Genomic DNA, 461373 nt, shown 5'->3' on the forward strand with positions numbered 1-461373 from the left:
ACTCGAGGTGGTTCCGTTGTCGCTGACGAATGAGATAGCCAGTCGATTTCCGTGACGCATCGCGCGATTGCCGATCCACTCGGGCAGCGTTGCGTTGGGGGAAAGGTCAGAAACTGGCATGCTTCACAATGGCCTGTGCGAAAGAGGCATACTGGCAAACAACCGACTCGGATCGTCGTCGCGTGTTTGCGGAAATGCTAAACACGCGAAAAACCAAACGGTCGCAGGATTGCACATTTTAAGCATGGACCACGCCACTCTGCCGTACTGAAAAATACTTCCTCGGCAATAAAAGCGCAAACGGCTTGCAGAATCAGTCCATCCGGACTGATTTAACATCTGCCAGCCTGTTTTTCTCTTACCAACCTATCGCTGGCGATGCCGGCGATACCGGAACGTAGTTCGGAGTCGACGACATTGGATAGACAGGTGTCGTCAACGGCTGGGCGCTTGGGTAGATGACTCGTGGAGCGGGCGAGTAACCTGAGCTTTGCGGAAAGCTCGGGTAGGTGACACTGGCGCGGTTGGCCGAGTACGAAGGTGTGGCAGGCACGGAGCGAACGCTTGAACCATACGACTGAACCGGGGCCGACTCTAGCACAACGCCACCTTGCAACGATTGGTTGACGATCGTCATTCCTTGCTGACGCTGAACGCGCTGTGATGCGTCTGTGCCTCGATAATAGTTTCGACGGACGGTGTTGCCATAAAAGTGCAACGGTCGATAAGGCCGCTGTTCGATTGGCATCGACTTTATTTGGTCGCGGTATTCTCCGGTTGCAACAATCACCGGCGACCAACCTGGTTGCTGGGCGGTCACTGAGGTGGGTAATAACGCCGAAGTTACTAGGCTGGCAGCAATCAAGGTTATCGGCGAAACAAAGCGAGGCATGGCAAAAACGCTCCAGTGCGTAATAAGTCGTGAGGCCAAACAGGGAGTACCCAAACAGGGAGTACATTGAGCGCTGTAGGACATTGCCTAGGACAGCGGCGACGTTTGGTAGTTTGATTGACTCGCCTGCATTTTCTATGCCCCAACCGAGGCGAAAACGCGGAATCACGCGAATGGCAGGCTTTTGACTGTCCCAGGTCCGGCAAAGCCATATCGGTAAGTCTCAACTCTGACACCAAATCTTGTTTTTGGGAACCAGATCAAGACTGCGTTCAGGACTGAGTCGCTTGGCTTGCGGCTCCGAACCGGTAGCAGGGTCACCCAATGATCGACTAGTCTAATGTTCAGGCAATCTGATTGGCCAGATTTGCCAGCTAGGATTACTGAGGGAAATTTTATGACCGAGTCGTCATCTCACGACACCGATTCAGCGGGAAAGACAAAGTCGCCTTCCCAGTGGTCTCATCGGAATAAGTCAAAGCTAGGCGGAATCGCTGTCGTTTTATTGGTGGGGCTTTACTCGTTTGCCGCGCCAAAGGTGAACGAGCGAATGGGCTGGAACCTGCCCGCACTGAAAACGGACGCGGCAGGCAATGTTCGATTAGCTGACAAGACGAAACAGCCAGAGCCCACCAGGGCGACCAATGCAAAAACGTCGACCGACGTTGCTTCCCGTCAGAAAACGGCGTCGTCATCTACCGACTCGTCGAATTCGGGCACAGCAACTTCGGGTGCGGCAACTTCGGGCACGGCAACTTCGGGTACGGCGACTTCGGGTACGGCGACTTCGGGTACGGCGACTTCGGGTACGGCGACGAGTGGCACACCGCTTTCTGACGCCGCACCCACCGAAAGTCCTGCCGCGAAAGCATCCGCTGGCGATTCGTCTGCCGCCAATGGTGACCTGCGGTACGGTCTCCTTCGCGAGGTTTCCCGCGACCGGTTTCTTTCGCCCGAAGGGCTACTCTATACACCGGGCAGCGCAGAAGGGCATCGCCTAGATCACCTCGCCCGCCACACCCGAGACCAGCCCAACCGTCCAGGCAGTCACGGTGTATTTGACGGGGAAATGGAAGGCGCTTTGAAGACAATCGACCGCGCCTACGCACGCGCCAAAACTGGCCAGCGGACAACCAAGAGCGTTGATCAGGGACGCACGATCTACACCGTGGATATGGGAGGACGTGTTGGATTTGTGGGCGGGCAAGTGGGCAAGCGAAAACGAAATCCCATGGCCAGACGGGTTCGATTGGTGCTCGACGGTGACCGAGTGATCACGGCCTACCCGATGTAACCAGCCCCGGTACGGCCGAGGAACATTCGCCTCGTTGTTGTTGTTGTTGTTGTTGTTGTTCGATACTGATCTCGTTCGTTTCTGATTTTCTGGGAGTAATCCACCTTGAGCCCTCGACACTCGATTGACTTCTGTCCCATTTGCGGCGGAGGCTTGTGTGGCCTTCGGATCTACGGCATCGGTGAGAACTCGCCTGCAAATACGCCACCTCACGGGCTCGTCATTTGCGACGAGTGCGAAGCGATATGGCTGGAACCGGATACGTCCACCGTCCACGTTTATCCCGACCTTGAGAATCCAGTCAGTCCCGTAAGCGGCGAACCCTTGTGGGGCGAAACGAGCCGTTGGGCGACGATCGAAGACATCAAACAACTCGGTTGGCTAGACGCGGTCAATCGAGATCTCGATGTGGGTGGCGAAGAAAAGATCGTTTGATTGTCGCACATGTCTGATATTCAAGAACAAACCGATCGTCCCTCCATCATCCGACACGTCGCTGCGGGGCAACTGTGTTGCGATCCAGAATGGGAGGACGCTTACAAGCGATTTGAAACGCCGGATGAAGAACTCGCAAAGTTCATCAAGCGGCTCACGCGATTTGGTTTTCACCAATTAGACCGCGACGCGCGGATTGTCGAAATCTTCTGCGGACGTGGGGTTGGCTTGACCGCTTTGGCCAAGATGGGGTTCCGTAACCTCGAGGGCGTCGATCTGTCCGATACGTTGCTCGAAGAGTACCGCGGCCAAGCCACCTTGCACTTGGCCGATTGCATGGACCTGCCACTGGAAAACAACACGTACGACGCCGTCATTGTTCAAGGCGGGCTGCATCACTTACCGAGCCTGCCCGATGACCTCGATCGAACGCTTGCTGGCATCCGACGGATTCTCAAACCGAGCGGCAGGTTTTATGCGATCGAACCTTGGCAAACCCCTTTTTTGACAATGGTTCATGCGATCGTCCAGAATCCACTTGTGCGGAAGTTCTATGCCAAGGGTGATGCGTTGGCAGCGATGATTGACCGCGAGCGTCAGACCTACGAGCAATGGCTCAGTCAACCAAGACTAGTGTTGCAGAGTTTGGACGACCACTTCCGTTGCGAAAAGCGCGAGACGAGTTGGGGCAAACTCGCTTACGTAGGGCTGCCACGATAGTCATCACCATTACAAACGGCATGACCGTCAAGCTTTCGTGGATGGTGCACAAAATTACGCCTAAAGCTGGGTCTCACCAAGATCAATAACTCCCACGGCCAGATTGAAAGCCATGTTTATCATGCCAAGCCACAAGGGGCTGGATTGGTGCTTTCTTTTTCTAGTAGTGGTTTCCGATGAATTTGCATCCACTGGATACAAACGTTTTCGATGTTAAGCAGTTGGTGGCCGACGCTGTAAATAGGGTCGCACCCGTCGCTGAGATTCTGGAACCAAGCAAACCTCGCGCGGTTTCATCCATCCGATTGCTGTTGATCGAAGATGACGAGCTCGACGCGGCCATTCTATTGCGGACGCTCCGGAAACAAACCTTGATTAGCTTTACGGTTGATCGGGTGGCGTCCATGCACGAAGCCATCACCAAGCTGCAAGTCAACGATTACGACGTTGCATTGGCCGATATAAATTTGCCCGATGCCATGGGCGCCGATTCATTTGAACAACTCACCGCATTCGATTCCTGCTTGCCGATCATCGTATTGACGGGGCACGAGGACGACGACTTGGCGCTTCGCGCTGTCCAAAGCGGAGCCCAAGATTTCATATCCAAAAGCAATTTATCGACTCAGGGTATTGTCCGCACGATTCGTTTTGCCATCGTTCGACAACAAATGTCACTCGGCTACCAAGCCGCCGCCCAAACCGACTCATTGACGGGAATGCCCAATCGTCGAACGCTAGACTGCGAATTCTCTGGCGCCGCTAAAGTCGCGAAGCATTTGGGGACACCGCTATGCGTCGCCATGATTGACATCGACCACTTTAAGAACGTGAACGAGCAATTCGGGCACTGCATCGGCGATGCGGTTCTTTGCCAAGTTGCTACGCTGTTGATGCGGCATATCCACGGTGATACTTGGGCTTGCCGATTTGGTGGCGAAGAATTCGCGCTCTTGATGCCGCAGTATGACATCGTTGAAGCGCAAAACTTTGTCGAAGAATTTCTTAACCGTTTGCAGTCGCAGCAAATCATGGTCGGAAATCAGCGGCTGGAGATCACCGCCAGCGCAGGACTAAGCTGTGTTTCGTGTGACGAAAGTCGAGCTGTTGCCTTCGCACGTTGTAGCCAGGCGCTGCGAGTGGCGAAAAGCAATGGTCGCAACCGCATCGAGTTGTTCACAGAGTCCGACTCACCGAAGGTGTCTTAATCTAGAAGCGGCCGTTCAACGTGGTGGATCGTTGAACACTCCACTGATGGGTAGTTGCGCGCTTAACGATGATCGCCGCTTATCGTTCGCCACGTGCTGACGATTGCCTGCGGATCATCACTTGCTAATCACCGTGCAGGTCGAAGTCGCCGTTGCGATTCGTTTGCCGCGATCATTGGTGATCTCACAGTCGACGAAGCCGATCCGTAGACCTCGTTCGACCACTTTGGCTTTCGCTAGGATACGACCTTCACGAACCGGACGGATGAAGTTGATCTTCATTTCAATCGTCGAGAAATCCTGGTCATCCACGAGCGTACGCCCAAACGCGATGCCCATTGCTGCATCTGCCAACGCGGCGATCAGCCCGCCGTGGACCCGTGCCATCGGATTGTGATGACGCCGGTCACACTGGATACCAACGGTGGCTTCACCTGGCGGTCCCGGTTCGACGTCAAAGCCAACGAGACGCGAAATTGGCGCTTCGGAAAATTCAAACGACGATTCGCTCAACGGTAACTCGATTCAAATCTTGGGCAGGGAAGACTCAGCCCGCGGAATCGTAAGCGAACGCGGGAAGGAAACTAGTACACGTACTGTATTCCAAAGTGAATGCCCTGCACATAAAACGTATCGAATCGCAAATCAGGCGAAGGGCTTTGAGTGCCGGTCGGATTGTCCGCCAAGTTTGTTGCTAAATTCGGGTCGATGGTTCCCGAGGTCTGCAAGGCGTCCGTCATCGCGATGATGTGGTAGCCCACCGTGAGTTCATAGGAGGGGAATCGTTGGTACCCGATGGTAAAGTCGAGTTCCGGAACCCAACCGAACGTGTGGTCAGTGGTCTTTCCTGAATTGGTGTTGCGAACGAGCAGTCCCTGATCACTTGTCGCTGATATTCCACCGTTGCTAGTCACCGTCGCACCCGTTCGAGTCGCCGTGCGTCGCAACGAGCCGAATCCAGCTTTTGCCAAACCGCTGAATGACCAGCATCCTTCGCGGTACTTGGTGGCGATGCCGAGTTGGCCACCGTGGAAATCATTTTCAGCTTCAAAAGCATCTCTCGATGCAATGATCGTTCCCACTGGAGCGAAATCGTCGTCAAGGGATACAGTCGATGATCCGATTCGCAAGTCTTCGTTCAGCCGCATGTACTGGTAGCCATACAGAACGTCCACCGTGCCGCCATAGGCACCGTACAGATATTGACGTACTGAGACGTCGCCGCCGAAGACGTTGCTGGTAGCATCGACGTTGATTGATCCGTTCGCTCGGCCTGGGGAGGCGATGATTTGAACATTGTCGCCGGGTGTTTCACCATCAGTCACGTCAAAGAAGGGGCGACCGAGAATCGACGTTTGAGTTTGATCGCGGCTGAAGTGGTAGGACTCTTCTGCTGCACCCCACCCACGAAAGACGAGGCTTCGACATTGGGAATCGTCAAGCCATGTGCCCAACGTCAAGCGGCCGCCGACAGTGATGTCTTTGAGCAGCGTTTCGCCGCCAGCAAGCACTTGAGCGTCAGCGGTGGCTTCGGCTGGACCAGTGGTCACTAACTCAGGCAAGCGATCGCCGTTTCGGAACATCGTTAGCAGTTCAAGACTGCCAAACCAATCGCAACGTGACAATCGAATCTTCGAGTTAGCCCAACCGCAGGCTCCTCCCATCGAATCACAACCTGCGTCGTCGCAGTACTCACCGCCGTAGTGAGCGTAGCCTTCGTCATAGATAATTTGGCCGTCGTCCTGAATCACTTCATACGATTCGTACGACACGGGAACGCCGTGACGGTCTTGATCACTATCGGCAATGGCATCGTCATTAGCATCGTCAACCAATGGCGTCATGCTCGACAGCGAACGCAGTTGGACGTTCTCATGCGCAACACGCCGCAAGTTCGTGGAAGCGTTTTCAGTGTCTTGCATCGGAGTCGGAGGTTCCAACTCGACCGTGTCGAGCGGCAACGTTTCCATTTCCGGGGACCGGTACGTGCCGCGGTCTGGACGTTTCGTGCGCACTTGCGCGTGAACGGTTGACGCCGTGGCCACGCCTGCAATTGCAATCGCAAGCAACATGTTCATCCGTGACGCGTTTTTGCCCCAACCATTGCGGCACATTTTCGTATTCCGTTTCATCGGAGATGCTTTCATCTTCCCGAGTAACCACCGCGATGCGACAACTCGCGCATCGTCCCCCGAAACAGGTATCGACCTTGCGGGATGTTCGGGTTGAATAAATTTGGCAACCTTTGCGGGTTGCGAAAGAAGTGACGCGAAGGATCGCCGTCGTGAAACACAGCACGTGTTCAAAGGTTGCGTTGCAAACTAGCTTCGCGTCGTCGCGATTCGATATTTTGCCAAGCGATGGTAAGCCAAATCGACCGAAACGCTACGCGACGATTTCCTACGAACGCAGGACTCCGTCGTCGGATGCCTGCCAATACTTTCGCGTCTTTAGATCGACAGCGGTCAGCCATCCGCCGCCGTAACAATAGGTATCGATGCAAAGCAGGTGTCCGACATCGAGTATCTCGCCGTGGCGGTTGGCCGTGTGACCCACGACGGCTGTCTTACCGCTGATGTGTTGGGGAGGCACGCCTTCGGTCAGCGAATACCACCGCAGCATTTCGGTGCTCTGTTCTTCTAAAGGCAAGCCCGGATCGTAAGCTGCGTGAGTGAAGAAATAATCGTCGGTCACAAAATAGTCACCCAGCGAATCGAAAAACCGATCGTGCTCGGGAGATAGGAAATCGAGGCCACCGTCAAAGTTGTAGCTTTCCAGCGTTTCGACCCCGCCGTAACGCAACCAATTGTGGTGCGGCTCGCCATGCCGGACCACTTCCAACATCATTTCCTCGTGGTTTCCCATCAGGCTGACTAACCGCGTGCGTTTGCCCAACGCGATCAGTTCGTCGATCACGCCGGCTGAATCAGGCCCACGATCGACGTAATCTCCCAACGTCACCACGATGTCCTGAGGACCGGGATCCACCGCCTCTAGGAGCGTCTTCAAGGCATTTCGGCATCCGTGGATGTCTCCGATTGCGATCAAACGCTCCGTCAATGTTTCGTCTCCACCGTGGAATAGGGGGGGCCTGAGGATGGCAGTCCAACGACGAGACATCGTCCATTGCGACCAAAACCAAAGATAAATTACCCGACGGCTCACAGTAATCGAGTACAGCTATTGCCAGAACATCGTTCATCCGATGACGGGTTAATGTTGAAAGTTTGGCCTGAGTCGACGAAACTGTCTATATGGCACCTGGCACACTGATCTAGGCTTACTGCATTGCGGAACGGCAGCGAGATTGGTTTGCCACCCGATTTGCCCACGGTGATTCACTTTTGGTGACCCACCGTCGGTGATCCGCTCACTTCATTCCTTTTGGTTCGCTCATGACCGATTCTGATCCAAAGCCAGATACGACGTCGCGCCCATCACCTGAGTCTCTCGACTCGGCTGAACCGGTCGATTCGTGGATGCCCGACGAATTGGAACCGATGGGTTTTTTTGAGAACGCTGAGAATGTCGCTCTGATCGGCAGCATGCTGGTTCACTTGATCATCATCCTGTCGCTTGCAATGGTCCCGCTAGCCATCCGGCTTGAAGATGAAGCAGTCGTGATCGTGTCGAAGACTCCTGAATACGAACAGGAAGAAATCGAGACGATTGACGATATCACCTATAGCGACATCCCGCAGGTGCAGGTGGGGGCTGCGAGTCTGGAAGACGCTGGCATGGCTGAAGCATCCGCTGAGATGTTTGCCGAGGTTTCAGAGATCCCCATGCCGCTTGATCTCGAACCCGACGACTTGGGTGACATCATGGTCAACAAGATGTTCGATCAAGCTGTTGCGCCGCTCGACAAACTCGAAGATCAAAAAGGAAAAGTTGGCCAAGGTGCGGCCGGTGCCGTCGGCGCGGTTGATCGAATCACGTTTGAGGTTCTTAAAGAAATGGAAGAGAGTCCCACGCTTGTCGTGTGGATGTTCGATTTGAGTGGATCGCTCGAACGTCAACGTCGTGACATCCGCAATCGCTTTGATCGAATCTACAGCGAACTAGGAATCGCCGAGGCGAGTGGATCAAAGAGCTTTGCCAATAACGAAGATAAAGAGTCGCCGTTGTTGACCTCGATCATGGGATTCGGACAAGAAGTCAAGCTATTCACCCCAGAGCCGATTAGCGACCTTGATGAAATCAAGTCGATCATCGATGAAGAGTTTACCGTCGATACATCGGGGGAAGAAAAAGTATTCACGGCGATCGCTAGCGCCGCCAATCAATACAAGAGTCTCGCCAAGCCACGCGGCAATCGTGGTCCGCTTCGCAAAGTCATGTTCATCGTGGTCACAGATGAAAAGGGTGACGATGAATACTTGCTCGAAACTTCGATTAAGTCATGTCGCAATCTTGGAATACCGGTCTATGTCATTGGGGTTCCTGCTCCCTTTGGTCGCCAACACACCCTGGTCAAGTATGTCGATCCCGATCCAACTTACGATCAAACTCCTCAATTCGCCCAAGTCGATCAAGGGCCGGAAACGTTTTACCCTGAACATGTCCAAGTTGGCTTCACGGGTGACTTCCAGCAGGAACCCGTCATCGACAGTGGTTTTGGACCGTACGCGCTGACACGCTTGTGTTATGAAACCGGTGGAATCTATTTTACGGTCCACCCCAACCGAAACGTCAGCCGCAAAGTTCGGCGGGGCGAACTGGACGCGTTTGCCTCGGAACTCGAATACTTCTTTGATCCTACGGTGATGCAAAAGTATCGACCCGATTATTTGACCCAGCGGGATTACGAGAATCAAATCAAAGCCAGTCCGCTTCGCATGGCGTTGAAGACCGCAGCGGAGATGAAACCTGTTACGGGCCTCAGTCGCCCGCGAATGCGTTTTGTTCGTCGTGAAGATGCGCAGCTTGTCGGCGATTTATCCGAAGCACAAAAGGAACCTGCCAAACTCGAGTACGACCTGAGGGTGATTAGCGAAACGTTGATGCGTGGGTTCAAGCACCGAGAGGACGAAACCAGCCTTCGTTGGCGTGCCGGTTACGACTTAGCGATGGGCCGCGTCTTGGCTCAAAAGGTTCGTACGGAAACCTATAACGCTATTCTTGCCGAAGCGAAAAGCAAAGCATTCAAGGATCCCAAGAACAATACGTGGGTTCTGGAACCAAGCGAGGACATCACCGTTGGCAGTCGTTGGCAAAACGAAGCGGCAATGGCGAAGAAGTTGCTGCAGGGAGTGGTCGACGATCATGCCGGAACGCCATGGGCATTGCTGGCTAGCGAAGAGCTAAAGGTGCCGATCGGTTGGAAGTGGACCGAAACTTACACCGATTTGAATCCGCCGAAGCCAAACCCCGGCAATGGCAACAACAATCCTCCTCGACCCCCTAAGGACGACAAAGCCAAGATGCTGAAGAAACGTCCTAAGGATGCTGTCCTGCGACTGTAGTCGAGTCGTACCAACGCATTGAGTTTCTTTGCGTTCTCATCAACCGATCGGCTAGCGCGAGTCTTGATGGAACGAGCTTGCCGAAACACTCGGAGCCTACGATTGAATATTCGCTTTGTTTTTGGCTGCTTGCTCGCCATCGCGGTGGTTGGTCCGGCATTGGCAGATGCTTTCAAGCGTCCCAATATCGTTGTTTTACTTTGTGATGATCTTGGTTACGGGGATTTGGGTTGCTATGGGCACCCTCATATCCAAACGCCTCATCTCGATCGACTTGCATCCAACGGAATTCGTTTCACCGACATGTATTCCGCGGCACCGGTTTGTTCGCCATCGCGAGTTGGATTGCTGACCGGTCGCAGCCCGAATCGCGCTGGCGTTTACGATTGGATCCCCGAAGTTGGTCAGCGAGGAAGTGTTGGGCGATCGATGGTCCACATGCGTGCGAGTGAGACCACGATTCCATCTCTGCTTAACAATGCGGGCTATCAAACCTGCATGGCTGGAAAGTGGCACTGCAATTCGCACTTCAACAGCGATGTTCAACCGCAACCGGGCGACTTTGGTTTCGACCATTGGCTAGCCACTCAGAACAATGCAGCCCCGAGCCACGAGAATCCTCGCAATTTCGTTCGCAACGGCCAAGCGATCGGCCGAGTCGAGCGGTTTTCTTGTCAATTTTTGATCGATGAGGCGCTCACGTGGCTGCAATCGGCTGACCGTGATGCTCCGTTCTTCTTGTATGTTCCCTTTCACGAACCTCATGAACCGGTGGCGTCTCCCGAAACGCTTGTATCGAAGTACCGCGATGTTGCCCGAGACGAAGATGAAGCACAGTACTTCGCCAACGTTGCGAATGTTGATGATGCCGTTGGTCGCTTGATTGACGGGCTCGAAAGGATGAACGTGCGGGACAACACGCTCGTCATCTTTACTTCTGACAATGGACCCGAAACGCATAATCGCTACGCGTCGGCCAATCGATCGTATGGCCGTCCTGGTAAGTTGCGAGGCATGAAGCTGCACACGACCGAAGCCGGTTTCCGAGTGGTCGGTATTGCTAATTGGCCTGCGAAGATCTCCGCGAATCAAACGGTCGCAACGCCCATCAGTAGCCTTGATTTCTTGCCCACGTTTTGCCAGCTCGCCGATTGCCCTTCGCCATCGCAAGGACGTCTCGACGGAATCAATATCGAGCCCGTGTTGACGGGTTCGCCATCAAACCAAGTTACCGTCGAACGAGATCGGCCGTTGGTGTGGGCTTATTACAACGCTACCAACGAGGCACGCGTTGCGATGCGAAGCGGCAAGTGGAAGGTGCTGGCCAAGCTTGACAATGGAAAGTTAGCCAAGCTTCAAAACGTGACCTCTAAAAACGTCGACTTGGTACAAGCAGCCACCCTGACGGACATCGAAATCTATGATCTTGATTCTGATGTCAGTGAAACCATCGACGTCGCCGGACGTTCTGACGTTCCTACTGAATCGTTGACAAGTGAACTTGAAAACGCCTACCAGCAACTTTTAAGCGATTCTCATGTCTGGTCGGGTGACAAGTAGCGAATGGTTGTGTTCTCGCTTCGTTTTCACTCAAAGCGATACGAGTGATTGCTACGAGTGATTGCTATGAGTGATTGCTATGAGTGATTGCTATGAGTGATTGCTATGAGTGATTGCTATGAGTGATTGCTATGAGTGATTGCTATGAGTGATTGCTACGACTGCTTGCTATGAGTGATTACAGAACAGGACTGAACAGCCGGGCAACCGCGGTGCCCGCCCGCCCGACCCAAGGGCGAGCCGGTTTACCGGTTCCGTTGCTTTCTTCCGATGCAGCCAAGTCTTTTTGGAACATTGTCTCCACTTGGTTCACAAATTCACGATCGTCAACGGCCAACATCATTTCGAAGTTCAGGTAAAGCGAACGGTTGTCTAAATTGGTCGAACCAATCAATGCGAGTGAATCGTCAACTAACACGCACTTTTGATGAAGCACGCCGTCCTTGTAGCGAAACACCGGAACCCCGAGTTCAGCCAGTTCGTGTTCATAGTGGAAGCTAGCCAAGTAGGCGCCCCAGTGATCAGCGACCGCTGGTATTAGCACTCGAACATCAACGCCACGAGTTCTTGCCATGGATAAGGCAACAAGCAAGGCATCGTCGGGAACTAAGTACGGTGTACTAATCCAGACACGCGTTTTGGCGGCAACAATCGCCGCCGTAAACATCATGGTCGCTCGTGGTCGCGAATCCGCTGGGCCTGTTGAACAAACAGCGGTCAATCCATCGGTCTGGTCTCGATGCTCCGCGTGATTGACCACCTCTGCCCATTGGGCCTCAGGTAGACTGCGTCTGGCCGCCCAGAAATAATCGCCCGCGAAAACAGCTTGAATCTTTCTTGCCGCAGGACCTACAACTTCCATGCTGGTGTCACGCCAACTGGATGCCAGGGTTGTTTTGCCCAAGTATTCATCGCCAATGTTCAAGCCGCCCACGATCGCCCGTTCGCCGTCCGCAAGGACAAACTTTCGATGATTGCGGAAATTAATTTGAAAGCGATTCGCCCATCCTTGCCGGGTGTTGAACGCGTGGACGTCGACACCAGCTTCGGTTAAGTGTTCGATAAAGCGATTGGACAAACGTAAGCAACCAACTTCGTCGTAGAGCAATCGAACCGTAACGCCGGCACGAGCACGCTCCACCAGCGCGTCTGCAAAACGGCGACCCGTTTCGTCGTCACGAATGATGTAGAACTCGGCATAAACGTATCTCGATGCCGATTTGATTTGGTCAATGACTGCATCAAGAAAGGCTTGCCCGTCAATCAACAATCGAAACTGGTTGTTGCTGCTAATGGGAGTGTCCAAGACATCGGCCACCTGTTGCAGCGGTGTTTCGAGCGAAGTGGTGCGTTGGCAGGAACCCGTAAACAATTCGCGGCGAATCGAGGTGACCGACTGTTCGTGCTGGTTGCCGACTTCACGAATCGCTTCCCGATAACCCGAAAAACGATGGCGAGCAAAAACCCAGTACAGCGGAAGGGTTAGATAGGGTACCGTTACCAACCCGACGACCCAGGCCACGGCAGCTTGTGAGGTGCGAACGTTCTGCAAAGCATGAAATGCAGATACGAAAGCGGTAAGGTGAACCAACAACAGGCTCGCCGTGATAATAAGCGCTGTCCATCGAAGGTCGAGTATTTGCCAGTAGAAATCCATAGTTCAAGGATAAGCAAAACTCGGGCCGCTCGTTGATCCCATCTTCTCGGGAATTAAGAATGCACTAAGTTTGAAGTCGGTTCGACCGACATGATACGATTGGAATTGATCGGTGGCGTACCATCGTATGTGGCGGACGATATTAGGTGGGGCCCTGGTATTTCGCCCCGCAATACTTAAGCACCCAGCATTAAAGCACCCAGCATTAAAGCACCCAGTATTTAAGTATCCAGTATGCAAGCCCGCGAGTATGTCGTGTTCGTCGAGGCAAAGGGACTATCATCCGAGCTGACTCAGTGAACCTCTCCATGGACGTACAGACGGAACCGCAGCGTGACTCGTCGGTGACATACATCCCGCGGTCGGTGATCTTAATTCCCGGATTGTTCGAACCTAGCATTGCCCTGCTGCCGCTGCAGATTTCGATGCAGACGCATGCGGAAACGATCGAGCGCTGGCACGATCGAATTGCTTTTCGTTCCTTCGAAAAAAGCGTTAGTCGGCTCGCTGATGCGATCGCCGGCGATCCCGACGAACTTGGTTCCATTGGTCTTGTCACGCATAGCTTTGGCGATTGGGTCGCTCGCGCGGCGATTGCGAAGTCCAGTCATCATCGCGTCCGTTCAATGGTTTCGCTCGCCCCCGTAATGCGATCGGGGTTCTTGTCTTGGCTTGCTTATGCACTGACATGGAAACTCATTCCCGAAATCAAAGTCATCATGGATCGCGAACTGGCCTGTGCGAATCTCAATTGCGATCAACGAGTGAGGCGTCTCGTGATCTGGTCTCATTTCGACGAGAGCCTACGGCAGATGCCGCTTGATCAAGTTCCCAATGTTCGTGTCGAAAAAGTTTGGGCAACCCACCTTTCCATTGCCTGGCAACCAAGAGTGCTTCGTCTTGCCAAAAACTTTTTGTTTTTCCCGACGGAAAATTAGTGCCATTGCGGTCTTATAATAATGACATGTTGCACCAACACGCTCCCATGATCATGCGCTGGCCGAATGAAGCTAATTCTTCAACGCGGTTTTGCTTTGTTTCGGATTTGCATTGTTTTAGCAGTCGATCGACGGCCACACAGCATGAGTCTTTGATCGAACAAGTCATTGATCGAAGCGATGTCTGCGTTTGGGGCGGCGACCTTTTCGACTTTCGATGGAGCCAGGTTGGACATGAAGACGATTCGATCGAAGCGGCACTGGAATGGTTGAGCCGATTTTACGAAGCGTACCCTACCAAGCAGTTTGTTTTCCTAACAGGAAATCACGACGCTCATGGGGGCTTTGCGGAGCGATTGCGTGAGTGGGGACATGATCGAAATCGGTTTCTTTGTGGGCTCGATGCGCTAGTGGTCCGCGACACAGTTTTCTTACACGGTGATGTGATCGAGGGGGGCGGTACCGATATCGCGTTTGCGAACTACCGCCGAACGTGGCAGGGCAAACCCGTCGCTCATCCTCACGCTAGCAAGTTTTATGACGCAGCAGTCTCGGCGAGGTTGCATCAAGCCGTCGCAATGAGTGCGCACCGCCGGCGAAGGACCTGCCTGAGACTCGCAAGATGGATCAACCGGCAAGACTCAGCCTTACTCGAACCGATTGAACGTGTCGTCTTTGGTCACACTCACCGCCAGATTGAACGATACCACAATGCCGGCTTTGAATTTCACAACGGAGGCGCGGCCATCAAGCACGTCAAATTCAAGCCTGTCGAACTCGTGATTTGACGATTCTCTCGCGCGACGTGCATGTGTGGGACGAGCATGCAGTCGAGTCCATGTCTGTGTTCGTGTCTGTGTTCGAGCAGGCACCTATGTGATCGCTAACACTCGCAATCGCTGACACACGCATCGCTGACACGCTCACCGTGACACGCGATATCGCTGATGCACGCAATCGTGACCCATGCGAATGCGAACGTTGACCACGGCAATTGGTTTGACTGTGATTGTGATTATCGCGATTGGCGTTACAACACCTGCTTTTACGCCCATCCTGCAAGCGAAACTTAATGCTCCATCGAGCTTCGGACACACTGGCTGCAAAGTTGCCGTTCTTCTACGGCTACTTGATGATTCCGCTTGCGATGATGTTGCAGATCACGACCAGTCCCGGCCAAACGTTTGCTTTTAGTGCTTTCACGCCATCCTTTCGCCAAGCGTTTGCGATGAGCGACAGCCACCTTACGTTCGCCTACATGTTGGGGACGTTCTTAGCGGCCATTCCTTTGACCATCGTTGGGCCTTTGTCAGATCGTTTCGGATTGAAGGGGTTGTCGACCTTGGCCGTCTTGGGAGTGTCGTTGACATGTTGGCTGGCATCATTCGCAACAGGTTGGTGGAACTTGTTGCTTGTTTTTTTCTTGCTACGTCTGCTAGGTCAGGGATCGCTCAGCCTGCTTGGCGGAAACGCAATTTCGATGTGGTTTCGAAATCGAATAGGGCGGGTATCCGCACTGATGAGCATCGGAACTGCCTTCGCGTTCGCCTGGGTTCCTGGCATGATTCGCAATTCCATTGACGCCATTGGCTGGCGTGACACGTATCAAGTGATCGCCGTGCTAGTTGCCGCAACCACCCTGCCGCTAGTGCTCATCTTTTTCCGCAATCGACCGGAAGAAATCGGGCAGAGTGTCGACGGAGGGCATACCCATCGCACTCCAACTCAAAACGACAAAACACCTTTGGCGGGTTCTCAACAGCCGACTCGAACCGAACCCGACGCAATCGCAATTGCAATCGAAACCGAGCCGTCGATGACATTCGCTCAAGCGATTCGGACGCCCGCCTTTTGGATTCTGGCAGTTACGAATCTTGCCTGGGCATTGATAGGAACCGGAGTCGTGTTCTATCTCTATATCATTTGTCAGCAGCGGGGCTTCGAGGTCGACGTTCCCAGCAACCTATTCAAAACGTTTGGCCTGTGCATGCTGGCTGGACAGCTTGGCGGTGGAGTGCTGGCGGACTTCGTGCGACTGAACCGCATGCTCGGCTTAGGCACTGCGATGCTATGTCTTGGAATTAGTTCGTTGTTGGTGGGGCGAAGCGAAACGACCTTGCAAGCCTTCGCCGTTTTTTTTGGTGGTGGCCAAGGATTGCTCTTGGCTGTCGGATCCGTGGTCTGGGTTCGCTACTACGGTCGCCAATCCTTAGGGTCAATCCGTGGCAGCGCTTGGTGCGCCACGGTGGCTGGCAGCGGTTGCGGTCCTCTTTTGATGGGCATGTCGCTTGATCGATACGGTAGTTTCGATCCGGCGATCAAGTTGTTTCTCGTCACCATGGGGATCCTCGCGGTCGCATCCTGGTTCGCTATTAACCCGAGTAAAGTTTTGAACCCAGAGCCAAGCTTGATAGTCCCCGACAAAGACTTGATAGTCCCTGGCAAAGAAATAGATGGCTGACTGACAGAGTCATCACTCTGGGGTCTGCCTTTGATAAGTCTGCTGTCAACGGTTGGCATGAACGACTGAAATTAGGGCCAGCATCAAGGCCGGCATGAGAAAGTCCGACCGTCGTTGTCAACAACGGTGAATGATCTCAAAATGGACGGATCGCACCCTCAGCAGATTTGGGAAAACAAGGTCGATCACAACTACCGCTCGTTACCCCGTTTTGCTCTCACCGCCTTGCCCCGTTTTGCTCCCACCGCCTTTTGTCTCACAAAGACCCTTGGTCCACAGCAAATCAATGAATATCTGCGGGTAGCCAATGGGGTGCCTCTCAGAAGCAGGCATTAAGGTCGTGCTTCTTCGCCCTATATCGGATATTCCCCGTCAGCATCGCCGTTTCGCTGGACGGAGCATAGGATAGGTGGACGGTCGACAACGCATGAGGACGCGCAAAAGAAGCATGTTGACCCTCAATTTTCGATCACATCTTCACGACTAAAGAATCGAGTTCTTCAATGCTCAAGACGCTGACCTGCACTTCCCTGCTCATTTCTCTCATGGCGATTTCCACGATGGCGCAAGACAACTCGGCCCCCGCAACACTTTCGCAGCAGTTGGCTGAAAAGGCCGCTGGGTTTGCCAAGAAAGCACCGGCCGACCGACTCGCGGCCTTCACCAAAGGCATCGACGACGTGCGAGCGAGCGGAATTGAAGACTCAGCAAAGCAAGTCGGGGACGATGCGGTGGATGGAACATTGGCTGGATGGAAAGGTGATTCCGTTACGCTGAGTGAGTTATGGAAAGAAGGCCCCGTGGTGTTGATGTGGTATCGCGGCGGTTGGTGTCCGTACTGCAACATTCAGCTTCGAGCGATGCAGCAATCGCTCGACAAGATCGAAAATGCGGGAGCGAGATTGGTTGTGTTGACTCCAGAGTTGCCAGAGAAAGCCAAGGAGACGGCCGAGGCAAGCGGCATTTCAATCGTGGCCTTGCACGATCAGGATTTAGCCCTAGCGAAGAAGTACGGAATCGTTTTTGAACTGCCCGAAGTGATTGCTCCGATGTATCAAGCTCGTTTGCCAGAGTACAACGGCAACAGCGCACTCGAGCTTCCACTCTCTGCGACCTACGTCATCAATTCGTCGGGGAAGATCACTTACGCATTCTTGGACGCTGATTACAAGAAGCGAGCAGAGCCCAGCGAAGTCATCGAAGCTGTCAAAGCCGCAGCCAAATAGTTCGCCGCTTAGCGAGATCAAGTGACAAGCCAAAGGCTCGCCGCAACGGTTCACACAGATGGAATTGAGGAGTTTGCGAGTCGATAGCTCGAGTCCGCCTTTGCCGTCCTTTGGGATCTCGATTTGATGAAAACTAAGGTAGTTCATGGTCGCCGATACCAAGAACGCTTGCCAACGGTAGCGAATGGTTGATTGCCTTCGTGTCGACCGCCTTTGTGCTAGCTGCTTTTCGGGAAAGCGAAACACCGGCAATCTTGTCGATCGCCATCCGAACGCATGGGGAGGCGAACTCCACCATGACGCCTTCGGCGAGGGAAGAGTCACATGAGAGGTTACGCGTGGCGTTTCCTTGCCTGCGAACGGTGTCTCTTCGTCTTGTCACTGTGCTTTGTGGGTTCGTTTTCACGCATGCCCAAGATCATGCGACCCATGAAACCTTGGGACCAATGAAATCGTAGCTATCACTGCATATAAAAGACGAAGTGTCTTTGTCCTTACGATATTGGCTGCGTCTGGCCCGGTTCACCAGCGATGACGCGTAGGTTGCCGTTCACTCTTATATCAATGTGATAACGACCCGGATGCCGCCGCGTTCCACGAAAAAACCCCGCAAAACGCTGGGTTTTACGGGGTTTTCGATGATGGACGATACAGAACTCGAATCTGTGACCTCCACGATGTCAACGTCTCTGCACCTTGCGAGAACAGCGTAAATTGCGAAGTCAAAAGCAACGACGCCGAATGGTTGCACCACTGGTTGCACCTGATTGCCGAATCGGGTCAAAGGTCGGGCGCTTCGGTACTGGTCGATACGATCGCCGAAACGCTAGGGGCCGACGCTGTTGGACGGTTGCTAGATGCTTTGCAAAAACAAGCCAAGGCGGTTGATTGAGAATGAACGGCGGCTGTCTGAGTGCATCGCACGACTAACCGAGGGACAATCGCGCCCGTTGATAAACTGGAACGATGCAGAGATGCGGGGGGCAATACGGCTTTCGGGTCCCGTACAGGTATCGCTCCGGTCGCGGTATTGCTGAGTCGCAACTACTGGTAGACACAGTCCGACGCAGTGATGCAAGCGGGGAGGGGGCCGGTGCGTGATCGTGCTTGGCACCCCCGGCACAAAGGTACTTCGACGCGACTGCTTGGCGGGCACCGCTATTCCTACTTCGTAACTTTCGCACGAACGACGCATGAACCAGGACCACCCCCACCACCAATTGATTGCGAGTACGGGGGGCGGGTATTTTCTGCGGGATGAATTGCTTACGACCGATTGCTCCTGATGTTTGTTGTGCGTGCAGCAAAGTGATTTTGCGGGTCCTTTCCAGGTAAAGGCTGGGAGCGGGTAGGGGCACCGCGAACTGTGTCTGGTTGCAAAAAATGAAAACTGGCTTCCCTTTCCTATATTGGGAGATACCAACGATTCGCTGTGTTTTCAGCAATGGCAAGGGAAGTCGGCATCGCCGAACGAACTCTCTCTATGAGAGCGGGGCTCGGGCATCGCAGAGGATCGGAACCAAGACCCCGGAAGGACCCCGCAAGGTTGCTTCGTCGCGTTTCTTGCCCAACAATGACACCAATGCGGGTCTGATCGCCCGCTGTTTTCGTCGTCGCCTGATCCGCGATGACTTCCAAAGGTACGCCGTTCGCTACGGCCGCACGATTCCACCGGTCGCTGACGCCCTTTCCGTCACGGCCGGTCGAATCGGCCTATTGATTGAAAGGATTGAGAATGCGCCAAGACTTCATAGATCAAGTCGCTCACCATTGCCATGATGTCCCGCCGGAAGATCGAACTTTCGCCGATTTGCTTTTGGGAATGCGTTGTATTGAATCATCGAAAAAAGCAGCAATTGAGAGCCAAGAAAAATCAGAGTCATTCCCAGCGAACGATAGAAGCGGCCATCGCGATTACTACATGCTTGCAGCGATGCGAGAAGATCGTATAGCGAGCAAATTGCTTGGGGACCTTTTGACTTGGCCGGGAGTCGATCGAATCAAAATAGAGTTTGAATCAAACGGGGACCGATTTTCTTCTGAGTCGTTAATCCGCTATCGGGCCGTTTTTTGCAAGACAGCGAAAATCACAACGATGGATTTCGACAAAAAGAAAATCTTGGACTTGGCAAGTTTGCTCGATGAAGAAGCTGATAACCCCACCGAGTCGGAAACGGAAAGGCAGTTAGACGTAGTGAAATCTGAACGGATGCGACGGCAACTTGCAAAGGAAACATCCGCGTTGGCGCTGCAAAAAATTGTTGATTTGATTTCAGTTTCGCAGTCTGGTTTGGTTGGTGTTATGCGGCACGGAGAGGAAGCGATAACACATTCAAATATGGAGACGAGAACCCACGTTGGAACGTCGCCGCTCAGTTCGACAACTGCACTACAACCCCAAGCATCGGAGGCCAAGAACGCGACATTTGAAAAGATGACCGCCGATGCGGAGGGCTGTGGTCTATCTGTCGTGCAAAAGCTCGAAAAGATTGTCCCTGAACTGAAAGCCGACGCGCCGTTTTGGAATCAAGCCAAGTCTGTGAAAGGAACGTCCGAAGGCACCCTGGCAAATAAGCGTTCCGAGGCACGCAAGCCTGATGGGTTCGGTGATGAAATCGCAGATGGGACATTCGGCTACCACGTCCCGGTGAACTCGAAAGAAAGGGGTTTTGTTGTTTGGCGATTGAATAAAGGTAAGGCTTACTACCAGTGCGATGCGACCGGGAAGCATCTGATCTATCCATTAGACTCGCTGCCTGACTCACTATCTCCCTCACTCCCTCACTAGTCTGCCTCACTTGCCTCATTCTCGCCAAAACGGCGATTGAGTGACATTGCAAGACAGCATCTAACGACGACTGAACGCCAGCAACTTCGCTGGTCTTCATTACCCGTTGTTGGATGGAGTTAAACCAATGACAAACTCAATGATGCCCAAAGCATCAGAGGCGATCGTGGACACTGTTCGCGATGGCCACAAACGAGCAATGATGTCAGTTGATGATGTCGCTGCCGAACTCGGTTGTTCGTCTCGCCATGTTCGCAGAATGATCGACGGTCAAAGACTACCGAGGCCGATTCGACTTGGGTCGCTGGTCAGAATCCTTCGCTCGGATTTCGACCGCTGGTTAGCCGATGGCTGTCCAAATGTTCGCAACGCAAGTAAGCGGGGGCGGACATGAATGCCAACGAAAACCAATCCGAAGCAAAGCAGGGTTTTCTATTCGACGGTATCGGATCCGAGTTTGATTTCTTTGTTGGCGTAGCTGTCTTGGTTCACAGCGACGACGACCGGATTCGTGTCGCGAAACTAGCGTTCCTGGAATGCTTGCTGAGCGACGGAACCGTATCAATGGATTCGATTGTTAGGGACTCGCACGCAACGTACGAGTCCGCGTCGCTGTCCAAAAAGATCGGTCCTGCGATTCGAAATTTACAACACGACGGTTTGATACGTTTCGTGACCACGAAGCACAGTAGTCGCAAGTCACGTAAGGGTGGCTGGACTGGTGTGTGGGAACTCTTGGACCGAAAAGCCGCCGAAGCCAGAGCAAGCCGACTACGCCTTGCTCTTTCAATAAAAAACGACCCAGCGAGGGCAATCGCTGAGTCGCCAATTTCAACAAACTCAAAACCTGATGGGAATCAAAATCATGAGACTGCTAAGTAACATTCTACACCCTGAGAAGCTCGACGACGACACCAGCTTAGACTTGCAGAATGCGGGTTGCGTCCGTACGACCAGCCAGGGAATCGAAGTGCATCCAGAGCGACGAGCGACTCGTTTCGACGTTCGTGGTTTTCTTGACCGACTAGCAAAGCATCAGTGCAGAATCCCTGCCTGATCTGCTGATCGTCTTTGGTGCAGCCCGAATCACTCGATTCGGGCTGCCGTTTTCTTGCATCTTTGGTTCCAAGGCAAATGCACACAACACGACAACACGCCGAAAACTACCTTGCACTCGGATGGTCAGTCTTTCCATGCAAAGTCGCAACGAAGCGACCAGCGGTTCGATCCTGGAAGCCGTATCAATCGACACGTACCAACAGAGATAAACTTGCGAGATGGTTCGACGGTGCTGACCGAAATATCGCAATTGTCTGCGGTGATGTTTCCGACGACTTAATCGTGCGGGATTTCGATTCTAAGGGCCAATACGAGCAATGGTCGGCGAATCATCGCGACTTAGCAAAAACGCTTCCTACGGCTCGCACAGCGAATGGACACCACTGCTACGCTCGGATGTCTCCATGCCCAAGAGTGAGAGTCAACGGCGTTGGTGATGGGGAACTGAGAGGGAACGGTGCGTATGTCATCGCACCACCAAGTGTGCATCCAAGTGGTGCAGTCTACGAATGGATTGTCCAACCATTCGCAAAGCTACCATTGGTCGAATTGAGCGACCTTGACCTGGTACACCTTGAAGGAAAGCTCTCCTATGGTGAGGTGTTACAGAGCCAACAGAGTCAACGTAGCCAACAGAGCAAACTAAGCCAACAGAAGCCAACCGATGTCGTAGGCGAAGTGAGCGTTTTTCGCTCGCAAGTTTCCGACGCTATTGGTGCATCGGTGCCAACAACATCCGGTCAACGAAATCGGTGCTTGTTTGACCTTGCACGAAGGATCAAGGGGATTTCCAGCGAACCAATGCTAACGGACGATCTGATTGCCATCTTCGATCACTGGTACGATTTGTCGGAATCAAGACTAGGCACGAAGGACTACGCCACGTCGCTCGACGACTTCCTAAGAGCGATTGAGAACGCACAGACACCGTACGGTGCGACTATGGAAGAACACTTCAATCAAGCAATTCGGGATGGCTGCCCGCCTTGGATATCGTCGACGAAATTCGATCCTAAATGCAAGGTTCTTGCTTCACTATGCCGAACTCTGCAACGCGCCAACGGCGAGGATCCTTTCTATCTATCGGCACACGTCGCTGGTGAACTGATTGGCGTTAAGCCGATGCAGTGCTGGCGTTGGCTTGATTTGTTCGTGCGACTGGAGCGGATTCACAAAGTTGAAACAGGAAACTTTACGCAACGAAAAGCAACGCGATTTCGATATGTCGCGAATGACCTTTGATCTCGGTCGATGAATCACGGTATGATGTCGAAGCGACGGCTAGGAACGGCTTAATTACCCGCTCTGAAAAGTCGGCATCACCACTGATCTGCCGTCGCAATTCTATTTCAATGGTGAACGTGAAAAGGTGAAACACTGATGGGAACGCTAATTAAAAAAGTCGTCACCCGGCCTATGCCGACCGATGCAAAGATTGTCACCCGCAACGGCAAGCAGATTGCCCAATGGAAAGACCGACGCGGCAAAAAACGAACCGCCGAAGTGACCACCGGCAAAAGCGGAACGCCACGAATCAGAACCGAAGCGGCAACGTGGACGGCGAAGTACCGCGACGGGGAAGGGGTCGTCCAAGAAGTCGCGACGGGATGCAAAGACAAGCAATCGGCGTTGGCGGTGTTGAATGATTTGACGACACGGGCCGAACACGTCAAGTCAAAGATTAAGTCACCAGATCAAGACCGTATTGCCGATCACGCTGGCACACCGATCGCTGAACACATCGAAGCGTTCTTAGAATACCAACGTCAAAAAGGGACGCACGTTGACCGGGTCAAGCACTACAAAACGAAGCTCTACGAAACCTCCGACGCTTGCCGGTTTCGCACGTTGTCAGACTTGTCGGTCGATCGGCTAGAAAAGTGGTTGTCCGAGCAACGTAAAGGCGACCGTAACCTTTCGGCATCGCTCTACAACGGCTACCGCGAAACTTGGATGGTGTTCGGCAATTGGTGCATAGGCAAACGGCAAAGCCGAAAGCAAACTCACTTTAACGGCGAAAAGCGTTTGATCGCTAACCCTTTCGATGGCATGACGCGGCTGAACGAACAAGCCGAACGCCGCCGGGAGGCCCGGGCATTGACGGAAGCCGAATTGGTGAAGCTATTGGAAGCTGCAAGAACGCGACCGATGATTCACGCTCGGACGATCTACCGGGGACCGAACAAAGGTCAGTTGCTTGCCAAGGTTCCCGACGATCGCCGCCGCGAACTCGAGCGACTCGGACGCGAAAGGGCATTGATCTACAAAACGCTGGTGCTGACCGGGTTACGGGCCAACGAACTGCGAACGCTGAACGTGGGCGACTTGTTGTTCAAGGAAGTGCCCAGCATCAAGTTGAAGCACGACAACGAAAAGAACCGAGCCGGGTCCGAAATCGCATTGCGTTTGGATTTGGCCGCTGACTTGCGCAAGTGGGTTGCGGGGCGCGACCGATCCGACCGAGTGTTCACGGTGCCCGATGGCATCCTGCGGATTCTCAACCGCGACCTGGAAGCCGCTGGCATCGAAAAGACGGTGGACGATCGAGTCGTCCACGTTCATGCCTTGCGACACAGTTTCGGGACTCACCTATCTATCGCGGGCGTTGCACCCCGCGTTGCCCAAGCCGCGATGCGACACAGCAACATCAGCCTGACGATGGGCACCTACACCGATGCTCGGCTATTGGACACTGCCCAAGCGGTCGAGGCGTTGCCATCGCTGCCGATTGCCGACGACACCGAACAGCCAAAACCGGACGGCTTAGGGGATGATCGGCCCGGCGAAACACAGCAAACGGACGCCGAAGCTGGCCCGCGAATGGTTGCACCACTGGTTGCACCTGATGCAGTCCAGGAGGGTCAAAATAGTCCGTTTTTGTCCATTCCTGACCAAACCAATGAAGCCCAGAACGAAGGGCCAGAACACGAAAAAACCCCGCAAAACGCTGGGTTTTACGGGGTTTTCGGCAATGGACGATACAGAACTCGAATCTGTGACCTCCACGATGTCAACGTGGCGCTCTAACCAACTGAGCTAATCGTCCGATTTGGGGTCGCTGGGACTGGTGGTCAGTCCGGATTGTTGATTTCGGCTCGCGGCCGGTTCGGGCTGCTGCGAAATCAACTTTCGTTGGGCTGAGTAGTTTGTGCAGGTCTTGCCGAGTCGTCAAGTCGGTCTGATCAGCCGGTTTGGATTCTCCAGACGGCACAAAGGTCGCAATTCTTACTATTTCCGGCAATTCGCTGTTGACGCTTACCACCCCCGCGTCGGATACTTTCGGAAGTTTGGGGTTGACAGGGACTCCGCACGCTTTGGTGCAGTCGGGTCCCGAATCGGTGCAATTAAGCCCGGTGGTCATCCTCGCTCACGCATTCCAACGGTGAAGCTTTGCTTGCGGCAAGGCTGCCTGATGGGGTGCTCATTTCCTTTTTAAATTGTGCTGGTAGCCCACCGGCCGGAGAAGAACGCTTTTAGTGGCATTAGCTCGCAGAAACCAACTACCTGAAACGCGTGATAGTACGCGAATCAACGCTAACATCCGAATTACCCCCGTGCGGGTCGTCAGTGAAGACGGAGAACAGCTTGGCATCCTTCCTACCGAAGATGCGCTTCAGCGCGCTCGCGATGCCGGTCTTGATCTCGTAGAAGTCGCTCCTGGTGAGCGGCCTCCGGTTTGTCGAATCATGGACTACGGCAAATTCAAGTACGAGAAGAACAAGAAGAAAAACACGGGGCAGTCCCACACCAAGACGAAGGAAATTCGTCTACGTCCGAAGACGGGTGATGAGGACATTCGCACCAAGATCCGCCAAGCCCAGAAGTTCCTTGAGCATAAAGACAAGGTTCAAGTGAGCGTGCTGTTCCGCGGTCGCGAAATGGCTCACATCGAAGAAGGCCGTAAGGTCATGCAGAGTGCGATCGAACAGCTCAGCGAATTTGGCAAGGTGGAAACACCGCCTCAGCAGCACGGTCGTCGCATGATTGCGATGATCGCGCCGAAGTAGTTCGGACCCGTCGTTCGTGTGTGCTGGTGCCATTCCTGGTCTTCCACTGGAAACCATCTGCTCGACCCTCACTCAAATCGCTCCGCTACGCCTAGCGGAGGATTGGGACAATGTCGGTTTGCTGGCGGGCGACCGCAAGGTGATTGTTTCGCGGGTGATGACTTGTTTGACGATCACCCCCGACGTGGTCGATGAAGCGATCGAATCGCGAGTCGGTTTGATCGTGGCGCATCATCCGCTGCCGTTCAAGCCGCTCGGAAAGATCACCACTGACACGGTTGCTGGCGAAATGTTGTGGCGTTTGCTTGGCGCTCGCATTGCCATCTATAGCGCTCACACGGCCTTTGATTCTGCGGCGGTGGGAATCAATCAGCGATGGGCTGATTTGCTTGAACTGCAAAGTGTTGAACCCTTGGTGCCCTCCGATGCATTGGTTGGAACGAAACGCGAGGGAGCCGGTCGCTTAGGTCACTTGCCGGCACCCGTTTCGATGAAGGAGTTGACCGTGCGGGCTGCCGACATGGTTGGTGCCAGTGCGCCGCGGATGGTTGGCGGCGAAGAACGGCTGGTCAAACGGATCGGAATCGCCTGCGGCAGTGGCGGTAGTTTTCTTGCCGCGGCCAAGCGACGCGGGTGCGAAGCCTTGATCACTGGCGAGGCAACCTTTCACACATGCTTGGAAGCACGCTCGATGGGTATTGGCTTGGCGATGATGGGGCACTATGCGTCCGAGCGGTTTGCCATGGAGTGGTTAGCGACTCGGATGGCCGACGAGCTTGACGGAATTGAGGTTTGGGCAAGCCGCAACGAGAGTGACCCCGTCGTGCGGGTCTAACGATTCGTTTGCGCCTATCGACACGTATTGGAACGCGTCGGTTCAAGCGAGGGGGGAAACGCTCACTCGTGCGTGCCAGTCGTCGGCTCCCATGTTCGGTAGCGATCTTGGTTAGCGGCGTTTGTTGGCGATGTCTTATGGCGGACCGCGGAGCGTTCCGGCGACTATAGGGTAGCACTCGCCTCGCTGGGAATGCATTTTTCCGCATTCTTGGAACGCCGGTTGCTCTGCGTGTACAATTCGATGGCCACCGAAGAGCCATTTTGACAGGCGCTAAACTGGCGTCTTTATTTCTTTTGAAGGTTAATTGATGGCTCGATCAGAACACAGGAATCCTAGCGATCGTCGTTGGCTCGTCGCCTTACCGGTTTACAACGAAGTTGGTTACGTCAATTCGGTGCTGGACGAAGTGGTGCAGTACGCGGATCACGTACTGGTGGTTGATGATGGTTCGAGCGATGGAACGGCGGAGGTCCTAGCGACACGTTCTGATGTTGAGGTCGTCCGTCACGATCAGAATCGCGGTTACGGTGCAGCCCTCATTACCGCGTTTGAACATGCTATCCAAGGGAACTACGAAGGCTTGGTGACCTTGGACTGTGATGGTCAACATCAACCTAAACGAATTCCTCGTTTCATTGATGCCGCGGCCTGCGCAGACATCGTCTCAGGTAGTCGGTACTTGAAACAATATGAGGGCGACGATGCGCCCCCGCCCGAGCGAATGTTTATCAATCGTCGCATCACAGGCGAATTAAACCAGCGTTTGGGATTCGATTTGACTGACGCCTTCTGCGGATTCAAAGCTTATCGCACCGATGCGTTAAAAAAACTTCGGATCACAGATCCCGGTTATGCGATGCCGCTTCAGTTGTGGGTGCAAGCGGCGGCGGCCGGACTCGATGTGATCGAGGTTCCGGTACCGCTGATCTATTTGGATTTGGAAAGATCGTTCGGTGGTTCGCTTGATCATTCCGAGACTCGATTGCGTTACTACCACCAAGTGCTCGATGATGCGATTGCGGAAGCAGCAACGCTGGGATGCGAGTTTCCATCACGCGATGCATCACTGGCTGTGAACAGCCGGATTGGGTAGACGAGTTCGATGAATCTTGGAAAGTTGGCCAATCCGAAAACGCAATTAGTCGAGGATGAAAGCGAGTCTCGCTTTCGAGATTACCGCGCGCCATCGAAGCATGGCGAAGCGTTAATCGATCCACGATTAGATGAAGCCGACACGATGGTGAAAGCCAACCGAGAGTTGTTGGATCAGTATGGTGATTTTTTTACGTCGCTACGGTCGCGAGCGCGGAGCCAGATGCTGGAAGATTCGCTTCGTTACACCTCGGCCTACCGCGATGTCACGTGGGCTCGAGAACGTTTGGCCAACAGCGACGCTGCGGAAATCTCGATCATCATGGCGGGCCATCAACCAGCCCTTTTTCATCCAGGGGTGTGGTTCAAGAACTTCGCACTTGATCACATTGGTCGCCAGCTCAATCAAGTGGATCAGGGGCAGCATGCGATTCCGGTAAATTTGGTAATTGATAACGACGTGGCTCCTGGCTCTTCGATTCGAGTTCCCGTCGATGGTGGACGGTCGCGAGTAACGGTTCCCTACGATACGGCGGGTGGCGGCGTACCCTACGAGCAAACCGTGATTCGTGACCGCCAGGTGTTTGATCATTTCGATGATGCCGTGATTAGTGCCATGGGGCAAACGTCGGCTGAGTTCGGTGAGCCCTGTGTGCGTCAGTTGTGGCGACATGCGCTCGAAGCGATTGGTCGATGCGGCGTGGCTGGTTGCGCGTTAGCTCAGGCCCGTCATGGGCTTGAGGGCGAGATTGGATTGCAAACGCTTGAGTTGCCTCTAAGTGTTCTGTGTCGAGGTGCCGCGTTCGCTGAGTTTGCGTTGGCGATATTGACTCAGTTGCCGAAGTTTCATGACGACTACAACCAGTGCACCGACGCTTATCGCCGTGCACATGGGATTCGCAGCTCAGCTCACCCCGTCCCTAATTTGTCACGTGAAGGTGATTGGTGGGAGGCGCCGATGTGGATCTTTGGCAACGATGATCCGCAGCGAAAGGCGGCTTGGGTCAAGATGGAAGGCGAGACATTGGTGTTGTCCGATACGATCGAGCCTGATGATCGAGCTCGAGTGATCCGGATCGACACTCGCATGCGCAAACTTGCGGCGGAACAATTGGCGAATCTAGTGAATCCCGATTTCAAGATTCGCCCGCGAGCACTAGTGACGACGATGTACGCCCGCTTGGTACTGAGCGACTTGTTCATGCACGGAATCGGAGGCGGCAAGTACGATCAATTGGGCGACCAAATCATCGAGCGGTTTTTTGAAGTGAAGCCACCGCAGTTCATGGTCATTTCCGCAACGGTGAATTTACCAGGGGCGCACCGTGGTAACGCAGTTGAGCGTATTGAAAAGCTGACTCGACAATTGCGAGACGCTGTTTATCAGCCAGAGCGATTTGCCGATCAGGTCGACATGGACTCGGGTCTAATCGGTCGCAAGCAAGCATTGATTTCGCAGCTCAGTGATACCCGACCAAGTAAGGCTTGGCACGACGAGGTCGCTTCGATTAACGCTGCATTGAGCAAGTCGTTGCAGAATCTGACGTCCCAGTGGCGCGAGTTGTTAGTGGAAGCCAAGCAGGAAGCCGCCGGCGATTTGGTGCAGTCAAGCCGAGAGCATCCGTTCTGCGTTTTCCCGCTGCAGTATCTGCTTGAGACTTATCGCAAGCTTTTGTGAATCGGCAAGCCGTTCGAGCTCATGGGAAAGTCGCAGTTTGATGGCGCTGAAACGTTATGCGGTCACATGACGTCGCTAGACGGAGTGGTGCGTCTAACGATTGCCGACAAGGATCTGGCCGACGAACAACCAGACAAAAGTAAACGTGAGACCGAGTGCAGCGTGGAAAGCATCAACATTCATTGTTCGGGCCTCAATAGAGAGTGAACGGGGGGGTGCGTTTGGCCCGTTCCATGGCCCGAAGCGTCGCGGTATTTAGCGGCGTTCGTTGAGAAAGACACGCCAGTCCCGGCGGTCTACTTAAGAGATCGGCACGTCAGCACAGAAAGTCCTCTGAAAAACACGAACACGGATTCTTTGGCTTAAGCGTTAGCGTTTACCAGCTCTTTCGGTCCGATGCGTCACCTTTCTGGCCCTGATCGATTATCCTGGGTGAACTGCAAAGCCCTGCGGGCATCTGCCATAGGGTTATCTCATCTACTTTTCTTCGTTGTGTTCCGGACATCAATTCCATGGGCATTCGATTTGCTTGCCACGGATGTGGTAAGTCGTTGAACATCAAGCAAGACCTTGCGGGCAAACGCGGCGTTTGCCCGTCATGCTCGATCAAGTTCCGGATTCCCTTAGAAGATGCGCCTCAATCTTCGCCGTTGGTCGATTCGTCAGCCAAGCAGCTTCCCGCTTCAAGGGAACGCGCCTCGGCGATCAACGCATCGCTAGCACCCAACGGTTCGTCGGAATCGTTGAAGGGGTCCTCCAGCGGAAGTAATTCCTCAGTCGCAACTGCTCAGGCAGCTCAGGCAGCTCAGCCCGCCCAGGTTTCTCAGGCGACTCCGGCGGATCTATTGATGGACGATCCTGAGGCGACCTGGTACGTCCGTCCGCCAAGTGGTGGTCAGTATGGGCCAGCGACCTCGGACGTGTTGCGACAGTGGATTGACGAAGGTCGCGTCGCAGCGTCAGCACTGCTGTGGCGAGATGGATGGCCGCAGTGGCGTGCGGCGAGTGAAACGTTACCCGGTTTGGCGACACGTTTCCCCGGTGCGGGAACCGGCGGAGATTCCGGAACGGCGTCACCCTCTAAGTCGGTTGTCGCTGCCAACGGTCATGCGACCACCCCCTCAAATGCTCCCGAGGTTGTGCGATCAGTCACCCCCGACGCCGCATCGCAAGTGCCTTCCCCGATTCCTGCAACGGCCGAACCGCCTTCGTTGAGTGGGCGTGCGGAAGTGGGGACAGTGCGGCGTGAGCGAAATGGCCGTCGAATCATGATGATCGTGCTACTGGCATTTATCGCTTTAGCACTCTTGGGCACGCTGGTTTACTTGATGGTTCGCCCGTAGCGGGATTCGTTTGAACCTGGTTGAGGTCCCTCCCGTACCCGGCTTAGACCCGATTCACTACAGTAGTTGAGCCTGAATCTTCCCCCCAGTTCACTCCACTAGGAGATACCTAATGCTTCGTTCGATCCCGCTATTGATGCTGCTAACCAGTTGTTTCGTCGTCGCGGCCATGTCGCCGGCCTTTGCTGACCCAGCAACCGCTGAAAAGTCAGAAACGGTAAGTGTGTTTGGCGAAGTGACGATGCAGATTCCTGCGGACTTCAAACGCGTCAAACCCCAATCAATGATTCTGGAGCACGAATTCCAAGCTAGCGAAGGTGAAGGCGACGATGCCAAGGTTGCTCGCGTAACCATGATGGCCAGTGGCGGTGGCGTGCAGCCGAACATCGCTCGTTGGAAAGGGCAATTCACCGGCGGTGATGATGCCGCGAAGAAGGTCGAAGTTATGGATGCCGGGCAGTGGAAGATTCACGTGGTCGATACGAACGGAAACTTCTCGGAAAGAATGGGCGGCGGACCGTTTGCTGGCGGAAAAGTAGTCAATCGAAAGGATTACGGCATGACAGGTGCTATCCTTGAAAGCCCCACCGGCAAACTATTCTTCGTCAAGATGATCGGGCCTCAGTCGACCGTCAAAGCGAATCGCGATGCCTTCCTGAAAATGGTTAAGAGCATCGAAAAGTCCGAGTAGTGCCAAGTCGAACTGTCCCATTGGCTCCTTGAATCGTTGCACCCTTTCACCCTGTCTTAGCACTCATGAATATCCAGAGTTTCTTGGAGCACCACGGGATTGTACGAAATCCCTTCGCCGAAGAAGACGCGCAAACCGACCAAGTGTTCAAAGAGCACTGCATCAGTAGCGCGTACCATCCGATTTGGGACAAAGTTTATGGCGATCCCAAGGAGCCATCGACATCGATTGTTTTCGGGCCTAAGGGCAGCGGCAAAACCGCGATGCGATTGCAGATTGATCGTCACCTGCATCGGTACAACGAAGAAAATCCAGGCCAACGCGTGTTCGTCATTCGTTATGACGACTTCAATCCTTTCTTAGATCATTTCTGCGAACGGATGAGTCGTCGGACGAATCGCAAGCCCGAGAAAGTGCTCGACGCTTGGCGGTTGTGGGACCACATGGACGCGATCATGTGCTTGGGAGTAACCCAGCTTGTCGATCGTATCTTGCAGTCCGAAGACGACAATGCACGTGTGGGGAATCCGGTTAGTGCCAAGAGCTTGAAGTCGCTCGACCGCACCTCGGCCCGCGACATGTTGTTGTTGGCGACTGCGTACGATCAATCCACCGCATCCTCTTTTGCGACACGTTGGAACAATCTTCGCCGTAAATTGCGGTACGGTAATTTTGTCACCAAGTTACCGCTGGCGCTGTTGATGGTGAGCTTCTTTGCTTCGATCGGCTTGGTGGCTTGGTTGTTTCTGCGGGACCGTGGTGTGGACGCGGAACCGGTATCGAATCATGTGTTGTGGTTGGTGCCTGGGATTACGTTGTTGGGCGGATTGCCGTACTTCATCAAGACCATCAAGAACCAAATTGCGGCAATTGGGATTCGTCGTCACATGCGAGTGGGCAAACGAGAAATCGGGCCACTTCGGACGGCGCTTCAAGGTATTCCGATGAAAGAACTCGCATCGCAACCGCTGCCTCGCTACGAACGTACTGACGATCGCTACGAATTGCTAAACAAGTTTCGCGCAATCCTCGAACGTCTTGGGTACTCGGGAATCGTAGTGTTGATGGATCGCGTCGATGAACCTCATATGACTGGCGGTAAGGCGGAATTGATGCAGCGATTTGTGTGGCCGATGTTAGACAACAAGTTGCTCAAGCACCCTGGCATTGGATTCAAGTTGTTCTTGCCTCAAGAATTGCACCGCGATATTGAACGCGAGACGCGAGACTTCCATGAGCGCGCTCGCATGGATAAGCAGAACGTGATCCCGGCGTTTCAATGGACCGGCGAAGCTCTCTATGACTTGGCCAGGGCCCGAATGCTGGCGTGTGCGGGCGAGAACAGCACGCCGGAGCCGCGAGATTTGTTCGCTTCCGATGTGAGCTATGAACGGATGCTGTCGGCGTTTCAATCGTTGCGAGTTCCTCGGCATTTGTTTCGGTTCTTGTACCGCGTGTTGGTTGACCATTGCAATCGTCACACGGACGCGCATCCAGATTTCAAGATCAGCGCCGAGACCTTCGAAACAGCGTTGGCGGTGTACACCCGCGATGTGGAAATGTAGATACGGCTTCAGTGAGTCGTTGGGGGCTCAGTGATTGCCAGTGAATCTCGCTGATTGCCAGCGATTCTGAATGGTTGAAGGTGAGCCGCGGTGAGTCTCGTTGAGCCTGGGGGTAAGATGACGAGGGCCGCGTTTTGCTCTCTGGGCTAGGTTTGAGCATGAGAACCAGATAATCGAGGCTCAGCCGATCCGTCATGTTTTGACTGATCGAAGCGGTTTGATTTCTTATCTCGCCGACCTGAGTGTCGAAGCATGCATTCCCAGCTTGCTCGAAACCGGCATTCTGGTAGGCTACCGATTGAAAATCATGGCGTGCGGCGTCTTTTTGCCGTGCGATTTGCTTCCTTATGCCTCGCGGATGCCCGCGAATGGCGAAAAATCATGGAGAATTCACTAGGTGGGTACTAAACGAACGGGAAAAGGTCGGCGAAAAGTTGGGCGGAAAAAACGACGTATGCGAGCCAAAATCCGTCACCGCAAGAAATAATTTTGGCGGGTTTTCCTGGTCAATTTGGCTAGGCTAGAACTCGGTCACCCCAGAATCTGGGATCCAATTTCTGGGACCTTCCCTTTTCCTGCATCAAGCGTTGTATGTCCACCGTCGATTCTGATTCGTCCGACCGTGCTTCGTTGACGCCGCCCGCTGGCGCTTCTGCTCCCAGCGGTGAGGCTGTCTCGGGCAGTGTGGCTGCGCGAAACGCCGCGTCGGCTGCGGCTAACTCAGGTTCCGCCAGCCAAGGCGACGACACTCAAGTCGTGGCTCCGAAGAAGCGCGGAGTGCCCGAGGGAAAATGGGTTCGTTGTCCCGGTTGCGGGTCGACGGTTTACAAAAAAGCTGTTGAGCAGAATCTAAATGTTTGCCCGAAGTGCGAGCATCATTTTTATGTCTCGGCCAAAGAACGGATCATCCAGGTCCTCGACGATGGCACGTTTGAGCCGATGAATGAGCACTTGCGGCCGACGGACCCGCTGGAGTTCTCGGACCGTCGCAAATACGCTGACCGGCTGATCGGCGAACAAAAGCGTACCGGTTTAACCGACGCTGCACTGACCGGCACCGGCATGATCCGAGCTCGACGCGTTGCCATCGCGATTACCGACTCAGCGTTCATCATGGGATCGATGGGCAGTGTGGTGGGCGAACGCTTGGCGAGGTTAATTGAACACGCCACCACTCAGAACTTGCCGCTGATCATCATCAGCGCCTCGGGTGGCGGAGCTCGAATGCACGAGGGCATTCTGTCGCTCATGCAGATGGCAAAAGTCTCCGCTGCTCTGGCTCGTTATGACGAGGCGGGAGGATTGTTCATTAGCGTTCTGACCAATCCAACGATGGGCGGCGTGGCAGCTAGCTTTGCTTCGCTGGGCGACTTGGTTTTCGCTGAACCGAAGGCTTTGATTGGGTTTGCTGGCCCCCGAACGATCAAGGCCACGATCGGGATCGAATTGCCCGAAGGATTCCAAACGAGCGAGTTCCTGCTCGAGCACGGCTACATCGACCGGATCGTGCCGCGCAAAAACCTCAAAACCGAAATTGCCCGCACAATCGACTATTGCGGGAAGTAGCAAGTCGCAACAGCGACTAGGAACAAGGATCTAGGGGTCCGCCAGAGCGTTTTTGTCAGCTTTGTAGTAGACTAGAAGCGTGTGAGTTCGGGCGTTGATGGTCGATCGCTAGCGATACGCGGTTAGTGACCTGCCAGCGAAGATCTGGCTATTCGTGTCCTTTCAGCAGTGACCACAAATACCAGTGACGTTGCTGCTAGTGACACTGTTACCAATGGCCGCATTGTTTGCAGCTCACTGTCGATCGGTTGGGCAACGCTTCTGAAGCGTTGTTTCCTGTTTCCTGTTATCTATCCTCTGATATCTGACGCCAGCCTTCCATGTCCCTATTTGATTCGCTCAAGTCGGCTTTCAAATCTTCCGGTGGTGCGAAGACCACCGGGCGAATCGATGTTGAGGGACGTTTCCATCGCACGCGAACGGCGTTCACGGGAACGATGGCGAACTTCTTCGTCGCCAAAGACCGAATGCACAACGACCGCATGGTTGGCGTAAAAATTCTTGACATCGAAAAATACGAGCTCTTTGAAGCTCGCTTCAAGGGTCTCAACAAACCGACCGAAGGCCAAATTGCGATGTTGATGAAGCATCCCAAGGTGGTCGAGACTTACGAGATTGGTGTTTCGCCTAAAGGCGAACCCGTGATCGTGATGGAATATATCGGCGGCCCGAGTTTGCAAAATATCGTTGTGCAAAAACAAGAGCACCACGTGACCGGCAAGCGTTTGCGGATGATCCGCGACATGGCCGAGGCTCTCAAGTACGTTCATGATCAAGGGTTCATTCACCGCGACATTTGTCCTCGCAATTTCATTTGTACCCCAGACAATACCCTCACCAAGCTAATTGATTTTGGCCTTACCGTGCCTGCGACGGCGCCGTTTATGGTTTCTGGAAACCGCACCGGAACACCCTTGTACATGTCGCCCGAGATTGTCCGTCGTCGTCCCACGGATAAGCGAGTCGATGTGTTCTCGTTCGGGGTAACGTGTTTTTGCTTGGTCGCCTTTGAGCATCCTTGGCAAAGCGAAATGCTCAACGGTCGCGCGGCGTTGCAACATGACACCGCCGATTCGAAGCAACTGGTGGATCTTTGTCCGACGGTTGATCCTCGTTTGGCAAAAGCGATCATGCACGCACTCAATCCGAACGTAGATGATCGGACCGCTAGCATGGACATGTTCTTGCACTCGATCCGAGACGTCAAGCAAACATTCACCGACAAACCCGAAGTCTCGTAGTCGCAAACGCGAAGGGCTGTTATGCAGCGGTACCGCTGTAGGAACTTGGCGGCTAAGTTTGGGAAACAAAGCGTTCGTAGAGTGCTGCGTATATGCCGGATTTTGTCATCAAGTCTTGGTGTTTTCCATGCTCGACGATCCGGCCGTGATCGAATACTAAGATTTGATCTGCTGATTTGATGGTGCTTAGGCGGTGAGCGACGACGATGCTGGTTCGACTTTCAAGCAAACGTCCCAGTGAGTGCTGAATTCGCATTTCGGTCATCGTGTCGACGGCGCTGGTGGCTTCGTCAAGAATTAGGATTCGCGGATCCGCGACCACTGCACGAGCGAAACAAATCAATTGCCGTTGTCCCAGCGACACTCGCCCGCCGCGCGATCCGGCTTGCGTGTCGAGGCCCTCGGGCAGGTCGTCGAGCAGCCATTCACAATCGAGCGATCGCAGCGCCGCGATGGCGTCTTCGATCGTAGCGCCCTCTCGACCGGCAAGAATGTTTTCGCCCACGGTTCCGGTAAACAAGAAGTTTTGCTGAGGCACGACTGATACGACCTTGGCGAGTGATCGCGAAGTGAGTTGTCGAATGTCGTAGCCATCAATCCTTACCACGCCCGAATCGGGTAGGTAATACCGAGCGATCATGTTGGTCAGCGTTGATTTTCCGCTGCCGGTTTCACCAACCAACGCGATCATCGAACCAGCGGGAGCATCGAACGAAATGTCTCGTAGCACATTACGTCCGGGTTCGTATGCAAATGTAACGTTCTCGACCGACAAATCGCCTTGAACGGTTGAGGGTAATTCCGTTGCGTTTTCAACGTCACTCCATTCCGGTTGGGTGTCGAGCAATCGAAATACTCGTTCGGCACCCGCCATCGCAGAGAGCGCTTGATTGTATTGATTGCCAAGCACTTGAATGGGACTGAAGAATAGCCCGACCAGGAACCAGAACTGAATCAAGTCACCGACCGGCATGGGGTCGGCGGCGATGATCGCTCGATAGGCTCCGACGACTAACACTAACCCCATTGAGATTTGACCCGTTAGTTCCAAGAGCGGCATCAAGCGGCCTCCTTCACGCACGGTATTCATGTTGTATTCGGCGTGGTCGCTGGTCAATTCGCGAAACAAATCGGCGTTGACGTCCTCGCGAGCCAAGGCTTGGGTGACTCGGATGACAGCGACCGATTCCGCGATCGTCGATGTGACTCGGCTAAAGCTTTCTTGCATATCACGATAGGCTTGGCTCAGTCGCGACCGCATCACACGTCCGATCAACCACATCACGGGGCTCATGGCGACCACGATGCCCAGTAATGGCTGGTCGTACCAAGCCATCACGATCATCGCGCCGATCATTTGGCCACCTTGAACCAAAGAAACAAACAGCACGTCCTGCACGCCAACTCGAACAGAATCGCAATCACTAGTAATGCGACTAATGATTCGGCCCGTCTTCGTTTTGGCGTAGTACTGCATCGGCATCTTTTGCAGATGCTCGTACACTTGGCCACGTAAATCGTGAACGATAGCTTCGCCTAATTCCAATGCAAATCTTTGTCGATAGACAAAAGTGATCTGCGTGAAGGCAGCTAAGACAAGCACGCCAATCGCGCCGAGAAGAATGGCTGGGAACTGATTGTTTTCACCCATCGTTCCCCGGGTAATCGGACCGTTGATGACTGCGCCGATTGCCCATGCCAGGGCAGGCAATTGCATCGACCGCATGATCACAAGCGCGGTGAGGGTGTTGCGTTTCTTCGCATACGGTCGCATCAATGCCCACAATCGCCGCACCAACGCTAGCGACAGTGGACGCTGTCTTGCTTCGGCATCGGCTTCGGGGTCTCGCACCACGCGGACCATGGGAGGGAATGCTGCGTTGCTCAATTGGTCACCTCAATCCCTTGGCTTTGCGCTACCAATCGATACGGTCCCGTTTGTCGGACAAGTTCAGAGTGCGTCCCTTCTTGGACGATCGATCCGCCTTCCATCACCAACACTCGATCGGCACCTCGCAACGTGCTAAGTCGGTGCGCGACAATTAGCGTGGTTCGGCCTGCTGACGCAGTTTCCATAGCGCACATGATCTCGTGTTCCGTCTCGGGGTCGATCGCGGAGACAGGATCGTCGAGTAGCAGAATGGCCGGGTCCGTCAGGATCGCCCGGGCCAGTGCCAGTCGTTGACGCTGTCCGCCCGAAAGCGACATTCCAAATTCGCCTAGCATTGTGTCGTAACCGTCCGGTGACTCTTCGATAAAATCGTGGGCGGCCGCCAGACGTGCCGCCATCCTGACTTGCTCGCGAGTCGCGCCGGGAACACCAAAGGCAATGTTCGCTCCGATCGTGTTGCTTAGAAGCAGCGGTTCTTGCAGCACCAAACCGACGCTGCGTCGCAGCGTTTTGAGGTCCCATTGTCGTACATCAACGCCGTCCACTTCGACGATACCGCACTGCGGATCAAAAAATCGCGGGATCAAACTCAACAGCGTCGACTTGCCCTGACCCACGGCACCCAAGATCGCAATCCGTTCGCCCGGGCGGATGTGAATGGAAATGTCTTTAAGCACAGGTTGCCCCGTCTGGTATTCGAACCAAACGCTGTGCAAGTCAATCTCGCCCTGAACGCGATCCGGCGTCCAAGGGGAAGCGGGCGGCGAGACTTCCTCGCTTGCGTCGAGCACTTCGAAGACTCGCCGAGCACCCGTCAACGACTCCTGAATCGAACCGGCGAGACCTGAAAGATTTCCCACTTGATTGCTGAATTGTTGCAGTAGGCCAGCGTACACAATCAAACCTGTTCCCAGTGGCAAGACGCCGATGGACGTCAGGTAGCCGCCATAGATCAATAAAATCACCAGATTGACTTGAGTCAGGAATCCAACCAGCGGTCCAAACCGACTCACTTTGGTAAACACTTCTTGTTGCTGATTTTCGACAGCATCGTTGGCCTGATGAAAACGTTTGATTTCCGCTTCCTGGCGACCAAGCGATTTGATCACTGCCACGCCGTCGCTGCTTTCGGCAACTCGAAGGACGAGATCGTCAAGAAGTTGCCGCGTTCGATCGTACATTGGCCGGACAGTTCGCGAAAAACGAATGCTAATCCACCAAATCATCGGAGTCGTAATCAAGCAGGCTATCGTAAGTCCGACGTGAATCCGCAGCATAAAGGTCAGGTACACGACCAATGACATGGCAAGGATCGAGAGTTGTACCAATACGCCGTCAATGAACATTCGAGTAGCTTGGACGTCGCCGGTCACGCGATTGATAATCGTGCCAGCGGGTTGGTCATTGTAGAATCGCAAACTGAGTCGCTGCAGTTTTGCGTACACCTTCGCCCGCAGGTCGACGACAATTTTGCGTTGAACGAGCGTCCCAGATGTAATTGCGTATGCGTAGTTCAAGGCGGCTCGCAGAATCGCAATCACGATCATCGCGACTACCAGTGATACGACTTGTTTCATCGGCGACCAACTCACCGGGAACGTGAATTCCAACGGCAAAGTTGGCAATGTCGTGGTGCTGCCAGCGTGAAAGCGGATCACGTCGATGGCAAGGCCACCCACTTGAACCAGCGTGACAGCCAGCCCCATCAAAATTGCCTGCAACGCCAGCATCGCTGCGCACCAGCCGCGATAGACCCAGGCTAGTTGCAGCAGTCTCAGGACGACCTTGCCGTTGGTCAGCGCGGTGGGGGGCGAATGCTCGTTCAAGTTGGCGATAGCAGCAAAATCGCTGTGTCAGCGTTCAGGTTCGGATCGTCGATGGCGCTCACCCGACGATTGGATTCCGAGTCGAAATAGATTTCCGACTTGATTGCAATTCCTTTCTGATCGCAGAGGTCGCAAACGTCAGCGATCGACGGAAATCGCCGATTGGGCGTATTGAACCAATCGAAGTTGAAGGCTCCGTTGGCCTTGGGTGACCGTCCTCGCATGACATAGTCTTCCCGCAATGCGCGGTACGCGAAATTGGGAAAGCTAACAATCGTATGCTTCCCCACTCGCATCATTTCGTCGAACAGCGATTCGATATTCGCAACCGCTTGGAGCGTTCCGCTTAAGACGACATAGTCAAATTGCCCATCAATGAACGCAGGAAGACCTTGATTTAAGTCATAGTCGATCACATTGAGCCCGCGCTTTGCTGCGCGAACGAGATCGTCTTGGGCGACCTCAACACCGACAAGCCTGTTGTGGCCGCGAGCAGCCAAGGCCGACAAGAGTCGTCCGTCTCCGCAGCCCAGGTCGAGTACCGACGAGTCGGGACTGACCATTTCCAAGATAGCCTCTTCCGCCAACGTTAGTGGCGAGTCAGGATCGCTGAGCGTGCCAAGCTTGGCTTCGATCAAGCCGGCGTATTGGTCGATGTCTTTATCAATTAAGAACGCGTCGTGTCCGGCGTCGGTCGTGATTTCCGCGTAGGTGACCGGTTTACCCAGCGCGGAAAGCGCTTCCACGATGTCTTGCGATTGTCGTGGTGGGAAAAGCCAATCACTGCTGAAAGATATAATCAAGCAATCGCACCGCAAATCGTCAAACGATTCCATTAACTGCAATCGACTTGATCCCAGGTCCAGCAAGTCCATTGCCATCGAGATCGCGACGTAGCTGTTGGCGTCGAACCGAGTGGTGAACTTTTCACCTTGGTGGGCTAGATACGATCCAACGCTGAATCGTTGCTCAAAGATGGAGGCAAATTGGCGAGGGTCATGGCGATCAGGATCAAACTTTGCCTCCATCGCTTGGCTTGATAGGTACGTGATGTGTCCCAGCATCCGGGCGATGGCTAATCCGGTGTCCGGGCGAAGGTCGCTGTCGTAGTATTGTCCGTCGCAAAAATTGGGGTCGGTTTGAATCGCGTTTCTGGCCACTACGTCGAAACCGAGTGCTTGGTTTGTCAACCGTGGCGAGGTAGCGATGGCGATGCAAGTCTGCACTGATTGGGGATAACGAATGCTCCAAATCATCGCTTGATGACCACCGAGTGACCCTCCGATCACGGCGCGAAACGCTTCGATCCCAAGCGAGTCCGCAAGAAGTCGCTGAATCATCACGATGTCACCGATCGTGATGCGAGGGAACTGTGCTCCGTAACGTTGGGGCGGATTACTTCCTGGAATGACATCCGAGGGACCCGTTGTTCCCCGGCACCCACCCAACACGTTCGGGCAAATCACGAAGAAGCGATTCGTATCAATGGGTTTCCCCGGACCAATCAGCCGATCCCACCAACCAGGGTCGTCATCCGCATCGTGTTTGGCCGCGTGCGAGTCCCCCGAGATCGCGTGGCAGACCAAGATGGCGTTGCTGCGATCTTTGTTCAGCGAGCCCCACGTTTCATACGCGCACGTGACGGATTCGAGCTGCCCACCGAGTTCCAGCTCGATGGGGCCGGCGAACTGAATCTCCTTCGCATGGCGCAAAGGAGCAGCAGAGCGAAAGTCGTCGGTGCTGGCGTTGCGGGACGAGGACATGTTGATCAAGAAAAGCGGATTGGTGAAGTCGTCATTGCACATCGCGACGCAGGCACTCAGCGGCAACCAACGAGCTACTCGCGACCAATTCTTGGCACCTAGGCCGACGCGGCCGCCAAGGCTTGTTCCAGGTCAGCGATAATGTCCGAAACGTCTTCCAGTCCGACGGATATGCGAATGTATTCGGGGACGACACCGGCCTTCTTTTGTTCGTCGGTGGTCAATTGCTGGTGCGTTGTGCTTGCTGGGTGAATCACCAAAGTCTTCGCATCGCCAATGTTGGCCAAATGCGAACATAGCTTGCACGAGTTGATGAATTTCTTGCCCGCCTCCATGCCGCCCTTGATTCCGAATCCCATGATCGCACCTTGTCCGTCGGGCAAGTACTTTTGACCGCGAGCGTAGTCTTTGTGGGACGGCAGGCCGGGGTAGTTCACCCATTCGACTTGGTCGTGTGATTCCAAGAACTCAGCGACGGCTTTTCCGTTTTCGCAGTGGCGAGGCATGCGAAGGTGAAGTGTCTCAAGGCCTTGCAAGAACAAGAACGCCGCGAACGGGCTCATCGCTCCGCCCGTATCGCGTAACCAATGCGTACGGATGTGAAGCAGGTAAGCGATGTTGCCCATCGGGCGCAGGTGTTCTTCAAAAACGGCACCATGATAGGAAGGCGACGGACCGCAGAACTCTGGCCACTTTTCAGGTTGATCGGCCCACTTGAAGTTGCCGCTGTCGACGATGGCACCGCCAATGTGAACGCCGTGACCTCCGATGAACTTCGTGGTGCTGTAGATATTGATATCGACGCCGTGTTCGAACGGGCGAAGCAAGAGCGGCGTCATTACCGTGTTGTCGCACAACACGGGGAGCGATCCATGCGGCGCTGAGTGAGCGGCGTCCGAGATAGCTTTGAAATCAGGCACATCGTTCTTCGGGTTGCCAATGCTTTCCATGTACACCAGACGCGTGTTTTCGTCGACGAGCCCATGGATGTCTTGAGGCCGATCCGGATCGAAGAACCGAACTTCGATACCAAGTTGTTTCAACGTTTGGCTGAACAACGTCCAAGTTCCGCCATACAGCGACGTGCTGCTTATGATGTTTTGCCCACTGTGTGCGAGCGTCAACACGGCGGCGGTGATCGCAGCCTGGCCTGAAGCGAAACATAACCCGGTGACTCCACCGTCGAGTGCTGCCAAACGCTTTTCAAGAACGTCAACGGTAGGGTTCATCAGCCGGCTGTAGATGTTGCCGAACTCGGTGAGTCCAAACAACGCAGCCGCATGATCGGTATCGTTGAAAGTGAAGCTGGTCGTGGCATAGATTGGCACAGCACGACTGTTCGTGGTGGGATCGGGGACTTGTCCGGCGTGCAAAGCTTTGGTGCCAAGTTTCATGTTCTCAGGCAATGAAGAATCGCTCATCAGGGTCCAATCTGTGTTTGGCAGGGAGGTAAATCAAGAACGCAAAGCGTAACGTTTCAATGCAAGAGTTACCATCACGCGACACCGCGATCTGGCTATGGTTGATTGCCCAGTTGAACCGTTGGGGATCAGCTTTCTTTGGCGAAATCGACACGGCGCCGCTTGCGTCCCCGTCCAATCACGGCGTACGCCCATTCGCTTTGCATCGGTTCATCGCTGCCGGCGAACTCACGAATGAGCCATCCACGACGGGCGGCGGGGGATCCGGCCGGTGGCGATCGCCGACGGCGGTCAATTTGCTCGGCAGTGACGAGGCGTAAGTCGGGCCGCGATTCCATCAGCATCGAGTAGTAGCCCTCTTCAGAGAGCTCGTGATACCTCAGGTCAACTTTCTTTCGATCGGTCCAATGAGCCTCTTCACCGAGCGAGTCGATCAGATTTCGTTTGGTTAACCAATCTACTCGGCCGATCGCCATGTCGATGTCGTTGGCGTTTTGTCGAAACGCGTTTGCTGCATCAAACAATTCTTGCCAGCGATATAGCACTAGCTTGGCGTCACCGAGCATGTTTGCCGGCGCATCGTCAACAAACCGCTTGGCCAAATTGAGATACACCTTTTGGATGTCCAATGCCGTCATCTCGCCACGGCTGGTAGGGACCCGAGAAACCAAGTTCCAGTCCGACGAGATCCGGTGCAGCGATTCGACCGGTTGGCGAATGATCGGCAGGCCTTCCACGTAGCCACATTCGATCATATCGAGCACGAGTGACACCGAAGCCACTTTCACGTACTCGGCCAAATCGGACATGTTGGAATCCGATAATCCGATTTGCAGTCGTTGCCGTTTGGCAAACATGCTGCGCGTCGATGTCAGCGAGAGAAAGGATTTCGCGCAAAACTGAGCCAACCAATGTCCGAACACAAAGATCGGTCGCTCGCCGCGAAAGCCGCCCATATGAGAAACCGAATCAATCGCCATCGCTTTCGGGCTGAGATGATAACAACCGTCGGGATCAAGGTTGCCTGCCCCGCATAGTGCGACGCGTGAAATCAACATCGGAGCTAAATAATGCCGTTGTTTGCGAAATGCAATGTGTTTGGCGACAAACCCCAGCACCAGCACCGTCGGTAAATGAACGAGGCGAAGCGAATGGATCAACAGCCCCGAAACCCAAGTCGGCAAACTCGCCAGGACATCTCGATTGTCTAGTGGTAACGGGTCGTCGTCAAAATCGTGGAATTCTGTTTCCTGGGCGAGTTTGTCTTTGCGCGATTTAAGTAACCGAGAGATGCCGACCAGCGAGATAAGAACCAACATGATTGGCATTGCCACCATCAAGCTGATCACTTGCATGCACCAGAGCAGAGCAATGAAGCCTCGGTACACGACTAGCAACCAACCTGTGGCCACTTCGGCTTCGTAGTTTTCCTGGCAGCCGTAAACGTGCCCCAAAGCATCACTGCTGTTTTTCAGAATCCGCAAATCAAAACTGGTCTCTGAATCAAACGTAGCTTCCGAAGCAAGTTCGTCGATTGATCGCTGGCAGGAAAGCAGTTCAGTTGGATTGCGAACCTCGGGTGTGGCGATTTCAACCAAACCACCTGGCGCTGAGTGCATGGAAGGATGCGATTCGAACGAGATCGCGCCTCCACTGGCCAAAAACAATTGTTCGCTATCGAACAGTCCGCCAACGGTGGGTTGATCGCGCTGGACCGCTTCACAGATTTGTTCAAAGACCAAGCGGGCTGGCGGAAGATCTTCGCGATCGAGGTTCTGTGGGTCGTTAACCAGAGTCGCGTACTCGGTTTCGAGCCCAATCAGGCGAGACACCAGCGGACGATCGAGCCGGAACGCTTTGGCTTTACGGCTACCCGATCGAACGGTGTCGCGATCATTGCCGGTTGGGTCACTCCCCGGGGCGCTGGTGTCGCTAACCCCATCCTTCTGACTACCAGCGTTCTGATCGCCAGCGTTCTGGTCACCAGCATTGGGCTCACCAGCGGCTTTACCTTCGCCGGGATGATCCGTGGCGGTCTGATCGTCGGGAGGCAAGCGCGAATCGTCAGACATCGAATCAGGTCGACCAGGAGCGGCCAAGTGAGTTTGGGGGGCTATTGGGGATCGGGCAATCGTGCGTTCATTGTAGCGAGCGATTTCCCCGAGCCGATTGACAAATTCAGGGACATTCCAAGAACAGCACTTGTTTCGATATTATCTAGCTCTGCGACAAATGCGAGAACCTTCGTTTCCCTCCGCTGGAGTGCCCTGAAACTGGATTCTCGCCAGTCACGGAATTCTTGTCGCACCGTCCTCCACGCTACTAAACAGCACTTTGCTCCTATGAAAACTGACGAACTTCGCGAAAAGTACCTTGCCTTCTTTGAATCAAAGGGCTGCACCCGGTGCCCCAGCGACGTCCTGGTACCCGCCTGGGACCACTCTGTTCTCTTCACGCCGGCTGGCATGAATCAGTTCAAGGATCACTTTCTGGGCAAAGTGAAGCTCGACTTTACCTCGGCGACGACCTGCCAAAAATGTCTCCGCACCGGCGACATCGACAATGTTGGACGGACAGCGTTCCACCACACGTTCTTCGAAATGTTGGGCAACTTCAGCTTTGGCGACTACTTCAAGGAAGAAGCGATCCACTGGGCTTGGGAGTTCCTGACTGACAAAAAATGGCTAGGCATCCCTGGGGACCGCCTGAGTGTGACCGTCTACAAGGATGACGATGAGGCGCATTCGATTTGGCACGAAAAGATCAAGCTGCCCGAATCTCGCATCAACCGCATGGACGAGGACGAGAACTTTTGGCCCGCGTCGGCACCTAGCGAAGGCCCCGACGGTGTCTGTGGTCCGTGCAGTGAAATTTATTACCACCTGGAAGATGGCAGTGATGTCGAGATTTGGAATCTCGTGTTCACTCAGTTCAATCGAACCGGGAACCCGCCGGACAATTTGTTGCCGTTGCCAAGCAAGAATATCGACACCGGCATGGGGCTTGAACGCACCGCGAGCGTCTTGCAAGGTGTTCCCACGAACTTTCACATCGATAGCTTGTTCCCGATCGTCGAAGCGGCCGCGGATGTTTGTGGGGTGAAGTACGTTTACGACAGTGACAATGGTCGGCGACTACGCCGGATCACCGATCATGCTCGCGCGAGTGCCTTTACGATTCACGAGAATGTGTACCCGGGTGCCAAGGATGCTCGTTATGTGATTCGACGATTGATTCGTCGTGCGGTCTTGGACGGATATCAAATGAAGCTTCGCGAGCCATTCCTTTACAAGCTTGTGGAAGCGGTCGCTAATGCTTCAAAGGCTGCCTACCCAGAGCTTTCGCAAACTACGACTCGAGTTGCCGAGGCGATTGAGGCCGAAGAAAAGGCGTTCTTCGATACGATCGATGGCGGCATGAAGCGAATCGAAAAACTGTTCACTCATATGAAGAGCGAATCGCAGGCGATGGTGCCCGGTGACGACGCAGCGGACCTGCAAAAAACCTATGGCGTGCCACCTGAATTAGTCCAAACGCTTGCGGCCGAGCAAAACTTTACGTTTGACTGGGAAGGCTATCGCAAATCGATGGACCAGCACAGCATCGACAGCGGTGCCGGTCAAGTTGCGTTATTCCAAACCGGTCCCCTCGAAACGTTGAAGGAATCTCTTCGCGAAACGCCTTTCATCGGCTATGAACACACGTCCGCCAAAGCCATCGTCAAGGGCATCATCACGGGCGATGATGACAAGGATGACGACGGGCAATTGCTTTCCCATCTTGATCGCCCCAGTGATAACCCGATGCGAATCGTGCTCGATCACTCTCCCTTTTACGGTGAATCGGGTGGCCAAGTTGGCGATTGTGGCGTGATTGAAAACGATGACTTTACCTTCGAAGTTCGCGACACCCAACGACATGCCTCGTTGATCGTTCATCACGGCAGGCTCGTCCGCGGTGCGATCCACGAGGGTGATCAATGCGAAGCCAAGGTTGACGTCGAAAATCGAACGGCGTTAGCCCGTGCTCACTCGGCCACGCACATTCTGCATCATGCACTGCACCATCACGTTGGTCGTCATGCTGAACAACAGGGGTCCAAGGTCGAAGCTGACCGGCTGCGTTTCGACTTTACGAATCCAAAGGCCATTCCAGACGATATTTTGGCCAAAATTGAAACCGACGTTCTTGCCAAGGTGTCAGACGCCGAGCCGATTCGATGGGACACCGTGTCACTTGCCGAGGCTCGCGAAGCCGGCGCGATGATGTTGTTCGGCGAAAAATACCCGGACCCATGTCGAATGGTATCGATGGGTACTTTTAGTCGCGAGCTTTGTGGTGGCACGCACTTGACCAACACCTCGCAAGTCCAGGCGTTCGAAGTCGTCGTTGAAGAATCGGTTTCCACTGGAACACGCCGGATCGAAGCCCTCACGGGTGCCCGAGCCGAAGAACACCGTGCTCAGACTCGCGAACTATTGTCGCTGGTTGCTTCCAAACTTGGTTGTCAGCCCGGCCAAGCACTTGATGCACTCGTTGCATTGACGGACGACGTGAAAACGTTGAAGAAGGAACTGTCATCCGGAAAGGCTGGCAAGCATTCCGATACGTTCCAATTCAAGGGCGGCAAATCAACGACTGACACCAACGACTATCAAGCCGTTCGCACTGCCGTGCGAGCGATCACCCGCCGATTGAATGTTTCCATTGGCGACGTGGGCGATCGCATTGATGCCTTGTTGGCTGATCGCGAAAAGCTAGTCGGTGAATTGAAAACCGCCAGCGAAGGTGACAAGGTTTCGATTGATGATTTGATCGCAAGTGGTGAAACGGTCGACGGTACTTTGGTGGTCGTGACTGAAGTCTCTGGTGGCAATCCCAACCTGATGCGTGGATGGATTGATCAAATTCGCAAGAAGTCCAACGGTGATTCAGCGGTGCTTCTGGCATCTGTCGCCGATGGCAAGGTAGTGCTTGTTGGTGGTTTAAGCCACTCGCTGGTCGAACGAGGCTTGAAGGCGGGGGAATGGGTTGGTGCTGCAGCGAAAGCGGTTGGCGGCGGTGGCGGAGGTCGTCCCGACATGGCTCAAGCCGGCGGCAAAGATCCGGCGAAACTTCCAGCGGCCCTCGAAGAAGCGATGGCGTCGATGAAGGCGAAGTTGACCGCGTAAGTGAACCGGCAAGTCGCCGCGGCGAGGCGTGGAATCGCTGCGGCGAATGTCGAAGGATTAGCGCGAAGCCTAAATCAACACTCGGCGCTTTATAGACGCGAACCTGTAAGATCGACGCGGCCCCAAGAACCGGGCGTGTCGATAGCTACGTTGTGTACTCGGAGTTGAAGTTTACGTAGTCGTTCGTTAGATCGCTCGCCCAGTATTTCGCCGATGCACCCGTTTTGCCGACGGCTAATTCGATCAGGACTTCCGATGAAGCCTTCATTGCCTGACTAAGAGCTTTGGCATCGAACGGCAACGGGGTTCCGTTCTCGTAGATCAACGTGCCACAGATCTTTAGCGATGTTTGTTTGGGATTGATCGTTGGGCCCGCGTACCCCGCAGCGGAAACGATGCGTCCCCAGTTCGGGTCGCCGCCGGTGATCGCACACTTGACCAAGGGGCTCGCTGCAATCGTTTTTGCGATCAGAGTCGCGTCGGTGTCGCTGGCGGCGCCAGAAACTTCGATCGCTAGCACGTGAGTACAGCCTTCGCCATCGGCAACCAGCAGTTTGGCTAAGCGGATGCAGACATCATTTAACGTTTGCTGGAAGGTTGAAAGGTCGTCGCCGGAAAGTGATTCGCCCTCTCCGCTAGAGATCAGCAATAGCGTGTCATTGGTGCTCGTGTGTCCGTCAACGCTGACGCGATTAAAGCTCTCGTCGGCTGCCATCTTCAACGCAAACTGACAAGTGTTTTCGTCCAACGGTGCGTCGGTGATCACGACGCTAAGCATTGTCGCCATGTTAGGCGAAATCATTCCTGCGCCTTTGGCCATCGCGGCGATCTTGTAGGTGTTCTTGCCGATCGTAACGTTACCCCATTGGACTTTTCGGAAAGCGTCGGTGGTCATGATCGCGGTCGCGGCGGCACTGAATGCTTCGGCTCCCGCGGCAAGTTTTCCGTACGCATCGACCGTCCCGGCGGCGACTTTTTCCATCGGAAGTTGGTGGCCAATTACCCCGGTACTCATCACAAGCACGTCGTCGGCGCGACATCCGACATGATCGGCGACGATTTGTGTCATTCGCGCGGCATCCTGATCCCCTTGATCGCCGGTGCACGCGTTGGCATTGCCGCTATTGATAACCACGCCGCGAAAACTGCTGGTGGGTGTTCGGCTGCGGCATAGGACGACCGGCGCGGCGACAATTTGATTGGTGGTGTAGACGCCCGCAGCAACGGCAGGTCGGTCCGTAACGATCAGTGAAACGTCGGGTTTGCCGCTTGCTTTGATTCCTGCTTTGACGCCTGCAAAGCGAAAGCCCTGCGGCAGAACGTCGTCAGCGAGGTCGGAAGTTTCAGGAGCATTGGTATTTGCGGTCATAATGGGGAGACCTGTTCAAGCGAAAAAGTGTCTACTGGGCATCGAATTGACGTTGCCGAATAATGGAACAACCCGGCGAGCGTACGAAAAGCCCGCCAAGACCACTTCAGCAAGAGAATCGCGTTTGAATCGTCTGCCAGAATCCGAAACTCTGCCCCCACGTCCTACGGAATCGGTATCGACAGATGCGTCTGCATCGATCGTGGTCACGACCGGTTTGACGAAGCGATACGGTGATTTCGAAGCATTATCGAAATGCAGCGTTCAGGTCACTCGTGGCGAAATATTCGGGTTGCTGGGGCCTAATGGTGCCGGCAAGACCACGCTGATTCGGTTGTTGTTGGGGTATCTACAGCCAACCGAAGGCGAGATTTCAGTCGATGGATTTGATCCTCGAGTGGACGGGGTATCGCTGCGAGAGCGTGTGGCTTACTTGCCTGGTGACGCTCGCTTGCCCCGGCATATGCGAGGACGCAGCGTTTTGAAGTTCTTTTCCGAAATGCATCCTCACGGCAGCCTCGAGCGGAGCTTGGCGGTCGCCGAAACGTTGGAACTCAACATTGCTACTCGTGTCGCTTTCATGTCGACCGGGATGCGCCAGAAGCTTGCGCTTGCAGTTGTCTTTGGCGTTCATACTCCCTTGTTGATATTGGACGAGCCAACGGCAAACTTGGATCCCACCGTTCGTGCTGCCGTGCTAGATTTGGCGATGGAGGCGCGGGACCAAGGGCGGACGGTGATGTTTTCGTCGCACGTGCTAAGCGAAATCGAAGAAACTTGCGACCGAGTAGTGTTTCTTCGCAAAGGGCACCTCGCTCACCAATTAACGATGGATGACTTGTTTCAACGCCATCGAATTACAGCGGATTGGCCGGCAAACCCGCTGCAAGTTCCTGAGGCATTGGCCGGGCTTGTCAAACTTTCGGTTCGCGAACGTCGGGGCGGCAAGACGCTTTGCATCGACACCCAAGGCGATTTAGCTCCGCTGCTTTCATGGGTCGATTCGCTATCGCTAAACCACGTTCGTATTGAACCGTTGGGATTGCGAGCGGTCTATGACAGCGTGCACCTGGGAACGAAGTTCGATGCGACGACAACATCCGGCACCAGTGAGGTGGCGATTTGATCAATCGAATCTTGATTCGTAAGTACATCGGCCAATCTCTGCTGCTGTTTCTGTCCTGCGGTGTGGCGCTGTTTGCGTTCGCGTGGGTCCGAGTTTGGGTGGTGAGCTTCCTGGATATGGGGCAATTCCAAACGATCCTCGAACAGTTTCGCGAATTCGAAAAGTTCGCGCCGATCAAATTTGATGCTTTGTTTACCTACGGCGGCCGAGTGGGCATGACGTACGACGAACCCATCGTGATTTTATGCACCGTGATCTGGTGCATTTCCCGAGGCAGCGATGTCGTTAGTGGTGAATTAGGACGCGGCACGATGGAAATGATTCTGTCACAACCCATCACCCGGCGGACGTTGTTGCTTTCTCACGCCACGGTTTCCATTGCTGGACTGGCAATGCTATGCCTGTTGGTCTGGGCGGGCATTTGGGTGGGGGTCAACGCGACAAGCGTCGAAGAGTCTTTGCCGGCACCTACCTTCCGGGTGCCGATCGTCAACATTGATATTCCGCTGACCGTGAATGAGCCGCAGACTCAAACTGTCTTGCTGGCCGAACGAGTGGACGTTCGCACCTACGCTGCGTCGACGTTCCATCTGTTTTCGTTTGGGTTCTTCTTGCTGGGTTTGGCGACAATGTTATCGTCGCTTGATCGCTATCGTTGGCGAACGGTCGGCCTTGTCGTTGGGTTTTATGTACTGCAGGCCGTGATGTTTGGGTTGGGCAAAGCCGCACCCGCACTAGAATGGCTTTTGTCGCTCACCTTTTTCAGTTGTTACAAACCACAAAAGGTGACATTGCTTGCGTCGGATGAGGGCTTGGCGGCACCTTGGAGCTTGACCGAGCCGTTGTCGGAATGTGTGTCACCACCCTTGGTTTATCCGTTGATCCTGATCGGACTGGGGTTGGCGTTTTACATTGCTGCGGCTCAGATTTTCACCAAACGGGACCTGCCAGCACCACTGTAAAGCGGGATTTCGCTGTCTAAACCGAAGTTCCGTCGGGACGGTAAAATAGATAGGATACAGGCTCCCTGCTGGTCCTTACTTACCTTGTTTGCTAGCAACCATTACCGCTGTGAGCCTGATCTGTGGCGAAAACGAATAATACGGCTGATCCCTTGGATTCTGAATCAAAGACGCTCACTCCCGCCCAAACTCGCGCTGAGTCGTTCCGAATTGCCGCAGGTCGCGAAACGATCGAGGCGTTTGTGGTCGCGTTCATCTTAGCGCTTTTGTTTCGAGCATTCTTGGCAGAGGCGTTTGTCATCCCCACTGGGTCGATGGCGCCTACTTTGATGGGGGCTCACAAAGACATTTTCTGTGACCGTTGTGGATACAACTTTCGCGTCGGGGCGAGTCGTGAACGAGCCGACGGAAATTCGGTCGTTGTTGTCGGTGGGATATGTGCGAATTGCCGACACGTCAACTCCATGGACTTGGCGAGCAATTCCGATCACGCGACTTTCAACGGTGACCGCATCTTGGTCAATAAGTTCAGCTATGTGTTGGGCGATCCTGAACGCTGGGACGTGATTGTTTTCAAGTTTCCGGGAAATCCGAAACAAAACTACATCAAGCGATTGGTAGGCTTGCCCAACGAGACGTTAACGATTCTGCATGGTGATGTTTATGCTCGCGAAACAGGCACCGACGACCGTCCTGAAATTTTGCGGAAGCCGCCGAGCACGCTATTGGCAATGAGTCATCTCGTTTACGACACCGACTATCAGTCCGAGATGTTGATTAACGCGGACTACCCCAGTCGCTGGCAATCTTGGACTGAAAACGCTACGGAACCTCCGACGGATTCGTGGAAGGTCAATCAAAGCGTCGATGGTGTTCTCGCTACGGTGACCGCAAGTGACGAACCAAAGTGGCTGCGTTATTTCCATCACTTCCCCGACGATGAACAATGGGCTGATGCCGCGGCGGGCGTTTCGCTGGCCGATGCTAATCCCTACCAAACGCGGGCGATTACTGACTTCTACACTTACGATTCCTACATTCAAGCTCCGTTCTCGTATGTCTTTGCGAACGCGGGATCCGGTGGGGCTCAAGGTAGTGGCTATTTTTCGGGTCTGTCCTTCAATCCTCGTTATCAAAGCGGCGAGGGCCCCGAACAATTCGGCGGTGCGACGACATGGGGAGGCATGGATTCGGGAGACCAGCAACTCGGACGCGATGGCATGCATTGGGTTGGTGACCTGATCGCGGGATTGGACATTGAAACCACCTCGGATGCCAAAGAACTTGTGCTCGAATTGGTGGAAGCAGGGGTTCGCCATCAGTGTCGGTTTGATTTGACATCGGGATCGGCATCGCTTTCGATCATTGATTTCGAAGGCAATCCGCAGCGATTTGACACTGCAGAGGAAAGCGATAAGGCGAACGCTTCACCCACCGCAATGACGTCAGTCCAAGCGGGCTCGCGGCATCATATTCGCTTTAGCAATTGCGATGACCAGATTTTGCTTTGGGTGGATGAAAAGGTTGTAACCTTCGACGCACCGACAACTTTTCAAGCTGGATCCTTTCGTAAAATTTCCGACGATCGTCCTCGCATAACGTTAGCTCACCCACTTGATGCTTCGCCCGTTGGGATTGCCGTTCGCGGTGGTTCGTCAACCATTCGGCACCTTCAGGTGCTGCGGGACAAGTATTACATCTCGACCGAAAGTAGTCGTTTCGGCGGCATTTTTGACTACGACCGCAATCAACTCTCGCAATTGACCGGACGTGGAATGAGCCAGCGTCAGATTCAAGATGTGCTTGCTGACCCGACTCAGTGGGACAGCTTTGCGGGATGGCAAACCCGCCGCGAAGTTTCGTTTGAGCTGCAAGCAGATCAGTTTTTTCCAATGGGTGACAACAGCCCCGAAAGTCTCGATGCAAGATGTTGGGCAGGCACAAAGGCTCAAACACCGATGCCTCGCGACGTCAATCGAGACGCCTGGAAGTGGGGCGATGTTTCTTATGTACCAAGAGACTTGTTAGTCGGGCGTGCCGTGGTGGTGTTTTGGCCGCACTCTTGGAATTCGCCTGTACCATTTACTCCTAATTTCAAACGCATGAAATTGATCCGATAACGGGATCAATCCATTTGAGTCGGACTCTGGAAAGGAATCCAATATGTTCCCGTTCGTTAAGACTAGCGATGCCGACGACGTGCTCGATGACACGCCGCCTTATGTGCTTGAAGCCATTGATTTGCAAAAGACTTACGGTCGTCGTCGCGTCGTCGACGGTGTTTCATTGAACGTCGGGCAGGCCGAGATTGTAGGATTGCTTGGTCCCAACGGTGCGGGCAAGTCAACCAGCTTTCGCATGATTTGCGGCATGGTCGAACCAGACCGTGGACGCGTTTATTTGGACGGGCGCGACGTCACGACTTGGCCGATGTTCTTGCGCGCTCGCGACGGACAAATGGGTTATCTGCCGCAAGAGCCAAGTGTGTTCAAGAAGCTAACGGTGGAACAAAACATCTCGGCGTTATTGGAATTGTTGGGCATGGACCGCGCCGCTCGCAAAGAACGCACTGATGAATTGCTCGAAGAGTTCAACATCACGCACATCCGCAAGAGCAAGGCAGGCGGGTTGTCGGGCGGCGAGCGGCGTCGTTTGGAAATCGCGCGTTGCTTGGTATCGAATCCCAAAATTGTGATGCTCGACGAACCGTTCGCGGGCATCGACCCCGTAACGGTGCAGTCGATTCAGGAAGTGATTTTGCAACTGCGTGAATCAGGCATCAGCGTGTTGATCACCGATCATGCGGCCCGCGAAATTCTGGGCACCGTGGATCGCTGTTACGTGATCTATCAAGGGCAAGTCTTGATTGATGGCACGCCAGAGGAAGTCAAGCAGCATCCTAAGGTGCAGCAGGAATACCTGGGCAACCTCGATGGCGTGGACGTCAATAGTTCAACCAAAGCTCACGGAGTTCCCTCGCCCCATTTTCGTGGAGCTAGAAAGCCGACCCGCAGCGTCACTGACGTTTGATACCCCTCGGACGTTCACGTGCCAGAGATGTGTGCGAATGATCTGATGCGAATCGTGGTACGCAAATCAGGGTACGCAAATCGTGGTACGCAAACTGTCGTATGCGTAGGTGAAGTCATTCGAAGCCACTGGGGTTTGGACCGGGACTGTTGATCGAGAGTCCCAAATCCGTTGCCAGCAATTGCGTGCCTTCTATTGCATGTCTGCTATTGCATGTCTGCTTTACGTTCAAGCAGCAACCGCATCATCTCTTCGGCCGAATTGATAGCGATATCACGTATCAGGTCACGTTGAGTCTCATCGCCGAACTCATATGTGACCGCGTGAATGCCGAGTTCACGAGCCACCCAAGCCTTGCTGGTCGATCGGTGAGCGTTGTGGCCATCATCGCGTAGCATCTCAAACGCAGGCATGCGTTTATCGATGGCGGCAACCCACTGAGTCGTAAAGCCTGGAGGAAACAGTTCGGTTTCTCGGGGCGGTGTGTAGAAGACTTCGTTAAACGTGCTGTGGAAATCAAGAAACAACCACAATCGACCGTTCTCTCGGTCTCGTAGCGTTAGCATTTCGTCGCGGATCGCTTTGGTTTCGGGCTGGGTGAATCGAAGCCAATCGCGATTTAAATCGACTCCGTTAGCGTTACTGCGCCAGTATCCTCGTTCGACTCCGTCGGGGTTGGCCACCGGCACGATGACCGTCAGGAAGTTCTCGCGAAACTTTTTCGCCAAGTTGCTATCGGTGTTTATCGCGTCGACAAAGTGCATCATGCCAATCGTTCCCGTGACCTCGGGTGGATGCTGTCGCGAAAGAATGAAGATGGAATCTTTCGCATCAGGATTGCCAATGGCGACTCGATGCAGTGGGTTGCCGAGAACGGACTGACCAATCACAGATTGATCGACGTCAGGCTTCGTTGACAAGCCCTTCATCCAACTGCCAACTTCCTTTTCACTGACGATTTCTTGACCAGCGACCCATAGCGATTTTTCGCCTACGGGAATGTTCAACGTTACTTCGCGACCGGTGGGATGCCGCGAAACGACAAGGTTTTCAGCCGATTCCCAATTCACTCGATCGCGACTGATCTTAGGAGCGTATCGGTGAGACCCGCCTTCGTAACGCAAGCGAACTTGAATTTCGCGTTCGGAGTCTGCTTTGACCCGAAAAGCGTACCAGGCGCTGTCGTTGATCGGTTCGAGTTCGGGTTTGATGGTGATTTCGAAGTGATCTTTTTTCTCAACGAGACTGTCAATTTTGCCGCCGGGAAAGTCCGTGTCGAATCTTATCCCATGTTCTTTAGATTCGTAGGAAACCTCGGTGCTTATCAGCGTAGAAGGATCTGCAATCGCGTTGGTGCTACCAACGACTAGGCCTGCTGCTGATATCGCTGCTGCAAGAAACACGCGGCGAAAGCGGTGGGTATGAGCGCACATCATGAACTCGTCCTGAGGGAAGTTTGTGAAACTCAAACTTAAACAGAGGGTCTGCTTAAGCGCCGTTCATCCATGAATGGCTTGCCGATGGCGTTTAATAAGTTTGAATTCGGTGAGTTTCACGTCGGTAGGGTGGGGTCAAAGCAACGCTTTGAGCTGAGGTGGGATACTAAAAGTATAGCATATGCCGATCTTAAAACCAAATATCGATCACTCCAGGGCAAACGGAAGGGGCTGCCATGCCCTAATCACGTTGTTTATGCGCTCAATCCACGCACCGTTGAAATTCTGGTATCAGATCCCAGCATCGACCGGGTTGGAGCAGTCGTAGAGGAAAGAGCGGTCCCCCAATTCCCAGCCACAATGGCCGTGTTACGATCGTTGCCTCATTGCCATTCACCTGTCTTTCGCGAAAAGTTATGACTGAACCAGCCGTCGAATCGGATACCCGGCCCTGGGAAGAACTTCTGAAACTCGCCCGCCAGGGCGACGAATCTGAGTTGTCTGATTACTTGGCGAGTCTCCCGCCAACGGATCAGGCGTTTGCGTTTGCTCACCTGGACGATGAAGACGCAGAATTGATCGTCAACACGCTTTCGGTCTCGCACGCTGCGGAATTGTTGTCGCGACTTTCCGAAGCACAAGCCGCGGGTTTGGTGGGAACACTTTCGCCGCAATTGGCGGCAGCCATCGTTCACGAATTACCATCGGATGAACAAGCGGACGTGCTCGGCGAATTGGCCGACGATCAAGTGGGTGCCATCCTCGATCAGTTGCCCGAGGATGAAGCGACTGATCTGCGTGAGTTCATCGCTTACAACGACGAGGTGGCCGGTGGGTTGATGAATCGCGAGCTGATTCGCATTCCTTTGAATGAAACCATCGGTGGTGTGATTCGCATCATCGAGTCAGCGCTTGAACGGCTGACCGAGGGCGATGTTCGATACGGCTATGTGGTCGACGATAGTGATCGCTTGGTCGGTGTGCTACCAATGCAAAACTTATTGTTTAGCAAGCGATCCACCGCAGTCGGCGATGTGATGATTCGCGAGCCGATGACTGTTCACGATCAAACCCCTTTGGACGATTTGATCGATGTGTTTGATTCGTACAATTTTCTTGGCATTCCTGTTGTTGACGCTGATCAGAAACTCGTAGGTGTTGTGCTCAGGCAATCGGTTGACTATGCCGCTGGGCAAGCAGCCGAAAGCGACTATTTGAAGAGCCAGGGTATTGTCGGCGGTGAAGAACTACGAACCATGCCGCTGTGGTTGCGCTCGCGACGACGTTTGAGTTGGCTGAGTGTCAATATTTTGTTGAACGTGGGAGCAGCCAGTGTGGTGGCGTTCTTTCAGGACACGTTGCAGTCGGTGATTGCCTTGGCCGTGTTCTTGCCGATCATCAGCGACATGAGCGGGTGCAGCGGTAACCAAGCGGTCGCGGTCAGTATGCGAGAATTGTCACTGGGGTTATTGCGGCCGACGGAAGTCTTGCGAGTTTGGATCCAAGAACTCGGCGTCGGGTTGATCAATGGCGCCGTGCTGGGACTCTTGGTGGCGATCGCTGCTCTGCTTTACAACGGGAATGGCTACCTGGGATTGGTTGTTGGTACGGCGCTATTTGCCAATACGATCGTGGCGGTGTCGATCGGCGGCACGGTACCCCTTATCGTGAAACGATTCGGATTTGACCCGGCCATTGCCAGCGGCCCGCTGCTGACAACCATTACTGACATGTGTGGATTCTTTTTGGTGTTGGGAATCGCAAGCCAAATGATCGACAAGCTGACTCAATAACTACGCTCCTGGCGTGCAACGGAGTCGTGATTCAGACGTTCTGGTTTTGCTTGAGGCTTTCAAAGTGACCTTGTCGAAGTGAGTGTGTCGAAGTGAGCGGTGAATAATCTGTAGCTGACGCTTGAGTCAAAAGCTTCCTGAGTGCTTCGCTGTCTAGTATCGAGCGTGTAAGAGCTTGGTTGTCGGTTGCATGTCGCGACGTTTTGAGTTCTGTTGGACGGATCGTTTTGACCGCTTGATGTCCCTCGAGAATACACGATGAAGTTTTCTAATTGCGTTTTGATACTTGCGCTGATCCTGGTCTCGGCTAGCCTCCGAAGTGAAGTCACGGCTGATGACGTGGCCAAACGTCCCAACATTGTCTTTGTGCTTTGCGATGACCATCGTTTTGATTGTTTGGGGATTGCAGGGCATCCATTCTTGGAAACACCTCACTTGGATCAACTTGCACGTGACGGGGCGATCTGCAATCGCGCGTACGTGACAACTTCGTTATGCTCACCCAGTCGCGCGTCCATTTTGACGGGCCAGTATGCTCACAACCATCGTGTGATCGACAACTATCATCCCGTCGATCCTGATTTGGTTTTCTTTCCTCAGCATCTGCAAGCAGCGGGCTACGAAACGGCCTTCATCGGCAAGTGGCACAAAGGCGGCGAAATTGATGACCCTCAGCGAGGGTTTGACCATTGGATCGCATTCAAAGGACAAGGCACTTACTTTCCCGATGGCCGTGGCACGACTCGGGAAGTTCCGCAAACGACTTATGACGGTCTCAACATCAACGGGAAGCGGGTGCCACAAAAAGGCTACATCACCGATGAACTAACGGACTATGCCATTGAATGGTTGGCAGACCGAAGCGACGAGAAACCGTTCTTCTTGTATGTCAGTCACAAAGCCGTGCACTCGGATTTTGTACCTGCTGACCGACATCGCGGTCGCTACGACGATCAACCGCTTCCGATCGAAGTGCCCAGCGTGTCAGAGATGAACGCGGGTAAGTTGCCAATGTGGGTTCGCAACCAACGCAACAGTCGTCACGGGGTGGACTTTGGATACAACTTGAAAGGCTTCACGCCGGAAGTTTACTACCGACGTTACTGCGAAACCTTGCTCGCTGTTGACGAAAGCGTCGGACGTCTGCGTCAAGAGCTTGCGGATCGCAATTGGATGGACAACACGGTGTTCATTTACATGGGGGATAACGGTTTTCAGTTCGGCGACCATGGGTTGATTGACAAACGAGTGGCATACGAAGCGAGCGCTCGCGTGCCTTTGATCATGACAGCGCCCGGACGAATTCCATCGGGGCAATCGTTTGATGGTTTGATCGCGAACATCGACATCGGACCGACGTTGCTGGAAGCGGCGTCCGCTAAGCCGCTGGACGAAGTGGATGGAATGAGTGTGTGGAAACCACTCTGTGAAGCCGACGCCGGCAGTTTGGAAGGTCGTAGCGTTCTGTATGAGTATCTTTGGGAGCGAAACTATCCTCAGACTCCGACAATGCATGCGTTGTTAGGGACTCGCTACAAGTACGTTCGATATCATGGCTTGTGGGATCGAGATGAGTTGTTTGATCTGCAAAATGATCCAGGTGAAATGCGCAACTTGATCGACGACGAAGACCAAGCGGTTCGCGTAGAGGAGATGAACGCTCGGTTGTGGGAGATGATTCAATCAAGCGATGGAAACGAAATCCCGATTTTGGAAGATCGCGGTTCAACGTATCCGTTGCGAAATCCTCAGAAGGCACCGCAAGCGAGTTTTCCTGATGAGTTTTTTAAGTAGGGCTCGGTATGGATCGACCAGTGGACTGGAAATCGCTAACGAAGCGTCTATCGCAAACGGACTGGCAAATAGCACTGGTGGTAAGTGGTGGCGGAATCGGTGCTATCGAGCGATGCATGAAGCGAGCGGGTGCGTCGGTGAACTTTGTGGAAGCGGTCGTTCCCTATTCGCGAGCTTCGATGCGGGACTACCTTGGCGCGCCGATGGTAGGGAAGAGTGCATCGAAAGAGACGTCAATTCAACTCGCGCAAGTGGCATTTGAACGAGCGGTTTCGTTTTCTGACATCGATCAGGGACGAGCCGTCGGGATCGCGTTGGTCGCCGCCATGCCCACGTTTCCCGCACGCAATCAGACCAACCAAATTCACGTTGCGATGATAACAATGAATGGATGTCAATCACGTTCTCGCGAATTAGATGGTCAACTCATTGACCGTGACGACGCCGAAGAAATCGCTGAGGCGATGGTAGCAGAGATGGTTGAGAATCTTACCGGGTAAATTGAGAATCCACTTTGCAAACGCAACGTCAGATCCGAGTTCCGTCTACAATGTCCAGCTTCTCTCGCCTCGACTGGACCGATTCGCATGAAGCCCAACGAAACGAACGACGACGAAATTGTGCCACCAGCATTGCGGGAGGTTAAGTATGAATACACACCTGCTCTCGTCGATATCTTGACCCATCTCAATACGACCATTTTGGTATCGACCTATCAAGCTGGCAAATTGTTAGTGCTTGGTGCGAAAGATGGGAAACTAACAATCTCTTTCTTGGACTACGAGCAACCGATGGGGCTGGCGGTAAGTCCGCATCGGATCGCCGTGGGTTCGCGCCGGCAAATGCACTTCTTAGTTCCAGCTCATGAAACTCAGGAGCGTGATTCGAAGTATGACAGTTGTTATGTGCCTCGCACAAGTTTCTATACGGGCAATGTTCACGGGCATGACTTGGCATGGGGAAGGGAAGGCTTGTGGGTCGTCAATACTCTGTTTTCGTGTTTGTCGACGCTGCACGAAGACTACAGCTTCGTGCCGCGATGGAAGCCACCTTTCATTTCGCAGTTGATCGATCAAGATCGCTGTCACCTAAACGGCATGGCGATGGTTGAAGGCGAGCCCAAGTTCGTGACGGCGATGAGCCAAACCGACACGGCCGCAGGCTGGCGACCGAATAAGGCCAATGGCGGTGTGGTAATGGAAGTGCCTAGTGGTGATGTGATGTGCAGCAATCTTTCGATGCCACATTCGCCTCGTTTTTATTCTGACCGATTGTGGGTTCTCGATTCTGGGCGGGGTGCGTTTGGTTATATCGATCAATCCAGCGGTAAGTATCAAACTGTTGAGCAACTTCCTGGTTACACTCGCGGATTATCTTTTGCCGGTCAATTTGCCTTCGTTGGGCTATCAAAGATTCGCGAGACGTCGGTATTTGGTGGGGTGCCAATAGCTGAAAAGCGTGATGAGCTTCGCTGCGGTGTCGGTGTGATTGATCTGACGACCGGCAAGACCGTAGCGGTTTTTCAATTTCATAGCGGCGTGACAGAAATTTTTGCGGTTGAGGCGCTGCGAGGATTTAGCAATCCGCTGATTGCCGGTGCATCGGTTGATCAACAGGAACGTGAAGTTTGGATCGTGCCAAATCCAAACGGACCGATTCCAGTGGTCAAACCCAGCGTGCCGCTGTTTGCGACGCCTTCTATTGACGGGGGATCATCATCAGGGGACTTGTCTCCTGCTCAATTGATCGATCTGGGGAATAAGCGACAAGAACAGGGTAACCAACCATCAGCGATGTTGTGTTACCAACGTGCATTGGAGATTGATCCCAAGTGCATTCCGGCTTTGCAAAATCTCGGCTATCTGGCGTTCAATATGGGCGAAGCTGAAAAAGCAAGCGACGTCTATGATCGGCTGCTCGCGATTGAGCCTTCGGCGATCAATTACCTGCTCGCTGCTTCGGTCTTGCCAGTGATTTATGACTCAGAAGCGGAAGTGCAGCATTGGCGAGAACGTCAGTTGAAGGTCCTTGAAGACTTGGCTGCTACCGGCGAGCAAGTGGACGCGACCAAGAGTTTAGTACCCACATGCTTCTTCGCGGCATATAAGGGGCTCAACGATCGTGACGTGATGCAGCGACGCGCAGCAGCGGTGAAGGGAACCGATTTTACATCTCGTCAGAGAGCTGAGCGAAGCGATAACAGACTGCGAGTTGGTTTCGTTTCGGCATACTTCCGCAACCACACGATTGGGCGTTTAAATATCGGGCGGCTTGAAAATCTTAGTCGTGAAAAAATTCACTTGAGCGTGATTTATGCCGGACGAGAACAGGACGAGATGAGTGAGCGATTTAGAGCGACGGCTGACGATTACATCCGTTTGCCGCGTGACTTACCTTCCGCAATCGCGACAATGTCAGAATTGGATTTGGATGTGCTTGCGCACGCCGATGTCGGCATGGACTCGCTAACGCAAACACTCGCTTTTTCTCGTTTCGCACCTGTTCAGGCAGCAACCTGGGGCCATCCCGATACAACGGGAAGCACGATGATGGATTACTTCATTTCCAGTGTGGGCTTAGAGTCCGAGAACAGTTCGGAGGCCTATTCCGAGGATTTGGTTCTTCTTCCGTCATTGGGGATTCAGTACGAGCGTCCTTCGCTTCCCGAAAAACATAAGATCCGCAACGATTTGGGTTTGTCTGATGATGCGAATCTGTACGGGTGTCCCCAGACGCTGTTCAAGTTTCATCCTGATTTTGACGAGATTCTTGCGGGCATTTTGGAGGCAGACCCGATCGCTGAGTTAGTGTTGTTGGAAGGCCGACTGCCCGAGTGGACCCACCGACTGCGAAGGCGATTTCGACGCACTTTGCCTGAGGCGGGAAAACGAGTGCGTTTCTTGCCTGCACTGCCGCATGAGGACTTTCTCTCGCTCGTTGCCAATGTCAATGTGTTGCTTGATCCAATTCATTTTGGTGGCGGGAACAGTTCGCTGGAGGCGCTCGCAATCGAAACGCCTCTGGTGACGATGCGAGGCGACTACTTGCGCAGTCGAATTACGAGCACAATTTATGAGAGCGTGGACTTTACCGATTTGATTGCGGGTGACGCAGAACAATATATCGGGTTAGCAACACGAGTCGTTAATGACGATGATTTCCGAGTTAACGTGCTGCGAAAAATTCGCGATGCGTCCAAAGCATTGTTCGATCAAGCCGGACAGGCCGATGAGCTAGAGCATTGTCTGTTGACGATGACCAAAGCAGGCTAGAGAGAACTGTACATAATTTGCGACTAAGTTCACCGTTCGCTTAGTTGGGCGGCTGTTTGTACTAGGTTGACAAATTCACTTCGAAGGCCTGTGGAGTCATTCCCGAGGGCGGACTGTGCGACCTGCTGGATGTCGGCAAGCTTCCATGGTTTGCCCTGATCTACCTGACGCAATGACATTCCGAAACCGGCCACCGCGGCTGCGAATCGGAAGTCTGCATCGGCGAGATCAAATCGAGTCGAGTCGTTGACGACGACATGTTCGCTCCAGCGACTGTTAGATTCCCCCGGCAGTTTGTAGCGTAGCTTCACAGTCATCAATTCACCTGCATTGGGATCGGCAACAGGAGTTTTCGCGGCGGAGTACTTCAGCGGATCGATATCCCTCAGGATATCGGTAGTTAAGCCAGCGGGGATGATCTCGTAGAACGCGGTAACCGTGTGGCCGGCGCCGATTTCTCCTGCGTCAACGGAATCGTCATTGAAGTCCTCATTGGAAAGCAACCGATTTTCGTAACCCAGCAACCGATATCCAGCGACGGCCTTGGGATTCAATTCGACTTGAATCTTCACATCTTTGGCGATCGTGACCAGTGTCGAGGTCACCTGTTGGACCAGTACTTTCCGAGCTTCGCTAGCCGAATCGATGAATGCATAGTTGCCGTTTCCGCGATTGCTGATCTGTTCGAGCATCGAATCGTTCAGGTTTCCCATCCCGAATCCAAGCACTGTCAAGTCAATCCCGCTAGCAGATTCCCGTTCGATCATGCGAACGAGCTCATCGTTGCTACGTTGGCCGACATTGAAGTCGCCATCGGTGCAAAGGAGGACTCGATTGACGCCATTGGATTGAAAGTGATCGCGAGCAATTTGGTAGGCAAGCCGCAAGCCATCGCCTCCGTTGGTGGATCCGTACGGGCGAAGTGAACGGATCGCTCGACTTATCTCGTCTCGTTCGTTTGCGGCGGTCGAATTCAGAACCAAGCCAGCCGATCCCGCATAAGCAACGATGGCAATTCGATCTTGGGGCGACAATTGCGAGAGCAGCAACAGCAAGCTGCGTTGTAACAGTGGCAACTTATTAGACGCTTCCATGGAACCGGACGTGTCAATCAGTAGCACCAAGTTGGCAGGGTCTCTTTGTCGCCAGTCAATATCGCGTCCCTTGAGTGCGATTCGAACAAGTTGATGGTCATCATTCCAGGGACAATTTGTAACTGCGAACCTAGTCGCGATCGGTTCGCTGCTCTCGGGATCGGGCAATGCGTATTGGTAATCGAAGTAGTTCACCAGTTCTTCGATCCTAACAGCGTCAGGCCGCGGCAGGCGTCGGTAGTCTCGCAAGTGTTGGCGCACCTTGCTGTAAGACGCGGTGTCGACGTCAATCGAGAATGTACTTAGCGGCTGATGAGCGGCACTGATGAAGGGATGAGTATCGATCACATCGTGTCGATCCGAATCCGAGTCTCGTAGGTCAGGGGCATGGTCATCTTCAGCAGACTCATGAAGGTACATTGCATCGTCAATCGTCGAATGAACGTAACCTCGTTGTTGCTGGCCACATCCGGCAACCAAGATTGAAAATGTGAAGGCGACCAGTTTGCTTAAGGAAGGATGTGAGATGGGTAGGCAGGGAATGGCCAAACGATTCGTGGTTAAATGATTCGTGGTTAAGCGCTGCACGGCTAACCACTTCATGGCGGGACGCTTCATGACTGGACATTTTATGACTGGGCATATCACGGCTAGGCACTCCAATGACGGTATGTTGAAGAAGATCGCTGTGAGAGTGAGCGACACAGCCAAGACGATTCGTCAAAGGCGATGGATTTCGGTGTTTAGGAAAAAGTCCAATTTTTAATTCCGTTCGTCATCCTGGGTTCGTCTTCATGGCTTAGCGTGCGAGTACGCAACGCTCCTGTTTTTGTCACTGTTTTCCCGCTACGGTCGTGCCGCGGCGAAATGGTGTCAGCGATGACCAGGAGCACTAGCGATGACCAGTGACCAAAGTTCGTCATGTCAAACGCATGTACGGCTTGGCGGCTCAATAGACGACGACGAGAGTGTGTTGAATGAAGGTCCTCAGCAGGGGGTAAAGCTTCGGCAGGTCCAGAGCTCATACCGAGGCAGATCCCGAGCTCATGCTGAGTCTGAGTCTGAGTCTGAGTCTGAGTCTGAGTCTGAGTCTGAGTCTGAGTCTGAGTCTGAGTCTGAGTCTGAGTCTGAAGCAGGGGCAGAGGCAGGGGCAGAGGCAGGGGCAGAGGCAGGGGCAGAGGCAGGGGCAGAGTTAGGGCGGGGCATCCAACGCACCGATTCGCTTAAGCCTTTCAGCTAGGGAACAATTGACGCACTTCGCCGAGCACTCTGGAATTGGCAGGTGACAATTCGTGCATGGAGTATCTAAGATATTGCCTGCATTCTGCGATTCCCGCCTTCGACTTCTGGATTCACGTCGACTATGAGCGTCACCCTTCCCGGCACGACTTCCTCCTCTCAAACATCAACCATGCTCGACTTTGCGGACGGATTCATTCGCCGGCATATTGGCCCCTCAGCTAGTGAAATGGTGGTGATGCTCGACGAGCTAGGGTTTGATTCACTTGATTCATTCACCGACGCCACGGTGCCGGCCGAAATTCGTCTCGACCACGACTTGGACATCCCTGCACCGCGGGGCGAACGTGAATTCTTGATCGCGCTGAAGACGATTGCTTCGAAGAACAAGGTTTACCGTTCTTGCATCGGAATGGGGTATACCGGGACTGTGACGCCACCGGTGATCCTCCGCAATGTTCTTGAAAATCCCGGCTGGTACACCCAATACACTCCTTACCAAGCTGAAATCGCTCAGGGGCGTTTGGAAGCGTTGTTAAACTTTCAGACCATGATTGCCGATTTGACGGGCCTACCGCTCGCCGGTGCAAGCTTGCTCGATGAAGCCACCGCCGCTGCTGAAGCGATGGGGATGTGTGCTTCGATTGCCAATCACAAGAAGACTGGTTTTTATGCCGCGGACGATTGCCATCCGCAAACGCTTGCGTTGCTAAAGACCCGAGCAACCGGTTTGGGGATCGATTTGAAGGTCGGTCCGATCGAGGACATCGATTTTGCGCATGGTGAGGGCGGTTTGTGCGGTGTCTTGGTTCAGTACCCAACGACCGACGGACAGATTGTCGATTACCGCGATCTCGCCAAGCAAGCTGCTGACAGCAAGTGTTTGCTCGTAGCCGCTGCTGACCTGCTTGCATTGACTGTTCTGACACCGCCGGGCGAATGGGGCGCAGACATCTGCATCGGAAGTGCACAACGGTTCGGAGTTCCAATGGGACTCGGTGGGCCTCACGCAGCCTTCATATCCACCCACGACAAGTTCGCTCGCAAGCTACCGGGACGTCTGATCGGGGTATCTAAGGATTCGCATGGCGATCGCGCGTTGCGGATGGCAATTCAAACTCGCGAGCAGCACATTCGTCGCGACAAGGCGACCAGCAATATATGCACGGCTCAAGCATTGTTAGCAATCATCAGTTCGTTCTACGCTGTCTACCATGGACCCGATGGGCTGAAGCAAATCGCCACACGAACCCAAGCGTTTACTGGCGCGTTGGCATTGGGATTGGAAAAGCTCGGCCATAAGATTTTGGGCAATGGAACCATTTTTGACACCATTCGCATTGAGCTTGGTAAAGGCCGGCGTCATGCCGCTCGTCAAGTTGCCGATGCCGCTCGAGAACGCCAAATCAATCTGCGCGAGTACGCTGACGGGACACTCGGCGTCACGCTTGATGAGACCACCGATCGCGCTTTGGTGGCTGACTTATTGGCTGCCTTCAACTTCGGTCACTACACCGGTTTCGATGTCGATGCGTTGCTCGCTGAGTTTGACCAAGCGGGTCGATTGGCGCTAGGAGTTCACCAACGAACGAGCGAATACCTGACGCATCCTGTTTTTCATCAGCACCGAAGTGAAACGCAGTTGTTGCGTTACATCTTCAAGTTGATGGGACGCGATTTATCGCTGGCGCATTCAATGATCGCGTTGGGATCGTGCACGATGAAGCTCAATGCAACGAGCGAGATGATTCCGGTCACGTGGACCGAGTTCGCCGACATTCATCCGTTCGCACCTGATACGCAGTGGCGCGGTTACACGCATTTGTTCCGTGAACTCGAGCAATGGCTTTGCGAAGTCACCGGCTTCGCGGCGGTGTCGTTGCAACCTAACGCGGGCGCCCAAGGTGAATACGCGGGCTTGTTGGTGATTCGTGCCTACCACGAACACATGGCCAAGAAAGCGGGCGTTGAAAATCGTCGCCATGTTTGTTTGATTCCCACATCGGCCCACGGAACCAACCCTGCTTCGGCTGTGATGGCGGGCATGAAGGTCATTCCGGTCGCTTGCAATGATCGTGGCGATGTCGATATGGATGACTTGAAAGCGAAAGCGGAAACGCATGCGGATGACTTGTCGGCACTGATGATCACTTATCCATCAACGCACGGCGTATTTGAATCAACCATTCGTGAAGTGTGCGACATCATCCACCGTCACGGTGGGCAGGTATACATGGATGGTGCAAACATGAACGCTCAAGTTGGATTGACCAGCCCCGGCAACTGTGGTGCTGATGTTTGTCACTTGAACCTGCATAAGACGTTCTGCATTCCTCACGGTGGCGGCGGTCCCGGCATGGGGCCGATTGCGGTGGCTTCGCAACTGGCGCCGTTCTTACCAGAACACCCGGTCGAGCGGCCTGATACGGCGGGCGAGTTTGCCATTGGGCCAGTCTCGGCGGCACCCTACGGAAGCCCCAGTATCCTGACGATCAGCTATGTCTACATCGCGATGATGGGTGCGGCGGGATTAAAGCAGGCTACTCAGGTAGCGATCCTGAACGCGAACTACATGGCTAAGCGATTGAGCGACCACTACGACATCCTTTACACCGATGCCAATGGACGTGTGGCGCACGAGTTCATCGTTGATTGTCGAGCTTTTGAAAAATCAGCGGACGTCAAAATCGAAGACATTGCTAAACGATTGATGGACTATGGTTTTCACGGTCCCACAATGTCATGGCCCGTGCCGGGGACATTGATGATCGAGCCGACTGAGAGCGAATCGAAAGACGAGTTGGATCGGTTTTGCGACGCCATGATCGCAATTCGAAAAGAGATCGCCGCGATTGAAGCTGGCGAGATGGACCGCCAGGACAATCCGCTGAAGAATTCACCGCACACGATGGGTGAAGTTGGTAGCGACAATTGGAGTCACCCTTACACTCGCGAGCAGGCCGCTTGGCCAATGAAGTGGTTGCGTGATGCGAAGTTCTGGCCCACGGTCGGGCGGATCGACAACACTTATGGCGATCGTAATTTGGTGTGCTCTTGCCCACCGATGGAAAACTACGGCGAGTAGATCTTGTTGATGGTGGCGGATCTCATCCAGCGTGACGCTGGGTGAGCGACAAGCCTAAGGAGCTCATTCCATTCGATACGACTCCTTGAGGCCAAGATTAGCATGACATCTCTATCGCTTCGCCTGCCTTCGGGGCCTCGTGGAAAGCTTCGCAATACTTGGCGCGTGCTGAAAAGCCCTCGGCATTTTTTCCAGGATTGTGTCGCGAAGTATGGTGACCCGTTCACGATGAACGCGATCAACGGAAAGGTTGTCGTGACGGGGCGGCCAGAATTGATTGAACAAATTTTCCGAGCCGATCCTGATACGTTTTCTGTCTTCGCCAGCGAGGGTCTCAAGCCGATCTTGGGGGCTGGGTCGCTGCTGATGATGGAAGGCCCGGATCATCGCGCCGAGCGCAAGCGTGTCGCGCCGCCTTTGCATGGTGATCGCATGAGGGTCTACGGCGAGACGATGAAGAGGATCGCCGAACAAGCGATTAGGAAACGCGAAGACGGCCAGCCTTTCACGGGGCTACAGTTGGGAACCGAGATTTCTCTCGATGTGATTTTGCAGACTGTTTTTGGTGCCGATTCAGAAGACCTTCTGCAAGAGTTTCGTGTCTGCACGCGAGCGGCATTGGATCGTTCTTGGCCGGTTCTGTTCTTTTCGCCCAAGATGCAGTTCGGCTTTGCCGGACTTAGTCCCATGGATCGGTTGCGAAATGCGCAGCAACAGCTTCGCGGTGCATTGAAACGAGAACTCGACCGTCGAGGATCAACGATTGCTGATCGAGAAGACATCTTGTCGATCCTTGCTCGACCGACGGAAGACGAGCCCCACCTGGATTTCGAACACTTGGCTGACTCGGTGGGAACTCTTTTGTTTGCCGGCCACGAAACGACTGCGGTATCGGTTGCTTGGGCTTTGTACCATTTGCACCGCAATCCCGGTTGGCTTGATCAATTGCGAGTCGAGATTGACGCCAGTGATGGATCGCCTCTGACTTATTCGAAGATGCCCCTGCTGATGGGAGTCGTCCAAGAAACGTTGCGACTCAACCCGATTGTTACCGAGGTCTTGCGAACGTTGCGTCGACCATTCTCATTGGGCGACTATCATCTTCCCGTGGGTCACTCGGTGGCAGCCGCCGCTTGTTTGGCACACTACGACGAAACCGTGTTCGTGAATCCGAATGAATTTGACCCTTCGCGATTCGTCGACCAGACGTATTCGCCGTCTCAGTACTTTCCGTTTGGCGGTGGCAATCGCCGATGTGTGGGCGCCGCGTTTGCTACTTTCGAGTTGGCAATTGTGTTGGGAACGATCTTGCGTTCGCATGAGCTTGAATTGCTCGACCAAGGCGACGTAGTATCGACGCGTCGGAACATCACAATGGGGCCCTCCACCGGCGTGAACCTGAGGGTGATCCAACGGCGGGGCGTCGATCGGGTATGATGCGTGGCCGACTGTTATTGAAGAAATACTTTTCCCTGAGCTTCGCATGAAAACCCATTCGTCATTGCCTATTGGTGATCAACCGCCACCCGCATTCGGATGCATTGTGTATGTCCGCGCTCTCGACGGAGGCAAGGTTGCTGCTCGTGTGATGAATCTAGACGGATTCGAAGTCGAAGCTTCCAATGAACGCGAGGCGATGTCGAAGTTAGTGCCGCTGTTCCGCACGCGAGTCAAAGAAATGCACGAATCGGGCGAAGAGATTCCTTGGATCGAATCGTACCGCGCACCTGACGAAGGTGAAGTCAAACGCTTCTTGCCCGTTCACCTTTAGGGCCTCGTCGGAATATACAATTCATGCAAAGCAACACCCCTGCTCCCGCGGATGCATTCGCCTTTGGAAAGAACTGGTCTCGTTTTTTGCAAACGCTCAACGACGATCGTATACAGTCCGCTGAATCGTCGCTGAAAGAACTGGTGGGACGGGACGACTGGTCCGGCTTGCGATTTTTGGACGCGGGAAGTGGAAGCGGCCTGTTTAGTCTGGCGGCTCATCGAATGGGTGCGATTGTTACTTCGTTTGATGTCGATGACGATTCGGTGGGCTGCACTAACGAGATCAAACGAAGGTACGCGCCGGAATCGGGCCAGTGGCGAGTCCATCAGGGTTCGCTGCGAGACAAGCCGTTCATGGAATCATTGGGGACCTTCGATGTCGTTTACTGCTGGGGCGTTGCCCACCACACCGGCGACATGTGGACGGCGATCGACCATTTAACTGAGCGTGTTGCCGACCAAGGAACCTTGGTGATCGCTATCTACAACGATCAACTCTATGTGTCTCGGATATGGTCGGGCGTCAAGCAGATCTATCAAAGGCTGCCCGTAGTCCTGAGGCCTGTTTTTGCGGCGTTGGTGGGAGGCCTAGAATTTGTAAAGCGATTGATGGTGACCTTGGCCGCCTGCCTGCTGCGATTATTGATGCTGCGAAATCCGTTAGTGCCGATCTTCAATTGGATCGGTGACACGAAGACTCGCGGCATGCATGGATGGTACGACTTGGTTGATTGGGTCGGCGGATGGCCGTTCGAGGTTGCTAAACCCGAAGAGATCTTTCGGTTCATGCGAGACCGAGGTTTTGTGCTAACCGAAATGACGACCGCATGCGGAGGCCATGGTTGCAACGAGTTTGTATTTACTCGTCGTTGAACCGTCGTGATTCAAGAATCGTTCCGGCTAGAAGTTTTCGGGATAAATAACCAGTTCGATCCGTCGATTGGCGGACCGGCCTGCAGCAGTTTGGTTGCTTTGCCGAGGATTATTGGAACCTTGCGCCACCGTGAACAATTGATCGGCGGGCATTCCCGACCGGCGCGTTAGCAAGTCAAGGACTGCGGCCGTTTGCGCCGCGGTGAGCTGATGACTTGAGGAAACCGCGCCGCCATAAAGAGGTCCGTTATCGGTGTAGCCTTCGATGCCAATACGGTTTCGTGGAAACAGGCTTCGTAGTTGAGCCGCGATCGGATCAAGCGTGGAAGAGGCTTGAGGATGAAGTTGTCCCGATCCGGGCTGGAAGAGTTGGTCCGAGGGAACGACGATGCGGATCACTTCGCCGTCTTGCTGGACAGGGATGCCGCCTAGATTCAAGCGGCTCGCCATTTGAGACAAGTTCGTGTTGGGGGTGATCGCAGCATTGCCCCGTATTTGCGTGCTCGCTTGAATGCCACGTACTTTGGACTCAGCTTCACGGGCCGCGATTGCATTGGATTGAACCTGGCTGGACATGTCAGCGAGTTGACGTCGTAGCAATTCCGACTCGTCCCGATAGACCTGGGTTTGTTGCTCACTTTGGGCAAGTTGAGTTTGCAATTGGCGATTATCATCGTCGAGTAACTGCACACGTCGGCTCAGTTCAGAGATCCTCGCTTCGCCCATCGATACCTGGGCCTGGTTGGGAGCGCCCCAAGGGGCACCTGCTTGACTGGCAAAGTACGGGTTCTGGCTACATCCAGCAACGATCAGCGTCGCGAAGGCGGCGAGCGTGGTGATGCAGCGGTGGTTGAGTAAGCAGTTCATGCTAATTCTCATGCGATTTTCCTAGCGGCGCGAGATCTCAACTCCAACGGATTCGAGAATTCTCGGCAAATTTCTTCATGAAGTGAGTCGGTCGTACCGAAACCCAGTGCCCCAGAGCAAGAGAGAAGTAGCGATCTGGTTTGATGAGGACCGGCAGGAACGCAGTGAAGCATAGAGTCGGTCGCAAGGTTCATGAGCTGAGGCACGATGCGCGGCGTGCGTCCGGGACCCCTAAAACCCGGGACCCCTAAAACCCGGGACCCCTAAAACCCAGGGCACCTGAATACTGTGTCCGTTTGAAAGATCGCCAGCAACCGCTCTGAATACGAAGCCGAGTCTCGGACTACGGGCCCTGGAATCTGTCCCGCACTTTGCTCTTGGTCTGGCGGGCCGAGCTTTGTTACATCGAACAGAACTTCGCGAAGTTATTTGATTCGATCTCGAGGAAACCGAGCCGTATGCGCGACCTTGCACCTTACTTTTCATGTCGATTGGCCCCTCGTGTTTTGGCACGAATGGTTGTCGTTGCGCTCACGTGTACGTTGCTGACCACCGCGATGGTCGGGTGCCAGGATGGACCCATGTACGCCATCAAGGCTGCCAATCCCTACTATTCGTATCGCGAATGGGGGAAGGACAAAGAGATCGGAACGACTGATTTCGAGCGGCGAGTGCAGCTTGCCGAGCTTGCCGAAACGATGCCCGACTTACCTCCCGAACGCCAACAGTTTTGGTCGGGTCAGTTATCGGAATTGATGGCGAACGACAAAAGCGCCGAGATGCGAAGGTTGGCTGTACGTGCCGCCGCAGGCATCGACGATGCATCTTCGTTGACGCTCATCGAAAAGGGCCTTGATGACGAGAGCGTCAAGGTTCGAATGGAAGCTTGCCGAGTACTCGCGTCGAAGCAATCCAATGAATCAGCACGCCTGCTTGCAGCCACCGTGGGTACCGAAACCGATCAAGATGTGAAGCACGCCGCCATGAAATCGCTCGCGGCGCATTCTTCGCCTGTCGCCATTAAGTCCTTGAGCGTAGCTTTGAAAGATCGCAATCCCGCAACGCGGTCGCTTGCGGTCGCTTCGCTCAAAGGCTCCACCGGCAAGGATCTCGGCGACGATCCTCAGACATGGATCGCAGCCCTCGAAAAGATTCCTGATGACTCTCTCACACCGGGCGCCATTGGCGGACCTGGGGATAGTGAGACAAAGGTCGCCAATCGTCTTCAAGACATCTTTCGTTAGTCCAAGGCCATCGGCTTGTTGTTCCTGAATAGTTCTGATTTCTTACGGCTCAAGACACTGTGATGTTGAAACTACGTTTTCCATCGAAACTTCGTTGTGCTGTCGCTAGTGCGATGGTGTTCGTTTTCTTTGACGTATCTGCTCGGGGGCAAGAACTTGGTCGCGTTTGGGTCGATGCCTCGGGCCTGCATTCGATCACTGCGACTTTGGTGCGGGTCGAGAATGATTCGGTGGTTTTGTTGCGAGCCGATGGTGGAGAGGTAAAGCTACCGCTTGGTCAACTCAGTCACGACGATCAGAAATACGTCTCCAATTACAGCGAGAAGATCACTGCCGAGAACGGTTTGCGATCATCACCGCCGCCCAAGCCAGAGGTCGAACCGCTCGAGGCTTTGGAACTTCCCCAAGCATTATTTGAATCGGCCGAAAACAGCGTCCTGGAACTCGGTCCGGCATTGGTCATGGCGGGCGATGTTGGCCTGCCGAGGTCATTGCCAGCAGATCGTTCCCGATTTGCGTTTGGATGCCAAGACATCAACATCGAGATGGACAAGCTCGACTTCACCGACGATCGAGTTTCTCGACCGATTCCGATCATTACCACGGATAAATGGGATACACGAACCACCTCGGTGATCATTTCGGCAAGCACCCAGGTCCGGTTCATGAAAGACACCGCGCGTCACCAAGTGGTGCGATTTGACTTTCAAGACGGGCGGCGTGTGGTAGCGATGCAGCATGATCGAAACGTCGCTCTTCTTGACCATGACCACGACAACCAGCGATCGTTAGTGTTGGTTGATCATGGTCCAGTGGGTGATGGCGGAAAGCTAGCGCTGGCCGAAGGATGGCAGGCTGACAATCTAAGGATCACCAATGCGCGAGCGGTTCCAGGGGCGTCCCCCATACAAACGCAGCCCAAGGTGCGGTGGGCGCGCTTCGTGGATGCCCAGCATGTGATCGTGGCGATTGATTCTTCAGTCGTGCTTTGGAATCTTGTTTCAGGTGAACCGATCTATCGAATTGCTAACGTGGATCTGAAGGCGACACCGGCGCTATCAGGCGGGCACCGTTACTTGGCCATTCCCAGCTACGGAAAAGTCGATCTGCACGAAACGGCAACCGGCAAGCGACTCGGGCAAATCAAGATTGAACCTAAGCTTCCCGCCGTTAGCTTTTCTCCCTATGGCGACTCTCTTGCGATCTCTACTTCTCGAAGAATTCGCGTTTGGAATCTGCCCGGTGCAGCCCTCGACTACGACGTCCAGGCTCGAGAAAGCCTCGGGCGTGAACCAACGGTATGGGTCAACCACGAGCTTTTGCTCACCAGCAGCGGCGTGTTGATGAGTCTGCCCATGGGACTTCCGATTTGGAAGTACGACGTCACAGCGTGTGAAGTCGCGTCGTTAGGTGAGCACGTTGCGATCTTGCGACGTGAGCCGATCGAGCAATTGGTGACTGTCAAGCTTCCGCATCCGGCAGCGCAGGTTACGCTTGAACATCTGCGTTCATCATCTGTCGATATCGACGAATCGAGCTGGCGAATCGCGGGACGAAGTATGTGGAACGGGACACAGTGGGTGGACCGAGACGTGCGAATCGGTGCTAAGCCGATCAGTCGTCGGTAATCACTTCACGGCTAGCATTCGTTCTAACGCGATCAAGCTCCACTTCGTCGTTTCGTCGTCGACGTGGATTTGGTTGACAATGGCACCGTCGCGAAGGTTTTCCAGAGTCCAACACAAGTGCGGTAAGTCGATGCGGTACATCGTGGCGCACATGCAGACGACTGGACTAAGGAAATGAATTTCCTGTTCTGGATGTTCAGCCTTCAATCGGTTTACCAAGTGCAATTCAGTGCCGATTGCCCACTTCGTTCCCGGTGGGCTTTGCTCGACGGTTCGCAAAATTTTACCGGTGCTTCCCGAGACGTCAGCCAAGTCATTGACTTCGCGAGGACATTCCGGGTGCACGAGGATTTTGATGCCCGGATATTGTTTTCGGAACTGATGCACGTGTTCAGCGCGGAACATTTGGTGGACGCTGCAGTGACCTTTCCACAGAATCACTTTGCTGTCTTGCAACGCTTGTTCGCTGTTGCCACCTAGGTCCATTTCGTAAGGGTCCCACACCGGCATTTGTTCTTCGGTGATTCCCATCGTTAATGCTGTGTTGCGACCGAGGTGTTGGTCAGGGAAAAAGAAAACGCGATCGCCACGTTCGTAAGCCCACTCCATCACCGCCGCCGCGTTACTGCTTGTGCAAACGATGCCTCCATGCCGACCGCAGAACGCTTTTAAGCTTGCCGCACTGTTGATGTACGTGACCGGAATCACTCGCTCGGTATCGATCACTTCTGCCATATCGGCCCAAGCCGCTTCGACTTGCTTGATGCCAGCCATATCCGCCATCGAGCAACCCGCAGCCATATCAGGCAAGATCACCGTGACGCGGCGACCATTGCGTTCGGCAAGCTTGTCAGGCCGATTGGCCAAGATATCCGCCGTTTCGGCCATGAAGTGCACGCCGCAGAAAACGATGGTTTCGCACGTCTTACTTGCCGCCGCTGATTCGCTTAGCAGATAGCTATCGCCGCGAAGGTCGGCATGTTCGATCACCTGGTCCTGTTGGTAGTGGTGGCCGAGGATCATTAGACGATCACCGAGCTCTTGCCGAACGGCTGTGATGCGAGCGTTCAGTTCGTCTGCTTCTAAAGACTTGTAAGGCTTCAGCGGATGAACTTCGTTGGGGTTGGCCGTCAAAGCGACGAGGTTATCAGTAGCCAATGCACGGGGTCCTTGGGTCACGTGGTGAAGAAGGCTCATTGTACCATCCCACTTAGCAAGCGGCCCATGCCCTCAAATTCCAATCCCTTTGCCCCCAATCGAAGGTCATCAAGGACTGTATTTCAGAGCCAGTATTTCAAAGCCACAGTCAGGGAATCTTTGCACCCGAGCCCAAGCCACCCAAGCCCTGATCGCCAAATCGTTAAAACCCGAACCAATCCGAGCGGAATCTGTCCTTGCTGTTCGTGAGGCCAGGCTTCTGCCCGTTGACCAGGGTCCTGGCCATGGATAAATTGACGTCTCACGCGGTGGCTGTAGCTCAGTTGGTTAGAGCGTCGGATTGTGATTCCGAATGTCGGGGGTTCAAATCCCCTCAGTCACCCTTTCAAAAGCACCGTCTTTTGCCGGCCAAAACGCGTTTTGATGTTACGGCCTGCGTTTTGATGCCTGGGCAAGCGATTTTTCGTTGCAGCTCGAATTCTTTCGCTACAGCCAGCGTTTCGTCACTGCAGCCCGCGTTTCTTCGCAACCGCTCAATGGCATTCGGCCCCGTCCATTTGATGCGGGCTCCATCACCCCGGCTGACCTTGCTCGCCGACGTGCTTTCTCCAGTATTCTTCCATGTTTCCATTCGCGAAGTAACGGACATGAGGTACCGGCCACTCGGCCTCGAAGTGATGGCGTGGAATCAACATCATCGGCGTGCGGCCACCAACTACCGTGCCGCGATGGATGCCAAAACCGGCCCGATAGCCAGCCACCTTCGTCTGCTGAAATGTTGTCGAGTCATAGTCACCAGGCTTGCCGTACGGATAGGCGATCGTAGTGCATGGTCGCCCGAGCTGCGTTTCGATTTCAGCTTTGGATCCCCGCAGTTCGTCATCAAGCGATTCAGGTTCGTTTGAAAGCGAGGCCAGACGCACGTGAGTTTTGGTATGCGATCCTACATCGAAACCGTTTGTGATCATCTGCCGCAGATCATCCCATGTGGCCATTTCTAATACGTCTCGGTATTCAGCGATCTCGAGGGAAAAGTGAGCGGCGTTGTCCCAGTCCGATCCGATCCAATGGGTAGGAGCGAACATGATCATAGAAACCTGTTCGTCGCACAAAATGGGAAGCGCGTTGCGTATGACGTTCCTGTACCCATCGTCAAACGATAGGTGAAAGTACCGACCATCAATTTTGTTGTTTCCTTCGGCCATCGCTAGGCAAGTTTCCGTGTCGATAAACTGCCCTCGGTGTTTGAGCATCTGAATCAATCGCAAGAACTCAGTGCGTTGATCATCAAAAACATGGTGACATGCGAGGCAACGAAGAAACGTGGACTCGTCTTTGGTGTCGAGCCAACTTTTGACACGCAATGTCATGTCACGCATGGTTCGGCGAAGCATGGCTCTTGCACCAAAACGGCGCACCACGGTGTCTCGCCAAGTGGTCGCATAGGCTTTGTGAGGATTGTTACTCATGAGTCGACATGCCCTGGTTCAGGGACATCTTTTCCCGCGATGGAAAATGCTAACGACTGCATGGCAGCTTTGGTTGCCGATTCCAATTGTTTGCCACGACGAATCGCTGCCTCCGAAGCGATTTGATGCGACACCGGATCCGACATCCATTGCCTGATCTGTTCCGAGGCGCGATCCGCGAATCGAACGTCGGGTGGAACGATCAACCCGGCCCCAGCGATAAGGCAGGGGATACAGGCACGGTCAACGGAAATCACTGGCACTCCATAGGCAAGAGATTCGTTCAGCACGATTCCCCAGGAATCAATTTTCGATGGGAATAGAAAGCCATCGATGTCTTGGAAGAACTTCACTTTGTCATCATCGTAAACGGCACCACGATACTCTATTCGACCCCCATGATTCGCGATCGCTTGATCGAGTAGCCGACGATCTGACGCGCCGTGACAGGGACCGGCAAGGACAAGTCGAACCGAGTCGTCGTTCTTAGCAACCATTTCAAACGTTTCGATGATCTCGAGAAGTCCTTTGTCAATTGAAAGATTGCTGAGATGGCCGACTATGAAACCCCGACGTTGCCCAGCCGCGTCGGGCAATTCGTTGCGTGATTGAACATCGGATGGAACATCGGATGGGGCAACGCAATCGACGACCATGGGAGGCACAATCAACGCATTCACGGTCGAACGGTAGGCAAGGTTGAAGTCGTCAACCATCCGCTGACATGCCATGACGTGCTGAGTGTTTCGAGGGGCGATATGCAACAGTAATCGCATTCTGCGATCGGGGACCTCGATATAGTTGACGACGTGATGGTGCAGGATGCAGCGAAATCCACGCGCTCGAGCCGCGGCCACGTGCAGCAGATTGTAGATCAGGCCCGCGCGAGAATTTACCACCATGTAGATAGATTCGTTTCCTCGACACTTCCAGCTCAAAATCACCAACGTCGCTTGAAAGCTGACCAGCATTTTTTTCAATCGCCATAATGGCCGGCTATCGCAGAACGAAGTTCCCAGATCATGTTCCCGAAGTGAACAACACGAACGCAATCGGGAAACGATTTGCTCGGTCGAATAGGTCATTCCCGTTCGTGGACCAGGCAACGCACCCACGAAGGAAGCAAAACGGCTCATCGCTTGCGGATCACTCGTCTCTATTTGACGCCCAGCGGTGCTCATGCCGTTCGCCTGCGATTTCGCGTCTCGAGTAAGCCATCGATATTCTTCCAAGCTGATGGCAACAATGAATCGACGCTGGGGGACCCGTGCGCAATCGCTTCGTCGATTAGCCGCTTCAAGTCGGTAGTTGTCATCAGCTCGGGATCGTACAGCGGAAAGCCCACTCGCTTTGCAAGCGACTTTACTTTGTTGCTCTTTGCGATTCCAACCACCGGTACCGAGTTGATCAACGCCAAGATCAATGGATGCATCCTAACACTGATCACACAGGCAGCGTTGGCGTACGTCGCGAGAACCTCGCGAGGAGCATCGCAGTTTTGCCAACGGATGGACGTGTCAGTGATGTCAGCTTGAAGTTGACAAAGCAATCCCGCATCAAAGTTCTCGCGAACGTCACTGGATACCACGATCAGAGATCGATCCGGAAACGAATCACGCAGGAAAGCGATCAACGTTCGATAGAATGATGCATCAGCGAACGAACGCAGTGGGCTTCGGTGCAATCCAATGACGATCGATGACTTGGACGAACAAGACAGTGCTTGATTCGGCTCAGCTAAGACCGCCGAAAAGACGACGTCGGCTGTTGATTTCAATCGCTTGGGCTGGCATCCGGCAGCGATCAGCATCGCGTGCGAAAAATCATCGCGACAGCCGATCCAGTCCGAACTGGCAACGATTCGTCGTGCCAGCCAACGAGAGCGAAAACGGGTTACCCCTTCCGTACCGATTCCAATCAACCTCGCACGCTGGCCTCGCAGTCTTCCCATCCAACACAATAGCAGCACAAAAAGCATGCCCTTGCTTGACCGATCGCCCGTCAGCATTTGGCCACCGCCGATAACAAGACGGTGTGTTTTCAGTAAGCGAAAGAGTAATCCGATACGATCGGCCTTGACCATCCGAACCCCACGACGCTGGTAATCTCGTGAGATTGTTTCGCTTATTCTCGTGCAAATTCCGGTCACGGACGCGGGGGCATATTCTTGTTCAAGCATGCTCCAAACACTATCGAGAATCGCTTCATCGCCTGAATTCCAGCCCCCAAAATAGCCGAAGACAAGAAACTGATTTGACTTTGCAGGTACTTCATCCATATCAGTCACGCTTTCCACACGCCATTCGCCCGCTCTCGAAGGCCGTCGAAGAGTTGAATAAGGAGGGTGATAGATTTTATTGCTTGGACTAGGCTCAGCTTAATCCAACGGACCCAAGAGTTTGCGTGGGATAGGACCGACTTCACGATAACTTTGCGAAAAACGGCGTCGACTTGAGAGTGCATCTGAGACTTCCTACGATTGAAAGTTATGTCAACGAACATCATCGACATCGAAACACTCATCATCGGCGCCGGCCCGGGCGGTTTAGCGACGGCGTATCAGCTCGCAAAGTCCGGTTGCAAGTCCCTCACGGTGGAACAGTCTGATCAACCCGGCGGGTTGATGCGGTCGTTTGTCCACGGTGAATTCACTCTCGACATTGGACGCAAGGAACTTCCGGGACGTTTGTCGGACGTCGATCAGCTTTGGAGCGAAGTGCTAGGCGCCGACCTTTGCAACTACGATCGGCGGCTTGGTGTCTTGTACCAGGGGAAGATTTACGAAACCGAACGTTCGCACGGTGGACTGACTTATGGCATGTCGCCACTGGAATTCTTAGGCGGTTTGACGCAGATGATCGGCGGGCGATTAAGCAGTCGCAATACGCCGGTCACTTACCAGGATCAGGTCTATCGGCGCATTGGCGAACGGTTTGCCAAAATTTTCTACCAAGGATACGACCAGAAGATCGGGGGTGTCCGTTGGGATCAACGACAGGCCGAAGTGGAAAGCACAACTAAGACGGCGACGACTAGTTGGCGACACATTTTGCGTCGAGCGTTTGCGGCAAAGTCCACTCCGATTCCTTGGCGCCATCCTGCGTACGGGTCGGGGCAGGTCTGCACTTCGCTGCATCAGCAAGCTGCTGATCGTGGCGCCGAATTTTGGTTTGATACGGCAGTCAGTAAGATCGGAACCGAGGGTGATCGTGTCACGGAAGTTCGCGTGATGCGAGGTGGTGATGAGTGCCAGCTTCGCCCCAAGACTGTGGTGTCGAGTTTGCCCATCGAGATTTTGGCTCGCCTGCTTGACCTGCCAGCACCCACTGCGAAGCCGTCAGTTGCCGAACGTCGCAGCACTATTTGTGTTTATCTGTTTTTCGACGAACCACCACGGTTTCCACATAGCTGGCTAAAGGTCACCTGTCCGAGGCTTAAAGCCGGACGCGTCACCAACTATTCCATCTTCAGCCGCAAGATGGTTCCCTCGGGAAAGACCTGCCTGTGTGTGGAGTTTTGTTGCTTGGGACAGGATCCGCTGTTGGATGAAAGCGATGAACGTTTGAAAGAACTAGCGCTCGCTGAGGTCGCCGGTGCCAATCTGGTTGATAAAGCTAGGTTCTCTGACCACCTTGTTCGGCGATTGCCGGGTGTCGATGGTGCAACGGACCTAAACGATTGGTGGAACCCAACCCGTCGTGAGATGCTTGATAGGTCACGGAAGTTCGCGAACCTGTACTGCATTTGCCAACCCGGTACGGACTACGCCTCGTGGTGCGGTTTAGAGGCAGCCAATGCAATCGTCCAGGGAAGTCGTTCATCGTTTGATCGCGACATGGACCCCGCGGCGTTATTTGGTTTGCCGGGCTGACGCAGAAGCAGCATTACGGCTTGTTGCTCTTTAGCGATCGATTGAACGATAAGCGGGCTAACAGCAGCTTGGCGAGTGCGACAGGCCGCGCGACTAAGATCGCCAGTTCGATAAGTCTCGGTCAAGTAACTCTTCGAGCAACGCGACTTCGGTTTCAAAAGCATTAATCAATTCGGTTCGAAAAGATCGCTCCAGTTCACTCTTGGGCTGCTTCTTCATCGACATTTGCTTTTTTGCACGGTCGGCGAATTGATAGAATGGTCCTTTAAGGGTCCGCTTGAGCGTCTGGGTCAGCGTTCTGGCTTGGTCACTTTGCAATAGACGTGTCAACCACTTTGCACGAGCCGCCATTGCCTCGTTGACCAACGGAAATTCCTTGCGACCGTCGTCCGGCAGGTCCAGGAACGAAAGGATGCGTCGATAAACATTGCCGGGTGACGTACGAAAGTCGTCGTGCAAGACAACAAGTAGTTGATTGCTGGGAACGATGTTCATGGCACGCTTGACTTGTTGTCCTAGATTGCCCACGGTCTTGTACTGAAGCATGACCGGGTTGAGGCACGCCTTTGGCACGTTGCTCGCTTGAGCACGCTCAGTTTGTCGAGCCCACGCTCGTTCGAAGTCGGGCTCGTCGTCCCAACCGCTGAAGCAATTGTGAGTGTGAAGCGAATGCACAAGGTCGACCGGATTGCGGAGCAGCACAATGATTCGAGCTGCGGCGTTGAACTGAAGAATGTTCTTCAACGCAATTTCTGACACGAGATAGTTGGTCGATCCTTCGCCCACCGCTAAGTAGGGTTCACCCGCGCCGGCGAACAGTTCGAGGTATTGATCGACGCTATTGATTCCGTAACTTTCACGGATCCCGGGCATATCGTCGCTCCAGAAGCAGGGCTCCTTGGGGTTGCAAAAGAAAACGTTTGGATGGTCGCGAAGATAGACGCTGATCGCAGTCGTACCACACTTAGGCGCCCCGACGAGGAAGAAATTGGGAGCAGGCATGGTCAAGCGGTGGAGGTAGACGCTGGGATACAGCTAGTAGTCTAGTCGATCATAGCGTTGGGTGATGCAGAGCCCGAGGCCAGGATCTATCGCCCCAGTTGGCAACCACCCCAAATTGCACGCAACCGCACGCTCCCACATTCGCTTTATCGCTATTCGAGTTTTACACACGCCTTATTAAAGCGTTGTCGACCATCGGCGACCTAGGCCATCGCGACATCGACGATATCGGCACTGTAACTCAGATGGCCAACTCAGTTAGTCAACTTCAGCAGCGTGTTCTCTAGGCTACCGCTACGCCGACTTCGCGAGTTCGAAGTCGCGTCCATGCCTTTCGAAGAGCGTTGGTCATCGGTTGTTCGACTCGGTTGGTGATGATGATCGCTAACGAGAACGAGAACACGACCGCGATGACGAAGCAGGCCAGTGGCGGAATCCCGGCTTGGTCAAATCGGTAGATCAATGCACTACCCAGGTTGTTGTGGCAAAGGTAAAGCGCGTAGGAAATCGTACTGACGTAAACCAGTGGCTTGAACCGCAGCACGGGAACCCTGCCGTACGCACAGGCTGTCACAAGCCCGATGATCGCAACGGTGGCCGCCGGATTGTGCTTTCCATGATCGATGCTGTGGAACACCGCGGCGGCGACTGTCATTGCCAATAGGTTTTGCCACTTCTTACCCACGCCTGTCTTGATCATGTACAGCATGAATCCGATCGCGAACAACGGAACAAAGTCCAACAACATCAAACGACGGATGGTGCTGGCCGCAATGAACCAACCCGCTTCCCCGTGACTGACCGCCAGCGCGTCAAGTGACGGGCATACGATTAGCGATGCGATCAGCAAACTGCCCCATCCAACGAAGTAGCGTCGTAACGCACCGAGGCGGAACATGATCACGAGCGTAGCGTAAAACATCATTTCAATTTGCAACGTCCACATCACCGGATCCACGCATTCGTAGCCGAATACTTTTGGAAGCAGTGTCATGTTGGCGGCGAACTGAGCCAGCGAGACTTGTTCGTTCATCGGAGCGAGCTTCAAGATGAACAGGTTTGCGATGATGACGAGCAAGAAAATTGGGATAATCCGAATCAAACGAGCGGCCACAAAGTCAACCGGTTTTCCGCGACGCAGAAGCGACATGCTATTGACGAAGCCGGACAGGATGAAAAACATCTCGACGCCGTACGCACCAAACGGCCACTTGAAACCCAGGTCCGACGAGTAGCCAAATTTCTCGGCGTAGACCCAGGTGAAATGGAAGAGCACCAAGTTGATCGCAGCGATTGCTCGCAAGGCGTCAAGTTCGACAATTCGCGTGTGCGGCTTGAGGACGGCGCTGTTGCTCATAAAGTTTGGTCGACCGGATAGAGAAAAGAGTGGTGGGAACGCAGCGTTGGCGTCTTTTCGAGCGGTCTATAGCACTTTAATTCTCAATCGTGGGGTCGGTCGTTCTACCACCTGGTTGGAACCGAAATCGCTCGATTGGGGCGTACGCTTTGACGATCACAACGAATTTTCGTTTGCCCAATCGTCGTCGCTCGGTTTCCAGGGGGTCGCCCCCCTTTCGTGAGAGCGACTTGGTATTCAGAATCACCCGTATTATCCACCCAAACTGCCTTCAACGATTCAGCCCAGGCACCACGATAGGCCACCACCTCGTCTGGGCGAACACCGGAAAATGCCCGTGAAATACGTCATCGTCATCCCCGACGGCTGTGCCGACGAGCCCATCGAAGCACTCGCGGGCAAGACTCCATTGCAGGCTGCAAAGCTGCCCGCCATGGACGCGCTGGCCGCCCAGGGCATGCTGGCGCTCGCCAACAACACGCCCGCTCATCTGCCCGCGGGTTCCGAAGTCGCCAATCTATGCCTGCTGGGCTACGATCCGGACATTTATTTCACCGGTCGGGCGCCCCTGGAAGCCGCCGCTCAAGGGATCACCCTCGGGCCGCATGACTGGGCTGTGCGTTGCAACTTGGTTACCGTTGAAAACCAAGTCATGACCGATTTTACGGCTGACCATATCAGCACCGAAGAGTCCACCGAATTACTGGACGCACTGAACGGTCTGCTCAAGCAAGATTGCCCGATCGAATCAAAGTTGGAATTTGTTCCCGGGGTCAGCTACCGGAACTTGCTGATCTATCGTGGTGACGAGAACACGCCCGCACCGTTTTCCAACGAAACGCGTTCCTCGGCCCCGCACGATCTGACTGACTTGCCGATCACCGACGACTTCCCTCGCGGTTTAGGTTCGAACGTGCTTGTCGATTTGATGAATCGGTCCGTCGAATTATTCGCCGGACACCGCGTCAATCAAAAGCGGATTGCCGACGGAAAGCGTCCCGCGACGAATGTTTGGCTGTGGGGACTTGGCGGTGCACCCGCATTGCCCACTTTCGAGCAGAACCACGGTGTCAAAGGTGTAATGATCACCGCGGTCGATTTGCTTCGTGGTATCGCTGCGTTGGTTGGTTGGCCGCGGATTGAAGTCGAAGGTGCGACTGGCTATCTCGACACCGACTATGCCGCGAAGGGACGCGCCGCCATCAGTGCGTTGGAAAACTACGATGTGGTGTGCGTTCACATCGAAGCACCCGACGAAGCATCGCACGAAGGTCGACACGAGGCGAAAATCGAAGCGCTCGAGCAAATCGACACCCACATCGTTGGCCCGTTGGTCGAAGCGTTAGCGAAGCACGGCGACTACCGCATCCTTGTGACGCCCGATCATCCGACATTCTGCAGTACCAAAAAACACACTCACGGAATGGTGCCATTGGTGATTGCGGGAACCGGCGTCGAAGCCGACTCACAAACCACCTACGACGAACTCGCTTGCGATTCCGCGGGTAAGAAGTTCGAAAAGGGCTGGGATCTAATGAACGCGTTCATCGTCAAAACCTAGCCAGCCGCTCCGCTGCATTCACCCTTCCATTTCCATCCTTCTCACTTCATCCTTTTTCTCATGTCGCTCATCGTCCAAAAGTTTGGTGGCACCAGTGTCGCTGACGTTGAAAAGATCAAAGCAGCCGCTCGCAAAGCCATCCGCGCCCAACATCAAGGCCATCGAGTCGTCATGGTCGTCAGTGCCATGGGCAAGAACACGGACGTTTTGCTTGAACTTGCGGGCGATATTGGCGACGACATGCCGGCACGCGAAATGGACATGCTGCTTTCGACGGGCGAGCAGGTTAGTGTCGCCTTGGTTGCGATGGCGATTCACTCGCTTGGCGCAAAGGCGATCAGTTTGACCGGTGGCCAGATCGGCATGAAAACCGACAACAGTTTCAGCAAAGCACGCATTCAATCTATTAGCACCGAGCGAATTGAACGATTGCTCGACGAGGGAAACATCGTCGTTGCCGCTGGATTCCAAGGGATCGACGATGATTTGAATATCACGACTCTTGGTCGTGGCGGTAGTGACACAACCGCCGTGGCATTGGCTGCGGTGCTTGGTGCTGACGCCTGCGAAATCTACACCGACGTCGACGGTGTCTATACCACCGACCCTCGGAAACTGCCTGAAGCGCGTCGCGTTGAAGTGGTCAGCTACGACGAGATGCTTGAACTTGCATCGCTCGGTGCGGGAGTCATGCATTCACGTAGTATCGAGTTCGCTAAAAAGTTTGGAGTGCCGATTCATGTCCGCAGCAGTTTCTCGGATACCGAAGGCACCATGATCGTTGCCGAGTCCGAATCAATAACTCAACCGGTCAGCGGCGCGGCCATGACAGCCGACGAAGCGCGAGTCACGGTGCTTGGTGTGCCGGACGTACCGGGCAAGAGCCAGCAAATTTTCTCGGCGATTGCCAAACGCAAGGTTGCGATTGACATGGTGGTGCAAAACATCGGTCAAAGCGGGCGCGCCGACATATCATTCACCGTTCCCAAGGGTGAACTTAAAGCTACGATCGCGGCCATTGATTCGGTGATCGACAAGGTGGGTGCGACCGGGCATACCCACGACGACCAAGTTTCAAAGGTTTCCGTTGTCGGTTCTAACATGGCTTTGCAAACCGGCGTGGCATCACGAATGTTCCGAGCCCTCTCGGATGCGGGCGTGAACATTCAAATGATTACCACCAGTGAAATTAAAATCTCGGCTTTGGTTGCCAAAGAACAATCGGCCGCGGCACTGCGAGCGGTTCACGAAGCGTTCCAACTCCACAAACGACCCTCCGATGCGAAGTCTTGGCACCAAATCAAAGCCGAGCGAGGAAAGGCGGACGTGGATACCCTGGTCAATCGTTTGCAAGCCGATGCACTCGAGGCGTTGACACTGACAGGCATTTCGCTGACCCAGGATCAAGCTCGGGTTACCTTGCACGGTGTTCCCGACAAGCCCGGTATTGCCGCAGACATGTTCGAAATGATCGGTTGCGCGGGGATCTTTGTCGACATGATCGTGCAGGGCTACGATGGCGAAGACGGGTTAACCAGTGTTAGCTTCACGGTGAAAGAGAAGGACTTGGACGCGAGTTTGAAAGTTGCGAACGAGATTCAATCGCGGCACGGGATGCGAGATGTGATCGGAGCCGACGGAATCGCAAAGATCACCGTCAGCGGCATCGGTCTTCGCAGTCACACTCACGTCGCAACGCTATTGTTTGACCGTTTGGCCCAAGATTCGATCAACGTCGAGATGATCAACACGAGCGAATTGCAAGTCAACGCGGTGATCGACGCGAAGAAAGCCGATCTTGCACTCAAGGGCCTTGAGAAGACGTTTGCAGATTCTCTTTTGTAGCTTGCCACCAATACCCGCATTTTGGTGCGGGTTTACCGCCCGATGTCGCGTCTTTAAGTGGGCACTTGTCACTTCGACATTTGCTTCTGTTTGATACCGGGGGGTAGCAAAATGACTGAAACTGAACATACGTCTCAGGCGGGCAGCAAAGATTCGGGGTACTCCATAGTGCCTTCGCCCGTGATTTCTGATGAGGATACGCCAGCCACCAAGCCGGCGAGTTCCGAGCCCACGCAAACGGATCCTCTTCCGTGGCTGATCAAGTGCCTGCAGCGAGCCAATCGCAATTCGGCGTCGTGATGATTCAATACAGGCCGATTTCAGCAGGCCGATTTTAAAATTGGCCTATCTCTTGGTGGCGGAATCTCGATCCAGCCGCTGAATTGGTGAAGTGATTTTCGGCCGGGCTAGTGCAAATCGCTTTTGCACTCAAATGGTCTCGATTCGAGCCTATTACTTCTATTGCAACGCAGCAAGGTTGACGCATGGACTGCGGATTCCGACCCAGACCGGATGTCTGGAGCGATGGCGATGTCAAATTCGCCGAAGATGGTTGCCGGGGGGATTGAGGGATCATCCGCCTCGGTTTCTGATACCTGAGTCAACGTATCGCCTCAGGAATCCTCATGGACGACAACTTTTCTCTTTTCGCTGCTGCTGAAGCCGACCACCTCGATCGTGCCGCGCCGCTTGCTGCCCGCATGCGACCGCGCAACCTCGGTGAGTACGTTGGCCAACAACATATTCTCGGTCCCGGAAAGCTGTTGCGCCGAATGATCGACGCGGGGAAGAACAACGGCGGCATCACCGGTAGCGTCCTGTTGTCCGGTCCGCCAGGCACGGGGAAGACAACGCTAGCGCATTTGATTGCGATTGAAACTGGTGGCAAACTGCGCACGCTGTCGGCGGTATCCTCGGGCGTGAAAGATGTCCGCGAAGTTCTTGCTTGGGCTCGTGATCTTGTTTCGGCGGGCGATCCACGTCCGCTATTGTTCATTGACGAAATTCATCGCTTCAGCAAATCACAACAAGACGCATTGTTGCCCGATGTCGAGGCGGGAATCGTTTCGCTCATTGGCGCAACCACCAGCAATCCATTCTTTGCCGTCAACGCTGCATTGCTCAGTCGTAGCCAACTGTTTCAGCTTGAATCACTCACGCCCGAGGACGTGAAATCATTGTTGCTTCGTTCGCTTAACGACAAAGAACGAGGGCTGGGCGATACCAAGGTCAAGGTCACCGACGAAGCCATCGACTTCTTGGCTGATGTATGCGAAGGCGATGCGCGTCGAGCGCTAACCGCACTCGAAATTGCGGTGCGAAGTTCTACATCACACGACGAAGGTGTCACCCGAGACGTGGCAGCCGAATCACTGGGCAGTCGATTGACGGGGTTCGATGGCAGCGGCGATGATCATTATGACTTGGCAAGTGCGTTGATCAAAAGCATTCGTGGCAGCGACGTTGATGCAGCGATCTACTGGCTCGCACGGGTGCTCGAAGGAGGCGAAGACCTACGGTTCATTTGCCGACGATTGGTGATTCTAGCCAGTGAGGATATTGGCAATGCTGATCCGCAAGCCCTAACGATTGCTGTATCAGCGATGCAAGCATGTGAATTCGTAGGCCTCCCGGAAGCTCAACTCACGCTTTCGCAAGCCGTCGCATATTTGTCGTTGGCACCTAAGAGCAACGCGGCAACGGTGGCCATTTCAATGGCCCGTAAAGATGTCCGCGAGCAGAAAACCATTCCGGTTCCCAAACACCTGAGAGATGGCCATTATCAGGGGGCCGCGGCACTGGGGCATGGCGAAGGTTATCACTATTCTCACGATGCCGAAGACGGTATCGGCCAGCAGCACTACGGCGTCGACGAGCGATACTACCGGCCGGTTGATCGCGGTTTCGAAGCCGAGCTGAAGAAACGACTCGACCAACGCCATCCTAAGACTTAAGAGCGTTTTTCACCAATCAGCCATCGGGCCCACGCCGCTTTGGATGGCGTAACGGTGCTGCGCGTCACAGAACGAATCGGTCATGCCAGCGATGTATTCGCCAATGACAAGTTCCAGCGGGTACTTATCAAGACGTGTGCGGAACCGTAGTGGCAAGCGGTTCGGTTCGTGCTTTAAGATTCGAAACAAAGTTTGCACTCGATCCGCTGCTGCTTCGCGAACGGGAATTAATCGTTCGTGTCGATAGACCGCATCGAACAAGAATGCTTCGAGCTGTTGTCGTTCGCGAGCGATGGTTTCGGAATGGTCCAGACGAATGCCGGCGTCACGGATTTCGTTTGCGGCAAAGCGATCGCAGGGACGAAGCCGTTCGATTGATTCTTGCAGCACATCGCTCACCTGAAGGTCGAGCAAGTCATGCACCAACAATTGACGCAATTGCGTGGTCGGCAAATGGCCCTCGGTCTCGCGAATCCGGTCGAGTGATCGTCGGATGATGGTCAATTCCGAAAGCTCGTCGATCGACAGCAGTCCCATTTGGATGGCATCATCAACGTCGTGCGCATCGTAGGCGATCGAATCCGCGAGGTCGACGATTTGAACTTCCAACAGCGGTGATCGTCCCACTGCGGCTTCCGCTTTGTGCGCCCGGGTGTCTTGGCCGCCGAGTGTTTCCTTTGAAAGATTCAGTCCGTTGAACTTTCGGTAGCGGTGTTCCAGTTCTTCGACGATGACAAGGGCGAAAGCATTGTGCGAAAAGCCTCCCACCCGTTGCATGCACTCACTGAGTGCATCTTCGCCGCAGTGTCCGTAAGGCGGATGCCCGATGTCGTGCATCAACGCCAAAGCTTCGGTCAAGTCTTCATTGAGCCGCAACGTCCGCGCGATGGTTCGGGCAATGGAGGTGACCTCGAGCGTGTGAGTCAATCGAGTGCGGTGATAGATCCCCATCTCACCCGTGAACACCTGCATCTTTCCCGACAAACGCCGAAACGCACTGGAATGCAGAATGCGATCTCGATCGCGAGCGAACGGACCGCGATAGGCGTGCTGGGGTTCTTGGAAATGACGGCCGACGCTATCCCTTGAATGCATGGCGTATGGTGCCAGAATCAAGTGCTCACGATCGGCGTAGCGACGCAGGTCGATGGCGGGATTTTCAAAAGTGGTAAAACGGTTCGCGCTCATGCTCGAAGTCTAGCGTCAATGCTACCAAAGACGCCAGATCATATTAGCGCAGCCGAAGCCCCAGGGAGCTTTCTTCGTCTGCGGACGACTCTCGACCTGGATCTGCTTGCATTGCGACTACAGGGCTTCACTTTCTGGGATTTCCGTCTTCGCATCGACGTCGCCATAACGTCGAAATAGATCGGATTGACCAACCACCGGATCCTGATTGACTTCCTCGGCGGTTTCGAGCCTCTGCAAACGTGCCGTCTTTCCACTCGGTTGCCACTCGTCGTCAGCCAGCACGGCATCCGTGATCACTTTGTCGACGATCTTTGGCTGCGGTTCGCGTTTCCACGAGCGGTAATTTGGGTTAGCAAGCCAAACGGAAATGTCAGCCATGCCAGCATCAATCACCAAGCTAGGACGATGGTCAGTTTCGGCTCTTGGGGAAGTCGGTTGAGATGGTTCCTCGGCCAACCGTAATTGGAAAACTCGGAAATGTAGTTCTAGCAACGATACTGCCGCTTCGTCATCGAGCATGTCGAGGTCATACTCGCGCCAAAACCGAACTCGTTCGTTACCACTCTCGGCTTCGCCTTCTCCTTCGTCATCGCCCTTATTCGCCAACGGTTGTTGATCAGCCTGAAGGTCCAACGGAAGCGAGTCTGGATTGTCTTCTTTCGCTGGCAAAGCGTCCGCCAAGTCCTTCGCATCATCGTCGTTGATACGGTCGTCGATATCGTCCTGGTTGCTACTTTGCCATTCCAATCGCGAAAGCATCCATTCGGTGGACTGGTCAGGATACCGCTGCAGTGATTCGTAGGACGGGTACTGCACGAAATCAATCGGCGTAACAACGGGTGGGCTATCGCTGTCGTCGGCAGGCGAATCGACCACCGGCTGATCTTCGGGCCCCGAATCAATGGTCAGATTCAATGATGGCAGCGTGACGTTCGAGTCTGGGATGGGAGTGTCACTGCCGAAAATCAAGAACGATTCACCGGTCTGGATTGGCGTGGGAGTGATTTCGGCATTTCCAGTCCCGATGACACGAAACGGCACCTTGGCCAGGATGAACTCGCCATCCTCGTTCAACTCCAATTCGGCGAGGGCTGATCCGGACAACGCACCAATGATCCCGCCAACGTTCTGTAGCAGACCAGCGGTGTCACTGCTTAGCGATGCCTTGCCCACGTACCGCTCGTCAAGAACGATCTGATCGACCAGTGGTTCAACCACGTCGGGATTGAAGCTGAGGTCAAACTTTGCTTGAAAGAGGCCGGTCGCTTCTTTGGAAATAAGTTGGATTGCGGTCTCGGACGAGAAATCCTTGATCCAGATATCAACCGTGAACTGTTCGCCCACCTTCGGAACCGAATCTCGGGTATCCAATCGCAAACGAACGACCTCCGTTTCGGCATCGACGGCAACGGGTTCGGTTGGTTTGGGTGCGGCGTTCTGGTTCTCTAGATTCGCCAAGATATCGCCGAAAGCCGCTTGGTCCTGAGGGTCCAACTGCGAAAGGAATTCCATGAACTTCGACAGATCAACGGAGCTATCACCCGCCAACGGCAATCGCACCTCTAAGCGTTCAAGCATAAGGGGACGCTTACGCGAACTCGCGTCGTTCTTCGTTGGTCGCAATGGTTTCATGGTTGTAAATGGCATTGTTTCTATTGCAATCGTTTGACGTCGGAAAGCGTTTGTTGCAAGAGTTCTTGGCACGTAAGCCGAAGCGGCATTGGGAAACGGTGCGAATCAAGCTTGAGTTGCTTTTGCAATTCAAGCGAACGGTTGTAGTAATCCATCGCCAGGGTTCTGTTCTGGCTAATCGCATGCGAGCGTCCGAGGTTGTGCTGCACGCCAGCGAGCGAGGCTCAGTAGTGATCAGCAGTCGGGTCGTGTTCGCAAAGCTGAACCAGTAATGTTTCCGCTTCGTTGAACTCGTCAACCGCTTCACGAAGGTTGTTTTGATGCAGCAGCAGACGCCCTAGATCATTGCGGCGGGTCGCCACTTCGGACAAGAAGGTGCGTTCATGATCAAAGCTTTCGCTGAGCGTCTGCATCATCGCAAGCGACTCGCGATAGTCGTTCGCGTCACGCTGCAAAGCCGCTCGGTTAGCAAACGCAGTGGCTAACATCCGAGTGGTTTCATCATCAGCCAATCCTTGCTGGGATGATCGTAATCGTTGCAGGAGTTTGATCGAGCGATCGCAGGTTTCGAGCGAACTTGCACTTTCTCGCTGGACGTAAGCTAACTGGCTCAGCAACATTGATTTCACGGCAATCGCATCCGGTGAATCAACGGAATCCTCGATGCTGATTAGCCCCGCCTCAATCAGTTCCACCGCCTTGGACTCTTCCCCGGCTTCGATCATCGCAACCGCAAAGTTGCCGTACGTTCGCCCCAGGTCCGTCCGTAGTCGATTGCCCGCATTCGCGTCCAGGTCGCCGGGGGCGTTGTCGCGTGGTTCGCCAAATGAAGCCGGTTGGGTAGATAGGCCATGCTGAAGGGCATCAATTGACTTCTCGTACAAGGTGACGGCTTCATTCATCATCCCAGATTCCGCTTTCAAGACAGCCAAGTTGTTCCAGGTTAACGCTTGAGTCCGTTTGCCGATAAAAGAGAGGCTCGATGGTTGAGCAAATAATTGGGCGGCAGTTTGGTAGGCGTGCATCGCATCGGAATCCGCACCGATCTCATCGATGATTTGGCCCGCTTTGAAATGGGTGATCGCGTTTTGCTCGGTGAACCTGTCATCGCCCTCAATTCGCTTGGCGTGATCCTGGTAGTACAGCAGCGTTTGTTTCAGCAATTCGCGGCGTACGGATTCCGCACCTTCGACATCGCGGAGTTTTTCCGCTGCAAGCAATCCAAAACGATCAAGGATATCTTCCGTGTGTCGCAAATGAGTCTGCGAGCCTGCGAGTGCTTCACGCGTCCGTTGGTTGGCAATGGCAAGACTCGCCATCACAGCCCATGAGATGGCTGTCACTAAAAGTAAGGCGACTGCGATGGCGACACTGGCGCGCCGATGGCGGACGATCCACTTCGTTCCTCTGATCGCAAGGGATGGAGGGACGGCCTGGATCGGTTCGCCTTGTTCAAACCGGCGTAGATCATCGGCGAAATCACTCGCTGTTTGATATCGCTCGTCGGCATCGCGAGCCGTTGCCTTGGCGACAATCGTATCAAGGTCACGAGGGATCGACGCTTCAAGTGCTCGGACGTGAAAGCGATCGGTGCGGTCGCGAATCGCTTGCACTTCACCAACCGTTTGTCCCGAAATCGCTCGACTGCCGGTCAGCAATTCGAATAGCGTTAGTCCGAGCGAGTAGACGTCGGTTCTTGCGTCGACGGGGTCTCCCGCCGCTTGTTGCGGACTCATGTAAGCCATGGTGCCAACGCGGTCGCCGGTTTGCGTGAGCGACACGGCATCGTCAGACATCATTCTTGCAAGCCCGAAGTCTGTGACCCACAAGTGATTCTGAGAATCCACTAGCAAGTTCGATGGTTTCAAGTCACGGTGGACCACGCCGTACGAATGAGCATCCGCGATCGCCTCGGCGGCTGAGATAATCCAACGAACCGATGGTTGCCAGTTCATGCCATCGTGAACGCTACACGCCCTTTGGTCGAGCGATGATCCGTCGATTAGTTTCATGCTTAAAAAGCAAGGCGAACCGTTCACCGGGTCACCACCCACGGCATAGATCGGGACGATGTGAGGATGGTCCAACCTCGCTGCCGCCTGAGCTTCGATCATGAATCTTGCATGAGCTTTCGTGCTTGGATCGAAGGCCGCTGGAAAGACTTTCAATGCAACTCGCCGGCCAAGCGATGTTTCCGTTGCCTCGTACACCACACCGGAACCACCTTGGCCGAGTCGTCGGTGGATTTGGTAACCGGCAATCGAAGGGGTGACCGAGGTCTCGCCATTCGCCAAGAAGGACAGGGCATCAATCTGGCTGGTGCCATCTCGAATTTCATCGGCAAGTTCCGGGTGGTCCTCGCAAACGCGATCAATCCATCGCTGGCGATCAAACGTCGTGTCAGATTCCAACGCCTCGAGGTATTGTTCCAGCAATCCGAGCAGACTCATGTTGTCGTCGGGATCCGCTTCCAGTTCCGGATTGCCCAGGGTGGAAACAAACGCATCACGATCGGTCTCGCTTCGGTCAGTCTTGACGTAGCCGTTGTCGCGAAAGACGCGGTCGTCAAAGGCGTGATCGCTAAGCTTGTGGCCACTAAGGTCGTTGTCGTTAAGGTCGTTGTCATTCACGACTGCGTCTCCTTAAGGACTTGCTTCATCTTTTGAATTGCGCGTAACCACACCATCCTGATCGCTCCGCTTGATCGGTCCATTCGCTCGGCAATGTCCTCGAACGATAGGCCATCAAAATGACGCATCACGATCACTTGCTGGTAGTCGACCGGCAGTTCGCCGATTGCGTCGGCGACCAAGATCGCGTGTTCTTGCTGCGAAACGATTGACCCGGGCGATTTTTGCAAATGATCACGAGCGATCGTTTCAAGGCCCATGCTCGATCGACTCAGGTTGGCCTGGATCGTATCGATGGAAACCTCGCGTCGAACATCACGTCGGGCTGCGTGCAAATGTTTCTCGTGCGCGTCCGCAATTCGGCTCACCAAAATCGAGCGGATCCAAGCGACAAATTCACCGGTCGAAGCTCCCCGGAATTGTTCGAACGCTTCGAACGCGTGAAGGAACGTTTCTTGAATCACGTCTGAAACCGTGACGCGAGTCTTTACCTTCGAGGACAACCCACTGTGGGCGAGCAACCGCAGGTAGTGTTGGTAACAGGCAAACAGATCCTCAATCGCAGAGGCATTGCCCTCACGAGCGAGTTGTAATAGCCCGGAACGATGATCGTAGCTAGAAGGAGACATGGCTGGCAAAACGAGAACGAGGACAGTTCACGAGTATTGTAGCCAAGCTTGATGTGAAGCGAGCGATCTCGTTGACGAAACTAGCGAGGACCGAATGAAAAGAAATGTGTCACGTCGAAAATGGTCAAAAGTTTTCAAATCAAAGGATTCGCGAATATTGACGACGGACGCAGGATTTCTTTCGCTTCATTCTGATTCCTTGCGAACGAGTTCCATGCCAACTCGATGAGCCGGAGATTGCGGTATCCGTTGCGCGATGGTCTTAGCCTTCGCGGCGCGGGCGTGTGGTTCTTCGAGTCTTTGGCCCGCATTGCTGCGACGTTTTTTCTCAGCGTCGAAATGTTTTCACGCTTTCTGTGCTATCGCCGTGACAACTACCTCAGGCTTCTGTCTATCAACATAGGCACCTCTATCCCTGAATCATTCCTTGACACGAGTTCTGCTTTTCTTATGCGACCTTCCCTACCTCAACGCAAATCACGCACCTCCCGCCGTCCTCGAGTTGAACGTCTCAATGACCGTGCTTTACTCGCTGTTTTGGGTGTTGCCCCTGGCCCCGAAGACAACGCTGCTGCGTTGTTTGCAGAAGCCGTCGCGACCGCAAACACGACTGCGGAACCTGACACGATCGAGTTGGCTGCGGGGACCTATGATCTAGCGTCGTTGGAAAAGAGTGTTCTCGAAATCAGTTCGGACATCTCCATCGTTGGCATCTCGCCTTCGCAGACACAGATCATCGGCGCTCCCGACGGTACTACCTTTCTTGTGAATGAAACAGGATCGCTTGAACTATCGCGTCTGACAATCTACGCGTTACCAAGCGTTGCGGGCGGCGCGATTTGGGCCAAGGGCGATGCCAGTTTGGACCAGGTGGCCGTCATCGGTTTGGTCGACGATGGGGAGGCAGGGAACTATGAGTTCCAAGCCACTTCACTGATTCGCGGTGGAAATCTCCAGATCTCCAATTCGGCGATCGTCGACAGCGCCGGTTCGGCCATCATATTGGGCTTGGGTGACGATGGGGCTGGGGCCACCTCAATCGTCGGAACAACGATATCCGGTGCGGCCGCACACGCGGTTCAAGGACTCTCGACGTCCGTTGTGATATCGGACTCGGTCGTCTTTGATAACGGCCAAGGCGTATCCACCTTTGGTAGAGGACTGGAAGTTCAGATTTCTGGGTCCACGATCACGCGAAATCAGAACCCGCTCAACCTTTCTTCAATCAATTCGTTTGGGGCTTTGCGGGGGACGCCGGGAGTCACGGTATTGAGTTTCGATTCCGACCCAGCGATTGATATTTCCGCGGATAACGTCATCGTCGGTAATCAGGCAGATGCATCGAATCGCGAAATCGCTAACGGTTACGACCAAGACAATTGGTTGGTGGCGATCGGTGAGCAGTCACAAGCCGATGCCAATGTCGCGGGAGTATCCGCGGTCACTAAAATCGTCGATGACCGGCGCATTTTGACCAGCGCTCGAAGCCTCGAAGGCATCAACGTTCGTCTGTCGAGTGTCAACGGAGAATCCCTGGTTGCGGCAACCGGCCGAGGTTCGTCGGGAGTGTTTTGGGATCCAACTGAGGGAAAGCTATTCGTTGATTCCATTCCTCGAACTATCGACGACCTTGTCAACTTCAGTGACACGCTAGCGACCATTGATGGCGGCCAAGTCATTGGTGGCGGATCTAAATCTCGGTTCTTTGCTAACAGCTTTGGCTACCGAGTCGCAGATACCAATTTGACCGCTGCGGAACGAAATACGTGGAACTTCTTCACGCCAAATGAGTTCACTTCGCAAGCTGGCGCAACAATCACACCTAGAATTCATGCTGATGGGGTGTTGGACTTCGATTACACACCGCCCGCTGACTTTGAGGGTACCGATACGATCACTGTTCGTGGTGTGACTGCGCTAGGCCAGGAAGCCGAGGGTACCATCACCGTCGACGTGGCACTAAAGACTGGCATCACGATGAATGTCGCAGCATCGGAACTTGATGAGGTGATCGAAGTCGCGATCTCAACCAGCGGACTCGGTAACGTCACTGCGTTTGATTTCAGCGTCGGGTTCGATCCGCAGGTCGTCAAGCTGAACAGCGCTGACTTCGGTCGCGAGTTCCCGTTCTTAGCCGAAGCGAACGAATTGAACAGTTCCGTCCGAGTGAAAGCGCTCGGTGGGTTCAACCGAGGCAGCGATCTGGTGACGCTGACATTCGAACGGATTGGTGAAGGATCGGCAGGGATCGAACTGCTAGCGACACGCGATGTTGCCTTCATGGGACAACAACTCACCGAGTCAAGTTTCTCGGCTTCGGTCAAAGGCCAGTCCGTGGGGCTCTTGGGTTTCGATCAAGCCTACTATTACCTCAGCCAGGATGACGTCAATCGCGACGGAGCCGTTTCGGCTCGCGATTCACTTAACGTGGTGAACCGACTTGCGACAACGAACTCCGAGGGCGAGGCTGATTCGAACGAGGCGGTCTACCAACGCGATTACGACACCAACGGTGATGGCAAGGTGTCGGCAAGTGATGCACTTCGGATCATCAATCGACTTGCCCGTGCGGGTATGGTCGAAGGCGAGTCCCTGGGGACGCACCCCATTTTTGGTGACTCGGCTACCGAGTTCATTGATACGTCCAAGCCGATCCCGGGATTCGTGGGACGTCCGGGATTGCCGGTCGATGACGGAACGCCACTAGGTTCCGTCGACGTCACCGCCCCGACTGCCGATGACCAGCAAATGGCCGAACTGGTCGTGATGAATGCCAACGGCGTTAGTCTTCAGCGATCGCTGGACAGCATCGACGACCAAGACTTGTTCGTCATTGAAGGATCGGGGGCGTCCATCGGTTTTGGTTTAATGTCAAGCAACGCCGACACCAGTGGCGACACCGAAACCGATTTGACGTTGGTGTTCTTCCGTGAAGACGGCAGCGTGATGGAAGCCTACCCGAACACAAATTCACAACGCGTGATCGGTGGAGCGATCGATACGACTTTGGGCGAACGAATCTATGTTCGCGTCGGAACTACCAGCGCGGACACGGTTGATTACCAACTCGACTTTCTGGAACTTGCGACGGGTAGCAGTTGAACTTCGCGGGCTTAAAGATTCGCCAGTTCGCCGGTGCTGTCACCAAAACTGTCCATCTCGATGCCGTTCCGATGCAGCATCGACAAGTACAAATTGCACAACGGGACTTCGTCACCGGGCAGGATATGCTGCCCCGGATTCAGTGTCCCGCCGCCGCGACCAGCCAACAGGATTGGTAAATCATCGGGGTCGTGCTTGTTGCCGTCCGAGAAGCTCGAGCCAAACAGGATCATGCTGTTGTCCAGCAACGATCCATCGCCCTCGCGAATCGACTTCATCTTGCCCAGCATGCGAGCGAACTGTTCCACATGCCATTGGTTGATCTTTTGGTATTGAGCGATCTTGCTCTCTTTGTTCTCGTGATGCGACAGTTCATGGTGCCCACCTCGCACTCCATCAAGGAATGAAAAGTTTCGACCGGAAACATCATTGGCGAACATGAACGTGCATACTCGCGTTGAGTCAGTTTGAAACGCCAGCACGATCAAGTCCAACATGATGTCGATATGCTCGGTGAACTCATCGGGCATTCCCGGTTTGAGTCCCGCGATCTCACGCTCACTAATGCTGGGTTGCCAGGATCGACGGTCCGGACGCGATGCGAACTCAATCCGTCGTTCAACCGCGCGAACCGCATCGAGGTATTCATCCATTTTGAATTGGTCATCCCGACCCAACTTACCTCGCACCCGTTTCGCATCGTCGAGGACGTAGTCCAGCAAGTTGCGATAGGATTCGGCCTTTTCGGTGTTGTCGCTAACCTGATTGCCGAACAATCGCTCGTAGACGACGCGAGGATTGATCTCTTTGGCGATCGGGCGCGTCGCCGTTTGCCAAGATATGTGGGAACCGTACAAGCGTGTGTAACCGACGTTGCTATCGATGCCGCTGATCACGGGCTCGGTTCCCAATTCCAACGATGGGAGCGGAGTATGTTTTCCCACTTGAGCCGCGATCAATTGGTCCACCGAAACACCACCGCTGCTGATGTCTTTGCCGGTGGTTTTGTTGACCGGCATGCCCGTCAAGAAATTGGCCGTCTTAGCGTAATGCCCATCGCCTTGGTGGCTATTCTTCTTGTCCAACGACGAGATCACGGTGACTTCATCGCGATGATCGGCCAGCGGAGTAAGAGACTTCGGTAAGTCGAAATCGCGTCCAGTCTTTTCGGGTGTCCAGTCTTTTTGCCACACACCGTTGGGGAAATACAGGAACGCGGTGCGAACCGGCGGTGTTGCGTCACCGGAACTTGGTGAATCTTGCCCGTGACCGAGTGAGCTCATCCAAGGCAAGCCTAACAATGCACCGCTGCCGTGAAGGAACCGTCGACGATTGAACATGGGATTGCCTGTGGGGTGGAAATGGTTCATCAAGGAGCCTCTTCATCTGCGTCATCAGCATCGTCGTTGTCGGACGACTGATCCTGATTCGATTCGGCGGCTTTGAAATAGCGATGTTGGAACGGATAGCTGGTCGCGATCGTTTCCATCAAAATAGAACTGCGATGCTCGTTGGCAGCCAAGCCCTTCAAGCAATCATTAATCACGCATTGGTCAAACTCGTTGAGTTCGCGACCGAGCGCAAACCCTAGCAACTTCTTGACAAAATGTTCTTCGAACTCGCTCGACCGACGCAAAATGACTTGTTTAAGTTCCTCTGGACCCTGGAAGGTTTCGCCGGAAGGAAGTTTTCCCGACGAATCAATTTCGAGCGACCCATCGCGCTCTCGCCAACGGCCTAGTCCATCAAAGTTTTCGAGTCCAAAGCCCAACGGGTCCATGCGATTGTGACAGGAAGCACATTCCGGGTTCTTGCGGTGCAATTCCAGTCGCTCACGCAACGTCATTTCTTTTTCGCCATGGGTTTCTTCCAGAGCCGGGACATTCGCCGGCGGTGGTGGAACTCTGCCGCCAAGTAACTCTTCCAGCACCCAGCGACCTCGCAGAACCGGACTGGTGCGACGTGGGTACGACGCGGACATCAACACCGCGCCCAACGAGATCACTCCGCCACGACGGCGATCACGCGTTTGAATCTCTGTCCATTCGTCATCGTCGGTTCGAGCGACTGGATCCATGTCGATATCGTAGTGTGAAGCCAACGTTTCGTTGATTTCCATCGAACCGCCATCAATCAATTCCAAGATCGAGCGGTCTTTGCGAAACACATTCCAAACCACTCGCACGGCCTCTTCGCGTAAGTCGGCAGCCAGTGCTTCGTTGTACTCGGGGTAGACTTCTGGATCAGGCCGAACACTCGTTAGAAATGTGCTGAGTCCTAACCATTGCAGGCCGAAGCTTTCGCCTAGTGCACGCGAACGTGGGTCGGCCAACATCCGGCGTGTTTGTTCGATGATTTGTTCCTTCGTATCCAACCTTCCTTCGTCGGCTGCTCGCAACAGTTCTTCATCCGGAACGGACGACCATAGGAATAAGGCCAATCGAGTAGCCAGTTGATGCTGGGTTAATCGTTGCACTCCCCCCTCGGGAGTTTCCGTTTCGACCACGAACAAGAAGTGCGGCGAAACCAGGATCGCCTTCAACGCTTCCCCCGTAGCCACCTCAAAACTGGTTCCCCGCGATTGAGCGGCGTCAAAGAGCGTCAGTAGTCGATCGACTTCGCCAAATTCCACCGTTCGTCGCCAAGCACGATGAGCGAACGCTTCAATGATTCGCGATGCGTCTTCACGATCGGCTTGAGTGACGTCTTCGACATCAGCAAACAATTGTTGGTGAGCTTGTCGAGCCAAGTGTTTACGCGATTGGTCGTTGTGGTTTTGGTTTTGCATGTTCTGGCTTGTTGCCAAAACTTCGTCGATCAAACCCGCGGCGACACTTAGGTATCGTTCGATGTGAATTGCAGACGTGAACAAGGCGTCTCCGGCGGTATCAAACCCTTCGCCCCCGGCACCATCGGACGGAATTTGAGAAGGATCCTTTACCGGCAATCCGACCAGTTCCGCCACCGCATTGGTGTACTCGGTGCGAGTCAATCGTCGGCTCATCACATAACCTTGGTACCACGACTTGGTTTCATCGGTTGCCAAGCTCGAGCACAAATCGCGTCGAGGTCTTGCGTCGAGCCATTGATGCAGCAGCGCCTTTTCGTTGTCGGTCATCTCTGGACTGCCCTCGGGCGGCATCTCGTTGAGCCGAACTCGCTTGCCGACTTCTTTCCAAGCACGCGATCGTTTTGAAACACGCTTGCCGCTGGAATAACGATCGAGATTGAAGTGGCTTTCTGCGTCTTCGCCCACGTGACAGTCGGCACAACGATCTTGAAGGATCGGCAAGACTTGTTCGTCGTAGGTTGCTTCCCACGCCTTCGTCGCAGCTTCAAACTTCGCCGCCTCGTCGTTCGGATCAGCCGCCATCGAGACGTTCAACGATGCGAAGAGCGTCGCAAAAATTCCAGCCAACATCGCATGAAACGAAGCAGCTCGAATCGTTGGAAATAAACCACATCCATCCGGAACTGGTGAACCAGTTTGCGGCGACGTATGGCTACGAACGTTGGGCCCAAGCAGCATCGGTGGCCTAATCCAGAAAGTGGAAGGAGGGGGGGAGGGATGTCTATTTTAGACCGCAATTTCATGGCCGTCCATCGCAACAATACGCATTCCTCCACTTCCCGGAACTTGACGGATGGGAAACAATGGACATCCATACCCGCATTTAAACCGAGAAGAATCGGCGTCCCTTGTCAGCAATCCAAATCCGCGGCGCTCGTGTTCACAATCTACAAAGTGTCGATGTCGACATTCCCCGTGACGCGATCACGGTTATCACCGGCGTTTCGGGCAGTGGGAAAAGCTCGCTTGCGTTTGACACACTCTATGCCGAGGGGCAACGGCAATACATCGATTCGCTTTCCGCCTACGCTCGGCAGTTTCTTGACCAGATTCCCCGCCCCGACGTCGATTCCATCGATGGCCTAGCTCCCACGCTAGCCATTGATCAAAAGAACACTGCTTCGGGGTCGCGCAGTACCGTCGCCACGATCACGGAAATCTACGACTACCTGCGATTGCTCTTTGCCCGCGCGGGAACTCCGCACTGCATCGAGTGTGGTAGTTCGATCGCCCCGCAATCAGCCGAAAACATCGGCGATGGTTTGTTGGGACTGCCCGAAAAAACAAAGCTAGTGATCATGGCACCGATGGTGCGTGGTCGCAAAGGCGCTCACCGTGAAGTGATCGAGTCCATTCAAAAGGCTGGTCTGGTTCGCGCTCGCGTGAACGGGGAAAGTTACCTGCTTGAGGAAATCCCGACGCTGGCGCCGCGAAAGAATCACACCATCGAAGCCATTATCGATCGACTCGCCATCAAGCCCGGCATCGAGTCGAGGCTGCGAGCGTCCGTGGACTTGGCCTTGCGGTTGGGCGATGGATTGATGTCGACGCTGGTGCATTCAAGTGATGACGCGTGGGACGAAGCGATCTATTCCACAGCCATGGCCTGTATCGAATGCGGATCCAGTTTTGCCGAGGTTGAACCTCGAACGTTTAGCTTCAACAGTCCCTACGGTGCCTGCCCCACCTGCGAAGGACTTGGATTCGTCGGTGAAAACGAGTCGCGTGAGGTTTGTCCCGATTGCGGTGGTGCCCGGCTCGGCCCGGTCGCGCGTCGGGTCACGATCAACGACACAGCGATTCACCAGCTAACGGCCCAGTCGCTCGACGACGCGATCGTTTGGATGCAGAACTGTGATTCGGCTCTATCTGCTTTGCAAACCAAGGTCGCTGAACCGATTCAGCGCGAGGTCACTCGGCGTTTGAAGTATTTGTCCCGCGTCGGCGTGCAATACTTAACCCTCGACCGAGCCGCCGACACGCTTTCCGGCGGCGAACTACAACGAGTGCGGTTGGCCACCAGCATTGGTAGTGGCTTGGTCGGCGTTTGCTACGTGCTTGATGAACCATCGATCGGTTTGCATCCCGCCGATCATGGGAAGCTGATCGAGTGCATCAAAGAGCTGAAGGACCAGGGCAACACGATCGTGATCGTCGAACACGACGAGGACACGATGCTTGCCGCCGACAAGCTAGTCGACATTGGACCCGGTGCCGGGATGGGTGGCGGCAACCTGATTAGCCAAGGCACGCCCAAGCAAGTCGCCAAGGACAAAAAAAGCCTGACCGGACAATACCTATCCGGCAAGCAACAAGTTCCGATTCCCGCAACGCGTCGGCAGCCCAAGCAATGGATCACTTTGAAGGGAGCGTCCACGCATAACTTGCAGAACGTGACCGCGAAAATTCCGCTGTCATGCTTTGTCGGGATCAGCGGGGTTTCGGGCAGCGGTAAGAGTTCGCTTATCACCGACACGCTATACCGGGCTTTGGCCCAAAAACTCGGCTTGCAAACTCCGCCGCCGGGTGAGCATCAATCGCTGCTCGGCGCGACCAAAATTGACAAGCTTGTTCCCATCGATCAAACGCCGATCGGAAGAAGCCCGCGGTCATGCCCCGCTACCTATGCCGGCGTCTTGGATGAAGTTCGCAAGGTCTACGCCGCCACGCGCGAAGCCAAGACGCGCGGGTTCTCGTCGAGTCGGTTCAGTTTTAATTCGAAGTCCGGTCAATGCGAGTTGTGCAAAGGGCATGGTGTTGAACGCATCGCAATGAATTTCTTAAGCGATCTGTTTGTCACCTGCAGCCGTTGCGGCGGAAAGCGTTTCAACCGACAAACGTTGCAAGTGCGTTTCAAAGGTGCCAACGTCGCCGATGTGTTGGAAATGTCGATTGACGAAGCAACCGAGTTCTTCGAAAACGTGCCGAAGATTTCTCGCCTGCTGCGTTCGTTGCAGGACGTCGGCCTTGGCTACGTGCATTTGGGTCAAGCCAGCACCACGCTCTCGGGCGGTGAAGCTCAACGGATCAAACTCGGGACGGAACTCGCTCGCGTTTCCACCGGCAGCACGCTCTACTTGCTTGATGAACCCACCACGGGACTCCACTTCGCCGATGTCGAACGTTTAGTTGGCGTTCTGCAACGCCTTGTCGATGCAGGCAACACCGTATTGGTCATCGAACACAACTTCGATCTGCTATCCGCTTGTGACTGGATCATTGATATGGGACCTGAGGGCGGTGTCGGGGGCGGTCAGATCATTGCCGAAGGAACGCCGGAACAAGTGGCCGCCAATCCGGCGAGTATCAGCGGCAAGTTCATTAAACCTCAACTGGCATAGGCGACTTGCCTGTGAGCCAAAGCAATCCCGTGTCCAGACCCACCAGCGCCGATCAAGCTTATCACGTCGAGCACGAATGGGAGCCCGATGGCAAAGGTGGGTATGCCCACGCGACCACGATCTTCTTAACCGCATCGGAATGTCCGATCGGGTGCAGCATGTGTGACCTTTGGCAAAACACATTGACCGTGCCAACGCCGCCCGGTGCGATCGTTCGCCAAATCAAAACCGTTTTGGACGAACCGCTCGATCACGATCGGCAATGGATCAAGCTCTACAACTCTGGCAATTTCTTTGATCCGCGTTCGATTCCACCCGCGGACTATGCTGCCATCGCCAAGCTTTGCGAACCCTTTCAACGCGTTGTCGTTGAAAACCATCCCCACATCGGTGGTGATCGCATGCTGCGTTTCAACGACATGTTGGATGCGCAATTGGAAATCGCCGTAGGTTTAGAAACCGTCCAGCCCCGTTGGCTCGACCGACTTGGCAAACGCATGACGCGAGACTCGTTTGATCAGTTCGCCCAAGGTTTGATCGACCATCACATCGACTTGCGAGTGTTCTTGATCGTCGGAGTTCCAGGAATCTCGACTAACGAATCCGCTAGGTGGACGCGATCTTCGGTGCGGCACGCTGTGCTGGCTGGTGCTCGGCACATCAGCCTGATTCCTGCTCGCCAAGGTCATGGTTGGAACGGACAAGCCGATCAGTTGCCCCAGTGCAGTGATCAAGAACTACGCGATTTGCTAAACGCTGCCATCCATGACGCCAACGGCTACGCGACGGTCACACTGGACACATGGGGCCGCGACCCAACCTAGGTTTGAACCCAATCTAGGTTTGCGCGGTGCAATCGCAGCGATCGTGAAATGGGTGTCGGTCGCGCTATTGCGAAAACGAACCGTGTCCCAGGGAAAGGCGTAGCCCCTTGCAACATCACCTTCGCCAAGTCCACACGCAGCGTTTGGACATCGTCACCGGCCGAGCGAAATGGTGATCGGGTATCATGATCAGCCGGCTTACCGCTGGTGACGCAGAAGAACCACGAATGGATTCGTCCACGTTGACTCGTAGCTAGCCGTGCGGCCTAATGCCGATTGAAAGCCGCACGATCCCCAACCGTTTGATCAAAGAACAAGTCTCTTGAATCCTTCTCACGTCGCCATTATCGGATCCGGATTCTCTGGTTCGCTCCTCGGTTGGATCCTCGCTTCCCAAGGAGTGCAAGTTTCGCTCATTGACGCGCAAACCCATCCACGGTTTGCGATCGGCGAATCCTCCACACCGATTGCCGACACACTGTTGCGAAGACTCGGTGAAACGTACCAACTAAAACCGCTGGTCGATCTTTCCACTTACGGCAGTTGGAAGAAAACGCATCCAAAAATCACTTGCGGAAAGAAACGTGGCTTCAGCTATTACCATCACGAGGCCGGTCAACCGTTCGCCGAAGATCATCTCGGCAAACGCAGTCTGCTGGTGGCTGCGTCGCAGTCCGATTCAAAGGCCGACACGCATTGGTACCGCAGCGAAGTCGATGAGTATTTCTTCAAGCAGGCGATTCTGTCAGGCGTTCAACCCTATTCAGCCACATCGATCGTCGACATCGCGTCGGTTGGCGATCAATGCCGTTTGCTTTGCGGTGGGAATTACACCGGCGAACTGATCGCGGACTACGTCATCGATGCGACTGGCCGTGCCGCGATCACTGCCAAGCTGCTCGGTCAACCCAACCTGCGAGATCAGCTCAAGACACAAACCGCCACCTCCTTCGCTCATTATCGCGGTGTGCGTCCTTGGCGAGACTACTTGCAAGCTCATGGCTTTGACACTTCCAACGATCCATTCAATCCCGATGACGCAGCTCAGCATCATTTGCTTGGCAACACGTGGACGTGGATGCTTCGGTTTGACAACGACATCACCAGCATCGGTTTTTGCTCGCCGCGGGGTCAAGTCAACGACTTCGCTAGCACTTCCGCGTACCACTGGATGATGCAAGACGCGGTTCAGGTATACCCGGATGATCAATCGTTGATACCCTCTGGTCAGTCGCTGATTACGGAACCTTGGATCCAGTCCTACCATGAACCGATTGTTGCGGATCGAGTTTGGATGATGCCGACAGCCGCGATCACGATGGATCCGTTGCACAGCACGGGGATCGCCCACGGGCTTGCCGGTGTGGAACGCCTAGCGACGATGTTGCTCAATCCCGACGGCAATGCGCCTGCGCGTTACGCCGAGATCCTTCACCAGGAAGTTTCGCTGCTCGACCGTTTGATCAGCACCGCTTACACCGTGGCCAACGATCCCGCTCGTTTCAACGCCGCGTGCATGGTTTACTTTGCTGCTGCGATCACCTGTGAAGAGCAACTCAAAGCGGGCCAGAACCCGTCGCACCTTTACAATGCGGGCGAGGACGCGTTTCGAACCGCGGTCCGAAACGCGTGCGGCATCATCAGCGACCTCGGCGAGCCCCGGTTTGAATCCCTCGTTCGGACCGAGATTGCCCCTTGGAACACGGCGGGGTTGATGAGTTCGGGCCATCAAAACCGGTACGCCTACACGGCAACCAAGGGATGAGTCCGTTGGGGGGCGATAAAAAATAAGTAGCCCAGAGTGAAAAATTGAGCAAAAGCCGCGGCAGAGAACGATTCGTGGCAAAAACCACCCTTGTCACTAGCGAACCGCTCAACTAAATTCCGCGTCTTGACGTTGAGTGACTCACCGAGCCACTCCAAACTCACTCCCCTGTAGCTCAGTCGGTAGAGCAGCGGACTGTTAATCCGCCTGTCGCAGGTTCAAGTCCTGCCGGGGGAGCCTTTTCGGACATTCGCGAACAGCGAGTGCCCGTGACTTAACGCCAAAGGCCGATGCAAATGCATCGGCCTTTTTGCGTTTGCTCACGCAATTTGCGGGACTTTCGCCCGCGGGTGGTTTTTTCGCTTGCGTCTTGGACGGTGCGGGCACCGTGCCAAACCATTCCTTTCCCGCTGTCTAGCCCCGACAGGACGACCGAATCTCTCGAAGTCTCTGAGTTAACATGGGCACCCCAGTTAACGAAATTCGGCCGTCAGAGAGAGAGTTCGAGAGTCCCCGATATCGCCATGAACCAACCCCAGCCCAACAATCCGCTGCACGGCGTCACGCTCAAGGCGATCTTGGAATACTTGGTCGCCGAGTACGGCTGGGAGCGGTTGGGGGAACGGATCAACATCCATTGCTTCAACTACGAACCGACCATCAACAGCAGCCTGAAATTCCTTCGTACGACAGACTGGGCGCGGGCGAAGGTTGAGCGGTTGTACCTGGACTCGATCAGCTTCGATGAGCGGAAGGGCAAGAACGCCCCAACCGAAGAAGCGCGCGACATCTTCAATTGTGTCCGTGTCCCCGTTCGTGCTCATTGTGTCCGTGTCCCCGTTCGTGCTCGTTCGTGTCCCCGTTCGTGCTCAATGGTGAACTTAATCGCATCAAGAGGATCTCGTGCATCGTGCTGCACACCCGTTCCCGACTCTGTGAAATAGGTCCCCGACACACTCTTTAATTTGACGACGTCATCAAAAAACAATCCGCCCGCCGACAGGTCGACGATTTGATAGGTCGCGTCGCCAGTACGGCTTGTTTTCCTGATGCCGTCACCGTCGTTCGGGTCAAACGTTGTATTGAGGTCACCGCTGACGGGATCCGCTTGGACAAATTTCCCATTGCTGGGCGTGCGAAGAAACGCGTAGAGGATTTCGCCTATCGCCGCCGGCTTTTCATGAGCAGCACGCGTGCTTTCGTCAACGCTGGGCGACTCTGGATCGTCAGGAACCTGAACACGAACGATGCCGTCCGTGGGATTGCCGACCCCGTCAGCGAAAGGAGTGAGCGAAGAAATGGCTCGAGAGTTGCTTTGGACATACCCGTTGACGCTGACCTGATCGGTTCCAAAGACGATCTTTTCGTAGTATGCCTCTGTTTGTTCAGGTGCAAACGGAACGTCGCTGTACTCCACCATGATCGCCAAGGCCTGATTGGCACTATCATGGTCCCAGTCTTCGTATCCAAACGTGTCGAGGGACGCAGCGAGCAGCATCCGAGATTCGAGGTTTTCGACACGTGATTTTCTACGGCGCCGCGTATTTCGTCGAGTTTGGCGTGTTTTTTGCGTTTTCAAATTCATCCCAGCTCTCCCGTCGGCAATTTAGAAACCGTTGACAAGGAGATTTCCGCAGACATTGGCCGGCTACCCACGCATAAAATGGGAACCGGCAAAATTTGGCCGCTGAGAATCGACGAATCTGAAAGATACGGTTCACGCCAGATACGCAAAGAAGTCGTCGAGCACGTCGAATCGTTCTTGCATGCGAGTTTGAACCGAGTCGGGACTTTCCCCAAAGTAGTCCATGCCGTTGTCGGACAGAATCTTTGCTGTGACCGAGGTTGCGAAATCCTCCAACGGATTCATCGTGCCGTATTCGCGAGCAAAAGCGTCCTCTTCGCCGCTGTTGAAGTACCAGTTTGACCAGCGATCATCGTCGGCCTGAGTCAATCCAGCGGTGGATTGCCAACGAAATCTTGTGGTCCAAGATCCAGCGGCACGAAAAACATTGACAAAGATATTCTCGTCTTGCTCGTCAAAGTTGTGGGCCAGCTCGTGAATGACCGTTTCGTTGATCCTTCCGCGGTCAATCGCGTTGTCGATGATCACAATGTTCCCATCGCCGTTCCAACCCAGCACGTTCGTGTTGATGTCCCCGTCTGCTTCGGTTAGCTCACCGTAACGAGCGAAATTGACGCGATCGCCATTGGCTTTTTGCAGAAGAGCGTTGTTGTTGGTCGCATCAAACATCATTTGCAACGCATCGTCGATCTTTTCCACTGTGTCATCGTCCCACGTGGACGCTTCTGCAGTGACCGAGCCGATGTTGCTGCCCAGCCTGAACTGCTCATCGGCTGTTGGGTTGATGAAATCGATTTGCACGTCATCGCTGGAGAGATCCATCACGGTGGAACTGCTGCCGACGGTTCGCAGCACGCGATCACGTCCGCTATTGGTGTACATCAAGTCGTTACCATTCCCACTGATCAACGAGTCGTGCCCCGAACCACCTTGCAAAATATCGAAATGGGAACCGCCGACCAAGCGATCGTTTCCGCCATTGCCGTAGAGATAGTCGGTGCCGCTGCCGCCGCGCAGAATATCCGCGTGGTTGCCACCGTAGATAAAATCGCTTCCGCTGCCTCCCTCAATGATGTCGTCTCCATTTCGTCCGTACAGATAGTCGCGAGATCCGTCCCCAAAAATCATGTCTGCGGATGATCCACCATAGATATAGTCGGTGCCAGAGCCGCCCCGAAGCGTTGATCGCAGGTTGGTTTGGTTGTTGATCACATCGCTTCCGCCTCCAGCGTCAACGAAAATCGACCGGACCATGAACCGCGAAAACTGAGTCACCTCGCTCGCTTGAGTGCTACGGTTGGTGACACTGACCTCAATCGATCCCCACAGCTGAAATTGTCTACTCGACAAGCTAACATTGGTTGCAGCTGGAGCGATCTCGCGAATGATGATTTGGTCGCTCGCCGCGTCTCCGCGGACGCTCAGCGTGCCAAGAAACAAGTCAATGTCAGCAGCCATCAGTTCACGTTTGTCGAGCTTCTGGCATCGCAGTGTACGTGGCCGTCGTTTTTTCGACGGTTTTACGGCCGTTCCAGAATCCTGGAGGGAGTTGGAAGCAAGGCGGCGAATCGGAGCAAGGATTTTCGGCAGAGACATTGTGGTTTTCCAGTTGGGAACGTGAGTGAAGTTCAGTCCTCTCCCAAGCGGACAGCAAAGCGAAATGTGACTGACAAAATTCAAGCCCGTGGGGTCAAAATATTGAAACGAGCATTTCGGGCGGAAAAATCCAACGTTGCTTGAGTGGATGGAGCCCAACTTCCGGTCGAGATTGAGTCGAGACAGTGCGGCGGTTGCTGGAAATCGAGACAAAACGGCAGCACCGCGCAGCAGACATCGCATTGTTGTCATTGAGGCCGGCGAGCTGATCGCAATAGAAAACCGGTCGAGCTAAGCCGCGCGTCGATAAGATCGAAGCAAGCCACCAAGTCGCTCCGTCGTTTCGATCTTAGCATCCAAGTCTGTTGGACGATCCATGGGCACGATCAGCTCGTTGCCCAAACCCTGGTGGTTTCTTTCAGTGTGATAATGTTCGAGGAAAGATCGAACAGCTTTGCGCGTCGCGGTCTCGCCAAAGAGAATCAGTTTGTGAAGGCATTCGGATTTCAACGTTCCGAAAAATCGCTCCAGGTGCGCGTTCAAATTCGGGCTTCGCGGTGGCAAGCGAACTGGCATCCCACCCTCGCATTGCAGGCACGCACGAAACGACTTACTGAACGTTGCATCGCGGTCCATGATCAAGTACTTCTTCTCGTTGAGAAAGCCGTCTTCATGGTTGGTCAACTCGCGGGCGATCGTTTGCATCCAAGCTTCGTTCGGGTTGGCGGTGCAGCCCGCGAAGTTGACGCGGCGTGTTTTCAATTCCATGACAAAGAGCAGATAGAACGTTGTCAGGCCGCCCTTTGTCCAGACTTCCACGGTCGTGAAGTCAGTCGCAGCGATCACGTCCCAGTGCGACTTGAGAAATATTTCCCAGGATCCTGTGCGCCGGCGTGTCGGTACTGGCTCAATGCCGTGAGCTTTGAGGATATTGCCAATAGTGGAGTCGCAGATGTGGTTGCCGACGTTCGCTAGCGCACCACTGATGCGGTCGTAGCCCCACATCGGATTCTCTTTCGCGAACTTGACGGTCAAATCAACGATCACTTGGCGAATCCTTGGCCGACCAGATTTCTTCTCCTTGCGATCCGAGTAGTCCCATTTTTTTGCCACGAGTTGACGATGCCATCGCAGGATTGTGTCCGGTGTGAACAACGTCCGGATCTCGGAAAGTCGCTTTCGTCCGAGCACTTTTCCTTTGACGGCCAGTCTTCTTCGCTGATCATCATTGAGCACGATACGTCCGCCGCCCAGCTTTTCTCGCAGCACCGCGTTTTCGGTGAAGAGATAGTCGATGAGTTCTTGTTGCTGCTTGCCCATCCAGCCGGCCAGGCACCACAAAACAAAAAGCCAGGGCTGAAGAATGAATGCAGATTGTTTGGCTATGGAAGAATGGATGGTGGGCGGGGTGGCGAGCAGCAACAGCGACGATGATAATTCGTGTTCACCCGAGCAATCTTTTCACTGCAACCAAGCTCCATCGCACATGGCCATCGGCATTGATCCCCTCGTTGATTTTGCGGCCAAGCGAGTCCTCGGCAGTCCCGAACATTCACGGATCACGCTGCACTTTCTCAATTCGGTTCTCGGCTTCGCCAGCCCGATTGTGGATGTCGAGATTCTGAACCCGATCAATTTGAAGGACTTTGACGCGGACAAGCTGTCGATCCTCGACATCAAGGCGGCCGACAGCGTTGGGCGACGGTACAATATTGAAGTCCAAACGACGCGGCCGTTGGGCTTGCCCAAACGATTGACCTACTACGCCGCGAAACAGTTGATCGAACAACTTGGCGAAGGCGACCAGTACGCCGACCTGAACCCATCGATCAGCATTTGTTTGCTTGATGCGATCAAGTTCCGGGACGAACCAAGGCTGCAACACGCGTTCGGACTTCGCACCGCTGGCGGACTTTCGCTGACCGATTGCCTGCAAGTCCACGTTTTCGAGGTACCCAAGTATGTCATCCCGAGCGATAATGAGCCCATCGCCGATCCGGTCTAGCAATGGCTCTATTTCTTTCGGGATGCATCCAACTGCACCGCGGAAGAATTGGCCCGCCGACTGCCCGATCCGATATTTGAAGAAGCCACAGGAGTGCTCGAAATGATCGCCAAGAATCCGGAAGAACGACAGCACTACGAAGACCGGCTCAAGGCTGAACGCGACGAATGGGCGCGGACCGCGCAGGCAAAGTTGGAGGGTATCGAGGAAGGGCAACGCAATGAACGAGCCCGAACAGTTAAGATGCTCCGAGACATCGTCGGCGAATTGACACCATCGGACGAGAAACTGGCTGACCTTTCTCTCGACGAATTGGCGGCAATCGAGACCGAACTTCAACGCCGCCTCCGAGATCGAACTGGGTGAAACGCTCGGCCGTTGTTAACCGAGAGTGCGATTGTCTTTTCAATCGGACAGAATGACCCCTGGTTAACATCAGCTTGTCAACCCAGCGAACAAAATTTCGTCTACGTCCGGATCGCAAACAGGCGTGACCGAACCGAACGGATTTGCTGTAATCCCTTGCTGTAATTGATTTACAACATTCGGCAAACCGAGACTTGTTCCGTAAAGCGTTGGGTTCGGGGAGCCTTCATGGACAGTAGCGAAATGCTGCTGACCACCATTTAACGCCAAAGGCCGATGCACCCGCATCGGCCTTTTTGCGTTTGTCCCCGTGTTTTGCGGGACTTCGGCTCGCAGCGTGTTTTTTGCCTGCGTCTTGGACGGTCCGGGAACCGTACCAAACCATTCCTTTCCTGCCGTCTAGCCCCGATAGGACGACCGAAACTCTCGAAGTCTCTGGGTTAACATGGGCAGCCCAGTTAACGAAAATCGGCAGGCAGAGAGAGAGTTCGAGAGTCCCCGATATCGCCATGAATCAACCCCAGCCGAATAACCCGCTGCACGGCGTGACGCTCGAGAGCTTTTGAAACTGGCTTTATGGACCACACGATCGAGTTGTGTTTATGAGATGGCTTTTAGATCGAGGCCTCTCATGGTGCCGGTAGAACTTGCAAACTTATCGGCCTCAATCCCCATGGATTGAAGCATGGAGACAAACAAGTTTGGGAGCGGGTAGTTTTTGTCGCGGTCGAAGGCGAGGTGCTGGCCGTGTTTGAGTCGTCCACCTGCCACCAACATTGGCATGTTGTCGGTGGTGTGCTTGTTTGCATCGCCGAGATTGCTGCCGTAAAGGATCAGCGAGTTCTCGAGCAGGCTGGCGTCTCCATCTTTCGAACTTTTAAATGCGCTGATCAGTTGGCTGATGAGCCTCATGTGATTGCGGTCGATGGCCTCGAGCTGGGCTAGTTTCTTCTCGTCCTTGCCGTGGTGAGACAGGTTATGGTAGCCGTCGGATATTTGAATTTCGGATAGGTCGATTGTGGGAGAATTGTTGCTGTCCAGCAGCAGCGTGATGCTGCGGGTGGAGTCGGTCTCAAAGGCGAGGCGCGCCATCTCATACATGAGTCGAGTCTTTTCCATGTAGGCGGCGGGGCCGCCGGGGTTGATGGGGCTTTCGGCAGAGGGAACTGGTTTGGGAAGTCGTTCCCATTCGCGAGCCTTTTCCATACGTCGTTCGGTCTCGCGGACTGCCGTCGTGTACTGGTCCATACGGTCGCGATCGCTAGCGCTGAGTCGGCGATTGAGAGCTCGCGACTGCTCGGCAACGGTGTCCATGATGCTTTCGCCCAGCTTCAACTTTTCAATCTGCTTCGCTATTTCTTTTTCCGACCCCTGGAGGAAGAGCTGTTTGTAGACGTTTGAAGCGCTGTCCTCGCAGGGAATTAGCACGCCAGAAGGAGTCCATGACAGGCTGCGACGTCCCGGAGCAGCGTTCACACCCAGCGTGAGCGAGGGAAATCGGGTGTGATGGCCAATCTCGCCCGCTACGTATTGGTCTAATGAAATGGTGTTGCGAAATCCGCCACCTCCCGGATGGGGCGCGGCGGTGAGAAAGGACACGTCTGATGAGTGCGCGCCGTCTACACCGGGATGGTGAACTCCGCTCAGGACGGTGAAATCGTTTCGATGGGCCGAGAGCTCCTGGAGGTAAGGTGAGAACTCATAGTCGCCGCCTGCCTGGCTGGGAAAGAAATGGTCCGGTAAGACGCCGAGATTGTTGCAGATGGCGAACATGCGCTGCGGCTTCGGTTCGACTGGAGCTGCCGCGAAGAGACGTTGCGTAAACGGCGGCAGCATGGCCTCAAGAAAGGGCAAGCCCAAGGCGACTCCGGCTCCACGAAGGAGTTGGCGGCGAGAGATGCGCCGATCGGAAGAGAGTATATGCATGGTAGTACCGTTCCGGTTACTTTATTTTGAACAGGTCGCTCTGGATGACGGCGTGTATGATGGATCTTACCCCGTATTCATTATCCTGGCACGAATCGATAATCTCCTCGACTTGCTGGCGCTCGCTAAAACTTATCGTGGCCCCCGTTGCGTAAACGATGAATTGCTTGACGAGGTTCCGGGCGATGGCTCGTTCGTCAGACAGCAAGTGGGATTTGAACTCTTGGATGTCAGCGAAGGCTCGACCGTCTTGCAGTACTCCCGAAGGGTCGACTGGCTCAGCGTTTCGATAAGTAAAGAAGAGCCCATTTAAGCCAATTCCCTCCAAGGGCTCTCCGATTTCGCCGATCGCTCGGTAGCGTTCCTGCCAGCCACCAGCAATGTCGAAACTCTCCAGGGCGAAGCCAGCTGGGTCGAATTTTGCGTGGCACATGTGGCAGGATTCGAAAGAGGTGTGCTTATCGAGCTGTTCACGGATCGTGGTAGCGCCGCGAGTATCCGGTTCGACGGCTTCGACGCCCGAAGGAGGCGGCGGGATGTGAACTCCCAAAAGACGTTCCATGATCCAAACTCCGCGTAAAACAGGTGACGTTGTCGTCCCGTTCGCGGTGACCCTGAGCACGCTTGCTTGGGTGAGGAGTCCTCCGCGTGGAGAGTCGTCGGGCAAGGAAACACGGCGGAGCTCCACGCCTTCGAAAGGCTCTAACCCGTAGTGACGGGCGAGACGCTCATTGGCGTAGGTGAAGTCAGAGTCGATCAAGTTGCCAGCGGGAAGATCCCTGTCGATAAGCTCCCGGAAAAAGCGTCGCGTTTCGAAGAGGGAAGCTTCTGTCAGCTGATCGTCGATATAGTATTGTGGATACAGTTGGGAATCAGGCGTGTTGGCATTAATCTCTTTCAGTTCCAGCCAGTAGTCGAGGAAGGCATTGATGAATCGATCGGATTTGGGATCCGACAGCATTCGCTCGGTTTGCGCTCGCAGTTCCGTCTCTTGACGAAGGTTCTGCGCGTATTCAAGTTTCTCATCTGGCGGCCCGTTCCAAAGGAAGTAAGAAAGTCGAGACGCGATCTCGTGGTCCTCGAGCGGGCCAACTTGTGATTCCACAAAAAGGAAATCGGGGGAGGAAAGTATCGTAGTGTAAGCGGAGATCATCGCGTCGGTAAACGATTGGCCGATAGCGGTCGCTTCCTTGTATATTTCGAAATACGGTTCGATGACCGCATCATCGGCGATCGGGGATCGATACGCATTCTTGACGAAGGCTACCAAGAGTCGCCTCGCGTCGGCGTCCGGATCGCTGGGCAACACGTCAACGCGGCGGTCGGGAATGCCCGGCGAACGCTCGGTCCATCCGATTAGCGTTTCTTCTGTTAATAGCGGCGGAAGCGGCAGACGCTCTTCGCTCTCATGGACTTTGAATGGAAGATCGCCAAACAAGGCTTGGTAACTTTGAGGAGGCCAACTCTCACTCAAAGGCCCTTCAAGCTCCAGCCAGTTCATGGCGAAACCGGGAACACCTTCTGACGTCGCGTTCGGGTTGCCACGCCAGCCCGGTTGTGTTCTCAGCAGCCTTCCAGCGTCCGGACGGATCGCATCACCTTTTCGCAGAACGACATCTCGCTCAATAATTTTGGGATCGGGATACGAATCGAAAGTTCCGATCCAAATACTTTCGCCGCTTGCGGTGTGGGCATAGAGGGTTACCGGTTCGCTGCGTTTCCCAGGCATGACGACGTTTCGGTCGGGCAACCACCATTTCTGCGTACCGCCCGTGAGTCCGTGATCCTCTCCGCCCCGTCGGCCATTGGGGCCCGCGGTGAAAGTGAACGTCTTCATCCGCAGACGGTAGTTGCCAGGAGTGGGCACGATGACGTTTCTAAAATCGTACTTGGCCGCCGAGGCCTGAGTTCCAACAACGAAACCAAAGGCCTCTTGGTTTCGTGCTTCTGGATTGGAATCGCCTACGGTCAATGGTTGCGTACCACGGATAACTTCCGTTTCCGAGGTCAGGCCCAGCAGCGGTATCGGCGCGCGAGAGGGCTCCATATTTATCCCCTTGCGGAAGGGCATCCAGAAAATCATGGTCCCTTCGTCTCGGGCGTAGTAGCGCCTCGTCACCGATCGAAAAGCGGCCGCGTTGACTGCGGAACGCAATGCGTAGTCTGCCGTTTCCAAGTACTTGGCCATTTGGACGTGGGAAACATCGAGCCGGTCGCCGGTCTTGTTGAAATTCTCATAGGTCCCATCCTCCGGTAGCCGGTGGGATACCTGCAGCCATGGAGAGTCGAGAACGTGCCGCAGCGTGTTCTCGTATTCGAACCGATTGACGCGCCGAACTTTCGAGCGACCTTCTTGGGAAATGCGTTTGCGATCTGCGGCGATCAAGGAACCAGAAAGCGATTTGAGAAAAGCGTTTAGATCTTCCCTGGCCGGCTGCACATCATCCTTAGGAGGCATCTCGCCGTGATCTACCCGGTCGTGAACGAGTGCCCAGGTTGCGAAGGTCTGCTTGTCCGCTAAATCGAAGGAAAGATTCTCGAGATCGAGGTCTCCCTCTTGCCCTAAAGAATCGTGACAACCTAAGCAATGGTTTTCGACGAAACCGGAAAGATTCGCCGGGAGGTCGACCTGAGCACATACTTTCGTCGCCATGCATGCTGGGAGCAGGACGGCAAGCGAGAGTTTTGCTGATTGATGAATTATTGAAAATAGGAACATGGGAGTGCTTTTCCGATCGGAAATTGCTTTGTTGTTCTCTCTTCGTTGGGCGAGTTGCCTCGTTCCACTCCTGGGTATAGCGGCGCAGTCGCTGAGGTGGATTATAGAGGGAGAAGAAAGTTGTTGTGGCATAGATAAGGCGATCTGGCTATTTTGAAGTTTGCGGCGAATTTCCTACTTGCCGTGCTCGGAGCGTAACAACTGCTTCCAGTCCGGGCGAATCAAAGGGGACGGGGGTCTTTTTTGAGCGTGATATCTCTGCTAGGCTTGGCTATTCGATGGGGGGAGTACAATGCCGAGGCAAAAACGAGTTGATGAGGCGGGCGGGATCTACCATGCTCTTAACCGGGGCAATGCTCGTCAGACGATCTTTCACAAGGATGACGATTACGAGGCGTTTCTGCGAACGCTTAGTGAGGGATTGGATAAGTATCCAGTTGAGTTGTTTTCATTTTGCCTGATGCCCAACCATTGGCATCTTGTTTTGCGACCCACCGAAGATGGAATGATGGGGCGGTTCATGCGATGGGTCACAGCGACTCATACGTTGCGCCATCACGCGCACTATCACAAAGGTGGTCAAGGTCATCTGTACCAATCTCGGTTCAAGAGCTTTCCGATTCAAGACGATGCTCATTTCTTAGTCGTTTGCCACTACGTTGAATGCAATGCTCTGCGGGCAAACTTGGTCAAGAAGGCCGAAAACTGGATTTACGGGTCATTGTGGCGCTGGCTGCAAAAGCCGGAACCCAAACCACAGTTGCTGACCCCGTGGCCCCTCCGCCGATCGGGAGACTGGGTGTCGCGAGTCAACAAAGCTCTTACTTCAAAAGAGCTCGATGGTGTTCGCCAGAGTGTTCACCGTGACCGACCTTATGGTGATGAAGACTGGACCGAGCAGATCGCAGATCGATTAGGATTGTGGTCGACGATTCGACCAAGAGGCCGCCCACGCAAGCCACCATCCAACTAAAAAGACCCCCGTCCCCTTTTGATCGTCCCGTCCCCTTTTGATCGTCCGCGTCCCCTTTTGATCGTCCGAAGGATGCCGTTGAGATGCTCGTTCGTCACGATGCAAAACGCATTCAGCACCTCGTGTTTGATCGTCTGGATCACGCGCTCGACGTGGGCCTGCAAGTTGGGCGATCGCGCCGGCGTCAGCTTGACTTCGCAATCCGTTGACCGGAACACTTCATCGAACGAATCGACGTATTTCCGGTCGCGATCACGCATCAGCATCTCGCACTTCAGATCGTTGTCATCAACGTGCATTTGGATGTTGCGGCCCTGCTGCGTCGTCCATTCGCCATTCGGTTTCTCCGTGCATGGTGAGATCCAAATCTACCGCGTACCGATGTGGATGAAGACCATGAAGTAGACGTCGACCAGTCCCTTTATCGTCCACTTCTTTTTGCACGCGAAATCGCATTGCCAAAGCGTGTTGGCATGGCGTTTGATGAACTTGTGCCACGTGTCGGGATAGTCACCGGGCGTCGGTGCAAAGCCCGCCGCGACGATCACGTTCTTCACCGTTTGCCGCGAAACGTGAACGCCCATCCGGCGAAGCTCTTGCAGGATCTTCGTGTACCCGAACCCCGACTCTTTGCGGATGCGGACGATGGTGTCGCGAACATCCTCCTCCAGCTTCGGCCGGCCCGTTCCTCGCTTCACCGGCTCTTTCTTTGTCGCAGGCGAGTCATCTTCCATCTTCCGGACCCAACGCCGGAACGTCGAATACGACAAGATCGTCATCACGTCTTTGATCTTTCCGCCCAGCTTCTGGCCGTGTTTGACGAGCGTGTTGCGCTCACGATTGTCCAGCGTGATACGACCAGGTAACTTGGACCGAAGGATTTCGTTCTCCGCCTTCAGGTAGCGAATCTGCTGGGCCAGTTCCTGCCGCGTCAGCGACGCTAGCACTGTCAAAAGTGCGTGGACAATGTTCGCCATCGTGCGACCAAAAGCCCTGCAAATCCGGGGACAATCGGAGTGGCAGAGTATTTGTACCCAGCCGAGAGGACGAGCCTACGCAGCGATTCGATTCCCGCAACTTCCGTTGAATTGATCGGGCGAGTTTGCAACCGAATCAGACGTCGCGATATCGGAAGACCGATGCAATCGCCAAAGCCAACGATGCCTCGGTCCTGTCAAGACGCGGCATGAGCTCTTGCTGTTAACCAGCGACGCCAGGAATTTCACGGGCGAGGAAGTCGCCGCCGGTTAACACATTCAAGTTAACCCGATGCGCGAGCAGCGCGCGGTGGTCCGCATCGACCGAAGTGGCAACGCGGCAGGTCAAGAAACGCTCAAACGCTGTCCAAAAGCCTGCAAATTCAATGCAACAGCCGAGAGTTTTTGCAGAGAGAGTACTGTACGGGGAGTGCAGGCTCCGTCCATTGCCTCTTAAGTTGCCGGCCATCACGTTGAGGGCAAACATCGCGTTCACTGAACAGGAAGTTGGACTATTTCGTGGTTTGACAGTGTTGAGGTAGAATGCCGGTCTGCCGAAAGTCGTGCTGATGTGACCGGCTTCCTGGGAAAGACTCGCCAATTTGTTATGAAACCATTTGCCCCTTCCCCACCTGATCGTTCTCGAATTGCTCAGGCCACAAGCACGTCGCCGGAGCAGCGAATGCTTGCTGGACTGGAGCATTCGGAGCTTGCCATTCGCGTGGTCGAGGATGGAATTCGCGATCAGAATCCGCGTGCGGATGATGCGACGATAACACGATTGCTGGCCGAGCGGATTGAGCTGATGCGTCGCATGCAAGACCGGACGTTGGCGAAAAAGTGAAGTTGCAAGAAGCGGTATCGCGAATCATCACCGCACTGAATGACGCGGGGCTCGAGTTCATGCTCGTGGGGTCGTTCTCCAGCATGTACTACTCGTTCCCCCGTTCAACGACGGATGCCGACTTTGTTATCGGGACGTCCGACTGGGATTCACAAGGACTCGCGAAATCGCTCGGCAACGAATTTAAGTTCGATCCGCAACTCTCGTTCGAGACCTTTGGCGGTTCAGTGAAAAACGAGATTCAGATCGAGGGCACTCCGTTCCGGATCGAGTTGTTTCGGTTGACCGATCAGCCCTTCGACCGAGCACGTTTCGATCGTCGCCGAAAGGTCGCACTAGGTGGTGACGAGGTTTGGATCCCGACACCCGAAGACGTGATTTTGCAAAAGCTGACTTGGTCCCGCCCCAAAGACCAAGAAGACGTTTTGGGCGTGATCGCGGTTAATCACGAAACTCTCGATCGAGAGTACCTCAATCAGTGGGCCGAGCAACTTGGTCTCACCGAGGAGCTTGCAGCCGCCTGGAAATTGGCGACGGAACACTCTTGACGCAGAGCGTAACAAGCGTTGTCAACTCGTCCTGCTCTGGCGGGCGATCGTAAAGATTGCTCGCTGAATCTCGGACGAAACCTCATCCCAAAGCCCGATCATTTCGCGAAGCAAAACGTCGCTTTCATTTGCTGCACCCACCGCTTCGGAAACATCCGTTTCACCCGTGTTCTCGGTGGTCGTGCTGTTCCTGCCGGGACTCGAATCTGGACGAGCTATTGGCAGCTACGTGGTGAAGGCTTTGTTTCCTTCAATTTTACAATGCTCTCAAGACTTGAGCACTTACCGAGAGTTAGCGGGCGATGGCAACTGCCAAATGAAAACGACGTCGCGGTGACCGTTGGGTCGTAGTTGCGTACACGCGTTCTTGAATTCGGGCGGTCGTTGGCGTTTGGCTTCCATCGGATGACTCCGAAGCGGGCAACTGGTGAGGCGATACAATTGGGCGATGACGATGCGTCCGCGGGGTTGCCCCTAGACGCCTTTCCGAACGTCCATCGCCATTGCCTGACCTTCCGATTCGGTAGCTGGTATCTTATTCCTGTTCCGCTTTGTTCCCCCTTCCGCCCACTTCCCGTTTCGATGGAGTATTCCCGTCACGTTCACTCCTTCATCTAAGCCGACGCCATCCAAACCGACGCCATCCAAGCCAACACCGTGCGGCCGAACCTATTGGGTGATTGACGATCGGTTGCTTGCTGGTGCCTATCCCGGTCGCCCGGATCCAGCAGATCATCGCCAGCGAATTAAGTCGCTGTATGACGCTGGCATGCGGACGTTCATCAACTTGCAAGAAGAGAACGAAACGAACAACTCCGGCGTGCCGTTTGTTCGCTACGACGATGAACTGCGGCGACTCGCCGACGAAGGGAACGAACAAATTGCTCACCTGCGTTTTCCGATCCCAGACGGCGGAAGAACGTCCGTCGATCGAATGCGAAGCATCCTCGATGCGATCGACCTGTCACTCGCAGCCGAGCGTCCCGTTTACGTTCACTGCTTCGGCGGGATGGGACGAACCGGGTCAACGGTTTGTTGTTGGCTGCTACGACATGGTCTCGCGACGCCTGACAACGTGCTGAGTTTGCTGACGCAATTACGACAAGCCGACGTGGAACGAGCGAGCTGGAAAGCGCCGGAAAACGAAACCCAAGAAAGCTTTGTTCTGTCGTGGGCCAACCAGCAAAACAGCTAGTCATGGTACGAATCAACGTGCTGTTCGTGTGCAGCAAGAACCAGTGGCGGAGCCCGACGGCGGAGGCGATCTATCGTAACGATGATCGCGTTTCGGTTCGTTCACGCGGCACGGCAAAGTCAGCGGTACAAACGATTCGGCCGAGCGACATCGTTTGGGCGGACGTGGTTTTCGTGATGGAAGACAAACATCGCCAGCGGATCTTGGCCGACTTCCCAGGCGAGGCGAAGTTCAAGCCGGTGCATGTGCTGGATATCCCCGACGATTACCAGTTCATGGACGACGAACTGGTGGAGTTGATCCGGTTATCGGTGGAGCCGATCATCGAACGACTCAACCGGAGTTCATCAAGACCGGACGAATGAAGTGGTCAAGGGTGCGATTGCGACGAGAGCGTTTCACTTGCAACTTCACGCTACGATAGGACAACGATCGCATGAACCATAATGCACTCGTTCGCGAAATCCGCAGGCACAAGCCGATCGGGCTGAGTGACACAAGACAGCGCGGCGGCACGATCTTGGCTGCCAACACCAAATACACTCGACGAATTCCGCTGAGGTTTGTGAAATGAAAAACCACCTGCCCACCGTGACGATCTTCATTACTGCCGCGTCGTGGGCTGGATTTGCGATTTGGTTGGGTGTCAATCCGAATGCGTTGTTGGGGGCGTTTGGCATCGAGGATCGCACGCCGCAGATGGCGACGGAAATTCGTGCATTTTATGGCGGGCTCGAAATGGCGATCGCGGTTGCAATGATCGTGCTCTGGCGACGCGGTGATACGTTTGCTTCGCTACTGATTGGCGGGTTGCCGTTGCTGGGATCGGCGAGCGGTCGCTTGGTTGGATCGGTCGTCGACGGATTCTCGATGATGCACTTGGGGTTCGCGGGATTGGAACTGCTCGGCGCGGCGTTTTGCTTCGTGGGGGCGCAGATGGTTTCACGCGGTGAACATGGCGATTGAACAGGATTCAGCGTGCAAGGTTCTTGGTCTCAATCGTCCAATCCGGATCGCGTTCCAACTCGATGTCCTCCCCGGCGAACATCTTGGCGGCAGCTTGCTTTCCTTTGAGATGCCAATCGAGCCAAGCAAGGGCCACGGGGGCATACTCTCCGCCGTGTGGCCGCCGGTAAGTTCCTCCGTGCCCGACGTCCATGTTTGTCATCACGATCGGAACATGATCGACGCGAGAAAAATCGTCCATCGCATTGTCGTAAGCAATATCAGAAGGGCCACCCATGATATACAAGACAGGTCCATGGAATTTCTTCAGGTTATCCTTGGACAGATTTGGCATCGTCGCCAACGGTGAACGAGTCGGCAAGATTCCACTGTTGCAAACCACGGTGGTCGTGATTCTCGGATCGCCCGAGATTTCGATCGCTTGCAGTCCGCCACATGACATTCCCATCGCGGCGACCTTTGTCGTTTCTACCTTTCCAAAGTAGATGCTGTCACGTTTGGCATTCTGTGTAGTGATCCAATCCAATGCGGCAAGTAGTTGAGAAGAATGTGTCCGCTGGCGAGACAGTTCGCTGCGATGGTCTAACTGATCGAGAGGTCCAACGCCGAGAACAATGTAGCCGTGCGATGCAATTTCATTGAGAAAGTTCTTGTGTTCCTCGGTCGTGTTTGCACATGCGCCATTGCCCCAAAGGAGTACCGGTAGGTTCCGTTCACTGCCAAAGGGGGACAAGTTCTTTGGACGAAAAATCGTCATTCCTGAAAGCGTCGGCGACTCCGTTGCAATCGCCGAAAAGGGGCCCCGGCCACCATCTTCAACTTCCACCTGATTTGGTGAATCGAGTTCTACATCGACATCATCGTCCGTGGCTAAGTCAATGATGCTGGCATAGGCAGGCTTGGGATTATTGTTAGCGTCGAAGAGTAGCGGGTGCTGCCCCCAGCGCCAGGTACGTCGATCGTTCAGGCCCCAAAACGTAACGCGTTCAATAACGTCTTCGTGTTTCTTGAAGATGGCAAACAGTTTGGCGTAGTCGTCGGCTTGCGCGTTCAGATCGTCCAGGGAAGGAGGAACACTGCGTCGGAAGCGACGCCCGCCGAATTGTCCGCCGGACTCGCCACGGATCGTGACGTCGAGTTCGGTGATACTGACCTTCAATCCTAAGGATGCGTAATCGATGATGGCTTTCTCGATGTCAGCAAACGGAACCTGCCCACTGCGCCAGTGACCTTGAATCCCAACGGCGTCGACAGGGGCTCCATCGGCGAGAAGTCGCTTTAGTAGCACCATCGAACTTGCATGCTTGGGGCCCGATTCGATGTTGTAGTCGTTGTAGTAGAGCGTGGCCTCGGGATCCGCTTGGCGAGCAAACTGAAACGCCAGGGTGAGGAACTCGGGGCCCAGGCTCTGCAACCAATTCGAGTTTCGAAGATTTTCTGTTTTCGCAGTTTCTGAGTCACCACCGTCGTTGATCGCTTCATTAACAACGTCCCAGCTTTGTAGTTTTCCTTGGTAACGTCCCGCCAGCGTCTCAATGTGCTGTTTCATTCTCCGCTTGATCGTCTCGAAATCGCTGCCCTTGAAAAACCAGCTTGGCGTCTGCGCGTGCCAAACCAATGTGTGGCCATGGATCGTCATGTCATACTTTTCGGCCCATTCCACCAGGGCATCGGTCGGTTCGAAGTTCCAACGGTTTTCGGCCGGATGAACTCGTTCGGGCTTCATGCAATTCTCGGGCGTGATCGCAGCAAAGTGCTTCGCTGTTAGTTCCAGCTCTTCGTCTGAATAACGCGAGGGCAGGTCGCCCGCCATGCCGATTAAGAACGAGTCGTGAAAAGCATCTTTGATATGGCGATCAATTCTCACTTCGACCACGGGTGCAACGGACTCTTGAGATGTCGGCTCAGGTAACTCGCGAGTGGCGATTGATTCTTGGCCACCCCGTTCCCCAATGGGTCGAATCAGAACAAGTTCCTTCCCGTTGAGTTTACCGCTGTACTCGATGCGAAATTCTCGCTCGCCGAACTGACGGACTTCTGTAAACGCGATCGAATTGTCTCCGACTTTCACGTCCACGAAATCAACTTTCCGTTCTTCGCCTTGTGCTTCCACTTCTGCTCGTGCGGAAGCTTGTCCCGAACTGTTGATGGCGAAATGCATATGATAGGTTTGCAGTCCGAACGGGCTTTCAAATTGACTATGCCACGTGCCCCAGAGTTCGTTCTTGGGTTGGAATAAAAGCGGAGCGAATTCTTTCAAGCTTCGGCGCCATGTTTGCCATTCGTGCGCCGTTTCTGGTGAGAGGTAATAGTGAGCGTTGACTCCTAATTCTTTTAACTGCTCAACAGTTTCGGCGTGATTGCCGCTACGTCGCATTCGGCCTTCGCCACCGATTTCTTTGCTGCCGTAGCCGACGAAGACGAGGTTCACCAAGTCTTTGAAGCCTTCGTTGGTTTCAGCCTCTTGTTTGCTGATCGTAGCACCACTGAATAGACCAATGTGCGAGAACTTGTTGAGGTTTCGCAATGTGATCAGCTTCGTTTCCATGCTGCCCAGCGACAGACCCGCCATCGCCCGGTGGGGCTGATCAGTGAGAGTACGGAAGTTGGCGTCAACGAAAGGAATCAATTCGTCCACCAAGACCGTTTCAAAATCCTTGATGTCAAAACTGCGAAGTCCTCCGATTCGCACCCTGTTGGTCATTCCATAGGTCATCACGATGATGAACGGTTTTGCTTTCTGTTCTGCGATGAGGTTGTCCATGATCAGCCCGGCATGACCTTGGACGCTCCAGGCGTATTCGTTTTCACCCCAGCCGTGTTGCAGATACAACACGGGATAGCGTTGGTCATCAGCATTGTCGTAGCCCGGCGGTGTGTAGACAAAGGCGCGACGTTGGGAATCCGTGCTGTTTGAATGGAAGAAGATCTCACGAACATGCCCGTGGGGAACGTTCTTCAAGGCGTAAAAGTCGCGATCGTGAGCGGGGATCTCGATCCCGCTGCCCCAACGCATCGCTCCAAAGTAATACTTGCTGTTGGGGTCAGGTACGTGTGCACCATCGATGATCAGTTCATAATAGTGGAAGCCTTCATCAAGGGGACGTGAATAGCCTATCCAAGCTCCATCGTCACCTTTGACAAAATCAGTGCTGTCGCGAAATGTCGTTGCAACACTGTTTGCTTCTGGCGCAACCACGCGGAACTTGATGCGGCCTTGTGAATTAACTTTTGGATACTCTTTCCCTTCTTGGTTGGTTGATGCGGGCTGAAAGTCATCTTTGATGGCTTCTTCCAAATCCGTTGCAGGATTATCGCCGCTCGCTGGTCGATCTTGCGATTCAGTTGTTTCTTCGTTCTGCGCCGTCGAACCAGCCGATCCTTCTTGAAAAACCATTTGGGCGAATTGATACAGGTTGTTTCGCCAGTGGGTAGGGTCATGCGCATGGGAATCAACATTCCAAACGTGCGAAATGCCTTGTTCTTTCAGGTAGGTCTGCAATCGCTGACTGATGCGGATCAAACCATCTTTGTTGCCACATGATAAGTAAAGCAACTCAAGCTGATCTTCAGTCTTCTTTGGTTCCGGAATTAATTCTTCAGGAGCCTTCGTGTTCGGCGCCGATGAAAATCCGCCCACCCAAGCAAAGTTGTCCAGATGGGTCAGGCCAAAATTCAATGATTGTCCGCCGCCCATCGACAGGCCGGCAATCGCGCGATGCTTGCGATCCGTTGCGACCGAGTAAAGAGACTCAATCTTAGGGATCACATCATTGAGCAAGTCGTTTTCAAAAACAGCAAACGCAGGTGCTGCTTCAAAAACATTTCCTTCCGCTCGATCGTTTTTCTGGGCACGCCCGTTGGGCATGACCACAATCATCGGGACTGCTTTGCCATCGGCTATTAGGTTGTCCAACAGGACGTCGGGCGTTGCGAAACGTTGCCATTCGGTTTCGTCGCCACCAATGCCATGCAACAGATACAACACTGGGTATTTCATTCCATCCGAATATCCTGGCGGCGTGTAGACATTCATCTTCCGAGTCGTGCCAACGGTCTTCGATTCGTAGTCAATCATCTCCAACTTGCCGCGCGGAATGTCAAGGCGTTTCTTGACGATGCTGTCTGGCGGATCCGCAAAGATCTGCTTGTCATCCGGCCCAAGTTCGATTGGACCACCAAAACCACCTTGAGGTCTGCGGCGTTCTCGCTCGGCGGAAGCGTCTTCTTGTGCTACTGCAATCGGCAACGGTATTAGGCAGAACGAAAGCAAAACCAGGAACGTTCTCATTGATAATCTCTCGTTTCGTGAAGACCAGATAGGCGTAAGTCATCCAATCGGCTGCGTCATAGATGAACGCGATCGGAAGAGAAGCTTGAATGAAGGCACCGATTGCTTTGGACCCAGAACGTGCGTGTACGCATTAAATCACATTCTTAGGGCTCAGTTCCGACGATTCGATCAAATTCCGCAAATTTGCTGCCACTCAATGGATTGCCAGGAATTGCAGGCGAATCGAAGAGCCCGAGTCTCCTGTACTTCGGTGCGCCGAACACTTGGCTACTTCATTGCACCGCGCACTTGGTCGATTCGGATCGGGCCTATCGGCTACGCGACTTTCATCGTCTCCGCTAGACTAGCGCACCAATCGCCAACGAAACGCCGCGTACCGGAGCATTGGGAAATGTGCGTTTAGAGCAAGTCGCAGCACAATCGCATTATGATTTGTTGCGTGACTGTGGCCGGTTGATCACGCAGTGCCACCGAGGATTTTATGAAGTCATCGCAACAAGAACACGAGTTGCCGTTAGCGCTTCGTGCAGCCTACATGGCTCTCCACCGTAACACTGAAGCCAAATTTGCCACCCATGGAGTGACCGCAGATCAATTTGTATTGATGCTCGCCGTGGACGAAAACCGATCGCTGACTCAGCGTGAACTTGCAAAACGGATCTCCTCAGACCCCAGCACCGTCCGAGCCATGTTGGTGCTGTTGGAAAGGAACGGATTGATTCGGCGGGACGCGCACCCGAATGATCTTAGGGCCAAGACGGTGGAGTTAACTGCGAGCGGTAAACGGAAACTTCGCAAGCTATGGAAGGTTGGTCAATCCATTCGAGATGATATGTATGGTGCTATGTCGCCTGAGGAAACAACGATTCTCATTCGACTACTTCGATGCGTTTCTGAATCGCTTTACCTTGAAAATGCCGTCAGTCGTTGATCTTGATTCGATTGTTCTGCCTCTAATTGCCACTTAATTCGGGGAAGCAATAGGTACACCTCGTCGTTCGTCGATGAACGATCGCATGGAGCAAAATTTTGATTTCATTGCCAAGGCATCATGCAACGCGCCGCCAACAAGTCCACATCAATCCGGTCAGGCTTTCGTGGCAGCTAGTTTCGCTAATGCTTAGTACGTTGATGCTACCGGGATGCTTGCTCAACTCCTTGGCTTTGTTCGAGCACATGTGCATCGCAAGCTGACTTTGATGGGGATTGCCTGAGTCGGGTTGGCTGCTGCTGATTATGTGTATCGCCGTGGGGTTTTGCTACTGAGTTTTTGAAGGGCCGATGGCGTCACGAGTATCGGTTCTACGTTTCCTCCGCTTGCGGTCAGGGCCTGTGGTCGAGCAAATGCGGGCGCATCGGTGTGCGGTAGTGACAACGTCCCAGCCCGCTTCCAAATTCTGCGCCGCAACGGGCGACAAACCCCACCAAACCACTGCTCCCGCGAAAAAGTTCGAATCTGATTCGCTTTGGTACCTGAATTGCGACCGGTGAGTTTTGAGTGTTCGTGCGAGCGCCCTCGATTGGCGCCGATCTAGAAAGGGAGACGTGACGATGTCCGTAGTGCTAAGCGATGTCCAAGAGGGAAATGTGTTGGAGATTCGCGTGTGCGGGAACGACATCGAGAAACGGTTCGCTCTTTCGACGAAAGCGAAACTGACAACGCTCGATTGTGGTTGGCTGATTAACTATGTCTGCTAACCCTCGGAACGTGCATCCCGTTTACGATCTTTTTCCTCTCGAGATTGACGGTTTTGACACCTTGGCCGACTTGGCTTTGGACCTGCGATCGTCTTGGAATCACGCAACCGATGAAGTTTGGCGTCGACTCGATTCGGAATTATGGGAGATCACGCGCAACCCGTGGGTCGTTCTGCAAACCGTTTCGCGGCAACGTATCGAACATGTACTTGCCGATGCTGATTTTCGAGGCAAGGTTGATGCGTTGTGGAATGAGCGAAAGCGAACGGCAGAGCAACCGGCTTGGTTTCAGCAAACGCAGGTCAATTCCGCTTTGACGTGTGCCGCGTACTTCAGCATGGAATTCATGCTAAGCGACGCGTTGCCGATTTATTCGGGCGGGCTTGGCAACGTGGCGGGCGATCAGTTGAAGGCAGCCAGTGATTTGGGGGTGCCAGTGGTCGCGGTCGGGTTGTTGTATCAGCAAGGCTACTTTCGCCAAACCATCGATGACGCCGGCGTTCAACAAGCGCTTTACCCGTACAACGATCCTGGGCAATTACCGATTCTGCCACTACGCGATTCGGATGGCGAATGGCTGCGTTTGAAAATCGAATTGCCTGGGTACTCGGTTTGGCTGCGAGCTTGGCAAGTTCAAGTTGGGCGTGTGAAGTTGTATTTACTCGACAGCAATGACGCTGCCAACTTTCCCGTTCATCGGGGAATCACCAGCGAACTCTATGGCGGTGGTCCCGATCTGCGACTGAAACAAGAATTGATTTTGGGCATCGGCGGTTGGCGTTTGCTGGCGGAACTGGGGATTGCCCCCGAGGTTTGTCATCTGAACGAAGGGCACGCGGCGTTCGCGGTTTTGGAACGAGCTCGCGCATTCATGAAAGCGTCGGGCCAGCCGTTTGACATCGCGTTGGCGGTCACTCGAGCGGGAAACCTGTTCACGACGCATACTGCCGTCTCGGCTGGCTTCGACCGTTTTGAACCGAACCTGATCGAGCAGTATCTCGGACGGTATGCGCAGACGGAATTGGGCATTTCAACGGCGGACTTGTTAGCGCTTGGTCGCCAGAACCCGGCGGATGATTCCGAGCCGTTCAACATGGCGTACTTGGCGATTCGTGGAAGTGGCAGCGTCAACGGAGTGAGTCGGTTGCATGGCGAGGTCAGTCGGCGGCTCTTTACACCGTTGTTTCCCCAGTGGCCCGAAGACGAGGTTCCCGTGTCGCACGTCACTAACGGTGTGCACATGCCGAGTTGGGACTCGGCGGCTGCGGACGAGGTGTGGACTCGTTCGTGCGGTAAGGATCGTTGGTTGGGAACCAGCGAAACATTGTCGTGTGACATTGACCGCGTGCCCGACGAAACGCTTTGGCAGTTCCGCACCGATGCAACTCGTTCGTTGGTCGATTACGCTCGCCGTCGTTTGTCGCGACAGCTCGCTGCCTCTGGATCGCACGCTGACGATATCGAGGCTGCGAAACACTTGTTTGATCCCACCACATTGATGCTTGGGTTTGCACGTCGATTCGCGACCTACAAACGACCGAATCTGTTGCTGCATGATCCCGATCGCTTGCTGCGTCTGCTGACGAACCCTGAACGACCGGTGCAGTTGATTTTGGCTGGTAAGGCTCACCCGGCCGATAAAGCGGGGCAAGACTTGATCCGCCAATGGATAGATTTCATCCGGCACCCCGTCGCACGACAGCATGTGATTTTCTTAAGCGACTATGACATGTCGCTAACCGAACGCTTAGTTCAAGGTTGCGATGTGTGGGTCAATACACCGCGACGACCTTGGGAAGCTAGTGGGACGAGCGGGATGAAGGTGCTTGTTAACGGAGGCATCAATTTGTCGGAACTTGATGGTTGGTGGGCCGAAGCGTACACGCCGGAAGTCGGTTGGGCTATCGGTGACGGACAAGAACACCACGATGATCCTTATTGGGACGCGGTCGAAGCGGAACAACTTTACGACGTGTTGGAAAGGGAAGTCGTCCCCGAGTTTTATCAACGCAACGAAAACGGAATTCCGACGCGGTGGATCGCCCGAATGCGAGCCAGCATGTCTCGCTTGACTCCGCAGTACAGCGCCGTGCGGACGGTTCGCGAGTATACCGAGAAACACTACGTGCCCGCGGCGACGGCTTTTCGAGATCGAACCAAGCTAGGCGGTGCCGTGGGGACCAATATCGTTCACTGGGAGCGTTCGACACGAGAAAAGTGGGCGTCGTTGAAGTTCGGCGATCTGCGAGTGCAAACGAAGGCCCAAGAACATGTCTTCAGCGTTGATGTCTACCTCGATGGTCTCGATCCGAATTTCGTGAAAGTTGAACTGTACGCCAATGCAAACGAGAACCGATCGGTCGTTCGCGAAGTGATGATGCGAACTGAATCAAGCGATGCATCGAAGTCGAATGTGTCGAAGTTTGCAGACCCACAAAGTTCAACGCAGTCACTCAGTTCAGCCAATCATTGGGTGACGTACCGGGCGACTGTAGCGGCCAATCGTTCGGCCAACGATTTCACGCCACGCATCGTACCGATGCACGAAGGAGTTCACGTTCCATTGGAGCTCGGTCTGATACGGTGGCAACGATGAATCGAGAGCACATTCTTACCATCAACGCTGGGTCATCCAGTATCAAGTTCGCGGTTTACCAAATCGCGGCGTCCCAGTTCGCAGCGTCCCAGTTCGCGGAGTACCAGGGGGATGATTCCATGCGAGTTGGTATCAGTGGTACGCTCGATCGTATAGGGAAAGACGAGACCCGGCTCACGTTTAGGAGCCAAGATCACGCTCGATCGCACACCGTCGAATGCCAAGCTTCGGACCATGCTGACGCGATTGATTTTTTGATGGATTGGTTCGAGTCCGAGAAGGTTTCCGCCGATGTGGCTGCGGTTGGACATCGCATCGTTCACGCAACGCCACTGGCTCACCCCGAAGTCGTGACACCGGAATTGCTTGACGAGTTGTACCGGGATTGTTCCTTCGCGCCGCAACATTTGGTCAATGAGTTGGCAATCGTTCAAGCGTGCCGCCGCCGCATGCCCGACGTTCCGCAGGTGTTGTGTTTCGATTCGTCGTTTCATCATACGATGCCACGCGTTGCATCGACGCTTGCGATCCCTCGGCGGTATCAGTCCAAGGGCATCAAGCGTTATGGGTACCACGGATTGTCTTACACCTATCTGATGCAAGAGCTAAGGCGACTCGGTGACCCAGCGGCCAGCGAAGGACGCGTGATATTGGCTCATCTTGGCAACGGCGCGAGCATGGCGGCGGTTCTTGACGGCAAGTGCATCGACACCAGCATGGGTTTTACACCGGCGGCCGGATTGCCAATGGGGTCACGCAGCGGGGATTTGGATCCGGGATTGTTCAGTTACATGGTGCAGCGCGAGGGATTAAAGCCAGAGGAGTTTTTCAGGATGGCAAATCATGAATCGGGTTTGCTGGGGATCTCGGAGACTAGTTCTGACATGCGTGACTTGTTGGCGATTGAGTCGACGGACGTTCGCGCCGCCGAGGCGATTGACGTGTTCTGCTATCAAGCCAAGAAATTGATCGGCGCTTATGCCGCGGCGCTGGGCGGACTTGACACGCTGGTTTTTTCTGGCGGTATTGGTGAACGCTCGCCCGAAGTTCGCGCACGGATATGTGCCTCGTTGAAATTCTTGGGCATTGCGCTGAACGATCAATGCAACTCCAAAAACGAATGCCTGATTTCAGACACGCCATCATCGGTCAATGTTCGGGTGATCCCCACGGACGAACAGATCGTTATCGCCAACTCAGTCGCGGACGTGGTCAAACGCCTGCACTCGCAGTCCGATGCTAGAACCGCGTCGCTTTTCCCAACCCCATCTCAACGTCAAGGAACCGAGTCATGAACATGGTCCAGGAACATTACACACTTGCGCCGGAAATGTTGCGAAAGATCGACGCGTACTGGCGGGCGGCCAATTATTTATCGGTCGGCCAGATCTACCTCTATGACAATCCACTGCTCAGACGGCCGCTCGAACTTTCCGACGTCAAACACATGCTGCTAGGGCACTGGGGGACAACACCGGGTCAGAACTTCATCTACGCCCACTTGAATCGGATCATCAAGCAATACGATCTGGACATGATCTATGTTTCGGGTCCCGGTCACGGCGGTCCATCGGTCGTCGCGAACACGTATTTGGAAGGAACCTACAGCGAGATTTATCCCGAAATAAGCCGGGACGAAGCCGGTTTGCGTAAGTTGTTCATTCAATTTTCGTTTCCTGGCGGCATCCCCAGTCACGCATCGCCCGAGTGTCCAGGTTCGATTCACGAAGGCGGCGAACTCGGCTATTCGCTGAGCCATTCCTTCGGCGCGGTGTTTGACAATCCCGATTTGATCGTCGCCTGTGTCGTCGGCGATGGTGAAGCGGAAACGGGACCCTTGGCTACGGCTTGGCATTCAAACAAGTTCCTCAATCCCGCCAACGACGGCGCGGTGCTGCCGATTTTGCACCTGAACGGTTACAAGATCGCGAACCCCACCGTGTTGGCTCGTATCGAGCACGAGGAACTGGACCAGCTTATCCGTGGATACGGTTGGACGCCGCACTTTGTGGAAGGCGACGATCCCGAAGAGATGCACGAGGCCATGGCAGCAACGTTGGATTCGTGCATCGAACAAATTCAAGCCATCCAGCATGATGCGCGCGAGTTTGGCAACATGACGCGGCCACGCTGGCCGATGATCGTCTTGAAATCGCCGAAGGGATGGACCGGTCCCAAAGTAGTCGACGGGGTTCCGATCGAAGGCACCTTTCACGCTCACCAGGTTCCGCTTTCTGATCCTGCAAAGCATCCCGAGCACCTGCAAATGTTGGAGGATTGGCTGCGAAGTTATCGACCCGATGAGTTGTTCGACGATGCGGGGCGATTGAGACCTGATATCGCCGAACTGGCTCCGACCGGCACGCGTCGTATGGGGGCCAATCCGCATGCCAACGGCGGCATGTTGCTTCGTGAACTGAAAATGCCTAACTATCGTGACTACGCCATCGACGTTTCCCCGCGAGGCGTCATGGGTATCGGTGATACCCATGCGATGGGACCCTTCATCCGCGACATCATTGAACTCAATGCCGAGCAAATGAATTTTCGCGTGTTCGGACCCGACGAAACCGCGTCGAATGGTTTGGAAGCGGTCTTCGACGTTACGTCACGTCAATGGGTTGCGAGAACGCAGTCCAATGACGAATTCCTCGCACCGGCCGGCCGAGTCTTGGAAATGCTTAGCGAACATCAATGCCAAGGATGGTTAGAAGGCTACCTACTGACCGGTCGTCACGGGTTGTTCAATTGTTACGAAGCGTTCGTTCATATTGTCGATTCGATGTTCAACCAGCACGCGAAGTGGTTGAAAGTCACCAACGGATTGCCGTGGCGACACAAGATCGCATCGTTGAATTACTTGTTGGCATCGCACGTTTGGCGACAAGATCATAACGGGTTTACGCATCAAGATCCTGGATTCGTTGACTTGGTTGTCAACAAGAAAGCATCGGTGGTGCGAGTTTACCTGCCGCCCGATACGAATTGTTTGTTGTCGGTGATGGATCACTGTCTGCGAAGTCGTCACTACGTCAATGTGGTGATTGCGGGTAAGCATCCGGCGCCGCAGTGGTTGTCGATAACCGCCGCAGAAAAGCATTGCGCCGACGGCATTGGTATTTGGGATTGGGCTAGCAACGATGATGGTGGCGAACCTGATGTTGTGATGGCTTGTTGCGGCGACGTACCGACATTGGAAACCCTAGCAGCAGTTTCAATCTTGCGAGAACACTTGCCTGAATTGAAGGTTCGCGTTGTCAACATCGTCGACTTGATGAAGCTACAACCGCACAACGAGCACCCTCACGGTCTCGCCGATCCTGGGTTTGACGCCTTGTTCACCAAAGACAAACCGGTGATCTTTGCCTTTCACGCCTACCCATGGTTGATCCACCGGTTGACGTACCGCCGCACCAATCACGAGAACTTTCACGTACGCGGGTACAAGGAGGAAGGCACGATCACGACGCCTTTTGACATGACGGTGCTGAACGACCTGGACCGGTTCCATCTTGTCATGGATGTGATCGACCGGGTGCCGCAAACCGGCAAGAAGGGACAAACGCTGAAGCGGCAACTCATCGACAAGCTCGCCGAGCATCGGCAATACATTTGCAAGAACGGTCGAGACATGCCCGAAATTCGCGATTGGCGTTGGGAGGGTAAGTAAGATGACTTTACGAATCTATTTGATGCGACATGGCGAAACCGAGTGGTCCCTTTCGGGCAAGCATACCGGACGCGTCGACATTCCGTTGACCGACAATGGTGAACAGGAAGCTAGTCGATTGGGCCAGCGACTCGCGACCACGAAGTTCGACCACGTGCTGGTCAGCCCACTTCGACGCGCTCGACAGACTTGCGAATTGGCTGGTTGTGACGAGCATGCCGAAATCGAACCGCATCTGGTCGAATGGGCCAATGGTGACTATGAAGGGCGAACTCACGCCGATGTGTTCAAGCAACGTCCGGGTTGGAACTTGTTCGTCGACGGATGCCCCAATGGCGAATCGCCCGATGACATTTCGGCACGAGCCGACGAATTGATCGAGCGGCTCATCAGCCTGGACGGAAACGTTGCCTTGTTCTCGCACAGTCACTTTGGCCGCGTGTTGGGGGTTCGTTGGATCGGTTTGCCCGTTCAGGCCGGTCAGCATTTCATCTTGGACACCGCGTCGATCAGTGTGTTGTGTTTCCAACACGCTCGCGAGGATGAATATGGGCGCGATCCTGCTATCGAGTCGTGGAATGGTTAAGTGGTTCCATGAATGCAATCAATGAAAATGAAAACGCCATCCTCGGGCTCACTCAGGCCGAAGCGAATCGGCGTTTGGGACAGTTTGGTCCGAATGAATTACCCGAAGCAACGACTAGTGTTCTGCTGAAGTTGCTCTCCTATTTCTGGGGACCGATCCCATGGATGATAGAGATCGCAGCCATTCTTTCGCTGGTCGTTCAGCACTGGGCCGATTTCGCGATCATTTCTGTTTTGTTGATCGTCAACGCGGCCGTTGGTTTCTGGGAGGAGTTTCAAGCTGGCAATGCCGTTGCGGCTCTCAAGTCTCAATTGGCTCTTCAAGCTCGTGTCAAACGCGATGGCCGATGGACGACTCTTGCTGCCCGAGAACTGGTCCCCGGCGATTGCATTCGACTTCGTCTAGGCGACATCGTACCTGCCGACGCTGATTTGTTGGCTAGTGGATTGGCGAATGCGGATTTGACGGATACGGATTTGACGAGCACGGATTTGACGAGGACGGATTTGACGAGGACGGATTTGACGAGGACGGATTCCGGGCAGGATTGTTCAGTGGATGTTGACCAATCTGCGCTCACGGGTGAGTCCTTGCCAGTCACGCGGAAACCCGGCGAGACGGTGTACTCCGGATCGATCATCAAGCAGGGAGAGATCGACGCGATTGTCAGGGCGACTGGTGCTGAAACGTACTTTGGTAAAACGGCTCAACTGGTTCAATCCGCTCATACGACTAGTCACTTTCAAAAAGCGGTGCTGCGGATCGGCAACTTCCTAATCGCGATTGCCGTGATCATGGTCGCGTTCATTTTGATGGTCGCGTTGTTTCGTGGTGATCCGATCACTGAAACGTTGCAATTTGCGCTGGTGTTGACCGTCGCCGCAATTCCCGTCGCCATGCCGACCGTTTTATCGGTCACGATGGCCGTAGGTGCGAAAACGCTGGCTCGCGGTCAAGCAATCGTCAGCCGATTGGCGTCGATCGAAGAACTCGCCGGAATGGACGTTCTTTGCAGCGACAAGACTGGCACATTGACACAAAACAGGCTGACCCTCGGCGAACCGTTTCTGATGGACGGCATTACCAAGGACGAAATTTTGCTCGCCGCATGCCTTGCTTCCCGAGTCGAGAACAAGGATCCCATCGACAGCGCTATCTTGGAAGGTTGTGGCGATGTTCCCATCGACTTTTACCAAGTTCGCCAATTTCGACCTTTTGATCCCGTTCACAAACGAACCGAAGCGGCAGTGCAAGCCAAAGATGGTGGCAGGTTCAAGACTAGCAAAGGTGCGCCGCAAGTTATTTTGAATCTGGTCTCGAACGTCGACGCCATTCGGCAACCAGTTCAAGCCGCGATCGACAACTTTGCATCCCGAGGTTTCCGTGCTCTAGGCGTAGCCCAATACGATGACGTCAACGGTTGGAGGTTTCTTGGAGTGCTGCCATTGTCGGATCCACCACGTGATGATTCCAAATCGACGATCGCGGCGGCTCGTCAAATGGGATGCACGGTGAAGATGGTCACCGGCGACCAGTTGGCGATCGGGCGCGAAGTGGCGACTCAGCTCGACATGGGATCAAATCTGATTGACGCCGAGATTTTTCAAGAGACAAGCTACAGCGAATCCGCTCAGGTCGACGACATGATCGAGAATGCGGATGGTTTTGCACAGGTCTTCCCCGAGCACAAATTCCATATTGTCGATGTGTTGCAAAAGCATGGTCACATCGTAGGCATGACCGGCGATGGCGTGAACGACGCTCCGGCGCTGAAGAAGGCCGATTGCGGCATTGCGGTTTCCGGAGCAACCGACGCGGCCCGAGCTGCCGCCGACATTGTGCTGATGGCGCCCGGTTTGTCGGTAGTCATCGACGCCATCGAAGAAGCCCGTAAAATCTTCCAACGGATGAACAGCTACGCGATTTACCGAATCGCTGAAACGATTCGCGTGCTGGTGTTCATGACCTTGTCGATTCTGGTGTTCAACTTCTACCCGGTGACCGCGGTCATGATCGTGTTGTTGGCGTTACTGAACGACGGAGCAATTTTGTCGATCGCTTACGACCGAGTGCGATGTTCGGACAAACCCGAGCATTGGGACATGCGATCTGTCCTGGGTGTATCGAGCGTGCTGGGGCTCGCCGGCGTGGCAGCTTCGTTCGGTTTGTTCTATCTTGCTGAACGCGTCTATCAAGTCGATCGTGAAACGATTCAATCGTTGATGTACTTAAAATTATCTGTCGCTGGTCACCTTACCGTCTTCGCAACGCGCACTCGAGGTCCGTTCTGGTCAATTCGGCCAGCAAAAGTGCTGTTCATCGCAGTCGTCGGAACTCAGGTCATTGCAACGTTGATCGCCGTTTACGGAATTTTGATGGCTCCGATCGGATGGAAGGTGGCGGCACTGATATGGTGTTACGCTCTCGCATGCTTTCTGGTGAACGACCAACTGAAATTGATTGCGTATCGAATGTTCGGAAGTCCTCAATCTACGACCAACTCATGAAGACCTGGTCCCAATCCGAAGGCACGCCGTATCCCCTTGGCGCGTTTTGGGTCGCCGAAGACCAAGCCTATAACTTTTCGATCTACTCGCGTCACGCGGAAGTGGTGCACTTGCTGCTTTATTCTGAGCAAGACACAACGCATCCGATGTTGGAAGTCGCGCTCGACTACTTAACGAACAAGTCCGGTCCGGTTTGGCATTGTCGCGTCGACCAATCGGACGCGGCTGGCGCGGCGTACTACGGATACCGAATTGACGGGCCGGCACCCCAGGGACGGTACGATTGGCACTGCTTTGACTTCGAGAAAATCCTGCTTGATCCTTGTGCTCGCAGCGTTCACTTTCCGGAATCATTCAGCCGAGCCGCCGCATGTCGGCCGGGTTCCAACGCGGGACAAGCACCGCTTGGCGTTTTGCCAACTCAGCTTTGCGAAGTGGATTGGAAAGACGACAAGCAACCGCGGCACGATAGTGATTTGGTAATTTACGAATTGCACGTCAAAGGATTCACTCAGCATCCAAGTTCTGGCGTTCCGGAATTGCACCGTGGGACCTTTCTCGGTGTGGTCGACAAGATTCCGTATCTGGTTGACCTTGGCATCACGGCGGTTGAACTGATGCCGGTGTTTCAGTTCGATCCGGATGACGATAATTACTGGGGCTACATGCCGATGAATTTTTATTCGCCGCATCATGCCTACGCCACCAATCCTTTTGCTTGCGATGTCCAAGCGGAGTTCTGCACGATGGTCCGCGAGCTTCATGCGGCTGGAATCGAAGTCATTCTAGACGTGGTCTATAACCACACCTGCGAAGGAGATCACACGGGCCCCACCTATAGCTTCAAGGGAATCGACAGTAGTTCCGCTTACATCATGACCGGCAACGCCGCGGCTCCCTTTGCCAATTACAGCGGCACGGGCAACACGATGCACACCGCCAACCGAGCTGTCCGTCGACACATCGTCGACAGCTTGCGGTTCTGGGATAGCGAGATGCACATTGATGGGTTTCGCTTCGACCTTGCGTCTATCTTTACACGCAACAGCGACGGTTCCATCAATTTGGACGACCCGCCCATTGTTAGCGAGATCGGCACCAATGCCGATCTCACAAACAACCGTCTCATCGCGGAGCCTTGGGATGCGGGTGGCGAATTTCAACTTGGCCAAAAGTTTCCCGGCCAGCGTTGGATGCAATGGAACGCTCATTACCGCGACACGTTGCAGCGATTCGTTCGCGGCGACAAGGGCTTCATCCCCGAGTTGATGACTCGATTGTACGGCAGTGCGGATCTGTTTCCCGATGATCGTTACCACGCTTTGCAACCTCCATTAAGCATCAACTACATCACCTCACATGACGGTTCGACGCTTTACGACCTGGTCGCCTATAACCAAAAACGCAACTGGGCCAACGGTCACGAAAACACCGACGGTGCTAGTGAGTGGCGCTGGAATTGCGGATGGGAAGGCGACGACAACGTTCCCATCGAGGTGATCGAACTTCGCAAACGACAAGTCAAGAACTTTATCGGCCTGTTGATGCTTTCCAACGGCACGCCGATGTTCCGAATGGGCGACGAGTTCTTGCAAACGCAACAGGGCAACAATAACCCCTACAACCAAGACAACGAAACGACCTGGCTGAATTGGGACCGACGGCAAGCAAACGAAGACGTTCATCGGTTTGTCAAGCAAATGATCGCGTTTCGCAAAAGCCACCCGTCGATCAGCCGTTCGCGATTTTGGCGAGACGAAATCACTTGGTATGGCAGCGGCCACCTTGTCGACATGTCTCACCATTCCCAGCAGCTCGCCTACTGTTTACATGGCCAATCTCAAAACGACGTTGATCTCTACGTGATGATCAACGCCGCTTCGTCCACAGCCACCTTTGGCATTCAAGCAGGCGCTCCCGGAACATGGCACCGAGTCATTGATACCGCGCGCCCCTCGCCCGAGGACATCACGTTCAGCTCAAGTCGCCCTCTCGAAGCCACCGCCTACGAGGTTGCGGGGCGAAGCATCGTCGTCCTGATGACTCGGCCAGAGTGAAGGTGTCGTTGAGCGGTGTTGGTTTAGTGCTAACGAACTCAATATCGATCATCTTTCGGCGGCTAATTGTCCGGACGACAATGGTAGTGGATCTCGTTAAAGATCCTTGCAGGCTGGGATCGTTGACAAGATCGACCACCAATGAAATGTTGATGACGAAGAGACTCCCAAACGCTGAGCAGTGAACGTTATGGACCGCGAAATTTGCTCGAGTCTCGGTCTTTGCCCAGGCAGCCTCGAATTCAGGCCGTCGACATTCACCAACAAAACATCAGGTCGTTCGGCCGGTGCCGGCTACTTCGGGTTTCGTGCCGCCTCTGGCAACGAGAAGTCCTTCAGCAATTGTGGCGGCCCGCTTAGCGATTGATCGTCGTTAACCTCTTTCATATGAGCATCGACCAAGTGCCGCAGTTCAGCCAGTTTGGTGGCTTGCGCGGGTGACGCGACCAAGTTGCTGGTTTCGAACGGATCGCTCTCGACGTCGTAGAGTTCCTCCGGCGGATTGGTGTGATAGTCGTGCAGAAAGGCCGCGGCATTGGGGTCCGTCGTAGCCGCATCGATGTACGATTGCCAGTGCTGGCCTGCATGCGCCCAGTGCTTGGGGTCACGCGGTGTTTCCTTGGCCCAGACGTCCGTATGAGTGGTATAGGCGAACTCAGGATGCAGGTTTCGGATGTATTTCCATTTGCCCGCGCGGACGCTGCGAATCGGGTAAACATTCTTTTCGTTGTCGCCTTTGTGCGTAGCGAAAATCACGTCGCGATGCTTGTCAGTTTCACCCAGCAGAACTTTCGCGAACGACCGTCCGTCGACGCCTTGAGGTGACGAACCACCGGCCAAGTCAATAAGTGTCGGTATCAGGTCGATCCAACTGACCATCGCATCAGTCGACGAACTCGGCTTTATCTTGCCTGGCCAAACGGCGATCAAAGGAGTGCGAATTCCCGTTTCGTAAAGCGACCATTTTGCGAACGGCCACGGCATGCCATGATCCGACGTGTAGACCACCAGCGTGTTATCTACGTCGAGATACTTGGCGACTAATCCTCGAGTTTCGCCGACTCGACGGTCGATGTCTTCGGCTCCTTCGACGTATCGCGTCATTTCTACGCGAGCTTCGGGCGTGTCAAATATCTTCGGAGGAATGACAACGTCTTCGGGAGCAATCCTGGCTTCTTCTTTGGGTGGCCATGCCGTGTGTGTGTCCGTCCAGCCAAGGAACAAGGCCAGTGGAGGTGCATCATCGCTGCGTTGCGCGAGGAAGGTTTCCACCTGATCCAATGTCATGGTTTCTTGCAGACCGCCACCACCGAGGATTTTTACACTCTGCGGAACATATTGACCAAAATGTTTCCGCCCGGAATGCCCGACCTTGCCGTGAAAAACGACCTCGTACCCTTGTGCGATGAGCGTGGGCAACAGTGAAACGACACCAGGTTTGAGTTCGAATTCGTGATTGCCAACAATGCCATTGCTGTAAGGCATTCGCCCGGTAAACAAAGCCGCACGGCTGGGGGCGCAAGCGGGCGAAGCGACATAAGCGTTGTCGAACCTGATGCCGTCGGCGGCAAGTTGTTGCAGGTTTGGCGTTTGAAATTCGGGCGATCCGTAAACCGACGAATGGTAAACGCCATGATCATCGGCAATCGTGATGACAAAGTTCGGTGGCTTGGCCCCGCAAACGATGGCATGGACCATCAAGCTGAAGATGATTAGCGAAAGGATCGATCGTCGAAGTGTGGCTAAGTTCATAGTGAGCGTGAGATCTTGTTTGCGAAGTGCTAGTTGCTAGTTTGGGTTTGTTGATCACAGTTCCCCTGCAATGATTGTGCAGCGGAGTGCGAGGCATCTTCAAGTACTTGGGTAAGCGTTTGGAGCTTAGTCGTTGGCCGCCGCCTTCGCGCGAATTGCACGTCGTCGCTTCTGTTTCTGCTTTGCGTTGTTACCAGCGGTGGTCTTGTCATTCGAAGGCGTTAGAGGTTTCCCCTCCATGTAGAAGTCGTAGTAATCGTGCCACGTCTTCGCCATGGGGCCGGTCGTTAGCCCGGGTGGGTCCAACGTTTCCGACCATGTTTTGAGCTTTTCACGCAGACGATCAGCGATGTCCGGATGGGTGGCCATCAAACTATGTTTCTCTTCGATGTCGGATTCGAGGTTGTACAGATACTCGCGATCTCCACCGCGCAACAACTTCCAATCACCTTCACGAATCGCAGACTGAGCGATCCAACGCCACATAAGAGCGTCGTGCGGAGCCGAATTGTCTTGACCGGTGAGAAACGGAATCAGGTTTACGCCGTCGAGCTCATCGAGCTTACCGGGCTCACCGGGCTCGACGTCGATTTTGGCAAGTGATGCTGCGGTTGCTGCGACGTCCAAGGCGCTGATCGGGTGATCATAGATCTGGCCTGCGGGAATAGTCCCTGGCCATGAAACCACGAACGGAACGTGCATGCCACCTTCGGACAACATGCCTTTTTCGCCATTGAGTGGATCGTTCAGCGAACCATCCCAGCCTGGACCACCGCCGGGAGCGTCTCGTTTGTGAATTTTCAATGGAGCCCCATTGTCGCCGATATAGAAAATTAGCGTTTTCTGTGTCAGATTGTGTTTTGCGAGTGTGCTTACGATCCGGCCCACGCCGTCATCAACGGCCGAAAGCATGGCGAGCGCTTGGCGGCGGCGTTCAGGCATCGCATCGGGAAACCGATCGAGATACTTTTTCCGTGCGTCCAAGGGAACATGAGGAGCTCGGTAGGCCACGTACAAAAAGAATGGGTCGTCTTTGTACCGATCGATGATGGAAACTGCCGCTTGGCTGCAACCATCAATGTGATAGAGCCTGGTCTGCATCGTACCCATCGGACGATCTTGTCCATCGAGCTTGATATTGGCCGCGAATGGTCCACCGCTGTTTTGAGCATAGACATGCTTGAATCCGTGATCGGTGATACGTATCCCAGGGCCAAGGTGCCACTTTCCAAATTGCGCCGTGACATATCCGGCGGCTTGAAGTCGTTCGGCGATCGTTAATTCTTCATCGAAACCCTTAAGCGAATATCCATTGGCTTCAGCTCCGAACTTGGATTGGAACTTTCCGACCAGCAATCCCGCTCGTGATGGAATGCACTGTGGCGCGGTGCTATATCCATGCCGGGCCAACACGCCACTTTTCGCTAACGCATCCACGTTTGGAGTTTGCACATCACCAACTACGCCCTGGCACGAAAGGTCTGCGTGTCCGTGGTCATCGGTATAGAACACGATCACGTTGGGTCGATCGTCGGCGATCGCAGTTACTGTTAATAGCAACGATGGCACAATAGCGAACATGATTGGGAGCTTCATGATTGGCACTTGGGCGATTCCGATGGCGTGGTTCGATGATTTCTGTAGGCGTTGAATACTCTGTGCAAACTAATAGGTTCGATCGCATCGGCGCGTCAGTGGAAACTCCTTCGGTTGTACGCAACGCTAGCGAAGAACGTGTGCTGAGTCAGAGTTTCCAGCGGTAAACCTCTTGCCCATCGCCGGTGGTCAGCCGAATGTTGGTGAGTGAGATTCGTCCTGGGCCGGTGGCGGGATCGATGCGGACGGCAAGCACAGCGTTGTCGACCGCCCATTCCACGTTGTACTCATGCGGCGTTCCGTCATGAGCGACGTCGAATTGCGTGCAACGCTCGCGGTTGAAGGCGGGGGACAAGCCTCTTTCTTGCCAAAACACGTGTCCCGCGCCGCGGGCATTAGAACTCATCCTAAATTTCAGCACGAGTTTGTTGTCCGTAACAGCGGAAGGAAGCTTGTAGCTGATGTAGGGATCGCCGCCGCCGCTTGTTATGTCCAGTGAACCGTCTTTCATTGCCAATTGGCACGTGCCGCCAGGCAGCCAACCCGCGATGGGTTCTTGCGGTTTCAATGACTGCTGGTTGCGAGCCTTTCGTTTAGCTTTCTTATCGGTGTTTCCGGTTGCTTTTAAGTGAGCATTGCCGATCATTTCAGGACGATACTTTCCAGGATCGAACTTTGGGTTGGGCAAGGGGGCGATGGCGTCAGTATTGTCCAGAAACTCGTCAATCATCTGGTCGAGTTCACGCACTCGTTCGGGCTGGATCGATGCAAGATCGACGTTCTCGCCCAGGTCGTCTTCGAGGTTGAACAATCGATAAGCATGCTGACCGTCATCGCCGCCATGAAAAATGCGAATCAGTTTCCATTCGCCAGCGTGAACGCTCACCGACGGTGGTAACCAGTCAGGGATGTTCGGTGAATGGGGAAAGTAAGTAAAGATTGCTAGGCGATCGAGGGCTTCACCGCGCAGAGCCGGGATGAGACTGATACCGTCGAACGACTGATTCGGCTGCGGGGCGATGGCGAGTCTTTCCAGCAGCGTTGGATAGAAATCGCAGCTTTGAATCACTTCGGCGCTGCGGGTTCCGGCTTGTACGTGACCGGGATCAACGACGATTGCTGGACCGCGAACTCCGCCTTCGTACATCGTCGCCTTGCCGCCGCGAAGTGGGAAATTGCTGGTCGCCGATGTGCTATCAACTTGGCTGTACATGTTGCCGCCGTTGTCCGAAGCAAACACGACGATGGTGTGATCAGCAATGCCGAGTCGATCCAACGTGTTGAGTATAGTTCCGACTGCATCGTCCATACTTTCGATCATCGCAGCATAGGTTGGACATCGTTGCGGATTGTTGCTGTCAACCTGTTCGCGATAGGTGTCGATGAGCGATTGCTTGGCGTCAAAGGGCGCATGGACACTGAACATCCAATAGTTCAGGAAGAACGGTTTGTCGCTGTTGCTTTCCATGAACGCAACAGCTTCCTTCGCCATGCGGTCTTCGATGTGCTCGTTCGGGATATCTGGATCGTGGTCAAAATCTTTGAACTTCCAAGGCGCGACGTAACTCCCCGCTGGTCCTGGACCTGAATGGTGAGGTAGATCTACATCAAAGCCGTGTTCCAAGGGCGAATAAGGTTCCGGTCCGAGATGCCATTTGCCAAAGTGCCCGGTCGCATAGCCGTTGTCTCGAAACATCTCGGCCAGCGTGTAGTAGTCAGTGTTCAATCGAGACGCTGAATTTGGAATCGTGCATTTTTGATTCGCGGGGCCGGTCGAGTTGTACGTTGCTGTCAGCGTGGCTTTGGGCAAATGACAGATAGGCGATGTGATTCCGTGGCGAGCCGGACTCAAGCCCGTCAACACACTAGCTCTAGTCGGTGAGCATAGGGGACTTGCCGAATAGGCGTGAGTGAACGTCATCCCGCGGCCTGCCAGACGTTCAATGTTGGGTGTTTTGTAGAATGAGGTTGTGCCGTACAGCGTCGTGTCGCTCCAGCCAAGATCATCGGCAAGGATGAATACGACATTCGGCTTTGATTGAGCCTCGGCGGTGAAGCACGATAGGGACACGAGGACGAATGAGAGCATCCCCAGCCGAAGTGACTTGCCAAACAAGTGTCGTTTGATTCGAGTAAGCAGCATGAAGAGATCAAGGGTAATACGGGTGAGGGCAATCGTGTCCAACGCGTTCCAAAGCATACGAAGTGGTTCAGGCCAACGATCAGCTGGTTCAGCGATCAACTTCGTCAAAGCGGTTCCTGCTGACGCAAACGCTGAGTGTCGTGATGGATCCGTGGTCGCTGATGGTAGTGCGGCTAGATGAACGGTCGAAATTCGTCATCTGGATTCACACGGATTCACATGGATTCGCAGTGGTACGAATTGGTAGTTGGAACCAAGCCAGTCACTCGTTGGGGATTGAATGGATGGTCCAATAGACGTCTTCGTTAAAGGGATTGCCGTTTGTATCCAAAACGTCGATGTGCAGATGCAATTGGTTGACGGGCCTGAGGCTTCGTGTCTTCAGCGAGATCGTTTGGGAGTTCTCGCTGATCGAAACGGATTCGATTGGTAAACCTTGCTTTCCAACTTCACCTGTTTCGGGGTGATAGAAATCAGAACCGTAGTTGTCGGTCCATTGGTAATTCCATTGCTCGGCCACAAACGAAGTCACGCGCGTGGCTGTGTCGTGATCCACAGGGAAGTTGAAATGGACCCGAAGTTCGCCGGGATGGACTTCGCAGTGCGTGATCATTCGCACTGGTTTGCCAGTGTAGCGGACTCGATAGATGCCTCCGTCGGCCAAGTCTCCTCTTCCGTTGTCGTTCCAACCATTGAGTCCGGTCACGTAGAGTTGTCCGTCGACGGGGTTGACGCGTCCTCGCATGATGCCGGTTTCAAAGTCATGTGGGAATTGCACCAAAGCGGCTTGGCTTAGGCCGTCCACTTCTTGCGTCATCAGGTAAAATAAACGTCCCTGGCCGAAGCTCGTATGCAGCAATCGCCCGGCCAAGGGACCAAACCGGTCATCTTCTACGACAACCTGGCCGCCCGACGAATTGTCGACCTCCTGGGGCATCCAAATCAGTGGTGGATCAAAGGACTTTGGCGGAACAACTTTGCGGTGATCAATTCTGCCTCCGTCCGGTGCCCACGCGCCGCCACCTTGGTTCTGGATGTAGCCGTAGAAGCCTCCGCGTTTGACCAAGTTGATTTTCGAAGCTGGCATCCAAGTGCCTTGGTTATCGCTGACGGTCAGTCGATCATCGGGCAGTATTCCTAATCCGTTAGGCGTTCGCAGTCCCGTGCAAATCACTTCGCGAGTTTTCCCGTCGGCGGAAACTTTAACGATCGCCCCAGGCAGCTTGTAGTCCGTGTACTGCCCACTCTTGGCATAGTAGAAATTGCCTTCTGTATCGGTTTGCAAATCAAAGTTGAATGCGTGAAAGAAGGTCGAGACGTCGGTGTCTGCACTGAAGCTTTCATAAAAGTCGGCTTCGCCATCTTGGTTGAGGTCATGCAGTCGCACTAGCCGGTCTCGGCAGGTGACATAAATCAACCCATCAACCACTTTGATCCCAAAGGGTTCGAACATGCCGCCCGCATACCGCTTCCATCGCACGTTCAGCAAGTTATCGTCAACACCCGAGACAATCCAAACGTCACCCCCGACCGTCGCCACCGCCATTCGTCCGTCGGGAAAGAAGTCGATCGCCGACGTTCGGAACCATGTATTCCATGGTGTTGATTCTGGGATAGAGATGGTGTCGACGGCATAGGCACCGGATTGAAAGCCTCGGTAACCGATCGTTTCAAAACGTTCAGGCCAACGCAGATCTCCGCCAGCAATCATCGATGTCGGTCTGTTTTCCAAAAGAGACAATTCTTTGGTTGGTAACAACGCACCGCCGAATCGAATGATGTCGATCTCTCGCGTTACTTCACCCGCAGGGATTTTCACGACCCACCGTTGTTGGTGATCCAACTCAAGCGTCACCTCATCGATGTCGCCCTTCAGCAAAGGACGTGCGCGGCCGAGCGCCGATTTTCCCACTGCAAGAACCAATGCGTTTCCAGCATGGACGGTCAATGAATGACGAACCGCCGTCTGGTTCGCCAGAGTCGATGGAGATTCGAGAATTTCACGGTTGTCGATCGAATAGCTTAAGACGATCTTGTCGCCACAAAGAAAGTGCCCGTGATAGTTAAGCCACTGTTCGGGCAGGGGGCCACGCGGCAACAGATCCTTTGTTGCGTAATCTAGCGAACCGTCGTGTCCCCATTGCCAAAGATCAAGCGTTTCGATGGTCTCGCCTCGCGGGTGAGGGTAGCCTTCGCCACGACCTCGTTTGTGCTGAGTTTGATCGACATCCAAGAAACCTCCTGACCAGATGGCAGCTTGATCCATCGTGTGCAGGTCGTAGGCGATGGACATGTCGCCTAACTTGATGGTCAACGCGCTATTCACGTCGCGTCCCAACTGCGATGCCAAGGCTGGGCCGTAATCACGATCGGGATCGAGCTTGAAGTCACCCATGTCCGTCCCTTGGGGCAGTCCCTTAAAGTACTCGGGCGTGACCAAGAAGTAGTCTGGGTTTAAACCCTTCATGAACCGATTGCGAATGTAAGCGACCACTTCGTAGCGTTCTCGTGGTGACAACGCCGAAGCAGCGGCCATCAAGCCGTTGCCATGCGAAAGTGTTTTGAACATGCTGTGCGGATCAGAACCGAATTTTAGTTTCTGAGTACCGAATGCCCGAGCCGTGGCCAATGATGGAGTGTTCCCATCCTTGCCATGGCACTGGTAGCAAGTCGATTCGTAGATCTGTTTGCCGCGATTGAGTTTCCTGTTTTCCACCTGCCGAATGATCTTGGCGTGATCGAGATTGATAGTGTCATCTTTGGGGATCAATTGCTCGGGTGTCGGCTTTAGTTCGTCGGCACGCTTGCGACCACCTTCGTGAATCGCAAAAAGGTAGCTGAGTAAGTCAAGGAATTCGCGTGGGGATTTGAGCGTCGCCACCAAGCCCGCGGGCATCATTGAAACGTTGGAACGATTTCGTGCATCGATATCCTCTTTAAGGATTGTAATGCTGGCGTGCAGGTTTGACGCGTCTCGTAAAACGATTTGATTGTCGTCTTCCGATACCATCATTCCGGATTGAACATCCCCATCGACGGTGACCAATTGGATGGTTTCAAAACACTTTCGAATGGACTTCGATGGGTGCAGCAGCGATTCGACGAGATGAACGTCGGATATTTCGTCCCCCAGACGCGTCAAGTCTGGCCCAAGTGGGGACGGCCCATCACCGGTCACGTGACACTTAGCGCACGCCGCCGCTGAAGCATAGAAGACGATCGCCCCGCGTTTTGGGTTCCCTCGTAGTCGCGCCTCATTAGCAATTTCGATGGAATCCACCGATTCAAACACCTCTTGCAGCGTTGCCGTTTGAGCGAAGGCAGGGGAAGCAAGTAAGGCACTGATTAACGTGCACAAAAAAACAAAGGTGCGGGACATTAGCGATCCAAGAGAATGAACGTTGTAGCTGAGCATGCGGGGTAAGGTTTGGAGAATCTTGATGTTTTAAAACTATTGATTGCCGGTGGTTCTTTTGACCGCAATGCCGAACATCGCATTGTTGGCGCGGTCGCCATCCGCTTGCGGCGGACCAAGTTCAACGATACCGGCTGCATCGACACGCCTAGTCCACACTGAGTAAGGAACATAGATGCCGCCTTCGCTGTCGGGCTCGATGCCGTGAGCTAGAGGGCTCACTGGACGCCAAGGCCCGCTGCGTAGTTTGAGTTCTGTCTTACGGAAATTTTCCTTTAACCAAGCCGAGGGCTTTCTGCGTTGATCTTGCATGACGTAGATGTCGGCTGGTCCGGCAAGTTGCAACGAAATGGTCAGCGACTGTTCTCGCCGGTCGATATGGAAAGGGCATACGACATCTGCGTTGATCAATTCGGAAGGGAAATCTTCGCCTTTTGCCGCTTGCCAAACCACGTCGCGACGAGGAGTTGACGCGTGTGTTGTATAGGCGATGGTCCCGTCACGCATGCCGCCGGCAATGATTCCATAGAATCGGTGGAACCCATCGGTGTCTGCATTGTCCGATACATCGACGACGATCGAGGAGGTGTCGCTCGCAGATAGCCCGAGTTTTTCTTGCGACAACCAAACGGCAGACAGTCGACGCGGTTGTTGACCTTTGCGAAGTCGGACGCCTTCGCCTTCCAAGACGTTGAGCGGACCTCGCGCGCTAGCATTGCCATCAGATTTAACTTTCACCTTGCCGTCGAAGACCGCGAGACTTGCTTCGTCTCCTTTGACATCGACGCCAAACCGAGTGCCAAGGTCGACGATTTCGCCGTGATCGGTAACGATCGTAAAGCCGTGCCCCGATTCACCAATGTCCGCGTTGACTCGTCCTCGGGCAATTCGCAGACGCATCGGAGATTCAAAAGTTGCATCCATAGGACCAGATAAATCAAGGGCGATGCCGCTTTCCAATCGAACTTGGATTGCACCGGACGTCAACTGAATCCGATTTAGCGCGATCCAATCGCCAGTTTTGATGTCGGAATCGAAATCCACCCATTGAACTGAATCCAGTGAAACTACTTCAAGCGGTATGGTTGCGGCCGACGCGCCGGAGCCGGTAACTGACTTAAACCAGAAGAGGCCGACGATCAAGAGCGCAGCAGCGGCGATCGCAATCATCAAGCTAGTCGTTTTCAACGACGATTGTCGCATCACGACGCTGTTAGCGGATGCCAAGTGCTCAGAACTCATCGCATCGAATTCCGAATCTGAAATCGCTGCGACGTCAGAGATTGCCGAGTCTACATTCATGTACTCGACGAAATTGCGTCGGAAATGCGCGTCCGAGCGAAGAGCTGATTCAAGTCTTTGCAACGATTCTGCATCGATAGTTCCGCTAGCGTAGTCGGCAATTAGCATTTGCCTTTCGGATGGGCGACTCACGACAACCCCTCCAATTGAAGAGTTCGTCGTGTGCATTCAACCAACTGCAAACGAATCCGATGCAACCATTGGTAGAACGCATTCACCGTTCGACCGCTTTGTTTTGCAACCTGCTGCATATCGGCCTGAGGTGCATAAGCCGCTAGGACAAGTTGTCGATGGGGAGTTGGTAGCTTTTCAAGGCAGCCATCGAGTGCATCTCGCTGGGCGGCGAGTTTTGCTTCATTGTGAGCGGACTCGTCGACTACCACCTTGATCACATCAACGGAAAGCACATGTCGATCACGACCGGTATCTCGCAGCCATCCGAGTGCTTCGTAACGCGCCACGCGAAAGGCCCATTTGCGAAATCCATCGAGATCCTCGAGTTCATCGAACTTTCGCCATAGCACGAGTGCGACCCCCTGCATGACATCGGAAGTATCCTGACGAGTCGGAACCATGCGACGAACGAATGCCCGAATCGCCGCTTCGTTCTCGGTGAACAGCGCCAGGAATGTCTCGTGTTTGTCCGCAGTTTTGTCTTTCATGCAACTACACTCCACTAATCCAAGCGGTCTTACGAAGAAAACCTAGAAAACTTGGGTGTTAAACCGACAAGCCGCCGACGATCGGCGACCTCTTCCCGGCAAGAAGGGCAAGTAGACCTTGCGGATAAGCATCTTCACATCCTGTTCTAGCTGCGTGCTCACGTTGCACATTCAGGACACTTACTCCGGCGTTTCAAATGAATGCCAACGCGGTTAAAGAAAGCGAATTGCTGAATGAAACGGTCAAGTGACGTTCTCCAAGATAGGTGTTGTGGCGGCATTTTTAAACGATCGAGGACAACGGCAACGCGAACGCAACGTAAGGCATTTGATTTGCTGAAATTTACTTTGCAATCGTTGTGTTATGTCTACAAGCCGACTGGAGAGTGTTTTTAGTCACGTAGCTCAGTTCCCGTCTCTCACGAATCGGGTAGGGGATTCAGCGGATTCGTTTGGGCGTTGCGATCGTTCAGTCAGAGGGAACCCAGTTCAGCACCGACGACATTTCTGTTTCGCCTTCGACGTTGTTGCTGGGACTCCGCCGCCGCTTGGTGAACTCTATCGGTTAAGGATGTGTCGATAGGCGGTCAAGTAGGCTTCGGCCATCCTGTCAATTGAGAACCGTTTTTCGACAGCACGGCGAACGGCGGAGCGATCGATCTCGTCGATTCGTTCGATCGCTTCTTCCGCTTCTTCCATGCTATCGACTAGAAATCCGGTGACACCATGCTCGATCAACTCTGGCATTGATCCGCGTCGTGATGCTATGACGGGAGTTCCGCACGCCATCGCCTCAATGACGGAGAGCCCAAAGGGTTCGTCGAAGTTGATCAGGTGCAAAAGGGCCCTGGCATTGCCCAGCGCATCAAGTCTTTGTGTTCCACCCACTGCGCCATGGTAAGTCATGTGCACACCGTCGTTCGCAGGCTCTACATGCGATTGATAGTACTGGCGGTCCTGCACGATACCATACATGTGGAGATGTCGTCCGCTGCGACGTGCAACCGCGATCGCTTCCGCAGCACCCTTGTCGGGGTGAATTCGACCAAAGAAAAGCAAGTCATCACCAAGCTTCGGATTGAATGGGAAGTCGCTGATGAGAATCCCGTGATGAATGGTGGCCGCGTATCGCAAGCTGGGGTGGCGATCGGAATCGCTGATCGCGATGAAGTGAACCACGTCCTGGTATTCGAGATACATCGGCAGAATACGATCCGATGAAAAGCCATGAATCGTTGTGACGATCGGTGTGTCTATTAGTCGGGCAAAGGCGTGGGCAGGGAAGTCCGCTTGGTTATGTATTAAATCAAATTGGTCTGCTTGTTCAAACAGGTGCGCGAGGTGTCGGAACTCCCAGACTTTCGCGTCGATGGAAGCGTCGTCGCCATAGGGTGCCGGAACCACTCCGTCGAGCGTTCCGGATGTTTCACTATCAAGCGTTGCGAAGAGGGTCACGTCCACGCCTCGCTTCACCAGCGCCTCGGTCAACAGACTCGTAACAAGTTCCCATGGTCCGTAAGCTCTCGGTGGAGTTCGCCACGCAATGGGGGCCAACATTGCAATTCGCATTCTAGGACTACTTTCTTAGTTGCAGGACAAGGCCTTCGTTCGGCGCGAGCGTTCCATTGAGTGGCCGAGGTGTCGTCGTCGAACACAGTAATTTGCCAATGACAGTATCTTTGGGCGTTGGCAGAGTCTGGGTTTGGTCGCCAAGATTCAGAACAATTAGCAGTTGCTGATTGTCATGCTGTCGCACAAAGGAAAGCACGTCACCGGACGATTCAACTCGCAGCAATGCGCCGATTGCCAATGCCGGGTAGCTTCGCCGGAGCGAAAGCAATGTTCGGTACAGGGTGAGAAGCGATCGAGGATCTTGGCCTTGTACCGCAACATTCCGTTCACGCCAATCGTTGCCTAGCGGAAGCCAAGGTTCGGCCGTGCTAAACCCGGCGTGTGCTGAACGGTCCCACGGCATGGGCGTGCGGGAACGATCGCGACCGATTCCGAGTTTGGGTTGCTGCAGATCCTGAGGGTCTCGAACTCGATCAAGAGGGATATGCACGTCACCGATGCCAATCTCGTCGCCTTGGTAGAGCGTCGGAGTACCGCGAAGGGTTAACAACAGCATGGCTGCAACTCTGGCTTGAGCATTGCCAACCCGCGCCGCAATGCGAGGTGCATCATGATTGCCAATGACCCAGTTGGGCCATCCGAATGCGGGAAGTGATGCTTCGTAGTTTGTAATCAATCGGCATAGGGACGCTGCATTCCAATCGTTTTCGATTATCTGGAAATTGACCGGAAGATGCACCTGAGGACGATCTGCGGTTCCAAACCAGCGAGCGAGACGATCGTTCGGCAAACTGATCTCGCCGATCAAAACTCGGTCGCCATAGCTGTCAGCCAAGGCTCGGAACTCTGCGGCAATCTCATGAGCTTCCTGTTGATCAGTCGAGTGCAACTGAATGAGTCGATCTCGCTCAGTGCGGTCGGGTGTCCAATGGGGGTTGATCGGGTTGTCTCGTAGTTTCGCGTCTTTGACGATGTGCCAAAGGACGTCCATACGGAAGCCGTCGACGCCTCGATCCAGCCAAAATCGCAGTACTCCCATCATCGCTTTGCGTAATTCGGGGTGACGCCAATTGAGATCGGGTTGCTGAGGAAGAAACGCGTGCAAATAGTACTGCTGCGTCGTCGCGTCCCACTGCCATGATGAGCCTCCGAAATCACTTATCCAATTATTGGGTGGGCCTCCGCTAGAAGAAGGATCACGCCAAATATACCAGTCTCGTTTGGGGTTCTTGCGAGACGATCGGCTCTCGATGAACCAAGGGTGTTGATCTGATGAATGATTGGGGACAAAATCGAGCAGAAGTTTGATGCCGCTAGCATGAACAGCATTTAGCAACTGATCAAACTCATCCAGATCACCGAATATTGGATCAATGTCACGGTAGTCGGCTACGTCATAGCCGAAATCGGCCATTGGGGAAGGGTAGATCGGGGACAACCAGATCGCATCGATCCCAAGACTCACAAGATAGTCCAGTCGTTTTTCGATACCGGCAAGGTCGCCCACCCCGTCCGCATTGCTGTCCTGGAACGAACGGGGATAGATCTGGTAGATCACGCCCGATTCCCACCAGCAAGACTTGTTTGGAATTGGGGGGGGTATTTTCATCGGTTATCGTTCCGCAAATGAATGGACGCAGCGGCAGGACGCAAGCAATCTTCGATTGCCCGGTACCGGACTGCTAACGCTGCTCCGGTAGACCCCGACTCACTAATCGAATGACCTCGTTTACTTAAGTCATAGAAGCCAGCAGGTCTTTGACTTCGATGGTGGCAAATGTTGTCGCGTAGTCAGACATCGCGTAAGGGATGATGAGATGGTCTTGATGAATGATTGAACCACAGGTGTAGACCACATTAGGCACATAACCTTCTCGCTCGACTTCATTGGGAGTGATCAAAGGTTCGCTTAATCTTGCGATGACTTTAGATGGATCATCTAAATCCAAAAGCATTGCTCCGATGCAGTACTTACGCATCGGACCCACACCATGAGTGAGAACGAGCCATCCGACTTCGGTTTCGATCGGCGAGCCACAGTTGCCCATTTGTACGTATTCCCAAGGTTTCGCCGGCTTAATAATCAACTCGCTAGTGTGCCAAAAATAGAGCATGTCGGAATACATCAAGAAAAGATGCTCGCCATCCTGGCGGCCTAGCATCGCATAGTGACCATTGATTTTCCGCGGGAACAATGCCATGCCCTTGTTGGCAACGGCGGGGCCATTGAGGGTGTGCATCTTGAAACGAAGGAAGTCCTTCGTTTCCAATAGTTGAGGCAATACTAGTTGTCCGTCGTAAGCGCTGTAGGTTGCGTAGTATCGACTCTCGCCATCTTCGTCTTGAAAGTGCACGAATCGTGCGTCTTCGATCCCGTTACTTTCCGTGGGGCTGAATGGGAAAATCACTCGTTCGGACAACTCGTGATCGGGCGTGTATTGGATTTCATAATTAGATTTGGCTAACATCACGACGCGATCGACTAAGGGAGCGAGTTCGCTGTGAATCGAGCGATGTTCACGCAGCGAAGCCTGCAATCGTGTTTCAAGTTCTTCCAGCGTGAATTCTTCAGATAGCGACGCAAGAACTTCGTATGTGTAAGTATTTCCGAGGCCGAGTTCGATGAGTTTGCGACGAAAGAGATCGTTCTCGTAGCAGGAGTCAGGGACGAATCGCGGTGTCGTGACAAACCGCACTGGTTCATCGATGTCGATCTTCAAGTTTCGGCTGATCGTTCCGCTGCGAAATACAATTGAAGAGATGTGTCCTTCCCCGACCGCTCGCAGACTCATGGCAAATCGCCGGGAGCCCGCAGGTAAATTGGATTGGTCGGGGTGCCATACGATCGAAGGATTGAACAACGCTGCCGATTCCAGAGCGTATTCTTGGGTGAAGTAAGCCCCCAGTAGCAGACGCCGGTTTTCGCTTAACGGTGTATCGGTGAGAAGATGATGTTTGAGATGTTGGAATCTGCGTTCAAAGTAGGCTTTGGGTCTCTGGTGACGCCCATGGAACTCTTTTAGAACGCCAGCAAGTTGTTGATCGACCTGTGCTTCTGACAGTGTGCAGACGCGTCCGATGACGCGCAACACCCGGTCATCGCCCGGGGGCTGGAACGGTCGCAACACGACTCGTTGTTTATTTGGCGAGAGAACGATTCCGGTTCGTTTGATTGGCAAGTGTGTTCAGTGAGTAGGGTGGGAGGTAACGCGCATCATAGCATTGAGGCCACGCATTTCAGCGAGTGAGAGTAGGAACGCGAGCGTTGACTCGGCACCCTGGTTTTCGTTGACTTGGTTCTCCATCAGGCCGTCAAAGCAACCTCCTGTTGATGGATCGTAGATTGGTTGGCCGAGATCATTGCGGCCTAAGAACCAATCAAATGCCAAGTGAGCTTGTTCGGACCAGAAGTTGTCTTTGCTGAGTGCAAAGGCTTCGATCGAAGCTGAGACCATCGCATGGGCCTCGATGGCTTGTTGGTCAAATATCGCGGTCACTACGCCTTCGCGGCTGAAGCCATTCGAGCCGATTGGACGGAACCTGCCTTGCGGCGAAAGCTGTTTTTCGGCAAGCCAATGCAATGACTTCAGCCCAATATCCGCCACATGATGATCGTCGAACCAGTGACCGTGTGTGATCAGTGCCTGTGATAGCTTCGCGTTGTTGTAAGTCGCGGTCACTTCAAACCAAGGCCAATCGGCCGTTGCAGTGGCTTCGTACATTTCAGTAAGCCGGCTTGCCAGTAGCTGACTCATTGTCGCAGCAATTCGATCACCGGTGTAGCGGCGCAAGTACTCATGAATGCCGATGATACCTAGCGCCCAGGTTCTTGGTGAGGTCGTTTGCTCACAGGTTGGAAGCGCTTGATGGAAAACGTCTCGAGCCCAGGCAACCAAACCCGCGTTGCGTGATCGGCCGATGCACGTCCCCAACGCCCACAAGGCGCGGCCCTGTGAATCGTCCGATCCGTCGTTCTCTAGCCACTGTCGATCAAATCCTAAGAAGTTTCGGAACCGGCCTGTGTCTCGATTGAACGCGTTGTTGAGAAAAGCGGCATAGCGTGATGCCAAAGAACGCACGTCGGCCGAATCCTTGCCTTGTTCTTCGAGCAAGACGGTCAGGATCAATGCCCGTGCGTTGTCGTCCGTGCAATAGCCATGGGCATGATCAGGAATGGTGTAGTTGGCGTGCTGAATGACGCCGGTGGAATCACTCAAGTGTTGCAAGTGGTCGAGTTGCATCTGCGGCAACGCCAATGGTTGCTCATCGAGCGTGCGGACGGCCAGTGGTTTTAACGATGACGTTCGATGACTTCGTGCCCGATTGAACGAGTCAAGGTACAACTGAGAAACGTGATCCCATGTCATGCTGCGACCTAATTGGTAGGCTTGCTTTCGCATCGCCAACCGCCGATCGTCGTCGTCAAGCAACCCAATCACCTCCCGAGCAATCGCGGATGAATCCGCAAATGGGACAAGCGTACCGCGTCCGTCAGCGAGCAGTTCTTCAGCGTGCCAGTAAGGTGTAGAGATTACTGCTTGGCCACAACCGAACGCATAGGCCAGCGTTCCCGAGACAGCCTGTTGAACGTTTAGATAAGGAGTGATGTATAAATCAGCGGCACCGATGAACTCTGTCAGTTCCTCTAATTCAACAAACCGATTGTAAAAGCTGACATGCTTGGAAACGCCGAGTTCCTTGGCCATCCGTTCCAGGCTAATCCGATACCGTTCCCCTTGGTCGCGAACCAAGCTGGGGTGTGTCGCACCGAGGACGATGTAAATAAATTCTGGAAATCTGGTGACGATATCCGGGATTGCTTTCAATACATGTTCGATGCCCTTTCCAGGTGAAAGCAACCCGAAAGTGAGCGCGACGGGTTTGTTTTCGACTCCGAACTGTTCTTTTAAAACACTTTGATCTGTTTCGGGGGCGTCCGGGATTCCGTGCGCGATTAAGTCCACCTGTTCCTCGTCGACTGAGTACGTGTTGAACAACGTTTGTCGACATCGTTCGGTCATCACCACCAGCCTTGTTGATAGCCGTATAAGCTGCATCATCACAGCGCGTTGAGTCTGGCTGGGCTCCGACAAAACGGTGTGCAGGGTCGTGATAACGGGCATCCGTACATCTTGCAGAAGTGCCAGAATGTGGCTTCCGCCCGGGCCACCGTAAATGCCAAATTCGTGCTGCAACGAGATGACATCGACGTTGCTGAAGTTTAGGAAATCGGCGGCCGATCGGTATTCTTCGAGTTCTTGGTCGTCAACTTGAAATTGAACTTCATCTTCATAGGCGTACCCGCCATGGACGTCGTCCATCGCAACCACGATGCACTCCGCGCAGGACTCTTTAGAAACGGCAATCCGCAGGTCGTGCGTGAACGTTGCGATGCCACACTTACGAGGTAAGTAGTCACCAACAAACGCAATCTTTAATAAATTAGGAGTTGTCATTGTCTTGGTTTGCATGAGTCTTTTAGTTGCAGCGAATCCAGGACGGATTGCTTGAGGAAACGAGCTGCGGCGATATACGTATCAGCGGCTCCATAGAAGACGTGGAGCTCTTCGTCTCGATCTAACATTGCTGTGGGAAACACAACGTTGGGAACAAAGCCGTGAAGTTCGTAGTCGGTCGACGGTTGCATGATCGGCTGACTTGACCGAGCCAACACGCGACCAGGCTGATCGCGATCGAGCAAGAGAGCGCCTGCTGAATAGCAACCTACGGTGCCAGTGGAGTTTGGGCGCGTACTACCGTGGTAGAGCGTGAGCCAACCTTCATCGCACAAAATCGGCGGAGTGCCACTTCCGACTCGATCGCCTTCCCAAGGGTGCATTCCACTAAGAACAAGTTGGTGACGCCCCCAATGGATCATGTCGAGTGAACGGGCTAGCCAAATCTGGGGCGCCTTAAAACGGGAATGAGGGTTTGGACGGTGCAGAGCCGCATAGCCATCGGAGAACATTTCGGGGAATAGAACTACGTCTTTGTTTTCACTCGGGAATATGATGCCGTGACGCTGGAAGTTCACCATGTCCGTCGAGGACATCAGAGCGGTCGCTGCACCCGATCGTGAAACAGCGACATACGTAACCCAGTAGGTATCGTCGATTTTCGTAATACGCGGGTCTTCAATGCCATATTCTTCCCACGGACCTTCGGGAAGAATCGTCCGCACGAAATCCCAGGACTCGCCAGTGATGTTCGACGAGCGTAAGACTTGCAAATGAGAAACGGAAGTCAGGCGTAGATCACCACTGTCTTTTATCGCAACAACGCGTGCATCGATAAGCGTTAGATCTTGATTGCGTACCCAGTCCACCTCTATGGCCCCAGAGGATGACCATCGCGGAAGCGGAGTCCAATCAGCTCGTGATTCGAGTGGACGTTCGGCGACTCTTGCTAACATCGTTAGACCGTTATTACCTATCGCGACGGCCGGATTGAACACTCCAACTACTTCAAGGTCCGATCGGGATGGGGAAACATCGCAAGGTCGCAGTAGTAGCGATTCAGATCGAGTTTCGATCATGAGCATGTCCTAGCCACATGCGACGATCGGCTTTTGGGTTCTGCGCGATGAGTGCCTCTGCATTCTGCAGACCATAAAGATCGGACTTCTTGCGGGCTGTGACACTCTTGTGCTCGTTGAGCGAGGGCACATGCGGCAGTCGAGTCGACTCGACTAATCGCTGCCCTCAGTTTTCCTGACCGCGAAGCACTGATACTCAGTTCCCGAACTCCGAGGCCAATTAGTAGTTCTGCGAAATCGACCTCGCTAGCTTCCTCACCACACACACACACGGGACAATTCCACCTTCTGGCGGCAACCACGACTTGGTGGATTGCTCGCAAGACTGCCGGGTGCATCGCGGTCACCTGTTCGCTTTCGGCGGACAACTCTCGGTCAGCCGCCAACAAGTACTGTGTGAGATCGTTGGTGCCGATAGCGACAAAGTCTGCGAGTTCGAAGATCTCGTCGAGGCAGAATAATGCCGCGGGAGTTTCGATCATGGCACCAATTTGCGGTCGCTTTAGCGCGTTGCACTCTTCGGCGATCTCATCAACCATCGCGATGGCTCGAGCGAAATCATCGCCGCCGATTACCATCGGAAACAAGATCCTCACGTCGGCTTCTTGGGCAACTGCAATGATGGCGGTCAGTTGTGCGCGTAACAAGTGCCTTTCCGCTAGCGAGAATCGCAGTCCACGCAAACTGAGGTTCGAGGAATCCACGTTGTCATCGAGTGAAAGAAAAGGTGGCAGCTTATCCCCGCCCAGGTCGAACGTGCGGATGACTAATGGTCGGTCGCCGAGCTGCTTTGACATCTTCGCATAAAGGCGACGTTGGGCCTCGGCATCCGGACGACGTTTCGATTGCAGATAGAGGAATTCGGTTCGGAACAGTCCGACGCCCGCCAGCCCGCGACGGAGCACTTGGTCAAGATCGGCAGACAGCCCGACGTTGCCGTAAAGCGTTATCTCAATTCCATCGTGTGTATGGCACGGACCCGTGTTCATCGCGTCCGTTGCGTTGGACAGGCGTTTCGCTTGGACTGTCCGAGCATCGAAGTCGGACTTCTGGTCCTCTGAAGGCTCTGCGACAACGATGCCCATCTCGCCGTCGATCAACAGTGTCATTCCGCTGGCAATTTGCTGCGTGACATTCGAGATTCCCGACACTGCGGGAATGCCAAGTGATCGAGCGATGATGGCGGTGTGACCCAGGTTTCCTCCTATCTGAGTCACTATGCCGATCAGCCCGGAATTAGCCAGCGCAATCGCATCTGACGGAACAAGTTCACGAGCAACAATGATGACGTCACGGGGGAGGTCAGCTAGGTTTGTTGGCGTCAGTCCTAGTAAGTGTCGCATCATCCGTTGCCCGATGTCGCGGACATCCGTTTCTCGCTCGCGAAGATAGTCGCTGTCGATCTGGGTTAGTCGGTTGGCGGTTTGTACGATGACAGAATTCAAGGCCTCTTCCACACCCACCAGATCATTCGAGATTCGATCTTTCACTAGCGACGCGATTTCGCCAGCCATCGCCGCATGGACAGAAACCAGTTCGATTGCCGAAGCTATGGAAGGGTTGTCGGATGCAACAGCTTTAAGATCCTGCAGGTCTCGTTTTGATCGTTCTAGAGCGTCGTCCATTCGGTCGCATTCTACTGAAACGTGAGCTCTAGAGATCGACTCCGATTGATCGGGATTCGGTAGCGTGATCGTCCGCTGTAACTCGTACCCCAACACCACCGCAACGCCTTTAGCGAGCCCCGTCGAGAGCGATATTCCTTGCATCCGTTTCATATGGGCTTTCCTATTAGTTTCATTTAGTGCCTGTGTTATTCGGGACGCTTAAGTTCCGCCATCACGTTGGTGAACGCTCGTGGGCCTATCGATCCCGCATACCGATAATTCGCGAGTGGAGAACCATCGTCGAGTGCATACAATGCGACACTGGTAAGCGAATTTTCCACAGTGGGTTTGATGCAATCACCGTGACCTCGCTGTCGCAAGGAGGCATTCGTGACAAGCCATACGACATCAGGAGCCAGAGGTTTTTTGTTGACAGATACTGTTGTCGATAGCCATCGAATGGGCCGCCAATGACCTCAATCCACTGATCGGAATTATCGGCGATTGGTAACATGGATTTGCCCCAAGCATTTCTTTAGCAGGCGAGAAAACCAAAGTTGACTCAGTCGTCGTTTGCTTCCGGGTTGTAGTCGTTCAATGAAGGCGTCGACTTTTTTTTCCGCAACAGGCTCCGCGTAACCATAGCGCTGTGCAAGAACGCGGATGAATAGATCACGTTCGCCGTGAATCATTTTCAAGTCTGTCTCGTCGATTCTTCCCCATGTTCGTTTCACCCCTTCTTGCACTGTAGCCCAATCTCCTTTGACTTGGTTCCACCTCATGACAATGGCTCCGCAGGCGAGAAAAACGAAAAGGCCTCAATGCGGTAAAGGGGCGAGGACGCTTCAAGTACAAGTCGGTGCGAGACGGTCACGCATTCCAAGTCACTTTGGAACGACTTCAGCACGGATTGAAACGTCGCTGCGTACAAGCACTGTTCCGCTGAAGAACCCGCGTCGAGCACGACCAGTTTTAGAGATCCGCTATCGACGTTAATCTGATTCTTCAAGAATCCCTTCACTAGCGGATAAGGCGTCAATGCTAATGAACTACCCGATAGAAATGCATCGTACTCCGGTTTATCAGAGAAGCCGTAGATGACCACGGCATGATTATCCGAAGATGTCTGTAAGACAGATGGACAACTCGGGTACGAGCCTTCCTTCAACACATATCTTGGTGTCTTGGCATAACCGTCGACCATGGTCGCCTCCTGCGGGCTACCGCTAGGCCTGCTGCGGTCTGTCTGCCAAAGAGAATCCTTGACGCGAGCGAACAGCGGATTGCGAAAAATGGAGCCTCAATCGTAATGACAACTGAAACCCACACACGGCACCTAAATGCACGTATCGCGCAGGCCAACGTTCCAACGTATCACGGTTCCCCGCTAACACAATGGCAAAATGGCTAGCAAGCAGCGAAGAGCCTTGTGAGGTAAATGAACGCGGTGGAATCACGCATAAAGGAGAAATGTCGAATATTCGGTTTCCAAATCGAAATGCAGCGGCAAGCGCTCACTGGCTGTTTGAAAGTACTTACGGGGAGTTCTCCAGGAGTCATGTTACTGGCTGATTGACGAAGCTCTGGGTCCTTGAAGAGTATTCTCACGAATGCAAATGTCGAGACTCGCCTCACGAGCTGAAAACTTGTAGCAGCTTCCTTCAGGCATCGGTTTGAGTGACGGCTAGCTTGGTTCCGCTAGTAACTTGCCGGTTCGGTCGTCCACGCGGTGCAGTCGCGTGACGCCTCCGATCAAGTCATCGCCGGGTTTTAGGGATACCAACCAATACGGATCGTCGGGCACGTTGGCGGCTACCATCGCTCGAAGTATTTCCTGATCTCGCACACCGTTCTCGCTGTACAACCTTGCGTAGAACTCTTTTTCTCGCCGAATTTTATCCGTGTCGAAGAACACGGCGGAGCATTTCGTGCCGGCCGGAATGTCACCGAGGTGTTCAATGACAATCATGATTGCCGCTTTCTGATCGATTTCTCGTTTTGTCAATTTGTGCTCCCCGCGTTGGATGTCCGTTTGACACACGTCACATCGGCAAAACTGGTCAATCACGAAATTCATTGTCACGGAATTCGCGGATTGAAAGTCTACTTGTCCTTGGCGTCAAAGTCCTGAAAGTTGCTGGTTGTAATCGAACTGCAAGTCAGGATGAACTTTGTCGATCGCTTTATCAATCTTCTTCAATTGCGTCGCGTACATGTTCTCGCTGACTCGACATCCGCCGAAGCTGATGCGTTTGTCCTTGATTCTTCGGCAAAAGTGAATCCGCACTTGTAACTCTGTTTCTCGATCACCAGAGAACCGCAACGACTTGTCCATCCAACGGACCACCTTGCGGAGTGTCTTTTTGTGAATCCGTCCAGACGCATGGAGGTGCAGGTCGATTTCATCGCACAGTTCGTCCGCGTAACCGATCTCGTCGTCAGCTTTGAGCAGCAAGTACGTCAGAAGTTCTTTGCTCTCTACTTTGAACTTGGCCAATCGTATGCACACGTTAAGCAACTCGTCGTGGTCGAGTTTGCCCAGTTCCTCTTTCAACTGTTTGATCGTGGCGGCTTTCATGACGTTTCAAAACAGGGTCAGGATCCCAGGGCGACCAATCCGCCCGGGCGAAACGGTAGGATATGGGGATAAGGTCCATTTGCAAGGTGCCCCGGTCAGGGTGCCCTGGTAAGACGCACGCGGTTGCCAACGAATGAAAACCCTTTCGCTACACGGGTGAACCTTGGGTATTCATTCTTGTTGTTGTGTAACGTGGCTGCTGAGCAACCTGGCTGTCGTACAGCTTAAACTCACTGGAAAGCAGTTTGCGGGATCGATAACAGGTTCCCCAGCGTTCCCTTATTGCCCGCTAAAGGTTGGTCGTGTTGGTTGCAGCAACTCGGAGAAATGAAATGCAAACTAGCTTGAAGAAGTTTCGAAATCGAATCCTTGCCTTCGCAGCCAGCGCTGTGTTGTTGAGTTCCCCGTTGATCGCGGCTGAGCTTTCTTTTTCGACCCTGTTGGGCGGTTCGGAATGGGAGCACGCGCGAGATGTCTTCGTTGATGATTCGGGGTTTGTCTATGTCGTCGGGGGGACACGATCGAGTGACTTTCCCACAACGTCGAACGCTTTGCAGACTGCTCACGACAAGTCGGGCGACAAAATTGGATCGGGTGGATACTGCGACGTCATTGTGTCGAAGTTTGCTAAGTCGGGAGAACTGGTCTGGTCGACGCTGCTAGGCGGTCCGAATTACGATCGGGCCTACGCCGTGGAGGTCGACCACGATGGCTACGTCTACGTTGCTGGCCGAGCCGGTCCTGGTTTTCCCGTTACTGAGAACGCATTTCAAACGACGTTTCAGGGTGCTGACGCTGGTATCTATGGAATGCAAAATGGATTTGTCGCAAAGATCAATCCCGAAGGATCGGCGATTGAGTGGGCATCCTACGTGGGTGTGGGTGTGCTTTGCCGAGACATTTCGATTGATGATCAAGGTGACGTGTATCTACCAACCAGCTATTCGGGGAAAGGACCACTTCCACCCGCGTCATGGTTTGAAAGCTCATTTCAACCTAGTCCCGGTGGAGGTGCAGATACCGGGGCGATGAAGATCACGTCCGACGGTCGTCGTGTTGTTTGGGCAACTTGGTTGGGCGGTAGTGGGTTAGAAGTTCCCAACACGGGCATCCGGATTGATTCTGAAAAGAACGTGTTTCTGAATTTGACCACTGAATCAACGGACATGCCTACTACTTCGGGAGCCCATGACCGCTCGCACAACGGCGGCAAAGACGCTTACATTGCAAAGCTTAGTCCCGATGGTTCACGGTTGTTGTACGGAACTTACTTTGGCGGGGCGGGTGACGAGTACGGAAACAGTACCCACAACTTGGCCATTGACCGACAAGGGAACGCGTACTTGGTGAATGCATCAGACCAAAATGATATGCCGGTAACCCCGGGAGTTATTCAGTCACGTTTGAAAGGCGAACGCAATATCGTCGCGGCAAAGTTTTCGCCGACGGGGGCGTTGTTGTGCTGCACTTACCTGGGCGGCAGCGGTGCAGACGGTCCCGATGGAGTTTACACAAATGACGATGGCGAAGTCTTTTTCACGGGGACAACATCTTCAGCCGATTTTCCAACAACCGGGGACGCGATTCAAAGCCAAAAGTCCGGACAGAACGACGCAGTGATTGTCTCGCTTAACGCTGATTTCTCGCATGTGAACTATGCGAGCTTTTTGGGAGGCAAGAGCTACGATGATGGTCGGTCATGCTTCCTCGACAAGCAGGGATCGTTTTACGTTGTAGGTTCGACGAATGGACCGGGATGGCCAAGCGTACGTCCCGCACAAAAAGAATTTGCTGGCGGAGGTGGAGGAAAGGAACTTTGCTACCAAGGCGGTTGCTACGCTGGCGATATCATCGTCTCGAAAATTCGGTTCTGATCAACGACGATCTCTCGGTTTGGTGAGACAAGCTTGTCGGTAGATCAGTGATGACGACTTGTAAGGCTCGAATCCGTGAACGACTCACAATCAAGCATTCGAGCACCAAGCTCCGGCATTCAGGTACCTGAGCAATCACAGGTCATCATTGGCACCGCGTGAGGATGTGGGTGAGTGATTGATTTCAGTGCGACTTGGTTCAATCCAGCGATCCGATGAACTTCGCGTTCGAACAAAAACGGAATCGCCCGAATCCGAGTGGCTGACTCGATTGGCGATTGTACTGGCGAGAAATAGTAAATCGTCTTCGCTGACATCGACGAACGAGTCGAGCGATCGTATTGCCGCTAATACTTCCTCGTGCAATTCGTTTCCGCCATGTGATTTCTTCCATGCTGTTTGGTTCGACCGTTGCACCAGGTAGGCCGGATAACGACGCCAGCGAAACGGGTAATTGATCGCAACCGCTAGGGTCAGCATGATCAATGTGTTCAGCAGCACGGGATACAAAACAAAATAGAACCCAAGTTCGTGAACGGCCGTACCACCCATGACCGCGGTGAACGCAGTTGCGCCACCGGGCGGGTGAATGCACTTAAGCTGATACATCGCGCCGATTGCCAATCCCACAGCCAGTGGTGTCGCGATCGTTGGATCGCTCACTCCATAGGCGCAACTTACTCCGATGAAGGCAGAGATTGTGTGGCCACCGACAACTGGCCAAGGTTGAGAAAGCGGGCCATGGGGTACCGCGTACAATAGCACGGCAGTCGCACCCATCGATGCAATCACACCGGCCGCCGCGGCTGCTGGCAAGCTATACTGGGTAATGGTGAAAACACAGAAAATCGCGAAGCAAGATCCTATGGCAGAAACCCATTTTTCGGACCAGCTTACTTCTACTAGTTCAACACCAAGCCACTTCAAAGCTTGCATCAGAAATTATCCGGCTATCAATAGTATCGATCGACATCGGGCATAGCTGTGTCCGCTCACAGCCACGTCACGTGTCCATCGGCCTGACAAGATAGAGCAACGGAGTTCTGAGTCAATGGAATCATTCGCAAGTTACCGCTACGCAATCACCGTAGGTATCGACACGCTTCCTGGGACTCATTTTCTAGTCATGGAAATAGCGACTGCTGAAAAGTTGATCTCGGTGCGAGATATCGTCTTGTAGGCGCTAAATTTCAGGCAGATAAGGTCAGAAGCCGGCGGGAGCAAGCGTCGTTGCTTGCTCAATCTCTTTCTCACTCGGATCGCGGAGTGCTTCGAGGCGATCTTGCGAAGGATCGAACGAAACAAGTCCAAAGGTTTGAAAGGATTCCAGCCAAGACGACATCGGCCACTCACCCCATTTCGCTCGAAATCGTTTGGCGTTGCTGATGATTTCGTGAAAATGATTGAGCGGTGGTTTGCATACCGGATGGTGTTGATGAAACGCTAATGCACCCACGAAGCCGAATGGGATGCCGGATCGACGAGCAGAAAAGGCAAAGTCCGTGTCCTCGCCGCCGTAGCCATCGAACGAGGGATCGAAGCCGCCCATTGTTGCAAAATCTGTTTTGGTGATACCGAAGCAAAGCGACCAAAACATTTCATAGCGAGTGGATGGCTCGCGTTGATGGTGGGCGAGGTCGGGTTGAAGTGGATGTGGAACGGCGACGGATGCTATTTCGTCTAACGTCCACGTATCGTCAGTTGCTCCAGCGGGAAGATAGCGAGGACTCCCCATCCACAATCTTGGATCCTCGGACAATGCCGTATCAAAGGTTTCGATCATGTCAGGTGACGGAATGCAATCCACATCCAGAAAGATCATCCGTTCGGAACGACAAAGCTCGGCAGCATGGTTTCGTGCCTCCGCGAGTGGCAATCGGTTTCCATCGCCGTTTATCCGAGAATGTCTTATGTCGAGTCCCATTGGATCCGGTAGATCAACGTCTTGGTCCATGCCGACGACGATCCACTGATTTGGCGAGCTATGAGATTGGCTAAGTCCCGCGAGCAAATTTTCCAGATGCGATTGGCGACCTCGAACAATCGTTAGGACACTAACTGACATGAGGTTCCTTCCACGGTTTGCCGGCGTTGCGATCGAGACCACAAAGCGACCCGTTCGATATGCAGTGCGGCTTGTTGAGCACCGTCGCCAACAAACAGTCGGTCCCAGCGACTAGGATCGAGTTGTTTTGCTCGAGCGATGATCGTCGGCCACTGCGATGTTTCGGGCCACCGCGAAAGTCCGATGGCAAGCTGTTCGCGTTCTAAAATCATGGTCTTGCGGAGTTGTTCATCGAACGGGCGATCTTCGGTGATTGCTACGAACCGGCAACGTGAATTCCCGAGCTCCATGACACTGTTGTGGCCAGCGGATGTCACCACGACTTCCGCCGATTGAAGGTACCTTTGCGGATCGGCTACCCAGCCAAGAAATTGTAAGTTGTCGGGAGTGTCGTCGCTTTGGTCGTTGTCTGACTTGCCGATCACAATCCATTCGTGATCGGGCAACAACGCCGCCGCCTCGCGAAGAATACGATGAACATCCTGCGATCCCCCGCGACCGAACATGACGACGATTCGGTTCGGAACTTTCTCGGCGCTGTGGGTGCACCGTGAATCTCGGCAGAAACCGTCGAGGTAAACGGTTTTTTGTTTGACCCATTCTGGGGTGATCTCATCTTCCATTTGTTCCGGGAAGGGCGCTAAGAGAGAATGCGCTGCCGCGTAAGCTCCCAAATGTGCCGGGTCACTGCGGTCGCCATGCTGCCTGATCACAATTTGTGGAATCGAAGCCAAGCGAGTCAGCATCGAGATCTCGGCTGAAACATCGACGACGACCACGTCGGGTTTGTGGTCGTCTAACCATGCGGTGTATTGCGCAACTCGCCGAGTGATGTTGTCGGTCCAGAGAGGTGCATAGTGCAACGAGGGAACGTCGCTCGCATAGGCTAAGCCGCGTTCGGGAATATCATCAATGTCGCACGCTATCTCTTCCACCGATGTAAGAGTGGGGCCTTCCCAATCCAACTCATGAATCCGACTCGTGATCACCGTCGCAGGCAAATCAAGGTGCTTTAGAATCGCTTCGGTGCGATGCTTATGACCGAGCCCGTGATAGTGAACGTAGAAACCAATTTTCGCAATCATGCCGCCACCTCGGTCGGTGCTATTTGATAGAGCTGCTCGTAGTTTCGAACCATTCTGAGTAGCCCGAACTGTTCCTGGGCAACTCGTCGGCAAACTTCACCGCTAAGTTGCAGGCATCGCTTCACTGCATGCGCTAATTCATCAACGTTGTCCGGTGCAGCGAGTTGACCGACGTGTTGGGTGATTAGTTCGGGTAGGGCACCACGCGCGAAACCTGCGACGGGCGTTCCACAGGCCAAAGCTTCTGCGACAACCAAGCCGAATGGTTCGTCCCAACACGGAGTCACCAGTGCGACGGCTGATCGGCTGATCAACTGGCACAGCTCATCGTGATCGCGATGCCCCAAAAATGCATCACCGGGTTGGAGTCTTGGGAAAACTTCGCGATCGAAGTACTGTTGATCCGAGATTGGACCCACGACATCGATGGAAAGGCCTGCGCGATGAGCAGCATCGATCGCGTAGTGCGTGCCTTTGTCCGAAAGAATCCGTCCAAACCAAATCGCGCGTTGTGTCTTTGTTGAGCTGCAGGTCTTCCAAAAGTCCGTGTCGACGCCGTTATGAATGACTGTTTGACGGGGAAGGGCGATCGACCAAGCGTTCGCATTCGCTTCGGAGATGTTGACAAAGTCACCACAGGCCAACGGGCCACGATCTCGAATCTCATCCACCATCCGAGGAAGTGGTGGGGCATGAAGCGTGGTCAGCATCCGAACCGGAAGTGTCGAAGCAAACCGCAACGGAATGGGGCTGAGTGAATGATTGTGGATGACGTCAAAGTTTGACGACGCAAGGTTAGCCATCAAGTTGGCGTAAGCTTCATCCTCAACGGACTCCACCCACTCGACGTCGTAATGACCTAGACGACGTTGGGAATCGGGGATCGTGCCGGCGGCGACGACGGGGTGAACTGGAAGTCGAGGATCGGAATCGCCTGCGGCAAAGAGAGTCACCTGATGACCACGTGAGACCAAGCGACTTACAAATTGATGAGTAAACGTTTCCAGTCCACCAGCAAACGGTTTTGCGATTGGGAACTTCAGGTGCCCAATGATCCCAATCTTCATTTCGTCGACTCCAACTTGCTCTTATCAGGGGTGAGGATGTGAGTTACGCTTCGATCGAATTTTGAGTTTCGGTCGATACGATTCCGATGCCTTCCATGGGTGGGCTGGCAACTCCGGTTTCGCGAGTTAGCATTTCTGCCTTTGCGATTGTGTTGCTAACCTTTGCCAATGATTGAAAGATTTGATTCAACAGGCGAGGTGATGAGTCCACGACCAATGATTGAACAGGTGAGGGTTGCACTTCGCGATCTCCAACGATGGGTGGAAGAAGTAGTTCTTAGATTGCTCATGTCTCTAAGCAGCTTGTGGGCCAATTGGCTCAAAATCTGCGGCCTGGCAAAACGGAAGTTTCTAACTCAAGGAAATGCAACGATTTAATGACATTGACTTCGCCCTCAGATGATCGCGTGACATTCGGCTACCGAGCGATGTTGAATGTTGCGCTTCCACTCACCGCCACCGTTGGTTGTTTTGCGATCACTCTCTTTACCGACCGAACGCTGTTGATGTGGTACCAACCTGTTTCTTCCGCAGCATCGATCGCGGCAGGGAACTTGTACTGGGCAACTGTGTGTATCCCCGTGACGGCTATGGGATTCATCACTCCTTTGGTGGCCATTGCGATGGGGCCCAAGCGAAGGCGCGGCATCGCGAATCAACGTGTGTGGAGTTTGCTTTGGCAATCGATTTGGATCACGTTGTTTTGTGTTCCGATCTTCGCCGTTATCGGTTTGCTAAGTGGTTCTATTTTTACTGCCGTCGGCCACGCACCTGAATTGGCGGCAGAGGAAGCGACCTACTTTCGAACGTTGTTGTTAGTGGCACCGGCATCGATGTTGGAAGCTGGATTAACTGCGTTCTTCATCGGCCGCCGAATCACCAGTCCAATTTTGCGAGCGAACATTGCTTCGGCAGTGCTGAACGTCGTCTTAGATGTTTGGATCATCTTTGGTGGACTCGGAGTGCCCGCCATGGGAGTGTTGGGAGCAGCATTAGCGACGGCAGTTTCGATGTGGTTCAAGGTCGGCGTGTTTGCCGTCCTGCTGGTTCGATTGCGATCGTTTGGTCGGTACCGACTATCGGCTTGGCGGCCGAGTAAACGACTGATGTCCGAGATCATGGTTCCCGGTTCGGCTCTAGGGATTCAGCAACTGATCCGATCCCTGTTGTTTAGCTTTGTGCTAATGGCGATTGGTGCCGCATCGGTCAACGGACTGGCGGCAACCTCGGCGGCCTTGAGTCTTTATCAGTTGCTCTCGATACCAGCGATTGGCTTGGCAACAGCGGTCACGGTTATCACCGGCCAAGCCTACGCGAAGAGCGGGATGGAGTTGGCGAAGCACGTCATCTTTCGAAGTTTGTTTCTGGGGTTATCGTTCGCGTTGATCTTGTCAGGGTTGCTGGTGGTGTTTCCCCAGGCACTTCTGGCGATTTCGCTGGGCGGTGTCGATGACATGCAGCGAGCGGAAATCGAACCTCTAGCGGCACGCCTGCTCGGCTTTGCCGCCGTCTACTGTCTCGTCGACGTTAGCGGTTTGATCTTGGCCGCGTCCGCAAAAAGTATTGGTCGAACATCTTTGATATTGGTGGCCACAGCGATTCCAGGATTCACGTGCGTGGCGGTAGGGTGGTTCAGCTCACCATCCACCGACGCTGCTGTGACGCACTGGTGGACTGTCTTAATCGGCTGGGCCACGTTGCAGGTCATCGGGATTGCGTGGGGGATACGCCACACGTTGGTCGATCAATCTCGCGCGATTCGTCCTCAAGAAAAAGCGGCATCGACATCAACGTAATTGTCGTCAATCGCGATCCGCTTATAGGGCTAGAACGACCGAACATGCCAGGCTAACTGAAGCTCAGTCGAGGCAGCAACGTAGCGAACATGATTTCGTCTTGGGTGAGTTCAGCAACGCAATCGGGAGCGGTCTTCCTTACTGCTTCGATTAGCGTTGGCAGTTCTCCCGATGACGCCGACGCCAGAACGCCCGGATGGATATAGCTACTGCGGCAAACGGCTGGCGTATTTCCTAACTCATCTGCGGTAACCTTCACGGCCGCTACGATAGCTCGTTTGCGTTCGGCTTCGGGCATCTCGTGTTCAAGCGACGCCAACTCGGAACTGGCAATCACGCTACCCCACCACGTTCGGAAATCCTTCGCTGTTACTTTGGCATCACAGATTTCTTCGAGGTACTGATTGATGTCTGAAGATTGCATGACAGCCGTGTCGCCGCATTGGGTTTCGTACATGAATAGAAACTGTCCGTCGAGTTCCTGGCACTGCTCGATTACCGTCGCGACTTTACGATCACGGAATTCGACCTTTTGTTGCTGCCCACTTTTTCCTGGGAAATCGAGCGACACAACGAAGCCATCGACGGCGACGTGATCGTCCGTTAGCGTCGTCGCACCGCGCGATCCGTTTTCCTTGGCATAGCGTGAGTTACCGACACGGATATGACCTTTGTCCAGAATCCGAATGACCGTTGCCGCCACGCGTTCGCGTGTGAGGCCGTCTTCGCGGAGGTCTCGTCGGACGCGTCGCCGAATTCGCGGTAGCAGTTCCGAGAAAAGTTCCATGCGATCGAATTTTGCGGCAGTACTGATCGCGTGCCAAGCGTCGTGATAGATGTATTGCGGTCTGCCGGCTTCGTCGATTCCTTTCGCCTGGATGTGACCGTCGGAATGAGGACAGATCCAAACGTCTTCCCAAGCAGGTGGAATGACAAGGCTGTCGATGCGCTGGCGATGCGTTTTCGACTTAAGCGTCTTGCCCGATGGCAGGCGATAGACGAAACCACGTCCGCACCTTCGTCTTGTGATCCCATCGTCGAAGTCATTGACATACTTCAATCCAGCTTTTCTAGCGCGGCGAGCCTTCGAGGGCGATCTCGTTTTGGTAATCAGAGCCGACATGAAGTTCCACCGATCACATGCGGAAAATGTTTAAGACACTCGCTCTCCCGGAGCCGAAGTCGTCGAATGTCCGTGAGCAAGTGCGTGAGCAAGTGCCGTGCCACAACGCTCACGCGCCACCATGATGTCGGGCAGCCGCGCTGAAACGTTAGCGTCATAGTGTTTGCATCAACGGGATGATGTTAGCGTCCTGGCAATAGAAGGATTGCCGTCCGGCCATCGGCTAGCTTCGTTGACAAGGCAGATGGATAGCCGAGTCGGCCTAGATTCGGCGATGTCACACGTGGGCACGACTCTGATAAGAAAGAAGGTTTGCAGAGTGAACTTCAAGTAGACTTGGCGTGGACTTTTGATTTTGATGGCCACGACCTGTGGTCAAGGCGCACGGGCTATGTTTCACTTACGATCGACCGAGTACTTTCTTGGCGACGGCAGCCGCAACTTGTTCTTTCCGACCCACCGATAATCTTCAATGCATTCTGATTGTTCCCTGAAAACTTCTGACCTAGCCGCGAGCCTTGATCGTTTTTGGAAGGTCTCGGCCCAGAAAATCGAGCTGATTAATCGCGAGTACGACGTGTCGCAGGGATCGCCGGTTTTTACCGTTGACGGCAAGTACACGACTCGCGGATGGACCGAATGGACCCAGGGGTTTCAATACGGTTCCGAGATTTTGCAGTTCGACGCCACTGGCGATTCGACATTCTTGAAGCTGGGAAAACAGAACACCGTTGAAAAGATGGCTCCGCACATCACGCATTTCGGTGTGCATGATCATGGATTTAACAACGTCAGTACTTACGGCAACCTTCTGCGGTTGATGAACGAAGGGCGAATACCTGAAAACGAATGGGAACGTAACTTCTATGTAATGGCTCTGCAGGCTTCCAGCGCCGTGCAGGCCAAGCGTTGGACAGACCTTCCGTCCGGTGGATATATCTATTCGTTCAACGGTCCCCATTCGTTGTTTGCCGATACGATTCGTTCGCTTCGCGTGTTAGCGATCGGGCATCAACTCGGGCACGCGATCATGGGCGAGAATGACAAAAAGACCAGCCTGCTTGAACGCCTCGTGCAGCACGCCAAGACGACGGCTGACTACGCGGTCTACTACGGCGAAGGTCGTGACCTCTACGATGTTTGGGGCCGAACCGCACACGAAAGTATCTTCAACCTCAACGATGGAAATTACCGCTGTCCCAATTCACAACAAGGCTTCTCGCCGTTTACCACTTGGACACGCGGTTTAGCGTGGATCATGGTGGGGGCAGCTGAGCAATTGGAGTTTCTGCAAACGGTGGAGGACGGCGAACTGGAACCGCTTGGTGGCCGCGATGCGATCGAAGGCGTCTTGCTAAAGATGGCTACGGCGACCTGCGACTTCTATCTTGCCAACACCGCCACCGATGGGATTCCTTATTGGGATACCGGAGCACTGAACATTCACAAGCTGGGTGACGACGTTTACGAGCGAGAATCCGATCCGTTCAACAATGCGGAACCAGTCGATTCATCCGCAGCAGCCATCGGTTCGCAAGGCTTGCTTCGACTGGGACATTACTTGAACGAGCCTAAGTACATGCAGGCCGGATTGACGGTGATGCAAACCTTGTTGAGCGACAAGTATCTAAGCCTGGATGAATCCCACCAAGGTTTACTTTTGCATTCGGTCTATCATCGCCCCAACGGTTGGGATCACATTCCGAAGGGTCAGTCCGTGCCGTGTGGTGAATCAAGCATGTGGGGTGACTACCACGTTCGCGAAGCGGCTCTCTACGTTCAACGGTTGGCGAACGATCAGCCTTACTACAAGTTCTATTTGTGAGCTGAGGCAAGCGGGACGATGCGTGGAATTCGTGTCGGAAGGAACTGAAAGCCGTGGGGGTTGCCAGACTTACTTGGTCAATGCGGTGATCGAGTGATCGAGGAACGAGTGATTGAGGAAAGTTGGTCGGTAGCAACCATTGACGTAACTTGCCGTCAACGCACTGCGCAGTTGAAACACTTGACGAATCGAACCAAGGTAAGTTCTTATCTGATGCACATCGCGACCGACAGCCAACCATATGAGCCATCGGGCATGAAGACGCCTCCGTTCACTGCTCCCCCGACGCCACGTTTTACGAGACAAGTTTGATGAATAAGAAAGTAGCACTAGTGACCGGCGGTGGCCGGGGCATTGGTTTAGGGATATGCGAGAAACTGGCGGCGGAAGGTTTTGACATAGTGGTCAGTGGACGATCGAGTGCATCGAAAGTTGCTGACGCGGTCGCGAAGCTCGAAGGCCTGGGGGCCGACGTCTTGTACTGCTCGGGCGACGTTGCGTCTGCTGCCGATCGCGCTGCAATGCTCGCTGCGATCAAGGAGCGGTTTGGGAGGCTCGATGTGCTGGTGAACAATGCTGGTGTCGCACCGGAGGTACGTGCGGATATTCTCGACGCGACGGAAGAAAGCTACGAATGGCTGATGAAGATCAATTTGCAAGGCCCGTATTTTCTTTCTCAGGCATGTGCGAATTGGATGATCGAGCAAAAGCAGGCCGACGAATCTTTTCAGCCGTGCATGATCAATGTCGGTTCCATTTCCGCGACGATTGTTTCACCTAACCGGGGTGACTACTGCGTTTCCAAAGCAGGGTTTGGAATGATGAGTTCGCTCTTCGCCGCTCGTCTTGGTGAGTTTTCGATTCCCGTCTATGAAATCCGACCGGGGCTGATCAAAACAGACATGACCGCTGGCGTGACCGAGAAGTACGACAACGTGATCTACAACAGCGACGATTTGATCGAAAAACGCTGGGGGACACCCGAAGACATCGGCAAGTTAGCCGCCGCGATGGCGCGAGGCGACTTGCCATACGCGACTGGGCAAGTGATCTATGTCGACGGCGGCCTTTCGATGAACCGTTTGTAGTGTCAACGTTTTCGTGATGCCGACGTTGGTTGGCGCTAATTGACGTTGGTTAGTGTTGCCAAGGTCAAAATGAGCCTCGCCGTAACGTTGTCTAACGCCGCGGCGATGACTCATTGGCACTGACCGGTACTTTCGGGTGGGCTAAGTCCGATCACGATGACTCTCTGGAAGCTGCGTCGTCGGACGATGGATTTCTGCACACGACTCTCCCGAAGACGGCACTCCCACAACACAGACCTCCCGCAACACGCATTGTCGAATTGCGGAAGGTGGCTTATCGGCGTTGGAGCTTTGCGAAGACCTTTCCTGAAGAATGAACGTTCGATTGCCCCAACCTTCGAATGAACTAACCTTCGAATAGATTAACCTTCGTGGGATGAAAGGTAGCGGGACCTTTCTTCCGAGAACTTCTTTAGCGACATCGCTTGCTGCGCCTCGAAAGTCTCGGATCCCGTGGCAGCTTGAAACGCTTCGTAGGTGGTCATCTTGCGTGTGTCCGACTTTACAAGAGGGTCAATCAAGTCGCGGTAGCCTTCCACGAGCGGGCCAAGTTCGGACCAAGCAATCGAATCGTTTGCAATCTGCCTTACGTACTGCATGTAACGTTTTCGCAAAGCGGGCACTGCCAACAATCGGCTTCGCAGCGGCATGCGTTCGTTATCGAGTCCAGTCAACGGATCTGTGTCAACACTTCCTCCGTGCATTCCCCCGCCTCCCGGTCCACCGCGGAATCCACGGCCGCCACCGAAGCCCCGTTCGCCACCGAAGTTGCGTTCGCCACCGAAATTCGGTCCGCCACCAAATCGTGGTCCACCATCGAATCCTGGTCGATCATCGAACGGGGGTGCACTAGTGGGGCCTCGGTTATCGGATGGAGGGCCGTTGGGGCCTTGTCCGAGTTCGCGACCAAATCCAGGTCGTCCGTCGGGACCGTTACCCGGTTCGCGATCTGGTCTGCCTGATGTCCGTTCGGGAGCATCGTCCGGTCGCCCACGTCCTGGTCCGCCTGGTCCTCCCGCTCCACCAGGTCCTCCAGGTCCACCGCGACCGCTTAACGCAAACGCCTCGTTCATGTCGTGAGGAATGACGTGGAACTTTCCGTCTTCATCAAGGAACAGGTTGTAATCACTCGCTCGAAGCCAATAACCGTCTCCGTTTAGCAACACGACATCCAAGGCCAAGAACTTTAATGCTTCGTCAATGTCTAAGATTGGCTCGAGTGCGGATTCAAGTTTATCCAAAGGAGTTTCATTGAGCGTCTTGCAAAGCTCAACCAAAGCCATCCACTCTTTCTTGCCATCGTTGGACTTCATTTCGAAGCGAGCTTTGTATTCGTCCAAGTCTTCGCCAAGGTAACGCAGGCCACCGTCTGCCATCGGACTGCCGCTAACCTTCCATCGGGTGCCTTTCGAGCCGTCAAAGTTCTCTTTGACAAATTGCTTGTCGAATTGTTGAACGCTGTTGTAAAGTCCCCAGCTCTCGCCGTTGACGACGACGTGAACGAAGTTAGCCTTCGGTGCGGGAATGTACTTTCGAGCGATTTGCGAATAAAGAACGCTGCTCATCATCGACGGATCACCGTTGCAGTTCAGCAAATTTAGTGTTTCGTAACCGTCGATGTTTTGATCTTTATCGACCATGTCTAGAGACACGTTGAACGAACGCTTGCTGCCGCGAGGCACGTGGCCGTATGACGAAGCACCACGAAAGTGGACGCCGACATTTTCGTAGGTCACCGCGTCGACCGTCATCGTGGCGGGAACATCGACGTCGGTACCATGAAAGTCTTCAAGCTCGGTTTCCCATTCGTCGTTTTCGAACTGTAGAAATACCGTTCGCAAAACGGTGGTGTCGTAGAGCGGTTTGCCGGGATAGACGTTGGCTTCGTCGATCGCAACCTTGGGACCTGGTGTCCCAGGTTCTACGGAGGGACCGCGACCGCGTCGGCCGCCGGGGCCTCGTCCAGTTTCGCCACCCTGGCCACCTCGTTGCTGAGACTCAGATGCGATCGATTGGCGAGCTGTCTGGCGCTCTGCCAAGTTGAGCCATCCGTTGCCATCGGCATCGTACTCCTTCAAGATCTTGCGTTCTGGTTGATTCGGCCCGCCTGGTCCGCCCGGCCCACCAAATCCGCCTGGCCCGCCAAACCCACCGGGGCCGCCAAACCCACCGGGGCCGCGGAAGCCGCCTGGTCCTGCGATGCCAGCCGGTCCACCGGACTCGGGCCCGTCGGGTCGCTGCGCGTACACGAAGCCTGCCACGGCAGTTCCGATCACGCTAAAAAGCAATAGAGAAAGTAGTTTTGTTTTCATCGGAATGTTCTTGGAGGTTTTAGGTTGGGTGGAATCGGGATCGGGTCTAGCGTCGGGTTCGAAGTTCAACACTTTGCACTCCTTCAATCAGGTTGAGCCGGTTGAGGAGATCGGTTGGATTGGCGTCGGGACGAAGGCGGATGTTGTATTGCAAGTCCAACGATGCACCTTGCTTGCTGGTGGATCCGGAAGAGAACTCAATCTTGCTAAGCATTTGTTCAAAGACGTCTCGAAACAGCATGTCGGGATCGCGACCAACGCCAATTCGAATCTCGAGCCTAGCGTCGCCAGTCGATCCGACGTCGGTTCCTCGGGGGCGAACTAAGAACGCGGCAAGTCCAGTCACGGTCATTCCAACCAGGGCAACGGTGATTTGATCGGCACCAACAGCCATACCTACGAGCACCGCGAAAATCACAAACGTAATGTCGTGCGTATCTTCGACGACGGTACGGAAGCGGACGATTGACAATGCCCCCACGAGACCAAAGGCCCATGCCACGTTTTGACCGATGACTAGCGGCAGCATCGCGCAAAGAATGGACAACAAAACCAGCGTCGGCGGGAACGTCGGCATGAACTTGTCACGCGGTCGCACACCCCAGTAGATTGCCGCGATCACACAGCCGCAAAGAAAGGCGGTGCTCAAACGAAGTGCCATTTGGATCGCGCTGCTGTCGCCCGGCGTTCCTAGCAACTGCGTTGAGTCAACGGATTCGGTTAACCATGTTGGCATGTCACCACCTCGGTCGTCGTTCCACGTGACATCGGCAGCGTGATTGCAAGGGATGACAAGTCGGCTACTTTCTCGTTGGCTAAGTCAGACAAAATTGACGGATGAACAGGGAGCAAAGCAAACTGATAAAGCAATTGCTTGAACATCAGCGGCAAAGCACCTGTGAACTTCATTCTCAGAATGCTCGTGTCGATCTGAACGAACTCGGGGTGAACCCCACCGTGAAAGGTCAAGGGATGAACGCGAATGTTGCGATCGAGCGTTAAGCGACCATCATCGAAACCTTCGCAATTCATCCAGGCACGATCAAATCCAAGATCGAATTGCGGGATCAGATGTCGTTTGAGCAGCTTCTTGTGAAACCACTTACCCGCCCAACTCTTATCGACGGTTGCATTGCGTAAGTGAGAGAGCTCACTTGTATCGATGGTGGTTTGTCTCAGCGTGGACGTGTCTTTCTTCCAGCTCTTGCACTGCAAATCGACTGACCAAGCGCAATTGATCCGGCGAACTCGAGATTGTTGAAAACTTGAAGTTGCCCGTTTGGGTATCTCGCTGTCGTAGTAGCGATCCACCACGCTTTGACGCTCGTTCCGATCGAGTCCGAATCGCCCAATCGCTTGGATCAGGGCGTCCGTGGTGTCATCGTCAACTGCGAACGTGAATTCGTTTCGAGGGCAATACTTCAAAGGGAATCTCGCTGGTTCATATGGGCTGGTTTGAACGGCAAATCACCCGCTCAGTAAGTCCTGCGTGAAAAGCTGATCAAGGAGGCCAGCAAATCTTAAAAAAGGTCAACCTGCGAGATAAAAGTGTCTGGTTCGGAAGCTGCTTCGGTCTTCGTCTCGACCCCGTGACTCGCTTTCGCAACCAAACATCCGAGTATTAAAGGACGATCAACTTTGCCCCTGTGTACTACTGCCGCAATGGGCCCTGTGTACTACTGCCGGAATAGGCCCTGTGCACTACTGCCGCAATGGGCCCTGTGTACTAATGCCGCAATGGGCAACGAGTTTCGCAACCGCTAAGAATCCAGTTGCTTTATCGCCAAAGAAGGCTGTTGAGCGTCTGCGGACCGTCTAGCGGGCCAATCCAAGGGACTCACGGGTCTGCTGTTGAAACCTCCGGATCGCCGGATCCGTCTCGATCTTGGTTCCGGTGATCGCTTGGGTAGCTTCACGATGCAAGATGACCACTTCGACAAAGTCGAACCATGGGCCCGGGTTAGTGGAACTAGTGAAGGCGTCGATCATCTTGCTCAGCGACTCATCGGCCCTCGCTAGTTCGAGCTTAGATTGCGAGTCGTCGCCGAGTTGGTGATACGCGAGTGCTCTTAGCGAATGCAACATTTCGGCGCTTGGCCCTCGCGCCTGTGCTGCCATGTCGAGAAGCTCCAAGGCACGCTGGGGATTTTCGGCTCGCAAACTAGCCCACGCCGCAACGTATTGCACGATGCTTGGTGGTGCCAAGTCAAGAAACCTTGGCCCCTGATTAGGACCTCGGGGATTTCGCAGGTCTCGAGGGCCTGGGCCGCGTCCTTCGGGTCCTCTGAACTGGGGCGAATCAAATTCCGGTGGATTGAAAGTAGCTGCTCCCAAATCCGGTGCTCCCAATCCCGAGCGTTCAGGACCTTCCGGAGGTGATCCTTCAAGGGGGGAGTGATCAGGTGATGATCTGTCAGGTGATGATCTGTCAGGTGATGATCTGTCAGGTGATGATCTGGCAGGTTCGCGGTCCCCAAATCTGCGTCCAAAGCGTCCGGGGCCTTGAGCCATCGCGACGAGCCTTTCGCCGTCTGCAGCCCATTGTCTCGCATCCGATGAATGGGTCGGTGAGATTAGTAGTGATCGAAGGGTGTTCAAGGGCAACGGTGCTTCATCGTTGACGTGTGTTTTTACCAAACGTGCGCACAGTTCTTCGTAGTCCTCAGGTCGATCGGTGAGATAAAACACAGCGGCGGCGCCTTCCCATTGGCGACTGTCCACTGGTGCCTCTAATCGCATCGCTTCAGAAAAATCCTTCGCAGCCTCTTCCCACAAGCCCAAGTCGGCTCGCATCAACGCTCGCTGAAGCCACACTAAGTAATAGTTGGGAACAAGTTCGATGGCTTGCCCGAGCTTGGCATCCGCGGCGGAATATTCGTTGGCCACTTCGTAAGCTCTTGATTCGCCGAGCAACAGATTCGCTGTCTTCAAATGGTCGGCGAATTGGATGATTTCGTTGCGAGCTTCAATCGCATCATTCAATGCCACTTCTTTCTCATCGCGTTCAGCGACCGCCCGCGAAGCTTGATAAAGACTCGCGCCCGTTCCCACCAATAAAGCTAAAGCGACGAGCATCGCCGTCACCAGTACTGTTCGGTTTCTTGCCGCGAATTTTCGCAAACGATAGGCATTGGACGGGGGTCTGGCTTCGATCGGTTCGGATTCCAAGAATCGCCGAACGTCGTCGCTCATTGCCGAGGACGATTCGTAGCGACGGGTGCGGTCCTTCTCGAGAGCTTTCATCACGATCCAATCCAAGTCGTTTGGAATCGCCTCACGTCTTGCCGACGTAAGATCGGCAGCCATGGGACGCACATCGACTGCGGTGAGGGAAGAACTCGATTGGATTGTCGTCAGCCGGTGGCTGGGACGTGGTGGTTCTTCTTCGCGGATGATTCGCCGCATTTCGTCGTAGCCCGCGGTGTCCAAACGGCCGCGATCAAAAGGCGTCGTGCCCGTTAGTAGCTCGTACAACAGGACTCCCAACGAATAAATGTCGCTTCGTGTGTCCACATCCAAACCGCTCATCGCAGCCTGTTCGGGGCTCATGTAGAGCGGCGTACCGATCATCGAATAGAACCGCGTGTAAAGCGTTTGGTCGGTTAGGTCTTGCCCAATCGCCTTGGCGACTCCAAAGTCAATCACTTTCACCACGGGCTTGTCGTCGTGCAACGCCACCATCACGTTGGATGGTTTCAGGTCGCGATGAATGACGCCTTTTTGGTGCGCGTGTTGAGTCGCGGCACAAACGTCGCGGAATAATTCCATTCGCTTGCGTAGCGGGAGGGCGTGTTGATCACAAAATTCGGTGATCGGTTGCCCCTTAACCAATTCCATCACGAAGTAAGGCCGTGCATCGTCAGTGACTCCGGCGTCAAACACTCTGGCGATATTTGGGTGATCCATCATGGCCACGGCTTGCCGTTCGGCATCAAAGCGAGCCAGGATTTCTCGGGACGCCGTGCCCGGTTTAATGATCTTCAGGGCCACCTTTCGCCTAACGGGTTTTTCTTGCTGGGCGACAAACACCAAACCGAACCCGCCCTCGCCGATTTGTTCCATCAAACGATACGGACCGATCGTTAAACCAAGGTGATCAGAGATTGGCGTTTGGTCAGTTACCAGCGTTTCGGCAAGCTGATTGGGAAGGACAGGCCGATCGAGCGGGTTTTCAGGGCGGTCGTGCGCCAACAGCAACGCGTCAACGGCCGATCGCAATTCGACGTCATCACCGCAAGCGGACCGCAAATAGGTTTCCCGACCTTGCGGATCATCCTGATCAAGGGCTTCTAGAAAAATCGTTCGTTGACTCGGTCGGTTCATGAAAAGCAGTGCGTCAAGCCGAGTCGAATCGGGCCATCTCGTTTTGGGAAATCGGGAAAAAAATCAGCCCGACCATACGGCGTGCCTTACCGACATTCGTCGGTTCGCACTACGCTTCGCTGTCGATGTGATTTCGAAGCCAAGCACGGGCATACGTCCAGTTTCGTTTCACCGTACGAGCGGAAATGCCTAGAATGTCAGCGGTTTCGTCAATTGTGAGCCCTGCGAAATATCGCAACTCGACCAGCTTTGCCAATTGAGCATCGTGGTTCTCTAAATCTAGCAAAGCATCGTTGAGCGATAACAGCACATGATCGTTCTGCGGGCAAGCGGCGGCATCGTCATCCAAAAGTTCGCGGCGAACCAAGTCGCCGCCCCGTTTCTCGGTATTCCGCCGCCTGGCACTCTCGATCAAAATCCTTCGCATCGACTCCGCCGCCGCCGCGAAGAAATGGGCTCGCCCATTCCATTTTTGCTGGTCAGCGCCTCCGACCAATCGCATGAAAGCCTCGTGGACCAGCGCGGTGGGCTGCAAGGTATGCCCTGACTTTTCATGCGACATTCGGCTAGCCGCTAATCGACGTAATTCTTGGTAAACGATGGGCAAGAGTTGCTCCGTCGCCTGACGATCGCCGTTTTCGATTGCGTCCAAAATTTGGGTGACATCACTGCTCATCCCCTCATCGTAGTCGATTGGCACACCGATGTCGGTGCCGCTTCTGGTTGCCCCCTGCTGCTACAGAATTTTCCTGCTCCAATCTCGTTTTTACAACGATGTCGCGGTGAACCTGGTTCGCCGAGCATCAACGGTTGGCGACGCGATCGGAAAATGCCTTCCTTGGCAGACCGCGGTTTCAACTTATTTTCCCTTGGTGATTTTGACGTAGCGTTTCCCATGAATGCTTTTTTTGTTCTCGCTTTCTTGATCTTGTTGTCGAGCTTCTTTTCGTTGGCTGAGATGGCCCTGGCTTCGGCTCGCCGGTCACGTTTGTTGCAGATGGCTGAGGACGGGGATTTGCGCGCGACAAAAGCGATTGTGATCAAAGACCACCCCAGTCGCTTACTGGCGGCCACCCAAACCGGCATCACGGCCGCAGCACTGCTGGTGGGGATTTACGGAGAGTCCGCCTTGCTAAGCAGTGTGGATCGTCTGTTGCAACACAATGTTCCGTTTCTTGAGCCGTGGATTGGCACCATCTCTTTCGTGCTAACGATTGCTGTGGTAACCGCCATCACGATTGTTTTGAGTGAGATCGTGCCAAAACGAATCGCTCTTGCTCATCCAGAACGAGTCGCCGCATTTTGTGCTCCGTTCATGTTTGTCTTCATCCGCGCACTTTCGCCCGCTGTGCACCTGTTGTCGTGGCTTGCCGATTGCATTTTGTCGTTGTTGCCTTGGGACTACGCGCCCGCGGTCAGCAGCATCGAAGACATCCTCGCCTACGTTGACGAAGGCGAGCGATCGGGGACACTGGCACCCGAAGAGAGCCATCTCCTTAGCAACGTGTTGCGTCTAGATGAACGTCACCTAGCGTCGATCATGACCCCGATTGCAGATGTGGACTGGTTGGATCTGTTGGCGCCGCGCGAGCAGAATATGCAAGCGCTACGCGATTCACCGCACTCTCAATTGCCGGTCTGCAAAGGGGATTTGCAGCACGTGATTGGTATCGCCAGCAGTCACAGCCTCTTACAGTCTGCGATTGATGGCGACATCGACCTAGCAGAGATTCCGCTTGATCAACCATTGTTTGTTCCCGTCTCTCTTACGCTCATCGAACTCTTGCGCACCTTTCGCACGCAACGATCGACAATGGCATTGGTTGTTAGCGAGTTCGGAAATACTGAAGGCGTAGTGACGGTGGACGATCTGGTGCTTTCGTTAGTGGGCGACATGATGCCATTGGCGGATGATCCCGAAGAATCGCTCGCGGTAAGACGAGCCGACGGATCATGGTTGCTTGATGGCCTGCTAGCGATCGATGACATGAAATACAAACTTGAGATCGCCAATGTGCCCAATGAAGAACTGGGCAACTACCACACGGTAGGCGGTTTCGTATTGGCATCCTTAGGACGAATTCCCCGCAAGACCGAACGATTCGAATGGTCGGGATGGTCGTTCGAAGTCGTTGACGTGGATCGGAATCGAGTCGACCAAGTCTTGGCGATTCGAAGCATCGAATTACCGACCCCGGAGTTGGCTTAGGCAGTGACCCCAAAGGACGGAATGGTTCATTAGCAAGGGCGAGTGACCAGTATGAGCGAGGCTATTGACGAGCCGTCGCAATGCTTGGTGAGTTTCCAATAATGATCGTTGCGTGGAACGAAGCGGGCAGCGATACGCGTTGCTAAACAACGATAATCGCCCGCTTGCGTTTTCCAGACTTGTGAAGTCTGCAGGTGAGTTGGTCCGGCCAAATTCTTCCGTTTGCGTCTGAGATCCGGGTAGATCGAAGAATGTGATGAAGGTGGCATTTTTTTGCCGCCTCACGCAATTTTCGTGACCTAGTGTTTTGAGACTGGCCGTAATCAAACCCCCCACGATGCAAGAACTATGACTCAATCACAAAAGTATCGCCTTCTCACACGCAGTGACTTCGATGGTTTGGTATGTGCCATCCTATTAAAAGACATGGGAATCCTTGGCGATATCAAGTTCGTTCACCCCAAGGACGTTCAGGACGGCCAGATCGAAGTGAACGAAAACGACATTCTCACCAACCTGCCCTACGTTGCCGGATGTCATCTGTGTTTCGACCATCATTCAAGCGAGTTAGCCCGCGGCAACGGAGAGGAGCGTGACAATCACGTTCTGACTCCTTCAGCCGATTCGGCTGCAAGAGTTGTTTACGACTACTACGGTGGCAAGCAACAGTTTCCGTTGATCAGTGATGAAATGATGGAAGCGGTAGACAAAGCGGATGCCGCGAAATTCACAATCGAAGATGTTCTTAATCCGCAACGTTGGGAACTGCTTTCATTCTTGATGGACGCTCGCACTGGCTTGGGGCGATTCCACGATTTCCGCGTGTCGAATTACCAGTTGATGATGGACTTAATCGACTACTGCAAAGGTCATACGATTGATGAAATTCTGACACTGCCCGATGTTGATGAACGAGTGCAACTATTTCGTTCGCATGAAGCGAACGCGAAGGAGCAAATTAGACGTTGCAGCACCGTGGAAGGAAATCTCGTTGTGCTCGATCTTCGTGATGAGGAAACCATTTACGCTGCCAACCGGTTTATCGTCTACTCGCTGTTTCCGCAGTGCAACATTTCGATGCATTGTTTGTGGGGCCGGCAAAAACAAAACACGGTATTCACAATCGGAAAGTCAATTTTCGATCGCTCGTGCAGCACAAACGTTGGCGAACTTTGCTTGTCTTATGCTGGCGGTGGACATGAGGCAGCGGGCACATGCCAAGTCGCTCACGAAGACGCCGATCGAGTTCAGCAAGAACTGATTCGTGCGATCAATGCAGACGCAGCGGTCACAGTCTAAGCGAGCATTCTCCAGTCAGGTGATGTTCGTCTAGGTGTAGCTCTAGCGACCGTGGAGGTTCTATAATCCGGGATTGGCATAGCGATTAGCATTGTCAGTGCCGACGAACCTGAACGACAGCTCGAGAACCTTTGGAATGAACACAACGAAGATGCGGTGGATGTTGAATCGAATCGGGCGCGCATGGATCGTCTGCGGTGTCGGGTGTGCCTTGCTGATCGGCGACGCCATGTTGTCGGCGGCGGTGGAACCATCCGCACCCCGGGTCATCGTCACGACGGACATCACCAACGAGCCGGATGATCAAGAATCATTAGTTCGGCTGTTGTTGTATTCGAACGATTTGCAAATTGAGGGACTGATCGGATCGACCGGCATTTGGAAGCTGTCGGATCCGGCGACGCACGTGATTCACGAGTGCATCGATGCTTATGGCAAAGTGCATAAAAATTTGCTTTTGCATGATGCGAGCTACCCGAAGGCCGAAGATCTGCATCGAATTACGGTGACAGGCAACCGTGGGTATGGAATGAGTTCGGTAGGCTTTCGCCCATCGCAGGGGTCTCGATTGATCGTCCAAGCCGTCGACAAAGACGACGATCGACCGGTGTGGCTATTAGCTTGGGGCGGAGCCAACACAATCGCTCAAGCGATTTGGACCGTCCAGCATGAGCGTACACCCGAAGAGTTAGCACGCTTTCTAAAAAAGATTCGCATCTACGACTTGGCCGCGCAGGACGACGCCGGTGCGTGGATGGCGAAAACGTTCCCCGATCTGTTGATCGTAAGAAACGTCGCGATGTTTAAGGGAATGTCTCAGCGATTTAACTCTGATTCTTGGGAACATACGCGAGGAGGCGACGAATCCGTCTCGACGCGGCAATGGGTGAAGGAAAACATTCAAGAAAACCACGGGCCCTTAGGAACGGTGTATCCCGACGCACTTCACATATGGGAAGGCGATACGCCCACCTACTTTCATCTGTTGCCGATCGGCTTGAATGATCCCGAAAAACCGTGGCAGGGTGGTTGGGGCGGAATGTTCTCGCGAGAGAAACAGAAGAACGTCAACATCGTGGCACAGGAATACGCTGGTGCGGATTGTTCGCACGGTTGCTTTGTCAACGAAACGCCATACCTCGATTATTGGATGCACGCGGACGCGGCAGATCGTTGGGCCTACAACGGCAAGGAATACGACAACGCGTGGTGTTCGATCTTTCGCTGGCGCACGGATTTCCAGAATGACTTTGCGGCACGGATGGATTGGTGCGTCAATGATTTTCAAAACGCAAACCATCCGCCGCTACCCGTTTTGAATGACAATTCTAGCACCCAGGTGAAGTATCAGACGGTCCTCCCTGGTGAAGTAGTAACCCTTGATGCGAGCGGTTCGAGTGATCCCGATGGTGATCAACTCCATTATCAATGGTGGGTCTACGAGAGGGCGGGAACCTACGAAGGAGTCGTTTCGATCAACCAAAGTGAGACTGCAACCGCCCAACTTTCGATTCCTGCGGATGCAGCGGGCAAGGAGATTCACGCGATCTTGACCTTGCGAGACGATGGGCAACCTTCGCTAACCCGTTACCGACGACTTGTGTTGAATTGTTCGCAAGAATGATCAAACCCAACCGTGTTGGCGACAATCGTCCAAGCAACAGACGATGAGTTGCCAAACCATTCGTCGATGAACGGATGGTTCGCGGAACATTCAATCTAGGCACCAAGCAATCCGGGCACCAAGCAAGAAACCCGAGCCATCAACGGTTGCTTGCTCGACACTCTTTGCGGAAACTTCTTGGTGTGGTGCCCGTCAATTCTTTGAAAGCTCGGTTGAACCGGCTTAGGGAATCGAATCCGGAATCGAAGGCAACGTTCACAATCTGTTCATCGCTGGTGATCAACAATCGCTGCGCCTCGGCGATGCGATGTCGAGTGATCAACGTATTGAGCGTTGTTCCGAAAGTTCTTCGAAACAGATTTGCGGCGTAGTCAGGATGCAGGTTGACGGATTCCGCAATTTCCTTGATCGGCAATCGTGATCGATAGTGACGTGCGATATAGCAGGCCATCAATTCGGCCTTTTCAAGGTTGGGCGACGCACGATTCAGTTTCTGTTCATCGTCCAATACCGAGATGGCACGCCGAGGATGGTGAGCGCGAGCCAAGCGTAGCAAACGAGCTTTCAGCTCAAGCAGTACGATCTCTTTCAATTCGTCGGTACCACTACGCAAATCGCGATGCCACTGCTGAAACAGGGTCTCGTCGACATGCGAAACGGTTTCGTCGGTATCGGCCGCGATGACGTTTCCGATGATTAGTTGCGTTTGCAGTTTCTCGGGAAGCCCCCACTGCAAAAATCGTCCGAACGGAACGGTGATCACGTAGTAGTGCGTGACATCACGGAACTCGACGATCTGATGCGGTACGGCGGCCCAAAAAAGTGTTACCGTACGAGGTTCGACCGTGACTCGACTGCCACCGATTAAATAGGTCAGCGATCCCTCCGCAAGAAAGTTAATCTCAATCTCATCGTGGCGATCGGGCCGCTGCATCCGTTTGGGTTCCCAAACTTCGCATGTGAAGCCATACGGCGAGAACTCTGGTCGGTCCGTGTCAAAGTGCAACATGGCCTCAGGATAGTACAGGTTAGCCTCGTTTTCGATGGTGTTTGGGCTTAAATCAAGGTCTGGCGGAGCCTTATCGGCCACAGATTGCGTCCAGGCACGAAAATCACCGGACGTTCGATATTCCGAGCTACCTCGGAATAGTGTCAGTTTAAGACGTTTTCGAGGGAGATAAGGCTGATTCCAGTTGCCATAATCGGCGTATTAGGGTGTGGATTCTGTGGTTCGCATGCGAAGCGGGGCCGGATATGACGGGTTCGCTCGATGCCAGCGTCGTCCAGTCGTCCTAATCACAAGCCAAAGTTAAGGGCCAGAAGTCACGGGTCCGGCACTTCTCAATCGTTCGGTTTTCACCAGCACTATCAGCACTAGAGGATGGTCATGTCACAAGTATTGGACTCGCAAAACACCCAGCAGGTATCGGCAACCAAGCCGGAAACAGTGCGCGCGGTTGCGATGACGTCGCCCGGCCAAACGGAGATGCGAACGTATCCGTATCCGACGATGGACCACGATTCGGCAATTTTAAAGGTGGACATGGCGGGCATCTGCGGAACTGACCGTCACATTTACAAAGGCGAAGCAACGCAGTTACGTGGTAAGTCGATCTTTCCTTACGTCGGTGGACACGAGGTGATAGGAACGATCGTCGAAATTGGCGATAACGCCGCAACCACGATGGACTACGACAAGCAAACGCTGAAGGTTGGCGATCGAGTCGCTCTCGCTGTCGAAGTGAATTGCGGTCACTGTTACTACTGTCGCAAACACTACAACAACACGACCTGCTTGAACCAGTTGCAAGCCTACGGGTTGCACCCGAACTGCGATACGAAGCCCTACCTTCGCGGTGGTTTTGCGGAATACATGTACATTCGACCCGGGACGCACTTGTTTAAGGTTCCCGAGGTCATGTCGACTGACGTCGCCGTGTTTGTGGAAGAGATGGCCGTCGCGTTTCATGCTCTCGGTCGGGCGGCCGGGCCGTTTGCACCAGTGAATGAAGGATTTGGACCTGGAATGTCAGTCGCCGTTCTCGGCAATGGTCCACTTGGAATTTTGCACGGGATCATGGCGAGCATTCATGGTGCGGGATTGCGTATCGCGACTGACCTATCGGACTTGAGGCTGGCGAAGGCGAAGGGGCTTTACGCCGACGTGACGATCAATGCAGCTCAGGTTTCGATGGACGATCGCATCGCTCAAGTTCAGGAGATGACTGAAGGAGTCGGTCCGGACTTGGTGATCGAATCCGCTGGCGAACCCGAGGCATTTATCGAGGCTTTGCGTATGGTTCGTAAGGGCGGTACGGTGATCGAAGTTGGCAACTGGGTTGACCTAGGGAAGCCCGTGGCACTCGATGTGATGCGGCACATCAGTTCTAAGAATCTTCACATTCACTCAGTGTTTCACTGCGGAACCGATTGGCGTCCCGTGCTTAATATTCTTCATCAGCAATCCAATCGCTACGACTTCGCATCCTTGATCACTCACCGATTTAGCTTGGACGAATTGGTCGACCAGTTTGGAACCGTCACCAACTTCGATGAATGCTGTAAGATCGAAGTCTTGCCTCACAAGAAATAGTACGGTCCGTTTCCGTTAATGCTTGGCAACATACTTCGTTGCCGCTGCATTCAATAGCCAAGACTCATGCGATGTCGCGGTGCGGATTACGATGGCTCGTGTTCAATGCGTTTCACTCAACAAGGTTGACTCCATGATTTTCGTCATTCAGGAACGATCGTTGGCGTTGCGTGCACGATGAAACGCAATCGATTACTTAATAGCGAACTGAGCTACGAGATTAGCCGGATTGGGCACACGGCATCGATCACATTGTGCGATGCTGGATTGCCCATTCCTTCGGGAGTGAAACGAATTGATCTCGCGATTGAGAATGGTTACCCAACGTTCCTTCGCACGCTCGACGCAATACTGTCGGAAATGATGGTCGAGGAGATTGTGATCGCCAAAGAGATTCACGACCATAATCAATCAATCTACGACCAAATGATCCAAATTTTCGAAACACATTCGATGAACCCCAAGTTGACGGAAGTCTCGCACGAGGCATTCAAGAAATTGACCAGCGACAGCGAGGCGATCGTGCGTACTGGCGAGTGTACTCCTTACGCGAATGTCATACTGAAATCAGGCGTTGTGTTTTAACGCACTTTCGCGGCCACCTTATCTAGTGATTATTGTGATGAATCCAATCGAGGTTATGAATCGAATCAACCGACGGCTAGCCATAAAACTGGTTTGCACACTGGCGATTGTTTTGACGGGGTGTGGCATCACGGGGTGCAGCAAGCAGGCCAGCACAAGCAAATCAACGGATCAGGATACGACGGCAGTTAAGAAGGTTGCGGTTATCGTTTCAACTTTGAACAACCCTTGGTTTGTGGTCCTGGCGGAATCAGCCAAGGAAAATGCTGAGGCGTTGGGATACGACACCGTCATCTTTGATTCGCAGAATGACCCTTCCAAGGAAACCGCTCACTTCGACAACGTGATCGCGTCGGGATATTCCGCGGTTTTGTTCAATCCAACTGATGCCGATGGATCGATTGCAAATGTACGTCGAGCCAAAGAAGGGGGCGTACCTGTGTTTTGCATGGATCGCGAAATCAACACCACCGATGCTGCGGTCTCGCAAATTTTGTCGGACAACTTTTCCGGTTGCGTTGAGATCGGTCGCCATTTCGTGAAGACGGTGGGTGAAGAGGGAACGTACGTTGAGCTGTTGGGGCTGGTGGGTGATAACAACACGCGAAGTCGGTCCGATGGATTCCACAGTGTCGTCGATCGATACCCCGGACTAAAAATGGTGGCTCAGCAAAGCGCCGATTTTGACCGTGCGAAGGCACTCGAAGTTATGGAAACGATCTTGCAAGCCAATCCGGATATCGACGCGGTCTTCTGCGGCAATGACGCCATGGCGATGGGCGCCTATCAGGCGTTGTTGGCTTCCGGGAAAGACCAACAGGTCAAGATCTATGGTTTTGACGGCGCGGACGACGTGGTCAACATGATCAAAGAGGGCAAGATCGTTGCGACGGGAATGCAGTTTCCCAAGCTGATGGCCAAGGCTGCTGCAGAGTACGCGGATAAGTATCTTAAAGGTGATCACGAGTTGCCGCAGAAGGTGCCTGTTTCGGTCGAGCTTGTCCATCAAGGCAATGTCGACAAGTTTGGCGACCACGGCCAAAGGGATTCGGAGTGAACTTGGTCAAGCGAAAATGGTGGTTCGTTAGTGCAATCGTGGCTGGATCGGTCGTCGTGCTGTGCTATTGGCCGCTCTTTCATGTCGTATCGTTGGAACAAGCCGACAAGGACTTGGCTGACAAAAAGCAGGCTAGTTTTGAACCGGTGGCGTTCGTGGAAACGTTCTGGTCAAAGCAATTGATTCCGGGCGCCGATCGCGCTGTCGACGTATCCGAACTGATGGAAGCGATCCGCAAAGATCGGCAGGCTGCACGCAGAGAGTTCGGTCGAAGCGTGGGGCTAAGTTCTACCTATTACTACTTTGTCAGCGGCACCGGACGTGTCATCGACCATAGCTCAAATTCCATCGGGATAGCACTTGATGACAATGCTGCGGAAGTTCAAGTGTCGCTAGAAACAGGACCTGTGTTCGGGAATGCGGTTCGTGATGGGACGGCGTTGTTAGATGTGAACGATTTCACCAATTCGCAAGACTTCAATGCGGTATCGTCAGAAATCAATCGCCGAATCGAAGCGGACGTGTTGCCCGAGTTGCGTGAGCAATCACAACCTGGTGCGATGATCCGCTTCGTTGGTTGTGCCCAGATTTCAGACGAGGACACCGACCTGAATCCGTTGCGAGTTGTTCCGATCATCGGGGAGACGCCATGACGGAAGTAAGTGAGATCGTTCTTCAGGCCCGACAGATTTCGAAGTCGTTCCCCGGTGTCAAAGCACTCGACGCCGTTGATCTAACCTTGCGTGCTGGACGATTGACAGCGCTGCTTGGAGAGAACGGTGCTGGTAAATCAACGTTGATGAACATTCTTGCCGGTGTTCAGACTCCCGATAGTGGCGAATTGATTCTAGGTGGTAGTCCGGTTGCATTAACGAGTCCACGTCACGCGCTCGATCTCGGCATCGCCATGATTCACCAGGAACTCAGCCTTGTTCCTGACCTGACCGTTGCCGAGAACATCTTCCTGGGACGCGAACCGCGATTGTTTGATGCGTTGATCGATTACCAAACGATGAACCGTCGTGCTGCAGAATGGCTGAAGCTATTGGAACTCGATGTCCTGCCAACAACCGTTGTGGGACGATTGCGAGTGGGCCAACAACAGTTAGTCGAGATTGCTCGCGCGATGGCCGGCGATGTTCGCATTCTGATCATGGACGAACCCACGTCGGCTATCACCGAGCATGAAACGGAAGTGCTATTTCGTTGCATCAACGATCTGAAGCGACAAAACGTAGCCGTCGTTTATATCACTCATCGACTGGAAGAGCTTTCGCGAATCGCCGACGACGTCGCGGTGATGCGTGACGGTTGCATGATGGGTACCGCGGAACTGGGGGCGATCAGCCAAGAACAAATGGTCCACATGATGGCTGGTCGAGAATTGAAAGCCTCGGTTAGGACTTCGCATGCGTTGGGTGACGATGTGTTGCGAGTCGAAAGTGTTTCGCTGCCCCATCCCACACGTCCGGCGGATTTTCTGGTGCGCGACGTTAGCTTTCGTGTCCGTAAAGGCGAAGTGCTAGGGATATTTGGATTGATGGGGGCTGGCCGCACCGAACTGCTTGAATGCATTTTTGGTTTACACGATGGCGTGGCGACCGGTGATGTTTATGTCAACGATCGCCACGTTGAAATCCGATCGCCGCGGGACGCCATACGCAGCGGCATCGCGCTCGTTCCTGAGGATCGCAAACGAGACGGACTGGTTTTGTCGATGACCGTCGCGGAAAACGCTAGCCTGGCTAGTCTTGCCCAGGCCGAGCGGTATGGACTGCTCAATCGCCGAGCGGAACACGAACATGTGCAACGCTATGTCAAACGGTTCCGTGTGAAGTCGCCTTCACTACGTGAGTGCATCGTAAACCTGAGCGGTGGAAACCAGCAGAAAGTGATCCTCGCGAAGTGGCTTGCGACCGGACCGACAGTCCTGATGCTCGATGAGCCCACACGCGGTATCGACGTTCAGGCAAAGTCTGAAATCTACACCTTGATCAATGAACTAACCGCCGAAGGACTCGCCGTGGTGATCGTATCGTCTGAGTTACCCGAAGTGATGGCGGTTTCCGATCGCATCGTTGTATTGTGCGAAGGTAGGGAAACAGCCGAACTTGACCGAAAGCATGCGACGGATGAACAGATCTTGAGTGCTGCCTTGCCGCGAGGAGCAGCCATTCCATGCTAAAGGTTGATCGTGGCCACATTGCGAAGTTCCAGTCGCTCATCGCGCTAGCCGTGATGCTAGTCGGAATGAGTCTATTGTCTGAAAGTTTTTTGACCACGGAAAATGGACTGAACATTCTTCGCCAGATATCGGTGAACCTCTGTCTTTCGATCGGAATGACGCTGATCATTTTAGCTGGCGGAATTGACCTGTCGGTAGGAGCAGTGCTTGCTCTTTCCGGCGCGGTGGCGGCGGGCTTACTCAAAAACGGGCTCCGACTTGACTTTTTAGGTGTGCAATTGCAGTTCACCGTTTTCGGTTCGATCGTTGCTGGCTTGCTTGCCGGTGCCGCAGCAGGTCTGTTCAACGGAGTCGCAATCACCCGGTTCAAGTTGCCGCCCTTCGTCGCGACGCTCGGGATGTTCAGTATTGCTCGCGGTTTGACGATGTTGTGGACGGGAGGTTTTCCGGTCACGGGACTAGGTCCAACATTTGGCATCATTGGTACGGGCGTGTTCTTAAAAGTTCCCGTTCCCGTTTGGATTACTGCGGCGTTGGTGGGTGCGTTCGTATTGCTAACAAGGATGACACGATTCGGCAGACATCTTTATGCCGTCGGTGGCAACGAGCGAGCGGCATTGTTGACGGGGCTTCCGGTGACGGGTATCAAGATCGCCGTTTACTCGATTGGCGGATTGCTTTCCGCAGTTGCGGGACTGATCGTGACGTCGCGGCTCGATTCGGCGCAGCCCAACGCTGGTTTGGGTTATGAACTCGATTCAATTGCTGCGGTGGTGATTGGTGGAACTTCGCTATCGGGCGGTCGCGGAAGTGTAATGGGGACCGTGATCGGATGCCTAATCATTGGCGTTCTTAATAACGGTCTATTCTTGCTGAATGTTTCTCCGTTCTGGCAACAAGTTGTCAAAGGATTTGTAATCTTGGCCGCCGTAGCGATCGACAGAATGAGTCAACCGGAAAGGTAGCATGACTGAACACTCGACCTCTCAACGAAGAATCTGCGTCGTTGGTTCTGCCAACATTGATCTGACGTTTCGCACGTCGCGTTTTCCGGAGCCCGGTGAAACGATCACCGGCCGATCGTTGCATCAAGGCATGGGCGGCAAAGGGGCTAATCAAGCGGTCGTTGCGGCGCGACTTGGGGCACAGGTTTCCTTCGTGGCTAGAGTTGGCAACGACAGTTTTGGAACGCAAGCCATTGAGGCATATCAAGCGGACGGAATTGATACGTCATTCATCCGTCGTTCCGAGAACCAGCCGACCGGAACGGCAGCCATCTTGGTTGACGATCATGCGGAAAATTGCATCGTGGTGGTCGCGGGGGCAAATGCCGAGCTTAGTTCCGAAGATATCGTCGCCGCCTCGACGGTCATCGAAAGTTCCAACGTCTTACTGTGTCAATTGGAAACCCCGGTGGAAGCTGCGACGGAGGCGTTTCGATTGGCTCGTGCGGCAAACGTTTTGACGGTACTGACTCCTGCGCCGGCCGAACATGTTACCGGTGAATTGCTAAACCTTTGCGACGTATGCGTGCTCAACAAAACTGAGATCGAGTTATTGGTTGACCAGTCAGTTAATACGGAAGCCGAGGCCGTTCTCGCCGCCGAGTTGCTTCGCAAGCGTGGCGTCAACCGGGTCGCTTTGACGTTGGGAAGCGACGGTGTGGTGATTCAGGACGAACAGGGATCAATGTTCATTCCTGCTACGACGGTTCGGGCAGTCGATAGCACTGGCGCGGGCGACGCGTTCACCGGGGCACTTGCTGTTTCGCTTGCTAGCGGACTCAGTCTTGCCGATGCTGCTCGTCGCGCTGGAATCGTGGCGGCCATCTCGGTTACTAGACTCGGCACTCAAACGTCCTTTCCCACTGTTGAGGAAGTCGCCGACTGGAACACGAAAGAGGCAATGCAATGAGACTAGCCATGAAACATTTTAAGGTCAGCATGCGTCCCTAGACGATTGTGCCGACGATGCACCAATATTTTCGCTCCTACTTCGCAGCACCTTTACCCTCCCGATCGACCTACAAGCCAACGCCATGAACCGACAACTCTCTTTTATCGCCTCTGCTTTCGTCATCGTCGCTGGCATTGTGCCGCTCGTGCGAGCAGACAATTCATCGACGGTCTCTGACAAGCCTCGGATAATCACCACCACCGACCTTGGTGCGGACCCGGATGACGAACAATCCCTTGTCCGCTTGTTGGTGAGCGCCAACGAATTTGAAATGGAGGGGCTAATCGTTGCGACGGGGTGTTGGAAAAAGTCGCAAGCCGACACGAAGATGCTCGACAAAATCGTCGATGCCTACGGTGAGTGCGTTGACAATTTGAGAGTCCACGCAGAGGGTTACCCTTCGCTGGAGTATCTGCGATCGATTTCCGTGATGGGGCAAACCGGCTACGGTATGAGTGACGTCGGCGAAGGAAAAGATAGTCCCGGTTCTGACATGATTATCGCGTCGGTTGACAAGGACGATCCGCGTCCGGTTTGGGTTGGTTGCTGGGGAGGCGCGAACAACGTCGCACAGGCAATTTGGAAAGTGCGGGCGACTCGAACGCAAGCAGAACTCGAGTCTTTCCTGTCGAAAATGCGCGTGTTTGATATTCTCGGCCAAGACGATGCGGGAGCTTGGATTGCGAAGAACTTTCCCGACCTTTTCTATATCCGCGCAACCGGGGTTTATGGTTGGCAGCCATCGGATGAAAACCTCGACAATCACATCCAAAACCATGGTCCGCTCGGGGCGGTTTATCCCGATCGCAAGTGGGCGACCGAAGGGGATACTCCGGCCTTCATGCACGTATACCCCAACGGTTTGAACGATCCTGATAAGGTAGACCAGGGTGGCTGGGGCGGTCGGTTTAGTACGACCAAGATAGCCGGGATACGCAGCATGAAGCCAGTCACCAATGAAGGCGACTTCGATCCTTATTTGATGTATGGCAATACGTCCGAAGGAAGCAAGGCAATTAAACGCTGGAGCGACGCCTACGACAACGACTTCGCTGCTCGCATGGATTGGACCATCACCAGCCAACGATCGGACGCGAATCATCATCCCATTGCCGTTTTGAATGGTGACAGGACACGCCGCGTGTTGGACATCTCGGCCACTCCGGGAGGCACCGTGGATCTCAACGCCGATGGATCGAGCGACCCTGATAACGATGCATTGACATATGCATGGTCGTTCTACGAAGAGCCCAGTTCCTACGACGGCGAAGTGAAAATTCAGGGCGATTCGGACTTGTCTGCAAGCGTGGCTATCCCGTCCGCCGCGGCGGGTAAGACCTTACACATCATTTTGGAAGTCCACGACGACGGGGAACCTCGTTTGTACGCGTATCGTCGTGTGATCATCCAAGTTGAGGCTGCGAAGTAAAGCTAGCTGCGTAAGCTGGCCGAAACCGGTTCTACTTCAACGCATTCATTCTTGCTTTCCAGTCGCGAAGATAGTCATGACGCCAGCGATTGACTGTCTTCGCTCCGTCACGATTATTTTCGCGAAGCTCCGCCTTAGGGCTGTCGGTCCAGTAATGCGGACCGTGTTCGGTTGCAAAGAACGAGCCACCCCAGTGTTCGCCGGTCGGATCCTCCGGTGGACCCTTCAGCAGATAAAGCAGTGACGGCGTGTCCCCCATTTTGATGTCGCGTTTCTTGTTCCAAAACAGTTCGCCCAGCGCCCCGTGGTTTCGAACGTTGCGTTTGACGAATTCGAGATTGCCCCATTCGCCGTCCTGTTTGCCGCCCATGTACATTCCCCGAAATGTCGTGTTACTTTCGATCCACCAAAGGTCAGTGTGCCTGTTAAACAGGAAGTCTCGAGCGGCTTGGTCGTGTCGAGTGTTCCAGGAACCGATCGAGTACACGCGAAGCTTGTCCTTGATCGAAGGATCATCGTGGACGGCTTGAGCAACATCGGTGATGCTGCCCCAAACAAGAATCCAAAGCGGACGGTCGTCGTTTGCTTTTGCTCGCTGGACGATCAACCGTGAACCGTTGGTTGGTTGACTCCAGCCTTTCGCAGGCGCAGCTTCGATGGCACCTTGGACGGCGATGTCACGCAGTGCTTGAGGTGTGGGGTATTGGTTACCCGAGTTTCGTTGCAGGCGAGGAAAGTCAGCTTCGTAGGCATCAATGACCTCAGCGATATGCTTCACGCGGCCCTCATGAGGCGGTGACGAAATGATCCCTTCGAGGTCGAGCACGTCCGCGTAAAGCAACAGGTGGACTAGCGATTGGAAGTCGTCTGGGTCCGATCCGCCAATGTCCGTCGAAACAATCACTCGCGGGTGATCGCCCGCCAACGCTCCCTCACCCGTTGCCACGTTGCCTTGGTCGGCGCTCGCGGTTGGTTGGTAAACGAATCCAATGAAAAGCACAAAGCAGGACAATATGCGAGCAAGGGTAAAAAGCATGTTTGATTTCAAAGGGACAAGGCGGGACGCCAAAGGCTCAGTTTGGGAGCTAGCTTTCTCTGTTCCAAGACGATCTTTTCGGCGGGCGCAACGTTGTTACTTCGAATGAGTTGCGGACACCGTCGAAACACTGGCCGGAGGAAGCAAGAACTGTACCGTGTTGCCGACAGTTTTTAAATTCGAAATGGATCGAGGTTGAACGGCATCCGGAGTGTCGAACGTATTGTGGCCATCTAGTCGATCGGAGCGTAGTACTCGCCCATTCACATGGTCGAGGCTGTTTCCGGCGTAAGTGATTTCAACAGGGTACGCATCGGTCGGTGACGTGTTCACCAGCGATACGGTAATCGTCCCATCGGTCGCAAGCGATGCCGAGGCGGATACCGCGTCGATCGAGTTGATCCAAGGCTTGCCTGGTTGTGCGTCTGCTTTAAAGCTTGAAGGGGGATTAAGCGGTGGCGCTTCGGCGCTATCGCACGTGTAGATAGGGCTTTCGAAAGTCAATGGAATATGGCTGGAGCCCTGATGAACTTTGTACATCTCAAAGACGTGATACGTCGGGGTCAGTAAGATCTCGTCGTCGCGTGTCAGGATCATTGCCTGCAACACATTGACGACTTGCGCGATGTTGCCCATCGTGATGCGATCCGCATGTTCGTGGAAGATATGAAGGAACAGTGCAGCGGAAACGGCGTCGCGTATCGAGTTTTGTTGGTACAAGGCAGACGGCGTGTCAGTCCCCGGGTCATACCATGTGCCCCATTCATCAACGTACAGATCAAGACGCTTGTCAGGATCCGATTCGTCGAGGATAGCGATGTAATCCTCGATCAATTCCTTCACTTGATAGGTCTGCTGCATGACAGAGAACCATTCCGATTCAGGAAAATTCAATGCGGATCCTTTGACGTTCCAATCGGAATTGGGGAGCACGTAATAGTGCATGCTGAACGCGTCCGCGTGCTCGTGAGCGTTGCCCACGAGTGTCTTCATGAACGGCAAATCACGGCCACTAGGTCCGTTGGCGACTTTAGTGATGCGGTTGCCGCTGAAGTCGCGAACGTAGGTGGCGTAGCGGCGATACAAATCCGAATAGTACTCGGCGGTCATGTTCCCACCGCATCCCCAATTTTCGTTTCCCACACCGAAGTATTTGACTCGCCAAGGCTTCTCTCGACCATTCTTGCGACGCAACTGCGCGAGTTCGCTTTGCGAATCGCTTGTCATGTACTCGACCCATTCTCGCATTTCTTCGACGGTACCTGATCCCACGTTGCCAGCCACGTAGGCTTCGCAGTCAAGGAGTTCGCAAAGATCCAGGAACTCGTGGGTGCCAAACGCGTTCGTCTCTTCGCCACCCCAGTAGATATTCAAGGTGCGTGGTCGTTGATCTCGCTGGCCGATTCCATCTCGCCAGTGGTAGTCGTCAGCGAAGCAACCGCCAGGCCAGCGTAGTACAGGGACTTTTAGCTGTTTCAGAGCTTCAAGTACGTCTTTTCGATAGCCGCGAACGTTAGGTAAATTCGATTCAGGACCCACCCACAAACCGCCGTAAATGCATCCCCCTAAATGTTCGGCGAACTGTCCGTAAATCTCTGGTGCAATGGTGTGGTCGGTTTGTGAAGGATCCACCGTGATCTTAATCTGGCATAGGGCGGGAGTCGCAGTGAGAAAAGACAGACAGCCCAGTAATAGATAACGCAGGGTTCGCATCGGTTCGCATTGGGAATAGGGTTCAGGAATGGCGAGCACGTTTAGACGTCGCGGCCACATGTCGAGGTCACATTCAGTGGCCACATGTCGCGGTCGAATTTCGTGGGCAGGTGGCAAGCGATGGTTGCATCAGCCTTTGATCAAGTCATCTGACGACATCAACACTTTCCGCCTGTTATCCGTGGTGCTTGCCAGTCCGCCGTGGCGGGGAATGGCAAAACTCGGCGAAATCAAGCAATCACGTCGTTGATCACTTTGGCCGGTAATACACCCGTGAGCTTTTGATCGAGACCCTGGAAGGGATACGAGAATTTGTTGTGGTCGATGCCCAGTAATCTTTGCATCGTTGCGTGGAAGTCGCGCACGTGGACGGGGTTCTGGGCGGCCGTGTACCCAACGTCATCTGTTTCACCGTAGCTATAACCCGGCTTCACACCGCCACCGGCCATCCACAACGTGAACGCACCAGGGTTATGGTCGCGTCCGATGTAAGTCATCTTGGTTCCCCCGCGATTTTCCTGCATGGGCGTTCGACCAAACTCACCACTCCAAACCACAAGCGTGTCCTTCAGCATGTCGCGTTGCTTAAGGTCTCGAAGAAGCGCCGCGATAGGTTGATCGACTTGTTTGCATTTGTCTTTGAAGCCTGCGTTGAGTGCTTCGTTCTTGTCGGCTCCATGCGAATCCCAGCCCCAATCGAAAAGCTGAATGAATCGCACCCCACGCTCCGCAAGTCGGCGAGCAAGCAAGCAGTTGTTAGCGAACGATTCCTGGCCTGGCTCAGTGCCGTACATGTCGTGGATGTGTTGCGGTTCGCTGTTGATATCCATGACTTCCGGCACGGCCGTTTGCATTCGGAATGCCATTTCGTACTGCGCGATCCGCGTGATTGTCTCTGGATCGCCGTACGTTTGATGAGATTCCATGTTGAGTCGGTTCAAAGTATCCAGCATGGTTCGCCGCTGGTTGCGTGAGATATCACCGGGGTTCTCGATGTTCAACACGGGCGACCCCTTCGACCGACATTGGACTCCTTGATACACCGACGGAAGAAAACCACTACTCCATAGCGCCTTACCCACACGTGGTTGCCGCCCGCCCGAGAGCAACACCATGAAGCCGGGAAGATCCTCGTTTTCGCTTCCAAGTCCCCATGTGACCCAGGATCCGATGGAAGGGTATCCCATGCGAGCTTGCCCGGTGTGCACCATCAGTTGCGCAGGACCGTGATTGAACTGATCCGTTTGCATCGTCTTAATGAAACAAAGGTCGTCCACTTGCTCGGACAAATGAGGCATCCGATCGGACACCCAGGTACCGCTTTGACCGTGCTGCGAAAACTTGTATTGCGGCCCGAGCATCATGGGAGTGCCTTGGATGAAGGCGAAACGTTTGCCTTCCAAAAAAGATTGGGGACACGGTTTTCCGTCCAATCGCTCTAGGTCGGGTTTGTAGTCGAAGAGTTCGAGTTGGCTCGGGGCGCCAATCATGTGAAGGTAGATCACTCGCTTCGCCTTGGCGGGAAGCGGCGATTCGATTGCGCTTAGAGGATTGTTGTCCGCGTGTCGCGGAACGAATGCCTCACTGGCTCTGGCGGCGCCATGCGTTTGCGATGCTAACCACAGAGCACCAAGACCGGTCGTGCAATTCTGGAGAAACTGACGTCGCGAATCGCTCGCCAATTTCTGACAAAACGCATGAGCCGCGTGAGACGTGTCGCTCGAGTTGGTTGTCTTTTTCATGGTCCGCTATTTGGTCAAAGTTTCATCTAGGTTCAGCAAAACGCTGGCGACCGCTTCCATTGCGGCTGCGTTCTTTAGATCGTCGTAAGTTTCGGCGAGCGCGATCAATTCGTTCAGTTCACGCTGATTCGGTTCACGACAGGTGACAACGATGAAGCCAAATTTGATTTGATCGGCAAGCGATTCGCCGCTTTGCTTCATTCGTTTGGCCAGCCCCGTGGTGCATTCGGCAAAGGTTTGGTCGTTAAGCATCATCAACGCCTGCAGCGGCGTATTGGAACGCAAACGACGCGGAGCGCAGAACTCTCGAGACGGTGAATCAAAGGAAGCGAACATCGGATAGGGAATGCTGCGTTTGGTGTACGTGTAAATGGAACGGCGGTAGCGATTGGGATCACCCACTTCGGCGGTGTTCCATTTGTCCCATGATGCAAACGGGTTCCAGACGCCTTCTGGAATCGCTGGCCGCACCGGATACCCGCCTACTTGCTCGGTTAACAATCCCGCGCAAGCTAACGCTTGGTCTCGAACGATCTCGGCCGGCAATCGGTGTCGTGGTCCGCGAGCAAGCAACCGGTTCTGTTGATCACGCTCATGCAACTCAGGGCGTATTGCAGAGTCTTGTCGGTACGTGCTGGAAAGAATGATCTCGCGAATCGCCGGTTTGAAGCGAGAATCATGTTCGTTTTGAAATCGCAGCGCCAAGTGATCCAGTAGATCGGGGTGCGATGGACGCTCGCCTGATGTTCCGAAGTCTTCTTCCGTAGCGACTAGTCCGGTTCCGAACAAAATCGCCCAGACCCGATTGATGGCCACTCGAGAGGTCAACGGGTTCTCTTTGCTCGTCAACCATTCTGCCAATGCCATCCGGTTCGCTTTGCCATCCGGCAGCGGCGGAAGCGACGCGGGAGTTCCGGGCGTGACGGGTTCGCCTTTGGTTAGGAACAGACCACGAATGAAAACGTGCGAAGGCCGTCGGAATTCTTCCGCACGTTCTTTCAGGATAGGCGTGGCTGTCGATTTGATTTTGCTCCGCTGTTCTTTAAGTTCAGCTAGTTCAATTCGCTGGTCGACCGTATCAGAGACTAAGCTTGTGAACTGCTCATTGTCAGCTAGATCTATCCGTCCGCGACGCGCCACCAAGGGAAAAGCAGACAGAATGAATTCGTCAAATCGAAGCGACACCTGTAGCTGCGCATCGAGCGGAACTTCCGTGGGTTGCTTGAGCACGAACGCTGCGGAACGTGGATAATGGATCCGCGTGAACGCAGCAAATCCGCTCTTGCTTTTTTCGTCAAGGCTATCTTGGGGATCGTGATGAGGGGTGGGCTCATCCACCAATACACGTTCAAACTCGATCAAGCCCGAGTCCATTTGACCCGGGATGATCCATCTAGCTTCCAGGTGCGATAAAACAAAACCCCATTCGGAATCCGAAACCGCTTTCGCTAAGTCGAGCGGCATCCCGGTGAATTTTAATGCTGTGATACGCTTCATTCCCTCGGGGACATCAGAGAGCAATGTGATAGTCGTCCCGCGAGAGACGGTATCTACGGTGTGATACTCGGCGTGATTTGACTTTGCATCCACCACGACCTTGGTCGAGTTGTTCGTCGAGACAGTCATCGATTCAATGGGATGCCATAACTGATCGTTCTGGATTAACTCATTTTCACGTTCCCAAAGAGTGTTGTTGAGCGTCTCGATCTTGCAATCGAGATCAAGTGCTTCGTCAGCATCGCCGTCGTCCACTGGAACGTCCACGGTCGGCCAATCATCATCGAGGTCACTGTCGCAGGTGTTGTTAAAGAACGCTGCGAACTTGTAATACTCTTCGTGCTTGAATGGATCGTAGGGGTGGCTGTGACACTGCACGCACCCAAAGGTAACACCCTGCCATGCTTGCCAGGTTGTATTGACACGGTCCAGGACGGCCGCAACGCGAAACTCTTCGTCGTCGGTGCCGCCTTCCTCATTAGATTGACTTAAACGATGTGCGGCGGTTGCAACGAGATCGTCAAAGGTTCGATCAGGCAATAAATCACCCGCAATTTGTTTGACCGTGAAGTCGGTGTACGGCATGTCGCTGTTGAATGCGTTAATCACCCAGTCTCGATATTTCCAAACGCTGCGAGGACCATCCATGCCCAGTCCTCGCGAATCGGCATAACGAACTTGGTCCAACCAAACGCTGGCCCATCGTTCACCATAGGCGGGCGAATTGAGTAGTCGATCGGCGACCGCTTCGTAGGCCGCATCACCTCGCGCATCGACATCCGACAAGAATTCTTGGCGGTCGGTCGGCGATGGTGGCAACCCCGTCACGTCAAGTGTGGCTCGGCGCAACCAACGTTCGGGGCTGTCCTGGGGAGCGGGGGCAATCTGTTCCGCTTCGAGTCGGGCTAACACGAAATGATCGAGCGATTGCTTGGCCCATTGCGCATCGTTGTTGCTCGGCACCTCGGGATCCTTTGGCGTCTCGTATGCCCAATGGCCTCGCCATTGAGCACCTTGCTCGATCCAACGCCGAAGCAATGCAATCTCGGACGCATCGAGTTTCGAGCCGTGGTCCGGTGGCGGCATCATCACGTCCGGATCGTCGGATTCGATCCGTTCGATCATAATCGAAGCGTCGGGATCTCCCGGTTCGACCACCCAACCATCAGGCGGCAGCACAGCTTCAGCATTGACGAACGACACGTCGCCAGCCGCCTTCACTCCGCCATGACATGCCGTGCAATGACGTGTAAAGATTGGCCGAATCTGTTCATTAAAGTTGATCTCCTCATCTGCGTTCGCACTCGCTCCAACGATCATCGAAAGCGTGGCAAGAATGCAAGAGATAAGGCATCGGACGTTGAGACTGGTCATGTGCTATTTCAAAGGCCCGGGTTTCCGGTGGGCGGGGGTGCCTGATCTGACGCGGCCGGCGAGCCCAATAGTTGCTCTAGGACGGGACGCAATGCCTTGCCCCATACCACGTAGCCAGCCTTTTCAAGATGAATTCCGTCCGTGGAAACGTCAGGTCTTAGTTTACCATCAGGGCCCAGCAATTCCCAGTTGATATTGATCCAATGGATCCGCGCATCGTCGTCGCTGAACGCTTTGAGTCGGTGATTAATCGCAGCAATCGTTTCACTCAGTTCTGCATTTTGATCACGGGGAAACATCGCAGTTAGCACGATCGGCACCTCTGGGAATCGCTTTCGAAACTCAGCAACGATCGCCTGAATGCCATCTACGACATCGTCCACGTGCGAATCAGTCGCCGGTCCGGTCCAAGGCAAGTTGTTGGCGCCGGCTTGAAGGCACACAACTTTGGGTGACACACCCTCAAGTTCCCCGTTCTGCATTCGCCACAGCATGTGGTGCGTGCTGTCGCCGCCCCAAGCAAAGTTGGCTGCGTTCCATCCGTAGAAAGTTTCGTTCCAATGCTGAAGCAGTTCGGGATAGTCGGTTGCGCCCCAACGACGCGTGATCGAGTCGCCTTGAAAGTAGACATCTACCTTCCCTTGTTGGGTCTTAGCCACGAGTTGCTTGTGCACCGCTTGCGAATTGGCATCGTTGCGTTGCCAAGGAGTATGACTCGTCGCGTTGCCATTGTTTCCGGATGGGGCGAGCTTCTCTTTGGTCAGTAGTTGATAGACTGCGTCGAACGCCGGTTTCGGGTTCCGGTCGCGATCAAACAGCAAAGGATGGTTGACTCGTTGCCAAGGAAAGTAGTTCAACCAGCTTTGGCCATCGTGAAGATTCCAGAATGATACGCGGGCGATGATGTCGCTGTAGTCGTCAAAGAGCTCGAAGAGCTTGACATACTGGTCGACCATCTGTGTTTCAACTTCCGGCGGCATGCCGTCTTGGTAGGGATCGAATGATGCGAGTTCTTCGCGATGGGCACCATCGTCCGCCCACCATTGACCGCGTTTGACCACGTCGATGTCAAGTTCCGACACTACGATCTTGATGTTGAGTTTGCGAAGTTCATCGAAGGTTTCTCGAAGTTCGGACAGCGAATTGTCACCGAGTTCGAAGTGTCCTTGCATCCCGTAGGCGTCAACCGGTGCGCCTGCCGCCTTAAGCTTCGTTAGAAGTTCGATCAGCTTTTTTCGTTTGCCAGGTTTGTGGCCGTTGTAGTCATTGTAAATCAGCAACGCTTCAGGGTCCGATGCTCGAGCGGTTTTGAAAGCAGTGACAATGAAGTCCATGCCCGCAGTTCGTGAGTAAACCGAGTCACGTAGCAAACCGTCCTGACCATCTCCAATGGCTTCGTTGACAACGTCCCAATGGGTGGCCACGTCGGCATAGCGATCGACCACCGTTTTGACGTGAAGTTCAATTCGTTGCAACAATTTCTCTCGCGATACGGGTAGGTCACCTTCGCTCATCATCCACGGGTCCGTACGATCATCCTTTGCCCAAACGAGACAATGCCCGACCATCTCTAGATTGTTTTTTCGAACGAAGTCTGCAAACCGATCGGTCGCTTCGAAACGCCAGCGATCTTCTGCAGGATGAATTCCTTGCGGCTTCATGCAGTTTTCAGGAGTCAGAATCTCGAAATGCTGACGAATCAACGCAGCGTCATCAGAGTTTTCAAGCACACGGTGTCCAACTCCGACTCCAACCTTGAATCGCGATCCGACGGCATCTTTGAGCGATCGCCGATCCATCGATGATGACACGCTTTCCGCGTCGCTGTCGTCAACGCCGGGAAGTCCAGTCGGGCCAAATGGGTAAGTCGTGATGGCGATTCGATCCAGATGCGCTCCGTCTTCCCGATAGGCCATCGTCAAAGTATGCATTCCCGGCTTCAGAGCTACCACGGTGAGTTTCACCCATTCCCATCCGTTGGTACCCAGTCCATTCGCTGCGCTGAAATGGTTGTCGTCGACCTTGATCCAAAACGAGTCGTCATCGGCCGATGGGCAATTCGCCCGGGCAAACACGTAGTACTTCTTAGCCTGCGTCGTTTCAAATGGAATTGTTATCGCGCCGGACTTGTCCGAAGGTGCCGCCTTCGGACTATTGAGTCCCGGCCTTATCGTCAAGTACTTCCCTCCAGACGCTTCGGGATCACTGATGACCTGCCAATCCGATCCATACGCTGTCGATTCGACTTCGAAATTCAATGTTTCAAGGTTCTTGCTATCTGCTGTCGGAAAGCTTGATGTCCCCGTGGTCCAACCGTCGTACCAAAGTTCATGCTCGACGTGATCGAAGGGATGCTTCGTTATCGAGGTGTTCACGTTCGCCTTACCCAGCAAAAACTTATCCACGAAAGCCTCGACTTCGGGCCGTTGTTCGTTGGGGAGTTGGCAGTGCGGATGACCAGCGACAATCGAAAAACCAAATCGGTCTGCGATGCCAAAGGCCTTCCAAACTTCGTGAGCGGCGCGGCACGATACGTAGCCAGACTCGTCGGCCAACCACTCGTAGTCTGGATTTCCTAAGACCAGCAACGCGCGAGGGGCAACAAGGGCCATGAGCTCGTGGTGGTCGTAGGGAAGTTTCTCAACGGCACCGGCGAACTGAAACATGTCTTCTAGAAACCAAGCATGGTTGGTCTTCCCAAGCGTTTCGACATTTCCAAGAGTCTCGGAAACACGCCATGCCGCGGCACCACCGCCGCCAGATTCCTGGGCGATGGTCAACGCAATGCGTTCGTCCAAAGCACCGGCAAACAACGCCATCTTTCCTGCAAACGAACAACCGGTGACGGCAAGATGTTGAAGGTCAATCGGCAAGTCATCTTTGACGAGCTCCAATCCATCGATGATGCGACTTATTCCCCAAGGCCATGCGCAGTACGCACCCATCGATACTTGGTCGGGATAAAGTCGGTTGATGGGCTCATTGCCGCGTAGTTGCGTATGCGACATGACTTGGCTGAAGTTAAATGCGATTGTCGCAATGTTGCGACTCGCGAGAATGTCACGAGGCAGGCTACCACTTCCCTGGCCAATTCCAATGACTGCCGGGAAAGGCCCCTCACCGTCGGGCAATTCAATCTTCGCGGTCAACGACAGCGTCTGACCATTTTCAGTCACCTCTACCTTCAACAGCCCGTCGGCGTAACTTGCGGAAATGAGCTGAGGGCGGGGTGGCTTGTTTCCAATTTCGAAGTGTTCGATTTCCGATTGAATCTCAGATCGACGGCGGCTCCAGTCGCTGAAGGAGGTAGAGCGACCACGTCGATCAGACCACTCAAAGGGATCCGGCAATGCTCGCACCGTCGGTAGCTCTGCTATCTCGGGCAAAGGTGGATCGGAAAATTCGGTGCCTGTGTTCTCGCTAGAGTAAACCAGCGGAATGTCTTGAGCGGGCGCACGTGGCATCACGATTGCGGTAACCACCAGACCAATACTGAGCAGCATCAAGAACCGTTGAGTCGTGAATCGCATGCCGAAGAATTCCTAGCAAGAGTCGAGGTTGGCAGGTTGAGACGTTCTCCCAGCAATATGATAGTGGACCGCAACGCGGACTGGGTTCATCACTGGTCCCGCGATTGGGCACGTACTACGGGCTCATCATCAGAGGCTAGCTTCAGCTATGTTGGCCAGGCGTCTCGGCAAGCCAAGCATTGGCAACCGACCATCGGGGATCCTTTGTTTTCTCTACCCACTATGCTCTATTGGACGTTTGGGGAGACCGTGACCGGTCTTACCGTAGTCTTCTGTACATGAGCTACCGATAATGGGGTTTAGGTTCATGAATGAGATGGTCCCTACGCCCGAAATTGCAATGCCCGAAATCGTAGACAAGTTAGAAAGATGAAAAAGCACGAATGGCGTGAGGACACCGAAGATGGTGGCGTGCGTCTTGTCAGCGTTACGCAGCATGGCGGTAATTGGCAACTGAAGTCTCGGTTAAAGTCGGAAGAGGAGTGGACCAAGTTTCCCGTCATTCCGTTGGAAGACCTCGAGACATTGCTAGAAGTCATTTCGAACAAGTACCGTCGCAACCGTGTTCCGCATAGTCACGTCTTGCAGATCGAAGCACTCATTGCCGACGCGAAGCAACGACAATAAAAAAAGGCCGGTGGAAACCGACCTGGCATATTTCGTTTGCTCATTGCTATTCGATGGGGCTGCATTATCCAAATGCTGCATCATTTAGATTCCGCAACATCAGACCACTGGGCGATAGCCGTAGGCGTGCCGGATGTAGGCCCGGTCTGCTTCGTAGTCACCGTCGTAGTCATTGCGTAATTTTGTATCGAGTTCGTCATTCCACTTTGGATAGGACGAATGGTATCGCTGTTGCGCGGTGTAACCAAAGCGGAAAGCTTGTTCTCGATTTTCAAAGGCATCGTCCGATCCAGCCATTTGCTTAAGCGTATCGTCGACATCTTGATTCATGTCTCGAGCGGTATCCGAACCAAAGTCAGCCTTCGTTTGTTCCCAGTCGTTCGCAAACGCCTTCTTGATCCGTTCCCAAGTACTCAAGTCATCTTCGGTGTAATAGTTAGTCTTACTCATCGCCTTCTCCTTTGATTGTTTCTCGCGCCGATCGAACGTGACGACCGCTCAGGAATCGGAGTGCGAGTCAGTTACTGAGGAAGCGTGTTCCCCAAGTTGATTCGAAAGTGCTAGGTCGCAACTGGTGTGCCAACGGCGATCGCAATGAAGGCTTAATTCGCTCGCATTCGTTCTTGGACCATTTCATTCAGTCGAACAAGGCATCGTTGTGCGAACTGTTTTTGCAAGCGGCGGCCAAGCAATTGAAAACCCCAGCGATAGAATACGTTGGGAATGCGGTCGTACTTTGAATACGAATCCATTTGGAATTGAATGCGTCCGGTTGGTTGATGTTTGACCAATAGATATTGCATTTCACCAATTTCCCAATGGTCTTGGAGAGTGCGATATGCGTAACCAAATCTATTCGTCTTAGTGCCATCTTTCGTGGTTTGTTCGTCGTCGATCACTTTTGACACTCGCACACCAAATGTAAATCGTATTCCCAGAAACTTGGCTTCAAGGACCATGTTGCGACCCTGCAACGAATCCTCCTGATTGAAGTAGCCAACAATCCGTGACGGATCCGGGAACTGGTACGCGACTAGGATCTCTCGCGCGATTTGGTAGGGACCATCGGGTTGTGGTGGGCCAGGCGATTCAGAAGGAAGATCGCAGTCATAGTGGTCGACATTCCAGCCCGGTTGCCCTTCGACGTACTCACTGGCGTCGTAATTGTAGGGCAAGGCATCAAGTTCACTCAGTCTCGTTTTCCACCAAGGGTCATTCACCGCACATTCCCAGTTTGCTTGCCTCTCCGAGACAAATGGTCGAGATATGAAGCGGCCCAATCACATTCTTGCCAGTAACCGCGGCAATCTTCAAACAGTAGTGACGCCACATTTTAGTTTGCATTTTTTCGGTGATCTTTAAGCCTGAATAAGTGAACCAAACCATGGGGCCCGCCGACGCAGCCCATGATTCAATCCGAAATTCGATCGTGTCCTTAACGGGGTTTGCCGAGAAGCGAATGAATCCGGCTTCGAGGTGTCCATCGAGCGTTATAAATGTAAACGAACGTTCATCGATAGCGATCGTTTCGACGGGGCCATCCCAAGGTCCGGAAATTGAGATGTGGTAACGATCTCCAACCGCCATCTGGCCTTCTTCACCCCGAGTCTTATTGAACTCAGCAAGTCGAGGATCACAATACCGACCCGGGAAAGCTTGCACGTTAGCAATGATCTCCTCAGCAGAACTTTCACTATCAAAAAGCAAGTGGTACTTACGATTGAATATTTTGCCTACGCCTGCACTTGGCAATTGAAAGTCAGCGACATCTGGGTCCATCGCAACGACGCGTCGAAGTAGTTCGCATAGATCGGAGACTTCGTCGCCGGTGCTCTTGTCGCGATAAACCGTTTCGACACCCTCCATCGTTGGCGGCGCGTTGATGAAAACGGTACGAATCCACCCTCTCGCGAAACGTGCCAAATAGCGTAGTGAAATTTCAGGATCCTCAAAATTTGGGGGTTAGGGGAGTAGCTTCGGACCGCAAACACGCATGTCGATCACGACAGGAATCAATTGGCGTTGCGGATCGCTTCGACGAGTTGTTCCTTTTTCATTTTGCTACGCCCACGGATATTCAATTGCGAGGCGCGGTTGCGAAGCTCATCAACCGTGCGGTCTTCCAACGAGGTGTTCGGATTCCCGGTTCCCTGAGTTGTCTTGTTGGGCGTGCGGCCTTCCTCACGACGTTGTTTATTCACCGTCCTTGCGGCAATCTCCTGGGCGTCATCTTCAGACTTACCACGATCCAGTTGACTTTCTTTCACGTGTTCGTACTGACGCTCGTCTTTAGGTGTCCATTGAGGCATGTTTGTCACTCCTGAAATGCAAAAGTGGGTTGTCGCTTTGAATAGCTGTCGCTGCGAATGCACCATCGCCCGCTTTCCACCGGATCGTTCCGGTTCGGTTTGCGAACCGTCGGCTAACGATACTGTGCGAGGGTTGCGTATGGTGATGCGATTGCTGTGCCAAAATCCCGAAGCTGGTACTGCGGATCGTGTGGGTGAATTGGAACGACGCTTGCTGCCCATCTTGCAACGGTTGCAACGCGGCAGTTGCAGCGACTTCCAACTTTTCTTCACCCTTAGGAGAACATTTATGTCCACCATTCGCCTCACGCTCGCATCACTCGCTATCACTGCTTTCACAGGCTTTTCCGCTGCCCAGGCTCAGGAAGACTCGCCGAACCAGTCGAAATCACTCGACCGTCAATCACAAGTTGGTCACCCTCATGAAGGCTCGGAAACCAACCAAGGTGATCGGTACGAAGCTCGCCGAGCGTCCACCAATGATGATCGCTCAGAAAATGCTCATCACGACTATCTAGCTCAAGGCCCAACCATCGAAGAAGCGATTCTTCAAAAACTAAAGAAGGGAAACGAGGCAGAGATTGAACTGGCAAAGCTGGCGATGAACAAAACCGACAACGAGGATGTCCGGCAGCTATGTCAAACCCTGATTCAGGATCATGAGGCCTGCATTGAAAAGATCCAGCAAACGAGTGCCAAAAGAAATGCTCAAAGTCACATTGAAGCTTCGATGAATCAATCAGCGACCGTGCCGAAGCAACTCTGCCGGATCGCCGAAGTTGCCTGCGAAAACTCATTGATGATGACGAAGGAAATGCTTAGCAATTACGAAGGCCAAGACTTCAACATGGCATTTCTCGGACAGCAATGCGTGGCACATACGACGATGTTGGCTGAATTGAAGGCAATTGAAAACACAGGTCCTCAAGAGCTTCAGCCAATCGCCCAAGACGCAATCGGCAAGGTTAAGAAGCATCTGGAACGTTGCAAAGAAATCGCCAAGCAACTCGAAGACGATCGCGACAAGCCATCGTCATAATGCGAGCAACTCGGCATTGCACTAAAAAAGAACGTCGCAGCCATGTTGGCTGCGACGTTTTTTTAATGCCCTTCGTTATTTCCTGTAGACGGTGCCCAACGTCGAAGAACTTTGACGATCTGGTGTGTGTCCGTACTAAGGTGTAAGAACAACTTTCACGCAATCATCGCTGCGGGCATCAAACGTTTCGTAAAGAGATGGCGCATCGTCGAGCGTTCCCCGGTGCGTGATGATAAAGGACGGGTCAATTTCTCCCGCGATTACTTTCTCGAGCAGCGGTTTCATGTAGTGCTGCATGTGAGTTTGTCCCATTTTCATCGTCAGGCCCTTGTTCATGGCTGCATGCATGGGGACGCCGCTAAGTGGCGCGGTATAGACCCCAGGAATTGAGACCGTGCCACCCTTGCGACAACATAGAATCGCTTCCGCTAACGCATAGGGATGGTTCGATGGAACGTGCATCGCCTCACGAGCGTCGTCTACGAATTCACGGACAACGCCGGCGGAGTGAGCCTCAGCGCCGACGGCATCAATACAGCAGTCGGGACCACGACCTTTCGTCATTTCCATTAGTCGTTCTTGAACGTCTTCATTCTCGAAGTGAATCGTTTCGGCTTTCCCTTTTGTTCGAGCTAGCTCAAGACGGTTTTCGACCCGGTCAATCGCGATCACGCGTCCGGCACCCAGCATCCATGCGCTTTGAATCGCAAACTGTGCCACTGGTCCGCAGCCCCAAACGGCAACGGTGTCGCCCGCTTCGATGCCACAATTCTCAGCCGCCATATACCCGGTCGGAAAAATATCAGAGAGAAAAAGAACTTGTTCATCGGGTATGCCATCGGGAACCTTCACGGGGCCAACGTCGGCGTAGGGAACACGAAGGTACTCTGCTTGTCCGCCAGCGTAACCACCCATCATGTGCGAGTATCCGAGCATGCCGGAAGGCGATTGACCAATCGCTTGGCGAGCTTTTTCCGCGTTACGATTGCTGTTGTCGCATAGCGAAAAGAGGTCGCGATTACAGAAAAAACACGACCCGCAAGCTAGGGTGAACGGCACGACGACACGATCACCTTTCATAAGGTTCGTGATTGCCGACCCAACTTCGACCACTTCACCCATGGGTTCATGTCCGACCACGTCACCGGCTTCCATCGTCGGCATGACTCCGTTGTACAAGTGTAAGTCACTTCCACAAATCGCAGTCGCGGTGATTCGGATGATCGCGTCTCGCGGATCTTCAATCTTCGGATCGTCGACATTGTCGACTCGCATGTCTCTACGTCCATGCCAACAAACAGCCTTCATCGGTGAGCCTCGTGGGTTCGTGTTACCTAAAAGTTGGACGGGGCAAGACACTGCTCACCCCGTCCTAGAATCGAATCGAAATATGAAAAGCGGTCAGCTTCAGGTCAGTTCATTGAATTACTCATTGAACAGATCGCACTACTACCGAGCGGTCGCGATGCTTTTGACCGAAACATGTTCTGCACCGGCTTGGTGATAGATTTCCTTGGCTCGATCCGCTTCCTCGTCATTTGCGACGCGAACCGAGATCAAGGCGCGGCCGTCTTTGAGATGACCTTGGAATTCCTTCGCTTCGTATTCACTAAAGCCCAATCCGATAAGGCCGCCGGTCAGTCCCCCGGCCGCTGAACCGATCGCTGCACCACCTAACGCCGCCATGATTGGGCCAGCTGCGATGAATGGTCCCAGTCCTGGAATCGCCAGGGCACCAATGCCGGCAGCCCAACCAAGCGCACCGCCCAGCAACAAGCCGCTACCTGCACCCGTGGCTGCGCCTTCGGGTGCCTTGGTATTGCCTTCGACGACAATTTCAGCTCCATCATCGCCGTCAGCCATTACAAAGGAGATTTCCGATTCGCGGAAACCGGCCGCTCTTAAGCCTTCTGCGATTGCAATGGCGTCGCGACGGTTCGCAGCGATGCAGAAAACAGCTTGGTTATGTTCATGTTGAGTGTTCATTTCTTTACCTAACGTTTCAAAGGTGTGAATTGGATCTCGAAGTGGCATGGTCTCGTTCAGTCCGTTTCCACTTCAAGTTGGTTGTTGACGTTTCCAGAACCGGCAATTCGTTCCGCGACTTGAACAATCGCATCGCGTTCGGAATCGGAAGCCACTGGACCGCGAAGAACAACTTGTCCACTGTCGGTGATGATCTTGACGTTGCGACCATTGGTCGAAAGGTCTTCGAGATCTAACACGGCTGATCGAATCGCAGCCACTTGGTCGATGTCATCTGAATCGTTGGATTGATCCATTGGCGTTATCGTTGCACCGTCCACATCCCTCGCATTGACCGCAGTGTTGTCGCGATCATCGACAGGAGTGGACGGCGTTTTGGAATCGCAACCGGCCACGGTGAAAATCAATCCGCCGACTGCTAACTGCAATATTTTCATTGCAAAACTCCTCAGCAAAGGAACCGATGTGGGTTCACGTCGACAGGGAAGCATTCGAAGGCGTCAGGAAACTTCGAAGCCGCAGAGCGAGCGTGGATTCTTCAATAGAAGAACGCTCATGACGATGCACTTTCTGGACCAAAGCCAAGCATGAAGTGCAAGCAACCGAGATCAATTGCTTTCGATAGAGTTCAGTTGGCCAGTTCGCTCGATCACTAGCCGAATTGGTCTACGATCAGCCAATGGGTTGCAACAAGGCATCACGCTTGCCAGACCCTAGACCAGTTTGAATGAACTATTGAATGAACTAGGCGATGAGCTTGTCGATTACCTTGCCGCCGAATTGACTTAGCTGTTTAAAACGACCGGCGTGATAGTAGGTCAGTTTGTTATCGTTGAGTCCGAGGAGGCGTAATAGGGTGACGTGAACATCGCGAATGTGATGCACGTCTTCAACTGCCGTGGCACCGATTTCGTCTGTCGCGCCGATGGTATGTCCCGCATTGCATCCGCCTCCGGCAAACCACATGGTCATCGCTTTTGAATTATGGTCGCGACCGTACGATTGACCGCCGCCTCGAAGGCCATTGTCTGGCGTCCGGCCAAATTCGCCGCACCAAACCACCAAGGTGTCGTCGAGCATCCCTCGATCTTTCAAGTCCTCTAGCAAAGCCGCGATGGGTTGATCGACTGATTCGATCAGTGACCCATGTGCCTTTGCGATGTAATCATGACTATCCCAGTTACCGGCATAGGCCTGAACAAAGCGAACGCCTTTTTCCACAAGTCGACGAGCCAATAAGCACTTGCGACCAAAAGCGTCTGTTTTAGCCTTGCCGATTCCGTAAGCATCCAGCGTGGTTTGTGATTCGCCTTCAAGATCGAGAACGCCTGGAACTTCCGTTTGCATTTGATAGGCCAATTCGTAGCTCGACAAACGCGCTTCCAAATCGCTTCGGCCGGGGCGAGCGGCAAGATGTTGGCGATTAAGTTGATCCAACAAATCCAGGTTCAAGCGTTGACGCGTACTCGAAACGCCTTCGGGAGGATTCAAGTTAAGAATAGGGCTACCCTGGGCTCTCAAAGGTGTGCCTTGAAAACCGGCCGGAAGGAATCCATTGGACCAATTGCCAGCTCCGCCCTGCGGGTAACTGGTTTTCGGCAGCACAACGAAGCCAGGCAAGTTTTCGTTTGACGTGCCCATCCCATAGGTGACCCACGCGCCGATTGCGGGGTCGCCGCCAAATTGATTACCCGTGTTGAGCTGGTAGCATGCCGTCGGGTGATTGACCGAATCAACTTGTGCACCGCGAAAGAAGCAGATGTCGTCAACGTGTGATTTTAGGTGCGACCACTGCGTGCATAGGTCGGCACCGCTTTCGCCAGCTTTGATAAAGTCAAACGGACTCTTCACAAAGTAACGCTTTCCCGACGACATGGCGCTTTCCCGATCACCGTTCCGAGTGAACACCCGCAAGTGTTGTTTCGTCAGTTCTGGCTTGGGATCAAACGTGTCGATATGCGATGGACCACCTTCCATCATCAAAAAAATGCAACGTTTGGCTTTGGCGGGGTGATGCAGCTTGGAAGCGGATGCTCGTTGCGAATCCGCACTTTGTAGCAGCGATGAAAACGCAACGGACCCAAGGCCGGCACCGAGTCCAAACAACGCCTCACGCCGGGTCGGAGTCACGTAGGAAACGCAGTTCTGGTTGTTCATGTTCAGTCCAGGTAAGCGAATTCGTTCAGGTTAAACAGCACCAAGCACACCTGCGCGAGCCCCCGTGTGCTCGCGTCCAAATCAGCCGGTTCGACATCGGGTTGGTACGCTTGGTAGGCGGGCATTTCTTCTTCGAAGCTGTACGGTTCGCCTGTTTTTTCCGCCATCGCGGTCCGTTGAATCTTGCTGGGAAGGTTCTTCCTTGTGTATGACTTATTTGCTTCTTCGTCAGTTGCATTCACCCAATGTTCAATGCATGCTGCAGATTCATCGCTGCTAGGGGTGCGACCTAAAGTCAGCTCGAACGCTCGATGAATCGTAGCAACGTCGTCACGTTTTTCTTGGGCTAGCCGAACCGCCAGACCGAAGGCACGGTCAAGCACCTCGTCGGAATTAAAAAGTGTCAAGGCTTGGGGAGCGACGGTCGAGGTTTCCCGCAGTTCGCACGACTTGTCTGGCCCTGGTTGATTGAAGGATTCCAAGAAGGGGTCACGCAATCCTCGCAACTTTTCCGCGTAAAGACTGCGACGATTCCTTTGACTCGGCAGAGGATCAGGCTCGTAAACGGAAGCCGTGCCCCCCATGATTTGACGTGGCTGAAACGCAACCTCCAGGTTCATGTCGGGCCGCGCCGGGATGCCTCCCACTTGTCGATTCAACTCATCGCTTGCCCAAAGCATTGCGTCACGCAGTTCTTCCGCCGTCAGCCGTCGTGGCAAAAAGGAAGCATAGAGAGTTTGATTGGGATCAAGTTCAGCTTCCCGGTCGGGATCGGGATGCTGACTGCTTCGGCGATACGTGCTGGACGTCATGATGAGCTCGTTGAGCTGCTTAACGGACCAGTTGTGTTCCATGAACCATGCGGCAAGGTAGTCCAGCAACTCGGGATGCGTTGGGGAGCCACCCGTGCCGCCAAGATTGTTCGGATTGGCAGCCAACCCTTTGCCGAAGTGCCATGACCAAACTCGATTGACCATGACTCGCGCGGTCAACGGATTTTGAGGGTTGGTTATCCAATCCGCCAACGCAAGACGACGCTTTCCTTTCCCGCCGGGGAACGGAGCATGCGTGAAGCCAGCGAGCGTTTCGGCAGCACTTAGAGCACCCGGAACGACGGTATCGCCTAGAGCGTACGCGCTACCGCCGGTGAGGATCGTGTCGGTTGGCACCTCACCAGAGTTCCAAGGCGAATTGGGTAGCAAAATGCGGCCGTTAACACTTTTCCTTTGAACCGTCGCACCCGTGTAGACCGCCAATGCGATTGGCTTGGTTCGGTCGAGTTCCCATTGATGTCGTTGGATGTTTTTCATCAATCGGCTTTGCGATGCTTCATCGCCGGGGGCCAGTCCATTGTCGCCGACCTTTGCACTACCGGTTTCAGCTTTGCGATTTTTCGAGACGCTTTGGTTGAGTTCAGCGAGTTGCCGTTGATAGGCAGCGATCTTGGCCGTGACCCATTCAGCGGATTCTTCAAAACCGGATTTGTTCTCGGAGCTTAAGAAGCGGGCGCGACGCTCGGCGAACTGTGTCGTGGAGAATACCGCCATCATGGAATAATAGTCGCGCGTCGGAACGGGATCGAACTTGTGGTCATGGCACTTGCAACACTGCATCGCATGCCCGAGAAAAGTTTGACCCACCGAATCGGTGACATCATCCAACCATTGCTGGCGAGTTTCTTTGAAAACGCTCATGCTGGTTTGTTCCCACGGGCCCATTCGCAGGAATCCCGTCGCGATCAAATGCTCGGGATCTTCGTCGTCGATCTCGTCGCCGGCAATCTGTTCGCGGACAAAATCGTTGTATGGCTTGTCGTCGTTGAACGCTCGCACGACGTAGTCGCGGTACCGCCAGGCATTGGGTCGGCTGTAGTCATTGGCAAAACCAGCCGAGTCCGCGTAGCGCACCACATCGAGCCAATGCAATCCAAAGTGCTCACCAAAGTGAGGTGACTTCATCAATCGAGTTACATAATTGCGAACGGCTGAATCCGGATCACGCTCGTACTTCGAAGCAAATTCTTCAACGTCGCGAGGCAAGGGCGGCAAGCCGGTTAAACCAAAAGTGATTCGTCGAACTAGCTTGCTGGCCTCAGCCGGCGGGGCGGAGGGCAACTGAGTTATTAAGAGTTGACGATTGATGAACCAGTCGACGGGATGCTCGCCGGGCGGGACCGTTGCAAGCTTCAGCGGCCGGTAGGCCCAAAGCTTAGGAGGCTCATACCTTCGGTTTTGCCAATCCTCGGAAAGTGCCTTGGACGTTAGGACCCGCTCGCCTTCGGCATACTGATCTTGAATCTGCCGTACTCGGTCCTCACGCGGCCATACCGCGCCAGTGTTAATCCAATCTCGCAGCCAATCGAGTTCCTGCGGCGAAAGTTGCTCGGATTCCTTTGGCGGCATCTGAGTCCAATCATCGCTTTGCCGCGTTGCCGCCAAGTACAAGGCACTCAGTTCAGCTTTACCCGCCACGATCGCCGGTTCTTCACTGTCGCCGCCTTCCATGATCCCCGCAAGTGAGCGAACATCCAGAGATCCTTCGACGGAATCAGGATCGCTGCCATGGCATCCAAAACACTTTTCACGAAGCAGCGGTGCGATATATCGGGCGAACAGGATCTCGGATTCTTCTTGGTCGAGTGCCTGATCGTTAAGACCGTCGTCGGCAAACACTTCGCCCGTTGAACGCAAGTCGTGAAAGCTTACGCCGAGCGTCGCAACGGTGCCGACAAAGATAAGACTGAGAATTTGCTTGTTCATTTTCTGACCTGGTTAAACGCCAGTCTACCCAAGTCAGTGCTTCGCCTGTGGGACGAACGGATTGCTCGCAGGTGCCGACGTCGCTGCTGATATGGATCTGCGCCGTTCCGCATGTGGGGGCTGTGAAATCCAGCGTGTCTCTTGCTGGCCACCAAGTGCGATCGAGAAACTATTTTGGTTCAAGGAAGGCAAGGTGATGAGCGGCGTGAAGCAGAGTGACCTTGGTCCAGACTTCGCGATCCATTACGCCGAAAAGTGGAGAGGGTTGAAGCGGGCCATCAAAGTGCTTCATGCGATGGATAACTTCGGTGAGTTGGTCGACTCCCGCCTGATCGGTCATTTCGTTGGACGGGACCACTGTCTGAGGTGCCGTGGGGGTGCCGGCTTTGAAGCCTTCGGTGAGCAGAGTGGCTTCCATTCGCTTAATGATTCCAAGCCCTTTCATTGCTGAAAAAACAAGGCGAAGCACGAAAGGAGGGCGAGGAAATCCGTCCATCGGAAACCGCGTCCACTCGGCCAAGTGAAAGCACGCTTGGCCCAAAGTCCAGTTCCCGCGGGAAACGTAGCCAGTATGAAGTAGTTGATTTGCTTCCTGGATGATATCGTCGAGTGATTCAAATCGAAGCGGTCGTTTCTGTGATTCCTTAGCCATGACGATCCACCTTCACTCCTGTGTAAAAAACTATTAAGTAAAAATCAAAGACGGCTCACCACGATCTATGCAGTTTCGCTGTTTGGGCGATTGTTGCCTGCACGAAACTTGATTGAACCGATGCTGAACCGATGCTGAACTTCCGGGGCCAATGATCTTATCGCTATCGAATTTGATAACCCGGGGCCGCCGTGCGAACGCTCCACAGTGATCCGCCTGCGGTCACAAAAAGAGTTTGCCCGTCGTTCCCGCCGAAGGCGCAGTTGGTGGTTTCATCCCGAGGAATGGCAACAAAGTCAATCTGCTTGCCTTCGCTCGAAAAGACATAGATGCCGGCGGTGGGTGGGTCTGCGGTTTCTTGCGGAAGGTGAGGTTCATTCAGGCCTGCGGCGACGTACAGACGACCGTCTCGGTCAAGCTTCATTCCATCGGGACCACGCGTGGTTCCCCAATCATAAATAAGTGTCTGGCTATCGATGTCCGGCGTGCCGTCTTTGTTCATCGCGAATCGCCATAGCTTGCGGGCACCACCCAAAGCATTGTTGTTGTCGGCGACAAACAAAAACTTATCATCCGCGGTAATAATCAAGCCGTTGGGACGGTCAACTTCGTGAGCAATGATGCGTGTGACTTGCCCATCGAGATCGATGCGATAGATTCCTTCGACCTTCTTGCCCGATGCGTCAAGCATTTCCATGTGTTGACGATCTCCGTACTGGGGATCCGAAAAGTAAATCCGGTTCTGGGAGTCAATCGTGAGATCATTGGGCTGGTTGAACTTCATGTTCTCATACTGATCTGCCAAGACGGTGATTGACCCATCCTGTTCCCGCCGAGTGATGCGTCGGTTCTGGGCCTCACAAATGATCAGCCTACCTTGGCGATCAAATAGCAAACCGTTAGACCCAGAATCAGCGAGGTAAACTGACGATGTACCGTCAAGGTTACGACGGTTGATATTGCCCTCACCACTCGTTAGCAAGCCGAGAGTATCGTGCCACACCGGTCCCTCACCTGCACCTTGTTCCTGTAGTATGGTCGGTTTCCCCACGAAAACGTCGGCATGATGAATCGTAGTGGGTTGGTCAGCGAAAGTGACCGGCATCGAAAGGGAGGTCGCAGCAATGAAAAACGCAAAGCGCTTTAAGATGGAATGGCAAGTCAGCTTCATGGTTGGCACTAAGTTAGGAAAACGTGAATGGACGATTCAACAACATACACCAGGCTCGGCGGCGAAGCACGTGTCAGGCAACTTGTCGACCGGTTTTATGACCTCATGTCCGAGTTGCCTGAGGCGGCAACGATCCGCAAGATGCATGCGGACGATCTTACTGAATCTCGCGACAAGCTGTTCAAGTTTCTCAGTGGATTTTGGGGTGGGCCGTCGTTGTATGTTCAGCAGTACGGGCATCCCATGTTGCGAGCGAGGCACCTGAAGTTTCCGATCGGCGAGAGCGAGAGGGACCAATGGTTGATGTGTATGAATCAAGCCGTTGACGACTTAGTCGAGGACAGCCAACTCGCCGCGCAGTTGAAGCAACGGTTTCTTCTTACCGCGGACCACATGCGTAATAAGCAAGGCTAAGGCCAAAAAATCAGTGCTGTTGGTAGCAACTTTTGGCCTGCAAATCGCCCGGATTGAGGGAGGCAAAATCTGGAGCACGCGGGTGCCAACACACGATTGGCACGCTCGTTGCAATTGTTGGTCTAACAATGCGACGCTGCTGCCAAGTTGACAGATTCCGGTAACCCGGGTCTTAAGGCGAGCTGAATCTTCAGGTAAGCCGAAACTTCAATCAGGCAGGGTCGCGGTTCAACTTAATGGTTCTCTCAATCGTGAGGATTTTGCTATGAAAAATATGACACGTTCGCTTTCCAATCAAGCACTCGGTTCGGTCGGTCGCGATTTGGAGAGCTTCTTTGACCAACTTTTTAGCCCATCGGAAATTGCCAACGGCTCCGCTGCAACCACCTGGATGCCAGGCGTGACGATTTGGGAAGAGGCCGACACGTTCGGGTTGGAAATGGAATTGCCCGGAATGACGATGGATAACATCGACGTCACTTTCGATGATGGTCGATTGACGGTACATGCCAAACGAGAACGGCAAGAGTCGGAAGGGCGTACCTATCGCTACGACGATCGTGGTTGGGGTGAAGTCACTCGTGCCGTCAGGGTTCCCGAAACCGTCGATCCAGATTCGATCGAAGCGACCTATGCCAATGGAGTGCTGCACATCCAATTGAGCAAGCGACCAGAGGTATTGCCTCGTAAGATCGAAATCAAAGCCAACTGATCTTTTCTTAGTCGGCACAACAACTGATCACGATGCGGCAGGCAGTCACGCGACTGCTTGCCGTTTTTCATTATGTTCAGGTGTCGCGATTCTTTCACTGGCGATACTTTTTGGTGGGCATAGGGGCTATGATCACGGCTTTCGTTGACGACCGAAACCTTTTGATGCTCGGGTACCAATTCTGATGGATGACAAGGCACAGCTTCCCCCGAATACTTTCTATGTGGAGGTTTCGGGGGCTGGACTTCCCGAGGTGGACGGCCTTTTTGTTCCATCCACGGCTCCGCCGACCAAGTCAGAATCGGGCACGGTATCGAGTCCGGGCTATTGGAACGGCAAAATGGCATGGGATCGGGCAGACGGTAAGTCGGCTCGTAGCCCAGCGCTTTCTTATTCTAATAGCTATCAGTCGTGGCGCATTTGTCGACTTGATGGGCATCTGGCCTACGATATTACTGGCGACGAAGAATTGCCGCCGACCGATAGAGCATGGCACGTGTATAAGAAGGGCGTTGCACCGGCTCCCAATGTGGTCTTGCATCACTATGACCCAAGAGAACCGTGTCCTCACCCGAACGTCGTATTTGTCCTCGGCGGGCCTGGCGCCGGCAAAGGGACTATGTGCGAACTTGCCCAATCGCAACTTGGTTGGACTCACCTATCCGCGGGTGATCTTTTGCGTACGGAACTGGACGGCGGCGGACCGAACGCGGCAACTATCCGGGAATTCACGACCGCTGGGAAATTGGTTCCCAATCATATTGTCGTTGCCATTCTTCGCGGTGCGATGGAAAGGATTACCCGGACGACTGGCAAGAACAACTTTTTGCTGGACGGGTTTCCTCGTTCACTTGGCAACTTAGAAGGCTGGTACGAAATCTTTGGTCGCGATTCGGAACTGCCAAAGATGTTGTATTTCGAATGCCCTTATGCCGTTTTGGAAAAGCGGATTTTAAGCCGAGCGAAATACACTGGACGCAGCGATGACAATGTCGTCAGTCTTAAGCAGAGGTTTGATACCTTTAAGGAAGAAACGCTCCCCACCGTTGAACTTTTTCGAAGCAAAGGGAAATGCGTCGAAGTGGACACCAGCCAAGACCGTCAGGCTGTCTATGCATTGGTTGCTGAGCATTTGGCCCCGCACACCAATCAAACGCTCGCGGCGAAACCTTTATCTGAAAGAGCCGAGATGTTGCTCGGACTGCGACCGTTTCCCAAAGACTAGCTTGTTGCTCTTGCACAGCATTGTTTCCGCTGCATCATTTCCGCAGCATTGTTTTCAAAGTATCGCTGCTACAGCATCGTTGTCGTGTAGAAGTACTGCATGCTGAAGTACAAGGTCACCGCTGTTAACAAACTGCCGCCAATCACCACGGCGCCCCAGCGCCGAGTGCGTTTGATTTGCCACCACATGACCAAACCGGTGATCGCCCACGACACCATGGCGATCCCCATAAGGTCAGCGAGTAAGGTCCAGAAAAACCTCGCATTCCAATGGGGTGATTGTCCATGCACGGTATGCAACCGCATCATGAATTCTCGCATGTTCATACCGGTACCTTCCAACCGAGTGACATCGACATGACCATCATTAAGCACGTACGTGATTCGAGCGGGCTCGCCGTCAACTTCGGCCAGGAAGTTCAGTTTGGTCCATCCATGCATCTTTAGTTCACCAGTGTGTTCGATTCCGACTTGCGGCAAGATCATGGATGCGGACTGTCGAGCCAGTGACGACGGTGCACGATCAAGCTTGATCGACTTCACGGCCGGAATCAGCCGTTTGGCAGGTGGCTTCTGATCGCGACTGACAATCTCTGCTTGCTGAACCAGTGGGTTGAGCCGGACGACGTGATTCTTTCCCTGGTGGTTGGTCACGAACATCGGCCAGTTGGTGAAGGCGGCTTCGTGATTTTCGTTCAGTCGAATTTCGGCGTCGCTTTGCTCACGCAGTGCGACGACGATCTGGTCCGCCAATTGTTCAGGACTTGGGAACTCGGCCATCGGCGTGCTGGACACGATGCTTGCCGGAACGGGGTTGATTTCGACATCCGGAAACAGCCCCTGGTGAGTAAACATCGGCCCCGTGACTCCGTAGAGCATGACCCAGGGAAGCAGGAAAAGTCCCAAATACAGGTGGGCTCGCCGGGCAACCATGATCAACTTTCCGGCTCTTCGTTTGCGCGGTCGTTTGAATACGACGCTGCCGGAATCGCTCAGGGTATCAAGGTTAGATTCTTGGTCGCTCGCGACATTTTCGGCCGATGCTGGTGCGCTAGATGGCTCTACGGTGGGACCTGTTTCTCGCATGGGACGTAGCTTTTGAGATTGAATATGGCGATTGAAATCAATACGACGTGGGAACGTTAAAATACAACGGCCCCAATCGTCGGCGACTCAACCGCGAACCACAAGACCACTGCGACCTTGAGGCACGAGTCGCCAATCAAAAGCACATCCCATCAAGATCGCATCGCCTGTCCAACACCGAAACCGGGTGTCGTGCATTCCTAGCCTTGGCATGAACGCATTCAGATAGAACGCACTCGCCCAGTGCGAACGCCGAGTCAGGTTCCACGCGGTTTATTGCTCGGGTCCGGTTCTGCTGAACTAGAGTTCGACGAGTCAAGGTTCGACGATTCGAGGTTCGACGGGTCAAGGTTAGTCGAGTCAAGCTCCGCACGATTTGCACGCGAAGCCATCCACATCACCATGCCTGTGAAGAGCGAGGCTAGGATTTCGACAGGCAGGAGAAGGATGCGGCGGATCATGTTGACAGTTCTTGCGGAAGCTCGGAATTGAAAATCTTCGCTATGCCGAACTGATGGCGGTTTGAACGTTGTCGGGATCTAGCAAGTGATCGCCTTGTTGTTGTTCGTCCGCCCAGACTTCCATTTCGACGCTTTGCGCATCTCCACGAATCGTCGAAAACGCGACGTCGGCCGCATCGCGACCGGTACCGATGCGAACGAAACCGCCGACAGGAGCCAAACGCGTTGCATCGAACAGGAACCAACGGCCTTCCAGGAATGCTTCAAAGAAGCCGTGGAAGTCCGGCGGCTGCAGATTGACCGCATACCCAGAGACGTAACGTGCGGGGATCCCCATCGCACGGCAAAGACTAATGGCTACGTGAGCGTAATCACGACACACGCCGCTGCGTTGCAAAAGTACGTCGCATGCGGTGGTGGTCGGTCCAGTGCTGCCCGGTGTGTACGTCAAATGCTCAAACGTCCAATTGCAGATTGCCGTGACACGCGAATAACCCGGCACAAGACCACCAAACTCCTCCGCGGCAAAACGAAACAACTTATCGGACTCGCAGTAACGACTGGGGTTCAGGTAGGTCAACACATCGGCCGGAAGGTTTTCGTAGTTGACTTCGCCAACGTTTGACGAGTCAACTTCTTCTGCGTGCAGTTCAACCGTTGCTTGATAAAGAATTGTTAAGTCACCAGGCATCGCATTTAAGCGAAGCAGTCGATTGCCAAGCGGTCCGACAGCGCACTCTTCCACCTTGTGAAAGGGATGCACCTCAATCGACTCTTCGGTAGTGGCTTGATAGCAGTTTTGAGCCACCGACACATTGAGTAGAAACGTTGTGGGGGTGTTCACGGTATATCGAAGCCGACTACCGACAAAAATTTGATTCATCAGTGGAAATCCTATTGGGAAGCTGGCATCGTAGTCGCCATCTCAGGCGCGAGTGTCATGCTTCGTAGCGAATGGACGTAAGAAAGTTTTTCAATCACCGCCGGCGACAACCGTTCGGGGAGTAATGGCAGTAGACCCAGGTCAAAGTTGTACTCGCTGACTTCGATCACAATGTCTAGAACCGAGGACACGAGTTGTTCGGCATCCGCTTTTGCCGAGAGATCAAGTTTTCTTTGAGATAGGTCACACGCCGTTGTTGCGATCGCCGTGATATCTAAGTACACGTTAACCGTTTCGGCGAAATCTTCCCACGGGTGCATTGTGGCGTAAGCACTAACGTGGTTGGCTGCCCAATTTGCCGGTGGACCTTGTTCGTAGTGGCGTTCCATGGCTTCGGTGTAATCTACCAAATCTGGGTTGCCGAAGAGATCATAGTATCGCTGGGGGGCGACACGACTTGCCCAGGCCCAGTCGATGTAATGCCCCACTTCGTGCCGCATATGCCCAATCAATGTCCGTTGCGGTTCGCCGAGACGTACACGTTGCCGCTCTCGATGAACGCTGTCCGCTTCCGCCATGTTGATGGTGATTAAGCCGTTTTCATGACCGGTGGTAACTTTCTCGAGTTCGCCATTCTCGTTGACGGTGTCCTCAAGAAATGCAAAGCGAAGCGGATGGGTTTGGTGAGTGTCGGCAACGTAAGGCGGAAATCCAAGGTCTTCGAGTTGATGTAGTAACCTTCGCTTAGCCGACTCGATGGCCGCCCAGCGATGGATGCTGTCAGGTTTGCTGAGCGGGGGAATAACGTCTGTGTATTCGCACCAACGACACAGCGCGTTCAGTTCCGCATTGTAAGAATGGCACACCCCATGAGCATGGTTGATGCAAGCGTGAGCCTGGGTTCCACAGGTATCGCAGTGGGTTGAGTTGCCTTTGATCGACAAACTTGTCAGGGAGTTACAAGATGTGCAGCGTCCAAGCTTAGCATTGCAAGACAAGCACTGATGGTTATTGAAGAAAATGCGATTGCCGCATCGACAGGTACCAGTTTTCATAGAGTGCGAGCGTGCTGTTCGGTTTGCAGGATGGTTAAATAGATAGCGATGTCGAAGTAAAAAGAACGAGAAGTCCGAAGGATGCGGCAAGATTGGAACAAGGTTGCCGCACCTGAGAACTCACAGGGAAGAACTCATAGAGATGTCGTCGTAAATTTGTATAGGGAATGCCTATTCGTTAACGCCTATTCGTTTACGTCTACCGAGATGCTTCCGTCGTCTCGGTCACGCTCGACCACGACATCGCCATCGGGGGTGTCAACGTCGAGAATGGTTTCTCTCTGATCGCATCCCAATGTGATAAAGCCGATCGTCAATGCGGCTGTGATTAAGAACAGATGGACGAGATCTCGAGCGGATCGCATGATTGTTTCTCTTCATCTCGGGTGATAAGTAACGCGGCGTTTGTGGGTCGCTTCATCGTTTCCGGCATCGCCCATTGGAATGTCTCGGGTTGGAATGCTTCGGGAACTCCCGCCGCCCTTCGTGCGGTGGTTGAATGGAGTGAACGCAATTGCTGTGCCGCGGGATAGGACGCGAGTCAAAACCCTCAAAATGCAGTCTCGCTACGCAAAACTGGAGCGTGGTCGACCAACATGAACGTTCTTTGACCGTGTCGTTGACATTGGTTGACTGCGGCTATCCAATCCGTCGGGTACTCAGCTTTGTAAGGTTGGAAGGTGATGCAAATGAACGTTCAAGACCAAGTAACGCGACTGCATGGCATGATGCGAGTCGGACAAGCAGCGAAGTATCTCGGCGTTTCCGCCGAGACATTACGGAACTGGGATCGTGCTGGTCGATTAGTCGCGACACGGCATCCGGTGACCGGATATCGCTACTATGAACCGAAGGATCTCGAGAAGTTTCTTGGTGAGATCATCAAGGAGCGAATGCCCTCATGAGCGAGTTCCTTGTCAAGTTCTTTGATACCGGGGACTTCCCGGCCCGTTGGCAGTGTGGCAATTGGTCAGACTTTCTAGGTTGGCTTCACATCGGTAGCGATCTTGCGACGTTTGCTGCGTACTACGCGATTCCGATCGTGTTGGTTTACTTCGCACGCAAGCGTCGTGATTTCCCATTCAAGAGAATCTTTTGGTTATTCGCTGCATTCATTTCGGCATGCGGAACCGTTCACCTGATCGAAGCTGTCATTTTCTACTATCCGATCTACCGTATTTCCGGGCTGATGAAATTGTTTACCGCGATCGTGTCTTGGGGCACCGTGATAGCGTTAATTCGATACCTACCGTTGGTGATGCACTATCCATCGCTCGCCGATACGAATGAACGTTTGAAGAAAGAGATTATTCATCGGCAAAAGGTAGAACGTGATTTGTTGGCCTCGCAAGCAGAACTGCTGAGCCAGAAGAGCGAAATGGATTTGATGTACAAAGCCGCGCCGGTCGGGATGTCACTTGTCGGACCAGACCTGCGTTACATACGAATCAATGATCGATTGGCAGACATTCATGGACTGTCGCGCGAAGCTCACCTGGGAAAACGAATTCGCGACGTGTTGCCCGATTTAGGGCAAAAGATTGAGCGTTTCTATCAGCGAATTTTGAAGACGGGGGAAGCCCAGCTAGACAATGAAATTACGGGGACCACGGACGCGTCGTCGAAACGCCGTACTTGGTTAGCTAGTTACTATCCTTTGAAAGGCGAGGATGGAGTCATTCATTCGATCAGCGCAGTGGTTCAGGATATCACCCAGCGCAAGGAAACTGAGCGACGACTCAAACAGAGTGAAGCAGCGGCTTTAGCGGCGAGTCAGTCCAAGAGTGAGTTCTTGGCCAACATGTCTCATGAGATACGAACGCCCATGGCTGCAATTCTGGGTTATGCAGACGTGTTGCTTGGTCACTTGAAAGACCCGGATAATCGCAATTGCGTCTTGATCATGAAACGCAATGGCGAACACCTGTTGGAATTGATCAACGACATATTGGATTTGTCTCGCATCGAAGCGGGCAAGATGGACGTTGAGGAAGAGCCGGTGGCATTGCCTCATCTTGTAGCCGACATCGAATCGTTGATGCAGGTTCGTGCGGAGGAAAAGAAGGTCATCTTTGAGGTCGATTTTGAAGGCCATATTCCGCACACGATCAAAACGGATCCCACGCGACTGCGGCAAGTGCTTATCAATCTGATCGGCAACGCAATCAAGTTCACCGACGAAGGCGAAGTGCGTTTGAAGGTGAAGTTCATTGAAGGCGATGAAACGCCATTGATCGAATTTGCAATCATCGACACTGGCATCGGCATGTCACCAGATCAGATAGACCGATTGTTTAAACCGTTCTCACAGGGCGATTCGTCCGTCACGCGGCAATATGGTGGAAGCGGTTTGGGTTTGGCAATCAGCCAGCGATTGGTGCAAATGCTGAACGGGAAAATGGAGTTAGAAAGCAAGGTAGGCGAGGGAAGTACGTTCTACGTTCATTTACCGGTCTCCTCGATCGGTGAATTGGAACTGGTCAAACCTGATTTGTTGGTGAAATCAAGCGAACCTCGAGATCTGCTTGCCGAAACACCTAAGCTTACCGGTAGGATTCTCGTCGTCGACGACCGAAGAGACGTCCGCCACATTAGCCAGCACTTCTTAGAGAAGGCTGGTGCGACGGTTTCGACGGCGGAAGATGGACAAGAGGGAATCGACATGGCGATTGCCGCTCGTGACGCTGGCAAACCTTTCGACCTAGTGGTCATGGACATGCAAATGCCCAATGTTGACGGCATGCAGGCGGTCGCTGAACTTCGGTCCGCTGGTATCGAATGGCCCATCGTCGCGTTGACTGCCGACGCAATGAAGGGTGATCGCGATAAATGCCTTAACGGTGGTTGCGATGACTATCTCTCCAAACCCATCGACCATGCAAAGCTAATCCAAATGGCGGCTAAGTTCACCCAGTCCGTAACGGCGGACGAACTACGTCAAATGCGATCCGAACGTGCGGCAAAGTTGCACCGAACTCTAACCCAGCATTCATCGAATGAGTAAGTCAGCACGGCCACTTGTCGTCGCCGTTGGTTCTTCAGCAGGTGGTGTGGAGGCTTTCACCGAATTTGTCAAAGCGCTAGGGGAAACTCCAGGGTTTGCCGTTGCATTCATCCAGCATCTTGATGCGGCATCAAAATCATTACTCGTTGACTTGTTAGCCGCCAGCACATCGCTGACGATCAAAGAAGTAACCGCTCGAACCAAGGTCAAGCTCAACACGATTTACCTTGCTCCGCCGGGAATTCTGCTGACGTTGCGAAAGGGTTTCTTGGTGCCCGAAGAATCCGATGATGCTGATCGACATGTTGCCTCGATTGACCAGTTTTTTCACTCCGTGGCTGATGATCAGGGTGAACGCGGATTGGGAGTTGTGTTGTCGGGGGCGGGAAGCGATGGCACACTCGGTTTGAAAGCGATTAGCGATTGTGGCGGGATGACGTTCGCCCAAGACGCTGCGTCAGCAAAGTTTGATTCAATGCCTCGGAATGCGGCAACCACTGGCGTTGCTGATCACGTCCTGCCGCCGGCCGACATCGCGGCGGAACTGATCAAGTACGCTCGGTATCTTGAGCAATCCAAAGGCTTGATGCAAACCACCGCTCACATGGACACCATCGAGCAAGCGATCCCTAAGATTACCGAACAGCTTCTGCGAGTCACGGGACATAACTTTCAGCATTACAAGATCAGCACGCTCGGACGAAGAATTCATCGGCGGATGCAGATTTTGAAAATCTCGCAAGTGCGTCGCTATGTTGAACAAGTGCAAAACGATCCCGACGAAGCGGGATCGCTGTTTCGTGAGTTACTGATCGGCGTCACGGCGTTCTTTCGCGATCCTGATTCATTTGAAGAATTGGCCAAGCAGGTCATTCCCAAATTGTTTCTGCGGCGGCAATCTAATGATCCGGTACGGATCTGGATCCCTGGCTGCGCGACGGGCGAAGAAGCCTACACGATGGCCATTCTGTGCCGTGAGCACCTCGATACGATCGAGGGTGATTACGCCGTTCAGATCGTAGCCAGCGACATTGATGTCCGTGCGCTAGACATAGCACGCAAAGGGTCTTACCCCATCGGAATTGTCGATCATGTATCCGAAGAGCGTCTGGATCGGTTCTTCGTTAAGAAAGGCAAACGCTACCACGTCAAGAAAGAGATCCGCGAGAGCGTCTTGTTCTCGCCCCACAATTTGATCAGCGACCCGCCCTTTTCGCGTCAGGACTTGGTTTCGTGTCGCAATCTGCTGATCTACCTCGGTCCTCATCTGCAGAAGAAACTGATACCGCTGTTTCACTATGCGTTGCGTCCGGGCGGCTATTTGTTTTTGGGGCCAAGCGAGAGCATGACTTCGCACAAAGAATTGTTTCGTAGCGTCAACGAGAAGCATCGAATCAGCCAGCGCAAAGGAACTGCGATTGGTAAAACGCCTCAGGCCGTATCGAAAGTGCCAGCGGTCGGGTCTTACCATCCACTGGGAAGTTCCTCTTTGGACGATGATAAGACAGACGCTGTTCAAATCATGCAGCGAATCATCTTGGATGAGTTTGCACCCAAGTCAGTAGTGGTTGATGAAGACGGACACGTGATTTGTTCGTCGGGGGAAATGAACAAGTACTTGTCGACCGGTGAAGGAGCGTTTTCGAACCGGATCGTCAAAATGGCCCGTCGCGGCTTGCGAATCGGTCTTCGTGCGGCCCTTCTGGAAGCGAAAGCCAAACGTCGGCGCATCGTGCATGAGAACCTGTCCGTTGAAACCGACGAGGGCAAACAACCCGTTATGATCACCGTTCAACCGATGATGCGGATCGGCGAAGACAGCGGGCTATTTCTTGTGGTTTTCCATGACGTTGGTCTACCGATTGAAGGGATCGGGAATCGCAAAGACGCCAATGGCGCAAGCGACGACGAATCCGAAACGGCTAATGTACTGACAAGTTCAGCGACCGACATGGAGGTCATGGTCGAACAACTTGAACGCGAACTGGCAACGGCTCGTGACGATCTCGAAAATTCGATGCAGGAGATGGAAGCGGCCAACGAAGAATTGAAGTCGTCCAACGAAGAACTGTTGTCGATGAACGAGGAACTGCAATCGGCCAACGAAGAGTTAGAGTCATCCAAAGAAGAGATTCTTTGCAGCAGCGAAGCGGTCGCACGAGCGAACAGCGATCTCGAAAACTTGTTGCGAAGTACTCGGATCGCGACGATTTTCCTAGACGAGGATTACTCAATCCGCAGCTTCACGCCGGCCGCGACTGATCTCTACGGGCTAATTCCAACCGACATCGGCAGGCCGCTTACCCAGTTGGTGCCCTATGTCCAAGAAATGCCCGCGCTTCCCGACGCAAGCGTTCTTGATGGTGAAAACCCGGTTAAGCACACCGTTCTAGGAACTAATGGGCGAACCTACATCCGCCGAGTATTACCCTATCAAGATCAAAGTGGCCAAAGCAGAGGCATCGTGGTTACGTTCACGGATGTGACGGACTTGAAGGAAAGCCAAGACCGACTCCTGGCCAATCAAGCTGAACTCGCTCAGGCAAAGGTCAAGATGGACCTCGCGATGGAAGTCAGCGGAGTTGCATCCTGGACGTGGGACTTCGAAACCAACCAGCCGTTTGCTGACTCTAATTTGAATCGGCTTTGGGGATTTAACGCCGACGAAAAACCTTCTCTTGAGGATCTTGTTGGGCGGATCGGGGAAGAGCATCGAGAGCGAATCGGCAGCGCCCTTGAAAACGTTTTCGAACGCGGTGGTCCCTATGACCAAGAACACACGGTTCACCTGCCAAGCGGGAAAACACGTTGGGTACGCGCGTTCGGTCGCGCGAACTCACCGACCGAATCTCCACGCGAATTTGCCGGGATCGTGACCGATATTACAGACCGGAAAGCATTCGAGCTCGACTTGAAGCAACGAGAATCTCACTTTCGGTCCATGACGGACGGCTTGCCGTTGATGGTGTGGACCAACGACGAACTAGGTCGACATCAAGTAGTCAATCGAGCTTTCTGTGAATTCTTCGGTATCAATGCCGACGAGACGGAAGACTTGTCTTGGCGAAAACTACTGCACGAAGCGGACGTCGAAATTTACTTGAGCCAATTTGCTCGCTGCGTTGCCGAGCGATCGAATTTTCACGCCGAGGTTCGTGCGCGACGTGCCGATGGTCAATGGAGATGGATCGAATCGTGGGGGCAGCCTCGGTTTTCGTCCACCGGCGACTACATCGGTCACATCGGAGCGAGCGCGGATGTGACGGATCGAGTTGAGGCGGTTCGGGATTTGGCCGAGAACCGACGTCGACTGGCTTTGGCCATGAACGCGGCAAGGATGGGGTCGTTCGTTTGGGATCGGATATCCAACGAACTCATTTGGGACGAGGAATGGATGCGTGCGGTAGGTCTGCAGCAAGAAATCGCTCACACCGGAGATGCGTTTTTCGATCGGGTTCACCCGGAAGACTTGGCTGAACTTCACCGCAACATTGCTCGAAGCCGAGACAGCGGCAGCGACTTCAAAGCCGAGTTTCGGATCATTCGCGACGACGGTGAATTGCGATGGCTAGCAGGCGTAGGCAACTGGATCCTTGACGGTGTGCCCAAGGGCGAAAAGCCATGCAAGTTGGCCGGGCTCAATTGGGATATCACCGAACAAAAGGAATACGAAAATGAAATACGTCTGAACGAAGAACGATTAAGAGTCGCGGCGGGGGCTGCTGGGTTTGGAATGTTCCACGTCGACATTGACAACAATCACGTCGATTGGTCGGACGAGTTTTGTCGGCTGGTAGGAATTGATCCCAATTCCAATTTGGATATGGCAATCGGTGATATGCCTGACTTTGTCCATCCTGCCGATGCCGAGAAAGTACGCATCAGTGTTCAGAAAATTCTTGACGATCTCGAAGAGCCAGATCATTGGTTCAATCACCGGATCCTGAAGAAATCGGGCGAAGTACGCCATGTACGCGTTCAAACTCGATCATTGTACGAAGGAGAAGGCGACAACAAGCGTATGAAGATGTTGGTCGGAACGCTTCTGGATGTAACTCAGCAAAAAGAATACGAAACCAAACTTCGTAAGCAAAAGCGAATCGCAGAAATCGCCAACGCGTCCAAGAGTGAATTTGTTGCCAACATGTCGCACGAGATCCGTACTCCGATGACAGCAATCCTTGGGTACGCTGATCTATTACAAGATCATATTCATAGTGAAGAGGCACGAGACCATCTAAGCACCATTCGTCGTAATGGCGACTACCTGCTTGAGATCATTAATGACATTCTCGATCTTTCGAAGATCGAAGCTGGCAAGTTAGACATCGATCTAGAGCGATTTCGACCCGAGCAAATCATTGAAGATGTACGAAGCATCATGGAAGTTCGCGCCAAAGAAAGAGGCTTGGAGCTAGAAGTCCGCTACGAAGGTCAGATACCGCGTATCATCGAAAGTGACGGCAAGCGGCTAAAGCAAATTTTGATCAACCTGGTAGGCAACGCACTGAAGTTCACGCATGACGGCCGAGTAGAAATGGTGATTTCGATGCGGGATGACAAGCTTGGAATCGATGTGATTGATTCCGGGATTGGGATGTCTTCCGAGCAACAAGACAGATTGTTCCAACCATTCACACAGGCTGATTCTCTAATCACGCAGCAGTTTGGTGGGACTGGGTTGGGGCTCGCGATCAGTCAGCGGTTAGCGGCGATGCTCGGCGGGGCGATTTCGTGCGAAAGTAAATTGGGATGCGGAAGTAAGTTCACAGTGACGTTCAGCACGGGAAATTTCCCGGGGATGGAGATGATTCAACCGGGATCGCTAGCTGAAACCTCGCCCTCGTCCGCCTTGAACGGTGAATCCGTTGTACTGGATTGTGAGATATTGATTGTCGATGATCGCCGCGACATCCGTTTCCTGAGTAAGCAAATCCTGTCCAAAGCAGGCGCGAAGATTACCGAGGCCGAGGATGGACTGCTTGGAATCCAAGCCGTCAAGAAGCGCATGGCCAATGGATCTAATTTCGACCTGATCTTGTTAGATATGCAAATGCCAAACTTGGACGGCTACGAAACGGCGAAGCAACTTCGCCAAATGGGCTTCTTGTCGCCGATCATCGCATTGACTGCTGACGCAATGCAGGGGGACATGAATCGCTGCATCCAAAGTGGTTGCAACGACTACCTAAGTAAACCGATCGACAAAGGGGCCATGCTCCAAATGGTCAGCCGCTTCTTGTTCGATTGAAACCACGCCACGAATCGCAAATGAACTGGTGCGATTTGGACTGGGCCCAGCTCGTGGCTCATGGCCCAAAGCCGACGCGCAGAATCAATCTTCAAGCACAGTATCAATCTTCAAGTATCGGGGCTGAAGTTTGCGATTGATTAACACTTGTGGCTGCACTGCTGAAAGTTTGAGTAACAGGTTCCGATAGCCGCTCGTGAAGATCAGATTGCTTGACTCGATCGGGGCCAACAAGAGGAAACGTAACTCCGTGATTGGTTTGGATGAAGGCGAATTGGCTGGAAGTATTCATGAGAACTAATAGTGTTTGAGAAAAACGTAGATGGATGCAGGTGAGAGAACTACAGGCAGTTCGCCCGTTACAGAACAACGATCAACGCGTGAATGACGCCGACGATCCAAAATCCGATCAGTGTCAGAACAACGTTCAAGAAAAACTGTGTTCCAATACCTTTGTCCATGAACACCGCCAACGGTGGCAGCAAGATCGCAAGGACAACTTTAAGAAGAGTGTTTTGATTGGTGATCGTGGTTGACATGGTCACGTGTCCTAATGGTTCATCAGACAAGACGGCCGATTGTTTGATGCAATATGAGGAAAGGGTCATGGCTAGTGCCGTCTGATGGTTGAGACGATGCAAAGCACATACCAAGGTCGGATAAATGATCAATCCAACGCACTCGGGTTCACACCTTTGAGGTCGCAAGCACGAATCGGTGTTGAATTGGACGAGGTTGCGATTTGCCTCGCCTTGTGGCCCTTATCGGTAGGTCGGCAATCCAAGCGTCTATCTATTTGTCGTACATCAATAGCCGTTAGTCGTATATCGTTTATCGCTCGCAAAGAAGTTCAATCGACGACACCTAGGGAGTCAGATTGTTTCGACAGTAGCGAAAGCTCGTTGTTAGCTGGCAATGCGTCCAATCGGGAATGTGCGAAATCAGTGTGCGAACTCAATGTGCGAACTTAAGCTGCAAGCTGTACGTGCGAGCTGGCGATAGACCGCGGGCGACTGTTGGTTCAAGTGTCGGTACAAGTGTCGGTACGGCGGTTGCGGTATAGGTGTGGTTCTGTTCAACCTCAACCTATGAAGGGCAAGACCATGTCTAAAGAACCCGGCATCATTGAAGAAACGAAAGATGCGATCATGGACGATCAGCATTCAATTGACGAAAAAGCACCCGGCACTCCCTTTATGCTCGTCGCTTTGAGCTATTTGGCAGTTCTGGCGGTGGTATGTGGGCTGTTGGCCCTAATCATGTGGGTGCTGTGATTTTGGCTCGTCTGCAATGTACGTGATGGTTGCCAATCTAGGCAGGATCGCGGTTGTTGTCGCATTGACCAAGTTGGCAGCGGATCAGTCATCGGATGTGTAATTGCAGTGAATAGAACTCCATACCGCACGGAATCTTGTGTTGGAACAGCGTTTGCGTTCCCGCGGAACAAACAACCCTTCCCCCAGGATTCCGCATGCTTCGTAAGAAAACGCTCTGCGTTCTAATCGCCGCTCTGTTGAGCTTTTCGTTTTTCTACTCAATCGGCGCGGCCCAAGACGAAGCGCCGACTGCGGACGCTGTCGCGGCAGAGGTGACTGCGGACCGCAATGGCGGTGGCAAGGAAGTTGAAGTCGCAGATGAAGTCCAGGTGGATCCCGTCAACAGCGACGACCGTATTCAAGATCGGTTACAGGAAATCATGGAGGCTACGGGGTGGTTTGAATCGCCCAGTGTTGAAGTAGATCGTGGCGTTGCATTCCTACATGGCACCGCCGACACAAAGAAACACCAGGCCTGGGCCGAAGCGACCGCGATGAAAACTTCGGATGTGGTAGCGGTAGTCAACCGAATTGCCGTTGAGGAACAACCGCTGTGGAATTTCGATCCCGCGGTGGCATCATTGAAGCAACTCGGGCGAGAGGCAACTGCCGTGCTTCCGTTGCTAGTCGTAGCCTTCGTGATCGGATGCTTGTTCTACTACCTAGCGATCGCGACGGCGAAGTTCACACGTTGGCTCACGGCCAACCGCATCGATAGCTCGTTGCTTCGGCAGGTGACGGGGAACGTGGTCGCCGTGATTGTGTTCATCGTCGGCATGTACATAGCGTTGCGTGTTTCGGGGTTGACTCGGTTAGCGGTGACGCTGCTGGGCGGTACCGGGCTAGTCGGGTTGGCGCTTGGATTCGCGTTCCGAGATATCGCAGAGAACTACCTCGCCAGCATTTTGCTTTCTCTCAATCACCCATTTCGAGTTGGCGATTTGATCGAGGTGGAAGGCGCCAAAGGGTTCGTACGAAAGGTGACAACTCGCGGAACAGTGTTGAGTACACTTGAAGGCAATCAAATCCAGATGCCCAATAGCACCGTCTACAAGGGCCAGATTATCAACTACACGGCGACTCCGCTGATTCGAAACGAATTCTCGATTGGGATTGGATTCGATGATTCCGTCACCCAAGCTCAAGAGATTGTCATGACAGTACTGACGGAACATTCCGCCGTGATTGGCGATCCTGCACCCATTGTCGTTGTCGAATCATTGGGTTCATCTACGGTTAATCTGCGAGCCTACTACTGGATCGACCAGGGGCAACATTCACCATTGAAGGTTAAGAGCAGCGTGATCCGACAAGCCAAGCAAAAACTGACGGAAGCGAAAATTACAATGCCCGACGAAGCACGTGAATTAGTGTTTCCACAGGGTGTTCCGGTACGGATTGTTGATGCTTCCGCAAGTGGCGAAGATCCGCAAGTCCTTGATGGTCAACTGCTAGATTCTCGGGATACCGTTTTGAACCATTCAGCTCGGGAAGCGACGGTTGAAGAACCTGTTCTCGATGCGACAGCGGGCGAAGGCGATTTGGCAACTGAACAAGACGAAGTTTTGCGAGCGACGAAGGACGATGAGACGGTCGATGGTGAGGCGAACCTCATCGCATGAGAGCCTACCTACAGCAACTGACTTACCGGATAAAAGGCAGCTATTGGTTCATTCCTTCGCTGATGGTTATCGGTGCGATTCTGCTTTCGCAGTTCACGATCTGGATTGACCGCGACTTTGGAAACGATTGGCTGAAAGACTTCTGGTTCGTTTCGATGAATCAACCCGATGGAGCGCGAGCACTGTTGGCCACGGTCGCCGGTTCGATGATCACGGTCGCCGGCGTTACTTTTTCACTCACTATCCTTGCTGTCTCTCACGCGACATCGCATTTCGGACCGCGTTTACTGGACAACTTCATGCGTGATCGCGGCAACCAGGTCACGCTCGGCACCTTCGTGGCAACGTTCCTCTATTGCTTGTTAGTTCTACGGGTGGTGCGTGGTGGAGGCGAATCGAACGATCTGGGCGTTGAACTGGGCGCTTTTGTTCCTCAGTTGTCGTTGCTAGTTGGGTTAGTGTTGACGATTGCTAGTGTCGCAGAACTCATCTATTTCATTCACCATGTTCCAGACAGCATCCACATCAGCACAGTGCTGCAGCGATTGGCTGTCGACATGGATGCGAAGTTTGACGAACTGTATCCCGAGACGCTTGGTGACCCACTTGATCCGGATCAACGGGATCAAGATCGTTCGCTGAACTTCTCGCACACGGTGGAATCTGCTCATAGCGGCTATCTGCAGGGAATAGACGATACCGAGCTGCTGGAATTTGCTAAAGCGAATGACTGTGTATTGCGATTGTTACGTCGTCCAGGCGATTTTCTGAGACTCGGCGAACGTATCGTCGAAGTAACACCGGTGGACGATTGGTCCGACGATCACGTCAAGCAAATCCAGCATGGCTTCACCATTGGGTTTTCTCGGACGCCCACCCAAGATGCTTTTTTCACGCTGAATGAATTTGTTGAGGTAGCAACGAGAGCCCTGTCGCCTGGAGTGAACGATCCATTTACGGCGATGCAGTGTATCGATTGGCTATCCGACGGTCTGGTGAAGCTATCCCGCCGACAGCTCCCCAAACTCAAACGGGTGGATTCGGAAGGCGACATTCGCATCATCATCTCGCCCGTGGGCTACATCGACTTTGTCGATGCGATGCTGGGACAACTAGTGCCTTACGCGAGCCGAGATGAGAACGTGCGAAAGTATTTCATCGACTCGATGGAACGCGTGATTGCGATTTCGGAAGCTGCCGAGTTGAATCAGTTGATCAAGAAACAAATTCATCGCATATCGACCGTGCACGCCTGAGCAGGGTATCACTCGACAACGCGGGTGTGCATCACGACTAGGAATTGCGACTATCAAGCTCGCTTAGCTTCTTCGCTAGAAAACGTTGCTCCGATGACTGCTTACTTAACCGCATAGCAGTCTGAAAAGCCTTCCGTGCGTCACTGAACCGACCTATGCGACTAAGCAGTTCGCCGCGTGCCGAATGAGCCAAAGCATAGTTCGACAATTCGCCATGTTCTAAGAGAGAATCAATTTGGAATAGGCCTGCCGCTGGTCCATTACGCATTGCGACCGCGACCGCTCGGTTGAGTTTAACGATCGGGCCGGGCGAAACTTGGCTTAGCAGGTCATAAAGGCCAACGATCTGTACCCAGTCGGTCTTGTCGGCAGTCGGGGCTTCGGCGTGCAATGCTGAAATTGCTGCTTGCAAGGTATAGGGACCGACATGCCGTGTCGCAAACGCTTGCGCCACGAGCTCGCGACCTTCGCGTATTAAAGTCTGGTCCCAAAGCGAACGATCCTGGTCGTCTAACAGCACGATATCACCAGCTTCGTCGGTGCGAGCGTTTCGCCGCGACTCGTGAAGCAACATCAGAGCGAGTAACCCCATCACCTCAGCGTCTGGACACAGGGCGAGGACGAGTCGACACAGCCGAATGGCTTCAGTTGTTAAATCGCCACGGATAAGCGTTTGACCAGCGGAAGCAGAATAGCCCTCGTTAAAGATCAAGTAAATTACGACCAAGACGCCATCGAGACGTTCGGGCAATTCATCTCGGTCAGGGATCTCGATCGGAATTCCGGCTTCGCGAATTTTCGCTTTGCCCCTGACTAAACGCTGGGCCATCGTTGTGGGAGTGGTCAGGAAGGCGCTTGCGATTTCCTCGGTAGTAAGCCGACACACCTCACGCAACGTTAACGGTACCTGAATTTCGGAGGCAATCGCCGGGTGACAACAAGTGAAGATCAACCTTAGCTGGTCATCTTCGATTGCGGTGGAGTTCTTTGACTCGTTGACACCCCTTACGTTTTCTAATCGTTTCGCAATCTCGCTGGCTCGCTCAGTCAAACGAGCCTGACGCCGAATGAGGTCAATTGCCTTGAACCGGCCTGTCGAGATAAGCCAAGCCGTCGGATTATCAGGGATGCCTTCACGAGGCCATTGGATAAATGCACTGGCAAACGCTTCCTGCATCGCGTCTTCCGCTAGGTCGAGATCGCCAAGCAAGCGAGCTAGTGACGCGAACACCTTTCCCGACGAGCCGTGAAAGATGTCTTCGATAGTTTGAGATTTCGATGAGGCCATAGACGACCATTTTCATCGAAATCGGTTAACCAATCTAGCGTGGACAATTAAGTGCAATTGAGTGGAATCTGACTCCATCAAAGGTCTTCGCGTCGATCAACATTCGATGCGGATTTAGACTTCTTGAGCCTGTAGCATCCACAAATGCTTTTCTAATGGGCCAGAAATTGCGATCAGCATGTCTTCGCTGATTGGATCGAGGTCGCCGAGTTTTTCGATCGCTGAACGAAGCCCATCAATCGTTGTCTTTGTAGCATCAGCAACGCGGGTAATGGTGCTTTTTACATCGACAAAATCGTAGGGGTACGATTCCAGGTCACTTTGCTCACTAACCGTGGATGCTCGACCGTCCGCAGCAATCCCCAGTGCTACGATACGCTCGGCTACCTCATCACTTGCATCACGCACCGTGGCGATGATTTCGTCAAGTTGCAAGTGGATGCTGCGAAAGTTCGGTCCGACGACGTTCCAGTGGGCCTGCTTCATCAACAGCGCAAGATCGATCAGGTTGGTCAAATTTTCTTGAAGAAGAGATGTGACTTGCTCGTTAGTTTCAGATTTAAGAATGTCGCGCTTGAACTGTGTCTTGATTGCCGTTGCCATCGTTGAAAATCCTGTTAGTGGAAGTAGTAAGTAGTCGTAGGTGCCAATCGCAAGACCTCACAAACGAGTAAAGTTGGCGCGTTGGCGTCCGATGTGATCCAGAACCGGACAGTTGAGGACCAAAAACAGAGGGTGCAAACAGTGGGCCAAAACGCGATGTGCGAAACTGTATTTTTTCTGGCTCACAAGTTGCTTGTAGGTTTACTGCTCCGCGACGAATATCTCGTCGTTTCCATGTTCTATCTACCGACTTTCCGGAATGCCTCTCATGACGCTGAACAATCAAAACAAGTCCGAAGCCAGTCCGCTCAACGAGGTGCCGTGTCCGCATTGCGGTGTGGCCGTCGATGACCGTGCACCAGCCTGCCCGAACTGTGGAGAGAAGATCTATGTGGAACATCCGGGAGGAATTACACCCACGAAGCATCGCCAAATTCCCATGAATCGCCCTCCTGAGTAAAACAGCCGGCGGATTTGAATGTTCGGCCTGCCCTTGCTAGCTGCGATATATAGGGGCAAGACGGGAGAGCCTAGCCGCCGACTGTCAGTCTGCATCGAAACGGCATAGAGAACTTTGTTGGGCTTTCACTCACCATACTATTAGCCAATTCGATTGGCCGTGCGAACAAGTTGTTCGTCATGCAATTTGTTCGTCATGCGATTCGATGATCAAGAGCGACTGATCGCCAGCGGCTTATACGCCCTGCATTCTCGCGACGATTTTTCGCGTCACGATCCGCGGCAAGAAGCTAGTCGAAGTTACCATTAATCGGTTTTGCCAGCCTGGAATGACGATGTCTTCGTTGTTGCGGTATCCCCTATAGCCCGCTTTGGCGACGTCCAAGGCGGACATCGTTGACTTAGAAAACATATCGAGCCGGCCCATCCCCGAATCATCGCCGAAACCCGATTCCGTTGGTCCGGGTTCGAGACACGTCACATGCACTCCGGTCCCTTTCACCTCTTCACGCAAGCCCTCCGTGAACGACAGGACATACGCCTTACTGGCGTAGTACACGGCCATGTTGGGCCCGGCTTGGTAGGCAGCGATGGATCCGACGTTGAGAATTCCTCCCGAACCGCGTTCGATCATTTGTGGGAGTAGTTGGCGGGTTAGTCTAGTCAATGCAACGACGTTCACCATCAGCATGTCAGTTTGTCGGTCGGCTGATAACTCGGTGAACTTTCCCAATGCACCAAATCCAGCGTTGTTGACCAAAGTCTCTATCTCGAGACCTCGGTCTTGAAGACGTTCGCACAATCGGTCCACAGCCTCAGGCTTGGAAAGATCGCTAATGATCACATCAGCGCGAACACCAAACGAAGATCGGATGGTTTCAGCTAACTCGGTGAGTTTGTCCTCGCTTCGAGCCACAAGTACGACGTCGTTGCCGTCCTTCGCAAACTGCTTTGCGAGTTCAAGGCCGATTCCCGACGAACTTCCTGTTATTAATGTCGTACTCATAGTTTCTTGCAATTCCTAGATGTCGTTAGTTTCCGATTAAATGGACCGCCCTACGCGTCGGTCGCAGAGCTAATGTTGGCAGCTTTGGGTGGGTTGTCGTCGTTGGGAGTGCGGGATTCCCATTGGGCGAGTTCGCGAAATTTGGTCGCAAGCTTGCCGGTGATTGAGGACAATGCTCCGCCGCGATGCATCGCTTGCTCGCCACATTGATCTTTCACTCGGTTCTCGACGTTTGTCATCAAACCTTCGTTGGACTTCCACACATAGCCGCTCATCAACAGTGACTTTAGCAGTCCGTCTCGGCGCTCAATCAAATCTTGATTTTCACCCTTCAGCGACTCGCAAACCAGTTTGGCAAGTTCGTTTAAGGTTGATTCAATTTCAGGGTTCGTCTCGTCCATGGGTTTACCTCAGAGTGCATGAGAAAAGCGGCACACAAAAACGTGCGCCGCTTTTCGAATTGGGTGCTCCGTTGAAATCAACGAGCGGAAAATTTTGATGTTCCACACGGGAAACGTGGCGATTAGACCACTGGTCCACGACGGCCCATGATCAGACCGATCACGAACAGGACGAGGAATACAACAAACAAAATCTTTGCAATCGAAGCAGCGGTACCGGCGACTACACCGAACCCGAGAACTCCTGCGATGAGTGCGATAACCAGAAACGTCAAAGCCCAGCCTAACATGGCAATCTCCAAAAGTGAAAAGTAGTTCTGCCGCGTGCGGTGAACGTCACTGGTCACGCGTTTGGCTTGGTATGCAACGCGATTGCCGTGCCAAAGCGATCTGGAAATTATCTCAAAGGCAATGCCGAAGCAGTACCATCGAGGTTTCGCCGCATTTAGCAGCAAATCCTTAAGACGCTCGCGTCAAGCTCGTTAGCAAGTAAACATCATTCGCGCGTCGATCGACCAACCAGGTGTCGCAGCGACCAAAGAGATATCTTTCAGCAAGAACGCTGAGCCTAAGTGGGCGTTATGCACCATCCCCCACTGCGAACTAGAGCGAACTGGTGACTGTTAGGCTGCTCCAGAATGCCCAGTACCCGAATGCCCAGTACCCGAATCTCCCAAGTAGTGGAACGTACTTTGCTTATTCTTTGTTCACGCTCCCGGTTGCAACGTTATGACTTAGCCATCGCGACGATCGACTGTGATCACATGCGGTTGGTGCGGGTAATCTCACGGGTAATCCCAGGAGCGTTTCACTAAAAGCGACTACGACAACGACTACTAAACTGGAGACCAGCCATGAATGTTCAAGAGCGTCCAACAACAGGCGATATGTATCGTTGTAGTAAGTGTGAGTTTGAAATCCATATCACAAACGGATGTCAGTGCGACGATTGCACTACCCAATTACAGTGCTGTGGGCAACCGCTCGAGAAGGTGACGGCAATCCCTGTCCAGAACCCACGACCATCTCAGGCATTGGACCAGAACAATGCTTAAGCGAATGACAAACCACGATGGTTCTGAGCTCAATCCAACCGTGCTGGTTGTGGATGATACGGATGCTGCAAGGCGATTGATTGTTCGCACACTAGATCGTATTGGATTTTCAACGATTGTTGCCATCGATGGAGAGAGCGCTCTTCACAACATCCGCGACTTCCGGCCCGACGCAATCGTGACTGACCTCGAAATGCCTGGGATGGATGGTGAATCTTTGATCGAAAAACTAAGGTCCAACCCTGACGAGCGCGTCCGTGAGCTTCCCGTGATCGTATGCAGTTCGAAGAACGATTTAGAGACACGCCGCAATCTTCTTCGACTTGGCGTTAACGCGATCGTTCCCAAGCCTGTTGATGTACGAATGCTGGCCAGGCGAGCGTTGAAGCTGTTTAAGATCATTTAGTTTTCGATCTGTTTCCTGCACTGGCACTTCGCGAATGTCAAGCAACATGAAGCTGGGCCTGCTTTGAAATTCGACGATAAGCCTTAGCCCTGCTACCTCTTCTCTGCCATTGCTCGGTGGCACCGCCAGCTAGCTCGAAATCTTTCAGGGTGGCAATGTTAGCTCTCCAAGAGCAGTGCTATAGCGTGCAACGCATTTAGGGCACTTTTTGCAGTCTGAAACTGGGTGAATGTTGCGCAATTCGGAGGAATTTTGCCAAAAACGGAAATCTGGCCCTAAGGAAAGTGTTCGTGGCGAGTCTCCTTTCATGAGAGGATGAAGGATCGAGATTCAGAATCGCCTTGCTTATCGAACAGATTTCATGTTGAAAACGACTCCCCGAGTCTATCAAGCTAACGCCGAGAGTGAGCCGCGTGCCGCTCTGTTGGCACTGTTTGAATCCGAGGAATCGTTGCTTTTACGGTACGCGTTTTCGATTACCGGACGTCGCGCAGTTGCGGAAGAGATCGTTCAAGAAGTCTTCTTGCTTCTGCATAAGAACTGGGACGAAGTCGAATCGCCTAAGTCCTGGTTGACGCGCAGCGTTCGAAACAAGGCGTTCAGCTTTGTCCGCGATCATCGTCGGGAAGTGCTAACGTCCAATGACGAATCACAACCGACCACGACGGCGGCTAGTGAATCACCCCAGCAAGTACTGCTTCGCGTGGAAGCAACAGTCAAGTTACGTGAATTACTAGGCCAGCTAAGTGAATCCGATCAACGATTGGTAACGCTGAAGTACTTCGACGATTGCAAGTACAGCGAGATAAGCGATCAAACCGGCATGAGTGTCGGCAACGTCGGTTATCGATTGCATCACATTTTGAAACAGCTAGCCGGGAAGCTGACGTCACTCGGAATCGACGAAAAGTCATGAACAACGAACTGAACAACGACGGAATTGATTCTGAACTCGAAGCTCGCATTGTCGCGTTAGTTTTGGGTGAGGCTTCTGACTTCGAAGCATCACAGTTGAATCAGATGATCGAACAACGACCCGAGTTGGCCACCTTTCGAGATGAGATGGCGCGAGTGCATGACTTGCTCCGGGGCGTACAAAGGGACGATGCGATCGCGGGCGATGATTGGAAGCTGCCTGAGCACAGGCGTAAGCAGGTGATCGCAACGTTCAACGGCGAGCCGTGCGAAGAGGTTGATCCTCGTGTCGCATCTGATGCCGAAGTGCGTTGGAGCAGGCGGAAGGTTGTTGCGGCTTTGGTGACGGCCGCCTGTTTGGCAATGGTGGTGTTGGGGTTGAGCTTTCCTTCAGTCCATTCCGCACGTGAGGCTTCTCGAGGTGAAAATCAAGCGAAAGGATTCGAACGCGCATTTGAGCTCGACGGAATTTTATCCGACGACGAGAAGCTAGATCCAAATTCGTCCATGACTTTCAAGATCGAGGAACTGCGACGTTTCGACGACGGACGACGGAAAGAGGTGCGGGCGACCTTGCGGTCTATCGAAAACGAAACGCTTCCAGCCGTAGAGATAATCCAACAGCGAATCAATCAACCAGCGACGGATCGTTATCAAGTTCAGGACGCTGCGTCCGAGGGAACAATGGAATCAAAATTGCAATTTCAAAGGGAATCGGGCGCTCGCATAGTACGTGAGCAGGCAGGCAAGTCCGTGGCGGATATCCAAGCGAGTCGGCATTACGATATTGAACCGCAGCGGATTGGGCGTATCGCATCGGGTGCTGCAGCGGGTGGACCACTCGAGGCGGATGCCAATTCGAATGGTCGGGCTCCGTTCACGCCATATGCCGCAGTGCCCGTGACACCCGAAGTTCAGAAGCCGGCTGTGCAATTGATGGACATCGCTGACCAGAACGGTCAATCGGGAGCGGGCATCGCAGGTCAGGTTGAAGCATTCGGATTCCAAAACCAAGTTGGCGGACGCGATTTCGATTCGGACGGTAATGTGATGGGACCTGGTGATGCTGCGATGTTTGGGGATATCCCATCGGCCTATTTCGGTGTCGATATAAACAGTTCGGACGCCGCAGATAAGTTGGGCGAAGCGTTAGCAGATAATCCTGTTTCGGACTCAATTGCGATCAATGGTGGGACCGAGATGAAACTCGGATCGCAGCGTCCAATTTTATCGAAGCGATTGAGTATCAGTCGAAATGAAACGTCTGAATCACGTTTGCAACGATCTGGAAATACCGAGTCCGATTCGGGTTCACGAGACTTCATCGAGGCGTTTCGGCATAGGGCGGCTTCAACTAAAGATGATTCGAGGCAATCACTGCTGTTAGAGGAATCCCTCACTGAAAGCGATTCGTTGGCGAGGTGGGGAAGAGAGCTGGCGGAACGAGTGGCGGGAGAACATCCTGAATTCTCGATAGAGAAAGCCAATCGGGCACGGGGATTGTCGGCTGAGGCTGCGCCCGCCGGAAGCATGCTAAACATCGCTGCAAAGGACCCTGCGAAAAAACGCACGCTCTTACGTGAAGCTCAGGAAAGCGACGCTGGCACCGACGCCTTCTCGACATTCTCGCTTCACGTCAGCGACGTGTCGTTCAAGCTCGCTCAGGCGTCACTCGCCAGTGGCCAATGGCCAGAACCGAGCAAGATTCGCATCGAAGAGTTTATCAACGCGTTTGATTACGGTGACCCACTGCCCGGCGACCATCCAAGTGACCATCAAAAGGTAGCGTGCCGCGTAGAGCAAGCCAGTCATCCGTTCTTGCAACAGCGAAACATGTTGAGGATAGCGATGCGAACGGCGGCGGCGGGACGAGCGAGCCAAACACCACTTCGTTTGACACTGTTGCTAGACAATTCGGGATCGATGGAACGTTCAGATCGCCAAAAGACTTTGCGTCGGGCGTTCGCTGCGCTGGCGGACCAACTCACGCCTAGTGATCAAATCACACTGATCAGCTTTGCTCGCATTCCACGATTGATGGCGGACAAGTACAGCGGATCTCGCGCGGGCGAACTGGTGGAACTTATCGATGGGCTTCCTAGCGAAGGAGGAACAAACGTCGAAGCCGCCTTGCAGCTCGCGTATGAAAAGTCTCAAGATCAGTTCCTCGACAAAGCCCAGAACCGAATCGTATTGCTCACGGACGGAGCGGTAAATTTGGGCGATGCCGATCCCAATCGCTTGTCCGAGATGGTGACGATGATTCGTCAATCCGGTGTCGCTCTTGATGTGGCCGGTATTTGCGCCGAGGGACTCAACGATGAGATCCTAGAAGCGCTTTCGCGTCAGGGCGATGGTCGCTACTACCTGCTTGATTCGATTGAATCGGTAAATGAAGGATTCGCAAACCAGCTTGCCGGATCACTGCGTCCGTCGGCTAAGAACGTAAAGATTCAAATGGAGTTCAATCCGAAACGAGTCGGGAAGTACAAGCTACTTGGGTTCGACAAACATCGTCTCAACCACGAAGACTTTCGCAACGATCAAGTGGATGCAGCCGAAATGGCTGCAGCAGAATCTGGGGTCGCGATGTATCAGTTTGAACCAAAACCCGATGGCGAGGGCGATGTCGGTTCGGTTTCCGTTCGCTTCTTAGACCTTTCGTCGGGCGAAATGGTCGAGAACCGCTGGCCGATACCGTATCAACCCAACGCACCGCGACCTGACCAAGCGTCGGCTTCACTTCGGATTGCCATCGCTGCGTCACTGTTTGCGGCGAAACTAAGTGGTGATCCCGTCGGCGAATCAGTCCAACTGAAAACTCTTTCTGAATTGGTTACCGGGCTATCCGAGCAAGCGTCGCGCTCCGCACGCGTGGGGCAACTGGTGCGGATGCTGGAACAAGCTCAGGAAATCAGCGGAAACTAAAGCTTGCATCGAGCGGTTTATCGTTGAGCGGTTTTGCATTTTCTTTGCATTGATTTGAAAACGATTTGACAAATGATTTCGCGGCACCGGGCAGGATGTGAGGTGAGGTCACGCATGTAGGAATATCTTCTCTCGACAACTGGGACCAAAACTATGTTTCGCATTTTGCCTTTCGAGCTACGAGCCCGCGGTCGTGTAATGGGTTGGCGGGCGGCGGTGAGATCTGCCACGACCAGCTTTTGTTGTCTTGCCTTGGTGTGTCTGGGGTGGACTTGCTCGGCCGATGATGGGGCACGGGTTGGTTCAGATAGTGCAACCATGACCAGCTCGATTGGCGAAGACGGGACCGGCACCATCATCGTCGAGGCACGTGGCACGATTCCACAGCCGAAGGGTATCTACACTGCATCCTCAAAGGCCATCGTTTGCATAGGAACCGAGCAAATCCAGCAGGTGATTGAACTCAGGATGAAAGTAATCCAGGGCAAGACAAAAACGCTTAGTCTTGGAATCAATGGCGATGGCGATGTTACGGAGGTCACCGGTGACGGTATTCGTTCTTGGTCCCTTCGCAACGAGGGTGAGCACCGATTTTTAGATCTGCGAGTCGACGAAACGACAACTGAGCTGACCGCGACGCTAAGAACCCAGTCGGCGAAGTGGTCACTGCCAACGCAGGTCAATGTTCTTCATCTGACCCCAGGGGACAGCGTCGGTTTCGAATCAAGCATTACCCTTCAGTACGAATCAGGGGTGCAAGGGAGAGTCGCAGAGATTGACGAATTCGAGACTTTGGGCTCTCGTGATGGCACGGACATTCTTCGTACCGCCAGCGGTGGCAAACTTATCATTGCAATTGATCGTGATGGCACATCACCAAGTCCCGTTGAACTATTGGGCACCAAGTTGGAAGGGACGGTGCACCCCAATGGAAAATCCATTGCCGTCACTTTCCGTAGCACAGCCCATGTCGCCGACCGAAACGCTGTTCTCGATGTATTGTCAGGCAATGCTGCTGTGAGTCAGTTTCCAAGCGGGGACGATTTTCGGTTGCGTTTACAAGCGACCAGTAGTCCACCGGTCTATCAGCTCGTTTTTGCGGACACGGGCGTGTTTGAGATCGAGTTTGAATTCGTGGTCCCTTTTGCGTCGCACGCGGACCATGCTAAGAGCATGGACTTCACCGTTCCAGCGGTCGGAGTGGTTCCGTTCACGTTGCAGGGACTCGATTCACAATTGGCTTTCACGAGTGAACACAGTTCGGTGGTCCCGGTTCGCGACGGAAAGGATTGGCTCGGTTTTTTACCGGCAACGGGGCAAGCAAAATTGCAGTGGACTCCGGCAAGGAAGGGCGGTGAAGGCAAGTTGTTCTTCACCACCACGGGCAAAGTCGAAACCTTCGTCGGTACGGGTTTGTTGCGCCAAAATCACGAAGTTGGCTATCAGGTTCTGCAGGGCGAATTGCAGTCGATCAACATCCAATTGCAGGGTCCCGGCGAGATTCTTGATGTGCAAGGGAAGAACATTGTCGGATGGAAAGTCGAAGGTGGAGGCGATGAACGATCGCTCGATGTTACCCTGAGTCAAGCGATCACCAGCGACGCTTCGATCATCGTAAAGAGCCAAACCGTGATGGGAGCATTTCCTGTCCGTGTTGAAGGGCTTCGATTGAGTCCAACCGGTACGATTCGACATTCTGGATTTCTGCGTTTGTCAAACTCGGGGTCCGTCCGCTTGGAACCAACCGCGTTGAGCGGACTCACGCAGTTGTCGCCCGATCAATTCCCTGGCGACGCCATCGAGGCTCGGCAAGTTTTTGTCTATCGGTTTCCAGCGGCGACTCATGAATTCACGGTTGCTGCGGATCGGATTCAGCCGGAAGTTCATGTTTCAGAGATCGTGCTGTACGAACTCGCTGAAACGGATCGTGCCATCAAAGCGGACGTTGAATTAGATATTCGCGAAGCACCCATTCGGGAATGGGACTTCGGAGTCCCTGCGGATTACTCCGTGGTTTCAGTAACGGGGGCTGGCGTCGCGGATTACATCGTTGCGAGTGATGTTGAAGATGAACAACGCAACCTGAAAGTCGTCTTCAACCAAGACGTTTTCGGTCGGCAATTGATTCTCTTTCAACTGGAAAAGAACGATGCTGCGGCGGAAGGTGAGTGGATTTTGCCGCGCATCGAATTTCCGGGTGCCAAAGCAGTGCGCGGTGACATCGGAATCATCGGTGCACCGGGTTTGCGCATCGCGGCGGGGCAAACCGATTTGTTGGTGGACAAACCGTTGTCTTACTTTCCGAAACGCGTCGCCCATCTGCAGCAGGCGTTCCGTATTCGCCAACCGGATTGGTCGGCGACGATGGTGATTGAACGACTGCAAGGGAGTATCCAGTCCGACGTGTTTCATCTTTACTCGTTGAGTGACGAAACGATCTATGGCAGTTCGCTGATCAATTTCTTCGTGACCGGATCACCCGTTTCGCAGTGGACGGTCAACGTACCGCAGTCAGTGGGCAACGTAATGGTCGACGGCCAGGACGTTCGCACTTGGCGGCGTGACGGAGACACACTGGTTGTTTCGCTTCATCAACCAGTAATGGGAGCGTACACATTACTGATTACGTTTGAAGAGAAGCCAAACGAGAACGGTGGGACGTTCCATGCTGGGCAAGTGTCGCCTATCGGAGTGCAGGGTGAACGCGGTTTTGTGCAGATTGTCAGTCCCATGCAGGTGCAGATTGAGACGGAATCGGTGTCGGATGAACTCCTCAAGCTGGACCCGTTAGAGTTGCCCGCTGAGTTTCGCTTGTTGAGTTCCGCGCCTCCACTGGGGACTTGGCAATATACCAAGCGTCCATTTGATCTGGCGCTAAACGTAAGGTGGTTCCAACCAGGAACGATGGTGACTCAGGTGGTAGAGTTTTCCGAAGCCAACAGTCGAGTGTCGCGAGATGGCGAATGGGTGACTGATGTGACTTACTTCGTGAAGTCTCGCGGACAACGAGCCTTGAAGTTGAAACTGCCTCCTGCGCCGGTCCGGTTATGGGAAGTTTCCGTCAATGGCGATCCAGTTACGGCACGTCAATCGAATGATGCGACCTTGATTCCGCTACCTGGTGGCGTCGATCCGAACGTTCCGATGGAAGTGCGTTTGCGATTAGGCAAACCGGCTGTCATCGAATCAAACCCTGTCTTGGCACTTCCCACTGTTAACGCACCGGTATTGAAGACTCAGTGGAGTGTCAAAGGAGACGAAAACTATGTTCTTGTTCCCAACGGAGGCACCGTTACGCCGCCCGTTCCCGTGCTGCGCCCAACAGGGTTTGTTTGGATAGCGAATCGTGGGCTGGTCATGTTGGTTCTAATTAGCGTCTTTACGTTCTTGGGGCTGGCAATTTGTCATCAATCGCGCCGCTTGAAAGCACTGGGGCTGATAAGTCTTGCGGTGGGATGTTTGGTGTCTGTATTTGCAGCCTCGGTAGCGTTTGCGCATCTCGGAATGGCTCAACCATTGCAGCTAAGCTTGCCTGTTCTTTCTGCGGGTGAAATCATTGAATTACATGTTGCCAATACGCCATCGTGGCGAGCCAACGTTTCCTGGTTCGGGCTAATCCTTTTGCTTGCCGGTTTTGCGGCGGCCATCGGGTCAGCGAAGCAAATGTCAGCGAAGTCGAGGTCGCTGTGTCTAGGTTCGGGTCTGCTGATGATTGGATTGGGGGTTCTGATGCAAGGCGGGGCCGCACCATGGTTCTTCGGTTTGCTCGCCCTCGCAATTTTTGTCTTCCTGTTGCTTCCACCATCAGTTCAGTGGATGCGATCAACTCAGGTTCCCGGCGATGGCGTTTCCAGCAACTCCGATGATTCGGATGGTTCGCTACCCAGCGACGTATTCAGCCCGTTGGCGCCGGTCGTGGCTTGGTTTGTGTTATCACTGGCACTACCCAGTACATCTTTAGCTGAGGTTCCCGATGGTTTCCTCGCGGCTGACTCCCTGCATCAAACTTGGGATGCGAGTAATGAAGCGAACCGTCTTCGTGCGAGTGGTGTGATCAAAGTTTTGGGGCGACCGGGAGATCGTTTTGTTCTGTTGCAATCACCGGCGGTGCTCACCGATTTCGACAGCGAAGGTCTGCGACTTAGCAAGATGGATTTGCCAAACGCTGGCTTAGCTTATGTCATCAGTATTCCCAAGGCGGATGTTCCAACCGACGAGGATGCCAAACTGCTTGAACACGAGGCGTCGTTCAGCTACCAAGTCGAAGAGATTTCACCCATCGAAGGCATCGCTGTGCTCACCGGAACGGCTGCGGTTCAAGAGATTGAATTGACATACGATGAAATGGGTTGGGTTGTGGTGAGTCCCGCCGCGGCTCGGGTTGAATCGTTAGATGCGAAGGATGCGACGAAGGCCAAGGTCTTACTCGGTCCTGAACCCGCAACACTGTTCTTAAAGCCGAAAGCACGAGACGTGACGACGGAGGAAACTCAGTTCTTTGTCGAAGGCTCGAACCTATACTTGCCAAGTCCTGGCGTCGTTGACGGACGACATCGTTTGCACGTGCGAACATCACAGGGACAAGTGAGTGAACTCGATATCTCGGTGCCCGAGGGTTTGACGGTGAGTGCGGTGAGCGGGCCTGTTGGATCGTGGCAGTTTGATGCAGACAGTGGACGGTTGCGTTTGGAAGTTCAGCCTGCTCAATCAACATCCTTCGACGTGTTGGTCGAGACGCAACGATCTCTCGCGCCTTTGCCCGCCAGTGTTGATTTGGCACCCTTGAAGGTGGCTGCGGCTGATGGTGAAGTGGGGCTCGTCGCCATCGCATTCGGCCCCGATGCACAGCCAGAGAAGATGGAGCCCGAGGGATTGTCGTCGGTCAATTTGGGAGACTTCGACGCCAGTCTTGTTCCCGGTAAACAGTTCGTGCTGCACCGCGTTTATCGGTACGGAGCCGATGGTGGTTCGCTTGCCCTTCGAGTCGCGCCAGTTGACCCGGAAGTTCGAGTTACCACGAAGCAGGTGCTTTCACTTGGTGATGAACGGATTGTCTTAGGGGTAAACTTTAACGTCGAAATTACACGCGCCGGGTTGTTCCAACTTAGCTTTCCACTTCCTAGCGGTCTTGAGATCGAATCACTAACGGGGCCATCGCTTCATCATTGGTCCGAGCTTAGCGACGAAGTCGAACTGGGTGCCGATGGCGGGCAAGCTGCTGCAAGCGAGCGGCGAATCGTAATGCATCTGAATGGGAAAACGATTGGCTCGCAGGACTTTGTGTTGTCGCTTTCTGGTCCAGCGAGTTTAGGCACCGACGAGAGTGCTGACCAATGGCAAGTGCCTCGGTTTCGACTAAACGAAGCCACGCGAGAGACTGGCGAATTGGTTGTTCGCCCCACTACCGGTATTCGTTTGCGAACGGTGTCGCGAAGAAACGTTTCGGAAACGGATCCGCGAGCGATCGGTGGTCAAGGGCAAGGCTCGTTAGCATTTCGGCTGTTGCAGAAAGATTGGGACTTAGTGCTTGGCGTAGAAAAGCTTGCACCATGGGTAACGGGGCAGGTGTTGCACGAGGTCACGCTGCGAGAAGGTCAAACGCGAACCGATCTGATCGCGGACTTCAATGTAGAAAATGCGTCCATCCGAACGCTGCAGGTCGTGATGCCGGTTACCGACGAAGATGAGGTCAAAACGCTGCGTGCTAGTGGTAGCACCGTCAGTGATTTTGTTCGCACCTCACCAAATTCAAATGTTTGGGAAATTCAGTTCAAACGGCGAGTCGTTGGCAAGATCAATTTTCGAATTGAGTTTGAACGACGTGGCGAGCGTGACGATGAACGCGAGTCGTTCTTGCCCGTACAGTTCCCGCAGGCTCGGCAACTTTCGTATTACGCTGCCGTCCGCGCCGGTGGTCGCCTTGAGCTTGAACACGAAGAGCTTCCTGCCGGATGGCAACGTGTTGATTGGACGATGGTGCCAGCGCAACTGCGGGAAGCAGAAAATCGAAACGCTCCCGTGTTCACGTTTCGCGCCGTTGCTCCCACCACTGACCTGACCATTCGATCCAAGCGTCATTCGCTTGCTGATGCTCTGAAGCTTCGGGTCAAAAAGGGAACGTTAACGACCGTGCTTTCCCCATCGGGCGATCAATTGACAGCCGTTGATGTGTCGATCGACGTCATTCAGCGCAGCAGTCTAAGCGTAACGCTCCCATCGGGCGGCGAAGTGTTTAGCATTTTCGTTAACGGTGAAAGCGTGAATTCCATTCGCCAAGGTAGTGGAACAAATGCTTGGCAGTTTTACATCCTGCCGGGAATCGACGATCGGTCGGCTCAAGTACGATTTGTGTATTCGGTCAAAGGGGATCGCTTGAGCAAGCTAAATTTGACGAGCCCCCAACTCAATGTACCGCTCGAGAACATTCAGTGGCATGTGATCGCACCGAAGGGAATGGAATTGCTCAGCAGCGATGGGGATCTTGAGCTGACACAGCACACCAACCAAGCCCGCTACGATCGCAGTTCGTACTTGTCCAAGGTGACCGGTAAGCGGGAAGTTCAGGCTCGCCAGGCAGCAGAACTACTTCAGCAAGCGAATCAGTTGCTTCAAGCGGGAGAACAGACGAAGGCTCGTTGGGCGCTGAACAGTGTGGCCAACCAATATGCGTTAGACGCCGCGTCAAACGAAGACGCTCGAGTGCAATTGGAGAATCTGCAAACCCAGCAAGCCATCGTGGGTCTTAACACTCGCCGTCAACGCTTGTCCCTTGATAACGAGGACGCGTCGTTAGAAGCGGACGGCGTCCAGCAGCTTCGGGAAGCGGCGATTGAGAATCCTATCCTTCAACAAGACCAACTGAATTATCAACCGGGGCAACTCGGCGAGTTACTGCGTGGGAACACCATCGAGGACAACGCCAATCTGGAACAGATTGCATGCCGCTTAGTCCAGCATCAACGAACGACCGAACTCGCTCCTCAGGCCATTATCATCAACCTACCCGAAGAGGGTTCGGTGTATACCTTCACCCGATCGGTTCAGGTAGCTGAAAATGTTCCGTTGGAATTGGACTTAAAGTTTCAATCACAGTTTGATTTGCGTTTTTGGCAGCCGGTACTGTTGCTAAGCGTGTTGGCAGCGTTCGCAATCTCGATCGCATTTGTCACCGTGAAACGTTAGTGCTGTTTGGTTTTGCTTTGCTGGCTGAGAAACTCATACATGTTGAAGCGTTGGGGGAACGCGACTCCGGTTTCTGTAGCCCATGCTTCCCATTGCCGGATCAAATCGTCACGCACTTCGGTCTGTTGGGTGGCCAAGTCGTTGGACTCGGTACGGTCAACGGCAATGTCGTACAGTTCCCAAGGCTTCTCGTATTCACGCACCAGTTTCCATTGGCCGATTCGGGCGGCCGCGTTGCCTTCGTGTTCCCAGAACATCGGCTCGGTATGGACGTTATCTTCAGAACCCGCCAGCAGTGGCAAGATGGAAACTCCTTTACACGGCGGGACGTCTTTGGGATAGGAGCCACCCGACAGATCGATAACGGTGGTCATGAAATCCTGCAAATAGGCCCGTTGATGAACTAGCTTGCCTTGTTGGGATTGAGCGATACCAGAGGGCCAATGTGCGATCATGGGAGTGCATGCGCCACCCTCGTGAACGAAGTGTTTGTACTTTCGGTATGGCGTATTGCAGGCACGCGCCCACTGCATCCCAATTCGGACCCCATCGGTTGTTTCCAACGGAGGATTTTTGACCATCGCTTCGTCGCCTTGGCCTAAGCGACCGCCTTCTTGGCAGGCTCCGTTGTCCGACAGAAAGAAGATAGCCGTGTTTTCGTATTGTTTGGTGGCCTTGAGGTGATCGACAAGCTTGCCGATGTTTTGATCGATCGAATCGACGCACCCAGCGTAGGCCGCCATGATCGCATCCTGCTGATCGCGTTCAGATTCGCTTAGCGTATTCCAATCGGGGCCGTTGTGCTTGGAAACTTCCTTCACGCCATCAAGAAGTCCCAACTCCCGTTGACGTTCAGTACGAGCTTGAATCAGTGCTCGCCAACCGTCTTTGTATTTGCCGCGGTACTTTTGGTAGTCTTCCCACTTCGCATTGAGTGGCCAGTGAGGGGCGTTATAGGCTAAGTACAAAAAGAATGGCTTGTCGTCTTGCTGCGCGGCACCATCGATGTACTCAATTGCTTTGTCGGTGAACGTGTCGGTTGCATAAAATCCTTCGGGCACGGGGACGGGATCGTTTCCTTCGGTCAGGCCACGATTGCCGCCTGGCTTGAAGTAATTGATCGCGCCACTGAGACAACCATAAAACTTATCGAAGCCTCGTTGCAGCGGCCAACATTCTTCGCGATCGATTCCCAAGTGCCATTTGCCTGACATCAACGTCTGGTAACCCGCTGACTTTAGTACCGATGCTAACGTCGTACAGTTGTCATTGAGGTAGCCTTGATAGGGACCTTCGAAGCCGAGTGGTTGTTCAGGAGGATAGGTCATATGGCCGATGCCAACTTGGTGTGGCTGCAGGCCGGTGATCAGGCTTGCTCTCGTCGGGCAGCAGCGTCCTTGGTTGTAGAACTGCATGAATCTCATCCCGCCACTGGCGAGGGAATCAATGTTGGGCGTTTCAATTTCGCTGCCGTAACACCCCAGGTCCGAATAACCCATGTCGTCCACTAGCACAATAATAATGTTGGGGCGTGAATTCTTGAGCTGTTTCAGTTCATTGGATTGCGCCATCACGGTGGTTGCGAAGGCCAGCAGGAACAGAGCAGCGAACGGTCGATAGTGCATAATCGGGGTGATTTTGAGAACGATGGATTAGGACGATTTCAGCCAATAGGAACCCACGCATGGATCGTACGTCCAGATATCCTACTAGAACGGCTGACTCAAAGTGAGTCGTTCGCACGTCGTTTGTGCGTCGTTACCGAGTGCGATTAGCTATGATGCATTGTCAAGGTTATTGCCGGATTGTGTTTTTCGCAGACCATCAATACTGGTTTAGAATGCTCGCCGAGCTTCACTGAGCTGTGTTTGGTTGCACAATGGCGCTGCTTTTTCTCGCGGAAACAGTGCCACGCTGCCTAACGCTACTTCGATTGCTGGTCACTAACTCAATCAAACTTAACCGGCGACGGAATCGTCTGGTCGTTCAACCACTACTTCACTAACGGATAGTTCCATGAAGCGATTCTGTGTCGTGTGCACTTTAATTGTTGTTCACCTGCATCTGCTTGCGGCTCGATCGTCGGCGGAATTGATATCCGTTATTAACCCTGGATTTGAAGACATCAGTGATGAATCGGTATTCAACGAGTTCACGTTTGGCCCTCTGAACGGTTGGCAGCTCTACGATCCCAATAGCGTCGCCGGAAGTGGTGCAGGCCCCAATTACTACATCGGAACGTTGACACCTGATCCACCCACCAACTTCATAAGCGGTGCCGCTGAAGGACAACGCGTTGGGATTGCCTTTAACTTTGCGGGCACCGACGGTCAGGGCGAATATGGGATGCAGCAAACCTTAACTGCGACCCTGCAGGCGCATACCGATTACTCGTTGATGGTTGACATCGGAAATATTGCTTCGGGCACGGCGCAAAACAACACTTTCTTTGATCTGGACGGCTTTCCCGGCTATCGAGTGGATTTGTTGGCAGGAGGTGTGGTCCTGCATTCTGATGACAACTCGTTGAGTGGCGCGATCGCCGAAGGCGAGTTTGGGACCAGCGTTTTATCATTCACTACCGGAGATACCCATGCACAACTCGGCCAAGCCTTGGGAATACGGTTGGTGAACCTGAATCAGCTCGACGCGAGTTTTCCGGATGCAAACTTAGAGGTCGATTTTGACAATGTACGTTTGAATGCGGTCGCTGTTCCGGAACCCTCGTCGCTATTTTGTCTGGCCATCGGTTTCGTGTTTACCATTTGGCGTCGACGCCATGATGGGTTCAGCTTGAAGCGTTGATTCGAGCAAAACCAAAACGCAAAACGCGAGTGGGGAAGTTTACCTAACAATCTGTATGGCGTTTCACCGTTGGACTCGGTTTATCATTGGGTCGTGCGAGTCCAGATCACTTGGGGGCTTCATCACTTCGGGGCTTCGAGATGACTTCGTCCTTTTGTCCAGTCGTGGGCAACGGACCATGCACGGTACTGAAGGGTTTCGCGAAGGTCGCGGGTGAATCGTAGATCAGGTTCATCAGGAATGTTCTGTCCGACGATGTGAGGCGGGAAGTCAAAGTTCAGCCCCGCCGGAGATTCGCCGGTCAACATCGCCGTCATCAACAACGCGTTTGCCATCGTGCCCAGCGCGTTTTGATGGATGTTTCGCTGTTTCCAAAGGTAGTCAATTCGCGGCATCCCGTCGGGCGGATTCATGGTCAAATCATGATAGAGGACGGCCGACGGAATAATGGTGGCACCGGTTTGTTTCTCCAGTTCACGCATTTGTCGGACGGCTTTTCGTGTGGCCGATGTGTATTGCGTTTTACTAGATTGGTTGCCGGGGTGCTTGCCCTCCCAGGTCATGAAAACGACCAGCTTTTTGCCACTGTCCTTTAGCTTGGTCGCAAACTGCTGCATCGACTTTAAGTCGCCGCTGGTGATGACAACCACATCGACCTTGGGATCCATCATGGCCGTTCCCACTTCGCGAGTAACCATTTCGCTAAGCGGTTTGCCGTACGCAATCTCGCTTTGATGCGTGATGTCGATGCCACGCTTCTTCAGGGCCGCTTGCAGGTAGTTGTAAACGCCACCTTCATTCGCCATGTAGCTGTTGCCAATGAACAAAAGATGATCGCCGTCTTGGATCACCGGCTTAATCTCAACCTCTTCGATCGATTCCGGTTCTACGGACATCGGAACATTTCGACGGCTGGCGGCGGTTTCGTTCAGAGTGAATTCACCGTTCCATCCATTGGTGGCTTGGTAACGTCCTCGCAACTGGCTCGCCTGCAACGTTCCATTCCACTCGTATCGTTTTCCGTCGATCGAAGTGGTGCCGGCAAGGATGCTTCCCGAGCCCGATGCTTTGGATTGAAAGTCTATTTTGTATTCAAATGGTTTGCCCTGGAACACGCCGCGGAAGATTGCCGTCCATTGGCCTTGATTCACTTCGGTAGCGTTGCAGGTCATGGTGCCGCTAGCTCCCGTCCGACGATTGTTCCACGGACCTTCAAAAACTCGCTCTTGAGCATCAACGTTAGAAGCCACGGTCACGGCGAGCAACAATAAGCAACCATATCGAATCACAGCAGTACCCTCGTTTAGCAATGTCGAACGACACATCTATCATAGGGGAACGAGTTGGAAGCGTTCTGTTCACAGATATCATTTCAACAAGTTAAGTGCGACTCAATCGATGCACAGTGATTTTGGCCCATTCAACGAAGCGTTTGCGTTTACATATTCAAATATTACAAAAGCGTTAGACTGAGGAAATGAATACTCTCAATCCACTCCCAGAATGTCGTCGCGTCATATCGCTATTGTTCACCGCTGTAGTCCTTGTGGCGGGGTGTCAAAGGCCCGGTCCACCTGTTCGCGCGCAAGTTGCGGGCACCGAAGGCTCAGTCACGATTCATGCCGATGTTTGGGCTGATAATTGGTTTGCGTGTTACCTTGGCGAAAAACTACTAATCGAAGATTCGGTCAGCATCACCACGGAGCGATCCTTTAACGCCGAAAGTTTTTCGTTCAAAGCCGACTACCCCATCGTCTTAAACTTCGTGGTTAAAGATTTCAAGGAGAACGAAACAGGGCTGGAGTACATCGGCACGCGAAAGCAGCAGTTGGGCGACGGCGGTTTCATTGCTCAATTTACCGATGCGACTTCCGGTAAGTTGATTGCCGCGACGAATGCTAATTGGCGGTGCTTGGTTTTGCATCGCGGCCCGTTGGATGAATCGTGCGCCGAAGAGTCATCGCCTATCGCGGGCCAACCGCCTTGTGAGTACACCGAGGTGGACGAACCACAAGATTGGAAGTCGGCTGACTTCTCCGTGAGCGATTGGTCACGAGCGAAGGAGTTTACGTCAGATCAAGTCAGCCCTAAGGATGGTTACGACCGAGTTGCGTGGAATCGCAATGCAAAACTGATCTGGAGCGACGATCTTAAGAAGGACAACACCATTTTATTTCGGGTAGTGATTGAAGCGCCGCCATCGTCATCCGATAACGATTTCTCGACCAAGCAGTCGAAGGACGGCGCTATGACATCACGTCAAAGTGAAGTCGAAGCAGCCTTTAGGGCCTACTCGCCTGAGGCTTCGACGCGAAGTGATGGACAATATTTCTATGTGGAGTCCGACGGCTTGCCTGAACATGGCATGATGGTCGGCATTCGTGCGTGGCAGCAACAAGTTCCATTGCCTCAGCCGTTCACGGGATCCAATGCTTGGCCGATTCCTCTCGCGCCGACACCTGCGAAGCAACCCGTATCAGCAAAGGACAATCTTTTTCGTGGTGCAATCGCTTTGGCTGTCAATGGTGTCCCGATCTTCAACGCTTTGAACAATCGGGGCGAGGACGCGTATCTCGCAGGCGAATTGGACCAATGGGGTGGCCATTGCGGTCGAGGGGATGATTATCACTATCACATCGCGCCGGTGCACTTGGAAGACACGGTAGGTAAGGGAAAGCCAATCGCGTATGCGCTCGACGGATATCCGATATATGGATACACCGAACCAGATGGCAGTCCGGTCAAGGCGCTCGATGAGTTCAACGGCCACGTTGATCAAGAAGGTCACTACCACTACCACGCCACCAAGACGTACCCATACATCAACGGTGGCATGCGGGGTGAAGTATCGGTTCGCGGCGGCCAAATCGAACCGCAACCTAAGGACTCACCGGTTCGACCGGCGCAAAGTCCGCTACCGGGTGCGACCATAACCGACTTCACTCATCATGGTGATCACTATCACCTTGATTACGTTGTCGACGGTAAGAAGGGTTCGGTGACGTATCAGGTTCAAGAAGGCGGCAGCGTTGACTTCACTTATCGCGATCCTTCGGGAAAGACTCGCAGCGAATCGTACCGCAGCCGCCCCGCTCCTCCGCAACGTTGACCATGATCTTTGTTGACGCAGGGAGAGTCACTACCAATTAGCTGGGCGCCGAGAAGAAGGATCTTTATGACTGAGCGGACCGATCGAACTTGGCCATTGCCAAAGCATCCGTGGGTGATGCGGATGAGGTGGTCTCACTTGCTGTTCGCCCATTGGCCAGTTGAGGTTAGCTCGGTCCGCAAATTGCTGCCGGCCGGTGTGTCGCTGGATACGCGAGATGGGATGGCCTGGATTGGCATCGTTCCGTTTCTAATGTCGGACGTTGCGCCAAGATGTTGTCCACCCATCCCGAAGCTCAGTCGCTTTCTTGAACTGAATGTGAGGACCTACGTGATCGTTAACGGTAAACCCGGCGTGTGGTTCTTTTCTCTTGATGCGGAAAGCAAGCTGGCCGTTCGAATCGCACGAGCAACTTTTAATCTTCCTTACATGGACGCCGAGATGTCGATTTCGCATGACAAGGAAGAAAGCGTGACGTACCGAAGCTCGCGAACTCATCGCAACGAACCGTCGGTTGAATATGAGGCAACGTACGGTCGCGAGGGTGATTTTTTCGAGGCCAGACAAGGATCGTTGGAACATTGGCTAACCTCCCGCTACTGTCTCTATAGCGCAAACCGAGAAGGGACGATCTATCGCGGAGAAATTGACCATCCGCCTTGGACACTGGCGCCCGCGGTGTGCGTGGAAAGTGTGAATACCATGGTTGCACCGTTGGGATTTTCACTTCAAGGGTCACCGCATCTGATGGTCGCCCAACCGATCGACGTTCGTGCATGGATCGTCACCCGGTGCTGACACGACGTTGAGTCGGTACCTGTCATCGGAGTGTCTATTGCTAACAATCTTGGCTGGTTTGATTCGTTGAACCTGACCTAGATCCACTGCGGTCGCAAATCATGATCGCCCTGAGCGGTGACAGTTCTTGGTCAGCGGTGAACGACGTTATTTGCGCCGAGCCAAAATGCACTGCGAAGGGTTGAACTCAACCGCACCGAGCTGCAACGAGCACCACACTGAGCCGCCACGTATGCAGCGAATCGGGCAAATCGTTGGTCTCTCGTCGCTCTCGCGTACGCTGTCATGTACAGTAGTCGCGGTGCAAACCTATTCGTCGCGTTTGTTGGAGCTCTTCGCGAACGTGACGTCCAATTGGCCTGTACTCAGTAGCATCGCCTCGTATTTTAGAATGCGTTTAGCGATAGACGGGGACCACGGTGAATGATTTTACTGTGAAAACTGAATCGAAAAAATTTACTAAGACTGCAATCGGAAACTAACTATCTAATGAGAAGCGAAATAAGTAATCGGCGTGAGTTCCTAGCTGTGATGGGTGTTTTGGCGGCAAGCAGTCAGGCGGCCTTCGCAGATCAAGCGAAACCCAAGCACATATTGCTGCGATCTTCTTGGCAAACAGTGAATATAGGCGATATCGCCCATACACCAGGAGTGCTGCGAATTTTGGAAACGCATCTTCCCGAAGTGAAGGTGACGTTGTGGCCTAGTAAATTGGATAACGGTGTTGAGGAATTGTTGCGCTCGAACTTTCCCAAATTAGAGATTGCTCAGAACGCGAGCGAACTGAAGGCGGCGTTCGAAGATTGCGATTTCTTGTTGCATGGATCGGGGGCTTCGCTGGTCGCTCAGCGTGATGTGAAGCGTTGGTCCGAAGAAACGAATAAGCCGTACGGTGTCTACGGGATTACGTTGCCGCTTAAGAAATCTAGTGCCACGCAAGCAACGTCGGAAAGCGCGATGGCGGAAACGATTCGCCTTCTTAGCGGGGCAAGGTTCGTCTACTTCCGAGACTCTCATTCATTGACACTTGCGAAGGCGAAAGGCTGTTCGGCACCCATCATGGAATTTGGGCCCGATGGCGCGTTTGCATGTGACCTGCGTGATGACGATCGGGCGGATGCATTCTTGAGTAAACATGGTTTGGAGACGAGCAAGTTCCTTTGCTGCATTCCCCGACTTCGCTACACACCGTATTGGACGATTAAGGACTTGCCTTTCGATCCGATCAAGCATGCTCGCAACGAAGCGATGAAAGAGCACGATCATGCGCAACTCTTGGCGGCGATTGTTGAAGTTGTTCAGAAAACGGACATGAAAGTGTTGCTATGTCCCGAAGATCAAACGCAGATGAAGGTCGGTAAGGAAATGCTGCTCGACCGGCTTCCAGACGATGTTCGCAAACGTGTCGTTTGGCGTCCTGACTACTGGTTGACCGGTGAGGCTGTCAGCACCTATGTCCGCAGCGCCGGTTTGTTTGGCAACGAAATGCATTCGCCGATCATGTGCGTCGGTCATGGTGTTCCGGCGATCGTTTGTCGCTGGGCCGAACAGACTTCCAAGGGATACATGTGGGAGGACATCGGCTTGGGTGACTGGTTGTTCAATCTAGACGAACCCGATGATGTTGCTGGAATCGTTCCTGCAGTGCTCAAAATGGCGAGTGACCCAGAGGCAGCAAAGCAAAAAGCGGACAAAGCACGCCAACGAGTCGAAAAGCGGCAAGCTGAAACCATGGCAGTGCTTCGCAACGAACTCAACGCGTAATCGCCGGCTTAGCGAATCATTGAAGGACGATTCATTGATGCGACAATCTTAGACGTCCTTTTGCATAGGGAGATTCGCCAAGGGGACGACTATGTTAGCGTACCGGAGTAAGCGGTCTGGTTTTGAAGTACCAGATCGCTCGCATGCCGCCGCTGAAAGTCTCACTTCAATTGAAATGCGAACTCGTGCCATTCCGCTTTGACAATAGTTATTCCCGTTTGCCGAACGCCTTCTTTGAAGCGACGGCACCCACGCCGGTTCGTGCGCCGTTTCTGATTCGTCTAAACCGCCAACTCACTGCGGAATTAGAGGGCGACGCGGATTTGTTGGAATCCCAAGAAGGACTTGAGATCTTGTCCGGCAATAAGATTGCCGAGGGGGCCGAGCCGATTGCGACTGCGTATTCTGGGCATCAGTTCGGCGGTTTCTCGCCCCAATTGGGCGATGGTCGCGCGGTGTTGTTGGGCGAAGTCGTCAACGCTGGCGGTGATCGCTACGACATACAACTGAAAGGATCAGGACCGACGCCGTTTTCGCGGCGAGGTGATGGACGTTCGGCCCTGGGCCCAGTGTTGCGAGAATACATTGTTTCCGAGGCCATGGCTGCGTTGGGAGTTCCGACCACTCGCGCACTTGCCGCAGTTGGTACCGGCGAACACGTGTACCGGGAAGGTCCCACGCAAGGAGGCGTTTTTACTCGCGTCGCGCAGTCGCACATTCGAATCGGAACGTTTCAGTGGTTCGCGGCTAGAAACGACCAAAAGAACTTGCAGGTTCTCGCCGACTATACCATCGGGCGACACTACCCTGATGCAAGAGACACCCATAATCCTTACCTGACCCTTTTGAGTCGTGTCATTGAACGACAAGCTGACTTGATAGCGCATTGGATGCAGTTGGGATTTATTCACGGAGTCATGAATACGGACAACATGACGATCTCTGGTGAAACGATTGATTATGGTCCTTGCGCGTTCATGGATAGCTACCATCCCGCCAAGACCTTTAGCTCGATTGATCATCAAGGTCGTTACGCGTTCGGCAACCAGGGAGCGATCGGCTTTTGGAATCTGACTCGCTTTGCTGAAACGTTGCTACCTCTAATCGACAGCGACGAAAAGCAATCGATCGCCAAAGCGGAATCTGCACTGGACGCCTACGACACCATTCATCGCGAAGCACTCGAAAAACGCTTGCTGGCGAAGATTGGTCTTCAGCGAGGAAGCAGCGATGATTGGAGTTTGCTGACCACATTGCTTGAGGCGATGGCAGACAACGAAGTCGATTTCACGCTGTTGTTTCGTCATCTTGCCACCACATTGGAACAAGGTGATGACTTAATAATCACCCAGATGTTTCGTCAACCAAAATCTATCTCGGATTGGTTGAAAGTGTGGAGGTCCAGGATTGAAGATGATCAACGCGATCAGGCGGTTGCATTGATGCGTCAATCGAATCCTGTTTATATCCCTCGCAATCATCGCGTCGAAGAAGCGATAGAGGCTGGTTATCAAGGCGACTTCTCTCTTTTTCACCGACTCATCGAAGTAACCCAAGACCCATTCCACGAACACGCCCAGTACGCCGAATACGAAAACGCACCACTGCCGGAACAAATTGTCCAGGCAACGTTTTGTGGCACCTGACCGCTTGGGGTGCAGCATCTTTGGCCTTCGCGTTCTAAGCATTGAACTGAACTGAACTGAACTGAACTGAACTGAACTGAACTGAACTGAACTGAACTGAACTGAACTGTGCTGTGCTGGACTGTGCTGTGCTGGACTGAAGTGAATCTAGCTGTGCTGCGGTCTATGCCTTCCGCTGAGCTTGAACGAGTTCGAAATGAACTTCCTGCATCGGCAGCCAGAAATCGTTCTTGAGTTGGGGATCATTGGAACGCACGATGTTCAGGCATACTTGAAGTTTTTTCAACGCGGTATCGAACTGGCTCTTGGTGCAGGACAACTGTGCGAGCACGCGTTTGCGTAGCGGGCCGGTGTAGGACGGTTCCAATCGAATCATCTCGAAAATTTCTTGCGATATCGTGTCCAGTTCGCTGACTTCTTGGTAAGCGTTGGGGAAATGGACATCGCGAAAGTGATTCATCTCCATGAGCACCGCATCACCTCCGGCTACCTTCCCGTAGAACACAGCCTCTGGGTAAGTTTGCGGAATGCGAGTTTTCCAATCCCAAACCGCCTTCACCTTGGGGCTCCATCCGCCAGCCTTAGGTTTTTTCTCTGAAAGGTCTGTGTTGTCCCAAAGCGAAGCGTGCGGTGAACCCTTGCTTCCGAATACGGTGCAGACTTTTTGTTTGAGCACAAATTGATAAGCGTCGTCGAATGTCTTAATCATGCTGACGGTCGGATCGGCGAGTAGCGTTGGCAAAATCGGTGGCGGCGTTGTTTGATAAGGGAACCGACAAGCGAATCAGCCAACGTTGCCGGCAGGACTTGCATTGAATGTCGTCCGTGGCGAATCATTGACGTTCGGACGATAGTTTTCCCGTTTAGAAGCAGTGCTCAAACATTCACTGGTGGCGCTTCTTTGTGTCGAAGAATACCCCGTCCCTAACCCGTACGCAGCAGGAAGAGGTATAAAGGAATGCACCGGCTAACACCATGAACAAAGATACGCCGAGCGCCATTGATTTGAAAGATTCAGTCCATGCCTAATCGCGATCCTTCTGATTCGTTCAGCGTTGATGGCACGAAGCTAGACATGGACGGCACGATGGAGAGCAACAAACAAGGGAGCGAGCATCCGGGCGATGGCGGCACTCGGGACGAAAGTTACGCCGGTATGCGTGCCGAGGCCATGCCGACGCAGGTCACCAATTCAGTCGGTGACGTGCCGGTCGTACCCACAAGCAATCTGAAGCAAGTAGGCCGCTATCGGATCATTAGTCTTCTCGGGGCAGGCGGATTCGCCAATGTCTACTTAGCCGAAGACGAAACACTTCGTCGACGCGTCAGTGTTAAGGTTCCTCATTCACATCGAATCCTCGGACCCTCGCACCTGAAACGGTACATGGACGAGGCAATGATGGTGGCCGCGTTGGAGCACCCCAAGATCGTCCCGGTCTATGACGTCGGTCATTTGCCGAACGGCCTGTGTTACGTCGTTTCGAAATACATCGAAGGGCAAACATTGGCGGATGCGATCATGGTCCGGCAACTCGGGATCGTCGAGTCGATCAAGACCGTGATCGATATCGCAGAAACGCTTCAGCATGTCCACGAATGCGGAATCGTTCACCGAGACATCAAGCCAAGCAACATCCTTCAGGATGTGAATGGAACGCTTTACGTAAACGACTTCGGGTTGGCGTTGACTGAACTTGATGAATCGGATCGCGGTCGAGTCATCGGAACGCCCGGCTACATGAGTCCCGAGCAAGCCAGTGGTGAAGGTCACCTTGTCGATGGCCGCAGCGATATCTTTTCGCTCGGAGTGATGTTGTACGAGCTACTGGCCGGACGACGACCGTTTCGTGGCGACTCGTCGGAGCAGGTGTTGTATAAGCTTCGTCATGCCGAACCAAAACCCATTCGTCAGTACAACGCAAGCATCCCACGCGAGCTTGATCAAGTCTGCCAAAAAGCGATGGCAAAGCTGGCAAGCCAGCGATATGCGGCAACGGTTGACTTGGCGAGTGACCTGAAACAGTGCCTGCGGCTATGCGATGAGTCGGCGGATGAACCGAGTATCGCCGCAGCATTGAAGGGCCCATCATCCGTCAAGACCAGCGACGGCTCCCGCGTGGTCGTGATTCCGAAAGGCTTGCGATCGTACGACGCGCACGACGCTACTTTCTTTCGGCACATGTTGCCCGGTCCGTATGACCTTCACGGGTTGCCAGAGAGCATTCGGTTTTGGAAGAACCGGATCGACCCTTCGGTTTCAGACACTGACAAGCGGAGCTCAATCTTCCGGCTCAGTGATGAAAGTGGAGAGTCCGTTTCGGCTCGGGACGGTCAACAACTCACTACGGAACCGTTTCGCGTTGGAGTCATTTACGGAACCTCGGGGTGCGGTAAAAGCTCGTTTGTCCGAGCCGGCTTGATTCCATCGCTTGATCCACGAGTCCAGGTGTGCATGCTCGACGCCACTGCTGGAAGCACGATCGCGGACCTAGCCACGCTTCTCGACAAGAAGTCCGGTAGTTCGAATGCCCTTAGCGATCTAAGAAGCGACGATCCCTCATCGGGCGCAAAATCGACCCCAGAGCTTTCGTTGGACGAACGAATGGCGTGGATTCGACGCCGTGGCGAACGAACCCATGACGGCCGAAAGGTTTTGATCGTCATTGATCAGTTCGAGCAGTGGCTTAGTGCTGCGGATCCGGAAGAACGCCAAACGATGGTTCGTGCGCTGCGCCAGTGCGATGGGGAAAGCTTGCAAGCGATCCTTTTGGTTCGCGACGATTTTTGGTTGGCGATATCGCGTTTGATGCGTGAGATGGACATCCCGCTTACGCCGTCGCACAACTTAGCGATGATCGATCTACTAGACAAGCATCACGCCGCAAAGTTGCTTCGTATGTTTGGTCGAGCCTACGGCCGAATTGGGCAAGAAGGTGCTGAACTTCGCCGGGAGCAATCGGCGTTCATCGACGAAGCCGTTGAATTGCTGGCGATCGACGAACATGTCGTCGCGGTCCGGCTAACACTATTCGCCGAGATCATGAAGTCGCGTGATTGGACGCGTAGTAGTTTGCGAAAACTTGGAGGAATGGATCGGATCGTAGAGCGATTTTTGATTGAGTCGTTTGACCTTCCGTCGTCTCGTAAGGACCACCGCGTCCATGCCCAGTCTGCTCGTCAACTTCTCGATGCGATGCTCCCCAAGACAGGGTTGATCCGCAGCGCACCCGTTCCCCAAGATGAGTTGCTGCAGTTGCTTGGTGGACAACGCGATCCGGCGAACGGAAACGAATTATTGCGCATACTCGACGAAGAACTGAAGTTAATCACATTGGTTGAGTCTTCGTCCGCGGATACATCGGAAACACGGCTTTACCAGCTAACGCATGATTCGTTGGTCCCCGCAATTCGTCAGTGGATATCGCATCACGAGAGTGCCACCATGGCCAGTCGTGCTCGGCGTGACTTACGAACGCGTGCGGCGGCATGGCAGCGAGAACCAAGTCGTCGTGAATTGCCTTCGCTGTATGATTTGGTGCGATTCTTGGTTCTGGCCAAGAGTTGGTATCGAGACAATTCGGAACGAGCAATCCTACGAGCCGCATCTGTCTTTTACGGATGGCGTTTGGCACTGTTGGCTGTGGCTGGCGTTCTGATCGCCTTCGCGACAGTCCAGATTCGGGGGCAATCGAAATCCGACGTTCTCGTGAATCAGTTGCGGATTTCGACCACCGCTCAGTTGCCTAACACGATCAACGCGATCAGGGATCACTCACGGTATACATTCCCCGATTTGCGAGCGATCGCTAGCGACTCTTCTCGCGATGGCCGCGAACGATTCTTGGCCGCCTTGGTGCTTCCCGACGACGAACAGGCATCGCGTGGAACTTCTAAATCAGATGGCATCGACTTCGATCGCTTAATTCACGATCGCTTAAGCGATGCACCGTTTGACTTGTTGGCTTTGGCGTTAAAGCAGAAGCCGCATTGGCCGCACCGAATTAGTGAGTTGTTGATTGTTGATTTGAGCAAACAAAGCGTCGCACCGGCTCGGCGGTTACGTGCCGGATTAATGTTGGCCTCGTGTGACGACACGTACAAAGACGTTCTCTTGGGCCACCGAGAATTGCTGACGGACTTAATTCTTATCGAGGCCACCTCGAATCGTCTTCAGTATGCGACGCTCGTTAAGCTAACATCGCCCTTGGCGATGATCCTACGCGATGAGTTTGTGGCTCAAGCCAATTCAGATATTCCAGATGCTCGTCGCGATGCGGCCATCGGCTTGATGCAGGATATGTGTTCGGGGGATTGCACGCGTTCATTAAGCTTTGCTGCTGACTTGAGTAGCCAAGACTTTTTGAAGGTTGTTCTGCCGCACACTACTGACCTTGAAACGCTTCACCAATTCGCAGTGAAGCAGATCGAAGATGAACTGGAAAGTTCGCACAAACCCAAGTGTTCTGGTTCGGCCGGCAAGCGATGGGGCCACTTAGCGTCCTTGGCGCTCGTGTCAGCGCAGAATCGAGATCAAGTAACGTCAGCATGGGGGAATATTTCGAAACTGATGGAAGTCTGTTCGGATTCGATGTTTGCAGGTGTCCTGATCCACACTACGCCACAGTTAGCCGCTGGTTCACTTAGCAGCAACACGATGCTGAATCCCTCGGACTGGGTGCGAATAGCTTCGTTGTCAAAGCAGTCGGCCAAAAAAAGAGAGTTCGATTGGGAACGCTCTGTACGCCATACCGTTTTATTCACTGCCGGACAAATGGGGCTGACACTTCAAGACGATCAGCAGATCAGATCGCTACGATTAGAAATGCGAGACATTTTCGCAAATGACACTGATCCCGGAACGCACGCGGCAGCTTGGTGGTCGTTGTGTCAGATGGAAGACGAAGAATGGGTTGAAGAGAAACTGAGCAATCTAATGACATCTGCTCTGGATGCGTCACGCAAGATCGGTTGGCGCGTCAACAAGGAAGGTATCACGCTTGTAACCGTCGATGCCTCCGATGTGCCGGACGTCAACGTTGTCATGGAAGTTGCTTGCGGTGAAACGACTGTGGAACAGTTCATGCGTTTTGATACATCGTACGAGCATCAAAAGGAATTAAAGTCAGACGACGTTCGTGCTCCTGTTGGTGTGATCACATGGCCCGAAGCAGTCGCCTATTGCCAATGGTTAACGCTCCGCGATGGGATGTCCGATACTGATTTGGCCTACGAAATCGACGAGCACGGAGAGTTCGAATTGGCACAAGACTACCGCGATCGAAAGGGATATCGGCTTCCAGTGGCGGCAGAATGGCGGCACTTGTGGAGCGTCGATAAAGCAAGGGTGGCTTGTTTCAACGATGACACTTTGATTTATGAGTATCTCAATATTATGCCAAAATCGAATGATCGCCCCGAGCGTATCGGTGGTTCCAAACCCGACCGTATCGGAATTTTTAACTTGGGTGGCAATTGCTACGAATGGACGTCTAACCGGTTCGAAGACCTCGCGTTGTCGCTAGGCATGAGCTACGGACACAAGAAAACGAATCGCTTTGAAGTTGATAGTGATCGCTACCTGCCTAGAGAAATCAACTGGCGTGCGGTGGGTTTTCGCGTCGTTCGAACGATCCCGTCTGAAACGACAAAGGCAAGTAAATCCAGCGAAGTGAGTGTTCCGTCGCCTTCTAAAGTTCCAACGGCTTTGCCCGAGAGTTAATATTTGTTTCTTCAGTAAAGCGTTACTACCTGCTGTTTTCGATCTGAACTTCGATGTCCTTCCTTAGAGAGCTAGATCATGAATTCGTCAAATGCACCTGACCCAACGCCAACCGGTTTTCGCGAAGCGCCTCACGGAACAGCACTTTGGGCCTGGGGAGGCAGTTCGTGGAATCTGCATTCCGATCAATCGTTGCCTAACGCAAAGCCAGGAAACCCACCCGCCGAATCCGGCATGTTCGAAGGCCAATTTCGACAAACGCCTTCGGTTCTGAAAGATGTGCAGTTGAGCGCCGGGTCGTCGGGTACACCTCTGTACGGCACGCAGCAGATGCTTTTGGAAAGAGCACAAGCGATTCCTGGGCATGCTAGTGATGGCGAATTGCAGTGGTTAATAACGACCGCAGAAAATCTGAACCCAGGAGCGATTTGGGCCGAAGTGGGGGCACTGTGCGGTCGATCGTTCGTCGCGGTGGGTTTATCGCTTCCGCCAAAATCGACACTAATCACGGTTGACATTTCACTCGGACTTCAGCGACGTGCCGGGCAATCGTTATTAACAAGCTACGAGGACGTGATGAGCGAGCGTGATGATTTGCGAATCATCATGATCAAGTCTGATTCCGTCGAAGCCGCTGGCTTTATTCCTGCGAAATCTTGCGATGTTGTTTACCTAGATGGTGCGCACGATGAAGTTGCTTTGCGAGCTGATATTAGCGCATGGTCAACACGACTGAAGCCAAAGACCGGATTGTTGTGTGGTCATGACTACAACAATTCAACCTACCCGGATGTGAAGAAAGTCGTCGATCAACTCGGCCATGCTCACGTTGCTAAAGAAATGATTTGGACTTACCAGCCGTGACAAAGATCGCATGTCCGTTTCGACAGGATGTGCGTTACGACAATTCACGAGAAACCGCCCACTGCGAGCTAGCAGCTCGTGTGCTTGGCATCGGCGTTCGGAACAACGCCTCAGACGATGGGGTGATATTGAATGCTACTCGCGTGGATCGCTCTGCGTGCGAGTATTGCGTCGGCGATGGAAAAGTGAATCCCGAGCGGATTGGCGAGGTGATCGCATCGCTCACGCTCGGTGCAAAGCAAACCGACAAGAACGCGCACGCTTGTGATGTATCGCAGGATGACTATTTGCGCGAGATCGCAAGTTCAGTTATCCAGCGTGCTTCCCGCCGTACGATCTCGGTCGGCAGCGGATTGGCGGCATGTGACGCCGTACTCGTCATCGAAGACAGTGATTCGCCTGACGCCATTCAACGCAGCGTGAGGAGCTGGCTGGACCAGGAACAAGCGTTTCCGTTGTTGCACTTGGTTGCTGCATCGAAACCATCGGACGATGCGATTGTTCGATTTGCCGACGAGCCGAGCGTGAGGTTGCACCGACACTCGACGGTTGGTGCTAGTTCGCTCTTTCGCCGTCAGCGTTCCTGGACCGGGCGTACGTTTGCGGCGATCCAATGCATCGTGGGAAAACTTGAAACGCCGTATATCGCCATTGCTTCGACCAGTGTGGTGGCACAATCGCTTCACATTGCTCGTGCTTTTGAGTTGATGAACCAGCGAGGCGCGGAAATTTACGCGGGATCGTTGAACGTCTCAGGTCATTATGTTGATTCGTCGTTGCCTGACCCGACCTCGCCCACTCGTTCGATTCACCCCGCGACGCTGGTGTTGAGGCGCGCGTCCTTCGTCGACATGGGCGGGATTGCCGAGCGAGACCATGATGTTGATGTTGAATGGGTGTGCCGAGCGGTCGCCGAGCAACGCAAGTTCGCGATTGGCAAGCAGGTAGCCGGAACGCTAGACATGCAACGCGGTACGCATCAAGACGTTAACAAGGCCAGCGTTCCGCCGGTTGCGGATCATAACGTGATTTGCAACGACGTGCCTCGATATGAACTCTCGGGAAGCATCTTAGAATCCAACGCGATTGGATTCCCCGACGCGACGGTTGGGTGCGATGTCGTGCTGCCCTTTCGAGGGCACTTGGATTACGTCGATGAAGCGATTCAGAGTGTCTTAAGTCAACACGCAGCGAAGTTCACGTTGCACCTCATTGATGATGCCACCGAAATGCCCGAGTCGGAATTGGTCAATTGGCTGTCGCACTATGCCAGCGACGATCGCGTTCGCATCTATCGTAACCGCGAAAATATTGGTCAGTTCGCTTCGTTCAACCGAGTCGTTCCGCATCTTGAGCATGATTGGATCGTGACGCAAGACGGTGACGATCGAAGTTTGCCCGATCGGCTGCGACATTCCCTGAAGCGAGCGACGTTGACGCAGTGCGATATGTTCGCGGGGGCGACGGAGTTGTTCGGATCGACTGAGTTGACCGAGTACGGGTCCAAGTCATCGAATCAGTCTTCGACAACGCTGATGCGATACTCACGCTATCCGGCCGCAGACGAGAGTTGGTATTTCGTAGAAAACCCCACCATCGTTCATCGCCGAGCCTTCTTTTGTCGGATGAATGGGTTCGCCGATTTTGGGACCGTGCTGCGAAGCCGCACGTCAGTCGACAGCGAGTACATGCTGCGCGCGTACTTTTCGGGAGCGAGTATTTCGGTAACGAAGCGGCCGATGATCGAGTATCGAGTGCATGACCAATCGGCAACTCAACACGGACACACTCGCATGGGCAGTCCGACTCGCGTTTGGTGCCAACAGGAACTCCGGCGGCGTTTGAATTTGATGAAGTCGGGGGGTTTTGATCCTCGCATCTTCGGATCTCTTTCGCGATGCGAGCCAGCCGAACGTTGGGAAGCGAAACCATGACCAATTTTCGTCGCAACCATCTGGAATGCGTGTTCCGCAAGGAAGCTTCATCTCACATTGGTTGCAGCCTAATCGAAGAAGTTTTAGGCGACTCGGGGCATGAATTCTCAGTCGTCGAGCCGCAAGTTTGCGAATGCTGTTGCCGTCAATCCGAGCCTCAGGTTACGCGATGGAACCCCACCATCGCGTCTTTGATACTGGAACGTTCATCCAAAATGCTCGCGGATTCCGATGTGCCACCGAACCAGAAAGCAAAACTCGAAAGTGTGCGAAGTGCTGCTTTGGATCGCATTCCCATCACGCTCGCGACAGACACATTTGCGGTTTCGCCGCCGTTGGCGTCCGGTCCCGTGGATTCGTTGACACTGAGCGATTTGCAACAGCGCATTCCGTTGCCGCCCCTGCAACACGAGTTGGCATCGCCCGAAAAGAGCTCGAGCTTTTGCTGGGCTGTTGGTATCACCACGGCGTCCCGCGAAGAGGAAACCTTAGGCGATACACTGGCAGCCTTGGGCGAATCAGGTTGGTCTCATGCGAGTCTGTTCGTGGATGGCCCCATGAGTGTCGACACCACACTAGCCAAATTGCGAGATGTTCTTGCGACGTCCGGTCGCCTCATGAACGTGGATGTTACGCAACGATCGACAGCCGTGGGCGGATGGTCGAACTTTTGCCTGATGATCGCCGAGTTGTACCATCGGTACCCAACTGCGGATGCGTTTTTGCTGCTGCAGGACGACGCATTGCTCGCCCGTTATTCTGATCTACGACACTACCTTGAAGTCGTCATGCAAAGGATTGGCTCTAGATCAATCGCGTCACTATTTTGCAGTGGCGTCGAAGCGAAGCAGAACACAGGTTGGCATCGGCGTGACAACGAGATCCAATACGGGGCTCAGGCGTTCGTATTCGGCAAAGAGGCGATGCATCAGTGGCTAGCTAGTTTTGCAGACACTCAACCGAAGGGTGAAAATCCACAAGTCGGCATCGACGGCCGAATCGGACGCTGGGCTTGGCGAAAACGAATTCCCATTTGGTTGCCTCACCCATCGTTAGTCTGGCATCTCGGCGAAACCAGCACACTCTGGGGCGACGCACAACCGCTTGGCCCGCGGCAAGCATCTGACTTTCTCGAGACGATGGACCAACCATCTTGAGGCTATCTTCGATTTCAATTGCGATGACGTCACGACGTCATATCGGCAGCGGATGAACCACGCTGATTAAGAAAACGAGTGAGCGCGATGGCACTGCTGAGTCGTCGACCTGGTCGGCCGGGGTGTGACGGTGGTTCGACACTAACTTGCTGGCTCTGAAGAAACGATTCAAGTGTCGCGTGCTGGTGCGTTGGATCGTACTTCACGGATTTTAAGATCACACTCTCGGGCACCAACGCACCCGCATTGCGTAGCAGACGACGCGTGCTGGCATGGAATGTAACCAACGTATCTTGCGGACGAAGAAATGCACTCCAAGATTCGACAAACTGCGAAGTTGACATTGAGCCGTTCCATGTGCTCAGAGGTAGCTCGACATGATCTAGGAAATCGGAGGGGAGTTCCATGCGAGGTTTAATAACGGCTTGAAAACGTTCGCCAGTATTTAGTCGCTCTGCCAACCAAACGACGGGATGCCGTCGGTCGCGACCGCGAGGCGATCGTTTACACCCAACCTTACCCTCCTTAGTGATTCCCGGTTCGGATTCGCCGTAGGCGACGACGATGTTGCTAAGGTCAGCAAGGATTGCTCGGGGGATTCCCATCGTGTTGTGACTGCGTCGTTTGTTTTCACGCCATCCGTCACGAGCTTTAGGGTGATCCAATTGAGCCTGAACCATTGCATCAAAAGCGGCAACCAATTCATCGAGCCCTTCAGTATCCGGTTCAAGGGATCGCAGGGCGGCGACGGTCGCTTCGAGTGTCGACAATGCGGTGTCGTTGGGTTCGCGACGTATTCGGTAGTTCCCCGGTTCGGTTGGCTCAATCCGAAACCGTGGTAACTCATTGAGTTGTGGAATGTCTCGCAGTAATGTCTTCGCGTGATGCCACGTTCCATCAATCACTACCAATTGCTTCGGGTGCTCCGCACGCGGGAGGTCCGTCAGCAGCCGACCTTCAGGCCCGGGATAGAGAACGCCAACGTCATCGGCAAGCGACAGTTTGGCGAGACGGTCAGCAAGCGGGAGATTATGGTCGACCAGAAGTGTCGAATTCGTCAGAGCCTTACGAACAATACGGGCCGTATTGAACGCATGAAAACGCTCACGCATGTGTTGCAAGATAATGATGCCCGTCCGATTGTCGATCGTTGGAATCCGGTCGCAGAAACACATGGCGCGAGGACGATAGCACTGGTAGCATCGCACACGTGCGCTGCGTGAGTGGTCAACAGCATCGAACTGCTCGGATGATAGATTCGTAGAAGAGATGACGAACAAGTAGGGTTGATGGCGCGATCGGAATAAGAGCCAGTCGGGCATTCCCAAGGGAAGGCCAAGCAGGTTGCTCATCGATACCGCTTCCGGACTTTTGAAGCGATAGCGTGATAGAACGAACCCGCATTGTTCCTCACTCTTGCGACCACGAACAGTGGTGGCCGCAAGGTTGATTCATCAAGTTCTCAATACGATCCACGAACACGCTCTAGAGAAAGTTCAGGGACAATCGTTCCAGATCCAGTTCCCGTAGCCCAGCGTCTTCTGGTTCTTCCATCGACTCGATCGCCGTGTCGACAAAGTTAGGACTGCTCGAAGCGTTGCTTGAGAACGCTTCAAATTCGCTGGCCATCGAAAGTTTCGCGTCAATATCCAACTCGAGCGTCGGGTCACTGAAAATAGTATCGGTGTTTTCCGCTTGAACTGAATCGGTTACCGGTAACGGTGCTTGAAGTTCCGACTCTGCCGACTCGCCACTGAAGGCTCGGTCCTGTCGAGCGAGGTGGTTGATGACCAATAGGGCATCGAGCGCCGACACGTTCGAGTCACGATTAACGTCAAGGAACATGCCTGATGCGAAATCGACCTGTTCACCTTCACCGACGCTTTGGCGAGCGATCTGGTTGATAACTACCAACGCGTCCAACGCCGTGGTTGTACCGTCGGCTGTTGTGTCGGTGGGCGCGAATATGTTGGTGGAGGCGAGTGTTGACAACGCTTCGGGACCACTGGATGAACTCACCTGGAAGATACGGTCAATGGTCTGAGGCTCGAACAATACTGCGTACATTTCACCGGCGACAAGCGTCGCCTGTGTAATTCCGTCAACGAACTGACCGATCGGGTTCGTATTGCCATCGAGAATGCGAATGGTTTCCGTGACCGATGCCAAGCCGACTGCCGATACGGTCACCGTAGTATCAAGGACCGCCTTAAAGATGATCGCACTCGGGATGCTATCGCCCAGAACGATTTGAGGACCTGCGACCCTTACCGGAATCACGACTCTGGTCTCACGATCGCTAAAGTCATCATCGACGATGGTTCCTTCGGCTACAGCACTCACGATGACCGAACCTTCCGACGGGTCGCTCAGCGTGACCAAGAAGCCTTCGTTCTGTTCGATCAAGTTGTCGCCGGAAACCGGCACTGAGATGGTTTTGGATGTTTCCCCGGCGGCAAAGGTAACGACGCCACTCGGGAGTGTTGCATTCTGGAAATCGTTTGCCCCGGCCGGATTGGAACCACGACCATCGACGGTGTAGTTCACGGTCGCTGTACCGGCAACATTGTCGCTTCGGGTGACAGTGAATGTGAACATCGTCGTGCCCGAATCGCCTTCCGCTTTGTTGGCGTCAAGTGCGGTAATGGACAGGCTCGAATCTATGGGGGCAGCGAGATCCGATTCGAAAGCACCAATGTCGGACGCTGTTCCTTGCGGACGCGATACTCCGCGTTGATCGGTCGATAGACCCGCGGTGATACCAGCGTCCAAGGCCGGACTGCCAGCGACTAACGAAACGGTTTGGGTAGGCCCGCCGTTGTCCGCGAGTTGACCCAATCCTGCCTCAACACCAATCAGATTGTTTCCATTGTCGGTCACATCACCAGACGTGTCAGGATCCGTTACTGCTGTGTTGCGAGAAATGATCGAGTTCGTAGACGTCACTGTTCCTGAGGAGAAGGAAACGCCACCCCCAGTGTCCGCCGAGTTGTCTGCGATGGTGACGCTAACCAAAGTGACGGATGCACCTTCGCTGGCAATACCGCCACCGTTCCCAGAGGCCGTGTTTCCTGCGATGGTGGAATTGATAACGGAAACATCTCCCGCTTCACCGTCGTTGAAAATTCCGCCACCATCGCCAGAACGATTGGCGGCTATCGTTGATCGGATGACATCAATGCTTCCGGCCGCACTGTTCCACAAACCACCACCTTCATTGGCAGCCACGTTGCCGCTTACTGTGGTCTCAGTAAGTGTCAGCGATCCGTTACCAGAGATGTGGACACCGCCTCCGTTTCCAGGGGCAGCGGTGTTTTCTGGACCAGCCACGTTATCCGTAAGCTCAACGCCCGTCAGTTCAACGCTTGAACCATCAGTGAGCTCAATGCCGCCGCCCGCGCGATTGGCAATGTTGCCAGCGATCGTTGTATTGGTGAACGTCACCGACCCTTCGTTGAGCACTCCACCACCGCTACCCGAAGTTCCATCGGCAACATTATTGATGATCGTCGCGTCGGTCACGGAAAGAGTTCCACTCAAGTTGTAGATACCACCACCGCCGTTGTCCGCGTCATTTCCGGAGGCGACATTTCCATCGATCGTGGTGCCGGCGACGATCATTGAACCTGAACCATTCCACAAGCCTCCACCTTCCGATGCCGCTGTGTTGCTATTCACCGTACCGCCGGTGATCGTCGCATCACCGTCGCCGGTGATGTGAAGTCCACCTCCGTTGCCAGGGGACGCAGATCCTTCAGGTCCAGCGATGTTCATATCCAAGCTGACTCCTGAAAGCGTCGTGGTCGAACCAGCCGTAGTTTCAATCCCACCACCAGCGCGATTGGCGGTGTTGGAAGTGATTTCGGTATCGGTGATTGAAACCACGCCACCCAAATTCAAGATTCCGCCACCACTACCGGCGGTTCCGTCGGCGACGTTGCTAGCGATGGTCGCACTGGAGATCGTCAGCGTGCCACCGTTGTTGAACACGCCGCCGCCGCCATCGTCGGCGCCGTCACCCGATGCGGTGTTGCCGCTGATCATGGTTCCCGAGACAATCATCTCGCCGCTGCCGTTCCAAAGTCCACCACCTTCAAGAGCCGCCGTATTGCCATTGACCGTGCCGCCGGTGATCGTCGCGTCACCGTCGCCGGTGATGTGAAGTCCACCACCGTTGCCGGGGGACGCAGATCCTTCAGGTCCAGCGATGTTCATATCCAAGCTGACTCCTGAAAGTGTCGTGGTCGAACCAGCCGTAGCTTCAATCCCACCACCAGCGCGATTGGCGGTGTTGGAAGTGATTTCGGTATCGGTGATTGAAACCACGCCACCCAAATTCAAGATTCCGCCACCACTACCGGCGGTTCCGTCGGCGACGTTGCTAGCGATGGTCGCACTGGAGATCGTCAGCGTGCCGCCGTTGTTGAACACACCGCCGCCACCATCGTCCGCGCCGTCACCCGATGCGGTGTTGCCGCTGATCATGGTTCCCGAGACGATCATCTCGCCACTGCCGTTCCAAAGTCCACCACCTTCAAGTGCCGCCGTATTGCCATTGACCGTGCCGCCGGTAATCGTCGCATCACCGTCGCCAGTGATGTGAAGTCCACCACCGTTGCCCGGTGCTGCAGATCCAGTTGGACCGGCAACATTATCATTGAGCGTCACTCCCGAAAGCGTCGTGGTCGAACCAGCGATCGCTTCGATCCCTCCACCAGCGCGGTTTGCAGTGTTGCCTGTAATTTTGGTGTCGGTTGCAGTGAACGAGCTGCTGTTAAACACGCCCCCGCCGCTGCCTGAAGCCCCGTTTGCAACGTTCAGAGTGATGAACGAATCGACTGCGGTTGTCGTCGCCAAGTTGTAAATTCCACCTCCGCCATCAGTGGCCTCACTACCAGTAGCAGTGTTATTGGTAACCGTGACGCCATCGAGGTTCAGCGTTCCTTCACCTTCTTCGGTATAGATACCACCACCGCGGACTGCCGTGTTGTTGGAGATCATCACACTGTCGACGGTCAGCGTTCCGGCTGGCGAATTCCAAAGCCCACCGCCTTCGATCGCTTGGTTGCCCGCAACCGATCCGCCCGTGATCGTGACAACGCCTTCGCCACCGATGTGAAGTCCACCACCGTTACCCGGAGCGGCGTTTTCAGCNACCGAGTTGCCCGCTTCTACTGTTCCAAGCGTCACGTTGTTCAAGTCAACGGTTCCGCCCGCGGTTTCAATACCGCCACCAGCGCGATTGGCGNTGTTGGANGTGANTTCGGTATCGGTGATNGNNACNANNCCACCCAAATTCANNATTCCGCCACCACTACCGGNGGTTCCGTCGGCGACGTTGCTAGCGATGGTCGCANTNGAGATCGTCAGCGTGCCACCGTTGTTGAACACGCCGCCGCCGCCATCGTCGGCGCCGTCACCCGATGCGGTGTTGCCGCTGATCATGGTTCCCGAGACGATCATCTCGCCGCTGCCGTTCCAAAGTCCACCACCTTCAAGTGCCGCTGTGTTGCCATTGACCGTGCCGCCAGTGATCGTCGCATCACCGTCGCCAGTGATGTGAAGTCCACCGCCGTTGCCGGGGGACGCAAATCCGGATGGACCGGCAACATTGTTGTCGAGCGTCACTCCCGAGAGTGTGAGTGTGCCACGATTAGATTCGATTCCGCCGCCGGCTCGGCTGGCAATGTTTGACGCGATAGTGGAGTCAGTTACCGTCAAAGTACCGTCGTTGTTGAAGATACCGCCGCCGCTGCCCATCGTTGCTGGAAAGGAAATTTGACCTCTGACTTCGCCCGATGGATTGTCGGTGCTGTGGACATTAATGTAGGCGTTGCCGGCAAGCAGGTCGTTAAGGCTCTCGCTCGGGAAATCGACGTCATTCAATCGCAAGCGAATACCGCCAGACTCGCTAACGAAATTGTTGGAATCCAGGTTGACGACAACCGGGCCGTTTACGCCCACGGCTCCAATATGAATATGGGCACCCGTAACTTCCGGCAAAGTAGCATCGTTGTCGTCAGTCTCTATCCCTGTCACGAACAGGTCAATTTGAAATTGATCAGTGACTGGGTCGTAGACAAACAAGGCCTGCCCTGTTGCCAGAGTGGTCACGGCTGGGTTTTCTTGATCCCCCGTCAAGGCAATTGATGCAGACGCTGCGGCTTGGTTCGATGAGATCATCGAATTCACAATGTTAACATCACCGCCATCGTTAAAGATTGCACCACCACCGCTGGATGCACCGGAGCCTGTCGCGACATTCCCGGTGAGAGTGACGGAATCTAGATTCAGCGTTTGGCCGGATGCAACAAAGATCGCTCCCCCGGAATCTGCGATTCCATCGGTGAGTGTTAAGCCAGCGAGGGACACGACTGCTGGGCCATCGCCGGATGCTTCAATGGAAAAGATTCGCGTGGCATTGGATCCGCTGATGATTTGCGAGGAAGCGTCACCGAGCGATATCGCCAAGGAATCAGTTACCGTTAATGCAGATCCCAGGTTGATTTGCGATAGACCGTCGGCGAACGAGATCGTGTCGGTGGCGGTGCTACCAGACTCACCTGCAACCGTGTCTGCGTTGACTACCGCATTGGTATTCGCCGCTTGAATCGCCTCTCTAAGGCTCAACATCCCATCCTCGGCGACAATGTCGATATCCGTATCAACCACATAGCTGGCAAGCACGCGACGGTCTTCGAGTCGCTCGCCAATCAATCGAGTCAGGTGCGTACGGCGGCGTTTGATTCCGGCAGATGCGCGAACGCGCGAGGACTTGGGTGAACGGTTTGTGAGCAACTTGGTTCGGATGAGGTCAATCATGAAGGTTCCTGGTGTGGGAGGCGTATCCGAGTACGTTTCGACTAGCACATCCAGATTCCCAAATCTGCTGACTTGACCGACAAAACTGAGTTGTCACAGGAGAGAAACCGCCGAACTGTCGGAAGCAGGCCGGTAGTGAACGCAAGTGCCGTGCCGCTGAGGTCTCTTGCGAGTGATCGACGCGTTGACGATGACGGTAATATGCGTTTGCGATTTGCAGCGATTTTGGATTTTTTTTTGGCGGGTTATTGCCAGCACCGAAGGAACGTTTTCACCCGGAAAATGCGAACAGAATTGAACGTTTCCCTCGTTGATTCTTAGTTCCTCTCGGTTCCTCCCTGGACGCGAGGGCTTGATTGAGCACAATAGTGTTTCATTCCCACCCCGCCACTTCTGGCGACCCTTAGCGACCTTTCGACATGAAGCTCTTGGCTCAAGCCATTGTTCGTTTAATCATTCCTTTGGCCATTCTTGCCGGAGGTGGATATGGGTATACCCTCCTTTCGGTCGAGGTCGATGACGGAAAAAGCAGGCCCACCAAAGAAGAAGCCGTCCGCAGTCGTGTTCAATCGCTGCATGTCAGTGACTATGACGTCAAGATTGAAACGCACGGCGTCGTTGGGCCGCACAACCGAGTGACCTTGAGCGCGGAAGTTACCGGCACGATCCGGTCTACTGAGCGTGCTTTTGAAGTCGGCTCGTACTTCAAATCGGGCGAGCTGTTGTTGCAGATGGATAGCCTCGATTACCAGACGGCATTGATCGTCGCTCGTGAGCAACATCAACTCGCCAAAGCGACTCTGAAGCTTGCCGAAACGGCTCACGAAAGAATGAAGTCGCTTTCCAATCGCAATAGCGCTTCGGATTCCGAGCGAGACAGTACATTCGCTGCATTGGTTCAGGCGCAGTCGCAAGTCGAAATCGCAGCGGCAGCGGTCGATCAAGCAAACCGCGACTTGCAGCGTACAAAGATCTACGCTCCTTTTGACGGACGCGTCGCGTCGAAGTTGATCGGAGTGGGGCAATTAGTTAGCTCCGGCACGGTTCTTGGTGAAGTCTTTGCCATTGACTACGCCGAAGTTCGCTTGCCAATTGCGAATCGAGAGCTCCGGCATTTGAAGCTTCCGGAGATGGAAGGCGACCCGACCGTAAGTGTGGAATTGCGAGACGCAATCGACAGTGACTCTGAAGCCGTATGGGATGCGAAGATCGTTCGCACCGAAGGCGCGCTGGATCCCGATTCGTTAGAGCTGTTCGCGATCGCTCGAATCGACGATCCATTTGCACTTAAATCTGACCATCGCATCCTGCGGATCGGACAACCCGTAGTCGCGAAAATACAAGGCGAAACCCTCCATGATGTGGTCGCGATTCCACGAGGTGCCGTTCGTCGTTTGGACATGATCTACTTGATCGACGGCAAAGAGCGAACGCTGCGATCGTTGTCGGTAGATCCCCTGTGGACCGACTCGGACAATGTTGTTGTTCCGGGAGGGTTGCTGCGTGAGGGCGAATTGTTGGCCACCACGACTCTCGTTTATGCACCCGAGGGTAGTGTTGTGGAGATCATTCCGGACGTTGACAGTGGGAACGCCTTTGCTGGTGAGCCGGCAGAATTGGAACCGACGCCATGATTCGTTGGTTCACCGTCAACGGAATCGCTGCTAATTTCTTGATGATCGCGATCATGGTCGCCGGCGGATACGTCGCGCTCAACCATGTTCCGCTGGAAGTGACTCCCGCACTAAGTTGGGACACGGTGATCGTCGAGATGTCTTATCGCGGGGGAACAGCGAAGGACGTCGAGCGGGCCATTTTGATTCCGATCGAGGAAGCTCTAGAAGGCGTCGACGGTATTGAATCGATTAATGCTGATGGGTCTCGCGGCGGTGCAAGATTCCACTTGGACGCTCGTCGAGGCAAGGATCTTCGCGAATTGATGGACGATGTCAAAGCTCGCATCGACACCATCACCACCTTTCCTGCGGAAACGGAACCTCCGCGAGTTTTCATCCCAGAGTCCGCGAACTATTTCGACATCTTAGAAATCGCGGTCATGGGCGACTTGTCGCCTCACGAAATGCGACGAGCAGCGCGGCGAGTTCAACGAGATCTGTTGGAGATGCCCGGAATCAGTCGCGTTGATATTGAGGGCGCGAAAGACGCCGAGGTATCGATCGAGGTGAACGTCGAAAAACTGTTGGCCTACAACCTAACCTTTCAAGATTTGGCCGACGCGATTCGCGGTTTTTCTTTGGACTTGCCCGCCGGTGCCATCGACAGCGACAGTGGCACGTTCGTCGTCCGCACGCGAGGCCAAGCTTATTCGGAATCTGAATACGCTGAGATTCCGATTCGTTCGTCCGCGGGCGCCGAAGTGCGACTCGGAGAAGTAGCCACGGTACGCGACGGGTTTGTGGAAGGCGACCAGAAGCTACTGTTCAATGGCAAGCCCGCACTGATCGTTCCGGTAATGCGAGTCGGTGGTGAAAGTGCAATCGACATTGCCGATAAAGTGCATGAGTACGTTCGCACAGCATCCACGCGTTTTCCGCCGGGGATCGAACTGAAAATCTGGGACGATGAATCGGTGGCCATTCGGCATCGGCTCAGCACGCTCGCATGGTCGCTGCTGCAAGGCGGTTTTTTTGTCTTGCTAATCTTGGGATTGTTCATTCGACCCGCTTTGGCGTTTTGGATCGTCATTGGAATTCCAGTTAGCTTCGCCGGTGCGGTGTTGTTCATGCCCTGGTTTGGGTTGACCGCCAACGTGATGAGTTTGTTCGGCTTCATCATCGTGATGGGCATCGTCGTCGATGATGCGATCGTTACCGGCGAGAATGTCTATTCAAAGATAATGGACGGTGTTCCACCACTCGAAGCCGCCGTGGAAGGAACTCGTGAAGTCGCTACTCCCGTAACCTTTGGTGCTCTCACCACGGTAGTGGCATTCCTGCCGCTGATGTTCTTCGACGGTACCTGGGGCGATTACGCTCGTCAGGTCCCGCCTGTCGTGGCACCGGTGCTTTTGTTTTCGCTGCTAGAGTCCAAGTGGATTTTGCCGGCTCACTTGAAGCACCTTCGAAAGGAAACGGGGAAGGGTTGGTTTTCAAGATTTCAAGCGGGCATCGCGAAGGGGCTTGAGCGAGCTATCGCGACGTTCTATCAGCCAGTTCTTCGTATGGCGGTGAGATTTCGCTACGCCGTGATAGCTGGGTTCATTGCTGTAGCAATGTTGATGGCCGGGTACTGCGTTGGTGGTCGATTGGGTTTTGTTGCGTTCCCGACGGTCGACAACACACGAATTAGTGCGTACCTGGATTTGCCCAACGACACGCCACTGGAAGTCACCGATCGCTATGTGGATCGCATTGAAAAAGCGCTGGACGAATTACGAGCCGAGTTTGTCGATCCAGGCAACGGACGCTCGATGGTGGGGAACGTCGTCCGGCTAACCGGCGCACGTCGGCCAGGTTCTGGATTTGATAAGTCACGCGGTTACATGGCGTTCGAAGTGTTGCCGCCGGACCAGCGGACCGTGCCAGGACCAAAGAATAGCGAGCTTGCGACACGATGGAGCGACCTGGTGGGCGAGATCCCCGAAGCGAGCCAATTCAAGACTCGCTCGGAAGACAAGCTTGTTCGCGATCGCGGCTATGACGACGAAGAACTAAACATCGAATTACGAGGTCCCGCGTCGCCTGAGAAACGCAAGGTCGCTCGCCAAATTAAAGCGTTGTTAGAAGGCTATGATGGGCTCAAGGATCAATGGGCGAGTATCAACGACGGGCAAGATGAACTGGAAATCAGTCTGAAGCCTCGTGCGGCTGAACTTGGTCTTACCCAAGCGATCTTGGCTAGCCAAATCCGCCAGGCGTTCTTTGGCGAGGAAGCGCAGCGCTTGCAACGAGGCGTCGATGATATTCGAGTGATGCTGCGATTGCCGCTCGAAGATCGTCGCTCGCTTCATACGCTAGATCGGTTGAAGATACGAACGCCCATTGGTGCTCAAGTGCCTTTGGATACCGTGGCAGAGATCAACTTTGTCAAATCCCCTTCGCACGTCGAACGCAACGACAAAGCTGAAATCCTTCGCTTAGGAGCCTCGCCAATCGACGAGGCCGTTGACGTGATGGGAATTGCGAAAGAGCTGAACCCGAAGCTTGATGCACTTTGCAGTGAAGCGGGCCTGACCTACCGATACCTGGGCTACGTCGCCGAAGCGGAACAAACCAAACGCCAAACGATCATCGGATCCACGCTGCTTCTGTTGACCTTGTACGGGTTGCTTGCGGTCGCGTTAAAATCGTTGGTTCAACCGCTGTATGTTTTGTTGGCAGTTCCCTTTGCGATCATCGGCGCTCTTTTGGGGCACATCTTTTTGGATTTGACACCTTCGTACTTGTCGATCTTTGGCATGTTGGCGTTGGCGGGGATCGCGGTGAACGACACGCTCGTGATGGTCGACTTTATCAATCGCAAACAGGCGACCGGCGTATCGCTGCTTGACGCTGCCCTTGAAGCGGGTGGCAAACGCTTTCGGCCCATCTTCTTGACCTCGATCACTACTTTCGTCGGTTTATTGCCGTTGATGATGGACGATTCAATCCAGGCTCAGTTCTTGATTCCTATGGCTGTATCGCTGGCCTTTGGCGTCCTGTTTGCCACCGGAATCACGTTGTTCCTGGTGCCGTGCGCCGTCATGGCGGGCGATGACGTAGGACGCCGGATCAAAGCGATTGCTAGGTGGTACATGTCGCCTCTCTCCGGTCGTTCCAACACCGCAACCAAAGCGGCGGAAGCTCAGAACTAGTCAAGCAACTCCGGTCAAGCAGGGTCGGTGTAGCAGCGCCGGTCAAGGAGCGTTGGTGGAGCAGCGCCGGGTAGCAACGTTAGTCAAGTACGAAACGGTGCTGTCGGTCAGTGCGTTCGCTTCATTGAACCCGTTGGTTTGTTGGCGACATTCTTGCGATCAGTGCGTGAGCCAACCTTTCAGGTACAAATACGTAAGCAGGCTTCCGGCCATTGACGCCATCAGCAGAAGTGCGAACGGATAGCCAAAAGCCCAACTCAGTTCAGGCATGTTGAACTGAGAAATGTTGCTGTCGAAGTTCATCCCGTAGACGCCAGCAACAGCGCCGATCGGCATGAACACGGTGGCAATGATGGTGAGAACTTTCGAAACGTCGTTGTTCTTTTCACCCAAGATGGCGAAGTAGAGTTCACGCAGTTCGCCGCACGTTTCGCGGTCCGTGTCGGCGGCTTCCATCAATCGCTGCAGGTGGTCTTGGCAGTCGCGAAAGTAGAACGATGTATCGGCCGCAATGAATCCTTCACCTTCGCGAACAAGGTCGTTGATAGCTTTGTGATGCTGGTTGACCGTCTTGCGAATCGACAACAAGTCAGCGCGAATTTCGTGCAGGTGCAGTGGTAGACTTCGGCTTTCAGTTCCTTCGAGTCGATGTGAGATCTCATCTAACTCAACTCCATAACGTTCCAACACTGGAAAGTAGGAATCGACAACCGCATCAATGATCGCGTAGGTCAGGTAGTCAGCGCCTCGACTTCGAATTCGTCCAAGGCTATTCGAGATCCGGTTTCGCAGTCCGTCGAAACAATCGCCAGGTTTTTCTTGAATCGTGATCACGACGTCGTCGAGCAAGAAGATGCTGACTTGTTCGGTTTCAAATTGTTGGTTACCCGTTGGCATCCTAACGACGAAGAACAGCGACTCGCCGTAACATTCCAGTTTCGCATGTTGATAGACATTGGCGGCATCTTCGAGAGCCAAGGGGTGGATGTCAAAGCGTTTGGCCAGTTCCTTTAGCGTGGTCACATCGCCGACACCATCGATGTTGATCCATGTTACTGGCCGCGAGTTCGTCATCTTGGGTTTGCTGGTTTCGACGCCTGCGACATTGTCAGGTTCGACTCGTCGCGGCTTGACCTTGGCTTCACCGATAAGGTCATCGAGTTGGTCGACGGAATTCACGGTCTGGTCGGTATGGCTGCGTCGCTCGTATTGGATGACGCGAATCTTTCCGCGCGCCACGCCCTCACGCTCGACCAATGTGCCCGGTACGGTGCCGACAACGACCGAGGGGCGCTTGCGACTGCGACGACGGGGCAAGAACGATTTTGAGAAAAACGGCAAGAGACACCAACGCAAAGGTAAGAGACGATTTGCCACGAACCCTTTCGGGGGTTCGCCAAGAAAGTTAATACGCTGCCAGCGAACCGCGAGGCAAGGGCTTTCTCGTTTGGCTGTGATCCGGGCGAGTGAAACTCGTTGCGCCCACGATAGGGACCGCCGTGTCGCGGAAAGCTCGGACCTGCTGGACGCTCGGACCTGCTGAGCACTCGGACCTGCTGAACGGGCGCGAAACTGACGAGGAAAACTTTGGATGCCACTATTCAGTTGGTCAACGGCTACTAGAATGCGCCGATTCTGTTCGATTCCGTGTCACCGATTGAGGTTATCTCTACCCGTCTATGGTTTACCTTTGGCTGCTGCTTGGTTTGGTGGTGTTGGTTGTGGGAGCGGAGTTGTTGGTGAGAGGTGCGGTCACCCTTGCTGAGGTAGCCAGGATCTCGCCGCTGGTGATAGGGCTGACCGTTGTTGCGTTTGGAACAAGCGCGCCGGAGTTGGCTGTTTCGACCGTTTCGAGTCTGAAGGGCGATTCGGCGATTGCGTTGGGCAACGTCGTTGGCAGCAATCTGTTTAACGTTTTGCTGATCCTTGGAATATCGTCCGTGATCGTTCCCTTGTCGGTTTCGTCCCAGCTCGTTCGTCTCGATGTGCCAATCATGATCGGTGTGTCGGTATTGGCATGGCTGGCGGCTCTCAACGGAAAGATCGAACGTTGGGAAGGAATCGGCATGCTGCTGATATTCGCGGGTTACACCGGATGGCTGATTCGTTCGGGGCGGAACGAATCGCATTCCGCAAACCCTGATTCAGAGCCAGCGGCACGTGTGACTTGGACGAAGCTGGTTGCAAACGTCGCGTTGTTGGCAATCGGATTGGCGATGCTCGTTTGGGGCGCTAAGTTATTGGTCGATTCGGCAACGGCCATTGCACGAGCGTTTGGCGTTAGCGACATCGTGATCGGTTTGACGATTGTGGCCGCCGGAACTTCGCTGCCGGAATTGGCGACATCAATCGTGGCGGCCGCTAAGGGGCAGCGAGACATTGCGGTCGGCAATGTGGTTGGCAGTAACGTGTTTAACTTGTTGATGGTGCTTGCGACGGCCTCGGTGGTATCCGGGACGGGCGTGCCCGTAGCGTCACAAGTCATTTGGTTTGACTTCGTGGTAATGGTGATGAGCGCCTGCCTGTGTTGGCCGATGTTCTTTAGCCACGCGACGGTCAGCCGCACCGAAGGCCTGTTGTTGGTTACGCTCTATCTAGCCTACACGTTACTCTTGATCGCGGAATCGCAGTCATGGCCTGGGGTGGCGAACGCGAAAGCAGGCTTTGCGTTCGGCGTGTTTCCGATCGTTTGCATCATAGTCTCGGTGTTGGCTTGGCGGAGTCGCGGCGATCGAATCGAGCCCGGGGCCAAGCTGGAAACATCATGAACTACGAAGCTTGGTTGACGCTTAGCGTTGTCGGCGTGTTGCTGCTGGCGCTATTGAAGAATTTAGCGCCCACCGACGTTTTGTTTGTGGCCGCGACTACCATCCTTGCCGTCGCGGGCATCATTTCACCGGAAGAAGCGTTCGCAGGGTTTAGCAATTCGGGAGTGTTGACCGTCGCATTTCTATTTGTGGTGGTGGCGGGTCTGCGCGAAACCGGCGTTCTGGATCATGTGGGGCACCATGTTCTTGGGAAGGCGAAGTCGCGAGGACAGGCGTTCTTTCGTTTGTCGGTGGCGGTGATGCCGATGTCCGCGTTGCTCAACAACACGCCCATCGTTGCGATGTTCGTGCCAATCGTCATGGACTGGTGCCGCCGCAACCAAGTCTCTCCGTCAAAGCTGTTGATTCCTCTTTCCTACCTAACCATTTTGGGCGGAACGTGCACAGTGATCGGTACGTCGACCAACCTCGTCGTCAACGGACTGATGATTGAAAACGGGTTACCCGGAATGGGCATGCTTGAACTGGGGAAAATCGGTGTGCCTTATGCGATTGTGGGGGCTTTGTATCTATTTTTCCTCGGCGGGAAGTTGTTGCCCGATCGTGCTGAACTGTTGGAACAGCTAGGCGAAGCGAGACGAGATTACGTGATCGAAATGAGCGTTGAATCGAACTGCCGATTGGTTGGCAAAACGGTTGAGGACGCTGGCCTAAGACAATTGCCTGGCCTATTTCTGATTGAAATCGAACGCAACAGCGAAGCGATCACTCCGGTCCGTCCCGAGGACCGAATTGAATCGGGCGACCAATTGATTTTCGCGGGAGTGGTTTCGGGGATTATCGAACTAGAAAAGATCGCTGGGCTCGTCCCCGTTGCCGAATCAAGTGTCGAGCTTTCGGTGAGCGAACGACGCAATCGCCGGATGTGCGAAGTGGTCGTGTCCCAGAACTCGTCGCTTAATGGCATGACGATTCGGGATGCGGAGTTTCGATCTCGATTCGGTGCGGTGGTCTTGGCGGTGCATCGTTTTGAACGAAGACTCGAAGGAAAGTTGGGCGACATCCAGCTTCAGCCCGGTGACACACTCCTGATGCAAACTCAGCCTGACTTTGTCCAGGCTCATCGACACGACCCCGCGTTTTACCTCGTCAGTATGGTCGATCAGTGGCGTCCGGTTCGTCGCGACCGGGCCTGGATCGCCTTGACGGTGTTCATGATTCTGATCGTGTTGATGGTTACCAATTGGATTCCTATTTCGATTGCTACTGGTTTGGCCGCAGTGATGATGGTGGCTTTGCGCTGCTTGTCATCCGATGGGGCTCGTCAGAGCATCGAGTGGCAATTGCTGATAACCATTGCAGCGTCTTTCGGCGTTGGAGTGGCGCTTCAAAATTCCGGTGCCGCGTCTGGGATTGCGAACGTAATCGTAGAAAACACTCAGACCCTGGGCCCACTAGCAGCGTTGGTGATGCTGTACTGCTCCGCCTCGATATTGACCGAAGTGATCACCAACAACGCCGCTGCCGTCTTGTTATTTCCTTTTTGCCTCGAGTTAGCAAAGCTCTACTGCGTTGACGCGCGACCGTTTTTAATTGCTCTTACGCTCGCCGCATCCGCAAGTTTTATGACACCCATCGGGTACCAAACCAACATGATGGTTTATGGTCCGGGCGGTTATCGGTTTGCAGACTTTTTGCGAATCGGAGCACCGCTGAACGTGGTGCTCGGAATCGTTGCCGTGATTTTGGTGCCTTGGTTCTGGCCGTTTTGATCGCCTCCGGCGAGCTTGCCGCACTACGCGAGTGCTAACAAGTTTTCGTCAAGGAATCGGCGTCGTTTGGGACGCCGATTCCACATGACGTTCGGGATTCGAGAGCCCGTCAAAGTGCTAAGCTGCCATCTTCAGCGACGCTTTGCGAGGCTTGCTGGGGCCTGCGGGGTTGGGCAATTCCACACTGAAGTCAAACTCGCCCGGTTCGAAATCGAGCTTGATATGACACTTCGACGGTTCAACGCCGTTAAGTTTCCAGTCGAGCCAACGAAGCCAAGACAACGATTTTTCCCACTGGGAAATGGCCGAGTGAAGCCTCACCGCCATGATGTGATCTGGGTCTCGGGTTGCTGCCAGGACTGACAACGCTCCACTTGGAAACCCCTTCATCAGCAAGGCCGTCGCAAAATTGCGTTTGCATGCGTTGCTCACTTCGACTCGTTCGATCAACGTTCCTGGCATTAGGACGAATGATCGGAACACATCGACCGCAGGATCAACACGTCCAAGTCGCATCAGGCAAACGCCCAACGCGTTTCGAACTTGAGTATCACGACCGGCTGACGATAGCAGGTTCGCCGCGGCGGTATATTCGCCTCGGTGGATCAAGTGCCATGCTTTTTGCAGGGCGGGATGGATTGCCGAAGGGGATTCGCCGTGAGATGGATTACCCTCGGCTGACTTTGAATTGGTTGGTTGTTTCGTAACATTCTTAGAGTGATTGCGCGCAGACATCGTAGTGACTTTCATAATTCACGGGAAACGTAGAGATTGAGATTTGTTTGAGACGCGGCGCGCTCTCAAATCTGCAATCGCACGTTCATGGTCACCAGAGTCGTAAGGCAACGATGGGGTTGGGCAATGAAACCCAACCGCTCATAGAAAGAAAGGCTGGTTAAGCCGGTCGAACAGTAGGCCGACGCTATCCAGCTCAAAGAGCTAGGGAAAACACGAGCATCGGGTCGGCTTACCGGGGCCGTTACGTTGGGCGGCGTGACCCATCGCTCAATCGCATGCGAGGACGCGGTCAGTTCCGCAGTTACGCTTGCATCAGAAAGACAGTGCAGCCCATTGGCATGCGCCGAGCCAGCCGGAACGACCTGAACCAACGCAGCCAAGAGGACCAAGAAGGTCAGTAGCCGACTTGATACGAACCATCGCCGACGAGCAAAAAGCCTCGGAGTCGAGAAGCGTTGGGAGAAGTCGCAGCGGGCCATGGTTTCGCGAAGTATGCGGTAGTAGCATTTGATCTATCGTCAAACACAACACCGATCAATTAAATTATCTCTTGCTATGCAACGGCGGCAAGTCCATTCCCTGGGGAATGTTGAAAAGGGCATCGCTAGCGCGCCGCAGGACTGTCTTTCCGAAGCGGTCGCCAACCAAGGATCGGGTCCATCCAATCCTTTTTAAGTGTTTGCTGCCAGCTCGCCGCGTCCTTCGCGATCACCTTCTCGGATTCCGGGATCGCTTCGCCACTGCTGTAACGCTGTTGAGTAACGATGATCCCGATGGTGTCCGTGGAACGATCCAACCAGAACATCGTTCCGCTCGATCCGGTATGCAGAATCCAAGTTGCCAAGACTCCGTTTTCGTTCTCAATGACTTCCGATTCGGAATCGCTCGCCGCCATCCTATTCGCTGGTCCTAGGGTAAAGCCGATGCCATAGTAAGCACCGGGTCGCTTGCGTCGGTATTGATCTAGCAACGCTTCCGGCTTCGTCCATGGTTTTCCGTCGACCCTCCCGCCGTTGCGATGCATCAACATGAACTTGGCCAAGTCGTCCGCTGTGGTCACGATCCCGCCGCCGACCGAGGCGTACTTGCCCGGTGAAACGATTCGGTCATCGAGTTGTCGACGGAAGAATCCATCGCTTCGCCAACGCCAATAAAAGCTGGCCATTTGCTCGCATTGTTCCGAGCTGGCGTAGTACGTCGTACTTGTCATGCCGAGCGGTTGGCAAAGCCGTTCTTGCAGGACTTCTTCCAACAATTTTCCGGTGACGACTTCGACAATGCGTCCGGCAATGTCGTAGCCGATTCCGCTGTAGGCAAACTTGGAACCGGGTTGCCGAGCCAGCGGCATTCTTAGCTCTAACTCAACGGCTTCCTCTAGCGTCATGTCTTGGGTGCGGAATTCAAGCCAAGGCCGTCCACCGGGCTCTTCGTCGGCGATGAAGCCTCCGGTGTGATGCAGGCACTCACGAAGCGTAGGCATTCGCGTAGCAGGTTGTGAGTCCGACATTGAAAGTTGACTTGCCATCGGCAAGTACGCGTCGATCGGTTGATCCAAATCCAGCGAGCCGTCTGCATCGAGTGCCACCACCAGAGTCGAAATGATTGACTTCGACAGCGACGCCGCATGAAAAGGAGTGTCCAATTCAAAAGGCAGTTGGCGTTTGATGTGCCGATAGCCAAACGATTCCTTCAACACGACTTCGCCCTGATGGATGACGATGACGATCCCGCCGGGGACGGATTCGTCTTCGACACTGGCGGCGAGATAGGTCTGCAACTGATCTCGTGATTTGAGCGAAAACCCATGTTGTTCCCAGCTTCCCAATGGCATGTCTTGTCCGTTCAAAGTCGAAACCGAACACAAGAGTGCCAGGAAGGTCTGTAATAGTCGAAGATGATTCATCACCGGAGTTTAGTCAGTGACAGGTGACAGGTGACAGGTGACAGGTGCGGGGCAAGGATGCGAGAGGGCGATCGAGGAGAGCTGCCAATGATGAGGTGAGGGTTGCTTCAACGAGAGACCCTTGATCCCCCCTTGGCAAAGTGCTGGGCATCAGTTCACACTTCGGATCTACTCTTCTGAACTTCTCGCTTGCGTTTCGCAATCTAACTCAACCCCTCCATACTGCATGACCGCAGAACTTGCCCTTCTTGGGACCGCTGGCGCGGTGATCGCCGGTGGATTGATGGAATCACTATCACACCGTCGACGTTTGGAAAAGATTCCGATTCGGATCCACGTCAATGGCACACGTGGAAAGTCTAGCGTCGCTCGCTTGATTGCTGCGGGAATGCGTGCAGGCGGAATTCGCACCTGTTGCAAGACCACCGGAACGCTGCCTCGGATGATCTTGCCCGACGGTACTGAGTATCCGGTCTTTCGGCCTTCCCGAGCAAACGTGATCGAACAAGTTCGGATCGTAAAGACAGCAGTCGAATTTGAATCCGAAGCATTGGTGCTTGAGTGCATGGCGTTGATTCCTTATCTGCAGTGGCTTTGTGAAGACAAGCTCGTCCGAGCGACTCATGGCGTCATCACGAATGCCCGCGAAGATCACCTTGATGTGATGGGACCTAGTGAGCGGGACGTCGCTTGGGCACTAGCCGGTATGGTTCCGGTCAATGGGAAGTTCTTTACGGCCGAACGAGATCACATCGACGTATTCGATCACGCCGTTAAGGATCGCGGTTCTGAGATGATTGCGATTACCGAAGCAGACGTTGGAAAGGTGACGCCACTCGACCTAGCCGGGTTCTCGTACGTGGAACATGCCGAGAACGTTGCTCTTGCACTGCGAGTTTGCTCGGACGTCGGCGTGGAACGTAGCGTGGCACTGCGAGGGATGTGGGAGGCCAAGCCGGACCCGGGCGCGATGGTCGCTTATGAGATGGATTTCTTTCATCGACAAATCAACTTCGTCAACGGCTTTGCCGCGAATGATCCCGAATCGACTCAACGAATATGGAAGATGGCGTTAGAACGCTATCCGGATGTCGAAAAGAAGATCGCGATCTTCAATTGTCGCGCTGACCGTCCAGACCGCAGCGATCAACTCGGCGGCGTGATTAAAGATTGGCCGGAAGCGGATAGCTACCTGTTGATCGGAACCGGAACGTACATTTTTGCTCGTGCGGCCACGAACGCTGGGATCGACCCGTTGAAGTTGGTGTTCGCCGAAGAGCAAAGCGTTGATCAAATTTTTGAAATGATCGTCGAGCTTTCCGAAGGCAGCAGCTTGGTCATGGGCATGGCCAACATTGCTGGAGTCGGACTGGATCTCGTTCGCTATTTCGCCAATCGAAGTCGCCGTCGCGCGTTCAAGTAACCGACGGCAAACACCATTCACTTTAGTTGTTTCTGGTGCTTTACCCAAACCAACCGCTGTGGCTCGGGTCGAGTCACGCAGCTACCCAACAAAAATCTCTCATCTAACTCTCAAGGAAATGACATGAACCCAACGGACATGGCGGACCAAATGATGGTCGCCGTCGGCGTGGGGCTGGTCATCAGTCTCATCTTTTCGGAACTCTTCGGCCTAGCGGCGGGCGGGATGGTCGTGCCCGGATTCATCGCCTTGAATCTCGGTCGTCCGTTCGATGTTTTGCTGACTCTCTTTGCCGCGGGGATCACGTACCTCATCGTTCATGCATTGGGCACCTTTATCATCATCTACGGCCGTCGTCGAACGGTCCTGATGATTTTGGTCGGATACCTGATACGTCTGTTGATGGACTTCATTCCATTTTCCGAGCTAGGCTCGATTGAATTCTTAGCAACGGGCGAGGCAAACTTCATGGTCATCGGATACATCATTCCGGGATTGATCGCAATTTGGATGGACCGGCAAGGCTGGCTCGAAACCATGTGCGCCTTGCTTACTGCATCGGTGGCAATCCGCATGATCCTGGTCATCATTTACGGAATGGCACTCATCAAATGAAAAAAGTTTACTGGCGTCCCAAGGCTGTCTCACGCACCGGCCTCGTTCTGATTGCGTTTACCGCCTTGGTTGGTTTGATCATGGTGGAATCCGTGAAGGTCAAACGACTGCAACCTCACTACGAAGAGAAGTTAGCCGCGACCGAATTAGCGGCGGAGGCTTACGATGCGATCAGTGATGCGCGGATGCGGCTTGGTTACGAAGTCGACGAGACAATGGACCTTACGCTTAGCGGAGTGCTGGGCGTGGCGATGTCGGATGTGACCAGTTTGGCGGGCGATGTTACCGCGAAACGTACCGCGATCAATCCGAATTTTGCGGCCGTCACCGTGCAAATGCTTTACGACGCTGGAGTCGAAAAAGGTGACGTGGTTGCGATCGGCGTCAGCGGTTCATTCCCCGGCATCAACACATGCGTTTACGCGGCCGCGGAAACAATGGGGCTTGAGCCCATTGTGATCGGCAGCGGTGCGGCGTCTCAGTGGGGTGCCAACTTGCCCGACTTGTTGTGGCTCGACATGGAACGCATTTTGGTGGAGGAAAACCTGTTCAAAACGCGAGCCATCGCGGCGTCGATTGGCGGCTTCGAAGACCGTGGGTTGGGACTTTCCGAAGCGGGGCTTAAAGCGATTGACGAAGGGATCAAACGAAATGGGCTATCGAAATTGAAGGCCGAATCGTTTGAAGATGCCGTGGAAGAACGCATGGCGTTGTACGACAAGAAGGCCGGCGGCAAACCTATCAAAGCGTACATCAACGTTGGTGCGGGCACCGTGTCAGTGGGGCGAACGCTCGGCAAAACGATGTTTTCGCCAGGCCTCAACTTGCAGCCGCCTGATCGAATTCGCCAGACCGACGGGATCATGCCGCGCTTCATTCTAAGAGGCGTACCGGTGATTCACTTCGCTCAGATCGCCGACATTGCCGAACAAAATGGTTTGCCAGTCCCGCCGCTCACACCACCTACCCCCGGCGACGCGGCAGTGTTTGAAGCGGTGGATTACAGCAAGTTGCTAGCCGCAAGTGTCTTGGGCTTGTTGACACTCATGCTTTACGGCTTTGTCCGCAGCGACATTGGGTTGCGATTGCTGAAGTTGTCCAAGGCTCCCAAAAAGGATGTCACACCTGAAGCAATGGTCTAAGGACTTGGGTTGAGGTGAACAAATACTCCGGTGCCTAGAGCGAACTGCGATCGCAAAAAGGGTTTAGAATACGTCCACGCTATCCAAATGGCGTGGACGTATTTCTTACTAACCCGCGTGAGAGTTTAGGCACGGACCATGAATCGAAAACAAGCAAACGAATTCAAACAAGAAGTCCTCGATCTTTACGACGACTATGCGCACGGTCGTCTCAATCGTCGTGATTACGTGACCCGGCTTGCGGCCTTTGCGGTCGGCGGGGTGACCGTCGAAACGCTACTTGAAAATCTGAGCCCCAACTACGCATGGGCCCAGCAAGTCGAGCCATCAGATCCTCGCATCAAGACCGAAACAATTACTTATTCGTCGCCGCAGGGTGCGGGCGAAATGAAAGGCCTGCTCGCTTGGCCTGCTGAGGGTGAGAAATTTCCGGCGGTGTTGGTCGTCCATGAAAACCGTGGGCTCAATCCTTACATCGCCGATGTCGCTCGACGTTTGGCAGTAGACGGTTTCGTTGCTTTGGCTCCAGATGCCTTGACACCGCTTGGTGGTTATCCGGGCAACGATGATGAAGGTCGGGCCATGCAATCGAAACGCGACCGTGAAGAAATGACTGAGGATTTCATCGCCGCAGCAAAGCTGCTTGATACTCATCCACGATCCACGGGCAAAGTTGGCGTGGTTGGGTTTTGTTTCGGTGGCGGAGTTGTCAATCAACTTGCCGTACGAATTCCCGAAGTGATTGACGCGGGAGTACCGTTCTATGGCAGCCAACCAGATTCGGAAGATGTGGCGAAAATCAAAGCACCGCTATTGATTCAAAACGCCGAGCTAGATCGACGAATCCTTGCGGGAGCTCCCGCGTTCGAGAAAGCTTTGAAAGAAAACAATGTTCCTTTTGAAGCGCATGTGTATCCCAACGTCAATCACGGTTTTCACAACGACACAACGCCTCGCTACGATGAGCCCGCTGCCAAACTTGCTTGGGAAAGAACCATTGCTTGGTTCAAGAAATACCTCGCCTGAGTTCTACCATTGATGCACCCATGAACGGTGCGAAGTGCGGTCTCGTCGTGAGGCTGTATGGACAGCCACTGGCCGCCTTTCCCAACACTCGTGAATCACATTGAACGAAAAGACAATCGCGTCGTCGCCCACCGAGTCGTCAACAGAGTCGCCCACCGAGTCGTCAACGGAAGTTCCAGCAAAGACAGAGCGTGTGCTATCGATTGATGCACTTCGTGGGTTCGATATGTTTTGGATCATCGGTGGTGACGCGATTGCTCGCGAGTTGTTTGCGAGTGATGACCCACAGCGTTGGACCAATCGGGTGGCCGAGCAGTTTGAACATGTGGCGTGGGAAGGGTTTCGGTTTTACGACCTGATCTTTCCCTTGTTCATTTTTCTTGTGGGATGCGTATTGCCGTATTCGCTACGGAAGTATGCGGGGAATCCAAGGGTTGTTTACGGTCGCATTATCCGTCGCGGTTTGTTCCTGGTGCTGCTGGGCTTACTGGTCAACGGTGTGTTGCAATTTGATTTTGCCAACATGCGTTTCGCTCATGTGCTCGAGCGAATTGGGATCGCTTACGTGGTCGCGGCGCTGTTGTACTTGCACACGACTTGGCGAGGACAAGCTGTCGCGGCCGCTGCGATCCTGCTGGGCTATTGGGCGATCTTTGAATTCATTCCACCGCCGGGAGGCGTCGCGGGCGACTATTCCATCGAAGGGAATTTGGCGGGATACATTGACCGAAACTATTTGCCGGGAATCATCTTGGAAAAGTACTACGGATACGGTGACAACGAAGGCTATCTGTCCACGATCCCTGCGCCTGCGACCGCCTTATTAGGCTTGCTGGCAGGTACGTTCTTGCAGTCGACCGCCAAGCCGTGGCGAAAGGTGTTTTGGCTAGCGTCAGCAGGATTGGTGTGCTTGGTCGTGGGGAACCTATGGGGATTGTCGTTCCCGATCATTAAGAATCTCTGGACAAGCAGTTTTGTTTTGGTCGCCGGAGGATGGAGCCTTCTGCTGCTAAGCTTGTTCTATGCAATCGTGGATGTTCTGGGACTGCACCGACTGGCGTTCTTTTGGGTGGTGATTGGAATGAATGCCATCACGATTTATGTGGGCCAAAGGATCGTCGATTTCGGTGAGATCTCAAACTTTTTCTTCGGTGGCATCGCCCGCTTGTCAGGCTCGTCATCTACCTTGGTACTTCTGCTAGGCGTCATCGCGTTGAAATGGGGCTTACTGTACTTCCTTTATCGTCACCGAATCTTCTTGCGAGTGTAGGTGTTTGGCGAAAGCCAACGCTTGTTGATGTTCGCGCAATCTCGTGAAGGCACTGCTTTGATGAATGTGTTTACCAATTTCACCAAGTCATCGCGAATCAGCATGACCAAGTGTTTTGCAATGTTCTGCGTTATTGCAATGTTCAGCGCGTTAGCGTTGTGCAGTACCACCATCGCCGTTGAGCCTCCTTCGGTGCTCGATCACGATTGGCAGATTGAGTTGATTGCTTCGGAACCGGGTTTGGTCACACCGACTGGATGTTGTTTTGATGATCAAGGTCGCTTGCTGGTAATCGAGTGTCACACTCACTTTCCGCCGGACGATTACAGCGGTCCCAAAACAGATCGGATCTACCGCTTTGACGATAGCGATGGGGATGGGGTTCTGGATCGCCAGAGTTTGTTCTACGAAGGTGGAACGGCGACAATGAACATGGTCCATCTGGGTGACGGTGCGTTTGCAGTTGCTACACGCAGCGAAGTGTATCGCTTGGCGGATTCGGATGACGATGGAACCGCAGAAACGAAGTCCGTTCTTCTAAAGCACGAAACGAGTGCGTCGTATCCCCACAACGGGTTGGCCGGTTTAACGTTGGGGCCAGACGGTTGGTTGTACGTGGGGCAAGGCGAAAATTTCGGCGAGCCCTATCAATTGATAGGGACTGACGGCTCGCAACAAAGGGGGGGCGGTGAAGGAGGCAACGTGTTTCGATGTCGGCCTGATGGTTCGCAGGTCAGTCGCGTCGCCACCGGTTTCTGGAATCCGTTTGGCTTGTGCTTCGATGCGGCGAAGCGTCTTTGGGCGGTTGGCAACGATCCAGATTCCATGCCGCCTAATCGTTTGATGCATGTAGTGGACACAGCCGATTTCGGATTCCAGTTTCGGTTTGGTCGTGCTGGTACACACCCCTTGTTGTGTTGGAACGGGGAACTGCCGGGAACCTTGCCAATGGTCGCGGGTACAGGGGAAGCGGTTTGCGCGGTGATCGTCAATAACGACCATCTGCTGGCAACGAGTTGGGGCGACAATCGAATCGAGCGATACGACTTGCAGCCGCGCGGGGCATCGTGGACGAGTCAAACTCAGGTCATCGTCCAGGGCAACGCTAATTTTCGTCCCGTTGGAATGGCGACTGCGCCCGATGGTTCCATTTATGTTACCGACTGGGTGGATCGAAGTTATCCGGTGCACGGCAAAGGTCGATTGTGGCGACTCACCCAAAAGAATTCGGGTCCTCAAGAACGCTATCCATCGAGTGACCTGACGCCACAAGAAATTGAGGCTCAAACGCTTGCCAGAAGTTCAGGTGCATCGAGCAGGCAGCGGCTCGCGTCGCTGCAAGATGCCGACCCCTTCATTCGACAGGCGGCGATCGCCGGGTTGGTTCACGACAATCAAGTTCAAGCGATTGATGTCCTCCGGTTGTCATCGGCTGACCAAATCGTGGGAGTCTTGACGGCAATGAGGTGGCAAGAACTTACGTCTCCGGATTCGGTTGCCGAAGTTGATCGCGACCTTGTACTCGCTTGGGCGTTAAAGCACCCTGCCGAATCAGTGCAATTGACGGCACTGCGCTGGTCGGCCGAGCGAGAGTGCAAGACTTTACTACCGGCGATCGAAGCTTTGCTGCGGAAAGATGACTTGTCGCCTCGAACCTTTGCCGCGGTGATTGCGGCGATAGCCTATATCGAGACGGGATCGGCGTCGGGCCGCGATCGAGATCCCGCTACTGAAAAACTGCTTGTTGGCTTTGCCAGTGATCCTATGCGATCCAGTAAGTTGCGTAGCCTTGCGATCCGCCGTTTACCTCCTAATATCGAATCGCTTGATTCAGCGAAGCTGAATTCGTGGCTCGATTCGAACGAGGATCGTGATTTCGCTTCCGAAGTTGTGCGATTTTTGTCTGCTCGAGGAGATCAACCGGCCATGGCTGCGTTAGCCGAAATCGCGCTGAATCAATCAAGGGAAGAGCAGACGCGAGCGGACGCATTGTCGGCGCTTTCGGTTGATCGTCAGGCGTTTGAGCTCGTTGCAAAGCAACTCGCCAATTCTTCGAGCGAAGTGTTGAAAACTGAGTTGGATCGACTCGATGCTAGTTCCTCGCGAAGTGACGAATCGATTCCGTCCAGCGAAGATTTGTCAGCTTGGACGACATTGGTTGGCGATCAGGGGAACGCGGACGCGGGGCGCCGAGTCTTCTATCGAACTCAATGCGTTTCGTGCCACGTTCACTCGGGGCGAGGTTCAAGAACGGGGCCTGACCTGACGACGTTGGGCGGAACAATGACTCGGCAACGCATCATTGAATCGATCCTGTTACCCAGCAAGGAAGTGGGACCGCTCTACGTGCCGTGGAAAGTGTTAACGATCGACGGCACGGTTCACGTCGGATTGAAAATGAACGAGTCGGGTGTTGGGGGCCGAATCAAGTATCAAGCCGCTGATGGCAAGACGTTTGAAATTGCCCTTGAAGACATTGAAACGCAACAACCGGTAGACCAGTCGATTATGCCTACGGGCCTAGAGAAAACGATGTCTGTGACTGAGTTTCGGGATTTGATCGCGTTCTTAGCCAGGCCAATTTAAGTCATGTAGCGCCGCGAGCTAGCTGTTATAATGGGTGTCCCTCCTATTGCTCCACCTAAAAATCCCACCCTACATGAGCAAACTCGTCTGTTTACGCGCGCTTCTGATGAGCGGCCTTTGTTTCTTGCTGCCTCACGCATTGAGGGCCGGTGACTCATCCCTGCTGCTTTCTCGTTTGCAAGAAAGCTGCATCGATTGCCATAGCGGGACCGACCCCGAGGGTGGACTCGATTTGTCGCCGCTAGTGGAAAAACTTGTCGAAAAGAGCGAGCCCGCCGAGTCGGACATGGCAACTTGGATCAAAGTCCACGACCGTGTTAAGGCTGGTGAAATGCCGCCCGAGGAAGGTTTGGACGAAGAGGCGAAGCGATCATTTCTTAAGCCATTGCATCAGCGATTGATACAACTCGACCGAAGCCATATCGATGTCGAAGGACGGGCGGTGTGGCGACGAATGAACCGCTTTGAATACGAGAACAGCGTCAGGGATTTACTTCACGCACCATGGTTGCAGTTAGCAAACATGTTGCCCGAAGATGGAGAATTGCATCGGTTCAACAAGTTGGGCGACGCTCTTGATGTCTCGCATGTGAACCTCGCGCGATACATGAATGCCGCCGACTATGCGTTGCGTGAAGTTGTGGCGAGAACCACTGATCGGCCGAAGCAGAAAATCGTTCGCTACTATGCGCGCGAGCAAGGTGACATGTATCGACGCGTTCACTACACCGAGTTCAACCGCAGCCCAGAGCGGGCAACGTTTCCTTTAATCGGATACGACGCTGATGTCGATGTGCTTCGCGATCCAAAGCATCCGTTTACGGTGGGCGAAAACGATCCTGTGAAGCGTGAACAAGAAGCGTTTGGCGTGGTCGCTAGCAGTTACGAACCGATCGAGATTCGATTCGGATCTTTCAAGGCCAAGACGTCCGGTCGCTACAAACTAAGGTTTCGCGGGTATACATTTTGGGCCGCGGGCGAAGAAAAGAACTGGTGGCGTCCTGATCGTGAAAAGACTTCACGCGGAAGGCGATCCGAACCGGTTGCGATCTATTCGCGAGCTGAACCACGGCAATTGCGACGGCTTGGCGATTTTGATTTTCAGATTGAACCGAGTGTGCAAGAGCTTGATGTTTGGCTGCTTGAGGGTGAAACGATTCAGCCGGACGCGGTTCGTTTGTTTCGGTCGCGACCTCCCGCGTGGCACAATCCATTGGCAGAGAAAGACGGAATGCCGGGAGTAGCGTTTCAATGGATGGAGGTCGAAGGTCCCTTCACGGCTCAATGGCCGTCACGGGGGCATCAACTCTTGTTCGATGATCTGCCGTTGCGTCAAGAAGGAAAGACGGTTGTCGTGGAATCGGAGCGACCGTTGCACGATGCGCGAAGATTGATGCAGCGGTTTTTGCAAACGGCCTACCCACGGCCTCATCAAACCGACGATGTGGATCGCTTTGTCAGCGTGGTCGAGGCGGCATTGCAAGAAGGAATGGCATTCGCGGATGCCATGATCGCTGGCTACACCGCCGTTTTGTGTTCGCCTGGTTTCATTTGTCTGGAAGAACAACCCGGAAACCTTGATGACGACGCTCTAGCGAATCGCCTTAGTCTGTTCCTCTGGAATACGTCACCCGACGCGAAGCTTCGCACCCTTGCGAGTAAGCACGAGCTGCACCATCCCGAAGTACTCAGTCAGCAAGTCGATCGTCTGCTCGACGATCCAAATTCACAGCGGTTCGTCAATGCGTTCCTGGACTATTGGCTAGATCTGCGAAAGATCTCAGACACTTCTCCGGATGAATTGCTGTATCCGGATTACTACCTGGACGATGCATTGGTTGATGCTGCGCTTGAAGAAACGCGATTGTTCTTTGCCGAACTGATCCGTGAGAATCTTCCCGCAAAGAATTTGATCGAATCTGATTTCACGTTTGTGAATGAACGCCTAGCCAAGCACTACGGGTTGCCACCGTTTGAAAGCTCGCAATTGCGACGGGTAGAGCTTCCGAGCGACAGTGTTCGAGGAGGATTGTTGACTCAAGCCAGCGTATTGAAAGTCACCGCGAATGGGACCACAACTTCGCCGGTGGTTCGAGGCGCATGGGTGAATGAACGAATCCTTGGTGTCGAAATTCCTCCGCCACCGGCAAGTGTGCCTGCGATCGAGCCGGATACACGCGGGGCGGTCACTATCCGAGACCAACTGCAGCGACACCGCGCCGATGATAGTTGCAATGTTTGTCACAAAATCATTGACCCGGCCGGGTTTGCGCTCGAAAGTTTTGATGTCGCTGGTGGATGGCGTGATAGCTATCGCAGCTTCAAAGAGGGTGAACCGATCGCGGGCTATGGGAAAAACGGCCAGCCCTTCACGTTCACCCAAGGGCCCAGTGTCGATGCCTCAGGCGAACTCCCCAATGGTCGCACCTTCGCGGACGTGAACGAGTTAAAGCAATGGCTGCTGGCCGACGAACGTTCGGTAGCCAGGAACCTAGTGGTCAAGCTGTTGACCTATGCGACAGGCGCTTCCCCTCGCTTCAGTGACCGAGAAGCTATTGAAACGATTCTTGACCGTTATGCCGATCAGGGATATCCCATTCGATCGATCATCGTTGCTATTGCAACCAATCCATTGTTCTTGAACAAGTAAATCAAGATGCCCATCCTGCTAAAAAACAATGCACTTCCTCGTCGGACGTTTCTTCGTGGATTAGGCGTAGGCTTGTCGCTTCCGTTGCTTGATGCAATGCGTCCCGCCGTGTTGTCCGCCGCTGAGCGATCAGCGGCTGAAACCGTTCCACGACGTATGCTGGGCGTCTGTAACAATTTGGGTTTGCTGCCCGAAAAGTTTTTCCCCACGGATTCCGGTGCGAACTATACGTTGTCGCCGTACCTGAAGAACCTGGAAAAGCACCGAGACGACTTTAGCGTCTTCAGCGGTGTTTGGCATCCTGACGTCGACGGAGGGCACCCGGCTGATAATTGTTTCTTAACCGCCGCGCCTCATCCAGGAAGTGGTGGGTTTCGAAACACGATATCGCTGGACCAGCACATTGCCGAACACGTCGGGCATCTCACGCGGTTTCCATCGATGACCCTTGGCGTGAATGTTCAAAGAGGGCTGCGCAGTTTGTCATGGACGGGGGCGGGGGTGTTGATTCCGTGCGAAGAGAATCCTCGTACGGTCTATGAGCAATTGTTTCTTCAAGGGTCACCCGATGAGGTCAACGCCCAAGTCGCAAAGCTAAGTGTCGGGCAGAGTATCATGGATGCGGTTGCAGGTCAGACCAAAGCGTTGCAGCGAAAGTTAGGGAAGAAGGACCGCAATCGCGTGGACCAATACTTGACCGGTGTTCGAGAATTGGAACAACGTCTCGAGGCGGCAAAAGAATGGGAGCATGTGCCCAAACCCAAACCTCGAGGTGAAACGCCGCTGAACCCGGAAGATCCCAAAGCATACATGGACAAGGTCCGCTTGATGTATGACATGGCAAGACTTGCTTTTGAAACCGATTCAACCAGAGCGGTCACGTTGATGCTCGATAGCGTCAATTCACCGGCGATTGATGTCGATGGAATTCAGATCACCGATGGTTATCATAACCTTTCGCACCATGGAAAGAACGAAGCCAAGATCAAACAACTAGAAGCCATCGATGTTTGGCACATGCGATTGTTAGACGAGCTATTTACGAAGCTCAAGAACGTGGAAGAAGGTTCGGATTCGTTATTGGATCGAACCATGATTGTTTATGGAAGCAACCTCGGAAACGCCAATACTCACGTCACCACGAATCTGCCAGTGCTGCTTGCCGGTGGCGGATTTCGCCATGGCAGCCACTTGGCATTTGATACCGAAAACAACTACCCGCTGCCAAATTTATTCGTCTCGATGCTCCAACGATTTGGTATTGAAACCGATAAGTTTGCCACCAGCACGGGAACGTTCCGCGGTTTGCAGTTGGCTTAGAATTCACCAAGCCTACTTCTACTGCGCCTAACGGTTACGGTTGAGTGATGCAGTAAACTTTGGTTAGCGTGCGGATGAACAACTTGCCGTCGGCGACGCTGGGTGTCGCGATGCAAAGTTCGTCGAGTGGATTGGTCGCTAGGATGTTAAATTTCTCGCCCGCTTCGATGACATAGGTCAGGCCGTCTTCGCTGAGGCAAAATACCTTGCCGTCGTACGCCCAAGGTGACGCAGTGAATGAACCCTTAGGCGAAAAACGTTGTTTGCCATAGACCACATCGCCGGTCAACGCATTGTGGCAGGTCATGAATCCTTGGTCGTAGAGCGTGTACAAGTAATCGCCATACACAAGTGGCGTTGTGTTGTACGGCGAGGCAGTCGGTTGGTACCACTCGATGAATTTGTTTTGTTGAAATCCGCTTTCGGTGTCAAGCTTTCCCGACGCACCAGGACGAAGTGCGAACGTCGGTCGGTGAGCGTCGCCGACGTATCCCGACGACATGTACAGCATGCCGTGAGCGGCAAAGGGCGATGGAATTACGAGAACCGACATGTCACCGTCGAAGTTCCATAGTTCCTTACCGTCAAGTGAGTAGCTGCGATTGAGTCGTTGTCCCGGGACGACGATCTCGGTTCGTTGGTCGTTTTCCCAAACAAAGGGTGTTGCCCAGGACATCACCTCATCGCGTGGCGTTCGCCAGCGAGGATGACCGGATTCTGCGTCAAATGATGCAATCCAGGATTCCTCTTTATTGTCATAGACCACGATTACTTGCCCGTCATGCACCACCGGTGAAGCGGCTGCACCGTAGTCCATATTCGTCTTTTTCGGATCGATCATCTGTGACCAAAGCAGTTCGCCATCCAGGCGGTAGGCATACAAACCCAAATCGCCAAACAGCACAAACAATCGTTCACCATCAGTCGTTGGTGTTTCCGCTGCGTATGAACTCTTGGGGTGCCGCGGCACGACGGGGCGACCGGTGTGAGCTTCGTGCTTCCAAATCGTTTCACCGCTATCGATATCAAGACAGTAAACCATCCAGTGATGAATCCCCTTCGCAGGATCGCGAACACCTTCGCCAAGATAGAGGCCGCCTTGAGGTTTGATGTTCGCTTCGTCAGCGACAACGGAAGAGACGAACAAACGATTGCCCACAACAATGGGGCTGCCCCAGCCTTGACCAGGAACATCTGCTACCCAGGCGACATTTTTGGATTCGTCCCACTGCGTCGGTAGGCGGGGATGGTCGGCCACGACGCCGGTCGCGTCCGCTCCACGAAAGCGAGTGAAGTCGTCAGCGACTGCCAACACCGTAGGCGAAATCAAAGCGAGCAGAACGAAATAGAAACGCATCGTTGTGATCCAAGAGGGAGTCGATCGGTCAGCTTAAAATTCATCTTCAACAGGCACGGTTTCCATGAAGCCGATCATCATCTCTTCAAAACTTTGATCGCCCCAGCGAACCGGGACGGTCGGGTCAGGATTCGTCACATTCCCAAGACTGTTGTCGAACACCGCGGTACACATGACCTTGGTGCCCTTCGGCAACGTGATTGGTTGTTCGAGGATGTATTTCAACTGCCAATTGAAATCGTACTGGGGGACATTCAAAAGCGTTTCTTCGCGTCCATCGGGAAACAGAGCATCGAACCGGAATGACTTTCCTCGTAAATGCATGTGGGGTGACATGCTGATCAAACTCTCATTGGCCTTCGAGACGTAGCTAGCCGTCACCGTGTGGTTGACTGCTCCAGCCGGGATTTCAAACTCGTGATTGAGTGCCGCTCGCCCTTGAAGACGCTTTCGGACCTTTGACTTTTCGGTGAATCGAATCCCGATGTAGCTGAGGTCGTCCACCTGAGAACCGTTGGGCGTGTAGTGCATTTCGAACATTAGCTTGCTGCCAGCTTTCACCTCCATTGCTATTCCATCATGCAAATCAAGTGGAGGAGTGCCGGGAGCATAGCCAGCCAGTACTTGTTGGAAGTCGCGTCGGTTGTCACCAGGTGGGATCACGTAAACCAAGATGTGGTGCACGACGCTCTGCTGGTCAGGACGAGCTTCCGAAGCCACGATGTACTTGTCTTCGGTCCAGCCTGGATCAACAACGAAGTGCTGGTAGTCGACAACGCCTTCCGCCGGGACCGAAAACGGCTTGTCATTCATTTTTATAATTTGATCAGGTTGTGGCATTTGCCAACCAACCGCAAACCGTGGCGATGCCGGTAGGTCCTCGACATCGCCTTCGGGCATTCCGTTGTCGACCCAAGTGGTAATGAGTTCACGTTGGTGGTCGGTCAGTCTCGCGTCATTGGCGAACGATCCATGTGCCGGATCGGCGTACCATGGCGGCATGCGGTTATCCGCGATGACCTCCAAAATAGTGTCTTCCCAGCCGAGCACATCCTCGTACCGTGACAGAACGAACGGTGCGATCTCGCCTTCTCGATGGCAGTTGACACACTTCGCATTGAAGATAGGGGCGATGTCTTTGGTGAATGTCACATCGCCGATCGGTTCAACATCTTTGACTCGTCCGATATGACAACCGACCACCTCGGTTGTCGGTGTAGCGATTGGGGATCCAGCTAGTAGCGCTTCGATTGCGAGTGATAGTTCGGGTTCTGGTGCACGTTCTTTTGAGTAGCCGACTCCGTATTGATCGTCGATGCGTCCGTGGTAGCGGACTGTATAGTCGCGATCGAGAAGAAATGCTTCCGGAGTTCGCTGAGCGTTCATGGCATCAGCAACACGGTTGGCCGGATCCTTGAGCATGGGAAACGTGATCTCATGTCGATGCACGTACGCCACCACTTCGGACAAACTGTCTTGCTTGTTGGAATTGATCCCTATGACTTGCAAACCGCGATCAGCATATTGCCTCTGGATCTCATTGAGTCGCGGTCCATACAGCTTTGCGAGTGGGCATTCCGTCCCCAGGAATACGATTACGATCGCCGAGGACGATTCAAAGTCGCTTAACGTCACCGGTTTGCCGTAGCAGTTATCGAGCGTGAACGATTCGATTCGCTTGCCAAGGGAGGGTTCAGCCGATCCGCTGGCGGACCCTAGAGACGCCGTTGCAAGTAAAAAACCGACCCAGATGACTCGACTCGTAATTCCCATCGCTCGCCTTCACTTGAGTTTCCGCACGCCTCGGCACCCGCCGCTGCATCGCATTGTACATTCAAGGTAGCAGACCGTAGTCATTCGGACGGGCTGAATTGTCGCGGCGTTCTTGTTGGTCCGGACGCTGTGCATCCTCCAGACGCTCTCATTCACGCAGACGCTAGCGTCAGGACCTCAACATCACCGTCGTCAAGCAGAACGTTGGGGTTACTTGAAAGTATCGTCGTGTAAAGGATCCGCTGCGAAAACCTTCAAGTCGCGAGGTTTCGTGATTCGGGCAATAGAGGCATCCGATCCTGCATTTGGTTCACCGCTTTGCAGGTGCCCTGCTGTCACTGAACTCCACGTTTTGCCAATACGAATTGAGTCTATCTCGATAGGCGTGGTGTCTTTGGCAACGATTCGAATTTCGTCGAAACGGCTGTCGTCATACATGGGCGGTGTTGAAAAAAGCCAAGTCAAGGGTTCCACAGTTCCGAGCGAATCTTCGGGACCGTAAATCTGGACGAACACCTGGTCTTCCGATTCTTGTTGAGCCAAGATCTTGGCAACGAATAAGTAGGCGATGTCGTTCGTAAGTTTCTTTGACAGGTTGGCGGTGCTACCGTTGTGGATCACCTTGGGAGGACCTCGCATTCCCTTGGGCGAAATCGCAATCTTGTGTCCATGGGAGTCTCGCAGTGTTACGAATGTCCAATTTCTTGGCGATTCCGGTTCAGCAAAAGGAAGTTGGCGGACCAGCATGCTGACGTAATATGCAGCGTCGGCATCCATGCGAATCGGCTCACTTAATGTTCGGCTTAGCGCTACATCACCGCTAATGATCAAGCGGTTCCCGCTTTGGCTCTCGATAGTTGAATTCCATTTCATCGAGTTCGGTGTCAGTGTGTAACCAGACTTGGTTGATTCGCCAAGTCTGCGGTCTTGCCAGGGAGCAACCCAGCCGATCTCGCCGCTGTTGAGACTTAGCGATTCAGTTTGGTCGTCAAACGACTCCGAGTACATCAAGCTCTGGTCCTGACTTGCCGATTGAACGGCCTTACGAGCAAAGCGATCTGAAGCAAGCGGGATGATTTGGTCATCGCCGTTCGCAAGGATTCGTCTCGCTTGACCAGCTTCCAGGTGGGTTGAAGCATCGCCGGGCTGCTTAGTTCTGCATTCGATGCTGCCATCAAAGACATGCACTTCCATCGCGTGCCCATTGGAATCAACAACGACGGCGTACTCGGTGCCATAGTCTTGGATCTTGGAAAGGGGCGTTTCGAGCGTGAAACTATCGAGATCGGTCATTCCACTGAATACGACTTTGCCCGCATGTAGCATCGCTCGATCCACACCCAATAAATCAAGGCGAGCAGGGCCTTCGACCGTCAAACTTACGTCGCTGTCAAATCGGATGACTGCGATCCCAGATTCTAAGTCCAACGAATCATTGGACAATCGCTGACCCTCGAAGTGCGACGCACGCCGAGACGACCAGCGACAGTTCACTGCGGAACTCAGCGTTGCGATCGCGTGCGATTTAATTCCCGTGACAGATGCTAACTTTGCTCTCGTGGAATAACTTGATCGTGATAGCCCCATGCCAGCAAACGTTCCCACGATCAGGCTGATACAAACAGCCGTCGCTAACCACGCCATTGCATCGGCAGGCCAAAATCGAGTGCTTGTTTCGGTCGGTGAAAGCATGAGGGATGGCGAGCTCAGTTCGGTTGCACCTTGTTGCCGGTGCAGCATCGTGTGCAGGTCCACCGTCTCTACGTATTTCGCGAGAGCAGCCGGTTCGTTGCTTAGAATCGATTCGAGTTCTCGCAATTCGTCCGGATCAATTTCATCGTCGCAGACTCGGCCGATCAATTCGTTGAGTCGACCATATGGTTCAGGACTGTTCATCCGAGACTTCCTTCAGTCTGCAGTGATTGACGAATGCACGAAAGCAGGTGCTGACGAATACGATTAAGAGACTTGTAGATCGAGTCGACGCTGCGATCGAGTTGACGAGCGGTTTCTTTGGGCGAATTTTCGGCGTAGTATCGCAACCGAATGATCTCACGATCATTCTCTCGGAGCTTTTTCAGACACCCCTGTAGTGCTTCCGCTCTGGCTGAACTTGAAGGGGAAAGTCGTTCAGTGGTTTCGGCAATTTGAACCATCATCGGTTCGCTGAACATGACTTTGCTGGAATGCATTTTTCGACGGTAGCTAAGTACCTTGTACCGAGCGATTGAGATTCCCCACGCGGTGAAGTTCGTACCTGCTTCAAATTCATCGTGCTTGCGCCACATCGTTGAACAAGTCTCTTGCAACAAATCTTCCGCATCGGACATGTGCGGCACAAGAGACAAGATGAAGCCCAGGATTCGGCGTTCTGATTGTAAGAACGACCGCATGAAGGCTTCTTCTTTGTCGACGTCAATTCTTTGATCGGGTTCGCTCATCGTGTCCTTCCAAAAGCAATCAATTCTTGCTCGACACTTGCTTACGAGGTTGCCATTCTGCTGATAGCGGATTTTGCATGGTCAAGCGTACGAGGCCATAGGGAATCGCATCGAGAGCCGTAGATTGGACGCAGATTTCCCGAGATTCACAAAGTATTCGGTTTTAAGTTCAAAACTTTCAATAAATGCGTCCAAAAACGATGGTGAGCAGCGATTACCTACCCACGAACGTTTGTTCCATTCCAATGATTTGCGTGCACAGTGGGTTTCGGTCAAATTTGCGTTTCGGTCAAATTTGCGTTTCGGGCAAGTTTGCGTATCGGGCACGTTCGTGTGACGAGCACGTTCGAGTAGCGTTTCTCGTCAATGCCGACCCTGACGCGACATCGTTTTTCTTTCTCAATCATAGGTCCAATTAATGAGCGACGCTCCCCGCGCATTGTCCTCTCGCCGTCAATTCCTGGCGACAACTGCCGCCGCGACTATGGCTGCCTCCGTTCCCTATACGTTCACCGCTTCACGAGCATCGGCGCAATCAAGTGCCAAGCCGCTTCGTTTTGCGCTGATTGGCGTCGGTGGAAATGGTACCCGGACATCGCCCGTTGGAAAGAAATTTGCGGACTTGGTTGCGCTTTGTGACGTCGATGCAAACCACTTGGCCGATGGCAATGAATTGCTATGCGATGGAAAGGCAGACTTGTACGCCGATTATCGCGAAGTGCTCGATCGCGATGACATCGACCTCGTGCAAATTTCAACGCCGGATCATTGGCACACCAAAATCTTGATCGAAGCCATGCGTGCCGGCAAAGACGCCTACTGCGAAAAGCCTTTAACGCTCACGATCGACGAAGGCAAGATGATTCGCAAGGTGCAACAGGAAACGGGACGCGTCGTTCAGGTCGGAACTCAGCAGCGAAGTAGTTTCAACCTATTCAACAAAGCGTTGGCCGTGATTTCCGATGGGCGAATCGGAAAGCTAAAGAAAATCACAGTCGGCATTGACGCAGGCGGTTGGAGTCCCGAGATCCCCACCGCGGAAGTCCCAGAAGGACTCGATTGGGATCGGTGGTTGGGGCCTACGCCTAAGATGCAGTTTCGATACCTAGCAGACGCAAAGCGGAACTACACCAACGGTCACACTCACTTTCGTTGGTGGTACGAACATAGCGGCGGTAAATTGACCGACTGGGGCGCTCACCACATCGACATTGCGATGCTGGGGATCGAAGCTGCCGGGCAAAATAGTGATCCCATTTCCGTAGGCGGTACGGCAAAGCATGACGTTGAGTTTAAAGACGGTATGCCATTGCAGCATGATCGCTACAACACTGCTCGCGCTTTCGATCTGAACGTTCATTTCGCCGACGGGGATGTGGTTATGAATGTCCGGCACGATGTCGACAATGGGATCTTATTTGAAGGTGAACTCGGTCGCATTTTCGTTAATCGTGGCAAGCTGACCGGCAAGGCGATCGAAGAGCTCAAAGCCAATCCTTTGCCAGAGGAAGCAATTGCAAAGGTCTATCGCGGGATGCCAATGGTTGGCAACGATCGAGATGCTCACTGGGCTAACCTCATTCACTCGATCGAACATCGTACGTTGCCCATCTCGGACGTCCATTCCCACATGAAAATGCTGAATGTTTGCCACCTCGCGGGGATTTGTTGTCGTCTGGGGAGAACAATCCATTGGGACCAAGCAACCGAGCAAATCACGGGGGACGATTTGGCAGCGAGTATGATGAGCCGCCCCTACCGAGAAGGCTACGAGATCGGGTCGTAGTGCGAGTCGTCGAAATACTTTATCCATAGTCGAGCCGGTATTGTTGCGTTCTGGTCTCTGCGCACACGTAGCTTTTCTTTATTCGTTCCCGAGTTCTCATGTTCAATCGCACGATTCGATTCTGCTGTTCATGTTGGTTGCTATTCGCGATCTGCGTGTCGTTCGCCAGCGATGTGCCGGCTGAGCAGCCCAATGTTGTTCTGATTTTGATCGATGACCTGAGTCACTATGGCGTGACAGCCTACGGTGCTGACCGGATCAGCGAAGAGAATGGGAAGTTTACGAATCAGCGTTTCGAAACGCCGAAGATCGATCGACTTGCCCAAACTGGGCTTCGCTGTGACAACGCGTTTGCTTATCCATTATGCGAACCGACGCGGATTGCCTTGATGTCCGGTCAGTACAACTCGCGGAACTTTCTGCAGTGCAAGGCACAACACGCTTCCGAGATCACTTTCGGCGACACGTTCAGCGCAGCGGGGTACGCGACGGGGATCTTTGGAAAGTGGAAGCAGACGCGGGGAACTAAGCTAGTTCACGCCAAGGATTACATCTTCGAGTTCGGATGGGATGAGTTCTGTTGCTTCGATGTTGTTGGCGAGAGCCAGCGGTATATCAATCCGAGCCTCGTTATTAATGGCGAGATACATAATTACGTCGGTCGCGAGGACATTGATCCGCAAACAGGTCGACGTTGGTATGGCCCCGACATCTGCAATCGCCATGCACTTCAATTCATCGACAAGCATAAAGATGAGCCATTCTTTTTGTACTATCCGATGCTGCTAGTTCATGACGAACACAAGCCAACGCCGGACACCCAGCCACATTCGTTGTTTGATCAGTTCGATGAAACCAAGCACAACAAGGACGGCCACTCCGGCGACGACAAGCGGTTTTTCCCCGATATGCTTGCGTACATGGACAAGCTAATAGGTAAGGTAGTCGACAAGCTCGATCAGCACGGGTTACGTGACGACACAATCATTGTGGTGATGGGCGACAACGGAACGAAGGAACCGTTCATCCATCACTTGCCTGATGGAACAAGCTATCCCGGCGGTAAGGGAGGAAACGTTGACAATGGGCTTCATGTGCCATTGATTCTGAATTGTCCCGGAAAGATCACGGGCGGTAAAGAGAATGACTTCCGCAGCTACGATGGCTTGGTCGATGTGACGGATATCTACCCGACCATGTGTGAGGCGGTAGGCATCGAATTGCAAACTCCACAAAACATTGACGGGATCAGTTTCTGGCCGCAGGTGCTTGGCGAATCCGGCGAGCCGAGAAAGAACATCTACACGTGGTACAACGGCAACAAGCCGGCGAGCGACACGTCCACAGTACTACGATACGCGTTCAACAAAGACTTCAAACGCTACGCACCCCATGCGAATTTTCCCAACGGTCGATTTTTTGACCTGAGAACCGATCGACTCGAATTGGCTGATGAGTTTGATCATACGGTTCGTGTTGCGTGGGCGCACTATCATCGCAGCGGGCTCGATCCGGAAAACCTGGATGCCGAGCAACGGGCGGCTTACGAGTCGCTCGGTGCGACCATTAAACAGCACGAGTATGTGCCCGTCAGTGGACTACTCATCACAAACGACAACACCACGCTTAGTAAGGGGACATCGATCGGATTAAACTGTCTCATCACGCCGTCCCATGCGACTCGTCAGAACCTGATTTGGGAATCGAGTGATCCGTCCATCGCCTCGGTCAACAAGTTTGGCGTGGTCAGTGCAAAGGAGGTTGGATCGGCATCAATCACGGTGTATTCATGGGACGACGCGACTCCGTTGGCCGCCGGCAAGAAGAGCACCTTTTCACGCGATGGTATCCATTACACCTTGAAGTTCGAAGTGGTTCCGTAGACGGACACTACTGGCTCAAAAAGATTATTCCCAAGTTTGAAGTTATGAATAGATTCCGTCTCGTTAGGTTCGTCATCGTCTTCGCAGTCACATGGCTTGTGTTCGGTGGCGTCGATGCGATTGCTGAACGCCCCAGCATTTTGTGGATTTATGTAGATGACATGAGTGATTGGATGGGATGCTATGGCGATCCGATTGCCCAGACTCCCCACATCGATAGTCTTGCGCAGGAAGGCGTCCTGTTTGAAAACGCCTTCATGCCAGCGCCAGTTTGTTCGACGACTCGATCAGCGCTGATTACCGGAACGATGCAAACAACGTATGGGTTGCACCAGCACCGAACGATGATCAAAAAGCCGCTCCCCAATGGGGTCGTGACGGTGCCAGAATTATTTCGCGAGGCGGGTTACCTGACGTTCAATGAAGCGAAGGATGATTACAACTTCGAGCGTGACCGAAACCTGATGTATTCGTCGGAGTTTACTCGGCCCACTCGCAAGCAAGTGAACGCGCATATGATCGGTCGCGAAGTGTCTTGGCTAAAGCAATTGCAGGGCAAGCCGTTCTTTGGCCAAATTCAGCTTAAGGGAGGAAAGATCGAAGGCGAAACGGGATCAAAGTTTCCCGCAAAGAGTCGTGTTCCGGACGATCAGGTTGCGGTTCCACCTCAGTACCCCGACCATCCCGTGTTTCGAAATGCCATCGCTCGTCACTACGAACAAATTGCGGAAACGGACGCTCAAGTGGGCGCGATCATTGCGGGGTTGAAGGAGTTCGGTTTGTGGGACAACACGATTGTGTTTTTCTTTACCGATCATGGTAGTCCTTTGCCCCGAGCTAAACAGTTCCTCTACGAAGACGGTACCAAAGTGCCGCTAATTGTACGTTGGCCAAAGAGCATGCAACTTCCCCGTGGAAAATCTCGCTCGGACCTCGTCAGCGGAATCGACATCACTGCAAGTTCACTCGGCTTAGCTGGAATGTCCGTGCCCCCATTCATGGAAGGACGCGATCTGTTTTCAGAGGATTATGAGCCGCAGGAATACGTGATATCGGCTCGCGATCGAATGGGCAACGCGATTGATCGCAACCGTACCGTTCGGTCAGCAACGTTTCGATATATCCGCAACTACAAAACGGATCGAGCGTTGTATCAACCCCAGTATCGAGACAAGTATGCAACCTTCAAGACGCTACGGCAATTGCTCGCTCAAGGAAAGCTGACTCCGCTGCAAGCATCGTACCACGACGCAGCGCAACGTCCGGAAGAAGAATTGTACGACCTCGTGAACGATCCTCACCAAACCGTCAACTTAGCGGATGATCCAGAATACGCATCGGTGCTGAAGGGACACCGCGATTATCTCCAGCAGTGGGAAGAGGCCACTGATGACCAGGGTCGCTATCCCGAAAGCGAGGAGTCGCTACGGTTGGTGTACGAATCGGTTACGGGCGATTGTGTTTCACCCGAGTATGACTTTCTGAAAATTCGCAAGACAAATGACAACGGCAGCGAAGCGAATGATGGTGCTGGCGACACGACGTCTCTGCAACCGAAAGCTGAAAAGCCGAAGTCAAAGCCGAAGATCATCCAGTACCCGGATGCTCTCGTATGGACCGACGCAAAGTTGGCGGCGAAGGAGTTTCCAGGTTTCGAGTTCATCGGCGAGTACTCCCAAGGAAATCGCTTTTTGCAAGCGACACCATCGGGCAAAAGGTTCTACCTTTCCATCTATCAGGGCGGCTTGCCAGGAACAGGTTGGGATGGCAGTCGGGTTGATCACGAGTGGGTCGAGCTGGATGCGATGAAGAGTCGCTTGCAAGGTTGGGAAAAGATCGATCGCAGCAAGAACGTGGTAGGTAAGCAACCGCCCGATAACGCCGTCGTTTTGTTCGATGGATCGGACGTGAGCGCCTGGAAGAATGCAAAGATCGACAACGGAACGCTTCAGGCGGGAGCGGCGACGAAACGCAGCTTTCGAGATTTCACGTTGTACCTGGAATTCATGTTGCCGCTGAAGCCGGAGCCCGAGATCAGTCACCCGCACCGCGGAAACAGTGGCGTCTTCGCGGTCGGAGCATACGAGGTGCAGATCGCTGACACGTTCGGAATCGATCCTGATCCACTAGCATGGCAAGAAATAGATCTGCTCAAACCAGTCGACACATGGTGCGGTAGCATCTATGGAATCCGAGCAGCAAAGTTCAACATGTGCTTGCCGCCACTGACTTGGCAAAGCATGGAGATCGAGTTCAAGGCGGCACGTTTCGAAAACTCCGTCAAGGTTTCCGACGCCGAGATTTCCGTGATCCACAACGGCGTGAAGGTTCACGACCAATTCCATGTTCCCCAAGGCACCGGTGGTGGGCCGGCCGGACCGCGACCCGAAGTGGCTGAAGGCCCGATCTATCTGCAAAACCATGGCAATCCCAATCGGTTTCGTAACATTTGGATTGTGACGAGGTAGTGCTCGATCACCTACCGGATCGTGCTGTTTTCTTAAGATTGCCACCGAGGTCTGTTGATGTTTAGAATCGTACTGTTTTGTGCCAGATTAGTGTTGCCACGTGATCCGCAGAACAGAATCGAGAATCCGGATTGGTTCCGAAGATGGTTTCGATGCCACAACGGAGATGGATCTGGACACTCTTCGTTTTGGTGCGTCGCAAGAGGTGGACTATGGTCGCGGTTGCAAGGTCATCACATCGGAGGCGCATCCCGATGGATTGGTCTTGGTCTTTGATGGCGAAGGCAATGGAATTACCCAGCATGATTTCGCTGCCAAGCTGATCGGTCGAACCATATCAGGAGAGCTGATTGTCGGGTTTTCGAAGCTGACGAATTTTCAGCTACCTTAGTTCTTTAAGATACGTGTCCTGGCCCGTTCATTTTTGATCCTTTCAACCAAATCTTTTTCCCCTTTGCCATTGGTAATCGTATGACTAAATCTGCTTTTCTTCTAAGCCTTTTTGTGTTCGCATGGTCTGTATCTTGCGTTGCCGAAGAGCGGCCGAATATTGTGCTGATCATGGCCGATGACTTGGGCCTTGGTGACGTCAACTATTACCAAGAAAAGTTCCAAGGCCATAAGTCTCAGGTGCCTACTCCTGCGATGGACGCGCTTGCTCGCGATGGCATGTGGTTCACCGACGCTCATTCCGCCACGTCGCTGTGTTCACCGACTCGTTACTGCGTCATGAGCGGCAACATGAATTACCGCAGCTATGCTCCGTGGGGTGTATGGGGTTCGTTTCGGGCAAGTCCTTTCAAGCCGGGCGAAGCGACACTGGGAAGCGTGGCTAAGTCAGCGGGGTACTCGACCGGATTTATCGGCAAGTGGCATCTCGGCGGTGACTTCTTGGATTCAGAAACTGGCCAGATTTATCGAAAGAACGAACGCAACGAACCGGGGGCAACAGTTGACTTGACTCGAATGGTCGGCGGTGGTCCTCAATCGGTTGGTTTCGACTACAGCCTCACGTTGCCTTGTGGAATCCAGGGGCCAACCTACACGGCTTACGAAAATGGCGATTGGTTGCCACTGAACGAAGATTCGGAAATCATCTTCCTCGACAAGACGACCGCGATTGATCCCAAGTTTGTTTCGGATAAGGGGCCCGGACTTGGTGACTCGCATTGGAACGCTCGCGAGATCGGAAAATTGCTGTCAGCTAAGGCGGTGGACTTCGTCGACAAGCGGGCCGGTAAGGAGCCGTTCTTTCTGTGCTACTGGAGTCCGCACGTTCACTTGCCGCACACGCCGACCGATGAGTTTGACGGTCTGAAGATTGCCGGCACGACACCGACGAACCATCTTGATACGCTGCGAGATCTCGATCAACAAGTCGCTCGCATTGTGCAGTCGCTCAAAGCAAACAAGGTCTACGACAACACCTTGATCATCTTTACCTCCGACAACGGTGGATTAGGGATCAAAGCGACTGTCGAAGCCGGGCATGATTCCAGCGGCGAATGGCGCGGGTTCAAAAATTCACCGCATGAAGGCGGTCACCGAGTACCTTTCGTCGCCGTATGGCCAGGGCATATTGAACCCGGCAGCGTGAGCGATGATACGGTGATCAATCAGGACACGTTGGCGACGATGGCTAGCTTGTTGAACGTGAAAGTTCCCGCTGACCAAGCGAAGGACTCATTGGACCTGATGCCCTTGCTAACCGGGACCGGCAGTTTTCAGCCTCGCGAGTATCTGATGATGCAGGCGGGAAGTCAGAACGAAGTGATGTTCCGAAAGGACGGTTGGAAGCTCATCCTAAAAAGCGATCATAAAGTTTCGAAATTCGAACCCATCGCATTGTTCAATTTGAATGATAATCCGACCGAAAATGAGGCGGAAAACAAAGTGGATGACCCCGCCCAGGCCGATCGCGTGAAGCGGCTGCGTGAGGAGTATTTGCGGATTCGAAACAGTGGCGAGCGAACGACACCGGTGATTGGAGCTTGAAACAATTCGGATTCTGAGACGAACGGAGCCTGAGATGATTCGGGCTTTACGCAAACGGGGGCTGAGGCGATCGAGTTGCACACCGAGCACCACGTTTTGGTCGTTCTCGCAGAATTGTGCAGAAAAGTTTCCAATTTGGGCGAGTGGGTGCGATTACCTAGTCGTATCACCACGCGACCACTCGCGTTTTCAATGCTTGGCACGGCCTAGCCTCGAAGATTTCAGCCGTTTGGCGAAGTCGAACGCGGTGAAATGTCGAGTATCCCCCTTTGCCACCCCGCCTCAATGAAACTCGCCTTCGCACTTGCTCTGATTCCGTTTGCCGCGGCAACCTATTCTCGAGCTGTCGCCGACGAACCGCAACAACGTCCCAACGTGTTGTGGATTTTGACGGACGATCAACGGTATGACTCCATTCGAGCTTTTAACCAGATTCTGCATCAACGCGATCAAAGCGAATTGGGATACGTGGAGTCGCCTAATGTTGATGAGTTGGCGGCTAAAGGGACGACCTTCATCAACACCTATTGCCACGCCCAGGGATGTGCCCCGTCCCGCGCTTCGATGCACCTGGGCCGATATCCGCATCACAGCGGCATCTACGAATTTGAGTACTTCAACAATAAAGCCGACCATTGGAAGCCATCATTGCCAGAATGCATGCAGCAGCTTGGCTACCAAACCATGCACGTTGGCAAACTGGGCGTTCGAATCCGTACGCTGCAACGCGGCAAGCCTAGGAAGTTGGAGCTTTATCAAACGAATATCGACTTCAAAAAGAGTGCCGCCGAAGGTTTAACCGATTGGACAAAAGGCCCGATCGCTGAAATTGCGGGAGTCGATATCAAGAGTGAAGGCATCGAAGGCGATTTCTTTTTTTCACCCGACGGGACTGTGGAAAACACCAGCGGTGACCTCGCCCGCGTGAAAGGTTTTGAGAATCACAGTGAGCAGATCGATGCGAAGTACGATCTGCTCCGAATGTACAACAGCAAGAAGCCCAAACGATTCGGTGCGGGAGAGATTATTGGTGGTGTCAGTTCGCAGCCCGCCGGAAAAACTCGAGATGGCTACTATACGGCTCAGTTGAAAGACTACTTGCAGAACCCTAACAAGCCTTTGGCCGCTGGCTCGCAGCATTTTGTTGGAGTCGACCCGTCTCGGCCACTCTTCGCTCACATCGGCTTCGACTTTCCCCATACTCCAGTACTGCCTCCGCATTCGTTTCGATCGCGATTTGCAGACCGCACCTATCAGGTTCCTGAATTCGACAAGGAAGAATTGGCGTCGCTGCCGCCACAGTTGAAGAAGCTGATAACGATCAATCATTCCGATCACTACACCGAGGCTGAGAAGCAGCAAATGGTTCGCGACTACTATGCGTTCTGCGCCTACGGCGACCATTTGGTGGGTGAAGCAGCCGACGCGTTTGTTCAATACAGCGAACAGCATCGTCAACCTTGGATGGTCGTTTACGTCTGCGGCGATCATGGATGGAAGCTAAACGAGCATGGTGCAATAGCGAAGTTTTCACCTTGGAAAATGGATAGCCTCGATCCCATCATTGTGGTTTCGTCAGATAAGGAGTCATTCCCCGCCGGAAAAGTTGTCACTGACTTCACCGAGTTTGTTGACATCATGCCCACCATCCTTGCGGCTGCTGGTGCTGATCTGCGTGCTAAGGAGTTTGGATTTCTAGATGGTTATGACCTCGCCAAGGTCGCATCGGGAGAATTGGAACCGCGCGACTACGTCGTTGGTGAAAGCCACGCGGTTACGGGGCCACGAGCAACGATTCGCACCAAGGATTTCATGTTCTCCATCAAGTCGCGACCGGATAAGAAACGCGGCCAGAACATGGACTGGGCGATGAACGCAAGCTACGAAGAGTTAGAACCGGTGCTCTATCAACTCTCATCGGATCCAGCCGAGCTTCATAATCTCGCGTATGACAAGTCGTACCAGTCTGTGGCTCAAGGTTTGCGCAACAAACTACTCAATATTGTCATCGGCGACGGTCGTGTTGAAGTCGACTGGGGACCCAAAGCCACGGGGACCAAGTCGGTGATCAGCGATTTTGCCATCGGAGCTGACGACAAACGACTGAAGTTGTAATCGTCGACTTATTACGAACTCTCTTACTTGATCTTAGGTCATCTATGAACGCGAATCGTCGCCGCGTAAGCCGGCGGAACTGCTTCAAAGCGGCCGGCGTGTCATTGTCGCTGCCGTTCCTTGAGTCCTTGCCAGTTCATGCTCAAAAACCAAAACGATCGGGCAAGGATGCGGAGGTTGCCTATAGCGATCAACCAGCCAGTAGTGCTGCGCGTTTGGTTTGCATCGGTGTTGCATTAGGCATGTATCCCGGGGAATGGAATCCATCACAAGAAGGACGCGATTACCGGGCGCCTCGCTTGATCGAGCCGCTCAACGAATTGCGAAACGATTTCACGTTGCTGTCCAATATCGACCACCCCGGCGTGGGCGGCGGACACAAAGGTACGCCAGCATTCCTGTCCGGTGTTTACAAGCCAGAGTTTGTCGGTCAGGCGATTGTCGTTCGTAACCAGATCACGCTCGATCAGTTTGCAGCCCAACACTTGGGAAACGGCACTCGATTCTCGTCGTTGCAGCTCAGTGCTGCCGAGCTTGGCGAGTTCGACGCCCTTTCTTGGAACGAAAAGGGAACTCCGCTACCTTCGCAATCGGATCCGAGCAAAGTATTCAACGCTTTGTTCGTTCCGGATGCCAAGGACGAAGCCACCGCGATGAAGCTTGGGCAAAGTGTCCTGGACTTGATTCATGAAGATGCGACCGCATTCCAACGAGAGATCTCACGCAACGATCGTGATCGTATGGATCAGTACATGTCTTCGGTTCGCGATGTCGAAAAAAGAATCCAACGACAATTGCAGTGGACCGAAAAGCCCAAGCCTCACGCACCGCCGCTGGCTGAGCGTCCGACAACGTATCATGAGAACTTGGACTTAATCTTGGAACTCGCCGCGATCGCACTGCAGACCGATTCAACACGTGTGGTCTCGGTTTCGTTGCCCGGTCAAGGCTTGCCAATCGAGACGAACAATCTTCGCACGGCGAACTATCACAACCTGTCGCATCATGGGATGGCCGCCGACGCGGTTCGTGATTTGATCGAAGTCGAGTCGATGCATTCTCGGTCACTCGCAAAATTTCTGAAGCGTTTGAAATCCGTTCGAGCTGGTGACGGGACGCTTCTGGATCACACCCAGGTTCTATTTGGTAGCGGACTTGGTAACGCGAGTTCACATTCCAATCGCGATCTTCCCGTCCTGATCGCCGGTGGCGGATATAAGCACGGACAACATGTTCGTCTTGAAGAGGGCACACCGCTTTGCAACCTATTTGTCACGATGCTGCAGCGAATGGGAATGGAAGTGGATTCGTTTGCTGGAAGCCGTGGCAACGCCAACCAATGGTTGGGGGTGTGATGAAAGGTGTTCTTTTTTTAGCGATGATCGCGTTAACGACCGAGGCTGTCGTCGCGGATTCGGATCAAACTTTCCCGTCGCAAGTCGATCCTTTTGTGTCAACGTACTGCTATCAGTGCCACGATGCACGCGAAGAGCAAGGTGATTTCCGACTCGACATCCTCAGTCGCGATATCGGCGATGCCGCAACCGCGATCGCGTGGCAAGATGCCATCGACTTGATCAAGCTGGGCGAAATGCCACCGCCCGATGAGCCTCAGCCAGCTTCCGAAGAGTTGGAAGCGTTCTTAACAGCGGTAGAGGTGGCGATTCAACAAGCGACAGCCGCTTCTTCGAAACCGCAGTCGGGCATAAGACGCCTAAGTCAGTCGGCGCTTCAAAACACAGTACAGGATTTGATCGGCACCGGTCTTAGCATTACTAAGGACTTGCCGCCCGACGCCGAAATCGGTGGCTTCAATAACTTGGGCCAGGGTCTTGAGTTGACCGATACGTTCATGAGTGTGCTGCAAGTCAATGCACGACGTATCGCCAGGAACATCATCGCTCCTGCGGATCAGGCCGACCCACGAATGGCTCTCATTAATGAAGTTGAACAACTCGGGCATGGCAAAAGAGTGATCAAACAGGATGATGAACTCCTGGTTTGCAGTAGTCGCAGTGAAGCCGACCGAGTCTGGCTTAGTGGTTTTTCGGCACCCTGGACTGGTGTGTACCGGATTCGAATCGAAGCGTGCCAGTATGACAATCGTGATGAATTGGATGCGGCGGGAAAAAGCTATGTGGCTGCGAACGCGAAATCGGCATTGAACCAGGGCAACTTTGAACGATTCAGGATTCCAGCGCAACGTCCTCGAATGGTGGCGATCAAAGCTGAGTCGTCGAACGTTTTGGGGGCGGAACGAAGGAGAGCGACGCCAGGTCGGGAATTAACGAAGATCGCGGTGTCAGATCACTATGATTCCTACGAAGTCGAATGTGTTCTCGAGAAAGGCGAAAACGTATTTGTGCAGGCAGTGGATTGCTTGCGCACCGGAAACACACCACTGGCACTGGTCGATGGCGACGAAATGCTGGTGGGTGAAATATGCCGTGTTCGAGAAATGAAAATCGAAGGACCTTTGGTTGAGTCTTGGCCTTCGGAATTGCAGCAATCCTTATTAGCACGCGATTCAAGTTCATCAAACTCAGATTCAATAATTGGTTTGTCGCTGAAGGAAAAGAAACTCGACGGATTGCACGCGTTTCTCACCCGTGCCTTTCGCCGTCCCGTTGAATCAGCATTGGTCCAACGCTACCAGAGTATCTATGACCTAGGCATCGAGTCCGGCTTAGACAGTGACGCGGCGATGCGAAACGTCGTTGAAGCGGTGCTTTGTTCTCCACGGTTTCTGTACAACTCAATCATGCATCAGGGTGCGGATGATGCCTGGGGATTGGCGAGTCGTCTTTCGTACTTCCTGTGGAATTCGATGCCGGACGATGAACTACTTCAACTCGCTGATTCCGGGGACCTGCTCGACGAAAACGTTTTGGAAGAGCAAGTGCGCAGAATGCTTGACGACCCAAAATCCCAGCGATTCGTTGTTGACTTTTGCGGACAGTGGTTGGGCCTGCGGCGCGTGGGAGCGATGCTGCCCGATCCCAAACTCTATCCGAACTACGATCCTGTTCTCGAACAGTCGATCCGTGGCGAGACGGAAAGCTTGTTTCGCGAGATCCTTGCTAAGGACCTTCCTATCACCGACTTCCTAACGCCAGACTACGCGATGCTGAACGATCGTTTGGCGCGGCATTATGGCATCGAGGGAGTGGTGGGACGGAACTTTCGCCCAGTTCCGTTGCCGAGCGATCATCCACGGGGAGGATTGCTTGGCCACGCCAGCATGCTGACCCTAACGTCCAACGGAACTCGGACTTCGCCGGTGGTGCGTGGCGTTTGGGTATTGGAAAATCTACTCGATTCACCTCCGGCCCCACCGCCGCCAGATGTGGAACCGATCGAACCCGACGTGCGTGGTGCGACGACCATACGAGAGATGCTTGCCAAACATAGCGAGTCGGAAACCTGCAACACATGCCACCGTCGGATTGATCCTTGGGGGTTCGGGTTGGAAAACTTCGACGCGATTGGTGAGTGGCGTGATCACTACGCCGGTCAATCCAACAAGAAAAAGAACGGCAAGCGAACCGCCACGAAGGGGAAGCCAGTCGATGCCTCTGGAACGCTCGCCGATGGCGGTACGTTTGAAGGAGTCATTGGTCTGCGCAACGCTCTATTGTCCAAACAAGATCGTTTTGCACACGCACTGACGTCGAAGTTATGGACGCACGCGTTGGGTCGTCCACCTGATATCACTGACCGAGTGGCGATTGATCAAATTGTCGCGAAGAACAAAGTACAGGGTAGTCGGTTGGCTGATCTGATATCCCTGATTTGCACCTCTCCATCGTTTCGAGAGTAGGCTGTTAAGCCTTGCTTGAATCTTCCGGTGATCTGACGTGTTCAGATCTATCGCGTTCAAATCTATCAGCTATCGATACCGAAGCGTTCGGTCGTTACTACCCAATGGATGTCTTGAATTCTATGAACCAGAAAATTGTCAGTGTGTTGACGTTGGCCATCGCACTTGTTTGCATACTCGGTGGACCAGTGAAGGCCCAACCGAATGATCGTCCTAACTTTGTCTTCGTGCTGACGGATGATCAGTCTTATGGAATGATGGGATGCGATGGGAACGAGGTCACCAAGACACCGCATCTCGATCAGCTAGCTAGGGACGGCGTATACTTCGATCGTGCATACGTCACTAGTGCGATTTGCACTCCGAGTCGAATTTCGATTCTGCTTAGTCAGTTTGAGCGAAAGCATGGCGTGAACTTCAATTCTGGCACGAGTGTTGCGCCGCAGGCATGGGCCAAGTCATATCCGGTCATGATGCGAGAACATGGTTACTACACCGGCTACGTCGGCAAGAACCATGCGCCCATTGGTGATGGTGGTTACACCAGCGGCTTGATGGAAAAGTCATTTGACTATTTCTATGCCGGCCATGGTCACATCAAGTTTTACCCGAAAGACCTTCACGAGATTTTTAAGCACGCAGAAGCGGATACCCAGGTAGAGATTGTCGGTGAAAGTGCGACGGATTTCCTTTCCGATCAACATCGACTCGAAGGCGCAATCCGATTTCTTGAATCTCGTCCCTCGGGCAAGCCGTTCTGCCTGAGTATCTGTTTGAACCTGCCACATGATGCAGGTACCAGCACGATGCAGATGCGACAGAGTGATGACGAAATCTATAAATCGCTTTATCGTGACGTCGAAATTCCTTTGCCTGACCACTACGTCGCAAAGGAGGACATCAAGAATCCTAAGCTACCGCCGGACTTGTTGAAAACAAAGGAACGTCAGACGGGATACGATTGGGTCGACAATCCCGAGACCTGCATCGAGCGAATCACACGTCAGATGCAAGCGTTGACTGGCATCGACCGAATGGTCGGCGATATTCGCGAGAAGCTGGCCAAGGAAGGTGTTGATCAGAACACGATTATCGTATTCAGTAGCGATCATGGGCAATTCCAAGGGCAACACGGTTTGGGTGGCAAAGCACTTTGTTATGAGCAAACAACTCATGTTCCGATGATCGTCTTTGATCCTAAGGCGCCTCACGCAGAATCAGGACGCCGGATCTCGGACTTGGTCCAGAGTATCGATATCGCCCCCACGATGTTGGACTACGCCGGGATTGATGCTCCGATTGAGTTCCAGGGAAAAAGCCTTCGCGGGTTGATCGACGGCAACGCAGGCCCGGTTCACGAATTCATTTTTACCGAGAACCTGTGGTCAACGCATTTTGGTAATCCTCGCATTGAAGCGGTTCAAGACAAGCGATGGAAATACATTCGCTACTACAAGAATGACACCTTTCCGGCGTCCGAGAAGATTCTTGTTGCGAAGCAGTTAAATATTCCTGTCGGCAAGATGCTTTACAATGTGCACGATGATGGAATCGCGGTTTACCGTCACTATGTTGAATCGCCACTGCAGGGCGAGGAACCTGTTTACGAGGAACTTTATGACATTGAAAATGATCCTGCTGAAGTTAACAACTTGATCGACCAAGATCAGCACAGCGAAGTTCTCGAGCGTTTGAAAGCTGCATGGAAGCAAAAGCTGATAGAAGCAAGAGGGACGGGAGTTCCGAAGGTGATTCGCTACACTGCCGACAATGGCGCCAAGCCGGGGTGATAATGTCGGTCTCGAGTTTGGTCCGCCACCCATGTTTTGTCTTCCTAGGGACTTTCCCATGAATCGTTTCTCACTGTTTCTCGCCGCGATCGTTGCGCTCAACTTCGGTTGGTCAGCCGCTGGCGTTGCTGATCACCGACCTAATGTTGTGCTCATAGTCGCGGATGACCTGGGTTACAGTGATGTTGGATTTAATGGTTGCAAAGAGATACCGACTCCGCACTTAGACGCGTTGGCAAAACATGGCGTGGTGTTCGAGTGTGGCTACGCTTCGCATCCGTATTGCAGTCCGAGTCGCGCAGGGTTGTTAACTGGGCGATACCAACAGCGTTTTGGGCATGAGTGCAATCCCGAGCCTGACGCGCGTTTAGTGGACGATCAGGCACCCGGTTTGCCGTTGTCGGAAACGACGTTGGCCAACGTGATGAAGGACTCGGGCTACGTGACCGGCGCGATTGGAAAGTGGCATTTGGGTGACGCACCCCAGTACTGGCCCAATCGACGCGGCTTCGACGAATGGTTCGGCTTTAGTGCCGGTGGTCTGAGTTACTGGGGTGACCTCGGAAAAAAGCCTGTCGGATTGGGAGTGCATCGAGGTGATGAACCAGTCGATCCAGAAACGTTGACCTACCTTACCGATGACTTTTCAAACGAAGCGGTACGTTTCATTGATCGGCACCAGAACGAATCGTTCTTTCTCTATCTCGCCTACAATGCACCCCACGCACCTGATCAGGCGACTAAGAAGCACTTGTCCAAGACGCAGCACATCGAATATGGCGGAAGAGCAGTTTACGGCGCGATGGTGGCTGGAATGGATGAAGGCATCGGTCGCGTGATTGCCAAGTTGAAGGAAGCAAAGATAGATGACAACACTCTCGTGATCTTTTACAGCGACAACGGAGGGCGAAAAGAACACGCGGTGAACTTTCCTTATCGTGGTCACAAGGGAATGCTATTCGAGGGTGGGATCCGTGTACCGTTCTTAATGACTTGGCCTGGAAGAATTCCGGCCGGAATAACGCACTCGTCGCCAATTTCCGCGTTGGACATTTTCCCCACTGTACTGCAGGCTGCTGGAATTACACCCAATGACAGACCGGAACTCGATGGCATCGACGTCATGCCTTCAATTGCCGCTGACGAACGGGATACGCTAGGAAACTCGCGGCGGCTTTTCTGGCGTTATGCGATGGGCGACGGTCAGTACGGTTTCGCGGTGCGCGACGGCAATATGAAATTGGTTCGAAGTGCCTATAAGAACAAAGATCTGCTATTCGATCTTTCGAGTGATCCGTGGGAACGAAACGACTTGGCGGCGGAGCGGCCCGAGACGGTTGATCGTCTCAAACGATTGATTCAACAATGGGACGCGCAAAACGTATCACCAAAATGGATCGACAAGCATGGACCCAATGTGCTTAGCGAGGAAGCGGCACGACAGAAGTTAATCAATGCGGCCGCACGCGGCGAACGGTAAGTACGAAAGAGAATCTATCAGATGACGAATTTTAAGTTGTTTGAGCGAATCGCGTTTCCTGTGATCTTTCTTCCCATGTCATTGGTCGTAGCTGAGGACATTCGGATAGACAAGTTTGCCTCGCAATCACTTGCGGTGCCTGAGCTTTCCGACGGTGTTCCTGCAGCCGGCAAGCGTGTTGCCGTGACGCCACCGGAATATGAGGGCACAGACGTCTTCCATACGCTCTACCTTCCCGCGACCTGGAAACCGGACGGCAAGCAGCTGCCGATCATTTTCGAGTACACCGGAAACTTCTTTGCGAAGTCGGGGTCAACCGGCAAGCCTGAAGACGCCGCCTTAGGCTTTGGGCTGTCCGCTGGTCAGTATATTTGGGTTTCGCTTCCGTACATCAACAAGACCGGTGATGGCAACGAAGTGACTTGGTGGGGCGATGAGGACGCGACCGTTGAATATGCAAAGCGAAATGTCCCTCGGATTATTCAGCAATACGGTGCTGATCCATCAGCGGTGATTCTGTGCGGGTTCTCGCGAGGTGCGATTGGCGTCAACTATCTCGGTTTACACGATGACGAAATATCTGGATTATGGACTGCGTTTTTGACGCACGATCATTTCGATGGAGTGAAGGAATGGGGAACCAAGTGGGGATCGCCATTGGATCGTTACCGAGCCGACGCGACAACACGTTTGCAGCGAGTTGGGAATCGACCGTACTGGGTTAGTCAAAATGGAAGCGATCAATCGTCTGAGCAATTCATTCGTTCGTCGGTGACTGACGCCAGTTCGTTCACGTTCGGGCATGTGAATACGTCTAGCATTCTTGGACCGTTTCCCAACAATTTTGCGAAGGCTGCGCATACGGACCGCTGGATGCTGAAACCGAGCGAGTATCGCAATCAGATTTGGAATTGGATGAATGGTGTGACTGGGGGAACGGCCGCGCGTTTAACAAGCGAACGCAGTCTTGATGCAAACCCCGGATCTGAATTGGATTTTAAGTCAATGATTGGGCGAGTGCTGGAGTCAGCAAAGTTCATTGACGAAGACTTCTACATTTGGGGTGGAAGCATGGTGCGAGACGCCGACGGTAAGTGCCACTTGCTGTATAGCCGATGGCTTCGTGAGCTTGGACACAACGCGTGGGTTACGCATTCCGAAATTGCTCACGCCGTTGCTGATGAGCCGCTTGGCCCTTACCAACATGTTGACGTCGCCCTTCCCGCGCGAGGACCTGAGTACTGGGATGGCATGTGCACTCATAACCCCACGGTGCACGAGTTCGATGGCAAGTACTACCTTTACTACATGGGGAACTTTGGCGACGGCAACGCTACTAAGAAACTCAATTCGATCCATCGCAATAACCAACGCATCGGTGTTGCGGTCGCCGATCATCCGTCTGGACCTTGGAAACGTTTTGATAAGCCGCTGATCGATATTACGCCCGAACCTGGCGCTCATGACGAGCTTATGACGAGCAACCCGTCGATACTGCGACGGTCCGATGGAATGTACGTCCTGATCTACAAAGCGGTCGGAACGAAAGGACCGCTTCCGTTCGGTGGACCCGTCATTCACTTAGCGGCAACATCCATGTCACCGACGGGGCCGTTCGTCAAAGAAATGAAGCCACTGTTTACGGCGCCGGGCGTAAAGTTTCCCGCCGAGGATCCTTACGTTTGGTCGGATGGAGAACGATGTTGGGCGATCGTCAACGACCACAAAGGTCATTTCAACCAAACCGGTGAAGATTCGCTAGCACTATTCACGTCCCCGGATGGTTTAGACTGGGACGTTGCGTCGAATCCGTGGGTGTTACAGCGGAAGTTAACCTGGGCCGATGGAACCGAACAATCGTTTCATCGCCTCGAACGTCCGCAGCTTTGGCTAGAAGACGGTGTGCCGAGCGTATTGTTCTGTGCTGCCGAGGAAACCAAAGAGATGGCTCATTCATTCAACGTACACATTCCACTCCTTCCCAAGAATTCGGATCCGAAAAATGGCAATTGATAATGTTCAAAGCGTTTCGACAACGTCCGCCACACTAGCGGGAACAGCAGACTCGCGACGTCGGTTTTTGAAGCAGGCTGCCGTCGCCGGCGCCGCTGTGATGAATCCGTATGTCTGGACCAGCCATTCCGCCAGGGCAGCGGACGCCAATAGTAAACCGACCATTGCCGCGATTGGCGTCGGCGGCAGTCGTGGTCGTTACAACCAAGGCCGTGCAATCGCGAACAGCGCATCGAAGTACGGGCAGATGATCGCGGTATGTGACGTCGATGCGTTGCACAACGACGAATTCAACGCCGCTTACGATGGAAAGCTCAACAGGTACCAGGATTACCGCAAACTATTCGAGAAGGAAAAGCCTGATGTCGTCACGATTGGTACTCCCGATCACTGGCACGTTCCCATCGCCTTGCACGCGTTGGCGCACGGCGCAGACGTGTATTGCGAAAAGCCACTTACGTTGACCATTGAAGAGGGGGAATTGATTCGCAAAGCGGCAGAGGAATCTGATCGCGTGTTTCAGGTTGGCACGATGCAACGGAGTTGGGACCTCTTCATGTATGCAACCGCAATCGTCCGAAGCGGACGGATCGGGCAGGATGTGAAGGCTCATTGTGCGATTGATCCGGCTCCAACCGGCGGGCCGTTTGATACTGCGGCGGTTCCCGAAGGTCTGGATTGGGATCTATGGTTAGGCCCAACCGCGAAAAAGGACTACTGCGAGGAACGCCGTCGTTTCTTTCGCTGGTATCTCGAATATTCCGGCGGCAAGATGACCGATTGGGGCGCTCACCATGTTGATATCGCACAATGGGCATTGGGGCTTGATCACACTCCTGTCGAGCGTGTGTCGGGTTCTGGAAAAATGACGCCGATCGTTCCTGACGACTTCAATTGGAAGAAGTTCCTTGACGGCGAAGCTGATCTACCCAACGGCTATAACGCTGCTACGGAATTCCACATCAATCTGGACTTCGAAGGTGGGCGAGCGATTTCGGTCAATCATGAATACGAGTCAGGGACTACTAAGTTCGGCAACGGAATTCTGTTTGAAGGCGACAAGGGAAGGATCTTTGTCAATCGTGCCAAACTACAAGGGTCACCGATCAAAGATATCTTTGGCGACAACCTAGAGAAGAAGTATCAGGCGGATGGTTCCGCTACGGACAATTTTCAGGAGTGCTTCGCCCGAGTGGACGATGCGACACGAGATGAGTTCACGGCAGCTTTTACCAAGCTCAACAAGGGCAAGCCAGTTACGAATCATATGAAAAACTTCTTCACCTGCATCGAAGATCGATCGGAACCCATGTCTGACGTCTCCAGTCACGTCAATTCGATGAACTCGCTGCACATGTGCAACATCATGTTGATGCTGGGGCGTGACCTGAAGTGGGATGGTAAGACACGCGACTTTGGAAGCGATGATCAAGCCAATGCATTGATGGGGCGAAAGCGTCGCAAAGGTTTCGAGTTGAACGCTTGATCGCTTCGTCTGCGGCTATTTAATAAGCCAAATCGGTTTGGCTAAGTTTGTATTGCAGGTCGACGTGATTTCGCTGTTCGTCGTTTTTGTATCTGGACAGGGCGGTTGTAATCTGTGTTGACCTTCGTCGGCAGCGATGAGGAAAGAGAACGCGATCGGCAGTTCACATCACCGAGAGCAACTTTTGCTCACTTGCAGAAGTTCTAAGATCGCTTGGTCTCCGATCCGAGCTAGCGGACCATTGATGCAAGGTTAGACATCGATCACTCACTTCCTTTGCCCATCGACTTTCTGTGCGCACCGGTTATCGGTGTGCGTCGAACATCGGGAACCGTACCCTCGGTTCTCAACTACTACTTTGAACAAACCATCATTATGAAAATAGTTCTTTACTTCGCGATGATCATCACCGCGACGGTTGCCTCGCAAGCTCACGCGTTGGATCGTCCCAACATCATTCTCGTTTTCGCCGATGATATCAGTGCACGAGAACTGCCGTTGTATGGTTCATCGGTCTGGAGTCCTCCCACTGGTGGCAACACCTCGGATGTCGCCTTTCGAGCCAACACTCCAGCATTGGACCAGATGGCAAATGAAGGCTGCTGGGTTGAGACGGCTTGGGCGTCGGTCGTTTGTTCGCCCAGTCGCGCCATGATGATGACTGGTCGCTATGCACATCGACATAAATGGTGGAATAACAAAGATAAGGGACGCTACCTCGATGCCAAAGGGAAGCCCACAGTATGGCCACTCTACGAAAGTTCTCCCGTTCTTATTGGTCATGTCGCCCAGCGTGCTGGCTATGCGACGTATTGGGCGGGAAAAACTCAAATGGCCGGTGACCTTCGTAGGTTTGGTTTTGATCAGGGCTGCTTCACGCCCGGTGAACTTTCGGACAAAGACAACCCGTACACCGACTTCAAGATGTACGAAAAGAAGGTTGATGGAACGAAGTTGCTATTCAATTCGGACACGGATCAGCAGATTGACAGCTACCTGCAACACGGTTGGTATTGGAAACCCCACGTTCGTTTGATGAAGCATGCTGGAAACAGGAATGGATTTCAGTGGTGGCCTCATACTTTGGAATCCCAAGCAGAATTTGGTTTGAACACTTACGGTCCCGACGTTGAACTCGATTTCATTTTCGACTTTATGGAACGTCAACAAGCCGATGGCAAGCCGTTCTTCATCTACCACACTTCGCACCTCGGGCACGATGCCTTCGATTGGCTGCATCCGGAATCTAAATCCAAATGGCCCGGGACTCCCGTGGTTCACTGGGATGGGAAAGGCTACACGCGGGATCAGCCAAGTGTCACAGGCGACGAGGGCGTGTACGACGATCATGGCACCATCACAAGTCCTGGGATTCACCACCATGTGAATTACCTGGACTATCAAATGTGGCTCTACCGCAACAAGCTGACGGAAATGGGGATCGCCGATAACACAGTGTTGATCTTCTGCGCTGATAATGGCACTAGCGGATACGGAAAGAACAGTTCGGATCGTCAGAAAGGAACGCACGTACCGCTGATCATTCTAGCGCCCGGCATGACAAAGCAAGGCCGGCAGGATGTGTTGGTCAATATGTCCGATATGCTTCCCACGATCGCGGAAATGACGGGCGGGAACGTCCCTAGCGACTACGAGGTCAATGGTGAAAGTCTCGTCCCATTCTTGTACACCGATAAGTCGTCGCATCGTGAATGGGTGTACGGGTACAACGGCGACGACCAAATCATTCGAGGCGACTTGGTGATGAAAGATGGCAAAGGAAAATGGTGGGACGTTTCAACTCAGCCTGACGACCTGATCAGCTTCCCTGAAATAAAAGACTGGTCCGAAGTAAGCGAAGCTCATCGGACCCAACGTGATGAATTGCTGGCCGTATTGCCGCAGTTCGATTTGCATGCGAGCGAACATGATGCTCCGGGGATTGAGTTGCCAGCTTTGGCAGCCAAGCCGAAGAAACAGAGGTCGAGAACGAAGAATCCCGCTGGCAAGGCATCAAAAGCCAAAGTTTCAAGCGGCGCCGGCGAGCGGAAATCATTGTTCTCGGACAATTTCGATGGACGCGAACTTCCGGGGGACGACTACACAATCGCGAGGAGTGCCGAGGGAGCGTGGACGATCAGTGATGGCGTGCTCTACGGTCGCCAAACCAACGACGACCACGGCGCGGTGATACGCAAACACATGGACTTTAAGGATATCGATATCGAATTCGACTTCCGGTTTAACGGGGGAACTCGCTTCAATTTTGTGCTCGACGATCAAAACGAAAAGTCAGTGCACGCTGGTCACATTTGTCGGGTATCCCTGACGCCCAAGAGAATCTCGATCAGTGACGACAAAAATGGCTCGATGAACCTTGAAGTGCGAAAGCAACGCCAAGACAAGAATTTGAACGCCGATGCGAAAGCCAGCTTGCAGACAGTCCTCGCTGCGACTCAGGCTTCTGCGGCTGTTCAACTCGACGAAGGAAAATGGCATCACGCCAGAATTCAGTTGAAAGGCGACACCTTGTCGGCGTTTATTGACGGAAGCGAAATCACTCGATTGAAGTCGCCTGGGATCGACCATCCCACAAAAACGAAATTCGGAATGACCGTCAATGGATCGTCCATCGACTTTGACAATCTCAATGCCTTCTTAGTGCCGCGTTGATAGTTTGCGGTGATGCGAGATGGGTTGTGCGTGAGAAGCTTGGTGTTACCGCAATTGGTGCTTTCGTCGCTCGTGAAGAAAGAAGCGGTACTTGGTGAACGACTGTTGCTGGATTCAATTCGTTCTGCATGAAGTTGGAAAGGCTCTTGTTGTCTATTGAGATCTTGATTCAACGTGATGCGATGCGATGCGATGCTGCGAGCTTGATTACCGAACGCTAAAACGAAGAGGCGTCACGCTGCGTCTTTCGGTGATGACCCTATATTGGCCCCCATGACATTCCCTAATCATTTCATAAGCGAACTCATGAAAGTTATCCTCGCACTCCTTTTCGCTTTGGCAATTGTCGCGGTCGATTGTTGGGCCAGCGAGCGGCCTAACATCGTCTTGATCATGGCCGATGACATGGGTTACGCCGATACCGGGTTCACCGGCGCTACGGACATTGAAACTCCCAACCTTGATGCACTCGCCGCATCCGGGGTCACGTTTACCAACGGGTACGTGACGCATCCCTATTGCGGTCCCAGTCGAGCTGGATTGCTATCTGGTCGTTATCAGCAACGATTTGGATTCGAGACCAATCCGGCGTATGACCCTAGCAACCCATACGTGGGCATTGATCCAAGCGAGACTTTGTTTCCCGCTAAGTTGCAAAAGGCAGGTTATCGAACGGGAATCATTGGGAAGTGGCACCTCGGCGCTGCGACTCCTTTTCATCCCAACCATCGCGGTTTCGATTACTTCTACGGGTTTCTGGGTGGTGGTCACGATTACTTCAAAATTGATCTTCGACAACCCGTTAAAGAAGGGTACTTGCAGGCCCTTGAACGCAACGGGAAGCCGGCCGAGTTTGATGGCTATCTGACGACCGCACTTTGCGACGATGCGGTCGACTTCATTGAGTCCAGCAAAGGCGACCCATTTTTTTTGTATCTCGCGTTTAACGCCCCCCATGCACCGCTTCAGGCGCCAGCCGAGGCGATTGCTAAGTACTCCACGATCAAGGATCGCAAACGACGACTTTACGCGGCGATGGTTGATGTGATGGATGCGGGAATAGGAAAGGTGATCGAAGCCCTTGAGGCGAATGACGTCCGAGAAAACACGCTCGTATTCTTCCTTAGCGATAACGGTGGCCCTCAATCTAGCAAGCAGCAACCTGGCAAATGGAATGGGTCATCCAATGCGCCGTTCCGCGATGGCAAAGGAAGTCTCTATGACGGCGGTGTCCACGTACCCTTCATTGCGTCGTGGCCGCGGCGAATCGAAAAAGGGACCGTGTATAACCAGCCAGTGATTTCGCTCGACATCGCTGCGACGGCTGTTGCGCTCGCAAGCGACCGCCTTACGGCAATGGAAAACATGGAAGGCGTTAATCTGATTCCTCGGTTAACGGGCGACGACAACGCAAGCTCTCGTGAGTTCCTTTACTGGCGAGAAAGCGGTGTCCGCTGGTCCATTTTGAATGCCAACCGAACCAAGCACGTTCTAGAATCGCCTAACGGAAAGCCAGAGATGTTCCATCTGCCTGCCGATCGATCAGAGCAAAACGATCGAGCTGATGTCGAAAAGGAACTGGCGCTTCAACTGCATGAGCAATGGTTAGCGTGGAACAAGTTGAATGTGGACAGTCGCATAGAGAGCTACAGGAAGTACCACGAGGTACGCGATCAATTCTTCCTCGATTCGATTCCTGAAAAGGCCAAAGAACAAGGCTATTCGCCAACGCCAATACGAACGTTGAAGTAGTGGTTGGTCGCGACGGGTGCATCGAAGCAACGGCAAAAAACCTGCCTTGGACTCGCTTAAGGCACCGTTACCGGTTGCGGCTGATTTTGAGTGTCTTGTGAGATACTGACATGCGTTTGATTAACGATTTGCCGGACAAATTGTGGCCGATTTGTCGTGATGGAGTCCACGCTGAATTCCACCGCCAACACGACGTCTTTTGAATCGTCCACCGTCCAGACGTGGAATTCGAACCCGGATTCTTTGATGTCATCAACCAATGATCGGCTGAGCGCGCCGACATTGAACTGGGACCCAAGGCCAGTCGCGTGTGACCTGCTAAGCGTGTCAAGCAGCACGTGCGTGGTTGGGCGAAAGTCCAGTTCGTCGTCGTCTCGTTTGAAGCTAGTCAGCCAATTGGCTTTGTATTGCGGCATCATTTCTCGCGTCGCTTTCACAACCTCCTCATCGAAAGAGATGATCACAATCTGCTCGGATGCAAGATTGCTTCGTTCTAGCTCGGATTTCAGAGAGGGAACAATCTCAACGCCGCATTTTATTTCGACGAAGATTCGCTTCCCCTTAGGAACCGTCGCCATGACATCTGCCAAAGTGGGGATGCGTTCTCGCCAGAATTCTTTCGCTTTCCAGCTACCGACGTCCAGCGATTGAAGCTGTGAGAGTGTGGATTGCGAAACATTCAATGAAGGTGATTGTGGGCAGACACGTTCCGTTGTCTTGTCATGAATGCAGACGATGTGGTGATCCGCTGTCAGATAAAAGTCGCCCTCGATCGCATCAGCCCCTTCTTCCCAAGCGAGTTCAAATGCCGCGAGTGTGTTCTCGGGAGCTGCATGAGACGCACCGCGGTGAGCGACGATGTCCTGCGAGTGAACTTGACCCGTCATCGCGACGACGCAACCGACGATCACCGACGTTAAGTTTTTCATAGTGATGGATGCAACGCCGCAGGCTGAGTACCAAAAGAAAACGTCAGCTATAGCGACGTAAGATCGCTGCCGTTCGAAGACGATAGCAAGAATAATCGCTCTTAGGGTTGCGTACCATCACGTCACGGAACGTTGGATTGCGTTCTTAGCAAATAGCACGCGTTGGCAGCGTAGTGGTTGGCAGCATAGTGGACGTCGCATTGAAGCGAAGTTCTTGGCGGCAACTGAGGTTAGCAATCGCTATCCGTACAGTCTCATGTTCACCGGTGCGGCAGTAGAAGCATACCGCTAGCCAACCACTGAAATATATCGGCTATGAAATGGGGCCAAGGTTCGCACTCGTCGCGAATCAACCACTAGACACCTCGAGCTGAAAAGCCAGGATGAGTGGTGGCCTTGGGTGGTAGTTCCCGACCACATTCGACGGTCCTGACGATCTCGTCAGCAGTGAACCCGCGCGCCGACAAATCCAGCTTCAATTCGGTGTCGTTTCGATTGCACATAACCTTCGTGATAGCTTCTGATATCGCTACCACGATCTGCCAAATGAGCGCTCCCATGATGGCTGCGATGGGAATGCCAAACGGCGTCATGAAAACTTGCCAGGGAAATTCTGCGAAGATCATTTCTCGGTTCAGTAGTTGGAGGAACGGACTAAATGGAGCTTGAACGACAGTTTAAGAATGCTGGCATGTTCTGAGTTAGAAGCAGACTTCTCGGAGTGATTCGGTTGGTGCCAAACGATCTTGGTAGCCTTGCCGAATAAACTCGAAAAATTCGGCTGGATAGTCTTTCTTGCTCAGACGCCCCCTGTGCCAGGAATGGGGTGTTCTGCCGAACAATGCGGTTTTCGGGCGATTCTGCAAAACCAACGTTTCCGCTGCCTCACATCCGCATGATACAAATCATTATCATCGTAACGCATATTGTCCTCGACAAGCGGTTCTGTGCTTAACAACATTGATAATATGGGACTGCCGAGCCAAAGTCTTCCGTGCCGCAGTTCAACCGTTAGTTGTCACTTTCAACGGAGAAGTAGTGAGCCATTCTCGCACGTCCCGCTCTCGCATGGTCCATCCGGTCAACACCTTGTTCATAGGGTTTGTGATGGTTGCGACGGCAATCATTGGTCGAACCACCCACGCTGCGGAACTTAGTCCGACATCGGATGAACTAGAGTTCTTTGAAAAAGAAGTGCGGCCTGTTTTGGCGGAGCATTGCTATTCCTGTCACAGCGTCGACGCAAAGAAAGTTCAAGCAGGATTGTTGGTCGATAGTCGCGCTTCGCTTATCCGTGGTGGCGACTCTGGTGAGGCGCTAGTGCCGGGCGATGCCGACGCAAGTTTGTTGATCGAAGCAGTTCGCTATGACTCATACGAGATGCCACCCAAGGGAAAGCTGCCTGACCAGGACATCGAGGCGTTAGAACGTTGGGTCGAAATGGGGGCGCCATGGCCCGTTGAGGATGCACCGTCGGGCGAAGCGGCCTTGCCTGAATTTGATTTGCTGCAGCGGAAGTCTGATCATTGGGCATGGCAACCCATCAAATCATCGGCCGTTCCCAGCGTTGAAAATGAATCTTGGCCGCGCGATGACTTGGATCACTTTGTTCTTGCCAAGTTGGAACAAGCCAATCTGCAGCCTGCGGGGGATGTCGATCGAGCGGCGATCCTGCGACGTTTGTACTTTGACTTGATCGGATTGCCGCCGACACCCGAACAAACCGCTGCGTTTCTAAACGACACTGCTCCTGGATCGACAAAGCGATTGGTTGACGAATTGCTCGACTCGCCGCATTTCGGTGAACGTTGGGGTCGGCATTGGTTGGACCTGGTTCGATACGCAGAATCCAGAGGTCACGAGTTTGATAATGACGCACCCAATGCCTATCAATATCGTGATTACGTGATCCGAGGTTTGAATGCCGATGTGCCCTATGATCAATGGGTTCGTGAACACATCGCCGGTGACTTGCTGGCTCATCCGCGTTTGAATCCAGACAAGGGATTCAATGAGTCGATCTTGGGGACGGGCTTCTGGTTTCTCGGCGAGTGGGTGCATTCGCCAGTCGATATTCGCAAGGATGAATCCGATCGTTTTGACAATATGATCGATGTGATGTCCAAAACGTTCCTGGGAGTCACGGTCGCCTGCGCTCGTTGTCACGATCACAAGTTCGACGCGATCTCCACCGCCGATTACTACTCGTTGTCGGGCTTTTTGCAGAGCAGCGATTATTGCCAAGTTCGTTTTGAATCGCTTGAACACAATCAGGAAATCGCTGACGAGCTTGCGACGCTCGACCAATCGTATCAAAACGAAATCACAGCTTTGCTCGCGAAGTCAGGCGTCGAGGAACCAAGTGTTCCTTCGCTGGCCGATGAGGCCGCATCGTATGTGGTCGTGGATTTTGGATCGATCACTGCCAACGATTACCTGCAGCAGGGATTCGCCTTTGGGAAACGGGCTCGGTTGGCTGGCGAGCCTTATCTTGCCATGGACGTCGAGTCGCCAGCGCTGCGATTTTCGCAGCACTCGGCCGCCGTCAGTGATTGGTTTTGGGATGGGTTAGAATCTCTATCGCAAGAGAGTATTGCAGAGCGAAATCGACTTCAAACGCTCCCAAGTTCGGGGCGAACGCTGCGCACACCAACCTTTGAACTCACCCATGGCGACGTCTATTGTCGAGTTCGAGGCAAAGGGCACGTCGTCGCTTGCGTGGATTCCCATCGTTTGGTTGCCGGACCGCTGCACGGTGAAACGGTAAAACCAATCAAGGAAGGCGAACCTTGGGTGCACATGAAGCTCAAGCGTTACGTCGGACATCGTCTGCACCTGGAATTTGTCCCAGATCAGGACAGTCAACTGCAAGTGTCGTTGGTTACACAAGGGACGAACTCCGCGATCCGAGCCCAAATCGCCAAGCGTGAAGATGCGGTCGCTGAGATCATCAGGGGCTATGAAGAAGCAGCACGAAAAGCACTCGGCGATCAAGAGGCGATGCTTGTTCAATCCTGGGCTGACGCGAGAGCGAAATTGGGAACTCGTGTGAAGCGACGTTCGCATTTGGCGATGGCGATGATAGATGGTACTGGCGAAGACGACCGTATTTTGATTCGTGGGAATTCGTCAAAGCCAGGTGATGTTGAGCCTCGCCACTTTCTCACCGCGATCAATGGCAACCAACCGATGGCGATACCGACGGGCAGTGGTCGATTGGAATTGGCTGAACAGATCAATGATCCCAATAACCCTTTGACGTCGCGTGTCATCGTCAACCGGATTTGGCATCATTTGATGGGACGTGGAATTGTTCCTACCACCGATGACTTCGGTGTACTTGGCCAACGCCCTACGCATCCCGAGTTGTTGGACCATTTGGCCATTCGTTTTGTTGACGACGGTCGCAGCATTAAACGAATGATTAGGACGATCGCACTTTCGCGTTCTTATCAGATGTCCAGTCAAGCAGATCCCATCGCGGTTGAAGCAGACCCCAATAATTTGCTTTGGCACCACCGGCCTCCAAAGCGCTTGGAAGGTGAAGTGATTCGCGACGCGCTGTTGGCACTTTCGGGTCGGCTCGCTCGTCAGCCATTTGGACCGTCTGTTCCAATTCACCTCACAGACTTTATGGACGGCCGAGGCAAACCGAACGTCAGTGGGCCAATGGACGGTGATGGTCGCCGATCCATCTACGTTGCTGTTCGTCGTAATTTTCTTTCGCCATTCATGTTGGCGTTCGACACTCCGTCACCTTTTAGCACGATGGGGCGTCGCAATGTTTCCAACGTGCCAGCTCAATCGTTGATCTTAATGAACGATCCGTTTGTGGTGAAGCAAGCAAAGGGTTGGGCGGATCGGGCAATTGAGCAACGAGACAACGAGCTCGAGCGAATCCAATGGATGTATGAGTCCGCATTGGCTCGCAAGCCGACGGACCGGGAACTGCAATTCGCTCGTGCGTTCCTGGGGTCCGGCAATAGCGAATCAGAACAAGCAGCATGGCAAGATTTTGCTCATGCGATTATCAATACCAAGGAGTTCATCTTTTTACGATGACGCACTTCAATCCTTTTCCATGTCAGCGATACCAGTCTGCTCCGACGACACGACGCGACATGCTTCGTCGATGTGGCAGTGGGTTTGGTGCAGTGGCGCTTGCTGCCCTCGGTAGCGACCGAGCGTTTGCCGATGGTGGCCTTGCAGGACACGGCCCCCATCATCAAGTCCGAGCCAAGAATGTGATCTTCTTGTACATGGACGGTGGACCATCGCAGGTTGATACGTTCGATCCCAAGCCGTTGCTTGAAAAATTCAACGGAAAAGATCCTTCACAATTATTCGACGTTGAGCCGACTCAGTTCAACAACAACGGTACGGTGCTAGCGAGTCCGTGGAAGTTCAAGCAATACGGTGAATCGGGTATCCCCGTTAGCGATCTGTTTCCCCATGTCGCAACATGCGTCGACGAATTGGCTCTAATTCGCTCGATGGTTTCTGAGTTTCCTGAGCATACGTTCGCAAATTACTTTCTGCACACCGGTAGCGGACTGCAGGGGCGTCCCAGCATGGGTGCTTGGGCGAATTATGGGCTGGGCAGTGAATGCAAGGACTTGCCGGGGTTTGTCGTCATCAATGGTGGATTGATACCGCCCGGCGGACTCGATTGCTTTGGCAGCGGTTTTCTTCCCGCAAGCTACCAGGGTTCGGTTTTCAAGCCGTCAGGAACAGGTGTCGCCAACATCAGCCGCAACGAACCAACCGACGAGGATCAGCGGCGAAAGCTACAGTTGATCAACCAACTCGATGGCTTGGCTACCGAACAATTTGGTAATCACGATAGCCTTGAATCGGCGATTCGGAACTACGAGTTGGCCTATGCGATGCAGATGGCTGTCCCTGAGGTGATGTCGTTGACCGACGAACCCAAACACTTGAAAAAGATGTATGGAATGGAGTCGAAGTACGGACCCACTCGAACTTACGCGGCCCAATGCCTGATCGCGAGACGAATGATCGAAAAAGGCGTTAGGTTCATTGAACTGACTTGCCCGGCGGTCGGCGGCGATCGCTGGGATCAACATGGTGGGCTCAAACAGGGCCACGAGAACAATGCTCGCGCCGTAGATCAACCCATTGCAGCGCTTCTGAAGGATCTTAGGCAAAGAGGTTTGCTTGACGAAACTTTGGTGGTATGGGCGGGTGAATTCGGGCGAACGCCGTTCGCTCAAGGTGCCGATGGCCGCGATCACAATCAGTTCGGTTTTACTGTTTGGATGGCCGGTGGCGGAGTAAAGCCGGGCTCGATCTACGGCGCGACCGACGAATGGGGCTACAAAGCGATTGAAAATCGAGTTGAGATCCACGACTTGCATGCCACGATGTTGCACTTGATGGGAGTTGACCATACACGCAGCACGTTTCGCTTTGGTGGTCGCGATATGCGGTTGACGGATGTAAAAGGGCATGTGGTAAACGATATTATTGCCTAGACTTATCGCATCTCCGATTGTCCCACCCAGAACGTCGCATCCTTCATGACCGCTCAAAAGATCACGATCACTTCCGCCGAGGTGATTGACCTACGTGTTCCGACTTCGGATGCGATGCTCGGTTCAGATCCCTTTCACAAAATGCCGGACTACTCATCTGCTGTTTTGCATTTGGAAACCGACGGCGGGTTGCGAGGGGTATCCGTTGTGTTCACAGTCGGTGCGGGAACCGATTGGATTTGCCACGGTATCAATGACCTTTGTCAATTAATCATTGGCACCACGCTCGAAGATTTTGCAACAGCACCGGTCCACTTGTATCGTCGCTTGATTGACCATCACCAACTGCGCTGGTTGCACGACGGCGTGTTCCGGATGGCTGCGGGTGCGGTCATTAATGCGATGTGGGATTTATGGGCAAAGTCACTCGACAAGCCTCTTTGGAAGTTGCTGGTTGACCTTGAGCCCGAGTTTGTTGCCGACTGCATTGATTGGCGAAATATCAGCGATGCGTTGACGCGAGACGAAGCGATCGCGATGTTGCAAGATCGTCGTGCAAACGTAGGCAAGCGTGAGCTCGAAATGTCAGAACTCGGGCCCAAAGCGTACTGCACTGCCGGTTGGCTGGGTTTGACGAACGACCAAATCCTAGCAACCATTCGCAAACTTCAAGATCAAGGTTTTGATTCGTTCAAGTTAAAAGTCGGCCAGGATTCACAGCGAGATGTTGAACGCATCCAGTTTATGCGAGATGCGATTGGACCTGATTGCAATCTGATGGTTGACGCCAATCAGTACTGGGGGGTTGAGGAAGCGAAGCGTCACGTCGAGGCTTATCGTTCCTTCGGATTGAAATGGGTTGAAGAGCCCATCGCTCGTGATGACGTTCTTGGGTACATCGAACTGGCATCGACGTTCGCTGATGCCGACTTCGGTTTCGCTTGTGGCGAGCACGCTGCATCGCCGGTGATTTTCAAGCAATTGCTTAAGAGTGGTGCGATCAAGTACTGCCAAATTGATGCGGTCCGGGTGGCCGGAGTGAACGACGTAATGGCGATCATCTTGATGGCCGCGAAGTACGGCGTACCCGTTTGCCCGCATGGTGGCGGAATCGCTCTCTGCAACATGATCCAGCATTATGGGATGTGGGACCAGATCGCGGTCGCGGGGCATTCCGATACGCAATTGGTCGAGTACATTGACTTCTTGCAGGAAGCGGTCGAGAGTCCGGTAGCGACCAAAGCCGGTTGTTACGTCACGCCATCGGCGCCCGGTTGGGGGCTAGAATTTCTATCTGCGTTCGTCGGCAAGCATCGTTTCCCCGACGGTGAGATTTGGAATACGCGAGCCGGTTCGCGAAAGGGTGCTGCCTTCGAGGCTTGATTGGTCTTGAGTGGCACCACTTTTAAATGCCAGTGGTACAAGGCAATTCTTGATGTTGTCCGTATCAGTCGCGCCGCTAGCGATCGCGATTGAATGATCAGCTACGTTCGTTGTCAGCTACGTCTGTTGTCAGCTAAGGATGTCTTTCACGACGTGACCATGCACGTCCGTCAGTCGGAAATAGCGGCCTTGAAAGCGATACGTCAATTTCTCGTGGTCGATACCCATCAAGTGCAACATCGTGGCGTGCAAGTCGTGAACATGAACCGGGTTCTCGGTGATGTTGTAGCACATCTCGTCGGTCGCTCCGTAGGTCATGCCCGGCTTAATGCCGGCACCTGCCATCCATAGTGAGAAACATCGCGGGTGGTGATCGCGACCGTAAGTTTCTGCGGTCAACTCACCTTGGCAATACGAAGTTCGACCAAACTCCCCGCCCCAAACGACCAATGTGTCTTCAAGCAAGCCGCGTTGTTTCAAGTCGTTCACTAGTGCAGCGGTCGCTTGGTCAACATCGCGACATTGGCCGGGTAGTTGCTTCGGTAAGGTGACGTGCTGGTCCCATCCCATGTGAAACAACTGAATAAAACGCACATCTCGCTCGGCGAGTCGTCGAGCCAGTAAGCAGTTGTAAGCATAGGAGCCTCGTTGCATGACGTCTGGCCCATAGGCATCGAGTACATGCTGCGGCTCATCCGAAAAATCAATCAGTTCAGGCACTGAGGTTTGCATTCGGTAGGCCAGCTCGTATTGCTGAATCCGCGTATTGATTTCCGGGTCACCGAATTCATCGAGATTTTCCTGATTCAGTTTTGCCAAGTCATCGAGCATTCGTCGTCGAGCTGACGAATCAATTCCGTCGGGGTTCCCCAAATACAGAACCGGATCACCGACGCTCATCAACTTCACGCCCGCGTGCGTCGACGGCAGAAAACCGCTGCCCCAAAGGCGATCGTATAGCGGTTGGCAATTGGGGCGCCCGGTACCTCGGGACACCATCGCGATGAAGGTCGGTAAGTTCTCGTTGGCACTTCCCAAGCCATAGTGCAGCCAGGAACCAATGCTTGGTCGACCCGGCAATTGGTGGCCGGTTTGAAAGAACGTGATCGCGGGATCGTGGTTGATTGCCTCGGTATGCATCGAACGAATCAGGCAGATGTCATCGGCAAGCGAGGAAATTTTGGGCAACAGTTCGCTACCGAGCTCCATTCCGCATTCACCATGACGTTCGAACTTATACCGAGACCCGGCCAAGGGAAACGACGATTGTCCCGCCGTCATGCCGGTGACCCGCTGATTCATTTCAACAAACTTGCTTAACTCCTCGCCCTCGTGTTTCTGCAGTTCGGGTTTGTGATCAAACAATTCCTGTTGAGACGGTGCACCACTCTGAAACAGGTAGATCACTCGCTTGGCTTTAGGTGGAGTGTGATACTGGTCCAAAATTCCATTCGGACGAGCGTTCAGCGATGGTGTTGAAGAGGCGGGCTCGGCAAACGAGTCCTTTCCCATCATTGCCGCCAACGCGGCTGCGCCAATGCCAGTCGCCGAGCGAGAGAAGAAGTGCCGCCGTGTGTGGAGCATGCGATGTTCGTCGAGAAAGTTTGGTTGATCCATCTTTAAAGTCAGTTTTGGGTTGGCAATCAATTGGACGGATTGGATGGTGCGTTCATTCGTCCGCAATAAGAACTTTTTCTTCCGGGAATCAGCAACGTCATTCAATCGACATGAATTCGTCGGTGTTTAAAATCAAGTGAGCGACTGCTGTCATCGCAGCCAATTCAATTCGGTCAAGGGCGTCGTTCGATACTGATTGGCCTACTGCTAACAATTTTTCGGCATCGTCGGGTTTCGCCGCGTAGTGCTTTCGAAAATAGTTCAAGTTCTTGATGAGGACGTCGATGGTCTTGTCTGAACAAGGTTGTGAGACCGCTATGCGGTACATCTGTGTCACGTTGGCATCATCCTTTGCTGTGTCATTGTTTTCAGAATACGCAAGTGACAAAACGCGTTCAGCAAGCTTGCGTGCGCTCTCGATGAACGTTGGGTCGTTCATTAGCACGAGAGCTTGAAGCGGAGTGTTTGTACGATTGGCAGCGACACTACAAACCTCACGCCCTCCCGCGTCAAAAATGATTTGTCGGGGTGGGTTCACTGCTCGTTTCCAGTACGTGTACATGCTTTTGCGGTACAAGCCCTCTGGTCCGCTGGGTGTATAGGTTGTGCCAGCGTCGGCTGCCACTGTCTCCCAAAGTCCCTTGGGTTGATACGGTTTAACGGACGGTCCGCCCACCGTTTCGTCGAGAAGTCCGCTGGCTTGAAGCGCTAAATCACGAATCGTAAATCCGTCGGCGCGATAGCGAGGTCCGCGCGAGAGTAAGCGGTTCTTCGGATCGTTTGCGATTTGTTTAGGGTCTGCTTTTGACGATTGTCGATACGTTTGACTGGTCACGATCAAGCGGTGCATCGCCTTGATGTCCCAGCCCGACTCGACAAATTCGACTGCTAGCCAGTCGAGCAATTCGGGATGGGAAGGTCGCTCGCCCTGGATACCGAAGTCGTTTGCGGTGCTAACTAAACCGATGCCGAAGTGATCCTGCCAAATTCTATTCACGATCACTCGAGCCGTGATTGGGTTGTCCGGCGAGACCAGCCAACGTGCAAGTTCCAAGCGATTGGCAGGTTGCTTTGAATCTTGGTTAGCCAATAGCCAAGTGGGAACACCTCGTGATAGCGGCGTGTCCATCACGGGGGCATCGTATTGGCCGCGAGCGAGGAGGTACGCCGGAGTGGGTTCACCACTCTTTTCACGCATCACCATGATCGTCGCGGGTGCCGCACCGATTTGCTTGAGTTCTTGCTCAGCGTTACGAGCCACTCTTCGAGCATCCATGAGCGGTTCATCGAGACGTTCAAAATGTTCCCGCAGCACTTTTTTGTGTTGATAGGTTCGCTTTTCCGCCGTTACTTGTAGTGCCGATACCAAGTCCGCTTCGAGGCCAAGTGTTGGTGCGGCATCTTCATTCAAGCCGATCGCTTCGTTCACTTTGGTTTCAAGTGATTCGATCAGTCCTGACAACCGCTGATTGAAGTCTTTCTCGGCGATCGTCAAGTTTCGATTCGCCTCCTTCATCGCCGCGCGAAGATTCTCCGGCACGTCGACTAACGGCGACGATGTCTTCAGGGTTGGGTTAGCGTTCACACCCTTACCGATTCCACTTTCGCCAATGTTGTTGAAGTAAGCGAACATCTGATAGAACTCACGCTGCGTTAGCGGGTCGTACTTGTGGTCGTGGCAGCGTGAACATCCAAACGTTAAGCCAAGCCAAACCGTCGATGTCGTTTCCACACGGTCGATGACGTTTTCAACAAAGAACTCTTTTGCCAATGCACCGGATTCATTGTTTTGACGGTGATTGCGGTTGAAGGCGGTCGCGATCTGCTGCGATTCGATGGCGTTGGGAAGCATATCGCCAGCGATTTGTTCGATCGTAAACTGATCGAACGGCATGTTTTCGCGAAACGCTTTTACCACCCAATCTCTCCACGGCCAATTCGTCCGTTCCTGATCGACCTGATAGCCATCGGTGTCGGCGTACCTTGCTGCGTCGAGCCAACGCAACGTTTGACGTTCGGCGTAGGCATCACTACTAAGCAGTTCATCGATTGCCTCGGCATAGGCTTCATCACTCGGGTCGGCCAAGTAAGCCTGGCTTAACTCTTGTGGCGGAAGCAATCCGGTCAGCGTTAGCGCCGCGCGGCGCAGCAGAGTGCTGGGGTCTGCGGAAGGAGACGGCGTCAAACCATGGCTTGCCAATTTTTCAGCAATGAAACAATCAATGGGATGGCTACCCCATTTCCCATTTACGTCCGGTGGATCGGTCTTGACCGGTTTCTCAAATGCCCAGTGTCCTTGGTAGGGAGCTCCCTGTTGAATCCAAAGATCGATGGTCGCCTTCTCTTCTTTCGACAAAGATCGATTACTATCCGGCGGCGGCATTAGTAGTTCTTCATCATCGCTGTGGATGCGTAGATGAATTTCGCTTTCGTCGACATTGCCAGGAACGACAGCAAAGTATCCTCCTAAATCCGCAAACAAGTTTTCTCGGCTGTCTGCGCGGAATGCGGAATCTTGGTTCTGAGCATCAGGGCCATGGCAATGGAAACAGCGATCCGACAAAATCGGCTGCACCTGGGTTCGAAAGTCGACAAGATTGTCATCAGGATGTTCGGCAAGCAGACTCGGCACAGTCAGCAAACCAATGACTCCGGTTGCAGCCAACGCATTGAAAAGAGAGCAGAATCGGAACAAGGAAAATCTTTCGCTTAAGGCAGGCGGAACAATTAGCAGAAATTGAAAGGGATTGTGGTGAATGGACCACCGCTAGGGTAATGCGACTGGAATCGCGAACGTTCTTAAACTCCAAAGCCAAAGCGAACCTGCCGTATAAACTGGCAATTTTTTCCATTCTTCGCGGCAGGTTGTCGTTCGGACGGGGGTTTGAAACTAGGATTTTCCAGCCAGCAAGATGCGAGTTTTCGTAAAACAGACTGGTTTGCCAGTGAAGAGAGACTGTGAATCACGAACGTTTTCTATCGCTGTTTATTCGTCACGAGCGGGAGCTTGCGGGTTTGGCGCGCGTGATGGTGCCGTCGTGGGACGCTGCTGATGACGTACTGCAGGAATCTAGCGTCGTGATGTGGCGGAAAATTGATCAACTGCAAGCTGATGAAGAATTTCTAAACTGGGCCAAGGTGATTGTCCGTTTCGAAGCTCTCAAGCACCGTCGCAAACTGAGCCGAGATCGGCTCGTGTTGAGTGACGAACTTGTGTCTTTGATCGCGAGCGAGGATATCGAACAGCCTTGCGAGCACGTTGCGGATCGTCGATCGGCTGTGCAAGAGTGTCTTAGCGAATTTTCATTCGAGCATCGACAACTGCTGCTATCGTCCTATCGCTACACCGGCGGTGCAGCGGAACTGGCGGAACAAACCGGTGTGAGTGCGAACAGTGTTTACAAGAAATTGGGCCGATTGCGTAGTAAGTTGCGCTCGTGCGTCGACCGGCGACTATCCCTGGGCATTAAATCGGTTTAGGTCATGAAACAAATTGAAAACCATCAAGGTCGATTTGACGAATTATTAGACCAATACTTGCTCGGTTGCCTTACTGCGCCTGACGAAGCGGAGTTTACCGAGCTGTTGGGGTTGCATCGTGAACTACGAGATCGTTTTCGTGAAGCGACCATGGTCGATGCCGAGTTGCGTTCTCTTTCCGGTGATTCAACGATCGCGGTTGCGAAACGAGGAACCAACCTACGTTGGCTTGTAATCCCTGCTCTCGCCGCTGCGGTGATGGTCATGGTCGCGGGGATGTGGTGGACGAGAATGCAGCCAAAGGTCTCGCCAACTAATGTGGTCGCGACGTTGGTTGTTTCGTTCGATGATCAGTTTGCCAACGAACAAATGCCAATTGAAGGCAATTTTGTTGCTGGCGACTACCATCTTATTGCGGGCGCAGTCACGATGCGATTCGAAAACGGTGTCGAAGTTTCTATGCAATCTCCTGCGAAGTATACGATTGTTGATGCCATGCATATGCGGCTGGATCTCGGACGCGCTCGCGCGATTGTTCCTGAATCGGGCCACGGGTTTGTGATTTCCACCGCGAACATGCAGGTCGAAGATCTTGGCACCGAGTTCGGTGTCGTCGTGGACGAAGCCGATCGCAGTGAGCTTCACGTGTTCGCGGGTGAAGTCCAGTTGCATCAAAAGGGACAGCCCGGCGAATTGCTAACCGAAGACATGGCCATTGCTTGGGACCAGGACGGTCGTCACGCACTGAGTCGAACAGCAAGCCAGGGATTTGCTACGCGCACTGACATTGGGTATCAGCAGTGGTTGCGTCATAGCAATGAACTTCGTCGAGATCCGGACGCTGTCTTGTACTTTGATTTTGAAGTTGAGCCAGATAATGACCGGGTGCTGAAGAACCGGGTAAGCAGTACAACGTCACCGACTAATGGTGTGATTCGTGGTTGCTATTGGGCCTCGGGACGGTGGCCCGATAAGGGTGCGTTGCTATTGGAGAATGCTGGCGACCGCGTTGAGCTTGATATTCCTGGTAGCTACGACGCCGTCACGATGATGGCTTGGATTCAGGTCAATCGTTTCGACAATGCTCTGCAAACGTTTTTCAATACGAACGATTGGCAGCCCGGCGAGCATCATTGGAATCTTATGCGCGATGGAGCTTTCCGCGTAGGCGTAAGCGAGGGGTACACGATTACATGCAACGAATCGCCGGTTCCGCTAGGCCGTTGGAGTCACCTCGCTGCGGTACTCGATCGCAAGCTCGGAATCGCCACTTACTTTTTGAACGGGAATCCTGTTGCCAGTGAAGAGTGGTCGGGAAGCGACCCCATTGTGTTTGGTCCTAGTACGATCGGAGCATTCGGCAGCACACTGGACGACGAAGCAGATGAGATTTACTACAACCGAGAATTGCGAGGACGAATCGACGAACTGTCGTTATTCAAACGTGCCATGACCGAGGACGAAATTCGAAGCTCGTTTACGATTGGAAGCATGTTCGAATAGCGTGCGAACGCAGGGTTGGGTCAGCAGTCGACGTTCACATTGCAGTCGCTTGGACTCGATGAATAGAACCGGCGGTCGTTTGATGTGACTTGGACGAGAGTGTTCAAGAAGCAGCGATAAAGCAGGCAAGTGGTTGTGGCAAACAAGGCATGCAAAGGTCATTTTTGGGATGCTGCCGTTGCGGCCATAGTGACGACTAATTCGAGTTCTCCGTCGCCAAGCGATCCGGTAACTTGTTGCGTTTGGCCACCATGTTCAACGGTGACAAGGTATTCACCCTTGAATCCTCGTGTCACAAAAATCCCATCGGAATTCGTTCCTCCCACTGCTTCGGTCCGCCACTCGCGCTGAACCAAGTCCAGATACGCTTGGCCGTTTGGTGTGATGTTGAAATCGTTGTCAAACAGTGCTCCTTCTGGGCTCGACATTTTACCTTCCCAAAAGCCCCAGAACGTTAACGAGTCGACGGATGGATGCGAAAAGGTTGCCATCAAGAAATCTCTTGTGTAGTCCGCCTTCAAATCCGCATCATCGCTTTGAATGTCGAACTCGGTGATTTGAATCGGAAGGCCAAATTCGCGCTGGTAGGAATCGAGCAAATTGATGACGTGAGGAATGCCAGTGACATCGCGACTCCCGTTCGGACGGAATTCAAGGTCTTTAAAATGAGATTGGAATCCGATTGCATGCACCGGAGCTCCAGCGGAAACAAGTTCCCTCAGAATCGTAAAGTTATCCATGCGTGGCTTTGTTGGATTGTCGCCGCCGGGTAAGATCGCGTAGTCGTTGATCACTAGCATCGCATCAGGCGCAGCCGTTTGAGCGGCATTAAGCCAGCGTTTTCGCAGGTCCGTTCGACTAGCAATAGCAGGTTGGCCCGGCGCGGTAAATCCGATCAGCTTGTCCTCGATGTCGAAGCTCGTTCGCGGTTCATTGATAACGTCCCATGCGGATACTTTTCCTTTCGTTGCTAGACCAATGTCATTGATTTGCGCGAACGTCGCGTCGTAGAGTTGTTGTCGTTCCGAGTCAGTTGGGTGGGGGATGTCGAGTAATGCGCGGACATCATCGGGAACGCTGTTGTATCTCGGCCAAATCATCGCATGACCACGAACATCAAATTCATTGTTGTTGAGCCAGTCCAAACCGTTTAGCGTGACGGTTTGTGAAAAATGGGGGCCAAATCCTCCTGCCCAAGCTCGCCATTTCATGTGGTTTTCAAACACTGCCGCATGAAACGCACGCTTGAGTGTCTTTTCGTATCGGGCGTCGTACGACTTCTCTGTCGGAAGGAAGAATCGGGGATCGACGGCGGTTCCGAAGTTGAATGCGTGACGCTGCAACTTTGCTGTGACTTTTGCGTTCCGGACCTTCGTTCCGTCTTCTTGCTGGACGGTGATCTTCAAGTCGGCCTTGCGATGTCGGTCAATGCGTTTCTGAGCTGCAACTCGCCAGTCGGCATCGGAACCGCGACCAACATAGTCGCTCTGAGCCGTCGCAGTTGACACCCCCGCAATCACAACGCAGGCAATTAGCACGCATGCAATGCATGTGGTGGAGAAAGCATCAAGAAGTGAGCGATTCATCGTAGTACCGTAAGGGGTCAAGAAGCAGTGGGGCAACAAGTATGGGACATGCTCTGGTCATGTCGATTGTAGCCTGATCGCATACTTGGAGGTATCGCGTGGTGGTTGATGATGGGTGGTTGATGTTTGCGATGATCGATCGCAAAGCGATGCTGTAAGTTGAAGGTAGTCGTTTCGTCCGCGCAGGACTTTTGACCAGAGGCCGGCTCAAGTAGTGGCGGACACTATCGGTGATGCGTATTCTGGTTGGGCGTTATCGACGCTTACTCTTGTTATTTACGAAACTCTGACGCAACGCGATTCATCATGCGATCCCTAGGACTGACGTTTCTGTTTTGCCTTTTGTGCGGTCATTCTTTGGCTGAGGAGGTCTTTGATACTTGGCGTTATACACTCCGTCGGCCGGCGAAGGGTTGGCAGAGCGATGGATTTGATGACGCGAACTGGATGACTGGCCAAGGTGGATTTGGAACTCGTGACACGCCAGGATCGCGAGTGGGAACCATTTGGGCGACCAATATGATTTGGCTTCGTAAGTCATTTCGTGTTGACGACCTGCCTAGCAATCCTGCTCTTTTGATTCACCACGACGAAGATGCGGAAGTGTTTATCAACGGCAAGTCGGTGGCGAAGCTAAGCGGGTTTGCGACGGACTACGCCGTGATTCCAATCCCAGCGGGCAAGCGGTCTGTTATTAAGAAGGGCAGCAACTTGATGGCGGTGCGTTGTGGTCAAACCGGTGGCGGACAATTTATCGATGTGCATTTTGTTGATGCGGACAAGGTTCGGCAGTTGCCGCCACCGAAACGCAATACGAAACCGTTCAAGTCAAGGTTAATTACGAAGTGGGGCGAAGCCGTGTCGGCTGATAACGCGTGGCTTGAGTATCCGCGGCCGATGATGCGACGCGAACCATGGGTAAATTTGAATGGCACGTGGGACTACGCAATCACCGATGCAAAAGAGCGTGAAATTCCAGTGCAGTGGGACGGCGAAATTCTCGTTCCTTTCTGCTTAGAGTCCACGCTTGGCGGAGTACATCGTTTGCTCGATGGATCCGAGACGCTTTGGTACCACCGGACGTTCGCAACCGATTACAACGAAGACCACCGGCTCATTTTAAACTTCGAAGCGGTCGACTATCGTTGTGAAGTGTTTGTCAATGGAACGACGGTCGGTAGCCACCAAGGTGGAAACACTCCCTTTTCGATCGACATCACTGATGCGGCAAAGGATGGTGAGAACGATCTCGTCGTGCGTGTCGAAGACAAAACGGACGGCTACCAACTGCGGGGCAAGCAAACTCTGAATGCTCGCGGAATTTGGTACACGCAGGTGTCGGGGATCTGGCAAACCGTTTGGCTCGAAACGGTCCCTCAAAGTCACATTACAGATTTGAAGATCAAGACTGATGCCAGGGCGGGTGAGATCTCGATCGCTCCCGAAATCCAAGGACGCGCAGGAGTGGCAGCGGTACGAGTGGTAGTGAAAGACAATGGCGAACCAGTCGCGTCATTGGAAGGCAACGCTAACGAATTAGCAATCAAGCCAGCCAATGCGAAGCTCTGGTCCCCGTCAAAGCCGCATCTGTACGAACTTGAAGTTTCACTTTTAGATTCGGCGGGGCGAACGCTTGATCGCGTCGAATCTTACGCGGGTATTCGTACAGTCGGCAAGGTAAAGGACAAAGATGGGCAGTGGCGTTTCACGCTTAACGGCAATCCGATTTTCCATTGGGGACCGTTGGACCAAGGTTGGTGGCCGGATGGTTTGCTGACTCCACCGTCCGATCAAGCAATGTTGTCTGACATTCAGTGGCTCAAAGATGCGGGGTTCAACATGATTCGCAAACACATCAAAGTTGAACCGCGGCGATACTATTACCATTGTGACCGAATCGGAATGATGGTTTGGCAAGATCAAGTCAGCGGCGGCATCGGACGCAGGCAAGGGTGGCCGGAATGGACGCGGCTCAAACCTGATCCCGTAGATGCTCAATGGCCTGCTGAGCAACACAAGCAATTCATGTTTGAGCTGGAAAGCATGATCACGTCGCTAGAAAACCATCCTTCCATCGTTTGCTGGGTCCCGTTCAACGAAGCTTGGGGACAGCACCAGACAATGAAAGTAGGTGAGTGGACTTCGCAACGCGATCCTAGTCGATTAGTGAACGTTGCCAGTGGCGGGAACTTCTGGCCCGTCGGTGATATCGTTGACGAACACCGCTATCCCCATCCTGGTTTTCCGTTTGATTTAAACACCCATGACCGCTTTGATAACTACATCAAGGTGATCGGCGAGTTTGGCGGACACGGTTTTCCGGTGGAAGGACATCTGTGGGACGCCAAGCGTCGCAATTGGGGTTACGGCGACATTCCCAAGACGAAAGACGAATACAAGCAACGATACGTCAAGTCGATCGACATGCTTAACGATCTTCGAGCCCAAGGCATCGCGGCTGGTGTCTACACTCAGACCACCGACGTCGAAGGCGAAATCAACGGTTTGATGACTTACGATCGTAAGGAGATCAAGATTCCTGCGGCTGAGTTAGCAGAGATTCACCAATCATTGTTTCAGCCCATCACAATCGAGAAGGCTGATTAGTTTCCCGATTCAGCATTCATCTGATAGCCAGATGAACTGTTCATCCTTCTCATTTTCTTGGTAAGAGTATTTCGCAATGGAGATTGAAACGAATTCCATGGGGCAACCCATTGATGCAATTGTGGCTGGTTGGACTGAGCCGCCATGGCCAAGTCGAGACCCGATGCAAGGTCGGTTCTGTCGTTTGGAAGCGCTTGTTCCTCCGTTGCACGCCGATGAGCTATTCGACTCTTATCAATTAGATCAGCATGGGCTCAACTGGACCTACTTGCCGTACGGGCCCTTTGATAGTCGAGATGCATTTCGAGAGTGGCTAGAACAAAACGGGACGGCGAACGATCCCCTATTCTTCGTGATCCGCAATCTTTCGACCGGCGATGTGGTGGGGCTGGCCAGTTACCTTCGTATCACGCCTGCTAGTGGTTCGATCGAGGTTGGGCATGTGAACTTTTCACCCAAGCTGCAGCGAACGCCTGCGGCCACCGAAGCCATGTACTTAATGATGGAACGCGCCTTCACGATTGGATACCGTCGGTATGAGTGGAAGTGTCATGCGATGAACGCACCGTCACGGGCCGCCGCCAAGCGACTCGGGTTCACCTACGAAGGCGTTTTTCGTCAGCACACCGTCATGAAAGGACGCAATCGCGATTCAGCGTGGTACGCAGCGATTGATGGCGAGTGGCCGGACATTCAGCGTGCCTTTTTGACATGGCTTTCGCCCGAAAACTTCGACGATGCAGGCCAGCAGAGAATACGATTGTCGACGTTAACGGCACCAATCGTTCAAAAGGCTGGTTCGGTGCGCTGAACCGATCTCAGTGACCTTGTCGTTTGTTGGTATGCCGAAGGTTTCCAGTATTCGCCTTCGGTTGCTTTCCATTGAGTTACAATTTGCTCTGAGAACACGCTGGCCGCGTTCATCGTCAGTCTGCAGGAAAGTGATATGAGTATAGAAAAAGTCATGCGAACATTAGCCGTCCTTCTATGGGGATCACTCGCCGCCATTTCGATAGGTTCTGACAGCACTTCCGAGTCAGGATACGTCTGGAAGAACGTGACGATTCGCGGTGGTGGGTTTGTGACGGGGATCATCACCAGTCCGGCTGAGGAGGGAGTGATGTACGCGAGGACGGATGTCGGCGGGGCTTACCGTTGGAATGCGAGCGACGAATCTTGGATTCCTATCACCGATATGTTTGGAGTCGACGATTGGCACTTAACCGGCATTGAAAGCCTCGCCGTCGATCCCTCCAATGCGTCTCGTGTGTATCTGGCAGCCGGCATCTACAACAACTCCTACGTTCCGAACGGAGAAATCCTGCGTTCGGATGATCGTGGGCACACGTGGGATCGAACGAGGATGCCATTTGGAATGGGTGGCAACGAAGCGGGACGCGGGAATGGGGAACGATTAGCGGTCGATCCAGCCGACGGTAACGTGTTGTTCTTTGGTTCACGCGACGCAGGGTTGTGGAAATCAATCGACGCAGCCAAAACGTGGAACAAAGTGGACTCGTTTCCAAGCATGGCCGAGTCAGATGACGCGGGCGTCGTAGCTTGGGGAACAACGACGCAAGCCGTTGGGATTATCAATGTGACGTTCGTTCCGACAAAGGGCGAGGACGAAACGTCAACGCAGACGATCTACGCGGCTGTGTCTAGTTTGAAGCCGGGTTGGTTTCGATCTGACGATGGCGGTGAAACGTGGTCGCTTGTGGAAGGTCAACCGAGTGGATCACGAGTTGCGACCGCAGCTTTATCAAGCGACCGTAAGTTGTACGTCACCTACAGCAACAAACCGTCGCCGATTGGCAGCGACGGTGGATCGGTGTGGCGACATGATATCGATCAAGGAACCTGGCAAGAAATCACTCCCCTGGTGCCTGGACCGGAAAACGGTGACTTCGGATACGGCGGCATCAGCGTTAGCCGCGCCAACCCCAGCACGGTCATCACGACCACGTTGGACCGATGGGGACGGGACGAAGTGTTCTTTTCGCAAGACGCGGGGGAGACTTGGATCAGCACAAGCGAGAAAGCAGTGCGAGATCCGTCGGAATGTCCTTGGTTAGCGAACGATCAGGGGCACATGGAAATTGGTCACTGGATGAGCGATATCGAAATCGACCCGTTCGATGACAACAAGGTTTGTTATGTCACGGGCGCTGGAATCATCGGTTCGTCCAACCTTACTGACGCGGCCCGAAACCAAGCGACATACTGGAAGCCACAGGTCAAAGGCCTTGAAGAGACGGTGCCGCTTGCGTTGTTAAGCCCCGCTGAAGGCGCCGATTTGATTTCCGCTGTCGGTGACATCGGCGGCTTCAAGCATGATTCCGTTGACGATCTTGTCAGCCGGTCTCATCGGAATCCCCGTTTCAGCAATACAACGTCGTTGGCCACAGCAGTGTCGGACCCGAAGCTTGTGGTGCGGGCTGGGCATCGCAATTGGGGTGACAACGAAAGTGCTACGATTGCCTATTCACTCGACGGTGGCCAAAGTTGGCAACCCGCCCCCAGTCTCCCCGAGCCTGATGTGAATCAGGGACACGTGGCCGTCAGCGCAGACGGACAGGTTTGGGTTTGGTCTCCCGAAGGCGGCGAAGGCACCGTTTGGCGCACTGCGGATCGTGGACAAAATTGGACCTCAGCAAGCGGACTCAATGGTCGGCTGCGGCCTCATGCTGACCCGGTGGATTCCGATGTGTTCTATGCCACGGACAACAGTAAGGGCTTCGTCTACGTTAGCGTTGACAAGGGAAAGTCGTTTACTCGCAGCGCGTCGGAACTACCCGAGGCGACCTATTGGAGCACGATGGTCCCTGTGGCTGGTCGTCGCGGCTATCTAATCATGGGAACTAAAGAAGGAGTGTTCGCGTCGACGGATGCCGGAGCAAGCTTTGATAAAGTTGGCGAACTCACCGAGGTCGTGTCATTGGGTCAGGGGAAGTCTGCGAGCGAAGGTGAGCTTCCCGCGTTGTTCGGCGTTGGCAAGCTGGACGGCGTTCAGGGTTTCTATCGATCCAGTGATGGGGGAAAGTCATGGATTCGTATCAATGACGATCGGCATCAATTCGGCGAGATTCGCGTCGTCGCCGGCGACCCTAAGCGGTTCGGACGCGTTTACATCGGAACGGGCGGTCGAGGAATCATCTACGGCGACATCGACGCGAATTGAAGCTTGGTTGGCGTCAGTTGTTTGCATTCCTACCCTCAGAGTCAGCCAAATTCCATGAGATCGATATTGATACGCTTTGCCCTCTTTAGTTGTGCATGCTTTGCTTCGGTGAATGTTTGGGCCGCCACACCGATGAATGTGTTGATCATTCAGACGGACGAGCACAACTTTCGAACGCTCGGTTGCTATCGAGACACGCTTGATGAAGATCAAGCATTGGTTTGGGGCAAGGATGCGATCGTCGAAACACCGGCGATCGACTCGATTGCCAGTCGAGGTGTCATTTGCACATCGTTTTACGCGACGAGTCCCGTGTGTACTCCATCCCGAGCATCATTCTTTTCGGGGCGGTTCCCGCACAACACAGGCAGCCCGCAAAATGACCTGCCGCTCAACAACGATGTCGTTACGTTTGCAGAGGTGCTTCGGCGTGAAGGATATGCAACCGGGTACGCAGGTAAGTGGCATTTGGATGGTCCGGGAAAGCCTCAATGGGCTCCGGAGCGTCAGTTTGGCTTTGCTGACAACCGCTTCATGTTCAACCGTGGCCATTGGAAGAAGTTTTTGATTGATGTCGATGGTCCGAAGGTAGCATCGACCAATCGCAAGGGAGAGCCCAGCTACGATTTAAAGGGGGCCGATGAAACTACGTTCTCCACCGACTGGTTGACCAATCGAGCGATTGAGTTCATCCGCGAGCATTCAGACAAACCGTTCTGTTTTCATTTGAGTTTGCCTGATCCTCATGGTCCCAACTCAGTTCGCCATCCCTACGATTCGATGTATCGAGACACCGCCATTCGGCCGCCGATGACGTTTGCAATGTCAAAGGAGAATCCAAAGTGGGCAACAGGAAAGGGCAAGAACGCGACCGTGAAGTTCAATGCCGCGCAGATGTCGTTGTACTTTGGCATGGTGAAGTGCATCGACGACAATGTGGCGAGATTACTGGCAACGCTTGACGAGTTGGACCTGACCGAGCGATCCATCGTCGTTTTCACTTCGGACCATGGTGATCTCTGCTACGAGCACGGCAGGCTAAACAAAGGGAATCCTTATGAAGGGAGCGCGAAGATTCCGATGATCATTGCCGCACCTGGTTTGATTCCGTCCAGCTCGCGAGTTGACCAAGCTCTCGGTACTGTCGACTTTGCACCGACGTTATTGACGTTGCTCGGCAAGCCCGTTCCAGCTGAAGTGGAAGGTCGCGACGCATCCAGATTGCTAATGGAAGGGGACGCTAAATCGTGGGACGACGTGACGTTCTTGAGAGCCGCTCAAGCGAAAGCGAACTGGGTTGCGGCGGTGTCTGACCGATTCAAGCTTGTGGTATCCGTTAGCGATGTACCTTGGTTGTTCGATTTACAATCGGATCCTGACGAGCTTGTAAACGCGTTTGGAAATCCAGATCACCGAGAAGTCGTTGAGGCGTTGTCGGTCGCGTTGGTGGAGTACGGCGGTCAATCGAACGACCCAAGTTTGCGAGCGGGACCGCTTAAAACAAAGCTCGAAGCGTTGTTGCCAAACTAGCAACTGTATTGGAACGCCGACCAGCCTAAGCCTTGTTCAACTGCGTGATCAAAGGTCTTGCGATACCGGGGAAGATGCCCAGAGTACGTGCTGCGACTTGTCGGGCGGTCCGCGATCGCAATGCGGTTGTTACGATTCGGCACGTGCGTTTCTTGGTCGCCAGCATAGTCCGGGAATGTTGATTCCAACGCTCACCCAGACCTAACAAATCGAGCCGGCAAGTATCGATCAACTGTGCTGCTTCTTTGCCGCTCTGCAATGCCCAGGTCATGCCTTCGCCCGTGAAGGGTTCGACGTAGCCAGACGCGTCACCGATGGCAATCACTCGGCCGTTACCCGATTGTCGAGTGCGACGCAAAGGTGGAGTCGTCAGCACGTTGCCAATCGGATCGAGATCCACATCGACACCACTACGGTCGAGCATATTTCGTACGCGTTGCATCAGAGTGATGGTCTTCGATGATCCGAGCAAAGGACGCAGCGCCGCGGCAACGTCAACACGTCCATCATCGAGTTGAACCAACCCGACGTAGCCTTCGTCATCGCATGCCATGTAGATCACTCCGCGATCAATGCGCGTGGATGTCGCCATGACAGACATGCCAAACGGTCCATGGGGCGTTTCGATCCACGGCAATCGTCCTCCCACGTTTCCTGATTTCAGACCGGCTGCAATCACGACACAATCAAAGGGTTGCACTTGCGAGCCGAGCTTGGCTTGGACTTGGTTGCTTGGGGTGTCCACGATCGCAGCTTCGCACGGTTGCAGCACGTCGGTGCCCAATCGCTTGGCTTCGGCGATCAAAATCGGGTCGAGGTGTTCACGCGAGACGGCGATGCCATCACCGGATGGAATTTCGATCAGCCTGCCGTCCAGGTAGCCTCGCCAAGTGTGAGTGTCCGCCGACACAGCACGCACCGCTGGTAGCACTCCGGTTTGTTCGAGCAAGCGAATTCCTGCGCCGCCAAGGCAGCATCCGCAAACTTTGATGCGTGGGAAAGGGTCACGTTCGGCGAGCGTGACTTCAATGCCTCGTTTGCGCAGTTCGATCGCACACGCAGCACCGGCTACTCCCCCGCCAATGACCAACACACGAACGCTATTCATGCGAACGCGACCGCGGGATCCGCCGATGTTTCGAGCACCACTTCTTCGCGAAGCGTCATGATGAAACGCGACGGAAAAAGCATTTTGACTTCGACCGGACGTGCGAGAGCCTCTTCGGCAATTCGTTTGAACTCGTCGCAAGTGTAAGCCGATCGAACACTCAAGGAAGCGTCGTGATGAACGATTGGTGACCGCGAAAACATTTGCGCGGCTATGCTGATGAACGCCAAATTGGCGCGTGACCGATAGAGGTCACAGACCATGATCGCGCCCGTGCTGGCAGCTTGCATGGATTGCAGCAGGCAGAACACTTCGTGATTGTCCAAGTGATGCACGAACAACGAGCACGTGGCCATGTCAAAACCGCTGGGCAACGCATCGTGCAGGCAATCACCTTGTATCGCATTGATGGTGACTCCCGCCCGCTTTGCATTTTCCAACTGAATTTCGACGGCCGTATGACTGATGTCGATCGTCGTGATTTGCAAATCAATGGAATCGCGTTTGGCGCGACGTGCCCAGTCAATCGGCAGATCGCCCGCTCCACTGGCAACGTCAATCAGACGCAGTCGTCGACCGGGTTTCGTCATCGCGATCCTTCGCAGACGCCGATACATCGCGCCGCGCACACCACTGACTGCGTTGAGCCGCGTTAGCCCTTTGAGGGCCTTCGCATGGACGTCCTTGGGGATGGCCGGATCATCCATCAGTTCCGGCTTTAAATCTCGTGTTAACAAAGTTGCATTATTTCAAAGCTGTGGTTGCGACGGATGCGTTGCGTTGATTGCCAAAGTAAATTCCACCCAAGCCAATTGCTGAACCAAGAAGGACGACAATGCTGACCCACTGCGAAATCGAGAACGAGGTCCCAAATTGTCCTCCCTCGTCAACTCGTACTATTTCGAGCACAAACCGCAAAACAGCATAGGCCGCAAACCCCAAAAACATGATTGTCCCGGTACGGAAGTCCAATCGCGACAGCCAACATAGGCTCACACACATCACCAATGCACTTAGGCTACTGATGATTTGAGCCGCACGAACCGGTAACGCCAGAGGGGGCAATTCATCGGGCGACCACCGAATCCGTCGAGCGTTGACCGTTAAAGCGATTCCCTTCTGAACATCTTCGGCCGGAACGTCGCGAGGGGCAACTTCCAAAGGTGTATAGTCGTAGTCGATGGCGTTAAGTTGATCGCCAACTTTCACACCCGCTTGGTCCGCGAGTGACGAAGACTTAACGGATGTGATTGCACGTGTTTGTTCGTCATAGGAAAATCCTAGCAACTCGCCACTGCCAATTTGGTCGGCGTACACCTTCGCACCCGGCGGAAAGCGAACGGACATCGGTCCTTCTTCGCACCGACCGCCATAGCAGCAACCGTTCATGATGCAGCCCATGCGTCCGAAGAACAGGCCTAGGAACATGCATGGAACGATCACGTCGCCCAGTTTCATAACCGGCAACTTTCGTCGCCAAAGTACATAGGCGACTGCGAGACCGCCGCCGATGAACGATCCGTAAACAACAAGTCCGCCTTCGGTAAAGTTCAGCACTCGGCCAATGCTTTCGCCGAGCGATCCGTGAAAGAACTCGTTGTGGTACTGAATCACATAGAACAATCTGGCACCACCAATGCCTCCGAAGAACGCCCAGGGCGCGACGGAATAGATCACGTCGGGATCCAGGCCATATCGTTTGGCCCGGACCGCCGCCAAGTAAACCGCTGAGCCAACGGCCGCTAGTAGCATCACGCCGTAACCGCGGATCGCCAATCCAACCGGCTCGCCATACGCATTTTGCAGTTCAATTCGCGGCACTACGAAAGCGACCGCCGCGATTGCCATTCCCCAGACCAATCCTTCGTTGGCCAGCACGTTGCCAATTGAAGTTCCCGTTTTCTTGGCAAAGGCAAGGCGAATTGCCAGCCCTACGGCCAATGCGATCAAAACCCATCCGAACCCAAAAACGGGTAGAGATGCGATTTCATGAGGAATCAGAACGAGCGTGCGTCGCATGGCGAATGTGTTTAAGAGGAGTGAACCAACATCATCGTAGGGCCAAACCGGCAAATCCCCAACCGCGAGCGTTTTGGCGGCGGTGGCAGCAATGGAGGTCGAATTGCCCTGGACCCGGTTTTCCTGTTTTTTCTACGCTGAGCCCGCCTGAGTTGTCCAGATCACCCAGTCTTGGCGAGTTTCCCCCATGAACCCACTTCGCATTCTTGCTATTTTCGCAATGCTGATGCCGGTCCTCGCGAATGCCGCTGATCCAACGGTTCGTACCGACCAAACCTTCACGATCATCACAAAGATCTACGCCAACCAAGCTAAGGCTCCTGCCGCTCACCATCGGCTGCTTTTTGATTCGGGGGTGATCTATGACCTCGATCAAGTCGACCCTGATCGTGTCGCCATCTACGACCCGGCCGCCAAGGACGTGACGCTGTTGGATTTAGAAAAGAAGATTCAAACGCGGCTAAGCACTGATGAGTTGGTCGCGATCACCGCGGGCGCCAAAGCCGCCGCGACTACACCAGAGTTGCGAGAACACTTGGGACTCGACGCCAAGGTGGTCGACAGTGTTCGCGTGGAAGGTTACGCGATTTCGTTTGCCGGGATTGAGTATGACGTGTCGGTGCAAACGCCTCGACATCGTTGGATGGCAACCGACTTCGGGCGTTTCTCGGACTTGGCGACGCGATTGAACCTCGTTCGCCGCGAAGGGGTGATTCCGTTTGCTCGGATGACGCTTGGTTCGCACATTGCCGCCGCAGGGGAGATACCGTTGGAAACCCGCTTGAAGATCACTCGCGGGCAACAAACGTCGTCGTTTACATCGACCGCAACGATCGGAACTCTATCGGAAGAAGATCGCAAAACCATCGAGGATCTTCGCGGCCGACTTGCGTTGTATCGCCAAGTGCCCATCAGCGAGTTGTAACGCAGTTCCCGCGGTTGGTTTGCGACCGACCGTGGCTCATGAATTAAGATTCGGTTTTTGGCGATTGCGTCGAAGTTGTCCGCACGCGGCGTCGATTTCGCCACCTTTGCGTTCGCGAAATTGAACGTTCACGCCCCCGTGTTCAAGGGTTTGGCGAAAGTCAGAAATCGCGCCACGCGAAGGGGTTTGGTAGGGCAAGCCTTCAACTGGGTTGTACGGAATCACATTCAGCATCACCGTTCGCTGTTTGAGCAAACGTACCAACTGCCTCGCGTCATCGGCGGAATCGTTCACTCCACCCAACAAGACGTACTCAAACGTCAGCCGCCTACCATTGGCTTCGAAGTAGCGATCGGCGGCATCCAAGACTGCCTGGACCCCGATCTTGTGGTTGACCGGAACGAGTTGATTGCGCAGTTCGTCGTTGGGGGCGTGCAATGAAACCGCCAAATTGTACGGCACGCCGCTTTTGGCTAGTCGATCCATTGCTGGTGGCAACCCGACGGTGCTGATGGTGATTCGACGCGGGCTGATACCAAGTCCGTCCTCGCTTCTTGCCACCGACAAAGCGCCGAGCACTCGATCTAGGTTGGCGAGAGGTTCACCCATGCCCATCATCACGATGTGACTAAGCCTTTCGCCTTCCTCTAACCTTGCTTGCAGCCGCAGCATTTGTTCGAGAATCTCGCCCGTCGTGAGATTGCGATCCACTCCATCAAGACCGCTGGCACAGAACACGCAGCCCATCGCACAGCCGACTTGGCTGCTAACGCATATGCTTCGTCGCGTTCCATCGCGAAGCAGAACGCACTCCACTTCGCCGCCATCGGCCAAACGGATCAGCAATTTCTCGGTGCCATCAGCAGAAGTTTGCAGTGCGGCTTCCGAGGCAGTCCAAATTCGAAAGCTTTGGTCCAGGGACTCGCGAAGTGCCTTAGGCAAATTGCTCATCAACGAAAAGTCACTCACGCGTTGCTGATACACCCAGTGAATGATCTGCTTGGCGCGAAACCCTGGATGACCATTCTCGCTGAGCCAAACCTTCAACTGATCGACGGTCAGGTCCAGTAAGTGAGCCCGATCGTCAAGTTCGACGTTGGGCGGCAATTTCGTTTCGATGACGGGAAGGTTCAAGTGCGGTTCAAAAGTGGTTAAAACAACGGAGATTGAAATTACGAATCTGCTTCCCCCAGAGTCTAACGTGTCCGAGCTAAACCACGAAGTGTCCGTTGATCCAGTTGCCGCCTTGGACCGATTCCTTGATCTGGCCAAAATCCCAGGCATTAGCGGCCAGGAAGCCGATGTGGCGGCCCGAATCGTAGAGAGCTTGCGAGCGGCGGGGCTGCCGGAGTCGCAAATCCAGTTTGATGACGCTAACACCCGCACGCGAATCAGCGGGAATTGTGGAAACCTCATTGTTACCCTGCCGGGGAATGGCCGGGGACCGCGAACCATGTTATCCGCTCACATGGACACCGTACCTATCTGCGTTGGCAGTGAACCGGTCATCGAGGGTGACGAAGTGATCAGTGCCGCGGCAACCGGTTTGGGCGCTGATGACCGTAGCGGATGCGCCGCAATCTTGACCGCCGTGATCGAGCGGCTCAAGCGTGGCGATGAAAACTTCTCGCCGGCTGTCGTCTGTTTCTTGATCCAGGAAGAGATCGGCCTTGAAGGAGCGAAGAACCTATCGGTGGATCGAGTCGGGCAGGTTGACCAAGCATTTAACTTTGATGGCGGGACAGTTGAAAAATTAACGATCGGTGCCATTGGTGGCCAACGCATGATGATCGAGTTGACTGGAATTCCAGCTCACGCGGGCGTTGCCCCTCAGGCCGGTGCGAGCGCGATCGTGATGGCGGCCCGAGCGATCGCCGATTTGGACGAACGCGGTTGGCATGGCAAAATCGAAAACGAGTACGGCGTTGGTACCGCCAACGTGGGAGTGATTAATGGAGGCGACGCCACGAACGTCGTCACACCCAAGGTCACGATCCGAGCCGAGGCGCGCAGCCATGACGCGACGATGCGAACTCGTATCGTTTCCGAAATTGAAGCGGCCTTTGCTAAGGCCGCCGCAATGGTGACCAATGACAAGGGACATTCGGGCAGCTTAAAATTCGAATCACGAGTCGACTACGAATCGTTCAAGCTTGATGCTGAACATCCCTCCATCAAACTCGCTCACGATGCCGTGAAATCGGTCGGTCGAGAACCGTTCGTGGATGTGGCCAACGGAGGACTCGATGCGAATTGGCTGTTCCGTCATGGCATCGCAGCGGTCACGATGGGGTGCGGTCAACGCAACATTCACACCGCCGACGAGCGTTTGTCGATCGCCGACTATCAAGACGCGTGCAAAATCGCTACTCAGTTAATCACGGTATCGAACCAATAGTCCCGTCACAGTGTCGAATGAACCTGTCGAGTCCTGATTGCGTGACATGATCACTTGTCATGGTCAGACCTCACCTTGCTTGGTCACTCCATCATCCGTCACTCCATCGTCCTAGGAACGAAACGCTCATGAACGATGACGACGAACTGTGCTTATGCTTTCATATAACTCGGCGTAAGGTCGCGCAGTACATTCGCGTGAATCGACCCAAGGTGCCCAGTCAGCTTTCAGAGTGTTACGGAGCGGGGACGGGGTGTGGGTGGTGTCGACCATTCTTAAAGCGATTGTTGGACGACGCCGAGGCAAAAGAGCCCTTGCCGGACGCTCAATCCTACGCGGCGGAACGGGCAAAGTACCGTCAAAAGTCCGGCGATCGTCCACCTAAATAAGATCGCAGTCTCAACTTTCGAACTCAGCTGGTCCGACCGACGTACAGCCTGATACACTGCGGTCAGTAGGCTCCGCTTTTTCTTAACACATGTTCCTTTCGCACGACGGGTTTTTGAATGTCCAATCGTCTCACGCTTTCCTTGTTGCTCGGCTTTGTCGCTCTTGGTGGCCTAACGCTAAGTGGGTGCAATTCCAGCTCTCCGACCACCCCGCCGACTGCATCGACGAGCGACGACCATGGTCACGACGATCATGATCATGACGATCACGAAGGGCATGACCACGGTGATCACGAGGGACACGATCACGGCGACCATAGCCACGACTTTTCTACCCTTGGTGACGCCGTCGCCGAAGTTGAAGAACTCAGTGGCGAAATCGGGGCAGCCTTTGAGAAAGGCGATCCTGAATCGGCTCACGACGCACTTCATCACATCGGCGACGTCCTCGGCGCGACCGAACAACTTGTCAAAAAGAGTGAGCTTGCCACTGAGGATCAAGCCGTTGCCACCGCCGCAGTGGAGAACCTGTTTGATTCATTCGCAGCCATTGACGAAAAAATGCACGGGCATGACGGTAGCGATTTCAGTGAAGTCAAAGACACAATCGAGTCTGCGATTGCGACGTTGAAACTTACCGCCGAAAAAATCAAGAAGTAGAACGATATGCTCATTCAATCCCTTCGTGCAACCGCTCATCCTGTCGCATTGATCTTGGCTGCAGCCATTACTATTGGCGTGGCCGGATGCGGAGGCGAATCAACGTCGATGAGCGAAAACTCATCATCGGCGTTCGCCGAAATCAAGAATGCGGTTTGGTCGGATACACCGATCGAAGGCGACATCGTGAGCCCTACTGACGTCAAGGATTTTGAAACGCCCGGACCGCAAAATGTAACGCTGGCCGGGCGCATCGATGCAGGCGAACTCGAAGTATTCGATCAGTCCAATGCGACGTTCATTCTCTCGCAATTACCCGACGAAAGCCACGGCAATGGCGATCCCGATCACGCTGACAATTGCCCCTTCTGCCAACGCAAGCTAAAGAATGCGCCGAAGGCGATTGTTCGAATCACCGACGACCAAGGCAATCCGTTGCCGATCGCCGCAGATGATCTATTGGGTCTAAAGAAGGATGACGTCGTCGTTGTTTCCGGCGAAGCCTACTTTGACAAGACTTTAAATATGGTCATGGTGAAGGCCAATAAGATTGCTAAGCGATAGGTCGGTGTTACCGTCGCGCGTCTGAAGTGCTTGCGAGAAGCATGGTGCTTGCGAGAAGGCGACACTGGTAAGAGTGCATCGCTGGCAAAAAGTTGTGCCACCAAGCGTTTCGCGCGTTTGGTGTTTGCTGAGCCAACTTGGATTTTCATCAACCAATTTGAGGTTACCTGTGCAATGTTTCACAATGTCTTTTGCTTGAAATTGCTTGTACGGTGACGTCGTAACTCCTAGTTTGAATCGTGCCACTAGTGTGGTTATCGAGTTCTTATCTACTAGGAGAGGTTGCCGATGTCCTTACTCAATGCCATGTCTCAACGTTCTGTGATCAGATCTGCTGACGAGATCATGCGTCGCAAGCTTGTCACACTTTCCGCTACCGACGATCTCTTTCACTCGGTTGGACGACTGTTAAGCGACAACATTTCCGGTGCACCGGTTGTTGATCAAGACAGAAACTATTTGGGTGTGCTTTCCGAGAAATGCTGCATCACAGCGCTAACGGATCCTGTCGAAGTGGCAAGCGAAGTCGGCTTGCATGTGGTTCAAGTTCGCGAGTTCATGGTGGCGGATCTTGTCACGTTAGATGGCGAGATGGATGTCTTTGACGCAATCGACCACTTGCTGTCACACCGCATCTCTGGGGCTCCGGTGACCGATAAGAATGGTCGGTTCCGAGGTATCTTCTCTGAAAAAACCGCTATGCGTGTGTTGTCGGCGGCACTGCTCGACGGGTTGCCCGGAACAAAGGTGGAATCGTACATGAACGTCGATCAGAATCGTATTATCAACGAGGGTGACCTATTGATCGACGTCGCTCACAAGTTTCAAAATACGCCATACCGCCGCTTGCCGGTTCTGCGCAACGGGCAACTAATCGGGCAAGTGAGTCGTCGAGACGTGCTGCGTGCGGAACATCGCTTGGCCGCCGAAGTGATAGGACGGGGAAACAAGCCTGGGGTTAGTGAGCGGCTTCGGCGTGCGATCGAACCCAAGCAGGTCGGCGATTGCATGGACACCGAGGCATTGACGACACCACCAACGACGGACTTGCTCGGTATCGCACAAGTCTTCCTCAATTCGCCTTATCGACGGTTGCCCGTCGTTGAACACGGCAAGTTGCTTGGAATGATTAGCCGTCGCGATTTGTTGCAGGCCGCAGCGTCAATCATGACTCCCGCTAAGAAGCGTGGCCAAGCTGAAACGCTGTACCTGAGCGGGCTCTACGCATCTCCACCACCGTCAATCGGTTGAAAAGCGTTCGGCGATCCGAGTGAGGGACGGCAACTGGCTTCTGCGGTAAAGCCAGTTGCGGTGAAGCTAAGTGCCGTATAGCCAAATGCGGTGAAGCCAGTTGAAAGTAGGCCGAGTGCGCTTAGTTCAGTTGGCCAATGAACTCACTGTCGGCGAAAACTGAATCGCGAACTTCGTCACGGTCGTGATGAGCAATTTGCTGCGGTGCTAGAACAAACTCTGCCTCGCTTGAACCGTCGTTGCTGATGCGAGCGAGTTGATTGATCACGCGAAGTGCATCGAGCGCGGTGACGGAACCGTCATCGTTTTGGTCGTAATAGAAACCCGGCCAAGGGTCGACGGAGGTTGGATCATTCAGAACACCCGTGGCCATGTCGGAATAGCTTCCGCGAGCCAGTTCGTTGATGATCACCAACGCGTCGCCGGCGGTCACTTCGCCATTGTTGTTAACGTCGCTAGGCGAAGCGATATTGTGCCATCCGCTGCCAAAGTTGGCTTGGACAAAGGTTCCAAGCGGGTTGGCTAGATCGTTCAAGCGTACGGTCGTGAAGAACGTTTCTGCAATGATTTCTGGATCACCCATCCGCCACAAATTGGGTTCGGTAAACATGAGGCGATCTTCTGCACCGCCAAAGACGACCACCCCGCCCGCATCAGGATCCATTTCACGAAGTGCTGTTGGGGCGATCACCACGTTTTGAATTCCTGCATCGGAAATATCAATCGCTTCGACGCTTTCTAAGTTGATGATTCCTGAGGTGTCGAGTGTAAGATCACCAACCACTCGCACTGTATTAACGCGATCGCCGCCATCGAACCGAAGTCCCGACTCGGGAACCGAGTGTCCACCGGTTTGATCAATGGTGAGTACATTACTGAATTCATCACCGACAATGTCGTAACGGCCGATGGCACCACGGGGTGCCCGGAAAATTTCTAAGCTGCCACGCTTGACGATGAATTCTGTGTCTGTCGATTCCAAGTTGATACGACTTCCGGCGATCGCAATCGCAGCAGTCGCCGTCAAACTTCCGTCGGTGATCTCTACCGCGTAATCTTCAACCTCACCGTCATCCGCGCCGCCGGTTGGTAAGAGCCCGCCCGTAGTACTGACTCTAAAACGCGCGTAACTGGTTCCAGCGACAGCATTGGCGGGAACGACAAATGGGATGAAATTTTCACCGGCAACCAAGTCGATGCTGATTTGGTTGCCAAGATGTTCCGTCGTTTGATCGAACGTTCCATTGCCATCGAAATCAATCCACGCGTCGAGCTTGGCAGCCTGAGATACGTTGACACTTAATGTGGCCAGAGTTGGTGATACCGGGGACCTAATGATGGATGTGTTGAAGACAACCCCGTCGTCACCCGAATCGGAATCCGCCGTATCACTTGGCTGACCGTTGACCTCGGTTGTTATAGCGGAACCCAAGAATGGACCGTCGACAACTTCGGTGTGAAACGGCCCGTCGTCATCCGTCAATGTACCGTAGCTTGGTGGTGCGTCCCCGTGATCCGCCTGACCCACCACATCAATTTCCACCGACAACGTGCTGGTGGTGAAGTTGACCAAGTCGTCGGGAGTAAACACAAGCGAGAGCACTTGGTTGTTGCCTTGGTCTAGCAGCGTGCCACTTGCGGGTGTGTAGACGAACGTGCCTGGGATGTGTGCGGTCGCATTAAGCTGGACTTCGTCGATCGCTGTACCCACGAAGATGTTGGCTGGTTGATTCCAGACGATGATTGCTTCGGCGGGTGGCTGTAATTCGATGGCGCCCATGTCAGCGCGCTCATTGCCAAATTCCTCCGAGAAGCGATTGAACGGTAGGTCACGTTGATCGCTCGCCAAGACAGCACCGTCTTTGTCCATCGCTAACGCGTTGCTGGCCAAATTAATTGCGGGGCTATCCGCAGCAAGCGAATGCGATTGAGTAGGTCCACCATTGCTCGCCAAAGGCAACAGCTTTGCGTCAATGATTCCTGCTCCATCGACGGATCCTACCAAACGTCCTTCTGCGTCTGGCGTTTGGGCTTCAACCAAGCCGCTGCCTCGGTTGTCGCCGATCAATGAATAGCGAACTACCAGTTTGTTCGAATCGGCTGGCCCATCAAGGTCTGGCGTCAGGCTGCTGTTGACGTTGTTCGCATCCACCAGATTGCCAGCGATGATCGAATTGTTGACCTCAGCATTCGTCGCCGAATCGGCCACATAAATCCCGCTACCGGCTTCCCCTGAGACGTTCAAGGTGAAGGTTGCATGAGTAATCGTGGCGCTCGTCTGGTTGCCCAACCGTATGCCACCGCCTTGAGTATTCTCGGCATGGGATCGATTGTTAGAGAACGTTGAGTTAACGATTGCGATGGGGGAACCATCGATGTTGATTCCACCGCCGTGCGAGGCTTGACCAGCAGTCTCGTTGTCGGCGAACAACGAATTCAGGATGCTGGTGTTGGTGTTGATGATCGAGATAGCGCCGCCGGGTGAATTTCCACCATCGGTATGGTTGCCGGTGACTTGAGTTGTTTCAATCGAAAGTGAACCACCGACCGTCGAGATAGCTCCCCCCAAGGAATCAGCAAGACTCGTTTGATTCCCAGTGACGATGCTTCCGCGAATGAGCAGGTTGCTCGCTTCGGAGTAGATCGCGCCTCCTCGCGCCGCCTCTCCGCTGGTTTGATTGTCTTGGATAACACCATCGCTGAAGGTGAGCGATGAAATGTTGGTCATGTAGACGGCACCGCCCGTGGATTGATTACCTTCCACCAAATTGTCGGTCAGGTTTGTGCGATTCGCGGTGATGTCGGTGCCGAACGATGCGATCGCGCCACCGTTGGCACTCGGGCCTAAAGTACGGCTTTGGCTAATCACGGTGTCATTCAATTCGAGCGTGCCACCCCTGACATAAACAGCACCTCCGTGTGATCCGAAACCTTGCGTTGAACTCAGCGTTGTCACAAAATCATTCAGCGTGGTTGTGCCGCCTGAAACGATTCGTATTGCGCCACCGTTGTAAGTGGTGTTAGGCACGCCATCGGTGAAACCATTCGTACCAAGAGTCCGTGTGTTTGTGGTGGTGAGCCCTCCAAGAGTCACGTCACTTGCACCTGACTCGATATTAAAGACGCGGCTTAGCCCTTGCGCGTCGATGGTGAGTTGGCTGGATCCCGGTCCGGTAATTGTCACCGAATCAGTGATTTCGAACTCACCCATCACCAAATCAATTTGAGCCGCTCCGGCGAATAAATCACCTTCGAAGGTGATCGTGTCAGCGCCCGCCGATGCGTTTGCTTCAATGATTGCCTCACGAAGACTTGTTTGGTTGTCCGCCCCGTCGATCGTGTCAGCAACCGTGGTCACGGCAATCGCTGCGAGAACTCGCCGACTGTCGAGCGTTTCGAGGCTCAATCGCCGGCGACGTTTGCGTGCGATGGGGGGACGGGAATTCATCGTGGTGACTCACAATGCGAAAAAAGGTGCTTGTCAAAGGGCAACGCCATCGAGAACGGGCCTTGCCGTGTGCCCTCTATCAGACGCTTGGGTGCCGAAAAAGGTCCGCCGCACATGGTTTCTCTACGGCAAATTAGCACTTTTTCGTCTTGCGAGCCTTAGTTTAGTCCATCGATGCACCGATCAAGCGCGAGTTGCCCGACCCGCAACGATGTCACTCGTAGATTGGGTAAAATGTGTTAAATGCAGCCTCGCAGAAATCACCAGGGTCGTTGAATCGGCGACCTTGGTCGAGACCGCTGATTTGGCTCATTTGCGACTCTGAGAGCGAGAAGTCAAAGATGTCGAAGTTTTCCTGAAGCCGTTCCACCCGAGAGCTTTTCGGCACCACGGCGGTCCCGCGTTGGACTCCCCATCGCAACAGGACCTGTGCCGGCGTGCGAGAGACTTCCTTTGCAATCGAAACCACGGTGGGATGGACCAGCAGCGATTCGCTTTGCTCTGCCATGTTCAGTTCAAAGTACGATTGTGCACCGAGAGGCGAAAACGCGGTCACGCCGATTTTCTCTTCGTGGCAGTAGCGAAGCAATTTTTGTTGAGTCAGGTAGGGATGCATTTCGACTTGCAACATAGCCGGCCGAACTTCGGCTTGGTTGATCAAGTCACGCAGCAGTGATACCCCAAAGTTGCAAACACCAATCTCTTTGACTAAGCCCGCGGTCACGAGAGATTCCATCGCTCGCCATGTATCGATGATCGGCACACGATCACTCTCGACCTTCGGGTCCGCCGCATCCGGGTCAAAGAACCAACCCGGTGGATACCGTTTTTCAATGGGTACAAATTTTTGGGCGATGGGAAAGTGGATCAAATACAAATCCAAATAATCCAAACCCAAATCGGCCAACGACTTTTCGCAAGCCATGCGAACATGTTCGGGACGATGAAAGGTGTTCCACAATTTCGAGGTAATGTGCAACTGGTCACGTTCGACCAAACCGTCATCAAGAGCGAGGCGGATTCCTTCGCCGGCTTCGATTTCATTGCCGTAATCACAAGCCGCATCAAAATGACGGTAGCCAATTTCAATAGCCGATCGGACCAGGGAAGCTGTTTTGTCGTTAGCAATCTTCCAAAGACCCAAGCCAATGGAATCGACGTTGGTGCCGCTAGCGAGTGTGATCTTCTGCATAAGAAAGTCTTGGTGTCGAGGAGTTCAAGAGAGCCGATGTCGGGTCAAGTTATCCCATGGTCACAATGATTTTACCAGTCAACGCTCCCTTCCCTTCAAGCGTTGATTGTTCTTGCAGACGATGAGCCTCGGCGGCTTGTTCAAGAGGGAACGTTGCACCGATGTTAGATTTCAATGTTCCCTTTTGCATCCAGCGATTGATGTCTTCGGCAGCGGCTCGCATTTCCACGGGCGTCGCTTTGAACATCACGAATCCATGCAGTGAACATTCTTTGACGTAGAACGGACCCACCGGAAACTCGGGGCGAGCATCGCGTCCCGCCATCAACACCATCCGCCCACGTTCGGACAAGACGCTAATCGCCATGTCGAAGTCGGGTTGTCGACGAGTTTCCCAAAATACGTTGACACCTTTGGGAGCTTCCGCTTTGGTGACTTCTTCGATGGATTGCCCGTGATAGTTGATCGCAACGTCGGCGCCCAACTCGATGACCCGTTCGCACTTGCTGGCCGAGCCTGCGGTCGCAATCACGCGTGCGCCGATAGCCTTCGCCATTTGAACGACCATCGAACCGACACCGCCGGTGCCGCCGATAACAAGGATCGTTTCGCCGGCCTGCAGTTTCGCTTCACGGAAGAGTCCCAGGTGAGCGGTGACAGCCACCAACGCGTTCGCGGCAGCATCTTGGAAGGAAACAGAATCCGGCAGCGGAAAACACCATTGGGAATCAATTGCGATCTTTTCAGCGAAGGTTCCTTGCCGGCCCAGTAGTCCTTGGTTGGTGCACCAAACGCGGTCACCAACTTGCAGGTTGTTGACATTTTCGCCTACCGCTTCGATGGTGCCGGCTGCATCGCAACCAGGGCAGTACTTCGAAGGTAATTCCGCCGCGATCAAACCGGACCGCACATAGGTGTCGATTGGGTTGACCGATGCTGCGTGAACTCGGATTAGGACTTGGTTTTCACTGACAATGGGATCCTTGAGTTCGCCGTATTGAATGACCTCAGGACCGCCCGTTTGTGTGAGATATGCCGCTTTCATGATTCATTTCTCCTGTGCAAATTAGAGCGAGGTAATGGGAGTTTGCGGAGATGGGCAGAGTCGCGAATTTTCCCAAGTGTCGCGATTCCCAGTGTTCTGCGTTAGAGAATACGTGTTCTGCGCTAGATATTACGTGTTCTGCACTAGAGATTACGTGTTCTGCACTAGATACGAGAATATGGCGGGAATCGATTGGAGATGGCCATTTGCTTTACTGTGGCCGCGCTGCACGCGTATCATGTACGCTCCGTCACGCTGCGCCAGCGCCTGCCGTGGTCGGACCAGACCATGTGAATCCCTTCCCTTTAATTTATTGGAATGAAGATGAAACGACTGATGACGTCCCTGATGGCTTTGGCAATGATTGCGTCGGTGAGTGTTGCCGATGAAGCTGCTTCCGGAACCGAAAAGGCATGCTCGGGCAAGACATGTGCTCTTGAAGGCAGTGCTTGCAGCGGAGCTGGGTGCCCGATCGAAACTGCCATGTCAAAGCTGCCCGCGATGACTTACTTAGTTGGCACCGAATCCACTTCATGCAGTGTGTCGGCTGAGAAATTGTCTGCCGAGCACAACGTGCCAGTGAAGTACGTGGCGATGAAGAAGACGTTTGACAGCAAGGCTGACGCGATGTCAGCTTTGGCGGAAGAGACCGAACAGTTCGTTTCAACATTCGTATCGACAAAGAAGTGTGACGTGAGCGGTAAGTTCACCGTCGCTGGTAAAGAACTTTGTTGCGAAGTGATGGCCGGTGAGCGTGCCGAGATTGCTAAGAAAGCAATGGATTCGGTCGAGATGACATACTTGGTCGGCACCGAAGAGTGCTCATGCCCCAACCAAGCTGCTACCTTGGCGAAGGCAAGCGGAACAGAAAAGCAATTCGTGATCGCTGGCGAAAAGACATGCTGCAGCATCGACGCTCGCGTACGTTTGGCTCATGCCAAGTACAAGGCGGCCGTAACCGCACTTGCGAAAGCTGACGCTCCTGCCGACAACGACGAAGAAGAGTCGGCGAACCTGTAATCCGGTTTCGTCTTTAGCAGACAAGAACTCTGGATTCTTCATGACCGAAAAATTGAACGCAGCTCGCGCATCTCGCGAGCTGCGTTTTTTTTCGTTGCAGGAGTTTCATCAAAAATGGTCAAGCTTTAGACCGAGCGATGCTAACGGATTCACCATGCCAAACCGCAGCGGTTAGTTGCGAGTCAAATCCCAAGCGTCCAACCAAGTGGTTGTGGTGGGCTTCATGCCGAAGTCTTGTTCCAACCGTTCCGCCATGTCGGGTAAGTGCCCCGCACCATAGAAAACCGCAAGCTTACTTTTGCCCGCATTCAATTCTTCGGTCAGGATCGTAAACGCTTTCGCATTTCGACCTTTGATCAAAGTGTTTTCACCATTGGCATCATCCATGCCAGCCGAGACAAGTTCGATATCGACAAGCTGTCGTGCCATCGCTTGCTTCATTTTCTTAGAACGGTCATCGCTAAACAACGCCAGCAAGACTCCTGCATCTCCACCGCTGGCCGCTTGCGATGCCAAACCAGCCCCCATCATCCTCGCAAGCATCTTCCAAACGCTGTCGCCACGACGTTCAAGGTCTTCCGCGAACTCCTCGGGGCTCATGTCAGCATGTTTGAAGTTTTCGGCCATGTAATCGATTAGTTCAAGCTGATACTCGAGGTTCAGCATGTCTTTCATTCCCGTTTGCACGGACGCTAAAAGAGAACGGCGTTCTTCAAGATCTTCGGGCCGAATTCGAGTTCCATCGGGGGCAACGAGTTCATACAGAACACTGTCGTACTTGGACAACCGAGTGTTCAGGTCTTCGTAGTACTCGCCCTGGCCGATGTGAACCACACCGACAAGGTCGACGATCGCACCATCGTATCGCGTGCCCGGTTGACCGACGAAGCGAACGATCGCTGTCTGCAATGCTTTCAGCTTTTCGTCGTCGGACTTGTCCAACCGCATGTAAAGCTCTTCGGGACCAACCTTCGACGGATCCTCCGCGGCCTCATCGGGCTCGGCCTTGTCGTCTGACTTGGCTGACTCAGGAAGCGCAACTTTTTCTTCCGACGCTGGCGGAGTAGCCACGTCACTTTGCGCCATGCATCGTTCAGCGAAAAAAGCGAACAAAAGCAATAACAGGGCGGCGAACAAACGCATGACAGATCTCGGTTTTTAGTGAGGGAGGTAAGTTGTTGCCGTAAGATTCCTCAGTATAGCGTTTTATCCCTTTCTTGGTACAAACGTCCGGATGAAATCACTTCCCGTCACCGACGTCTTGCCGCAAATCATTGCAGGATTGCGCGAAGACAAAGCGATCGTGCTGAAGGCTCCGCCCGGTGCAGGGAAAACCACTGCTGTGCCGCCGGCAATCATCGACGCGGGGGTGGCCGGTCAGGGCAAGGTGTTATTGATTCAACCGCGCCGACTAGCCGCAAGAGCCGCCGCATCGCGATTGGCGACCATGATGTCAACAAGTCTCGGTGATCGGGTGGGCTATCAAGTTCGCTTCGACAATTGCCTCAGTCCCACAACGCAATTGATCGCGATGACAACCGGCATCCTTCTGCGTCGACTTCAGAGTGATCCACTTCTGGAAGATGTCTCGTGCGTGTTGCTCGATGAATTTCACGAACGCAGTGTAGAGCTGGACTTAGCTTTAGGCATGCTGCATCGCATTCGCACGACGTTTCGGCCTGAGTTGAAGCTGGTCGTCATGTCGGCGACGCTCGATCCGCAACCGATCGTCAATTTCCTTGGTGATGCAGTTGCAATCGAAAGCCTGGGTCGAAGTTTTCCCGTTGAGGTTAGTTACGATGACGCCGCATCATCGGAACGTATCGAAACGCGTGTCGCCACCACGGTGGTGAAGTTGCTGGGCCAGACCGATGGCGACGTATTGGTGTTCTTACCCGGTGTGGGAGAGATTCGTCGCTGCGCGTCCGCGTTGGAAAGCCTGCATGACCTGGGTCCTTGCCGAGTTCACCAGCTTTATGGTGATCTATCAGCTAAGGATCAAGACGCAGTCCTTGGACCATCCGAATTTCGAAAGATCATTCTGTCCACCAACGTAGCCGAAACATCAGTGACCATTGATGGCGTCACCGGCGTGATTGACTCAGGACAGGCTCGCGTGATGAACTTCGATTCACGGCTCGGGTTGCCAAAATTGCAGCTCGAACCGATTTCTCAAGCATCCGCCGAGCAACGAGCGGGACGGGCTGGGCGTACCGCCCCGGGCAACGCAATCAGACTTTGGCCGCGGGCGACACACCGATCCCGACGTGAACTGGACAAGCCCGAAGTATTGCGTTGTGATTTTTCAGCGTCCTTGTTGTTACTCGCAAATTGGGGCGAACGTGACCTCGAGGCTTTTCCATGGCTCACGCCACCTGAGGCGTCAGCCGTTGATCTGGCTCACGAGTATCTGACTCGTTGCGGCGCGATCGATGAGACTGGTCACATTACACCGCTCGGCATTTCGATGGCCAAGTTGCCGTTGCCGCCGAGGCTATCAAGATTCATGGTGGCCTCAGCAGAAAACGGCTGCATTCGATCCGCCTCCATCCTGGCGGCACTGTTGTCCGAACGAGATCCGTTTCGAGGATCGAATTTGAGTTTGCTTGATCGAGTCGAGCAAATCGAAACGCTACCGAACAACCGCAGTTCGACCGGCAACATCGCTGGCATGAAAAACGTCTTGCGCGTAGCGAAGCAAATCGAACGAGCCACCGAGCTTAGTGCGAGCAGTATCGATGCCGATTCGGATGCAATCGCGAGGTCTTTGTTGGCTGCTTACCCCGACCGAGTCGCTCGTCGTCGCGAGAACGATGCCGGGCGTGCGGTAATGGTGGGCGGACGGGGACTAAAGTTGTCGCACCAGGTTGTACCGAGCGATGCGGAACTGCTGATTGCGATCGACGTCGATTCAGGATCAACCGAGGCAATTGTGCGGCTCGGAATCGCCATAGCAGAATCATGGTTGGATTCGGACCTGATCACCAACGTTCGCGAACACCAGTACGACCGAAGTTTGCAGGCCGTCATTGCTCGCCAACGTCGCTACTTTCTTGACTTGTTGCTGGCGGAGTCTCCGGTCAAGTGCGAGCCCTGCGAAGAGGTTGCCGAAATACTGATGACGGTCGCGAGCGAAGACTTTTTATCCGTCATGCCCAACGGTTCAAAACCTTTGGCCAGCTTCATTGAGCGAGTGAACTTCATCGGTCGAGTCTGGCCCGACTCGGATCTACCGCCGATCGACGATCACGCACTCGCCGAGGTCGCACGCGATTTATGTCGAACCCGAACAAAGCTGAGTCAACTGCAATCGGCACCCTGGCTCGATCATTTGCATGGGCGTTATTCGTACGAACAATTGTCGATGATTGAAAAGCAAGCTCCCACTCGAATCACGGTGCCCAGTGGAAATTCGGTTCTTGTAGATTACTCATCCGGAAAGCCAGCGATGGCTGTCCGGATCCAAGAACTCTTTGGTTGGAAATCAACGCCTCGAATCGCAGGCGGCAGAGTACCGATTCAATTACAGTTGTTGGGTCCTAACTATCGGCCTCAGCAGATTACCGAAGATCTCGAAAACTTCTGGGCAGCAACCTATGAACAGGTTCGAAAAGAACTCCGCCGTCGTTACCCGAAGCACCATTGGCCTGATGATCCATTCAATGCGAAAGCAACTCACAACGGGCTCAAACCTCGCTAGCTGATGCTGAACCTTCTTAATCTGAGCCGAAGAGTAGGTGACAAAACCCTGCTGGATCACGTATCGCTTTCCATCGATGCTGGTGACGCCATCGGACTGGTTGGTCCCAGCGGCAGTGGTAAGTCGACGTTGATGCGGGCGATTGCAATGCTAGATCCCTTGAACGAAGGTGTCATTGAGTTCGCGGGTCAGCCGATTACCGGCAACACCGTTCCTGGATACCGATTAAAGGTTGTCTATTTGGGGCAGCGACCAACCATGCTGGATGCGAACGTGGAAGATAACTTGCGATTGCCGTTTTCATTTGCACAAGTCGCCAAGACGGGTTTAAGTTTTGATCGTGATGAGGCCGTCTCTTGGCTCGCCAAGTACGGTTTGCCCGCCGATGTGATGCGGCAAAATGCGATGACGCTTAGCGGTGGCCAGCGTCAAGCGATTGCGATGTTGAGAGCCATCCTGGTTGATCCCAGTGTGATTTTGCTCGATGAGCCGACCGCCTCGTTGGATGAAGATTCTATCGCCAAGTTTGAGAAACTGGCGAAGGCTTGGAAAGACGACAAGCCCGCTCGCGCTTGGGTTTGGACATCTCATGATCGGGATCAAGTCACCAGAATGACGGATCGAACGATCTCAATGAACTCCGGAAGGATCGTTTCATGACCGATCTATCGCTTTCCTATGCCGAACTCGCAATTGCTGCAGGATTGCTGGTCATTAACGTCGTCATGTCGTGGCGGATGCGGTTGGGCATCGGTACGCAAATCATTGTCAGTGGCATTCGCATGGCCGTGCAGTTGGCGATTTTGGGATTGGTGCTCAAGCAGATTTTTGCCTTGGCGACGTTCCCACCCGTCATGGCGCTAGCGACCGCGATGACAGTGATCGCGGGCTTATCATCAGTCGGTCGGATCGAAAACCGTTACACCGGCATTCGGCTCAATGCGATCGTTGCTGTTTGGGCGAGCAGTTGGCTGGTCACGGCGGTAGTCATCATGGCGATTGTCAAACCGATGCCTTGGTATTCACCTCAAATCGTGATCCCGCTCCTGGGTATGGTCCTAGGCAATTCGCTGACGGGAATCTCACTGGGCATGGATCGCTACATCGCCGAACTCAAGCGGCGTCGCGACGAAATAGAATTGCAACTGTCTCTCGGGGCGACTCGAAACGAAGCCACTCGCGATGCGTTTCGAATCGCTGCTAAAGCTGCGATGGTGCCGATCTTAAATACGATGTCGGTTGCAGGGATCGTCAGTATCCCCGGCATGATGACGGGGCAACTGCTTGCCGGCGCGCCACCCATTCAAGCGGTTCAATATCAAGTGATGATCATGTTTGTGATCGCCGCCGCCATTGCCATGGGTGTCCTGATCGCCTTGACGTTGACGTTCCATCGAGTGACGACAAAGGATCATCAACTAAACCTATCATGAAACTCGAGTGTTGATCCACCATCATGTGAAGGCAGGACGCTGCGAATGATTTGCATCGAGGAACGGACGCGAGGCCGATTGCGCTAGTCTCCTAAACAGTCTAGTTTCCAGTAGTCAAGGATTCTTGGCAGACTTAGACGGAAGGTGCGACGGTGAGCGCACTTAGAATTGAAAGTAAACGAAAGGTTTAAAGCTTTCGGGTGCGTACAGGACAATGCACCAGAGCATGATTGCGGTAGCGATGGGGGAATACCACGCGTCGATCGGCAGTCGCATCGCCCGGCGTAGCGAGGTACGCCAAGCGAGATGTTCGGCGACCATGATCGCGATCGCTCCAATCGCGAGCGGTGGAAACCAGTGGATGCCCGGTCTCGCAAAAGCCATCTGCGAAAACACCGCGTTGGCGGATTGCATATCAGGGCTTCGGAACAACACCCATCCCACCAATACGACCCCGACCGTGATGAGCCATGACAGCGGTTTGGGCAACTGGATCGAGAAGACGCGTTGGACCGACAACGCCAGTCCATGCCAAATTCCCCAGAGCACAAATGTCCAAGCTGCTCCGTGCCAAAGGCCGCCCAGGGTCATCGTGATCATCAAGTTACGATACGTGGCGAGTGATCCACCGCGACTACCACCGAGCGGAATGTAGAGGTAGTCTCGCAACCAACGCGACAACGTCATGTGCCAACGATGCCAAAAATCGGCCATCGAGATTGCCAGGTACGGGTGTCGGAAATTAACGGGGAAGCGATATCCCAGCATCTTGGCCGCGCCGATCGCCATATCGGTGTACCCCGAAAAGTCATAGTAAATCTGACCCGCGTAAGCGATCACGGCGAGCCATACGGTCAGGCCGCCATACAGATCTGGCCCCGCGAAAACGACATCGGACATTTCCCCTAGGCGATCGGCGAGCAGCACCTTCTTTACCGCTCCGCATAAAAACATCTGAAACCCGCCGTAGAGTCGCCGGCGCGAAAATGAGGGAAACGATGTCAATTGCGGTAACAACTCTCGAGCTCGCACGATCGGTCCGGCAACGAGTTGCGGAAAGAACGCGACGAACAACGCAAAGTCCAGCAAGCTTGGCGTGGGTTGTAGCTTGCGGCGATAGACGTCGATCGTGTAGCTGAGCGTTTGGAACGTGAAGAACGATATGCCCACTGGCAAAATGATTTCTAAAGGTTCACTGCCCAGTCCGTACCCGTCCAAGATGGCTCTTGCTGATTCCACAAAGAACCCGGCATACTTGAAGTAGCCGAGCATTCCTAAGTTCACGATCAAGCTGAGTAAGAGCAACGCCTTTCGTTTGCCGGTGTGATTGCTCGCATGCATCGCGTTGGCGACGTAAAAATCAACTGCTGTCGACAACAACAACAGCCCGCAGAAGCGATAGTCCCAGTAGGCATAGAAGTAGTAGCTAGCGACCAGCAGAATGGCCTTGCGCGTTCGATTAGATCGGACGGTCCATACGGCCAATAGCACGATGGCAAAAAAGATCAGAAATTCAATCTGTGAGAACAGCATCGTGCATTTACTCTCGAGAACTGTCGGGAGCAAAATGATCGACGATCCGTTCTGCAATGATTGAGTTGCCGACTACGTTAAGGTGGCCTGATCCAATCTGTCCGTTGTCAAAACCGTGCGGCCAACGGTTAGCGGCGCCGGATTCAATCTGCGATTCTTGCACGTTGAGTAGTTGGATACCGCTTTCAAAATCGCTTGTTGCAATCGAGCTTTCTAGTTCAGCGAATGACTCGCGATCTGGATCTTCGACGTTAACCCGGCCTGCCATGATCTGTGGCACTCTTGGCGCGTAAATCAGCACGACGGGTCTGCTCGCGACTTCTTGTATCTTCAGGAGCGAATCATTCCAGAACGCAGTCGTGTCGACCGTGTCCGCATGAGGTTCCGCCGGGACTGCAACTGGTCCAAAAGAGAACCGCAGGTCTCGCGGGGTAAGCGAATTGGGTTGGAAAAGAACCTTCCTTGCCGCGTGGATGACGAATGCAGGCACCGTTTCGGCGATACGGGAAAACGCGTCATCTTTGGGAAATGAATGCAGCATTCGCTGCTCGATGACAAGATCCGATAGCTCGACGACAAGGATTACGTGGGCGTCGACATCGAGCTCTTGTTCCGCAAAAGGAAACTGAGTGAGCCAATCGACCAATGAATCACCGCTACGTGCGAGCGGAAAAACCTCGACTTGGTCATCGCTAAGAGATTCCGTTAGGGCAAAGATTTTTTGATCATCTGCGACGCATGTCCCTTCGGCCTGCGAGTCGCCCCACAAGGCGATCTTGATTTTGGGGGCACGCAAACGTTGCGTTTTGCCCACCATTCCAAGAGGTCCGATCGATGACGTCGCGTAACCTTCGCTGCGCCACCGATAATCGTGCCCGGTCGCCAGAGTCATCACGCCGCGGTTGAGCTGCCGTGGCAGGTAGCTGCGCACGAACAGCGGCGACGTGATGGCGACAATAAGAGTTCCTGCGATAAACCCAAGAAGCCAGCGGGCAAGCAGCATGCGCTCGAGACTAGCCTTCGGTGACGGTGACTTTCGTCATCTTGTCACCCATTTCGATCGCATCGACCACATCTTGCCCTTCGATCACTTTGCCAAAAACAGTGTGGCGGTTATCGAGGTGAGGTTGAGCTTCGTGGGTGATGAAAAACTGCGAGCCGTTGGTGTTGGGGCCCGCGTTCGCCATGGAGAGAACTCCTGGGCCGTCGTGCTTGAGTTCCGGATGGAATTCGTCTTTAAACTTGTATCCAGGTCCGCCGGTTCCAGTACCTTCGGGACAGCCGCCTTGGATCATGAAGTTGGGAATAACACGGTGAAAGGTCAATCCATCGTAGAAGCCTTTGCTGCACAAGGTTTCAAAGTTTTCGACGGTCTTAGGAGTCTTGTCGTCGAACAACTCGATCTTGATGGTGCCTTTGTCGGTCTCAAAAGTAGCAGTCTTCATGGTCTCGTATAGGTTGAAGGGAAATGTGTCCGCGATGCGTTCGTGACGCAGGAATCATGTTGGGCAGCGTACATGACGCGATGCCCATCATGATGGACGAAGTTAAAAAATGAGCGTGTGCAAACGCTAAGGTGCGACTTCTTCGAGTTCGCCAGTTTCTTCGAGTTCGCCAGTGTCAAAGACACCTTCCAAGGTTGGTTCCTCGAAAGTAGCGAGTTCGTCGATGTCAATCATGTGTTCGGTTCCATCTTCCATGACTAACTTTGCCGTTCGCATTCGAACTTCCTGGGTGTTCGATTTGTCTTGCACTATGTAAACAAACCCGGAACCCTTATCGCCAACAATCGTGAACGCAATGTTCTCACCGGCCTCGGGATTCGAGCTGGCATGCTTGAACGTTTCCGTCAAGTCCGCATCGAAGGATTCAATGTTCCCAATGTTTTCGACAATGGTCGGATTGCCTTCCAATTGGCTGCGGTACTCCGATGCCACGATGCCGATACCGGCTTTGGTGATGAAGAGACTGCCTCCGCAGCACACCAGCATTCCAAGTAGTGTTACACCGCCGCAACCGAGCAACCAAAATTTGGTGTTGCTCTTCTTTGGCGGTGGAGCATCGTACCCTGCGGCTGCATTGGGATTCAGGGCATTGGGGTTTGGCGACGCGTTGTCACCGAAGGGATCGTTGGGATTCATTGACATAGAATGATCTTTTCTAATTCACAAGTCCGTAAGCGCGAATAGTGCGAGTACTATTAGAACCTCCCATGGTGTATCGTCATAGTCGGTATTCGCCCGCAGTACGGCGTCGTGGCGATGTTTGTGGCGATGTTGGTTGGTACCGTCCGTCGACGTCGGGAAATGGCCTTGGCATGCATCATCAAACCTGAATCATCCCCCGCCGATCACCCTGTTTTTCTAGGAATTTTTATGCGAATTTTTGTACTGTTGCTCGTGGTGTTCACGAGTGTCGCACGCGGTGACGAAGGCGTTCCGAGCAGTGCGGCAAGTCACAATTCATCTATGGTGGCTGGCAAGACGCTCAGCGATTTGAAAGAGGGCATCAATTCGGAAGATCGTGTCGTGCGAACTCGATCGGTGAAGTCGATCGCGGCGTTTGCGTTTCGCTCTGATGATAAGGCGATCGGTCAGGCGTTGTCTGATGCAATGGATCATGATGACGCGGCGGTCCGCTATATCGCTATGGTTAGCTTGGGCGACATCACGAAAGCACCGTACGTGCCGCAAGTCATCAGCGACGCCACTCAAGCGAAGTTGAAAACGGCGGTCAAGAACGATCCATCAAACTCGGTCAAGATGGCCGCATCCTATGCCTTATGCCAAGCCGGCGAAGTGGATGAGTACCTTTCCGTCTTATTGGAAGATCTGGATCATCCCTTGCGAGGCGTTTCCTGCAGTGCAGCGGAATTGATTGGCAAGATTGGGCCAGCGGCTCAAGCAGCCAAAGTGAAGTTAAGTGAAGTCGCCGCGAACAATGACGCCAAGAAAAAGATTGGCGACTATCACCGCGGTGGAGCGGCGGCGACAGCGTTGTTGAAGATTTCGGCTCCTTAGCAAACGCCGTTTCTTGGTGAGTGCCGTTTGTTCGCGATTGGTGCTTTTGTCATTCTCATTTTGCTTCCTCATCATTCTTGACTGTTATGCGTACTGTAAAAATCATCTTGCTGTTGGCGATGTGCGTTTTCGCTCGGACCGTATCGGCCGACAATCGTCCCAATATCCTTTGGATCTCATGCGAAGACATTTCGCCCAACCTCGGTTGCTACGGGGATCCTCATGCGATCACGCCGACGTTAGATCGTTTGGCGTCCGAGGGGACTCGGTTCACTCGCGCGTTCACACCGGCCGGAGTTTGCGCGATTGTTCGCAGCAGCATCATCACGGGCATGTACGCACCGACGATTGGATCGCAACACATGCGATCGGAGATCATTCCTCCGGCGAACGTGAAGGCGTTTCCAGAACTGTTACGAGCTGCAGGCTACTTCACCACGAACCGAAGTAAGACCGACTACCAATTCAATTCAACGCCGGCGATCTGGGATCGGCAAGGACCCAAGCACGAGGATTGGCGTGAACGCAAAGATCCCGACCAACCGTTCTTTAGCGTGATCAACTTTATCGAAAGCCATGAAAGTCAAATCCGTCACGGTGAAGCCAAGCACCGCAAAGTGGTGGAAACGATCGGGTCCGAGAACGCTCATGATCCGAACAAAGTCGGCGACACGATTCCTGAATACTTGCCCAACACGCCGGCCACGCGAAAGAACTGGGCGTGGTACCACGATAACATCACCCTTATCGACAAATTCACCGGTGATGTGCTTCAGCGGCTCGAAGATGATGGATTGACTGACAACACGATCGTCATTTTTTGGGGCGATCATGGCATGGGCCTGCCGCGTGGAAAGCGATGGCTCTATGACACCGGTACTTTGGTGCCAATGATTGTGCGTTGGCCGAAGTCGGTCGGCGATGATGTCGGCGAAGCACCTGGAACAGTCCGCGAAGATTTGGTGACAACGGTTGATTTGGCACCCACCATGCTCAGCCTAGCTGGAGTGGAAGTTCCTTCGTACATGCAAGGGCGAGTCATGATGGGCAAGAACCAAGGCGAAGAGCCGCCCTATTTGTTCTATCATCGCGATCGTATGGACGAGGTTTACGAGTTGCAACGCGCTGCTCGCGATCGTCGCTGGAAATACATTCGCAACTTTGAACCTGAAAAGCCGTACTCACAGCGGCTTGAGTACATGGACGATATGCCAGCGATGCAAGATTGGCGACGTTGGGCTGCCGCAGGTCGACTTTCCGGCGGCATGGAAAATTGGTTTCAGGTTCCTAAGCCGATCGAAGAGCTCTATGACACGAATAAAGATCCCTACGAGCTGAACAACTTGGCCGACCGCGCTGAATACGCGGATCGTATGTCGAGAATGCGAGCGGCAATGGAAGCGTGGCAGGAAGAGATCGCAGACACCGGAATGATTCCCGAGGCTGTGATGATGGAGGAAATGAAACCGGATGGGGTCACGCCCACAACGGAGAATCCCGAAATGGAAAGATCCGACAATCGCGTTTCCATTACCTGCCCGACCGACGGTTCATCGCTGGTTTACCGGACCAAGACCGACGATGGATGGAGCGACTGGACGCTTTACACAAAATCGTTTTCCCACGATGGTGCTGTGCAAGCTCAAGCTTGCCGCCTCGGTTTTTCGGACAGCGAAGTTGTCACGCTCGATTGACCTGCTTCCGCAACGCGCTGCGCCGCTGCGGCGACAATCGCTCGGCGGCATTCTTCGCTTGCCGACATCCAACCCGCGATCTCATCGCCGGTGCGTCCACATCCTACGCATACGCTCAGTTCACTGAGCACGCACTTTTCGATGCACGGGGATTTTACGTTGGGTTCTTGCATAAGAATTTGTTCAGGGGATGTCGCGTCATCGTAGATGCGTGTCAATAACAGGCCCAGTCGCCGCACGCCGGCAAATCTGGCAAGTGGCAAATTTGGCAAGTGGCGACCCGGGCTAGAACGTTTTCTTCTTGAAGGGCGTTATCGGTTCGAGACGCGATCACGTCTTTGGAATCGCAAAGCTCCTAGTATCAGGCTGCCAATAGCGATCACCGATAAAGTGGATGGCTCGGGCACGGCGGTGATCGTCAAATTGTCAAACGCAACGTATGTCGGTGTGTTGATTCCGAAATCCCCCGAGTCGCTAGATGCGAACGAAACGGCAACGGATCGTGCGTTGCGAATGCTCGTCAAATCAAACGTAGTCCAATCGCCAAGAATGTAGTCCTGGGAATTGTCTGCAAATGTAAAATCGGCCAGGTTTGCCGTCACGGATCCGATCGAATTGCCGCCGGCATTAAGCGAATCGAATCCCGTCAGCGTTATACGGAAGAAGTCGGCATCATTTCGCGATACACCGCCAAACCTCTTGGCGAATCCATCGCCATCTCGCATCGACAAGGCAGCGTACGTCGTGTTGGCGACGTCGACTGACAATAATTCGGAACCGTTGGGTAGATTAAAAAATGCTCCGCTTCCAAAAGCAACGGCGTAGGTACCGCCGGCTTGGACATTGCCGTTTCCGCTGGATCCACCGCCAGGGTATGCCGCGTATTGGTTGTTGAGTCCTGGACTCGAGCTATTGATAACGTTGCTGTAACTCCACCCGCTCCAGAAGTCGAAGGATGGAAGGTAATCGCCATTGTAGCTGTTGCTAAATCGCACTCCTTTGCTGTTCCAGCCTGTTGAGTTGGTGCTGCCGGAGCCATCGTTACCGTTGTAGTACGATCCGCCACCATCTGGACTTGATCCCGTGAAGGCACCAAGTTCTTCAAAGTCGACCACCACTGCAGCCATCGAATAGCGAGGCATGGCGATCGTGGCTGACAAACTAATTAGGGTCACAGCAATCAGTGAAAGTTTCATGGAACGTTGTTCTTCTATGTGAGGAGGAATTGGGTCTAACCCTCGCAAGGGTTCTCGGTAGTGACCGAGGCCACGAGTCTCATGAAAGTTGGTCGAGACGCGTGGCCTCGTTCACTACGGTGCGTATTGCGCGGTCTCCCCTTTTGCGATCGTGATCAGTTTTCCGAGCAAAGACTTGTCAATCGATTCGGTCATGAACAATGTTCGGCCGTCTATGAACAGGACCATCGCACCACCAGGGTGCAGACTGCGGATCTCGTTGTCGCCAACCCACGCTTCGTGATCGTTGATTCCCCATGCTTGCACGAACACATTGCGACCGTTGATCCATTCGCTATCGGGGCCGCCCACGTCTTCGGCAACGGCCAGCGTGTTGGTGAGGCCATCGCGGATTGCGCGAAACGAAATTATTTTGTCGTAAAGAAAGCAGCCGTCGCTTGGATCGGTATCGACGATACGTTCACCGTAGAGACCGCCGTAGTCCGTTTGCCCACGAATCAGGTTTCGGTCGGGCGCCGTCGGGCACTCATACATAGCTACGCGAGTTTGGGCTGCGACTCGATTTCGTTCGGAATCAAACGGTAGCGAAAAGTCGATGGAATCATGAAGAGATTGTTGTTCAATGAAAGGCAGTAGGAACGCGGACCAAGCGAATTGACGATGTGTTGGCGGGGCCATGAATCCTCGCCATTCGATGCACCCAGTGGGCAGGGATCGGTGTGCGTTGTGATACGCGTGAAGGGCCAACCCAATTTGTTTGAGGTGGTTCTTGCACGTGGTCTTTCGTGCTGCCTCGCGCGTCGCCTGGACTGCGGGCAAAAGCATCGCCACCAAAATGCCAATGATGGCGATGGAAACCAACAATTCGATCAGGGTGAAGCCCCGGGAACGGTGGCATTTTCGGACGAACGGGTGCGCGGGCAGGGATGACATGGCGAGTGCAGTTGTCGCACCCGCCGCGATCGTGTTGGCAGACCGGTAGCCCAAATCACTGTCGAATCAACAGCGACTCAATCAAACAGGTGTGCTTTGCGAACGAAGACGAACGACAACTGATGGGGAGGGATGCTTTTGGCAAATCGATTCAAGCCAAGGGGGCAAAAACCCGGCAATGGATTTCAATCGCAACGATTGCCCCAATCCAAGAGGGCACGACATCGTCTTGTTCAAGGTAGGTCTTCTGACTCGCTACCTTTTCCGATCGCTCGCAGCCTTCTCGTTCGCCACCGAGGTAATTCCACGGCGGAAAACAATGACTCTTCGTAAGAAGGAGCGACGGATGCAATTGCGTTAGCAATCGCGGGCAGCATACAGCGGCTGGACCGTCCCGGAATTTCACCGGAGTTCCCTGTTAAATCGTTTGCCAGAACGCAAACGAGATCACCTTGAACGTCGAGAAGCATAGCAGCGACGAACCACTCGTCAAGCCGCAATCGTGACCGTGTCTGGGTTTCACTGTCCTCAGGTTCATCCCACCGCCCGGCGACTTAATTCCGCCGACCCAGCGACCATTCAATCGCTTTTGAATTGCGGTTTTTCGCTTCCTAATACTTGCCGTTCGCACGCCAGCGCACGTGCTTGGCTTCGTTCTTTACTGAACTCCATAGCGTAGGATCGGCGACCTAGCACCTGAACGTTTTTGCATCCAACCGTTTTGCCATCGAGCGTCTCTTGCATCATACGTCGATTGCATCGAGACGCTTAAGCATGCTGAACCAAGTTCAAACGCTTTCAATCTTGCAAATCAATGCAAGCCGCTTCTTCGGTGCTGCGGACGTAGAGCCGCCCATTGCTGAAGGCTGGCGTGGACCAACACTTGCCTCGCACGACATCCGCTCTCGCAAGTTCGACGTATTCATCCGGGCGGGCCGAGACGATGACGACTTCTCCGGCATCCGAAAGAGCAACGATTTTGTTTCCGACTTGGATGCAGTTCCCAGGTCCAAATCCGCCCTTCTTCCATTTGATTTCACCCGTTGCCAAGTTGACGCACTGAAGCGGAGCTCGGCCGTACTTCTTGAATTCGAAAATTCCGTACAAGTGTCCATCGTGAACAACAGGCGTGCTCCAGTGGTTCATTAATTCATTCGCTTTAAACCAAAGTTCGGTTGCTTCTGCTTTTTCCGTTACCTTGAAGAGACCGGCGCCGACGCCATAGCCGGCTGAGCAATAGACCCGGTCACCCTCAACTACAGGGGAAGCCGCGGTCGATGTGCTAAACGGAAACTTCGCTCGCCAAATCTCTTCGCCTGATTGAACGTCCACTGCCACCAACCCCGACGTTACGAAGAAAACGATCTGCTTTCGATCGTTAATTTCAGCCAAGCAAGGAGTCGCGTGAGTGATTGTTTCGTCGCCGGATTTCCAAAGAACTTGCCCATCGTCTTTGTTGAATGCCAAGAACGATTGGCCAGCTCCACCGCCACCGACGATCACGGAGTTCCCATCGACGATCGGGCTCGATGCGTTTCGCCAAGGAATGTTGCGACCTTCGAACTCAGCCTCGATGTCACGTTTCCAAAGCGATTGGCCCGTTTCGGCATCAAGGCAGTGCAATGTCATGAACGCGTCGTATGCGAAGACGCGATCGCCGGAAATGGTGGGTGTCCCGCGAGGTCCATCACCGCCTCGGTTGTCCGGTGCACCGGCATCACCACCGCCGCGTCCGTACTTGATCGAACCAAGTTGAGCTTCCCAAAGTTTCTTGCCGGTGTTGGCGTCCAACGCCAAGCAGACCTCGTGTTCTTGTTCCCCCACAAGCGTGATCGCGCGGCCATCGGCAACCGCAAACGAGCTGAACCCAAGTGGCGTCGGAGCTTTCCACAGCACCTTGGGGCCTGAACTACCCCATGGCTTATCGCTAATACTGGCCGTCGAAACGCCATCGCCCGCGGGGCCGCGATATTGGGGCCATGGTTCGGCAGTGACACGATGCGACGAAGCTAGGATGAAGGCAGCGAAAGCCAGCAGAGCAATTAATTTCATGGCGGGATTCATCATGGCGGGATTCATGGGGGAAGGTAGGGATAGTTTGGCCGATGGCGAAAACCGATAGCCAGGTAGAAGTCATTGAAGAGCAATCCATGCCCGATTGCAACGGCTAGCCCAGCGGTCAAACTGTTAGGAAATCGACGAGCCGCCTTCGCATTGAGTCAGACATGATGATTCGTAACCTTTTTCTCTTTCTCAGTTTGTTCCTCTGTGGCGAGTCTTTCGTATTGGCGCAAGCTGTGGATGGCGATTCCCAAGCGAAGCCGCTAATCCTTGCCCACTACATGCCTTGGTTTAGTGCCAGCCCTCGAGCGGATGATTCTGGCGAGATGTCGTGGGGATGGCACTGGACGATGAACCATTTCGATCCCGATCAAGTGAAGGGAGATCGACGCCAAATTGCTTCGCACTTTTATCCCGTGATTGGACCCTACGATTCGGCTGATCCCGCGGTGCTTGAATACCATTTGTTGCTAATGAAGACCGCTGGCATCGATGGAGTGATTGTTGATTGGTACGGACTCGAAGCCTTCAACGATTATCCCATGTTGCACAGGAACACTCAATTGCTTTTCGAAGCCGTTTCCAAACGGGGCATGAAGTTTGCGATTTGTTACGAGGACCAGACCATTCCGATCATGGTCAGGGCAGGACGTCTTAATGAATCCGATCAGGTGTCGCACGCAATCAACGAGATCAACCAGATGCAGACCATGTGGTTTGATCATCCCTGTTACGTGCGAGTTGATGGCAAGCCCGTTTTGTTATCGTTCGGCGATTCGGGGTTGACCAACGATGGCTGGAAGGAATGCTTAGCGGGCCTGAAACATTCTGTTGCTTACTTCAGCGAACACACACGTCGTGACGGCGCGATGGGTGCTTACGATTGGCCCGTTCCGTCCATGGGATTTAAAGCAAGCGATCGGTTCGAGACACTTGCCAAGTCTTGGGAATACGCGATTCCCGTTGCGTTTCCGCGGTTCGTCGATTGTTACGCCGAAGGAAACGCGGGTGATGGCTACCAACACATCGACGACTGGGGAGGCGAAACGTTCAAGCGGACATTGGTGACCGCCAGCAAGTTTAACGCTCCGATGATTCAACTTGCTACGTGGAACGATTGGGGCGAGGGAACGCAGATTGAACCAAGTCGCGAACATGGATTCCGCGATCTAGAGATGATTCAAATGTTTCGGCGTCGTTACGTGGATAAGAAGTTTGCCGCAAAAGCAGACGACTTGCAGTTGCCACTTGAGCTTTGGAAACAGCGTCAAGATGCGGCCGCCGATGATGGTCGGCTCACCGAGGTTGCGGACCTGATTGCCGACGGTGAATTTGCCAGAGCCCGTAAACGATTGGAGTCACGTCGTTGAACGATTTGTTGCCGAAAGATTTGTATTTCGCGTACGGATCCAACTTGAACGTGCCCGAATTTAGAAGTTGGTGTCAGCGTAACGGTTTTCTGAATGCGTTCATTGAACCGATCGTGGTGGCTCGCTTGTCAGGTTACGCTCTTTCGTTCTCACATTACAGCCGCGCCAGAAACGGAGGCGCGTTGAATGTTGTGCCATCGGAAAACGAATATGTAGACGGCGTCGTGTTTCAAGTTCCCGGACCGGAAGGATGGGCGGCGCTGGATGCCAAAGAGGGCTTTCCCAAACGCTACCAGAAAGAATCGCTTTCGCTGAAAACTGATGACGGGAAAGACCTCTTAGCGTGGGTCTACGTGGTGAAGGAACCCAAGTGCGATCACTATCCACCGCACAGCGATTATGTTCGCGTCGTGCAGGACGGTTGTCGAACGTTCAAAATGTGTGAGAAGCGATTGTTGAAGGCTGCTAGATTGACGTCGCCTTGACTGGCAAGGCGTGGGGTCTAGATCGCTCGCCCAACTTGTGAAAGATGGCTGACGTAGCAAGTGTTTTCCAGATTCTTGGGCAGGGACCCATGAGGATCGAAGGCGATGACTTGCATGCCCGCGCTATGGGCCGCTTCGATTCCAAAGACGCTGTCTTCGACGACAAGGCAATCGGCTGGAGCCACTTGCAGTGCTTCCGCAGCAGCAAGAAATAACTTGGGGTCTGGTTTCCAAGCATCGACATCATAAGCGCTAAAGATCCGGTCATCGCTGCAATGGGCGATCAAGCCTGTGGTTTCCAAGCAGATGCGGATTTTCTGGCGGGGAGCGTTCGATGCGACGCAGAATGGCAATGATAACGATCCCAGTAATTCCATCGCTCCATCGACAGGTTGCAGACGCTCGGCCAGAACCTCGAATTGACGACGTCGGAAATTGGGAAGGAAATCAAGAGGCAAAGGAGTGTTGAGTGTCGCTTCCAATTCCGCCAACACCACCTTCAGGTCGTTGCCCGCAAAACGCACCATTGCTTCGTCGTGCGTCATGCGAATCCCAAGCGGCGTCACGCCTTCGAGAAGCAGTTCCATGCTGATGGTTTCGCTGTCGACGAGAGTTCCATCGCAGTCAAAGATCACCGCTTGAACAGGTTGTCGAATCATGGAATTAGGAAACGGGTAAAAGGATCGGAGCGGACAATTGGACTGAAAACGTAGACAAACTAAGCCATCGAGCAAGCCGGTGACCCCTGGCAACCCCTGCAAACGACTTTAAGGGGGTGCTTTGCCTACTTAAGCTTCGTGAAACTGAATTCTTCCTATGCGTTGACTCGGGGTCGGGCTATAGTTCGTCATACCCGCGGTGGAAGCCGTCGGGTAAGAACTCGCCGGAAAGAAGCAAGTGACGTGATTTTGTTGATCATGTTATCCGGTAAAGATGTCTTCGAAGATTCCTGGTGAATCCCAAACGACAACTGAGTTCATGCGTTTGTTAACTTTGGCGGAGTTCTTTGCTCTGCTCACGATCCACCACCGGCATGGGAGCCAGTGGCAACCATTTTGAGCCACCCTTACTCAAAACAAAGATCGACCGTGTCGGGAGACTATTTTCAGTCGCCTCGCCACAAACACTTCGGAACCTTCTTGTTTGGCCGAAGTCTCCGCAGATCCACCGGGATCTCGGACCCTATTTGGCATCCGCACGTCTAGAAGTGACATCGCATCTCGTGGTACAGCTTTTAGTGACACCGTGACCAATCGCCTTCGCGATGATCCGTTTGCGTTGCCCCACATTCAAGAATCTTTGGATACTCCTTTGAAGACGTTTTCAGAATTGAAGCTCATCGCGCCACTCGAGCGCGCCCTAAAAGACCAGAACTACGAAATCCCCACGCCGATCCAGGCACAAACCATTCCGCATGCACTCGAGGGCAAAGACATCCTCGGATGCGCGCAAACGGGAACGGGTAAAACCGCCGCGTTCGCGTTGCCGCTGTTGGACTTCCTTGGCGGCGAAAAGCGAATCGCTCAACCGGGTCGCCCCCAAGCACTCGTGCTCGCACCCACTCGTGAGCTAGCCATTCAAATTGGCGACTCAATGCGAGTCTACGGCAAGCATTTGAAACTCCGCACCGTGCTTGTGTTCGGTGGAGTGAATCAAAACAGCCAAGTTCGCGAAATGCAACGCGGTGCGCACATCCTTGTTGCCACGCCGGGTCGCTTGTTGGATTTGATGGAACAAGGGCATATCAACCTTGGCGAACTTGAGGTCTTTATCCTCGACGAAGCCGATCGAATGCTTGACATGGGCTTCTTGCCTGACCTCAAGCGAATCATCGCCAAATTGCCTGATGATCGGCAGTCGATGTTCTTTAGTGCAACCATGCCACCAAAGATCGTTGATCTTGCGAACCAGTTATTGTTCAATCCCATTAGTGTCAACGTGACACCGAAGGAAACGAGCGTTAAGCGAATCACGCAAGAGCTCGTGTTTTGCGATCGAGGTGAAAAGCCCGAATTGCTTCGTCAGATCGTTGTCGGCCAAAACGTTGATCGGGTGATCGTTTTCACTCGCACCAAACGCGGTGCTAACGTCGTCGCGAAAAAGCTCGAACAGTCCGGCACCGAAGCCGCAATCATTCACGGCAACAAATCGCAGGCCGCTCGTCAAAAGGCACTTGCTGCATTCCGCGACAAGAAAGTTCGCGTGCTTGTTGCCACGGATGTCGCTGCTCGCGGGATCGACATCGACAACGTCACTCATGTGGTCAATTACGATCTACCCAATGAACCGGAAGCCTATGTTCATCGCATCGGGCGGACCGGTCGAGCAGGAGCCGAAGGAATCGCAATCTCGTTCTGCTCCGGCGAAGAGCTCGATGACTTGAAGGAAATCGAAAAGCTCTTGGGCATGAAAATTCCTCGCGACCCCAATTCGGTGATGCCGGCCTGGGAACCTAAACGCAAGCCAGGCGGCGGTGGGCAGCGTCGTGGTGGTGGAGGTTCATCTCGCCGCAGTGGGCAAGCGAAAGCATCGTCGGGTGGTCGCAAGCCGGCTAGTCGCGGTCCTGGGGCAGGTGGTCAGCGACGATCAAAGCCTAAAAACCGTCGCCACGTCGCTTCCTAAGCGAATGCGTGTCGTCAATCTGGACGAAATCTGAACAGAATCTGAACAACGAGTGCGGCGAGCAATGATGATTGCTCGTCGCATTTTCGTTGGTGGACGGGTAAACTGTGGACCCTATTGATCTTCCCCTTGATTGAACGCACGGACTATTCACATGACACGTATCTCTGTTGCTCTGCTAGCACTCCTGGCAGTCATTCCCGCCATCCTGTGTGATGCCGTCCTGTGCGATGCCGCCACTTTCTATGTGGGGCCCAATGGAAGCGACTCGTATGGTCGCAACCAAGCTACCAACCGTTCCACGCCCTGGCGTTCGATCCAGCGTGGGGTCAACGAAGCCGGCGGTGGCGATACCGTGGTCGTATTGTCGGGGACCTACTACGAAAGCGTCTATCTTGGGCGTAGCGGCTACGGTGGAAACGAGATCACGTTGAAAAGTGAATCTCGCGAAGGCGCCCGCCTGATTGGATCGATCTCGTCGAATGATCAAAGTTACCTTCGCGTCGATGGATTCGATGTCAGCAATTACAGTTCGACGGGGCTAACTAAAGGAATCAGCTTCAATCGTTGCCACCACGTTACCGTGCGAGATTGTCGCGTCAGAGAATGTTGGGGTGGAGGGATATCCTTTGACCAAACCGATTGGATTCTATGCGAATGGAACATCACCCACGAGAACGCTTACAACGATCCCAACCAGCACAGCGGAATCTCGGTGTACCAACCTCAGTATCGAGGCAATGACTCTCGCGCGTACGGCATCATCATTCGCAACAACACATCTTTCAACAATTGGAACTACGTCAACAACGTTAATTTTGGGCGTCCCACGGACGGCAACGGAATTGTGGTCGACGATTTTAAGAATGGTCAGTCCGGCGGCAACGGCGTTCCCTACGATCGAATGACAGTCATTGAAAATAACATCTGCTTTGACAACGGAGGGCAGGGGATTCATTGCTACGCCAGTCAAAACATTCGCATCCGCAACAACACCTGCGTCAACAACGTGGGAAGCTTTGACTTCGGGGGCGAAGTCTCGGTATCAGAATCAGAACGTGTTTACGTTTACAACAACATTCTGACTGCTCGAAACGGCAAGCGTGCCGCACTGCAGTATGACTCCAACAATTTCTGGTTTGGGTTCAACGTGATCGACGGTCCGGTGCTCAACGTTCCCTACGACGGCAGCAACATCTACGGCCCTGCCGGTTTCCGCCAAGGTTCGTTCGAGCTCGAGCCGTTCAGCGCAGCGGTCAACAGTGGAGTCGATGGCGGAGACCACTTTTTCCTGGACGCTTACGGACAAAATCGTCAAAATGCGGCTCTCGACCGAGGTGCGATCGAAGTCCAATAAAGTATCGTGGATGGCTGAATTGATCGGCCGAGGAGGCAAACCGTTCTAGGTTGAATGGACAAAGCGGGGACAACGTCGCGAGCCATTCACGCGGTGGCGAGGATGAACGAGATGACTACGATTGAATCATTGCTTTGTAATTCGTGTGGAGCTCCGCTGGACGTGCCATCGACGGCGAACTTCGTGAAGTGCAACCACTGCGGCGCGCAGCTTGCCGTTCACCGCGATGCTAATGTGACGTTTACCGAAGCCGTTGAGAAACTCAATCAGGCCACCCAAACATTGGCGAAGCAAGTCTCTTCAATATCCGTGCATCAAGAGATTGCAGCGCTCGATCGGGAATGGGATCAACAAGAAGAGAGCTATAAGATCATCGACAAGGACGGACACTCGCGGCTTCCGACTCAGGGATCGTCGATCATTAGCGGAGTCATGATCAGCCTGTTTGGAGTGTTCTGGACCGTTGCTGCCTTTCAGATGTTAGCACGCGGTCCCGGTGGCCTAGGGGGTCCCGGTGGCCTGGGCGGGGTGGGGGCAGTGGACGAGGTGGGTCGAACCAGCGGTATCGAGACGTTGTTCCCACTCCTGGGAATCGTTTTCACATTGGTTGGCATTGGCTCGGCGATCTATTCGCACAACCGAGCCAGTGAGTATCAAATCGCACATCGCAACTACAAACGAAAGCGATCGGCGCTTCGGGCGAAACTAAGGTCGCCTTAATCGCATCCCGCGATATCCTGCGGACGCAAGCGTTTACGAAGCAGGGCCGGTGCTAACAATCACTTGGGCGGGCCGGATCACTCGTTCGTGCATCTGGAAGCCAGTCGCCGCAACATGAGCAACTGTGCCCTCGGGTGCATCGGACGGCATCTGCTGGATCGCTTCGTGGAAGTTCGGATCGAACAATTCGCCTGCTGCGGGAATCTCTCGCACGCCGTGCTTGGCCAGAGCGTCGTCAAGTTGCTTGGCGACCATGGCCACACCATCACGAAGTCCAGCGATGGCATCGCTATCGCCGGCCGCTTCGATCGCACGGTTTAGGTTGTCGCGAACCTGCAATATGTCAGTCACCATAGGAACTGCTGCGTACTTGAGCTGATCCTCCATGTCGCGTCGCATCCGTTTCCGGAAATTTTCAGCTTCGGCTTGCGCTTGAAGGACCCGCTTGTCCGCCGAGTCGGCTGATTGACGCAAACGCTCCATTTCTTCGTCACGAGTTTCGCCAACGCTGGCTTTGACGTGAAGATCATCATCATTGATGGCTTCATCGAATTGCGCTGCAAAGTCTTCAGCTTCGTTTTGGTCGAAGTCGCGTGAGTCTTCGGTTTCTTTGGGTTCAGACATAATGGTTACTTTGCTTCCGAATCGAAAAAGGTTTTCAGGCGATCCATGAACGATTTGCGATGAGGCAAGACCGATTCGTGATCTAGTTCAGCGAGTTCTCGCAATATCCGTTCCTGTTCGCTGTTAAGTTTCTTAGGAACTTCAATAAACACTTGAACAAGCAGGTCACCGGACCGTCCGCCACGCGGATCGACCACGCCTTGCCCCTTCAGCGTGAATACCTCGTTGTTTTGGGTGCCGGGATTGATCGTTAGGGTTTCAGGGCCGTTGAGCGTTGGGACTTCGATGGCTGCACCCAACGCCGCTTGGGTGTACGAGATCGGCAGTTGCAGAATCAGGTGGCTGCCATCACGTTTGAACAGCTCGTGTTCGCGGACCGTGATGAATACGTAACAATCGCCGACGGGTCCACCGTCGGGGCTCGCTTCGCCTTCGCCCTGGACCCGAACTCGCATTCCGTCGTCGACACCAGCGGGAATCGTGACGGTCAGTTCTGCTTTCTTGTTTTCGAGTCCTGTGCCGCGACAATCGCCGCACGGATTTCCGATCGTTTGTCCGGCTCCACGGCAATCCGGACATGCCGTTTGTACTCGCAGGATTCCGGCGGACTGGATGACTTGTCCATGGCCACCACAAGTGTTGCACGTGACTGGTTTGGAACCAGGCTCGGCGCCACTGCCAGCACACTTTTCACATTTCACGCGGCGGCGAAAGGCGATGTCTTTCTCGACACCGCGAGCCGCCTCTTCGAGAGTCAGGGTGAGGTTGCATCGAATGTCGGCACCGCGTCGAGCACGGCGTTTTCCGCCGCGTCCTCGGCCGCCACCGCCAAAGAGGTCGCCAAACATTCCACCGCCAAAGAGATCTCCGAAAGCTTCGAAGATGTCCTCGACGTCGTTGTACTGGTGAACGCCGTCGACACCCGCATGACCATGTTGATCATAGCGGGCTCGTTTTTCGGCATCGCTGAGGACTTCGTAGGCTTCGGTCGCTTCTTTGAACCGCTCGACCGCTGACTCATCATCCCGATTTTGGTCGGGATGATATTTGATTGCCAGCTTTCGATACGCACGATCGATCTCGGTCTTGCCCGCCGATCGTTCGACTCTAAGCACTTCGTAATAACAAGTCTTCTCAGCCATGAAATAGGCACCAGGTTACAGCGAACAAGTTGCAGGGTTCCTTCCCATCGGCATTTCGCCTGTGACCTGAAACCCGCCGCCTGTTCTCTCTGCTCCTAATTCACCACTCCTTCAGCACGGCGACCATCCTTATCTGCCTGCTCGAAGTTGGTGACAAGAGCTTCGGTCGTCAACAGAAGTCCAGCAATCGACGCTGCGTTTGCAAGCGCGGTGCGAACAACCTTAACCGGGTCAATCACGCCTGCCTTCATCATGTCGGTGTATTCGCCGGTGTGTGCGTTGTAGCCGATGTTGTCGGCCTTTTGCGACACTTCGTCGACCACGACGCTACCGTCGATGCCACCATTGTCAGCGATCTGACGCATCGGAGCATCCAGAGCACTAAGCACAATGCTAACGCCGATCTTTTCGTCGCCCTTGGCTTTCTTCATCGCGTCTTCAAGAGCTTCGCGGCAACGAACCAAAGCCACACCGCCACCGGGCAGGATGCCTTCTTCGAGTGCAGCACGCGTCGCATGCAGAGCGTCTTCGATGCGAGCCTTGGTTTGCTTCATCTCGGCTTCGGTTTCGGCACCGACGCTGATCACGGCAACACCACCGGCAAGTTTAGCCAAGCGTTCTTGGAACTTCTCTTTGTCGTACTCGCTGTCGGATTGCTCAATTTGCGAACGAATTTGAGCGACTCGCTTATCGACGTCGGCACGCTTGCCACCGCCTTCGACGATTGTAGTGCTGCCCTTATCGACAGTGACCTTCTTGGCGCGGCCAAGTTGCTCAAGCGTCACGTTTTCAAGTTGGATACCCAAGTCTTGGCTGATCAGCGTTCCACCGGTGAGAGTTGCGATGTCACCCATCATGGCCTTGCGGCGGTCGCCGAAACCAGGAGCCTTCACAGCACAGACGTTAAGCGTGCCGCGAAGCTTGTTGACTACCAAAAGTGTCAATGCTTCCGCGTCGACGTCTTCGGCGATGATCAACAAAGGTTGGCTGGTTTGAGCAGTCTTCTCGAGCAACGGAACCAAGTCGCGAATGTTGCTGACCTTGCTGTCGTAAAGCAGGACCAAAGCGTTTTCGAGATTCGCTTCCATCGTGCCAGCATCAGTGATGAAATAGGGCGAGATGTAACCCTTGTCAAACTGCATGCCGTCAACGTAGCTGACCTCGGTTTCGCGACCCTTGCCTTCTTCGACGGTCGTCACGCCATCGCGGCCGACTTTGAAGAGAGCTTCAGCGAGCAACTTGCCGATCTTTTGATCGTTGTTAGCCGAGATCGCACCCACGGCAGCGACTTCTTCTTCGCCTTTGACAGGCTTGCCCATTTCGACCAACTTCGCCGTTGCAGCTTCGACTGCTTTTTCGATTCCGCGACGAATCGCAGCCGGGTTCGAACCAGCGACGATGTTGCGAAGACCTTCTTTGAAGATCGCTCGGGCGAGGACGGTTGCGGTTGTGGTTCCGTCACCGGCAAGATCGCTTGTCTTTTGCGCCACTTCGATCACGAGCTTGGCGCCCATGTTTTCGAAACGGTCTTCGAGTTCAATTTCTTTCGCGACGGTCACACCGTCTTTGGTGACGGTTGGGCCACCGAACGATTTGTCGATGATCACGTTGCGGCCGGTGGGGCCCATCGTGACGGCGACAGCATTGGCGAGTTTTTCAACGCCCGCCAACATGCGAGCACGTGCGTGATCGTCAAAAAGGAGTTGCTTTGCCACGGGAATGTCCTTGAGTGGATTGTTTTGGTTGGATGATTGAATCTGGGGTCCTGAAGTCACCCTCCCGCGATACGCGGGAGGGTCACGTTGATCGGTCCTAGAGGACCTTTGCCAGGATGTCCGACTCGCGGAGGATCTTGACTTCTTGGCCGTTGACTTCGATGTCGCTTCCGCCGTACTTGCCATAGATAACCGTGTCGCCCACTGAGACGCTCAGTTCGCCTCGGTTGCCGCTATCGAGCAGCTTTCCTGGGCCCACTGCGACAACCTTGCCACGCTGTGGCTTTTCCTGAGCCGAGTCAGGGAGCACGATGCCGCCAGCGGTGGTTGCTTCAGCGCTTTCAGGTTGAACGACAACGCGATCATCGAGGGGACGCAAGTTGATTTTTGCCATTGGTTTAGTTCCGTATCTAGAAAATTGTGTAGGTGTAAAAGTTGTAAACATAGAAGAAGTCAGGCGAACCGACTTGTCATTGTCTCAAGCCGGTTCGCTGACGCTTGTTCTTCTACATCATGCCGCCCATGCCGCCCATTCCGCCCATGCCACCCATGTCCATGCCGCCCATTCCTCCCATGCCGCCGCCGCCATGGTCGTGGTGATGATCACCGCCTGGCTCTTCTTCGACAGGGATTTCGCAAACGAGCGATTCGGTAGTCAGTAGCAATGACGCAACTGAAGCCGCGTTGGTCAGCGAGGTGCGGACCACCTTGGCGGGGTCAACGATGCCGGCCGCGACCAAGTCGCAGTACTTTTCAGCGTTCGCGTCGTAGCCATCGGTCTTGCCCTTCATTTGCAAGACGCGGTTGACGACAACTGCACCGTCAAGGCCAGCGTTGTTGGCGATAGCGCGAAGCGGTTGGTCAAGGCAGTTAAGAATGATGCGAACACCAAGCTTTTGATCGCCCTCGGTTTCTTTTTCCAGCTTGATAATCGCAGGCTTGCAGCGAAGCAGTGCGGTTCCACCACCGGGAACAATGCCTTCTTCAAGAGCCGCTTGAGTGGCTGCACGAGCATCGTCGATCAGAGCCTTACGCTCCTTCATTTCAGTTTCGGTTGCAGCACCGACGTTGATTTGAGCCACACCGCCGGCGAGCTTCGCCAAACGCTCTTGCAGCTTTTCTTTGTCGTAATCGCTGTCCGTGTTTTCAATTTCGCGACGAATCTGAGCAACACGGCCTTCGATGTCTTCCTTCTTGCCAGCACCGCTAACGATGGTGGTACCTTCGCTGGTGATGCGAACTTTCTTCGCACGACCAAGGTCGCTCATCTTGACGCTTTCCAGGTCAATACCGAGGTCCTTGAAGATTGCCTTGCCGCCGGTCAGGACAGCGATGTCACCCAAGATCGCCTTGCGTCGGTCACCGTAACCAGGTGCCTTCACGGCACATGCCGAAAGGATGCCACGCATCTTGTTGACGACAAGTGTTGCCAATGCTTCGCCTTCGACGTCTTCGGCGATGATCAACAAAGGCTTCTTGGCTTTGCTGATCGCTTCAAGCAAGGGAATCATTTTCTTGTTGTTCGAAATCTTTTCTTCGAACAACAGAATGTGACAATCATCAAGCTCAACGCTCACGTCGTCTTGGTTGGTCACAAAGTGAGGCGAAAGGAAACCGCGATCAAACTGCATGCCTTCAACAACGTCCACATAGGTTTCGTTGCTGCGACCTTCTTCGACTGTGATTACACCGTTCTTGCCAACCTTGGTGAACGCTTCGGCTAGCACTTCGCCGATAGTCGGGTCGTTGTTGCCAGCGATTGTGGCAACTTGCTTGATGTCGTTTTTGCTCTTTTCGTTGATCGGTGTTGAGATCTTTTGAACGTGAGCCAAGGCGACTTCAACAGCCTTGTTCATACCACGAGTCAGCGCCATTGGGTCGGCACCGGTTGCGACCATCTTCAGGCCTTCGCGGAAAATGGCTTCGGCGAGCACGGTTGCGGTCGTGGTTCCGTCACCAGCGACATCGTTGGTCTTGCTGGCGGCTTCTTTGACCAGTTGAGCACCGAGGTTCTCGAACGGATCGTCGAGGTCGATGTCTTCAGCGACGGTGACTCCGTCCTTGGTGACTTTGGGTGAACCCCAGCCCTTGTCGAGCACGGCGTTACGGCCTCGGGGGCCAAGCGTGCTGCGGACGGCACGTGCGAGTTTACTGACACCAGCCAGCAAGGGTGCGCGTGCGTCGTCGTCGAAAACGATTTGCTTTGCCACGACGTTATTCTCCTGTAGAAGATCGGTTGAGCTAAAAAAGCGGTGATTTGGATGGGTGCAAGCGTGGGCCGCCCTACTTCAATCTCACGGGCATCGGAAAAGGTCCGGATGCACCGGTGGCAGCCACACTTAAGCTCCCGCTCCTTATAGCAACCCGTGTGCCGAAGCTGTTTATTTCAGCGTAAGTCATGTGCCGAGAACGCTTTATGCTTTTTGATGGCATCCTCGAGGTGGGCCCGCGTGTCACGATGGCAGGGCCAATTCCAAAGCGGTTTTCTGCCGGTATGACGGCGAGGCAGCGGCGATTGGCAAGCAGATCAAGGGCGACCCGATCGGCAGAGTCGCGGCAGAACTCAGATCGCGGCAGAACTCAGATCGCGGCAGAACTCAGATTACGGCAGAACTCAGATTACGGCAGAACTCAGATCGCGGCAGAACTCAGGTCGCGAAAGAGAGCATAGACGCGGCAGAACGAAGTGAATCAGCGAAGGCGAGGCCGAGCCGGATGAGAGCTCGCGATGATTGGGCATCGCTAAAGATCCGCCAGCACATCGTTGGGGATGATCAGGTCATCGCGGCTCATGTCGTACGTGAACGCTTTCCAGTCGTCCCAGTTCACGCGAACTGCTCCGTCGTCGTGAACTTTAACGATCGTAACGTCGCACCACTTTCCTGCATAACAAGCCTGTAATTTGATTCCCGGCTTCAAGGACATCTCGGCGGTCAACGGCTCAGCGTCTTCGGGGATAGGCAAGTTGACCGGGTAGCGCTTGAGCGTCCGCGGCCGATCACTGGTCTCGCGCTCGGTAGACGTTGTTAAGTTTGGTGGAGCCGGCACTGCGTCAGCGGCGATTGGACGCGAGGGGTCGCTTCGTGCTGACGAGTTCGATGGTTCGCCATGCGGTTGATCCATCGTCCTGGGTTGCCCGAAATGGGAACGCTGGGGTGGGACATAGCCGGGACGATATGGATCATGGTGAGGAGTTCGGTGCTGAGATTCTTCGTGCCATTGAGCCGCCCGCCGTTCGGCAGCAAGCACCGCCTCATCCATACGACGAGCTCGCGCATTTTGCGATTGAAGCCCCATCAGCATCATCAATGTGAAAGCGAACAAACCCAAGCAATACTTCGCCGCTAGCACCCGAGCGATTCCAAAGTAACGCCATAGCGTGATGAAAATAGCCACCGTCACGAAGAAGGTCAGGATGCTTAGTCCGATCTGAAGTAACAAATAAGGGTTGTTCAGAACTTCGGGATCCAAGTTCGGGTTGTTCTGCATCCGAGATCGTGCACGAGACAGGCGTAGTCCCGCTAGCATCAGCAACAGAACGAAACCACCTGATCCCATCGACAATACTTGGGCTCCTACCTTATCCATGATGCGTTTGACAATGTGTTGTCGAGGCACAAACAGGAGCCCGACGATGACGGCGCCCACCGGCATCGTCGCCGCAATGATGACCAACATGGGCGGAAAGATAATGCAGACCAACAAAGCAAACGCGTTGAGCAACACGATTGCCGTTACCCAGCGATGGTTGTTCAGCCATCCCAAGAATCCAGCCCGTTTGACTGACTTACGATGAGGTGTGTAGGGATTGCCAAGGGGACCCGCGTTCGCCGACGGGAATCCGTTACTCGGCTGAGAGCTGTGAAGATTTCCCGGCGTTGGCAACTGACCTAGGTCTAAGATCGACGACTCAAAATTCGCCGCCGGCAGGTTTGACGGTGGGGGATTAGACAGTGGGGGAGTCGCGGCAGCAGTTGCGCGCAGAGAATCAGACGCGACGGGGCGCGGGTTGTGTCGTGCCGCTGGGCTTGTCGTTCCATGTGCGGGCAGTTGCGTTTGTGTCGCGGGCGGCATCGCAACCGGCGGTTGCGCCGGAGGTCGACGGTTCGTAGCGTGACGGTTCGCGGTAGAGTGCGCGCTTGTCGGAGCCGACGGTTGGGGCGACAGTTGAGCTGGCATGGGCGGTCGTGTCGGTGAGGAACCGCCTGCGCCCGGGGCACCTGAAGCTGTTCCAGCGGGGACTTGAATTTGTGCCTTGCAGAGCGGGCATTTCGCGATCGAGCCTTGAGCGCTGACCTTGACTGAAATGTTGCTCCCGCAATTCCCACATGCAACGTTCTTACGTTGGGCAGGTTGGGGGCCGGGCGGGGTGGCTACTGAAGCATGTGATGTTTGACCCGCAGGTCGCGATTGTGCTGTCGCTGAGTTTCCTGTCGCTGAGGCGGCATTGGCGGCAGGAATCACGGATAGAGATTGGCACTTGGGGCACTTCACCTGCTTGCCCGCGGACGCTGCTCCCACAGCAAGTCGCTGCTGGCACACTTCACAATCGAATTGTATTTTGCCGTCCACCTAGCTCCCCAAGGCCTTTGCCTGGCTCCCCAGGGCCTATGCCCGTAGCCTGTACGAATTGTCTCTCGTCCAAGTTTAACTCAAAAAAGCCTTCGCTGTCCAAGCAAGTCGGCTGACCGCAGTGGTAGCTAACCGCAGACGACCAGCATCGAGATCGTGCGGAAAGCTATTGCGATCCTTCGACGACACTGATGCGACCTTAGTTCCGCTTCGAAATTCGGGCAACGCAAGAAAGCAACGTCGTTGGCACAACCAAAGAAGTTAGGCAAACATGTTCAGCTAGGGCTTTGGAGCATCCTTCTCTGCTATTTTTCGAGCGAACCAAGCTTGTCGTTCACTGCCTGATGCCAAGCCATCGCCGTTGGCGTCAACTTCTAGGAAATTGGCTTCGACCTTGTCTTGGTTCCAGTTCCAACCATTCTTTTTCCAATTCGCTTTTTCCTTCGCGACATACTCGTCCTTGGTCCAGTCGCTCGCGGTTTTCTTGGGACTCTCGCGATCGACGTTTGATTCCTTCAATTGCCAAACGCGAACGTAGTCGACGGACATGTTTGTCGGGAAGCCTACGTCCGTGGTCTTCTCAAGTACAGGCAGTCGTTCCCCATCGGCATACTTTACAAACGGATAACGTAGGCCGAGTGAAAGCGTTACGTGCATCGGTAGGTGCCAGTAGAGATTGGGTTTCCGAGCGACCTCATTGCCATCGATGTACCAAACGATCCATTCCTTTGTGTTCTCAGCACCGTAAACGTGATAGTCCTCGCGAGGATCCCACGGGGCATCGAAATGGTTCTTGCAGATGTCTGGAAAATTATTGGGCCGAACCCATTCGCGTTTGCCGTCGCGCAGCAGGGTAGTGTGTAGATTGCAATCGATGCGAGTGACGGGGAAGTGTGTTTTGGTCTCGAAGTCGTACTCGCTTTGCTGAAGTTCGATCACGTCGATTTCCGAGTAGGCTACCGTCTCGCCGTCAGCAGCCTGGTAGCGATTGTTGGGGCCAATGCTGTAGAGCCAAAATGCTGGTGAAGCACCGGGATAACGCGAGCAACCTTTGACACGAGCTTCGAAATATCCGTAAGTGATCGTCTTATCCATGCGAGCCATGCCCGATGTGTAAGCCAATTCTTGCTTTCCACGTTGATGTGTTTGCTGAGCCATCGTCAGATGCATTGAGCCGTTTTTCTGGCTTACGTTTTCCGGCTCCCAACTCCACACGCCAAAGTCGGCGGAATCGATGTTCCATTTAGCGAGATCAACCTCGGCTGAATTGAACTCGTCGGAAAACTGGTCGTTGTAGATCCAAGCTTGTGAGCGAACACTTGGCTCGAGAGTGACCGGAACAGGATCAGCAGCTTGAGTCTCCGCTACTAACAATGTCGCTACTAACCATACCGCTACTATTAAAGCACCGCTGAGATGCGTCAGGCGGATTCGAATCGCGGTAGTGAATTGCAAAGTACGAGGTGTGGCCAAAGGTATTCCTTCAAATACGAAGTGGAGTTGACTCAACGATCACGCAGCACGCATTTCGATGGGAAAGCAGCGCGAACGCGGCGAACCAGGATAGATGCGAGGTACAAACGATGGTCAGGTAGATGGATGAGTGAACGGTGAGTTAACAGCTCAGTCGTTGGGGGCAGTCGTTAGCGGATCGGTCCTGGTTACGATCTGGTAGCCCGGCGGAAATGATCGGCTGCATGTTCCCAGTCGTAGTTTGCTGGTCATCTCGCGATGGTAAGCCCATGTCGAGGGGCGATGTTGGCGTCACCGAATGATTTTGGTTGGGAAAAGGAGCGAGCCTAGAAACAACCATCACTGAAGCAGAGTCACCGGTTGGACATCCAATTTGCAAACTTGCCAAGAAATCCCGCTGCACCAGACTGCGTTGGTCGGCTCTATGAGCCGTTGCCTTCTGTACATCCCTTGAGCCCGATCGAGTGATCAAGCTTCCAATCGGTGGCGCGTTTGATGGCTAAGGGGCGAAAGCCCGATGATGCGCCGCCGCGACGATGCTCGTTCCTGAAATCGAACAGAGCATCTCTGCCAAGGCAGAATTTTCGAGCCGAGATATATCTACGGCCGTGACAGAGAGTGGCGCGAGAGTGGACGCCCCACGAATTGGATCATTGGCACGTAGCCAAGGCGTCAGTCGTCCAAAGAATTCTTACCAACCCATTCGCGGAGTTCGCCCGGTCGGTACGCCGCGAGCGGTTCATGAACAACTAACCGATGGGATTTCCACTAGCTCACGGAATGAGCTTTGTCGACTCTCAGTTCGCGGTCCATGCAACTGATACCGCCGCGGATTCCCAGTTCGTACTGGCCGTAGCTGTCACCGTGTTCAAGCGTGAAGTGCATGCCCCCGCATGGCATTGCGGCGGTTTCTTCGGCAGTCAATTTCAGTCTCCAAAGACCATCGGCGGTGAATTGGCAGCGCTCGGGGTCGGTGACTTCGACGACAACATGCTTGTCGACGAGTTGGCTGTAGACGCGAAACCTTGGGCAATGCCCTGACCAATCAACCGTTGTTCCACTTTCCGAGTCCGAAATCTCTAGCATCAAGTCACAAGGGTATCCTCGCCGCACCCGCAGCCAGGACGTGAGATTGTGAGATGTTTTCTGAACGGGACGAGCTAAAACGGCCATGTTAAACTTCCTTTTCAAGATCTCAACAAACGGTGGCATGTTTCTCAAAAGAGATCGCCGTGTTGTTCAGCTTGCAAAAGCAATGAATGTGCCGTGGCTTGGCTGTTTCAGCAGTGATCTCTCTAGACCGCTACTGGCACTCCAATCATGTCGTTACTGGCTTAGAATACGCCTCTAGTATTTTCGCTCACTTTTATCCAAGCCTAATTGTTGGGCAGATTGCCGACTTCGTTGGCAGGTGGGGTGGCCATCACCAGCCTCTGCTAATCACGCAGTTGCTCACGCAGATGCTCACGCAGTTGCTCACTAGGGGAGCTCACGATTGATAAAGGACGACGTTGTTGACAATATCACTAGCCAGGGATTCGCGGTCATCCATCGGGCGGTCGACCGTTTGATGGTGCAGCGGTTAACGACCAGGTGCGAGCAGGCATTTGCGTTGGAAGAAGGTGTTGAACGAGCGCGTTCAAGCCGCGGACATGTCTATGCCGCTCGCAACCTGATGGACGTGGTTCCCGAGGTGCAAACTTTCTGGTGTAGCGGAGTATTGGCTGAAACGCTGCGCCGTGTTCTAGGAGATCGGTTTGGCTTGGTGCGAGTGTTGTTTTTCGACAAGCCTCCCGACCGTACGTGGGCGCTGCCCTGGCACAAGGACACCGCAGTCGCGGTACGGGACAACTCGCTAGAATCAGCGAGCTTTTCCAGGCCAACGACAAAGGCATCCGTGCCGCATGTGGTCGCATCCGACAATCTGCTCACGCGGATGTTAACGCTACGAGTTCATTTGGATGAAGTCACCGACGAAAATGGTCCGCTTCGCGTGATCCCGCGTTCGCACGCCTCGAGTACCTGTGACGGCGATGGTGTCGAGGCGGCGGAAACGATTCATTCGGCACCGGGCGATGTGTTGGCGATGCGTCCGTTACTGACGCATAGCAGCGGATCGTCCCAGAAAGGAACGACTCGCCATCGCCGCATCTTGCACCTTGAGTTCGCAGCGGACCGCGAACTACCCGATGGGTATGCCTGGCATGACTTTATCCAGCCAAGCAACCCGTGATATCGAAGCGATGCTGCTACCTGAGGAATGCCTCGTGCAGACCACCATCGACCGTAATCACTTGGCCGGTGGTCTTGCTCAAGCGATCGCTCACCAGCAAGAAGTAAGCTTCAGCTTGATCGGCGGGTGTGATCGGTGAACGAGTCAACGTGCGATCGGCGTAGAACTGAGCAAGCTTTGTGACTAGCGATTCGGTTGGCTCGTCGTCGGTGTAGGGGATGTCATACTTGGCGAGCGATCCAATCACGCGATCACGTGGGAACATCGCGCTTCCTTGAACCACGGTCGCCGGTGCAACGCCGTTCACGCGAACCAGCGGAGCCAGTTCAATTGCCAATTCACGTACCAAGTGGTTCGCGGCAGCCTTACTGGTGTCGTAGGCAACGCTTCCCTTCTTGGCTACCGCCGCGTTAGCACTTGTGGTCAACACAAGTTTGCCCGAAAGGCCTTGGCGTCGCCACGATTTGGCCGCCTCATCAGCCACCATATAACTGCCCGTCACATTGATCGCGTAAGTGAGCGCCCATGCGTCATCGGGAATGTGACCGGTAGTATCGGCCGCCACGAAGATGCCTGCGGTCACGCATACCGAATCGAACCCGCCATAGCAGATAGCGACCTCGTCAAGCATGGTGCGAATGGTGTCGCGTTTGGTGATATCGCAAGCCAAGCCGACCGCTGGTCCGCAACCGGATAAACCCGTGCCCGCGACGCCAATGCCCAGACCATACTTGTCGGTAATTTCTTTCGCGGTGGCTTGCGCTGCTTCCGCGTTACGGTCGACGCAAACGATGTGGGCTCCGTCGCGAACGAGTCGGTGTGCGGTTTCCTTACCGATGCCTGAGCCTGCGCCCACCACGCAAATCACTTGGCGGTCGAGTTCCTTTTCAGGTGGCATGCGTTGAAGTTTTGCTTCTTCGAGCAACCAATACTCAATGTCGAAGGCTTCTTGCTGAGGCAACGAAATGTAGCGATCGATCGCCTCGGCGCCACGCATGACTTCTACCGCACAATTGTAGAATTCAGCGGTGACTCGCGACTCGGACTTGTTCTTGCCCCAGGCGATCATTCCAACACCAGGGATCAAGACGACCGTCGGATTGGCGTCTCGCATTGCCGGCGAATTGTCGTGCTTGCACGCTTCGTAGTAAGCCGCGTAGTCGAGACGATATTGAGTCAGCCCCGCTTCGAGTTTGGCTTCTAAAGCAGCGATGTCTTCCTTTTGCGGATTCCAATCAACGTACAGCGGCTTGATTTTCGTACGCAGGAAGTGATCGGGACAACTAGTGCCAAGTTCGGCTAAGCGAGCTGCGTCGTTCGAGTTGACGAATCGCATGAGTTTGTCATCACTTTGCAGCGTACCAATCATGCGTCGGCTGCCACTGACTCGACCTCTCAGCCACGGCATGATTTCTGCGGCAATGGCAAGTCGTTCTTTGTCACCCATGGTTTCGTACTTCGCACCGCCAAAGGCAGCGGCGTGTCCGCCCTTTGCTTCGTAACGCGATTCAATGAATGCGGACGCTTTCTCGATCATGTCGAGTGTTTGTTCGTAGCAGGCTTTGTCATCGTCGTGCCAAGCAATGAAGCCGTGTTGTCCCATCATGATGGCGCGAACGTCTGGCTGGTCGCGTTCAATCTGTTGCATCGCGAGTCCAAGTTCAAAACCGGGACGCATCCAGGGCACGTAGGCCATATCCGAACCGAAAATCTCAGCCGTCAGTTTTTCGCAATTCTCTGATGCCGCAATTGCAATGATCGCATTGGGGTGCATGTGATCGACGTGGCGACCAGTAATGAAGCTATGTAGCGGTGTGTCGATCGAGGTCGGACGAGGGTTCAGGTTGAACGTCGTGTGCTTGTACATGCCCACCATCTCGTCTTCGGCAGGCGACTTAAGGCCTTTGTCCGATCGAGCGGCATAGACCGATTGAAGGCCCATGACCTTGTCTTGGTAGAGCGACGAAAAGTTTTCTCGCTTGCTGGTCCGCAAATCGCCGCCAGAGCCTTTAACCCATAAGACATCCACGGTTTCGCCGCTCAACGGGTCCTTCTGATGAATCTTGCTTGAGGTATTCCCGCCACCGGTGTTAGTGATGCGCTGGTCGGTTCCAAGAATATTGGACCGGTAGACCAATCGTTCGACCGGATCGAGCTTGGCTGCGTGTGAATCGTCCCAAAGGTAATCGACGTATTGATACTTGGTCATGGAGAAAATGAGGTGAGTAAAGGGAGGAGGCGAGAGAGAGTATGGGGGGAGAGAGCGTGTTCGTAAGAAGTACGAATCGAAGAACCAGGATAGCGGATTCGATTCACGGTTGGATGACCGGCAAGCAGCGAGCGGGATCTTTTCTCGCCAATGCGATCATGGCCAAACAAATAAAGCACGAAGTTCGCATTTTCGGAACAACCAAATCTTTCGTCGTGAGAATGGGGGATCGAGCGATGTGAAGATTGGGTTGAGGATTGGTTTCGTGTTCACGCGGACGTTTTCACGCCTGCGACGTTTTGTCGATTCTGGGCTACCAATTAACGCGGGCTACCGATTAATCTCGGCTACCTGTCAATCCCGGCTACCCGTCAATCTGCGCCACATTGACTAGCCAAGATTGCGACGCGTCGTGACCGCGTCGGCAAGGTCTTGCAGAATGGCGACCGTTTCATCCCAACCGATGCATGCATCGGTGATGCTCTTGCCTCGAACCAATTCGCCCGCGCCGAGATCTTGTCGCCCTTCGACAAGGTTACTTTCGACCATCACGCCCATGATGCGAGTGTCACCTTCAGCAACTTGGCTGCAGATGTCTCGACACACGTAACGCTGACGCGTGTGCTTCTTGCGACTGTTGGCGTGAGACGTGTCGATCATGATGCGAGGTCGCAGACTCGCTTTTTCCAACAACTCAGATGCAGCGTCAATACTGGCGGCGTCGTAGTTCGTATGCGTGCCACCTCGCATGATCACATGGCAATCGCTGTTGCCCAGCGTTGCAAAAATCGCAGAGGTGCCCTCTTTGGTGACCGATAGAAAGTGGTGAGGATTTTGAGCTGAACAAATCGCATCGACAGCAATTTGGACGTTTCCGCTAGTGCCATTCTTGAATCCGACCGGGCATGACAAGCCCGATGCCAACTCGCGGTGTCCTTGGCTCTCGGTGGTGCGTGCCCCGATCGCTCCCCAACCGACCAAATCGGCAATGTACTGCGGACTGATGAGATCCAGGAATTCCGTGCCTGCTGGCAAACCCATCGCACTGATGTCTCGCAATAGTCCTCGAGCGGTATGAAGTCCCTGGTTGATTTCAAAGCTATCATCGAGGTTCGGGTCGTTGATCAGGCCTTTCCAACCCACGGTGGTTCGAGGTTTCTCGAAGTAAACCCGCATCACGATTAGCAGTTCGCCTTCGTGCTTTTGTTGCTCGGTGACCAACAGCTTTGCGTAATCTAACGCCGCTTCGGGGTCGTGGATGGAACATGGTCCAACGACGACGACCAACCGATCGTCTTCTTCACGAAGGATTTTTTGGATCCCAGTTCGACCACGAACGACGGTTTCGGCAATCGCCGGTGTGACGGGGATTTCGGCCATCAATTCGCTCGGCGGCACCAGGGCCTTCATAGCGCGGATGCGGAGGTCGTCGGTGGAGTTCTCTGGGCGGGGGCCAGTCATGAAATTGTTCGTGTCAGATGGATCGTGCAAGGGGCAACAAGATATTTCTTTCCCCGAATATCGTTGATCAACCGTGAATAGCAACTAGGCAGGCCAAGCGGACCAAGGTTTGGTGGTACTTTTTTGAGGCGATAGAGGCATACGATTGGCAAATCCCTTATTCTAAGAAGAGTCGCCTTCTCATCTTCATTCTTTCGATTCGGTGGATTTTATTATGTCTGCAGTCGCCAATTCACCCCTGTTTGATTCCGTTCAATCGTTCTTAAGTTCGCCCAAACAGCTCTTGATCGACGGCCGCTGGGTTAGCGCAAAGAGCGGTAAGAACTTCGACGTGTTTGATCCCGCTACCGACGAAGTGGTTGCTCAGGTAGCCGAAGGTGACGCGGCCGACATCGATTTGGCGGTCACGGCAGCACGGAAGGCGTTCGATTCAGGTCCCTGGTCCAAAATGACACCTTCCCAGCGGGGCCAGTTGATTTGGAAGGTCGGCGAATTAATTGAACAAAACGCGGATGAACTGGCTCAGCTTGAAACTCTTGACAACGGCAAGCCCTTCAATGTTGCCAAGGCCGCTGATGTCGCTCTCGCCGCGGACATGTTCCGCTACATGGCCGGTTGGGCAACGAAGATCGAAGGCGACACGCTTTCACTTGGCGTTCCCTACGCACCCGACGCTGATTTCCATGCGTTCACTATGCGAGAGCCAATTGGCGTTGTCGGCCAAATCATTCCGTGGAACTTTCCGCTGTTGATGGCGGCTTGGAAACTTGCTCCCGCGCTGGCAACTGGCTGCACGGTTGTTTTGAAACCAGCCGAGCAAACTCCATTGTCGGCCCTTCGGCTTGGTGAGTTGCTATTGGAAGCCGGCATCCCTGCTGGCGTGGTTAACATTGTTCCTGGGTTTGGTGAAACCGCGGGGGCGGCGATTGCTTCGCACGATTTGATTGACAAGGTCGCCTTCACCGGTTCGACCGAGGTTGGCAAGATCATCATCAAGGCCGCTGCGGGTAACCTGAAAAAGGTAACCTTGGAACTCGGCGGTAAGAGTCCAAATGTGATTTACGATGACGCTGATATCGACATGGCGATTGCGGGGGCGGCAGACGCGATCTTCTTTAATCAAGGTCAAGTCTGCTCGGCTGGTTCGCGACTTTACGTTCAGAAAGGAATTTATGACGAGGTGGTCGCTGGCGTCAGTGAGATCGCGAACAATCTAAAAGTCGGCAGTGGTTTTGATCCCGCGACGCAAATGGGACCTTTGGTTTCCCGCGAGCAACATGAGCGTGTCAGTGGTTATCTGCGAGCTGGACTTGCCGAAGGTGCTCAGGCCTCAGCCGGTGGTGCACCGCTAGATCGACCCGGTTATTTTGTGCAGCCTACCGTGCTGAAGGACGCCTCGGTTGATATGTCGGTGGTTCGCGAAGAGATCTTCGGACCGGTTGTCGCCGCGATGCCATTTAGTGACGACGGTGATTTGGTTTCCCAAGCTAACGATTCGGCCTACGGTTTAGCGTCAGGGATTTGGACGAAAGATATCTCCAAGGCTCACCGATTCGCCAAGGCCGTCAAAGCGGGAACCGTTTGGATCAATTGCTATAACATCTTCGACGCATCGCTGCCGTTCGGTGGCTACAAGCAATCGGGATGGGGCCGCGAGATGGGGCACGCAGCACTCGAAAACTACCTGCAAACGAAATCCGTCGTCATCAAGTTGTGATTGAGTCATGGGCCGACAAGCAATCTGGTCATCGCGTTAGCGATTATTGATACACGCGAACGTAGTCGATCAAGAACGCTTGCGGAAACGTCGTGGACGCGTCGGGATTGCCGACGAAGTGGCCGCCCACCGAAAGGTTCAACAGCAGGTGGAAACGCTGGTCAAACGGAGCCGGGAATTCGCCACCATCGGATTCCCACTGCGTTTGCGTTTGAACCGCTTTTCCGTCAACGAGCCAGGTGATTTTTCCTTCTTGCCAATCCACCGCAAAGGTGTGAAAGTCGTCCGCGAACGTACCCTCGGCTAGCTGATACGGGGCGCCGGTGTATTTGTTCTTGGGCCATGGTGCACCGTAATGCAAAGTGCCAATCACTTCGTTCGGTGTTTGGCCGCGGTACTCCATGATGTCGATTTCACCACTCGACGCCCATGAACCATACGCGTCATCGGTGGGCAACATCCAAATTGCGGGCCAAATGCCCTGTCCAACAGGCATTTTGGCGCGGACTTCGATGCGTCCGTATTTCCACTCACCGCGATTCTTCGTTCGCAACCGGCCTGACGAGTACTCTCGTTGCGTTCCGTTAACGTTTGCATTGTCGCGGTGAGCTTCAATGACGAGCGATCCCCCTTCGACTCGTACGTTTTCACGACGATCCGTGTATATCTGCAACTCCTCATTGCCGCCGCCAAACGCGTTGACCTCGATGCCCCACTTTGAATAGTCAAGCGAATCGCCATCGAATTCGTCACTCCACACAAGCGTCATGCTCTTGAGTTCACGAACGTCGGTGTCAGCCACTGCTTCTTGACTGCGGACATGCGAAGCGGAAAGCAGGGTCGCGATCGCCATCGTGCTAAGGATTCGGTGCATGGATGAAATCATGGGAATTGTCCTGAGATTGCGAGAGAGAACCATTGCAGGAGACAACGCTCAACGATTGGCGGTGTCGAAAGGGAATTGAATTTTGATGCTCGAGATTTCTCCGTCGCGACTAAACAGTGAGCGACTTTCTTCGCTTGTTAGCAGCAAGTCGTCGCGTACCACTGTCGATTGGTCTTTGCGATCAACCGATATTCGTTGGCTGCTGTGACGTTCATACAGAATCGGTACTTGGCATAGCGTGAACGCGAAGCAACCCGCAGGTACCTTTAGAGATCGCCGTTGGTGGTTGACGTCGAAGTATTCCAGCGAGGCATCGGCTTCGAGCAGTTCTGATGTTTCAAAGAAAGCGAGATCAAAGCGGACCTGACCGTCAGAAAGTCGAATGCCAATTTCGTCCCAGCGAGAAAGAATATCTTCCTTGACTTGACCAGTCATGCCGGGTTGTTGAACGCCAGCACCGCTGGGCGTATGAGAGTACGGGTCAGACGGAAATGCGCCGTATTGCAGCGGGGTTTTCGTGGTGCCAATGCCGTTTCGTACGTCTTGGTAATGTTCGTGCAATCTTTGAATGACTTGTCGATCGGACTGGCTTTGGGCAACTAAACACTGTTCCATCACGGCTAGCGATAGTTTTGACACCATGTGCCAATAGATTGACCCTAACCCTTCGTATCCGAAGAATGTTCCCGATCTGCCGGTGAAGTGTTGATGACCAAACGTCTCTTCAAACAATTGGCATAGTTGCCTTCGTTCTTGAGCAACGGCGTCGCTGAACCGTTCGTCGTCGCTCAACGCATCCAGTGCGGCTTTGAAGTCAGAGACGTTGCGAAGGTTGCCATTGAAGTGAACGTTTCCTCGCAAGTCCTTGCGAACAACGGAGGTGTGAGATTGATCGACCAGCATGGTTAGCAGGCGAGATCGAGCAACGGCGGCCGCTGGGACGATGTTCTTTTCCATGAACCGCGGCAGCTCTCGGTCGGGGTACAGCATGTAGCTATGCTGGTCCTCGCGGTACATGCGGCTGTTTCGCAGAGCATCGAGCACTTCCAGGGCTTCCTGGGGCTTAAGCAGTCCGCTGGACAGTACGGCAACTTGCCCTTCCAGCATTTCGTACATGTGAGTCACATTCGCCGACTCGTCTTCGATGTCAAGCAAATTGTAGGAATGATACAGTCCGTCGTCGCGACGATTCGCCCGGATCGTGTGGTCAACCATTTTCCGCGCCGCGACGAAGTGATCGACTAACGATGAGAGCGAAAGCGACTCTCGTTGTCCGCACAATCCATGTTCGTAAAGATCGTTTCGGTAGTCTGAACCGGCAGTTGCTAGTTGATCCAAAATGACCTTGCGAGTCCGAGCATCGAGCAATTCGCCGGTATCGCTATCGAATGAGCTGGCATGGCGGATCAGGATTTGTTGCACTCTTTGTATCAGTTGCCAAACTTCACGTGAGATCAAGACTTCGCTGGGAAGAGAGGCTTCGTTGCTTGAGAACCAGTCAATTAAAAACGTGAGGTATCGACGAAGGTAACAGACCGTGACCATGGACAACCCACGTCCCACAAGTGCGTTGTTCGCGTCGTTCCATTCAGGACGTTGGGTGTTGAGCCAGATTCCACCACCGGGAACGAAGTTGGTGAGTTTTGCCAGCGCAGGGACAATCAGTTTTTCGGTCAAGCTGACGCGATAGGGTTCATCATTTTCATTCCACAAAAGCTTGCCATCGCTGCCAACCGATTCAACGCGTCGTGCGATCACTTCGGCGAGCCTATCATCGAAGTCGATCGTGACTTGAGGGTTCAAACAAATTTGTTTGTGCGAACGAATGCGATACGGCACGTTTGCGTAAGTGCAAGTGTCCTGGGACAAGCACTCGTTTAGTCGATCCGGAGTGATTAAGCGGCCCCACTGCAAAAGCTTTTGGAAGTAAATGATTTGATGATCGCCCCAATAACCAATGTTCGACCAAGGGTCGTCGGCATCAGGGACTTCCCATTCGAATCCGTTCTTCGTTATTCGGTAAGGGTTGTGCCCATCCGCTGTTGAAGCGCCGGCGAACCGAAAGACCATGTTGGCAAGGTAGTTGGGGAACGCAATCGACAACGCTTCCCAATTTTGAAAGATGTCGCGCCAATTTCCTTCATAGCTGAGGTTCGGTTCGCCATCTTCGGTCCACACATCGATCGAAAACTCATTCCACGGCCGCGTGGGGTCACCGTGCCGCCGGCTAAAGCAAAGCGGTAGGTATTCAGATGCCAATCGCACCAAGTTCGAGTCGGCCGATTGAGCAACGCGAGCTTGTAAGTCAGCCATCGAAAGCGTTTCGGGCAGGGAGTCCAGGAATGCTTTGCATCCGCTCGCCACTGAGCGATTGGCCTGTCGCACGTGGTGTCGGAAGTCATCGGCTTTGACTTCGTATCCGTTAGCGGGAAGTCCGCCTCGCATCACATTGAAAAGCACATTGGACTTATGACGCTCAGTTCGCATTCGATCGGCGCCCATCTGAACGCCGTCTGCGGAGGAAAGGATTTGCAGCAATCGTTCTTCGTTGGCTTCTTCATCTTGAGCCAGTTTGGCGTTGACGTCCGAGCAAGTTGTCAAAAACTCGTCGAGTTCGACAACATCACTGTGGTCGTAGTTGACATCGGCAACGGTCGTCCATCGCAGCGGCTCGCCGGGGCAAAGCTCGACTTGACGCGATGCAAAGTAGGCACCACGCCGACCTCGGACGTCGTGTTGCTCAACGGGTGCCGCCCCACGTCGGATGTTTTCCAGTGATTCACTGCTGAGTGAAACTGTTGGATGTGGCAACCCATGCTGCCAGGCCACCGTCGTTCGCAGGCCCTCATTGGGTTCGGCTCGATCAGTGGGAATCGAACTGAGGTAATACAACCCGATGCCTGATCCGCCGAGCAGTTCGTTCTTTTTGTAAGCGTCTCCCAGATTGCTGAACCGGAGTTGAAAATCTTTGCCAAGACCAGGCGGCAATAGGTTTTCGAGTCCATCGGTGAGGTCAATTGTGCGCGGAGCATCTCGCAGATTGACTAATTCGCAGCGACGAATGAATCCGAATCGGTGGCCGGTGGACCAAGTGTACGAGAACGAAAGTCCTAGGTCGTGATGCACCTCTTCAAAACGAAGGCGATTGCCAAAGGCATTCTTGTACAGATTTCTCGAACGACTTTGGTCACGAATGGGAGCGGCTGAGAATGGTTCCCACAACTCGGTTTGACCATCGGGGCGAGCCACACGCACAATCGTTTTCGGGCCCGTGCGTCCAGCATGGTCTTGGATTTTATCCGACGAGTAATAGGGGAATAGAGCCGATTCCGCGTTCCGTCGACCTGCGGACAAGGCACCGCTGCTAGAGATGAACATCCAATGGTCGCTTGAGCTGACCACGCTAACGAAGAAGTCTCGCATGCGATGAACGTTGCCGATCTTGTACCAGCATTGTCCGTCGGCGGTCACGTATTGCCCCTGAATACCGTTGTCCTGAACACCGTTGTCTTGAGCGCGGTTGCCTTGAGCGCGGTTGCCTTGAGCGCGGTTGCCTTGAGCGCGGTTGCCTTGAGCGCTGATGTCCTGTGAAGGTTTGTTCCCTACATCGTTGCCAGTTCCGGTGTTGGCGCACTCGCCGTTGATTGATGCATCAACGTCTGCGGAATGAGTCTCTGGACCTAGCGATCCGATCGCCTCGGGCGAAGACACTGGACCGGCCGGGTTGGACGATGTTTGATCGGACGTTTGATTGGACGAAGGTTGATCGAACGAGGGAGGTTGCGAATCGGTACTCAAGGAACTGCTACTCATAGCATCGAGGCGAGAAATGAAGGGAACGAGAGGTGTCAGGCTTAGGTTTCCGGCCAATCGCTTTGTTTGCGACTTTGCAGGTCAGCCTCAATTTGTTGTTCGAGTTGTCGGCTGATGTTGTAAAGAAGCAGGCAACCGGCAGCCGTCAAAAGGAATGCCGCGGGAATTACGCTCATCATCATTCGCAAACCCGACATGGTGACATCCGATTGCGCTTGGTCCACGCCCTCAATGGGTTGAGAGTAGTTGTAGAAATCCAAGGCGAAGCCTGTCATCGCAGCGCCAACGGCGCATCCCATCTTTTGTGAGAACGTGGCTGCGGCAAAGACAAGGCCCGTAGCCCGACGCTGACTCCGCCATTCCGAGTAGTCAGCCGTGTCGGCATACATCGCCCACAACAACACGGGCACCGGGCCTCCGATAAATGAGGCCACGATGTGGATAGCAAACATCAAACTGATCTGGTCAGGGCCAAGAAAGATGAAGGATGCGTACAGGACCGCCACGCTGAAATTCGTGCCGATCATCAAGTTCTTCTTGCCGAAGATGCGGGTCAACGGTTTGGTCAACAACATGCCCGCGATGGCTGCGAAGCTACCCGATACCCAAAACGGAGGTGCCAGATCGGCGTCACCGCAGTAGTATTTGAAGTAATACAAAACGGCACCGCCGCGAATGAACAGGCCGGTTAGCTGGAACAAGCCAAAGCCAAACAAAACCAACCAAGGTCGATTGGAAATCAAGTCGTTGAAGTCGGATTCAAGCGTGGATGGCCCCGACACGTCCGCGAATCGCTTCTTCGCTACGCCACGGACTACCATCGAAACGGCGCTGCCGATTAAGTAGGCCGCTAAGATTGGCAACAAGGTTGCCGTGGCCATTCCCGTCGTTAGGCACGCCAGCAGCGTCAAGCCTAGCAGCAAGACTTGGTGGACTCGCAAGCTCGTCAATGCGAAACGCAAATCGGCGCGGAATGTCGACTCCGATGCAACGGACGGTTCAACTCGTTCTTTAGTTGTGGCGAAGGTGATCAAGAAAAGGATCACCGCCGCGACCGAGTAGACCACCATCGTCCAGAAGAAACCGCTTTGTTCGTCCACCACGATGTCTTTCGCTACTCCATCGACGATCGTAGTTTCTGTTCCCCCAAAAAAACCAACCATGCCAAGGGTGCAGTACTGAACCACGATCCCGCCGCAAAAGGCAGCGACAAAGCGATAGGTCGACACGCTAGTGCGTTCAATCGAGTTCGGTGTGATCACGCCCATCAACGCGCCGTACGGAATGTTGATTGCCGTGTAGGCCATCATCACCAGCGTGTAGGTGATGTACGCGTAGATCAGCTTTCCCGTTGGTCCGACATCTGGCGTGTAGAACGTTAGGATGCCGGTGATGGCAAACGGAACGGACATCCAAACCAAGTACGGACGGAATCGACCCCAGCTCGTGCGGGTCCGATCGGCAAGGTAGCCTACCATCGGGTCGTTGATGGCGTCCCAGATTCGGGTCACCAGCATCAAGGTGCCCGCTGACTTGGCCGTCAGGCCGAACACGTCCGTGTAGAAGTACATCAAGAAAGACTCGAACGTCTTCCAAAATAGGTTCGAAGCAGTGTCGCCAAGTCCGTAACCCACTTTTTCCGTCACACCGAGCTTTTGCGAGCTGGGTCCCGCGGGAGCCAGGTCAGCCGCGGGGGTCGGAGCAGCCAGGGGCGCCGGGTCAGTCGTCTTTTCCATGCTTCAGGTCCAGTGCCCGGGAAAGTGCCAGAAAGTGAGATGAGTTGCATCGCGATGAGATGCATCGCGATGAGTTGCATCGCACTGGCGCGAGAACGCACCCTCATATGAATCCAAACGGAACCGCTACGCAACCGGTTTCATAGGATTTGATGCGTCTTGCCTGCAAAGAAGCTTAATTGCGGAATAGTTTCCTGAAAACGGTTGCAGTGGTGCCTGGAGTCCTGTACTATGGGTTGAAACCGGTTTCACTGTGGCTTCGTAACCCCCCGTTTCTTGGGGCGTTCCTTTCGGTGGGCGTTGGTTTCCTTAGGGCCAAGGGTACGAGCTAGTCAATGAGTATGAGCACCACCACGATCAAAGACATCGCCGAACGTGCGAACGTGTCTAAGAGCACGGTGTCGCGCGTGATCAATGACAAGGCGATCGTCAATAGTCGAACACGCTTGGCTGTCCTTGATGCGATGAAGTCGCTGGGCTATGAACCCAACTTCTTTGCCCGCTCGTTAGCCAGCGGCCTTTCGATGACCGTCGGGGTGGTGACGCAGAAGCTCGGCAGTCCGTTCTATGACATGATTAGCCAGGGCGTCATTCAAGGCTTCGCCGGAACGGGCTACTCGCCCCTGTTCGTTGATGGTCAGTGGGAAGAGAGCACTGAACTAGAAGTCATTCGCACCGTGCTGGGGCGAAAGGTCGATGGGCTGTTGTTGCTCGGTGGCGACATTTCCGAACAAGATCTCAGTGACCTGAAGGATCGCTTGCCCACCATCGTCGTTGGCAAAGAAGTTCCCGGTTGGCAAGATCAGTGCGTGTTTGTTGATAACGTCGGTGCCGCTCGCAATGCCGTGAAGCACTTGCTTGAGTTTGGCCATCGCAACATTGCGATGGTTTGCGGGATCTCCTGTCACCAGGATGCGATCCGCCGATACGAGGGCTACCGACTTGCGTTAAGTGAAGCCGGCATCGAGGTCGATCCAGGGCTCGTACTCGAAGGTGACTTCTCGGCTCAGTCAGGAATCATGGCCGTCAACACATTGCTGATGCGAGGCAAGCCGTTTAGCGCAGTGTTTTGCGCCAATGACATGGTTGCCTATGGCGTCCGCTTGGCGCTCCAGCGTAAAGGCATTCGTGTTCCCGAGGATGTGTCGATCGTTGGTTTCGATGACCAGGGCGAATCCGCTTACATGTGCCCGCCGCTAACGACGGTGCGTCAGCCCGGCAACGAAATGGGCGAGGCCGCCGCCGCCGGCTTAGTGAAATTAATGCAGGGCGAAACCTGCAGGCTGCCTGTCTTCGAGGCTGAGCTTCAGTGCCGTGAATCCGTCTCGCGGCTGGTTTGATTGTTGATTCATTTCCCGTGCATCTAGTTCTGTTTCAAAAGTAGTTTCCCTGTTTCTTTCTTTTTTTGAGGCGTTGTTTTATGATCCGAACGAAATCTTCCCGTCCGGGCTTTACGCTCGTCGAGCTGTTGGTGGTCATCGCCATCATCGGCGTGTTGGTTGGCCTTTTGTTGCCAGCCGTTCAAGCTGCCCGTGAAGCGGCCCGCCGCATGAGCTGCAGCAACAATTTCAAGCAGATTGGTATTGGTCTTCACAATTACCACGCTGCGTTCAAGCAAATGCCCACGCAAATGTCGGGTCCTGCTCGCATTGGTTCGTGGGAACACGAAACTCGTCATGATTCGGTCATGATGTCCAACAGTTTCTTGGTTGGTCTGTTGCCGTTCGTTGAGCAGCAAGGTCTGTGGGAGCGAATTTCGAATCCCGACAACCAAGCCGTCAATGGTCAACCGCCATTGCCGACGCCATTTCCGGCCTACGGTCCTCACCACGATACCGATCCTGATGGTGGCGGTAAGACCAATGCCGGTGGACGTGCTTACGTGCCATGGCTGACTGAGATTCCAATGTTCCGTTGTCCTAGTGACCCCGGTTCAGGTCTGCCAGCTCAAGGTCGTACCAACTACGGTGCCTCCATGGGTGACGCGATTCACAAGATGAATTCCGGAACCATCGGATGTAACTGGGCGAACTCGACTTGCAACTGGTTGTACAGCTACGGCGACGACCAAGATGCCAACTCGGATGCTCGCGCAGCCGCCCGAGGTTTCTTCGTCGCTCGAACTGAAATGAAGTTCCGTGACATCATCGACGGTCTGTCCAACACGATCGCTTGCGGTGAAATCGTCACTGACATCGGTGACCGTGACGTTCGTACCAACGCGAACTTGCAAGCCGACCTGTCGACGGACCGTAACAACTGGGGAGCCAACATTCCTGACTTGAACATCTGGAAGACCATGGTTGACCTTGAGCGTCCGCGTTTCTGGAGCGACGGTGTGGCTCCTAACCCGACGTCCCCTGTGATTGCATGTCCTGGAGACTGGCGAGATCGTTATGGTCGTGGTTATATGTGGGCCAACGGTGGAGCGTACAACTCGGGCGTTCAAACCATTCGTCCGCCAAACTCGGCTTGTAGCTTGGCCGGAGCGGGTCCGAATGCTTGGTACGCCGGTCACCTCGAAGGCGTTTGCCCTCCCGGTAGTCGTCACCAAGGTGGTGCTCACGTGATGATGGGCGACGGAGCGGTTGTGTTCATGACCGACTCAGTTGACTGTGGTGGTTTGGATTCAGGCGTGGTGCCAGTTCGTAACCAAAACGAAACGCTGGACCCAACTTACCCACGTGCGGGTAGCAAGAGTCCTTACGGTTTATGGGGTGCTTTGGGTACTCGTGCTAGTCGCGAAACCATCGAAGAGCAACTCAACCAGTAGTCTTCCTCGAAGCCTAGTTGTTAGTTAATTCAGAGCCTTGTCCGCACATGCGGGCAAGGCTTTTTTCGTGCGCACGTCGGTGTGGAAGTCAGGATTGTCGGCAAATTGGGTGTCTTGCATGAAGGGTGCGATTCGAGCGATGAGCATTGCGGTGTGAAACCAGTTGCAGCTAAAGGTTGCGAAAGACCCCCTGTATAGTATTTAGAGGCCTGGAGCGTGAAACCGGTTGCAGTTTGGCGGTTCCGTAACCCGCCTTAGCTAACTTTAAGGGGGATTATTTTTGAAATAAGCGACGTTTTGCCTGGGGGGATGTGGTACGAGTTGGTACATTCAAATGCAGATGGTCAACATTGTCGCCCTTGGATCTCCGGGATTTGATGCGTTTTAACACCACCACGATCAAAGACATCGCCGAACGTGCGAACGTGTCTAAGAGCACGGTGTCGCGCGTGATCAACGACAAGGCGATCGTTAATAGTCGAACACGCTTGGCTGTCCTTGATGCGATGAAGTCGCTGGGCTACGAACCCAATTTCTTTGCCCGCTCGTTAGCCAGCGGCCTTTCGATGACCGTCGGGGTGGTGACGCAGAAGCTCGGCAGTCCGTTCTATGACATGATTAGCCAGGGCGTCATTCAAGGCTTCGCCGGAACGGGCTACTCGCCCCTGTTCGTTGATGGTCAGTGGGAAGAGAGCACTGAACTAGAAGTCATTCGCACCGTGCTGGGGCGAAAGGTCGATGGGCTGTTGTTGCTCGGTGGCGACATTTCCGAACAAGATCTCAGTGACCTGAAGGATCGCTTGCCCACCATCGTCGTTGGCAAAGAAGTTCCCGGTTGGCAAGATCAGTGCGTGTTTGTTGATAACGTCGGTGCCGCTCGCAATGCCGTGAAGCACTTGCTTGAGTTTGGCCATCGCAACATTGCGATGGTTTGCGGGATCTCCTGTCACCAGGATGCGATCCGCCGATACGAGGGCTACCGACTTGCGTTAAGTGAAGCCGGCATCGAGGTCGATCCAGGGCTCGTACTCGAAGGTGACTTCTCGGCTCAGTCAGGAATCATGGCCGTCAACACATTGCTGATGCGAGGCAAGCCGTTTAGCGCAGTGTTTTGCGCCAATGACATGGTTGCCTATGGCGTCCGCTTGGCGCTCCAGCGTAAAGGCATTCGTGTTCCCGAGGATGTGTCGATCGTTGGTTTCGATGACCAGGGCGAATCCGCTTACATGTGCCCGCCGCTAACGACGGTGCGTCAGCCCGGCAACGAAATGGGCGAGGCCGCCGCCGCTGGCCTAGTGAAATTAATGCAGGGCGAAACCTGCAGGCTGCCTGTCATGCAGGGTGAATTGAAATACCGCGAATCTGTAGCACGTCTTATTTAGTTTTCTATTTTTCGTGCAATGGATTTGATTTTGAATGTTGATTTGTGTTTTTTGTTTCTCATTTCTCTATTGAGGTGATTTGTTATGTCTCGTTTCAGACCTTCGCGACAGGGCTTTACGCTCGTCGAACTGTTGGTTGTCATTGCCATTATTGGTGTGTTGGTTGGCCTTTTGTTGCCAGCCGTTCAAGCTGCCCGTGAAGCGGCCCGCCGCATGAGCTGCAGCAACAATTTCAAGCAGATTGGTATTGGTCTTCACAATTACCACGCTGCGTTCAAGCAGATGCCGACGCAAATGTCGGGTCCTGCTGTCGTTGGATCGTGGGAGCATACGACTTCTTATGACTCGGTCATGATGTCCAATAGCTTCCTTGTTGGTCTATTGCCGTTCGTTGAACAGCAAGGGCTTTGGGAGCGAATCTCAAATCCTGACAACAAAGCTGTCAACGGTCAGCCGCCTTTGCCAACGCCTTTCCCAGCCTATGGGCCAAGTCACGATACTGACCCCAACGGTGGTGGAAAAACCAACGCTGGTGGTCGTGCCTATCAGCCATGGTTGACTGAGATTCCAATGTTCCGTTGTCCTAGCGATCCTGGTTCGGGACTGCCTGCTCAAGGTCGTACCAACTACGGTGCGTGCATGGGCGATGCAATCCACCGAATGAACTCGGGTACCAAGGGATGCAACTGGGATGGTTCGACTTGTCGTTGGCTTTGGGATTATGGTGACGATGGCGGTGCCCAGTCGCAAGCTCGTGCAGCGGCTCGTGGTTTCTTCGTCGCTCGTACCGAAATGAAGTTCCGTGACATCATCGACGGTTTGTCCAACACCATCGCTTGCGGTGAAATCGTCACTGACATCGGTGACCGTGACGTTCGTACGAACGCTAACCTGCAAGCTAACCTTGCCACGGACTCCAACAACTGGGGTGCCAACGTTCCTGACCTGAACATCTGGAAAACACTGGTCGACCTTGAGCGTCCACGTTTCTGGAGCGATGGCGTTGCACCGAACCCAACCGCACCTGTGATCGCATGTCCTGGTGACTGGCGTGACCGTTATGGTCGTGGTTACATGTGGGCCAACGGTGGTTGTTACAACTCAGGTTGCCAAACCATTCGTCCGCCGAACTCAGCCGCTAGCTTAGCTGGCGCTGGTCCTAATGCTTGGTATGCGGGTCACCTCGAAGGCGTTTGCCCTCCCGGTAGCCGTCACCAAGGTGGTGCTCACGTGATGATGGGCGACGGAGCGGTTGTGTTCATGACCGATTCGGTCGACTGCGGTGGCTTGGATTCAGGCGTTGTTCCCGTTCGTGGTGGCAACGAAACTTTGGATCCAACCTACCCACGAGCTGGTTCCAAGAGCCCATACGGACTCTGGGGTGCTTTGGGTACTCGTGCTAGCCGCGAAACCATCGAAGAACAGTTGAACCAGTAGTCTCGCAACCGAGGCTAAAATTCAGTTAAAACTTGGCCTTGCCCACGACCTGTGGGCAAGGCTTTTTTTATGCGACGAGCGATCGAGTTGTGCGACGAGCGATCGAGATCGCAAGCTGGAATCGGTCCTTCGATGTCTCGTCGTTCTCGCCCCCAACCGCCGAGGTCGCAGGGGTGAATGGCACGCAGCCGAACCGCTCGGCTGATCGAATGCACTGATCCGCAAGACGCAGCGGACTCGCCCACAGCGAACGACGCCAATGGCAGCTTGGGCAGAACCGCTGACTTGGCTCAAAGGTTGGACGATGTTGCACTACGACCAGCGTCGAGACCCATTGAAACCGCTCCCTCAAATGGGGCCAGCTTGTTTCATATGGGTGAACTGGGGGGTATGATGTCGCGTGGTACCAAACACTCTGTTGTTTTGAACACCTAATTGTTACGGCTCCTTTCAGCTATTCGCCGGGTCCAGTTCGGCTGTTCGATTGAAACGTAGGAAGCACGCATGCGAACTCGGTTCCCTTCTGATTTGCCTAAGCGTCGCAGAGCGATCGTTCTATCAGTCGTAATTCTCGTTTGCCAGGTTGTGGGGTGCACTCGGCAATCCGGTGTTGCTGAATCGAGCAGCGAGATTCCCAAAAGCGAAGTCTCCATTGGATCGGTTGGTCGCGAACCAAACAATGCGAAAGATGCCTCACGGCAGCCTGTTCAATCGAAGCAGGCGAAGTTGAAGTGCGCAGCTCGCTGGATCAGTAAAGGCGAAGTTGATCTGGCTGCTGCAAGCATTCAGGATTTGCTAATCGAAGATCCTGATGATCCTGATGCCAATGCACTAATGCTGCAGATATCGATGGCACGTGGCGACACGTCACGGGGCATCGCAATTCTTGAGCGAATGGCAGAGCTGAATCCCGACCGACGTGATGACATCCACGCCCACGCTGCGAGTTTGCTGCACCAGAACGGGCAACTCGACGAAGCGGTTGAACGATTGCGAATTCTTCTCGCCCGATCGCCCCAATTCGATGAAGCGCGACGCATGTTAGCTCGCATTCTGAATCACCAAGGCTATGCCGCCGAATCGAATCAGCAAGTACGGATTTTTATGGAACGCCAACCGCTGACGTTTGGCGAATTGTTAAGACTAGCGTTGCCGGATCGATCTTGGGGCAATGTGAACACCGACACTACCGATCCCTCTCAGTTTGAATCGGTCGCGATGATCGTGAACTCAGCTTCTGCGATGCGAATCAATGGTGATCCCGCGAGTGCAGTGAAGTTGCTCGATGCAAGTCCCTGGTTTTCGGTTGATGGGCAAGTGGTCGCCAGTCAATCGGTTAATGACCAGTCGGGCCAAACGCAACCGCATCCTGCGGTCATTTCACTTTATGTCCGTTCGCTAGCGGAATCGCAGCAACGCGAACGTTTAAAAACTGCCTTGGCGTCCTGTCCGGATTCGTGCCTTCCCTACCCTGATTTTTGGATCGCATGCGGTGTCATAAGTACGTCTACCAATCCGCAGGTTGCTACTGAGTGTTTTGCCAGGGCCATATGGCTTGAACCGTTTAACCTCGATGCCTACTACGGAATTTCGCAATCACTCGAAGCCGAAGGGAAGCCAGAGCTAGCTAAGCGGTTTCGTCAGCGTTCACTTGCCATCGATAGCTTCCAGGATCAGGTTCGAACCATGCAATCGATGAAGCAACCGGATCCAGATGCCTTCATTAAAGTGTCGTCGTTTTTGTCGAACATGGGACATTTGCTTGATGCGCTGGTTTGGCAGGAATACGCGATTGCAACCTTCTCGCCGCGCTCACGAAAGCTTCAGCAGATCCCTGCGTTCAAGGAAGAGGTGTTAAAGAAGTACGCTCAAGGTCGCGACGATAGGTTTATCCTGTTTGGCGTTGAAGCAAACAACGTTGCTTTGGCAAACTCATGGCTTGACGAATTACAGCGTGATCGGGTTGTGCAGCAATCCGACAGTAATGTTCCCTCTACTCACGCTGGGCCGAGCGATCCAATCACACCACCAGTTCTTAGAAACGTGGCATCAAAGTGCAACTTGAAGTTTCGCTACCAAAACTCGGATCCTCCGGTTGAGCGATACTTCTTAATCTTTGAAGGTCTTGGTGGTGGCGTGGCGTGTTTGGACTTTGATCGTGATGGCCAGCTAGACCTCTATTTTGCTCAAGCAGCAACAAGACCACCTCAGCAGCAGTCTCAATTTAGCAATGGTTTGTTTCGTCAACTCGAACAGAAATTTCATGACGTCATCCATCAATCTGGCGCTGACGATCGGTCGTTCACGTTCGGTGTAACCGCGGGAGACTGGAATCAAGATGGCTTCGCCGACTTGATGATAGGCAACCTAGGCCAGAATCAATTGCTGCTCAATCAAGGTGATGGAACCTTTCGTCGACATGACGATCAACAATTGGCGTCCGAGGATGCATTCACGTGTAGTGTGGCCATCGCGGATATCACCGGCGATGGTTTGCCGGAAGTATTAGAGATCAACTATGTCGATGATCCCGCCATCTACAAGCCAAATGAGATAGATGCCAACGGTCGACTCGTCTCGACACCCGGACCGATGAAATATAGATCGGCGAAAGACCGTGTGATTGTGTCGCAGGGTGACGGGTCGATGCTGGCCAAACCATTAGGCGATCAAGACGAGGCAGCGTATAGCCCAGGACTATCGCTTGTTGTAACTGACTTCGATAACAGGCCCGGAAACGAAGTATTCGTGGCCAATGATTTGCGTTCCAACCAACTCTGGACTCGCAGCACGAATAGCGATGGTACGAATCAATGGAGCGACACCGCAGTGACTCGCGGAGTTGCCTACGGTACGTCCGGGAAACCGATGGCATGCATGGGGGTGGCTGCAGCGGACTTTGACCAGAATGGGCTTCTTGATCTCCATGTTTCTAACTTCGAAAGCGAATGGTCGAACCATTACATGCAAACGAAGTCGGGGTTGTTCGTTGATTCAGCGGTCGCCTTTAAGCTTGACCGGCTTACGCAAAAGATGCTGGGCTTTGGAACCCAGGCGATCGACTATGACAATGACTCGCACTGGGACCTGATTGTTGGTAACGGTCATATCGAGGACATGAGTTACCAAGGCGTCCTCTTCGCGATGCCCACTCAACTGTTAGCCGGACGAAGTGACGGTTTCACTCAGGTTAAAGTCTCGGGCGACGACGAGTATTGGGACACCCGTCACTTTTCACGCGGGATGGCGAAATGCGACTTTGATCGCGATGGTCTGGTTGACGTTGTTGTGTCCGATTTGAAAAGCGACGCGGTGCTGCTGCACAACGAGACGGTCGCCAACAAGCAGTGGTTGCAACTTGAGTGCATCGGAACGGCGAGCGAACGTGATGCAATTGGTGCGCGAGTCACCATCACCTGTGGTTCGCAGTCATGGATGCAAACCGTGCAAACGGGCGATGGGTACCTGTCGAAGAATGAATCTGCGTTGTTCTTCGGGCTAAGCGATGCAGAACTGGTGGATCGAGTCACCGTTCGCTGGCCTAGCGGCGCCGAGCAGTCTTTCGATGGCATCGAAACGAATCGTCGCTGGCAAATAACCGAAGGGCATCATGCGCCCTGGCTAGATTGGTGAGCGAGACTGGATCGATCCAGTTGCCTTACGAACGTTTGAGCGCTGGTTTGTTTGAGCGTTCGGGCGTTAGAAAACAAGTCGAGTGCATCGCCAGAGCATGGCATCATCCCGACGATTTTTCCCCTGTTCGTTCCAAGGACCGAGCGCCGAGATGCCCCGAGACGCCTGAGCGGCCAACTGGTGCAACCCAGTGTTTAGCGACTTGCCTTCGTCCAAGTGTTGTCACGTTCTGGTTCGCGGACAACGCTTCGAGCCTTCGGTGCAGGTAAGGGCGGATAGGTGCGACTGGTCATCGCCGCTTCACGCACGGGTACCGATTGGCGAGTTGAGACACTTGTCGCGTCACGGTCTAAGGATCGTGTTGGCAGAGCAGGTGCTTCGAAGGTGGAGCGAGCGGCCGGCAAGTCGAGGCTGCGGCGAAACGGCGATGGTTCGTCGTCGTCCAAGGCTCGAATCGGCTCGATTCCCGTGAACGAAGAGGTCTCCGTTGTCTGTCGGTTTTGGAAATCTGGACGAATCGCACCGTACCGAGATTGCGGTCGCGACATCGCGGTGGAGTCATCCGCGTCCTGTAGTTCCCAGTACGACTTTGGCTTTTCGCGGGAGTAATCCGGTTCGCTCGCCGGCGCTTCGTATTCACGAGGCTCGCGGTCAAGTTCATTCCGGTAGCTTGTTTCATTGCGAGGAGCATAGCTGCTTTCCTCGCGGCGGTAGCTTTCTAAACGGGGCTGGTCGATCGGCGACAAATCAGCCTGTGGACGCGGGCTGGTTGGCGATCCGGTCAACGGTGCAGCACTTGGTTGGCCATAACCTTGGTCGGAAAAGCTGGGGGGGGCAGCGGAGCTGGACGGGATCGGCACCGTGAATTGACGAGGAGCAGTTTCCATCGCACTGACTTGACCGATCGCACCGTATTGATCTGGGCTGGACGAAACCGGATAGGGTTGGCCCAGCGGCTGCGCGTAAGTTGCTTGCGCGTCGAATGTCGTTGGTGCGGCACCTAAACTTGAAAACGGTGTGCGTTGCAGTTGATCAATCGTTGACGTGCATGGTTGCTGGATCGTGACTGTGGTATTCGACATCGGGTCCACGGTCGTTGCGGGTCGATAGTACGTAACCGGTGCACGGTAGTACGAGCTGCGGTACCCGGTGCCGAAGAGGTTGCTAAAGAAACGCGATAATCCACTGCCCAACGTAGGTCGTGGAGCGTTGGGAAATAACGGAGCGACGTTCGTTGCCGGAACGCCCGTCATCGGAGTTCCGGTCGGTACCGCGACTTGGGCGGCCGCATAGTTTGCCCGGTAGTAGCTCGAATTCGGGTACACGTTTGCTGCGCCCATGTACGAACTGGTAGGCCCAACGCCCAACATGCCAGCGTTGCCCAGCATTCCCGTGTTGCCTCGCAAAATCTGCGGCGTCGTCATGGGGACGCTGTAGGCCGTTTGCAAATTAGTGCCGACCGGTTGTCCGGTGTAGACCGACGGATTGTCGTACGCGGGGCGCTGAAGTTGGTAAGCACCGCTGCTAAGGACGGGCGTTGTCAACGGCAGCGTTGTCGTGGGAGCGTAGCCAGCGGAATAGTTCGACTGATAATTCGTCGTAGCAATCGGTGCATAGCCCGCAGTGTAAGGCGTGTAGGCTGCTGCGTAAGGCGTGTAGGCTGCTGAGTAGGGCGTGTATCCGACTGCGTATGGATTGGCTTGTCGCCCATACAACCAGTCCGTCAAGCAGCAAGCATCAGCCGACGAGGTCGCAGCAGTCAGGGCAGCAGCTAGAGCGGCAATCTTTAGGCGTTGAAAAGGCATCAACCAATGTTCCGTACGAGTTTCACACAATCAGTGAGCGACCGTATTGTAGGAGGGTCGCAAAAAAGGAGCGCAAGGCATCCTGTGTAAGTGGACGCCGCAGGAGCCATTTGGTCAACGTTTCGTGAGCCAACTTTTGATCAATGTGAATCTTTGCGGCCCATCATTTCCCACATCTAACGATTGCTCCGACTTTAACGCCACCAACCGGACACGTTGATAATCTCGATGCCGGTTCTAACCAATCGAAGCGGTTCGTAAGTTGCCCCGTTTAGAATCCCGTTCAAAAATCTCAACGCCTTCTTCGGCTGGTGGATCCCAGGGTTGGCCGCAGTGTTCGCAAGTCGCTAAGTCGATGCGGCGAGCTTGAGTGCATCGCGGACAGTCTTCTTTGATTGGTTTGCGGTAAATCGAGATCAGTGCAATCACGACGCCAAAGCCGAGCGTCGCGCCTAGAGCTGTCCAGGTGATTCTTGCACGGTTTGACAGCCCCACACGTCCACCCATGTACCAAACTGCCAGGCTTGCAAAAGCCGCATGGCCGATGGTCGAAAACACAATGCCCATTGGCGATCCGGGACCGGCAACCCCATAGAAAAGCGACATGGTCGTGATCATGAGCGTGAGGATTGCGGGAGGAAAAAACCAGCCGATCCAATCTTCAGAATGACCCGTTTGCATCTTGGGAAGTTGCACGGAGCCCAAGCTTTCCACACCACCGTTGGCGTCGAGCTTCGCGTACTTCGATACTTCTGATGAATAGTTCTCATGAATCAATGCGTGTTCGCCATCGGGCGTTCGTATCACGCGAAGCATCTCTTTCGCGTTAGGAGGATCCACTTGAAAGGTTCGGCTACTGACCACTTTGATCGGCGGTAATGCGAATTGGTGCGTGGTTTTGATCGTCGCAGAATCTGCTTGCGGCATCTCTGACGAAGTGTCCGTCGGTTCGATCGTATGCCAAGTGAGTTGGTTGTCCGCCATCGTCCATAGCGATGCAGGACGATCGTCCTCTTCAAGCAACAGCATTGCGTAATCCACTTTCCCGTCGAGCAATTTCTGGGCTCGAAGCTCATCAGCGAGCAGTTGGTAAACGCCATTATCATCTGCTAGTAATGGATTCACGCTTGTGTTGAGGCCATAGATTGACGAGTTGTGAAGGTTCGACAGCGCATCGATTCCCTCAAATTCGCCTTGGGCATCTGCCACCGAAGCATAGCCACCTTCAGGGCTTACGATTGCAACGAGAGTATTGACGCGGTCGTACAGCAGAACTCGATTTTGATGGCCAACAATCGAGACCTCGCCAAAGGGAACCGTCTTAGAAGTTGACGATCCTAAATATTGGAATTGTCGCAGCGGCGAATCGCGATTGTAGTTGGTGGGGCTTAGCTGAGACCCATGAGTTTCTCGCCAACCCTCGTTAACTTTCGCGAACGCACTCCGGTCGTCGAGATCTCGCACTAAGATTTCTTCTTGATTCCAGTTCCCGCCTCGTCGCGTGATTGCAAGCTGCTGCCATTCACCCTCGGCATTCATTGAAAGCCTGTAAGTGGTGTAGTCTCGCGCGGTCTTTGGAATGCTTTCGACGAGGAACGCAAACACTACTCCGTAGAGTACGACGCCTGAAAAAATGAGCCCAATCATGCTGGTCGTCGATTGCCAATGATGGGAAGACCGCGGAGGCAATTGGGATTGATGTGCGAAGGCATGTCGCGATGCAAGCAGGGTCACCGTCGCGAACGCTGCGAAGATTGCCAGCATGAATGCCATTGAACCAAAGACGTTTTGAAACGGGAGGTTGGATAGTAGCAGCATCAAGAACATCGTCAGCGTGACTGCACCCACGGCGGGCAACAAGCGAGTTCCCACCCACTTCGCATCTCGATTGACGATCCAAAGCACGGTTGGGTGCAGTAGAAAGACGATGAAGGAAGAAAGCAAAAACGGTGTGATTTGGCGTGCGTTGGTTGGCAGTCGTTCGACACCTTTGACCTGCAGATACGTCATCGCGACCGCAATGGGGACTGCTAGAGTGATCGCGAATGCCACATAGCCGGCCGCTACTTTGCCCCAATAGATCTCGCGAGTGGACGTGGGGCGGTGCAACAGATATCCCCGTGAATCGTTGCGTGTGTCAAAGAGTGACTGCAGCAATCCCAGCCCTATCGCGACCATACCGCCTGTCAAACCAAGTAGGGACATCAGTTTGGTTTCCATTTGCACTGCTTCATAGACCGACGATGGCCGGATCATCCAAAGCATGACAAGGCCAAAGACCATGCCGAGCGGCGTCCAGCGTAAGCAGTCACGAAGCTCTTTCTTGAAAACAGCATTCATCGTTGGGCTCCATTTTTACGGTGGCTGGAGGAAGTCACAGGAGTAGAGAAAAACGATCCATCTCCTCGCTCCCGCGTAAGGTAGGCGAGTACCGCATCGCCCAGCGTGGAATCGACTCGCTCGGGCGGCTGACCACTCAGGCGATCAATCGCGGCCAGCGTTTCTTCGTCGGCATCGGCCACTGCAATCTGCAAGCGATCGCCTAGTTTTCGTGCCTCGATCAAACCGGGGATCGCAGCCACAACGCTGGCATCAAACTCATCGCCGTGAACTGCAAAAAGTGAAACCCGGTCAGTGAAATCATCCATCATGGTGTCGACTTTCAAACGACCACCCACCATGACGGCCACTCGGTCGGCAATCCGTTCGACGTCGTCTAACAGGTGCGTGCTCAGGATCACCGTCCGTTTTCCACCGCCGGCGAACTCAATCAATGTTTCGTTGAGTGCTCGGCGACTGACGGGATCCAATCCCAACGCGGGATCATCCAAGACCAACAGTTCAGGATCCGGCGCTAGAACAAGAGCCAGGGAAACGCCTGCGCGTTGACCTCGCGAAAGCGTGCTCACCCGCGCGTCTTGGTCGATACCGAAGTGACGAACGATGTCTCTAAAAAGTTCGTTGTTCCAAGTTGCGTAACCCGCTCGTTGAAAGTCCTGGCACTGCCGCACTCGCATTGAAGGATACAAAAAGTGTCCTTCAACTAAGTATCCAATCCGGGCTCGCGTTGAGACCGACATTCGCGAGGCATCTTCGCCAAGTGTGATGGCTTTGCCACGAGTGGGCGCTAGCAGGCCCATCAAGATGCGAATGGTTGTCGTCTTGCCAGCACCATTGAGTCCCAGCAACGCGGTCACTTGTCCTTCCGGCACACGGAAGTCTAGATCTCGCACAACAGGTTTGGCGCCGAAGTAGCGAGTCAAACCTTGCAATTCGATCGCAGGCACTGTTGGCGACGACCGGTCTGCTGAAGATTGCTCATGAGTTTTCACTGGGAACTCCTATCGCTGAGCGAGTTTTTGAAAGTGCTTTCTGATTTCGGAAACAATCTCATTCTCATCAAAACCAAGTGTGACGGCCTCAGCCAAGAACGGACCGATCGCTTCTTCGAGTCGTCGGTTGCGTTCTTTCCTGGTGTAGATTTCGCGGCGTTGAGCCACAAAGTACCCACGCCCCTGCTGGCTCTCGATCACGCCATCTTGAACGAGTGCGGAGTAGGCTTTGGCGACCGTATTGGGATTGACCACCAATTCCGTTGCTAGGGAACGCACACTTGGAAGGGGATCGCCCACGTCAAGGCTTCTCGCTCCAATCGATGACCGGATCTGGTCGACGATTTGGCGATAGATGGGAACCTTCCCACCGGTGATGATTTGAATCTTAAGCAAAACCAGCCTCACTACTGTACTGCGGTAAGTGGTACAGTAGGCGATCGAGGGAGCGGTGTCAAGTTTTTTTCGGTAGAGATCTTCAACGGCGTCGTTCTTGAAGTCCGAATACGACTTTTGCAGTTCATGACAGAGCGTGTTTGCGACGCTGTACGTTTGCGACGCTGTCTCTTTGCGATGCTGCACACTCGCGAGGGAAAATGACCCGAGACGTAGTGCGTCCTGTCGTCCTCGTCCATCTTCAAGCCCACCAGATTTATGGGATCGGCTTTGCCATGAAACGCGTCGGTGCTGAATCACCAACGACAAAGTTTTCGAAACCGAAGCTGGTGTACAACCCGCGTGCCTTTGGGTTGTCGTCTTGAACTTCTAAAGTCAACTTACAGCAACCTCGTGCGAGTGCAGATGCTTCCGCGCAAGCGAGCAATGCCCGGCCAATGCCTCGGCCGCGATACTCGGGGATGACCGCTAGATCGTGGACGTTTAGCAGTGGCCGAGCCTGAAAGGTTGAAAAACCAAGGAAGCAGGTCGCCGTGCCAACGATCTGTTCATCAACCGAAGCTAACAGCACTAGCGAAGCGGGATGCTCAATCAGAGCGGGCACTAAGCGATCCTTGACGTCTGCGGGTAAAGGCTGGCCACCTCCCTTGGGATCGCACGCATAGGCATCAAGTACGTCGACCAATCCGCTGGCGTGGGTCGGGTCATGCAAATTGGCTTCAAAAACAAGCAAATTCAATTGATTTCTCGGGGGAAACGAGCAAGTTGATCATGGAGTGGTGGACGATCGTAGCGACTATGGCACCAGCAGAGAGACCGGTCGTCACGGTTAGGATCACGAACTTCCTCCAATTTTGTTCCGCAAAATGCCCGCTTTGGGGGTGCGTTGGTTATCCTGGCACTGGCCGGTGGGGTGGGTGATTCCCCTGGCGATCGCCCATGTTCGACACATCAAAGTCACTCCAAGGGAACCACGTCATGTTTCGACGTCGCCAACCGCCCCGCCCCAACCCGTCTCGCCGCCGCTTGTCGCTGGAACCGCTAGAGCGAAGACGGATGCTAGCCGTTGATTTTGAGTTGCTTGGCGACATCAATGCGGTACTTAAGATGGAGAGTTCGAGCCCGCAGCATTTTACGGAAGTGGGATCGACACTCTATTTTACGGCCGAGACTTCTCGCTATGGGCGCGAGCTGTGGAAAACGGACGGGACCGCGTCGGGGACCATTTTGGTTCACGACATCAATGCTGGAATCTACAGTTCCGGTCCCTACAATCTTACTAACGTCGCTGGCACGCTGTACTTCAGAGCGTACGACGGAGTCAATGGAACGGAACTCTGGGCTAGCGATGGGACTGCGGCAGGCACCACGGTGGTCAAAGACATTCTTGGTGGAAGCGGTAGTTCGTTTCCGTCGAATCTGACGAACGTCGATGGCACTCTGTTCTTCACGGCGAATGACGGCACTAACGGTATCGAATTGTGGACCAGCGATGGGACTGCGACAGGCACGACAATGCTCGACGACATTCGCGCCGGAATCGCTAGCGCTTCACCCGCCAGCCTGATCAATTTCGGTGGTACGTTGTTTTTCTCTGCAAACGACGGAGTCAACGGAATTGAACTATGGACTAGCGATGGAACCGCTGCTGGCACAAGCATCGTCAGCGACATTCGCCCAGGAATTTCTGGGGCTTATCCCACAAACCCAACTGAGTTCAACGGTTCGCTCTTCTTCGCTGCCAGTGACGGAGTCAACGGAAATGAACTATGGACAAGCGACGGAACGGCATCGGGCACGACCTTGGTCAGTGACATTCGCTTGGGGATTGCTGGCGCCTACCCCTCGTATCTAACAAACGTCGGTGGCACGTTGTATTTCCGCGCCAATGACGGCACCACGGGAACTGAATTGTGGACGAGTGACGGGACTGCCACCGGCACGACGCTGGTGAGCAACATCAATAGCGGAAGTTCTAGCTCCGACCCGAAGCAGTTGACCAACGTCGATGGCACGCTGTACTTTCGCGCCAATGATGGCAGCAATGGTCTTGAATTGTGGACCAGCGATGGCACCTCGGTTGGCACGACTCTAGTCAGCGATATTCGGACAGGCGTCAACGGCTCTTCGCCCTCGTACCTTACAGATATCGGTGGCGTTCTGTACTTCAGAGCCTACGACGGAATCAACGGAAACCAGCTGTGGACAAGTGACGGGACCGCCGCTGGCACAATCATGGTTAGCAATATCTCCAATGGAGTCACTGGCTCGTCGTCGTTGCGTTTAACCGGCTTTGCTGGCGCAATTTACTTCAGTGCCAATGACGGTACCTATGGGGACGAACTGTGGACAACTGACGGGACCGCCGCTGGCACGGCGTTGGTCAAAGACATTCACGTTGAAAGTCTTGGTTCCAATCCCAACAAACTTACCAACGTCGGTGGCACGTTGCACTTTCTTGCCAATGATGGCGTCCATGGAAACGAACTGTGGGCCAGCGATGGGACGGCAGGTGGCACTGGTTTGGTCAGCGACATTCTGGCCGGAAGTTCCAGTTCATCTCCCTCTAGTTTAAGCAACGTCGGCGGCAATCTATTTTTCGCTCCCAATGACGGCGTCCATGGAAACGAGCTGTGGACCAGCGATGGGACGGCAGTCGGCACATCTTTGGTCAGCGACATTTTCCCAGGTAGCTCCGGTTCAAATCCATCGAGATTTACCGACGCCGGTGGCACGGTTTACTTTAGCGCGAATAATGGCACCAACGGTACTGAATTGTGGACCAGCGACGGGACAGCGGCTGGAACGACCTTGGTCAGCGATATTCACCCTGGAAGCCTCGGATCAAATCCGCAATCTCTCATAGGCCTGGGTGGCACCCTATTCTTCGTAGCCAACGACGGCACCAATGGATTTGAACTATGGACCAGTGATGGGACCGCTGCGGGAACTTCTATGGTTGTCGATTTAAGAGCCGGAAGCAGCGGTTCAGGAGTGAGCAACCTAGTTGAAATGAATGGCTCACTTTTCTTCAGCGCCACCGATGGCGTGAGCGGAACTGAACTGTGGACAAGTGATGGCACCGCTGCGGGAACCTATCTAGTCAGCGATATCAATGCCGGCAATAACGGTTCGTCGCCATTCAATCTGACGAACGTCGATGGTGCCCTTTTCTTTACAGCATACGATGGTGTTAACGGAGTTGAATTGTGGACCAGCGATGGGACTTCCGCTGGCACGACTTTGGTGAGCGACATTTTCGCTGGGCCGAGTAGTTCCGGCACCAGCAACCTGACCGAAGTCGATGGCACGCTTTTCTTCACCGCCACTGACGGGACTCACGGAACCGAGCTATGGACGAGCGATGGGACCGCTGCTGGCACAACCCTAGTCAGCGACATTCGCGTTGGAAGTTCCAGCTCAACTCCTTCGGTTCTCAACAACGTCGGCGGAGTCTTGTATTTCAAAGCTTTGGATGACGAATTTGGCAGCGGCCTGTGGCGAGTGGACGAGAGCGATCAAACCGTTGAACGACTGGTTGACTCCAACAATGACTTCCCACAAATTTCGTCGATCCTAGGCATTGGCAATGAGCTGTTCGTCGTCGGAAGCAGCCCAGAATTTGGGACAGAGCTATACTTTCTTGCTGAATCGGATGACGACGATCAGATCGGCGAAGCCTCATCGTTGTCCATCGGAACCACCCCCGGCGAACTTGAAACGCTACTAGGTGGGGAGGCAGATGTCGACATATATGGCTTTTTCGCCGACGCGGACGATGTCTTTGTCATCGACATCGATAGCCCCGTTGGAAATCTCGATTCGTTGCTGAAAGTATTTAATGCTTCAGGAAGCGAATTGGCGTCGAGCGATAATGATGTGGGGCCAAGCCCAGAGTATTCCAGCAGCGAAGCTTACTTGAAGTTTACTGCTCCAGCGAGCGGTACGTTCTACGTCGCTGTCACGCGGTCTAGCAACTTGAGTTTCGATGCCAGTAGTGGCTCCGGTGACGAATTTCAAAGCGTGTCGACAAACGATGCTTACGACTTAATCTTTGAACAATGGTCGCCTTCGGCGGAGGATGACTTCGTCGCGACCACCGAGAGCACTTCCTCTGTGATCTCTGTTCTTGGCAACGACACACCCACGGGTGAAGTCACGATTATTGAGCGCAATAGCGCAGCCAATGGCTCCGTCACCAACAACGGCGATGGCACATTGACGTACACTCCCGATCTTGGGTTCACGGGCACGGACACGTTCGACTACACGATCGCGCTTCGGGATGTGGAACTGGTCAATCCTGTTGCTGACAGCGGTGATCGGTTGGGTTACTCGGTCGACGTTGACGGCGACTTTGCGGTTGTCGGTGCTTACTTGGATGACCCCGGCGGGTTGACCAACGCGGGGTCCGCGTTCATCTACGAACGAATTGGCGCGACTGCGTGGACAATGGTGGCTCAGCTCAATGGTGATCTCGACCCGAGTGATGCGCAGTCCAACTTCGGCTTCAGTGTTGCCATCGATGGCGACACTGTGGTGGTGGGTGCTCAGTACGACCGCGACCTTGGTTTTCAAGCGGGTGCGGCTTATGTCTTTGATCGAAACGAAGGTGGGCTCAATCAATGGGGCAGGGTGGCAAAGCTGTCAGGCAATGACACCGTCAAGCGAGACTTGTTTGGACGGTCCGTAGATATCTCGGGCGACACAGTGGTGGTCGGTGCAAGTGTTGCCGATCCGTTGGGCGCTTCCTCCGGTGCGGCTTACGTGTTTGATCGCAACTCTGGTGGCGCGGGCGCATGGGGGCAAACCAAGAAATTGCTCGGCAGTACGCAATCGGCGGGTGATCGCTTCGGTCAATCGGTTTCGATCGACGCGGATCTGATCGCCGTAGGCGCTTTCCGGCACGATGGCGTGGGTAACGACAGCGGCGCTGTCTACGTTTACTCACGCGATCAGGGTGGTGTCGACAACTGGGGTGAAGTCAAAGCGATCGAGGCATCCGATGCCGCGGCGGCGGACCAGTTTGGTTACAGCGTTTCTCTCGATGGCACGTCGCTCGCGATCGGTTCACCACTGGACGATGAAGCGGGCGTGAACCAACTGGGCTCGGTTTATGTGTACTCGCAAGACGAAGGTGGCACTGGTAACTGGGGCCAAGTCACCAAGCTGACCGCCGACGATGTCGAAGCGGGTGACCGATTCGGAACCTCCGTCGCTCTCGCGGCCGATCGCATCGTCGCCGGATCACCCTGGGCCGACGACGGAGGCAACCGCTCCGGCCGCGCGTACGCATTCGAGAACATCGCTGGGACCTGGACTCAAACGAGAGTCCTGACCAACGACGAAGTCACCACCGCCGATCAGTACGGCATCGCAGTTGCCGTTGACGGCGACGTTGCCGTGATCGGTTCATGGCTGGACAATCGCCCGGATAACAACTCCGGAGGAGCGTATGCCTTCGATTTGCAGACCGACACCGCGACGGTGTCCGTGACGGTTGGTCCAGCGAGTTCTGAAATAGCGTTGCGTTTTGACGTGCAAGAAGACAGCGACGACGCCGAAAATTCGCGAGATGTTCGCCCTGAGACGATCCAGCAAGCAAAGGCGTTTATTCTTGCCGACTCTTCAAAGAGGATGTCCGTTCGCGAAACGCTGTTCACGTCTGACTTCGATATGAGCGATGACGAAACACTTGACGATTTGTTGCTGGAACTGGCGGTGGCAACCATCGATTCCCGACTCGCTTAAAGCGGATCCACGCTCCTAGCTAAAGACAGAATGAATGTTCAGGTGTGTTTCTCGTCACTCCGGTTCTTTTCAAGTCGTTACTACGACGTGATTCGACTGTGGCGGGTCTGAGATTCCTTAGATGCCATTGAGGTTTGGAATTGCAAACAGCGATCGTCACAGACATGGCCAACTCTTGATAAACTGACGGTTTCTAGCGTTTCTGTTATTGAAGAGAGATCCATGCGTCGAAGAAAAAAGACTTCCCGTTTGCAACGCAAGGCACGCCGAAAGTCAGCGACCTTGGGACTTCATGGTATCGAGCCACTTGAGCCGCGCAATCTTCTCGCGGTCGACTTTGAATTGCTTGGCGACCTGAATCCCACGCTAAGCGATCAAGGTTCCGATCCTCAATCGTTCGTGCAAGTCGGATCGCTCACATTCTTTTCTGCCAACTCGGCAGCGACAGGTACCGAGTTGTGGCGTACTGATGGCACCACCGCCGGTACCAGCGTGATCGACATTCGAGAAGGCTTCGGCAGCTCGTTTCCTGATGAACTGATCAATGTCGGAGGCACACTGTTTTTTTCAGCGCAGGACGAAGGTGGCAATACGGAGCTTTGGAAGTCAGACGGAACCGTTTCGGGGACTGTTCAAGTGAAGAACATTTTCCCAGCTCCCAGCGTCTATGAACGTAATTCATCACCGAGTCATTTAACGAATGTCAACGGAACTTTGTTCTTTTCGGCGAATGATGGAGTGAGCGGGTATGAGCTCTGGAAGAGCGACGGTACGGAGGCGGGAACGACGCGCGTCGCCGATATTGCGCCTGGCCTGCTGAGATCTAGTCCCGAGTCACTCGTCAACGTTGATGGCACCTTGTTCTTTACGGCCAACGATGGCACCAGCGGCCTAGAGCTCTGGAAAAGCGATGGTACCGAACTGGGAACGACTCGGGTTGACGACATCGAGGTGGGGACTTCGTCATCTTTCCCCAGGGAACTAACCAACGTTGACGGCACGCTTGTTTTTACCGCTTATCAGTCCACTCATGGCCGAGAGTTGTGGAAGAGCGACGGCACGACGGCCGGGACGGAACGGATCGCGGATATCGCACCGGGCAGCGGTGGTGCATTCCCGACTTCGTTAACGAATGTTGGAGGCACGGTCTACTTTCAAGCCAACGATTTCATCAACGGAGCTGAGCTGTGGAAGAGCGACGGTACCGCTGCGGGGACAGTACTGGTCAAAGACATTCGTACCGGTACTAGCGGTTCCAATTTAAACTCAATCACCAATGTTGGTGGAACGGTGTTCTTTCAGGCAACGGATGGTGTCACCGGAGCCGAGCTGTGGAGCAGTGACGGAACGGATGCGGGAACGACGATTGTCAGCGACATATTCGCGGGAAGCTCTTCATCCTATGCGTATCGACTGACGAACGTAGGTGGAACTCTTTTCTTCGCCGCGCGCGATGGCGCCAATGGCACTGAGCTTTGGAAGAGCGATGGCACTTCGGCTGGCACCACCTTGGTCAATGACATCAACTCTGGTGCAAACGGATCAAACCCAAATCACATCACTGGAATCGGGACGACGCTCTACTTTTCTGCCGATAATGGCGGCAGTGGGGTGGAGCCCTGGACGAGCGATGGGACGTCCGTGGGCACCTCCTTGCTGAAGGATATTCGCGTCGGCAGCGCGGGGTCTAATCCCTATGGGTTAACCGACGTCAGCGGCGAGTTGTTCTTTACGGCTAATGATGGAGCAGCGGGCAACGAGTTGTGGAAGACTGACGGAACCGCGGCGGGAACAAATCTCGTGCTGGATCTTCAGCCCGGTCCATATGGAGCGTTCCCTTACTACCTCACAAACGTCAGTGGCACACTGTTCTTTACGACAGGCAGTGGGCCCAATACCGGAGAAATTTGGTCGAGTGACGGGACGAGTGCGGGCACTAGCCTCGTCGCAGACATCTACCCCGGTGGCTACACCGGCTCATATCCCTACTATCTGACGAACGTTAACGGAACGCTCTTCTTTACCGCCGATGACGGGGGATACGAAGGACGCGAGCTGTGGAAGACGGATGGCACAGGTGCTGGCACGCTGATGGTGGCCGACATCAACCAACAGTACTACGAGAGTTCCTATCCCTATGGGCTGACGAACGTTGGCGGGATTCTCTACTTTCAAGCGAACGACGGCGGTGCATACGAATACCAGCTCTTTCGCAGCGATGGTACAGCAGCGGGAACATACGCGCTTGTTCCGTCTACGACCATGAGTGACCCTGCCAACTTCACTGACGTCAATGGAACCGTCTTTTTCTCGGCCACCGGCGCGGACGGTCGTGAGCTTTGGAAGACCGACGGGACCGCGGCCGGAACGGTTCTTGTCAAAGACATCTATTCGGGTGCAGCCAGCTCTTCGCCCCGTCAGTTGACCAATATTGACGGAACACTGTTCTTTGCCGCCAACGATGGAACACACGGGCACGAGTTGTGGAAAAGCGATGGCACGGCAGCCGGAACGGTCTTGGTGGAAGACGTTCGTGTTGGAATCGAGGAGTCTCGCATTTTCCAAATTACCGATGTGGGTGGCACAGCGTTCTTCATGGCCGATGACGGCACGAACGGGATAGAGCTTTGGAAGAGTGATGGAACTTCTACCGGCACATCTCTGGTGTCCGACATTTACGCGGGCAGTAAGAGCGCGAGACCAAACAACTTTACCGTGCACGATGGAACACTGTATTTCAGCGCTCATGATGGAACGCTTTCCAATGCGCTGTGGCGAATCAACTCGTCAACTCAGCAAGCTGAACGGTTATCAGATCCGGCGTCGAATCCACCTCAAGTGCGAGAGTTAGCATCCGCCGGTGGAGATCTCTTTGCCGTGGCAATTTCGGACGCTGTTAGTACGGAGTTGTATCGCATCAACGAGTCATTGCTTGATGCGGTGGATGATTGGTTCGTTGGTCCCGACTCGGATATTAGTTTCAATGTCTTCACCAACGACACGCCGCCAACCGGGGTGATCATCACTGCGACGACTGAGCCAAGTGATGGGACGCTTGTTGACAACGGGGACGGTTTCTTCACGTACACGCCGGATCCTGGTTTTTCCGGCACTGATACGTTTGACTACACAATCGCCTATGAACCCACTGAACTGATCAGTGGAACCGCATCAGGCGGTGACCGCTTTGGGTACTCCGTTGACGTTGACGGAGACTTTGCGGTCGTTGGATCGTTCCTGGATGATGCGGGCGGTATCACTAACTCGGGATCTGCGTTCGTCTACCAGCGACAAGGACCATCCGCTTGGACTCAGGTCGCACAACTCAATGGCGATCTTGACGCTACTGATGCGCAAGGACAGTTCGGCTGGAGTGTTGCCATTGACGGAGACACGGTCGTTGTCAGTGCTCAAAAGGATCGTGACGCCGGGTTCCAAGCAGGGGCTGCTTACGTCTTTCAGCGTAATGAGGGAGGCGCCGATAACTGGGGGCGAGTCACAAAGATCGTTGGTAGCGACACGGTTGCGCGTGACCTGTTCGGAAGGTCGATTGATGTTTCTGGGGACACGGTTGTTGTTGGCGCGAGTGTTGCGGATCCTGTGGGAGCTTCCTCGGGCGCGGCGTATGTTTTTGAACGCAACCAGGGCGGCGCTGGTAATTGGGGACAAGTCACGAAACTCACTGGTAGCGATCAGGCAGCCGGCGATCGCTTTGGGCAATCCGTAACGATCGATGGCGACCTGATTGCCGTTGGTGCGTTCCGTCACGACGGCGCGGGAACCGATTCAGGTACTGCTTATGTTTTCGAAAGAAACCAGGGTGGGGCTAACACTTGGGGAGAAATCAAAACGATCGAGGCATCCGATGCGGCGGCAAGCGATCGCTTTGGATTCAGCCTCAGTATCGATGGCTCCACGCTTGCGGTGGGCTCTCCGCTTGATGACACCGGTGGCCTCAATCAGCTGGGATCGGTTTACGTTTATTCCCAAGACGAAGGAGGCACGAACAATTGGGGGCAAGTGACGAAGCTACTTGATTCAAACGGCGCCGCAGGGGATCGGCTGGGGCTTTCGGTAGCCGTGGAAGGCAATCGAATCGTGGCTGGATCACCGCAGGCCGACGGCGGTGGAAACTCGTCGGGTCGCGCCGTGCTGTTTGAGGATGTTTCCGGAACGTGGGCACAGTCACGCGTTTTGACGAACGAAGAGGTGACAACGGCAGACGAGTACGGGATCTCGGTTGCGGTCAGTGGCAACACTGCGATTGTGGGTTCGTGGCTGGACAATCGCCCGGTCAACAATTCGGGCGGGGCGTATGCGTTTGATTTGCAGACTGATACGGCGACGGTGACCGTTAACGTCATCGCGGCGCCTTCTGAATCGCCTCTTGTTGAAAATCAATCTGAGATGATGGTGAGTGAGATGGTGAGTGTCTCGTACGAAACCGTCACTCCGTCGGTCTTGCATGAGAGTCCCGCTGGCAATTTCGCAGCACCAGGTGTTCAGACGTCGGTTCGCGATCAAGTGTTTATCGAAGTCGTTGATGGCGATGATGCTGATGACCTTGAAACTTCCATTGCCAATATCGCTGAGGCTCGATTGAGAGCGGAGTTGGTGTAGCGATTGCCAGAGTTTCCTTGCGACTGCTCGATGCCTGCACTAGGCTGGTCGGTGATTCGTGGTTGGACTTTGAAGGTTGGGCTGAGTGCCTCCGCCCGACACGAATGGTCCTGAGAACTGAGTTTTTGCATGCACCTTGAAAGTCGCCGAGTCGGTGGACCGCGTCGCCGAAGGACAGATGGGTACAGGCGTCGGAAGTTGCTGGTGGAATGTCTCGAGAATCGGCATCTCTTGACTGCCAATCCAGTCGTCGATTTTGATTTCGCGGCTGACCAAACTCTTGCACAACTTCAAACCGCAGGTTGGCAACCCGATGCGTACACCTTGTACAACCACGTCGGCGCGGAAGACCTGCGCGCGATCGGTGGCGCGTTGGAACTGACTGACGATGATGGGACGACCGCTTACCGATGGGCCCACGAAGCCACGTTTCCGTTCACGGCAATCGAATCGGGCCATTTGAAAATTGCTGCCGGTACTGGTGGAACCTTCACGGGTAATCCATCTCAATTGATTAGCATCCAAAGCGCCGGTGGTCCAATCGCCAACATCGTTTTAAGAAATGATACCGAGGGGCGTTTTGAAACAGGCAGCGGAGATGTGATCTTCACCGATGTCAGTTGGAAAGATGGATTTCGCAACTACCTGATCGATTGGTCGGTCGATAGCAATGGGCAAAACGGGATTGTGTCTCTGCGTTTCCAGGCGGATGACGGAACGATGACACAGGTGGTCGAACAACCGTTCTTAAACGCTGGAGTTCCCAATCAGTTGAAACTGGGTGCGGGGTGGAGTAGTCCGGCCGATACTCAGCTTCGCGTCGATTTCATAGAGGTCTACGACGAACCCTCGGGTGCCTTCGATGCCATTGAGATCAGTCCTTCGGTTCATCATGACATCATCGCGGGCGCAACTTCTGGCGAATCTGTCACGGGAAGGTTAAATCTCGTGCAGCCCGTCGTGAGCAACACGCCTCAGTTTTCGATCGTCGGTGGTTCAGGGCAGTCGTTGTTTGAAATCGTGACCGTGACGGACACGGGTGATCGACACTTCGGCGAGATTGTGATCGCTAATGGCGTGACGTTGAGTCAAACAAATTCCTACACACTGGACGTGCAAGCTGACAACGCGGGGACCCTTTCAAGCGTTCAGACGATCACTGTTGACGTTGTGGCTGAAACAGCGGCCTCAAAGATCTCTGATTCGCTGCTTTCACAGACTCGTTACCGAACGGCCGACATCAGTGACGCAATTGTTGCCGACTGGATGTCAAAGATTCAAACTGACGGGTCGTTTTCGGATTTGAACAACGATTGGAATACTAGTGCCAATCGCTTGGGGTCACTCGCAGAAGCCTATAGATTCAGTACCACTTATCAAGGAGACGCAGGCCTGCGAAGCAAGATCTATGACGCGACTGTTTATTGGGCCGCGAATGTTTCATATGCGGGGCAAACGTTCGTCAATCCAGCCTGGGCATGGCCACGTCAGATCGGTTCGGTGGGCTACTATCTGTTTGATGATATCCAAACCGAGAAATTCAGCAGCGATCCTGTCATCTCGGGTCGAGCGTGGGAAGTTTATGATGCGGTGCTCTCGGGCAGCGAGAGTGTGATCACCCATTTGCGTGATTCGGAAGAACACTTTTGGGGCGGCAACCTTGGTTATCGTCTGCACGCGATGCAATTACGTGCTTCCGTCATGGACGACTACAACCGGCCTTTGACACAGGTAGGTGGATTTCAGCGCGGCTTTGTATCCACGGCCAGCTTTGCCGATATTGAGTCACTGATGATCAAGGGTTTGCAGCCGTCGTCGGGGCCATTCTCGGTTGGCCTGACGGCCGACGGAGCATTCAGTCAACACGTAGGTGGCGGAGCCCAGTTGTTCACGTTCGGTTACGGTCGTGACTGGGCCGCTGATACATCGGCCGCGAGTGTTCGGATGCTCGACACGCCTTGGTCGCTTAGCACCAGCGAGTTGGATGTGATCGCCGATTTCGTACTTGACGGCATGCAGTGGGAATCGTTCAACGGGCAAGGTGATTATTTAGCGCAAGGCAGACGCAGCGGAGAAGCAACCACGGGTGCTTACTCGAATGCCGATAGCGTCATGGCTAGTCTGATCAATTCGCTCGAGACAGCGGCTGGAACCGGGCAACTGAGTCGGCATGCCGAGCTAATCAGCACTCGGGATAATTTGATTGCGGACACTCATGATCTTGAAGGCAGCCTAGCGCTTTGGAATCACGACTTTGTCCTGCATCGCAGTGATCAATTTTATGTTTCGACCAAGATGAACTCAGTGCGCAGCAGTGGCAACGAAACCGGCAACAACGAGAACTTGCTGCACTATCACATGGGAGACGGCACCACGTTGGTGATGCTGGATGGCGACGAGTACGTGAACGCCCGAGTGGGCTGGGACTGGCATCAATTGCCCGGCACAACCACGGAAAGCCGCACCGATGCTTTGCCGATACGCAATTGGAATACGAATAATGGTGGACTGAACGCGTTCGCGGGCGTGGCCTCCAATGGCACGGTCTCGGTCGCTACTTTCATCAACGACCGTTACGACGCAGCAAATTCTCTGTATCAATACCACACGGTCAACGCCAACAAGAGCACGTTCTATTTGCCTGATGCGATTGTGGCTCTCGGTGCGAACATCGACCGCGTTGGACCTGGGCAGAACCAGCCGATTCGCACGACGCTCAATCAGGTCGAATGGACCGACGATGTGACGTATGACGTCGGCAACAGCGTCCAGACGTTGGCGATGGGCAACTATGGTGTTCAATCCTTTAGCGTCACTTCGCCCGCGTGGTTTCACCACGACGGTATTGGCTACGTGCTCGTTCCGAAGTCTGGGCAAACGCTTTCGGCGCGACTGGAAACTCGTGCGACCAATAACGATTGGTACGATCTCGACCACAAAAACGGACAAGGGAACACTCAAGCCGTCGATATCTTCCAGCTTTCCGTCGATCACGGCACCAACCCCAGCGATGATCTTTACCAGTATGTGATCGTTCCCAATATAACGGCGGCCGAAATGCCTGCCTACTTTAGCGACATGACGATTGACATGCTGCAAAACGATGCTGGCATCCAAGCGATCCATGACGCGGCCATCGGTGTGACACAAGTGGTTTTCTATCAGGCCGGTTCGATTGACTTGGGAGCCGGACGTGTGCTTTCATCGGATGAACCGGCCATCGTAATGCTCACCGATTCGGGCAACGAGATTGGATTGACGGTTTCAGATCCGTTGCAGTCGACTTCGCTAAGCGAAATCACGATCACGCTAAGCGAACAGTTGCAGGGAACCGGTGTTACGTGGGATCAAGTTAGCGGAACGTCCACGATCGTCGTTGGAATGTCCAACGAAATCACGTTGGCGGGAAAACCGGTTTCGGTGAATTTGCAGGTCGTCGAAGGCAGCCCGCCGGTGGCCGTTGCGGACTCGATGGTTACGTCAGTTAATACGCCGGCGACAATCGACGTACTCAATAATGATTTGCCACTGGGCGAAGTCATGATGGTTAGCCATGGCAGTGCGAGCCAAGGCAGTGTTATCGATAATGGTGATGGTACGCTGACTTACACACCCGACATAGGTTTTGAGGGCACCGACACGTTTGGCTACACGATCGCTTTGCAGGACGTTGAACTCATCAATGATCAGACGAGCGGTGGTGATCGCTTCGGCTACTCAGTCGACGTCGACGGTGACTATGCGGTGGTTGGATCTTACCTTGACGACGCAGGTGGGCTTACCAATTCCGGTTCCGCGTTTGTCTATCAGCGAACGGGGGCGACATCGTGGGCACAGGTGGCGCAGCTCAATGGTGACCTCGACGCTACTGATGCTCAGTCGCAATTTGGTTGGTCCGTTGCGATCGACGGCGACACGGTTGTCGTCAGCGCTCAGTATGATCGGGATCTTGGTTTTCGATCAGGCGCGGCTTACGTATTCCAGCGAGATCAAGGCGGCGTCGACAACTGGGGGCGAGTGAAGAAGATCGTTGGCAACGACACGATCAAACGGGACTTGTTCGGACGCAGTGTCGATATATCTGGTGATACGATTGTGGTGGGCGCTAGCGTTGCCGATCCCGTCGGTGCTTCGTCAGGTGCCGCCTACGTGTTCAATCGTGATGAAGGGGGAGCCGATAATTGGGGGCAAGTCAAAAAGTTGACTGGCAGCACTCAGGCTGCCGGTGATCGTTTTGGGCAATCGGTTTCGATTGACGGGAACTTCATCGCCGTCGGAGCTTTCCGCCACGACGGAGTTGGATCGGACAGTGGCGCAGCGTATGTCTTCTTGCGAGGATCGGGCGGTACCGAAAATTGGGGCGAGGCTAAAGTGATTGAAGCATCCGATGCATCCGCTGCAGACCAGTTTGGCTACTCGGTTTCGATGAGTGGATCCAGAGTGGCGATCGGTGCGCCGTTGGATGACGAGCCCGGACTTAATCAGCTCGGTTCGGTATATGTATTCGACTTCTTTGAAGGTGGTAACAACAATTGGGGCCAAGTTGCGAAGCTGTCGACTGATGATGGCGCTCAGGGCGACCGACTTGGTCTATCGCTAGCCTTCGATGGAACCCGCATTGTTGCTGGTGCACCGCAAGCCGATGGTGGAGGCAGCGATTCAGGTCGTGCGTACCTGTTTGAAGATGTCGGCGGCGGTACATGGACGCAAACACGAGTGCTGGTCAACGACGAAGTCACCACCGCCGACCAGTACGGCATCGCAGTCGCGGTCGATGGCGACGTGGCGGTAATCGGTTCGTGGTTCGACAATCGACCAGCCAACAACACAGGCGGCGCATACGCGTTTGATTTGCAAACCGATACAGCGACGGTGACTGTGACGGTCAATTCTGGAAGTTCCGAGTTGCCGCTGATCGAAGACTCTCCAGCGATGATGAACATCGTATCGGAGGCAGCGCTACCGAACGTCATGCACGAAAACCAAGACCCCGATCAGGCAGTCTGGCAAGCACGAGTTTGGGCACGTGATCGAGTGTTCGCACAGAGCATGGAAACGGACGACGAGAACGAAGAGGAAAGCTACCCTGGTGATCTCGCTGCCGCGCGTGTCTTGACTGTTGTCCGAGTTCAACTCGGGTGACTCGGACGTATCACCATGGTCGGTTTCAAGGTTCGCGCTTGACGATGTTGCATCCGCACTGCGCGTGATCTTGGCCATTCGGCTCGGTTTGTTTTCGCGTTCGCATGGTCTACCCAAAGAAGCGATCTAGAACAGCGTAGAAACTGCCATACGAATGAGAGCTAATATCCAAGAACAATCGTCTTGGAGCAATACTTGAGCGTCGTTGTCGGTCGACCATTGCCGCAAAACCAGCTCACAGCGGTTGCTCTTTGGAGTCCTAGGCGACTTCGATTCCCGCGATTCGAGTCAGGTGGGGAATCTGTGAGAGCTAATTTGGTCGATGACATTCGTTCTTGTCTGGTTAGCTACTGCAGAGAAGTTATCGCTGAATCGTGAGGGACGCCTCTCGTGACCATATTGGTTAATAATTTGTTGGGTGTGGATGAATGTAATCGCGCCGAACTATACTTCCAGGGCGTTTCACCCGAATGATTCCCCCATAGACTGCAAACATGCCTCCACCGTTGAAAACACGTTCCACTAGGCGTATCCGAAGTAGTTCGCGAATTTCCAAACGGCGCTCGATGAAACTTGAGTTGCTCGAACAACGCAATCTCCTTGCGTTTGACTTTGAGCTGCTTGCCGACATCAATGATTCCTTGGCTGGTTCCTCTCCTGGCGAGATCACTCAGGTTGGCGATGCGATCTTCTTTACAGCAACGACTGCGCAGAGTGGTCGCGAACTGTGGACAACCGATGGCACGATGGCTGGAACACGTCAGGTTTCCGATATTCGACCGGGAACACGTGGTGGTGATCCAGTCGAGCTTACAAACGTCGATGGGGTGCTTTATTTCACAGCCAACGACGGAATCAACGGGGATGAGATTTGGACCAGTGACGGTACTGAATCGGGAACACGTATGGTTCATGAAATCGCGCCCGGCGACAACTTCAGAAGACCGAGGTTTTTGACGAACCATGATGGAACGCTGTATTTCTCAGCAACGGATGATGTTGCTGGGCATGAACTTTGGAAGACAGATGGCACGTCCGCTGGGACTACTCAAGTGCTAGATATCAATCCAGGTTCGGCAAACTCTTATCCGTTGTGGATGACTAGTATTGGCGGCGAACTGTTCTTTATCGCTGATGACGGAGTTCATGGGCAGGAGCTTTGGACATCCGACGGAACGGCCTCGGGGACGTTCTTGGTCCAAGACATCAATCCGGGCCTCTCAGATGCCCTCAGCGCCAGCTCGTATCCTGTGAGTTACTATTATCCACCATTGGTCGATGTTAATGGAACGCTTTTCTTTGCCGCTGATGATGGTGTGCACGGATACGAACTATGGTCGTCCGATGGCACTGTTGCCGGCACGGCCCTCGTGCAAGACATTCAATTAGGGTCGGGCAGTTCGCGACCAACTCAGTTAACCAATGCAGGAGGCTCATTGTTTTTTACTGCGGACGACGACGTTAATGGGCGGGAGCTTTGGACGAGCGATGGCACTAGTGCGGGAACAGCCCTCGTCAAGGACATTCGAACAGGTAGTCAGAATACGACTATTTTCGAGCTCGCAAGCATTGGTAGCACTGTTTATTTCACTGCCGGTGACGATTCAGGGCGGTACGAGCTTTGGAAAAGTGATGGGACGACCGCAGGCACAGCGATGCTGACCGATGACAGCACGTCATCTTTTGGAACTGTCCCCCAAAGGCAAACCAATGTTAACGGACTGCTTTACTTCGTAACGTTTGAACAAGAACTTTGGACCAGTGATGGCACCGTTGCCGGTACGAGCCTTTTGAAGGAAATTGGTCCATCAGGCAACGGGTATGTCGAAGAGTTGGCAAATATTGGAGGGACTCTTTTCTTCGCTGCCGGTAGCATTCGGCAAGAGACGGAACTCTGGTCCAGCGATGGCACGGAAGCAGGGACAAATCAGGTAGCCGATATTCAGGTTGGCACCAATGGCTCGTACCCCAGTGATTTCACTGAGGTCTCCGGTTCGATTTACTTCGTTGCTAGGAGCGGGGACACGGGAGACGATTTGTGGGTCAGCGACGGAACGATCGCCGGTACACAATCATTAGCTAGCACTGGTGTCTCACGAATTGAGAACATCACGAATGTCAACGGCACAGTTTTTTTCTCGGCGTCTGACAGTGTCAATGGAGAGGAGCTTTGGAAGAGCGATGGAACTGCCGCCGGAACGGTATTGGTGAAAGATATCTCGATCGGGTCTGGAAGGTCTGAACCCGAAGACTTCGTGAATGTTGCGGGAACTTTATTCTTTACAGCAGATGATGACGCTCACGGTCGCGAGCTTTGGAAAAGTGATGGAACCGAGGCCGGTACTGTCCTGGTACGCGACATTAGGCCGGGTTCCTTTTTAGACAGCTCCGAACCACGCGAGCTGACCGAATTCAATGGTGAACTGTACTTTCGAGCGAATGACGGAATTAGTGGTGCGGAGGTTTGGAAGAGCGATGGAACAGAGGCCGGTACAGTGCAAGTGTTTGACATAGAGCCAGGTAACTATGGATCTGGCCCTGATGATTTCGTCAACGTGGACGGCAAACTCTACTTCAGCGCCAACTCTAGCGGACTAGGTGTCGGTGACGAGGTCTTTGCGATCGACGGAACGACCGGTGACCTACTGGTGTTGGATATTAGACCGGGCTCATCTGGCTCTTTTCCAGGTGCGCTGACGGCGATCGAAGGTCTGCTGTTCTTTAATGCCAATGATGGTACGACTGGGAACGAGCTCTGGAGAATCGATGCGGCGACGGGCTCGGGTAGTCTCGTCGCGGACATCAATCCCGGTCCGGAGGACTCATATCCCCGCGATTTTACTGAGGTCAACGGAACGCTCTTTTTTGAAGCTAGCACAGACGCTGAGGGCCGTGAGCTTTGGTCAACCGACGGAACTTCCGCTGGCACGTCGTTGGTCGCTGACCTGAGACAAGGCCCAGATAGTTCCTTTCCCGGTGAATTGTCCAACGTGGGAGGAGCATTGTTCTTCAAAGCATTCAACGACGAGTTGGGAAACCAGTTTTGGAGAGTAGACGAGAGTGGATCAGCGCCGGAACTGGTGGTGAGTTCCAATTTCGACATTATTCAAGGCGACTTGCTCTTTGCTTTTGAGAACCGCGTTTTCGCTACGCTTAAGACCGAAGATCATGGAGTCGAGCTATTTATCGGAACAGATACCGATGAGGACGATCAGATTTCCGAGGCCATTACCCTCAGTCAAGGATCCACGCTCGGTACGATCAAAACGATACTCGGAGGCGAAACGGACGTTGATCTATACCGATTCGAAGCCGACCAGGGCGAAGTGTTCGATATCGACGTGGACCGTAGCGGTGGAGAGCTTGACTCAATCCTGAGCGTCTATGCGTCAGACGGAAATCTATTGGATATCAGCGACGACGACGTGGGACCGGCACCTGAGTTCAGTGAGCTGGAATCCTACTTGCGATTCACCGCACCATCGACCGGAACATTTTCGTTGCGGTGACAGGATTTAGTAACATTGATTTTGAGATCGCGGGAGGAACCGGTGATGACATTCGTGACGCACTGGAAAGCGACGACTATGAGTTGCTGTTCCACAAGCTTGGGCCAACCGCGGTCCCGGACAGCGTGGTAGCGATACAGGATACCGCTGTCTTTGTTCCGGTCTTGGACAATGACCTTCCATCAGGCGACGTCGAGGTTATTGGTTTCAGCGATCCAGCTAATGGAAACGCAACGGTCAATGCCAATGGGCAGATTGAATACACGCCAACGAGTGGATTTCTTGGAACCGATGCATTTGATTACACGATCGCGTTGAAGTCGACCGAGCTTACCAATGCTGAGATCACCGGCGGGGACCGCTATGGTTACTCGGTGGACGTTGATGGTGATCTTGCGGTCGTCGGTGCCTACTTGGATGACCCAAACGACGTCACCAATGCCGGATCGGTCTCGCTTTACCGCCGCGATGGCATCTCTTGGCAGTTTCTCACGCTTCTCACTGGCGACGCGATTCCGCAGAGTCAGTTTGGATGGAGTGTTGCGGTTTCCGGAGACACGGTTGTCGTGGGCGCGCAGCGAGACAGTGACAACGGGTTTCATTCGGGCGCCGCCTATGTCTTTCAAGACGTAGATGGTGAATGGACCCAAGTTCGCAAGCTCGCAGGTTCAGACACTGTCAATCGAGACTTGTTTGGTCGTTCGGTCGACATCGATCGTGACACCATTGTCGTTGGTGCCAGTACTGCTGACCCTTTGGGCGCATCGTCTGGAGCAGCCAATGTATACAACCGCGATGAGGGCGGTCAGGATAATTGGGGGCAGATCAAGAAGTTGACCGGTAGCACTCAAGGGGCTGGGGATCGTTTTGGTCAGTCGGTCGCCATCGACAATGCAACCATTGTGGTTGGCGCGTTTCGCAATGATGACCAAGGCATCGACAGCGGTGCCGTTTACGTTTTCAAACGAAATCGCTTTGGTGCCGAAAACTGGGGTGAGCTCAAAGTCATTACGGCATCCGATGCGTCTGCGGGTGACCGATTTGGGGCTAGCGTGGCTGTCGATGGAACCACGGTCGTTGTTGGTTCACCACAGGATGATACTGGTGGGGTCAATCAGCTCGGATCCGTTTACGTCCTTTCGCAAAACGAAGGAGGTTCTAACAACTGGGGGCAGGTTGCAAAGTTGCTTGCTACTGACGGAAACGCTGGTGATCGCCTCGGGCTTTCCGTTGCTTTCGACGGAAGTCGAATTGTCGCTGGCTCACCTCTTGCCGATGGTGGTGGTGATGCTTCGGGACGAGGCTATCTGTTCGAATTGACGAACGGATCCTGGACGCAAACTCGTGTACTGGGTAGCAGTGAAGTCACCACCGCGGACCAGTACGGCATCGCAGTCGCGGTCGATGGCGATGTTGCTGTGATTGGATCATGGCTCGATAACCGCCCGTCAAATAATTCAGGTGGCGCCTACGCATTTGATTTGCAGACCGACACGGCAACGGTGACGGTGACGGTGACGGTCAATCCTGGAAGTTCCGAGTTGCCGCTGATCGAAGACTCTCCAGCGATGATGAACATCGCATCGGAGGCAGCGCTACCGAACGTCATGCACGAAAACCAAGACGCCGATCAGGCAGTCTGGCAAGCACGAGTTTGGGCACGTGATCGAGTGTTCGCACAGAGCATGGAAACGGACGACGAGAACGAAGACGAACGCTACCTCGACGACATCGCCGACGATCGCCTGGGTCACGCATTTTCAGCCAGCCTATAGGTCTCTTCCGATACGTCTTTTAGGGCGTTGTTGCATGATGGGGCAGTCGCGGGCGATGAAGGGGATCACCAACTTGATGTGCGGGGGGTTTAGCGATAGTATCGTGGGAGGTTTGGTTTTTGTGACTCACCACTTTCAAGAATGGGCGACTTCAACATGTCGAAAGCAAGCCATCGCCGCGGTCCGGAGGGCAAGCGAGTTCAGCGATCTCAAAAACGATGTGCGCTTCGCATTGAACTGCTTGAGCAGAGGCAGTTGCTCGCGGTCGACTTTGAGATGGTTGATATCCGGACCGGCAGTGGTAGTTCTTCCCCATTGAATTTCACGACTGCGTCTAACACGGTGTTCTTTAGTGCCGATGATGGTATCCGAGGCGACGAACTGTGGGCCACCGACGGGACCACCGCTGGCACGCGGTTGGTGCGCAACATCAGTGCGGGTGCGAAAAGCTCTGTTCCGAACCAACTCACCAACGTGGGCGGCACGATTTTTTTTGATGCGTTGGGTGAATATGAGCTTTGGAAGAGCGACGGCACATCTGCGGGCACGAGTTACGTGGACGGTACCTGGCGCGAAGGTAATTGCCTGTACGCGGTTTACTGCGATCTTTATAGCGCATCGCCCAACGGATTCACCAATTCGGGCGGCACGCTTTTCTTCAACATGAACCCCGACTTTGACGGGTACAGTTTGTACAAGAGTGAAGCTCCCCACACGGACATCGAATTTGTAAAACAGATCAATAGCTTCGATGGTGCCTATGGGGCCAAGCCATTCGGCTTTACTGATGTCGATGGAACACTTTTTTTCAGTGCTCCCAATGACACGTTCGGCACCGAATTGTGGAAGAGTGATGGCACGGAGGCGGGCACATTCATGCTCGCCGATTTGGATTCGGGCAGTGGCAGCGGATTTCCAACGCGTCTGACCAACGTTGATGGCACGCTGTATTTCCGAGGCAGCAACGGCGTTCAAGGGCAAGAACTATGGAAGAGCGATGGAACTGCCAGTGGAACGATTCTGATCCGCAACATTCGTCCTGGTCCGGGAAGTTCGAATCCCGACCGGTTGACCAATGTTGACGGAACGTTGTACTTCACCGCAAACGATGCGACTCATGGCAATGAGTTGTGGAAGTCCGATGGAACCAACGTTGGAACCACTCTGGTCAGCGACATCATGCCCGGTTCCGCTGATGCTGATCCCGCCAGTTTGACTGAGGTGGATGGCAACGTTTTCTTCTCCGCGCTTGATGGAACCGGAGGCAGGAAAGTCTTTTTCAGTGATGGCACTGCTTTAGGAACAAACGCTCTAAGTGTTCCCAGCGGGATGGCGGCGCCCATCGATCCAGTGGATCTAACCAACGTAGACGGAGTCTTGTACTTTCGTGCGCAGAGCATCGCTGCCGGCCCGGTAGAATTGTGGCGAGTCGATGCGAGCAGTATGACGATCGAAAGGCTGCAGTTAGGGATGGCAAACTCGCCAGATGTCGGAAGCATACATCCGTTCGCGCAGTCGCTGCTTTTCGCCGGTGAGACCAGCACTCTGGGTGAAGAATTGTATTTCGCTAGCGAGTCCGATGATGACGACGAGATTGACGAAGCAATACCTTTGGCGCCGGGCACCGTCACGGGTGAACTGGAAACGCTACTCGGTGGAGATACCGATGTTGATATGTACGCGTTTTCTGCTGCCGCCGGCCAAACACTTGGGATTGACGTTGATCACCTATCCGGAAATCTTGATTCATTGCTTCGCGTCTTCGACGAAGCCGGAAATCAGCTAGCGGTTAGCGACAACGACGTGGGAAGTGGTGCAGAATTCAGTAGCCTCGAAGCCTACGTGAGTTTCTTTGCGCCTTCGTCCGGTACGTTCTATGCCGCCGTGACCCGGTCGGGCAACTCTAAGTTTGACGCTGGCGATGGAACGAAAGACAGCACAACGTCTCCAGCACTGGACGATGCTTACGAGTTAATCCTTCAATCGGAAGGATTCGTTTCATTCTTGGCAGTGGATGATGCGGCGACCACTACCGAGAACCAGCCGATCACAATTTCAGTACTCGACAATGATCTGCCTGATGGCGGTGTGGTCTTGGCCGGACACATGGACGCTACCAACGGAGTCGTCACCGATAATGGCAACGGGACGTTAACCTACACGCCCGACACTGGATTCACCGTTACCGATTCGTTTGACTATTCCGTTGCACTGGCTTCGTTGGAACTAACCAGCCCGTCAACGACCGGTGGCGATCGGCTGGGTTATTCCATTGACATTGATGGCGACTATGCGGTCGTGGGTGCGTATCTGGACGACCCCAACGGCATCACCAACGCCGGTTCTGCGGTACTGTTTGAGAAGACAACGACGGGCGACTGGCAGCAACTGGCGTTACTTACCGGTGACCCACAAGCCCAAACTCATTTTGGCTGGAGTGTCGCGATCGACGGCAACACCGCCGTGGTGGGGGCACACCGTGACAAGGACAATGGCTTCTTCGCTGGTGCAGCCTACGTGTTTGACTTTGATGCCGGAGGCGTGACCTCGACGACCAAGTTGATCGGTAGCGATACGATTTCGCGAGATTTGTTCGGACGCTCGGTCGACGTTTCGGGTGATACGGTGGTGGTAGGCGCAAGCACGGCTGATCCTGTTGGCGATTTCTCCGGCGCAGTCTACGTGTTCAATCGAGATGAAGGTGGCATCGGCCATTGGGGACAGGTCAAGAAGCTGACTGGCAGCACACAAGGGGCCGGTGATCGGTTTGGGCATTCCGTTTCGATCGACAACAGCACTCTCGCCGTCGGGGCGTTTCGGCACGATGGCATCGGTGCTGATAGCGGCTCGGTTTACATCTTCGAACGCAATCGATTTGGCGCGGACAACTGGGGCGAACTCAAATCCATCGAGGCTCCCGATGCTGCAGCGGGTGATCGATTCGGCTTCAGCGTCAGCGTTCAGGGCAGCACGGTAGCCGTGGGCGCCCCACACGACGACGAAGGTGGCCTGAATCAACTCGGATCGGTTTATGTACTTTCGCAGAACGAAGGCGGCAGCAACAACTGGGGCCAGGTCGCCAAATTGCTTGCCAACGATGGAGCGGCCGGCGATCGGTTGGGATTTTCCGTCGCCTTTGACGCAAATCACATCGTTACTGGTTCACCGCAGGCCGATGCTGGGGGCAGCAGTTCTGGCCGCGCGTATTTGTTTGAAAACGTCGGCGGCACTTGGACGCAGACCCGCGTGCTGGTCAACGACGAAGTCACCGCTGCCGACCAGTACGGGATCTCAGTCGGGCTCAGCAGCGACGTCGCAGTGATCGGATCGTGGCTCGACAATCGTCCGTCCAACAACTCCGGCGGCGCCTACGTTTATGATTTGCGAGTCGATACCGCGACGGTGACTGTCACGGTAGGTTCCGGGGCGGCAGAACAGTCGGCAAATCAAGCCAAGAAACGACAAACGCTAAGCATCAGGCTACCCGAATCAGCGTATTTTGACGCTGCTAAAACGGAAGGCATTCAAGAGCGGCAAGCGAAGTCGCTTTCCGCGATGTCGATGAACTGGGAACCGTTGAAGATAGCGGCACCGCGATCGAGTTTCTCGATTCACGATCAAGTGTTCGCCTCGGAGATCGATGAAGCCGTTGAATCTGACAGTATCGAACGTGATCTCGAATGCTACCTCGATGATCTTGTGACAACTGGTTTCGCGCAGGGTTTGCTGAGTTACCGTTTGGCGAGGCAAAGAACTTAGGTTGCTTGTCGGCTGATGGTGTGGCGCAAAATTGTGCTAATTTTGCAAAGGCTACATTTCGAAACGGGTTCATTTCGTAATACGACTTGTCATCGCTAATCAAACGCAGAACGACGTAATGCAGCGGAGTTCTTGAACCGAGGAAGGAATCGAACCACCCGAAATAAGGGCTAGGGGGTTTTGCTGCCCTTCGTTAGAATTCCGCGAAGTAATGCACTCAGCCATATTTCCCCGGGATGGAAGCCCTGACGATGACGGTTCAGATAGAAATGCTTAGTAGGAAGCTTGAAGCAGTTAGTGTCGTGAAGTGGTTGTTCGTGCGAATGCTTATGAACGTTGCGATCGTTTCGACGACGGTTAGTTTCGCCGATGCGGGAATCTTCTTCATTGGGAATTCGCTGACCTGGGATGCACGACCAATGCTCTTTGACCAACCAACGGACTGGCACATTCGGTCGGGCCGCAACCTTCCCTACATTCTCGATCATCCATCGGAATTGAACGGTACAGATTCTACGTCGTGGGATGTTGGATTGGTTGACCATCAATACGACTGGCTCGTGATTCAGCCTCACTTTCGCTCGACTCTGCAGGAAGACGTGGATGCCATTTCGCACTGGATGCAATTGCAACCCAACGCAAAAGTATTGCTGCACACGGGTTGGGCGAGGCATGCCGAAATAGCGACGATCTATGAAGGTGGCAACGTCAACGATGTGATGAGTCATTCGCCGGAGTACTTCGACGACTTGATGTCCGAACTCGCAGCGACCGATCCGGGACGGGAAATTTCGAGAACCAAGCATATGGATGTGCTCTATGAGGTCAAAAAAGACATCGAGGCGGGGATTGCGCCCATTGATGAATTCAGCGACCTGTTTCGGGATTCGCTGCACTTAACGATTTTCGAGGGTCGCTATCTGGCGCACAATCTTCTTCGAAATGCTGTCGGCGAACCCACCAGTACCACTGGCTTTGTCACCCAACGTGGTGATCTGAAGTTTTCGCAAGCAACCAAAGACTACTTTGACACGAAATTGCTCGCGGTCTTGCTGGAGGATGTTCCTGCTACCGTTCCCGAAATGAGCACGTTTTTCAGC

The 461373-nt window shown here is 53.8% G+C and carries 313 protein-coding genes, 3 tRNA genes, 2 pseudogenes and 1 riboswitch (2 of these 319 cut by a window edge); of the genes and pseudogenes, 174 read left to right on the forward strand and 144 right to left on the reverse strand.

From position 1 onward, the window contains the following. Both Pla22_RS11295 and Pla22_RS11300 read right to left on the reverse strand, forming a co-directional pair. Window positions 1–120 carry the start of an AMP-binding protein gene (locus Pla22_RS11295; protein WP_146514703.1) on the reverse strand. 2145 nt of this gene lie to the left of the window's left edge, so 120 of the gene's 2265 nt are visible here — the first part of the coding sequence; its start codon is at window positions 118–120; its stop codon lies beyond the left edge, outside the window. A gap of 238 nt (window positions 121–358) precedes the next feature. Beyond that, window positions 359–892, reverse strand: a complete 534-nt coding sequence (locus tag Pla22_RS11300) for a hypothetical protein (protein WP_146514704.1) — start codon at window positions 890–892, stop codon at window positions 359–361. Between the two features lie 397 nt (window positions 893–1289). On the opposite strand from Pla22_RS11300, the gene Pla22_RS25210 reads away from it, so the two are divergent. The 4 genes from Pla22_RS25210 to Pla22_RS11325 all read left to right on the forward strand — a co-directional run bounded on the left by Pla22_RS25210 (window position 1290) and on the right by Pla22_RS11325 (window position 4549). After that, on the forward strand, window positions 1290–2186 hold the full coding sequence (locus Pla22_RS25210; RefSeq protein ID WP_165440605.1) for a hypothetical protein: 897 nt from the start codon (window positions 1290–1292) through the stop codon (window positions 2184–2186). Window positions 2187–2291: 105 nt separating this feature from the next. Further along, window positions 2292–2621: a hypothetical protein gene (locus tag Pla22_RS11315; RefSeq protein WP_146514707.1), complete on the forward strand. Its 330-nt coding sequence runs from the start codon at window positions 2292–2294 to the stop codon at window positions 2619–2621. A 9-nt stretch (window positions 2622–2630) separates the two neighbouring features. Then, window positions 2631–3341, forward strand: coding sequence for a class I SAM-dependent methyltransferase (locus Pla22_RS11320; RefSeq protein ID WP_146514708.1), 711 nt, complete (start codon window positions 2631–2633; stop codon window positions 3339–3341). Window positions 3342–3517: 176 nt separating this feature from the next. After that, window positions 3518–4549, forward strand: a complete 1032-nt coding sequence (locus tag Pla22_RS11325) for a GGDEF domain-containing response regulator (RefSeq protein WP_146514709.1) — start codon at window positions 3518–3520, stop codon at window positions 4547–4549. A gap of 117 nt (window positions 4550–4666) precedes the next feature. Here Pla22_RS11325 and Pla22_RS11330 read toward each other — a convergent pair whose 3' ends face one another. The 3 genes from Pla22_RS11330 to Pla22_RS11340 all read right to left on the reverse strand — a co-directional run bounded on the left by Pla22_RS11330 (window position 4667) and on the right by Pla22_RS11340 (window position 7609). Next, window positions 4667–5062 carry a PaaI family thioesterase gene (locus tag Pla22_RS11330; RefSeq protein WP_146514710.1) on the reverse strand — a complete coding sequence of 132 codons (396 nt, stop codon included), beginning with the start codon at window positions 5060–5062 and terminating at the stop codon, window positions 4667–4669. Between the two features lie 71 nt (window positions 5063–5133). Then, window positions 5134–6681 (reverse strand): BBP7 family outer membrane beta-barrel protein, encoded by a 1548-nt coding sequence (locus Pla22_RS11335; RefSeq protein WP_165440606.1) that lies wholly within the window; start codon window positions 6679–6681, stop codon window positions 5134–5136. A gap of 268 nt (window positions 6682–6949) precedes the next feature. Continuing rightward, on the reverse strand, window positions 6950–7609 hold the full coding sequence (locus tag Pla22_RS11340; protein ID WP_390620263.1) for a metallophosphoesterase family protein: 660 nt from the start codon (window positions 7607–7609) through the stop codon (window positions 6950–6952). Window positions 7610–7944: 335 nt separating this feature from the next. Here Pla22_RS11340 and Pla22_RS11345 point away from each other — a divergent pair, with 335 nt between their 5' ends. Together Pla22_RS11345 and Pla22_RS11350 are read left to right on the forward strand one after the other, a co-directional pair. Further along, complete coding sequence (locus Pla22_RS11345) at window positions 7945–10014, forward strand: vWA domain-containing protein (RefSeq protein ID WP_146514713.1); 2070 nt, start codon at window positions 7945–7947, stop codon at window positions 10012–10014. A 102-nt stretch (window positions 10015–10116) separates the two neighbouring features. Further along, window positions 10117–11574: a sulfatase-like hydrolase/transferase gene (locus Pla22_RS11350; RefSeq protein WP_242631944.1), complete on the forward strand. Its 1458-nt coding sequence runs from the start codon at window positions 10117–10119 to the stop codon at window positions 11572–11574. A gap of 178 nt (window positions 11575–11752) precedes the next feature. Here Pla22_RS11350 and cls read toward each other — a convergent pair whose 3' ends face one another. After that, on the reverse strand, window positions 11753–13231 hold the full coding sequence (gene cls / locus Pla22_RS11355; protein WP_146514715.1) for a cardiolipin synthase: 1479 nt from the start codon (window positions 13229–13231) through the stop codon (window positions 11753–11755). Window positions 13232–13539: 308 nt separating this feature from the next. Between cls and Pla22_RS11360 the strand changes: the two genes are divergently transcribed. The 4 genes from Pla22_RS11360 to Pla22_RS11375 all read left to right on the forward strand — a co-directional run bounded on the left by Pla22_RS11360 (window position 13540) and on the right by Pla22_RS11375 (window position 17856). Continuing rightward, window positions 13540–14169: a lipase family protein gene (locus tag Pla22_RS11360; protein WP_146514716.1), complete on the forward strand. Its 630-nt coding sequence runs from the start codon at window positions 13540–13542 to the stop codon at window positions 14167–14169. Window positions 14170–14195: 26 nt separating this feature from the next. After that, on the forward strand, window positions 14196–14957 hold the full coding sequence (locus tag Pla22_RS11365; RefSeq protein ID WP_242631945.1) for a metallophosphoesterase: 762 nt from the start codon (window positions 14196–14198) through the stop codon (window positions 14955–14957). A gap of 284 nt (window positions 14958–15241) precedes the next feature. After that, window positions 15242–16630 carry an MFS transporter gene (locus Pla22_RS11370; RefSeq protein ID WP_146514717.1) on the forward strand — a complete coding sequence of 463 codons (1389 nt, stop codon included), beginning with the start codon at window positions 15242–15244 and terminating at the stop codon, window positions 16628–16630. Window positions 16631–17175: 545 nt separating this feature from the next. Further along, entirely contained in the window at window positions 17176–17856 is a 681-nt protein-coding gene (locus tag Pla22_RS11375) for a peroxiredoxin-like family protein (RefSeq protein WP_242631946.1), read from the forward strand. Window positions 17857–17989: 133 nt separating this feature from the next. Here the strand turns inward: Pla22_RS11375 and Pla22_RS11380 are convergent, their stop codons facing one another. Further along, a complete protein-coding gene (locus Pla22_RS11380) occupies window positions 17990–18238 on the reverse strand; it encodes a hypothetical protein (RefSeq protein WP_146514719.1) in 249 nt (82 codons plus the stop codon). Window positions 18239–19990: 1752 nt separating this feature from the next. Here Pla22_RS11380 and Pla22_RS11385 point away from each other — a divergent pair. The 5 genes and pseudogenes from Pla22_RS11385 to Pla22_RS25665 form a co-directional block, all read left to right on the forward strand. Continuing rightward, window positions 19991–20644, forward strand: coding sequence for a hypothetical protein (locus Pla22_RS11385; protein WP_146514720.1), 654 nt, complete (start codon window positions 19991–19993; stop codon window positions 20642–20644). A gap of 202 nt (window positions 20645–20846) precedes the next feature. Next, window positions 20847–21038: a helix-turn-helix domain-containing protein gene (locus tag Pla22_RS25945; protein ID WP_390620264.1), complete on the forward strand. Its 192-nt coding sequence runs from the start codon at window positions 20847–20849 to the stop codon at window positions 21036–21038. Beyond that, on the forward strand, window positions 21035–21526 hold the full coding sequence (locus tag Pla22_RS11395) for a hypothetical protein (protein ID WP_146514722.1): 492 nt from the start codon (window positions 21035–21037) through the stop codon (window positions 21524–21526). Before Pla22_RS25945 ends, Pla22_RS11395 begins: the two co-directional genes overlap by 4 nt. A gap of 252 nt (window positions 21527–21778) precedes the next feature. Then, complete coding sequence (locus tag Pla22_RS11400) at window positions 21779–22945, forward strand: bifunctional DNA primase/polymerase (RefSeq protein WP_146514723.1); 1167 nt, start codon at window positions 21779–21781, stop codon at window positions 22943–22945. 906 nt (window positions 22946–23851) lie between these two features. Further along, a pseudogene (locus Pla22_RS25665) lies at window positions 23852–24322 on the forward strand (tyrosine-type recombinase/integrase); the annotation flags it as partial. A 353-nt stretch (window positions 24323–24675) separates the two neighbouring features. Here the strand turns inward: Pla22_RS25665 and Pla22_RS11410 are convergent. After that, window positions 24676–24749: transfer RNA gene (locus Pla22_RS11410), tRNA-Val, on the reverse strand. 430 nt (window positions 24750–25179) lie between these two features. On the opposite strand from Pla22_RS11410, the gene infC reads away from it, so the two are divergent. From infC to Pla22_RS11455, 9 genes are all read left to right on the forward strand, one after another. After that, window positions 25180–25710, forward strand: a complete 531-nt coding sequence (gene infC, locus Pla22_RS11415) for a translation initiation factor IF-3 (protein WP_146514724.1) — start codon at window positions 25180–25182, stop codon at window positions 25708–25710. Between the two features lie 16 nt (window positions 25711–25726). Beyond that, window positions 25727–26545 carry a Nif3-like dinuclear metal center hexameric protein gene (locus Pla22_RS11420; protein WP_242631948.1) on the forward strand — a complete coding sequence of 273 codons (819 nt, stop codon included), beginning with the start codon at window positions 25727–25729 and terminating at the stop codon, window positions 26543–26545. Between the two features lie 310 nt (window positions 26546–26855). Continuing rightward, window positions 26856–27641 carry a glycosyltransferase family 2 protein gene (locus tag Pla22_RS11425; RefSeq protein ID WP_146514725.1) on the forward strand — a complete coding sequence of 262 codons (786 nt, stop codon included), beginning with the start codon at window positions 26856–26858 and terminating at the stop codon, window positions 27639–27641. Window positions 27642–27650: 9 nt separating this feature from the next. Continuing rightward, window positions 27651–29318, forward strand: a complete 1668-nt coding sequence (locus Pla22_RS11430; RefSeq protein WP_146514726.1) for a hypothetical protein — start codon at window positions 27651–27653, stop codon at window positions 29316–29318. A 512-nt stretch (window positions 29319–29830) separates the two neighbouring features. Beyond that, window positions 29831–30661, forward strand: coding sequence for a DUF4339 domain-containing protein (locus tag Pla22_RS11435; protein WP_146514727.1), 831 nt, complete (start codon window positions 29831–29833; stop codon window positions 30659–30661). Between the two features lie 112 nt (window positions 30662–30773). Continuing rightward, a complete protein-coding gene (locus tag Pla22_RS11440) occupies window positions 30774–31352 on the forward strand; it encodes a hypothetical protein (RefSeq protein ID WP_146514728.1) in 579 nt (192 codons plus the stop codon). A 65-nt stretch (window positions 31353–31417) separates the two neighbouring features. After that, window positions 31418–32917, forward strand: coding sequence for a hypothetical protein (locus tag Pla22_RS11445; RefSeq protein ID WP_146514729.1), 1500 nt, complete (start codon window positions 31418–31420; stop codon window positions 32915–32917). Between the two features lie 591 nt (window positions 32918–33508). Next, a complete protein-coding gene (gene accD / locus Pla22_RS11450; RefSeq protein WP_146514730.1) occupies window positions 33509–34483 on the forward strand; it encodes an acetyl-CoA carboxylase, carboxyltransferase subunit beta in 975 nt (324 codons plus the stop codon). 320 nt (window positions 34484–34803) lie between these two features. Continuing rightward, on the forward strand, window positions 34804–35724 hold the full coding sequence (locus Pla22_RS11455) for a serine/threonine protein kinase (RefSeq protein ID WP_146514731.1): 921 nt from the start codon (window positions 34804–34806) through the stop codon (window positions 35722–35724). A gap of 52 nt (window positions 35725–35776) precedes the next feature. Here Pla22_RS11455 and Pla22_RS11460 read toward each other — a convergent pair whose 3' ends face one another. The 5 genes from Pla22_RS11460 to Pla22_RS11480 form a co-directional block, all read right to left on the reverse strand. Then, entirely contained in the window at window positions 35777–37612 is a 1836-nt protein-coding gene (locus Pla22_RS11460; RefSeq protein ID WP_207310335.1) for an ABC transporter ATP-binding protein, read from the reverse strand. Then, window positions 37609–39441 carry an ABC transporter ATP-binding protein gene (locus Pla22_RS11465; RefSeq protein ID WP_207310336.1) on the reverse strand — a complete coding sequence of 611 codons (1833 nt, stop codon included), beginning with the start codon at window positions 39439–39441 and terminating at the stop codon, window positions 37609–37611. The genes Pla22_RS11460 and Pla22_RS11465 overlap by 4 nt, the downstream gene beginning before the upstream one ends. Further along, window positions 39438–41204 (reverse strand): homoserine O-acetyltransferase MetX, encoded by a 1767-nt coding sequence (gene metX, locus Pla22_RS11470; protein WP_146514732.1) that lies wholly within the window; start codon window positions 41202–41204, stop codon window positions 39438–39440. The genes Pla22_RS11465 and metX overlap by 4 nt, the downstream gene beginning before the upstream one ends. Window positions 41205–41302: 98 nt before the next feature. Further along, window positions 41303–42625, reverse strand: coding sequence for an O-acetylhomoserine aminocarboxypropyltransferase/cysteine synthase family protein (locus Pla22_RS11475; protein ID WP_146514733.1), 1323 nt, complete (start codon window positions 42623–42625; stop codon window positions 41303–41305). A gap of 128 nt (window positions 42626–42753) precedes the next feature. Then, entirely contained in the window at window positions 42754–44697 is a 1944-nt protein-coding gene (locus Pla22_RS11480; RefSeq protein ID WP_146514734.1) for a proteasome accessory factor PafA2 family protein, read from the reverse strand. Window positions 44698–44967: 270 nt separating this feature from the next. Between Pla22_RS11480 and alaS the strand changes: the two genes are divergently transcribed. Next, window positions 44968–47796, forward strand: a complete 2829-nt coding sequence (alaS, locus tag Pla22_RS11485) for an alanine--tRNA ligase (RefSeq protein WP_146514735.1) — start codon at window positions 44968–44970, stop codon at window positions 47794–47796. A 145-nt stretch (window positions 47797–47941) separates the two neighbouring features. On the opposite strand, the gene argJ is transcribed toward alaS, so the two are convergent. Continuing rightward, window positions 47942–49165: a bifunctional glutamate N-acetyltransferase/amino-acid acetyltransferase ArgJ gene (gene argJ / locus Pla22_RS11490; protein WP_146514736.1), complete on the reverse strand. Its 1224-nt coding sequence runs from the start codon at window positions 49163–49165 to the stop codon at window positions 47942–47944. 124 nt (window positions 49166–49289) lie between these two features. On the opposite strand from argJ, the gene Pla22_RS11495 reads away from it, so the two are divergent. The 4 genes from Pla22_RS11495 to lptB all read left to right on the forward strand — a co-directional run bounded on the left by Pla22_RS11495 (window position 49290) and on the right by lptB (window position 54283). Continuing rightward, window positions 49290–50291 carry an ABC transporter ATP-binding protein gene (locus tag Pla22_RS11495; protein ID WP_390620250.1) on the forward strand — a complete coding sequence of 334 codons (1002 nt, stop codon included), beginning with the start codon at window positions 49290–49292 and terminating at the stop codon, window positions 50289–50291. Then, window positions 50288–51253: an ABC transporter permease subunit gene (locus Pla22_RS11500; protein WP_146514738.1), complete on the forward strand. Its 966-nt coding sequence runs from the start codon at window positions 50288–50290 to the stop codon at window positions 51251–51253. The genes Pla22_RS11495 and Pla22_RS11500 overlap by 4 nt, the downstream gene beginning before the upstream one ends. 122 nt (window positions 51254–51375) lie before the next feature. Then, window positions 51376–53373, forward strand: a complete 1998-nt coding sequence (gene lepB, locus Pla22_RS11505) for a signal peptidase I (protein WP_165440607.1) — start codon at window positions 51376–51378, stop codon at window positions 53371–53373. Between the two features lie 43 nt (window positions 53374–53416). Then, window positions 53417–54283: an LPS export ABC transporter ATP-binding protein gene (gene lptB / locus Pla22_RS11510; RefSeq protein ID WP_146514739.1), complete on the forward strand. Its 867-nt coding sequence runs from the start codon at window positions 53417–53419 to the stop codon at window positions 54281–54283. Window positions 54284–54489: 206 nt separating this feature from the next. Here lptB and Pla22_RS11515 read toward each other — a convergent pair whose 3' ends face one another. Continuing rightward, window positions 54490–55716, reverse strand: coding sequence for a M14 family metallopeptidase (locus Pla22_RS11515; protein WP_146514740.1), 1227 nt, complete (start codon window positions 55714–55716; stop codon window positions 54490–54492). A 419-nt stretch (window positions 55717–56135) separates the two neighbouring features. On the opposite strand from Pla22_RS11515, the gene mgtE reads away from it, so the two are divergent. The 4 genes from mgtE to Pla22_RS11535 all read left to right on the forward strand — a co-directional run bounded on the left by mgtE (window position 56136) and on the right by Pla22_RS11535 (window position 62578). Then, a complete protein-coding gene (mgtE, locus tag Pla22_RS11520) occupies window positions 56136–57512 on the forward strand; it encodes a magnesium transporter (RefSeq protein ID WP_146514741.1) in 1377 nt (458 codons plus the stop codon). Window positions 57513–57770: 258 nt separating this feature from the next. After that, window positions 57771–59306 carry a sulfatase family protein gene (locus Pla22_RS11525; RefSeq protein ID WP_146514742.1) on the forward strand — a complete coding sequence of 512 codons (1536 nt, stop codon included), beginning with the start codon at window positions 57771–57773 and terminating at the stop codon, window positions 59304–59306. Between the two features lie 8 nt (window positions 59307–59314). Continuing rightward, the gene (locus tag Pla22_RS11530; protein WP_146514743.1) at window positions 59315–59806 is read left to right on the forward strand and encodes a hypothetical protein; all 492 of its coding nucleotides are present in this window, start codon (window positions 59315–59317) and stop codon (window positions 59804–59806) included. Between the two features lie 87 nt (window positions 59807–59893). Further along, complete coding sequence (locus tag Pla22_RS11535) at window positions 59894–62578, forward strand: TIGR03032 family protein (RefSeq protein ID WP_146514744.1); 2685 nt, start codon at window positions 59894–59896, stop codon at window positions 62576–62578. Window positions 62579–62607: 29 nt separating this feature from the next. On the opposite strand, the gene Pla22_RS11540 is transcribed toward Pla22_RS11535, so the two are convergent. Further along, a complete protein-coding gene (locus tag Pla22_RS11540) occupies window positions 62608–64290 on the reverse strand; it encodes a vWA domain-containing protein (RefSeq protein ID WP_146514745.1) in 1683 nt (560 codons plus the stop codon). A gap of 745 nt (window positions 64291–65035) precedes the next feature. Here Pla22_RS11540 and gcvP point away from each other — a divergent pair. From gcvP to Pla22_RS11560, 4 genes are all read left to right on the forward strand, one after another. Next, a complete protein-coding gene (gcvP, locus tag Pla22_RS11545) occupies window positions 65036–67996 on the forward strand; it encodes an aminomethyl-transferring glycine dehydrogenase (RefSeq protein ID WP_146514746.1) in 2961 nt (986 codons plus the stop codon). A 102-nt stretch (window positions 67997–68098) separates the two neighbouring features. Further along, window positions 68099–69433: a cytochrome P450 gene (locus tag Pla22_RS11550; protein WP_146514747.1), complete on the forward strand. Its 1335-nt coding sequence runs from the start codon at window positions 68099–68101 to the stop codon at window positions 69431–69433. 46 nt (window positions 69434–69479) lie between these two features. Further along, window positions 69480–69767: a hypothetical protein gene (locus tag Pla22_RS11555; protein ID WP_146514748.1), complete on the forward strand. Its 288-nt coding sequence runs from the start codon at window positions 69480–69482 to the stop codon at window positions 69765–69767. Window positions 69768–69790: 23 nt separating this feature from the next. Next, window positions 69791–70642 (forward strand): class I SAM-dependent methyltransferase, encoded by an 852-nt coding sequence (locus Pla22_RS11560; RefSeq protein WP_146514749.1) that lies wholly within the window; start codon window positions 69791–69793, stop codon window positions 70640–70642. A 27-nt stretch (window positions 70643–70669) separates the two neighbouring features. On the opposite strand, the gene Pla22_RS11565 is transcribed toward Pla22_RS11560, so the two are convergent. Then, window positions 70670–71509 (reverse strand): OmpA/MotB family protein, encoded by an 840-nt coding sequence (locus tag Pla22_RS11565; protein ID WP_146514750.1) that lies wholly within the window; start codon window positions 71507–71509, stop codon window positions 70670–70672. A gap of 458 nt (window positions 71510–71967) precedes the next feature. Between Pla22_RS11565 and Pla22_RS11570 the strand changes: the two genes are divergently transcribed. Next, complete coding sequence (locus tag Pla22_RS11570) at window positions 71968–72753, forward strand: HEAT repeat domain-containing protein (RefSeq protein ID WP_242631949.1); 786 nt, start codon at window positions 71968–71970, stop codon at window positions 72751–72753. Window positions 72754–72815: 62 nt separating this feature from the next. Then, a complete protein-coding gene (locus Pla22_RS11575; protein WP_146514751.1) occupies window positions 72816–74381 on the forward strand; it encodes an SHD1 domain-containing protein in 1566 nt (521 codons plus the stop codon). Here Pla22_RS11575 and nadA read toward each other — a convergent pair whose 3' ends face one another. Beyond that, a complete protein-coding gene (nadA, locus tag Pla22_RS11580; RefSeq protein ID WP_146514752.1) occupies window positions 74382–75578 on the reverse strand; it encodes a quinolinate synthase NadA in 1197 nt (398 codons plus the stop codon). It lies immediately after the preceding gene. Between the two features lie 269 nt (window positions 75579–75847). Between nadA and Pla22_RS11585 the strand changes: the two genes are divergently transcribed. Beyond that, a tRNA-His gene (locus tag Pla22_RS11585) sits at window positions 75848–75921 on the forward strand. 190 nt (window positions 75922–76111) lie between these two features. On the opposite strand, the gene Pla22_RS11590 is transcribed toward Pla22_RS11585, so the two are convergent. The 3 genes from Pla22_RS11590 to Pla22_RS11600 are packed head-to-tail and all read right to left on the reverse strand — an operon-like array spanning window position 76112 to window position 79286. Further along, on the reverse strand, window positions 76112–77008 hold the full coding sequence (locus Pla22_RS11590) for a polysaccharide deacetylase family protein (protein WP_146514753.1): 897 nt from the start codon (window positions 77006–77008) through the stop codon (window positions 76112–76114). After that, window positions 77005–78189, reverse strand: a complete 1185-nt coding sequence (locus Pla22_RS11595; RefSeq protein WP_146514754.1) for a glycosyltransferase family 4 protein — start codon at window positions 78187–78189, stop codon at window positions 77005–77007. The genes Pla22_RS11590 and Pla22_RS11595 overlap by 4 nt, the downstream gene beginning before the upstream one ends. Beyond that, window positions 78186–79286: a polysaccharide pyruvyl transferase family protein gene (locus Pla22_RS11600; protein ID WP_146514755.1), complete on the reverse strand. Its 1101-nt coding sequence runs from the start codon at window positions 79284–79286 to the stop codon at window positions 78186–78188. The genes Pla22_RS11595 and Pla22_RS11600 overlap by 4 nt, the downstream gene beginning before the upstream one ends. 210 nt (window positions 79287–79496) lie before the next feature. Between Pla22_RS11600 and Pla22_RS11605 the strand changes: the two genes are divergently transcribed. Next, window positions 79497–80879: an FAD-dependent oxidoreductase gene (locus Pla22_RS11605; RefSeq protein WP_146514756.1), complete on the forward strand. Its 1383-nt coding sequence runs from the start codon at window positions 79497–79499 to the stop codon at window positions 80877–80879. 93 nt (window positions 80880–80972) lie between these two features. Here the strand turns inward: Pla22_RS11605 and Pla22_RS11610 are convergent, their stop codons facing one another. Both Pla22_RS11610 and Pla22_RS11615 read right to left on the reverse strand, forming a co-directional pair. Beyond that, window positions 80973–81881: a sulfotransferase family protein gene (locus Pla22_RS11610; RefSeq protein ID WP_146514757.1), complete on the reverse strand. Its 909-nt coding sequence runs from the start codon at window positions 81879–81881 to the stop codon at window positions 80973–80975. Between the two features lie 283 nt (window positions 81882–82164). After that, complete coding sequence (locus Pla22_RS11615; protein WP_146514758.1) at window positions 82165–83238, reverse strand: acyltransferase family protein; 1074 nt, start codon at window positions 83236–83238, stop codon at window positions 82165–82167. Between the two features lie 337 nt (window positions 83239–83575). On the opposite strand from Pla22_RS11615, the gene Pla22_RS11620 reads away from it, so the two are divergent. The 4 genes from Pla22_RS11620 to Pla22_RS11635 all read left to right on the forward strand — a co-directional run bounded on the left by Pla22_RS11620 (window position 83576) and on the right by Pla22_RS11635 (window position 88599). Further along, entirely contained in the window at window positions 83576–84799 is a 1224-nt protein-coding gene (locus tag Pla22_RS11620; RefSeq protein WP_146514759.1) for a cofactor-independent phosphoglycerate mutase, read from the forward strand. Between the two features lie 60 nt (window positions 84800–84859). Beyond that, window positions 84860–86644, forward strand: a complete 1785-nt coding sequence (locus Pla22_RS11625; RefSeq protein WP_146514760.1) for an aspartate kinase — start codon at window positions 84860–84862, stop codon at window positions 86642–86644. A gap of 111 nt (window positions 86645–86755) precedes the next feature. Then, window positions 86756–86944, forward strand: a complete 189-nt coding sequence (locus tag Pla22_RS11630; RefSeq protein WP_146514761.1) for a hypothetical protein — start codon at window positions 86756–86758, stop codon at window positions 86942–86944. Window positions 86945–87270: 326 nt separating this feature from the next. After that, window positions 87271–88599 carry a replication-associated recombination protein A gene (locus tag Pla22_RS11635; RefSeq protein ID WP_146514762.1) on the forward strand — a complete coding sequence of 443 codons (1329 nt, stop codon included), beginning with the start codon at window positions 87271–87273 and terminating at the stop codon, window positions 88597–88599. Window positions 88600–88608: 9 nt separating this feature from the next. On the opposite strand, the gene dgt is transcribed toward Pla22_RS11635, so the two are convergent. The 5 genes from dgt to Pla22_RS11655 all read right to left on the reverse strand — a co-directional run bounded on the left by dgt (window position 88609) and on the right by Pla22_RS11655 (window position 94681). Continuing rightward, a complete protein-coding gene (dgt, locus tag Pla22_RS11640; protein WP_146514763.1) occupies window positions 88609–89787 on the reverse strand; it encodes a dGTP triphosphohydrolase in 1179 nt (392 codons plus the stop codon). Between the two features lie 117 nt (window positions 89788–89904). Next, entirely contained in the window at window positions 89905–91368 is a 1464-nt protein-coding gene (locus Pla22_RS11645; protein WP_146514764.1) for a hypothetical protein, read from the reverse strand. 74 nt (window positions 91369–91442) lie between these two features. Next, complete coding sequence (locus tag Pla22_RS25840; RefSeq protein ID WP_261343137.1) at window positions 91443–91577, reverse strand: hypothetical protein; 135 nt, start codon at window positions 91575–91577, stop codon at window positions 91443–91445. Between the two features lie 69 nt (window positions 91578–91646). Beyond that, a complete protein-coding gene (locus Pla22_RS11650) occupies window positions 91647–94052 on the reverse strand; it encodes a serine/threonine protein kinase (RefSeq protein WP_146514765.1) in 2406 nt (801 codons plus the stop codon). Continuing rightward, the gene (locus Pla22_RS11655; protein ID WP_146514766.1) at window positions 94049–94681 is read right to left on the reverse strand and encodes a sigma-70 family RNA polymerase sigma factor; all 633 of its coding nucleotides are present in this window, start codon (window positions 94679–94681) and stop codon (window positions 94049–94051) included. The genes Pla22_RS11650 and Pla22_RS11655 overlap by 4 nt, the downstream gene beginning before the upstream one ends. Window positions 94682–95131: 450 nt before the next feature. Here Pla22_RS11655 and Pla22_RS11660 point away from each other — a divergent pair, with 450 nt between their 5' ends. Beyond that, window positions 95132–97783, forward strand: a complete 2652-nt coding sequence (locus Pla22_RS11660) for a dockerin type I domain-containing protein (RefSeq protein WP_165440608.1) — start codon at window positions 95132–95134, stop codon at window positions 97781–97783. An 11-nt stretch (window positions 97784–97794) separates the two neighbouring features. Here Pla22_RS11660 and Pla22_RS11665 read toward each other — a convergent pair whose 3' ends face one another. Together Pla22_RS11665 and Pla22_RS11670 are read right to left on the reverse strand one after the other, a co-directional pair. After that, entirely contained in the window at window positions 97795–99153 is a 1359-nt protein-coding gene (locus Pla22_RS11665) for a DUF1552 domain-containing protein (RefSeq protein WP_242631950.1), read from the reverse strand. Next, window positions 99153–101312: a DUF1592 domain-containing protein gene (locus tag Pla22_RS11670; protein ID WP_242631951.1), complete on the reverse strand. Its 2160-nt coding sequence runs from the start codon at window positions 101310–101312 to the stop codon at window positions 99153–99155. Before Pla22_RS11670 ends, Pla22_RS11665 begins: the two co-directional genes overlap by 1 nt. 170 nt (window positions 101313–101482) lie before the next feature. Here Pla22_RS11670 and uvrA point away from each other — a divergent pair, with 170 nt between their 5' ends. From uvrA to Pla22_RS25510, 5 genes and pseudogenes are all read left to right on the forward strand, one after another. Further along, window positions 101483–103975, forward strand: coding sequence for an excinuclease ABC subunit UvrA (uvrA, locus tag Pla22_RS11675; RefSeq protein WP_146514769.1), 2493 nt, complete (start codon window positions 101483–101485; stop codon window positions 103973–103975). 29 nt (window positions 103976–104004) lie between these two features. Further along, window positions 104005–104799, forward strand: a complete 795-nt coding sequence (locus tag Pla22_RS11680; RefSeq protein WP_146514770.1) for a Fe-S oxidoreductase — start codon at window positions 104005–104007, stop codon at window positions 104797–104799. A 322-nt stretch (window positions 104800–105121) separates the two neighbouring features. Next, the gene (locus Pla22_RS11685) at window positions 105122–106564 is read left to right on the forward strand and encodes an NAD(P)/FAD-dependent oxidoreductase (RefSeq protein WP_146514771.1); all 1443 of its coding nucleotides are present in this window, start codon (window positions 105122–105124) and stop codon (window positions 106562–106564) included. Window positions 106565–106728: 164 nt separating this feature from the next. Continuing rightward, window positions 106729–106801, forward strand: a tRNA-Asn gene (locus tag Pla22_RS11690). A 287-nt stretch (window positions 106802–107088) separates the two neighbouring features. Then, window positions 107089–107232: pseudogene (locus Pla22_RS25510) on the forward strand (VF530 family DNA-binding protein); the annotation flags it as partial. Between the two features lie 152 nt (window positions 107233–107384). On the opposite strand, the gene Pla22_RS25515 reads toward Pla22_RS25510, so the two are convergent. The 3 genes from Pla22_RS25515 to Pla22_RS11705 form a co-directional block, all read right to left on the reverse strand. Further along, window positions 107385–108149 carry a hypothetical protein gene (locus tag Pla22_RS25515; RefSeq protein WP_207310337.1) on the reverse strand — a complete coding sequence of 255 codons (765 nt, stop codon included), beginning with the start codon at window positions 108147–108149 and terminating at the stop codon, window positions 107385–107387. Window positions 108150–108281: 132 nt separating this feature from the next. Then, window positions 108282–109607 (reverse strand): calcium-binding protein, encoded by a 1326-nt coding sequence (locus Pla22_RS11700; protein ID WP_165440609.1) that lies wholly within the window; start codon window positions 109605–109607, stop codon window positions 108282–108284. 429 nt (window positions 109608–110036) lie between these two features. Beyond that, on the reverse strand, window positions 110037–111065 hold the full coding sequence (locus Pla22_RS11705; RefSeq protein WP_165440610.1) for an integrase core domain-containing protein: 1029 nt from the start codon (window positions 111063–111065) through the stop codon (window positions 110037–110039). Between the two features lie 43 nt (window positions 111066–111108). Between Pla22_RS11705 and Pla22_RS11710 the strand changes: the two genes are divergently transcribed. Together Pla22_RS11710 and Pla22_RS11715 are read left to right on the forward strand one after the other, a co-directional pair. After that, a complete protein-coding gene (locus Pla22_RS11710) occupies window positions 111109–111750 on the forward strand; it encodes an Rpn family recombination-promoting nuclease/putative transposase (protein WP_146514775.1) in 642 nt (213 codons plus the stop codon). A 48-nt stretch (window positions 111751–111798) separates the two neighbouring features. Continuing rightward, window positions 111799–112116: a hypothetical protein gene (locus Pla22_RS11715; RefSeq protein WP_146514776.1), complete on the forward strand. Its 318-nt coding sequence runs from the start codon at window positions 111799–111801 to the stop codon at window positions 112114–112116. 600 nt (window positions 112117–112716) lie between these two features. Here Pla22_RS11715 and Pla22_RS11720 read toward each other — a convergent pair. Together Pla22_RS11720 and Pla22_RS11725 are read right to left on the reverse strand one after the other, a co-directional pair. Next, complete coding sequence (locus Pla22_RS11720) at window positions 112717–114042, reverse strand: DUF1552 domain-containing protein (protein WP_146514777.1); 1326 nt, start codon at window positions 114040–114042, stop codon at window positions 112717–112719. A gap of 16 nt (window positions 114043–114058) precedes the next feature. Next, window positions 114059–116761 (reverse strand): DUF1592 domain-containing protein, encoded by a 2703-nt coding sequence (locus Pla22_RS11725; protein WP_165440611.1) that lies wholly within the window; start codon window positions 116759–116761, stop codon window positions 114059–114061. Window positions 116762–117053: 292 nt separating this feature from the next. Between Pla22_RS11725 and Pla22_RS11730 the strand changes: the two genes are divergently transcribed. Continuing rightward, window positions 117054–117734, forward strand: a complete 681-nt coding sequence (locus Pla22_RS11730; protein ID WP_146514779.1) for a transposase — start codon at window positions 117054–117056, stop codon at window positions 117732–117734. On the opposite strand, the gene Pla22_RS11735 is transcribed toward Pla22_RS11730, so the two are convergent. From Pla22_RS11735 to Pla22_RS11745, 3 genes are all read right to left on the reverse strand, one after another. Continuing rightward, window positions 117731–117994, reverse strand: a complete 264-nt coding sequence (locus Pla22_RS11735; protein WP_146514780.1) for a transposase family protein — start codon at window positions 117992–117994, stop codon at window positions 117731–117733. The two genes, Pla22_RS11730 and Pla22_RS11735, sit on opposite strands and share 4 nt — an antisense overlap. Window positions 117995–118102: 108 nt before the next feature. Next, entirely contained in the window at window positions 118103–118711 is a 609-nt protein-coding gene (locus Pla22_RS11740) for a helix-turn-helix domain-containing protein (protein ID WP_146514781.1), read from the reverse strand. Window positions 118712–118934: 223 nt separating this feature from the next. Continuing rightward, complete coding sequence (locus Pla22_RS11745; RefSeq protein ID WP_146514782.1) at window positions 118935–119198, reverse strand: hypothetical protein; 264 nt, start codon at window positions 119196–119198, stop codon at window positions 118935–118937. Window positions 119199–119318: 120 nt separating this feature from the next. Between Pla22_RS11745 and Pla22_RS11750 the strand changes: the two genes are divergently transcribed. The 5 genes from Pla22_RS11750 to Pla22_RS11770 all read left to right on the forward strand — a co-directional run bounded on the left by Pla22_RS11750 (window position 119319) and on the right by Pla22_RS11770 (window position 122264). Then, a complete protein-coding gene (locus tag Pla22_RS11750; RefSeq protein ID WP_146514783.1) occupies window positions 119319–119555 on the forward strand; it encodes a hypothetical protein in 237 nt (78 codons plus the stop codon). Then, a complete protein-coding gene (locus tag Pla22_RS11755) occupies window positions 119552–120103 on the forward strand; it encodes a nucleotidyltransferase (protein WP_146514784.1) in 552 nt (183 codons plus the stop codon). The genes Pla22_RS11750 and Pla22_RS11755 overlap by 4 nt, the downstream gene beginning before the upstream one ends. Window positions 120104–120779: 676 nt before the next feature. After that, window positions 120780–121298 (forward strand): protein-tyrosine phosphatase family protein, encoded by a 519-nt coding sequence (locus Pla22_RS11760; protein ID WP_242631952.1) that lies wholly within the window; start codon window positions 120780–120782, stop codon window positions 121296–121298. Between the two features lie 2 nt (window positions 121299–121300). Continuing rightward, the gene (locus Pla22_RS11765) at window positions 121301–121663 is read left to right on the forward strand and encodes a low molecular weight protein tyrosine phosphatase family protein (protein ID WP_146514785.1); all 363 of its coding nucleotides are present in this window, start codon (window positions 121301–121303) and stop codon (window positions 121661–121663) included. Between the two features lie 205 nt (window positions 121664–121868). Continuing rightward, the gene (locus Pla22_RS11770) at window positions 121869–122264 is read left to right on the forward strand and encodes a DUF4345 family protein (protein WP_146514786.1); all 396 of its coding nucleotides are present in this window, start codon (window positions 121869–121871) and stop codon (window positions 122262–122264) included. 7 nt (window positions 122265–122271) lie between these two features. On the opposite strand, the gene Pla22_RS11775 is transcribed toward Pla22_RS11770, so the two are convergent. After that, window positions 122272–126555, reverse strand: coding sequence for an endo-1,4-beta-xylanase (locus Pla22_RS11775; protein ID WP_146514787.1), 4284 nt, complete (start codon window positions 126553–126555; stop codon window positions 122272–122274). Window positions 126556–127039: 484 nt separating this feature from the next. Between Pla22_RS11775 and Pla22_RS11780 the strand changes: the two genes are divergently transcribed. From Pla22_RS11780 to Pla22_RS11810, 8 genes are all read left to right on the forward strand, one after another. Then, on the forward strand, window positions 127040–127489 hold the full coding sequence (locus Pla22_RS11780; RefSeq protein ID WP_242631953.1) for a MarR family winged helix-turn-helix transcriptional regulator: 450 nt from the start codon (window positions 127040–127042) through the stop codon (window positions 127487–127489). 620 nt (window positions 127490–128109) lie between these two features. Continuing rightward, window positions 128110–128256, forward strand: coding sequence for a hypothetical protein (locus Pla22_RS25215; RefSeq protein ID WP_165440612.1), 147 nt, complete (start codon window positions 128110–128112; stop codon window positions 128254–128256). Then, on the forward strand, window positions 128246–130852 hold the full coding sequence (gene glgP / locus Pla22_RS11785) for an alpha-glucan family phosphorylase (RefSeq protein WP_146514788.1): 2607 nt from the start codon (window positions 128246–128248) through the stop codon (window positions 130850–130852). Before Pla22_RS25215 ends, glgP begins: the two co-directional genes overlap by 11 nt. Continuing rightward, entirely contained in the window at window positions 130849–132147 is a 1299-nt protein-coding gene (locus Pla22_RS11790) for an acetate/propionate family kinase (RefSeq protein WP_146514789.1), read from the forward strand. Before glgP ends, Pla22_RS11790 begins: the two co-directional genes overlap by 4 nt. After that, window positions 132144–134522 (forward strand): phosphoketolase family protein, encoded by a 2379-nt coding sequence (locus Pla22_RS11795; protein ID WP_146514790.1) that lies wholly within the window; start codon window positions 132144–132146, stop codon window positions 134520–134522. Before Pla22_RS11790 ends, Pla22_RS11795 begins: the two co-directional genes overlap by 4 nt. A 1-nt stretch (window position 134523) precedes the next feature. Further along, entirely contained in the window at window positions 134524–135108 is a 585-nt protein-coding gene (locus Pla22_RS11800; RefSeq protein WP_146514791.1) for a histidine phosphatase family protein, read from the forward strand. Window positions 135109–135116: 8 nt separating this feature from the next. Further along, a complete protein-coding gene (locus Pla22_RS11805) occupies window positions 135117–137615 on the forward strand; it encodes a plasma-membrane proton-efflux P-type ATPase (protein WP_146514792.1) in 2499 nt (832 codons plus the stop codon). After that, window positions 137612–139672, forward strand: a complete 2061-nt coding sequence (locus tag Pla22_RS11810) for a glycogen debranching protein (RefSeq protein ID WP_146514793.1) — start codon at window positions 137612–137614, stop codon at window positions 139670–139672. Before Pla22_RS11805 ends, Pla22_RS11810 begins: the two co-directional genes overlap by 4 nt. Window positions 139673–139966: 294 nt before the next feature. On the opposite strand, the gene Pla22_RS11815 is transcribed toward Pla22_RS11810, so the two are convergent. The 15 genes from Pla22_RS11815 to Pla22_RS11885 all read right to left on the reverse strand — a co-directional run bounded on the left by Pla22_RS11815 (window position 139967) and on the right by Pla22_RS11885 (window position 162834). After that, on the reverse strand, window positions 139967–141424 hold the full coding sequence (locus Pla22_RS11815) for a sulfatase family protein (protein WP_146514794.1): 1458 nt from the start codon (window positions 141422–141424) through the stop codon (window positions 139967–139969). Window positions 141425–141550: 126 nt separating this feature from the next. Further along, window positions 141551–143020 carry a sulfatase family protein gene (locus Pla22_RS11820; RefSeq protein ID WP_242631954.1) on the reverse strand — a complete coding sequence of 490 codons (1470 nt, stop codon included), beginning with the start codon at window positions 143018–143020 and terminating at the stop codon, window positions 141551–141553. 148 nt (window positions 143021–143168) lie between these two features. Further along, on the reverse strand, window positions 143169–145163 hold the full coding sequence (locus tag Pla22_RS11825; RefSeq protein WP_390620265.1) for a sulfatase: 1995 nt from the start codon (window positions 145161–145163) through the stop codon (window positions 143169–143171). A 262-nt stretch (window positions 145164–145425) separates the two neighbouring features. After that, window positions 145426–148542, reverse strand: a complete 3117-nt coding sequence (locus Pla22_RS11830) for a DUF6797 domain-containing protein (RefSeq protein ID WP_146514795.1) — start codon at window positions 148540–148542, stop codon at window positions 145426–145428. 72 nt (window positions 148543–148614) lie between these two features. Then, on the reverse strand, window positions 148615–150012 hold the full coding sequence (locus Pla22_RS11835; RefSeq protein ID WP_165440613.1) for a FecR domain-containing protein: 1398 nt from the start codon (window positions 150010–150012) through the stop codon (window positions 148615–148617). Next, window positions 150009–150542, reverse strand: coding sequence for a sigma-70 family RNA polymerase sigma factor (locus tag Pla22_RS11840; protein ID WP_146514797.1), 534 nt, complete (start codon window positions 150540–150542; stop codon window positions 150009–150011). The genes Pla22_RS11835 and Pla22_RS11840 overlap by 4 nt, the downstream gene beginning before the upstream one ends. Window positions 150543–151100: 558 nt before the next feature. After that, window positions 151101–152099: a glycosyltransferase family 4 protein gene (locus tag Pla22_RS11845; RefSeq protein ID WP_242631956.1), complete on the reverse strand. Its 999-nt coding sequence runs from the start codon at window positions 152097–152099 to the stop codon at window positions 151101–151103. A gap of 19 nt (window positions 152100–152118) precedes the next feature. Beyond that, window positions 152119–153723: an alpha-amylase family glycosyl hydrolase gene (locus Pla22_RS11850; RefSeq protein ID WP_146514799.1), complete on the reverse strand. Its 1605-nt coding sequence runs from the start codon at window positions 153721–153723 to the stop codon at window positions 152119–152121. Between the two features lie 124 nt (window positions 153724–153847). Further along, window positions 153848–155293: a glycoside hydrolase family 130 protein gene (locus Pla22_RS11855; RefSeq protein WP_146514800.1), complete on the reverse strand. Its 1446-nt coding sequence runs from the start codon at window positions 155291–155293 to the stop codon at window positions 153848–153850. Window positions 155294–155299: 6 nt separating this feature from the next. Further along, on the reverse strand, window positions 155300–157570 hold the full coding sequence (locus Pla22_RS11860; RefSeq protein ID WP_146514801.1) for a glycosyltransferase family 4 protein: 2271 nt from the start codon (window positions 157568–157570) through the stop codon (window positions 155300–155302). Next, a complete protein-coding gene (locus Pla22_RS11865) occupies window positions 157567–158649 on the reverse strand; it encodes a glycoside hydrolase family 130 protein (protein WP_146514802.1) in 1083 nt (360 codons plus the stop codon). The genes Pla22_RS11860 and Pla22_RS11865 overlap by 4 nt, the downstream gene beginning before the upstream one ends. Continuing rightward, window positions 158646–160427, reverse strand: coding sequence for a phosphoenolpyruvate--protein phosphotransferase (gene ptsP, locus Pla22_RS11870; RefSeq protein ID WP_146514803.1), 1782 nt, complete (start codon window positions 160425–160427; stop codon window positions 158646–158648). Before ptsP ends, Pla22_RS11865 begins: the two co-directional genes overlap by 4 nt. 607 nt (window positions 160428–161034) lie before the next feature. Next, window positions 161035–161460: a hypothetical protein gene (locus Pla22_RS11875; RefSeq protein WP_165440614.1), complete on the reverse strand. Its 426-nt coding sequence runs from the start codon at window positions 161458–161460 to the stop codon at window positions 161035–161037. A gap of 480 nt (window positions 161461–161940) precedes the next feature. After that, window positions 161941–162225, reverse strand: coding sequence for a hypothetical protein (locus Pla22_RS11880; RefSeq protein ID WP_242632049.1), 285 nt, complete (start codon window positions 162223–162225; stop codon window positions 161941–161943). Window positions 162226–162375: 150 nt separating this feature from the next. Next, window positions 162376–162834 carry a hypothetical protein gene (locus tag Pla22_RS11885; RefSeq protein WP_146514805.1) on the reverse strand — a complete coding sequence of 153 codons (459 nt, stop codon included), beginning with the start codon at window positions 162832–162834 and terminating at the stop codon, window positions 162376–162378. 332 nt (window positions 162835–163166) lie between these two features. On the opposite strand from Pla22_RS11885, the gene Pla22_RS11890 reads away from it, so the two are divergent. After that, the gene (locus Pla22_RS11890) at window positions 163167–164708 is read left to right on the forward strand and encodes an SBBP repeat-containing protein (protein WP_146514806.1); all 1542 of its coding nucleotides are present in this window, start codon (window positions 163167–163169) and stop codon (window positions 164706–164708) included. A gap of 135 nt (window positions 164709–164843) precedes the next feature. Here the strand turns inward: Pla22_RS11890 and Pla22_RS11895 are convergent, their stop codons facing one another. After that, window positions 164844–165644, reverse strand: coding sequence for an HPP family protein (locus tag Pla22_RS11895; RefSeq protein WP_146514807.1), 801 nt, complete (start codon window positions 165642–165644; stop codon window positions 164844–164846). A 115-nt stretch (window positions 165645–165759) separates the two neighbouring features. Between Pla22_RS11895 and Pla22_RS25845 the strand changes: the two genes are divergently transcribed. Continuing rightward, window positions 165760–165888: a hypothetical protein gene (locus tag Pla22_RS25845; protein WP_261343138.1), complete on the forward strand. Its 129-nt coding sequence runs from the start codon at window positions 165760–165762 to the stop codon at window positions 165886–165888. 24 nt (window positions 165889–165912) lie between these two features. On the opposite strand, the gene Pla22_RS11900 is transcribed toward Pla22_RS25845, so the two are convergent. From Pla22_RS11900 to Pla22_RS11915, 4 genes are read right to left on the reverse strand one after another with little or no spacing between them, the layout of a single operon-like run. Further along, window positions 165913–166773, reverse strand: a complete 861-nt coding sequence (locus Pla22_RS11900) for a glycosyltransferase family 2 protein (RefSeq protein ID WP_146514808.1) — start codon at window positions 166771–166773, stop codon at window positions 165913–165915. Continuing rightward, window positions 166755–167858 carry a glycosyl transferase family 28 protein gene (locus Pla22_RS11905; RefSeq protein ID WP_146514809.1) on the reverse strand — a complete coding sequence of 368 codons (1104 nt, stop codon included), beginning with the start codon at window positions 167856–167858 and terminating at the stop codon, window positions 166755–166757. Before Pla22_RS11905 ends, Pla22_RS11900 begins: the two co-directional genes overlap by 19 nt. Continuing rightward, complete coding sequence (locus Pla22_RS11910; protein WP_146514810.1) at window positions 167855–168925, reverse strand: glycosyltransferase family 4 protein; 1071 nt, start codon at window positions 168923–168925, stop codon at window positions 167855–167857. Before Pla22_RS11910 ends, Pla22_RS11905 begins: the two co-directional genes overlap by 4 nt. A 43-nt stretch (window positions 168926–168968) precedes the next feature. Continuing rightward, window positions 168969–169166, reverse strand: a complete 198-nt coding sequence (locus Pla22_RS11915; protein ID WP_146514811.1) for a hypothetical protein — start codon at window positions 169164–169166, stop codon at window positions 168969–168971. Window positions 169167–169302: 136 nt separating this feature from the next. On the opposite strand from Pla22_RS11915, the gene Pla22_RS11920 reads away from it, so the two are divergent. Further along, on the forward strand, window positions 169303–170721 hold the full coding sequence (locus Pla22_RS11920; RefSeq protein WP_146514812.1) for an MATE family efflux transporter: 1419 nt from the start codon (window positions 169303–169305) through the stop codon (window positions 170719–170721). A gap of 52 nt (window positions 170722–170773) precedes the next feature. Here the strand turns inward: Pla22_RS11920 and Pla22_RS11925 are convergent, their stop codons facing one another. Beyond that, complete coding sequence (locus Pla22_RS11925) at window positions 170774–171844, reverse strand: DNA topoisomerase IB (RefSeq protein ID WP_146514813.1); 1071 nt, start codon at window positions 171842–171844, stop codon at window positions 170774–170776. Between the two features lie 472 nt (window positions 171845–172316). On the opposite strand from Pla22_RS11925, the gene Pla22_RS11930 reads away from it, so the two are divergent. Continuing rightward, window positions 172317–173669: a glycoside hydrolase family 88 protein gene (locus Pla22_RS11930; RefSeq protein WP_146514814.1), complete on the forward strand. Its 1353-nt coding sequence runs from the start codon at window positions 172317–172319 to the stop codon at window positions 173667–173669. Between the two features lie 311 nt (window positions 173670–173980). Continuing rightward, window positions 173981–174757 (forward strand): 3-ketoacyl-ACP reductase, encoded by a 777-nt coding sequence (locus tag Pla22_RS11935; RefSeq protein ID WP_146514815.1) that lies wholly within the window; start codon window positions 173981–173983, stop codon window positions 174755–174757. A gap of 362 nt (window positions 174758–175119) precedes the next feature. Here the strand turns inward: Pla22_RS11935 and Pla22_RS11940 are convergent, their stop codons facing one another. From Pla22_RS11940 to Pla22_RS11960, 5 genes are all read right to left on the reverse strand, one after another. Then, the gene (locus Pla22_RS11940) at window positions 175120–177069 is read right to left on the reverse strand and encodes a CotH kinase family protein (protein WP_146514816.1); all 1950 of its coding nucleotides are present in this window, start codon (window positions 177067–177069) and stop codon (window positions 175120–175122) included. A gap of 46 nt (window positions 177070–177115) precedes the next feature. Continuing rightward, window positions 177116–177805, reverse strand: a complete 690-nt coding sequence (locus Pla22_RS11945; protein WP_146514817.1) for a DUF4956 domain-containing protein — start codon at window positions 177803–177805, stop codon at window positions 177116–177118. Then, window positions 177790–178494: a CYTH domain-containing protein gene (locus Pla22_RS11950; protein ID WP_146514818.1), complete on the reverse strand. Its 705-nt coding sequence runs from the start codon at window positions 178492–178494 to the stop codon at window positions 177790–177792. The genes Pla22_RS11945 and Pla22_RS11950 overlap by 16 nt, the downstream gene beginning before the upstream one ends. A 390-nt stretch (window positions 178495–178884) precedes the next feature. Next, complete coding sequence (locus Pla22_RS11955; protein ID WP_146514819.1) at window positions 178885–181392, reverse strand: serine/threonine-protein kinase; 2508 nt, start codon at window positions 181390–181392, stop codon at window positions 178885–178887. A gap of 109 nt (window positions 181393–181501) precedes the next feature. Continuing rightward, the gene (locus Pla22_RS11960; protein ID WP_146515394.1) at window positions 181502–182068 is read right to left on the reverse strand and encodes an ECF-type sigma factor; all 567 of its coding nucleotides are present in this window, start codon (window positions 182066–182068) and stop codon (window positions 181502–181504) included. Between the two features lie 219 nt (window positions 182069–182287). Here Pla22_RS11960 and Pla22_RS11965 point away from each other — a divergent pair, with 219 nt between their 5' ends. The 3 genes from Pla22_RS11965 (at window position 182288) to Pla22_RS11975 (ending at window position 186524) form a co-directional block, all read left to right on the forward strand. Then, window positions 182288–183601 (forward strand): hemolysin family protein, encoded by a 1314-nt coding sequence (locus Pla22_RS11965; RefSeq protein ID WP_146514820.1) that lies wholly within the window; start codon window positions 182288–182290, stop codon window positions 183599–183601. A 348-nt stretch (window positions 183602–183949) separates the two neighbouring features. Continuing rightward, window positions 183950–184900, forward strand: a complete 951-nt coding sequence (locus Pla22_RS11970; RefSeq protein WP_146514821.1) for an exopolyphosphatase — start codon at window positions 183950–183952, stop codon at window positions 184898–184900. 136 nt (window positions 184901–185036) lie between these two features. Next, on the forward strand, window positions 185037–186524 hold the full coding sequence (locus Pla22_RS11975) for a DUF1593 domain-containing protein (RefSeq protein WP_146514822.1): 1488 nt from the start codon (window positions 185037–185039) through the stop codon (window positions 186522–186524). A gap of 139 nt (window positions 186525–186663) precedes the next feature. Here the strand turns inward: Pla22_RS11975 and Pla22_RS11980 are convergent, their stop codons facing one another. Further along, a complete protein-coding gene (locus tag Pla22_RS11980) occupies window positions 186664–187614 on the reverse strand; it encodes a helix-turn-helix domain-containing protein (RefSeq protein ID WP_242631957.1) in 951 nt (316 codons plus the stop codon). Window positions 187615–187911: 297 nt separating this feature from the next. On the opposite strand from Pla22_RS11980, the gene Pla22_RS11985 reads away from it, so the two are divergent. The 8 genes from Pla22_RS11985 to Pla22_RS12020 all read left to right on the forward strand — a co-directional run bounded on the left by Pla22_RS11985 (window position 187912) and on the right by Pla22_RS12020 (window position 196329). Further along, entirely contained in the window at window positions 187912–189117 is a 1206-nt protein-coding gene (locus Pla22_RS11985) for a zinc-dependent alcohol dehydrogenase (protein ID WP_242631958.1), read from the forward strand. A 177-nt stretch (window positions 189118–189294) separates the two neighbouring features. Next, the gene (gene rbsD, locus Pla22_RS11990) at window positions 189295–189702 is read left to right on the forward strand and encodes a D-ribose pyranase (protein WP_146514823.1); all 408 of its coding nucleotides are present in this window, start codon (window positions 189295–189297) and stop codon (window positions 189700–189702) included. A 55-nt stretch (window positions 189703–189757) separates the two neighbouring features. Further along, window positions 189758–190759, forward strand: a complete 1002-nt coding sequence (locus Pla22_RS11995; protein ID WP_146514824.1) for a D-ribose ABC transporter substrate-binding protein — start codon at window positions 189758–189760, stop codon at window positions 190757–190759. Beyond that, window positions 190756–191412, forward strand: coding sequence for a DUF2291 domain-containing protein (locus Pla22_RS12000; RefSeq protein WP_242631959.1), 657 nt, complete (start codon window positions 190756–190758; stop codon window positions 191410–191412). Before Pla22_RS11995 ends, Pla22_RS12000 begins: the two co-directional genes overlap by 4 nt. Continuing rightward, a complete protein-coding gene (locus Pla22_RS12005) occupies window positions 191409–192944 on the forward strand; it encodes a sugar ABC transporter ATP-binding protein (protein ID WP_146514825.1) in 1536 nt (511 codons plus the stop codon). The genes Pla22_RS12000 and Pla22_RS12005 overlap by 4 nt, the downstream gene beginning before the upstream one ends. Next, window positions 192938–193909: an ABC transporter permease gene (locus Pla22_RS12010; protein ID WP_146514826.1), complete on the forward strand. Its 972-nt coding sequence runs from the start codon at window positions 192938–192940 to the stop codon at window positions 193907–193909. Before Pla22_RS12005 ends, Pla22_RS12010 begins: the two co-directional genes overlap by 7 nt. Window position 193910: 1 nt before the next feature. Further along, complete coding sequence (gene rbsK / locus Pla22_RS12015) at window positions 193911–194858, forward strand: ribokinase (RefSeq protein WP_146514827.1); 948 nt, start codon at window positions 193911–193913, stop codon at window positions 194856–194858. A 124-nt stretch (window positions 194859–194982) separates the two neighbouring features. Then, the gene (locus Pla22_RS12020; RefSeq protein ID WP_146514828.1) at window positions 194983–196329 is read left to right on the forward strand and encodes a DUF1593 domain-containing protein; all 1347 of its coding nucleotides are present in this window, start codon (window positions 194983–194985) and stop codon (window positions 196327–196329) included. A gap of 31 nt (window positions 196330–196360) precedes the next feature. Here the strand turns inward: Pla22_RS12020 and Pla22_RS12025 are convergent, their stop codons facing one another. The 5 genes from Pla22_RS12025 to Pla22_RS12045 all read right to left on the reverse strand — a co-directional run bounded on the left by Pla22_RS12025 (window position 196361) and on the right by Pla22_RS12045 (window position 207221). Next, the gene (locus Pla22_RS12025) at window positions 196361–197365 is read right to left on the reverse strand and encodes a DUF1593 domain-containing protein (protein ID WP_146514829.1); all 1005 of its coding nucleotides are present in this window, start codon (window positions 197363–197365) and stop codon (window positions 196361–196363) included. Window positions 197366–197461: 96 nt separating this feature from the next. Continuing rightward, window positions 197462–199138, reverse strand: coding sequence for an alpha-N-arabinofuranosidase (locus Pla22_RS12030; RefSeq protein WP_242631960.1), 1677 nt, complete (start codon window positions 199136–199138; stop codon window positions 197462–197464). A 170-nt stretch (window positions 199139–199308) separates the two neighbouring features. Then, window positions 199309–200820 carry a DUF1501 domain-containing protein gene (locus Pla22_RS12035; RefSeq protein ID WP_146514830.1) on the reverse strand — a complete coding sequence of 504 codons (1512 nt, stop codon included), beginning with the start codon at window positions 200818–200820 and terminating at the stop codon, window positions 199309–199311. A 6-nt stretch (window positions 200821–200826) separates the two neighbouring features. Continuing rightward, window positions 200827–203691, reverse strand: coding sequence for a PSD1 and planctomycete cytochrome C domain-containing protein (locus tag Pla22_RS12040; protein WP_146514831.1), 2865 nt, complete (start codon window positions 203689–203691; stop codon window positions 200827–200829). Between the two features lie 8 nt (window positions 203692–203699). Beyond that, on the reverse strand, window positions 203700–207221 hold the full coding sequence (locus Pla22_RS12045) for an endo-1,4-beta-xylanase (protein ID WP_242631961.1): 3522 nt from the start codon (window positions 207219–207221) through the stop codon (window positions 203700–203702). Between the two features lie 369 nt (window positions 207222–207590). On the opposite strand from Pla22_RS12045, the gene Pla22_RS12050 reads away from it, so the two are divergent. Continuing rightward, a complete protein-coding gene (locus Pla22_RS12050) occupies window positions 207591–207848 on the forward strand; it encodes a hypothetical protein (RefSeq protein ID WP_146514832.1) in 258 nt (85 codons plus the stop codon). A 99-nt stretch (window positions 207849–207947) separates the two neighbouring features. Here the strand turns inward: Pla22_RS12050 and Pla22_RS12055 are convergent, their stop codons facing one another. The 4 genes from Pla22_RS12055 to Pla22_RS12070 all read right to left on the reverse strand — a co-directional run bounded on the left by Pla22_RS12055 (window position 207948) and on the right by Pla22_RS12070 (window position 210157). Beyond that, a complete protein-coding gene (locus tag Pla22_RS12055; RefSeq protein ID WP_146514833.1) occupies window positions 207948–208298 on the reverse strand; it encodes a hypothetical protein in 351 nt (116 codons plus the stop codon). Between the two features lie 152 nt (window positions 208299–208450). Continuing rightward, entirely contained in the window at window positions 208451–209068 is a 618-nt protein-coding gene (locus Pla22_RS12060; RefSeq protein WP_165440615.1) for a DUF1990 family protein, read from the reverse strand. After that, window positions 209061–209771, reverse strand: coding sequence for a hypothetical protein (locus Pla22_RS12065; RefSeq protein WP_146514835.1), 711 nt, complete (start codon window positions 209769–209771; stop codon window positions 209061–209063). The genes Pla22_RS12060 and Pla22_RS12065 overlap by 8 nt, the downstream gene beginning before the upstream one ends. Window positions 209772–209860: 89 nt before the next feature. Continuing rightward, entirely contained in the window at window positions 209861–210157 is a 297-nt protein-coding gene (locus tag Pla22_RS12070; protein WP_146514836.1) for a Rho termination factor N-terminal domain-containing protein, read from the reverse strand. Between the two features lie 289 nt (window positions 210158–210446). On the opposite strand from Pla22_RS12070, the gene Pla22_RS12075 reads away from it, so the two are divergent. Beyond that, a complete protein-coding gene (locus tag Pla22_RS12075) occupies window positions 210447–211196 on the forward strand; it encodes a DUF4142 domain-containing protein (protein ID WP_146514837.1) in 750 nt (249 codons plus the stop codon). 135 nt (window positions 211197–211331) lie between these two features. On the opposite strand, the gene Pla22_RS12080 is transcribed toward Pla22_RS12075, so the two are convergent. The 7 genes from Pla22_RS12080 to Pla22_RS12110 form a co-directional block, all read right to left on the reverse strand. Then, the gene (locus Pla22_RS12080; RefSeq protein WP_146514838.1) at window positions 211332–212504 is read right to left on the reverse strand and encodes a zinc-dependent alcohol dehydrogenase; all 1173 of its coding nucleotides are present in this window, start codon (window positions 212502–212504) and stop codon (window positions 211332–211334) included. Window positions 212505–212645: 141 nt separating this feature from the next. Then, window positions 212646–213230, reverse strand: coding sequence for a hypothetical protein (locus tag Pla22_RS12085; RefSeq protein WP_242631962.1), 585 nt, complete (start codon window positions 213228–213230; stop codon window positions 212646–212648). 8 nt (window positions 213231–213238) lie between these two features. Further along, window positions 213239–213619, reverse strand: a complete 381-nt coding sequence (locus Pla22_RS12090) for a BON domain-containing protein (protein ID WP_165440616.1) — start codon at window positions 213617–213619, stop codon at window positions 213239–213241. A gap of 307 nt (window positions 213620–213926) precedes the next feature. After that, window positions 213927–215339, reverse strand: coding sequence for a DUF1501 domain-containing protein (locus Pla22_RS12095; protein ID WP_146514840.1), 1413 nt, complete (start codon window positions 215337–215339; stop codon window positions 213927–213929). A gap of 2 nt (window positions 215340–215341) precedes the next feature. After that, complete coding sequence (locus Pla22_RS12100) at window positions 215342–218098, reverse strand: PSD1 and planctomycete cytochrome C domain-containing protein (RefSeq protein WP_146514841.1); 2757 nt, start codon at window positions 218096–218098, stop codon at window positions 215342–215344. Between the two features lie 169 nt (window positions 218099–218267). Further along, a complete protein-coding gene (locus tag Pla22_RS12105; protein ID WP_146514842.1) occupies window positions 218268–218750 on the reverse strand; it encodes a DUF1569 domain-containing protein in 483 nt (160 codons plus the stop codon). A 163-nt stretch (window positions 218751–218913) separates the two neighbouring features. After that, window positions 218914–219855, reverse strand: coding sequence for an SMP-30/gluconolactonase/LRE family protein (locus Pla22_RS12110; RefSeq protein WP_146515401.1), 942 nt, complete (start codon window positions 219853–219855; stop codon window positions 218914–218916). A gap of 93 nt (window positions 219856–219948) precedes the next feature. On the opposite strand from Pla22_RS12110, the gene Pla22_RS12115 reads away from it, so the two are divergent. From Pla22_RS12115 to Pla22_RS12125, 3 genes are all read left to right on the forward strand, one after another. Further along, window positions 219949–220335 carry a group II truncated hemoglobin gene (locus Pla22_RS12115; protein WP_146514843.1) on the forward strand — a complete coding sequence of 129 codons (387 nt, stop codon included), beginning with the start codon at window positions 219949–219951 and terminating at the stop codon, window positions 220333–220335. A 265-nt stretch (window positions 220336–220600) separates the two neighbouring features. After that, entirely contained in the window at window positions 220601–221047 is a 447-nt protein-coding gene (locus tag Pla22_RS12120; protein ID WP_146514844.1) for an Hsp20/alpha crystallin family protein, read from the forward strand. Window positions 221048–221231: 184 nt separating this feature from the next. After that, window positions 221232–222272: a nucleoside monophosphate kinase gene (locus Pla22_RS12125; RefSeq protein ID WP_146514845.1), complete on the forward strand. Its 1041-nt coding sequence runs from the start codon at window positions 221232–221234 to the stop codon at window positions 222270–222272. A gap of 68 nt (window positions 222273–222340) precedes the next feature. Here the strand turns inward: Pla22_RS12125 and Pla22_RS12130 are convergent, their stop codons facing one another. The 4 genes from Pla22_RS12130 to Pla22_RS12145 all read right to left on the reverse strand — a co-directional run bounded on the left by Pla22_RS12130 (window position 222341) and on the right by Pla22_RS12145 (window position 226121). Beyond that, entirely contained in the window at window positions 222341–223357 is a 1017-nt protein-coding gene (locus Pla22_RS12130; protein ID WP_146514846.1) for a PepSY domain-containing protein, read from the reverse strand. 501 nt (window positions 223358–223858) lie between these two features. Then, window positions 223859–224701, reverse strand: coding sequence for a transglutaminase-like domain-containing protein (locus tag Pla22_RS12135; protein WP_146514847.1), 843 nt, complete (start codon window positions 224699–224701; stop codon window positions 223859–223861). A gap of 11 nt (window positions 224702–224712) precedes the next feature. Continuing rightward, on the reverse strand, window positions 224713–225756 hold the full coding sequence (locus Pla22_RS12140) for a putative zinc-binding metallopeptidase (RefSeq protein ID WP_146514848.1): 1044 nt from the start codon (window positions 225754–225756) through the stop codon (window positions 224713–224715). Window positions 225757–225941: 185 nt separating this feature from the next. Then, window positions 225942–226121, reverse strand: a complete 180-nt coding sequence (locus tag Pla22_RS12145; RefSeq protein WP_146514849.1) for a hypothetical protein — start codon at window positions 226119–226121, stop codon at window positions 225942–225944. A 324-nt stretch (window positions 226122–226445) separates the two neighbouring features. Here Pla22_RS12145 and Pla22_RS12150 point away from each other — a divergent pair, with 324 nt between their 5' ends. Genes Pla22_RS12150 through Pla22_RS12160 form a run of 3 tightly spaced genes read left to right on the forward strand, consistent with a single transcriptional unit; the run spans window position 226446 to window position 234011 of the window. Next, a complete protein-coding gene (locus Pla22_RS12150; RefSeq protein WP_146514850.1) occupies window positions 226446–226661 on the forward strand; it encodes a MerR family transcriptional regulator in 216 nt (71 codons plus the stop codon). Beyond that, on the forward strand, window positions 226658–228760 hold the full coding sequence (locus Pla22_RS12155; RefSeq protein ID WP_146514851.1) for a PAS domain-containing sensor histidine kinase: 2103 nt from the start codon (window positions 226658–226660) through the stop codon (window positions 228758–228760). Before Pla22_RS12150 ends, Pla22_RS12155 begins: the two co-directional genes overlap by 4 nt. Next, complete coding sequence (locus tag Pla22_RS12160) at window positions 228753–234011, forward strand: CheR family methyltransferase (protein ID WP_146514852.1); 5259 nt, start codon at window positions 228753–228755, stop codon at window positions 234009–234011. The genes Pla22_RS12155 and Pla22_RS12160 overlap by 8 nt, the downstream gene beginning before the upstream one ends. Window positions 234012–234370: 359 nt before the next feature. Here the strand turns inward: Pla22_RS12160 and Pla22_RS12165 are convergent, their stop codons facing one another. Then, a complete protein-coding gene (locus tag Pla22_RS12165; protein ID WP_146514853.1) occupies window positions 234371–234550 on the reverse strand; it encodes a YqaE/Pmp3 family membrane protein in 180 nt (59 codons plus the stop codon). A 564-nt stretch (window positions 234551–235114) separates the two neighbouring features. On the opposite strand from Pla22_RS12165, the gene Pla22_RS25220 reads away from it, so the two are divergent. The 3 genes from Pla22_RS25220 (at window position 235115) to Pla22_RS12175 (ending at window position 238205) form a co-directional block, all read left to right on the forward strand. Then, window positions 235115–235285, forward strand: coding sequence for a hypothetical protein (locus tag Pla22_RS25220; RefSeq protein ID WP_165440617.1), 171 nt, complete (start codon window positions 235115–235117; stop codon window positions 235283–235285). A gap of 197 nt (window positions 235286–235482) precedes the next feature. Continuing rightward, a complete protein-coding gene (locus tag Pla22_RS12170; RefSeq protein ID WP_146514854.1) occupies window positions 235483–236949 on the forward strand; it encodes a mechanosensitive ion channel domain-containing protein in 1467 nt (488 codons plus the stop codon). Beyond that, window positions 236946–238205: a DUF2254 domain-containing protein gene (locus Pla22_RS12175; protein ID WP_146514855.1), complete on the forward strand. Its 1260-nt coding sequence runs from the start codon at window positions 236946–236948 to the stop codon at window positions 238203–238205. Before Pla22_RS12170 ends, Pla22_RS12175 begins: the two co-directional genes overlap by 4 nt. A 37-nt stretch (window positions 238206–238242) precedes the next feature. Here Pla22_RS12175 and Pla22_RS12180 read toward each other — a convergent pair whose 3' ends face one another. Beyond that, entirely contained in the window at window positions 238243–239493 is a 1251-nt protein-coding gene (locus tag Pla22_RS12180) for an RNA polymerase sigma factor (protein WP_146514856.1), read from the reverse strand. A 114-nt stretch (window positions 239494–239607) separates the two neighbouring features. After that, window positions 239608–240096, reverse strand: a complete 489-nt coding sequence (gene dps / locus Pla22_RS12185; RefSeq protein ID WP_146514857.1) for a DNA starvation/stationary phase protection protein Dps — start codon at window positions 240094–240096, stop codon at window positions 239608–239610. A gap of 268 nt (window positions 240097–240364) precedes the next feature. On the opposite strand from dps, the gene Pla22_RS12190 reads away from it, so the two are divergent. After that, window positions 240365–240556 carry a zinc ribbon domain-containing protein gene (locus tag Pla22_RS12190; protein WP_146514858.1) on the forward strand — a complete coding sequence of 64 codons (192 nt, stop codon included), beginning with the start codon at window positions 240365–240367 and terminating at the stop codon, window positions 240554–240556. 234 nt (window positions 240557–240790) lie between these two features. Here the strand turns inward: Pla22_RS12190 and Pla22_RS12195 are convergent, their stop codons facing one another. From Pla22_RS12195 to Pla22_RS12205, 3 genes are all read right to left on the reverse strand, one after another. Further along, the gene (locus Pla22_RS12195) at window positions 240791–241561 is read right to left on the reverse strand and encodes an SDR family NAD(P)-dependent oxidoreductase (RefSeq protein ID WP_146514859.1); all 771 of its coding nucleotides are present in this window, start codon (window positions 241559–241561) and stop codon (window positions 240791–240793) included. A gap of 50 nt (window positions 241562–241611) precedes the next feature. After that, window positions 241612–241962 carry a hypothetical protein gene (locus tag Pla22_RS12200; protein WP_146514860.1) on the reverse strand — a complete coding sequence of 117 codons (351 nt, stop codon included), beginning with the start codon at window positions 241960–241962 and terminating at the stop codon, window positions 241612–241614. Window positions 241963–242084: 122 nt separating this feature from the next. Continuing rightward, window positions 242085–242252 (reverse strand): DUF1328 domain-containing protein, encoded by a 168-nt coding sequence (locus Pla22_RS12205; protein ID WP_146514861.1) that lies wholly within the window; start codon window positions 242250–242252, stop codon window positions 242085–242087. A gap of 769 nt (window positions 242253–243021) precedes the next feature. Between Pla22_RS12205 and Pla22_RS12215 the strand changes: the two genes are divergently transcribed. The 4 genes from Pla22_RS12215 to Pla22_RS12230 all read left to right on the forward strand — a co-directional run bounded on the left by Pla22_RS12215 (window position 243022) and on the right by Pla22_RS12230 (window position 254448). After that, complete coding sequence (locus tag Pla22_RS12215; protein WP_242631963.1) at window positions 243022–243423, forward strand: response regulator; 402 nt, start codon at window positions 243022–243024, stop codon at window positions 243421–243423. A gap of 361 nt (window positions 243424–243784) precedes the next feature. Next, window positions 243785–244339 (forward strand): RNA polymerase sigma factor, encoded by a 555-nt coding sequence (locus Pla22_RS12220; RefSeq protein ID WP_165440618.1) that lies wholly within the window; start codon window positions 243785–243787, stop codon window positions 244337–244339. Next, window positions 244336–247266 carry a vWA domain-containing protein gene (locus Pla22_RS12225; RefSeq protein ID WP_146514864.1) on the forward strand — a complete coding sequence of 977 codons (2931 nt, stop codon included), beginning with the start codon at window positions 244336–244338 and terminating at the stop codon, window positions 247264–247266. Before Pla22_RS12220 ends, Pla22_RS12225 begins: the two co-directional genes overlap by 4 nt. Before the next feature lie 318 nt (window positions 247267–247584). Then, window positions 247585–254448, forward strand: coding sequence for a hypothetical protein (locus Pla22_RS12230; RefSeq protein ID WP_146514865.1), 6864 nt, complete (start codon window positions 247585–247587; stop codon window positions 254446–254448). Here the strand turns inward: Pla22_RS12230 and Pla22_RS12235 are convergent. Further along, entirely contained in the window at window positions 254445–256073 is a 1629-nt protein-coding gene (locus Pla22_RS12235; RefSeq protein ID WP_146514866.1) for an arylsulfatase, read from the reverse strand. The genes Pla22_RS12230 and Pla22_RS12235 overlap by 4 nt on opposite strands. Window positions 256074–256464: 391 nt before the next feature. Here Pla22_RS12235 and Pla22_RS12240 point away from each other — a divergent pair, with 391 nt between their 5' ends. After that, window positions 256465–257253 carry a PEP-CTERM sorting domain-containing protein gene (locus Pla22_RS12240; RefSeq protein ID WP_146514867.1) on the forward strand — a complete coding sequence of 263 codons (789 nt, stop codon included), beginning with the start codon at window positions 256465–256467 and terminating at the stop codon, window positions 257251–257253. Window positions 257254–257375: 122 nt separating this feature from the next. On the opposite strand, the gene Pla22_RS12245 is transcribed toward Pla22_RS12240, so the two are convergent. After that, on the reverse strand, window positions 257376–258542 hold the full coding sequence (locus Pla22_RS12245; protein ID WP_146514868.1) for a hypothetical protein: 1167 nt from the start codon (window positions 258540–258542) through the stop codon (window positions 257376–257378). A gap of 188 nt (window positions 258543–258730) precedes the next feature. Between Pla22_RS12245 and Pla22_RS25670 the strand changes: the two genes are divergently transcribed. The 4 genes from Pla22_RS25670 (at window position 258731) to Pla22_RS12270 (ending at window position 264570) form a co-directional block, all read left to right on the forward strand. Then, window positions 258731–260362 carry a YHYH protein gene (locus Pla22_RS25670; RefSeq protein ID WP_242631964.1) on the forward strand — a complete coding sequence of 544 codons (1632 nt, stop codon included), beginning with the start codon at window positions 258731–258733 and terminating at the stop codon, window positions 260360–260362. Between the two features lie 66 nt (window positions 260363–260428). Continuing rightward, window positions 260429–261160, forward strand: coding sequence for a YqjF family protein (locus Pla22_RS12260; RefSeq protein WP_146514869.1), 732 nt, complete (start codon window positions 260429–260431; stop codon window positions 261158–261160). 489 nt (window positions 261161–261649) lie between these two features. Continuing rightward, window positions 261650–262924 (forward strand): polysaccharide pyruvyl transferase family protein, encoded by a 1275-nt coding sequence (locus Pla22_RS12265; protein WP_146514870.1) that lies wholly within the window; start codon window positions 261650–261652, stop codon window positions 262922–262924. A gap of 122 nt (window positions 262925–263046) precedes the next feature. Further along, complete coding sequence (locus tag Pla22_RS12270; protein ID WP_242631965.1) at window positions 263047–264570, forward strand: protein adenylyltransferase SelO; 1524 nt, start codon at window positions 263047–263049, stop codon at window positions 264568–264570. Between the two features lie 163 nt (window positions 264571–264733). Here Pla22_RS12270 and Pla22_RS12275 read toward each other — a convergent pair whose 3' ends face one another. Further along, window positions 264734–265279 (reverse strand): AlkZ-related protein, encoded by a 546-nt coding sequence (locus Pla22_RS12275; RefSeq protein ID WP_146514871.1) that lies wholly within the window; start codon window positions 265277–265279, stop codon window positions 264734–264736. 312 nt (window positions 265280–265591) lie between these two features. On the opposite strand from Pla22_RS12275, the gene Pla22_RS12280 reads away from it, so the two are divergent. The 4 genes from Pla22_RS12280 (at window position 265592) to Pla22_RS12295 (ending at window position 274244) form a co-directional block, all read left to right on the forward strand. After that, window positions 265592–270289: a bifunctional serine/threonine-protein kinase/formylglycine-generating enzyme family protein gene (locus Pla22_RS12280; protein WP_146514872.1), complete on the forward strand. Its 4698-nt coding sequence runs from the start codon at window positions 265592–265594 to the stop codon at window positions 270287–270289. A gap of 78 nt (window positions 270290–270367) precedes the next feature. After that, the gene (locus Pla22_RS12285) at window positions 270368–271153 is read left to right on the forward strand and encodes a class I SAM-dependent methyltransferase (RefSeq protein WP_146514873.1); all 786 of its coding nucleotides are present in this window, start codon (window positions 270368–270370) and stop codon (window positions 271151–271153) included. Further along, on the forward strand, window positions 271150–273087 hold the full coding sequence (locus tag Pla22_RS12290) for a glycosyltransferase family 2 protein (protein WP_146514874.1): 1938 nt from the start codon (window positions 271150–271152) through the stop codon (window positions 273085–273087). The genes Pla22_RS12285 and Pla22_RS12290 overlap by 4 nt, the downstream gene beginning before the upstream one ends. Then, window positions 273084–274244 (forward strand): hypothetical protein, encoded by a 1161-nt coding sequence (locus Pla22_RS12295; RefSeq protein WP_146514875.1) that lies wholly within the window; start codon window positions 273084–273086, stop codon window positions 274242–274244. The genes Pla22_RS12290 and Pla22_RS12295 overlap by 4 nt, the downstream gene beginning before the upstream one ends. Before the next feature lie 29 nt (window positions 274245–274273). On the opposite strand, the gene Pla22_RS12300 is transcribed toward Pla22_RS12295, so the two are convergent. Both Pla22_RS12300 and Pla22_RS12305 read right to left on the reverse strand, forming a co-directional pair. Further along, on the reverse strand, window positions 274274–275596 hold the full coding sequence (locus Pla22_RS12300) for a tRNA-uridine aminocarboxypropyltransferase (protein ID WP_146514876.1): 1323 nt from the start codon (window positions 275594–275596) through the stop codon (window positions 274274–274276). Between the two features lie 133 nt (window positions 275597–275729). Continuing rightward, the gene (locus tag Pla22_RS12305) at window positions 275730–281066 is read right to left on the reverse strand and encodes a CHRD domain-containing protein (protein ID WP_146514877.1); all 5337 of its coding nucleotides are present in this window, start codon (window positions 281064–281066) and stop codon (window positions 275730–275732) included. Between the two features lie 419 nt (window positions 281067–281485). Here Pla22_RS12305 and Pla22_RS12310 point away from each other — a divergent pair, with 419 nt between their 5' ends. Together Pla22_RS12310 and Pla22_RS12315 are read left to right on the forward strand one after the other, a co-directional pair. Further along, window positions 281486–282700 carry an efflux RND transporter periplasmic adaptor subunit gene (locus Pla22_RS12310; protein ID WP_146514878.1) on the forward strand — a complete coding sequence of 405 codons (1215 nt, stop codon included), beginning with the start codon at window positions 281486–281488 and terminating at the stop codon, window positions 282698–282700. Beyond that, the gene (locus Pla22_RS12315; protein WP_146514879.1) at window positions 282697–285879 is read left to right on the forward strand and encodes an efflux RND transporter permease subunit; all 3183 of its coding nucleotides are present in this window, start codon (window positions 282697–282699) and stop codon (window positions 285877–285879) included. Before Pla22_RS12310 ends, Pla22_RS12315 begins: the two co-directional genes overlap by 4 nt. A 159-nt stretch (window positions 285880–286038) precedes the next feature. Here Pla22_RS12315 and corA read toward each other — a convergent pair whose 3' ends face one another. Continuing rightward, on the reverse strand, window positions 286039–287220 hold the full coding sequence (gene corA, locus Pla22_RS12320; protein ID WP_207310339.1) for a magnesium/cobalt transporter CorA: 1182 nt from the start codon (window positions 287218–287220) through the stop codon (window positions 286039–286041). A gap of 338 nt (window positions 287221–287558) precedes the next feature. Between corA and Pla22_RS12325 the strand changes: the two genes are divergently transcribed. Continuing rightward, the gene (locus tag Pla22_RS12325) at window positions 287559–288647 is read left to right on the forward strand and encodes a calcium/sodium antiporter (RefSeq protein WP_146514880.1); all 1089 of its coding nucleotides are present in this window, start codon (window positions 287559–287561) and stop codon (window positions 288645–288647) included. Then, entirely contained in the window at window positions 288644–290419 is a 1776-nt protein-coding gene (locus tag Pla22_RS12330; RefSeq protein ID WP_165440619.1) for an SLC13 family permease, read from the forward strand. The genes Pla22_RS12325 and Pla22_RS12330 overlap by 4 nt, the downstream gene beginning before the upstream one ends. Window positions 290420–290536: 117 nt before the next feature. Here Pla22_RS12330 and Pla22_RS12335 read toward each other — a convergent pair whose 3' ends face one another. Next, on the reverse strand, window positions 290537–291154 hold the full coding sequence (locus tag Pla22_RS12335; protein WP_242631966.1) for a tetratricopeptide repeat protein: 618 nt from the start codon (window positions 291152–291154) through the stop codon (window positions 290537–290539). A gap of 607 nt (window positions 291155–291761) precedes the next feature. Beyond that, window positions 291762–293060: a serine hydrolase domain-containing protein gene (locus Pla22_RS12340; RefSeq protein ID WP_146514882.1), complete on the reverse strand. Its 1299-nt coding sequence runs from the start codon at window positions 293058–293060 to the stop codon at window positions 291762–291764. Between the two features lie 226 nt (window positions 293061–293286). Here Pla22_RS12340 and pgsB point away from each other — a divergent pair, with 226 nt between their 5' ends. The 8 genes from pgsB to Pla22_RS12380 all read left to right on the forward strand — a co-directional run bounded on the left by pgsB (window position 293287) and on the right by Pla22_RS12380 (window position 305092). Then, a complete protein-coding gene (gene pgsB, locus Pla22_RS12345; RefSeq protein WP_146514883.1) occupies window positions 293287–294483 on the forward strand; it encodes a poly-gamma-glutamate synthase PgsB in 1197 nt (398 codons plus the stop codon). 123 nt (window positions 294484–294606) lie between these two features. Continuing rightward, window positions 294607–295098, forward strand: a complete 492-nt coding sequence (gene pgsC / locus Pla22_RS12350) for a poly-gamma-glutamate biosynthesis protein PgsC (RefSeq protein ID WP_207310340.1) — start codon at window positions 294607–294609, stop codon at window positions 295096–295098. Beyond that, window positions 295095–296240: a poly-gamma-glutamate system protein gene (pgsW, locus tag Pla22_RS12355; RefSeq protein WP_146514884.1), complete on the forward strand. Its 1146-nt coding sequence runs from the start codon at window positions 295095–295097 to the stop codon at window positions 296238–296240. Before pgsC ends, pgsW begins: the two co-directional genes overlap by 4 nt. 138 nt (window positions 296241–296378) lie before the next feature. Next, window positions 296379–297266, forward strand: a complete 888-nt coding sequence (locus Pla22_RS12360; protein ID WP_146514885.1) for a dienelactone hydrolase family protein — start codon at window positions 296379–296381, stop codon at window positions 297264–297266. 100 nt (window positions 297267–297366) lie between these two features. Next, on the forward strand, window positions 297367–298536 hold the full coding sequence (locus tag Pla22_RS12365; protein WP_207310341.1) for an acyltransferase family protein: 1170 nt from the start codon (window positions 297367–297369) through the stop codon (window positions 298534–298536). A 60-nt stretch (window positions 298537–298596) separates the two neighbouring features. Continuing rightward, entirely contained in the window at window positions 298597–301122 is a 2526-nt protein-coding gene (locus tag Pla22_RS12370; protein ID WP_165440620.1) for a PVC-type heme-binding CxxCH protein, read from the forward strand. Window positions 301123–301228: 106 nt separating this feature from the next. After that, the gene (locus Pla22_RS12375) at window positions 301229–303772 is read left to right on the forward strand and encodes a DUF1592 domain-containing protein (protein WP_165440621.1); all 2544 of its coding nucleotides are present in this window, start codon (window positions 301229–301231) and stop codon (window positions 303770–303772) included. Between the two features lie 6 nt (window positions 303773–303778). Next, window positions 303779–305092 carry a DUF1552 domain-containing protein gene (locus Pla22_RS12380; RefSeq protein ID WP_146514888.1) on the forward strand — a complete coding sequence of 438 codons (1314 nt, stop codon included), beginning with the start codon at window positions 303779–303781 and terminating at the stop codon, window positions 305090–305092. A gap of 34 nt (window positions 305093–305126) precedes the next feature. Here the strand turns inward: Pla22_RS12380 and Pla22_RS12385 are convergent, their stop codons facing one another. The 4 genes from Pla22_RS12385 to Pla22_RS12400 all read right to left on the reverse strand — a co-directional run bounded on the left by Pla22_RS12385 (window position 305127) and on the right by Pla22_RS12400 (window position 310663). Continuing rightward, on the reverse strand, window positions 305127–306449 hold the full coding sequence (locus tag Pla22_RS12385; protein WP_146514889.1) for an outer membrane protein assembly factor BamB family protein: 1323 nt from the start codon (window positions 306447–306449) through the stop codon (window positions 305127–305129). 33 nt (window positions 306450–306482) lie between these two features. Then, window positions 306483–308222 carry a redoxin domain-containing protein gene (locus Pla22_RS12390; RefSeq protein WP_146514890.1) on the reverse strand — a complete coding sequence of 580 codons (1740 nt, stop codon included), beginning with the start codon at window positions 308220–308222 and terminating at the stop codon, window positions 306483–306485. 210 nt (window positions 308223–308432) lie between these two features. Then, window positions 308433–310118, reverse strand: coding sequence for a hypothetical protein (locus tag Pla22_RS12395; protein WP_146514891.1), 1686 nt, complete (start codon window positions 310116–310118; stop codon window positions 308433–308435). Then, window positions 310115–310663 carry a sigma-70 family RNA polymerase sigma factor gene (locus Pla22_RS12400; RefSeq protein WP_146514892.1) on the reverse strand — a complete coding sequence of 183 codons (549 nt, stop codon included), beginning with the start codon at window positions 310661–310663 and terminating at the stop codon, window positions 310115–310117. Before Pla22_RS12400 ends, Pla22_RS12395 begins: the two co-directional genes overlap by 4 nt. A gap of 418 nt (window positions 310664–311081) precedes the next feature. On the opposite strand from Pla22_RS12400, the gene Pla22_RS12405 reads away from it, so the two are divergent. From Pla22_RS12405 to Pla22_RS12475, 14 genes are all read left to right on the forward strand, one after another. Next, complete coding sequence (locus Pla22_RS12405; protein WP_146514893.1) at window positions 311082–312449, forward strand: Gfo/Idh/MocA family protein; 1368 nt, start codon at window positions 311082–311084, stop codon at window positions 312447–312449. Between the two features lie 98 nt (window positions 312450–312547). Then, window positions 312548–314332, forward strand: a complete 1785-nt coding sequence (locus Pla22_RS12410; RefSeq protein ID WP_146514894.1) for a sulfatase-like hydrolase/transferase — start codon at window positions 312548–312550, stop codon at window positions 314330–314332. Window positions 314333–314376: 44 nt separating this feature from the next. Next, window positions 314377–316800, forward strand: a complete 2424-nt coding sequence (locus Pla22_RS25675) for a sulfatase-like hydrolase/transferase (RefSeq protein ID WP_242631967.1) — start codon at window positions 314377–314379, stop codon at window positions 316798–316800. Window positions 316801–316900: 100 nt separating this feature from the next. Continuing rightward, complete coding sequence (locus Pla22_RS12425; protein WP_146514895.1) at window positions 316901–317191, forward strand: hypothetical protein; 291 nt, start codon at window positions 316901–316903, stop codon at window positions 317189–317191. 80 nt (window positions 317192–317271) lie between these two features. Next, window positions 317272–318795 (forward strand): sulfatase family protein, encoded by a 1524-nt coding sequence (locus Pla22_RS12430; protein WP_146514896.1) that lies wholly within the window; start codon window positions 317272–317274, stop codon window positions 318793–318795. A gap of 252 nt (window positions 318796–319047) precedes the next feature. Further along, window positions 319048–320910, forward strand: a complete 1863-nt coding sequence (locus Pla22_RS12435) for a sulfatase-like hydrolase/transferase (RefSeq protein WP_146514897.1) — start codon at window positions 319048–319050, stop codon at window positions 320908–320910. 44 nt (window positions 320911–320954) lie between these two features. Next, on the forward strand, window positions 320955–322265 hold the full coding sequence (locus Pla22_RS12440) for a DUF1552 domain-containing protein (RefSeq protein ID WP_146514898.1): 1311 nt from the start codon (window positions 320955–320957) through the stop codon (window positions 322263–322265). Beyond that, window positions 322265–324730 (forward strand): DUF1592 domain-containing protein, encoded by a 2466-nt coding sequence (locus tag Pla22_RS12445; RefSeq protein WP_165440622.1) that lies wholly within the window; start codon window positions 322265–322267, stop codon window positions 324728–324730. Before Pla22_RS12440 ends, Pla22_RS12445 begins: the two co-directional genes overlap by 1 nt. 122 nt (window positions 324731–324852) lie before the next feature. Next, window positions 324853–326520, forward strand: coding sequence for a sulfatase-like hydrolase/transferase (locus Pla22_RS12450; protein ID WP_146514900.1), 1668 nt, complete (start codon window positions 324853–324855; stop codon window positions 326518–326520). Between the two features lie 58 nt (window positions 326521–326578). After that, window positions 326579–328000 carry a sulfatase-like hydrolase/transferase gene (locus Pla22_RS12455; protein WP_207310342.1) on the forward strand — a complete coding sequence of 474 codons (1422 nt, stop codon included), beginning with the start codon at window positions 326579–326581 and terminating at the stop codon, window positions 327998–328000. 21 nt (window positions 328001–328021) lie between these two features. Beyond that, window positions 328022–330013 (forward strand): glycoside hydrolase family protein, encoded by a 1992-nt coding sequence (locus tag Pla22_RS25680; protein ID WP_242631968.1) that lies wholly within the window; start codon window positions 328022–328024, stop codon window positions 330011–330013. Then, complete coding sequence (locus Pla22_RS12465) at window positions 330003–331499, forward strand: Gfo/Idh/MocA family protein (protein ID WP_146514902.1); 1497 nt, start codon at window positions 330003–330005, stop codon at window positions 331497–331499. The genes Pla22_RS25680 and Pla22_RS12465 overlap by 11 nt, the downstream gene beginning before the upstream one ends. Before the next feature lie 276 nt (window positions 331500–331775). Further along, complete coding sequence (locus Pla22_RS12470; RefSeq protein ID WP_242631969.1) at window positions 331776–334172, forward strand: sulfatase-like hydrolase/transferase; 2397 nt, start codon at window positions 331776–331778, stop codon at window positions 334170–334172. 306 nt (window positions 334173–334478) lie between these two features. Further along, window positions 334479–335924 (forward strand): sulfatase-like hydrolase/transferase, encoded by a 1446-nt coding sequence (locus Pla22_RS12475; protein ID WP_146514904.1) that lies wholly within the window; start codon window positions 334479–334481, stop codon window positions 335922–335924. Window positions 335925–335980: 56 nt separating this feature from the next. Here Pla22_RS12475 and Pla22_RS12480 read toward each other — a convergent pair whose 3' ends face one another. Together Pla22_RS12480 and Pla22_RS12485 are read right to left on the reverse strand one after the other, a co-directional pair. Then, window positions 335981–336853: a glycerophosphodiester phosphodiesterase gene (locus Pla22_RS12480; RefSeq protein WP_146514905.1), complete on the reverse strand. Its 873-nt coding sequence runs from the start codon at window positions 336851–336853 to the stop codon at window positions 335981–335983. Window positions 336854–337209: 356 nt separating this feature from the next. After that, the gene (locus Pla22_RS12485) at window positions 337210–337479 is read right to left on the reverse strand and encodes a hypothetical protein (RefSeq protein ID WP_165440623.1); all 270 of its coding nucleotides are present in this window, start codon (window positions 337477–337479) and stop codon (window positions 337210–337212) included. A gap of 412 nt (window positions 337480–337891) precedes the next feature. On the opposite strand from Pla22_RS12485, the gene Pla22_RS12490 reads away from it, so the two are divergent. Genes Pla22_RS12490 through Pla22_RS12500 form a run of 3 tightly spaced genes read left to right on the forward strand, consistent with a single transcriptional unit; the run spans window position 337892 to window position 343731 of the window. Next, window positions 337892–340915 (forward strand): PSD1 and planctomycete cytochrome C domain-containing protein, encoded by a 3024-nt coding sequence (locus Pla22_RS12490; RefSeq protein ID WP_242631970.1) that lies wholly within the window; start codon window positions 337892–337894, stop codon window positions 340913–340915. 59 nt (window positions 340916–340974) lie between these two features. Further along, window positions 340975–342348, forward strand: a complete 1374-nt coding sequence (locus tag Pla22_RS12495) for a DUF1501 domain-containing protein (protein ID WP_146514907.1) — start codon at window positions 340975–340977, stop codon at window positions 342346–342348. A 45-nt stretch (window positions 342349–342393) separates the two neighbouring features. Then, window positions 342394–343731: an enolase C-terminal domain-like protein gene (locus Pla22_RS12500; RefSeq protein WP_146514908.1), complete on the forward strand. Its 1338-nt coding sequence runs from the start codon at window positions 342394–342396 to the stop codon at window positions 343729–343731. Window positions 343732–343860: 129 nt separating this feature from the next. On the opposite strand, the gene Pla22_RS12505 is transcribed toward Pla22_RS12500, so the two are convergent. Then, on the reverse strand, window positions 343861–345348 hold the full coding sequence (locus Pla22_RS12505; RefSeq protein WP_146514909.1) for a DUF1501 domain-containing protein: 1488 nt from the start codon (window positions 345346–345348) through the stop codon (window positions 343861–343863). A 97-nt stretch (window positions 345349–345445) separates the two neighbouring features. Continuing rightward, entirely contained in the window at window positions 345446–348043 is a 2598-nt protein-coding gene (locus Pla22_RS12510) for a PSD1 and planctomycete cytochrome C domain-containing protein (protein WP_146514910.1), read from the reverse strand. A gap of 263 nt (window positions 348044–348306) precedes the next feature. Here Pla22_RS12510 and Pla22_RS12515 point away from each other — a divergent pair, with 263 nt between their 5' ends. Together Pla22_RS12515 and Pla22_RS12520 are read left to right on the forward strand one after the other, a co-directional pair. Next, window positions 348307–348828, forward strand: coding sequence for a sigma-70 family RNA polymerase sigma factor (locus Pla22_RS12515; protein WP_146514911.1), 522 nt, complete (start codon window positions 348307–348309; stop codon window positions 348826–348828). 3 nt (window positions 348829–348831) lie between these two features. Then, the gene (locus Pla22_RS12520; RefSeq protein WP_146514912.1) at window positions 348832–350331 is read left to right on the forward strand and encodes a LamG-like jellyroll fold domain-containing protein; all 1500 of its coding nucleotides are present in this window, start codon (window positions 348832–348834) and stop codon (window positions 350329–350331) included. 158 nt (window positions 350332–350489) lie between these two features. Here the strand turns inward: Pla22_RS12520 and Pla22_RS12525 are convergent, their stop codons facing one another. Continuing rightward, the gene (locus tag Pla22_RS12525) at window positions 350490–351917 is read right to left on the reverse strand and encodes an endo-1,4-beta-xylanase (RefSeq protein WP_146514913.1); all 1428 of its coding nucleotides are present in this window, start codon (window positions 351915–351917) and stop codon (window positions 350490–350492) included. A gap of 306 nt (window positions 351918–352223) precedes the next feature. On the opposite strand from Pla22_RS12525, the gene Pla22_RS12530 reads away from it, so the two are divergent. The 4 genes from Pla22_RS12530 (at window position 352224) to Pla22_RS12545 (ending at window position 359235) form a co-directional block, all read left to right on the forward strand. Beyond that, the gene (locus Pla22_RS12530; protein ID WP_146514914.1) at window positions 352224–354524 is read left to right on the forward strand and encodes a glycoside hydrolase family 2 protein; all 2301 of its coding nucleotides are present in this window, start codon (window positions 352224–352226) and stop codon (window positions 354522–354524) included. Window positions 354525–354600: 76 nt separating this feature from the next. Beyond that, complete coding sequence (locus Pla22_RS12535) at window positions 354601–355335, forward strand: GNAT family N-acetyltransferase (protein WP_146514915.1); 735 nt, start codon at window positions 354601–354603, stop codon at window positions 355333–355335. Window positions 355336–355470: 135 nt separating this feature from the next. Then, window positions 355471–357705 carry an exo-alpha-sialidase gene (locus Pla22_RS12540; protein WP_146514916.1) on the forward strand — a complete coding sequence of 745 codons (2235 nt, stop codon included), beginning with the start codon at window positions 355471–355473 and terminating at the stop codon, window positions 357703–357705. A 132-nt stretch (window positions 357706–357837) separates the two neighbouring features. Beyond that, a complete protein-coding gene (locus Pla22_RS12545; protein WP_242631971.1) occupies window positions 357838–359235 on the forward strand; it encodes a sulfatase family protein in 1398 nt (465 codons plus the stop codon). Window positions 359236–359260: 25 nt separating this feature from the next. Here Pla22_RS12545 and Pla22_RS12550 read toward each other — a convergent pair whose 3' ends face one another. Genes Pla22_RS12550 through Pla22_RS12560 form a run of 3 tightly spaced genes read right to left on the reverse strand, consistent with a single transcriptional unit; the run spans window position 359261 to window position 362362 of the window. Continuing rightward, window positions 359261–360343 (reverse strand): NAD(P)/FAD-dependent oxidoreductase, encoded by a 1083-nt coding sequence (locus tag Pla22_RS12550; protein ID WP_146514918.1) that lies wholly within the window; start codon window positions 360341–360343, stop codon window positions 359261–359263. Beyond that, window positions 360340–361080, reverse strand: a complete 741-nt coding sequence (locus tag Pla22_RS12555; RefSeq protein WP_165440624.1) for a methyltransferase domain-containing protein — start codon at window positions 361078–361080, stop codon at window positions 360340–360342. The genes Pla22_RS12550 and Pla22_RS12555 overlap by 4 nt, the downstream gene beginning before the upstream one ends. A gap of 7 nt (window positions 361081–361087) precedes the next feature. Beyond that, window positions 361088–362362 (reverse strand): prolipoprotein diacylglyceryl transferase, encoded by a 1275-nt coding sequence (locus Pla22_RS12560; protein WP_146514920.1) that lies wholly within the window; start codon window positions 362360–362362, stop codon window positions 361088–361090. A gap of 187 nt (window positions 362363–362549) precedes the next feature. Between Pla22_RS12560 and Pla22_RS12565 the strand changes: the two genes are divergently transcribed. Then, entirely contained in the window at window positions 362550–363287 is a 738-nt protein-coding gene (locus Pla22_RS12565) for a hypothetical protein (protein ID WP_146514921.1), read from the forward strand. A gap of 36 nt (window positions 363288–363323) precedes the next feature. On the opposite strand, the gene rlmN is transcribed toward Pla22_RS12565, so the two are convergent. Further along, a complete protein-coding gene (rlmN, locus tag Pla22_RS12570; RefSeq protein ID WP_242631972.1) occupies window positions 363324–364421 on the reverse strand; it encodes a 23S rRNA (adenine(2503)-C(2))-methyltransferase RlmN in 1098 nt (365 codons plus the stop codon). A 67-nt stretch (window positions 364422–364488) separates the two neighbouring features. Here rlmN and Pla22_RS12575 point away from each other — a divergent pair, with 67 nt between their 5' ends. The 5 genes from Pla22_RS12575 to Pla22_RS12595 all read left to right on the forward strand — a co-directional run bounded on the left by Pla22_RS12575 (window position 364489) and on the right by Pla22_RS12595 (window position 368549). Then, window positions 364489–365685: a M20/M25/M40 family metallo-hydrolase gene (locus Pla22_RS12575; protein ID WP_207310384.1), complete on the forward strand. Its 1197-nt coding sequence runs from the start codon at window positions 364489–364491 to the stop codon at window positions 365683–365685. A gap of 128 nt (window positions 365686–365813) precedes the next feature. Further along, entirely contained in the window at window positions 365814–366074 is a 261-nt protein-coding gene (locus Pla22_RS12580) for a (2Fe-2S)-binding protein (protein ID WP_146514924.1), read from the forward strand. Window positions 366075–366191: 117 nt separating this feature from the next. Further along, complete coding sequence (locus Pla22_RS25520; protein WP_207310344.1) at window positions 366192–366734, forward strand: hypothetical protein; 543 nt, start codon at window positions 366192–366194, stop codon at window positions 366732–366734. A 6-nt stretch (window positions 366735–366740) separates the two neighbouring features. Next, entirely contained in the window at window positions 366741–367298 is a 558-nt protein-coding gene (locus Pla22_RS12590) for a hypothetical protein (RefSeq protein ID WP_146514925.1), read from the forward strand. Window positions 367299–367586: 288 nt separating this feature from the next. Further along, a complete protein-coding gene (locus tag Pla22_RS12595; protein WP_146514926.1) occupies window positions 367587–368549 on the forward strand; it encodes a CBS domain-containing protein in 963 nt (320 codons plus the stop codon). Between the two features lie 121 nt (window positions 368550–368670). Here the strand turns inward: Pla22_RS12595 and Pla22_RS12600 are convergent, their stop codons facing one another. From Pla22_RS12600 to Pla22_RS12610, 3 genes are all read right to left on the reverse strand, one after another. Next, window positions 368671–371997, reverse strand: a complete 3327-nt coding sequence (locus Pla22_RS12600; protein WP_146514927.1) for a GEVED domain-containing protein — start codon at window positions 371995–371997, stop codon at window positions 368671–368673. Window positions 371998–372211: 214 nt separating this feature from the next. Further along, window positions 372212–373189 (reverse strand): aldo/keto reductase, encoded by a 978-nt coding sequence (locus Pla22_RS12605; RefSeq protein ID WP_146514928.1) that lies wholly within the window; start codon window positions 373187–373189, stop codon window positions 372212–372214. A 49-nt stretch (window positions 373190–373238) separates the two neighbouring features. Beyond that, on the reverse strand, window positions 373239–374234 hold the full coding sequence (locus Pla22_RS12610; RefSeq protein WP_146514929.1) for an NADPH:quinone reductase: 996 nt from the start codon (window positions 374232–374234) through the stop codon (window positions 373239–373241). Window positions 374235–374552: 318 nt separating this feature from the next. Between Pla22_RS12610 and Pla22_RS12615 the strand changes: the two genes are divergently transcribed. After that, window positions 374553–375254: a hypothetical protein gene (locus Pla22_RS12615; protein ID WP_146514930.1), complete on the forward strand. Its 702-nt coding sequence runs from the start codon at window positions 374553–374555 to the stop codon at window positions 375252–375254. 171 nt (window positions 375255–375425) lie between these two features. Here Pla22_RS12615 and Pla22_RS12620 read toward each other — a convergent pair whose 3' ends face one another. Beyond that, window positions 375426–376397, reverse strand: coding sequence for a hypothetical protein (locus Pla22_RS12620; RefSeq protein WP_242631973.1), 972 nt, complete (start codon window positions 376395–376397; stop codon window positions 375426–375428). 91 nt (window positions 376398–376488) lie between these two features. Here Pla22_RS12620 and hrpB point away from each other — a divergent pair, with 91 nt between their 5' ends. The 3 genes from hrpB to Pla22_RS12635 are packed head-to-tail and all read left to right on the forward strand — an operon-like array spanning window position 376489 to window position 380387. Next, on the forward strand, window positions 376489–378954 hold the full coding sequence (gene hrpB, locus Pla22_RS12625) for an ATP-dependent helicase HrpB (RefSeq protein ID WP_146514931.1): 2466 nt from the start codon (window positions 376489–376491) through the stop codon (window positions 378952–378954). 3 nt (window positions 378955–378957) lie between these two features. After that, window positions 378958–379614, forward strand: a complete 657-nt coding sequence (locus Pla22_RS12630; protein ID WP_146514932.1) for an ABC transporter ATP-binding protein — start codon at window positions 378958–378960, stop codon at window positions 379612–379614. Continuing rightward, the gene (locus Pla22_RS12635; protein WP_146514933.1) at window positions 379611–380387 is read left to right on the forward strand and encodes an ABC transporter permease; all 777 of its coding nucleotides are present in this window, start codon (window positions 379611–379613) and stop codon (window positions 380385–380387) included. The genes Pla22_RS12630 and Pla22_RS12635 overlap by 4 nt, the downstream gene beginning before the upstream one ends. Window positions 380388–380549: 162 nt before the next feature. Here Pla22_RS12635 and Pla22_RS12640 read toward each other — a convergent pair whose 3' ends face one another. The 4 genes from Pla22_RS12640 to Pla22_RS12655 all read right to left on the reverse strand — a co-directional run bounded on the left by Pla22_RS12640 (window position 380550) and on the right by Pla22_RS12655 (window position 384067). Next, complete coding sequence (locus Pla22_RS12640) at window positions 380550–381920, reverse strand: MBOAT family O-acyltransferase (protein WP_146514934.1); 1371 nt, start codon at window positions 381918–381920, stop codon at window positions 380550–380552. 7 nt (window positions 381921–381927) lie between these two features. Then, complete coding sequence (locus Pla22_RS12645; RefSeq protein ID WP_146514935.1) at window positions 381928–382923, reverse strand: hypothetical protein; 996 nt, start codon at window positions 382921–382923, stop codon at window positions 381928–381930. 10 nt (window positions 382924–382933) lie between these two features. Further along, window positions 382934–383365, reverse strand: a complete 432-nt coding sequence (locus Pla22_RS12650) for a peptidylprolyl isomerase (protein WP_146514936.1) — start codon at window positions 383363–383365, stop codon at window positions 382934–382936. Window positions 383366–383491: 126 nt separating this feature from the next. Next, window positions 383492–384067 carry a hypothetical protein gene (locus tag Pla22_RS12655; RefSeq protein WP_146514937.1) on the reverse strand — a complete coding sequence of 192 codons (576 nt, stop codon included), beginning with the start codon at window positions 384065–384067 and terminating at the stop codon, window positions 383492–383494. Window positions 384068–384295: 228 nt separating this feature from the next. Between Pla22_RS12655 and Pla22_RS12660 the strand changes: the two genes are divergently transcribed. Both Pla22_RS12660 and Pla22_RS12665 read left to right on the forward strand, forming a co-directional pair. Then, a complete protein-coding gene (locus tag Pla22_RS12660) occupies window positions 384296–384940 on the forward strand; it encodes a HEAT repeat domain-containing protein (protein WP_165440625.1) in 645 nt (214 codons plus the stop codon). Between the two features lie 86 nt (window positions 384941–385026). Further along, window positions 385027–386634: a sulfatase family protein gene (locus Pla22_RS12665; RefSeq protein ID WP_146514939.1), complete on the forward strand. Its 1608-nt coding sequence runs from the start codon at window positions 385027–385029 to the stop codon at window positions 386632–386634. Here Pla22_RS12665 and Pla22_RS25950 read toward each other — a convergent pair. From Pla22_RS25950 to Pla22_RS12685, 4 genes are all read right to left on the reverse strand, one after another. Next, window positions 386583–386807 (reverse strand): DUF1289 domain-containing protein, encoded by a 225-nt coding sequence (locus Pla22_RS25950; RefSeq protein WP_146514940.1) that lies wholly within the window; start codon window positions 386805–386807, stop codon window positions 386583–386585. The two genes, Pla22_RS12665 and Pla22_RS25950, sit on opposite strands and share 52 nt — an antisense overlap. A gap of 138 nt (window positions 386808–386945) precedes the next feature. Continuing rightward, entirely contained in the window at window positions 386946–387830 is an 885-nt protein-coding gene (locus Pla22_RS12675; RefSeq protein ID WP_146515411.1) for a DUF4465 domain-containing protein, read from the reverse strand. A gap of 114 nt (window positions 387831–387944) precedes the next feature. Beyond that, a complete protein-coding gene (locus tag Pla22_RS12680) occupies window positions 387945–388763 on the reverse strand; it encodes a DUF1559 domain-containing protein (protein WP_146514941.1) in 819 nt (272 codons plus the stop codon). A 220-nt stretch (window positions 388764–388983) separates the two neighbouring features. Further along, window positions 388984–389233: riboswitch (cobalamin riboswitch) on the reverse strand. Between the two features lie 328 nt (window positions 389234–389561). Beyond that, complete coding sequence (locus Pla22_RS12685; RefSeq protein WP_207310346.1) at window positions 389562–390815, reverse strand: PQQ-binding-like beta-propeller repeat protein; 1254 nt, start codon at window positions 390813–390815, stop codon at window positions 389562–389564. Between the two features lie 173 nt (window positions 390816–390988). Here Pla22_RS12685 and Pla22_RS12690 point away from each other — a divergent pair, with 173 nt between their 5' ends. Further along, window positions 390989–392194, forward strand: a complete 1206-nt coding sequence (locus tag Pla22_RS12690; RefSeq protein ID WP_146514942.1) for a glycoside hydrolase family 71/99-like protein — start codon at window positions 390989–390991, stop codon at window positions 392192–392194. Further along, window positions 392191–392679 (forward strand): gamma-glutamylcyclotransferase family protein, encoded by a 489-nt coding sequence (locus Pla22_RS12695; RefSeq protein ID WP_165440626.1) that lies wholly within the window; start codon window positions 392191–392193, stop codon window positions 392677–392679. The genes Pla22_RS12690 and Pla22_RS12695 overlap by 4 nt, the downstream gene beginning before the upstream one ends. A 17-nt stretch (window positions 392680–392696) precedes the next feature. Here Pla22_RS12695 and Pla22_RS12700 read toward each other — a convergent pair whose 3' ends face one another. Continuing rightward, window positions 392697–393338: an HAD family hydrolase gene (locus tag Pla22_RS12700; RefSeq protein WP_146514944.1), complete on the reverse strand. Its 642-nt coding sequence runs from the start codon at window positions 393336–393338 to the stop codon at window positions 392697–392699. A gap of 586 nt (window positions 393339–393924) precedes the next feature. Here Pla22_RS12700 and Pla22_RS12705 point away from each other — a divergent pair. The 3 genes from Pla22_RS12705 to Pla22_RS12715 all read left to right on the forward strand — a co-directional run bounded on the left by Pla22_RS12705 (window position 393925) and on the right by Pla22_RS12715 (window position 397378). After that, the gene (locus Pla22_RS12705; protein ID WP_242631974.1) at window positions 393925–395301 is read left to right on the forward strand and encodes a DEAD/DEAH box helicase; all 1377 of its coding nucleotides are present in this window, start codon (window positions 393925–393927) and stop codon (window positions 395299–395301) included. 154 nt (window positions 395302–395455) lie between these two features. Continuing rightward, window positions 395456–396658, forward strand: coding sequence for a right-handed parallel beta-helix repeat-containing protein (locus Pla22_RS12710; protein ID WP_146514945.1), 1203 nt, complete (start codon window positions 395456–395458; stop codon window positions 396656–396658). A 111-nt stretch (window positions 396659–396769) separates the two neighbouring features. Then, window positions 396770–397378: a zinc ribbon domain-containing protein gene (locus Pla22_RS12715; protein ID WP_146514946.1), complete on the forward strand. Its 609-nt coding sequence runs from the start codon at window positions 396770–396772 to the stop codon at window positions 397376–397378. A 33-nt stretch (window positions 397379–397411) separates the two neighbouring features. On the opposite strand, the gene grpE is transcribed toward Pla22_RS12715, so the two are convergent. The 8 genes from grpE to Pla22_RS12755 form a co-directional block, all read right to left on the reverse strand. Further along, on the reverse strand, window positions 397412–398002 hold the full coding sequence (gene grpE, locus Pla22_RS12720) for a nucleotide exchange factor GrpE (RefSeq protein ID WP_146514947.1): 591 nt from the start codon (window positions 398000–398002) through the stop codon (window positions 397412–397414). 5 nt (window positions 398003–398007) lie between these two features. Beyond that, window positions 398008–399144, reverse strand: a complete 1137-nt coding sequence (gene dnaJ / locus Pla22_RS12725) for a molecular chaperone DnaJ (RefSeq protein WP_146514948.1) — start codon at window positions 399142–399144, stop codon at window positions 398008–398010. A 95-nt stretch (window positions 399145–399239) separates the two neighbouring features. Then, window positions 399240–400859 carry a chaperonin GroEL gene (gene groL / locus Pla22_RS12730; protein WP_146514949.1) on the reverse strand — a complete coding sequence of 540 codons (1620 nt, stop codon included), beginning with the start codon at window positions 400857–400859 and terminating at the stop codon, window positions 399240–399242. A 97-nt stretch (window positions 400860–400956) separates the two neighbouring features. Further along, window positions 400957–401253, reverse strand: a complete 297-nt coding sequence (locus Pla22_RS12735; RefSeq protein WP_146514950.1) for a co-chaperone GroES — start codon at window positions 401251–401253, stop codon at window positions 400957–400959. A 112-nt stretch (window positions 401254–401365) separates the two neighbouring features. Then, window positions 401366–403069 (reverse strand): chaperonin GroEL, encoded by a 1704-nt coding sequence (groL, locus tag Pla22_RS12740; protein WP_146514951.1) that lies wholly within the window; start codon window positions 403067–403069, stop codon window positions 401366–401368. Window positions 403070–403601: 532 nt separating this feature from the next. Continuing rightward, window positions 403602–405038, reverse strand: a complete 1437-nt coding sequence (locus Pla22_RS12745; RefSeq protein WP_146514952.1) for a hypothetical protein — start codon at window positions 405036–405038, stop codon at window positions 403602–403604. A gap of 672 nt (window positions 405039–405710) precedes the next feature. Continuing rightward, a complete protein-coding gene (locus Pla22_RS12750) occupies window positions 405711–406904 on the reverse strand; it encodes a kappa-carrageenase (RefSeq protein ID WP_242631975.1) in 1194 nt (397 codons plus the stop codon). 768 nt (window positions 406905–407672) lie between these two features. Further along, window positions 407673–408077 (reverse strand): hypothetical protein, encoded by a 405-nt coding sequence (locus Pla22_RS12755; protein WP_146514953.1) that lies wholly within the window; start codon window positions 408075–408077, stop codon window positions 407673–407675. Between the two features lie 322 nt (window positions 408078–408399). Here Pla22_RS12755 and Pla22_RS12760 point away from each other — a divergent pair, with 322 nt between their 5' ends. Beyond that, a complete protein-coding gene (locus Pla22_RS12760; protein WP_242631976.1) occupies window positions 408400–409137 on the forward strand; it encodes a phytanoyl-CoA dioxygenase family protein in 738 nt (245 codons plus the stop codon). A gap of 16 nt (window positions 409138–409153) precedes the next feature. On the opposite strand, the gene Pla22_RS12765 is transcribed toward Pla22_RS12760, so the two are convergent. Next, a complete protein-coding gene (locus Pla22_RS12765; RefSeq protein WP_146514954.1) occupies window positions 409154–411346 on the reverse strand; it encodes a bifunctional rhamnulose-1-phosphate aldolase/short-chain dehydrogenase in 2193 nt (730 codons plus the stop codon). Between the two features lie 390 nt (window positions 411347–411736). Continuing rightward, complete coding sequence (locus Pla22_RS12770) at window positions 411737–412807, reverse strand: 3-deoxy-7-phosphoheptulonate synthase (protein ID WP_146514955.1); 1071 nt, start codon at window positions 412805–412807, stop codon at window positions 411737–411739. 214 nt (window positions 412808–413021) lie between these two features. Between Pla22_RS12770 and Pla22_RS12775 the strand changes: the two genes are divergently transcribed. Beyond that, on the forward strand, window positions 413022–414524 hold the full coding sequence (locus Pla22_RS12775; protein ID WP_146514956.1) for an aldehyde dehydrogenase family protein: 1503 nt from the start codon (window positions 413022–413024) through the stop codon (window positions 414522–414524). Window positions 414525–414567: 43 nt separating this feature from the next. Here the strand turns inward: Pla22_RS12775 and Pla22_RS12780 are convergent, their stop codons facing one another. From Pla22_RS12780 to Pla22_RS12790, 3 genes are read right to left on the reverse strand one after another with little or no spacing between them, the layout of a single operon-like run. Beyond that, on the reverse strand, window positions 414568–415410 hold the full coding sequence (locus tag Pla22_RS12780; protein ID WP_165440627.1) for a glycoside hydrolase family 16 protein: 843 nt from the start codon (window positions 415408–415410) through the stop codon (window positions 414568–414570). Window positions 415411–415458: 48 nt separating this feature from the next. Then, window positions 415459–419208 carry a hypothetical protein gene (locus tag Pla22_RS12785; RefSeq protein WP_207310347.1) on the reverse strand — a complete coding sequence of 1250 codons (3750 nt, stop codon included), beginning with the start codon at window positions 419206–419208 and terminating at the stop codon, window positions 415459–415461. A gap of 56 nt (window positions 419209–419264) precedes the next feature. Then, a complete protein-coding gene (locus tag Pla22_RS12790; protein WP_146514958.1) occupies window positions 419265–420959 on the reverse strand; it encodes an MFS transporter in 1695 nt (564 codons plus the stop codon). A gap of 335 nt (window positions 420960–421294) precedes the next feature. Between Pla22_RS12790 and Pla22_RS12795 the strand changes: the two genes are divergently transcribed. The 5 genes from Pla22_RS12795 (at window position 421295) to Pla22_RS12815 (ending at window position 430184) form a co-directional block, all read left to right on the forward strand. Beyond that, on the forward strand, window positions 421295–422299 hold the full coding sequence (locus Pla22_RS12795) for a LacI family DNA-binding transcriptional regulator (protein ID WP_146514959.1): 1005 nt from the start codon (window positions 421295–421297) through the stop codon (window positions 422297–422299). A gap of 80 nt (window positions 422300–422379) precedes the next feature. After that, window positions 422380–423732, forward strand: a complete 1353-nt coding sequence (locus tag Pla22_RS12800) for a DUF1559 domain-containing protein (protein WP_146514960.1) — start codon at window positions 422380–422382, stop codon at window positions 423730–423732. A gap of 377 nt (window positions 423733–424109) precedes the next feature. Then, on the forward strand, window positions 424110–425114 hold the full coding sequence (locus tag Pla22_RS12805; RefSeq protein WP_146514961.1) for a LacI family DNA-binding transcriptional regulator: 1005 nt from the start codon (window positions 424110–424112) through the stop codon (window positions 425112–425114). A gap of 84 nt (window positions 425115–425198) precedes the next feature. Next, the gene (locus tag Pla22_RS12810) at window positions 425199–426551 is read left to right on the forward strand and encodes a DUF1559 domain-containing protein (RefSeq protein ID WP_146514962.1); all 1353 of its coding nucleotides are present in this window, start codon (window positions 425199–425201) and stop codon (window positions 426549–426551) included. A gap of 504 nt (window positions 426552–427055) precedes the next feature. Beyond that, window positions 427056–430184: an FG-GAP-like repeat-containing protein gene (locus tag Pla22_RS12815; RefSeq protein WP_146514963.1), complete on the forward strand. Its 3129-nt coding sequence runs from the start codon at window positions 427056–427058 to the stop codon at window positions 430182–430184. A 194-nt stretch (window positions 430185–430378) separates the two neighbouring features. On the opposite strand, the gene Pla22_RS12820 is transcribed toward Pla22_RS12815, so the two are convergent. The 5 genes from Pla22_RS12820 to Pla22_RS12840 form a co-directional block, all read right to left on the reverse strand. Next, the gene (locus Pla22_RS12820) at window positions 430379–431989 is read right to left on the reverse strand and encodes a hypothetical protein (RefSeq protein WP_146514964.1); all 1611 of its coding nucleotides are present in this window, start codon (window positions 431987–431989) and stop codon (window positions 430379–430381) included. A 237-nt stretch (window positions 431990–432226) separates the two neighbouring features. Continuing rightward, entirely contained in the window at window positions 432227–434329 is a 2103-nt protein-coding gene (locus tag Pla22_RS12825) for a hypothetical protein (RefSeq protein ID WP_146514965.1), read from the reverse strand. After that, entirely contained in the window at window positions 434326–435321 is a 996-nt protein-coding gene (locus Pla22_RS12830) for an ABC transporter ATP-binding protein (RefSeq protein ID WP_146514966.1), read from the reverse strand. Before Pla22_RS12830 ends, Pla22_RS12825 begins: the two co-directional genes overlap by 4 nt. A 9-nt stretch (window positions 435322–435330) precedes the next feature. Beyond that, window positions 435331–435903 carry a GntR family transcriptional regulator gene (locus Pla22_RS12835; protein ID WP_165440628.1) on the reverse strand — a complete coding sequence of 191 codons (573 nt, stop codon included), beginning with the start codon at window positions 435901–435903 and terminating at the stop codon, window positions 435331–435333. Between the two features lie 70 nt (window positions 435904–435973). Beyond that, a complete protein-coding gene (locus Pla22_RS12840; protein WP_207310348.1) occupies window positions 435974–436456 on the reverse strand; it encodes a GNAT family N-acetyltransferase in 483 nt (160 codons plus the stop codon). Between the two features lie 239 nt (window positions 436457–436695). On the opposite strand from Pla22_RS12840, the gene Pla22_RS25525 reads away from it, so the two are divergent. The 7 genes from Pla22_RS25525 to Pla22_RS12905 all read left to right on the forward strand — a co-directional run. Beyond that, window positions 436696–441468 carry an ELWxxDGT repeat protein gene (locus tag Pla22_RS25525; RefSeq protein WP_207310349.1) on the forward strand — a complete coding sequence of 1591 codons (4773 nt, stop codon included), beginning with the start codon at window positions 436696–436698 and terminating at the stop codon, window positions 441466–441468. A gap of 222 nt (window positions 441469–441690) precedes the next feature. Further along, window positions 441691–446088, forward strand: coding sequence for an ELWxxDGT repeat protein (locus Pla22_RS12880; protein ID WP_146514968.1), 4398 nt, complete (start codon window positions 441691–441693; stop codon window positions 446086–446088). A gap of 231 nt (window positions 446089–446319) precedes the next feature. After that, on the forward strand, window positions 446320–451230 hold the full coding sequence (locus tag Pla22_RS12885; protein ID WP_165440629.1) for a polysaccharide lyase family 8 super-sandwich domain-containing protein: 4911 nt from the start codon (window positions 446320–446322) through the stop codon (window positions 451228–451230). A 566-nt stretch (window positions 451231–451796) separates the two neighbouring features. Further along, entirely contained in the window at window positions 451797–454739 is a 2943-nt protein-coding gene (locus Pla22_RS12890; RefSeq protein ID WP_165440630.1) for an ELWxxDGT repeat protein, read from the forward strand. Beyond that, window positions 454736–456514, forward strand: a complete 1779-nt coding sequence (locus Pla22_RS12895; RefSeq protein ID WP_146514971.1) for an Ig-like domain-containing protein — start codon at window positions 454736–454738, stop codon at window positions 456512–456514. The genes Pla22_RS12890 and Pla22_RS12895 overlap by 4 nt, the downstream gene beginning before the upstream one ends. Window positions 456515–456670: 156 nt before the next feature. Next, a complete protein-coding gene (locus Pla22_RS12900) occupies window positions 456671–460273 on the forward strand; it encodes an ELWxxDGT repeat protein (protein WP_165440631.1) in 3603 nt (1200 codons plus the stop codon). Window positions 460274–460524: 251 nt separating this feature from the next. Beyond that, a protein-coding gene (locus tag Pla22_RS12905; RefSeq protein WP_146514973.1) for a hypothetical protein crosses the window boundary here: on the forward strand, window positions 460525–461373 show its 5' portion. It continues 69 nt past the right edge of the window; only the first 849 of its 918 coding nucleotides appear in the window; its start codon is at window positions 460525–460527; its stop codon lies beyond the right edge, outside the window.

It is taken from the genome of Rubripirellula amarantea, from assembly GCF_007859865.1.
GTDB classification, from domain to species: domain Bacteria; phylum Planctomycetota; class Planctomycetia; order Pirellulales; family Pirellulaceae; genus Rubripirellula; species Rubripirellula amarantea.

Bases quoted from the DNA above. Each gene is read 5' to 3' on its own strand.
- Pla22_RS12140 (WP_146514848.1), bottom strand. From the start codon at position 225,756: ATGAAAACTGGTACCTGTCGATGCGGCAATCGCATTTTCTTCAATAAC.
- Pla22_RS11535 (WP_146514744.1), top strand. From the start codon at position 59,894: ATGAAGCCCAACGAAACGAACGACGACGAAATTGTGCCACCAGCATTG.
- glgP (WP_146514788.1), top strand. From the start codon at position 128,246: ATGTCTGCTAACCCTCGGAACGTGCATCCCGTTTACGATCTTTTTCCT.
- ptsP (WP_146514803.1), bottom strand. From the start codon at position 160,427: ATGAAACGGATGCAAGGAATATCGCTCTCGACGGGGCTCGCTAAAGGC.
- Pla22_RS12045 (WP_242631961.1), bottom strand. From the start codon at position 207,221: ATGCGATTCACGACTCAACGGTTCTTGATGCTGCTCAGTATTGGTCTG.
- Pla22_RS11625 (WP_146514760.1), top strand. From the start codon at position 84,860: ATGTCGCTCATCGTCCAAAAGTTTGGTGGCACCAGTGTCGCTGACGTT.
- Pla22_RS12465 (WP_146514902.1), top strand. From the start codon at position 330,003: ATGGCAATTGATAATGTTCAAAGCGTTTCGACAACGTCCGCCACACTA.
- nadA (WP_146514752.1), bottom strand. From the start codon at position 75,578: ATGAGCCTTCTTCACCACGTGACCCAAGGACCCCGTGCATTGGCTACT.
- Pla22_RS11575 (WP_146514751.1), top strand. From the start codon at position 72,816: ATGTTGAAACTACGTTTTCCATCGAAACTTCGTTGTGCTGTCGCTAGT.
- Pla22_RS12300 (WP_146514876.1), bottom strand. From the start codon at position 275,596: ATGAGCAACCTGCTTGGCCTTCCCTTGGGAATGCCCGACTGGCTCTTA.
- Pla22_RS25525 (WP_207310349.1), top strand. From the start codon at position 436,696: ATGTTTCGACGTCGCCAACCGCCCCGCCCCAACCCGTCTCGCCGCCGC.
- Pla22_RS12880 (WP_146514968.1), top strand. From the start codon at position 441,691: ATGCGTCGAAGAAAAAAGACTTCCCGTTTGCAACGCAAGGCACGCCGA.
- Pla22_RS12805 (WP_146514961.1), top strand. From the start codon at position 424,110: ATGCGTTTTAACACCACCACGATCAAAGACATCGCCGAACGTGCGAAC.
- Pla22_RS12790 (WP_146514958.1), bottom strand. From the start codon at position 420,959: ATGGAAAAGACGACTGACCCGGCGCCCCTGGCTGCTCCGACCCCCGCG.
- Pla22_RS12635 (WP_146514933.1), top strand. From the start codon at position 379,611: ATGACCGATCTATCGCTTTCCTATGCCGAACTCGCAATTGCTGCAGGA.
- Pla22_RS12150 (WP_146514850.1), top strand. From the start codon at position 226,446: ATGAACGTTCAAGACCAAGTAACGCGACTGCATGGCATGATGCGAGTC.
- Pla22_RS12530 (WP_146514914.1), top strand. From the start codon at position 352,224: ATGCGATCCCTAGGACTGACGTTTCTGTTTTGCCTTTTGTGCGGTCAT.
- Pla22_RS12400 (WP_146514892.1), bottom strand. From the start codon at position 310,663: ATGAGCGAACCCGATCAAAGAATTGACGTCGACAAAGAAGAAGCCTTC.
- Pla22_RS12325 (WP_146514880.1), top strand. From the start codon at position 287,559: ATGGTTTACCTTTGGCTGCTGCTTGGTTTGGTGGTGTTGGTTGTGGGA.
- Pla22_RS12200 (WP_146514860.1), bottom strand. From the start codon at position 241,962: ATGGACGAGACGAACCCTGAAATTGAATCAACCTTAAACGAACTTGCC.
- Pla22_RS12655 (WP_146514937.1), bottom strand. From the start codon at position 384,067: ATGTCAATGAATCCCAACGATCCCTTCGGTGACAACGCGTCGCCAAAC.
- Pla22_RS11750 (WP_146514783.1), top strand. From the start codon at position 119,319: ATGAAACCATTTGCCCCTTCCCCACCTGATCGTTCTCGAATTGCTCAG.
- Pla22_RS12315 (WP_146514879.1), top strand. From the start codon at position 282,697: ATGATTCGTTGGTTCACCGTCAACGGAATCGCTGCTAATTTCTTGATG.
- Pla22_RS12330 (WP_165440619.1), top strand. From the start codon at position 288,644: ATGAACTACGAAGCTTGGTTGACGCTTAGCGTTGTCGGCGTGTTGCTG.
- Pla22_RS25520 (WP_207310344.1), top strand. From the start codon at position 366,192: ATGTCCAATCGTCTCACGCTTTCCTTGTTGCTCGGCTTTGTCGCTCTT.
- Pla22_RS12665 (WP_146514939.1), top strand. From the start codon at position 385,027: ATGCGTACTGTAAAAATCATCTTGCTGTTGGCGATGTGCGTTTTCGCT.
- Pla22_RS11930 (WP_146514814.1), top strand. From the start codon at position 172,317: ATGCATTCTGATTGTTCCCTGAAAACTTCTGACCTAGCCGCGAGCCTT.
- grpE (WP_146514947.1), bottom strand. From the start codon at position 398,002: ATGTCTGAACCCAAAGAAACCGAAGACTCACGCGACTTCGACCAAAAC.
- Pla22_RS11525 (WP_146514742.1), top strand. From the start codon at position 57,771: ATGAAGTTTTCTAATTGCGTTTTGATACTTGCGCTGATCCTGGTCTCG.
- Pla22_RS12020 (WP_146514828.1), top strand. From the start codon at position 194,983: ATGAACCGACAACTCTCTTTTATCGCCTCTGCTTTCGTCATCGTCGCT.
- Pla22_RS11635 (WP_146514762.1), top strand. From the start codon at position 87,271: ATGGACGACAACTTTTCTCTTTTCGCTGCTGCTGAAGCCGACCACCTC.
- Pla22_RS12535 (WP_146514915.1), top strand. From the start codon at position 354,601: ATGGAGATTGAAACGAATTCCATGGGGCAACCCATTGATGCAATTGTG.
- Pla22_RS11940 (WP_146514816.1), bottom strand. From the start codon at position 177,069: ATGAAAACAAAACTACTTTCTCTATTGCTTTTTAGCGTGATCGGAACT.
- Pla22_RS11610 (WP_146514757.1), bottom strand. From the start codon at position 81,881: ATGCCTGCTCCCAATTTCTTCCTCGTCGGGGCGCCTAAGTGTGGTACG.
- Pla22_RS12055 (WP_146514833.1), bottom strand. From the start codon at position 208,298: ATGAGTAAGACTAACTATTACACCGAAGATGACTTGAGTACTTGGGAA.
- Pla22_RS12590 (WP_146514925.1), top strand. From the start codon at position 366,741: ATGCTCATTCAATCCCTTCGTGCAACCGCTCATCCTGTCGCATTGATC.
- Pla22_RS11965 (WP_146514820.1), top strand. From the start codon at position 182,288: ATGAATGCTTTTTTTGTTCTCGCTTTCTTGATCTTGTTGTCGAGCTTC.
- Pla22_RS11800 (WP_146514791.1), top strand. From the start codon at position 134,524: ATGACTTTACGAATCTATTTGATGCGACATGGCGAAACCGAGTGGTCC.
- Pla22_RS11530 (WP_146514743.1), top strand. From the start codon at position 59,315: ATGGATCGACCAGTGGACTGGAAATCGCTAACGAAGCGTCTATCGCAA.
- rbsK (WP_146514827.1), top strand. From the start codon at position 193,911: ATGACTGAACACTCGACCTCTCAACGAAGAATCTGCGTCGTTGGTTCT.
- Pla22_RS12025 (WP_146514829.1), bottom strand. From the start codon at position 197,365: ATGCTTTTTACCCTTGCTCGCATATTGTCCTGCTTTGTGCTTTTCATT.
- Pla22_RS12390 (WP_146514890.1), bottom strand. From the start codon at position 308,222: ATGGGAATTACGAGTCGAGTCATCTGGGTCGGTTTTTTACTTGCAACG.
- Pla22_RS12275 (WP_146514871.1), bottom strand. From the start codon at position 265,279: ATGATTAAGACATTCGACGACGCTTATCAATTTGTGCTCAAACAAAAA.
- Pla22_RS11595 (WP_146514754.1), bottom strand. From the start codon at position 78,189: ATGAGCACCGCTGGGCGTCAAATAGAGACGAGTGATCCGCAAGCGATG.
- Pla22_RS11570 (WP_242631949.1), top strand. From the start codon at position 71,968: ATGCGCGACCTTGCACCTTACTTTTCATGTCGATTGGCCCCTCGTGTT.
- Pla22_RS12645 (WP_146514935.1), bottom strand. From the start codon at position 382,923: ATGCTGCTTGCCCGCTGGCTTCTTGGGTTTATCGCAGGAACTCTTATT.
- Pla22_RS11665 (WP_242631950.1), bottom strand. From the start codon at position 99,153: ATGAACCATTTCCACCCCACAGGCAATCCCATGTTCAATCGTCGACGG.
- Pla22_RS12900 (WP_165440631.1), top strand. From the start codon at position 456,671: ATGTCGAAAGCAAGCCATCGCCGCGGTCCGGAGGGCAAGCGAGTTCAG.
- Pla22_RS12395 (WP_146514891.1), bottom strand. From the start codon at position 310,118: ATGAACAGTCCTGAACCATATGGTCGACTCAACGAATTGATCGGCCGA.
- Pla22_RS12800 (WP_146514960.1), top strand. From the start codon at position 422,380: ATGATCCGAACGAAATCTTCCCGTCCGGGCTTTACGCTCGTCGAGCTG.
- Pla22_RS11655 (WP_146514766.1), bottom strand. From the start codon at position 94,681: ATGTCTCCTTCTAGCTACGATCATCGTTCCGGGCTATTACAACTCGCT.
- Pla22_RS11845 (WP_242631956.1), bottom strand. From the start codon at position 152,099: ATGTTGGCCCCCATTGCGTGGCGAACTCCACCGAGAGCTTACGGACCA.
- Pla22_RS12675 (WP_146515411.1), bottom strand. From the start codon at position 387,830: ATGAAACTTTCACTGATTGCTGTGACCCTAATTAGTTTGTCAGCCACG.
- Pla22_RS12215 (WP_242631963.1), top strand. From the start codon at position 243,022: ATGACAAACCACGATGGTTCTGAGCTCAATCCAACCGTGCTGGTTGTG.
- Pla22_RS12155 (WP_146514851.1), top strand. From the start codon at position 226,658: ATGAGCGAGTTCCTTGTCAAGTTCTTTGATACCGGGGACTTCCCGGCC.
- Pla22_RS12145 (WP_146514849.1), bottom strand. From the start codon at position 226,121: ATGCGATCCGCTCGAGATCTCGTCCATCTGTTCTTAATCACAGCCGCA.
- Pla22_RS12610 (WP_146514929.1), bottom strand. From the start codon at position 374,234: ATGAAAGCGGCATATCTCACACAAACGGGCGGTCCTGAGGTCATTCAA.
- Pla22_RS11895 (WP_146514807.1), bottom strand. From the start codon at position 165,644: ATGCAAGCTTTGAAGTGGCTTGGTGTTGAACTAGTAGAAGTAAGCTGG.
- Pla22_RS11555 (WP_146514748.1), top strand. From the start codon at position 69,480: ATGAAAACCCATTCGTCATTGCCTATTGGTGATCAACCGCCACCCGCA.
- Pla22_RS11515 (WP_146514740.1), bottom strand. From the start codon at position 55,716: ATGTGCGCTCATACCCACCGCTTTCGCCGCGTGTTTCTTGCAGCAGCG.
- Pla22_RS12630 (WP_146514932.1), top strand. From the start codon at position 378,958: ATGCTGAACCTTCTTAATCTGAGCCGAAGAGTAGGTGACAAAACCCTG.
- Pla22_RS12335 (WP_242631966.1), bottom strand. From the start codon at position 291,154: ATGTCTGCGCGCAATCACTCTAAGAATGTTACGAAACAACCAACCAAT.
- Pla22_RS11320 (WP_146514708.1), top strand. From the start codon at position 2,631: ATGTCTGATATTCAAGAACAAACCGATCGTCCCTCCATCATCCGACAC.
- Pla22_RS12560 (WP_146514920.1), bottom strand. From the start codon at position 362,362: ATGCGACGCACGCTCGTTCTGATTCCTCATGAAATCGCATCTCTACCC.
- Pla22_RS11925 (WP_146514813.1), bottom strand. From the start codon at position 171,844: ATGTCGGCTCTGATTACCAAAACGAGATCGCCCTCGAAGGCTCGCCGC.
- Pla22_RS12775 (WP_146514956.1), top strand. From the start codon at position 413,022: ATGTCTGCAGTCGCCAATTCACCCCTGTTTGATTCCGTTCAATCGTTC.
- Pla22_RS12580 (WP_146514924.1), top strand. From the start codon at position 365,814: ATGAACGATGACGACGAACTGTGCTTATGCTTTCATATAACTCGGCGT.
- accD (WP_146514730.1), top strand. From the start codon at position 33,509: ATGTCCACCGTCGATTCTGATTCGTCCGACCGTGCTTCGTTGACGCCG.
- Pla22_RS12715 (WP_146514946.1), top strand. From the start codon at position 396,770: ATGACTACGATTGAATCATTGCTTTGTAATTCGTGTGGAGCTCCGCTG.
- Pla22_RS12190 (WP_146514858.1), top strand. From the start codon at position 240,365: ATGACGCTGAACAATCAAAACAAGTCCGAAGCCAGTCCGCTCAACGAG.
- dnaJ (WP_146514948.1), bottom strand. From the start codon at position 399,144: ATGGCTGAGAAGACTTGTTATTACGAAGTGCTTAGAGTCGAACGATCG.
- Pla22_RS11395 (WP_146514722.1), top strand. From the start codon at position 21,035: ATGAATGCCAACGAAAACCAATCCGAAGCAAAGCAGGGTTTTCTATTC.
- Pla22_RS12550 (WP_146514918.1), bottom strand. From the start codon at position 360,343: ATGAATAGCGTTCGTGTGTTGGTCATTGGCGGGGGAGTAGCCGGTGCT.
- Pla22_RS11765 (WP_146514785.1), top strand. From the start codon at position 121,301: ATGGTACGAATCAACGTGCTGTTCGTGTGCAGCAAGAACCAGTGGCGG.
- Pla22_RS11805 (WP_146514792.1), top strand. From the start codon at position 135,117: ATGAATGCAATCAATGAAAATGAAAACGCCATCCTCGGGCTCACTCAG.
- Pla22_RS12770 (WP_146514955.1), bottom strand. From the start codon at position 412,807: ATGACTGGCCCCCGCCCAGAGAACTCCACCGACGACCTCCGCATCCGC.
- Pla22_RS11475 (WP_146514733.1), bottom strand. From the start codon at position 42,625: ATGAGCGATTCTTCATTGCCTGAGAACATGAAACTTGGCACCAAAGCT.
- Pla22_RS12410 (WP_146514894.1), top strand. From the start codon at position 312,548: ATGTTCAATCGCACGATTCGATTCTGCTGTTCATGTTGGTTGCTATTC.
- Pla22_RS12565 (WP_146514921.1), top strand. From the start codon at position 362,550: ATGAACCCACTTCGCATTCTTGCTATTTTCGCAATGCTGATGCCGGTC.
- Pla22_RS11605 (WP_146514756.1), top strand. From the start codon at position 79,497: ATGTCAACGAACATCATCGACATCGAAACACTCATCATCGGCGCCGGC.
- Pla22_RS12435 (WP_146514897.1), top strand. From the start codon at position 319,048: ATGTCGAGTATCCCCCTTTGCCACCCCGCCTCAATGAAACTCGCCTTC.
- Pla22_RS11775 (WP_146514787.1), bottom strand. From the start codon at position 126,555: ATGAGAACGTTCCTGGTTTTGCTTTCGTTCTGCCTAATACCGTTGCCG.
- Pla22_RS25945 (WP_390620264.1), top strand. From the start codon at position 20,847: ATGTCAGTTGATGATGTCGCTGCCGAACTCGGTTGTTCGTCTCGCCAT.
- Pla22_RS12745 (WP_146514952.1), bottom strand. From the start codon at position 405,038: ATGCCAGCTCAACTGTCGCCCCAACCGTCGGCTCCGACAAGCGCGCAC.
- Pla22_RS11810 (WP_146514793.1), top strand. From the start codon at position 137,612: ATGAAGACCTGGTCCCAATCCGAAGGCACGCCGTATCCCCTTGGCGCG.
- Pla22_RS25515 (WP_207310337.1), bottom strand. From the start codon at position 108,149: ATGAATTTGAAAACGCAAAAAACACGCCAAACTCGACGAAATACGCGG.
- Pla22_RS11345 (WP_146514713.1), top strand. From the start codon at position 7,945: ATGACCGATTCTGATCCAAAGCCAGATACGACGTCGCGCCCATCACCT.
- Pla22_RS11670 (WP_242631951.1), bottom strand. From the start codon at position 101,312: ATGCTGCTTGGGCCCAACGTTCGTAGCCATACGTCGCCGCAAACTGGT.
- Pla22_RS11985 (WP_242631958.1), top strand. From the start codon at position 187,912: ATGTCACAAGTATTGGACTCGCAAAACACCCAGCAGGTATCGGCAACC.
- Pla22_RS11550 (WP_146514747.1), top strand. From the start codon at position 68,099: ATGACATCTCTATCGCTTCGCCTGCCTTCGGGGCCTCGTGGAAAGCTT.
- Pla22_RS11615 (WP_146514758.1), bottom strand. From the start codon at position 83,238: ATGAGCAACAGCGCCGTCCTCAAGCCGCACACGCGAATTGTCGAACTT.
- Pla22_RS12115 (WP_146514843.1), top strand. From the start codon at position 219,949: ATGGACGATTCAACAACATACACCAGGCTCGGCGGCGAAGCACGTGTC.
- Pla22_RS12095 (WP_146514840.1), bottom strand. From the start codon at position 215,339: ATGAACAACCAGAACTGCGTTTCCTACGTGACTCCGACCCGGCGTGAG.
- Pla22_RS12485 (WP_165440623.1), bottom strand. From the start codon at position 337,479: ATGATCTTCGCAGAATTTCCCTGGCAAGTTTTCATGACGCCGTTTGGC.
- Pla22_RS12440 (WP_146514898.1), top strand. From the start codon at position 320,955: ATGAACGCGAATCGTCGCCGCGTAAGCCGGCGGAACTGCTTCAAAGCG.
- Pla22_RS11435 (WP_146514727.1), top strand. From the start codon at position 29,831: ATGGGCATTCGATTTGCTTGCCACGGATGTGGTAAGTCGTTGAACATC.
- Pla22_RS12430 (WP_146514896.1), top strand. From the start codon at position 317,272: ATGACTAAATCTGCTTTTCTTCTAAGCCTTTTTGTGTTCGCATGGTCT.
- Pla22_RS11960 (WP_146515394.1), bottom strand. From the start codon at position 182,068: ATGAGCAGTGATGTCACCCAAATTTTGGACGCAATCGAAAACGGCGAT.
- Pla22_RS12405 (WP_146514893.1), top strand. From the start codon at position 311,082: ATGAGCGACGCTCCCCGCGCATTGTCCTCTCGCCGTCAATTCCTGGCG.
- Pla22_RS12170 (WP_146514854.1), top strand. From the start codon at position 235,483: ATGCTTCGTAAGAAAACGCTCTGCGTTCTAATCGCCGCTCTGTTGAGC.
- Pla22_RS12600 (WP_146514927.1), bottom strand. From the start codon at position 371,997: ATGAATTCCCGTCCCCCCATCGCACGCAAACGTCGCCGGCGATTGAGC.
- Pla22_RS12090 (WP_165440616.1), bottom strand. From the start codon at position 213,619: ATGAAAATATTGCAGTTAGCAGTCGGCGGATTGATTTTCACCGTGGCC.
- Pla22_RS11735 (WP_146514780.1), bottom strand. From the start codon at position 117,994: ATGCGTGATCGCGACCGGAAATACGTCGATTCGTTCGATGAAGTGTTC.
- Pla22_RS12075 (WP_146514837.1), top strand. From the start codon at position 210,447: ATGTCCACCATTCGCCTCACGCTCGCATCACTCGCTATCACTGCTTTC.
- Pla22_RS12810 (WP_146514962.1), top strand. From the start codon at position 425,199: ATGTCTCGTTTCAGACCTTCGCGACAGGGCTTTACGCTCGTCGAACTG.
- dgt (WP_146514763.1), bottom strand. From the start codon at position 89,787: ATGAGCGCGAACCGTTTTACCACTTTTGAAAATCCCGCCATCGACCTG.
- Pla22_RS11790 (WP_146514789.1), top strand. From the start codon at position 130,849: ATGAATCGAGAGCACATTCTTACCATCAACGCTGGGTCATCCAGTATC.
- Pla22_RS11815 (WP_146514794.1), bottom strand. From the start codon at position 141,424: ATGAACTTAGCCACACTTCGACGATCGATCCTTTCGCTAATCATCTTC.
- Pla22_RS11480 (WP_146514734.1), bottom strand. From the start codon at position 44,697: ATGTCTGACGATTCGCGCTTGCCTCCCGACGATCAGACCGCCACGGAT.
- Pla22_RS11660 (WP_165440608.1), top strand. From the start codon at position 95,132: ATGCGACCTTCCCTACCTCAACGCAAATCACGCACCTCCCGCCGTCCT.
- Pla22_RS11430 (WP_146514726.1), top strand. From the start codon at position 27,651: ATGAATCTTGGAAAGTTGGCCAATCCGAAAACGCAATTAGTCGAGGAT.
- Pla22_RS11865 (WP_146514802.1), bottom strand. From the start codon at position 158,649: ATGATCGAAACTCGATCTGAATCGCTACTACTGCGACCTTGCGATGTT.
- Pla22_RS25210 (WP_165440605.1), top strand. From the start codon at position 1,290: ATGACCGAGTCGTCATCTCACGACACCGATTCAGCGGGAAAGACAAAG.
- Pla22_RS12225 (WP_146514864.1), top strand. From the start codon at position 244,336: ATGAACAACGAACTGAACAACGACGGAATTGATTCTGAACTCGAAGCT.
- Pla22_RS11590 (WP_146514753.1), bottom strand. From the start codon at position 77,008: ATGAGTAACAATCCTCACAAAGCCTATGCGACCACTTGGCGAGACACC.
- Pla22_RS12220 (WP_165440618.1), top strand. From the start codon at position 243,785: ATGTTGAAAACGACTCCCCGAGTCTATCAAGCTAACGCCGAGAGTGAG.
- Pla22_RS11795 (WP_146514790.1), top strand. From the start codon at position 132,144: ATGAACATGGTCCAGGAACATTACACACTTGCGCCGGAAATGTTGCGA.
- Pla22_RS11825 (WP_390620265.1), bottom strand. From the start codon at position 145,163: ATGCTGCTTACTCGAATCAAACGACACTTGTTTGGCAAGTCACTTCGG.
- Pla22_RS12205 (WP_146514861.1), bottom strand. From the start codon at position 242,252: ATGTTAGGCTGGGCTTTGACGTTTCTGGTTATCGCACTCATCGCAGGA.
- Pla22_RS25670 (WP_242631964.1), top strand. From the start codon at position 258,731: ATGAATACTCTCAATCCACTCCCAGAATGTCGTCGCGTCATATCGCTA.
- Pla22_RS11645 (WP_146514764.1), bottom strand. From the start codon at position 91,368: ATGCTTGAACGCTTAGAGGTGCGATTGCCGTTGGCGGGTGATAGCTCC.
- Pla22_RS12260 (WP_146514869.1), top strand. From the start codon at position 260,429: ATGACTGAGCGGACCGATCGAACTTGGCCATTGCCAAAGCATCCGTGG.
- Pla22_RS12475 (WP_146514904.1), top strand. From the start codon at position 334,479: ATGAAAGTTATCCTCGCACTCCTTTTCGCTTTGGCAATTGTCGCGGTC.
- Pla22_RS11910 (WP_146514810.1), bottom strand. From the start codon at position 168,925: ATGAAGATTGGGATCATTGGGCACCTGAAGTTCCCAATCGCAAAACCG.
- Pla22_RS11830 (WP_146514795.1), bottom strand. From the start codon at position 148,542: ATGTCCCGCACCTTTGTTTTTTTGTGCACGTTAATCAGTGCCTTACTT.
- cls (WP_146514715.1), bottom strand. From the start codon at position 13,231: ATGGATTTCTACTGGCAAATACTCGACCTTCGATGGACAGCGCTTATT.
- mgtE (WP_146514741.1), top strand. From the start codon at position 56,136: ATGACTGAACCAGCCGTCGAATCGGATACCCGGCCCTGGGAAGAACTT.
- Pla22_RS11425 (WP_146514725.1), top strand. From the start codon at position 26,856: ATGGCTCGATCAGAACACAGGAATCCTAGCGATCGTCGTTGGCTCGTC.
- Pla22_RS12605 (WP_146514928.1), bottom strand. From the start codon at position 373,189: ATGCAGAAGATCACACTCGCTAGCGGCACCAACGTCGATTCCATTGGC.
- Pla22_RS12765 (WP_146514954.1), bottom strand. From the start codon at position 411,346: ATGACCAAGTATCAATACGTCGATTACCTTTGGGACGATTCACACGCA.
- Pla22_RS12360 (WP_146514885.1), top strand. From the start codon at position 296,379: ATGAATCGAAAACAAGCAAACGAATTCAAACAAGAAGTCCTCGATCTT.
- Pla22_RS11820 (WP_242631954.1), bottom strand. From the start codon at position 143,020: ATGAAGCTCCCAATCATGTTCGCTATTGTGCCATCGTTGCTATTAACA.
- Pla22_RS12370 (WP_165440620.1), top strand. From the start codon at position 298,597: ATGAATGTGTTTACCAATTTCACCAAGTCATCGCGAATCAGCATGACC.
- Pla22_RS12795 (WP_146514959.1), top strand. From the start codon at position 421,295: ATGAGTATGAGCACCACCACGATCAAAGACATCGCCGAACGTGCGAAC.
- Pla22_RS12780 (WP_165440627.1), bottom strand. From the start codon at position 415,410: ATGATTTCATCCATGCACCGAATCCTTAGCACGATGGCGATCGCGACC.
- Pla22_RS12710 (WP_146514945.1), top strand. From the start codon at position 395,456: ATGACACGTATCTCTGTTGCTCTGCTAGCACTCCTGGCAGTCATTCCC.
- Pla22_RS25950 (WP_146514940.1), bottom strand. From the start codon at position 386,807: ATGCAAGAACCCAACGTAAAATCCCCGTGCATCGAAAAGTGCGTGCTC.
- Pla22_RS12450 (WP_146514900.1), top strand. From the start codon at position 324,853: ATGAACCAGAAAATTGTCAGTGTGTTGACGTTGGCCATCGCACTTGTT.
- Pla22_RS12505 (WP_146514909.1), bottom strand. From the start codon at position 345,348: ATGGATCAACCAAACTTTCTCGACGAACATCGCATGCTCCACACACGG.
- pgsB (WP_146514883.1), top strand. From the start codon at position 293,287: ATGACCGCAGAACTTGCCCTTCTTGGGACCGCTGGCGCGGTGATCGCC.
- Pla22_RS12265 (WP_146514870.1), top strand. From the start codon at position 261,650: ATGAGAAGCGAAATAAGTAATCGGCGTGAGTTCCTAGCTGTGATGGGT.
- Pla22_RS11890 (WP_146514806.1), top strand. From the start codon at position 163,167: ATGCAAACTAGCTTGAAGAAGTTTCGAAATCGAATCCTTGCCTTCGCA.
- Pla22_RS11970 (WP_146514821.1), top strand. From the start codon at position 183,950: ATGACTCAATCACAAAAGTATCGCCTTCTCACACGCAGTGACTTCGAT.
- Pla22_RS11740 (WP_146514781.1), bottom strand. From the start codon at position 118,711: ATGGCGAACATTGTCCACGCACTTTTGACAGTGCTAGCGTCGCTGACG.
- Pla22_RS12110 (WP_146515401.1), bottom strand. From the start codon at position 219,855: ATGCCGGTCACTTTCGCTGACCAACCCACTACGATTCATCATGCCGAC.
- Pla22_RS25840 (WP_261343137.1), bottom strand. From the start codon at position 91,577: ATGGATTACTACAACCGTTCGCTTGAATTGCAAAAGCAACTCAAGCTT.
- Pla22_RS12640 (WP_146514934.1), bottom strand. From the start codon at position 381,920: ATGCTGTTCTCACAGATTGAATTTCTGATCTTTTTTGCCATCGTGCTA.
- Pla22_RS12445 (WP_165440622.1), top strand. From the start codon at position 322,265: ATGAAAGGTGTTCTTTTTTTAGCGATGATCGCGTTAACGACCGAGGCT.
- Pla22_RS12085 (WP_242631962.1), bottom strand. From the start codon at position 213,230: ATGCCACTTCGAGATCCAATTCACACCTTTGAAACGTTAGGTAAAGAA.
- Pla22_RS11560 (WP_146514749.1), top strand. From the start codon at position 69,791: ATGCAAAGCAACACCCCTGCTCCCGCGGATGCATTCGCCTTTGGAAAG.
- Pla22_RS12495 (WP_146514907.1), top strand. From the start codon at position 340,975: ATGCTTCGTCGATGTGGCAGTGGGTTTGGTGCAGTGGCGCTTGCTGCC.
- Pla22_RS11630 (WP_146514761.1), top strand. From the start codon at position 86,756: ATGACTGAAACTGAACATACGTCTCAGGCGGGCAGCAAAGATTCGGGG.
- Pla22_RS25220 (WP_165440617.1), top strand. From the start codon at position 235,115: ATGTCTAAAGAACCCGGCATCATTGAAGAAACGAAAGATGCGATCATG.
- Pla22_RS11370 (WP_146514717.1), top strand. From the start codon at position 15,242: ATGCTCCATCGAGCTTCGGACACACTGGCTGCAAAGTTGCCGTTCTTC.
- Pla22_RS11440 (WP_146514728.1), top strand. From the start codon at position 30,774: ATGCTTCGTTCGATCCCGCTATTGATGCTGCTAACCAGTTGTTTCGTC.
- Pla22_RS12235 (WP_146514866.1), bottom strand. From the start codon at position 256,073: ATGCACTATCGACCGTTCGCTGCTCTGTTCCTGCTGGCCTTCGCAACC.
- Pla22_RS12620 (WP_242631973.1), bottom strand. From the start codon at position 376,397: ATGCGTTTGTTCGCCGCCCTGTTATTGCTTTTGTTCGCTTTTTTCGCT.
- Pla22_RS11995 (WP_146514824.1), top strand. From the start codon at position 189,758: ATGAATCGAATCAACCGACGGCTAGCCATAAAACTGGTTTGCACACTG.
- Pla22_RS12520 (WP_146514912.1), top strand. From the start codon at position 348,832: ATGAAACAAATTGAAAACCATCAAGGTCGATTTGACGAATTATTAGAC.
- Pla22_RS11905 (WP_146514809.1), bottom strand. From the start codon at position 167,858: ATGATTGCGAAAATTGGTTTCTACGTTCACTATCACGGGCTCGGTCAT.
- Pla22_RS11860 (WP_146514801.1), bottom strand. From the start codon at position 157,570: ATGACAACTCCTAATTTATTAAAGATTGCGTTTGTTGGTGACTACTTA.
- Pla22_RS12890 (WP_165440630.1), top strand. From the start codon at position 451,797: ATGAAACTTGAGTTGCTCGAACAACGCAATCTCCTTGCGTTTGACTTT.
- Pla22_RS12820 (WP_146514964.1), bottom strand. From the start codon at position 431,989: ATGCCTTTTCAACGCCTAAAGATTGCCGCTCTAGCTGCTGCCCTGACT.
- Pla22_RS12375 (WP_165440621.1), top strand. From the start codon at position 301,229: ATGAGCGGCCTTTGTTTCTTGCTGCCTCACGCATTGAGGGCCGGTGAC.
- dps (WP_146514857.1), bottom strand. From the start codon at position 240,096: ATGGCAACGGCAATCAAGACACAGTTCAAGCGCGACATTCTTAAATCT.
- Pla22_RS12010 (WP_146514826.1), top strand. From the start codon at position 192,938: ATGCTAAAGGTTGATCGTGGCCACATTGCGAAGTTCCAGTCGCTCATC.
- Pla22_RS12815 (WP_146514963.1), top strand. From the start codon at position 427,056: ATGCGAACTCGGTTCCCTTCTGATTTGCCTAAGCGTCGCAGAGCGATC.
- Pla22_RS11920 (WP_146514812.1), top strand. From the start codon at position 169,303: ATGACATTGACTTCGCCCTCAGATGATCGCGTGACATTCGGCTACCGA.
- Pla22_RS12165 (WP_146514853.1), bottom strand. From the start codon at position 234,550: ATGTCAACCACGATCACCAATCAAAACACTCTTCTTAAAGTTGTCCTT.
- Pla22_RS11885 (WP_146514805.1), bottom strand. From the start codon at position 162,834: ATGAAAGCCGCCACGATCAAACAGTTGAAAGAGGAACTGGGCAAACTC.
- Pla22_RS12295 (WP_146514875.1), top strand. From the start codon at position 273,084: ATGACCAATTTTCGTCGCAACCATCTGGAATGCGTGTTCCGCAAGGAA.
- Pla22_RS11600 (WP_146514755.1), bottom strand. From the start codon at position 79,286: ATGGATGAAGTACCTGCAAAGTCAAATCAGTTTCTTGTCTTCGGCTAT.
- Pla22_RS25215 (WP_165440612.1), top strand. From the start codon at position 128,110: ATGTCCGTAGTGCTAAGCGATGTCCAAGAGGGAAATGTGTTGGAGATT.
- Pla22_RS12650 (WP_146514936.1), bottom strand. From the start codon at position 383,365: ATGAAGACTGCTACTTTTGAGACCGACAAAGGCACCATCAAGATCGAG.
- Pla22_RS12385 (WP_146514889.1), bottom strand. From the start codon at position 306,449: ATGCGTTTCTATTTCGTTCTGCTCGCTTTGATTTCGCCTACGGTGTTG.
- Pla22_RS12285 (WP_146514873.1), top strand. From the start codon at position 270,368: ATGAATTCGTCAAATGCACCTGACCCAACGCCAACCGGTTTTCGCGAA.
- Pla22_RS11325 (WP_146514709.1), top strand. From the start codon at position 3,518: ATGAATTTGCATCCACTGGATACAAACGTTTTCGATGTTAAGCAGTTG.
- Pla22_RS25680 (WP_242631968.1), top strand. From the start codon at position 328,022: ATGACGAATTTTAAGTTGTTTGAGCGAATCGCGTTTCCTGTGATCTTT.
- Pla22_RS12340 (WP_146514882.1), bottom strand. From the start codon at position 293,060: ATGAATCATCTTCGACTATTACAGACCTTCCTGGCACTCTTGTGTTCG.
- Pla22_RS11455 (WP_146514731.1), top strand. From the start codon at position 34,804: ATGTCCCTATTTGATTCGCTCAAGTCGGCTTTCAAATCTTCCGGTGGT.
- Pla22_RS11900 (WP_146514808.1), bottom strand. From the start codon at position 166,773: ATGTCAGTTAGTGTCCTAACGATTGTTCGAGGTCGCCAATCGCATCTG.
- Pla22_RS25845 (WP_261343138.1), top strand. From the start codon at position 165,760: ATGGAATCATTCGCAAGTTACCGCTACGCAATCACCGTAGGTATCGAC.
- Pla22_RS12005 (WP_146514825.1), top strand. From the start codon at position 191,409: ATGACGGAAGTAAGTGAGATCGTTCTTCAGGCCCGACAGATTTCGAAG.
- Pla22_RS12540 (WP_146514916.1), top strand. From the start codon at position 355,471: ATGAGTATAGAAAAAGTCATGCGAACATTAGCCGTCCTTCTATGGGGA.
- Pla22_RS11975 (WP_146514822.1), top strand. From the start codon at position 185,037: ATGAACACAACGAAGATGCGGTGGATGTTGAATCGAATCGGGCGCGCA.
- Pla22_RS12280 (WP_146514872.1), top strand. From the start codon at position 265,592: ATGCCTAATCGCGATCCTTCTGATTCGTTCAGCGTTGATGGCACGAAG.
- Pla22_RS11880 (WP_242632049.1), bottom strand. From the start codon at position 162,225: ATGATTGTCATTGAACACCTCGGTGACATTCCGGCCGGCACGAAATGC.
- Pla22_RS12130 (WP_146514846.1), bottom strand. From the start codon at position 223,357: ATGCGAGAAACAGGTCCCACCGTAGAGCCATCTAGCGCACCAGCATCG.
- Pla22_RS12595 (WP_146514926.1), top strand. From the start codon at position 367,587: ATGTCCTTACTCAATGCCATGTCTCAACGTTCTGTGATCAGATCTGCT.
- Pla22_RS12125 (WP_146514845.1), top strand. From the start codon at position 221,232: ATGGATGACAAGGCACAGCTTCCCCCGAATACTTTCTATGTGGAGGTT.
- Pla22_RS12700 (WP_146514944.1), bottom strand. From the start codon at position 393,338: ATGATTCGACAACCTGTTCAAGCGGTGATCTTTGACTGCGATGGAACT.
- Pla22_RS25675 (WP_242631967.1), top strand. From the start codon at position 314,377: ATGAATAGATTCCGTCTCGTTAGGTTCGTCATCGTCTTCGCAGTCACA.
- Pla22_RS12100 (WP_146514841.1), bottom strand. From the start codon at position 218,098: ATGAACAAGCAAATTCTCAGTCTTATCTTTGTCGGCACCGTTGCGACG.
- Pla22_RS12525 (WP_146514913.1), bottom strand. From the start codon at position 351,917: ATGAATCGCTCACTTCTTGATGCTTTCTCCACCACATGCATTGCATGC.
- Pla22_RS12035 (WP_146514830.1), bottom strand. From the start codon at position 200,820: ATGAAAAAGACAACCAACTCGAGCGACACGTCTCACGCGGCTCATGCG.
- pgsW (WP_146514884.1), top strand. From the start codon at position 295,095: ATGAAAAAAGTTTACTGGCGTCCCAAGGCTGTCTCACGCACCGGCCTC.
- Pla22_RS11445 (WP_146514729.1), top strand. From the start codon at position 31,418: ATGAATATCCAGAGTTTCTTGGAGCACCACGGGATTGTACGAAATCCC.
- Pla22_RS11720 (WP_146514777.1), bottom strand. From the start codon at position 114,042: ATGCATATACTCTCTTCCGATCGGCGCATCTCTCGCCGCCAACTCCTT.
- Pla22_RS11725 (WP_165440611.1), bottom strand. From the start codon at position 116,761: ATGTTCCTATTTTCAATAATTCATCAATCAGCAAAACTCTCGCTTGCC.
- rbsD (WP_146514823.1), top strand. From the start codon at position 189,295: ATGAAACGCAATCGATTACTTAATAGCGAACTGAGCTACGAGATTAGC.
- Pla22_RS12615 (WP_146514930.1), top strand. From the start codon at position 374,553: ATGAAGATGAAACGACTGATGACGTCCCTGATGGCTTTGGCAATGATT.
- Pla22_RS11730 (WP_146514779.1), top strand. From the start codon at position 117,054: ATGCCGAGGCAAAAACGAGTTGATGAGGCGGGCGGGATCTACCATGCT.
- Pla22_RS12240 (WP_146514867.1), top strand. From the start codon at position 256,465: ATGAAGCGATTCTGTGTCGTGTGCACTTTAATTGTTGTTCACCTGCAT.
- Pla22_RS12690 (WP_146514942.1), top strand. From the start codon at position 390,989: ATGATGATTCGTAACCTTTTTCTCTTTCTCAGTTTGTTCCTCTGTGGC.
- Pla22_RS12080 (WP_146514838.1), bottom strand. From the start codon at position 212,504: ATGAAGGCTGTTTGTTGGCATGGACGTAGAGACATGCGAGTCGACAAT.
- Pla22_RS12135 (WP_146514847.1), bottom strand. From the start codon at position 224,701: ATGAATCAAATTTTTGTCGGTAGTCGGCTTCGATATACCGTGAACACC.
- Pla22_RS11375 (WP_242631946.1), top strand. From the start codon at position 17,176: ATGGCGATTTCCACGATGGCGCAAGACAACTCGGCCCCCGCAACACTT.
- Pla22_RS12175 (WP_146514855.1), top strand. From the start codon at position 236,946: ATGAGAGCCTACCTACAGCAACTGACTTACCGGATAAAAGGCAGCTAT.
- pgsC (WP_207310340.1), top strand. From the start codon at position 294,607: ATGAACCCAACGGACATGGCGGACCAAATGATGGTCGCCGTCGGCGTG.
- Pla22_RS11875 (WP_165440614.1), bottom strand. From the start codon at position 161,460: ATGGTCGACGGTTATGCCAAGACACCAAGATATGTGTTGAAGGAAGGC.
- Pla22_RS11565 (WP_146514750.1), bottom strand. From the start codon at position 71,509: ATGAACTGCTTACTCAACCACCGCTGCATCACCACGCTCGCCGCCTTC.
- Pla22_RS11300 (WP_146514704.1), bottom strand. From the start codon at position 892: ATGCCTCGCTTTGTTTCGCCGATAACCTTGATTGCTGCCAGCCTAGTA.
- Pla22_RS12755 (WP_146514953.1), bottom strand. From the start codon at position 408,077: ATGGCCGTTTTAGCTCGTCCCGTTCAGAAAACATCTCACAATCTCACG.
- Pla22_RS12160 (WP_146514852.1), top strand. From the start codon at position 228,753: ATGAGTAAGTCAGCACGGCCACTTGTCGTCGCCGTTGGTTCTTCAGCA.
- Pla22_RS12050 (WP_146514832.1), top strand. From the start codon at position 207,591: ATGAAAAAGCACGAATGGCGTGAGGACACCGAAGATGGTGGCGTGCGT.
- Pla22_RS12660 (WP_165440625.1), top strand. From the start codon at position 384,296: ATGCGAATTTTTGTACTGTTGCTCGTGGTGTTCACGAGTGTCGCACGC.
- Pla22_RS11335 (WP_165440606.1), bottom strand. From the start codon at position 6,681: ATGAAACGGAATACGAAAATGTGCCGCAATGGTTGGGGCAAAAACGCG.
- Pla22_RS12685 (WP_207310346.1), bottom strand. From the start codon at position 390,815: ATGAAATTAATTGCTCTGCTGGCTTTCGCTGCCTTCATCCTAGCTTCG.
- Pla22_RS11540 (WP_146514745.1), bottom strand. From the start codon at position 64,290: ATGAAGCGTCCCGCCATGAAGTGGTTAGCCGTGCAGCGCTTAACCACG.
- Pla22_RS11935 (WP_146514815.1), top strand. From the start codon at position 173,981: ATGAATAAGAAAGTAGCACTAGTGACCGGCGGTGGCCGGGGCATTGGT.
- alaS (WP_146514735.1), top strand. From the start codon at position 44,968: ATGAAAACTGACGAACTTCGCGAAAAGTACCTTGCCTTCTTTGAATCA.
- Pla22_RS11780 (WP_242631953.1), top strand. From the start codon at position 127,040: ATGAAGTCATCGCAACAAGAACACGAGTTGCCGTTAGCGCTTCGTGCA.
- Pla22_RS12070 (WP_146514836.1), bottom strand. From the start codon at position 210,157: ATGCCTCAATGGACACCTAAAGACGAGCGTCAGTACGAACACGTGAAA.
- Pla22_RS12030 (WP_242631960.1), bottom strand. From the start codon at position 199,138: ATGTGGCCGCGACGTCTAAACGTGCTCGCCATTCCTGAACCCTATTCC.
- Pla22_RS12735 (WP_146514950.1), bottom strand. From the start codon at position 401,253: ATGGCAAAAATCAACTTGCGTCCCCTCGATGATCGCGTTGTCGTTCAA.
- Pla22_RS12040 (WP_146514831.1), bottom strand. From the start codon at position 203,691: ATGACCAGTCTCAACGTCCGATGCCTTATCTCTTGCATTCTTGCCACG.
- Pla22_RS11745 (WP_146514782.1), bottom strand. From the start codon at position 119,198: ATGTTTGCCCTCAACGTGATGGCCGGCAACTTAAGAGGCAATGGACGG.
- Pla22_RS12825 (WP_146514965.1), bottom strand. From the start codon at position 434,329: ATGAATGCTGTTTTCAAGAAAGAGCTTCGTGACTGCTTACGCTGGACG.
- Pla22_RS12105 (WP_146514842.1), bottom strand. From the start codon at position 218,750: ATGGCTAAGGAATCACAGAAACGACCGCTTCGATTTGAATCACTCGAC.
- Pla22_RS12230 (WP_146514865.1), top strand. From the start codon at position 247,585: ATGACCAGCTCGATTGGCGAAGACGGGACCGGCACCATCATCGTCGAG.
- gcvP (WP_146514746.1), top strand. From the start codon at position 65,036: ATGAGCGTCACCCTTCCCGGCACGACTTCCTCCTCTCAAACATCAACC.
- Pla22_RS11365 (WP_242631945.1), top strand. From the start codon at position 14,196: ATGTTGCACCAACACGCTCCCATGATCATGCGCTGGCCGAATGAAGCT.
- Pla22_RS12480 (WP_146514905.1), bottom strand. From the start codon at position 336,853: ATGAAAAACTTAACGTCGGTGATCGTCGGTTGCGTCGTCGCGATGACG.
- Pla22_RS12545 (WP_242631971.1), top strand. From the start codon at position 357,838: ATGAATGTGTTGATCATTCAGACGGACGAGCACAACTTTCGAACGCTC.
- Pla22_RS11945 (WP_146514817.1), bottom strand. From the start codon at position 177,805: ATGCCAACATGGTTAACCGAATCCGTTGACTCAACGCAGTTGCTAGGA.
- Pla22_RS12455 (WP_207310342.1), top strand. From the start codon at position 326,579: ATGAATCGTTTCTCACTGTTTCTCGCCGCGATCGTTGCGCTCAACTTC.
- Pla22_RS11400 (WP_146514723.1), top strand. From the start codon at position 21,779: ATGCACACAACACGACAACACGCCGAAAACTACCTTGCACTCGGATGG.
- hrpB (WP_146514931.1), top strand. From the start codon at position 376,489: ATGAAATCACTTCCCGTCACCGACGTCTTGCCGCAAATCATTGCAGGA.
- Pla22_RS12195 (WP_146514859.1), bottom strand. From the start codon at position 241,561: ATGAGTACGACATTAATAACAGGAAGTTCGTCGGGAATCGGCCTTGAA.
- Pla22_RS11770 (WP_146514786.1), top strand. From the start codon at position 121,869: ATGAAAAACCACCTGCCCACCGTGACGATCTTCATTACTGCCGCGTCG.
- lptB (WP_146514739.1), top strand. From the start codon at position 53,417: ATGTTCCCGTTCGTTAAGACTAGCGATGCCGACGACGTGCTCGATGAC.
- Pla22_RS12180 (WP_146514856.1), bottom strand. From the start codon at position 239,493: ATGGCCTCATCGAAATCTCAAACTATCGAAGACATCTTTCACGGCTCG.
- Pla22_RS11705 (WP_165440610.1), bottom strand. From the start codon at position 111,065: ATGGGCAAGCAGCAACAAGAACTCATCGACTATCTCTTCACCGAAAAC.
- Pla22_RS11840 (WP_146514797.1), bottom strand. From the start codon at position 150,542: ATGAAAGACAAAACTGCGGACAAACACGAGACATTCCTGGCGCTGTTC.
- Pla22_RS11700 (WP_165440609.1), bottom strand. From the start codon at position 109,607: ATGGCTGCTGACATTGACTTGTTTCTTGGCACGCTGAGCGTCCGCGGA.
- Pla22_RS12380 (WP_146514888.1), top strand. From the start codon at position 303,779: ATGCCCATCCTGCTAAAAAACAATGCACTTCCTCGTCGGACGTTTCTT.
- argJ (WP_146514736.1), bottom strand. From the start codon at position 49,165: ATGACCGCAAATACCAATGCTCCTGAAACTTCCGACCTCGCTGACGAC.
- metX (WP_146514732.1), bottom strand. From the start codon at position 41,204: ATGTCCTCGTCCCGCAACGCCAGCACCGACGACTTTCGCTCTGCTGCT.
- Pla22_RS12310 (WP_146514878.1), top strand. From the start codon at position 281,486: ATGAAGCTCTTGGCTCAAGCCATTGTTCGTTTAATCATTCCTTTGGCC.
- Pla22_RS12120 (WP_146514844.1), top strand. From the start codon at position 220,601: ATGAAAAATATGACACGTTCGCTTTCCAATCAAGCACTCGGTTCGGTC.
- Pla22_RS12500 (WP_146514908.1), top strand. From the start codon at position 342,394: ATGACCGCTCAAAAGATCACGATCACTTCCGCCGAGGTGATTGACCTA.
- Pla22_RS11955 (WP_146514819.1), bottom strand. From the start codon at position 181,392: ATGAACCGACCGAGTCAACGAACGATTTTTCTAGAAGCCCTTGATCAG.
- Pla22_RS11710 (WP_146514775.1), top strand. From the start codon at position 111,109: ATGAATGCAGATTGTTTGGCTATGGAAGAATGGATGGTGGGCGGGGTG.
- Pla22_RS12680 (WP_146514941.1), bottom strand. From the start codon at position 388,763: ATGTCATCCCTGCCCGCGCACCCGTTCGTCCGAAAATGCCACCGTTCC.
- Pla22_RS11360 (WP_146514716.1), top strand. From the start codon at position 13,540: ATGGACGTACAGACGGAACCGCAGCGTGACTCGTCGGTGACATACATC.
- Pla22_RS11850 (WP_146514799.1), bottom strand. From the start codon at position 153,723: ATGAAAATACCCCCCCCAATTCCAAACAAGTCTTGCTGGTGGGAATCG.